Origin of the sequence: Salmonella sp. 3C, assembly GCF_025426275.1 — a bacterium.
GTDB lineage: Bacteria > Pseudomonadota > Gammaproteobacteria > Enterobacterales > Enterobacteriaceae > Salmonella > Salmonella enterica.
Map to the genome: position 1 here is coordinate 2,362,203 of NZ_CP104858.1, position 461,373 is coordinate 2,823,575.

The following is a 461,373-nucleotide window of genomic DNA, read 5'->3' on the forward strand; positions in this document are numbered from 1 at the left end:
CCGGGATCTCATAACCAACCCAAATTAGTTGGCCAGCACCACATAATGCGAAAACTCTTTTTCACAGTATTTGCATTTGAGGGCGATATCATTGGCGCGTTTTTTCACTGCAAAGCTGGAGGATACCGGTTCCGCGTGGCTGATGCAGTTGCTGTTCGGGCAAACCAGCACATTATTAATACGCTCTGGCAGGCTGGGGCGTGATTTCCCGACTACGTCGTAGTTGTCGATGCGGTTAACAGTGGCCTGCGGCGCGTACAGAGCAAGTTGGTTAACCTGCTCATCGGTGAGAAAGGTGTTTTCTATTTTGATTAAGTCTTTACGCCCCATCTCACCAGACGGGAGATTCAGACCGATAGTGATTCGCTGATCGGTCTCGGTCAATTTAAACAGACTCAGCAGTTTAAAGCCTACCTGCGCAGGGATATGGTCAATCACGGTGCCGCATTTAATGGCTTCAACCTGCAGTTTGTTATCGTGTGTCATCGCTTTTCTCCCTTACAGACTCAGTTCGCTATTCAGTACCAACGCCAGTAACGCCTGGCGAGCGAAAATACCGTTGCCCGCCTGTTGGAAGTACCAGGCGTGTGGCGTTTTATCCACATCCGTGGTGATTTCATCAATGCGCGGCAGCGGGTGCAGTACTTTCATATTTTCACGCGCGCCGTTCAGGTCGCTGGCGCGCAGAACAAACTGCGCCTTCACATTGGCGTACTCCGACGGGTCGAGACGCTCTTTCTGTACGCGAGTCATATAGAGGATGTCGACGTCGGCCATGACCTCTTCAATAGAACCATGCAGGCTCCAGGCCATCCCTTTTTCATCCAGCATATCCAGAATGTACTGCGGCATCGCCAGCGCGTCCGGCGCGATAAAATAAAAACGGTTGCCGCTAAATTTCGCCAGCGCCTGGGTTAGCGAATGCACGGTGCGGCCATATTTCAGATCGCCGACCATCGCGATATGCAAGTTATCCAGACGGCCCTGCGTTTCCTGGATGGTGAACAGATCCAACAGGGTCTGTGTCGGATGCTGGTTCGAACCGTCGCCCGCATTGAGCACCGGCACCTGACCGGAAAACTCCGTCGCCAGACGTGCCGCGCCTTCTTGCGGATGGCGCATCACAATCGCGTCCACGTAAGTGCTAATCACTGAGATCGTGTCGGCTAACGTTTCTCCTTTTTTCCCCAGCGACGTGTTGGCGCTGTCGGAGAAGCCCACTACGCTGGCGCTCAGGCGATGCATTGAAGTTTCAAACGACAGGCGGGTACGCGTGGAGGCTTCGAAAAAGCAGCTGGCGATCACTTTATGTTTCAAAAGCTCCGGCTGCGGGTTGGCTTTTAATTTCGCCGCCGTCGCCAGTACCAGATTAAGATCGTCGCGGCTGAGGTCGTTTATGGAAATGATATGTTTTTGATATAGCGGGTTAGCCATGTTTATCTCCTGACGCCTGGGCAAAAAAAAGCCCCTCAATTGAGGGGCTTGGTATTGGTTTTCAACGGAAAGAAAAACGGCAGGCCTGCGTCTTTTTTCAGACGCGGTAAGACAGAATGTCGTACACACTGAACCATGCTTCCTCCCGGCAAATTGTCCGCGATTATACTCAGCTCTGTTTTGGGATCAAGCGAATTAATGCATGATTTACTTGTCGCAAACGGTTCTTATGAATTTAAATTCATTTTAAGCAAATAATTAATTTGTTTGTGTACCAGCGCCGTGCGCTGAACGACCCGCGGTGCGACCCAGACAATACTGCTACCGGCAACGACGCCGAGAATTTCCGGCAATGCGTGGTAATCCAGAATTCTCGCGACGGCGCGACCATAACCTGCCGCCGTATGGATAAGGATAAATTCGCTATTATGTTCAACGCTAACGACCATTTCGGCTATTGAACGTCCGGCATCCGGCGAAGGACGCCGCTGGGGATTTACGGAATAAATCTTTTGTCCCTTCGTATTTCTGATTTTTATTGCGCCCAGCAGTTTGAGCAGGCGCGAAACCGTAGACTGACTGATACCTTCAAATCCCTCATTTTGTAAATCGCGGCGAATCTCCTCCTGGGACAGGTAACTTTTTTCACTAATCAGGCGCTGACAAACCGCCAGTTGCTGTTGTTCTTTGGCGGAGTAATCATCGTATTCCTTCATAAATGCACCTTATCTTTATTATTAATATCAACGGACTGGCGAAATTCATCACATTTGTCACATTGATTGCGGATCAATCGGGCGGTTTTGCAGGAAAATGAGAAGCCGATCAAAAAAGGTGACGGCGTGCCTGATGGCGCTGTGCTTATCAGTCCTGTCGGATAAGACGCGTCGCCATCTGGCTCGTTACATCATCGCTCCGATGCTCAGTACCGCCATATTCAGCAATGTCAGGATCAGTAACAGCGGCGCGACCCATTTCAGATAGCGAACATAGGGAACCCGCGCGATCGCCAGACCGCCCATGACCACGGCGGAGGTGGGCGTAACCAGGTTCACAATCCCGGAGGCCGACTGGTAGGCGGTTACGACCAAATCCCGCTGTACGTGGGCAAAATCCGCTAACGGCGCCATAATGGGCATTGTCAATACGGCAAGACCGGAAGAGGAGGGCACCAGGAAGGAGAGCAATACTTCCAGCCAGTAGGTTACGTTTATGAAAATGGTGGTAGAGAGGCCGGAAACCAGACTTTCCGCGCTGTGCAAAATGGTGTGGGTAATCATACCGTTATCCATGACCACCACAATGCCGCGCGCGATACCAATAATTAGCGCCACGCCGAGTAAATCCCGCGCGCCGTCAATAAAGGTACTGGTGAACGCTTCCTCACCCATCCGCGTTATCACGCCAACGATAATCGTCGCCGCCAGAAAGACGCTGGAGATTTCCGCCATCCACCAGCCGAGAACCGCCACGCCGTAAATCATCACCGCGAAAGAGGCGGCGAAGATCAGCAGCACCCATTTCCGGGTAGCCGTAAACTCCAGCAGAGTATTGGCGCGATTGCCGAGGAAATGGGCGCGGTTTTCCTCCATTTTATCCGCCACGATAGAAAGCTCAGGATGGGCGCGGACTTTGCGCGCATAGCGCATTACCCAAAACACGCACAGTACGTAGCCGACAATTAACAGCAGTACGCGCATCAGCATTCCCTGAGTAAAAGGGATGCCGGCGGCGTTGGCGGCAATGACCGTGGCGAAAGGGTTAATGGTCGAACCGAGCGAGCCTATCCCCGCGCCGAGCAGTACGGTTGCCGCCGCCACTAACGGATCGAAGCGGGCCGCCATCATGACCGGCACCAGCAGCGTGTAGAAGGGCAACGACTCCTCCGCCATGCCATAGATAGTGCCGCCTGCGGCGAACAGCGCCATCAGAATGGGGATCATCCACTCATCTTTGCCGTTGAGTTTGGCTGTTACCCGTTCAATACCGGCATCAATCGCCCCCGTTTTATTCACCACCCCCAGAAAGCCGCCGATAATCAAGACAAACAGCGCGACGTCAATGGCGCCGGCGGTGTAGGTTTCGTGGTTATAGAGGCCGTCAATCGGCGCCAGTAAAACAGCGGTAATCCCTTGCGGATGCGCGTCCACAGGGGCATACGTTCCCGCCACCGGCACCTCTTTTCCCAGCGTGGCGTTCATCGCCATTTGGTATTTTCCCGCCGGCACAATCCAGGTCATCACCGCGACCAGGGCAATAAGAATAAACAGGATGGTATAAGCGGTGGGAAATTTAAATTTACCCATGATGTTCTCTCCTGATATCACGGATATGCGCCGCGAGGGCGCATATCCTGTGGGATTAGTCGCCGAGCGTCGCCACCATGACCGCTTTGATGGTGTGCATCCGGTTTTCCGCTTCATCGAAGACTATCGAGTCTGCGGACTCGAACACCTCTTCCGTGACCTCCAGTCCTTTCAGGCCGTAAGCCATTTCGATTTCGCGTCCCACTTTGGTGTGCTCGTTATGGAAGGCGGGCAGGCAGTGCATAAACTTCACATCAGGATTACCGGTAGCGTTTACCACCTGCTGGTTGACCTGATATGGCGTCATCAGACTGACGCGCTCCGCCCAGGCTTCTTTGGGTTCTCCCATCGAGACCCAGACGTCGGTATAGAGGAAATCCACACCGTGAACGCCATCTTCAACGCTCTCCGTTAAGGTGATACGAGCGCCGGTAACGCTGGCGATTTCCCGGCACTGCGCGACCAGCGCGGCATCAGGCCAGAAGGACTTTGGCGCTATCAGACGGATATCCATGCCCATCTTCGCCGCGCCCACCATCAGCGAATTGCCCATGTTGTTGCGCGCGTCGCCCAGGTAGGCGACGCTCAGTTCCGGCAGCGTTTTGCCCGGCGCATGTTCCAGCATGGTCATCAGATCGGCCAGGATCTGTGTGGGGTGAAATTCATCGGTCAGGCCGTTCCAGACGGGAACGCCCGCGTATTCCCCCAGCTCTTCCACAATGTGTTGACCAAATCCGCGATATTCGATGCCGTCATACATCCGCCCCAGGACGCGAGCAGTATCTTTCATGGACTCTTTATGGCCGATCTGCGAGCCGCTTGGGCCGAGATAAGTCACCTGCGCGCCCTGGTCGAACGCGGCGACTTCAAACGCGCATCGGGTGCGGGTAGAGGTTTTTTCAAAAATCAGCGCGATGTTTTTGCCGATCAGCGTTTGCTTTTCGCATCCGGCTTTTTTTGCGGCTTTCAGCTCAATAGCCAGATCGATGAGGTGTTGGATTTCCGCCGGGGTGTAGTCAAGCAGCTTCAAAAAGTTACGATTTTTCAGTGAAATAACCATTACAATATCCTTGTTAAAATGAATTGCCTGATGGCGCTGCGCTTATCCGGCCCACGGTTATGCGCGCTCTGTAGGCCGAATAAGGCGGAAGCCGCCATCCGGTAAAAAGCCTTATGCGTCAACGTCGGCGGTTTCACACCGAATCAAAGTACCTTTCTCGCCCGCGAGAATGGCTTGCCCATCCGCCAGCGAGCCGATTCCGGCAATGCCGCGGCAATGGCCGACAAACTCAGCGCAGGCGGTCACTTTCGGGCCCATCGAACCGGCGTCGAACTGCATTTCACGAAGCAGCTCCGGCGTAACCTGCGCCAGCGGGCGTTGGGTGGGTTTGCCCCAGTCGAGATACACCGCGTCGGCATCGGTCAGAATGAGCAGCGCGTCGGCGTGAATTTGGCTGGCAAGCAGGGCGGCGGACAGATCTTTGTCGATCACCGCCTCGATACCGTGGTAGCCATCGGCTTTTTCCACGACCGGCACACCGCCGCCGCCGTTACAGATAACCAGGTGATCGCGGCTAATCAGCGCGCGGATGGCATCGTTTTCCACAATGCGTTTCGGCTGCGGGGAAGGCACAACGCGGCGGAAGGCGTTACCGTCGGCTTTGAATACCCAGCCTTTTTCTGCCTGTAACGCACGGGCCTGCGCTTCGTCGTAAATCGGTCCGATATATTTGGTTGGATTGAGGAATGCCGGGTCGTTGGCATCGACTTCGACCTGGGTGAGCAGGACGCTGATTTCACGCTCCGGCAGATGATTCTTCAGCGCCTGTTGCAGCATGTAGCCAATCATGCCCTGGCTTTCCGCACCGAGAATATCGAGCGGGTAGGGTGTAACGTTAGCGTAGGCGCTATTTTGTAGCGCCAGCAGTCCTACCTGTGGGCCGTTGCCGTGCACTAACACCACGCGCCATTGCCGCGTAAGCTGGGCGATGGTTCTGGCCGCCAGTTCGATATTTTTACGCTGAATATCAGCCTCCAGCGGTTCGCCGCGTTTGAGCAGCGCATTGCCGCCCAGCGCGACGACCAGTGTGCGTTTGTTTTCCATAACGTCTCCTTTAAATACCATCGCGTTCCAGTGGACAGCTCATGCAGCGTGCGCCTCCGCGCCCGCGACCCAGTTCATCGCCGGGAATGGGAAGGACGGTAATGCCGGCTTTGTCGTATTTTTCGTTGGTCCAGATGTTGCGCTCATAGCCCACCACCACGCCGGGACGCAGGGTGAGCACGTTATTGGCGTCATTCCACTGTTCGCGCTCAGCTTCAAATGCGTCGCCGCCAGTGGTGATTAAGCGCACCTGATCGATGCCAAGCGCTTTTTCAAGAGCATGAACCAGCGTGCTCTCCTGGGTTCGTTTCAGACCGCCGCGTCCGTCTGGCGTCAGCGTCCAGCACTGAACGTCCGGGCGAACGACTTCCGGATAGACAGAGAAGGTGTCGATATCAATGTGGGTCATGACGGTGTCAAGGTGCATACAGGAGCGATGTTTTGGCAGTTCAACGGCAATGACGCGTTCCGCCTGACGATGTTTAAACAATGCCTGCGCCAGGAACTCGACGCCCTGCGGCGTAGTACGTTCAGACATACCGATCAACACCGCGCCGCGGCCAATCACCAGCACATCGCCGCCCTCTAAAGTGGCGTGGTCGTAATTAATGTCCTCGTCGCCGAAATATTTAATGAAATCACCGCCTGCGAATTGAGGATGCCAGCGATAAATGGCACGTAAATTATTCGTTTCACGTTGGCGTGCAGGTTTCGCCATGGGGTTAATTGAGACGCCGTTATATATCCAGCAGGACGTGTCACGGGTAAATAGGTGATTCGGTAATGGCTTCATAATAAAGTCATTAATATCGTGAGTATCGACCACCATATTTTTTATGGAGGCGGGGATTTCGCCGTAAGTTAAACCGCCGCTTAAATGGCGAGCCAGTTCACGGTGCGGCATATCCGCCAGCCAGGCACGAATATCTGCGGCAAAGGTGGGCCCAAGGCGATAATCGGAAATTTGCGTATCCAGTAGCCAGGCTTTAGCGTCAGCCACATCCAGCGTTTGGGTGAGCAGGTCGGTTAACAGCAACACTTCTATCCCTTGCTGGCGCAGCGTGTTGGCAAAAATGTCATGCTCTTCGCCAGCGCGCTCTACGGATAATACATCGTCAAAAAGTAATTCCTGACAATTTGAAGGGGTAAGTCTTTTTAGGCTGAGATTGGGCCGATGCAACATTACGCTGCGTAATTGACCGATTTCAGAACCGACAAAATGCTTTTCCATCATTATACCTTTTACATAATTTCAAGAATAAAGAAGGAGTGGCTGCAAATATTTAGCGTGCTTGCAGTCGCGGCGTTTCAGTTAAATTCGGGAGCAATGATTGAATTTTATTTGGGTTGTTAATGTGATGAGATTCACATCAATCAAGGAGTGCTATTTTTCTTACTTAATATATGAGCCGGGTCAGAGAAATTCAAAAAACAATAAGGCATTAAATGAATTACTACGCAGCTATATGGTTTGTTATTTTTTTATTGTTAATTATTTGTTTGTTGTATTGAATGATATTTAAATCTTAACTCATTGAAAATAAAATGATTATTTTTAATGGTTGCATAACTATGCGTGAGGGGGATTTTATTATCGGGGATATTTAAATAATTTAAAAATAACTATGGATATAGAAGTCATTTATGCAGGGAGAGCGAATTGTGATCGCTAAAACGTTTTTATGTTAACGCCTTTAATATCAAAGCGTTGTTAGTGATGGCAATTTGGCGCCGCTGGGGTTTATGCATAGGTACTGCATAAAGTTGGGCGAACTATTAACAATATATAAACACCGCTGGCGATAAACATGCGCTGGCGCAAAATCGATGAGAGTAAGGGTAGTATGGCAGCCATTTTCCTCGTATAAAGAGAAAAATAAAACGCTGTTTTAACTAAGGGGATGCGATGATTATTGGCAATATTGAACATCTGGAGGCCTGGCTGCCGACGGCGTTACGGCAGGCGATTGAGCACGTCAATGCGCATGTCACGGCAACGACCGCGCCAGGTAAGTATGACATTGACGGCGACAGGCTGTTTTATATGATTTCTGAAAATATGACGGAGCCGGGCGAATCGCGCAGCGCAGAGTATCACGCCCGTTATCTTGATATTCAGATTGTGCTACAAGGTCAGGAAGGGATGGCATTCAGCACCCAGCCTGCGGGGACGCCGCACACGGACTGGCTGGCGGATAAAGACATTGCATTTTTACCGACGAGCGTCGACGAGAAAACCGTCGTCCTGAACGAAGGCGACTTTGTGGTGCTTTATCCCGGCGAAGTGCATAAGCCCCTGTGCGCGGTGGGAGAACCGGCGCGGGTACGTAAAGCGGTTGTGAAAATGCTGATGGCGTAATATTTTGTGCCGGATGGCGGCGCCTGCACGTTGCGATCTTGTAGGCCAACCGCCATCCGGCATCATCACGACATTATTTAGACAGCGTCGCTACCATTACTGCTTTGATGGTATGCATTCGGTTTTCCGCTTCATCAAAGACAATGCTGGCCGCAGACTCAAAAACCTCGTCGGTCACTTCCATCCCGCCATGTAAACCGTACTCTTCGGCCATTTTTTTGCCGAGCGTGGTTTCGTCATCATGGAACGCAGGCAGACAATGCAGGAACTTAACCTGCGGATTGCCGGTTAACGCCATCATCTGGCTGTTGACCTGATAATCACGCAGCAGGGCAATACGCTCCGCCCATTTCTCTTTGGGTTCGCCCATAGAGACCCAAACATCGGTATAGATAAAATCCGCGCCTTTTACGCCTGAGGCGATATCTTCGGTCAGGGTGATGGCGCCGCCGTTCTTTTTCGCCATGGCGCTGCACTCCGCCACTAACGCGGCTTGCGGCCAGCAGGCTTTTGGCGCGACCAGACGGAGATCCAATCCTGTTAACGCGGCGGCTTCCAGCATGGAGTTACCCATGTTATTACGCGCGTCTCCGGCATAGACCAACGTCATCTCGTTAAAGGCTTTACCCGGCAGATGTTCCTGCATGGTGAGCAGATCCGCCAGTAATTGCGTTGGGTGATACTCATCGGTTAAACCGTTCCATACCGGCACACCGGAATATTCAGCCAGCGTTTCGACGATCTCCTGGCCATATCCTCGATACTGAATACCGTCAAACATCCGGCCCAGGACGCGGGCAGTATCTTTGATGGACTCTTTATGGCCGATCTGGCTCCCGCTGGAACCCAGGTACGTCACGCGCGCCCCCTGATCGTATGCGGCAACTTCGAAAGAGCATCGTGTCCGGGTCGAGTCTTTTTCGAAGATGAGCGCAATATTCTTACCCACCAGCTTTTGTTCTTCTTTACCGTTTTTCTTATCGGCTTTCAGTTCGGCGGCAAGCTGCAACAGAGCAGTGAGTTCGCTGGCGGTGAAATCAAGTAACTTTAAAAAAGGTTTTTGGTAAAACGTAGACATACTTCCCTCACATGGCTTAGGCCTCTCATTGAATTAAAATTCACTTTATATGGATGATTATTCATTTGCAACTCTGTTTGATAAAACTTTTCTCGATAAGGTGGAGGCAACGTCGGCGGTATGTGACAATAAGAGTATCGGCAGGACATCTATGAGGAACGAGCTATGGCAAACCCGGAATTACTGGAAGAGCAGCGTGAAGAAACGCGCTTAATTATTGAAGAGTTACTTGAGGACGGCAGCGATCCGGATGCGCTGTACACTATCGAGCATCACCTTTCCGCTGACGATTTCGAAACGTTGGAAAAAGCCGCGGTAGAAGCCTTTAAACTCGGCTATGAAGTGACGGAGCCGGAAGAGTTGGAAGTGGAAGAGGGCGATACGGTTATTTGTTGCGACATCCTCAGCGAGTGCGCGTTGAACGCCGAACTCATCGACGCTCAGGTTGAGCAACTGATGAACCTGGCGGAAAAATATGATGTCGAATACGACGGCTGGGGAACCTATTTTGAAGACCCTAATGGCGAAGAGGGTGATGACGACGATTATGTCGATGAAGATGACGACGGCGTGCGTCACTAAAGCTGCATAGTATGACGGTACGGCAGCGTCTGCTGTCGTATTTTTTTAACAGGTTACGTATGAATTACCCGCAAATACTCTCTCCGGTGCTTAATTTCCTGCATTGCCCGACGCCGCAGGCGTGGATTGTCCAGGCCCGCGATCCGCAAAATCTTCCTCTTCTGCTTACCGATCACTTGATCTGCGAACTGAAGGCTGCGCAAACCGCGTTGCTGTTGGTGCGTAAATATGTCGCCAATAAATCGGGCGCCGACGCGCTGCTCGCCTGGCTGCAACCTTACGAGGCGTTCGCGTTTCGTCAGGGGCCGGAGCCGGATTTTGTTGCCCTGCATAAACAGATTAGCAAAAGCGCCATGCCGCAAACTGATGACCCCTGGGGACGTCAGCTTATCGACCGTATGGTGTTATTGATTAAAGAGGAGTTGCACCATTTTTGGCAGGTACGCGAGGTCATGCAGGCCAGAAACATTCCTTATGTGAAAATCACCGCCAGCCGCTACGCGAAAGGAATGTTGAAAGCGGTACGCACGCACGAACCGCTCACCTTAATTGATAAGCTGATTTGCGGGGCGTATATCGAAGCCCGCTCCTGCGAACGTTTTGCCGCTCTGGCGCCCTGGCTGGATGAGGATTTACAGACGTTTTATCTCTCGCTTCTGCGCTCCGAAGCGCGGCATTATCAGGATTACCTGGCGCTGGCGCAGCAGATTTCCGCCGAGGACATTTCTGCGCGCGTGCGCTATTTTGGCGAGGTGGAAGCTGACCTTATCTTGTCGCCAGACCGCGAGTTTCGTTTTCATAGCGGCGTGCCAGCCGCCGGATAAAGGGTAAAATTAAAGATTAGCGTTTTTATCTTTTACGCTGTTGCCACCTGCGTGGTCATCCGCCCGGCATCAAACTGCTGGCGAGCAGGAAAAGTCATTTTCATGATATTCTGTCCTGAGTAAAGCCTGCCCTGAGGCAGGCAAAAAGAACTCACTCAGTGTTATATTCCCGAAAGGTTACCGTGAACAATGCCCTTTTTGCATCATCACTACGGGTTCTTGTGTTGAAATACTTACTGTTTCACGCCTTTTGACGCTTCAGAGCAGGTCTTGCCAACAAAGGTTTGTTTAATTTTGTTGATGGAGGTTGTTTTATTACCTCCTGCATCGACATCCGATTTCATGGTCATCGCAAATTCTGTATCGCTTATTTTCGTCGTTTCTACAATAGAGTGCGATTTGACATCAGGATTATTACACACAGTCTCATTGATCAGTTTGGTATCCGTACTTTCTACAAATGTTGTCGTGCAACCGCCTGCACTGGTAGAAAAACCCTTCACCATTTTTTTAGAATCTTCAGACATTTTAGGGGTATAACACATAAGCGTCGCTATGCCCGAATTTTTTTCATCCATTAATACTTCTTTTGTATCTGGATTGATGGTGCGCATTTCTATATTTTCCATTTTCCATTCGCCGGGCTGTATATCTAATGCATATACATTAGATATACTAATAAACATAGCGGGGAAAACAATTGCTGATAATAGGCGTTTCATTTATAACTTCCTTGAATAATAAGTGATTCCCGGATAACAGGATGTTTCCGGGATTACTTATATCAGCAAAAATAATACCTGGCGAGGATAAATAAACGCCTGGTTTTCAGAGATCCTTTAACATCCTCACTTCGCAATCGACATGTCCGGTGCAGCCGAGCGGTTCGCTAATATGTTCAAATCCTAAACGTTCGTATAGCGCAATCGCCTCGCGTAAAAAAGCCGTTGTTTCCAGATAGCAGCGTTTAAAACCCTGTTCACGGGCATGATCCAGCGCCATCAGCGCCAGCTTTTTCGCCAGCCCCTGACCACGAATCACCGGTAAAAAATACATTTTTTGCAGTTCACAAATGTCTGGTTCGCTACAGGATAACGGCGCCACGCCGCCGCCGCCCACCACACAACCGTTTTGCTCTACCACCCAGTAGGCCGCGCCCGGTTGGCTATAAACCTGATACAGTTCATCCAGATTGGGGTCGGCAACGGTATAACCTTTATCGGCGGTAAGTCCGTATTCCGCTGAAACCTGACGGATGACACGGGCAATAGCGGCATTGTCGGCGGTAGTGATTCGGCGCACCGTGAGCGTTGGCGAGGCGACATTATTCATAATATGGCTCAATTTTTAAAATTTATTTATAGATTACTTTAATACCACCGTCTTGAGTTACGCGCAAGGAGATCCTGAATCAGACAAAATAAAAGGCGGAAAAATTAAACAAAAATAGTATCGTAGTCAAATCAGTAACAATTTACTGGTTTTTATTATTAATTCTAATAGATTGTAATTCAGGGATATGATTCATGAATAACGTTATCAGTAGTAAAGATAACCATAATCACACGTTGGTGTTTACAGGCAAGGGCGGAAAGTATTTTGTTATTTGCCTTGTGAATTTCTTGTTGACGTGTATCACGTTGGGAATCTATGCGCCGTGGGCGATGGTGAAATGTCGACGTTATATTTATACTAATATGACGCTAAACAATCAGCCTTTTGCTTACAAAGCCACGGGCGGCGCATTATTTATTAGTGTGTTGTTAGTTTTATTATTTATATTGTTAGCCTCTCTCTTATTGAACACGGTTATCCCGGTCTCGGTTTTACGCTATTCGGCTTATTAATTGCGATTATTCCTTTTATGGCGGTGAAAGGATTACAGTATCAGGCGATGATGACTTCGCTTAATGGCGTACATTTTGGATTCCAGTGTTCCATGCGGCGCGCCTGGTGGTACATGTTCGCTCTCCCGGTACTCCTGATGGTGGCGCTTTATATTGTTCTTTATATTATCTCACTGGTAACTATCGCCGTCGGCGGTTTAGTGTTCAATATCGTTTTTCTCGGTTTGCTGGCTATTATTGGGATAGGGGTCATTAACGGTATTACCTACAGCAAATGGATGACCTTGTTTGGCAATGGCGCAAACTTTGGCATTCATCGTTTCTCGATTCAGGTTAATGTTAAAACGTGCATCAGAGGGTGCGTGTTGGCAATGTTGACCCTTTTCCCTTTTGCTGTCGTGATTGGTTATCTAATCGCGCCGGTGTTCACCGACATGATTCTTTTGAGTATGATGGGGAATGCGCAGGCAGGTGGGGCGCTTATTCTGCAATATTATGGCCAGATAATGGCATGTTATTTCCTCTATTTTCTCGCGATTATTGTGGTAACCAGTTACTTATATGTGGCGTTACGCAACCTGTTTTTAAACAATTTGTCACTGGCGAACGATTCGATTCGTTTTCATTCCTCTGTCACTGCACACGGTATGCTGTGGCGGTTACTGGTGGTGTTTGTGATTTCCGGCGTGACCTTAGGGCTGGCTTATCCGTGGTTGAAAATTTGGCTGGTGAGCTGGCTGGCGCAGAATACACAGGTCCAGGGCGATCTGGATTCGCTTGAGTTAACCAATGATGAGAAGTCGCTGGAAAACAGCCTGCTAATGTGGATTTCTCGTGGCATCATGCCTTACTTCCCGTTTATCTGATGTAAAAAGGCCGACGTTTACGTCGGCCCATAATTCATGTTGTCGGATGGCGGCGTGAATGCCTTATCCGGCCTACCGATCGCGCCATTTCAATAAGCGAACGTGTAGGCCTGGTAAGCGAAGCGCCATCAGGCTTTCAGATTACAGCGCGCTAATAACCGCCTGCTGCTCAATCAGCTTCGCTTTCGCTTCTGCGTAACCGTCCAGCTTCTCACGCTCTTTGGCAATGACCGCTTCCGGCGCGCGGGCAACGAAACCTTCGTTGGACAGTTTGCCTTCGATACGGGCAATCTCGCCTTCGATTTTCGCCACTTCTTTCGCCAGACGCGCCAGCTCATCGTCTTTGTTGATGAGGCCTGCCATCGGGATCAGCAGTTCAGCGCCGTCGATGATTTTGGTCACGGAAACCGGACCTTTGTCATCGGCTGGCAGCACGGTGATGCTTTCCAGACGCGCCAGGGTTTGCAGGAAGCTACGGTTGTCGTTAACACGACGAACGGCTTCTTCACTACAGCCGCGCAGCAGCAGTTCCAGCGGTTTGCCCGGGGCGATGTTCATTTCCGCACGAATGTTACGTACCGCGACGATCGCCTGCTTCAGCCACTCGGTATCGGCCAGCGCGGCTTCATCCACCTGTGCGGCGTTATATTCCGGGAACGGCTGCAGCATAATGGTATCGGCGGTAATGCCACAGATAACCTTCACGCGCTGCCAGATGGTTTCGGTGATGAACGGAATGATCGGATGCGCCAGGCGCAGCAGACCTTCCAGTACGGTGACCAGCGTATGGCGGGTGCCACGCAGTTCAGACTCGGAACCCCCGGTCATTACCGGCTTGGTCAGCTCCAGATACCAGTCGCAGAACTGGTTCCAGGTGAACTCGTACAGGATGCCCGCGGCGATATCGAAGCGGAAGCTGTCCAGCGCGTCGCGGTACGCTTTAACGGTCTGGTTGAATTCCGCCAGGATCCAACGGTCAGCCAGCGACAGGGTCATTTCACCGCCGTTGAAGCCGCAATCCTGCTCTTCGGTGTTCATCAGCACAAAGCGGCTGGCGTTCCACAGCTTGTTACAGAAGTTACGGTAACCTTCCAGACGCTTCATATCCCAGTTGATGTCGCGACCGGTCGAGGCCAGCGCCGCCAGGGTAAAGCGCAGGGCGTCGGTGCCGTGCGGCTCAATGCCGTTCGGGAACTGCTTCTCGGTACGCTTGCGGATTTTCTCCGCCATCTGCGGCTGCATCATGTTGCCGGTGCGTTTTTCCAGCAGTTCCGGCAGGGAGATGCCGTCCACCATATCCAGCGGGTCGATAACGTTACCCTTGGATTTGGACATCTTCTGGCCTTCGTCGTCGCGAATCAGACCGGTCATGTAGACGGTATGGAACGGCACCTGCGGCTTGCCGTTTTCATCTTTGATGAAGTGCATGGTCATCATGATCATGCGGGCAATCCAGAAGAAGATGATGTCGAAGCCGGAAACCATCACGCTGGTCGGGTGGAACTGACGCAGCGCGTCGGTGTTTTCCGGCCAGCCGAGGGTAGAGAAAGTCCACAGCGCGGAGGAGAACCAGGTATCAAGAACGTCTTCGTCCTGACGAAGCTGAACGTCGGCGCCGAGGTTATTTTCCTGACGCACTTCGTCTTCGGTACGGCCAACGTAGACGTTGCCGTCGTTGTCATACCATGCCGGGATACGGTGACCCCACCACAGCTGACGAGAGATACACCAGTCCTGAATATCGCGCATCCAGGAGAAGTACATGTTTTCGTACTGCTTCGGCACGAACTGAATGTCGCCGTTCTCAACCGCTTCCACCGCCGGTTTCGCCAGCACGTCTGCACGCACATACCACTGGTCGGTCAGCATCGGTTCGATAACAACGCCGCCACGGTCGCCGTAAGGGACGGTCAGATCGTGCGGTTTAATTTCTTCCAGCAGGCCGAGCGCGTCAACGGCAGCAACGATGGCCTTACGGGCAGCAAAGCGTTCCAGCTTTTGGAACTCAGCCGGAATCTCGCTGGAATAAACGTCAGACTCTTCACCTTTGGTATCGAACACTTCCGCGCTTTCACGGATGTCGCCATCAAAGGTCAGGATGTTGATCATCGGCAGGGCATGACGTTTCCCGACCTCATAGTCGTTAAAGTCGTGCGCCGGGGTGATCTTCACGCAGCCGGTGCCTTTTTCCATATCGGCGTGTTCGTCGCCAACAATCGGAATGCGGCGGTTAACCAGCGGCAGAATAACGAATTTACCGATAAGACTCTGGTAGCGCGGATCTTCCGGGTTCACGGCCACGCCGGTATCGCCGAGAATAGTTTCCGGGCGGGTGGTGGCGACAACCAGATAATCTTTACCGTCTGCGGTTTTCGCGCCGTCGGCCAGCGGATAGCGGATGTGCCACATCGAGCCTTTGGACTCGCGGTTTTCCACTTCCAGGTCAGAGATGGCGGTGCGCAGTTTCGGGTCCCAGTTCACCAGGCGTTTGCCACGGTAAATCAGGTCTTCTTTGTACAGGCGAACAAAGACTTCTTTCACGGCATTGGAAAGGCCTTCGTCCATGGTGAAGCGCTCGCGCTCCCAGTCAACGGAGTTGCCGAGACGGCGCATCTGACGGGTAATGGTGCCGCCGGATTCCGCTTTCCACTGCCAGATTTTGTCGATAAACGCATCGCGGCCGTAGTCGTGACGGGTTTTACCTTCTTCAGCGGCAATCTTGCGCTCAACCACCATCTGGGTTGCGATCCCGGCGTGGTCGGTGCCGACCTGCCACAGGGTGTTTTTACCCTGCATACGCTGGTAACGGATCATGGTATCCATGATGGTTTGCTGGAAAGCATGTCCCATATGCAAACTGCCGGTGACGTTCGGCGGCGGGATCATGATGCAGAAGGACTCTTTGCTTTCGTCGCCGTTAGGCTTGAAATAGCCCTGCTTTTCCCAGTGCTCGTAAAGCGGCTGTTCGATATCTTGGGGGTTATATGTCTTTTCCATTATTTCCAGGTTGCCGTATTCAGGTTAAAACCAGCCACGCGGTAGGCTTTGTAGCGTTCGCGCGCCAGTTGTTTCAAAGTTTCTTCGTAAGGGACGAAGTCTACCACTTCTGTGAAAGCGGTGGCAAAATCTGCAAAGCTTGTACGCAGGCTGATTAAAATATCGCGCGGGCTGCTGTTGCGTTTTTGCGGCCAGGCGATTTCAACCGGCGCGCCGCCGCGTGGGCCTTCGCCTGCCAGATTGTGCGGGACAAAACTTTCCGCCGGTCTTGCCCACAGCGCTTCATCCAGCCGAATGGCCTGCTTCTCATCTTCGCAGGCGATCAGCACGCGCTTGCCCGCGCGCCAACGTTCTGCGGCAATTTCACACACCAGTTGTTCAACGGCGCTTAAACCGTTGACGGTGGTGTCATTGTCCAGAAGATAGAACGTCGCATTCTTCATATATGAGGCTTCTTGTGGTGGATTTAAATGCGTTGCCATGATGCACCCCGTAGGCCGGATAAGCGTGGCGCCATCCGGCAAAACGCCTGATGGCGGCGCTAATGCGCCTTATCAGGCCTACGGGGTAATCTCAAACTTACTCTTCGCCGTTAAAGCCCGCACGATTGAGCAGGAACTGCGACAGCAGCGCTACCGGACGACCCGTCGCGCCTTTCGCTTTGCCGGATCGCCAGGCGGTGCCGGCGATATCCAGGTGCGCCCAGTTATACTTACGGGTAAAGCGCGACAGGAAGCAGCCCGCGGTGATAGCGCCGCCAGGACGACCACCAATATTCGCCATATCCGCAAAGTTGGACTCCAGTTGTTCCTGAAACTCATCGCCCAGCGGCAGACGCCACGCGCGGTCGCCCGCTTGCTCGGACGCGCCGATCAGTTCATGCGCCAGCGGGTTATGGTTCGACATCAGACCGGTAATGTGATGGCCCAGCGCAATCACGCAGGCGCCGGTTAGCGTCGCGACGTCAATGACGGCTTCCGGTTCGAAGCGCTCAACGTAGGTCAGCACGTCGCACAGTACCAGACGGCCTTCAGCATCGGTATTCAGCACTTCAACCGTCTGACCGGACATGGTGGTCAGTACGTCGCCCGGACGATACGCGCGTCCGCCCGGCATGTTTTCACAGCCCGCCAGTACGCCGATAACGTTAATCGGTAGCTGAAGCTCGGCGACCATACGCATCACGCCGTAAACCGCCGCCGCGCCGCACATGTCGTACTTCATCTCGTCCATCCCTTCAGATGGCTTGATGGAGATGCCGCCGGAGTCGAAGGTCAGGCCTTTACCCACCAGCACGATCGGGCGCGCGTCTTCGGACGGATTGCCCTTGTACTCAATCACCGACATCAGCGATTCATTCTGCGAACCGTGGCCGACCGCCAGATAAGCGTTCATACCCAGTTCGCGCATTTGCTGTTCGCCGATCACGCGGGTGATGACATTTTTGCTGTAGCTGTCGGCCAACTGGCGCGCCTGTGACGCCAGGTAGGCGGCGTTACAGATATTGGGCGGCATGTTGCCGAGATCTTTCGCAGCCTTAATCCCGGCGGCGATGGCCAGACCGTGCTGAATGGCGCGTTCGCCGCTGGTGAGCTCACGGCGGGTCGGCACATTAAAGACCATCTTACGTAGCGGGCGGCGCGGCTCGCTCTTGTTGGTCTTGAGTTGATCAAAGCTATAAAGCGTCTCTTTGGCCGTTTCGACGGCCTGACGCACTTTCCAGTAGTTGTTGCGGCCTTTAACGTGCAGTTCGGTCAGGAAACAGACGGCTTCCATCGAACCAGTATCATTCAGAGTATTTATCGTTTTCTGAATAACCTGCTTATACTGACGTTCATCAAGCTCGCGCTCTTTGCCGCAACCAATGAGGAGGATTCGCTCGGAAAGAACGTTAGGAACATGGTGCAGCAACAGAGTCTGCCCCGGTTTTCCTTCCAGTTCGCCGCGACGCAGCAATGCGCTGATGTATCCGTCGCTAATTTTGTCGAGCTGTTCTGCAATCGGAGAAAGGCGACGCGGTTCAAAGACGCCCACGACAATGCAGGCACTCCGCTGTTTCTCCGGGCTACCGCTTTTTACACTGAACTCCATGCACTATGCTCCTGAATCTTAAAGACAACAGTGGTGGCTACAGCTATACTCGTCGTCTTTCAAGTTGCAGATGCGTTGGCTGCGCCTGCTCACCCCTGTCACTTACCTGATGTAAGCTCCGGGGCTCCACAGTCCTGCCGCCTGCCTGCAACTCGAAATCCATTAGAGTATAGAAATTGAAAGCTTTCGTAACTCATGTCCGCTGTTGCGGTGACTTCGTGTTAATCTTAACGTTATTACGGCATTGGCACGTCAGAACAAGTTCTGAGAGGTGAATCCGCTGAGTATAATGATCTTAGCGATGATTTCGACGACTCAAGAGAATAAATGACGTTTAAGCCATGAAACAAGCTAAATTCCAGCAAAAAAATGGGTTTTTACGGGCGTATTTAAAGTGATAATCATAAGATATCTGGTGCGGGAGACGCTCAAAAGCCAGCTGGCGATACTCTTCATCTTACTTTTGATCTTCTTTTGTCAGAAGTTAGTGAGGATTCTCGGCGCGGCGGTTGACGGCGATATTCCCGCAAATCTGGTGCTCTCGCTTCTGGGGCTGGGCGTACCGGAAATGGCGCAGCTCATCCTGCCTTTAAGCCTGTTCCTGGGGCTGCTGATGACGCTGGGCAAACTGTATACCGAAAGTGAAATTACGGTCATGCACGCCTGTGGGTTGAGCAAAGCCGTGCTGGTAAAGGCCGCCATGGTACTGGCGTTATTTACCGGTATCCTTGCGGCGGTTAATGTGATGTGGGCCGGCCCCTGGTCGTCAAAACACCAGGATGAAGTGCTGGCGGAGGCGAAAGCGAACCCCGGTATGGCGGCGTTGGCGCAGGGACAATTCCAGCAGGCGACCAACGGCAGCTCGGTGCTGTTCATCGAAAGCGTTGACGGCAGCGACTTCCACGATGTTTTCCTGGCGCAAATTCGCCCTAAGGGCAATGCTCGTCCTTCTGTGGTCGTGGCCGATTCCGGACACCTTACTCAGTTGCGCGATGGTTCCCAGGTTGTCACCTTAAACAAAGGGACGCGTTTTGAAGGAACGGCGTTGCTACGCGATTTTCGCATCACCGACTTCCAGAACTATCAGGCGATTATTGGCCATCAGGCCGTGGCGCTGGACCCGAACGATACTGACCAGATGGACATGCGCACGCTGTGGAATACCGACAACGATCGCGCTCGCGCCGAGCTGCACTGGCGTATCACGTTAGTCTTTACCGTGTTTATGATGGCGCTGATGGTCGTGCCGCTCAGCGTGGTGAATCCACGTCAGGGGCGCGTCTTGTCTATGTTGCCCGCCATGCTGCTTTATCTGCTGTTCTTCCTGATCCAGACCTCCATTAAATCGAATGGCGGTAAAGGCAAACTGGACCCGGTTATCTGGATGTGGGCGGTCAACCTGATCTATCTGGCGTTGGCGATTGGTTTAAACCTGTGGGATACGGTGCCGGTCCGCCGCCTGCGTGCCCGTTTTCTGCGTAAAGGAGCGGTATAATGCAGCCATTTGGTGTACTTGACCGCTATATCGGTAAAACCATTTTTACCACCATCATGATGACGTTGTTCATGCTGGTGTCGCTCTCCGGGATCATCAAGTTTGTCGATCAGCTGAAAAAAGCGGGGCAGGGTAACTACGACGCGCTGGGCGCGGGTATGTACACCCTGCTCAGCGTACCTAAGGATATCCAGATCTTCTTTCCTATGGCGGCGCTGCTTGGCGCGCTGCTGGGACTGGGGATGCTGGCGCAGCGTAGCGAACTGGTGGTGATGCAGGCATCGGGTTTCACCCGTATGCAGGTGGCGCTGTCGGTGATGAAAACGGCTATCCCCCTGGTGCTGTTGACCATGGCGATCGGCGAATGGGTCGCCCCGCAGGGCGAGCAGATGGCGCGTAACTATCGTGCGCAGGCGATGTATGGCGGTTCGCTGCTTTCCACCCAGCAAGGTCTGTGGGCGAAAGACGGGAATAACTTTGTCTATATTGAACGGGTGAAGGGCGACGAGGAACTGGCCGGCATTAGTATTTACGCTTTCAACGATCAGCGTCGTTTGCAGTCGGTGCGTTACGCCGCTTCGGCAAAATTCGATCCGGAGCATAAGGTCTGGCGTTTGTCGCAGGTGGATGAGTCCGATCTGCAAAACCCGAAACAGATCACCGGTTCGCAGACGGTGAGCGGCACCTGGAAAACGAATCTGACGCCGGATAAGTTAGGCGTGGTGGCGCTGGACCCGGATGCGCTTTCCATCAGCGGTCTGCATAACTACGTTAAATATCTGAAGTCGAGCGGACAGGACGCCGGACGTTATCAGCTCAATATGTGGAGTAAAATCTTCCAGCCGCTCTCCGTGGCGGTGATGATGCTGATGGCGCTGTCGTTTATCTTTGGACCGCTGCGTAGTGTGCCGATGGGCGTGCGCGTGGTGACGGGGATTAGCTTCGGCTTCGTCTTTTACGTTCTCGACCAGATTTTTGGCCCGCTGACGCTGGTATACGGCATTCCGCCGATTGTCGGCGCGCTGCTGCCGAGCGCGTCTTTCTTCCTGATTAGCCTCTGGCTAATGCTGCGTAAGTCGTAATCACAGTAATCGTAGGCCTGATAAGTCCTTTCCGCCGCCATCCGGCAGACCGCCTGGTATTCCTCGAATGATGTAGTGCGTAACCTGACGCGTGGCGCTTTTGGCTACGCGTTAAGCTCAGGCAAGCTGCGGGAAAAAGTAGATCAAAAAATTTATAACGTGCTGCCGTGATAAATCTGATAACCCAAATCAATCGTATTATGGTTGAGATCGTTATTTTTAATTTTGTTGAGCAACATCTGCGCGGCTCTGCGCCCGATCTCAAAACGAGGGGTAATTACGCTGGCGAGGCTCGGTATCATTTGCCTGCCCATCTCCAGACCGTGGAAGCCGGCGATGGAGATCTGCTCCGGTACGGCCAGTTGACGCTCGCGGCACCACAGTAGAGCGCCCATTGCGATATCGTCATTTGTACAAAAGACGCCATCCACGTCCGGGTGCGCAGTAAGCGCATCACGCATTAGCTGTATCCCCAGATGGATAGAGGAGATAGCGCGTGGATTGATGCGCAACGGCGCCAGCCCCCGGCGCGTCATCGCATCGCAGTAGCCGTGATAACGCTGCTCATCTCGGATATCGTCTTTTGAACCCAGATAGAGGATTTTTCGCCGCTGGCGTTTATCCAGCATGGTGCTGACCATATCAAAGGCGGCCTGACGGTTATCAAACCCCACCTCCATATCTAAGCGATCACCCCGGATGTCCATGAGTTCTACAATCGGAAGGGTAGCTGAGCGCAGGAATTTGACGGTTCTGAGGGTATGATATTTTTCTGAAAGAATAATGCCGTCGATATTGTAAGACAGTAAATTGATAACGGACTCTTCTTCCGAATCGCGATTGTAATTGTAATTCGCAATGAGAGTTTGGTAGTTATGACCCGACGTTACGGATTCAATCCCGGCAAGAATGTCGGCAAACAACTGGTTCTGGAAAGAGGGGATCAGCACGCCCAGAGTGTAACTTTGCGCGTTTAACAGCATAGCTGGCGCGCGATTTGGTATGTAGTTAATTTCCTCCATGATCTGCGTAATACGCTCGCCGGTTTCCCTGGCGACTTTTTTCGGCGAGCGGATGTAACGGCTCACCGTCATTTTTGTCACGCCAGCAAGCGTAGCGATATCCTGCAAAGAAATTCTGTGATTCCTCATGTTTTCTCCAGTACCGGGGGCGGGAACGTCGCCCCCATGGTTAATTGGGCTGCGGATGATGAATTAATGCAGAACCGCATTCAGCGCCAGTACGCCCAGCAACCCCATGACAGAAATCAATGTTTCCATAACGGTCCAGGTGCGTAGGGTTTCCCCGACGCTAAGATTAAAATACCCTTTAAACAGCCAAAAACCGGGATCGTTAACATGTGATGCAATAACGCTTCCCGCGCCTGTCGCCAGTACCATTAACGCCGGATCGGCGTGGGTTACGTTAATAATCGGCAATACGACGCCCGCTGTGGTTATCGCGGCCACGGTCGCGGAACCTAACGCAATACGCAGCACGGCGGCTACCGTCCAGCACATTAATAACGGAGATAGCGAGGTGCCGGTCATTAATTGCGAGATATATTGGCCCACGCCGCTATCCACCAGCACTTGCTTAAACGCGCCGCCGCCCGCGATGATAAAAACAATCATCGCAATAGCGCCAATGGACTCGCCGACGATATCCATCACCTGCTCAACCGTACGTCCATTGCGTCGGCCCAGCGTAAAAATGGCGATGATAATGGCAATAAACAACGCCACTGCTGGATTACCAATAAATTCGAAGAAAACCCGCACGGCATTCGTTTTTGGCAGCGTGATTTCACATACCGCTGCGATGGCCATCAGAATGACCGGGATCACGGCGGCAAAAATACTGTTCCAGAATGACGGCATCTCCTCTTCACTGAATAGGTGAGGATTAAATAATCCTTCAGGCGGCGCTTTCTCAAAGCGCGCCAGCAATTTTGAAAACAGAGGGCCGGCAACAATCACGGTCGGTATGGTAATGATTAACCCATACAGCAGGGTCGTACCGAGATTTGCCTCAAAAATTGTCGCAATAGCGGTAGGGCCGGGATGCGGCGGCAGGAAGCAGTGCGTAACGGATAAGGCGGCGACCATTGGAACCCCGACATACAGCAATGGCAGTCCCGATGAGGCCACAATCGTAAAAACGAGCGGCAACAGCAGTACGAATCCGACTTCAAAAAACATTGCCAGGCCGACGATAAGCCCGGTGATCACCAGCGCCCATTGCACGCGTTTTTTGCCGAACGTATTAATGAGCGTCGTCGCAATGCGCTGCGCTGCGCCGGTGTCGGAAATTAATCTTCCCAGCATCGCGCCAAAACCGAGGATCATGGCGAGTCCGCCCAGAGTACCGCCAATTCCGTTTTGTATGGAGTGCAGGACGTCTTGCGCGCCCATTCCTTCGGCAAATCCCACCACGGCGGCAACTAGAACAAGGGCGATAAAGCCGTTAACTTTAAAGCCAATCATTAAGACCAACAGCAGCGCAACGCCTGCCGCAATAATTATTAATGGCATATTCGTCTCTCTTATTAGCGCCAAAATAGCAGCGCTTACGCGCTGCGTCGTATTTCCCTGGTCAGACGGCAACCAGCATACCGCCATCGACAAACAGCAGATGTCCGTTAACAAAGTCGGAGGCTTTTGACGAGAGAAACACCGCTGCGCCAATAAGCTCCTGAGGATCGCCCCAGCGTGCGGCAGGTGTACGTTTGCATAGCCAGGAGGTGAAGGCTTCATCTTCAACCAACGCTTTGGTCATCTCCGTTTTGAAGTATCCCGGCGCAATACCGTTGACCTGGATATTATGACGCGCCAGCTCCACGCACATGCCGCGAGTCAGCATCTTCACGGCACCCTTCGACGCGGCGTATGGCGTAATCGTGTCGCGGCCCAGCTCGCTTTGCATCGAACAGATGTTGATCACTTTTCCTGCCTGACGCGCCACCATACGGCGCGTAACGGCCTGAGAGACGAGAAAAACCGCGGTCTGATTTACGGCGATGACGTCATTCCACTCCTGCTCGGGAAACTCAGTAAACGGATGACGGCGCTGGATACCGGCGTTATTTATCAGGACGTCAATGACGCCGATATCTTTTTCGATATGTTCAACCGCAGCTTCAATATCCTGTTTATGGGTGACATTAAAGGGAGCGGCAATAGCCTTTATCCCTTCCTGCTGAAGTTTCGTCACGGCTGTGTCGGAGCGCTCCGGGGTAATATCGTTAACAATAATGCGCGCGCCATAGCGACCAAGACCGGTCGCCAGCAAATAACCAATTCCCTGAGCGGCTCCGGTGATAAGGATATTTTTACCTGCCAGTGAAAAAAGATTGTTCATGATAGTGTCCCTTATTTTACTTTCTCAGAAAACGAGCTGAACTTTTGCCGCCTGTGTTTTGTCTCCGGCAAAGATCAGCGCCGCTTCCAGGTCGGTAAATGGATATTCCGCGCTCAGTAACGGCAGCGGATTGATAACGCGGTTGGCAAGCCAGGAAACCGCAGTATTAAATTCGGTAGTAAAGCGGAAAGAGCCTTTCAGGGAGATCTCTTTGCTTATTACCATCATCATCGGGAAGTTGGGGACTGCGCCGCCCATGCCAACCTGCACCATCACGCCTTTGGCCCGTGTGACTTCCAGACACGTTGAGATTGAGGAAGGATGCCCAGAGACTTCAAAACTGATATCGAAATACCCTTTTTCTGCTTTCCAGCCATCGAGAGAATCATGCTGTGGATTCACCAGCGTATCCGCGCCCATCTGCCGGGCCAGCGAGAGAGAACGGGCGCTGATATCGGCACATACCACTTCCGCCGCGCCCAGCGTTTTTACCGCGCTAACAATCAGGCAGCCGATAGGGCCAACGCCGGAGATAAAGACGCGTTTGCCCTGCAGATCGCCCGCCTCATGAGCCGCATGAATGGCAACCGCCAGCGGTTCGGCAAAGGCCATGGCTTTTTCGTCCGCCTGTTCCGGCCAGGGAATGCACTGAGCGGTATCGACAGCTTTAAATCGGGTAAAACCGCCATCGACATGCGGAAAATACATGGCGCTGCCAAAGAAACGCATTTCAGTACAGTGGTTTTCTTCATGCTGCAGACAGTATTTGCAATGACCACAAGGCTTCGATGGATTAATCGCTACCGGTTGTCCTTCACGTAATAAATCTGAGTCGCTATGAACGATTTTGCCAATCACTTCATGACCTAAAATCATTGGCGCTTTTACTGTAAAATTGCCGACTTTGCCTTCCTGATAATAATGTAAGTCAGACCCACAAATGCCGCCACGGGTAATTTGTACGAGTGTTCCTTTATTATTCCATTCAATATTTTGTTCCGTAACGGCAACAGCACGCTTACCCGCAACAACGCAGGATTGAGTTTTTACTTCCATAAATTCCTCACTGGTCAGGTAGTTACCCTGAACGCATTTAAGCGGTTTTATTTGTCATTATTTGTGACTTACGTCACGCTGGAAAATTGTTACACTACAATGTTACGCATAACGTGATGTGCCTTAGAGTTCTTCTCTATGGAAATTAAAAAACGTGAAATTGTCGAACGTAGAGGCGTAATATTGTGGAGTGGAATATGACTCAGAGGTATTTAAATGGCCGGGGAAAGCTATATTTTAATGGGTGTTTCAGGTAGTGGTAAGTCTTTAATAGGCAGCAAAATTGCAACATTATTTTCTGCGAAGTTTATTGACGGCGATGATCTCCATCCGGCGAAAAACATTGATAAAATGTCTCAGGGAATACCGTTAACTGATGAAGACCGCTTACCCTGGCTGGAACGATTAAATGACGCTTCATACAGTCTTTATAAAAAAAATGAGACGGGATTTATTGTCTGCTCGTCATTAAAAAAACAGTACCGCGATATTTTACGTAAGAGCAGCCCTAACGTACATTTCCTGTGGCTGGATGGCGATTACGCTACCATTCTGCAGCGAATGCAGCGTCGTGCCGGGCATTTTATGCCGCCAGACCTGCTGCAAAGTCAGTTTGACGCGCTGGAGCGACCGTGTGCCGATGAACATGATATTGCGCGTATCGATGTTAATCATGACATCGAGCACGTGACGGAGCAGTGCCGACAGGCTGTACAGGCTTTTCGTCAGGCACTCAGCGCTTCCTGATCATTGTCAAAGCGCTGAGTCAGGCGGTCAGAAGTCAGCTTTTAGCACTACACGATAGCGGGCTTTGCCGTCGCGAACGTGCTGGATAGCCTCGTTGATTTGTGACATCGCGAACAGTTCCGTGGTGGGCGCGACTTTGCTGCGTCCGGCGAATTTCATCAGTTTGCGAAGTTCATATGGCGTTCCGGTTGCCGAGCCTGAGATACTGCGATCGCCGGCAATTAATGTAAACGCCGGTACGGGCAGCGGCTTCAATACGGCCCCAACGGTATGGAAGTTGCCGCCATACGTCAGCGCTTCGAAGTAGGGCTGCCAGTCGAGATCGACGTTGACCGTGTTAATAATGAGATCGAACTGGCCCGCCAGTGCTTTTAACGCTTCCGGATCGCGGCTGTTCACCACGTTATTGGCACCCATCGCCAGCACTTCCTGCTCTTTCGATGGATTGGAGCTGAACGCGGTGACTTCGCAGCCCATTGCATGTAACAGCTTTATGGCGATATGCCCAAGCCCGCCAATACCGATGACGCCAACGCGGCTGGTAGCAGTAATATGGTGCATCAGTAGCGGTTTAAAGACCGTAATGCCGCCACATAACAGCGGGCCTGCGGACGCCATATCCATATTCTCCGGAAGAGGAATTACCCACTGCCAGCCCGCGCGAAGCTTCTCGGCAAAACCGCCACGATTGAGGATAGTGGGCACTGCCCCTTCCAGGCAGTTAATTTGATTGCCGCTGATACAGGCATCGCAGTGTCCGCAGCTGCGCGCCGTCCAGCCGATTCCAACGCGCTGGCCGACTTTTAGTCCCTTATCCTGTGCCGCGCTACCGAGTGCGGCCACCCGACCGATGACCTCATGTCCGGCAACCAGAGGGTATTGAGAGAACCCCCATTCATTGTCGATCATTGACAGATCGGAATGGCAGATCCCGCAGTAGTCGACCCGTACCTCGACATCTTCCGGTTGGAGTTCTCCCGCGTCATATTCATAGAGTTCGAGTTCGCCGCCCGCCTCTTTGGCGGCGTAGCTTTTTATTATCGTCATTGTGCTTCCCTTAATGTGGTGTTGAACTGAAAAGTGTAGAGCATGGAGGCAAGGGACGCCCGGCGTTAATCTGCTGGAGAAGGCGGGAAGTAGCCTGATTATTCTATTTAATCCTCAACGCTGCTGAAATTTTCAGCACTTAGCGATACAGGTGTATGCTCGTGCTTGCATGGCGGCGTATGACAGGTATAATCCACAACGTTTTCCGCATACCTCTTCAGTGCCGAAGTGGCGAAATCGGTAGACGCAGTTGATTCAAAATCAACCGTAGAAATACGTGCCGGTTCGAGTCCGGCCTTCGGCACCAAAAGCATGTAAATGGACCTCAGCTGAGGTCTTTTTTATGTCTGAAATCCGCGCTATACAAGGCCTTCCACGATTTTTCCTTCAACTGAAGTCAATCTAACTCAACCCACATCAACAAGCTTGTGAGTATACTAATGAGTATATTTTCCGATTCTATATTGCTTGTATACTCACGAGATACCAATCGAAGGAGGTCTATCATGACCTAACGGATACTAAAGTTCGTTCTGCGAAACCTGAGGATAAAGAGTATTCACTTGTTGACGGTGACGGCATGTCCTTACTTGTAAAACCTAAATAGCTGCGCCAAATAGTAGATCACTTTGAGGGAACTCAGCCCGGATTGTGCGATCTGATCAATCGCCAAAAATCACAAATCACCAACCGGACTGAGCGATGCCGATCATAGCACCAATTCCCCGTGACGAACGACGCCTGATGTAGAAAGCTATCCATAAAACGCACGATAAAAATTATGCCCGCAGGCTGACTGCCATGCTGATGCTGCACCGGGGCGATTGCGTCAGCGACGTTGCCAGAACGCTCTGCTGTGCCCGTTCCTCCGTCGGTCGCTGGATTAACTGGTTCACGTTGTCGGGTATTGAAGGTCTGAAATCATTATCTGCCGGGCGTACCCGTCGCTGGCCGTTTGAGCATATCTGCACGCTGTTACGTGAGCTGGTAAAACACTCTCCCGGTGATTTTGGCTACCAGCGTTCCCGCTGGAGTACAGAACTTCTGGCAATAAAAATCAATGAGATAACCGGTTGCCAGTTACATGCCGGAACCGTTCGCCGCTGGTTGCCGTCTGCGGGGCTTGTGTGGCGAAGGGCCGCGCCAACTCTGCGTATCCGTGACCCGCATAAAGATGAAAAGATATCTATTCGCTATTTTCAGAAGGGCAGCGGGCATATCACGTTTAAGCGTCTGGATCTGGTGGAGAAGATGAATGATATCGTGGCTAAACACTATCCGGGGATGTTGCCTGTGAAATAAGATGTGATGTTTTTATAGGCACCTCTATACTAATCTTAATAGGAGTTATTAAGTATTATTAAACGAGGTAATCCCTATGGCTTCTTCCGCTAAACAGACCATCAGCGCCCAGATTCCAGTTGAGTTGGCTGCTGCTGTTGAAAATCTGGCAATTGAGTTAGATCGTTCTAAGAGCTGGATTATTAAGGAAGCATTGACCAGTATGCTGGCCGAAAGAGAACGGCGTCATCAGAGCATCCAGGCCGGTCTTGCCGATGTGGATGCTGGTCGTGTAGTGAGTCATTCGGATATGGTAGATCTTGACAACCGTTTAAAGGAAACCTGACAGGCAAAGATGTTGCTATCCGAGATAGTCGCCTCTCATTGCCATTTGCTTAAATATTCCCCATACTAGATACATGTGTTTATTACACGTGTAATTTTAGGAGGCTCTATGCCGGGTATGAGTGTACGACATAAAAAAACAGTCAGTGTCACGCTGGAACCTGCATTGCTTCAGCAAGCCCGTGATGCAGGTATTAATCTGTCAGCGGTGCTTACCGCCGCGCTGAAAGAGGAAATCAGTGCCACAGGCGTTGAACGCTGGAAAGCAGAAAATAGAGCGGGTTTGCAGGAGCTCAATCGTATTACTGATGAGCACGGCCTTTTATCGGACGATTACAGGACGTTTTAATCATGCAATACATGGTTTATCGCAATAAAGGAAACAGCAAGGCTTATCCTTATTTACTTGATGTGCAAAGCGATATTATTGATGAACTGCATACTCGCATGGTTATCCCATTGTTTCCTGTGAGCAGATTGGTAAATAACCCAGTTAAGCGCCTCACGCCCACTCTGAATGTGGAAGGTAATGACTATCTGGTGATGACTCACGAAATGGCGAGTATCAGGCTTTCGCAGATTGGTGATGAGGTGATGGACGTTCGTTCCCACAGGCAAACCATCAAAAATGCTCTCGATTTTATCTTTGACGGGTTCTGAATGGCTTGCAGGTCAAATGGAGAGTTGTTCACCGTTCTGGAGGGGACTTGACGCGCTTGAACCTGTGGAAGAAGATGAGGCGTGATTTTAAGTTAACTGCGTTTTCAGAGAATCGCGCATGAGTATACATGTGAGTATATATAGCGGTTCTCTTGTTTTGTAATCTTATTTACTTCAATAGGTTACGTCGAGAATCGCGGTGCGGCCTTCGCACCATACAAAGCTTTTTTCAAGTCTACTAACGTCTACTTTAGTCGATAAAAACAGTAAGTTAAGCAGGTTTCTGACTTAGCCTAGTCTGTTCACGTCTACTCAATTCCTTGAACATATACCAACCGATGATGGTGTAACTGATGGTATTCCCGGTTCGATTGATTTTGGTACCAACACTGGAGATATCAACTGATGGCTCTCACCGATATCAAAGTTAGGACTACCAAGCCCTCCGACAAACCTTTCAAACTCACAGATGGGCAGGGTATGCACCTGCTGATCAACCCCAATGGTTCAAAATACTGGCGACTCCAATACTGTTTCGTGGGTAAACTGATCCTACCCGCGTAATAGGGATACAACCCTAAGCGCGGTTCTGGTTTTCAAATTGTTCCGGACTGAGACCGCCACAGGCACTGTGGCGACGCCAGCGATTGTAATCGCACTCAATATAATTAAACATTGCTGCCCGCATTATTTCCCGGCTGGCAAAGTCCTCTCCATGAATACATTCCACCTTCAGCGTGTGGAAGAAGCTTTCCGCACAGGCATTATCGTAACAACAGCCTCTGGCGCTCATCCTGCCCCGAAGATTATGCCGTTTCAGTAAGCTCTGGTAATCCGCTGAACAGTACTTACTGCCTCTGTCTGTATATATGATGACTTTTCCGGTCTTTTACGCCGCCACAGCGCTATCTGTAATGTATCGCAGGCAAACTGTGCCGTCATCCGCGAGGACATAGACCAGCCAGTGGCTGACCGCGGCCACAGGTCAATAACCACGGCCAGATAAAGCCAGTCTTCACCGGTGCGAAGATACATGATGTCACCCACCCATTTCTGATTCGGGCCACTGGCGTAAAAGCCCTGCTTCAGCAGATTCTCTGGACTGGCAGACCATGTTCGCGGTAACTGACTGGACTGATCTTCCGTGAAGCTTTCGCCCGCAGCACCTGCCGGCGCAGGCTGGCCGCTACGGTTTTTATGTTATACACCCGTCCCTGAGCACGAAGCTCATCCGTCAGGCGTGGCGTACCGTAGCGCTGTTTTGCGTCACTGAATGCCTCCCGTACGACGTTATCACAGACAAGTCGGAACTGCTGACGCCGGACGTACCAGCTGTTACGGGCAACCTGAAGTACACGGCATATGGCTTTGATACTGAACTCAGCCTGATGTTTTTCGATGAAGACATACTTCATTTCAGGCGTTTCGCGAAGTATGTCGCGACCATTCTGGAGAATGGTCAGTTCCTCATCCCGTTCTGCCAGTTGACGCTTCAGACGGACGATTTCTGCGGACATCTCCTGTTCGCGTTCAGAAGAAGAGAGCTGATTTTGCTGTTTGCTTCGCCAGTTGTAGAGCTGCGATTCATACAGGTTAAGCTCGCTGGTAGCCGCAGCCATCCCAATGCGTTAGCCAGTTTCAAGGCTTCGTCGCGAAATTCAGGCGTATGTTGCTTGCATGGCTTTTTGGTGGTTGATGCTGCTTTTGTCATGTGAGACACCTCTTTCTTGAGAGTTTACTCACTTTGTCGCATGTCCACTCTTGCTGGGTAAGATCAGACAACCCATTCTCTCAATAAATAACATAAACATTTTTATTTGGATGTGTTTTTTTGTTTATGCTTTTTAAATAAAGGGTTGATATGAAATTTTTTAAACATGTGGATATTAGATATTCCACAAAAAGTATTAATGGATCATCCACTTATTAATGGGGATGTTGTGTAAAGATAAAAAAATAGTGATCCTTGTTTTTTTTCTTAAATTTTTAAAATGGCGTGAGTATATTAGCATCCGCACAGATAAATTGTGCGGATGCTAATAGTTGATTTTTGGAGATTTTGTAATATGCGTAAATCAGCATCTGCAGTAGCAGTTCTTGCTTTAATTGCATGTGGCAGTGCCCACGCAGCTGGCTTTGTTGGTAACAAAGCAGAGGTTCAGGCAGCGGTTACTATTGCAGCTCAGAATACAACATCAGCCAACTGGAGTCAGGATCCTGGCTTTACAGGGCCTGCTGTTGCTGCTGGTCAGAAAGTTGGTACTCTCAGCATTACTGCTACTGGTCCACATAACTCAGTATCTATTGCAGGTAAAGGGGCTTCGGTATCTGGTGGTGTAGCCATTGTCCCGTTCGTTGATGGACAAGGACAGCCTGTTTTCCGTGGGCGTATTCAGGGAGCCAATATTAATGACCAAGCAAATACTGGAATTGACGGGCTTGCAGGTTGGCGAGTTGCCAGCTCTCAAGAAACGCTAAATGTCCCTGTCACAACCTTTGGTAAATCGACCCTGCCAGCAGGTACTTTCACTGCGACCTTCTACGTTCAGCAGTATCAAAACTAATTTAATTTAAACTTTATAAATGCCCTCAATATGAGGGCATTTGGATAATTTTATTATTTTAAAAATATCTATTTTGAATAGATAGGTTTTATGCTTCCATGCAAAAACTTAAAGAGGGATTATGTATATTTTGAATAAATGTATACGTAGAACTGTTATCTTTTTCTTTTTTTGCTACCTTCCAATTGCTTCTTCGGAAAGTAAAAAAATTGAGCAACCATTATTAACACAAAAATATTATGGCCTAAGATTGGGCACTACACGTGTTATTTATAAAGAAGATGCTCCATCAACAAGTTTTTGGATTATGAATGAAAAAGAATATCCAATCCTTGTTCAAACTCAAGTATATAATGATGATAAATCATCAAAAGCTCCATTTATTGTAACACCACCTATTTTGAAAGTTGAAAGTAATGCGCGAACAAGATTGAAGGTAATACCAACAAGTAATCTATTCAATAAAAATGAGGAGTCTTTGTATTGGTTGTGTGTAAAAGGAGTCCCACCACTAAATGATAATGAAAGCAATAATAAAAACAACATAACTACGAATCTTAATGTGAATGTGGTTACGAATAGTTGTATTAAATTAATTTATAGGCCTAAAACTATAGACTTAACGACAATGGAGATTGCAGATAAATTAAAGTTAGAGAGAAAAGGAAATAGTATAGTTATAAAGAATCCAACATCATCATATGTGAATATTGCAAATATTAAATCTGGTAATTTAAGTTTTAATATTCCAAATGGATATATTGAGCCATTTGGATATGCTCAATTACCTGGTGGAGTACATAGTAAAATAACTTTGACTATTTTGGATGATAACGGCGCTGAAATTATAAGAGATTATTAGTTTAAGGTGTAAACAAATGAAGAAAACCACAATTACTCTATTTGTTTTAACCAGTGTATTTCACTCTGGAAATGTTTTCTCCAGACAATATAATTTCGACTATGGAAGTTTGAGTCTTCCTCCCGGTGAGAATGCATCTTTTCTAAGTGTTGAAACGCTTCCTGGTAATTATGTTGTTGATGTATATTTGAATAATCAGTTAAAAGAAACTACTGAGTTGTATTTCAAATCAATGACTCAGACTCTAGAACCATGCTTAACAAAAGAAAAACTTATAAAGTATGGGATCGCCATCCAGGAGCTTCATGGGTTGCAGTTTGATAATGAACAATGCGTTCTCTTAGAGCATTCTCCTCTTAAATATACTTATAACGCGGCTAACCAAAGTTTGCTTTTAAATGCACCATCTAAAATTCTATCTCCAATAGACAGTGAAATTGCTGATGAAAATATCTGGGATGATGGCATTAACGCTTTTCTTTTAAATTACAGAGCTAATTATTTGCATTCTAAGGTTGGAGGAGAAGATTCATACTTTGGTCAAATTCAACCTGGTTTTAATTTTGGTCCCTGGCGGCTAAGGAATCTATCATCTTGGCAAAACTTGTCAAGCGAAAAAAAATTTGAATCAGCATATATTTATGCTGAGCGAGGTTTAAAAAAAATAAAGAGCAAACTAACAGTTGGGGACAAATATACCAGTGCAGATTTATTCGATAGCGTACCATTTAGAGGCTTTTCTTTAAATAAAGATGAAAGTATGATACCTTTCTCACAGAGAACATATTATCCAACAATACGTGGTATTGCGAAAACCAATGCGACTGTAGAAGTAAGACAAAATGGATACTTGATATATTCTACTTCAGTCCCCCCCGGGCAATTCGAGATAGGTAGAGAACAAATTGCTGATCTTGGTGTTGGGGTTGGGGTTCTTGATGTTAGCATTTATGAAAAAAATGGGCAGGTCCAAAACTATACAGTGCCATATTCAACTCCTGTATTATCTTTGCCTGATGGATATTCTAAATATAGTGTAACTATTGGTAGATACAGGGAGGTTAACAATGATTATATCGATCCTGTTTTTTTTGAAGGGACTTATATATATGGTCTGCCTTATGGGTTTACTTTATTTGGTGGAGTGCAATGGGTAAATATTTATAATTCATATGCCATAGGCGCAAGTAAAGATATTGGTGAGTATGGTGCTCTGTCTTTTGACTGGAAAACATCTGTTTCGAAGACTGATACATCCAATGAAAATGGTCATGCATATGGGATTAGATACAATAAAAATATCGCTCAGACAAACACCGAAGTATCTTTGGCTAGTCATTACTATTATTCGAAAAATTATAGAACTTTTTCTGAAGCAATTCATAGTAGCGAGCATGATGAATTTTACGATAAAAATAAGAAATCAACAACCTCTATGTTATTAAGTCAGGCATTAGGATCTCTGGGTTCTGTTAACTTAAGCTACAATTATGATAAATATTGGAAACATGAAGGTAAAAAATCAATAATTGCTAGTTATGGGAAGAATTTAAATGGTGTTTCGTTATCGCTTTCATATACGAAAAGTACATCAAAGATTAGTGAAGAAAATGAAGATTTATTCAGTTTTCTACTCAGTGTACCTTTGCAAAAACTTACAAATCATGAAATGTATGCTACATATCAAAACTCATCCTCTTCAAAGCATGATATGAATCATGATTTAGGTATTACTGGTGTGGCATTTAATAGCCAATTGACATGGCAAGCAAGAGGGCAAATAGAAGATAAATCGAAAAATCAAAAGGCTACATTTTTAAATGCTTCTTGGCGAGGTACTTATGGGGAGATAGGAGCAAACTATAGTCATAATGAAATAAATCGTGATATTGGGATGAATGTTTCTGGTGGGGTGATTGCTCATTCATCAGGAATTACGTTTGGTCAGAGTATATCGGATACTGCTGCACTGGTAGAGGCTAAAGGTGTAAGTGGGGCAAAAGTTCTGGGCCTACCAGGTGTTAGAACCGATTTTAGAGGCTATACAATATCCAGTTATCTTACTCCATATATGAATAACTTCATATCTATAGATCCAACAACGTTACCAATAAATACGGATATTAGGCAAACTGATATTCAAGTAGTTCCTACCGAAGGTGCTATTGTAAAAGCTGTATATAAAACAAGCGTGGGTACTAATGCATTAATTAGAATTACAAGAACAAATGGAAAGCCACTAGCTCTTGGCACAGTTCTTTCACTTAAGAATAATGATGGAGTAATCCAATCAACATCTATTGTTGGCGAAGATGGTCAGGCATATGTATCTGGATTGTCAGGAGTGCAAAAATTAATCGCTTCGTGGGGGAATAAGCCCTCCGATACTTGTACAGTTTTTTACTCTCTTCCCGATAAAAACAAAGGTCAGATTAGCTTTTTAAATGGAGTGTGCAAATGAATCAGTATAATTCGTCAATACCTAAGTTCATTGTCTCTGTTTTTCTGATTGTTACTGGTTTTTTCAGCTCAACTATTAAAGCACAAGAACTTAAATTAATGATTAAAATAAATGAGGCTGTTTTTTATGACCGTATTACAAGTAATAAAATAATAGGTACGGGGCATCTATTTAACAGAGAGGGAAAAAAAATCCTCATTAGTTCAAGTTTAGAAAAAATTAAAAATACCCCAGGGGCATATATTATTAGAGGTCAGAATAACTCAGCCCATAAGCTTAGGATAAGAATAGGTGGAGAAGACTGGCAACCAGATAATTCAGGTATTGGTATGGTATCTCATTCTGATTTTACTAATGAATTTAATATTTATTATTTTGGGAATGGAGACATTCCTGTTGACACATATTTAATAAGCATATATGCGACAGAAATTGAATTATAATAAAGGGTGCGCAAATTGGCGCACCTATAACTCTTAATTATAAAGCATAAATGCAGCTTTTTCTCCTGTATTTCTATGCTTATATTTTAGATGGAATTGTTTTGGGGTTAAGCCATAATAGTCAGAAAATAATTTAATGAAATATGATACGCTTGACATTCCTACGGCATATGATACTTTATTAATATGGGTGTCGCTATCAAGCACCAAACGCGCTGCTTTTTGCATCCTGGCATCCAGAAGGATTCTGTAAAAATTAGTATTTTCATTCTCAAGTTTTTTTCTGATAGTCACTTCTGATAAATTTAGTTTTTCGGATAATGTTTTTAATCTCCATTTCGTTGAAATGTCATTATCTATTGTTTTTCTAACAATATCAGAAAAACTACGTGAGACTGAAATGCACAGAGATGTGTATAGCTGCTCGATATTATTCACTTTTGAAAATAAGCAGGCAATTTCATAAATATCATTATTGTTATTTTTTCTCTTTTTTAAATATTCAAATAAAATTCCATTAATTCCATTGTCGGTCATAATAAAAACCTTATCGCTAAATGTTCTGTAGCGTATTGGTGATAAACTTTCTGAGCAATTAGAAGCCTCAAATAAGCATAAAACTCTACTTAATAATTCATCTGGCAAAGTAATAATGTCAAATGATTCAATGTCATCCATATATTCAATTTCCACAACGGCTTCTATATTTTTTTCTATTAAGGCTATGTTGCCTCTAGTTATTTTTATTTCCTCTGGCTTTGACTTGTTCTTAATGGTAACAATACAGTTTTTCGAATGTAAAATAGCATAACGATATAGTTTTATTTTTATGGCGTTTTTTTTCAACATGGAATCGCACCTAATTTTCACGCTTCACTGCAGAAGCCGATTTTATATTATTGTAGGTATTGTTTTATGATATAAAAATAACTTTATTAGATATGATTATCCGAAGGTGATGTTTTAAAATATCTAAATGCAGTGTAAGCCATGTGTGGTTGTTATAAGTGCTTTATAGGAGTTGTTGTTTCGTTATGCTCAATTAATTATGTTCATCTATATCCAACGGAGAGCCATGTGATATTTCTTTTAATGCCGGTACTGTACAGTCCGGGCAGGCTTGATTGGATCTATAAAGATAGATATGACTATCTCCTAAGATTTTAAATTCTCCGTATAAATGTTGAATGGGGATACTGCAATGCCTTTGATGTGACGTCTTAAAGGTAGGGCTTTATACATAACCAATACTCGAGTGAATCTGATGAAAGTGAATATGCATAAATGAACCATCAAAATATTCACATATTTTTACTTTTCGTCTTGGTTTGACCATATCGTAATGAGGTTGCTATAGAATGGATTAGTATTATTTTGTGGTAGTGGTAAATACATTTATTTTAACCTTGAAGAGTGGGGCTGTTTATGGGTGAATCCATCATTACAAACATCATCTCCATAATCCGGGAGCGTCAGAGTGCGGACAACGCGCCTGTTAAAATCCGCGATATTGCTGATGCTGCCGGACTCAGTATCTACCAGGTCCGGTCATATCTTGAGCAACTCCGTGCTGTCGGGGTGCTTGAGAAAGTAAATGCCGGAAAGGGAGCGCCCGGATTATGGCGTCTGCTTTGACCGTTTTCCCGGAAGACGGGGACATCAACCGGATATGGTACGATCGGTTTTGTATCGAATTTAACAGCGACGGCGGACTGAGTCCGGCTGAACTGCGGGTTATCCGACTGCTGCTGCAGGGCTATAACTGCGGGCAGATTGCTGCCCTCTGTTTTCGCAGCGTCAAAACCATTTCAGCCCAGAAAGTTCTGGCTTTCAGGCGCCTCGGCGTCAGGAATGATGCCACCCTGTTGCCAACCCTGATGCTTCTGGGGATGGTGACACTGTATACCGACCTGAACCGGTGTCATTCACTGGAGGAGGGCGGCCCGGAATGTGGGTCGGAAGCCGGATAAGTATCACTGAAAGTTATTTTATCATGTTCATGAAATTCGTTTATTACGCCTGTCTGGCCGTCGTCATATTAATGGCAATGGTCTTTTGTGTGTCAGTGCTTTTTATTCTGGAAAACTCATGACCGGAATATTCCGGCTGCCGGCTTAATGACCGTGCCGGATGAATTAAGATTTACTGCTGCTGTCAGGCGGTGCCGTTAAGCGGCCTTTCATTCTGTATATCTGTTATCCATGGAGTGTTTCCGTGACGATGAATTATGCCCGGGAGCTGTTTTTCCTGAGGGGAATATTATTTTCTTTTTTTTTACCTGGCTGCGCCCGTCCTGTGATTGCGCAGGAGTGGGAGTTCATAACGCCCTTGGTGGCTGATGCCCCCGCCGAGGTGGAACTATTTTCCTTTTACTGTCCGCCCTGCTATGCGTTCTCACAGACGATGGGCGTGGCCCAGGCCATCCGGCACGTACTGCCGCACGGTGACCGGATGATCAAGTACCATGTCAACCTGCTGGGCCCCCTCGGCCATGAGCTGACACGGGCCAGGGCGCTGGCCATGATGATGAAGGAAACTGACGTGGTCGAGAAGGCCTTCTTCATGGCCGACATGGTGGAGAAACGCCTGCATTCCCCGGACGATGTCCATCGGGTGTTTATGTCTGCCACCGGTATCAGTCGCGGGGAGTATGACAGAAGTATAAAAAGTCCCGCCGTGAATGACATGGTGGCATTACAGGAACGGTTGTTTAAGGAATATGGCGTGAGGGGGACGCCTTCCGTGTATGTCCGTGGCCGTTACCATATCAACAATGCCGCCTTCGGTGCATTCTCCGTCGAAGACTTCAGGAGCCGTTATGCCGCGGTGGTCTGGAAACTGCTGGCCGGTAACCCTGATGCCGACTGATGATAAAGGCACTATACAGGCCGGAGATATCCTCCCGCTCCGTGCGCTGATTCTCCTGCTGCTGACCAGCGTCTTTATCTCCGGCTTTCTGACCGGCGTCCTGGCCATGCTCTGGCTTATCTGCCGTGGGGCATGATGTGAAGTCCGGTCTCCCCTGTAACAGAAAACATAACTTTCACCACCACGATGTTCAGATATTTATGTAACCAGAAAGCAGCACTGCTGACCGCCATTCTCCTGATGGCGGCCGGCGTGCTCACCCTGTGTTTCCCGGAGTTCCTGGTACCCGCAGGAAACAGAATGGCAGCTCACAGCAGAAAAAGAAATTACCGGGATACACGGCGGCCTCTCCGGCCTGACATGGAACCCGGACAGCAGAACGCTGTTTGCCGTGACCGACCACCCCTCCTCGATGGTGGAGCTGGACACGGAAGGGAACGTGCTGCGGGTGATACCGTCAGACGGCGATCACGATTTTGAGGCCATCGAATACCTCGGCGGGAACCGCTATGCCCTGTCCCGGGAGCGGGAACGGACGCTCACCACCCACTGCATTGACAGCAGCACGACCGTCCTCCCGCCGGCAACATACAGCCTGACGCTGGATGTGAACAGGCACAGCGACAATGCCGGTTTTGAAGGCCTTGCCCAGGGGCGGGGAGAGCATGCCCTGATGGTGGCGCAGGAGAAAAAACCTCTGCGGCTTTACGTGACGGACCAGAGCCCTGATGCGCTGTCGGTGAGTGACTCGCTGACACACCGGGCCTCCCTGCCATGGTTCCTGAAGGATATCTCCGGCCTGCATTATGACCGGAACAACGGGCTCCTGTATGTACTTTCTCATGAGTCTGACGTGGTCGTGGTGTCGGACCTGGACGGCGGGAGAAAGGTGATGTCGCTGCGCCGGGGACACTATGGCCTGCGAAGGGATATCCCGCAGGCGGAGGGGATAGCCTCAGATGACCGGGACACGCTGTGGATAGTCAGTGAACCGAATCTGTTTTACCGCTTCACCCGCACGGCTTCGTCCTGAGGATGAGGCGGCGTGGAAGGTGAAGTAAAATTCGCCGCGTGAAGCCGGCCGGCATTGGTGCCGGTGTCAGCGGTGGATGCTGACAGTGGAAAGATGATGAAAAACATAACATTCAGCGCATCTTTTTTCAGGGAATTATTCTGGTTTGTGGTGATGGTGGGAAGCTGGTTGATGACCTTCCCCTGTAAGTATCCCGCATAATCGTGCCATTCACATTTAGAGATCCTCCGGCATAATCAATCTGCCAACAAAGGAGATCGCTATGCGTAAAGCCCGTTTTACTGAGCATCAGATCATTGCCGTAATTAAATCGGTTGAAGCCGGACGAACCGTTAAAGATGTCTGCCGGGAGGCCGGTATATCTGAAGCCACCTGGTACAACTGGAAGTCCAGATACGGCGGCATGGAGGCTTCTGATATTAAAAAGATCAAGGATCTTGAGGACGAGAATCGGCGTCTCAAACAGATGTTTGCCGACCTGAGCCTTGAGAACCGGGCGCTGAAAGACGTTATCGAAAAAAGCTTTAAAACCAGCCTTTAAGCGTGAGCTGGTCACTCATCTGATAACGACATTTGGACTCAGTATCCGTCAGGCCTGCCGGAGTCTGAACCTGAGCAGAACGGTTTACCATTACCGTCCGGATAACACGCGTGACGAACCCGTTATTGTCGCGTTGCAGGCAGTGGCAGAGCGATACCCACGGTACGGTTTTCCAAAACTTTTCCAGGTTCTGCGGCGGCAGGGATACCCGTGGAATCACAAAAGGATCCATCGTATTTATTGTCTGCTGAAGCTGAATTTTCGCCGTAAAGGCAAACAACGGTTGCCGGTGCGTAATCCCTCGCCACTGGCCACACCGGAAGCGCTTAACCAGAGCTGGTCTGTCGATTTTATGCATGATGATCTGGTCTGTGGCCGTCGTTTTCGCACGTTCAATGTCGTTGATGACTTTAACCGTGAGGCATTGTCGATTGAAATCGATCTGAATCTGCCAGCTTTGCGCGTGGTCCGTGTACTCGACAGGACCGCGGCAAATCGCGGCTATCCGGTTATGCTACGCATGGATAATGGTCCGGAATTTATCTCACTTGCACTGGCTGAATGGGCAGAGCAACATGCAGTAAAACTGGAATTTATTCAGCCGGGTAAGCCGACGTAGAGCGCTTTTATTGAGCGCTTTAACCGAACATACCGTACAGAAATACTCGATTTTTATCTGTTCAGAACGCTGAATGAAGTGCGGGAAATCACTGAAAGATGGGTGTCAGAATATAACTGTGAACGCCCTCATGAATCACTGAACAATATGACGCCGGAGGAATATCGGCAACACAATCATTTGGCCGGGATCTCAAAAAATGCCTGGAACTAAAACGGGTCTATTTACAGCGAGTCCGGCCTTCGCACCAAAAGCATATAAATGGACCTCAACTGAGGTCTTTTTTATTTCTAAAATCCAGAAGTTACCTACCTTTCTCGGTTGAGCGCTGTGTTTTTTCCGTTGTTATCAGAATGCTAACTGTCAGTACAGAGCCGACAGACAAAAAGTATGTCTGCAATAATGTCTTGAATGTACATATAGTTGCGAGCATCATCGCAACTATGTGCTCATGGATTCTTCAACGTAATGACCTCTGACAAAACCCTAAAGCAAGCGATATCAAATATTACTATCTGGCGCAAAGGCGAACAGCGAGCGCCGCATAAGCCGTTATTGCTGTTATATGTCCTCTCGCACTATCGGCAGGGCCACGATCGTCTATTTGATTATGGTTCTGAAATTCATGAGTAATTGCTGGATTTACTGGAGCGCTATGGGCCACAGCGCCGTGAACAGCGCCCGGATATGCCGTTCTGGCGTCTGAAGGGCGATGGTTTCTGGGAATTGCAAAACGCGGAATTCTGCTCAACCAGCGGTAGCCGCCAGCCACCTAAACGTGAACTCATTGAATATAATGTTGCTGGTGGGTTTGATGCCGTCAATTTCGCGCTGGTAACAAAAAAACGTAAGCTAATCGACACGCTGGCGCAGCAGATCCTTGAGGCGCATTTTCCGACCAGTATTCAGGAAGACATCGCTGACGAGATGGGTTTTGATATTCGCACCTCTCTCCGTCAACGCGATCCGAAGTTCCGCCAGGCGGTGCTACGAGCTTACAATTATCAATGTGCGGTCTGCGGCTTCAATATGCGCCACGACAACGCCCCTATAGCGCTTGAAGCAGCCCATATCAGATGGAAGCAGCATCATGGTCCTTGTGAAGTACCTAATGGCCTGGCGTTGTGCGCAATCCATCATAAAGCGTTCGATCGTGGTTCGATTGGCCTGGATGAAAATATGCGCGTGGTGGTTTCCGACGCGGTGAATGGTGGCGGGGTGGTACAGCGGCTGTTCTGGGATTTTGCGGGGAAAGAGATCGCGTTGCCGCAGATGAAAGAAAATTATCCGGGTGAACGGTTTGTGGAATGGCACAAGAGGGAGGTGTTCAGAGGAGGGCATTGATCTGGGGGAGTATTTTGAGTGTGGTATACGTTATCTGTAAAAAATAGCTCCACATCAAAGGCATCAAAGTAATCGGCCACGGTTCTCGCACTATGGTCTGTAGCGCGCTGGTGGAGTCACACCTGTGGTCAATCGACGCGTAGAGCGCCAGATGAGCCATCATGAGCGCAAGCGGAATTTATAAGGCGCGGCGCCTTAAAGAGCACAGGGAGATTGTAAGTAGCCCGATATTGCTGGCTTTTGCTTAGCTTGCTGACGGGATTCGTCGTATGAAACATGAAAATTACCTCATGTTTTATATAAGGATTCGACACTATATCAAAACCGGTAACTCTCAATCTTTCAAAGCTATGTGTCAGATCAGGTCGTGATAAGACACGTAAATTTAAAAATCTATATATCTGGCCAGATAGACTTTTTTATAACAGCTTTATAAATTAAACAAATCTGCCATAGAGACAGATTTGTTTAATTTATAATTAGAGGTTTGCAACGTTATGATATACTTTTTGCACATCATCGTCATCTTCAAGGGCATCAACAAGTCCTTCAAAGATTTCTAAATCTTCTGGTGAAAGTTCAACTTCTGATTGAGCAATCATTTCTAATTCTGTTGTTGAAAATTCAGAAATTCCAGCTGCTTTTAGCGCTGCGATTCCTTTATGCAGGTCTGTAGCTTCAGTATAAATAACGATGTTTCCTTCTTCTTCGGTTACATCACGAACATCAACTTCAGCATCAAGCAAAATTTCAAAAATATGGTCAGGGTCTGTTCCTTTAAATACAATCACTCCAGTATTGTCAAACATATAGCTGACAGCACCTGCCGCTCCGATATTCCCGCCTTTTTTATTGAAAATTGTGCGGATATTAGCAATCGTACGGTTAACATTAGACGTCAACGTTTCAGCGATAACCATTGAACCATTTGGTCCAAAGCCTTCATAACGCCCTTGCACGAACGTTTCATCTCCGCCACCTTTGGCTTTATCAATAACATGTTTTGGAACCTGTGCTTGTTTCGCACGTTCAATAACAAATTTTAAAGCTGAGTTTGATTCCGGGTCTGGTTCACCTTGTTTAGCCGCAGCATAGATTTCTACACCAAATTTCGCATATACTTTGGACGTTGCACCGTCTTTAGCCGTTTTTTTAGCAACAATATTTGCCCATTTACGTCCCACTGGAAACATCTCCTCAAAAAATTATTTACATTAATGGCAGGTTAATAACCTGCATGTTTTTCTGCCGCATTATATCATAATATATAAATTCTCGTCTATGAGAAATAAAAACATCCAGCTTTTACGGGGGGGTACTTTGATTTTAACAATGGCTAATATGGTGGGTAAGTCATTTTTTAATTTTCTTCTGGTTCTTTTTTTATTTTTAATAATTGAATTGCAGCAATAACGTCTTATTGATGGTGGTGTCGCTCATCAGGTGAGGTGGAACGCTTGCACGTCTTGCGACATATTGTGGCAGAAACTTAATGGCGAAATTAAGAGCCTATCCCATTAGGGCTATTTTACTTGCCATTTTGGACCTGGGCAGTGCTCAAAATCCTCACGTACTACGTGTACGCTCCGGTTTTTGCGCGCTGTCCGTGTCCAAACTGGCTGCGCCAATAACGCCTGGTGGGATAGTCTCTAAGACGATATATTCCCGCCTTGAGCCGTGTTAATTTGTTGAATACTTTTAAATGGAGGTATACCTCTTGTAGGGTATACCTCCTGCTTTACGTTATCGCGCGATTAACGCAAATACGCCCCAGCCAAAGTATTCTCGCGTCCAGGTGACGTGACGTTTGGGGGCTACCGTCAGTTCTGTTCGAACCTCTTGCGCAAACTCATCGTCAGGGTTTTCCTCCAGCCAGCGACGCATGGTCATCCACTTCGCGGCTTCATATCTGTCCCAGCCTTGCGGGTCCGCCAGCACCATTTCCACTACGTCATAGCCGAGTTGGTCGAAAAAGGCGACCAGCTCGGGCAAGGGGCGAAAATCGGCGACGGATGAGACGCCACAGGCGTGGGCGATCTCTTCCGTTGCGGGGATCTGACGCCAGTACGGTTCACCGATGAGAATGATCCCGCCAGGTTTGAGGCTTTTGGCCAGCAGATCTATTGTCCCCGCGACACCGCCCGCAATCCAGGTCGCGCCTACGCAGGCCGCCACGTCATATTTTTCCTCGTCGATATAACCGGCCGCGTCGTTATGAATAAAATGTACGTATTCACTGACGCCGAGCTCTTCTGCACGTTGTTTTGCCTGTGTGGTGAAGAGCGGGCTTATGTCAATGCCAGTACCTGTAACACCGTAATCGCGAGCCCAGGTGCAGAGCATCTCACCCGAACCGCTACCGAGATCGAGAATCCGCATGCCTGGTTTCATGCGTAACGCATGGCCCAGCGTGGCGTACTTTTCCGCTGTAAACGGATTATGGATACGGTGTTCGCTTTCGCTAATGGTAAAAATACGTGGGATATCCATTGGGTTATTCCTTTTACTGAGGGCGATTCCCTCAGCGGGAGGGGCTTTTTCAGCCAGCAGCGCAAACAGCTTGCCTGCAAAAGTCTCGCCGACCGGCCAGGTGTGACTGTCCGGGCGCTGCAACACAGTGAAGCCAGCATCACCAAGCAGGCTGATATATTCATCATCGCGCCAGGCCTTCATTTGACTGCCGAAACGGGTGGTACAGCCGTTTTCCGCTATCGCCCAGAACTGCGTTGAGCTGGTTTGGGCCTCTTCATCCCAGGCATTTTCCGTTAACAGCAGATGAGGCACGGCAAGAAACAAGCCGTGCGGACAACGCTGCCAGCCTGGCTGCGCCATGCCCTGGCGTTTAATTTCATCGAAGGTATGCACTTCAACAAGCAGTTTGCCGTCCGGTTTCAACCACTGCGCGCAATGACTGATGAGGCTTCGTGCATCCGCAGCGCTAAAGACATTCAGTTCCCCAAACGTCATCATAATGAAATCAAAAGGCTCCGTGGGGTGGTATGTACGAATATCCTGCTGAATGTAGTCAATATTCAGGTTTGCGGCTTGCGCCTGCTGGCGAGCCCATGTGATGGATGCCGGAGAGAAATCTACGCCTGTGCAGTGAAACCCACGCTCCGCTAACAGGCGGGTATAAAAACCGGGGCCACAGCCGAGATCCAGAATGCGGGCGCCAGCGGGTAACTGACGGGTAATCCATGTTACCTGTTGCTCAATCACGGTTAGCCGGCGGCTGGCCCAGTCGTGGTCCTGCGACAGATGATTTTCCAGCATGCGTTGGCTGAAGGCTGGCTCGTCCCAGGGGATTTTGCCTTCATCGGGTAATAGCCGAATGTGATGCGTTGCAAAAATAACGGCGCTGATATCCATCATCATCTCCTTAGCGATTATCAGGCTGGGCGCGAACGCTGTTCAGCCCGGTTGTATTAATGCGGTAGGGCTGACCGTTAACGGATTTGATCAGCTTTTTGGTTTTGAGTTTTTTGAATACAGCGAGCGTGCAATCGGCGAGCAACAACCCTTCGCGGCTATAGCACTCAACGGCGGTGACGCGGCCTGACGCATCGCGGATGTGCGTAATGCGTCCGCCTTTGGCGAGAACGTGTAAGGTACGTTGTTCCTGACGGGATAAATTCATACTGAAGAACCTGTGTAATCATCATAGGCAAAACGTGCAAACACACTGCGGTGTCCGCATTCGATTTCGGCGCATTGATAATCAGTCCGGCCTGAAAAGGTCGGGGAACTGATTATCGGATGATGACATTCTCCAGCATCAAAGCCTCGGGTTGAGTTGAAAGGTATTTACGTCGTGAATGATAACACCTGATTTCTGTAAGTGAATAACCGGGAGTGAAAAGTGTGATCTCAAAGGGAGGATCATGCGTTTAGTAAGTCAGTTGAATAGATCCCGCCGCTACCATAATGAATATTGATTAAACTCATATACCCGATAATGGCCGCTTTGATAATCTCGGCGTATCTTTTGGCCATTGACAGGGTTGTAGCGTTGGAAATCTTTTTTTAACCCACTGAAAAATATCTCTTAAATATTTTTCATACATAAACATTTATGGTCCGCTGAGTTCGGATCCGGTTTTGTATGGGTTAAAAAAGGTACGTTATGAAAGTCATATGGACTGTCACTCCTGTGGGGTATCAGCGCATAGCGAAACGTTGCCCTTCATGCAGCGTAAAACGGGACTTCACGCCTTCTGGGGCATTTCGGGTTAATTCGCAAAAGAAGGTACTCGATGTCTGGAGTATCTATAAATGCACACACTGCGATTACACCTGGAATATCTCCCTGTTCTCGCGCCTGCCAGTCAGCAAAATTAACCGCGATCTTTATGGCCGACTGATGGCGAATGATGCCGCCACGGTGCAATATTTTGCTTATGACAACGCGATCCTGAAGCGAAACAATGCTGAATTATCGGGGCCGCCTGATTTTCACATTCAGGAACGGTGGCTGGTCAGTATCGCCTCCCACAAGCAGGTCAGTGTTAGCGTCAGGATTTCCCGTTCTTTTCAGGTCAGCCTGCTGTCGATTTTGAAGAAGCAACTCCTGTTAAGCGCAGCCGAAATCAAGAGACGGATTGAAACAGGGCAAATAAGTGGCGTCACGGTGAAAATGCTTAAATCGCGAAAACTGAAGAATGCAAAATATGATTTGCAGCTCTCTGTTGAAACACTGTATGACCGGCGAAGGATTGTTCTGACCCGTCGATAAAAACAATAAGCTCACCTTACGTTTAAGTGTGCTGGTATGGCAACGACGCAACGGAATGAAAGAAGGACTAAGGGACAGGTGAGCATTAGTTGAATAACCCTTGTCTGTGGCATTCAGTGAAGACTGAATGCCATGGATAATCCAGACGTTTTCGCACCAGTGATGATCAGCAGAATGACAAAGGGCGATGGGTTACAATTATCTGTAGAGTAAATAAATATTCACGCAACACCATTAAAAAATAAGAAAAAATGGCTCACTGTTGAACTGATATTAATACCTGAACCACTGAATTAGAGTAATGTGGCGCTATTCATAGCGTAATTTTTTCTGTTGCGGTTACAGGGGGAGGAATGCACACCTTTAGACCATACTCACTAAGGCATAGCGATCTGTTATATGAAGATATTCCGTTAGAAATACGCGAGCAAATAATCTTATTGATTATCAATACGCTAGGAAACTGCTCCTCTTTTTATGATATGACATTATACTGCTATCATAATAGTCATTCTGACGAAGTTTATCGAAGAATATGTAAAACGTTGCGCAAAGAGTATGGCTTATTCACCTTATATGCGCATTCAACGTCATATCTGGATGAAATGAGTAATCTGTTATTAAAAACAGATGATAAAAGAAAGCATATTGATACCATTGAGCTTGCTTTTAACTATATAGATACCTACCTTCGGACCTATGAAGTTACGCTTGGGTTAGAACCGGATAAGGCGATTAGTGAATTAAATAATATATTTCATGAGCATAGTTTAAAATATCGCTATGAAAATGGTAGAATTGTAAGGTTGCGCAGAATAAAACGGCTTAAAAACATATGTTATTATTTGTACTCCCCTGGAGAGTATGGCTTTGTCGAATATGATCTTATGGAAGCGTATAATCGCCTGATGCTTAATGATTTTGCCTGTGTCGTAAAGGAATGTCATGCAGTCTTCAGAAGCGTTCTTCTCAGAATTCATGAGAGAAAAGGTATCGTATATCATGAACAAGATAGTTTAAATACCTTAATGACTAATCTGATGGCGAGAGGCGTTATATCTGCTGAATATGCACATAAATTTCATTTTTTAAGTAACGTGCTGGAGTCAGAAATATTTCTGCCGATGGCGCCAGAAAAATCGCATCATCACTACGCAATGATGCTCCGTATCTCTGAAGAGTTGGCCTGTAGTATATATTATCTTACTGAGCGGAGTATATTTTTTCTTACCCAGCGGGCTGAAGAAGATAGTGTCTCGCCATAATAATGATCGCGCTGTCGCTCAGTCAGACTGGATCATCGTTATTTAAATTTGTTCAGACGTCGGAATTTTTTGTTCTGCCGTCTGTTTTTTTAGTGATGAGCTGTTCAGTGCAATAATAAGGGGTACAGTACGATGACTGATTTTTAAACTGCATATCATCTGTGTCGCATTTACTCATGGGTATTGGGTCAGGGAGAGAGAAGAATGAGCACTATTTTAAAGCCTTTTTTATTGGCGGTAACCCTGATGTTAATCTTAATAAGGCCTGGCTTTGCAACGGAGGATGGAGCGATAACCATGGTTAAAACCTACAGCGCTTATGACTATTTGCAGACCCGAGCGCGGTTGATGCACGCTGTCGCCGATCACGGTCTGGTGTTATTTGGGGAATTTGATCATGCCAGAGCGGCACAGAATGTTAACCTGAAAATGCCACCGACAACGGTTCTGGTCTTTGGCAATCCTAAAGGCGGAACGCCTCTCATGCTGGCGCATCCCGAACTGGCACTGGATTTACCGTTTCGGGTGCTCATTAGCCAGCAAGCCGATGGGCGAACGTTGGTCAGTTATCATCCCGCTGAAACGCTGCAACGTTATGGTCTTGATGCCGCAGCCATACAGACTTTGAAAAAACTGGAACAGCTCGTTGAAAAAAGTCTCCACTAAAGCTGAAAATCGGGCGATGTGTTTGCACAGGTGATGTCGCGAATAAATGCGCTCACATCGTCCATTACCTGATGAGATAAGGCGGCATCGAAGGTGGCGCAATCAGCATCACAGAACCCGTGCCGCGCATCGTACATTTTACACTGCACCCGGGGGCGCTTTTCCAGCGTCTGTCGCATGGCGAGGGGATCAAACGCCGGCTCATAGCGCGCGATAATAACCAGTGCCGGACAGAGAGGCGCAAGATGAAGGTACTGGCGTATACGGGAACCGTAATAGCAAATGACGCCATCGCATAACCCACTGGTTGCACTTAGCCATGCGAGCGTTGCGCCGACGCTATATCCTACGACGATTAACGTCTCATACTGCGTTCTGAGATCGTGGAGTAACGTGGTAACGACGGCGGGATCAAAGCCGACATTTGCTGAAAAGTGACGGTAAGCCTCCTCCTGCTGTTCATAGCGAAAGGGGGTATGGTGAGGAAACTGCGCGGGAATATAGATGTCGAATCCGCGCGTCATCCATTCATGGCCTGCGCGTTGGATATGAGCGTTAATACCATAAATTTCATGCAGAATAATCGCTGCCCGGCGATGGCGGCTCGACAAACTGGAGGCGTTGCTTCCCCCGGATACGCCTGGGGCGAAAAACACGGTGTCTTTTATCATAACGCGTTCTTGATACAAAGAGAGCGGCTGGATTTTCGCCGATCACGCTATGTCAGAGGCATTGTTCCTGTCAATGTACAGACACATTTTATGGCCTGATTTTTGGTTGATAAATTTTATATTGGTAAACCAATATGCTGTTCATATTCAGGCATCAGGGCTAAAGGTGGAACATCAGTTGTGTATTGTCTACTGCCTTTCCTTTCATCTGGCCTCATTAGCGAAACGGGGCGCATTATTGTTTTGTTGGTTGACCAGTTTTGCGTTTTTGGTGTGCTACGCGTGCTATCCCTCTTTACAAATGCTATAGTCTGATACCGGGAAATCGCATCGGACGGGCACGACCAATATGAAATCAAACACTTCTCAGCAAAGACCTTACCAGGAAGTGGGCGCAATGATACGGGATCTGATTGTTCAGACGCCGTACCGCCCCGGGGAGCGCTTGCCACCGGAAAGAGAGATCGCTGAGAGGCTCAATGTGACGCGTACCGTCGTGCGTGAAGCACTGATCATGCTGGAAATTAAGGGTCTGGTTGAAGTCCGCCGCGGCGCCGGGATCTACGTGCTCGACAGCGCGGATAATAACGAGATGGAAGGCGCTGACGTCAATCACTGTAATGACGCCGGGCCGTTTGAACTGTTACAGGCGCGTCAGTTGCTGGAAAGCAATATCGCTGAATTTGCCGCTCTGCAAGCCACCCGCGAAGACATCATTAAAATGCGCCAGGCGTTACAACTGGAAGAGCGAGAGCTCGCCTCCAGCGCGCCGGGCGGCTCAGAAAGCGGCGATATGCAGTTTCATCTGGCCATTGCCGAAGCGACCCATAACAGTATGTTGGTAGAGCTCTTCCGTCAGTCCTGGCAATGGCGTGAAAATAATCCGATGTGGCTCCAGCTTCATAGCCATCTGGGCGATACGCTTTACCGTAAGGAGTGGCTGGTCGATCATAAGCAGATCCTCGCGGCGTTAATTAAGAAAGACGCCCGCGCAGCGAAGCTGGCGATGTGGCAGCACCTGGAAAACGTGAAGCAGCGTCTGCTGGAGTTTTCCAATGTTGATGACATCTACTTTGATGGCTATCTGTTTGAGTCATGGCCGCTGGACAACGTTGATGCCTGATTATACCTGGAATAGCGTGGGCAGGCCCAGTCCACGTTTTACTTCCTGTAGCGTCTTTTGAGTGACCTCATGCGCCCGCTCGCTACCTTTTTTCAGTAATTCCATTAGCATTCCCTTATCTGCAATAAAGGTTGCCCGTCGTTCGCGTATGGGCGCGATCAGTTCTTGCAGGCAGGTCTCCAGCTCATTTTTACAGACACGGTCGCCTAATCCGCCTTGTTGATAATGTGCTTTCATCGCCGCGACTTTGGCTTTATCCGGATGGAACGCATCCAGCCACGTAAAGACGACGTTACCTTCTATTTTTCCCGGATCGCTAATTTTTAAATGGTTGGGATCGGTGTACATCGCGCTGACCGCACGGTGGATGGTCTCTTCGCTGGCGGAAAGAAGCAGGGTATTGCCGAGCGATTTCGACATCTTGGCGCTGCCGTCAATGCCTGGCAGACGGCCCATATCGCTCAGGAGCGCCTGACAGGGTCGCAATACCGGCGAGGAGAAAAGACTATTCATCTTATGAACGATCTCATTCGTTTGCTCAATCATGGGCAATTGGTCGTCGCCAACCGGTACCATTTCGGCCTTAAAGGCGGTGATATCTGCCGCCTGGCTAATGGGATACGCCATGAACCCGACCGGCAGGGAACGGGTAAAGCCTTTTTGGGCAATCTCATTTTTTACCGTAGGATTACGCTCCACTCGGGCGACGGTAACAATATTCATATACAGCACCGTTAATTCGGCGAGGGCGGGTAACGCGGATTGCAGGCAGATCGTCGTCAGCGTGGGATCGATGCCGACGGCCAGATAGTCAGCTAACACTTGCGGAATATTATCGCGGATTTTTTGCGGATTACTGCCGTTATCGGTGAGTCCCTGCAGGTCGGCAATCAGGACATACTGTTGGTGATCCTGCTGTAGCGCGACGCGCTGGCGCAGTGAACCGACATAATGGCCGAGGTGCAGCGAGCCGGTGGGGCGATCGCCAGTCAGAATGATAGGAAGGGTGTTCATTAAGGACTCCTTTATGCTTACTGTAAAGCCGAAAGACGTCCCGAAACGCAGTAGCCGCCTTTCGGCGGCTACTTAAAGAGGGATAGTGATCCGTGCCGCCTTCAGGAAGGCAGCCACCAGCGGAGATGACGTTGCGTAGCGTTGGATCGTTTCGTGTTCATGTGATCTAACGTATCACGACTAAACGTAAGGGTAAAGCGGCTGGCGTATCGTCCGGGCATAAAGTCATATCGCCTGAACAGATAACATGTCACTGACTTTGAAACGCGATTTTATAATTTGCTGCCCAAAAATACGTGGCGCTGAAAGGCGCATTTTTGATGCAAATCATTTATTACTGTGATAACACTGCGCGCGATAAAAACATTAAATATATTCACATAGTAAATATGTTCTATTGGAATGGTTGTTTTCGATATGACAAAAGTCTAAAAAACCCATTGATGTGAAAAGGAATAAGAATTGTCTATATTCCGATTCGGTGGAATTAAGTAATTTCTCGGATAAAAATAAGAAATGATATTGATATTTCTTTTTTGATATGGTTCTTATAGCGGCTATGGTTATTCAGGAAACGATGCTTGAATGCCTGGCGTAATAGATTTCAGGTCAGTAGCGCTATTGTAAAATGGATTGTTGATGGCAGAAGGTATTTAGCAAGAATCCAGTTATAGCAGATTGTCGGTATTTAATCTGGTATACAGAGACACCAACGAAATGGCTGGAAAATGGAACGTTCTTTCATTGTTGGCGTTCCGTCCTTGTCAGCCTGCTTTGCCGCATGATAATCACGGAGGGGGGATGGACGCCATCTATTTAAAACTGGACGGTATTGAAGGCGAAAGCCGGATCAAAGGTTTTGAAAACCAAATAAAACTTATTGCTTACAACCACAACCCGACAAAACGGGAGTCCGGCGAAGCGAGAGGGACATATATTGGAGGGTTGACGCTGACAAAGCCAGTCGATCTTGCTACACTAGGCCTCTATGAGCACTATTGTAACGGGAAAACGGTGAAAGAAGGCGTGCTGACATTATGCCGTCGTGATAAGGGCGCAATGCTGCCATTTATTATTTATACGCTCACCAATGTGCGAATTTCACGCATGAGCAATCATGGCGACGCCGAAGGCAGCGCCACGGAGACCGTGGATTTGGTTTATAGCCATATTCGCTGGGATATTCCCGCATTAGCGTCGAAAAGCAAAACACGGCGGCCTCTTCACCGACAGGCGCTGTGGCGATGAGGACAAAACAAGCTTGCGGACTCGCAGTGGGCGATGCTGTATAGCGAAATGGCATTTAGCGGCTTGCGAAGGTCGATGAGCGCTCATGTAACCAATCGATTGCCTAAAAAGGCGATAACGCATGGCCCTTACACCCGTTATGATTTTTACGCATAGCCGCTAATAAAACGGCATTTTTTATATACACATCAAGTTGATAGTGTGTTTCTGACCTTGACGTAAATAAGCGGGAAAAGCGATGAAACACACCATTGGGATACTGGGGGGGATGGGACCTGCGGCAACGGCGGATATGTTGGAAAAATTTGTTGAATTGCGACATGCCAGTTGTGATCAACAACACATCCCGCTCATTGTCAGCTCTATCCCTGATATTCCCGATCGTACAGCATGTCTGTTATCCGGCGGGCCTTCGCCATACCGTTATCTGGAGCGTTATCTGCATATGCTGGAAGACGCCGGGGCGGAGTGTATCGTTATCCCATGCAACACTGCGCATTATTGGTTTGATGATTTACAGAACGTCGCGAAAGCGCGAATGATCAGCATCCTGGACGCCACCCTGGGGGATATTCCGCCATCGGCGCGGCACGTTGGTCTGCTGGCGACCAATGCGACGCTGGCGACCGGGTTATATCAAAAGAAAGCTCTGGCGCGGGGGCTGACGTTAATTCAGCCAGAAGAAGCGGGACAGGCGTTGGTAATGCAGGCTATTTATACGCTTAAACGTGGCGATAAAACTGCGGCGCAAGCGCTGCTGCTGCCGCAAATCGATAGCCTTATTGCCCGTGGCGCTCAGGCAATTATTATGGGGTGTACCGAAATTCCGCTTATTGTGGCCGGACATGAACGCGCGATAGCGTGCCCGATGATTGATTCCACAGCGTCGCTGGTGCGCGCGGCGATTCGTTGGTATGAGTCCTGGCCAGACACCCGCGCCTCTTTGACCGGGGAACAACGCCTTACCGCCTGAGGTGTTTACAGCGCGGCCTGAAGCCCACGCAGGTCGCGCCAAAATGTTTCGGCTACCTGACTCATGCGGGTATTCATGCGATAAGCATAAGCCTGAATCGGAATAACCAGTTCGTCGGCATCAAGCACTATCAGGCGTCCGTCGGTAATCTCCTGACGGATAGCATACTCGGGCAACCAGGCGATTCCGCAGCCGTCCATCGCAACCTGTTTTAACAATTCACTCATCGAAGAGACGAAAAATGTACTGAAACTCAGTTCAGCATGGCGAGTCAGAGTACGATTTATCAGCCGGCCCATATAGGAGTTCTGACTGTAATTAAGCAGGGGAAAGTGCGGCTGCTCAAGCGTATAGCGCGGCTCGCCCCGGCCATTGTTGGCGCAAACCGGAAACAGTCTCGACTCAAACAGGCGGATATTATCAAACGGCGCTTGTTGCAGGTTTTCATCGTGATAGGAAAAGATAAAATCGCTTTGCCCCTCACGTAACATATCCACCGCCTGGTCGACATCTATCGCCTCAACGGCGTAGGTAAACTGCGTCGGCATCTGCTTAACGATGGTCGGCAACAGGCCGAGGGAGAGCGAGTGGGCGGCGGCAATCTTGATTTTACGCAGCGTATAATCGCTGCCGCCGCGCAGTTCGGTCAGATTGCTTTCCAGCTGCTGTAACAGGTGGCGAACCTGAGAGTGAAAGATTTTACCCTGTTCGGAAAGCTGTAGCGGCGAGACCTGGCGGTTAAACAGTTCAACGCCCACGGCATGTTCCAGGGCGCGAATCCGCCGGCTAAAAGCGGGTTGCGATACGTTGCGGATAATGGCGGCCTGAGAGAAATTGCGGCACTTTTCCAGCGTCAGAAAACCATATAGCCATTTTGTCTCAATATTGTGCAAACCTGCTCCAGTTACATCCATTTACCGTTATCCTGTCAGTCGCCCGAAGGGGCATTCTACGTCCATTCGGGCGGCTGACAACCGCTTATCCCGTCCTCTTTCAGAATGCCGTGATGGGGCAGCCTGAAACTAGCGGGAATTACGCCGGTTCAAAGGTACCTTTTACGCAGGCTTTCCCCTCATTGACCATGCGTTTGCCGCGCGCATACACCTGCTCAATGCGTAAATCTGCGCTAAAGACAAGCAGATCCGCATCGTTACCGGGACGGATTTCGCCTTTGCCGTCCAGACTGAGGAAGGCGGCTACGCTGGTCGTCAGCGGACGCAGAGCATCGGTCAGGCTGAATCCGTAGTGGTTAACCAGCGTCTGCAACGTCTCCAGCAAACTTTCGAAGCCCGCGACGCCGATGCCCGTCAGATTTCCGGCAGCGTCAAATAGCGGCTGGCTGCCGTTGCCGTCTGAACTGAGCGTCACCCGGGAAAGCGGGACGCCGGCTTTTACCGCTCTGGCAATGCCCTCCGCCGGCGCGACGGGATCCGGGATACTGGTGGTCATGTCGATTACGCCGCCTTTAAGCGCAAACGCCAGCGCCTGCTCGAAAAGCGATTCGCTACGGTTGACGTGGGTAGGCAGCAGTTTACCGATTGGCACGTCGCTGTTTTCCAGGATGTCATACAGCGGCTGTAACCCTTTTTTGCTGCTGCCCATATGAAAAACGCTGACACCGGGTTTGCCGCCCAGCAGGCCGCCAACGCGTGATTCAGCGGCCATGCTGGCGAGTTGATTCCCGCTGGGCGCGGCGGAACGGTGGTCGGAGACTGCGCATTTCACGCCAATGACGCGGTCGATCAGCGCGACGTCTTTTTCTACCGAGCCAGTAATGGTCGGCGACGGAACGTGATAAGCGCCCGTGAGCATCCAGGCGGTGATCCCCTCCTCATTTAGCGCTCGCGTTTTGGCTAACAGCGACGCGGGATGACGGCTGACGGAGTCGGTGCCAAGCAGGCCGACGACCGTTGTTATCCCGGCTTCCGTCAGGCGGCTCAGGGAGACTTCCGGCGTCCGCGTCGTCGGCCCCGCTTCGCCGCCGCCGCCGATCAGATGAACGTGTTGGTCGATAAAGCCCGGGCACAGCATACGACCGCTAAGATTAATCACCGCACAGTCCGGTACGATATCGCCGGGGATGTCAGCGCCGACGGCAATAATTTTGCCATTCGCGAGTAGAACATCGCAGATGCCCCGGTCTTCTGGCGCAAACAGGTGCGCACCCTGTAATAAGGTAAACTCCGCGGCGGATAAATCAGGCATGATAACTCCTTATTAAACAATAAGCTGCATGACCCAGATCGACAGCAGCGCATTGATGGCGCAGACTGCGATAATATGCGGGTAATATTTGGCGTTGACTTCGGCAGTACCGAGACAGCGGCCGACATTCTGTACCGGGTTTCCCATCAGGTAAATGGCTGGCAGTAGTACGGTAACATCGTGGCCGCTTAGCGCGCCGGCGGTAGCCAGACTGGCCGCCACGCCAACGGCGCCGCCCATACTCATCAGCGAAGCCAGAAGCACCGTAGCCGCTTCGCCGGGAAGCCCCCACAACGCCATCACGGGCTGGCAGATATGGCCTACCCAGTCGAGCAGACCGGTAATTTTCAGCGCCTGAATAATGACAAATGCCATGACCACATTGGGTAACAGGTTGGTCGTGGCGATGGTAAAACCGCGGCGTGCGCCATCGATAAACATATCCATGACATTCTTACGTACCTGAGTCGTCATGATTGGGCTCCTTGCGCAGGGTGACGGCGTTCTTCGATGTTAATCCAGACGCGCAAAAGGTTTGCGCCGATAAATTTGAATAGCAGAATGACCACCAGCGGAATGATGACTGACGTCCCCAGAAAGGCGAATACCGCAACGCCGGAGGAGAAATAGTTGGTGATAATAGCGCTGCCGCTGGTCTGCCAGGCGGCAAAAATCACTTTATCGCGTTCGGTGATTTCACCTTCCTGCGCCAGCTCTTTAGTCATACCCGCCGCGGCGTCGGTATTTTGCAGGTTGGCGATCAGCGCCAGTGAGCAAATGCCGGGAATGCCAAGCAATGGTTTCAGGATGGGCGTCATCAATTGCTGTGCCGCCCGCAGACCGCCAAGCCCATCCGTAATCGCGATGATACCCAGAGAAAGGATAACCGACGGCGCCAGCTCCAGCGCAAAAAGGAAGCCATCTTTCGCGCCCGTTCCGCCCGCGCCGCGAAAGGTCTGCGTACCGGTCACATGACCGAATGACCCGTTGAGTACGGTAAAATCAAAAACGCGCCACCAGCCTTCGCTTCCGGAAAATACGCCGGAAAAGAAAATAATGGTGAGAAAAAACGCCAGGTATCCCTTTATCCCGACCTTTTCTGTATCAAGCGGCATGGCCGCCCCGTCCACTTGTTGCGCCATAGCGATCCCCGAATTTTTTTGATGATGTGTTGGTTGTAGCCACAGGCCAAAAAGCCCGAAACAGAAAGACCTTATCAGCCATAAGGGTAAGGACAAAATGCAAGTATGTATCGTGCTATGCGTTTCTTGCATAGCAGCGCGAAAAATCACCATCCTCGCTACTGCCGGGGGCGCGGGGAACCGTGGACGGTATAACGCGAGGTAAAAAAGCAAAGAAACAGGTGTTGACGCAGGCCGGAGCTGGGAGCAGGAAAAAAGGAGAAATAAATTTGACGTTAGTCAATTTCACGCCACTTAATTATCGTTGTTAAAAAATAGGATTTTTTAACCTAAATTTTACTTTTTTACTGTAATTTTTCACGCCTTAAGAGGAATTGTCACGGTCAGGTCAGTAGCCGCTGATAGGTCAGCTTGCGCCCTAAGAATCCTACGGGCAGGTAATAAAAAACGAATAATCGAATTAATTTCATGATGTGATTTATTTATAATTGTGATGATTTGAGAGGCAGCGATAATCATCATAATGGAATATATACCCAAAATAATTCGAGTTGCTTAAAGGCTGCAAGGGAGTGAGTCCCCGGGAGCATAGATAACGATGTAACTGGGGTGAGCAACGGCCCGTCAGGGCGAGGCCCATGGATGGGCCGGGTAATCCGTAGCCAACACAGAAGCCACTTGAAGTAGGAAGGGTATATAAAATAATAGACAGATTGATAACACTAAAAACCATAGAATAAGTATAGTTTTTAGTGGCATCTTTACCTTGAAATAACGTGTTGAGGATGTGCTATTAAAAACAGATCCGCATTGCGCCGCGAATAGCATTAAAGATACAACCCGGTGCAGATAGCGCGGGTTTACTCTACCGCTTATTCACGTATCACAAACCGTTTTTGTTTTATCTGCTGCGCGGCGCTGATCAGCGCGGCAAAAAAGAGCGCCGCGGCGCCGCAAAGCGTGGCGTTGATAATTGCCGACGCGCCATTGCCTGACAGACTGGCGGCGAGCGGACCGAGAATTTGCCCAATACCATACGTTAGCGTCACCAGGCCTAATAAATTAATATTGCCCGGCGCGCTGAGCTGTCGGGCTAGCGGCATCACCAGCGAGGTTGTGCCCATAAACGTGGCGCCAAAACCAATACTGCTCAGTATTAACAGCAACAACGAGTCGCTGGCGAGAGACAGCAGCACGCAGGCGCTCTGGATCAACAGGTTCGCGGTCAGGCATGGCAGGACACCCCAATGTTTTGCCGCCCACAGCCAGCCGAAGCAGCCGGGAATGATCGCCAGGCCGACCAACGACCAAAGGTGCGCCGTGAGTAGCGGAGAGCCCGCGCTTTTCGCCATCAGCGGCAAATAGGTAGCGACAATGATGTAGCCGAATCCGGCGAAACCGTACAACAGCGCCAGTTGCCACCAGGGCATAGGCTGATTTTCGATTCTTGCTAAAGGCGCAGGCGGCAGCGCATGAGCGCGGGGGGGAATCAACATTGCCACGATTAATAGCAATATACCGGCGAGCGCCCCGGCCCCCAGCCATAGCGAATGGGCCGAAAGCGCATAATGTAAACCGCCAATGACATATTCGTTACCCAGTGCAATCCCGGCCCCGACGCCGGAAAAGAGCGCGGCGATCACAAACGGATGGCGGGTATGATGCAACACAATCATTGATCCAAAAATCATCATTCCCGCACTCGCGACGCCTGCCAGGAAGCGCACCAACATGACGACCGCGGGCTGAGTAAATATCGCCATAGACAGAATAAGAATACCGGTGGCGACCGCCGAAGCCAGCAGCATGGGGCGTAGACGAGAGGGGAGATGAAAAAGGCCAAAGGAAAACAGTAAGCTTCCCGCCAGGTACCCTGCATAATTGGCGCTGGCAATCCAGGAGAGCTGATTAAACGTTAGCTGCTTTTCCGCCAGCATTACCGGCAGCATGGGCGTATACAGAAAGCGGCCAACTCCCATCCCCAGCGTCAATACCATCATACCGAAAAGCGCCGTAAAAATGGGATGGCGAGGTGAAGCGCTCTGAGCATGAACCATGGTTTTTCTCTTTGCTAAAGTAAGGCAGGAGTGCCGGATTGTTGTTGTAAATGATAATAAAAAGTAAAATTAATGTTTCAAATTTGCAAGAAAAGAAAGTGAAGCGCAGGCGAATAACGGATTGAGAAGAGGGGCATCGGTGGGAAATGGCATTAAATTAATGCCTCCCACGTGCGGGGTTTGGCAGTTAATCTGAACGAGAATTGCGCCTTCCCCTTCTTAGATACTGAGCAGTGCCGGTATTTGCGACAGTAAATATAACACCAGACCAATAGCGCCGCCGACCAGCGTGCCGTTCACGCGGATAAACTGCAAATCTTTACCGATATTAAGCTCAATCTGCTGCGACATATCGCGCGCATCCCAGCCTTTTACGGTATCGCTGATGTGGCGCGTCAGGAAGGCGGCGAATTCCGGCGCGACGCGGTGCGCGGCCTGTTCCAGATGACCGTTAAGCGAGGCGCGTAATGCGTCGTCGGCGATCAGCGTCTCGCCAAACCATTGTCCGGCATGAGCGATGCGCTGCTTCACCTTTGAGTCTTCGGCGTTGATATCTGTTTTTAACCACTGGCGTAGATCCGCCCAGATTTCGCCGAGATAACGGTTAAACGCCTCATCTTCCTTCAGGTAACTTTTAATGTTTTCTGCCCGGGCAGCCATTTCCGGATCATGTTTAAGTTTATCGATCAGCTTATACGTCGCACGATCGAAGGCATGACGAATCTGATGCGCGCGGTCGTGACTGATATCATCCAGCAGAGAATTTACCGCGTCGGAGACCAGTTCAGCGCTGTGTTCTCCCAGCCATTCAGTCGGCAGAATCTTCGCTTTTAACGGATGTTCGGTTTCCAGCCAGCGTATGATCTGTCTGGCGATAAATGTTCGGGAGCTGTCACGCTGTAACAGGGCGATAAGCTGGGCGATCAGCGTATCGAGTAACACCTGGTGACGATCGTTTTTGGTCATGCTTTCCAGCATCAGGGCGCTGGTGCCGGAAAGATCCACTTTATCAATCGCCTTATGTACCGCTCGCTTGAGCAGCCGCTGAATACGGGCGTCATCGGTTAGTTCCAGAAAGCCGCTCATAATTTGCAGCAGATGCTGCCCGACCCGGCTGGCGTTGTCCGGCTGGCTGAACCAGTTTCCGATAAGCAGCGCGGGTTCATGGCGGCGGATTAGCGCGATCAGCGACTGCGTATCAAGGAACTTCTCCTGTACAAATTGCCCAAGATTTTCGCCGATTCGGTCTTTGTTACGGGGAATAATCGCCGTATGTCGTGAAATAAACGGAATGGGAATGCGGCGAAACAGCGCCACCACGGCAAACCAGTCCGCCAGCGCGCCAACCATCGCCGCTTCGGCAATAGCTTTTACGCCCAGCACCCAAAAACTGGGCGGTAGGAAAAGCGTGGTTACAAACGTCGCGGCGGCTATCAGCAACAGTGAGAGCGCCAGGCGTTTGGCGCGTTTGAGTTCGGCGATTTTATTCATAGGGTTAAGGATAGAGCCAGACGGCAGGAACGTGCAAAAAACATCAGATTATCCTGTGCCGGATAAGCCTCTATCCGGCAGAGTGTTTACTTCTCAGCGGCCAGTTCTGCCGCCTCATGCTGGCGCACGCGCTGTAATAGTGTCGCCAGAGTGAAGACCACAATCACCCCGGCCACCGCTGCCAGCAGGTGAAACGGCAGTCTCCCGCCGTGAAACCACAGCCAGCGGCCAACTTCGACCGACACCGCCATCACCGTCAGAATCACCATGTTCAGCGAGGCTGAAACTGTCCCTTTTGGCAAGTTGTTGGAAAAAAGCGTGAAGCGAAACAGCGTCGGGAAAATCATGCCAATGCCGAACGCGTACAGGCTGGTGCCCAGCACAGACCAAAGCCAGACGTGCGGCAGAAGAAGATTACCGAGGAGCAATGTCGCCAGCCCGCTTAACTGGATTGGTACGGCGCGCCAGATAAAACGCGGTCGGGTCGGATCTTTCACCAGGCGCACAACGATCATATTGGCCACGATCACCGCGCCGAATACGGGCACCTGCGCCCAGGCGAATTGCGAAGTACTCATCCCGCCGGCATCGATCAGGATCACCGGCGACACCGCCACCCAGCTCATCATCGGGATGTAGCTCAACGACAGCGTCGCCGCCCCGGTGAGAAAAATCGGGTTGCGAAACACATTACGAAAATCGCGCAGTACGCTCACCGCGCTGAACGGCACCGCGCCGCGTTGCACCGTTTCTGGCATCGCCAGCAGCAGGCCGCACAATGCCAACAGTCCCATCACCGCAATAATACCGAACAGTACCTTCCAGTGAACGAAGTGCATCAGCGCGGCGCCGGAGAGCGGGCCGATAACCGGAGCGACCAGCACAATGGAGGTAATAATCGCCATCAGCTTAATGGCTTTGGTTTGACCGAAGGCCTCCTGTACCGTGACGTAGCCGACCGTTGCGATAAAGCAAATGCTGGTGCCCTGCACAAAACGGGCAACCAGAAACTGCGTCATTGAGGTCGTCAACAGCGTTGCCGCGCAGGCGAGAGTAAAAATTAATGCGCCTGCAATCAGCACTGGCCGGCGGCCAATCCTGTCGGATAGCGGCCCCAGAAGCCATTGCAACGCCATTCCTCCCGCCAGATAGAGACTGACCGAGGCCGGCGCAAGACTGACGTCAGCATTAAAATCGCGCACGACGTTAATGATGCCAGGCTGAATCAGATCCGTCGTCAGATAGGCGGCAAAATCGTACAAAATCAGCGCCATCGGGAAAAATAACGTTGTGGCGCGTTGGGAGAAAAACTGAATAATCCGTTGCATAAAAAATGCGCTCCATGTCGGAGAACCCCATGATGGGATAGCGAAACTCAATACCGTCATCGTGACGTCAGGCAGGCGATGGAAACAGCGGCTGCGGATGTACTGAATTTCATGTAATCAAAAACGCTGCCGGTGAAAACACAGACAGGAAGAGACGCGTTCTGAATCTCGTCAGAACGTGTGGCGATTACAGATAACAATCAGCACATCACACCTCGGGAAATTTACGTTGCACGGAAAATATACACATTAAGTGTAATTAAATTTTGATGTTAATCAAAAGAGTTTGTCTGGTTAATAAAGATAAAGGCAGGGCGCGCAGACTGGCATTTTGCGTGTTCAGTTCCGAAAATGCATGTGCATTACAGATAACAGGATTTATCTTCCGTCGCGCCTCGCAATGCTGAAAAGGTACGGATGAGAAAGGAATTTTCAGGAGGTAGAGTCGCAGCATCCTGGTTTGGGGTGACGGAGCGCCATGAAAAAATCGACGACCTCAACACCGCATGATGCGGTGTTTAAAACCTTTTTGCGCCACCCGGAAACCGCCCGCGATTTTATGGAGATTCATCTGCCGGTGTCGTTACGCCAGCTTTGCGACCTGCGGACGCTAAAGCTGGAGCCCGGCAGTTTTATTAAAAAAATCTGCGAGCCTATTATTCCGATGTGCTTTGGTCGCTGAAAACGCGCGAGGGCGACGGTTATATCTATGTCGTGATTGAACATCAGAGCACGCCGGATGCGCATATGGCGTTTCGGCTGATGCGGTATGCGATGGCGGCAATGCAACAGCATCTGGATGCGGGGCATAAGCATCTTCCGCTGGTGGTGCCGATGCTGTTTTATCACGGTGTTGATAGCCCGTATCCTTTTTCGCTGTGCTGGCTGGATGAGTTTGCGAACCCGGAAGTGGCAAGAAGACTCTATGCCGCTGCCTTTCCGCTGGTCGATATTACGGTGGTATCGGATGATGACATTATGCAGCACCGCCGCATTGCGCTGCTGGAGCTCATCCAAAAACATATCCGCCAGCGGGACCTGCTGGGACTGGTTGAACGGATTGCTTCGCTGTTAGTTACTGGTTGCGCTAATGACAGGCAGCTTAAAGCGCTGTTTAATTATCTTATGATTCAGCACGGACATACGCCTCGTTTCACCACGTTTATTCGTGATGTGGTAGGGCATGTCCCGCACACTAAGGAGAGACTGATGACGCTGATAGAGAGGATCCGCGCAGCGGATCGCAGAAAAGGGGAACGGCAAGGAAGACAGGTCGGTCTGGAGGAAGGATTAGAAAAAGGGCTGGAAAAAGGTCAGCATGTTGCCGCATTGCGTATCGCCAGACAGATGCTGGCGGACGGACTTGACCGCGAGACTGTCCAGCGGTTCACCGGCCTTACGGCTGAAGAGCTTCAGGATGTTAGTCACTAACACGGTTCCAGTCTGAATGTTGCAGGCCCGGTGCCCACCGGGCAACGCTCTCTATAATTATCGTTGATAACCGCACGAATATACCGAACTTTACCGATAGCGCCAGCCATCTCTACTACCCTTATTGTTCTGAGCGGCATTTACGGCTGCCTTAATGACGATAACAAGGAGACATGTGATATGGCTTACCAGACAGTGAATCCTGCCAATAATCAGCTCATTAAAGAGTATCCCCCGCACACGGGCGCGGATATTGAAACCGCGCTGCAAAAAGCTGACGCGCTCTATCACTCCGACTGGTCCAAGGGAGAGATTGACCAACGTCTGCCGGTACTGCATAAGCTGGCTGACTTGATCGACAGCCGTGTTGAAGAACTGGCAAAAATCGCCAGCCAGGAGATGGGCAAGCTCATCGAGCAGAGCCGTGGCGAAGTCAAACTGTGTGCGCAGATCGCTCGCTATTATGCGGATAACGCGAAGCAGTTTCTTGCCCCGGTGCCCTATAAAACCGAGTTTGGCGACGCGTGGGTAGAACATCATCCGATTGGCGTCATCATGGCTGTTGAGCCGTGGAACTTCCCGTACTATCAGTTGATGCGTGTGCTGGCGCCGAACCTGGCCGCTGGTAACCCGGTGCTGGCGAAACATGCCAGCATCGTACCGCACTGCGCCGAGACATTTGCCCATCTGGTGCGTGAAGCCGGCGCGCCGGAAGGCGCATGGACCAACCTGTTTATTTCCTCCGATCAGGTGGCGAACATCATCGCCGACCCGCGCGTGCAGGGCGCGGCGCTGACCGGCTCTGAAAAAGCGGGGAGCGCCGTGGCGGCACAGGCGGCGAAGCACATTAAAAAATCGACGCTGGAACTGGGCGGGAACGATGTGTTCGTCGTGCTGGACGATGCCGATCTTGAGAAAGCGGTGAAAATTGGCGTGCAGGCACGGCTCACTAATGCGGGGCAGGTATGTACGGCGGCGAAGCGCTTTATCCTGCATGAGAAAATCGCCGATCAATTCCTCAGCCAGTTCACCGAGGCGTTCAGGAAGGTGAAGGTGGGGGATCAGATGGACGCTTCTACCGAACTGGGGCCGCTGTCGTCGAAAGATGCTCTGGATACACTGACCAGACAGGTCGAGGAAGCGGTGAAAAATGGCGCGACGCTGCACGTTGGCGGCACGCCGCTGGAAAGCAAAGGCAACTTCTTTGAGCCGACCATTCTGACCAATATTACGCGTGACAACCCGGCGTACTTTGAAGAGTTCTTCGGCCCGGTGGCGCAGATGTATGTGGTGAAAGACGATGATGAGGCGGTAAAACTCGCCAACGATTCCCACTACGGCCTGGGCGGCGCAGTGTTTAGTCAGAATATCGAACGCGCTAAACGCATGGCCTCCCGGATTGAAACCGGGATGGTTTATATCAACTGGCTGACCGACACCGCAGCGGAGCTGCCGTTCGGCGGCGTTAAGCGTTCGGGCTTCGGACGCGAGCTATCGGATCTGGGGATTAAGGAGTTTGTGAACCAGAAGCTGGTAGTGGTGCGCCGCTAATCCCTGTTGCCCCTCTGAAATCGGGAGGGGCCTGGCTTTTTGCAGCGAAGGACGCAGATCTTAAATCAGAACGAAATAAGCGAACAAAACCCCCTCAATTGCCCTCCTTATTTATCCACGTTGCACTAACCGTGCTTTTTATCCCGGTATTGTTTGTACAGACATTCATGATGCCCGCATTTTCTGTTCTATGCGGAGGCTGGTATGGAATTTTACGAGAACCGCCCCAGGCAACCATTTATTGGCTTTGTGCAGCTCAGACGGGCGCTAAAAAGGTGGTGGCTGCGTAAGCGGGCCTGTCAGGCGCTGCGACGAATGAGTGATGAGCAGTTAAGGGATATTGGGTTGGAAAAGAAGGATGTGGAATAACAGATAAGAGCCAGTAAAACTGGAAAGGCTGGATAATCTTATCTTAACCTCTCCAGTAGGCGGGTATCCTGGAACGCTAATTTTCCTGCCAGGCTTTCTCGATCAGCAGTTTGGCTTTATCCAGATCGTGTTCGTTACGCACAATCAATTCGACGTCGCCGGTTCCCCAGTGGCCAATGTTTGTGACGTCCCGGCTAAATCCTTCTTCAAGCTGGATATGCTGTGGATTGATTTTCAGCCACAGGCGTAGGTGTGGGTCGGTCACGGGATAAACGGCTACGCACAGAAAGTTGCGAATGAGGCGGAAGGCGTCATAGAGCTTAAGCTCTTTAAACTGAACCTCATCACTGAGTGAGAGCACATAACTTTTTAGCTGTTCATATAATGAAAGCAGCGCGGGAGAGGCTGAAGAGAGCTGTTCGCGCTGCGTGCGGGTATGGCGTTTACCGCTGCTGACGGAACCGTTCGCGATGATGTACTGAGGGCTATTTTCGACCACGGCGTTAACCAGTTCCAGCATTAACAGGTCGTCGGCAAAAAGCTTGTAGCGGATCAGGTTGATATTGCGGTTGATTTGCTGAACGGCATGTTCGTCGTATTTATTAAAATCGGCGGCAATACAGATTAACCGTGTGCCGGACCAGTCAATGGCTTTGGCCGCGGTTTTACTTATTTTTTCCATCACCAGCAACTGAAATTCCGCTTTATGATCGAGCAGCCAGTCGAGATAAAACAGCCCCTGGTTAATGACGTTTTCATTGCTGTGGCGCTTATATTCAATAATCACCGGGCAGTTATTTTCATCGAGGCCGAGGGAATCAATTCGCCCACGATGGGTTTTACCCGTGTGGTATTCGGTCTCGAGAAAGCGGACGCCAAGGAACGTTTCCATATGGGATTCGATCAGCATTTGCAGATCTTTTTCAATGGCTGCGGCTTTGCCCGGCAGTTCTTGTACTTTCCCGCCACCGAGGCGGAAAAGCTGGATATCGCTCATGGATCCCTCCTGAATTTTCTGCGCACTATCATACGTTATGTGAAAAGAGATAAAAGCGGAAATCGGGCTTTTGGAGGCGAGATATGTTATAAGCCCGACAGCAGGTGGTTACCGGGCAGCGGGCCGTAGGTCGGATAAGCGTTAGCGCCATCCGACGCTAAAATTAATGCAGCGTATGACTATGGTGCTGCTTAAAATTCTCCGCCTGCGACAGCACGCCCATATACACATCATCATTCGCCACCGGCGGGAACTTGTGCTTGTGCAGCAGCAGGATTAGCTCCACCTTCAGCTTCGCCTTAATATCATCACGCTTGCTCCAGTCCGGATACTTCGAGGTGTTATCGACCACCGCCTTCATCTCTTTTGCCAGCGCCAGCATCTTGTCGTCCTCATAGGTAAACTGATACTTATCACGCATATGCGCCAGAATGTCGTAAAAGGCTTTCTCTTCGATATCAATCCCCATCTCGGCATAGGTGCCCATCTCGGTTTTAATATCGTAGATAATATCGGTCATCTCCTGGCTGAAGTTATCAAACTCTTCACCGTTGAGGACGTCATCTTCCCGGCGCTCGTTATATTTATCCATAATGGACTGGAAACGACGGGTGAAATTGATCCCCTGAAGCTGGTTGATCTGTTTAAAGTCGCTGATGGCTTTTTCCAGCAGCTTTTGCAGCAGCTGAATTTTGGTGGCCGGCAGTTTGATCTTATTAATGCGCGCCAGATAATCATCGTCGAAAATATCGATCGACTCCGCTTTCTTGTCACCGAGGAAAAATAGCTCTTCCACGCCGTCGGCTTTCAGCGCTTCGGCGATCATCTCGCGCACGCGAGCGTTCATCTGTGTGAGGTCCGGCGCGTCGCCTTTGGTCAGCTTGAAGACGATAGAGCGCACGGCAATGTAAAAATGGATATGGTCGCGCTCGGCCTGCGACAGCGCCTCGCTGCCGCAGCAGACGTCATAGGCCGCTTTCAGCCGCTTCACCAGCCCCATAAAGCGGCGTTCCAGCTTCTGGGTGCGCATGACAAATTCTGCCGCGAAGTTCAGGCAGGCAAGCTGCGCCTGCGGCTCGCCGCTGAAATAAGGGCGGCTGTCGAATTCATGGAACACCTGCGCCAGCAGATCGAGATGATTTTTCACCTCAATGACTGACTGCTGAATATCTTCAAAGTTGGTGGCGTCAATGCGCGAATACATCGCCAGCGCCTGGTTCATCTGGCGCTTAATGCCGATATAGTCGACGACCAGCCCTTTGCTTTTGCCTTCCATCTTGCGGTTAACGCGGGAGATGGTCTGGATCAGGTTATGCTTTTGCAGCGGCTTATCGATATAAATGGTGTCCAGCTCCGGCACGTCAAAACCGGTCAGCCACATGTCCACCACGATGGCGATTTTGAAATTCGACTTCGCGTTTTTGAACTGTTTATCCAGCTCTTTGCGGTACTCTTTACTGCCCAGCAAATCGTACAGTTTCGCGTCATCGTCTTTACCGCGTGTCATCACCATCTTGACCATTTCGGACGGCGGCAGCTCTTTCTCCTCCTGCCCGGTCAGCTCAACCCCCTCCGGGGCCTGCTTAACTTCAAACCACGCGGGACGAAAGTCTTTCAACTGACGATAGAAATCCCAGGCAATCTCGCGGCTGGCGCAGACAAACATCGCTTTGCCTTTCACCGTTGAGCCTTCGGCGACACGTTTTTCATAGTGTTTCGCAAAGTCTTCCGCCAGCGCTTTCAGGCGGTCTTCATCGCCAAGAATGGCGTTCATGGTGGCGCTGGCTTTTTTGCTCTCGTCGATTTGCCACTCGTTGGTGCCCGCATTGGCGCACTCTTCGTAATACTTTTCCACCTCTTCCAGCTTACCGGCATCGAGGATGACCTTCGCGGCGCGGCCTTCGTAGACGATGCGCACGGTGATCTCATCCTGCACGGATTCAGTCATGGTGTAGCTGTCCACGATAACGCCAAAGACGTCCATCGTGGCGTCGATAGGGGTGCCGGTAAAACCAACGTAGGTGGCCAGCGGCAGCGAGTCGTGCAGATATTTGGCGAAACCGTAGGTTTTACGCACCCTGCCGCTCTCTTTATCGACGATCACTTTCTGATCGAGGTTGACCTGGCTGCGGTGCGCTTCATCGGAAATACAGATGATATTGCTGCGCTCGGAGAGCAGTTCGGTATCTTCGGTAAATTTATGGATGGTGGTCAGGAAGACGCCGCCGCTGTTGCGACCGGCCAGCTTCTCCCGCAGATCGTCGCGGCTGGTGACGGGCACCACGGTGTCGTCGCCGATATAGTTTTTGGCATTGCACATCTGCGCTGAGAGCTGATCGTCCAGATCGGTGCGGTCGGTGATCAGCACGATCGTTGGGCTGGCGAATTCGACGCTTTTCATCAGCAGGCGGGTTAAGAACTGCATGGTGTAGCTCTTGCCGCAGCCGGTTGCGCCAAAGTAGGTGCCGCCCTTGCCGTCGCCGAAAGGTTTACGCGCCCGTTCGATGCTGTAATACAGCTTGCGTGCCGCATAGTACTGCGGGTAGCGGCAGCAGATTTTCACTTCGTGTTTGGCTTTATCCGGGAAGCAGATAAAGTTTTTGATCACGTCCAGCAGGCGGACCGGGTGAAACAGCCCCTGAATCATCGAGTGCAGGGAAGGGATGCCGTTCTGCTCGCGGTTTTCATTGCCGGTGACTTTGCGCCAGGAATAGAAATACTCGTACGGCGCAAACAGGTTGCCCATGCGGTTATTGACGCCGTCGCTGATAATGCACAGCGCGTTATAGACAAACAGCTGCGGAATATCGCGGCGATAGCGGGTGCAGAGCTGTTTCCAGGCATCGCCAATATTGGCTTCCTGCTCGCGCACCGCACTTTTAAATTCAAACACTACTAACGGCAGGCCGTTGATATACAGAATGGCATCCGGGATACGCGGCTGGTTTTCTTTGCCGGTGATGGTCAGCTGATTGACGATTTTTACCCGGTTCAGCGGCTGGATAAGATGATAACTTGCCGGCGTTTCTGCGGCCTGTTGCAGCGGCACATCTTCGGTATCGAACAGTTCACGCAGCGCGGCGGGCAGATGCCGGGTGTCGAGCAGTTCGATATAGAGATCTTTCTGCTGGCGATCGTCGTGTTTAAACAGGAAACCGTTGGCCAGCCAGGCGCAGAAGGTTTTGTTGCTTTCATAGAGATCGGAGGCGGGCAGGGTGGTGAACTGTTTGATCAGCCGCTGGATCTCCTCTTCGGTGATGCCGTCGGCCTGATAGCGTGCGGCGAGGTAGTGACGAAGATCGTCTTCGATAATCACCTGATCGAGGCTGGAACGCGGCACATTATCGCCGATCAGGTGCTGATAGCCCTGATCCTGTAACAGTTCAATTATCGCCTGTTCTAACTTCGCTTCACTGAATGAGAGATGCATATCTCGCTCCGGCCCTGGCTGATTTTCTGGTAAGGGTTCCTGTAACAGAGAAAACCTTAACAGAAAGCCCCTGATTTTTCAGGGGCAAAATGGGTTATGCGGGTTCGGTTTGTTTGGCTAAGTTTGGTAGATCCTCCAGGGACAGCTCGCCGGAGATGAGTTTGGGGAGCAGGGTGTCGCGGAGGTTTGTTAAAGCAATATTTTGATAATTATTATTCAGTATTTTTGAAAAATAATTTTTAACAAGCAAAGAATAGCTATTTGTTAATTCTTCATTGCAAAAAGGAACTTTAATATTTTTGAATGTATCTCTTGTTATTGTGTTGAAAACTGAGCCGTGTCCCATTTGTTGAAGGGTTTGGACTGCATTTTTTAATTGGAAGTAAATATATTCATCAGAAATATTATTTTTACCGATAACACCATAGCATGACTGATTCATTGCCATCGGTACAGCAACCATAGCGCATTTCCCTACAGTTCCTCTGGCGCTGATTATTGTTGTTCCTTTTCTTAATAACTTTGCGGAGGAATTGTTGAGTCCTTCAATGGTAATTTTTTTCTCTGTAGTTAATACGTATACGTCGGATTCACTAGGTGCATCGACGACAGAGAACCATGGAATATCTCCATTCCAGAACTCTTCTACAGAGGTTTTAGGTGTGCCACCACCAATTAGTTCTATCAAATCGTTGAAAGATGTTGTTATCCAACCTTTCGGCATCCAACCTAACTCTGTTTCTTCAAATTCAGCCGGGAACAGTGCACGAATATCCGCCGGAAGTGGTTTGAAATCTGCACTATTGCGAATTTTTTGACGCAGTTCAGCGCGAGATTGCAGCGCTTCCGGGATTGGGTTTCCCGCATCCAGCGCGTTGTCAATCACCGGGTCGAAATCCACAAACCAGGATTTGAACAGGGTTTGGGATATTTGTTCCAGGGTATAGTTGAGCTCTTTATTTAATTTTATTTAGGCATCTAAAATGCCAATAATATCAGAAGCTTCTTTTTCATAACTATAGCTGGTATCCGCTACGAGTATTCCACTAAGGTGATTTCTATTTAATGTGGGCACACCTGAGCCAACATTAAATTGGCTAAAATCAATACTTCTAAGTAAATAATAAACAAATCTAGGGTGGTGCCCCTTAAAATCCTTAACCCACAATGTTGTGTTTAAAGGCCAAAAATTAGTTGTTATATACTGACCACCACCAATGCTACCACTTCGCCCGATAACAACACCTGGAGCTAGAACTTTCTCTTCATTGTGGTAACCAACAACTCCCGTTGAAGCTACGACTGGAATATCGCCCATAACTCTTTTATCTTGAGGTAAATCGAAACCTCTTTGAAGAGTGATAAATTCATTGAGTGGGATTGTCTTTTCAAATGCCATAACCCAGCACCTCCAGATTCTGACGAATCGCGTTATCCAGTTCTTCCGCCTGCTTCATCTGTGCAAACAACGTCTGCGACAACTCGCGCATTTTGGTTTCAAACGCTACGCCGTCGTCTTCCTGCTCGGCGGCACCGACATAACGGCCCGGCGTCAGCACAGAGTCGTTCGCCTTGATCTCTGCAATGGTCGCAACCTTGCAGAATCCGGCCTGGTCTTCATATTGCGCCAACTGGCTGTCGCCGCGCTTAACGCGCTCGACCAGCTCTTCCGGCGTGCTGCGCCAGGCATGGTAGGTATCGGCGATGGTGGCAATATCGTCTGCCGTCAGCTCTTTGGTGGTGCGGTTGATCATGGTACCAAGGTTACGCGCATCAATAAACAGCGTCTCACCCTGACGGTTACGATAGCCTTTGGCCGGATCGGCTGCCTTCGATTTGGTCATAAACCACAGGCACACCGGGATTTGGGTGGTGAAGAACAGCTGTCCGGGCAGGGCGATCATGCAGTCGATCAGATCGTTTTCGATCATCTGCGCGCGGATCTCGGCTTCGCCGCTGGTGTTGGAGCTCATCGAGCCGTTCGCCAGCACAAAACCGGCGGTGCCGTTGGCCGACAACTTGGAAAGCATATGCAAAATCCAGCCGTAGTTGGCGTTACCGGTCGGCGGCGTGCGGTAGCCAGCAAAGCGCGGGTCTTTGGTCAGCTCGGCGTCGTTACGCCAGTCTTTCAGGTTAAACGGCGGGTTGGCCAGAATATAGTCGGCTTTCAGGTCCGGGTGCTGGTCGCTGAAGAAGGTGTCCGCCGGGCGCTCACCAAGGTTGGCGGAAAGTCCGCGAATCGCAAGGTTCATCTTCGCCAGCTTGTAGGTGGTGGCCGTCAGCTCCTGGCCGTACAGGGCGATATCGCGGCTTTTCCCCTGATGGCTTTCAACAAACTTCACCGACTGGACAAACATCCCCGCCGAGCCGCAGCAGGGGTCATAAATTTTGCCCTGGAACGGTTCGAGCATTTCGGTCAGCAGCGTCACCACGCATTTCGGCGTATAGAACTCGCCCCCGCCTTTGCCTTCGGTTGCGGCAAACTTGCCGAGGAAGTATTCGTACACGCGACCGACAAGGTCTTCTTTCGACAGCGCTTCCACGTCAGTTTCGTGGGCCAGCGTTTCGATGTTATCGATGGTGTCGATAAGCGACGCCAGCTTCTTGGTTTCCAGATTCTGACGGCTGAAGTAGTTGTCCGGCAGCGCGCCTTTCAGCGACGGGTTGCGCTTCTCAATGGTGGAGAGGGCGGTATCAATGCGTACGGCGATATCGTCCTGCTTAGCGTTTTGCTTGATGAACGACCAGCGCGCTTCCTCCGGCAGGTAGAAGATGTTGTCCTGCTGATAGAAGACTTCCATTTCGAGGAAATCGCCCTGGCCTTCGTCTTCCATCTGTTTGCGACGGGCTTCAAACTTATCGCTAATAAATTTGAGGAACACGAGGCTCAGCACCACGTGCTTGTACTCGGAGGATTCAACGCTGCCGCGAAGCTGGTTCGCGGTATCCCATAATGTGTCTTCAAAACCTTTCTTTGCTTTGGCTTTTTTCGTTGGTGCTTTGGCCATGATGAACTCAATCAGGAAAAATAAGGTGGCTATTGTAACGGTAAAAGCGGTGAAGTTCGCCCTTTAGTCGATTTCCAGCTCATCAAACAGCTGTAAATCCACATCCAGCAGTTCCACCGCATTGCTGCGCCTGATCCCGACGTTATTTTCGATTAACAACTCCAACAGGCGATCGCCGTCGATCAATGTAATGGGCGCGGCCCCTGGAAACAGTGCGGCCTCTGCGCATTTGGCGGCAAACTTGTCGGTAGTGATTAGCGTACCGCGAATGGCTTTGTGGTAGGGTAGTGCACCGCGTAGCTGGTCAATATAGAGGTGGGTAATGGTGTTTTGCATCCGCTTCACCTGCACTACTTCGGTAATGGTGGTGATGCCGACCTGCACTTTACCGATGACATACACGCCTTTGTCACCAGAGGCTTTGTGACTTCCACCTGTTCATAACCCATCGCTTCCAGCAACTGGCCCACCAGATGTTCAAATTTGTACGGGTTCATGGTAGAGAGCTGTTCGCGCAACACCTCTTTTGGCTGCTCGTTATAGCGTTTTACGGCGTCAAGCAGCTCTTTGCGCGGATCGGTACGACGTTCAGGTAGCGCTTTGTTGAGCCATTTTCGGACTGCATCGGTAATTTTGTAGCTCATTCCTTTACGGGCAACCAGTCTTCGTTCGACCAGATTATAAAGCCGGGCATAGAGCGTAGTTTTAACCGAGCTAGGGGAGGCGAATTTAGAGTGCTGGTGCAAGGAAGTCTGCCATTTCGGCAACAGATCTGCACGTCTGGCCTGTTTACGGCCAGCCAGTAACGCCAGTAGCATGTAACATGCCTTCGATATCACCAAGTTTGTGTAGCGTGGCCTCATCGTGATCCATAAGTAGTCGCCCCTGTTCGCTGGGGTACCAGCCGCCGTCCTCGGCAGTTTGCATCAGATCGAACAGAGGGTTATTGATAAACATGTAGCAACCATAGCTGTGGCGTGGGTTCAGGATATAGTTATCCATATTCCAGATTTGCCAGGCTATGCTGGCATCTTCACCGCTGAGCCGTTCTTTAATCCATTTATCCGGCTCGGACCAGTCAACCGGGTTCTGCGGGGGGCCGGTCTGCTCCTGAATGGCGGTGATCATATTTCGAACCGCTTTAACTGAGCATCTTGCGACGGCTTTCATCATGGCCAGGGTCATGTTCGTATGTTGGAAAAGCGGGGTAATCACTTTATAATTCTTCACGTCCATCCCTTAACGATTGCTGTGTCAATAGTTTGCTATAACAAGTACAAAATTCCTTGGGATGAATCACTTAACAGATAGAACGAGATGATTTTAGCATGCGGTAAAAGTGGAATATTTGTTCATGAATATGGAGAATATCCTTGGCAAACCATCTGTCTCATTCCTGGCAATCCTGATTGAGCCAGGTATTGGTCTTGCCTGTAAAACGATGTTCATCTTCTTCCTGATTCAGTACCGTCAGTGGGCTATTGATTAATAGTGTCTGTAGGTAAAATATTCATATAACATTATAAATTCAACGAGGTGAGTTTGTGCTGGAAAGCATATTGTAATGAATGTAATTTCTCTTCAAGCTCCTTTTGTTTCATTATTAATTGCTTCAGATCAGTTTTTTTTACTTGTGGCCTGAAGTATAACGAGGCTGACAGATTGTAATCATGAGCAGATATTTCGTTTAGGGAAGTGAGTCTGGATATTTCAGTAGTGCTGCGTTTGGTAATTAACTCTAATAATAAATTTACATTCAGGTTGTTTTTTTTTCCTCACATTTATCATTAAGATATCATTAGTTTTTTGCTTTTTCTTAAAAACTATAATATTTGTTGCGATTGCAGTAGTTTTGAACATACCTTTTGGTAGGTAGATAATTGCGGAAATATGGTTATTTTTAATTATTTTTTTTCTGATTTCGTATTCCTTGCCTTCTCGGAAAAGAATGCCATCAGGTAGGATAATCGCTGCCCGGCCATTATCTTTTAACATAAAAATGCAATACTGTAAAAAAGCAAAATCAGCATTTGATGTTGGTGGCTTACCATACATACAAAAGTGCATTTCCATATCAAATGGAATTTTTAAAGAAAATGGTGGGTTTGAAAGAATAATGTCAAAATTTTTTTTAAGATTATGCCCCTCAGTAAAGTAAGATGGGCTGATATTTGATGGAGATAGATCATTTACCAGCATCTTCATTTTTGAAATTTTCAATCTGTCTACGTCATATTCTGAACCTGATATAGCAACTTGGTTTTTAATGATTTCTGAGATAAACTCACCAGAGCCACAAGCAGGATCAAAAAAAGACTCGCCTTTTTGTGCCTGAATTATGTTACCCATGAACGTGACAATTTCGTGTGGAGTGTAATGTTTCTGTGTCGGGGGGCGGTTCTCTTCAATGAGAGATGTGAATAAGTCTAGAATACTATGGATAGATAAAGTATTAATGTATTCATTACAAATTTCTGTAATCCTTGAAATATAATTTTTGATATCACGGCTTTGTGAAAAATCATAGAGGGTAATGTTAGAGAATATTAGTTTAAACTCCTTTTGATTTAACTTAATATAACTATTATCGTTTATTATTTTTTTTCATAAATTGAAAAGATGCTGGTAAAATCTGTATGGATAAGTTGCCTGCTGGCATTGTTAAGTAAATGGCACAGTACGGTAGTTTCAAGGCAAATCATCGTTTGAGTATATTTGTCAATACTATCACAACTGAGTGACTGTAGCATTGTTAAAAAATAATGTTCGCGCATAATATTAGCCACGGTAGATTAATCTATTAATTGCAGTATGGCATAGAGTCGTTCCATTTTCTATTAAATCCTCAAGCGTTTTTTTTTGTTCATTCCATATTTTACGAAGGCCGATAACCTCATCCTGTACAGGCCGCAATGGTATGGGTATTTCAAGTGTTAATAGTTTTTTTAAACTAAGATTCACGACTAATCCTCCACCTTGTAGAGCAGAAATTTTCTCATCTCCTTCTGGAGAATTAAAAAAATAATACAGATATTCAGGATTAATTAAAAGGCTGTTAACTCTTATTACAGCAATTTGGTTTGTCGTTGTTACAAGTGTACTCTGTTGGTTAACAATCATCATAGCCGGTATCCTTTCCCCTCTGAGTGGTAAAAGAATATCGTTAGTTTGAAGATTTATTTTCAGTTTCTCTGGCTGAATATCCGCAAAAGGAAGCGCTGAAAAATCAGTCAGAATACCTTCTTGTATGTCCTTAATCTGCAGGAGTCTTACATGACCTGATGCAGCCTCAGCTTTGGTTCGGAATGTGTGCCCGCCAGTAACCTCTGCGACCTCAGAAAGCAATTTAATCATCACTTTTTCTCTTGTTTGTTATCGATGTAGAGATTAACACTAATAAAAGTTGTTGTATTCTCTGCTATGTAGGCGCTATGTGACTGAATATTTACATTAACCAAAACATTGTATGAAACAGCTATCAAAAAAACACACAATACTCCGCCAGTATCCCGTTTCCTTTTCATTTTGATCTCCGTTTTGGTAGCAAAACTCGTATAGAATAGTGTGTGCAGTAAGCTACCGTACTGCATAAGGGATTGTCACTTGGTTTTATGTCTTTTTTTTGTTTGTAGAATATTGGGGAATGAATTTGTATACACCGATGTTCTTAATATGTTGATATTAAAGATTATATTAAAATTGGTAGGTTACCAAGAGGCCTTCCCCTGATAAGACGGTTGTGTCTGGCCGTCGATTGTAAATTTTAGCTTAAAGTGGCTCCCTGTTGTTTCCACTAAGGCGACCGGTTACATGTTGTAAGAAAAAGGAGTACTAATAACTGTGCTATGGCTGTTTGAAATCACCGCTCGGAAAATCTGCGGCAGGTTGCTGAAAAAAAGATTTTTATGGGAAGTTAACGGATAATACCAGTGTATTATCCGGCTTGGGGGAATGCCTACGTTACATCTATCGTGTTATCTGCTTATAGGTAGTGAGAAGATGCTCGCTGAGTGCATTTTCTCCATTCATAGTTATCAGCAGATTATAGCGAGCCCGTGTGAAGCCAACGTAAAGCCTTTTGATATCATTGCTCAAGTCTTCTTCATTTTTGGATCTGGCTGCGTCCATGACAGCGACTGACTGAAATTCGAGTCCTTTACTGCTCGGCAGAGGCATAACACACAGCCGTTCTTGCTGTGGCGACCAGTTTTTTTTATCGGCAGAGGTAATAATCATTTGATAAGGGATATTGCGAGCCGTCAGTTGTGGTCCCAGCACGTCTTTAATGCTATAGGTTGATGGGCACAATATGGCAATATCAAACCACGGAATGCCCCGCTGGTGCTGTTCGATAACCCAGTTAAGGATATGCGTTATTTCCTCATCCTGGTTATCAAAACAGGTCAACTCAGGATAAGAACCCGCAATTCCGCCTGAGTCGGGCTGCTGATATTTAAGAGCATCCTCAATGTGATTATTGAGATAGTTAAATGCAATGCTACTAGCGAAATGTAATATTTGCTGAGTATTACGGTAATTAATATTCAGGATTGTCGTTCGCCCCTGAGCTTTAATGCCGACGCTGGATAAGGTGAAGTCGAGCGCTTTCTTTTTCTGATAAATTGATTGTGCATCATCATAAAGGAAAAGCAGTGTGTTATTTTTGGTGTCTGCCATTCGGGTAAGAATTCTTAGCCACTCAGGATTAAAATCGTGGCCTTCGTCGATCAGCACGGCGCTGTACTGCTCTGGCTGGATGATTCCATCCTCAAAGGCGATAGAAAGGGCATTTTCCATTAGCTCAACAAAGTTTTTGCTTTTTGGCGGTAGCCGTCCATAAGACTGTAATTGTTGATGACACCATAAATGAAAATGTGTGACCTCAACAGGAAGCCTGAGCGTATGTTTCTCAATAAGGGCTTTGAGTTTTCTGGCGAGCGTAATGTTGTAGCAAATGACCAAAACAGGTTTTTCGTTTTCAATATTATTTGCAAGTTCGAGGCAACGGTGAAGTAATATCAGTGATTTACCAGATCCTGCAACGCCATGAATCACCCGATGTCCGGACCCCATGCTTCTTGCAAGTTGTTCCTGTTGCCGGTCCATAATGGATATAATACTTGGTGTGTGGAGTGTGAAATTCTTTACATCAGCTTGCTTAATGGGTTTATGGATTCGAATATCAGGATAAAGATGCCATCTTATACGATCCAGCTGCTGAGGTGTAGTCTGGTGAGCAAAGTTGTATTTGGCAAGTAATGCGAGCCTGGCAGCTACTTTTTCCTGAGACATAAATTCATTGAGTTCATCCTTACATATCACCTTATCGGTAGGGAGTATGTCTGCAAGTTCGGTAGGTGAAAAGGCTTTCTCAAGCTGAGAGCGAGAAATATTGGACAGATACACGCCGTATCCATACGGCATAACAAAACTGCCCTGATATTGGCCTTCTTGCTGGCGAAGTTGTGGATCTGTTTTGAGGCTATTAATGGTCTGGAAAGCATACTGACGAACTTGCTCAATAGGATTTTTTAAACTTTCTATACCATTTTTAGTTTCATACTGGACATATGTTTTATTAGCACCTTTGATTTTTGTAATAAACCAGTCCTTAACTTCAATGAATAATATACCTTTGTCGGGGGTCAGAATAACAAAGTCAGGATGACTATGTTGTTTGCCCATCGGCGTGTCGTACCAGCAGGTACAGCTATCGCTTAACCCTCTCTCCAGTAGCCTTGCCAGCCTTTTTTCGCCTGCTGTAATTTTCTCGCTACAGCTACTTACGGTGGGAATAATGATTGCCATATTACACCTATATATTCATGCGATTTATGCTATTCAAGCAAAATAACGCAAAATCAAATAAATTAAAAACTTCGTTTTATTTTGATAATTTTAACAAATATTACTGAAATCATAAAGAAGAAGAATATTTATGATAAATTAATCATTCCCTTTTCGGAGGGGGAATGGACGGAGGCGATAGACGCCTAATGCCATTCTGCACGAAGCGATGCTGCGAGAGCAAAATAAGAAATAGCCAGAAGATGCCGGATGCCGGATGCCGGATGCCGGATGCCGGATGCGCCTTCTGCGGCCTACTCTTCTGGTCAATTTTCTTTTATCTCGAATACGCAAATTGTGAAGCTATTTCCAACAATCCAGGTATAATCGTAAGATAATTGTATATACATTTTTGTATATACAATTAGGGAAAACACATGCCGATGGAGTTTGAATGGGATGCGAACAAGGCTAAAAGCAACCTGAGGAAGCACGGTGTCCGCTTTGAGGATGCGGTACTGGTGTTTGACGATCCCCGACACCTGTCACGTCAGGAGCGTTATGAGAATGGAGAATATCGTTGGCAGACCCTCGGCCTTGTTCATGGCATTGTGGTCATTCTGGTTGCTCATAGCGTTCGGTTCGAAAGTGGTTTTGAAGTTATCCGTATCATCAGCGCTCGCAAGGCAGACAGAAAAGAGAGGAATCGTTATGAGCATGGTTAAACATAAACGCGGCAATGCATCCGCGCTGAGTGCTCAGCATGAGGCTGAACTGAAGGCGCTGGCGAAAAAATCAGATGATGAGATTGATTACAGCGACATTCCCGCTTCGGAGGATGGGCAGTGGTCTGAAGCAGTGCGTGATAAGTTTTTTCGCCCGTTAAAAACTCAGGCCTCGGTGCGTATTGACGCCGATGTGATGGAGTGGCTGAAACGGCCAGGAAAAGGCTACCAGACGCGGCTCAATGCCATTCTGCGCGAGGCGATGCTGCGCGAGCAAAATAAGAAATAGCCCGAAGATGCCGGATGGCGGCTGCGCCTTATCCGGCCTACAAATTCCCGCCAGGCCAGATAAGCGCTTAATGGTTACTTCCTTAACCCCGCAAACGCCGCTCTGATCTCGTCTTCCGGCAACTGGATCCCGATAAATACCAGCGTGCTGTGCGGCGTTTCGTCGCCCCACGGTCTGTCCCAGTCGGCGCTGTAGAGGCGCTGCACGCCCTGGAACAGCAGGCGGTTGGGTTCGCCGTCGATCCACAGCATCCCTTTGTAACGCAGCAGTTTATCCGCTGATTCCAGCAGCAGGTTTTCCATCACCCGCGAAACCTCGCTGATATCCACCGGGTAATCCAGTTCCACCACAATTGACGACACATCGTTCTGTTTATCGGCAATAAAGTGGAAACGCGGTTGGCTTGCCAGCACGCTCTCTTCCAGCATAAAGCCGCTGGTATTAAACAACTGACTCAGGTCAATATCGCCGTGTACCACGGTGTAAACCGGGGCGCGGGCGTTGATACGCGCCAGCCGCTCGCGCAGTTTCTCGCTGTCGCCTGCCACGTCGGTTTTGGTCAGCAGGATACGGTCGGCGTAGCCTATCTGCGACTGGGCGATGGTGAACTGGTTCATCTGCTCGTTAGCGTGCACCGCGTCGACCAGCGCAATCACGCCGTCTAACAGGTAGCGTTCGCATAATACGTCATGGGAGAAAAAGGTCTGAATTATCGGGCCGGGGTCAGCCATGCCGGTGCATTCAATCACCAGGCGGTCGAAAGCAATATCGCCGCGGTCGCGGCTGTCGAGCAGGTCTAATAGCGCATCTTCCAGCTCGTTGGAGCGGGTACAACAGATGCAGCCGTTAGTCAGGGTTTTGATCTGTGTGGCGCGATCGCCAATCAGTTGATCGTCAACGGAGACTTCGCCAAATTCGTTTTCGATAACGGCGATTTTAAAACCATGTTGTTCGTTGAGGATATGGCGTAGTAGGGTGGTTTTGCCGGCACCAAGAAAACCGGTAAGTAGGGTAACTGCAATCGGGGTCATAGTCTCTCCATTAACAACAGCGCATACCGCCTTTGCCATCGCCGCCGTAACGTGCTTGCTGACGTTCGCGGAAGAACTCTTCATAGGTCATGTACGGCTTGTCGGGATGGTTGGTTTTCATGTGCTCGACATAGTTGTCGTAGTCCGGAATACCAATCAACATTTTTGCCGCCTGGCCGAGATATTTTTTTGCCTGACCTAAAGTATCAAACATTCTGCCGTCCTGTTAATGAATAAAGCCGGATGGCGGCTTGCGCCTTATCCGGCCTACACTAGCCGGGATCGCTGTGCGCTACCCGGCATCAGTTTTAGTGGTGTGAAGAGATCTTCACGCCGCCCTCCGGCACGGGCACATACGGGGTTTCTTTGTCGGTACGTTTATCGCTGTTGCGTACCTTCATCCAGGTGGTGAAACCGTAGAAGATAATACTGTACACCACCACCAGGAACAGAATACTCAAACCAGCGTTAGTGTAGTTGTTCACCACGATATGGTTCATATTGGCAATCTGCTGCGCGGTCAGGTTGGTGCCGTTGGCAATCTTCTCTTTATACAGGTTTGCCATGTAGAAGAAACCTTCCATCTGTGGGTTGGCGCTGAACAGTTTCAGGCCCAGTGCCCAGGTGGTGCAGATCAGCAGCCATACCGCCGGGATTACCGTCACCCAGATGTACTTGGTGCGCTGCATTTTGATCAGTACCACGGTGCTCAACACCAGCGCCACGGCGGCCAGCATCTGGTTAGAGATACCGAACAGCGGCCACAGGCTCTTCACGCCGCCCAGCGGGTCGACCACGCCCTGATACAGCAGATAGCCCCACAAACCGACGCAGCCTGCGGTACCGATGATACCCGCGACCAGAGAATCGGTTTTTTTCAGGAACGGGACGAAGTTACCCAGTAAATCTTGCAACATAAAGCGGCCGGAACGGGTACCCGCATCCAGTGCGGTCAGGATAAACAGCGCTTCGAACAGAATACCGAAGTGATACCAGAAGCCCATATCCGCCATCGGCAGGACTTTGTGGAACACATGCGCGATACCTACTGCCAGCGTTGGCGCGCCGCCTGCGCGGTTCAATACTGACGGTTCACCGATATCTTTCGCAGTTTGCAGGATTTGTTCCGGGGAAATCACAAAGCCCCAGGAGCTGACGGTCGCCGCTGCATGTGCGGTAACGTCTTTCAACTGCGCCATAATCAGCGGCGCGTTCTCGCCGCCCATCTCGTGCAGGTTTGGCATGGTAATGCCCAGACCTGCCGGCGGGGTGTTCATCGCGAAGTAGAGACCCGGTTCAATGATCGAGGCCGCCACCAGCGCCATCACTGCAACAAAGGACTCCATCAGCATCGCGCCGTAGCCGATAAAACGCGCATCGGTCTCACAGGCCAGCAGTTTCGGTGTGGTGCCGGAAGAGATGAGCGCGTGGAAGCCAGAGACGGCGCCACAGGCGATGGTGATGAACAGGAACGGGAACAGAGCGCCTTTCCACAGCGGGCCGGTACCGTCGACATACTGCGTCAACGCCGGCATTTTCAGTTCTGGGTTGAGGATCACAATCCCCAGCGCCAGACCGACGATCACGCCGATTTTCAGGAAGGTAGCGAGATAGTCGCGCGGGGCGAGGATCAGCCATACCGGCAGCAGCGCGGAAACAAAGGCGTAGCCGATCAGCGCGAAGGTAATGGTGGTGTCTTTAAAGGTCAGCGCCGGGCCCCAGTAAGGGTCGTGGGCAATCACGCCGCCGAAGTAAATAGACGCCACCAGCAGCACGATACCAATAACGGAGACTTCGCCTACGCGTCCCGGACGCAGGAAGCGCATGTAGATGCCCATAAACAGCGCAATCGGCACCGTGGAGCAGACGGTGAAGACGCCCCACGGGCTTTCGGCCAGCGCTTTAACCACGATTAATGCCAGCACCGCGAGAATGATGATCATGATTAAGAAGCAGCCGAACAGCGCGATGGTGCCTGGAACGGTACCCATCTCTTCTTTGATCATCTCGCCAAGAGAGGCGCCGTTACGGCGGGAAGAGATGAACAGCACCATAAAGTCCTGCACTGCGCCCGCGAGCACCACGCCCGCCAGTAACCACAGTGTCCCCGGCAGATAGCCCATCTGCGCGGCCAATACCGGCCCGACCAGCGGACCTGCGCCAGCGATGGCGGCGAAGTGGTGACCAAACAGCACGTAGCGGTTAGTCGGCACGTAGTTCAGGCCGTCGTTATTGATAACCGCCGGCGTCGCGCGCGTCGGGTCGAGTTTCATGACCTTCTGGGCGATGTACAGGCTGTAGTAGCGGTAAGCCACCAGATAGACGGAAACGGAAGCGACCACGATCCACAGGGCGCTCACGTGTTCACCCCGACGTAGGGCAACGACCGAGAGGCAGAAAGCACCGATGATTCCGAGAATCACCCAGGGTATGTGCTTGAATATCTTTTTCGTATCCATAGTAAAACCTGGTTGTAAGTTTAATTATCAGCCGAAGCTGGGTGGACATTGAGTTCGTGTTTGAGGAGGTAGATTGACTGCTATGCTGAGAGGATCTTGCCAGATCATCGCGCGCGTAAAGTTAGGTAAATCAGTGAGTGGTTGTATGGCGGTTTAAGCGGTCGGACGTACCGGTAAGCGGTTTCGCGGAGGAGGGCGTGGGCTATTTTATGTGATTGAGATCACGATATAAAATGGGACGATCCTTGTTGCGCGGGGCGTCATAACGACTTCACTGAGCTAATCGTGATATTAATGGCGCGCATCCCATAAAGTTTTCCCTTTCCAGGCCGAAAATTCTGTATCTGTCTAGCGGAAAGAGAAAACATGTTAAAGCGAATTAAAATTGTTACCAGCTTACTGCTGGTATTGGCGCTATTTGGCCTTTTACAACTGACATCCGGCGGGCTGTTCTTCAACTCGCTGAAGAATGACAAAGAAAACTTCACCGTATTGCAAACCATTCGTCAGCAGCAGTCTGCCCTGAATGCAACCTGGGTGGAGCTGTTGCAAACGCGTAATACCCTGAATCGCGCGGGTATCCGCTGGATGATGGACCAGAGCAATATTGGCAGCGGCGCAACTGTCGCTGAACTGATGCAGGGGGCGACCAATACGCTGAAGCTGACCGAAAAAAACTGGGCGCAGTATGAGGCGTTACCACGCGATCCACGTCAGAGTGAAGCGGCTTTCCTTGAGATCAAACGAACCTATGATATCTACCACGGCGCGTTGGCGGAGCTTATTCAGCTTCTTGGCGCGGGTAAGATTAACGAGTTTTTTGATCAACCGACTCAAAGCTATCAGGACGCTTTTGAGAAGCAGTACATGGCCTATATGCAGCAAAACGATCGTCTGTACGATATTGCTGTTGAGGATAACAACAGTTCCTACAACCAGGCGATGTGGGTACTGGTCAGTGTGCTGATTGCCGTTCTGGTGGTCATTATCGCCGTCTGGTTCGGCATCAAACTGTCGCTTATCGCCCCGATGAATCGTCTGATTGAAAGCATTCGTCATATCGCCAGCGGCGATCTGGTGAAGCGTATCGACGTGGAAGGCTCCAACGAAATGGGGCAGTTGGCTGAAAACCTGCGTCATATGCAAAGTGAACTGATGCGTACCGTTGGCGATGTACGTAACGGCGCGAATGCGATCTATAGCGGCGCCAGCGAGATTGCGATGGGCAACAACGATCTCTCTTCCCGTACTGAGCAGCAGGCAGCGTCTCTGGAAGAGACCGCCGCCAGTATGGAACAACTGACCGCCACCGTGAAACAGAACGCCGAAAACGCCCGTCAGGCCAGTCACCTGGCATTGAGCGCCTCTGAAACAGCGCAAAAAGGCGGCAAAGTGGTGGATAACGTCGTACAAACAATGCGCGATATCGCCTCCAGTTCGCAGAAAATCGCCGATATTATCAGCGTAATCGACGGTATTGCTTTCCAGACCAATATCCTGGCGCTGAATGCGGCGGTAGAAGCGGCGCGCGCAGGCGAGCAGGGACGCGGGTTCGCGGTGGTGGCCGGTGAAGTCCGTAATCTGGCCCAGCGGAGCGCGCAGGCAGCGCGGGAGATCAAGAGTCTGATTGAGGATTCCGTGAGCCGTGTTGATGTAGGTTCGACGCTGGTCGAAAGCGCCGGTGAAACCATGGATGAGATCGTCAATGCAGTGACCCGCGTGACCGATATCATGGGCGAGATTGCCTCGGCGTCTGACGAGCAAAGCCGTGGTATCGACCAGGTGGGCCTGGCGGTAGCGGAGATGGATCGCGTAACGCAGCAGAACGCCTCGCTGGTGGAAGAGTCCGCCGCCGCGGCTGCGGCGCTGGAAGAGCAAGCCAGCCGTCTGACCCAGGCCGTCGCGGTGTTCCGTATTCAACAGCAACAGCAGCGTGCGCGTGATGTGGCTGCGGTAAAAACCCCGGCAGCCGTGTCGTCACCAAAGGCCGCTGTGGCCGACGGCAGCGATAATTGGGAAACGTTTTAAGGGCGTATGGTGAACAGTCGGCCTACAGACGACCGTAGGCCGGATGAGATGTTCACACTTTTGCCTGATGGCGTAGCGCTTACCAGGCCTGGCAGTCCGCGCAGGCCGATTTTAAACCAGCATCAGGCGCATGGTGCAGCGTGATTCATACGCCAGGCCGTGCGCCGCTTCCTTCTCTCTTTTCTGATATCGCGCGCTAATCCAACGTTGAGTGAAGGTGTGCGGTGATCCACAAAAAATGAATAAAGCGAGAGAACGCACGGCAGGAGAGCCTTGTTTCGCGGCATCATAATTGCTGATGTGGTAATCGTGAGAGGATACGATGCGCAAAGATGCCCTGCTTGCTTTCCTGATGAACCAAACGGATTTTTTTGATCCGGAAAATGTCAGTGAGGTGTTTACCGCGCGCTATCTGGCGCAGCGTTTTAATATGCAGCGTAATACCGCCAGCCATTATCTGAACCAACTGGTGGCGCAGGGCGTGCTCTGCAAAATCAATACCCGTCCTGTCTATTTCCTGCATAAGCAGGCATTTAGCCAACAGTTTTTTACCCTTTCGCGTAATGAATACGCCAGCGTCGCGGAGCTGTTAGCGCACGGGGAACAGGAGTGCGCGCCGGACGATCACTTTTCTCTGTTGATTGGTCATAACGAAAGCCTGAAGCGGCCGATTGAGCAACTGAAAACCGCGCTGTTTTATCCCGACGGCGGACTGCCGCTACTGATGACCGGCGAAAGCGGCACCGGGAAAAGTTATCTGGCGCAGCTCATGCACGAATATGCCATCGCCCAGGCGCTTCTGTCGCCGGATGCGCCATTTATCAGTTTTAATTGCGCCCAGTATGCGAGCAATCCCGAACTGCTGGCTGCGAATCTTTTTGGCTATGTGAAGGGCGCGTTTACCGGCGCGCAGAGCGACAGACCGGGCGCGTTCGAGGTGGCTGACGGCGGCATGTTATTTCTGGATGAAGTCCACCGGCTGAGCGCCGAAGGGCAGGAGAAGCTCTTTACCTGGCTCGATCGTGGTGAAATTTATCGGGTAGGCGACACCGCGCAGGGGCATCCGGTTTCGGTACGTCTGGTATTTGCGACGACCGAAGAGATACACAGTACCTTTCTGACGACATTTTTGCGACGCATCCCGATTCAGGTCAACCTGCCGGATCTCCAGCACCGTAGCCGCCAGGAAAAAGAGGCGCTGATCTTACTGTTTTTCTGGACGGAGGCGAAAAAACTTTCGGCCACGCTTATCCTCAAACCGCGTTTGTTGCAGATCCTCAATCAATATGTTTATCGCGGCAACGTCGGCGAGCTGAAAAATGTGGTGAAGTATGCGGTGGCGACGGCATGGGCGAAAAAGCCTGGGCAGGAAACCGTTACCGTGTCGCTGCACGATCTGCCGGATGCCATGCTGTCGGCATTGCCGTCACTGAATGAACCGCTGGCGGACGACACGCCGGTGAGCATCTCGCCCGACACGAACCTTACCTGGCTGCTGCGCGCCCGCGACGAGATGCAGGGCATGATCCATGATACGCAGTGTCATGTGCTGGCGCTGTACGAGCTGGTACGTAGCGGGAAAGAGGGGTGGGAGACGGTACAAAAAAGAATGGGCGATGAAATTGAGACCCTCTTCGATCGCCTGATTTTTACCGGCGACGATAATGTGCACTCACAGCGGTTGCTGTTAATTACAAGCCAGGTGCGGGAAGAGTTTTATCGTCTGGAGAAGCGCTTCAATATGCAGCTTAACGGCAACTGTATTTACGCGCTTAGCCACTATTTAATCCATCGTACCGCACTGGCGCCTTCTCGTCTCAACAGCGAGCAGATCCGCCAACTGGACGCCTTCCTCGCCCAGAAATATCCGCTACTGTACAGCTTTTGTTTACAAATTCTGGAGACGCTGGGCCAGAAGCTGGATCTGGAGCCGAGACGCATTGATATGCTGCTGCTGGCGCTTTGGCTGCATAAACAGGGGGCTAACAACCAAAAACAGGTGACGCATGCGGTGATTCTGGCGCACGGCTATGCCACCGCCAGCAGTATCGCCAACGTCGCCAACCGGCTACTGAAAAATACGATTTTTGAATCGTTCGATATGCCGCTGGACGTCACGCCGGAGGCGATAGCGCAGCAGGTGATGCGCTATCTGGAAGAGCATCCGCTCGCCTACGGCCTGATGATTCTGGTGGATATGGGATCGCTCAAGGCCATTCATCGCCATTTTGATCGCGCGCTTTCCACGCCGGTGACGATTATCAACAACGTCTCGACCAGCATGGCCCTGTATGTAGGGGAGCGTATTTTACAGGGGCATTTTATTGAAGAGATCGCCCGCGATATCGCCCGGGATGTGCCGGTCGAGTATCAGCTCTACTGGCCGAAAAGCAACAAACCGCGCGCCATACTGACCACCTGCGCGACCGGTATCGGTGTGGCGACGAATCTTTGCGCATTGCTGAGCGCCAGTATTCCACAGGCGCTGGAGATTGACGTCGTCGCCTGCGATTATGCGATGCTGGCGAACAATAAAACCCAGGAGCCGGTATTTATGCGCTACGACGTACTGGCGATAGTTGGCACGCTGGACCCGCACATCGCCAGCGTGCCGTGGATTTCGCTCGACTCGCTGATCTCCGGCGAGGGGAACCACTACCTGATGCGGCTGTTTGGTTCGCTAACCACTCCGGAGCAGGTGGCGGAGATCAACAACCTGCTGCTGAAAAATTTCTCGCTCCGACGAGTGATCGAATCCGTCACCATCCTCGACACCAGCAAAGTCATCAACCACGTTGAGCAGTTTCTGCTGCGCTATGAGCATCTGGCGGGCGTTACCGTCTCGAATGAAAGAAAGGTGGCGCTCTATGTGCATATTAGTTGCCTGATTGAGCGTCTGATCCGCCATGCGGGCATTACTGCCTGGAGTGGGCAACAGTGTCCGGAACAGGAACTGAATCGGCTACGGGAAGCGTTTAGTGTCATTGAGAGTAACTACAGTGTCAAAATCCCCACCGCCGAGCTTGGCTATATTCATAATATCCTGACCTTCGAAACAGAACTTATCGAGCAAGATCAACAGTTTTAACTATTTCCCTCTGTTAACCCGCATCTTTTTTCGGCGCGCCACTTTTTCTGGCACGCCGCTTGCTCTCTTTTATCACAGTGGAATGTGTTTTAGAGGTCAGGATGAAGAGACATTATATTTTCGCCAGCCACGGCACGCTGGCCAGCGGAGTTTTAAACTCCGTGGAGCTGATTTTAGGCAAACGGTCAAATGTCTGGACGCTGTGCGCTTACGTTGAAGAGAGCGTGGATTTAAGCCAGCAGGTAGATACGCTAATTGCCCGGATCCCGCCGGAAGATGAAATTATTGCGCTGACCGATATTTTTGCCGGCAGCGTGAATAACGAATTTGTCCGTTATTTATCACGGGAAAATTTTCATCTGCTGGCAGGGATTAACCTGCCGCTGGTTATCGATCTCTTTATGTCGGAAAACGATGGCAATACCACGCATACCATAATGACGGCGTTAGCGGATTCAAAAGAAAATATTCAGTACTGCAATCAAACTATCACCAGCGCCATGCAAAGCGATAAAGATTTTTAAGGGGAGGAAGCGTCATGATTGTTTTTTTACGGGTGGATCATCGTTTATTACATGGACAGGTCGCCTTTTCCTGGACGCAGTACGTTGGCGCAGACTGTATTTTAATTGCCAACGACAGCGTACCTAATGATGACCTGCGTAAAACCACCATTAAGATGGCGAAGCCGCCCGCGGTGAAGCTGGTTATTAAAAATATTGCCGATTCAATTGAAGCGATAAAAAGCGGCGTTACCGATAAATATAAACTTTTTATTGTTGTTGAATCCGTGGCGGATGCGTACCGGCTGGCGCGCGAATTACCCGACATTAAAAGTATTAATTTAGGCGGCACGAAGGTACGTGAAGGGAGCCAGAATATTGCTAAAGCCATCAATCTGTTAGCGGATGAAATGACTCAACTTCGGGAGCTGGCGGCTGGCGGAGTAGAGATAGAAATTCGGCTGGTGCCTAACGATCGTAAACAACTTTTTGCCTGAGCGGATACCCTCCTGAGGACATATTATGGTAGAGGCGCTTTTACTTGGACTGGTGGCGTTTATCGCCCAGTCTGAATATGCATTAGGGACGTCGCTGATTTCCAGACCTATCGTGACCGGACTTTTAACCGGACTGGTGCTGGGCGACATGGAAACCGGAATTGTGATGGGCGCGACGCTGGAGTTGGCGTTTATCGGTTCCTTTTCGGTGGGCGCGTCGCTGCCCCCGGATGTGGTCACTGGCGGTATTTTAGGTGTGGCCTTTGCGATTAATTCCGGCGCTGGGGCGGAAACCGCGCTGTTATTAGGTTTGCCTATCGCGACACTGGCGTTAATTGTGAAAAATATCTATAACGGAATGTTTATTCCGTTGCTCTGTCATAAAGCCGATGCTTACGCTGAGGTGGGGGATACCCGGGGCATTGAGCGTATGCATTTAATCTCCGGCATTGGGCTGTCGCTGATGCTGGGGATTATCGTCACGGTCTCTTATTTAGCGGGCGTGAATATGGTTAAAGGTTTTCTGGATGCCATTCCAGAATTTATTAAACATGGATTAAGCGTTGCCACCGGTATTATTCCCGCGCTGGGTTTTGCCATGCTGGCGCGCTTATTAATTAATAAAAAGGTCGCCCCCTATTTTTTCCTCGGTTTTGTTTTAATGGCGTATTTAAAAATTCCGGTGACGGGTATTGCGATTCTCGGCGCGATCGTCGCCGTCGTGATGGTCAATATACCGAAATTTGCGGCCTCGCAACCGGCACCTGCGCAAGGAGCGTCTCATGACGATGAAGATGATTTCTGATAAAGACCGCCAGCAGGCGGAAACCACTGGTCTGGTCACCGCGCGTGATTTACGCCGCGTCTTCTGGCGGTCATTCCAGATGGAGTTTTCCTGGAACTATGAACGACAAATGAACCTGGCGTTCGTCTATACGCTCATTCCGGTATTAAAGAAACTGTATAGCCGAAAAGAAGATCTTGCCGAAGCGCTAAAACGCCATCTGGCTTTCTTTAATACCACGCCGCACATTGTGACGTTGATCCTCGGTATTACCGTGGCGATGGAGGAGAAAAATAGCCAGCAGAAAGAGATGGACGCCAGTTCTATCGATAACGTCAAAGCGTCGTTAATGGGGCCGCTGGCGGGTATTGGCGACTCTTTTTTCTGGGGAACATTGCGTCTTATCGCCACTGGCATCGGTACCAGTCTGGCGCTGAAAGGCAATATTCTGGGGCCGATTTTATTTCTGCTGGTGTTTAACGTACCGCATATTCTGGCCCGCTGGTTCTTTACCCGCTGGGGCTATGTGCTGGGAACCGGCGTACTGCAACGCATTCAGCAAAGCGGAATGATGGAAAGCCTAACCTATGGCGCCTCGATTATCGGTCTGATGGTGGTTGGCGCGATGACAGCCTCCATGATTGATATCACCATTCCCATTACGTTTGGTACGGGAGAGGCGAAAACCCATGTTCAGGACATTATTAACGACATCATGCCTTGTCTGCTGCCGTTAATTAGCTTCGCCATTGTGTACTGGCTTTTAGGGAAAAAAGTGAAACCGTTAACCATCATTGGCGGTATTGCGCTGGTGGGAATTTTCGGTTCCTGGATAGGGTTATTTTAAGAGGGATACACAATGTCACCAACCATGCTGACCTATATTAACGAAGAGTCTGACGTCCTGGCGAATATTATTCGCTGCCATCGCCAGTCGCTGGAAGAAGTATCGCGGTTCGCCAGCCAAAAAACGTTACGACGAATACTGATATTAGCCACCGGATCGTCATTGAATGCCGCCTTTTGCGCCCGTTATTTCTTTGAGCGCTGCGGTATCTCTATCGATATTAAAGAGCCGTACACCTTTAGCCAGTATGAGAATAGCGATCCGCAAGCCGATATGGTTATTGCTATTTCCCAGAGCGGGAAAAGCGCTTCTACCCTGGAGGCGATGCGTAAAGTTCAGGCGCAGGGACGTCCGGTATTCGCTCTGACCGCCGATCCGCAAAGCCCTCTTGGCAAGGCCAGTGATTATCCACTGGATATTCTGACCGGGATTGAGTCCGTCGGCTTTGTTACCCGTGGATTTAGCGCGACGGTACTGAATCTGTTGCTTATCGCGTTGTTAGTTGCCCGTCAGCAGCAGCTGACGGAATCGCAGGTCGAGGAGTATGTGGCGCAGCTTCAACGCATCGCGGCAACCCTGCCGTTGGTTATCGTGCGTACGGAAGCGTTTATTCACCAGCACCAGGCCGTTTTACGAAACGGGACGCGTTTTGTGGCGACAGGCTACGGCGCGCTGGTTGGGGTGGCAAAAGAGTTGGAAACTAAATTTACCGAGACGGTGCGTGTTCCCTCAAGCGGGTTTGAGCTGGAAGCCTATATGCACGGCCCGTATCTGGAAGCCAATGCGGAACACGTGATGTTCTTCTTTGAGGACCGGCCCGACGCGCGCTCCAGGGCGCTACGGGAGTATATGACGCCTGCGGTCGCCAAAACCTTTACTCTCACGCTGGCGAAGGCGGCGCAGGATGACCAGACGCTTGCGCTGGATGTAGCGGTTGATCACCATTTCTCGCCATTACTGTTGATTGTGCCGGTACAACTCATGGCGTTTCATATCGCCTCACTGAAAGGCATCGACCTTTCGGTACGCATTTTTGACGATTTCGATCGCGTTTTAAAAAGTAAAATCTGAACAATCAGGAGAAAAATATGTTGGGTTTTAATCAGGACGAGTACCTGACGAGTGCTCGTGAGATCATCGCTGCGCGCCAGAAGGCAGAACAGGTTGCTGACGAGATTTATCAGGCCGGGTTCAGTTCTTTATTTTTCGCCTCTGTTGGCGGTTCACTGGCGCCAATGATGGCAATTAATGAATTTGCCAAAGAATTAACAACGTTGCCGGTTTATGTTGAGCAGGCGGCAGAATTAATTCATAAAGGAAATAAGCGGCTGAATAAAGACTCTGTGGTTATTACGCTGTCTAAATCCGGCGATACCAAAGAATCGGTGGCGATCGCCGAGTGGTGTAAAGCACAGGGAATACGCGTAGTCGCTATTACCAAAAATGCGGACTCTCCGCTGGCGCAGGCGGCGACATGGCATATTCCGATGCGTCACAAAAATGGCGTGGAATATGAATATATGTTGCTGTACTGGCTGTTTTTCCGCGTGCTGTCGCGCAATAACGAATTCGCCAGTTACGATCGCTTCGCCAGCCAACTGGAAATTCTGCCGGCGAATCTGCTGAAAGCGAAACAAAAATTTGATCCGCAGGCGGACGCTATCGCCAGCCGTTATCATAACAGCGATTATATGATGTGGGTCGGCGGCGCGGAGATGTGGGGCGAGGTCTATCTGTTCTCCATGTGTATCTTGGAAGAGATGCAGTGGAAGCGCACGCGCCCCGTCAGCTCTGCGGAATTTTTCCACGGCGCTCTGGAGCTGCTGGAAAAAGACGTTCCGCTCATTCTGGTGAAAGGGGAAGGGAAATGCCGCGCGCTGGATGAACGCGTTGAGCGTTTTGCCAGTAAAATTACCGATAACCTGGTGGTGATTGATCCGAAAGCGTATGCGCTGGACGGCATTGATGATGAGTTCCGCTGGATCATGGCGCCCTGCGTCGTCTCGACACTGCTGGTTGATCGGCTGGCGGCGCACTTCGAGAAATATACCGGCCACAGTCTGGATATTCGTCGCTACTACCGTCAGTTCGATTATTAACAGAAAGGGGCGTGTAGCATATACAGTGCCTGATGGCGCTTCGCTTATCAGGCCTGTGCGCCAGTTTATTGATAAAGATGATGTGTAGGCCGGGTAAGGCGCAGCCGCCACCCGGCATATATGACATTCTCTTTTAACTTTCAACATTCACCACTTTGATCTCCACCATGCCAATCCCCAATTTGCGCGGCGAATGGCCCAAAATATTACCTTCGTTGGTGGAGACGGGAGCGGGCGGCGCAATGACTAAGGTATTCGCGTCCGTCGGGTTGTTGAAATGCAGCGTGATAGTGGACACATCGTGACCCAGCACCAGCGTCTGTTCTTCGTTGCCTACGCGTACCGGAATCGGCCGATTCGCGTTGTCACCGAAGGCTTTGGCGGTGATCACCAGATCAAACTTTTTCGGCAGCGGCGCTTTATATTCGATTTTAACCTCATCGCCCAACTGCGCATTTGACCAGCGCCCCCAGGACTCCGGCCGGGAAATGCCGCTAAACTGTTTCACCTCTTCCGGCGCGCCCGCGACGTTAAAGATAAAACTGTCGGCTTTGTAGCGAATGTCGTTATCAACAATCTTCAGTGTATCGACATTGCCCTGGTAACGCGTCACGTCGATGACCGTCTCTTTAAACGCCGTCTTGCCTTTCCACTGCGCTTTATCGACATGCTGTACGGTTTGCTGCCCGCCAAGCTGCCCCTGCGAGACGCACCAGTCGGTAGAGAGCGCCAGCGCCGGCGCCCATAGCTGCGCCATTTTGTAGCAGCGATCGATCCAAACGAAATTATCGCGCGGGGCGAAGTCGGCCAACTGGAACCGTAGCGGAGCGGAGTATTCACTTTCCGGTAACGGCTCGACGCGCTTATCCGATACGCGCAGTAGTAACGGCAGGCGGAAGTGGCTCCCGGAAAACGCGATCATGTTTTTGTCCCGATCGACGGTAAAATCTTTTATCTCTTTCGGGAAATTCCACAGGCGAATGATATCCGGCTTCATCGCCAGCACTTTCTCTTTTACATTCAGGAACACTTCCGACAGCGACTGCCCGGAAAGGCTGCTACGTCCCAGACCGATAAAATTATCGCCGCCGAGAATATCCAGCACCGTTGCGCCGTTGTCCATCGTGTTGCGTTTGACCGCCAGCGTCTCCTGCTGTGGTTTATCGCCGCGCAGAATGAAAAACAGATTGTTGCGATCTTGCTTATTCAGGTATTTCCAGGCCGTATTATTCATCGCCAGATGGTCGGAAGAGACGACGATAACGGTATCTTTAAACCACGGTGACGCTTTGATTTTGTTGATAAACTCGGCGATGTTTTCCTGGCTGCAACTTACGGCGCTAAAGGACTGGTTGGGCTTACCGTCGTAATCGTAGCGTTTGCGGTTGCAGGTCCGCGAGATAAAACCGTCCGGGTGATGGGTATCTACGGTCAGAGTAAACAGCGAAAAGCGCTGGCCTGAGCGGGAAAGCGCTTCAAATTTCTTCCATGCCTCATCAAGCACCGTATCGTCGTAGAAGCCCCAGTCGTTACGATAAGACGGGTCCGCCACCACCGTTTTTAGCTCTTCAGCGCCGTACAGATGATCAAATCCGTGTGATTTCAGGAACACGTCTTTCCCGGCAAAACGCAGGTTAGCGCCCTGCACGAAATAGTTCTGGTAGCCGGAGTTTTTCAGAATATCGCCGAGGCAGATATTCTGCGGGAAGAAGCTGGAAACCGACGCGGACGCATTGCCCTCAAACGGCGCAAACAGCGGAATACCACACTGGGAAGCCACCATCCCGGCGATGGTGTAATCCGTTCCCGGCAGTTGCATGGTATGGCTGAAATCCAGCCCCTCATTTTTCAGCGCGCCCAACTCTGGCGTGAGATTGGGGAACGCGTCATTATCAAAATAGGTCCGTTCCAGGCTCTCGCCGTAGATATAGACCAGATTGAGCTTCGGATTAGGAATGGTTTTTGCTGGTTCTTTATAATAAACGGCAAAATCCGGATCGCCATCGCGCATTTGTGATTTTACCAGTTCGGTAATCTGGCGAAACGCCGGGCTGGCGTCGACCGAACCCAACGCCAGCAGTAACGCCAGCAGGCTGTAACCGACATGATGAGGATGGTGACGGCGGCGGCGTAGTACCCATCCCAGCGCGCCGAATACCGCCACTAACGCCAGGGCAATGCCGATTCCCGGCAGAATATATTTGCCGACTCCCGCTCCCGTCAGACTATTCGTGAGCGTATAAAGCACTGCGTCGTTGATCCCGTCGCCGGTAAAATAGTCGCTGGCATACAGGGTAATATTCAGAATGACAAAAAGTCCCAGCACCGTGAGAGTGGCGGCAAACCACCAGGTGTTACGGCCCGCCTTCCAGGCATATATCAGCACAGAGGCGAGAAACAGAGCGACAGAGAGCAACTCGGACAACTGACGATCCTCAATAAACCAGGCTTATCGCTGGCAGGAAAAAATTTCTAACAATGTAATAGCGATGTCACATTGCTGCAATTCTAATAACTTTACACGGCGCTGTTATTTAGAATGAGTTTAGAAAGTTGGTTTTTTGATCGGCATCACTTCCTGCCATAGCGGTTAATAACAGGAAAAGACGAAGAGAAAAATCGGGTTAATGCCGTGTTGGCGGGTAAAGGGCCAAAACACGGCTTTTATCAGGGCGTCCCGGCGTGGCGCACGGTCAGAAAAACGCAGTCAGGAGAGGAAATTCAGCCCTTGCTGCAATACCAGATCGCAAGCTTTGGTTTTCACCTTTTCCGCCAGCGGCGTACTGCCGATATTATTGAGGTTCAACTGCTGGCCGTCCTTCGTCTTGAGCAACCCTTGCAGGCCGTTCAGGTAGTTAGTGTCCTGCTCCTGCTGTGTGGTATCCAACCCCAACTTGTTCAGAATCTGATTTTTAACGTTTTCCACGTTGGTAGCGGACGCCAGTTTCTGTTTGGCGCAGTACTGCAAAATACCGGCGGCATTATTCATATTATCGGCGCTGAGCGACTGGGCACCTCTGCTGAGCAGACCGGTTAGCGCAGAAAGCGACATCCCGCCCTGCTGTGCGTTCGCGCCCTGAGCGCTTAGCTGACTGGCGGCAATACCGCTGGTGGAAATCAGTACGCTGGCGATCGCCGCGCAGCACAGAACATGTTTCGCTGTATTCATGGTAATCACCTGTGTTATGCCAGCCAGGCGTCGTATCGCCCTGGAGCACGTTGCAATTTAATACTCTTTACCCGTCACCCGGCTGCGGTAACTGTCCCAGGTAAAATTAACCCATAAACTGTTGCCGAGACGCATACGGTCCATGACGCGTTCGCCAAGCATTTTCGTCATCTCTTCCATATTGCTGTTCGTCAACATGCCGGTGGGACGTTTTGACGAGGAACGACGATCGACAATTTGATTGATGATCACTTTTTCATAGCGGGATTCGGTCTGCACGCCGATCTCGTCGATCACCAGCAGATCAACGTTACTCAGATCGTTAAGCAACTGCTCTTCGCTGGTTTCCCGATTGCTGAACGTGTCTTTCATCGCTGACATAATATCCGCTACGGTGATAATCAGTACCGACTTTCCGCGCAGCAGCAGCTCGTTACAAATAGCCGCGGCGAGATGGTTTTTACCGGTTCCAGGCTTGCCGGAAAAGACAAAGCTGGCGATATTGCCGTCAAACTCATCAACGTACTGTCGGGCTTTGCTTAACGCGTTCATTTGTCCGTCGCACTCAACCCGATAGTTATCAAACGAGCAGTTCTGATGCAGCGGTCGAATGCCGGAACGGTTAAAGGTGCGCTGCATTTTCATCGCCCGATTTTCCCGCGCCAGCGCCGCCGCCCCGATCTCGCCTTGCTCTTTCTGCCACGCCAGCAGTTCTTCGCCCGTTTTAAACGCCGGTGTAATATGCGCAGGCATCATTTTTTGTAGACGCTGCATCAGGTCGCCAATATTTTTCATCGTTACCCCCTAAAACCTGGTGGAATATGATTGTCAGGTTCGCTGACGCTATTGATGTCGCGCTGCGGCATTCCGCCATTGCTGGAACGGCTGATTTGCACGCTGCGCGCCAGCTTTTGCTGCCACTGGATATGGTGAAAAACCTTACCTTCCGCCTGCCAGTAGGCGATAAACGCCGCCAGCTCTTCTGCGGTGACCGGCTCCCGAAGCGCCACGCCCCAAAGGGCAGCCTGACGCTGAAAATCCGCATCCGGTTGCCAGGCGGGATACATGGCGAATTTTCCGCAGGGAATCGCAACGGGGGCGGCTTCGGGTTCTTCGTAAAATTGTGCGTCTAACGCCACATCGCTTCCCGGACGTGATAACTTTTCTTCAAGCGCCAGCAGTTCAGCCATGCGTGCAGGCGTCACGGCATAAAAGGCAGGCGCATTATTAGCGAATACCGCCACTGCGCCGCCCGTTGACTTCGCCAGCACAGCATGATGATCGTGTAAAAGGGCGTCAATACCGATGACGTCCGACGTTAAAATTCTGGAAGACATAATGTTTCTCAATATGGAACAACAACCGAGAAGGGCGACTGTTTTTATAGTACCACACAGACCTGTAAGAACAGCAGGAGGCGTTCCACCATTCACACGCGGGGGCGTTTGCGGTACAGCCATAATCCCGGTACAGAGAGGCCAATTGAGAGCGCGCCAACAATGGAAGAGGCTTTCAGAAAATTGGTCAGCAGCGTAATCATCATCGGTTCGCTATAGCCCAGATGGCTAATTTTTACTGCGGAAATCATCGCGGTATAGGCGGAAATCCCCGGAAACATCGGGATCACGGCCGCGACGGTAAACACTTTAGGGTGAGCGAGATACCAGCGTGACCACTGAATACCAATACTGCCGACCAGCAGCGAAGCCATAAACGTCGACCATTCGATATTAAAGCCAGCGCTCATCATTAGCATACGCGAGCCATGACCCAGCGCCCCCAGTAGCGCGCACCACGGAAGCGCCCGGTGGGGAACATTAAAGACCATCGCAAACCCGACGGCGGGGATCGCAGACAAGATCATGTCCTGCATTAGCGCCAGTAAAAAGTCGATTATACCCATCCTCGTAGCCCCCATACTGTCATTGACATCACTACGCCCACACAGGTGGCTAGTGTCAACAGGCTGGCGATAGCCCAGCGCGCCAGCCCGGTATTAATATGTCCTTTAAACATATCTGCGACGGAATTAATCAGCGGAAAGCCCGGCACCAGTAGCAGTACGCTTGCCGCCATGGCGATAGTGGGCGTCTGGCTAAAGGCGGGAAGAGTGAGCATCAGCCCGGAAATCGTGGTAGCGACAAAGGCGGTAATGCAAAAATTGATCTGCGGATGTAAATGCCGCTGCGCCAGCATCTGACGGATATACATGGCTATCATACTGGCGAAAAAGGTGATAACCGCGCCATCCCAGCCGCCATTATTCAGCTTACAAAAGCAGGAGCAGGAAAGACCGACCATAAACGCCACCAGCCAGCGCGGATAACGCAGCGGGCGGAGCTGGCTAAAGCGTTTTTCCACGCCTTTGTAATCCAGCAGACGATGTTCCGCGAGGATAACGATATGCTGAACCTCCGTGACGACGTGCATATTAATGCCGCGATCCTGGTTTTTACGTGTCGATGTCAGACATTGTCCGTCTTTAATGGTCGTCAGGACAATGGCGTTAGAGGAGATCGCGCTTTCGACGCTATCCATACCGAGCGCCAAACCGAGGCGGGTGGAAAGCTCATCAACCAGTGCGCTTTCCGCCCCGTGCTGCAATAAAAACAGCCCGCATTGAATACATAACCGTGTTACTGCTCGTTGAATTGATTGCTCTTCTTGCATGACTCGTCCTGTCCAAAAAGACATTCTATGCGCCGCCACTATGACAGAGGCTTCCTTTTTAACACGAAGCGCAGGCATGATGGCGTTGGTTAAGATCAATTTCTTGTTGATAAAAACGTCAGCCGCCAGACGCAACGCATAAGCTTCTTGAGACGTGCGCTTCGTCACAGGCAGGATATCCTTATGGGCGACGGTTCTCGTATGTCCGTTTCCAGAATAGAGGCATTATGCCAGCCTGGCCGCTCATTTTTGAATCAATGATGTGGTGAATTTTATCAACGATATGCATTAATGGTTTAACCACAATGGCGTGAGCAGCGGGCGTAAAATTAGGCATGACTTAGTGTAATTCGCAGATATTACATGGGTTTTATGGATTGTAGACAGTATTGTTGGGCTTTTGTTTTAGGACTTAGCAATATGAATAAAGAGCGAACTCATATTTTAAATTTATTAATATGATGAGTTTTCGTTAGAATTACTAATGTGCAAATTTAGTTAATTTAATTGTCTTGCTTCTGGTTTTATGAGTAACTATGCGATAGTGATTTCATGTTTTTGTGCTATGTGGATTGTAGCGCAATCAATGTTAGATATTTAAAAATAAAACAAGGATAATTAATCCACTCGGTCTATATTTCTTTGCGCTCATTGTTAATAGTGTTTTTATTAATGGGGCAATGAAAGGGGGCGGCGTGGGTGCGGAGGAATTATGCTGCCAGGATGCTGCAAAAATGGACTTATTATCAGTAAAACCCCTCTTATACAGGAAGGCCTTAAAGGGGTTATAACAGGTAATTTCCCCGATTATAAACTGGCGTATTGCCGTACGATAGAAGAGCTAACGCTGCTACAGCTACGCCGAAGTAATTTAGTTATTGCTGATTTAGCAGTTAACAATGCCTCTCCCCGCGCTATCTGCGAATATTTTTATAGCTTACTCTCGCAATATCGCGACATACATTGGGTATTTCTGGTTCCTAAATCCTGCTATCCACATGCAGTTGATCTCCTGATGGGCCCCGTCAGCACCTTGCTTTCAGACGAAGAGCCAATCGAGAATCTTATTAGCGTTATCCATGCGGGAAACGCTCGCTCAGAAAGAATAAGCAAAACATTATTATCGCCTCAGGTACCGTCTGAAATTCAGCAGTCCCACGACAGGCCGATTGTCCTTACGCTGTCTGAACGAAAAGTATTACGCCTTTTAGGAAAAGGGTGGGGCATTAACCAAATTGCGGCGTTACTTAAAAAAAGTAATAAAACAATTAGCGCCCAAAAAAATAGCGCCATGCGACGCTTATCAATACACAGTAATGCAGAGATGTATGCATGGATAAACAGTTCTCAGGGAGCCAGAGAATTGAACCTACCTTCGGTATATGGAGAAACTATGGAATGGAAAACAGAATCAGCAAGAGAAATGTTGCGCTCGTAGAAAAATGCGTGATGAGCACCATTGGTATTAAAGGGCTATTTGATGCAATGCCGGATTGCCGACATACGCTTCATATTTTTTCAAAACCATCCACGTTTTATAAGGCTGCGCTAAAGACGCCGTTTTCTGCCGTTATTTTTTCTCTTTCTGCGTTAAGAACTGAACGCCGGACAGGATTATCCAGTCTGACGGAACTGGCGATAAATTATCCCCATATGCGGCGTCTGGTGATTGCCGATGATGATGCTGAAGCCCGCTTAATCAGCGCGCTATCCCCGCTGCCGCTGGATGGGGTCATCAGCAAAGCGTCGCCGTTGGATGTTTTACAGGATGCCTTATTTACATCGCTTAATAGCGCCCGGCGGACAACGGAGCGTACAGACAATCTTTGGGAACTTCACCAGAATTGTATGCTTAGTCCAACCGAGCGGGAGATTCTGCGTTTCATGTCGAACGGCTACTCAATGCCGCAAATTGCCGTCCAGTTAGAACGTAACATTAAGACTATCCGGGCGCATAAGTTTAATGTGATGTCCAAGCTGGGCGTGAGTTCTGATGCCGGGTTACTCGATGCGGCGGATATTCTGTTATATCTGCGCGCCGGAGATGCTACCGCGCTCCAGCATCGGGTATAGCCCGCGCCGGATGCGCCGTGCTTGTTCGGGGAATCCGGGGGCCAGGCACGTTATTGGCACACGTCTACCCAGGTCGCCGATGTCAGTTCAGCCATTCTTTCCGGCGTGATGCGTACCGCGCTGTGCGTGGCGCCTGCGGCAGGCAATACTTCGTTATACCCCTTCAGAGAGATGTCGCAATAAACGGGCAGCGGGTGCTCCAGCCCGAAAGGACATACGCCGCCGACAGGATGTCCGGTTGCATTGACCACTTCATCGCTGCTCAACATACGGGCTTTTGCGCCGAAAGTGGTTTTAAGCTTCTTATTATCCAGGCGGGCATCGCCTTTCGCGACCACCAGGATAATGGTGTCTTTTACTTTAAGCGAGAGCGTTTTAGCTATCTGCCCTGGCTCTACGTTGTGCGCTTTGGCTGCCAGCTCGACAGTCGCTGTACTTTGATTTAATTCGATAATTTCAATATCGGGAGCATGATCGGCCAGAAATTGCCGTACAGATTGCAGACTCATTCTTCTCTCCTGAGACCTTACTACCTTACTAATAGCCACGGTAGACCCAAAAATGGCAAAACGTAATTTGGCATACGGAGAGCGCCGCTGTAAATATAATAATGTGACAGGCCAGCAGCAGTAAGCCGTGACGATAACTGAAGGCAACGTAACGCGGTTTACTTTAGCGTGCAGTCGCCGCACTGTTGTACGTCAGGTAAGCGGTAACGTTGGCAGCAGGTTCTGCGTACCAGAAGACCGTCGCGCATTACGACGGTCCGCCACAGCGGGTTATCCTGACCGTCGGATAGCTGCTTTTCAAAAAAACAGCGCTGGCGTAGCGTTGCCAGCAGGGCTTCGCCAAGCAGCGGTTTCATCTCAGTCAGATACCAGTTGATTAAATAACCGGTATTGCTCCAGATAAGTTTCGCGTTGATGTAGCCAGTCGCCTCCAGCGCCTGAATGACCGGCTGTAGTGCGGAGACTATTAGCGTTTCCATTCGTTCTTCCGGGGAACGCTCCGTTGCCAGGTTATCCTGATGCACATCAAGCCAGAAACACGCGGCGCGCCCGGTTTCATGAAATTCAACGTGAATATGTTCTGCCGAGACATTGATAGCGCGCGCTTGCGTCAGTAATGCCAGCATCAGCGGCGGCGCCATCAGCCCGATATACCATTGCGCCCACAGGGAGAGTAACGGCTTATTTTCACGTGGCAGGCCTGGCGTGTGTCGATAGATGTGATCGGAATAGGCGGCCAGCAATGAACGAAACGTCGCGGGGCGCGTCCACTGGGCAAGAGTCATCGCCGTTGGCGGCGGCGTTTCATCCAGCCGGATGAAGTCCAACAGGTGCTTACGGGTAGAGGCGATCGTCTCGCGTACTGCGTCCGCCAGCGAGGCGTCTTCCGGCTGGGGAGCAGCTCGCCAGATAATATCGTCAGCAATCGGTGCGGAACGGTAGGCCATAGCGCAGTTTAATGATGTTAATCTAAATGATAATGATTGCTAATCCTATCGATAGCGATAAACGATGGCAAGCGGTTTATGGTTAACGCTGTTGGCGTAGCACGATTACGTCAGCAGGATTCATAGGGCGCGCATGTCGTCGCTGACCAGAATGTGGTTACGTCCAAGATGCTTGGCTTCGTAGAGCGCTTTATCCGCTTTTTCGATAGCGTCTCCGATATTGCGATCCGTCAGGGGCGCAATGCCGATACTGACAGTGACATTGGTGGCGACGCTTTCGTTAAACATATGCGGGATTTTAAGATCGTATACTTCCTGTCGGATACGTTCTGCGGTAGCGCGGGCTTGCTGTGGTTCGGCGGTGGTCAGCAACACCAGAAATTCTTCCCCGCCAAAACGGCAGACGACATCGCGCGATCGCACGGCGTCCCGAATTGCCGCTGAGACGCGGATTAACGCCTGATCGCCCATCATATGACCGTAGTGATCGTTATACGCTTTGAAATGATCGATATCCAATAGCAGGACGTAGTGTTCATGGCTGCCCGGCGCCTGTAACGTATCCAGCCGATTTTGCAGGCCACGGCGGTTATATAAGCCGGTTAATGGATCAAGCATGCTCAGGCCATTGAGGGTTTCCCGCTCGGCCAGCAGCTTAAACATGAGCTGTTGGGCAAAGTTATCGTAGCGTTTCTGGATAACATGTTGAATAGCGATTCCCACCATTGGCAGGGCCAGCAAATAGAGAATTCGCAAACCTTGTTCATTACCGTTCAGCCACAGGCAGACCGCGACTGGCGGTAGCGAATAGAGCGTAAACGCGACGATATTCGCGGCAAAGGCTATCGAGCCGATAAACAGAACGCTAAGCAGGGAAATCAGTAAAAAAGAGAAATCATAATGGCCTAACGCCGGATACTTTAGCGCAATATGCGCCGCCCATATTCCCCCAAAGAGTAGGGAGATAAAGGGGAGATTAATTCTTTTTTGTCCATATTTCCCATGCCATATCAACAGTAATACGCTCAGGACCACTATCCCGATCATTGGCGTGCAAAATACATTGATCTGATAAAGGGGGAAAACGAGAGTAAATAGCGCCGACACGGCGTTGAGAAACAAGAAAAGACGTAAAGAAAACTGATACTTCTTAATACGAAGCGACCGCCAGGATGGTGTTGTCATGGGTAATTGTCGTTATTTATCGGTGATATACACGGAATCGGGCGCCAACATGAAAATAACGTATGAGAAAAGGTCGCCTAAAACGAGGTGTTGTTGTTTTTACGTTAACAGTCGGACAATTTATCACCTTACTGAATACGTGTCATCAACCGTTAAGTAAAACTCATCTCTTTAGCTTTCACTCTGGCTGACAAATGAGAAAATATATCATATGATATTGGTTATCATTATCAATTCCAGAGGTGAAACCATGTTGCAGCGGACGTTAGGCAGCGGATGGGGCGTATTATTGCCTGGAGTGATTATCGTTGGACTGGCGTTTATCGGCCTGTCAGCTGATGCGCTGAAGCTGTTGATTGTATCAGGATTGCTACTGTCTGCGCTGATGTTGTATCACAAACAATTACGGCATTTTGTACTGCTGCCATCGTGTATAGCGCTTATTGGCGGCATGATGTTGGCAATGATGAACTGGAATCAGGGATGAAAATGAAGAGACAAAGGAAGGATAAGATAATTGGTGCGAGGGGGGGGACTTGAACCCCCACGTCCGTAAGGACACTAACACCTGAAGCTAGCGCGTCTACCAATTCCGCCACCTTCGCACAGTTATCTTACTTTTTGATATCGCCTCGTTGGTGCGAGGGGGGGGACTTGAACCCCCACGTCCGTAAGAACACTAACACCTGAAGCTAGCGCGTCTACCAATTCCGCCACCTTCGCCCAGTGCGAGCAATATCAACGTGGTTTTGGTGCGAGGGGGGGGACTTGAACCCCCACGTCCGTAAGGACACTAACACCTGAAGCTAGCGCGTCTACCAATTCCGCCACCTTCGCATACCATCGATTCTTGAAAAGAATCACTACCACGGAGGCGCATTCTAGTGGTTTTCAGCTATTCGTCAATAGTTAATTGCATGGGATAGATTGATTGCTGCAAAAATGGGCGCGAGACGTAGGTTGGATAAGACGCTTTGCGTCGCCATCCGGCACATGCAACCAGATGGCGCTGCGCTTATCAGGCCAACTATTTCTTCGCCTGACGGGTCATCACGGTACGATAAACCTTAAAGCGCCCGGTTTGCGCGATGACTTCATGGAAGCCAAAAGTCTCATCCAGAATCTTAGGATAGGGCAGAAAGGCGTTCGCCACGATGCGTAACTCCCCGCCGCTGTTCAGATGGCGCACTGCGCCGCGAATGAGCGTTTGCGCCGCATCGAGGCTGGTTTGCATTCCGTCGTGGAACGGCGGGTTGGAGATGATCATGTCAAAACGTCCTTTGACTTCCGAAAAGACGTTGCTGGCGAATACCTCGCCTTCAAGACCATTAGCGGCAAGCGTGGCGCGGCTGGCTTCCACCGCCGGAGCGCTGACGTCACACAGCGTCAGGCGCACTTTCGGCGAATGGCTGGCCAGCGCGGCGGAAAGCACGCCAGCGCCGCAGCCGACATCCAGCACTTTACCTTTGGTGTGCGGCGTCAGCGTAGACAGCAGCAGTTGGCTACCAACATCCAGTCCGTCGCGGCTGAATACGCCCGGCAACGTTTTGATGGTCAGCCCGTCGATGTTGTACTCGGCCCACCAGGATTCAAGACTAAACTGCGGCTGCTTTTCCAGACGGCCATGGTAAAGGCCGCAACGTCGCGCGCTATCTACTTTGTTCAGCGGCGCATAGTCCGCCAGCATCGGTTCGGCGCTACGCACGCCGCTGCGGTTTTCTCCCACGACGAAAACATCGACGCCCGACGGCATCAGCGACAAAATATTCATCAACTGGAACTGCGCTTCGGGTTTATTTTTCGGCCAGTAGTAGATCAGCGTATCGCAGTCGGCGACATCGCTGGCTTGCGCGACCAGGCTAAAACGGACGTTATCGCCCATCTGGCGGCTTAATACCTGCCAGTGGTGAAACTGTTGCGTATGCGCGCGGCTGGCGGCGCATTCAAAGCGCGCGGGCAGGTCATCCTGCAAATCTCCGGCAAAAAGAATACGGCTTTGTTCGAAATCATCACTGTGGCGCAGCAAGACTTCACTTGCCGGGGTAAAAGCAGACATGGAATGCTCCTTAATTCAGACTGGCGGCGATTATAGTAGTTTGATGGCGGAGATTCGACAGATTTGCTATATTTGCGCCCCTGATTACAGGAGCGTTTCGCTATGACATCCCGACGAGACTGGCAGTTACAGCAACTGGGTATTACGCAGTGGGCGCTGCGACGTCCTGGCGCGCTACAGGGCGAGATTGCGATTTCCCTTCCCGCGCACGTTCGTCTGATCGTGGTTGCAGAGGAATTACCCGCGCTGAACGAGCCGCTAATGCGCGATATTTTACGCGCGTTGACCGTGAGTCCCGATCAGGTTTTACCCCTGGCGCCTGAGCGCGTCGCCATGCTGCCGCAGGGCAGCCGTTGTAATAGCTGGCGGTTAGGAACTGACGCGCCGCTCCAACTCGAAGGCGCTCAGGTCACGACGCCGGCGTTTAATGAACTCCGGGCAAACCCGGCGGCACGCGCCGCACTATGGCAACAAATCTGCGAACATGAACACGATTTCTATCCTCAGCACGACCGATCTCCCCGCAGCCTGGCAGATTGAGCAACGCGCTCATGCGTTTCCGTGGAGCGAAAAAACGTTTTTCGGCAACCTGGGTGAACGGTATCTCAACCTTAAGCTGACCGCTGATGACAGAATGGCCGCGTTTGCCATTACACAGGTGGTGCTGGACGAAGCGACGCTGTTCAATATTGCCGTCGATCCGGATTTTCAGCGTCGGGGGCTGGGGCGTATGCTGCTTGAGCATCTGATTGATGAACTGGAAAAACGTGGGGTTGTAACGCTATGGCTGGAGGTACGCGCCTCTAACGCTGCCGCCATCGCGCTGTATGAAAGTCTGGGGTTTAACGAGGCGACGATTCGCCGCAATTACTATCCCACGGCACAAGGGCATGAGGACGCCATCATCATGGCGTTACCGATAAGCATGTAATAAAAGAGGCAAGGTGTAATGATGAAGTGGGACTGGATTTTCTTTGATGCCGATGAAACGCTGTTTACGTTTGATTCTTTCACCGGCTTACAGCGGATGTTCCTTGACTATAGCGTCACCTTTACCGCTGAGGATTTCCAGGATTACCAGGCCGTGAATAAGCCGCTATGGGTAGATTATCAGAACGGCGCGATTACCTCATTACAATTGCAGCACGCGCGTTTTCAAAGTTGGGCTGAACGGCTAAACGTTGCGCCGGGGCTGCTGAATGACGCTTTTATTAGTGCGATGGCGGAGATCTGTTCTCCTTTGCCGGGCGCCGTTTCGCTACTTAATGCGATTCGCGGGCAGGCTAAAATCGGTATTATTACTAACGGTTTTACCGCGCTACAACAAACTCGTCTGGAGCGCACCGGGCTGCGCGAGTATTTCGATCTGCTGGTGATTTCCGAGCAGGTTGGCGTCGCGAAGCCCGATCCGAAAATCTTTAACTACGCCCTGGAGCAGGCGGGGAATCCTGACCGCTCGCGCGTATTAATGGTTGGCGATACCGCGGAATCCGATATTCTTGGCGGCATTAACGCCGGGCTGTCGACCTGCTGGCTTAACGCGCATCATCGCGAGCAGCCCGCGGGTATTCATCCAACCTGGACTGTGGCGTCATTAAGCGAACTGGAGCAGCTCCTGTGTAAACACTGATTGCCTCCCCCAGGTTGATGGGTAAAATAGCCGCATTTTTCGTATTCAACATGCGTGGTCAAACGCCGCGCTTACTCAAGAAGATTTGACTATGACGTTGTCTCCTTATTTGCAAGAGGTGGCCAAACGCCGCACTTTTGCCATTATTTCTCACCCGGACGCCGGTAAAACCACCATTACCGAAAAAGTGTTGCTGTTCGGACAGGCGATTCAGACCGCCGGTACGGTAAAAGGCCGTGGCTCCAGCCAACATGCAAAATCTGACTGGATGGAGATGGAAAAACAGCGTGGTATCTCCATCACCACCTCGGTGATGCAGTTCCCATATCACGACTGTCTGGTGAACCTGCTGGACACCCCGGGGCACGAAGACTTCTCCGAAGATACCTACCGTACCCTGACGGCGGTGGACTGCTGTCTGATGGTGATCGACGCCGCAAAAGGCGTTGAAGACAGGACTCGTAAGCTGATGGAAGTTACCCGTCTGCGCGATACGCCGATCCTGACCTTTATGAACAAACTCGACCGTGACATCCGCGACCCGATGGAGCTGCTGGATGAAGTGGAAAATGAGCTGAAAATCGGCTGCGCGCCGATCACCTGGCCGATTGGCTGCGGCAAGCTGTTTAAGGGCGTTTATCACCTTTATAAAGATGAAACTTATCTGTATCAGACCGGTAAGGGCCACACCATTCAGGAAGTGCGCATCGTTAAAGGGCTGAATAACCCGGATCTGGACGCCGCCGTCGGTGAAGACCTGGCGCAACAGCTGCGCGACGAGCTGGAACTGGTGCAGGGCGCGTCTAACGAGTTTGATGAAGAGCTGTTCCTGGCAGGGGAAATTACCCCGGTATTTTTCGGTACCGCGCTGGGTAACTTTGGCGTTGACCATATGCTGGATGGTTTAGTGGCGTGGGCGCCCGCGCCGATGCCGCGTCAAACCGATACCCGCACAGTGGAAGCCTCGGAAGAGAAATTCACCGGTTTTGTCTTTAAAATTCAGGCCAATATGGACCCGAAACACCGCGACCGCGTGGCGTTTATGCGCGTGGTTTCCGGTAAGTATGAGAAGGGCATGAAGTTACGCCAGGTCCGTACCGGCAAAGATGTGGTGATTTCCGACGCGTTAACATTTATGGCGGGCGATCGTTCGCACGTTGAAGAAGCGTACCCGGGCGATATTTTGGGTCTGCATAACCACGGCACCATTCAGATCGGCGATACCTTCACCCAGGGCGAGATGATGAAGTTTACCGGTATCCCGAACTTTGCGCCGGAACTGTTCCGTCGTATTCGCCTGAAAGATCCGCTCAAGCAGAAGCAGCTACTGAAAGGGCTGGTGCAGCTTTCTGAAGAGGGGGCGGTTCAGGTATTCCGTCCCATCTCCAACAACGATCTGATTGTCGGCGCCGTGGGCGTTTTGCAGTTTGACGTTGTTGTCGCGCGCCTGAAAAGCGAATACAACGTTGAGGCGATTTATGAATCCGTCAACGTGGCGACGGCGCGCTGGGTGGAAAGCGCCGATGCGAAGAAATTCGAAGAGTTTAAGCGTAAGAATGAAACGCAGCTGGCGCTGGATGGCGGCGACAACCTCACCTATATCGCCCCCACGATGGTTAACCTGAACCTGACCCAGGAACGTTACCCTGACGTTCAGTTCCGTAAAACGCGCGAACACTGATCCCTTTCCGGGCGCGGCATCCGCCGCGCCTTCGTACTTTCCCTGCCTTTTTAACCGCTTACGGAATGTTCTTAAATCCCGCGTTTTTTCTCCGATCTGCCTGTTTTTTATACGCACCGACAAGCGATTTTAAAATTGTGATCTATATTTAACAAAGTGATGACATAAATGTCGGCTTTAATGCCTGTTCAATGCGTGAATATGAGAGCTTAAAGCTGAGATTTGTTTCAGTCACGATATTAATAACTGAAACGGAAGGGTGGCAGGCGACGCGTCGTTACAAATTCACGAATGTGATGCCAGTCATTGACTTCAGAAACCGGTGAGTTTCACCGCATTCAGCAATGCAACCTCGTGTTGCCTGAGCTCAAATTACGAGCAAACTATACAGGACAAAATCGATGACTATGACAAGACTGAAGATTTCTAAAACTCTGCTGGCCGTAATGTTGACCTCTGCTGTTGCGACAGGTTCTGCCTTTGCAGAAAACGCAACAACGGACAAGGCGCAAAGCGGAACCGAAACCGCAGGGCAAAAAGTCGATAGCTCTATGAATAAAGTCGGTAACTTCATGGATGACAGCGCCATCACTGCGAAAGTAAAAGCTGCGCTGGTAGACCATGACAATATTAAAAGCACCGATATTTCTGTCGAAACCAATCAGAAAGTCGTCACCCTGAGCGGCTTTGTAGAAAGCCAGGCGCAGGCTGAAGCCGCCGTGAAAGTGGCGAAAGGCGTAGAAGGCGTGACCTCCGTTAGCGACAAACTTCACGTTCGCGACAATAAAGAAGGTTCCGTGAAAGGCTATGCCGGCGATACGGCCACGACCAGTGAAGTCAAAGCCAAGTTGCTGGCGGACGATCTTGTCCCTTCCCGTAAAGTGAAAGTAGAAACGACCGATGGCGTCGTACAGCTCTCCGGTACCGTTGAAACTCAGGAACAAAGCGACCGCGCTGAAAGCATCGCGAAAGCCGTTGATGGCGTAAAAAGTGTTAAAAACGATCTGAAAGTTCAGTAATTCGTCGTAATTCGTCCTCCCGACGTTTGTCGGGAGGCGTAATGTGCACCACACTAAAAATATCGCGAATGAGTAGCCTGAGCGCTCATATTTAGCGGTCGACATTAACTATGGTAAAGGAGAGGCTTATGTTTCGTTGGGGCATTATATTTCTGGTTATCGCGTTAATTGCCGCCGCATTGGGTTTTGGTGGACTGGCTGGTACGGCTGCCGGCGCGGCGAAAATCGTCTTCGTCGTCGGGATCGTGCTCTTCCTAGTCAGCCTGTTCATGGGCCGTAAACGACCCTAGCAGGCATCTGTAAAGATATATTGCTATCAAGCCAGTCCAGCGGACTGGCTTTTACGGTTTTAGCCGTTAACGTTTTGCGTTACCTTGTCAGCCTGGAAAAAAATGAAAAATAGGAAGGCAGAGGTGGGCCAGCGAATACCGGTTACGCTCGGCAATATTGCGCCGTTATCATTAACACCGTTCCGGCCAGGCCGTATGGCGCTGGTCTGTGAGGGCGGGGGGCAGCGGGGTATCTTTACCGCAGGCGTGCTGGATGAGTTTATGCGTGCGCAGTTTAATCCTTTCCATCTCTACTTCGGCACATCAGCCGGTGCGCAAAATCTCTCGGCGTATCTCTGCAACCAGCCCGGCTACGGGCGTAAAGTCATTATGCGCTATACCACCAGGCGCGAATTTTTTTATCCGCTGCGATTTGTACGCGGAGGAAACCTTATCGACCTCGACTGGCTGGTGGAATCCACCGCCGCCCGGATGCCGCTGCAAATGGATACCGCAGCGCGCCTGTTTGACAGCGGAAAATCCTTTTATATGTGCGCCTGCCGGGGGGATGATTACACGCCGGGCTATTTCTCGCCGACAAAACAAAACTGGCTTGATATCATTCGCGCCTCCAGCGCCATACCGGGTTTCTACCGTACCGGCGTTACGTTAGAGGGCATCAACTATCTGGACGGTGGCATTAGCGACGCCATTCCGGTTCAGGAGGCGGCAAAGCGGGGGGCGAAAACCATTGTGGTGATCCGCACCGTACCCTCGCAAATGTATTACACGCCGCAGTGGTTTAAGCGTATGGAGCGCTGGCTGGGAGAGAGCAGTCTACAGCCGTTGGTCAACCTGGTGCAGCATCATGAAACGTCCTACAGCGCGATCCAACAATTTATTGAAAAGCCGCCGGGTAAGCTGCGGATCATTGAAATTTATCCGCCGAAACCGCTGCACAGCATGGCGCTGGGCAGCCGTATCCCGGCGCTGCGTGAGGATTACAAAACCGGGCAATTATGCGGGCGTTATTTCCTTGCCACCGTTGGTAAATTGCTCGCCGCAACGCCGCCTCTCTTGCGCCATTCGTCGCGGATTGCCGTGCCGGAAACGGTGGTCGTGCCTCCGGCGCCGGTGGCCAATGATACGCATGTGGCGGAGGTCATTAGCGCGCCGCAGGCAAACGACACCACATTTACCGACGAGGATCTGGCGTGAGCTGGCGCTTTATCGATACGCATTGCCATTTTGATTTCCCGCCCTTTACGGGCGATGAGCGCGCCAGTATTCAGCGTGCCTGTGAGGCGGGCGTTGAAAAAATCATCGTGCCGGCGACCGAGGCGGCTCACTTTCCCCGCGTGCTGGCGCTGGCGGCGCGTTTCCCGTCGCTTTATGCTGCGCTGGGATTACACCCCATTGTGATTGAGCGTCATGCCGATGACGATCCTGATAAGCTGCAACAAGCGCTGGCGCAACAACAGAACGTCGTGGCGGTAGGCGAGATCGGGCTCGATCTTTATCGCGACGATCCGCAGTTTGCCAGGCAAGAGCGATTTTTAGACGCGCAACTGCAACTGGCAAAACGCTACGATCTGCCGGTGATCCTGCACTCGCGGCGCACGCATGACAAACTGGCGATGCACTTAAAGCGCCAGGATCTGCCGCGAACCGGTGTGGTGCATGGTTTTGCCGGCAGTCTGCAGCAGGCCGAACGCTTTGTGCGACTGGGCTATAAAATCGGCGTCGGCGGCACCATCACCTACCCGCGCGCCAGTAAAACCCGTGATGTTATGGCGCGGTTGCCGCTGGACGCGCTGTTGCTGGAGACCGATGCGCCGGATATGCCGCTAAAGGGGTTTCAGGGGCAGCCGAACCGCCCGGAGCAGGCGGCGCGCGTATTTGATGCGCTCTGCGAATTACGTCCGGAGCCCGCAGAGGTGATAGCCGATACGCTGTATCGCAATACCATTACCTTGTTTCGGCTCTGATGGCATCGCAGCCGCCGTCCGGCAGGCGACGCTTACAAATATAGCGCCGGCAAAATCAGCTTCGCCACCCCACGCGCGCGCAATCCGTCAGCCAGCCGTTCCACCTCTTGCGGCGTCGCGCCTGGCCAGGCCTTCGCTTCGCCATAGACGCCATGCGCATGAAAGGCATTCAAACGCACCGGAACCTCGCCCAGCGAAGTAATAAACGCCGCCAGTGAATCAATATGCGCCGCATAGTCCACCTGATTCGGGATAACCAGCAACCGCAGCTCCGCCAGTTTTCCCCGCGCAGCAAGAAAGCGGATACTGTGCTTAATATGCGTGTTATCACGTCCGGTCAGACGGTGATGACACTCGCTCTTCCAGGCTTTCAGATCGAGCATTACGCCGTCGCAAACCGGCAGTAGTTTTTGCCAGCCGGTCTCGCTTAACTGACCATTACTGTCCACCAGACAGGTCAGCCGTTGTAACTGCGGATCGGCTTTGATCGCCGTAAATAGCGCCACAATAAACGGTAATTGCGTGGTCGCCTCTCCGCCGCTGACGGTAATACCTTCAATAAACAGCGATGCTTTACGAATATGACGCAGCACATCGTCAACGCTCATGGTCTGCGCCATTGGCGTTGCCTGCTGTGGGCACATTTTCAGGCAGGTATCGCACTGCTCGCAGACGTCCGACCGCCATACCACTTTCCCGCCATCAACGCTGAGGGCGTGATGCGGACACTGCGATACGCATTCCCCGCAGTCGTTACAGCGTCCCATCGTCCACGGGTTATGGCAATTCTTGCAGCGCAAATTGCAGCCCTGTAAGAATAATGCCAGGCGGCTGCCTGGCCCATCGACGCAGGAAAACGCAATGATCTTACTGACTAAAGCGCATCTGTTGTTCATGGCTGACTACGCGTGGCTGTCGTTCCAGGATGCGGGTATTACGTGCGGCTTCTTCTCCCGGCCAGGTGGTATTCGTGCGCGAGCCTTCGGCGCGAAATTTCGCCAGATCCGACAGGCGCACCATATAACCGGTGACGCGCACCAGATCGTTGCCGCTGACATTGGCAGTAAATTCCCGCATCCCGGCTTTGAACGCGCCAAGACAAAGCTGAACCAGCGCCTGCGGATTACGCTTGATGGTTTCGTCCAGCGTCAGAATGTCGCTGATCCCGGCATGGTAAAAGGCATGGTGCGGCGCGACGGTTTGCAAATGGGTGATAGGGTCCGGTTCATCGCCATACGGCAGACGCGCGCCCGGCGTAGTGCCGATATCGGAACTGATGCCAGACTGGGCATGGAGCAGCGCCCGTTGCTTCCAGCCATACTTCACTGGCGTATTTTCGACGAAATCCGCCAGTTGGGCGCTGATACGGTAGCCCAGCTCGTTCGCCGTTTCATTCTTGCCGTAACGGGCGTTCAGGCCCGCGTTTTCGCACAGCAGATTCACGGCTTCCGCCAGCCCGTACATACCGAACATCGGCGCAAAACGTTCGGGATCGATCAAACCTTCCTGTACAAGAAAGCTATTCTCAAAGAAATGTGACTTTTCATAGAGGAATTCACATCGTGAATTAATGATGGCGATCTGCTGTCGGCAGTAGTGCGGTAGCGTGCGTGAAAAGAAGTCATCGACAGACGTACTGCGTTCTGCCACGGCTTTCAGGTTGAGACGTACCAGCGTACTGCCGCCGCCGCCAAGCGGTAGCGAGTTATAACAACTGACGATGCCATAATGCCCTTTTGTGAAAATTTTATCATTTACAGGGCCGTTGGAAATGTGTGGCTTACTGCATTCGCAAATGTTTTTGGCGACCTCCAGCAGCAGATCGTCCGGCGTAATTTCCGCATCGTAGATAAACGTCAGGTTAGGCGTCACCTGCTTTAGCTCGGCATCAGCGCGCAAAATCGCTCGTGTGACAGGCGTATCGGCAGGGCCAATATTGGCATGCATAAAGGCGTCTGGCAGCGTTCTGTCGAGATAACGCCAGAAACGTTTTATTCGAATATCGATCGCATCTTGTGTTATAATTCTAACATATGGTTGCAGCAACGCATCAAGCTGGCCGAGATAAACCGGCATGGACGTCACGGAAGGAACGTGATGATACAGAATGGTGAGTAGGGATAACGCATCATCCAGATCTTTCGCGCCTTCCAGTTCCAGCCACTGTGAACCGTTAGCCAGAAATCGGGCGTAATCGGGCAACACGTAGCGCGGTTTGAAGGGGGCGTGCCCCTCAAACATATCGCAAATGACACCTTCATCCAGCGCCTGGCGGGCATCTTCCGGCAGGGGGGGATAAGGCAGGGCGTTTTCAGCTTCCAGCGCCAGAAAATGGCGTTTTTGTTCAGGCGTGAGCACCGGGCTGGTCACAATTTGCTGGCAACGCTGCTGGAGCGCAGTTTCGCATGAGGCAGGCATCTTCGTTTCCTCTTTATGCCGGGACGATGCGCTATTGTAGAAAATGGCGGCAAACCGACTTTGATCCTGATGCGCTTATCGCTCGAAGAACAGACGGTGACGGCGGGATAATTTGATTCAGATCTCATTACAGTAATGCAAATTTGTACGTAGTTTTCATTAACTGTGATGTATATCGAAGTGTAAACGCGAGTGAATGTTAGAATATTAACAGACTCGCAAGGTGAAATTTTATACGGCAATGCCGTTGGAGAATGTCATGACTGATTTAAAAGCAAGCAGCCTGCGTGCGCTCAAACTGATGGATCTGACCACTCTGAACGATGACGACACCAATGAAAAAGTGATCGCGTTGTGTCATCAGGCAAAAACTCCGGTCGGGAATACGGCGGCGATTTGTATTTACCCGCGTTTTATCCCGATTGCGCGTAAAACTCTGAAAGAACAAGGTACGCCGGACATCCGCATTGCAACGGTGACTAACTTCCCGCATGGCAATGATGACATCGATATTGCGCTGGCGGAAACCCGTGCGGCGATCGCCTACGGCGCTGACGAAGTGGACGTGGTATTCCCGTACCGCGCGTTGATCGCCGGTAACGAGCAGGTGGGTTTTGACCTGGTAAAAGCCTGTAAAGACGCTTGTGCCGCAGCGAACGTATTGCTGAAAGTGATCATCGAAACTGGCGAGCTGAAAGAAGAGGCGCTGATTCGTAAAGCCTCTGAAATCTCCATTAAAGCCGGTGCGGATTTCATCAAAACCTCTACCGGTAAAGTGCCGGTAAACGCTACGCCGGAAAGCGCGCGCATCATGATGGAAGTGATCCGCGACATGGGCGTTTCCAAAACCGTTGGCTTCAAACCGGCGGGCGGCGTACGTACGGCGGAAGACGCGCAGAAATTCCTCGCGATTGCAGACGAACTGTTTGGCGCTGACTGGGCAGATTCTCGTCACTACCGCTTTGGCGCATCCAGCCTGCTGGCAAGCCTGCTGAAAGCGCTGGGTCACGGCGACGGTAAGAGCGCCAGCAGCTACTAAGCTCTGATTTGCCGGATGGCGCTGCGCTTATCCGGCCTACAAATCCAGGCCTGTAGGCCGGATAAGGCGTTAGCCGCCATCCGGCGATGTAAGCCTTCTACTCTTTTCCCTCAGGAGGGTACCGTGTTTCTCGCACAAGAAATTATTCGTAAAAAGCGTGATGGTCATGCGTTGAGTGACGAAGAAATTCGTTTCTTTATTAATGGTATTCGTGACAATACTATCTCTGAAGGGCAGATTGCCGCCCTGGCGATGACCATCTTCTTCCACGATATGACCATGCCGGAGCGTGTTTCGCTGACCATGGCGATGCGGGATTCCGGTACTGTCCTTGACTGGAAAAGCCTGAATCTCAATGGCCCGATTGTCGATAAGCATTCGACCGGCGGCGTAGGGGACGTGACGTCTCTGATGTTGGGGCCAATGGTAGCGGCCTGCGGCGGTTATGTGCCGATGATCTCCGGTCGCGGTCTCGGACATACCGGCGGTACGCTCGACAAACTGGAAGCGATCCCGGGCTTCGACATCTTCCCGGACGACAACCGTTTCCGCGAAATTATTCAAGACGTGGGTGTGGCGATTATTGGGCAAACCAGCTCGCTTGCACCGGCGGACAAACGTTTTTACGCCACCCGCGATATTACCGCGACGGTGGACTCTATTCCGCTGATCACTGGTTCCATCCTCGCCAAGAAACTGGCCGAAGGGCTGGATGCGCTGGTAATGGACGTCAAAGTCGGCAGTGGCGCGTTTATGCCAACCTATGAACTTTCTGAAGCCCTTGCTGAAGCGATTGTTGGCGTGGCAAACGGCGCGGGAGTTCGCACTACGGCTTTGTTAACCGATATGAACCAGGTGCTGGCTTCGAGCGCCGGTAACGCGGTGGAAGTGCGTGAAGCCGTGCAGTTCCTGACCGGAGAATACCGCAATCCGCGCTTGTTTGACGTTACCATGGCGCTATGCGTGGAGATGCTGATCTCCGGCCAGCTGGCGAAAGACGACGCCGAAGCGCGTGCGAAATTACAGGCGGTGCTGGATAACGGTAAAGCGGCAGAAGTCTTTGGTCGTATGGTGGCCGCGCAGAAAGGGCCAAGCGATTTCGTTGAGAACTACGATAAATACTTGCCGACCGCCATGTTGAGCAAAGCGGTATATGCTGATACCGAAGGGTTTATCAGCGCAATGGATACGCGTGCGCTGGGGATGGCGGTCGTCTCGATGGGCGGCGGCCGTCGTCAGGCGTCAGATACCATTGATTACAGCGTTGGCTTTACCGACATGGCCCGTCTGGGCGACAGCATCGACGGGCAGCGCCCGCTGGCGGTGATTCATGCCAAAGACGAAGCCAGTTGGCAGGAAGCGGCGAAGGCCGTCAAAGCGGCAATTATCCTTGACGATAAAGCGCCAGCAAGCACACCTTCGGTCTATCGTCGAATTACTGAATAGTTGTATACTGATCTGATCAATTATTTTTGAAGCACTAAGTACGGAGAAGATATGAAACGTGCATTTATTATGGTGCTGGACTCATTCGGCATCGGCGCTACTGAAGACGCGGATCGTTTTGGCGACGTAGGTTCCGACACTCTGGGCCACATCGCAGAAGCTTGCGCCAAAGGCGAAGCTGACAATGGCCGTAAAGGCCCGTTGAATCTGCCTAACCTGACTCGTCTGGGGCTGGTGAAAGCGCATGAAGGCTCTACCGGTAAAATTGCCGCCGGCATGGACGGCAACGCGGACGTTATTGGCGCATACGCATGGGCGCACGAACTGTCCTCCGGCAAAGATACGCCGTCAGGCCACTGGGAAATCGCCGGTGTGCCGGTACTGTTCGACTGGGGCTATTTCAGCGACCACGAAAACAGCTTCCCGCAGGAACTGCTGGATAAGCTGGTGAAACGCGCCAACCTGCCGGGCTATCTCGGTAACTGCCACTCTTCCGGCACCGTTATTCTGGACCAGCTCGGCGAAGAGCACATGAAAACCGGCAAGCCGATTTTCTACACCTCCGCTGACTCCGTGTTCCAGATTGCCTGCCACGAAGAGACCTTTGGCCTGGATAAACTCTACGAGCTGTGCGAAATCGCCCGTGAAGAGCTGACCGTAGGCGGCTATAACATTGGCCGCGTGATCGCGCGTCCGTTTATCGGCGACAAGGCCGGTAACTTCCAGCGTACCGGTAACCGTCACGACCTGGCCGTTGAACCGCCAGCGCCGACCGTGCTGCAGAAACTGGTCGATGAAAAACAGGGCCACGTGGTGTCCGTCGGTAAGATTGCCGACATCTACGCCAACTGCGGCATCACTAAGAAAGTGAAAGCGACCGGTCTGGACGCGCTGTTCGACGCGACCCTCAAAGAGATGAAAGAAGCGGGCGATAAAACCATCGTTTTCACTAACTTCGTTGACTTCGACTCTTCCTGGGGCCACCGTCGCGACATCGCGGGCTACGCCGCAGGTCTGGAGCTGTTTGACCGCCGTCTGCCGGAGCTGATGGAGCTGGTGGGTGAAGATGACATTCTGATCCTGACCGCTGACCACGGCTGTGACCCGAGCTGGACCGGTACTGACCATACCCGTGAGCACATTCCGGTGCTGATCTACGGTCCGAAAGTCAAACCGGGCTCTTTAGGTCACCGTGAAACCTTCGCGGATATCGGCCAGACGCTGGCGACCTACTTTGGCACATCGCCGATGGACTACGGTAAAAACATGCTGTGATACCTGTTGTCTTTCGCGCTGTAGATGCGTTGACTTCATTCGCTCACCCCGGTCACATAGTTAATCTATGCTCCCGGGGATTCACGAATTCGTCGCCTTCCTGCAACGCGAAATCCTTAGGGTATTTCACTGTTTTGACACACGTTTTGTAGGCCTGATAAGGCGTAGCCGCCATCAGGCAATAACAACAAATTTAAAGGGAACTGAAGATGGCAACTCCACATATTAATGCAGAAATGGGTGATTTCGCTGACGTCGTATTGATGCCGGGCGACCCGCTGCGTGCGAAGCACATTGCTGAGACTTTCCTCGAAGATGTTCGCGAAGTGAACAACGTTCGCGGCATGTTAGGTTTCACCGGGACTTACAAAGGACGTAAGATCTCCGTGATGGGCCACGGTATGGGTATCCCGTCCTGCTCCATCTACACCAAAGAGCTGATCACCGATTTCGGCGTGAAGAAAATCATTCGCGTCGGCTCCTGCGGCGCTGTGCGCATGGACGTCAAACTGCGCGACGTGGTGATCGGTATGGGTGCCTGCACCGACTCCAAAGTGAACCGTATCCGCTTTAAAGATCATGACTTTGCGGCTATCGCTGACTTCGACATGGTACGTAACGCAGTTGATGCGGCAAAAGCGCTGGGCGTTGACGCGCGCGTAGGCAACCTGTTCTCCGCTGACCTGTTCTACTCTCCGGACGGCGAAATGTTCGACGTGATGGAAAAATATGGCGTACTGGGCGTAGAGATGGAAGCGGCGGGTATCTACGGCGTTGCGGCTGAATTTGGCGCGAAAGCGCTGACTATCTGCACCGTGTCCGACCATATCCGTACCCACGAGCAGACCACTGCCGCTGAGCGACAGACGACCTTCAACGACATGATCAAAATCGCGCTGGAATCTGTGCTGCTGGGCGACCAGGAGTAAGCAGCAAATCGACCCGGACGAGGTGCGTCAAGGCCTGGTCCGGGTAATGCCAGCGTTATATCCACTCTCTTCTGATAATCTATTCATCTTTCCTCTCGCTCTCTCTTTGTTTGTATTGACAATCAAAGGGCTGTGTCCTTAAATCCATTCAAGTATCTATTCATTAATCTATTCATCTATGAGCGCATTAACCGATTTGCTCTTACAGGGGCCGAGTTCCGCCGCTGAATTAAGATCATCGCTGGCCGTTAGTCAGGCGACGTTCTCTCGTCTGGTTTCCGCGCATCAGGACGTCATCCAGTTTGGTAAAGCTCGTGCTACGCGCTACGCGCTTGTTCGGCCTGTTCGCGGCGTCGCGGCCTTTCCCCTCTGGCAGGTCAATGCACAAGGACAGGCCGCTAAGTTTGGCGTTCTTTATCCGTGTTGGCCTCAGGGGAGTTGCCTGGTTGCGCTTGATACAGGTGAATGGCAATGGTTTGACAGCCTGCCATGGTATCTGACCGATCTTAGGCCACAAGGATTCCTTGGGAGAGCCTGGGGAAGGACCGTGGCTGGGTATGCGCATCTGCCTGATGACATCCGGTTGTGGCAAGAGGATGAAGTCCTGTATGCGCTGCGGGCGTATCAGGGTGAAAATGCGGGCGGCTGGATCGTGGGTGAGGAGAATTACCAGCGTTGGGTGACCGCGCCGGATGCGACGGCGATTACGCAGTCCGAAAAACTCAATCGCTATCAGCAATTGGCGGAAGACGCGCTCGCAGGTGAGGTCATCGGCTCTTCAGCTGGTGGTGAGCAGCCTAAATTTGCCTGTTTTGCAGAAACAAGATGGGGCAATCAGAACGTACTGGTGAAATTCAGCGCGCGTGCAAGGAACACCGTTTCTGAACGCTGGAGCGACCTCTTGATTGCCGAGTCCATCGCATTAGCCGTGCTTTCTGCCGCCAGCATCAACGCCAGCTTAGCCACGGCTATTTGCAGCGAGGGAGGACAGGTCTTTCTGGAAAGCATTCGCTTCGACTGCACCGGGATACGTGGTCGTCGGCAAATTGTTTCCCTGGAGGCGTTGCAAGGCGAGTATGCATCTTCGCCAGGCATCTGGCCGGTGGTCACGCATCGGCTTGCCGGGCAGGGCATTATAGATGCTGTTGCCCATCAGCAAATTGAGAAAATTTGGGCGTTTGGTCGGCTTATCGCCAACAGCGATATGCATGCGGGTAACCTCTCGTTTTATTACTCCGATGCCCCGATGGCGCTCGCGCCTGTCTATGATATGTTGCCGATGGCTTACGCTCCGGCGGCATCGGGCATGTTGCGCTACGCGCCTGTCGACATTCGTGTGGAGGCCACAATCGATAAGAAAGCGTGGGAATTTGCCTTGCCGTTGGCCGAGCGCTTTTGGGTGCTGGTCGCTGATGATAAACGCATCAGCGCGGGCTTTCAGGAGATTGCCCGCGCGATGGTGGGAAAATTGAAGTTAGCCGCGCAGACCATCGGGCGGCTGGCGTAGACGCTTAGCGTACAGCTTGAGCCATCCACGCAGCCAGTTCCCGCAGCTCACCTTTCTGAGCCGGGAATTCAGCAATTAAAGATTCGCAGGCCTGCTCCAACACATCCACTCGATACTGGCAGCCTTGTAAACGCTCGCCTAAGGCTTCCAGCGGTGCCGGGTTCAGGCTATCGGTAAACACCTGCGCACGGGTAATCACACCTTTCTCGACGTCAAAATGCAGCTCGACGCCGCCCCAGGTGAAACGTTCGTCCAGTAGATGGCTGAACGCCGGTGCCTGGCCGAAATTCCACTCCCAACTGCTCTGGCGCGCAAAGGTTTCGGCAAAATTCGGCAGATCCGGCGTTTTATCCGGTGAAATCACTTCCGCGTCGACGCGTTCGCCGTAATGGGCGAAAAAGGCTTCCGTCACCGCCTGGCAGACCTGTTCATGGGTGATACCCGGTAATAGCTCGGTAAGATTGGCCACGCGGGAGCGAACGGAGGTGATTCCTTTCGCCGCAAGCTTCTTTTTATCGGGATTCAGATAGTTTGCCAGACGGCTGAGGTCTGCATTCAGCAGCAGCGTACCGTGATGGAAGCCGCGATCTTTGGTTTCGCGATAGGCTGAACCGGAGACTTTGCGATCGCCGTCCGGCGTTTTTACGACCAGATCGTTGCGTCCCGAAGCATCGGCCATGACCCCCAGCGAATTCAGCGCCGCGAGCACAATATGGGTGGAGATGGTTTTATCGTATTCCGGTTTACCAGCCATAAAGGTAAAGCAGGTATTACCGAGGTCATGGAATACCGCGCCGCCGCCGCTGCTACGGCGGGCCAGACGGACATTATCTTCTTCCATACGCCGCGTATTACACTCTTTCCACGGGTTTTGCGCGCGTCCAATGACCACCGTATCCGCGTTGCGCCACAGGAACAGCACGCGCTGGGTGGCGGGCATCTGGCGGAAAATGCACTCCTCGACCGCCAGGTTAAACCAGGGATCGTAAGAGTCAGAAATAAGCAGGCGTAATGTTGTCATGGTGGTTTTCCTTACCTTTATTAAGCCGTCATTTTACTCTTTTTCCTCACGCTCTTCCTCTTCCGGAACAGGCTTGCTGGCCGTTAACAGGAAGGGCGACTGCTGCCAGCGGGTGCGTTTACCTTGTAGCAAGGTGCGCGTCAGCACCACGCCTATCGCCAGCGAGAGTAGCAGCATCAGGCGTAGAATGTTGGTGGTGTTATCGACCTGCTTTGCTTCGGTGGCCAGCGTGTGGGTATCCAGCGTTAGACGCAGGTAGCCCAATGGGCCGTTTTTCCCCTGGATAGGCTCGACAATTTGTTGGTTAAAATAGCTGCCCGCTTTTTTGCCATCCAGCGCCAGCCTGTCGCGCACATTGACGCTTTCGCCAGCGCGAGTAATAAGATCGCCCTGTTCATCATAGACGCCGGCATCCAGAATACGGCTCTCTTGCGTGAGCTGACGCAGCACGGCGTTGATGCGATTTTCATCCGGTGTTTCGCTGCGCATCAGCGGGACGATGTTGAGCGTCACCTGGCGCGCCAGCGTGCGGGCCAGCTCTTCCAGCTGCGGGTTGCGCTGTCGCTGGTGGTTTTGACTAAACCAGGACGCGCCCTGCATAAGCGCGACGAGCAGTGTGAGACAGAACAATACAATGACTGCACGATGCAGCCGAAATTTCAGTTTTGCGCGAGCCATATTCCACCTGCTGAAAATTTGAGGCTTAATGTTGCCAGAAGCGATGGTTACAAGGTAGCCTCATGCGTTATTTTCCGCGGGGCGGTTACCGGCCTGAACGATTTACAGGAGCTTTAATGCCTAACATTACCTGGTGCGATCTGCCTGAAGATGTCTCTTTATGGCCTGGTTTGCCTCTTTCTTTAAGCGGCGACGAGGTGATGCCTCTGGATTACCATGCAGGCCGCAGCGGTTGGCTGCTGTATGGGCGCGGGCTGGATAAGCAGCGTTTAACTCAATATCAGACCAAACTGGGCGCCGCAATGGTGATTGTCGCCGCCTGGTGCGTGGAGGATTATCAGGTCATTCGTCTGGCGGGGTCGCTGACGCCGCGTGCGACGCGGCTGGCGCATGAGGCGCAGTTGGATGTCGCGCCGCTGGGTAAAATTCCGCATCTGCGCACGCCGGGGCTGCTGGTCATGGATATGGATTCCACGGCGATCCAAATTGAGTGCATTGATGAAATCGCGAAGCTGGCCGGTACCGGTGAGAAGGTGGCTGAAGTGACGGAGCGCGCGATGCGCGGCGAGCTTGATTTTACCGCCAGCCTGCGCAGCCGCGTGGCGACGCTGAAAGGCGCGGATGCCGATATTTTGCGCCAGGTGCGCGGGAATCTGCCGCTAATGCCAGGATTAACGCAGTTGGTGCTAAAACTGGAAGCGCTTGGCTGGAAAATTGCTATCGCCTCCGGCGGCTTCACTTTCTTCGCCGACTATCTGCGTGACCAGCTACGCCTGACGGCGGCGGTCGCCAATGAGCTGGAGATCATGGACGGTAAATTTACCGGTCACGTTATCGGCGATATTGTGGATGCTGAGTATAAAGCCAATACCTTGCTTCGTCTGGCGCAAGAGCATGATATCCCGCTGGCGCAGACGGTGGCGATTGGCGACGGCGCTAACGATCTGCCAATGATCAAAGCGGCAGGGTTAGGTATTGCCTTCCATGCCAAGCCAAAAGTAAACGAAAAGACGGAGATTACGATCCGCCACGCTGACCTGATGGGCGTGTTTTGCATTCTCTCCGGCAGCATGAACCAGAAATGATTAACCTGCCCAATGGCAAGGCGACCGTAGGCCGGATAAGCGCCAGCGCCATCCGGCAACAGCGTTAACGAAAGAGGTAAAACGTGGCAAAAGCTCCAAAACGCGCCTTTGTTTGTAATGAATGTGGTGCCGATTACCCACGCTGGCAGGGGCAGTGCAGCGCCTGCCAGGCCTGGAACACCATTACTGAGGTGCGCCTTGCCGCGTCGCCGACGGTGGCGCGTAACGAACGTCTGAGCGGATACGCCGGCAGTGCGGGCGTATCAAAAGTGCAGAAACTGTCTGACATCAGTCTTGAGGAACTGCCGCGCTTTTCTACCGGTTTTAAAGAGTTTGACCGCGTGCTGGGCGGCGGGGTGGTACCCGGCAGCGCCATTTTGATTGGCGGTAATCCCGGCGCGGGCAAATCAACGTTGCTACTGCAAACGCTGTGCAAGCTCGCCGAGCAGATGAAAACGCTGTACGTCACCGGCGAAGAGTCGCTACAGCAGGTGGCGATGCGCGCGCACCGTCTCGGCCTGCCGACCGCTAATCTGAATATGCTGTCGGAAACCAGCATCGAACAAATTTGCCTGATTGCCGAAGAAGAACAGCCGAAACTGATGGTGATCGACTCCATACAGGTGATGCATATGGCGGACATCCAGTCGTCGCCGGGCAGTGTCGCCCAGGTCCGCGAAACGGCAGCCTACCTGACGCGCTTCGCCAAAACGCGCGGCGTGGCGATCGTGATGGTCGGCCACGTCACCAAAGACGGGTCGCTGGCGGGGCCGAAAGTGCTGGAACACTGTATCGATTGCTCAGTATTGCTCGACGGCGACGCCGATTCTCGTTTTCGCACGCTGCGCAGCCACAAAAACCGCTTTGGCGCAGTCAATGAGCTGGGCGTCTTCGCCATGACCGAACAGGGGTTGCGCGAAGTGAGCAATCCGTCCGCCATCTTTTTAAGCCGCGGCGATGAGGTCACTTCCGGCAGTTCAGTGATGGTCGTCTGGGAAGGCACGCGACCGTTGCTGGTGGAGATTCAGGCGCTGGTCGATCACTCGATGATGGCGAACCCCAGACGCGTGGCGGTCGGTCTGGAACAAAACCGTCTGGCTATCCTGCTGGCGGTGCTGCACCGACACGGCGGTCTGCAAATGTCGGATCAGGACGTCTTCGTCAACGTGGTCGGCGGCGTGAAAGTCACCGAAACCAGCGCGGATCTGGCTTTACTGCTGGCGATGGTCTCCAGCTTGCGTGACAGGCCGTTGCCGCAGGATCTGGTGGTGTTTGGCGAAGTGGGGCTGGCAGGCGAGATTCGTCCGGTGCCGAGCGGGCAGGAGCGTATTTCCGAGGCGGCGAAACACGGCTTTCGTCGGGCGATTGTGCCTGCCGCCAACGTACCGAAAAAGCCGCCGGAAGGAATGCAGGTGTTCGGTGTTAAAAAGCTCGCAGATGCGTTAAGCGTGTTTGACGACTTATAATTCTCTGTATGTAGTGATGTTGTATAATTTGCCGGATGGCGATGCAATGCGTCTTATCCGGCCTACGGATTGATACGGATTGATGTTGTAGGCCTGATAAGCAAAGCGCCGTCAGGCAGTGTTATGCGATTTTTCCAGCAGGAGGCTCTTGTGTCATCGTTCGACTATCTCAAAACCGCGATTAAGCAGCAAGGTTGCACTCTGCAACAGGTGGCTGACGCCAGCGGTATGACCAAGGGGTATCTGAGTCAGTTACTTAACGCCAAAATCAAAAGCCCCAGCGCGCAAAAACTGGAGGCGCTACACCGTTTTCTCGGGCTGGAGTTTCCCCGCCGACAGAAAAACATTGGCGTGGTGTTCGGTAAATTTTATCCATTGCATACCGGACACATCTACTTGATCCAGCGCGCCTGTAGCCAGGTGGATGAGTTGCATATCATTATGGGATATGACGATACGCGCGACCGCGGGCTGTTTGAGGATAGCGCCATGTCGCAGCAGCCCACCGTGTCGGATCGCCTGCGCTGGTTGCTGCAAACCTTCAAATACCAAAAAAATATTCGCATCCACGCCTTTAATGAAGAGGGGATGGAGCCTTATCCGCATGGCTGGGACGTCTGGAGCAACGGCATTAAAGCGTTTATGGCAGAGAAGGGAATACAGCCGAGCTGGATCTACACTTCCGAAGAGGCTGATGCGCCGCAGTATCTTGAGCATTTAGGGATTGAGACGGTGCTGGTCGATCCTGAACGCACGTTTATGAATATCAGCGGGGCGCAAATCCGCGAAAATCCGTTTCGTTACTGGGAATATATTCCTACAGAAGTGAAGCCGTTTTTCGTGCGTACCGTCGCGATTCTGGGCGGGGAATCAAGCGGCAAGTCTACGCTGGTCAATAAGCTCGCCAATATTTTTAATACCACCAGCGCCTGGGAATATGGCCGCGACTATGTTTTTTCGCATCTGGGCGGCGATGAGATGGCGTTACAGTATTCCGACTACGATAAAATTGCGCTGGGCCATGCGCAATATATTGATTTCGCAGTGAAATATGCGAATAAAGTGGCGTTTATCGATACCGATTTCGTCACCACCCAGGCATTTTGCAAAAAATACGAAGGGCGCGAGCATCCCTTTGTCCAGGCGCTGATCGACGAGTATCGCTTCGACCTGGTGATTTTGCTGGAGAATAATACGCCGTGGGTAGCTGACGGACTGCGAAGCCTGGGCAGTTCAGTGGATCGTAAAGCGTTCCAGAGCCTATTGGTCGAGATGCTGAAAGAGAACAACATTGAGTTCGTTCACGTTAAAGAGGCTGATTACGATGGCCGCTTTTTGCGCTGTGTGGAACTGGTGAAAGAGATGATGGGCGAGCAGGGATAAGAACCAATGCCTGATGCGACGCTTACCGCGTCTTATCAGGCCTACAGTTTCACAACGTATTGGAATCGCTGGTTTTGTAGGCCGGGTAAGCGCAAGCGCCACCCGGCATTCAGACGTTTATTTGGCAATACGCTTGTACTTGATACGCTTCGGCTCCAGCGCCTCGGCGCCCAGCGTGCGTTTCTTGTACTCTTCGTATTCGGTAAAGTTGCCTTCGAAGAATTCCACCTTACCTTCATCCTGATAATCCAGAATGTGGGTGGCGATACGGTCAAGGAACCAACGGTCGTGCGAGATAACCATCGCGCAGCCAGGGAACTCCAGCAGGGCGTTTTCCAGCGCGCGCAGGGTTTCGATATCCAGGTCGTTCGTCGGTTCGTCGAGCAGCAGGACGTTACCGCCCACCTGCAGCAGCTTCGCCAGATGCAAACGACCGCGCTCACCGCCGGACAGTTCGCCAACGCGTTTGCCCTGATCGACGCCTTTGAAGTTGAAGCGGCCTACATAGGCGCGGCTTGGCATTTCAGTGTTGCCGATCTTCATGATATCCAGCCCGCCGGACACTTCTTCCCAGACGGTTTTGCTGTTGTCCATCGCGTCGCGGAACTGATCGACCGAGGCCAGCTTGACGGTTTCACCCAGCGTAATGGTGCCGCTATCAGGCTGCTCCTGACCGGACATCATGCGGAACAGGGTCGATTTACCCGCGCCGTTTGGCCCGATGATCCCGACGATAGCGCCTTTCGGTACCGAGAAGCTCAGGTCATCGATCAGTACGCGGTCGCCGTAGGATTTACGCAGGTTGCTGACTTCAATGACTTTGTCGCCCAGACGCGGTCCTGGTGGAATAAACAGTTCGTTGGTTTCGTTACGTTTCTGATACTCAACGCTGTTCAGTTCTTCAAAGCGAGCCAGACGCGCCTTACCTTTCGACTGACGGCCTTTCGCGCCCTGACGCACCCACTCCAGCTCTTTCTCAATGGATTTACGGCGCGCCGCTTCGGCAGACGCTTCCTGCGCCAGACGCTGATCTTTCTGCTCCAGCCAGGAGGAGTAGTTGCCTTCCCACGGAATACCTTCGCCGCGGTCAAGTTCCAGAATCCAGCCGGCGACGTTATCGAGGAAGTAACGGTCGTGGGTAATCGCCACGACGGTACCTTCGAAGTCGTGCAGGAAACGTTCCAGCCACGCAACAGATTCGGCATCCAGGTGGTTGGTGGGTTCGTCGAGCAGCAGCATGTCCGGCTTTTCCAGCAACAGACGGCACAGCGCCACGCGACGGCGCTCGCCGCCGGACAGTTTTTCGACTTTGGCATCCCAGTCCGGCAGACGCAGAGCGTCAGCTGCGCGCTCAAGCTGCACGTTCAGATTATGACCGTCGTGCGCCTGGATAATCTCTTCAAGCCGGCCCTGCTCTGCGGCCAGCTTGTCGAAGTCGGCATCCGGATCGGCGTACAGCGCGTACACTTCATCCAGACGTTTGAGGGCGTTAACCACTTCCGAAACGGCCTCTTCAATCGACTCGCGTACCGTGTGTTCCGGGTTTAGCTGAGGTTCCTGCGGCAGGTAGCCAATCTTAATGCCGGGCTGCGGGCGCGCTTCGCCCTCGATATCTTTATCGAGACCCGCCATGATGCGCAGCAGGGTAGACTTACCGGCGCCGTTAAGGCCCAGCACGCCGATTTTGGCGCCAGGGAAGAAGCTCAGCGAGATGTTTTTCAGAATATGACGTTTCGGCGGAACCACTTTGCCGACACGATGCATGGTATAAACGAATTGAGCCACGTTGGACTTCGCCTCTATGTTTATCGTGATGGTGAATAGATGTCAAAGGCGAAGTGTAGCCTTTTTCCCTGCCTAAGCCCAGCCAGCAGATCGCACTCGCAATAAAAGTAAAAAAGTGTCCGTAACGTGGCGCAAATGGCTATGACTGGTTAGCATAAATTCATTACGCGGCATGATGCTGCATTGGATAACAATTGAGGAAGTGCTTGTGGATAGAGCCAAACCATTTGTCTGGCGTCTCGTCGCCGCCAGCGTATGCCTGCTGACCTTTTGTCACCTCGCGCGGGCCGACTCACTGGAAGAGCAGCGTAACCGCTATGCGCAGATTAAGCAGGCCTGGGACAACCGCCAGATGGATGTGGTAGAGCAGATGATGCCGGGTCTGAAAGATTATCCGCTCTACCCGTATCTGGAATACCGTAAGATCACCGACGATTTGATGAACCAACCGGCGATTGCCGTCACGCAGTTTGTGCGCGCCAATCCTACGCTTCCGCCTGCGCGTACGCTGCAATCACGCTTCGTCAATGAGCTGGCGCGTCGTGAAGACTGGCGCGGCTTGCTGGCGTTTAGCCCGGAGAAACCCGGCACCACGGAAGCGCAATGTAACTATTACTACGCGAAATGGAGTACCGGGCAAACGGAAGCGGCCTGGCAGGGCGCGAAAGACCTTTGGCTGACCGGCAAAAGTCAGCCGAATGCCTGCGATAAACTGTTCAGCGTCTGGCGGGCCTCCGGCAAGCAAGACCCGCTGGCGTACCTGGAACGTATTCGGTTGGCGATGAAAGCCGGAAATACGGGTCTGGTTACGGTGCTGGCCGGACAGATGCCGGCGGAATATCAAACGATCGCCTCAGCGATCATTACCCTCGCTAATGACCCTAATAACGTGTTGACCTTCGCACGCACCACCGGCGCCACCGATTTTACCCGCCAGATGGCGGAAGTCGCGTTTGCCAGCGTCGCCCGCCAGGACGCGGAAAATGCGCGTCTGATGATCCCCTCGCTGGTACAGGCGCAGAAACTTAATGAGGAACAAACGCAGGCGCTGCGCGATATCGTTGCCTGGCGACTGATGGGCAACGATGTGACCGATGCGCAAGCGAAATGGCGCGATGACGTGATTATGCGCTCGCAATCGACGTCGCTTATCGAGCGGCGCGTGCGTATGGCGCTGGGGATGGGCGATCGTCGCGGTCTCAATACCTGGCTTGCCCGACTGCCAATGGAGGCGAAAGAGAAAGACGAGTGGCGTTACTGGCAGGCGGATTTATTGCTGGAGCGCGGTCGTGACGCCGAAGCGAAAGAGAGCCTTCATGCTTTAATGCAGAAGCGCGGTTTTTATCCGATGGTCGCGGCGCAGCGTTTAGGCGAAGAGTACACGCTTAAAATCGATAAAGCGCCCGCCAACGTAAACAGCGCGTTGACGCAGGGGCCGGAGATGGCGCGTGTACGGGAGCTGATGTACTGGAACCTGGATAACACGGCGCGCAGCGAATGGGCGAATCTGGTAAAAAGCCGTAGTAAATCTGAACAGGCGCAGCTGGCGCGCTATGCGTTTAACCAGCACTGGTGGGATCTGAGCGTACAGGCGACGATCGCCGGAAAACTGTGGGATCATCTGGAGGAGCGTTTCCCGCTGGCGTATAACGATCTTTTTACCCGCTATACCCGCGGAAAAGATATCTCACAAAGCTATGCCATGGCGATTGCCCGCCAGGAGAGCGCCTGGAACCCGAAAGTAAAATCGCCGGTAGGGGCCAGCGGCTTAATGCAGATTATGCCGGGAACGGCCACCCATACGGTGAAAATGTTTTCGATTCCGGACTACCGCGGCCCCGGCCAACTGCTGGAGCCGGAGACCAACATCAACATTGGCACCAGCTATTTGCAGTATGTCTATCAGCAGTTTGGTAATAACCGTATTTTCGCCTCGGCGGCGTATAACGCCGGGCCGGGGCGCGTGCGCACCTGGCTTGGCAATAGCGCCGGGCGTATCGATGCCGTAGCGTTTGTCGAAAGCATTCCCTTTTCGGAAACGCGCGGCTACGTGAAAAACGTTCTGGCCTATGACGCTTACTATCGCCACTTTATGGGGCAGAAAGAGGCCTTAATGAGCGACTCTGAGTGGCAGCGACGGTATTAATGCAGACGGGTTATGTTATCATTTGTACTCGTGTAACAGTACAAACGGCGGTATAACATGACCCAGCATTCCCCTTATTCATCGGCTATCGCCGAACAACGTAATCAGGAGTGGCTTCGTTTTGTGGAGTTACTCCGTCAGGCATATGCAGAGGATCTGCATCTGCCTTTATTACAACTGATGCTTACGCCGGACGAGCGTGAAGCGCTGGGAACGCGCGTGCGCATTATTGAGGAGTTGTTGCGTGGCGAAATGAGCCAGCGCGAGTTGAAAACCGAGCTGGGGGCGGGCATCGCCACCATCACGCGCGGGTCAAACAGCCTGAAATCCGCGCCGGTTGAACTGCGTCATTGGCTTGAGAACGTACTGCTGAAAAACGCCTGATTTGCTCGTAGGCCGGATAAGGCGAAGCGGCCATCCGGCAACATCGCCGCGAAATGCCTGATGGCGCTGTGCTTATCAGGCTTACAATATAGCGCAAATAATTATCGATACACCGCGTTATGAAACGGGCTGAGCGCCAGGATCACCACCTGGTAGTAAACGCTGGAGCGCGTTAATTTTCCGGCGGTAAATACGCCAATGGCGCCCTCTTTGCGACCAATCTCGTCAATACCGGTATAGTGGGACATCACCGGGCCAAGCGCTTCTCCCTGGCGGACTCTGTCGAGAATGACGGCGGGCAGCGGCAGCGTGGCCGATCGCGCTTCACCGCGCTGAACGCCGTTATCAATCACCACCCAACTGAAGGTGGCGTCATCGTCAATTCCGGCTTCAATGGCTACCCAGAAATCAGCTTGTGGATGCAGGCGTCGCGCATTATCCACGCGATTTCGTGCGCCAGCACGCGTTTCCTCGCTTCCGAAGGGCTGCTCCGGTACGCCGCTCTCGACGGCGACGGGCGTAATATGGCACGATCCTTCGCCGAAAATCTCTTCAAATGCCTGTAGAATTGCCTGAATTTTGGCAGGATTGGTGGTCGCAGAGATAACCTGGTGCATAATTAAGCTCAGTTTTAAAAATTTATCGCAGTATAACGGAAAAAAAACATGTTACAGGTATACCTTGTTCGCCACGGTGAAACGCAGTGGAACGCCGAGCGACGTATTCAGGGCCAATCGGACAGTCCCCTGACAGCAAAAGGCGAGCAGCAGGCCATGCAGGTAGGAGAACGCGCCCGCAGCCTCGGCATCACCCATATCATCAGCAGCGATTTAGGCCGCACAAAACGCACGGCGGAGATTATCGCCCAGGCGTGCGGGTGTGATATTACCTTTGACTCCCGCCTGCGCGAGCTGGATATGGGCGTGCTGGAAAAGCGCCAGATCGATTCGCTGACGGAAGAAGAAGAGGGCTGGCGTCGTCAGTTAGTCAACGGCACGCAGGATGGCCGCATTCCCGGTGGGGAATCGATGCAGGAGTTGAGCGATCGCGTTCATGCCGCGCTGGCGTCCTGTCTGGAGCTACCGCAGGGCAGCCGACCTTTATTGGTCAGTCACGGTATCGCGTTGGGCTGTCTGGTCAGTACTATACTGGGACTACCCGCCTGGGCGGAACGCCGGTTACGTTTGCGCAACTGCTCTATTTCCCGCATCGATTACCAGGAAAGCCAGTGGCTGGCGTCTGGGTGGGTGGTAGAAACCGCAGGGGACGTTTCGCATCTGGACGCCCCTGCATTGGATGAGCTACAGCGTTAACGACGAATCGGGATCAGAAATTCGCAGCGCAGGTTGATAGGGCGATCGCCGGTTTTGGTATCTTCTGACGGATAGTATCGCTCTATATCCTGCCCTTTACGACGGGTCAGATTCAGCATTGGCATACAGGTGCCGTAAACGGTCAGGATAAAATCCTGCACGCCGGTTCCTAACCCTTCATAGGTGAACATGACGTATTCACCGCCCTGCAACAGCACAGGATGCGCCGACTGAACATAGCCATCGGCCTGCTCTTGCGGCAGTGCGGTGGTATAGAATACTTCCTGCTCATCGTCTTTCTCCATGCTGGGGCGCGTTTCATTAAGCCCATAAAGCACTGGCGGAATAGTTGGCGAATGACCGAGGAAATCATGCCAGAATTGCACGCGCATTTCGTGGCGGAAGTCGGAAATCTGTTCCAGCGAGCAGGAATAGCTCTGCGTGACGCCAAGGAGCGGCGTATCTTCCAGCGTAACGAACTGATGTTCCGGCACGGTAAACTCGCCCAGCCGTAATGGCGGGCGAATGCCAAAGGCGCTCCATTCCGAGGAGCGACGATACAGCGCTGGCGTCTGGGAAAACTGTTTCTTAAAGGCGCGCGTAAAGGTTTGCTGAGAATCGAAGCGGTACTGAAGAGCAATATCCAGAATTGGACGCGCGGTCAAACGCAGCGCCACTGCTGATTTCGATAAACGACGGGCGCGGATGTAAGCGCCAATGGCGTGGCCCGTCACGTCCTTAAACATTCTCTGCAGGTGCCACTTGGAATAGCCTGCTTTTGCCGCCACATTGTCAAGTGACAGCGGCTGATCCAGATGACCTTCCAGCCAGATTAACAGGTCGCGAATTATGCCAGCCTGATCCATAAAATATCCCCATCCTTTCAACAACGAGCACCCGATATCAGGTAAGAGGATAATAGCATTTTTTGTTCTTTTAGCATTCAGTGTTTTTTTTGAGCTTAAATGCTTTTTTTAGGCAACGTGACAGGTAATTATTCTAATCCTGTGATCTATAACCATTTTATTTTAGAATGTCTAATAATTACGCAACGTAACTTTTATGAATGGTAACAATATGAAATACAAGAGCTTAGTACTTTTCTCAATTTTGTTGCTGCTGGGGCAGAGCGCCCGCGCGGAACAAATTGGTTCAGTCGATACGGTATTTAAAATGTTCGGTCCTGACCATAAAATCGTGGTGGAAGCTTTTGACGATCCTGATGTCAAAAACGTGACGTGCTATGTTAGCCGGGCGAAAACGGGCGGCATAAAAGGCGGATTGGGGCTGGCGGAAGATACGTCTGACGCCGCCATCTCTTGTCAGCAGGTCGGGCCTATTGAACTGAGCGACAAAATTAAGAACGGCAAGGCGCAGGGAGAAGTGGTGTTCAAAAAACGCACCTCATTGATATTTAAGTCATTGCAGGTCGTGCGTTTCTATGATGAGAAACGCAACACGCTGGCGTATCTGGCCTACTCCGACAAAGTAGTCGACGGGTCGCCGAAGAACGCCATCAGCGCGGTGCCGGTCATGCCGTGGCGACAATAATAGGGAAAGAGTATGCAGCAACCGCAGGTCTGGTTAGTCGAGGATGAAAAGGGAATCGCCGATACGCTCATCTACACCCTGCAACTGGAAGGGTTTACCGTTGAGCTATTCGCTCGCGGGCTGCCTGCGCTGGAAAAAGCGCGTCAGCAACGGCCGGATGCGGTGATTCTCGATGTGGGACTACCGGATATCAGCGGCTTTGAGCTGTGTCGGCAGTTGCTGGAACGCCATCCTGCGCTGCCGATTCTTTTCCTGACTGCCCGTAGCGATGAAGTGGATCGATTGCTTGGTCTGGAGATCGGCGCAGATGATTATGTCGCCAAGCCATTCTCGCCGCGCGAAGTGAGTGCCCGCGTGCGCACGCTGCTGCGCCGGGTGAAAAAGTTTGCTGCGCCGTCGCCGGTGGTGCGTACCGGACATTTTGAACTCAATGAACCGGCGGCGCAGATCGCCTGGTTTGGTACGCCGCTCTCGCTGACGCGTTATGAGTTTCTGCTTCTTAAAACCCTGCTGCTGTCGCCGGAGCGCGTGTACTCGCGTCAGCAATTGATGGATATTGTCTGGTCTGATGCCCAGGAGACCTTCGATCGGACGGTCGATACACACATCAAAACCCTGCGCGCTAAGCTACGCGCGATCAACCCGGATCTCTCGCCAATTAACACGCATCGTGGAATGGGATACAGCCTGAGGAGCGTCTGATGCGCATCGGAATGCGTTTGCTGCTGGGCTACTTTCTTATTGTCGCCGTCGCCGCCGTGTTTGTGCTGTCTATCTTTGTTCAGGAGATAAAGCCGGGCGTCCGCCGCGCGACGGAAGGGACGCTGATTGACACCGCAACGCTGCTGGCGGCGCTGGCCCGCGACGATCTCCTTTCCGGCAACCCGACTGACGGCCAGCTGGCGAAGGCATTCGCCCAACTGCAACATCGCCCGTTTCGCGCCAATATCAGCGGGATCGTCAAAGTGCGCAATGAATACCATGTCTACATGACGGATGCACAGGGGAAGGTGTTGTTTGATTCGGAAAACAAAGCGGTGGGGCAGGATTATTCTCGCTGGAATGACGTCTGGCTTACGCTGCGCGGACAGTATGGCGCCCGCAGCACGGCAAAAGATTCTGCCGATCCCAATAGCACCGTGATGTACGTAGCCGCGCCGATAATCAGCGATGGACGGATTATCGGCGTCCTGTCTGTCGGTAAACCGAATGCGGCAATGGCGCCGGTGATTAAGCGCAGCGAACGGCGCATTCTATGGGCCAGCGCCGTTTTACTGGGGATTGCGCTGGCGATTGGCGCGGGGATGGTCTGGTGGATTAACCGCTCCATCGCCCGGTTGACGCGCTATGCGGATTCCGTCACCGAAAACCGCCCACTTGCGTTACCTGCATTAGGCAGCAGCGAGCTGCGTAAACTGGCGCAGGCGCTGGAGAGTATGCGCATTAAGCTGGAAGGCAAGAATGACATTGAGCAGTACGTGTATGCGTTGACTCATGAGCTGAAAAGTCCGCTGGCGGCGATACGCGGCGCGGCGGAGATTCTGCGTGAAGGACCGCCCGCGGATGTGGTTACCCGCTTTACAGAGAATATACTGGCGCAAAATACGCGAATGCAGGCGCTGGTAGCGACCCTGCTGCGCCAGGCGCGGCTGGAAAACCGGCAGGATATCCCTCTCGCGCTGGTTGCTGTTGATGAACTATTTACGCAGCTTAGCGAGGCGCGCAGCATTCAGTTGGCGGCAAAAAATATCACCCTTACTCTACGGCCTTCCTCGCTGGTTGTCGTCGCCGACGCGGAGCTTCTGGCGCAGGCGCTGGGCAATGTGTTGGACAATGCTATCGACTTTACGCCTGAAAATGGCGTTATCACATTAAGCGCTCAGCCGATGGGGGAGAAAGCGATCCTGCCGGTGACGGATTCCGGCTGTGGTATTCCTGATTTTGCGCTGCCGCGCATTTTCGACCGATTCTATTCGTTGCCCCGTGAAAACGGACGTAAAAGCAGCGGGCTTGGGCTGGCGTTTGTCAGCGAGGCGGCGCGGCTCCTCAACGGTGAGGTGACGTTGTGCAACCGTCCCGAAGGCGGCGTGCTGGCCTCGTTGACACTTCACCGTCACTTCACATAACTTCAAATTCTCCCCACATCGCGTTCTTACACTGCTGGCATTGCAAAGGAGAACGCTATGTTGAAATCCCCCCTGTTGTGGAAAATGATTACGTTAGGCGGCGCCATGATCCTGCTGTTAATTCCCCTGATGATGGTACGGCACACCATCGTGGAGCGTGCTGATTATCGAAGCCATGTAGAAGCCGCTATTCGTCAGAGTACCAGCGGCCCACAAAAGGTTGTCGGCCCGCTGGTGGCGAGAGCTCTATACCGTGCTGGAAGAGGAGAAAGAGGTCCAGTATAAGCGCAGCTATCTCTATTTTTGGCTGCCGGAGTCGCTATTGGTTGAAGGCAATCAAAACGTTGAAGCGCGAAAAATAGGTATTTATCAGGGGCAGGTGTGGCATACCGATATGGCGATAAAGGCGGAGTTTGATGTGGCCCGTCTGCATGAGCTGAACAGACCGAACATTACCCTTGGAAAGCCCTTTATCGTCGTGGGCGTCGGCGATGCGCGCGGTATCAGCGCAGTAAAAGCGCCGCAGGTGAATGGTGAAACGCTCACTGTAGAGCCGGGGACCGGCTTACCGGAAAGTAGAGAGGGCATTCATATCCCGCTGCCGGACAGTCAGTGGGCGACGCGCAACCTGACGTTGGCGATGTCGTTAGATTTAAGCGGAACCGGCAGCTTTTCACTGGTTCCCGTCGGGCGTAGCAGTGAAATGACCCTGACCAGTAACTGGCCGCACCCAAATTTTGTGGGGGATTTTCTTCCCGGTAAACGCGAAATCAGCGGTTCAGGATTTCAGGCCCAGTGGAAAACCAGCCGGTTTGCCACGAATCTCGGCGAACAGTTTGCTGATGCGCAAAAGGTGGATTGGGACAACTTACCGGCGTTTAGCGTCGCTGTATCGACGCCAGCCGATCAGTATCAACTGACGGACAGAGCGACGAAATATGCCATTTTGTTGATTACGCTAACGTTTATGGCTTTCTTTGTCTTCGAAACCCTGACGGGGCAGCGGTTACACCCGATGCAGTATCTGCTGGTGGGGTTATCGCTGGTGATGTTCTACCTGCTGTTGCTGGCACTGTCGGAACATATCGGTTTCACGCCAGCCTGGATCGCCGCAAGCCTGGTGGGCGCGTTGATGAATAGCGTTTATTTGCAGGCGGTGCTGAAAGGATGGCGCAATAGCGTACTGTTTACGTTAGCGTTATTGGCGCTGGATGGCGTGATGTGGGGATTGCTGCGTTCGGAAGATAGCTCGTTGCTTCTGGGGACCGGCGTTCTGCTACTGGCGCTTGGCGGCGTGATGTTCCTGACGCGCCATCTGGACTGGTATTCGCTCTCTTGTCAGCAACGTAAGTCATTACCGCCAGTAAAAGATGACGAATTACGTTTGTGGAAATAAATTTTACGGGCGCGCGCGTTAACGTTTTCCCGCCCAGCGCCAGAAAACGTGATGTCATTAGTTATAGGTCAGGTTTAATGTTGCTGTGGCATTCGCTTGCCCGGCCGTTACCGTGGCGGCGGTTTTATAGTAGCGCGCGCTAATTTTCAGGGTGGTGGACATATTCATGGTTCCGCCGCTAACCGTCTGGCTGCCATCGGCATTGGTGGTAATCGTGTGAGTAAAGAGATCAATTTTTTGATTGATTGGCAAACTGTCGGTAAAGAAACCGGCGTCCGGCGCCTGAATACCCAACTGTACGCCAACGCCGGTTGCGCTGGTTGGCGCGCTCGCATTGCTCAACTGGATGACTGAATTATCAGGGTTATTTCCGCTGGCAGGCTGGGCGCTTAACGATGCGGAAATAGCGGTGCCTTGTTCGCAGGTCAATAAGATATCCTGCTCGCCTGTGCCCGCAGTTTGACTGTTAGCGAAACTGCCTAAATTGACGCTGCCTAAATCAACGGTGATGGCAGGTGTTTCTACCCGACATCCCATCGCTTTCATAATCAATTGCGTATTCCCCAAATACAGATGGGTCAGGATATCGCCGCCGGAGTCTTCCGTTGCGCTATCGCGAAAAGATACGCGCGCCAGTGGGCTTTGGAATGTCGCGGTACCGGAGGTGATCGGACCGCCTAAGGCGACCAGTTCAACATTGTAGGCGGGAGCCATCGCATGGTGTGTTTTATTGCCATCGCCATTATGGTAGGTATTATCGATTGGCATGACATTATCGTAAGGGCCAGCATTCGTTTGGGTTTTAATCGCAATGCCCACGCCGGAAATGCCGGTGCTAAATACCGGTGTGTTGTTCCCGTCATTCGCATTGATTGTCGCTGATGTATTTGACTGCGCGCTACCGGGTTCATATAAAAAACCGACCTTATAATCGCGACTACAGCCATCCATTGTGACTTCGGAGGTGGAAACCCAGCCCGATTGCCACAACACTTCGCCTGCGGTATAGGCGTGGCTATCCACCACAAGCTGCGACGGCGGGGTGATAGTGATCGCGCCTTCATTTCCGGAACGTTTACAGGAGGCGTAACCATGACCGGAATACGCGAACAGCAGAATAAGCGCCAGATATAACCTTCTCATGAAAAATTCCTGCTTTTATACCAGGTGAAATAGAAAGATGTTATTGCCATGCGATAGTGATCGTCACAACGGACGTGAAATCCCCTGCCGTGACTTTTCCATACGGGGTATACATCCTTGCGGCGACAGGCAAATTGGCTTCATGGGTATTACTGTTGATATCCACCGTGTAAGTGACGTTGTTGGCCAGATTGACCAGACTTTTACCGTCCAGGTTAAAAAGCTGTAATCCTAAATCCTGCGCCGGATTGGCCGCGCTGTTTGCATAAATCGCAGAAGCATAATTTGGATCGGGATAAGGTACGCCGTTAAATGAAATCGCGGCTTTTGTGGTCGTTGCCGGGCAATTCGTCATTTTTATGGTGAAAGGAATGGTGGCGGTATTGCCGCCGGCCACGGCGATATCCGCCCGGGCATATTGTCCAAGAGAGAGCGTGTCGGGGACCGTCACGGTACACGGATCGGCATAAATTAATCCCGTAACGTTAATGTCTACGGCATCTGCGGTATTGTATGCCGCGCTGATCGATGGCGACCATAATGCCAGACCCGTGAACGTTAACAGGGCGGCTAATGCAGCAAATCTGTTCATATTCATCTTTTATCCCACCAGAATCACTGGCATTGCTCGTGTAAGATTTCTACGCCAGAAGCGGAGGGGGAGCTCGGTATACGATAAGAGACCTGACACCGGTCTGCTGCTGTTGGTCCCCACTTCATTAATAACCGCCCTTGTTTTTCCAGTCCGGTTAACCAGGCTTGCCCCGCATCACCAACAAAACTGCTGTGATTGTCTGGTTTTGTTAAAGACGAGACGGTCGCGCCAAAAGGAACAGGAAGATTGTTTATGCGGGTTAATACCATCAATGCCTTGTAACCAATATTGGTTTTATATTCAGCCCTGACCACCGCGCCACGGGTAGGCACCAGCGTTTTACTGGTATCAATGAGCTCAATATTTTTTCTAATGCCCGTCGTATCTAAAGAGACTTCATTACGATGGTAAGGCGAAGCATAAGGTACGACGGCATAACCCCGAAAATCGGTGTCCACGCCCGTTTCGTTATTCACGGGGACACCCGCTGCGCCAGGGGCTTTAACCAATATGATGGTGTCGTCCATTGGCTGGGATAGTGTCAGGCCATTTCGATGTAACAGTACGCCGCCCTGAACGCCATAATTCAGGCGACGCATATGATTATCGTAGCTATATCCGCCGTTAATATCCGCATACGTCCCGTTATAGGTTGCGCTCACATTACCGCTGGTGGCTTTCTCTTGAGAGGAATAACCTTCCTGAACGCTCCATGAGAGATTTTTCTGTGCCAGCGCTGTTCCGTTTAAACCGACAGTATGCGTGGTATCGCCGTCTTTCGCGGAGTTCATATTGTAGGTGGCATACGTTGACGGCATAAAGGCATCTAACGGAATACTAATATTGATTGAAATTTGCTGGTCATTACTGTCTTCCGTATCGTCGTCTTCATCCTGAGAATTATCGGCGTTCAGCGTATAAGAATAGTTAATGCCATAGCTTACGTTATGCCATGTGTTGTTATAGCCAATACCTAATGATGTGGTATGAGTGTCATTCCAGTAATCTTCATTATATAAAGTGAGTGAAATGGAACCGTAGATAATGTCTTGCGATAACGACAGGTCGGTGCGATTACGGACATGATCATAGTGACTATTATCGCTATAGGTATCCAGCACATCCTCAAGAGCGTAGTAATCTTTGGTCGAATAACGGTAGCCGGCGACAGTGAAATTGGTGCCTGTTGACTGAATATCTTTGCTGTAACGAATACGCCAGGATTGTCCGGTAAGCGTATCGCTAACCACATCGCCTGCTTTAATTTTTGACCATGAGTTGGTGACGTCTAAAGACAATGCGCCCAGATCGCCAAGGTTTAAGCCTGTCCCGATGAGCGCCGCATGATAAACATCATTGCTCAGCGTACTCTCTATTCCGCCATAGGCGGTTATGCCGCCTGCTAATCCGTATAAGGCCGTCAGTTCAGCGAAGTTCTGTTGCGCGGAATGCGTATCTGATGAACGCGTGCGGCCTACCGTCAGGTCGTATTTCAGGTGGCCTTCACGCTGTAATACCGGAACGCTGGCGTAGGGCACAATGAAATGCTGTTCAGAACCATCGGATTCTTTGATGGTGACGTACAGGTCGCCCGAGCCGCCGGTTGGATAAAGATCGTTGATGGCGAATGGGCCCGCCGGAACGTTAGTTTTGTAGATGGTATAACCGTTTTGTTCAACGGTTACCTGCGCGCTGCTTTTGGCCACCCCGCGAATGACCGGGGCGAACCCTTTCATACTGTCCGGCAACATATCGTCATCAGAAGAGATCTGTACGCCCTTAAATGAAATACTGTCAAAGACGTCTGCGGGCGTGTTATTTTCCCCGGCGATCAGCTGTCCTTTTAAAAATTCGATATCGCGAGAAACATAGGTGTAGGCAGAATCCCAGCTATTTTGCCCATCGCTATCGTGATTCCATGTTGAGTAGTTACGAAAACGCCATGCGCCAATGTTAATACCAGGGCGCAGGTTAGCGTATTCGCTATTTTCCGTCCGGTTTTCATCAATATCGTGATCCTGCGATCCGGTAAAACTGTAGTTCAGCAAAAAAGCATTAATGCCTTCATCCCATTCGCTGGTAGGGACGAATTCTCGCGGGTCGGCGATCAACGCGATTTGAGGGATCGCTAAATCCAGCCGGTTACCGATGACATTAAACTTTGCTACAGCGCCAGCCAGCAGACTAAGATCGGTACACCCGTTTGGGTCATTTTTAAGCTCGGGGAAGTTTTCTGTTTTTACGCCCCACTGCTTGAGTTGTTCAACGCTAAGACACGGCTGTAGGGAGAGCTTATTATCTGCTGATTTTTTATTTTTAAAGGCAATATTTTTTGTTTCAACACTGGTGTTATTAATATAAATATCAACATTATAGGTGCCTTCTGCCTGCCCCCCCTTTTCGAAAACCGATAGATCGACATTCTCCACGCCCGGTTCATCATTTTCCAACGATAATGGATTAAAATGATCATGCGCTAACGCTGGTTTTATGGAACAGCATATAAAGAGAAACGATAACGCTAATTGAGAACGGGGCTCTACTCTGGAGAATTGCACAGTAAAAGTCCTGAAAGGGTAAAAGTAAAGTGAAGTCGTTAATGGCTAGAATGAACCGGAATGCGGCTCTAAACTCATCCCATAATCGCTGATTAATCGCCACGTTACCGTGCCATGAGGGGCGGCAGTAGAACCCAATTTAAATGACGCTGATGATTTTGGCGGAACGAAGGTCGCTGATTTCACTTCATGGCTGTTAAGCGTCACACTGGCAAAGTTCATATAATAGGGAGTGGGGTTATTTACGGTAATAACATCACCTGCCGTCTGCCATTTTAATTGTTGGCTCTGGCTATCAGGCGTTGATTTTGTTAATGCTGGTGGTCGATATATAAGCTTTATTTGGGTATTAATGGAGATTTCCACGCGGTTCGCGGAGGCATTATCATCAATAGAAGGAATACCCTTAATATTGAGCCAGTACATAGACTCCCGATCTGCAGGTAGAGGGGCGCCAGAGCGAATAACCCGAATGCTGTTCTTTTGCCCGGCATCAAGGCGAAAAAGAGGCGGGGTGATAATAAACGCCTGCTTATTTGTGACCTGGGGATCGGCAACCGATAACCATGACTGAACAAGATTCGCTTTGCTGTCTTTATTCTCTACATTGATTGACGACTCATCATTATTGCCGTCGAAAACCAGTCGGGTTCCGCCAACAACAATGCTGGCATGGGCAACATGGCTTGTCAGTAATACGGCCAACACGGATTTCTTTATGTGTTTCATTTTTTACTCTGTAAAGATGTTTTACGCTATGGACTGGCATCCTGCCTGTCCACATCAGGATGAGAATGCCTTACTGATACGAAACGGTATACGTAACCTGAGTGCTAACATCTCCACCGGTTACGGTTGCGGAACCATCGTTTGCCATGGCGGCGTAATAGGTAAAGTCTGCTGTCGAGCCGTCGGTTGGCAGGTTTACTGCGGCATCATCCGTGTTATCTGTCACATCGCTATGTGAAGCGTTCTGAATAGAAATACCGACACCCGCGGCGCCCGTTTCCGATCCTTCGTCCGCGTTTTTGAAGTACGTTGGGTTAGAATCATCTGTTGCGCCGTGGAAGCGGAACATGGCCTGGGTTGGTACGCCAGTCCCAGCTTCCGGGCAGCTAACCAGGCTTACGGTAAACGGCACGTAATCGGTTGTGGCGCCTTTTTCCGCGATGCGTTCTTTGCTGTAATTGCCTAAATCAATGGTGGTATCCGTGGAGCCATTAACCTGAACCGTACACGCCTGATCGTAAATTTTGCCATTGAACGTAATCGTGTTCTGGGCAAATACCGGTGTGGATGCTACGGCAGTTAACATTGCCAGGATGATAATTTTCTTATTAAACATATTAATTGTTGCCTGATTCTATTCGCTGAAAAATAAAGATAGCCATATAAAATAAAATATTATATTTTACTCTGTATGCGCTTCTTTCTGTTCTGTAGATAAGCAGGCGGCTATTCTACGTATATCAACTATGAACTCAATAAAAATTCTGATGCAATATTGAACGGCAGTCCAGTTTCGGACCCGGTAACAAAGTTTAATAAAATACCACTAAAGAAGTATGGTTGATGACTGGATTTATAGAGCAAGATCTCTTTTTTGATAATAGTTATTATTTCCTGGAGGATTTATTTAACTCTATATTGCTTTATTTTTAAGAATATACGACGCTTGTCCGTTTAAAATGAAACTGGCAGGTTTCGAAGCTCTAACAGTCTTCCATGCAGTATTTTTATATAGTCCCCCGCTTTTAGTTCTGAAAGTACCTGCATGATACGGCTGCGTGAAAGCCCGGTTCTCTGCTGTATGAAGTTCTGTGCATTGATCTCAAATCGTGAGCTTTCAGGATACGACCACAGTTCAAGTAACAGCGCTTTTATCTGGCTATAGGCGTCCTGCCCGATAAGATTTCTGTCACGGTTAGTCATGAAAGCAATGCGGTACATCAGGATGTTCGAAATGTCACGCCAGAGATGCTTTTCATCAGCTATTTCCACAAAATCTTTTACTGGGACAGGATAATATTCACAGGTGGTTTCGGCGATAAAAAAGACGTCTGAATTCTCTTCTAACTGGTATAAGTCAGCATAGGCATCTACAAGGCCTAAAATCATTGGTGAGACACCGCAGCCCATTACAATGCTGTCGATACGCCGACATACTTTAATAGCGCCTTTAGTGATTAACAGGATGTGGGATTGATTATCAATCTTGATATCCAGTGTTTTACCGGCCGTAATAGTGACAGGGGAGATGTTTTGAATAACGTGCCGATGAATATTTAAAATGGCTTGCAGGTTTTTTTCTTTCCCTGTGGGACGATACACATTCCCGCCGTTTAACTGCTTCATATCTTCCCCATTATTATGGCTGATAAAGTGGTTGACTATTAAAAGGTAAACATAAATTTAATATTCACTTAAAATTATAATTAAGTAAATTAAAATAGCCAACAAGAATATTTAAGTCAATGTATTCACCTTATCAATGCATGAGCGACAACGCTGTTTGTAAGGTTAACCATAGTAAATATGATGATTTTATTTGCAATCATTTTATGACAGCTATCATAGGTACCGTGCTTAACGAGCGCGTAGAGCGTACAGGATAGCGAAGCGATGAACATCGCTATTGGAGGATACGAATGAGAGAAAAGTACAAAATGCAGGCAGGCGGCGTTTTACTGAGCGAAATCGCCGCCTGCCGGAACTCCTCCCGGCGGGAGCCATAAGCGGTTAGCGGTACTGGACGATCAGGCTTTGAATCTCCGGATGATCTTTTAACGACACGTGCCGTACCGTGGCGATTCCATTCATCAACGAAATAGCGTTTCCAGACGGTGTGGCGACTGTCTGCAAATGGGGGATATTATTCCGCAAACATGATACCTCGATATTGCGATCGTGAGGCGCAAGATTACAACCATATTCGACAATCTGGCCTTTGAAATGAATAACGCCTGCGGAGACCGGCGCGGTAGCAGCCAGCGCGGCTGATGAAGCTGACATCGCTGCACAAAACAGGTAGCAGCATAATGGTGATTTTTTCATCCTTTGAAACCTCACGTCCTGTGAGCATCCCCTTATTTTTTGGGGACTAACAAATCCCGTGTATTACTCTTTAATGTAAATACACAAACTACCTTAACTTTCGCAAGCTGAGATAAACAGCGCTATACGACAATTTTTATGTAAAAGAGTACGTCATAACGGCAGGTCAGGAGGGAAAGCGAGGCCGCTTAGCGGAAGGGGGACATAAGAAACAGCCAGTAAGAATAACTTACCGGCTGTTTTTACGGTTTGGCGCCTGGGCCGAATTAATCCTGCAGGTCGCCGCAGAAGCGATAACCTTCGCCGTGAATGGTGGCGATGATTTCCGGCGTATCCGGCGTGGATTCGAAATGCTTACGAATACGACGAATGGTAACGTCAACAGTACGGTCATGCGGCTTCAGCTCGCGGCCGGTCATTTTCTTCAACAGCTCTGCGCGCGACTGAATTTTGCCAGGGTTTTCGCAGAAGTGAAGCATCGCGCGGAACTCGCTGCGCGGTAGTTTATACTGCTCGCCGTCCGGGCCGATCAGTGAACGACTGTTGATATCCAGTTCCCAACCGTTGAACTTGTAGCTTTCAACGCTACGACGCTCTTCGCTGACGGTACCCAGGTTCATGGTACGGGACAGCAGGTTGCGGGCACGGATGGTCAATTCGCGTGGGTTAAACGGTTTGGTGATGTAATCATCCGCGCCGATTTCGAGGCCGAGAATTTTGTCGACTTCGTTATCGCGGCCCGTCAGGAACATCAGCGCAACGTTAGCCTGTTCACGCAGTTCACGCGCTAACAGGAGACCGTTTTTCCCTGGCAGATTGATATCCATGATCACCAGGTTGATGTCATATTCAGAGAGGATCTGATGCATTTCCGCGCCATCTGTCGCTTCGAATACATCATAGCCTTCCGCTTCGAAAATACTTTTCAACGTGTTGCGTGTTACCAACTCGTCTTCAACGATAAGAATGTGCGGGGTCTGCATGTTTGCTACCTAAATTGCCAACTAAATCGAAACAGGAAGTACAAAAGTCCCTGACCTGCCTGATGCATGTCGCAAATTAACATGATCGGCGTAACATGACTAAAGTACGTAATTGCGTTCTTGATGCACTTTCCATCAACGTCAACAACATCATTAGCTTGGTCGTGGGTACTTTCCCTCTGGACCCGACAGTGTCAAAAACGGCTGTCATCCTAACCATTTTAACAGCAACATAACAGGCTAAGACGTACCGGACACCTAATAAAACTACGCTTCGTTGACATATATCAAGTTCAATTGTAGCACGTTAACAGTTTGATGAAATCATCGTAGCTAAATGCTAGCTTTTATCACAAATTTGCAATATTCCAACTAGTTACGTAAGCCAACTAATAAATGTGATGAATACAAAGAACAGGATCTATTTTAAATTAAATTATCCTAAATAAACAGCAGGATAACGATGTTCTGTTAACATAAACAGCAATAGTACAGATACGCAATAGTGTAGCGTCTTTTACGAAATCAAAAATGCTTTTTCAGTGATATCCGTTAAAATTTTGTAAATTTGCGAAGCGTAATATGCTTACAAACGCCAGCTAATTTCCTGTAAATTAGTCAAAAAGAGTAATGAAATGCGTGTAACAATCGTTCTTGTCGCTCCCGCCAGAGCGGAAAATATCGGCGCAGCCGCCCGGGCTATGAAGACCATGGGATTTACTGACCTGCGTATTGTCGACAGCCAGGCGCACCTGGAGCCCGCCACCCGTTGGGTCGCACATGGATCTGGAGATATTATTGATAATATTGAGGTTTTTCGCACCCTTGCCGACGCGCTCCACGATGTGGATTTTACCGTCGCGACGACAGCCTGCAGCCGGGCAAAATTTCATTACTACGCTTCGCCCGCTGAACTGGTTCCCTTATTACAGGAAAAATCACGCTGGATGCGTCATGCCGCGCTGGTTTTTGGCCGTGAGGATTCCGGTTTGACCAATGACGAGCTGGCGCTGGCGGATGTATTGACCGGCGTGCCGATGGCGGCGGATTACCCTTCGCTCAATCTGGGTCAGGCGGTCATGGTGTATTGCTATCAATTAGCAGGTTTAATGCAACAGACCACAGAATCCGTTGATATTGCTGATGAATCGCAGTTACAGGCGTTACGCGCGCGCCTTTTACGCCTGCTAACGACTCTGGAGGCGGCCGATGACCACAAATTAACCGACTGGCTACAACAGCGAATCGGCCTGCTGGGACAGCGAGATACGGTAATGTTGCACCGTTTGGTCCATGATATTGAAAAAAAACTAACAAAATAACGTGCTGTAATTTTTAAAATAATAAGAGATTACGTCTGGTTGCAAGAGATCATGACAGGGGGAATTGGTTGAAAATAAATATATCGCCAGCAGCACATGAACAAGTTTCGGAATGTGATCAATTTAAAAATTTATTGACTTAGGCGGGCAGATACTTTAACCAATATAGGAATACAAGACAGACAAATAAAAATGACAGAGTACACAACATCCATGAACCGCATCAGCACCACCACCATTACCACCATCACCATTACCACAGGTAACGGTGCGGGCTGACGCGTACAGGAAACACAGAAAAAAGCCCGCACCTGAACAGTGCGGGCTTTTTTTTCGACCAGAGATCACGAGGTAACAACCATGCGAGTGTTGAAGTTCGGCGGTACATCAGTGGCAAATGCAGAACGTTTTCTGCGTGTTGCCGATATTCTGGAAAGCAATGCTAGGCAAGGGCAGGTAGCGACCGTACTTTCCGCCCCCGCGAAAATTACCAACCATCTGGTGGCGATGATTGAAAAAACTATCGGCGGCCAGGATGCTTTGCCGAATATCAGCGATGCCGAACGTATTTTTTCTGACCTGCTCGCAGGACTTGCCAGCGCGCAGCCGGGATTCCCGCTTGCACGGTTGAAAATGGTTGTCGAACAAGAATTCGCTCAGATCAAACATGTTTTGCATGGTATCAGCCTGCTGGGTCAGTGCCCGGATAGCATCAACGCCGCGCTGATTTGCCGTGGCGAAAAAATGTCGATCGCGATTATGGCGGGACTTCTGGAGGCGCGTGGGCATCGTGTCACGGTGATCGATCCGGTAGAAAAACTGTTGGCGGTGGGCCATTACCTTGAATCTACCGTCGATATCGCGGAATCGACTCGCCGTATCGCCGCCAGCCAGATCCCGGCCGATCACATGATCCTGATGGCGGGCTTTACCGCCGGTAATGAAAAGGGTGAACTGGTGGTGCTGGGCCGTAATGGTTCCGACTATTCCGCCGCCGTGCTGGCCGCCTGTTTACGCGCTGACTGCTGTGAAATCTGGACTGACGTCGATGGCGTGTATACCTGTGACCCGCGCCAGGTGCCGGACGCCAGGCTGCTGAAATCGATGTCCTACCAGGAAGCGATGGAACTCTCTTACTTCGGCGCCAAAGTTCTTCACCCTCGCACCATTACGCCCATCGCCCAGTTCCAGATCCCCTGTCTGATTAAAAATACCGGTAATCCGCAGGCGCCAGGAACGCTGATCGGCGCGTCCAGCGACGATGATAATCTGCCGGTCAAAGGGATCTCTAACCTTAACAATATGGCGATGTTTAGCGTCTCCGGCCCGGGAATGAAAGGGATGATTGGGATGGCGGCGCGTGTTTTCGCCGCCATGTCTCGCGCCGGGATCTCGGTGGTGCTCATTACCCAGTCCTCCTCTGAGTACAGCATCAGTTTCTGTGTGCCGCAGAGTGACTGCGCGCGTGCCCGCCGTGCGATGCAGGATGAGTTCTATCTGGAGCTGAAAGAGGGGCTGCTGGAGCCGCTGGCGGTTACGGAGCGGTTGGCGATTATCTCTGTTGTCGGCGACGGTATGCGCACGTTACGCGGCATTTCAGCGAAATTCTTCGCCGCGCTGGCGCGGGCCAATATCAATATCGTGGCGATCGCTCAGGGATCTTCTGAGCGTTCCATTTCTGTGGTGGTGAATAACGACGATGCCACCACCGGCGTGCGGGTAACGCACCAGATGCTGTTCAATACCGATCAGGTGATTGAAGTGTTTGTCATTGGCGTCGGCGGCGTCGGCGGCGCGCTACTGGAACAGCTTAAACGTCAGCAAACCCGGCTGAAGAACAAGCACATCGATCTACGCGTGTGCGGCGTGGCGAACTCAAAGGCGTTGCTAACCAATGTGCATGGCCTGAATCTGGACAACTGGCAGGCGGAACTGGCGCAAGCGAACGCGCCGTTCAATCTGGGACGCTTAATTCGCCTGGTGAAAGAATATCATCTACTCAATCCGGTGATTGTTGATTGCACCTCCAGTCAGGCGGTGGCCGACCAGTATGCTGACTTCCTGCGTGAAGGATTCCATGTGGTGACGCCGAATAAGAAAGCGAACACCTCGTCGATGGACTACTACCATCAGCTACGTTTCGCCGCCGCGCAATCACGGCGCAAATTCTTGTATGACACCAACGTCGGCGCCGGTTTGCCGGTAATCGAAAACCTGCAAAACCTGCTGAATGCGGGTGATGAACTGCAAAAATTTTCCGGCATTCTTTCCGGGTCGCTCTCTTTTATTTTCGGTAAACTGGAAGAGGGGATGAGTCTCTCACAGGCGACCGCCCTGGCGCGCGAGATGGGCTATACCGAACCCGATCCGCGCGACGATCTTTCCGGTATGGATGTGGCGCGGAAACTGTTGATCCTCGCCCGCGAGACGGGCCGCGAGCTGGAGCTTTCCGATATTGTGATTGAACCGGTGTTGCCGGACGAGTTTGACGCCTCCGGCGATGTGACCGCCTTTATGGCGCATCTGCCGCAGCTTGACGACGCGTTTGCCGCCCGTGTGGCGAAAGCTCGTGATGAAGGTAAGGTATTGCGCTATGTGGGCAATATCGAAGAGGATGGCGTGTGCCGCGTGAAGATTGCCGAAGTTGATGGTAACGATCCGCTCTTCAAAGTGAAAAACGGTGAAAACGCGCTGGCGTTCTACAGCCACTATTATCAGCCCTTGCCGTTGGTGCTGCGCGGCTACGGCGCAGGCAATGATGTGACGGCGGCGGGCGTGTTTGCCGATCTGTTACGGACCCTCTCATGGAAGTTAGGAGTTTAACATGGTGAAAGTGTATGCCCCGGCTTCCAGCGCGAACATGAGCGTCGGTTTCGACGTGTTGGGCGCAGCCGTCACACCCGTTGACGGCACGTTGCTGGGCGATGTGGTATCCGTTGAAGCAGCGAACCATTTCCGTCTGCATAACCTGGGGCGATTTGCCGATAAACTGCCGCCGGAGCCGCGTGAAAATATTGTTTATCAGTGCTGGGAACGTTTTTGCCAGGCATTGGGGAAAACCATCCCGGTGGCGATGACGCTGGAAAAAAATATGCCGATTGGTTCCGGGTTAGGGTCCAGCGCCTGTTCCGTCGTCGCCGCGCTGGTCGCGATGAATGAGCACTGCGGCAAACCGTTAAACGACACGCGTCTGTTGGCGCTGATGGGCGAGCTGGAAGGCCGTATCTCCGGCAGCATCCATTACGATAACGTCGCGCCGTGCTTTCTTGGCGGTATGCAGCTGATGATTGAAGAAAACGGCATTATTAGTCAGCAGGTGCCGGGTTTTGATGAGTGGCTATGGGTACTGGCTTATCCGGGCATTAAAGTTTCCACCGCAGAAGCACGGGCCATTTTGCCTGCGCAGTATCGCCGTCAGGATTGCATTGCGCATGGACGGCATCTGGCCGGTTTTATTCACGCCTGTTACTCGCGGCAGCCGCAGCTTGCCGCCGCGCTGATGAAAGATGTTATTGCCGAACCATACCGCGCGCGTTTACTGCCGGGCTTTAGCCAGGCGCGGCAGGCGGTATCGGAGATCGGCGCGCTGGCGAGCGGGATTTCCGGGTCGGGGCCGACGCTGTTTGCGCTATGCGATAAACCTGAGACGGCGCAGCGCGTCGCGGACTGGCTGAGCAAACATTATCTGCAAAATCAGGAAGGCTTCGTTCATATTTGCCGGCTGGATACGGCGGGCGCACGAGTAGTGGGATAATCAATGAAACTCTATAATCTGAAAGACCATAATGAGCAGGTCAGCTTTGCGCAGGCCGTCACGCAAGGACTGGGCAAACAGCAGGGACTTTTTTTTCCGCACGATCTGCCGGAGTTTAGCCTGACGGAAATTGATGAGATGCTCAACCAGGACTTTGTCAGCCGTAGCGCAAAGATCCTCTCGGCATTTATTGGCGATGAAATACCGCAGCAAATTCTGGAGGAGCGCGTCCGCGCGGCGTTTGCGTTCCCGGCGCCGGTAGCGCAGGTAGAAAGCGATGTCGGCTGCCTGGAGCTGTTCCATGGTCCGACGCTGGCCTTTAAAGACTTCGGCGGGCGTTTTATGGCGCAAATGCTGACGCATATCAGCGGCGACAAACCGGTGACGATTCTGACCGCAACGTCAGGCGATACCGGCGCGGCGGTGGCTCACGCGTTCTATGGCCTGGAAAATGTGCGGGTCGTCATTCTCTACCCGCGCGGTAAAATCAGTCCGTTGCAGGAAAAACTGTTCTGTACGCTGGGCGGCAACATTGAAACCGTGGCGATCGACGGCGATTTTGACGCTTGCCAGGCGCTGGTGAAACAGGCATTTGATGACGAAGATCTGAAAACGGCGCTGGGGCTGAATTCGGCTAATTCGATTAATATCAGCCGCCTGTTGGCGCAAATTTGCTACTACTTTGAAGCCGTGGCGCAACTGCCGCAGGGGGCGCGTAACCAACTGGTGATCTCCGTCCCCAGCGGCAACTTTGGCGATTTGACGGCAGGGCTGCTGGCGAAGTCGTTAGGCCTACCGGTGAAACGTTTTATCGCCGCCACCAACGTCAACGACACGGTGCCGCGTTTTCTGCATGACGGGAAGTGGGCGCCGAAAGCGACGCAGGCGACCCTGTCGAATGCGATGGATGTCAGCCAGCCGAATAACTGGCCGCGCGTGGAGGAGCTATTCCGCCGTAAAATCTGGCGTCTGACTGAGCTGGGCTATGCGGCGGTGGATGATTCTACGACACAACAGACGATGCGCGAGCTGAAAGCGAAAGGTTATATCTCGGAACCTCATGCGGCGGTAGCGTATCGGGCATTACGCGACCAGTTAAACCCTGGCGAGTATGGCTTGTTTCTCGGAACGGCGCATCCGGCGAAGTTTAAAGAAAGCGTGGAGTCCATTCTGGGAGAAACGCTGGCCTTGCCTGAAGCGCTCGCCGAACGCGCCGATCTGCCGCTGCTTTCACATCATCTGCCTGCGGATTTTGCCGCCCTGCGTAAGCTAATGATGACCCGCCAGTAACCATTGCGCCCGGTGGCGCTGTCGCTTACCGGGCCTATGGGGTGGCGCCGATTTGTAGGCCGGATAAGGCGTAACCGCCATCCGGCGATGTCGTTACTGCTCGTAGCGTTTAAAGACCAGCTCGTCTTGTGTGGAGGTTTCTTCATCAAAGAAATACCCTTCACGGTCAAACGCGGTAAGCTGTTCCGGCTTCGTTAAGCGGTTTTCAATAATAAAACGGCTCATCAGTCCGCGCGCTTTTTTGGCGTAGAAGCTTACCACCTTAAACTTGCCGTTTTTCTCATCAAGGAACACGGGCTTAATCAGTTCGGCATTCAGTTTCTTCGGCTTCACCGATTTAAAATATTCCTCGGAGGCCAGATTCACTACCACCCGATCGCCCTGCGCTTCAAGCGCTTCGTTGAGCTTATCGGTAATGATATCGCCCCAGAATTGATAAAGATCTTTGCCGCGCGGATTCTCCAGGCGAATCCCCATCTCCAGACGATAAGGCTGCATTAAATCCAGCGGGCGCAATACGCCATACAAGCCAGAGAGCATACGCAGATGTTGTTGAGCAAAATCAAAATCCGCGTCGTTGAACGTTTCCGCCTGTAGGCCAGTATAAACATCGCCTTTGAACGCCAGAATCGCCTGGCGTGCATTATCCGGCGTAAAATGAGGCTGCCAGTCATGAAAACGCGTGGCGTTGAGATCCGCCAGTTTGTCGCTAATTCCCATCAGCCTGGAAATTTGCGGCGCCGAAAGCTGGCGGGCCTGTTGAATAAGCTGCTGGCTGTGATCCAATAGCTCCGGCTGGGTATAGCGGGTCGTGGCCAGCGGGCTTTGATAATCAAGCGTTTTTGCAGGTGAAATCAGAATCAGCATATCCAGTCCTTGCAGGGAATTTTCTGCGACTTTAGCAAAAAAACGCCGCAGAGTTGACCGATGGTTGCGATTGTCGGCTTAATCGCGCGATGCCGCATCCCAGGTATCTGGCGCCAGTTGTGGTTCGATATCCGGGAAGCGCCGCGGATCGAACTGCGGTCTTACGCCCAGTTTCCGTTGTCGCAGATAATCGCCGGCGAGGGTATACACCACCGGTGAGAGCAACAAAATCGCCGTCAGATTGGTAATAGCCATACAGGCCATGATCATGTCAGCGAGCTGCCATATCAGCGGAAAACTGATGAGCGTACCGGCGATGACCATGCCAAGCGTCGCAAGGCGTAATAGCCAGATGGCCTTTGCGTTATGTAACCGCAGAAAAAACAGATTGTTCTCGGCGTAAATATAGTTGGCGACGATAGAACTGAACGCGAACAGAATGACGATAAGCGCGACAAAACTGGCGCCCCATTCACCGGTCAACGAAACCATTGCATGTTGGAGAAGCTGAATGCCTTCTGTTGACGAATGGGACGCGTGATTCCCCGCCAGCAGGATAATCATCGCGCTGGCGGTACAGATGATAATGGTGTCGCTGAATACGCCAATCATTTGCACAATCCCCTGCGCGACAGGGTGAGGGGGATACGACGTTGCCGCTGCGGCCGCATTAGGCGTTGACCCCATTCCCGCTTCATTAGAGAACATCCCACGCTGAAAACCGCTGGTAATAGCCTGGGTGAGCGTATATCCGGCTGCGCCTGCCGCGGCTTCCTGCCAGCCAAATGCGCTTTTGACTATCGAGGCGATAACGCCAGGCATTTGCTCAATATGCCAGAGGCAAATGAATACGCTGCCGGCGACCCACAATAACGCGATGAGGGGAATCAGCCATTGCATCAGGCGGGCGACGCCTTTTATGCCGCGGATGATAATTAACAGGGCACAGAACGCCAGAGCAATGCCGGAGATAAGCGGCGGAATGTTGAAGGCGAAATGGAGCGCGCGTGAGACGGCATTCGCCTGCACGCTATTAAAAATCAACCCGTAGGCGACGAGCAGAAAGAGGGCGAAAACCACGCCCATCCAGCGCATTCCCAGCCCGCGCGCCATATACCACGCCGGGCCGCCGCGGAACTGGCCTGTCGGGTCACGTTCTTTATAAAGCTGGGCAAGCGAACACTCGGCGAAGGAGGTCGCCATGCCAATGATGGCCGAGACCCACATCCAGAATACCGCGCCGGGACCGCCTGCGGCGATAGCCAGCGCCACGCCGGCCAGATTACCGCTGCCAATCCGCGCCGCGAGGCTGGTACACAGCGCCTGAAATGACGTCAGGCCGCCTGGCTGCGGGCTAAAGCTGCCTTTCAGACTGCGGCTAAATTGGCGAATATAACGAAATTGAATGAATCCGGTACGCCAGGTAAACCAACATCCTGCGCCGAGCAGCAGGTAAATCATTACCGAGCCCCAGAGTATTTCGTTAATAAAACTGAAAAACTCAGGCATTAACGTCCCTCTTGTTGATGCCGTCACGCTTTGATGATCCTGTATAAGCGTGACCCATGATGTAGATGACCTTGTCAGACTAATATTAACGGCAGTTTACCATAAATACGGCGGTATCCTTTAATTGCGCATCAACCGTCGGCAGATACGCAAACAGTGCACAAGGGCAGCCAGGTGCATGTAGGCGGTTGCGCTGTGAGTGCGTCGTGTTATCATCAGGGTAGACCGGTTACATCCCCTAACAAGCTGTTTAAAGAGAAACTCTATCATGACGGACAAATTGACCTCCCTTCGTCAGTTCACCACCGTAGTGGCTGATACCGGAGATATCGCGGCAATGAAGCTGTACCAGCCGCAGGATGCTACAACTAACCCTTCTCTCATTCTTAACGCAGCGCAAATCCCGGAATATCGTAAGCTGATTGACGATGCTGTCGCCTGGGCGAAGCAGCAGAGCAGCGACCGCGCGCAGCAGGTTGTTGACGCGACCGATAAGCTGGCGGTGAATATTGGCCTGGAAATCCTGAAGCTGGTGCCGGGGCGTATTTCTACCGAAGTTGACGCGCGTCTGTCTTATGACACTGAAGCGTCTATCGCCAAAGCAAAACGTATCATTAAACTCTACAATGATGCGGGTATCAGCAACGATCGTATCCTGATCAAGCTGGCGTCCACCTGGCAGGGCATTCGCGCAGCCGAACAGCTGGAAAAAGAAGGCATCAACTGTAACCTGACGCTGCTGTTCTCCTTCGCGCAGGCGCGTGCGTGCGCCGAAGCGGGCGTCTACCTGATCTCGCCGTTCGTAGGTCGTATTCTTGACTGGTATAAAGCCAATACCGACAAGAAAGACTATGCGCCAGCTGAAGATCCGGGCGTGGTTTCCGTAACGGAAATCTACGAGTACTACAAACAGCATGGTTACGAAACCGTCGTTATGGGCGCAAGCTTCCGTAACGTAGGCGAAATTCTGGAGCTGGCGGGCTGCGACCGCCTGACTATCGCACCGGCATTGCTGAAAGAACTGGCGGAAAGCGAAGGGGCGATTGAGCGTAAGCTCTCTTTCTCCGGCGAAGTCAAAGCGCGCCCGGAACGCATTACCGAAGCCGAGTTCCTGTGGCAGCATCACCAGGACCCCATGGCGGTGGACAAACTGGCGGATGGTATCCGTAAGTTTGCGGTAGACCAGGAAAAACTGGAAAAAATGATCGGCGATCTGCTGTAATCATTAACGCGTGGCCCTGATATGGGTCACGCTACCTCTTCTGAAACCTGTCTGTCCTTCCCTTCGCAGTGTATCATTCTGTTTAACGAGACTGTTTAAACGGAATAATCATGGATACCTTACGTATTGGCTTAGTTTCTATCTCCGACCGCGCTTCAAGCGGCGTTTACCAGGATAAAGGCATTCCTGCGCTTGAGGAGTGGCTCGCTTCTGCGCTGACCACGCCTTTCGAGGTCCAGCGGCGCTTAATTCCTGATGAACAGGAAATTATCGAGCAAACGTTGTGTGAACTGGTTGATGAGATGAGCTGTCATCTGGTGCTGACCACTGGCGGTACCGGTCCGGCGCGTCGCGACGTCACGCCGGACGCGACCCTTGCCATCGCCGACCGTGAAATGCCAGGTTTTGGCGAACAGATGCGCCAGATCAGCCTGCGCTTTGTGCCGACCGCCATTCTTTCCCGCCAGGTGGGCGTTATCCGTAAACAGGCGTTAATTCTTAATCTGCCTGGACAGCCAAAATCGATCAAAGAAACGCTGGAAGGCGTAAAAGCGGACGATGGCAGCGTTAGCGTGCCGGGCATTTTTGCGAGCGTGCCGTATTGCATACAGCTGCTTGACGGGCCGTATGTCGAAACCGCGCCGGAAGTGGTTGCCGCTTTCCGTCCAAAGAGCGCCAGACGTGAGAATATGTCGTCCTGACCGGGAGATACTGATAGTAGGGTTATTCCTCCCGGTGCGGGAGGAATAAAAGAGATTTAGTGCGCCTCGCCGATTGGCAGAATAGTGCGGCCAAATTGCTCGTTTAGCACTTCACCCATCGCCAGATAAATAGCGCTGGCGCCGCAAACCAGACCAACCCAGCCTGCGATATGGATAATGGCTTCGTTACCGGTGATATTGCCGACCGCCAGCAGAGCGAACAGTACGGTCAGGCTCAGGAAAACAAATTGCAGCGCGCGGGCGGCTTTCAGCGTACCGAAGAACATAAACAGCGTGAACACGCCCCACAGACCTAAATAAGCGCCGAGTAGCTGAGCGTCAGGCGCATCCGTCAGGCCCATTTTCGGCATCAGCAGGATAGCGACCAGCGTCAGCCAGAACGAACCGTAAGAGGTAAAGGCCGTTAAACCAAAGGTATTGCCTTTTTTGTACTCCAGCAGACCGGCAAAAATTTGCGCGATACCGCCGTAGAAAATCCCCATCGCCAGAATAATACCGTCCAGGGCGAAAAAACCGGCATTGTGCAGGTTAAGCAGAATGGTGGTCATGCCGAAGCCCATCAGGCCCAGCGGTGCCGGATTAGCCAACTTAGTGTTGCCCATAATTCCTCAAAATCATCATAATTGAATGGTGAAATAGTTTCCCAGAATAACGAGTTCCGTATTCGGGGCGCGGCATAATAATCAGGGGGAAGAGGACTGTCTATGATCTAATAAGGGGGAAAAGAAAATATTTCCCCCAGTGAGGGCATTCACGCCTGAACGGCTGCCATCATTCGTCGCAGGCAGGCTATTTGCAACACTGCCGGAATAGTCACGCGATACGCGCTGCCGCTCATCGCTTTGACGCCGTTTAACGCCGCGCCGACCGGGCCGCCAAGACCTGCGCCGCGCAGCAATCCGTGGCCCAGGATGCTCATTGCGGCATGGGTACGCAAAATGCGGGTAAGCTGGGTGGAAAGCAGGTGGGAGACCCCTTTTGCCAGACTGCGATCTTTCATGAGCAGCGGCAGCAGTTCTTCCAGTTCAGAAACTTTGGCGTCTACGGCTTGCAGAAATTCCTGCTTATGCGCCGCGTCCATCTTCTGCCAGGTATGACGTAAAAAATGCTCCAGCAGTTGCTGTTCTATTTCAAACGTCGACATGCTTTTATCTGCTTTGAGTTTTAGCCGTTTTGCGACATCCAGCAGAATCGCGCGGTACTGTTTTCCGTGCCCGCGCAATTTGTTGGCGATACTGTCGCCGCCGTAATGCTGAAACTCGCCGGCAATGAGCTGCCAGTTACGGCGGTGTTGCTCCGGGTGACCTTCCATCGCTTTGAACAGCTCGTTATGACTAAGGACGCTTGACAAGCGAGCCTTGCCCTTTTCGTTATGCGTCAGCAAACGGGCGAAATCGGCGAGTTGTTCTTCGCTACAATGCTGAAGAAAGTCTAAATCCTCGTCGTGTAAATAAGTGACGTTCATTTTCAGTCTGGCTTTTGGAATAGAAATAACAGCGATTAATCGTCGCCAATGACTTTAAGTCTCGCCATATCGGAAGAATTTACCGTATGGCCTGAGAAGGTAATCTTTGATACGCAGCGTTTGTTGTCGTTATCGCTATTAATATTGATCCAGCCTGTCGTCTGGCCTTCTTTGATTGAGGAAGGGACGTTCAGGCTTTGGCTGGCGCTACGCGCAGTTTTAAAATAGACGGATGCGCCGCTAAGTTCGATGTCGCCGTGATCCGCCGTGAGTTGAATGCGCTTCACGATGCGGCAGACGGGAATTTTTAGCGCGAGATCGTTCGTTTCATTTCTGGGCATGGCAATAACACCCAGTATTTTATGGTCGTTCGCGTGCGCGACGCTACTTAACGCCAGGCCGAAAAGCAGGCCGGCGGAAATCGTTAACACAGATCGCATGGAATTTCTCTTTGACGGGTTCAATAAGCAATTACCGTCTATCATACTCTGCTCATGACAACGATTCAGTTTTGTAATCTTTTCTTTTTATTACAATTTTTCTGTGAATAGTATTCGTTGTTTAATTTATTTCATGAATGTTTGTTTGTCTGGTTTTCCATCGCGCCCTCTCGTCACTAAAAAATTTTTTCATCTCCCCCTTGATGACGTGGGTTACGACCCCATCTTGTAGTCAACCGCAGTGGTGAGTCTGAAAAAAAACGATTCAGGGTAGTTGAAACCGCACGTTTCGCCCTTATTACAGATTCACAACCACATGATGACCGAATTTTTAGTGGAGACGTTTAGATGGGTAAAATTATTGGTATCGACCTGGGTACTACCAACTCTTGTGTAGCGATTATGGATGGAACGCAGGCACGCGTGCTGGAGAACGCCGAGGGCGATCGCACTACGCCTTCTATCATTGCTTATACCCAGGATGGTGAAACTCTGGTTGGTCAGCCGGCTAAACGTCAGGCAGTGACAAACCCGCAAAACACCCTGTTTGCGATTAAACGCCTGATTGGCCGCCGCTTCCAGGACGAAGAAGTTCAACGTGACGTTTCTATCATGCCGTACAAAATCATCGGCGCCGACAACGGCGACGCATGGCTTGATGTGAAAGGTCAGAAAATGGCGCCGCCGCAGATTTCTGCCGAAGTGCTGAAGAAAATGAAGAAAACGGCTGAAGATTATCTGGGCGAACCGGTAACTGAAGCGGTTATCACCGTACCGGCTTACTTTAACGATGCGCAGCGTCAGGCTACCAAAGATGCTGGTCGTATCGCGGGGCTGGAAGTTAAACGTATCATCAACGAACCGACTGCCGCAGCGCTGGCTTACGGTCTGGATAAAGAAGTCGGCAACCGTACTATCGCGGTTTACGACCTCGGTGGTGGTACTTTCGATATCTCTATTATCGAAATCGACGAAGTTGATGGCGAAAAAACCTTTGAAGTTCTGGCAACCAACGGTGATACCCACCTGGGTGGTGAAGACTTCGATACCCGCCTGATCAACTACCTCGTTGACGAGTTTAAGAAAGATCAGGGCATTGACCTGCGTAACGATCCGCTGGCCATGCAGCGCCTGAAAGAAGCCGCAGAAAAAGCCAAAATCGAGCTGTCTTCTGCGCAGCAGACCGACGTGAACCTGCCGTACATTACCGCAGATGCCACCGGTCCGAAACACATGAACATCAAAGTGACTCGTGCAAAACTGGAAAGCCTGGTTGAAGATCTGGTGAACCGTTCTATCGAGCCGCTGAAAGTCGCACTGCAGGACGCTGGCCTGTCCGTGTCTGATATCAACGACGTGATCCTCGTCGGCGGTCAGACCCGTATGCCAATGGTGCAGAAAAAAGTGGCTGAATTCTTTGGTAAAGAGCCGCGTAAAGACGTTAACCCGGACGAAGCTGTGGCTATCGGCGCAGCGGTACAGGGCGGCGTGTTGACCGGTGATGTGAAAGACGTACTGCTGCTGGACGTTACCCCGCTGTCTCTGGGTATCGAAACGATGGGTGGCGTGATGACTCCGCTTATCACCAAAAACACCACCATCCCGACCAAGCACAGCCAGGTGTTCTCTACTGCGGAAGACAACCAGTCTGCGGTAACCATCCATGTGCTGCAGGGTGAGCGTAAACGTGCGTCTGATAACAAATCTCTGGGTCAGTTCAACCTGGATGGCATCAACCCGGCGCCGCGCGGTATGCCGCAGATCGAAGTCACCTTCGATATCGATGCTGACGGTATCCTGCACGTCTCCGCGAAAGATAAAAATAGCGGTAAAGAGCAGAAGATCACTATCAAGGCGTCTTCTGGTCTGAACGAGGAAGAAATTCAGAAAATGGTTCGCGATGCAGAAGCGAACGCTGAATCCGACCGTAAGTTCGAAGAGCTGGTTCAGACCCGTAACCAGGGCGACCATCTGCTGCACAGCACCCGTAAGCAGGTTGAAGAAGCAGGCGATAAACTGCCGGCTGATGACAAAACCGCTATCGAGTCTGCGCTGAACGCGCTGGAAACTGCCCTGAAAGGCGAAGATAAAGCCGCTATCGAAGCGAAAATGCAGGAACTGGCGCAGGTTTCCCAGAAACTGATGGAAATCGCTCAGCAGCAACATGCGCAGCAGCAGGCTGGCTCCGCTGACGCTTCTGCAAACAACGCGAAAGATGACGACGTTGTCGACGCTGAGTTTGAAGAAGTAAAAGATAAAAAATAATCGCCCTTTGAACGGGTAATTACTGGCACGGGCGAAGAGGTTTCCTCTCCGCCCGTGTATGCATGTTAAGGGCAGATAAAAAGAGATGGCGAAAAGAGATTACTACGAGATTTTAGGCGTTTCCAAAACAGCGGAAGAGCGTGAAATCAAAAAGGCGTATAAGCGCCTGGCCATGAAATATCATCCGGACCGCAATCAGGGTGATAAAGAGGCCGAAGCTAAGTTTAAAGAGATTAAAGAAGCCTACGAAGTGCTGACCGATGCGCAAAAACGCGCAGCCTACGATCAGTATGGTCACGCCGCGTTTGAACAAGGCGGTATGGGCGGCGGATTTGGCGGCGGCTTTAATGGCGGCGCTGATTTCAGTGATATCTTTGGTGACGTTTTTGGCGATATCTTTGGCGGCGGGCGTGGTCGCCAACGTGCGGCGCGTGGGGCTGATTTGCGTTATAACATGGATCTCACCCTGGAAGAAGCGGTGCGTGGCGTGACCAAAGAGATCCGTATTCCGACGCTGGAGGAGTGCGACGTTTGCCACGGCAGCGGCGCGAAAGCTGGTACGCAACCGCAAACCTGTCCGACCTGTCATGGTTCTGGTCAGGTACAGATGCGCCAGGGATTCTTTGCTGTACAGCAGACCTGCCCACACTGTCAGGGCCGCGGTACGCTGATCAAAGATCCGTGCCATAAATGTCACGGTCATGGGCGTGTTGAAAAGAGTAAAACTCTGTCCGTTAAAATCCCGGCGGGCGTGGATACCGGCGATCGTATTCGTCTGGCAGGCGAGGGCGAAGCGGGCGAGCATGGCGCACCGGCAGGCGACTTGTACGTTCAGGTCCAGGTGAAACAACACCCTATTTTCGAGCGTGAAGGCAATAATCTTTATTGCGAAGTGCCGATCAACTTTGCGATGGCGGCGCTGGGCGGTGAAATTGAAGTGCCGACGTTAGATGGTCGTGTGATGCTGAAAGTACCGAGCGAAACACAAACGGGCAAGCTGTTCCGTATGCGCGGCAAAGGCGTGAAGTCCGTACGCGGTGGCGCGCAGGGCGATTTGCTGTGCCGTGTGGTGGTTGAAACGCCGGTCGGTCTGAGCGAAAAACAGAAGCAATTGCTAAAAGATCTTCAGGAAAGTTTTGGCGGCCCGACGGGAGAGAAAAACAGCCCGCGTTCAAAAAGCTTCTTTGACGGCGTGAAAAAATTCTTTGACGATTTGACTCGCTAATCTTTTTCCCGTTGTATTTTTCTTCAGCCCGGGTGTATATCCGGGCTTTTTTCTGCCTGTACGCGCCCAGGCTTCTGTTAAACGCATCGTATCCTCTCATTTGTTGATATTTTGTTTTTACTGATAAACAAATTGATGTTAATCAGCAGTTTTGTATACGCTTATTCTTTAAAAAAACGTGATGTGATGACATTAATGATTGCTTTTTTAGATGCTGTGAATTGATTTATCTTGAGTATTATCTATATTGCTTTTTTTAGTTTCCGGAGGCAGACAGCGAATGGGATCGAAAGGTGCCAACAAGAGCTTTGATTATAATTTAATCAAAATTCTTGACGCTGTTATTTTGTCAGGAAATGCGGCTATGGCGGCAAAAAAGTTAGGCATTACACCGGCTGCCGTTTCTCTGGCGTTAAAGCGCCTGCAGAGTTATTACCCGGAAGAACTGTTTAGCAGAGGGAAAGGCGGGCTCATCCCCACAGCTAAGGCTGTCGACATTCACCAAAATTTCAGTCAGGTGATGAAACTGGTGGATGACACCTTTCTCTGTAATAGTAAAAAAGATGAAGCGTTCCAGATAACGTTATTAGGCAGTGATATTGTTGAAAGCTATTATCTTTCTCAGCTCTATAACAGCGATATATTTGACCGTATTTTGATAAATCATTTCACTGTCAGAAATATGAGTCGGGAGCATATCAGCGAACTTCTGTTTACTGCGCAAGGCGATCTGTTGATTAGTGCCGAACCTTTGCTGGAGTCCGGCATAGAGAATCAAATTATTGATAGTTTTAAATCATTTGTTTGTATCTGTAGCAGTAAACACATGCTGAGTACCCTCTCACAACTGTCGCTACATCATTTTTATTCTTCGCGTCATGCGTTATATCAGCCGGGGATGGGGGCTTCAGTGATATATCATGATAGTGAATTATTTAAGGATGAGCTTTACTATACTGGCAGGCGTATTGTCGGCTATCGCAGTGATTCGCTTAACGGTTTGATGAGCATGATCGAACGAACCTCATTGATTGCATTGATGCCTTTGAAATTAGCGCTTTTTTATAAAAATCATCGTAAATATGACATTAAATTTATTCAGCCTCCGCCCGAACTGGCTTTGAAGTCAGTTCAGGTTTATGCATCCTGGAATAAAAATAGTAGAAATATATCGACGATTAATGAGATGGTAAGTATGTTACAAACGCTTTCCTCCTTCCGTCGTTAATACACCTCATTTTTACGCTTTGATTTAATATGGTTTTAAATGATGTGCTTTGATTTTTACCCTCCTGACAGGGCGCTTACACTCCTTGTGTTAATTATTCATTTATAATGATTTCGGAGTGTTAAAATGTCTATTCCCAACCATGTGTCGACAACGGAAGTTGTGCTATTGGAGCTAGAGATCTTACTCACTATTATTTCGATTGGCGCGTGGGGAGGCTTTGTCAGCTATCTTTTACGCAAAGATAAGACAGAATATAATAGTTCTCATGAAAGTATTAAATATTGCTTAACGCAGATCGTGATTTCCTGCTTCACCAGTTTCTTGTTAAGCGCGATTGCGATCGAAAAAGAATGCAGTTTCAACATTGTTCTGTTGGCGGCAGGCTTAGGCGGTGTTTTCGCGAGTCCGATCTTAAAGATTCTTGGGCGGCGGATTAAAAAAATTATCGAAGGTAATAATTCAGATTAATTATCATTTGCAGTATCAGGCTCATCCGTGAGCCTTTTACGCGTCTTTTTTCAGCCTGGTCTAGGTCACTCTATTCTTGATCCAGCCATAAATAAATTGTTCGTTATTGTGGTTTTTCTCAGCAACGTTTAAGTAGTACGTGCCCTGACTGCAATTGAGGGCTTTCACCAAAACGGCTTCCCCTTCCTGGCCTCGCCAGGCCAAATAATGTTCGAGAGCGGCAAGCGTCCGCGGGCCAATATTGCCATCCACATGAATATCCGGGTAGCGTTTACCTTCGTGATTAAAGACGTTCAACCAGCGTTGCAGCCACGCGCTGGGGTGGTAAGCGCCTATGTTGACTGCCGCATCGCACAGCTCGAAGGAGACTGGCCACGATAGCGTCGAGATGACGTCAAAACCTGGTTTTATCCAGTAATCCTCTTCGAGAATCGCGTAGGCTTCAGCGTGGGTCAGATCCCGCATATCGCCAGCATAGCCATGCGCTCGCGCCGTGGCTTCGGTAATGCCCCAATGGGTGGCGCCGCCTTTATCTTTAGGGTTAAATACGTAACCGCCTTCAAGCGCAATAATTCCATCTATAATTGGATTCATCTTCCCTTTCCTTCGCTTAGTGAATATGCAGATACATGAGAGAACCTAACGTTACTGAAAATACGGTCGTCAGGGCGGCGATGGTTTGCCGTACAATCTGTTTTTTTCTTCCCTTTGTTTCGCTATCCGTCGCGATAATGGCGATATCACTATTCACTTTGAGACCTTGTCTTGGAATGGTAATAAAAAGATCGTTAATACCAAGCGCTTTAAGGTCACGTCTGATTAAATAGAGAATCTGCGTTAGATTTGCATCATTAACATAATGGCTTCGACTTCCCCATAACGCAGTGGTTATTTTTTGTCGCTCGATAATCTCCAGATGAGCATTCTCGATGATGAAACTGAGACATTTGGCTCTCATCGCAGTCATTTTAATAACCTGTGAATTTGAGACCGTCCTCAGTTCATATTTACCTTCATTGTAAATGCAATTGCTATTAATGATATAAGTTTTCATAACGTCTTCCTTTAGAAATGTACATCCTGGTTGTCTGTGGTGACTATATTGTATGAGAAATGTCTTAATCCAATAAATGTCACTGGTTTTATTGTATTGTCATTGTCTATAGCGAGTGTAATCACATTATTTCATTGTAATTAAATGATATTTAATTACATGATAAATGATATTTACTATGTTCTCACCAGAACGGAGTAAGTGGGCGCTGAGAGGTGTTGTTTTCTCTTCGTTAGACGGTGTTGTTAACCTCATTTTTATGATTTTTATATCATCTAAAAAGATGATGTTTTGTGATTAGCTATTTTTTATGCCTGTAACGATTATGGACCCCGCAGAACGAGCTGCGACAATTTTGAAACGTAAAAGGAAATTTGAAAATGGCTACAAGCAAACTGATTCAAGGCGATACAATTACTGAAACTACTCATGCAGCGAATGGTTTTGACCCTGCAACAAGCGATGATAAAATAAGCTATACTTCCGCTCGTGTTGCGAAACCGGTATACAATAAATATAAAAATTCCACGACTAAACCGAAGGTATTCGGTTATTACACCGACTGGTCACAGTATGACAGCCGTCTGCAAGGCAATATGTCCCAACCGGGCCGTGGTTATGATTTAACCAAAGTTTCACCGACGGCTTATGACAAACTGATTTTTGGCTTTGTTGGCATCACCGGTTTCAGAAAAATTGATACAGAAGACCGCGATGTCGTAGCAGAAGCGGCAGCGCTGTGCGGCAAAGTGAAATATGAGCCGACCTTCCTCGACCCATGGGGCGACTTCCAGTCTTATATCAACCTCGGCTTTGATGTCAGCGGCTGGGATGTGGATCCGAAGACTGTAACTCAGTCTAACGCCAAGGGTCTGCTGGGCGCGCTGCGTGATATGCAGGCAAAAGCGAAAGCCGCAGGTCACACGCTGGCGCTCTCCATGAGTATCGGCGGCTGGAGCATGAGTAACGGGTTCCACGAAACCGCCGCTTCTGACTCTTCTCGTAAAATCTTCGCCAAAGGCGTGGTGAAACTGTTCAAACAGTTCCCGATGTTCAGCGAAGTGGATATTGACTGGGAATACCCGAACAATGAAGGGGCGGGCAACCCGTTTGGTCCGGAAGATGGCGCTAACTACGCGCTGCTGATTGCCGAACTGCGTAAACAGCTGGATTCCGCTGGTCTGAGCAATGTGAAGATCTCTATTGCCGCTTCTGCTGTCACTACTATTTTTGACTATGCGAAAGTAAAAGATCTGATGGCTGCTGGCCTGTATGGCATCAACCTGATGACCTATGACTTCTTCGGTACGCCGTGGGCGGAAACTCTGGGCCACCACACCAACCGCAAAGCGCTGGAAGAGGGCGGCTGGGCTGTCGAAACCATCGTTGATCACCTGCTGGCGGAAGGTTTCTCCGCTGACCGTATCAACATCGGTTATGCCGGCTATACCCGTAACGCTCGTCAGGTAGAAATTGAATCCCTGTCGCCGCTGAAAGGTTCTTACAACCCAGGTTCAGGCCCTACTACCGGTTCCTTTGAATCCGGCACCAGTGAATGGTATGACGTCATTTATAGCTACCTGGATCTGGAAAACCAGAAAGGCCGTAACGGTTTCAACGTTTACACCGACCAGGTCGCTGACGCTGACTACCTGTATAGCCCGGAATCCAAACTGTTTTTATCCCTGGATACGCCGCGTACTGTCAAAGCAAAAGGCGAATATGCAGCGAAACTGGGCCTGGGCGGCGTGTTTACCTGGACTATCGATCAGGACAACGGCGTGCTGGTTAACGCCGTGCGTGAAGGTCTGGGTTATGAAATCGAATCTGAAGTTATCGATATGGAACCGTTCTACTTTGAAGGTATCAATGTAGAAAAAGATGAAGAGCAGAGCGACAGCGACGACGCGCAGAAGGTCAACCACGCGCCGAAAGCGGCGATTGAACTGCTGGTCGTAGGCGGATCTACGGTACAGCTGTCTGGCGCAGGTTCTTCTGATGAAGATAACGATGAGCTGTCCTTTAGCTGGGGCGTGCCTTCTCAAATCACTGTGGCAGACAAAACGGCTGAAATCATTGAGGTTGTGGTACCGGAAGTTAGCGAAAAAACAGCCTTCCAGTTCACCCTGTTTGTACGCGACTGCTACAACGAACCGTCCTCTCAACAGCGCTTTGTTCTGACGGCTGTGCCTGCGCTATCTCAGGTTCAACCGGAACCGGAAGAGGAAGAAGAGATTATCGTTCCTGTACCGGACGAGGAAGAAGATACCACACCGGCTGAGGATGATACGCCAGCAGATGACAAAACGTCACCTTACGCGCAGTGGGATGCTTCTACCGTTTATGGCGCAAACTGGGGTTCTTTCGAAATCGTTAGCTGGAAAGGCCATAACTATCAGGTGAAATGGTGGTCTATGGGCAACCAGCCTGACCTGAACTGCGGTGTCGGCGGTGCATGGACCGATCTTGGCGCTTACTAATACACGGTATTAAGCCGATGTATTGGGCTTCATGATTCAAGCCCCGGTTTACCGGGGCTTTTCTCCACCAGGGACAGAGGAAGAGTAGACCATGACCATTTCCATTCACGCCAGCGCATTTGACGTCAACAGCTGGTATCAAAAAATCACCTTAACCTTCATCAATGAGAGCGGTAATGCGGTCGATATGAACCATGCCGCAATATCATTCACGGCTTCCGGGCACATCGATCCATGGGGAAATAGCGGCGGTACGCTCAAAGGGAACCTGCCGCTTACGCTGAATGAGAGTTCGTATGGCACGCTGGAAACTAACAACATCATCATTAATAACAGCGATGCATTACTTCTTCAGCCGGGCGAACGCGGGACGCTCTCTTTCAGCCTCGCGGCGACGCAGGTGCCGGTAAAAATGTCCGCCATCACCTTGACGCTGGCGTCATCGTCATCCGAAGACGCAGAGTCTGAAACCCCATCCGATCAGGAGACGCCAGCGATACCCGCCGCAGACGAACAACTCGCCGAACCCGATGTGCCGGAAAAGGACAATGATCTTCAGGAACACGGCCTTACGCTTAACGTTAGCGAGTTGAATACCGCAAGTTGGTATCAACGCGTCACCTTTACGCTGACCAACCTCTACGCCCAGGCGGTAGATCTCAATCAGCTTCAACTGAATTTTACGGCCAGCGCGCACCCCGATCCCTACAGTCCGTTTCAGGGAACAATGTTGGGGAATCAGGCCGTGACGCTGGCCAGCGATGGGGGATGGCCCATCGAGAAGAATACCATCACCATTAATCATGACGGCGCGCTGATGCTGGCGGCGGGGGATACCGCCGAATTACAGTGCTATCTGGCCGCCACGCAGACGCCAGTTGCCATCAGCGATTTGAACGCGACGTTGGCCCATGATCCTGCCCGTCAGGGAAAAGTTTGCGTTCATTTTCCTGCCATGACGCAGACCGTGGCGCTCAAACCGGTGATTGAGCTGCTGTTTCCTGCCGGCGAAACCCGGCGCTTTGTCGGTGAGTGGGGCGAGGTTCTGACAATAGGCGATCTTAGCGCAGGAACGTATCGGCTTACCGTACCGATACTGGCGAATGATGAGATGCAAATCGCGCCAGTCGAGTCCTCTTTTACCGTTACGCTGCAATCCGGCGATGCCGCCGCGCAGGTCCAGGTATCCTGTCTGCCGATTGTCCGTTATGCCAGCGCGCGTCTGATGATTGACGCCCCTGCGCTTGGTAATGCGAAATTGACCGTTGAGATCGCCGATGCTACGCAAGCGGATGAGCGTACCGTCGCGCTGATCGCCAACCAACCGCAGTTAATCACCCGGCTACTGGCGGGGCATCATTATACGGTCAATCTGCAGCCTGCGATGATTAATAACCGCTTTATATCGGCACCCATACAGCTTACGGGATTTATCCCTGCTGCGGCGCAGATTGCCGAGGTTGCTGTCGCTTACCAACAGTCGGCGCTCGACACGGCGAGTTTCGTGACGGTGGATGCCACTATACTGGGCCTGCCCGATGGCGTCGCGCCGCAGCGTTATCTGTTCAGCAGCGGTAAATATCAGTACTCATTAATGCTGGAGAGCGGCAGCGATCGGCAGACGTTGGCATTACGCTTTGCGCCCGGGCTGTATGATGTTCAGACGGACGATATTTTCATCGACAGCGTGCCGTGGCGTTGTGAACAGGCCGGGCCGCTACGGTTGTTGCAAAAGGTCAACCATGTGGCGCTGGAGTTTCTGCCCGGCGTGACGCTACAGGTAAAAGGTTGGCCTGATTACCTTGCTCATGGCGGCGTGACGGTTAACGCGCCAGAGACGGTTTCTCTTTATCGCGATATACCGTTTAGCGCGTTGTTTAAATACGATGGTTTTGACGGCGGCGGCGATCCGGTTCCGGCCGCGGAGGTTGACGTGAACGGGGATGGTTTTCTGGATTACGCGACGTTACCGATCCATAAAACCGTTGCGCTGGTGCGCCAGATAGAAAAAGAAGCCGGGCGTAGCGTCATGCCGGTAATGGTCATTTATACCGCGAATGCCAGCGGCGGTAGCGCGCTGGCGGATTTACAGGATGCGCAAAAGCTACGTAACCATTTTGGTAACTTTATTACCCAGTGTCTGGCGGCGCAGTCATACAAAGATGAGACGCATCCTGTCCCGGCCACCTTTGTGCTTAACCCGGATTTTCTCGGGGCGCTACAGCAAGGACCGTATGGCTATACCGTAGTACGGCAAAAAAACAGTGTGCCGGTGAATGCCCAACTGGCGGCGGCGATACAAGCATTACCGGCGATGGCTGGCTTTATCGTGCCTTCGTTGCCGACGTTTAGCGACGATCTCTACGGCTATATTCAGGCGGTGAACTATCTTGTTCGTCAGTTTGCCCCGGATGTGGCTTTTGGCTGGCAGACGAATGTCTGGGCGACAGGAACGGCGGACTGGGTGCTGCGCGATACCGCTGATCCGGTAGCTGAAGGGCAGGCGATCGCCGGATTTATTCATGAACTGGGCGTTTACAGCGGAGAATATGCGCCGGACTTTATTGCGTTTGATAAATTTGAGCGTGACTGTTTCAGTCCTGATGCGCTTGCCCACTATGGCTGGAATGCGACATGCTGGCTTAATTACCTGGCGATGGTCAAACAGGTGACGAAAGCGCTGCTGACGCCCGCCATGCTGTGGCAAATCCCTGGCGGCCATATGCCTACAGTAGAAGAGGGCGTCAGTAAAATCAGCGCTGCGCACTTTGCATCCGGCGGAACCTTTTTTATGGGGGACGCCCGCATTGGCAGCGATCCTGACACGCTCTCTTTGCAGCTACTCAATACGGCCTTAAATAGCGCGACTTACGGCGTCCCGACCGTCGGCGACTTTTTACGTAAAGATAAAGGGTATGACTGGGGCCAGATGCAGGCGCTGAATCTACCGGACTTTAACGTCTTTTCGATCTTATGGGGCGGTGGTTCTACTATCAGTATTACGACAATCCATTCTAACGGTGAAGACGGCGGCTGGCTGGCGGATAAAATGGTAGAGTATTATGCTGCCCCTCGCTATTTCAGATAATATCACTGCTTATTTGCATTAATCTGGACTATTAGTTTGAGATTCGAAGGCGCGTTCTTTCGAATCTCTTTTCCTGCGCCCCCTGACCTCTCATTCTTTATGCGTAATTTGTTATTAATTTTCTGTAATCATTTTGTATTAAGAATTGTCTTAATCTTAAAAATATTGCGTATTAGTGCGTTGTGAATACAGAAATACTGCATAGCGATGTTATTTATTATTAATTTAAGTACTTTTTGAGAGGTTATACTGTGACGCTACATTGAGTAGACAACCGTTAATGAAAAAAATGATGAACGACGCTTTTGCTAAAGATAATAATGAGAATTCATTACACTCTTTTCTTTTTTCTCAGCAGGCTAAACCTCACGCGGCAATTGATGCCTTATTTTCGGCCTTGTTGCCATTTGGTCAACCGTTTACGCTGGGTATCGGCGATGAGTTTTATTTACAGGCAAATGATGAACACTACATTGTATTACTGGAGTCAGGCGTTGTTTCTTTCTGTCATGATGACAAACGACTCCATATATCTTCATCGTTTGCGCCATCGGTCGTGGGTATGGTTGACAGCTATGGCGCTACCTATAACGTCCCCGCGCGACCGGAACACTTTTTGCTCGCAGAAACGGTTTGTACCGGTAGATTTGTTCGCCTGCCGGATTTTATAAAAATCGCCGATGAATGCGATTTGTGGCACGACGTGGCCCGTTGTCTGGCTTACCGTCTGATGGTGATGAGCGCGCGCGATCGTGAATTAGTCGGCGTCGATTCTTATCTGAAAGTTCGGGCGCTGCTGACTGAAATCTGGGCTTATCCACAGGCCTACCGGGAAAGCATTATCGTGTTGAATTTTATTCAACGGCGTACCGGGATATCGCGCAGTCGGACCATGAAGATTCTGTCTGAACTAAAAAAAGGCGGGTATATCCATATTGATAATGGGCGGCTGACGGCGCTCGGAAAACTGCCAGTGGCGTATTAATGCACTATCCGCAACGATATATTTACATATCTCGACTGAATTTGCCTGGTATCGTTAATAGAATGTTTTACTGAAGGTTGTTATGAAAACTATTTTTAAAAAGTCAATATGGCTAAAGGAGATAGGCCGAACGACTGGTGTAAAGTTAATATAAAACAACATGTTATGCCTGGTCCTATAAAACCAAATGTCGATGATTGCAACTTGCCGTTGGCTTGCTAATAATTAATAACATCGTTATCTCATTATAACGTAAAGATTAACTCACGACGTTGAGTGGCTGTTTTATTGCCTCTGACATTTATATCAGAACAAGAAGACACTTTTTTTCGCATAAGAAAAAGTCGTGATATTGCTGTGAAGAAATATCAGCAGCCGTTTCGTTAAAAAATCTGATTACCCTCATTTTTATATTTAAAAGGAGCTTGAATGAAAAAGCCTGTACTAGCATTAATGGTCTCTGCCATTGCCTTTGGCGGAATGTTGTCCACCGCGCAAGCGGATACTACAACCGTCACTGGCGGTACGGTAAATTTTGTCGGACAGGTCGTTGACGCTGCCTGTTCTGTTTCCGCTGACTCTGTCGATCAGACCGTGACATTAGGCCAGGTTCGCGCCAGTAAATTAACCGAGGCCGGTATGGTGGCGAATCAAAAAGAAGATTTCACCATCAAACTGGAAGACTGCGATACTCAGACCAGCCAGAATGCGGCGGTGATTTTTAATGGCCAACAGGACGCAAACCAGCCGGGGTCGCTGGCGAATACCGCTGGGGCAGGTTCGGCGACGAATGTGGCATTACAACTTTATGGACCAGATGGCCAGGCGCTGAATATCGGTGAATCGTCCAGTACTGTTACCTTGAACGATGGCGAAAACGTTATTCCGCTTAGCGTGGATTATATCGCTACCGGTACGGCGACTGCCGGTAATGTTACCGCGACGGCGACATTTAGCATGGTTTATTCCTGATTCCTTATCGGGATTTTTTTCTCGTCTGTTGGGAGGCGAGAAAGGGGCGTTACGCGCGTCACTGCGCGTAACAAACCGACGGCATCAGGATATTACGCAGATGAAAAAAAACGTACCGATTTTCCTTCGATTATTGCTACTGCTGTCGGCGGCCGGCCTGTCGTTTGCCGTGCAGGCGGGAGGCATTGCGCTGGGCGCGACCAGGGTGATTTATCCGCAGGGAAGTAAGCAAACCTCCTTGCCGATTATTAATTCTTCTGCCAGCAATGTTTTTTTAATTCAGTCATGGGTCGCCAATGCCGATGGTTCACGCTCGACGGATTTTATCATTACGCCGCCTCTCTTTGTGATCCAGCCTAAAAAAGAAAATATATTACGTATTATGTATGTCGGGCCGTCATTACCGACCGATCGCGAAAGCGTATTTTATTTAAACAGTAAAGCGATACCCTCTGTCGATAAAAATAAATTGACCGGCAACTCCCTGCAAATTGCGACGCAAAGCGTGATTAAGCTATTTATCCGCCCGAAAAATCTGGCGGAGGCGCCAGCTCATGCCCCGTCGACGCTTCGCTGCCGTAACGAGCGCGGCCAGCTAACGATTACTAACCCTTCGCCGTACTACGTTTCGATGGTTGAACTGTACAGCGCGGGGAAAAAACTGCCGAATACTATGGTACCGCCGAAAGGCGCGATCACTCTCCCGGCGACGCCCGGCCAGGTATCTTTGCGCACGGTAAACGATTTTGGCGCAACGACGCCAGCACGCGTTTGTCCAGCTTCATGATGTTATGCGTAATCAGCTTTTCATGACGCGATATTACTCCAGCGTAACTAAACCCGTATTAACCCCGCTGGCGTTGGCTATCGCATTGGCGCCTGCGCCGGGGTGGGCGGAAAACTATTTCAACCCGGCATTTCTGTCTGACGACCCGTCTGCGGTGGCCGACCTATCGACCTTTTCCCGTAATGCCCAGGCGGCAGGGATGTATCGCGTTGACGTTTACCTGAACAATACGTTTCTCGCGACCAGAGACATTGCCTTCCAGGCGGTGAAAACGACGGGAAAAAGCGCGCCCACCGATGACAGCGGATTACGCGCCTGCCTGACGCCTGAAATGCTTAAAAATATGGGGGTAAACACCGGGGCGTTTCCACTGTTGGCGAAGGCGGCGGCGGGAAGTTGCCCTGATCTCGCCAGTGCGATACCGGCCGCCCGGACCCGCTTTGATTTTGCGCAGCAACGTCTCGACATTAGCATCCCGCAGGCGGCGATGGTTGCCAGCGCCAGAGGCTATATCCCACCGAAATACTGGGATGAAGGTATTAATGCGTTGCTATTGAATTACACCTTTACCGGCGCGAATAGTCAGGATCGGAGCCCAGGCGGCAGTGCGGAGAACAGCTATTTTCTTGGATTGAATAGCGGCCTTAATCTGGGGGCCTGGCGGTTACGCGACTACTCCACATGGAACGCGAATAGCGGCGATCAGAATAGCGACAGCGACTGGCAGCACATCAGTACTTATCTGGAACGTGATGTGGTCTTTTTGCAGGGAGAACTGACGGCAGGCGATAGTTATACCCCCTCCGCATTATTCGACAGCCTTCCTTTTCGTGGGCTACAACTGGCGTCTGACGACAATATGTTGCCAGACAGCATGAAGGGCTTCGCACCGACCATTCACGGCATTGCCAGAAGCAACGCGCAAGTGACCATTCGGCAAAACGGCTACATCATTAATCAGCGCTATGTGCCGCCCGGGGCATTTACTATTAATGATCTCTATCCTACCGCCGCCAGCGGCGATTTGACTGTGGAAGTCAAAGAGTCCGACGGTTCTATTAATCGCTATAACGTGCCCTATTCCGCCGTGCCGATTCTACAACGAGAAGGGCGGCTGAAGTATGCGGCGACGGTGGCGGAGTATCGTAGCGAGAGTAGTCAAAAAGAGAAGGTGAAATTCAGTCAGGCGACCTTGATATGGGGGTTACCGCATGGTTTTACGCTGTATGGCGGAACACAACTTTCCAGTCATTATCACGCGCTGGCGATCGGCAGCGGCGCAAATCTGGGCGACTGGGGCGCGGTGTCGCTGGATGTCACCCAGGCTACCAGTACGCTGGCGGATAATAACACCTACCAGGGGCAATCGCTGCGTTTCCTGTATGCCAAATCGCTTGCACAGTCAGGAACCAATTTACAGCTTATGGGCTATCGCTATTCAACCTCGGGCTTTTACACGTTGGATGATACCACGTGGAAACGGATGAGCGGCTATGACGATGACAGTCGGACTGACAGCGATAAAAGCAGGCCGGAATGGGCGGATTATTACAACCTTTATTACACCAGGAGGGGGAAAGTACAACTCGATATCAATCAACAGCTAGGCGGGTTGGGATCGCTTTTTATTACCGGCAGCCAGCAAAGTTACTGGCACACTGATGAAAAGGATTCTTTGTTGCAGGTGGGATACAGCGATACGCTGGCGGGTATTGCATGGAGCGTTTCTTACAACAATAACAAATCCGCAGGCGATGCGGAGCGCGATCAAATTTTCGCGCTGAATATCTCGGTGCCGCTAAGTCAATGGCTGCAACACGATGATGAGGTCACGCGCCATCACAATGTTTACGCTACCTTTAGCACCAGTACGGACAAACAGCATAACGTTACGCAGAATGCGGGCCTTAGCGGCACACTGCTGGACGAAAACAATCTTAGTTACAACATACAGCAAGGTTATCAGAATCACGGTATTGGCGAAAGCGGCGCCGCCAGTCTGGAATACGATGGCGCGAAAGGCAACGCCAACATTGGCTATAACGTTAGCGATAACGGCGATTACCAGCAGGTGAATTATGGCCTGAGCGGCGGCCTGGTGGCGCACGCGCATGGAGTGACACTAAGCCAGCCGCTGGGCAATACCAATATTTTGATTGCCGCGCCGGGCGCAGCCAACGTCGGCGTTGTCGACCAGCCGGGTATTCATACGGACGCGCGTGGCTATGCGGTGGTGCCGTATGCGACAACATATCGCCAAAACCGTATGGCGCTGGACGTTAACGCCATGGCTGATGATGTCGATATTGATGACGCGGTGACTCGCGTTGTGCCGACCGAAGGCGCGCTGGTTCTGGCCCGCTTTAAAGCGCGGGTCGGCGCGCGTGCCCTGGTAACGCTGAATCATAACGGTAAGCCTGTACCCTTTGGCGCAACGGTGACGGTGAATGATCGCCATGCGGAGGCGATTGTTGACGAGGCCGGGGAAGTCTATCTTTCCGGGTTGTCAGCGCAAGGCGTTCTGCACGTTCGCTGGGGGAACCTGCCGGATCAACAGTGTGTCGCGTCCTATCATCTCTCTTCCTCCCGTCAGATTCTGAGTCGACAACATGCGGAGTGTCATTAAATGAAAATACCTCTTTTATTTGCTCTGCTGGCGGGAAGTGTCGTATCGCAGTACGCCTTCGCAGACGTGTGTAAAAACGTTAACGGCGTGCCTTCCAGTATTAATTACGATTTAACGACCACTCTGATGGCAGAACAAAACCAGGTGGGAAAGACGGTTCAACTGGAAAAAAGCCAGGAAGTTAATGTACAGGCGGTGTGTCCCGCCGGCGCGTCGACCTATAGCCAGACTTATCGCTCCTATGTGTCGCCATATCCGGTCGTAGAAACGAGCGGTAACTGGAAATATTTAAAGCTGGACCCGGACTACCTTGAAGGCGGAATGCGAATTGAGGATTCTTCGGCGGGCGATATCTATCCGCCAATGAACAACGTTCTGATGGGATATGATGAAAATGTGAAAGCGGGTCAACCGTTTTACGTTCGTGACTCAAATCTGGAGTTTCAGCTCAAAATTGTTAAACCGTTCGTCGGCACGGTGAATATTAGTCCTAAGACTATGTTCAATGTTTATGTCATGACCGCCGCAGGCGATCCGCTGACAGATGTCGTATACAGCATTCTTTATAGTGGAACGGTGACCGTACCGCAAAGCTGTGAAATCAACGCCGGACAAACGATTCTGGTAAATTTCGGCGCATTATACAGTGGCAATTTCAACCATGCAGGCCAAAAGCCGGAGGGGGTACGAGCGAAAAAATTCAGCGTACCGGTAAAGTGCAGCGGTCTGGATTCGCAGGTCAATTTAACAATGCGTCTTATCGCTACGCCGGATAGCCACGTTCCCCAGGCTATCGCTTCGGATAATGCCGATGTCGGCGTAGTGGTCGAAACCGATGAAGGAAACGCGCTTATCCCCAATGATGCACAGAGCGTCGCGCCTTTTATCACCGATAGCGCCGGACGCGCTAACATCACATTGCAAGCCTACCCGGTAAGTACAACAGGCGAAACGCCTGCGGAAGGGGCGTTTACCGCACTGGCCAGCCTGCGAGTGGACTTTGACTAAATGAACAGATCACACTGCGCTCTTTTTGCCATGGGACTAATGCTGTGTCCGCAAATCAATGCCAGCGCTGACGACCTCGCTTATAACCTCGAATTTACCGGCACTATTGTGGCGCAAACCTGCGACATAGATATTTCCAGTCTCAGTCAAAGTATTGATTTAGGACAGTTTGCGGTTGGCGACTTTCCTTCGACAGGAACAACGACAAAATTTAAGCCCTTTAATATCAACCTCAAAAATTGTTCCCGAGGAATTGCCGGGGCGAAGATCTGGTTTACCGGCGAACCCGATCCGGACAATCCCGCGCTACTGGCGATAACCGACACCGGGATGGGAAGCGGAAACATGTTAGCAAGCGGGGTTGGGGTGGAAATTCTGAATGATGATCAGGATACCATCAGTATCAATAATGCCGACTCGGTGGTCTATCCGTTGAAAGCCGGACGCAACACGCTGTCTTTTTATATTCGCTATAAATCGACCCGGCCGACGGTCACGTCCGGGAACGCGACGGCGGTCATGTATTTCGATATGCAGTATGAATGAGGAGCCATCGTAATTATGCGTAACGATATCCTGTACGGCATCGGGATGCTGCTGGCGGCATCCGGCGTCCAGGCGCACGATGGCCGGGTCTATGTTTCCGGAACCATCACGGACAATACGTGTTCGCTCTCTCCTGGCTCGGAAAATATTAACGTGGCGATGGGCGCGGTTTCTCAACGGCAGTTTTATCGCGCGGGCGACGGTTCCGCATGGCAACCTTTTGCTATCGATTTACAAAACTGCGGCAGCACTGCCAGCGGCGTAACGGTCAGTTTTAGCGGTGCGGCGGACAGCCGTAATACGGATTTATTGGCGCTTACCGCAGGGGAAAGCGACGCTTCAGGCATTGGGATTGCGCTTTATGATCAAAATAAAACTTTAATCCCACTGGGGCAAGAGAGTGATGTGGTGACGCTCAGTCCGGGTCAGGCGTCGGCGCATCTGCAATTTTACGCGCGTTATCTTGCCGATGGCGGCGCGGTAACGCCCGGGGACGCCAATGCCTCCGCAACCTTCATTCTTGCCTATGAATAAGTCCTTTTTACGCTGCGCGATATATTGGTGCTTGCTTCCCATATCATGGGCGCAGGCTGGCGTGGTAATTGGCGGTACTCGCTTTATCTATCATGCGGGCGCCCCGGCATTAAGCGTACCGGTAAGTAACCATTCAGAAGCGTCCTGGTTAATTGATACGCATATTTTACCTGGTGGCCGCTGGCCAGGAACCAAAAACGAAGGGAATATCATGCCCTTCGTGGTCACGCCGCCATTATTTATGCTTTCAGCGCGCCAGGAAAACTCAATGCGGGTGGTTTATACCGGCGCACCGCTACCCGCCGACAGGGAAAGTCTGTTTACCTTGAGTATCGCCGCTATTCCCTCCGGTAAACCGGAAGCGAACCGTGTACAAATGGCGTTTCGTTCGGCTTTAAAATTGCTCTATCGCCCTGAGGGACTCGCCGGCAATCCGCAGCAGGCCTACCGGCATCTGATCTGGTCGCTTACCCCCGATGGCGCGACGGTACGCAATCCGACACCCTATTACGTTACGCTCTTTTTATTACGCGCTAACGAGCGCGCCCAGGACAACGCCGGGGTCGTGGCTCCCTTTGCAACGCGTCAAACGGACTGGTGCCGGCACACGGTTCGCTGCACTGTGCGCTGGCAAAGTATTAATGACTATGGGCGGGTAATGACAGCGCAAACCGTGGATCTGACGCGTATTCATTAACTTTTTTTCAGGCGTCTCCCGATAGCGGGAGGCTTTCCGAACTTATCGAACGAGACTTTTATTATGTATTATCACGCGTTAAAACTTTCCCGACTGGCGATGTTGACGTTGGCAGGCGTTGCCGTATCCGCCTCGGCAATCGCCGCCGATTCTGCCCCGACGTCGCAAATTGGCCCGACGGCGGAAGCCTACATCGTCAGTCATCCGGATAAAGTGGGAGAGGTGGTGGCAACGTATTTGGCCGAACATCCGGAATTTTTGGTCGCCGCCAGCGAGACGTTGCATCAGCGTCAGCAGATTGCGCAACAACAGGCGTATGTTCAACTGGCATTACAGTATCGTGCTGAGTTGCTCAGTAGCAGCAGTCCTTCCGTTGGGCCCAACGAGGCAAAAGCGGCGGTGGTGATGTTCTTTGATTACCAGTGCTCGTGGTGCAGCAAAATGGCGCCTGTGGTCGAAAACCTGATTAAGGCGAACCCGGATACCCGGTTTATTTTCAAAGAGTTTCCTATTTTTTCCTCCCGCTGGCCGGTATCCGGACTGGCGGCCAGAGTCGGCGAACAGGTATGGCTTACACAGGGCGGGGCGAAATATCTCGACTGGCATAATGCGCTTTATGCCACAGGGAAGGTGGAAGGCGCGTTAACGGAACACGATGTCTACACCCTGGCGCAACATTATCTAACGCCGACGCAGCTGGCCGCCGTAAAAGAAGCGCAAAGCAGCGGTGCAGTACATGATGCGCTCCTCACTAACCAGGCACTGGCGCAGCATATGGACTTTAGCGGCACGCCTGCTTTTGTCGTCATGCCTCAGACGCAAGACGGTGATGTAAAACGGGTGACCGTGATCCCGGGAAGCACGACTCAGGATATGTTGCAAATGGCGATTCAGAAAGCGAAGGGGTGATATTCGCTCAGAGGAGAACGCACAGGAGTGAAAGTAAAATGAAGTCTATGCGTTGCGTCATACCGGTGATTTTACTTTCCTTTATCGTTCATGAAGGGACAGCGAAACCGACCGCTCAGATTCATTTTATGGGATCGGTTGTTGAGGCAGGCTGCTGGAATGACGTAGGAACCTTAGAAATTCAATGCCATAATAAAGAGGGAGTTGAACGTTATATTATTGTCGAGAATATTATCACGCCGATATCGTCTCCTCATGCAACGGTAAAACGAGATTATTTGGATGAAGATAAGCAATTAACAGTGCTACGCATTGTCTATGACTGAACCGCGTAGCAGACCGCAGATGGTGTCCCGTCAGTGTCGTGTGAGGATATTATGAAAAATGTTCTCACCTTCCCGGGACACGGTCTACAGACTTTATCTTCAGATAAACGGCGCTAAAAAGAAAAGCACGATCAATAAAAAAAGAGTGGGAATACCAATGGATATAATTTTATTACATCGGTGAGTATGATATTGAATAGCTTGTGGCGGTATGTCAGCAGCGTCAATGATAAATCTTTCATCGATTTTTATCCCCTGCCTGAGGAGCGTAACAAACAGTTCGAAAAGCCCGATTTGTTGTAAATCTCGTCGCAGCAGATAAAGAAGTTGCGTCAAATTAGCATCGCTAACAAATTGACTTCGCTCTCCCCAAACTGCGTGTGAAATCATCTCCCGCGTAATCAGTTTCTTGTAGGCATTTTCAAAAAGATAGCTTAAACAACGCGCACGCATTAGCGTCACCTTTAGCACTTTTTTATCATGTAATGATATTATTTCTCTTAACGACTCATTATAAATAAATTCGTTATTAATAGTATATTGTCTCATGAATTCACTCCGTTTTGATATTCATAAGGTACGTTTGACACTGTCAGTGTGTTCACTGGCGGTAAAGTACTCCTTACATCAGTACGGATAAGCGTAGAGAACCGCAAAGAAATAAGAGAATCATTTGTGATTAAACAGGATAATATTATGCTTTTTTACTTTTTTATAAAGTGTGCCAGATGTTTTTGATGTTTTTTATAAAATGGCATCATGTGTTTTTATTTCACACAGGCTGAAATGATATCAATAAAATTATAATTTAATAACAAACAGATAGAGGAAATGATTTACTTATTGAAATAAGTGTGGTGCAAGGTTAATCTGCGCCTTAAATGATGGTGCCAGATTATACCAGCCAGGATAACCTATATGCGGCCAATAAAAAATGCTAAAAAAATTGACTACAATCTGATCAAAGTGTTCGATACGGTTATTACTGAAGGAAATGCAACCAGGGCGGCGAGGAAACTGGATGTCACGCCTGCGGCGATCTCTCAGGCTCTTCTTCGTTTACAAAATCTTTATGGCGAAGAGTTATTTATCAGAACCCGCAAAGGATTAGTTCCGTCCAGCAAAGGTAAATCGCTTCACCAGGTATTTCGCCAGGCAATTGAATCTATAGAAAGCACACTGTGCGATAAAACAGATGCTCAGGAGAGTAATGAACTCATTGTTCTGGGAGGTGATATCACTGAAAATTACTATTTTCCAGCATTGCTGGATACTGTGTTGATGAATCGATATATTATTAAACACTATGCGATTAAAAAAACAGGGGAATACTCACCAGCCTCCATGCTGACGCATGGCTATGCGGATGTCATCATGGGAATTCTGGAAATTAAGAATGAGATGATTGAAAGTTATCTTATTGATAATTTATCTGATTTTGTTTGTGTTTGTGGTGAAAAAAGTCCATTGGTTGGGCTTGAAAAAATTTCTTTATATAATTTTTATGCTGCCAGACATGCTGTCTATCATTCAGATATGTTCTCTTCTTTCACCGCTGATAGCATTGATTTATTCAAGAGTAGTACGCCTTATGCGGGGCGCAGAGAAATAGGTTATTATAGTGATTCACTATTTGGAGTTATCGGTGTTGTTGAAAAAAGCGATATGGTTGCGATTTTGCCAGGAAAGATTGCTACTTATTTTAGAGATGTGCGGCGTTATAATATAAAAATACTACGTATGCCTGATGAAATAATTTTTCGTATGTTACCCGTTTATGCTTATCTGGCTACAAACAGCACCCATTATAAAAATGCCAAAAAACTGATATCAACATTTCAGTCGACCTTTCTTTTTAGCCAGGAAAAGCAGCCTGACGCTTTGGTTGAAGGAAGCACATCCTTATGCGATTTGTCGGTTTAATATCAAATTATCGTATTAAATGAATAACCGTTATGACCATGGTCAGTAAAGCGAAAAATAATGCCATATATTTATACGCTTCTTTTTTTAAAGAAGAGGGGAGGCAGCTTTGGTTTTCATTGCTGATAATAATGTTAGCATCTACTTTAATACCCGTTCGAGGCACCGTGGAAAAAAACTGGCTCAGGCCAAAGCCTTTAAGGTCGCGCCGCAGTAGATATAAAATCTGGGTCAGGTTGGCGTCGCTGATAAATTGACTTCTTTCCCCCCAAAGTTCATTAGTGAGTTGTTTTTTATAAATAATCTCTTGTTGTGCATGATTCAGCATATATTCCAGACACTTTATGCGCATTGCGGCAATTTTTATCATCTTTCCCGTTTTTATGTTTTTTAGCTCATTGGTCTTATCATTGTAAGTGTGCGTGCTGTTAATTAAATAAATAGTCATGATGTTATTTAATGGGTTTAATTGGGGTGGCGATAATAATATGCATATTAAATTTACGGATCAACTGGCGTGATTGTAATAGCGTCTTTTTTCCAGAGAAAATCGTATCGTGTCACAAAAATGATGTTTTTTTAGAAAAACTAAAATTTTATTTTTAGTCGCTCTAAAAATAAAATGATAGTAGTGTTAATTTTTATCAGTAGATTGATATGCTTTGATTGATTTATTGTTGACATAAAATAATTTGAATTATGGCGCAAGGCCTATGCCAACCATAAAAAAGGTATAGGCTATTGGTCACAATGCATTAATGCTACATAATTGTTATGCTTTTATAGTAGCGCCAGGGAAATAAAATCTTCGGACGATAAAGAATAGTTTTAGTCTGGGTGTTATTTTATGGATGTTTTATTTTAAATTATTAAACCGATTTCTCTTGTTGAGGTAGGGTTATTTGCTAAGCAACGGGCTGGCATGTTGTAGCTGCTCGTTGCCTATATCCCAATTAATCAGGAGAAACGTATGAATAAGAAAAGTTCGTCAATGGTTAACATGCCCGCACCGCGTGAGCCTATTAACCAGAAAATCGATACCAATAACGCACTGGTTTTAAACCATAACGCCATATATGAACAACGATTAGCGGAGATCACGCAATCTAATACCTGTGACAAGGCCATTGTCACCGTAAATCCCTACGGGACCGCCCCGTTGAGTCTCTATCTGGGGGTTTGGATGGATGAAGCTGCCGCGCTTGAGATCAATGTTGTTGATAGCGAAGCGACGACAGAGGCAGTGCGTTATCAATATGATGTACATCCGGGCGCTAACCTTATTCCTGTGTGTGGGATGGTATCCGCGGTGAATAATCAGATTACCCTACGCCTTGCCTCGCAAATTGTCGGGCAATATACAGTAATGACAGACGCATTACCGCCCACGGATTCGGCTAACGTGAGCCTCGGCTTCCCTATTATTAGCGTCTCCTGTCCTGCGCAGCAGGCCTCGCTGATGGAGGAAGGACTTTATTTCTCCACTTATTTTGATCGGTATAATCTGGCTTTTGATCATAACGGGATTGTCCGGTGGTATGTAAGTCAGGAAATCCCTTCTTATAATTTTGTCAGAATGGATAACGGCCATTTCCTGGCGACGTCACAGGGAATAAACCATTGTCTGAATATGTATGAATTTGACATTATGGGACGGGTTTATACGGTTTATCTTCTCGACAATGAGTTCCATCACTCCATTCTTCCCATTGAGAACAATCTGGCGATTGCGCCTTCAGAATATAGCAATGGACGGCCAGACGGTTACTCAACCGGGAAAGATGGCGTTTCTATTATTAACTTATCTACCGGACTTGAAGTCGCCTATTACGATATGCTGTATGTGATGGATTATTCCAGATCGCCGCGTCCTTCCGGAAGCGCGCCAGGTCAGGACGTATCAATGGATGACTGGCTGCATATCAACCAAAGCTATATTAATGAACCCAACAATTTGCTGATCTGTTCCGGTCGACATCAGAGCGCGATTTTTGGCGTAAATGTGGATTCCGGCGAACTGCGCTTTATTATGGCGAACCATGAGGATTGGTCTGACGAATTCAAGCAATACTTATTAACCCCTGTCGATGATGATGGTGTCCCGCTGTACGATCTTACCTCGCCGGGAGGGATTGATGCGGCAGATAAGAATTTCTGGACCTGGGGGCAGCATAACATTGTTGAAATTCCAAACGATGAGCCTGGTATCCTGGAGTTTATGGTCTTTGATAATGGTAACTATCGTTCACGCGAAGATGCGAAAAGTCTGTTGCCGCTCGATAACTTCAGCCGGGTGGTGCAGTTTAAAATAAACCTAAACACGATGACCGTAACGCGTCCGTATGAATATGGTAAAACGGAAGTCGGGAACCGGGGCTATAGCAGTTTTGTGAGCGCTAAGCATTTATTGACTAATGGTCACCTGGTTATTCACTTCGGCGCGACGACGGTTGATGAGTTTGAACATACCATTACCGCGCAACCAGGTTCCAGCGATCTTGTCGATCCGGATGAAGGGCAACAGGCGTTAGGTGGACTGGTATTACAAGAAATCAATAAAGAGACGAAAGAGGTCTTATTCGAAGCGATGGTGACGTCGGGCTATTTCAAGAACGAAGAGACGAATGGCACGAATTATCGTTATGATATTTCTGCATTTCGGGTATACAAAATGCCGCTGTTTGCATAACTAAGTATGTTATGCGGCCGGTTATCGACCGCATAACATTATGGCTTATTTGCTAATATCATCCACGCGCATGGTGTGGTCAGGTTGAATATTGTTAACCTGCTTCATATAGTTAACCAACGCCGGTGCGGTTTGTATCCCTATATATTTGATATTTTTACCTTTAGTGAAGGTAAATCCGCCACCACCTTTACCGATAAAGGAGTCCAGCGCGACGGTATAGAGTTTATTGTCTTCTACCGGTTTGCCTTTGATATCAAATCCAACAATACGCTGGCCCAGCGGTTTGGTGCTGTCATATTTAAACTGGACGGTTTTAGATACGTGCAGCATACCGTTTTTCAGATCGGCAGCGTGTGACATGATGGATTTCAGGTCTTTACCGCTGATTTCCATGCTCATGACATCGTTGGTGAACGGATACATACTCAGCACATCACCATAGGTGATATTGCCTTTTGGCAATTCGGTACGGATGCCGCCAGCATTATAGAAGGAAGCGTCGGCGCCAGGAACGGTAGCCATCAGGGCATCGGTGATTAAGTTGCCGGTTGGCGCGGATTCACCGTAAGAACGGGTCAGCACTTCCGGAGAGTGCGCGACCACCTCATCGGTAATTTTCTTAACCTTGTTATCCCATTCGTCAATTTTGGCCTGCGTGACCGGATCTGGCTTATAAGTATCCGCATACATGGTGATCAACTTACCATTGTAGCTGTCCACTTTTTTGGTTTCCGGGTTCCAGTCAAGCACCAGTTTACCTAATTCGATGGTGTACGCATCCGTGGAAACGACAAGGGTATCGCCCACTTTAATCGGTTCTGGCGTACCTTTATGCGCATGGCCGGTAATCAGGACGTTAAGTCCATAGCCTTCCAGCGATTTCGCCATATCAACGTCGGTTTTCAGCGCGCGTGCGACATCAGCCTCGCCTGCGCTGGACTGCATACCCGGCACGCCTTCGTGGGCGAGCAGCACGGTCAGGTCAACTTTCCCTTTTAACTCTTCCAGCTGTTTTTTCACATAAGGAATCGGATCGCGGCAGTCAACGCCTTCACGCACGCCTGCGGCAATCGCTTCATAGAATGCGGAAACGCCGTGCATACCGATGACGCCGATCTTGAATCCATCTTTTTCCACGATGGTATACGGTTCTTTAATTAATGGCGTATCTGTGCCGCTGTAAAAAACATTATCCAACAATACCGGGAATTGCAATTTGCTGAGTTGTTTAACCAGATTCTCATGGCCATGGTCAAATTCATGGTTACCGACAGAGACGGCGTCGTAAGGCATGGTATTTAAAATATCAATAATAGCCTCGCCTTTGGTCAGCGTACTGATAAAAGGTCCGGTGAAATAGTCGCCAGCATCAAAGAAAAAGACATCTTTCTCTTTCGCTTTTGCATCTTTGACAATTTTCGAGATGGGCGCAAAGCCGCCTACCGGACGTGTCTTGGATACATAGGGGATAATTTCTGGGGTTACATGGGCATGTAAATCGTTTGTATAATAAATTGTGATGTCACGCGCATCGGCTGAAAAGGAAATGGCTGAAGACAAACCAATGCACAGCGACAGTAGGGATATCGAAAACTTTTTGTTCATATAAACCATCCATTTACGCTACATTAAAGAAAAACAATGCCTGTAGTCGTGTCATTCACGACTACAAACCGGGGAAATTAAGTAATATTCATCAAGTTTATTAATTATTAAAACTCGAAGCCGATCAGGTAATTCATACGGTCGCCGTAGCCGTCATACCCCAATTTATTATTGAAGTAACGGTAAGAGACGGAGGCGGTCCATCGCGGCATAAATTTCCATGTAAACGTTACCGCGCCGTTCAGGCCGGTCGTCCCACCCTGTTGTTCGGCGTAGGCATCATTACGATCCATTTCAACTTCGTTCCAGTTTGAAATGACGAACTTTTCATTAAACATATCGAAGTTATAAGCCGCGACCCAACCGAGAACATAACCGTTAAAGCCTGTCGCCTGTCCATACTTTTTAGAGGTATAATCGTTCGATAAGTTATGAACAGCGAAATAGGGCTTAATAAAGCCTGATGGGCTGGTTAAACCCAGATAACCTACCCCGTACATCATGTTTAATTCATCACCGAATTTATTCTCCATCGACATATAGAGTTTCATCATTGCGGTAAAGTTAGAGCCTTCTACTACCCTATAATGTCCCAGAAATTGGGTAACATGGTTACGGCCTTCTACCGGATGGTTGAGCACGTTCATTTCATAAAATGATGCAAATTCGCCCCTGTCAAACACGGCGCCGAAATCGGCTACCGCTTTCCACACTTCGCCGCGATCGACATTGACAAAGCCTTTATTCCAGTCGCCATATCCGAAGCTAAGTTTACCGTATACGCGTTTCAACTCCGCTGCCTGGCCATTAAAGCAAGAGAAAAGAACACATGCGGCGAGTAGACTATTAATATATTTCTTATTTTTCATGCTCAACTCCATGAGGTAAAAACACAGTGAAATGTTGTGTAAAGAAGCGAATTCTAAGGAGTGTCTTTTTATACGTAGGTGATAGATGTCTCAAAAATATCAGCGACATATAATCGTCAAATATTCGTGTCAGATAATGTTGTTTATTACGTGATAACTATTTGATTTATAGTTTATGTCTCTGTTGTAAAAGTCACACCGGATAGCATGAAATTAATGAAACTTCGAATGGGAATAATCTCTCGCAAAGACAACTTACTGCCATTAAATGAGGGTGTTACCGTTCAAACAGCAACATATATTGACATCACAATAGCGGTTCTGACATATGGGCCATATTTGAGTTCTGCATCACTCGTTCGCGATTTCTTTTTTTATAGACTGCTTCAGGCGTGTTTTCTTTAGCACGAAATATATTTATGGCATTAATATTATAATGAGTGTGAATAATTTCTACGATAAAACGATGTTAATGGAAGAAATATAAGACAAATCGAATATATATAGTGCAATTAATTTAGGCTGTATTCCGCAGCCGGGTCTATCGGCAAATATATCGTAATCAGACCGTGCGATAACTCAAAGGAGTTGAAATGAAAAGAACAGTCGTTGCCAGTATGATAGGGTTGGCGCTATGCGCTGGATGCGTATTATCAACCGCGCAAGCGGCAACCGCAAAGCGTCCTAACTTAGTCATTATTCTGGCGGATGATTTAGGGTATGGCGATCTCGCCACCTACGGGCACCGCATCGTTAAAACACCTAACATAGACAAATTGGCGCAGGAGGGGGTGAAGTTTACCGACTATTATGCGCCAGCGCCTCTGTGTTCTCCTTCCCGCGCGGGCCTGTTAACCGGTCGTATGCCGTTCCGTACCGGAATCCGTTCCTGGATACCGGAAGGCAAAGATGTTGCGCTGGGGCGTAATGAACTGACTATCGCCAATCTGCTAAAACAGCAGGGCTACGATACAGCGATGATGGGGAAATTACACCTGAATGCGGGCGGCGATCGCACCGATCAGCCGCAGGCGAAAGACATGGGCTTTGACTATACGTTGGTTAATCCGGCGGGATTTGTCACCGATGCTACGCTGGATAACGCCAAGGAGCGCCCGCGCTATGGCGTGGTGCATCCTACGGGGTGGATTCGTAATGGCCAACATATTGGCCGCGCAGATAAGATGAGCGGCGAGTTTGTGAGCTCTGAAGTGGTGAACTGGCTGGATAATAAGAAAGACGATAATCCGTTCTTCTTATATGTCGCCTTTACCGAAGTCCATAGCCCGCTGGCGTCGCCGAAAAAATACCTTGATATGTATTCGCAGTACATGACCGACTACCAGAAGCAGCATCCGGATCTGTTCTACGGCGACTGGGCAGACAAACCGTGGCGCGGCACCGGCGAATATTACGCCAATATCAGCTACATGGATGAGCAGGTCGGTAAAGTGCTGGATAAAATTAAGGCGATGGGCGAGGAAGATAACACCATCGTCATCTTTACCAGCGACAACGGCCCTGTCACGCGCGAAGCGCGTAAGGTATACGAGCTGAACCTGGCCGGGGAAACCGACGGTCTGCGCGGGCGTAAAGACAACCTGTGGGAAGGCGGCATTCGCGTACCGGCAATCATCAAATACGGCAAGCACATTCCACAGGGGATGGTAACGGACACGCCGGTATATGGTCTTGACTGGTTGCCGACGCTGGCCAACATGATGGACTTTAAACTCCCGACCGATCGTACCTACGACGGTCAGTCTTTAGTTCCGCTCCTGAAGGACAAGACGTTAAAACGCCAGAAACCGCTGATCTTCGGTATCGATATGCCGTTCCAGGACGATCCGACGGATGAGTGGGCGATCCGCGACGGCGACTGGAAGATGATCATCGATCGCCAGAGTAAACCTAAATATCTCTATAACCTGAAAACCGATCGTTTCGAGACGCTCAATCAAATTGGTAAACAGCCGCAGATTGAGAAACAGCTTTACGGTAAGTTCCTGAAGTATAAAAAGGATATTGATAACGATTCGCTGATGAAAGCCCGTGGCGATAAGCCGACGCCTGTCACCTGGGGCTAATGGAATAATTATAAAAAATTAAGTATGCCACTTAGGGCGATGCCCACCTGATCCGGTCACTCTGTGCCGGATCAGGTTCTTTTATTTCAGGGAAGGTAATGATGTTTGGGAAAAGTTGTCAGGTCATGGTTAAACCAACCGGATCGGTGTGTAACCTTGACTGTAAGTACTGTTTTTATCTGGAGAAAGAAAAGCTCTATCCGGATCGAAAAAACCATTACAAAATGTCGGAAGAGACCCTCGAACTCTTCATCAGGCAGCAGATTGCCGCACAGGATATTGATGAGGTCATTTTTGCGTGGCAGGGCGGGGAACCCACATTAATGGGCATCCCGTTTTATCGTAAAGCCGTTGAATTTCAGCAGCGCTATTGTGGCGGCAAAACCATCGTCAATACCTTCCAGACCAACGGCATCCTGATCAACGATGACTGGGCGACCTTCTTCCGGGAGCATGATTTTCTGGTTGGCGTCTCTATTGATGGCGATGCCGCGTTACACGATGAATGGCGAGTGACGCGCTCCGGAAAGCCGACGCATGAAAAAGTAGAAAATGCGGTGCGTTGTCTGGCGCAGCACGACGTAGAATTTAATACCCTCACGGTGGTTAACCGTACCAATATGCATCATCCTGTTCAGGTCTATCGCTACCTGAAAAGCATTGGTAGCCGCTATATGCAATTTATCCCTTTAGTTGAACGCTGCGGGGAAAATGGACTGGCGCAGCCGCAGGATAAACATATCGCGATGACGCCGTGGTCGGTCGATAGCCTGCAATTTGGTCAGTTTCTGAATGCGGTATTTGATATCTGGATCCGTGAGGATATCGGCGATATCGGCATTCAGCTATTTGAACAGACGCTGGCGGCCTGGTGCGGCCTGCCGCCGCAGGTTTGCGTTTTTGCGCCCACCTGCGGCAGCGCGTTTGCGATGGAAATGAACGGCGATGTTTATAACTGCGATCACTTCGTATATCCGCAATTTAAACTGGGGAATATCCACCAGAAGACGCTGCGTCAAATGAATCAGGGCGAACAAAATCGCCAGTTCGGCAGCGATAAACAGCGTTCAATGGCGCAGGAGTGTCATCGCTGTCAATGGAAGTTCGCCTGCTATGGCGGCTGTCCGAAACATCGTTTTTTACCCTCTGCGTCAGGCGCAACCAATCATAACTATCTGTGTGCAGGTTATCAGGCTTTTTTCTCGCATACCGCGACGGCGATGAGTGCCATGCGAACCCTGTATGAAAAAGGCATCTCACCTGCAGAAATAAAGTCAATATTTGTTTGAAGGTAGTATTCGCAGGGAGTGAATATGTTTTCTCACATTAATGTCGATGCTTGCAAAACGCCAGGCTGCAAAAATCTGGGGATTCTGGGGAGCCCAGACTATCTACCGCAAGGGAAAAATGTTCTCTGTCGAGCGTGCGGTTTTTTGTTCCCCATTATCTCAGCCAGATCGCTTAATCTTTTTCGCCAGGCGGCGAATCAACCCTGGAAAGGTCTGGTGAAGTCCTGTCCGCATTGTGGCGGGACGTCGCTGAAAAAATATGGATTTTCCACTAAAGGTGAACGGCGTATGTATTGCCGCCAGTGTAATAAAACGTTCATCTCCTATACCGCTGTCAGGAGCGACGCCAGACAAGAGAACCTTGCCACGTTGATTGGCGAAGGAGCGTCGCTAGTTGAAATACGCGCGGCGCTGGCGATAGACAGCACGGGTTTTAGCCGCGAATTACAAAAACTGTCCCGTCGCGCTAATCAAGCGGAACGCGATTTTGTGTTTCCCGCGTTTGATATCGCTATGAGCACGCGGGCGTTTCGTGTGAAATTTAACGGCGGCGACAGCAGCTTATACGTGCTGGTGACGGCGGAAGAGGAGAGCGGTAAGGTCGTCGCGATCTCAACGAATTACTCCGCCCAACCGGTGGAAGCGGATTATCAATATCATTCTGATTACGAAGAACGACTTCCGTCCGGCACGCTGGCGCATCTGGTGCAGCGAAAAGAGGCGCTGACCATGCGCCGCAATGTATTATTTGATGTGGATTACGGCCCCGCCGTTTTATATAAAAACGATCCGGGGATGTTAGTAAAACCCGTATTACCTGCTTATCGACATTTTGAGTTGGTTCAGGCGTTGACGGATGAGCGTTCCCTGAATGTCCAACATTATCTCGATCACGAATGCTTCATTCTGGGCGGCTGTATGATGGCGAATTTTAGCTATCTTCGTCAGGGGCGCTGCCATATTTCGTTTGTGCGTGAAAGAGGCGTTACGCCGCCCAAACGCGATCTCCCTCCGCGGTTGTTTTTGAGCGGCGGAATTCGCAACAACGTCTGGCGTACATTTTCCACACGGGATTATGCGATGGCGGTATGCAATCTCACAGGAAATAAAAAGGTGAGTTTGTTACGCCATGCGACGTTAAATAGCGCGACGGCGTTTATTCGCTATGTTCACAACCATCCCTTCCTGCCGCATCTTAACCGGATGTCTCCTGGCAATGTTGTTGCCGTACTGGATTACCTAAAATTTGAATATAACGCTTCACGTAACTGAATTGCTAAAATAAAAAGTGTGATGAGGTGTTGTTGCGGTATTTTATTCGGACGGCTTAAAAATCCAGAGTATTAATTTTCGTGGTCCCCATGAGGGGCGATGAGATTAATACACTGGAGATTTATCATGAATACGTTAACTACAACGTCTGTTGTCCTTCCTGCGCCGCGTCCGGCGATTAATCAGGGTATCGATATCAATAATGAAATGGTGCTTAACCATACCGCTATTTATGAAAATTGCCTTGCGCAGGTCACGCAAGAGAATACGGTAGAAAATGCGCTCATGTTGTTAGACCCTTACGGCACGGCGCCTTTAAGCGCTTATGCCGGGGTCTGGAGTCTGGAACCGGCTGAGATCATAGTCACGGTCCAGGATGCGGCAAAAACGGCGATGCCGGTAGAACATCTTTACACCCTTACGGCAGGCGCAAATCTGTTGCCGGTTCTGGGGCTGGTAGCGGATACTGAAAACCGTATTGTCTTTTCTCAGGCAGATACGCCGCTTGCCGTCTATACGCTCATCACACAGCCATTACCGCCGGTAGATTCCGCGGAGGTCGTATTAGGTTTTCCGATTATCAACGTGACGCAACCTGCTACCGATGCGGACAAGATGGCGCCAGGGTTTTATTTTATTACGCATTTCGATCGCTATAATTACGCATTAGATCAGAATGGTCTGGTGCGCTGGTACGTTACTCAGGATTATCCGTCTTATAATTTTGTTCGAATTGATAATGGCCATTTCCTCACTACTTCAGAAGCGAAAAATACCTATCTGGATATGTATGAGTTCGACATGATGGGGCGTCTTCACACATTCTATAATCTCGATAATCAATTTCACCATTCTATCTGGCCGTGGGATAGCAATACCATTGTTGCGCCCTCTGAATATACCTCGGGTCGGCCCGACGATTTGAAAACCAATGAAGACGGCGTATCGGTTGTCGATCTGACTACCGGACTGGAGACGGCTTACTACGATATGGCGAAGGTGCTGGATACGACGCGGGTTTCCCGTCCTTCAGGTACGGCGCCGGGAGAAGACCCGACGGTTAAAGACTGGCTGCATATAAACCAGAGCTACGTGAATGAGACGAATCAGTTGTTAATTGCGTCCGGGCGTCATCAGAGCGCGGTGTTTGGCGTCGATCTGCAAACGCAAGCGCTACGCTTTATTTTGTCAACGCATGAAGACTGGGACGACGCTTATCAGCCTTATCTTTTAACCCCGGTCGACAGTGAAGGTGTGGCGCTTTATGACTTTAGCAAACAGGAGGATATCGACGCGGCCGACCGTGACTTTTGGACTTGGGGCCAGCATAACGTCGTTGAAATCGCCAATAATACGCCGGGTATAGTGGAGTTTATGGTATTTGATAACGGTAACTACCGTTCGCGTGATGACAGCAAAAGCCTGTTACCGCCGGATAACTACAGCCGCATTGTCCATTTCGTGGTGAATATGAATGAGATGACCGTTATGCGGCCATTTGAATACGGCAAGGAGCTGGGCGCGCGTGGCTACAGTAGCTGCGTTAGCGCGAAAGCGATCCAGCAGAATGGCAATATTGTGGTGCATTTTGCCGACTGCACGTTTGATGAAAATGGCCGCGCCATCTCTTGCCAGCCTGGCGAGAGCGATATTATCGATCCGCAGGCGGGCAGCGAGGCGATGGGGCTGCTAATTTTACAGGAGATTGCGCCTACGGAGAAAACCGTGCTTTTTGAAGCGACCATGACGTCAGGTTACTACAAAAACGCGGAAACGAACGGGGAAGGCTATCGCTACGATATTACCAGTTTCCGGGTGTATAAAATGGATCTGTACGCGTAGCGGTCTATCATCAATGACTGACTGCACTAAAAAAGTCCGGCGTAAGTCGGACTTCATTTCGTAAAAAACGAGCTATTCATCATATATAATCTAATTTTAACGATGAGTCAGGCGAGGTAAGATAGTAGATCCGAAGAATTCACCTGATTGAGAGAATAAAAAGTGAAACATCTGCACCGATTTTTTAGCAGCGATGCCTCTGGGGGCATCATTCTCATCATCGCCGCTGCGCTGGCTATGCTGATGGCCAATATGGGCGCGACCAGTGGATGGTATCATGATTTTCTGGAGACGCCGGTTCAGCTACGGGTTGGGGCGCTTGAGATCAACAAAAACATGCTGTTGTGGATCAACGATGCGCTGATGGCCGTGTTTTTCCTGTTGATTGGCCTGGAAGTTAAGCGCGAACTGATGCAAGGCTCGTTAGCCAGTCTGCGCCAGGCCGCTTTTCCGGTGATTGCCGCCATCGGCGGGATGATTGTACCGGCATTGCTCTATCTGGCCTTTAACTACTCCGATCCGGTCACTCGCGAGGGCTGGGCTATTCCTGCCGCGACGGATATCGCCTTTGCGCTGGGCGTGTTGGCGCTGTTGGGCAGCCGGGTTCCGCTGGCGCTGAAAATTTTCCTGATGGCGCTGGCGATCATCGATGATCTCGGCGCTATCGTTATTATCGCACTGTTTTATACCAGCGATCTTTCTATCGTCTCGCTGGGCGTGGCGGCGTTCGCGATTGCCGTGCTGGCGCTGCTGAACCTGTGCGGCGTCAGACGGACTGGGGTATATATTCTGGTCGGGGCAGTGCTGTGGACGGCGGTACTGAAGTCCGGCGTTCACGCGACGCTGGCAGGCGTTATTGTCGGTTTCTTTATTCCGCTGAAAGAAAAACACGGTCGCTCGCCGGCCAAGCGTCTGGAGCATGTTCTGCACCCGTGGGTCGCGTACCTGATCCTGCCGCTTTTCGCTTTTGCGAATGCCGGCGTTTCTCTTCAGGGCGTCACGATTGACGGTCTGACCTCCATGCTGCCGTTGGGAATTATTGCCGGTCTGCTGATTGGTAAGCCGCTGGGGATTAGCCTGTTTTGCTGGCTGGCGCTGCGTTTCAAGCTGGCGCATCTGCCGCAGGGGACCACTTATCAGCAAATCATGGCGGTCGGCATTTTGTGTGGCATTGGCTTTACGATGTCCATCTTTATCGCCAGCCTGGCATTTGGCAATGTCGATCCGGAACTTATTAACTGGGCGAAATTGGGCATTTTGATTGGTTCATTGCTCTCCGCAGTGGTGGGGTATAGCTGGTTGCGCGCGCGTTTGAACGCGCCGGCATAATCAGTACGAAGGAAAGGGGGAGCGATGTATCGCTCCCTTGCGACATTGAACAGGGAGAGAAATGAGCATGTCTCATATTAACTACAACCATCTTTATTATTTCTGGCATGTCTATAAAGAAGGTTCTGTCGTGGGTGCCGCAGAGGCGCTTTTTCTGACGCCGCAAACCATTACTGGTCAAATTAAAGCCCTGGAAGAGCGTTTACAGGGGAAGCTATTTAAACGTAAGGGACGCGGTCTTGAACCCAGCGAACTGGGCGAGCTGGTTTTTCGCTATGCGGACAAAATGTTTACGCTAAGCCAGGAGATGCTGGATATCGTCAATTACCGCAAAGAATCAAACCTGTTGTTTGATGTCGGAGTCGCCGATGCTTTATCCAAGCGTCTGGTCAGCAGCGTTCTGGATGCGGCGGTGGTGGTGGACGAACCCATACATCTGCGTTGCTTCGAGTCCACGCACGAAATGTTGCTCGAACAGCTCAGCCAGCACAAGCTGGATATGATTATCTCCGACTGCCCGATAGATTCCACGCAGCAGGAGGGGCTATTCTCAGTCAAAATCGGCGAATGCAGCGTCAGTTTCTGGTGTACGAATCCGCTTCCTGAAAAAGCGTTCCCTGCCTGCCTGGAAGAGCGACGGTTGCTGGTGCCGGGACGGCGCTCAATGCTGGGGCGTAAGTTGTTGAACTGGTTTAATTCACAGGGGTTGCAGGTTGAGATCCTCGGTGAATTTGATGATGCGGCCTTAATGAAGGCGTTTGGCGCGACGCACGATGCGATTTTTGTGGCGCCGAGCCTTTATTCGCTGGATTTTTATGCCGATGAGTCGGTAATAGAGATTGGGCGCGTGGAGAATGTCATGGAAGAATATCATGCGATTTTTGCCGAGAGAATGATCCAGCATCCGGCGGTGCAGCGTATTTGCAATGCGGACTACTCGGCATTGTTTAAACTACAGTAGACGTACCTACCGTAATACTTCCGGCTGCGGTATTAACCCGCAGCCGGAATCATTCTACAAGTTCAGCAGGCTACGGTACTGCCCACCTTCGCGGATAAACACCGGAATTCTGTTCAGTGGCGTAGCGTAATGCAGCGTCTGCCCTCCTGAATAGCTTTCACCGGTCGCAAGATCCGTCCATGTTTCCCCTTCTGGTAGCCAGACATCACGCTCGCGCATACCTTCATGCATGACGGGGGCGATCAGCAGGTCAGGACCAAAACAATACTGGTCGGTGATTGTCCAACTTGTTTCCTGTTCGGGGAATTCAAAGAACAGGGGGCGCATCACTGGCGTATTGTGCTTATGGGTTTCCTCCATCAGCGCTTTGATATAGGGCTTGAGTTTTTCTCGCAACGCCAGGCAACCTGTCAGTACGTCGCATACTTCCTCACCGTAGCTCCAGACCTCGTTCGGCGCACCTGTAGGGCATTGAGCAATGCCATCCCGGTACGGTTGCGCGGGTAAAATCTGCGGATCGCGGTTGCCGTGCAGACGCATCACCGGACTAAAGACGCCCCACTGGAACCAGCGAATTAGCAATTCATGGAATTTCGGGTCGTGAATATTACCGCCATGGAAACCGCCGATATCCGTCGTCCACCACGGTATCCCTGCTATTCCCATATTGAGTCCGGCGGCAAACTGGTTGCGCAGCGATCTAAACGAGGAGTGAATATCCCCTGACCAGACCAGAGCGCCGTACTTCTGACTGCCGGCCCAGGCGCAGCGTAGCAGGTTGATAACCTGGTCTTCGCCATCGGCTTTCATGCCATCAAAAAAGGTTTTGGCGTACATGCGTGGGTAGATATTGCCCACTTCCAGTACCGGCCCGGCATGGTAGCGATAGTTGTCGTAGTCGTAAACGCTGAACTCAGGTTCGGCTTCATCTAACCAGAATAACTTCACGCCTTTATCGTAATAGTTGCGTTTGGCTTTGCCCCAGACGTAGTCGCGCGCGCCCGGATGAGTCGCATCAAAGTAAGTGGTATTGCCGAGGAAATCCATATTGATCGGCAAGCCACGTTCCGTTTGTACCAGCCAGCCGTTTTCGCGCATCTCCCGATAGCTTTCGGTACGGTTATCCACCGTCGGCCAGACGGAGACCATCAGCTCAATTCCCAGCGATTTCAGCTCGGCAATCATGGCATCAGGATCGGGCCAGTCGCGCGCATCGAACATCCAGTCACCCTGATTCGGCCAGTGAAAGAAGTCGATAACGATCACTGAGATAGGCAGATTGCGGCGCTTATATTCGCGGGCGACCTCCAGCAGCTCTTCCTGCGTACGATAACGGAGTTTGCACTGCCAGAAGCCCATGGCGTAGTCCGGCATCATCGGCGGCGTGCCGGTAGCCAGCGCGTAAGCCCGGCTAATTTCTGCCGGGGTATCGCCAGCCGTGATCCAGTAGTCTAACTGTTCGCTGACCTGCGCTTCCCATTCGGTAACGTTTTGGGCAAAGGTTACGCGTCCGACTGCCGGGTTGTTCCATAAAAATCCGTAGCCCAGACTGGAGAGCATAAACGGTACTGAGGCCTGGGAGTTACGTTGCGCCAGCTCAAGCACGCATCCTTTGAGATCCAGGTTGGCCTGTTGATACTGCCCCATGCCATAAATTTTTTCCCCTTCGGTGGCTTCGAAGCGGGCTTTCAGTGAATATTTCCCACCCTGAATAGGGCGGAACTCGCGTCCCTCAAGGTTGAGTGCGCTAACGTACTGGCCGTGAGATGATTCATCCTCGCCAATTTCGCCCCGCAGGCGCCAGAACTCCTGCAACAGGGGTTTGTGTGGATGGCGGTAAAAGGTAACTTGTCCTTTTTGATTGACGATAGCGATAATTTTGCCGTTGGTCAGCGTTGCCTGGTGGTGCTCATAATCAATGTGGCACTGACTTTCTGCGACTGGCTCAGTCAATGCCCAGTCTTCATTTCTCATTACCGGCAGATGACGGCCGCTGCGTACGCGCAGGCTGTTCTCGCCCCAGGGTTCAATCCATAAATAGCGATCGTTTTGCTGCCAGACCAGACGACGCGGGTCTTGTTGCATAAATGGCATGGTGGTGCCTCCCATATTCGAGGGTGAAGGTAAAGAACGTTATGAGTTGACGGTTTCCAGATCGTGGCGAATCTTCTCTTCCATCGCTTCGTATTTGCGAAAGAAAAGTAGTGGGATCGCTGCGAGCGCGAAGAGTAGGGCGGGTGCCCAGATAAAGGCCCAGATAATGCCCTCCAGACCCGCAGCACTCTGGGCATGGTTGGGGACATAGCCAAAACTGTTCATGATCCAGGCGGCGAAAGCGGTGCCGAGGCCACTACCCATCTTGATGCAGAAGGTGCTGCCGAAGGCGATAAGAATGCCGGTAGCCTTAATACCGGTCTTCCAGGCGCCGAAATCGACGGCGAAGCCCAGCATGGCAAACGGCATTGAGCAGGCGATACCGCTGCCGATATTGCCGAGTATCCAGGCGGCGATGAGGAAAGTAATGTTGTCCGCTGCCAGCCACATCATGACGCCGCCAAACGTGGCGACCAGCAGACCGCCTACCCATATCTAGGTTTTAGCCAGGTATTTGCTAAAGAAGGGGATAGCGATGATAAACAGGATCTGAATCGTCGCCAGGCTGTTAATCAGCGGTACCAGATCTTTACGGTCGAGGTTGTAGGTCAGATAATAGACAATGGTCGTGTTGCGCTGCTGTAGGGCAATCCAGAAGATCAGATTAGCCAGCACCATCAGGATCCACGGCCAGTTACCTTTCATCGCCGCGAAACTTTTTTTCATCGGCAACTTAGGTTCATGCTGTATTTTATCCGTATCCATTTCACGAATGTTTTTAAACGCAAAGAGCGTTAGCGCGCAGGATATAATGGCAAACGTAATTGCCGTATAAATAAAACCAGCGTGATCATCACCGTTACCTAAAAAAGCGACTAACGGCAAGGCGGTCGCGTTCATTAATAAAACCCCAATTTGCCCACCGGTCATTCGCCAGGAATTTAAAACCAGTCTTTCTTTGGGAGATAAGGTCATCAGGGGTAATATTGCACTGAGTGGTGTATTAAGTCCGGTAAATAGAATGCTGGCAATCATATAAGATATTGCTGCATAGATGGCTTTTCCTGTCATACTGATATCAGGAGACCAAAATGACAGTGCGCTGAATACCGCAAAAGGCAGCGGTAACCATAAAAACCAGGGACGACATTTACCGTAGCGTGAACGTGTTTTATCGATGATGATCCCCCATATGGGGGCGTCTATGCCATCGATAATACGCGCCAGCAGCAGGATAACGCCTGCTACGGCAAGGCTAATGCCCGCAACGTCTGTGTAGAAATATAAAATGTACGTTGAACCGAAGCAGTACAGCAGATTACCCGCCACATCCAAAGAGCCGTAGCTAATACGCTGTAGTAAAGACAATGATGCTGACCCGGAAGGCTGGGTATCCTCAATGACAGAACTCATAATGATAACTCCGATATTGGTACGATACGCCCAGAAAAACAACCTCTACTTTCTAAGCAAGTTTTGAATATTATTTTTATGTCGTTTTTGAATTTAACCTCAGATTAAAATGAGTAAGTAAGGTGTACATGAAAAGTAGTTAACCCGACGGCATCAATCAATTATTAAATCTTACATCAGGATTGCGTTTATTAGTTTTTGAATGAGCGATGTTTTTATTTGCTAAGGTGGTCACAGTTTTTTCAGTAATGAAATAAGAAAAGGAAAACAGTGAAAGAAAATAACTTTCAAGTATTACGTGACTGAGGGAGGGGTAGCTGAAAAAATAGGCTGGTCAGGAAGAGCGTGAACGAGTGAGGTCAGAGCCAGCGATTGTCGAGCAAAACGGCAGATAGCAGGCATAAAAAAACCCGCTTTACGCGGGTTTTTCTACAAAGCTGATAACAAGCAGGCGATTAAGCCAGTTTGTTGATCTGTGCAGTCAGGTTAGCTTTATGACGTGCAGCTTTGTTTTTGTGGATCAGACCTTTAGCAGCCTGACGGTCCACGATCGGTTGCATTTCGTTAAATGCTTTCAGTGCAGCAGCTTTGTCGCCAGCTTCGATAGCTGCGTATACTTTCTTGATGAAAGTACGCATCATAGAGCGACGGCTTGCGTTGTGCTTACGAGCCTTTTCAGACTGAACGGCGCGCTTCTTAGCTGATTTGATATTAGCCAAGGTCCAACTCCCAAATGTGTTCTATATGGACAATTCAAAGGCCGAGGAATATGCCCTTTTAGCCTTCTTTTGTCAATGGATTTGTGCAAATAAGCGCCGTTTAAATTGCAGCACTCGTTGCGTAGTGATGGCGCAGGATTCTACCAGCTTGCGTGCTGTGAATACAGCCTTTCCATGAGAAAAATTGCATTAAGCGGCGGGTTTTGGGGCGGAGTTTGCCGCATGGCGATGAAAAGCATCTTCTTTATGTTTCATCAGGGCAATCGTCGGTTAACCTTGACCGCTGTACAAGGTATACTCTTGCGATTTTCACTGTTTTGAGTCAGACATGAAGCTGATACGCGGCATACATAATCTCAGTCAGGCCCCGCATGGGTGTGTGCTGACCATTGGTAATTTCGACGGCGTACATCGGGGGCATCGCGCTCTACTGCAGGGTTTGCAGGAAGAAGGACGCAGACGCGGTCTGCCGGTGGTGGTCATGATTTTCGAACCGCAGCCGCAGGAGCTGTTCGCGACGGATAAAGCGCCCGCTCGCCTGACGCGCCTGCGTGAAAAACTGCATTACCTTGCGCAGTGCGGCGTGGACTATGTGCTGTGCGTGAAATTCGATCGCCGCTTTGCCGCTTTGACGGCGCAAACGTTTATCAGCGAACTGCTGGTGGAGCGACTTGGCGTGCAATTTCTTGCCGTCGGCGATGATTTCCGCTTTGGTGCTAGCCGCGCGGGCGATTTCTTGTTATTACAGAAGGCGGGGGTGGAGTATGGTTTTGCGGTTTCCAGCACCCAAACCTTTTGTGAAGGCGGCGTGCGTATCAGTAGTACAGCAGTGAGACAGGCGCTGGCGGAAGATAACCTGGCGCTTGCCGAAAGTCTGCTGGGACATCCCTTTACTATTTCCGGGCGTGTCGTTCATGGCGACGAGCTGGGACGTACCATTGGCTTCCCGACGGCGAACTTACCGCTGCGCCGTCAGGTCTCCCCGGTCAAAGGGGTCTATGCGGTGGAAGTCACCGGGCTTGGCGATAAGCCGTTACCCGGCGTAGCGAACATTGGCACTCGTCCAACGGTGGCTGGCGTGCGTCAACAACTGGAAGTGCATCTGCTGGACGTTGTAATGGACCTCTACGGTCGCCATATAGATGTAATACTGCGTAAAAAGATACGTAATGAGCAGCGATTTGCGTCGCTTGATGAGCTAAAAGCGCAAATCGCACGCGATGAGTTAACGGCCCGCAAGTTTTTTGGGCTAGCCGGGCAGGTGTAACCCTGACGGTGTTTATCAAACCGAAATACGGAACCGAGAATCTGATGAGTGACTATAAATCGACCCTGAATTTGCCGGAAACAGGGTTCCCGATGCGCGGCGACCTCGCCAAGCGTGAACCGGGAATGCTGGCGCGTTGGACCGATGATGATCTGTACGGCATCATTCGTGCGGCCAAAAAAGGCAAAAAAACCTTCATTCTGCATGATGGCCCTCCATATGCGAATGGCAGCATTCATATTGGTCACTCAGTTAACAAGATTCTGAAAGACATTATCGTGAAGTCCAAAGGACTGTCGGGATTTGACTCGCCTTACGTGCCGGGCTGGGACTGTCACGGTCTGCCTATCGAGCTGAAAGTCGAGCAGGAGTTCGGTAAGCCGGGCGAGAAATTCACTGCCGCTGAATTCCGCGCCAAGTGCCGCGAATATGCCGCTACGCAGGTTGACGGCCAGCGTAAAGACTTCATTCGTCTGGGCGTGTTGGGCGACTGGTCGCATCCGTACCTGACCATGGACTTCAAAACCGAAGCCAACATCATCCGCGCGCTGGGCAGAATTATCAAAAACGGTCATCTGCACAAAGGCGCTAAGCCGGTGCACTGGTGCGTTGACTGCCGTTCCGCGCTGGCGGAAGCGGAAGTTGAATATTACGACAAAACGTCGCCGTCTATCGACGTGGCGTTCCGCGCCGTCGATCAGGATGCGGTGAAAGCGAAGTTTGGTTTGCCGGGCGTGAGCGGCCCTGTGTCGCTGGTTATCTGGACCACCACGCCGTGGACACTACCGGCTAACCGCGCCATCTCCCTGGCGCCGGACTTTGATTATGCGCTGGTGCAGATTGACGGCCAGGCGGTGATTCTGGCGAAAGATCTGGTTGAAAGCGTCATGCAGCGTATTGGCGCGGCTGAATACACCATTCTCGGCACCGTTAAAGGCGCGGAGCTGGAACTGCTGCGCTTTACCCATCCGTTTATGGGCTTTGACGTGCCGGCGATCCTCGGCGATCACGTCACCCTGGACGCAGGTACCGGCGCGGTACATACCGCCCCTGGTCACGGCCCGGATGACTACGTGATCGGTCAAAAGTATGGCCTGGAAACCGCTAACCCGGTTGGCCCGGACGGCGCTTACCTGCCAGGCACATATCCAACGCTTGACGGTGTTAACGTCTTCAAGGCGAACGATATCGTTATTGAACTGCTGAAAGAAAAAGGCGCGCTACTGCATGTCGAAAAAATGCAGCACAGCTATCCGTGCTGTTGGCGTCACAAAACGCCGATCATTTTCCGCGCGACCCCGCAGTGGTTCGTCAGCATGGATAAAGAAGGGCTTCGTCAACAGTCGCTGAAAGAGATCAAAGGCGTTCAGTGGATCCCGGACTGGGGTCAGGCGCGTATTGAATCAATGGTCGCTAACCGTCCTGACTGGTGTATCTCACGTCAGCGTACCTGGGGCGTACCGATGTCGCTGTTCGTGCATAAAGAAACGCAGGAGCTGCTGCCGATTGAGCGTACTCTGGCGGCGATGGAAGAGGTGGCGAAACGCGTCGAAGTTGACGGTATCCAGGCGTGGTGGGATCTCGACCCGAAAGAGATCCTCGGCGAAGATGCTGATCAATACGAGAAAGTTCCGGATACGTTGGACGTTTGGTTTGATTCCGGTTCCACCAGTTATTCCGTGGTTGATGCACGTCCGGAATTCGCCGGTCACGCTGCCGATATGTATCTGGAAGGCTCTGACCAGCATCGCGGCTGGTTTATGTCCTCCCTGATGATTAGCGTGGCGATGAAAGGCAAAGCGCCATATCGCCAGGTACTGACTCACGGTTTCACCGTCGATGGTCAGGGGCGCAAGATGTCCAAGTCTATCGGTAACACCGTGTCGCCGCAGGATGTGATGAATAAACTGGGCGCGGATATCCTGCGTCTGTGGGTAGCGTCTACTGACTATACCGGCGAAATGGCGGTCTCTGACGAAATCCTGAAACGTGCTGCCGACAGCTATCGTCGTATCCGTAATACCGCGCGCTTCCTGCTGGCGAACCTCAATGGCTTCAATCCGGCCACCGATATGGTCAAACCGGAAGAGATGGTGGTGCTGGACCGGTGGGCGGTGGGCTGCGCGAAAACGGCGCAGCAAGAGATTCTGAAGGCATACGAAGCTTACGACTTCCATGAAGTGGTACAGCGCCTGATGCGCTTCTGCTCCGTTGAAATGGGTTCGTTCTACCTCGACATCATCAAAGACCGCCAGTACACCGCGAAGGCTGATAGCGTCGCGCGTCGTAGCTGCCAGACTGCGCTGTATCATATCGCAGAAGCGCTGGTTCGCTGGATGGCGCCGATCATGTCCTTCACGGCTGATGAAATCTGGGGCTACCTGCCGGGCGAGCGTGAAAAATATGTCTTCACCGGCGAATGGTACGACGGGTTGTTTGGCCTGGAAGAGAATGAAGAATTTAATGACGCATTCTGGGACGATGTCCGCTATATCAAGGACCAGGTCAACAAAGAGCTGGAAAATCAGAAAGCCAATGGCATCAAATCGAACCTGGAAGCAAAAGTGACGCTGAAATATGCTGACGATGCTAACGGTACGATCAAGAAGCTGAAACTGTTGGGCGAAGAGGTCAGATTTATCTTCATTACTTCCCAGTTCGTGATTTCTGAGCAAGCGGGGGGTATTGATGATGAAAATATTCAGTACAATGCTGGTAATACGACAGTTCAGGCAGTGGTAACGCGTGCCGAGGGTGATAAGTGTCCGCGCTGCTGGCACTACACTACTGATGTCGGCAAGGTGGCGGAACATGCAGATATCTGCGGACGCTGTGTCAGCAACATCGCCGGTAATGGCGAACAACGTAAATTTGCCTGATGAGTAAACCACTCTGTTCAACAGGACTACGCTGGCTATGGCTGGTAGTAGTCGTGCTGATTATCGATTTGGGCAGCAAATACCTGATCCTCCAGAATTTCGCTCTGGGGGATACGGTAGGGCTGTTCCCGTCGCTTAATCTGCATTATGCGCGTAACTACGGCGCGGCTTTTAGCTTCCTGGCGGATAGCGGCGGCTGGCAGCGCTGGTTCTTTGCCGGGATTGCGATAGGGATCTGCGTAATTCTTTTGGTGATGATGTATCGCTCGAAAGCGACGCAGAAGCTGAATAACATCGCTTATGCGTTAATCATCGGCGGCGCGCTGGGTAACCTGTTCGACCGCCTGTGGCACGGCTTTGTTGTCGATATGATCGATTTTTACGTCGGCGACTGGCATTTCGCGACGTTCAACCTTGCCGATAGCGCGATCTGTATCGGCGCGGCGCTGATTGTACTGGAAGGCTTTTTGCCGAAGCCGACAGCGAAAGAACAGGCATAAGCGTAAATACCGGATGGCGCTTATCCGGTTTTGTAGGCCTGATAAGCGCAGCGCCATCAGGCAAACGTGGTGCCGGATGGCGGTGAAAACGCCTTATCCGGCCTACGGTTTTATAGTTCTTTGTGCCTCCGGGCAAAACACGTGAGCAATTTGCATGTCTAAATCCGTACAGAGCACCAGCGCGATCCTCGTTCACTTCACCCTGAAACTGGATGATGGCTCAACGGCGGAATCTACCCGCAATAACGGCAAGCCAGCCCTGTTCCGTCTTGGCGATACCTCGCTTTCCGAAGGTCTGGAGCAGCAGCTTCTGGGGTTGAAAGAAGGGGAAAAGAAAGCGTTTTCTCTGGAGCCTGACGCCGCGTTTGGCGTCCCCAGTCCGGACTTAATCCAGTATTTCTCGCGCCGTGAGTTTATGGCGGCGGGCGAACCGGAAGTCGGGGCGATTATGCTTTTTACCGCAATGGATGGCAGCGAAATGCCTGGCGTGATTCGCGAAATCAACGGCGACTCGATTACCGTTGATTTTAACCATCCGCTGGCCGGGCATACCATTCACTTTGATATTGAAGTGCTGGAAATCGATCCGGCGCTGGAGGCATAAACATGCAGATCCTGTTGGCCAACCCACGCGGTTTTTGCGCCGGGGTAGACCGCGCTATCAGCATTGTTGAAAATGCGCTCGCCATTTACGGCGCGCCAATTTACGTTCGGCACGAAGTCGTGCATAACCGCTATGTAGTGGACAGCCTGCGCCAGCGCGGGGCGATCTTTATAGAGCAAATTAGCGAAGTGCCGGATGGCGCCATTCTGATCTTCTCCGCTCATGGGGTTTCCCAGGCGGTGCGTAACGAGGCGAAAAGCCGCGATCTTACCGTTTTTGACGCCACCTGCCCGCTGGTGACGAAAGTCCATATGGAAGTGGCGCGCGCCAGCCGTCGCGGTGAAGAATCTATTCTCATCGGCCACGCCGGGCACCCGGAGGTGGAAGGCACCATGGGCCAGTACAGCAACCCGGAAGGGGGGATGTACCTGGTTGAGTCGCCAGAGGACGTCTGGACGCTGAATGTCAAAAATGAAGGCAAGCTCTCCTTCATGACGCAAACCACGCTTTCCGTGGACGATACGTCCGATGTGATTGATGCGCTGCGTAAACGCTTTCCGAAAATCGTCGGCCCGCGCAAAGACGATATTTGCTATGCCACTACTAATCGTCAGGAAGCGGTGCGGGCGTTGGCGGAGCAGGCTGACGTAGTGCTGGTGGTCGGCTCGAAAAACTCTTCTAACTCTAACCGATTGGCGGAACTGGCCCAACGGATGGGAAGAACCGCGTTTCTTATCGACGATGCGGCGGATATCCAGGAGGCGTGGGTGAAAGAAGCCGCCTGCGTCGGCGTCACTGCTGGCGCTTCCGCGCCGGATATTCTGGTGCAGAATGTTATTGCGCGTCTGCGCGAGTTTGGCGGCGGCGAAGCCGTCACGCTTGAGGGGCGCGAAGAAAATATTGTTTTTGAAGTGCCGAAAGAGCTGCGTGTGGATGTTCGTGAGGTCGAATAAGATTTCATAATTCAGAAATCTGCCTGATGACGCTACGTTGACCAGATCTTAAGAATTTCTTTTGATATTCAATGTGCGACAGGAAGAATAAGGCGTAGTCGTCATCCGTTGCTAATGCCCCACCTTTTTGCTATTCATCTGAAAAACCAGCACAATCGTTGCTGGTTTTTTGGTTGTAATGCCTACAGGGATAAGGGAAATGGGCAAAATAAAATATGGATTGCCAACGTTACTCGCCATCGGCTTTTGGATGGACGCAACAAGCGCCACGGTGCTGGAGCTACCTGCCTGGGAGCGAAACTATACCGGGACTATCGCGGGGAAACCGGTAAACGTTAATATCACGCGATTTGGTAACTCTCTTAATGGGTATTACTGCTATGAACCTTGCAATCAGCACAAGGCAGTGATTGTTCTACGCGGCTCACTCCAGGATAAAGAGGTGCATCTTGAAGAACGCGTAAAGGCGCTTTCGGGTTACTGGAATGCGGAAATCTCCAGCAGTGAGATTAAAGGCGAATGGACGTCCGCAGATAAAAAACGACATTTTCCTGTTGCCCTTATCTATTACAAACCTAAAAACTCCCCTGATATTGTGCTGGTCACGAACACGAATGATGCAGGGGGTTACGACCCTTCCAAAGAGATTGATTGCGGCAATACGCCGGCCATTTCGACGATAAAATTATACCGTGATGGTAAACTCATACAGACCTTAGATACCGCCTCGGTGGGCACTTGTAGCCCGTTTATGCCTCAATGGGGGGATGTCAATTTTGATGGCTACCCGGATCTGTCGATTGTAACAGAGCTACTTGCAGGGCCGGATGCTCCAGTACAAACATGGCTCTATGACCCCGCCAAACAGCGTTATGTTGATGCGCCAGCGTCTTATCAGGAAATCACTTCACCAGAGATCGATGCTGAACATAAACAGATTGTCAGCTATTGGCGCGGCGGTTGCTGCAGTCATGGCGTCAATGTGTATCGCTGGAAAGGAAAAACGATTGAACTGATCGATCGCGGTGAAAGCTACTTTCAGCCTGTGATCAGTAAAGGCAAAATGTATAACTGCTACATGATACCTTCCTACGCTGATGGGCGTATTATTTATCCGCTAGTACGTAAAAATGGTCATTTGACGCCGCCTTTTAGCCTTGATGAGACGTGTCAACCTTTTGGGCTAACCGGTAATATTCGTACCGTGATTCAGGCAGAAAAACCCGGCGCTGAGCCCGAATCGCTTGAGATTCAGTGGCAGGAAAACAAAGCATCGCCAGGGCGTTTTTGCCCATTAGTTCCGTTTGTCGAAGGTGATAAGCTAAGTCCGCGTCTGGTGACGGATGACGATGTGCCTGATGCCTGTATCAGTCGCGCTGAGTATGAAGATATAAAACAATAGGTCAGGAGAGCATTAATGACAGCATCCCTACACATTATTCTTGATACCGATCCGGGCATTGATGACGCGGCTGCGATTGCCGCTGCGCTGTTCGCCCCCCAGCTTGATCTGCAACTAATAACCACCGTCGCAGGCAATGTTTCCGTTGAAAAAACGACCCGTAATGCGTTGCAGCTTCTGCATTTCTGGAACAGCGATATCCCACTTGCCCAGGGGGCCGCGACACCGCTGCTGCGTCCGTTACGCGATGCGGCATACGTCCACGGCGAATCCGGTATGGAAGGCTATGATTTTGTCGACCATCAGCGCCAACCGTTGGCGAAGCCAGCGTTTATCGCTATCCGGGATGTGCTGATGAACGCACCGGAGCCCATGACATTAGTGGCGATTGGGCCATTGACCAATATTGCGTTGCTACTGATGCACTATCCGGAGTGTGCGTGTAACATTCGCCGTCTGGTGTTGATGGGCGGTTCCGCAGGGCGCGGCAATTTTACGCCTAATGCTGAATTTAACATTGCTGTCGATCCGGAGGCCGCGGCGCTGGTGTTCCGCAGCGGTCTGGAGATTGTGATGTGTGGGCTTGATGTCACGAATCAGGCAATGCTCTCGCCAGATTTTCTGAATAAACTGCCTGCGCTGAATCGCACCGGTAAGATGTTGCACAGCCTGTTCAACCATTATCGCAGCGGTAGTATGCGCACTGGCGTCCGGATGCACGATCTCTGCGCTATCGCCTGGCTGGTGCGTCCGGAGCTTTTTACCCTGCAATCCTGTTTTGTGGCCGTAGAAACGCAGGGGCAATATACCGCCGGTACCACGGTGGTGGATATTGAAGGGCGTCTGGGGCAGCCCGCCAACGCGCAGGTGGCGCTGGCGCTGGATGTGGACGGTTTTCGTCAGTGGGTGGCTGAGGTGTTTGCCTATGCGCCGTAATTACATGTTGGCGCCATAATCTCATACTTTGCCGCGATAGAGTCTCTCCGGCCTGCCCACTTTCCCGTAGCTGATCTCCGCTTCGAGAAAGTTATTTTTCACGCCTTGTTCCAGATAGCGTCGGGCAGTGGTTTTACTGCTGCCCAGAATTTGCGCCAGAGTGTCTGCTGTATGTACTGCCTGCGGGTCGGCGAATATTTGTCGTACCCGGTTGAAGGTGTTTTCATCAATTCCCCGCAGTCCGCTATTCGGTTCTGCGGTTTGTTCTTTGGCCTGGATATTAAATAAGGCATCAACGTGCGTCTGGTTTGCCTGCTCACTGGAACGTAACGAACTGCGGTAACGGGTGAACCGCTCCAGGGTATGCTGCAGGCGCTGATAATGTACCGGCTTAATCAGGTAATCGAATACGCCCATGCGTAAGGCATCGCTGATGGTATCCATATGATTGTCGGCGGTAATGAAAATAATTCGCCCCGTGTAGTTGGTGCTGATGGTATGACGAATTAAATCGATCCCTTTGCCATCGGGTAAAAAATTATCCAATAGAATTAACTGTGGTTGATAGAGGCGTATTTGCTTCTTCGCACTTTCCAGTTTGTCTGCGATGCCGACGATTGAAAACTGGGGAAAAATCTTGATGGTGTCCACCAGGATTTCCGCTAGCATCGGTTCGTCTTCAACGATGAGTGTCGTAATGCTATCCATGTTATTCTTCTCTGGTAAAAGGGATATAGAGGGTAAAAATGGTGCCAAAAGGATTATTGTTATCGACGATAATGTCACCATTGGCCTGCTTGACGTAGCTGTGCACCAACCATAATCCAATTCCATGATCGCCGTTGTTGTGGGTGGTCACTCCACGCTCGAAAATATGCTGGCGGATATTTTCGTCAATACCACATCCCTGATCGGCAACTTCAATAATGACTTCATTACCTTCGCTGTTGATCAGGCACTCAATCTGTCGCGAGCCTTCGCGATTGAGCAGGGTGGCGTTATAGGCGTTGTCCAATAAATTGCCAACAATCGAAATCCATTCATTATGCGAGAGCGATGACGGCAGGTGTTCAACAAAGCTTGAAGGATCGAAAATCAGCTCCAGCCCCAGCTCTTTTGCCCGATAATATTTACCGATTAATAGCCCCGCAAGGTGGTGGTCGCGGAAATTATGGGAAATAAAATCGAGTACTTTCTGGTGGCTTTCCGACTGCTGCTGAATCAGCGCCAGCGCATTATCGTAGCGCTTCAGGAACAGCAGTCCGGCAATGGTGGAAATAAGGTTGCGATGCTCATGCTGCACGGCGCGCAGGTTATCGGCGTATTGCCGCACCTGACTTAACTGCAGGCTGAGTGTATTGATATCGTCTTTGTTGCGAAAGCTAATAACCCAGCCCTGAGGCTGGTTGTCAATAATGACCGCCATGCGACTGGCGATGACTTTCATTTGGTTAAAGGTGACGATCTCATCTTTTTTGTTTTTTTGCGGCGCATCGTAAAAGAAGGCCTCCGGCAACACGGCATGGTGGATTGCATAGCCAATGAGTTCAGACTCCGGTTGGCTCAGATTCAGTAAGCGGCGAGCCGTTTGGTTAATGGCGGTAATACGGTGATGGGAGTCAATGGCGATCAACCCTTCAAATACCGACTCAAACAACACGCTTTGCTGAATTAATAGTTGTGAAAGCTGCTGCGGCTCCATGTTAAGCATCTGCTTTTTAATATGCAGCGAGAAGCGGCGGGCACAGTACAACAGTACCAGCAGCAGTAACGCCATCGGGAACAGCAACGAGCTGATTTGTAAGTTAAGCCAGCTCTCCAACTGTTCCAGAGTATAGCCGACGGAAACAATACCGATGACTTTACCGGTACTGTCCTGAATCGGGGATTTACCACGTAGGGAAGAGCCTAATGAACCTTTGCGCACCGATACGTAGCTTTTAGCGTTATACAGCGCGTCGTCGCTATCGCCGCCCTCCATATATTTGCCGATCTCATCCGGGTTGACGTGATACAGTCGCTGACCTTTTTCGTTGCCAACGGTAATGTAAGTCGCATCCGAAAACGAGCGCATTGGGTCAATCAACGCTTTGATGCGTGACAAATCATGCGCTTCTACGGCTTCAACTAATTCTGGCATAGCGGATATTTGCATTGCCTGAATAAGCGCACGTTGGCCCACCTGATAATGCAGGCGTTCTTTCGTGATATCGGTCAGATACCAGGTGATTGCCAGCATCACGATGGTGGATGTAAACAGGATCAGTAGAAATATCCGGTTTTGAAACGAGTGTCTGGCAAACCAGCGTGTAATTTCCCGTATAAACATATTGGTATTTAAATATTTAATTACGGTATTTTCTTGCATTCGGCATCACCGGAACCTGAACCAGTTCATACTTACTTTTCTTTCAGAAAAAATTTGGATGAAAATGGGATACGACATGCGTATCCCATCCACTATTACATCGCCAGCACGTATTTCAGCATCACGCCCGCGGCAATGGCCGAGCCAATTACCCCCGCCACGTTCGGGCCCATCGCGTGCATCAGCAGGAAGTTCTGCGGGTCTGATTCCAGCCCCACTTTGTTCGATACGCGGGCCGCCATCGGCACCGCCGAGACCCCCGCCGAACCGATAAGCGGGTTGATTTTGTTCTTACTGCACAGGTTCAGCAGCTTCGCCATCAGCACCCCGGCCGCCGTCCCGATACCAAACGCAATCACCCCCAGCAGCAGAATGCCCAGCGTCTGCGGTTGCAGGAACTTGTCCGCTACCAGCTTCGCGCCCACCGACAGCCCGAGGAAGATGGTGACGATATTAATCAGCCCGTTCTGTACCGTGTCGCTCAGACGCTCCACCACGCCGCTTTCACGCATCAGATTGCCAAAGCAGAACATCCCCAGCAGCGGCGCGGCGTCCGGCAGCAGCAGCGCCACCAGCATGAGCAACACCACCGGGAAGAGGATTTTTTCCCGCTTGCTGACGGTGCGCAGCTGCACCATGCGGATTTTCCGCTCCGTCTCCGTGGTCAGCGCCTTCATAATCGGCGGCTGGATTAACGGCACCAGCGCCATATACGAGTACGCCGCCACCGCGATGGCCCCCAGCAGCTCCGGCGCCAGCTTGCCCGACAGGTAAATCGCCGTCGGGCCGTCCGCGCCGCCGATAATGCCGATGGCCGCCGCCTGCGGCAGGGTGAAGCTGATAAGGCCGAAGTAGTTCAGCGTCAGCGCCCCGAGCACCGTGGCGAAGATACCGAACTGCGCCGCCGCCCCCAGCAGCAGGGTGCGCGGGTTGGCCAGCAGCGGGCCGAAGTCGGTCATCGCGCCGACGCCCATGAAGATGACCAGCGGCGCGACACCGGAACCAATCGCCACTTTGTAGAACAGCGCCAGTACGCCAGGCGTGTAGCCCATGTCCACCGCCAGATTTTCCATCTGGTTCTGGACGGAGGGCAGCGCCAGCGCTAACGCCTCTTTAATGGCATGCACGTCCGGCGCGCAGTTGAGCTTCGCGGCAATCACCGCCAGCTGCCCGGCGTCGTGATGCGCCAGCAGGCTCTCCAGCGCGGTCAGCGCCATACCCGCTTCCGGGATGTTGGAGAGCAGGCCGCCGAAGCCAATCGGCAGCAGCAGTAACGGTTCGAACTTTTTCGCAATCGCCAGCCACAGCAGCAGCAGGCTGACCAGCAGCATGATGGCCTGGCCTGCGCCAAGGTGCATCAGCCCCATGCCCTGAAGCAGGGCGTTCAGACTTTCCATTTCAGTTCTCCGTTACGCCAGCGTCATCAGGGTGTCGCCCACGGAAACCGCGTCCCCGGACTTCACCGCGATACCGCGTACCGTCCCGGCCTGCGCGGCGCGGATTTCGGTTTCCATCTTCATGGCTTCCAGAATCAGCAGCACGTCGCCTTCGGCCACCGTCTGGCCTTCAGCGGCAATCACCTTCCAGATGTTGCCCGCCAGCGGCGCGGTGACCGGTGTGCCGGCGCCCGCCGGAGCAACCGGGGATGCCGCCTGAACCGGCGCAGACGAAGCCGCAGTAAGCTGGCTGATATCGCCGCCGTCGCTGACCTTCACCACAAAGGCTTTGCCTTCCACTTCCACGGTGTAGATACCGGAAGCGGCAGGCTTCTCTGCTTTTGCCACCGGCTGCGCGGCTTCCGCCTGCGGCAGTGGCTCAAACGCCGCCGGGTTATGGCGGTTTTCGAGGAATTTCAGCCCAATCTGCGGGAACAGCGCCACGGTGAGCACGTCGTCGATGGCGTTTCCCGCAAGCTGAATGCCCTTCTCCTGCGCCTGGCGCCTGACGTCCGCTTCCAGTTCAGCCAGCTCCGGCTTCAGCAGGTCCGCCGGGCGGCAGGTCACCGGAGCGCCCCCTTCCAGCACGCGGGCCTGTAACGCGGCGTTCACCGGCACCGGGGTGTGGCCGTATTCGCCTTTCAGAATGCCCGCCGTTTCTTTGGCAATGGTTTTGTAGCGCTCGCCGGTCAGGACATTGAGCACCGCCTGGGTGCCGACAATCTGCGAGGTCGGGGTCACCAGCGGGATAAAGCCGAGGTCCTCGCGCACGCGGGGGATTTCCGCCAGCACCTGGTCGAGTTTGTCCGCCGCGTTCTGCTGCTTCAGCTGGCCTTCCAGGTTAGTGAGCATTCCGCCCGGCACCTGGGCCACCAGAATGCGGCTGTCGTAGCCCTTCAGCTGGCCTTCAAAGGCATGGTATTTTTTGCGCACCTCGCGGAAGTAGGCGGCGATGTTTTCCAGCTTCAGGATATCCAGCCCGGTGTCGTGCTCAGTACCTGCCAACGTCGCCACCAGCGCCTCGGTGGCCGGGTGGCCGTAGGTGGCGCTCATGGAGGAAATCGCCGTGTCCACGCCGTCAACACCCGCCTCGATAGCCTTCAGCAGGGCCATCTCCGCCATCCCGGTGGTGGCGTGACAGTGCAGGTGCAGGCGCACCTCAAAACGTTTTTTGATTTCGCTGACCAGCTCATACGCCGCCATCGGCGTGAGAATGCCGGACATATCCTTGATGGCAATCGAGTCAACGCCGGTTTCCAGCAGTTGCTCCGTTAAATCCAGCCAGGTCTGCAGGGTGTGCGCCGGACTGGTGGTATAGCTCAGCGTGCCCTGGGCGTGCGCGCCGTGGCTGCGTACCGCCTGTAATGCGGCTTTCATATTGCGCGGGTCGTTCATGGCATCGAAGACGCGGAACACGTCCATGCCGTTTTTCACCGCCCGCTCAACGAAGCGTTCCACCACATCATCGGCGTAGTGGCGGTAGCCGAGCAGGTTCTGGCCGCGCAGCAGCATCTGCAGCGGGGTTTTGGGCATGGCTTTTTTGAGTTCGCGCAGGCGGACCCACGGGTCTTCGCCGAGAAAGCGGATACAGGCGTCAAAGGTGGCGCCGCCCCAGCACTCCAGCGACCCGTAGCCCACGTCATCGAGCGCGGCGGCAATCGGCAGCATGTCATCAAGGCGCAGGCGGGTGGCGAACAGGGACTGGTGGGCGTCACGCAGGACGACGTCGGTAATGGCAATGGTCATGGATCCCTCCGGGAAATTAAACGTGGTGGCGGTGATGGTGAATGGCGGCGGCAATCACTGGCTTTAAGCGGGTGAAGTCGTCCACGACGGGAACGGCACGCGGTGCGGGCGCGGCGACGGGTTCCGGGAAGAAGCGAGTAATCACGGCAGACATGCCGCGAATGGCAAAGATGAGCAGGAACAGAAAGCTCAGTACGAACCCCATCCCTAAAAACATCAGGGTGAAACCTTCACCCAGTAGTACAGCTTCATTCATGAATCATTTTCCATAATGAGAGGCACGACGGTGGCCTTGACGACAACCTTCCTGGTGAATCCGGCTAAGGAGTAGAGTGGATTTCCCTTGGCCACCTCTGGCTTTGGCCTCTACTTTTCTCCAGGTCGTTTGCGGCAAAGACACCGCCGTGCGTTTTTTTACACCATCATGCTGAACACGATGCTAGCGATAACCAGCACAATACCGCCGCCCAGACGAGAGGAAATTTGTGCATATGAAATGAGGTTCATACGGTTACAGGCGGAGAGCACTTCCAGATCGCCGGAGCCGCCGCGGTTGGCCATACAAAGACCCGCAGTAATGGATGATTCAATCGGGTAGAAGCCAATCAACCAGCCCCCGATAGCTGCGCCAACGACAGCGCCGACCACAATGATTGCGGCGATAACGACGTTCGCGAACGTCAGGGCATCGATGATCTCTTGCAGATCGGTGTAGCAAACACCCACACCTACCATCAACACCCACAGTAGCTGTTTGGAGAAGAAGTCAGAAAGACGTTTCGCCCCGGCTTTAATCTCCGGTGAGCAAAGACCTGATGCGTTCAGCGCAGCAACAATCAGAACCATCCAGGCGAAGTAGTGAATAGAGACGCCGCCGATGCTTGGCAGAATTTTCTTGGCAACGACATAGGCCAGCAGGAAGCAGGTGGTGGATAACACCATGCCAACCGCCGTTTCACGATGGGTAATCTGACCGGCCTTTTCATCATCTTCGGTTTTGAAGGAAGCCTTACGAACCAACTCACCTTCACCGCTAAGCCAGGTGTATTTTTTGCCTATCATATCGAGGAGGGCGGCGAAAATAATGGCGAAGATATTCGCAATGGTCAGAATAGCAATAGCCGTTGAGTAATACTCTTCGCGAGAACGTCCGGTAACCGAGTGATAAATTTCAGACAGAGGCACGGCGCCCGCGCCGTTACCACCGCCCATAATCGGCAGAACGTACAGCATCATGATACGGTCGACCGGGATACCGAAGCACAGACCAATGACGATACCGAAAAGGGACGCGCCGACAATCCCGGCGAGGATGGTTGGGATATAGCCCAGCAGTGATTTTAATAGCAGCTTACGGTTTACCGACAGGATCGCGCCTGTGATCAACACTGCGATAAACAGGTTAAGGAAGTTGCTTTTATCCATTACGTTGCTGATCGCATCAATTTCTTTCTGCGTAAATATGCCAGCATAGACAAAATAAGCTGCAACCAGAAATATCATAACCGGTGCGCCACCAATATATTTATTGAAGATCGGTAAACGTTTGCCGATTTCACCAAAAATGGCCCCCATAACAAACATAAGAGCAAAACCACCGACTAAGTCAGTCGGTATAGCGTTATAGAAATGAGACAGTAATAAAGTAATTAATGCAAAAGCATAAAGCGGTAGCGGCATACCAAAGATTTTGAATCTGAGTAAATCGCCAGCCCCCTTTTTCTCCGTCGCCGAAGCCTGGGTCATGTTGGTCATAAACATTTTCCTGTGTATTGATGGGTAACAAGACCCGCGCATACTAATAAATTCAATGAACCGTGAGATGTGACTATCTTCACTGAATGGTTGTGTTTTTAATTAATTTAATTATTTTTATTAACTCTGGTTAATTAAGGAAATAAAAACCATAAAGCTTATAAAAGCAAGGGGGAAAGTGTGATGTCTATTCCAGACGAGTAATACAAACGCTGGCGAAATATGCGGCGTTATTTGCTGACGGATGCAGAATAGAGTGAATCTAATATTTAAACGCATTTATTTGCAAAAGGATGTATTGCGTCGCGAGTCGGTCGCCATGTTTCTGGAGGGCGTGGGACTAGCCCTGGAAGACGATTGTGAAATCGCGGTATGCGCATATTGGCAGGGTGAGATAGTCGGGTGCGGTTCTCTGGCCGGGAACGTACTGAAATGCATCGCCGTTTCCCCGGTTTTACAAGGGGAAGGGCTCAGCCTCAAACTGCTGAATGAGCTGCTTACATTGGCCTACGAGTTAAACCGCAGCGAGCTTTTCCTGTTCACTAAGCCGCAAAATCGGTTGCTGTTTTCTGGCGCGGGGTTTTGGCCCATTGCGCAGGCAGGTGAGCTGGCGGTGTTAATGGAGAACAGCAGTGAACGGTTAGCGCGCTTTTGTCGCCAACTGGCGCTTTATCGTCAACCGGGAAAAACGATCGGCGCCATCGTCATGAACGCCAATCCGTTTACATTGGGCCACCGTTATCTGGTGGAGCAAGCGGCTGCGGCCTGTGACTGGTTGCATCTGTTTGTAGTCAAAGAAGATGCTTCATTTTTTTCCTATACCGACCGTTGGGCGCTGATCGAACAAGGAATCGCGGGTATTGACAACGTCACGTTGCATTCCGGCTCCGCTTATATGATCTCGCGTGCGACGTTTCCCGGCTATTTCCTCAAAGAAAAAGGGGTTGTAGACGACTGCCATTGCCAGATCGATCTGCAACTCTTCCGTGAACATCTGGCTCCAGCGCTGGGGATTACCCATCGTTTTGTCGGCAGTGAACCGTTTTGCCCTCTGACCTGTGCCTATAACCAGCGAATGCACGACATTTTGCACGATCCGAAGCGTAGCGGCCCGGTTATTGAGGTCGTCGAGCTGGCGCGGGTGGAGAAAAACGGCGCGGCTATTTCCGCCTCTCGCGTCAGAAAACTGTATAGCGAACGTAATTGGTCGGCAATAAGCGCGCTGGTGCCTGCTGGCACCCTGGCATATCTGCAGCGGCATGCCGCCAGACACACTGAAACCATATGACGTAACACCGTTAACAAGGAACATAACTAATGAAAATCATTAAAGATGCCCTGGCAGGCACGCTGGAATCCAGCGATGTGATGATCAGGATTGGTCCATCCAGCGAGCCAGGAATTCGGCTGGAGCTAGAGAGTCTGGTGAAGCAGCAGTTTGGCGCGGCGATTGAGCAGGTGGTTCGGGAAACGCTGGCGAAGCTGGGCGTTGAACGCGCGCTGGTTAGCGTCGATGACAAAGGCGCGCTGGAGTGTATTTTACGCGCCCGAGTGCAGGCGGCGGCGTTACGCGCTGCAGAACAAACGGAAATTCAATGGAGTGCGTTATGAGACCACGTCGCAGTATGTTGTTTATCCCCGGCGCAAATGCGGCCATGTTGAGCACCTCGTTTGTCTACGGTGCGGACGCGGTGATGTTCGACTTAGAAGACGCCGTAGCGTTACGTGAGAAAGATACCGCCCGTCTTTTAGTCCATCACGCGCTTCAACATCCGTTCTATCAGGATGTTGAAAAAGTGGTGCGCATTAATCCACTGAACACGCCGTTTGGTCTGGCCGATCTTGAAGCCGTCGTGCGTGGTGGCGCGGATATCGTGCGTCTGCCGAAAACCGACAGCAAAAACGATGTGCTGGAGCTGGAAGCGCAGGTCGAACGGATCGAACGTGAATGTGGACGTGAAGTCGGCAGTACCAGGCTGATGGCGGCGATCGAATCAGCGAAAGGCGTGGTCAATGCCGTCGACATCGCCACCTCCAGCCCGCGCATGGTGGCAATTGCGCTGGCGGCATTTGATTACGTGATGGATATGGGCACCAGCCGGGGCGATGGCACCGAGCTGTTCTACGCCCGCTGCGCAGTGCTGCATGCGGCGCGCGTTGCGGGTATTGCCGCCTATGATGTCGTTTGGTCGGATATCAATAATGAAGAAGGCTTCCTGAAGGAAGTGCAGTTGGCGAAAGGGCTTGGTTTTAACGGTAAGTCCTTAGTGAACCCACGTCAGATTGAGCTATTACATCAGGCTTATTCTCCGACACGTAAAGAAGTTGAGCATGCGTATGAGGTGATTGCCGCCGCTGAAGAGGCTGAGTCTCGCGGTCTGGGCGTCGTTTCACTCAACGGCAAAATGATTGACGGCCCGATTATCGACCACGCGCGCAAAGTGGTGGCGCTGTCGGCTTCCGGTATTCGTGATTAAGGAAGGAACCATGAAAGAGACTGTAACCATGCTCAACCAGCAATATGTCGTACCGGAAGGATTACAGCCCTACCAGGGGGTAACAGCGAACAGCCCGTGGCTTGCCAGTGAAACGGAAAAGCGTCGGCGTAAAATTTGTGACTCGCTTGAAGAGGCTATCCGTCGTTCCGGGCTTAAAAATGGCATGACGATATCCTTCCACCATGCGTTTCGTGGTGGCGACAAAGTCGTCAATATGGTGATGGCGAAGCTGGCGGAAATGGGATTCCGCGATCTGACGCTTGCCTCCAGCTCATTAATTGATGTCCACTGGCCGCTTATCGAACACATTAAAAATGGCGTGGTGCGGCAGATTTACACCTCCGGGCTGCGCGGCAAGTTAGGGGAAGAGATCTCCGCTGGCCTGATGGAAAACCCGGTACAGATCCACTCTCACGGCGGCCGCGTAAAGCTGATTCAGAGCGGTGAGCTGAATATTGATGTCGCTTTCCTCGGCGTGCCGTGCTGCGATGAATTTGGTAATGCTAACGGCTTTAGCGGCAAGTCACGCTGCGGCTCTTTGGGGTATGCGCAGGTTGATGCGCAGTACGCTAAATGTGTGGTGCTCCTGACTGAAGAGTGGGTCGAATTCCCCAATTATCCGGCCAGTATCGCGCAGGATCAGGTTGATTTGATCGTACAGGTGGACGAAGTAGGGGATCCGGAAAAAATCACCGCGGGTGCGATTCGTCTGTCCAGCAACCCGCGTGAACTGTTGATCGCCCGGCAGGCGGCCAATGTGATCGAACACTCAGGTTATTTTTGTGATGGTTTCTCGCTGCAAACTGGCACCGGTGGCGCTTCTCTGGCGGTCACCCGTTTCCTGGAAGACAAAATGCGTCGCCACAACATTACGGCGAGTTTTGGCCTGGGCGGGATCACCGGCACCATGGTGGATCTGCATGAGAAAGGGTTGATCAAATCGCTGCTGGATACGCAATCATTCGATGGCGATGCAGCCCGTTCACTGGCGCAGAATCCACATCATATTGAAATCTCAACCAATCAATACGCGAACCCCGTCTCTAAAGGCGCGGCATGCGAACGCCTGAATGTGGTGATGCTGAGCGCACTGGAAATTGACGTGAATTTCAACGTTAACGTGATGACAGGTTCAAACGGCGTACTGCGTGGCGCATCGGGCGGCCATAGCGATACGGCAGCAGGGGCCGATCTCACCATTATTACCGCACCGCTGGTCCGTGGCCGAATCCCATGTGTGGTGGAAAAAGTGCTGACTACCGTCACGCCTGGGGCAAGTGTTGATGTGCTGGTTACCGACCATGGTATTGCGGTGAACCCTGCGCGTCAGGATCTGCTTGATAACCTGCGTGCTGCGGGTGTGGCGCTGATGACCATCGAACAACTGCAACAGCGCGCTGAGCAACTGACCGGTAAACCGCAGCCGATTGAGTTTACCGATCGGGTGGTGGCTGTGGTGCGTTATCGCGACGGTTCAGTGATTGACGTGATTCGCCAGGTTAAAGGCTGATGAAGGGCACAGACCTGTTGTACCAGGGCCAGGCAGTTACGCTGGAGGAGATGCTACAAGCGCGCGATAAACGTGCCGCCAGGCAGCGTCAGGCGTTGAACTGCTATCGGCTACCGTTGATTTCCCTCACGCTGGTTGCACCGGGCGCCGTTAAAAACTCAGCGGTCTGGCGGCGTGTCGCCGATTACGCAATTGCCGAAATACTGGCGCTTTGCGAACAGATGGAGTGGGTCAACGTCTGGGAAATGCAGGTAAATGAACGCAGCGGCCCGGAATGGATGGCAGCGGTCTGTGCGCCGGCAATGGCGTTGAAACAGCACATGTCGACACTGGAGATGAGCCATCCGTTAGGGCGGCTTTGGGACATCGACATTATTGATAGCGACGGTAAGTCGCTATCACGCCGTGAACTCGGGCATCCTGCCCGGCCATGTTTGATATGCCAGCAGGATGCTCATCTCTGTGCCCGGGGCAAGCATCACACCCTTGACCTTTTGTTGGATGAAATTGCACGAAGGATTGAATGCTATGAACGTGAGCGTTGTGACTGAACGGCGTACGCCAGCGTACTCATCGCTGGCGGCTGGCGAACTTAATGGGTTGGTTGCAAGAGCGCTGCTGACGGAAGCCAGGCTGACACCAAAACCCGGTCTGGTCGATATTCGTAATTCGGGAGCGCATAGGGATATGGATCTGGCGGCATTTGAACGTAGCACTACCGCCATTGCTCCGTGGATGGAAAAGTTTTTTATCATGGGCAACAACACGGCGGCGCTGGCGGCAGAAAATGTCCTGGTGATGCTGCGTCCGCTGGGGATGGCCTGTGAGAACGATATGCTACAGGCGACCAATGGTGTGAATACCCATCGCGGGGCGATTTTCGCTTTTGGCCTGCTGAGCGCAGCGATTGGCCGACTTCTCGCGCGGGGAGAACCGTTGGAGCAAAATCGTATCTGCGACCAGGTTGCTCGCCTGAGTCGGAATATTGTTGCCCACGAGCTCTCAGCAAAAAAAGCGGGAAAACTGACAAAGAGTGAAACCCATTTCCAGTGCTATGGCCTGTCGGGCGCGCGGGGAGAAGCGGAAAGCGGTTTTCGAACCGTCAGAACGCAGGCTTTGCCGGTGTTTAACCGGGTCGTGCAGGAGCATGACGATACCCATCTTGCCCTACTGCAAACATTGTTGCATCTGATGGCGTGGAATGATGATACCAATCTGGTGTCGCGGGGAGGCCTGGAAGGGCTTTACTACGTGCAGCAGCAGGCACAAAAATTGTTGTGGCAAGGGGGCGTATTGGTTGAGGGGGGCATTGAAGCGATGCAGTCCCTCGATGATGAACTCATCCTGCGTAACTTAAGCCCTGGCGGTAGCGCGGATTTACTGGCAGTGACCTGGTTTTTAAGTCATTTTCCTGCCGGTTCCCTCTATCCTGAGTAAGTTTCTCTTCTTTCATTCTCCCCAGCAATGATTCATCCTGCGGGATGAATCATGTCTTTTACTGATATCGCTTTCTGTTTATCATTAATTTCTAATTATCGGCGATTTTAGATGGCGGCCTCCGGGCGCGCTGGTTACTCTGAAAACGGTTTACGCAATTTTTACAAAAGAGAATAGCTATGCATGAAGCACAAATCCGCGTCGCCATTGCCGGCGCCGGTGGCCGCATGGGACGGCAGTTAATCCAGGCCGCCATGGCGATGGAAGGTGTTCAGCTGGGTGCCGCGCTGGAGCGCGAAGGCTCTTCCTTGCTGGGCAGCGATGCTGGCGAACTGGCAGGGGCGGGAAAGTCCGGCGTGATCGTTCAAAGCAGCCTTGAGGCGGTAAAAGATGATTTTGACGTTTTCATCGATTTTACCCGTCCGGAAGGCACGTTGACGCATCTGGCGTTTTGCCGCCAGCATGGTAAAGGGATGGTGATTGGTACTACCGGCTTTGACGACGCCGGTAAACAGGCCATTCGCGAGGCGTCGCAAGAGATTGCGATCGTTTTCGCCGCAAACTTTAGCGTCGGCGTTAACGTCATGCTCAAGCTGCTGGAGAAAGCGGCGAAGGTAATGGGCGACTATAGCGATATTGAAATTATTGAAGCGCACCACCGCCATAAAGTGGATGCTCCGTCGGGTACGGCGCTGGCAATGGGCGAGGCAATCGCCGGGGCGCTGGATAAAGATCTGAAGGACTGCGCGGTCTACTCGCGTGAAGGTTATACCGGCGAGCGCGTACCGGGAACGATTGGCTTTGCAACCGTTCGGGCGGGCGACATCGTCGGCGAACATACCGCGATGTTTGCCGATATTGGCGAGCGCGTAGAGATTACGCATAAAGCTTCCAGCCGCATGACGTTTGCAAATGGCGCGTTGCGATCGGCGTTATGGCTAAAAACGAAGAAAAATGGGCTATTTGACATGCGGGATGTGCTGGGGCTGGATGTATTATAGCGACTAAATACCTTCGTGATGTGGTTGTGGTAATCAAGATTAATTGATTACAAAGGGCAATATATTATTGCCCTTTTGTTTTTTTGCCCCCCGGTTATTCGGTCAGATAAATAACGCCTTTCGCCATTCATGTTTCGACAGTTTCTTCGCCCACGACATGTTCTGCCGCAGCGGCTTACCGTATGCAAAAGGCACCTCGACCAGACTGATAAGACTGATATCCATCGGAGGGGGAGTGCTGTTCCTCGGGGGCGTTTTATCTCTTTTGCTTCAATAGGTTGGCTTTTTTATGCTGTAGTGAGGCTGGTTGTGGTCCAATCGTATGTGCCTGTCTTAAAGAAAAAGAAGCTGGATCTTTATATCGCAATTGTAATTCTTATTACATTGTCTTAATTTGCTGTTTTTTGTTGATTTTATGATGAATTTGATTTGTTTTTTATATTTTTAATATATTGATTTTTAAAATTTTTTTGTCGTTAACTTTCTTAATTTTGAATTTTTATGCATTTAATGGCATTGATGGCTGTTAAGTGAGTTTTTATCGTTGTTTTTTGTTGTTTTAATGTGAAATTTGACCATTTGGTCCACTTTTTATCATGCCAGCCAGTTTTTTGCGAACTCAAGGAAGCGCAAGCGTTTTCTATCGTCACTTAGTTGATCTTTTTGCCTCTTAAACAGAATAACTTCCTTATAATGTGCAAAATAACATAAAAAATACCCGCTTTAAGTTGACTTTTATCCGGCTTAACTTCAGAATGCCGCCGTTTGCCAGAAATCCACGGGTAAGCAAATTTGCATTGCTTCATACTGACTGAATGAATTAATATGCAAATAAAGTGAGTGAATATTCTCTGGAGGGTGTTTTGATTAAGTCAGCGCTATTGGTTCTGGAAGACGGAACCCAGTTTCACGGTCGGGCCATTGGGGCAACGGGTTCGGCGGTTGGGGAAGTCGTTTTCAATACTTCAATGACCGGTTATCAAGAAATCCTCACTGATCCTTCCTATTCCCGCCAAATCGTCACTCTTACTTATCCCCATATTGGTAATGTCGGCACCAATGAAGCCGATGAAGAATCTTCTCAGGTTCATGCGCAAGGTTTAGTGATTCGCGATCTGCCGTTGATTGCCAGCAACTTCCGTAACACCGAAGACCTCTCTTCTTACCTGAAACGCCATAACATCGTGGCGATTGCCGATATCGATACCCGCAAGCTGACCCGACTGCTGCGTGAGAAAGGCGCTCAGAACGGCTGCATCATTGCAGGCGATAGCCCGGATGCGAAGCTGGCGCTGGAAAAAGCGAAAGCATTTCCTGGACTTAACGGTATGGATCTGGCGAAAGAAGTGACCACGACGGAAACTTACCGCTGGACGCAGGGTAGCTGGACGCTGAAAGACGGTTTACCGGAAGCGAAATCTGAGGATGACCTGCCGTTCCATGTGGTGGCCTATGATTTCGGCGCCAAACGCAACATCCTGCGCATGCTGGTGGATCGCGGCTGCCGCCTGACGGTGGTGCCAGCGCAAACCTCTGCTGAAGAGGTGCTGAAAATGAATCCGGACGGCATCTTCCTGTCGAACGGCCCTGGCGACCCGGCACCGTGCGACTACGCCATCGAGGCGATTAAGAAATTCCTCCAGACCGACATTCCTGTGTTCGGCATCTGCCTCGGTCATCAGCTACTGGCGCTGGCGAGCGGTGCGAAGACCGTTAAGATGAAGTTCGGCCATCACGGCGGCAATCATCCGGTAAAAGATATGGACAGAAACGTGGTGATGATCACTGCGCAGAACCACGGTTTTGCGGTGGATGAAGACTCGCTGCCAGCCAACCTGCGCGTGACCCACAAGTCGCTGTTCGACGGCACCCTGCAGGGTATTCATCGTACCGACAAACCGGCGTTCAGCTTCCAAGGCCACCCGGAAGCCAGCCCCGGCCCGCACGATGCGGCGCCGCTGTTCGACCACTTTATCGAGCTTATTGAGCAATACCGTCAGTCCGCGAAATAATCAGGAGTAATAAGAGCCATGCCAAAACGTACAGATATAAAAAGCATCCTGATTCTGGGCGCGGGCCCGATTGTTATCGGTCAGGCGTGTGAGTTTGACTACTCCGGCGCTCAGGCGTGTAAAGCCCTGCGCGAAGAGGGCTATCGCGTCATTCTGGTGAACTCCAACCCGGCCACCATCATGACCGACCCGGAAATGGCCGATGCCACCTACATCGAGCCGATTCACTGGGAAGTGGTGCGCAAAATCATTGAAAAAGAGCGTCCGGATGCGGTGCTGCCGACCATGGGCGGCCAGACCGCGCTGAACTGCGCGCTGGAGCTGGAGCGGCAGGGCGTGCTGGAAGAGTTCGGCGTCACCATGATTGGCGCCACCGCCGACGCCATTGATAAAGCCGAAGACCGTCGTCGCTTCGATATCGCGATGAAGAAAATTGGTCTCGACACCGCGCGTTCCGGTATCGCACACACTATGGAAGAAGCGCTGGCGGTTGCCGCTGACGTGGGCTTCCCGTGCATCATCCGTCCGTCCTTTACCATGGGCGGCACCGGCGGCGGTATCGCTTACAACCGTGAAGAGTTCGAAGAAATCTGCGAACGCGGTCTGGATCTCTCGCCAACCAACGAACTGCTGATTGATGAATCGCTGATCGGCTGGAAAGAGTACGAGATGGAAGTGGTGCGTGATAAAAACGACAACTGCATCATCGTCTGCTCTATCGAAAACTTCGATGCGATGGGTATCCACACCGGTGACTCCATCACCGTGGCCCCGGCGCAGACTCTGACCGACAAAGAATACCAAATCATGCGTAACGCCTCGATGGCGGTTCTGCGTGAAATCGGCGTCGAAACCGGCGGTTCTAACGTCCAGTTCGCAGTGAACCCGAAAAACGGCCGTCTGATCGTTATCGAAATGAACCCGCGCGTATCCCGCTCCTCGGCGCTGGCGTCGAAAGCCACCGGTTTCCCGATTGCCAAAGTGGCCGCCAAACTGGCGGTAGGTTACACCCTTGACGAACTGATGAACGACATCACCGGCGGGCGCACTCCGGCCTCCTTCGAGCCGTCCATCGACTATGTGGTTACTAAAATTCCGCGCTTTAACTTTGAGAAATTCGCCGGTGCCAACGACCGTCTGACCACCCAGATGAAATCGGTCGGAGAAGTGATGGCGATTGGTCGCACCCAGCAGGAATCCCTGCAAAAAGCGCTGCGCGGCTTGGAAGTCGGCGCCACCGGTTTTGACCCGAAAGTGAGCCTCGACGACCCGGAAGCGCTGACCAAAATCCGCCGCGAGCTGAAAGACGCGGGCGCAGATCGTATCTGGTACATCGCCGATGCTTTCCGTGCGGGCTTGTCTGTGGATGGCGTCTTTAACCTGACCAACATCGACCGCTGGTTCCTGGTGCAAATTGAAGAGCTGGTGCGTCTGGAAGAGAAAGTGGCTGAAGTCGGGATTACTGGCCTCAACGCCGACTTCCTGCTTCAGCTCAAGCGTAAAGGGTTTGCCGATGCGCGTCTGGCAAAACTGGCTGGCGTACGCGAGGCGGAAATCCGTAAGCTGCGTGATCAGTATGACCTGCACCCGGTTTACAAACGCGTGGATACCTGCGCGGCGGAATTCGCCACCGATACCGCCTACATGTACTCCACTTATGAAGATGAGTGCGAAGCGAACCCGTCCGTTGACCGCGATAAAATCATGGTCCTCGGCGGCGGCCCGAACCGTATCGGCCAGGGTATCGAATTTGACTACTGCTGCGTACACGCCTCGCTGGCGCTGCGCGAAGACGGTTACGAGACCATCATGGTCAACTGTAACCCGGAAACCGTCTCCACCGACTACGACACTTCCGACCGTCTGTACTTCGAGCCGGTGACGCTGGAAGACGTGCTGGAAATCGTGCGCATCGAGAAGCCGAAAGGCGTTATCGTGCAGTACGGCGGCCAGACCCCGCTGAAGCTGGCGCGCGCGCTGGAAGCGGCAGGCGTGCCGGTTATCGGCACCAGCCCGGACGCCATCGACCGCGCGGAAGACCGCGAGCGCTTCCAGCACGCGGTTGACCGTCTGAAGCTGAAGCAACCGGCCAACGCCACCGTCACCGCCATTGAACAGGCTGTCGAAAAAGCGAAAGAGATCGGCTACCCGCTGGTGGTGCGTCCTTCTTACGTGCTGGGCGGCCGGGCGATGGAAATTGTCTATGACGAAGCCGATCTGCGTCGCTACTTCCAGACAGCGGTCAGCGTCTCTAACGATGCGCCGGTGCTGCTGGACCGCTTCCTTGATGACGCGGTTGAAGTGGACGTGGACGCTATCTGCGACGGCGAAATGGTGCTGATTGGCGGTATCATGGAGCACATCGAGCAGGCGGGCGTACACTCCGGCGACTCCGCCTGTTCCCTGCCGGCCTACACGCTGAGCCAGGAAATTCAGGACGTGATGCGCCAGCAGGTGCAGAAGCTGGCCTTCGAGTTGCAGGTGCGCGGCCTGATGAACGTGCAGTTTGCGGTGAAAGACAACGAAGTCTATCTGATTGAAGTCAACCCGCGTGCGGCGCGTACCGTACCGTTCGTCTCCAAAGCCACCGGCGTTCCGCTGGCGAAAGTGGCGGCGCGCGTGATGGCCGGCAAATCGCTGACCGAGCAGGGCGTGACCAAAGAAATTATCCCGCCGTACTACTCGGTGAAAGAAGTGGTGTTGCCGTTTAACAAATTCCCGGGCGTTGACCCGCTGTTAGGGCCAGAAATGCGCTCCACCGGGGAAGTGATGGGCGTGGGCCGTACCTTCGCGGAAGCGTTCGCTAAGGCGCAGCTGGGCAGTAACTCCACCATGAAGAAACAGGGCCGTGCGCTGCTCTCGGTTCGCGAAGGCGACAAAGAGCGCGTGGTGGATCTCGCCGCTAAGCTGCTGAAACAGGGCTTTGAGCTGGATGCCACCCACGGTACGGCGATTGTGCTGGGCGAAGCTGGTATCAACCCGCGTCTGGTGAACAAGGTGCACGAAGGTCGTCCGCACATTCAGGACCGTATCAAGAATGGCGAATATACTTATATCATCAACACCACCGCAGGCCGCCGCGCGATTGAAGACTCCAGGGTGATTCGCCGCAGCGCGCTGCAGTATAAAGTGCATTATGACACCACGCTGAACGGCGGTTTTGCAACGACGATGGCGCTCAATGCCGATGCCACCGAGAAGGTAACCTCGGTGCAGGAAATGCACGCGCAGATCAAAAAGTCGTAAACAAAGGGTTCGGCGGATATTGCTCTAACCGGACCTGTAATATAATGTTGAAAGGGTTTCTGTAAAGAAACCCTTTTTTTATCTTGCGTAAGGTCATTCCTGGAGAAGTCCGTTTCCGTAACCACATTTTCAATGTAATAAGCACGATATTGCTCACACTAATCAATATTTAAGTCGCATACTATCTTGCATATCCACAATTTTAATATGGCTTAGTTTTTATTAGTTTGGACAGGCCGTAGCCAGATTTTTAATTTGTGAAATGGTGTGCTTATGTGTGAAAAATATGTTGAAAGACCGCTTTATTTGTTAATTGCTGACTGGATGATGACAGAGAACCGATGGATCACTGCCAGGGAGATTTCCCGTCAATTTGATATTGAACATTGCAAAGCAATTAATACGCTCTCCTATATTCTGTCAGAAGTGGGGGAAATTGTTTGTGAAGTGAAGATGATCCCTAACCAAATTGCAGGACGAGGCTGCCAGTGCCAGCGTCTGGTGAAAGTCGTGAGTATCGACTCTCAACTCTATCGCCGATTGAATCATAATTTGCAGGAAAGAAAAGTGAGCGTGGCGAAAGCGCCGCGGCTGTCTGCCGTTCCCCCCACAGAGCTAAACCGTGAGCAGAAATGGCAGATGATGCTCTCCAAGAGTATGCGTCGCTAATTGTCTGTTTACCTGCTGGCGGGGTAAACGGTAATTGACGCGTAGGCCGGATAAGCGTGAGCGCATCCGGCATCAATTACTGTGCTGATTTTGGCTTCACGTCCGTCGTGCCTTTCAGGCGCGGTCGGTTTTCTTCGGCCTGCGTTAACGGCTTCGTTTCAGATAACCCCGTTCGACAACGGATCGCAAGATCCTGATATTCTTTGGTATTGAGGCGTTTCCAGTGCAGCTCCTGGTCCGTAACCTGGCGTAGTACGCGCGCCGGTGATCCCACCAGCAGTTGCCTTGCCTCACCCTGAAATCCGGCTTTGACAAAACTCATGGCGGCGACAATGCTCTCTTCGCCAATCACTGCGCCGTCCATAATGACGCTGTTCATGCCGACCAGGGCGTCCCGTCCCACCACGCAGCCATGTAGAATAGCGCCGTGGCCGATATGGCCGTTTTCATGCACGATGGTATCGGTATCGCAGTAGCCATGCATAATGCAGCCATCCTGCAGATTAGAGCCTGCCTCCAGGATCAGGCGACCATAATCCCCACGCAATGACGCGAGTGGGCCAATATAAACACCGGCGCCCACGATGACATCGCCAATCAGCACGGCGCTGGGATGGACAAACGCGTCCGGATGCACCACCGGGATCAGTCCTTCAAAGGCGTAATAGCTCATAGTTGTACCTCGCTTTTTTTGCCGGATGGCGGCGTAAACACCTTATCCGGCCTACGGTTGCGCATGTGCTGTAGGCCGGATAAGCGAAGCGCCATCCGGCATAGTCACATTAACGACCTTTCCACACCGGATCGCGTTTTTCGGCAAATGCCTGCGGTCCTTCGAGCGCATCTTCTGAATGCAGCACCGACGGATAATGCTTCAGTACGCCGCTGCGGATGTAGCGGTAGCCTTCTTCTACCGGCATTTCGCTGGTCGCGCGATAAATCTCTTTCAGCGCCGCGATAGCCAGCGGGGCGCTATTGACCAGTTGTTGCGCCAGTTCGCGCGCGCTATCCATCAGTTCGCTCTGGCTGACAACGCGGTTCACGACTCCCCAACGCAGCGCTTCTTCGGCGCTCATTCGTCTGCCGGTCATTACCATTTCGTTGACGATAGCCGGCGGCAACAGCTTAGGCAGGCGCAAAACGCCGCCGCTGTCAGGCACGATGCCTAGCTTTGCTTCCGGCAGCGCGAAGCTGGCGTTTTCGGCGCAGACAATAAAGTCCGCCGCCAACGCCAGCTCAAAACCGCCGCCAAACGCGTAGCCGTTCACCGCGGCGATAACCGGCTTATCGAGGTCAAATATTTCGGTTAAACCGGCAAAGCCGCCGGGACCAAAATCGGCATCCGGCGCTTCACCTTCCGCTGCCGCTTTTAAGTCCCAGCCAGCAGAAAAGAATTTCTCCCCGCCGCCGGTAATGATTGCTACGCGTAATTCCGGATCGTCACGGAAATTAAGAAAAGCTTCACCCATTGCAAAGCTGGTTTTGGCATCAATGGCATTCGCTTTAGGTCGGTCGAGGGTAATTTCCAGGATCGGGCCGTTACGGGTCAGATGTAATGACTCACTCATAGTTCATCTCCAGATAAATAGTTTCCCGGCGGGAGGGATTCCTGCCGGAAGGTTTATTTCAGATTTTTTTTGATTATTTTTCCTGAACAGTTGCGCGGCAGGTCGGTTCTGATCTCCATAAAAGAGGGAACCTTGAATTTCGCCATATTGTTTTCGCAAAAGCTGAAAAACTCGGCTTCGCTTAATGTTTCACCTTCATTAAGGACGATAAACGCTTTAATGGCCTCATCACGGATCGCGTCTTTAATACCAACCACCACAATGTCCTGAATTTTCGGATGCGCAGAAATAATATTTTCCAGCTCGACGCAGGAGACATTTTCCCCGCCGCGTTTAATCATGTTGCAGCGTCTGTCGACAAAATAGAAATAGCCATCCTCATCCTGGTAACCCGAATCACCGGTATGTAACCAGCCCTCTGGTTCCAGCGCCCTGGCGGTTGCCTCCGGCTGCATGTAATACTCTTTGAAGATAGTCTTGCCGGGGATGCCTTTAATACAGATTTCGCCAATTTCTCCGGCGGGCAGCGGGCGATTTTGATCGTCGCGAATTTCAGCTTCATAGCTAAAACCCACGCGACCAATGGAAGGCCAGCGTCGTTTGTCTCCGGGACGGTCGCCAATAATTCCGACAATGGTTTCAGTCATACCATAAGAGGTCAGCAGCCTGACGCCAAAGCGTTCGGTAAAGGCGTCTTTTTCTTGCGCGGATAGATTGAGATAGAACATCACTTCGCGCAGATGATGCTGCCTGTCCGTTGGTGCGGCGGGCTGGACCATCAGCGTGCGGATCATCATAGGAATGCACTCGGTCACCGTCGCCTGATATTTACGTACCTGATCCCAGAAGGCTCTGGCGCTGTACTTCTCTAGCAGCACAAAGGTGCTGCCGGCGGAAAAGGCTGGCATTGCGGCGGTACACTGACAGTCGATATGAAAAGCGGGCATCACCGTCATGTACACGTCATCATCGCGCAGGGCGATTTGCCAGGCAGAGTAGTAGCCTGCAAAACGCAGGTTATAGTGGGTAATCACCACCCCTTTTGGACGCGAGGTGGTACCGGAGGTAAACAGAATTTCCGCCGTATCGTCAGTGGATAACACGGGCGTATAGCACAGCGTGGCCGATTGACGTGCTTGCAGTTGGGAAAAGTGGCTCACGCCATCGTCAGCCGGAAGCTGCTCGCCAATCAGACAGATATGATTAAGCGGAGTGCTATTGTCCTGGCGTATTTCACGGTACATAGGATAAAACTGGGCGCTGGTAACCAGCAGACTCACCTGGCTGTTTTGCAGGATCCAGGCGCTTTCTTCGCCCAGTAAGCGGGCATTAATCGGCACCATAATGGCACCGATTTTTGCCAGTCCAAACCAGCAAAAGATGAATTCCGGGCAGTTATCCAGATGCAGCGCGACCCTATCACCCTTGCGGATCCCTAAGGAATAAAAAAGGTTCGCCGTGCGGTTAATCTCTTCATTGAGCGAAGCATAGCTAAACTGCCGAACGATTCCCTCACAGGATTCGAAAATTAACGCCGTTTTATCTCCGTACACCCCGGCCAGGTCGTCCCACATCTGACGTAAGTTTTGTCCGCCAACGATATCCATATTGCTTTATCCACTGAAATCAGGCGTGAGCGCTAACCGGAAAACCGATTAGCGCATCGCGTTTAATCCTCAACTTTGGCCAGGCCTTTGCCGACCAGTTCCTTAATATCTGCTTCGCTATAACCAATGTTTTTCAGAATGGCGGCGGTATCCATGCCGTGTGACGGCATGCCACGCCAGATTTTCCCTGGGTTGTTTTTAAATTTCGGCATGATGTTCGGCCCTTTACAGGTGCGACCGTCCATTGTTTGCCACTGAGTAATCGATTCGCGGGCAACGTACTGCGGATTACCTTCCAGTTCCGGAATGGTGAGCACCTTCGCACAGGCGATATTCAGCTCAGCAAAACGCGCCTGAACGTCGGCGATGGTGTGTGTTGCCAGCCAGGCGTCCAGTTTCTCTTCGACGAGCGGGCCGTAAGGGCATTCCACGCGATGGATGAGCTGTGTGCCTTCCGGAACTTCCGGCGTACCGAGAATGTGGGCCAGGCCAATATCTTTAAAACACTCGTTGATTTGCGTGATGCCGACCAACTCCATGACGATGTAACCATCGGCGCATTTATACAGGCCGCAACCGGCGTAGTAGGGGTCTTTCCCTTTCGTCATACGTGGACAGATTTCGCCGCCGTTGAAGTAGTCCATCATGAAGTACTGACCCATGCGCAGCATCACTTCGTACATAGCGATATCGATGCTTTCACCTTTACCCGTTTCGCGTACTTTGTGCAGGGCCGCCAGCGCGGCTGTCGTCGCGGTCATCCCGGAGAAGTAATCGGCGGTATACGGGAAGGCTGGCATCGGCTGATCAACGTCGCCGTTTTGGATCAGATAACCACTGAATGCCTGCGCGATGGTGTTATACGCCGGAAGATTGGTGTACTCCTCGGTACCATACTGGCCGAAGCCGGAAAGGTGGGCAATGACCAGTTTCGGGTTATGTTCCCACAGCACTTCATCAGTAATACCACGGCGGGCAAAGGCCGGGCCTTTACTGGCTTCAATGAAAATATCGGTAGTTTCCATCAGTTTCAGAAACGCTTCCCGACCTTCATCTTTGAAAATATTCAGCGACAGGGCGTGCAGGTTGCGGCGTGAGAGCTGCGGGTAGTTAGGCTGTACGCGGATGGTATCGGCCCATGCGACGTTTTCAATCCAGATAACCTCGGCGCCCCATTCGGCGAACATCTGTCCGGCGAATGGACCGGCGATTTCGATTCCTGAAAAAACAACGCGTACCCCAGCAAGCGGGCCAAAGGTTGGCATTGGTAAATGATTCATCATTTTTCTCCTGGCATTTTTTGCGGTATGTAGGCCGGATAAGCACAGCGCCATCCGGCATGATTGCCTGATGGCGACGCCCCGCGTCTTATCAGGCCTACAAGGGATCGATTAGCGGTATTGCTTAAGTACCGCACGACCCAACGTCAGGATCTGCATTTCATCAGAACCACCAGAAACACGGTCAACGCGCAGGTCACGCCAGAAACGCGTGATGCGGTGGTTGCCCGCGATACCAACACCTCCCAGTACCTGCATGGCGGTGTCTACCACTTCAAACGCGGCGTTGGCGCAGAAGTATTTGCACATTGCCGCGTCGCCGGAGGTAATCGTGCCGTTATCCGCTTTCCACGCGGCTTCCAGCAGCATATTTTTCATGGAGTTCAGTTTGATCGCCATATGCGCAAACTTCTCCTGAATCAGCTGGAAACGGCCAATAGCTTCACCAAACTGCACGCGCTGATTCGCGTAACGCGCAGCGTCTTCAAAAGCGCACATTGCGGTACCGTAGTTGGTCAGCGCGACGAGGAAGCGTTCATGGTCAAACTCTTCTTTCACGCGGTTGAAGCCGTTACCTTCCCGACCGAACATGTCTTTCTCGTCCAGTTCAACGTCGTCAAAGGTGATTTCACAGCAGCTATCCATGCGCAGACCGAGTTTCTCCAGTTTGTTGACCTTGATACCCGCTTTGCTCATGTCCACAAACCACTCGGTGTAAACCGGTTTATCCGGCGATGCACCGTCTCTCGCCATGACCACGATGTACGGGGTATAGGCGCTACTGGTGATAAAGCACTTACTGCCATTAAGATAAACCTTACCATTTTTGCGTGTATAAGTGGTTTTCAGACTACCAACATCCGATCCCGCTCCCGGTTCGGTGATAGCAGAGTTCCACATCTGCTTACCGGTGCCCCGGAACGCCATGATTTTATCAATTTGCTCCTGAGTTCCTTCACGCAGGAAAGTGTTAAAACCTCCCGGCAATTGGTACAACACGTAAGTTGGCGCGCCAAGACGTCCCAGCTCCATCCAGACGGCGGCGACGGTAACAAAACCCGCTTCCAGACCGCCGTGTTCTTCCGGGATCAGCAGGCTATCAATACCCATATCCGCCAGCGCTTTTACAAAACGCTCAGGGTAGACGCTGTCACGATCGCACTCGGCAAAATAAGCTTCCCAGTTCTCACTGGCCATCAGTTCGCGAATACCGGCGACAAACAGCTCCTGTTCGTCATTTAAGTTGAAATCCATCTTTCAGCCTCTTGATCAATTGGGTTAATAAGAATTACTTGTCTTTCCAGTGCACTTTGGCGTCTTTAATAAAGGACAGCGTCACCATAATGTTGACGAAGAACAGCGGGCATCCTCCGGCGATAATCGCGGTCTGAATCGGTTTCAACCCACCCAGCGCCAGCAGAACGATACCGATGATGCCGACCAGCACCGACCAGCCGATACGCACTAACAGAGGCGGCTCTTCACCATCGCGAACTTCACGACAGGTCGACATCGCCAGGGTGTAAGAGCAGGCGTTAATCAGCGTGACGGTGGCAATAAAGCAGAGGATAAAGAAACCCCACATGGTGGCGGTGCTGAGCGGCAAGGCGGCCCAGGTTTCGATAATGGCGCGCGCCACGCCGTGTTGCTCAATGAGTTGCGGAATGTTGAGGATGTTTTTATCCATCAGCAGCAGCGTGTTGCTGCCCAGCACTGTCCACAGGATCCAGGTAGACGCGGTCAGACCCATCACCATCCCGAAGCACAGTTCACGTACGGTACGACCACGGGAAATACGGGCCAGGAAGATACTCATCTGGATGGCGTATATAACCCACCACGCCCAGTAGAAAACGGTCCAGCCCTGTGGGAAGCCGCCTTTACCGATGGCGTCGGTATAGAACAGCATCCGTGGCAGATGCATTAACAGCATCCCGACGGAGTCGGTGAAGTAGTTCATGATGAAGCTGGCGCCGCTGACGATAAACACCCAGCCGAGCATCAGGAAGCTCAGGTAGCTACGCACATCGCTGGCGATTCTGACCCCTTTTTGCAGGCCGCAGGCCACGCAAATCGCGTTCAGAATGATCCAGCAGGTAATGATGATGGCATCCAATTGCAGCGTATGCGGAATACCGAACAGCCATTGCATACACTCGGTGACCAGCGGGGTAGCCAGACCGAGGCTGGTGCCCATCGCGAAGATCAGCGCCACCAGGTAGAAGTTATCGACGATGGTACCGAACAACCCTTTCGCATGCTTTTCACCGACGAGCGGTACCAGCGTGGAGCTGGGGCGGATGACATCCATCTTGCGTACAAAGAAGAAGTAGGCGAAGGCCACAGAAAGGAAGCTATAGGTTGCCCACGGCAGCGGCCCCCAGTGGAACAGGCTGTACGCCAGGCCTATCTCTTTCGCGCCCGTGGAATTTGGTTCCAGGCCGAACGGCGGGGTGGAGATATAGTAGTAGATCTCAATAGAGCCCCAGAACAGAACCGCAGCGGATGTACAGGAGGCGAACATCATGAAAATCCAGCTGGCGGTGCTAAACTCCGGTTTTTCGTCACCTAATCTCTTTTTGGCATAGGGGCCAAAAACCAGCCAGAACCAGCCGAAGAGCATGACGACCATATACCATTCAAATGCCCAACCCCAGACGTTGGTGACATAACTGAATACCGCATTAATAACGACGTTAGCGGCATCAAGATCTCTGACTGTTAGCCAGCAAAGTATCCCGACAATTATTAATGGCGGAAAAAAAACCTTCGGTTCAATTCCCGATTTTTTCTTTTCATTTTTCATAAGTGAATTCCAGTGTGAAAACGAAATTTATTTAGCGTGCCAGTCCATGAACGTTTGTTTATTTATTATTAATGATTTGTTGATAAGTTTTTAACCTCTGGGACGCCTCAATGAGTAACTCATGATGGGTATTCACTTCGGGTGATTCTGTTATCTTCGTCACACTTTTTTGCGTTGATTATTTTGTGTCTAAATTTTGATTTTTGCTTTATTTATCAATTGATTGGTTGTGGTTTTTTAACTTTTTTAAGTATCTGGCGTTCAATATTGTTGAGCCAGCAAACAATATTGAAAATTTTCATATTTGGCATATTTCTTTCAATATTGGTGAGGTGCGTAACACTATTGAAAGTTACGAATATCAATGTGTGACATTTTCAATATTGGTGATTAAGGTTTTATTTCCGAATTAAAGAGCGTGATATCTGTATTTAACACCGCCGATATAAATACGTTTCCTTCATGATTTCTGGAGATGCAATGAAGATAATTACTTGCTACAAATGCGTACCTGATGAGCAGGATATTGCGATTAATAATGCTGACGGAACACTCGATTTCAGCAAAGCGGATAGCAAAATCAGCCAATATGATCTGAATGCAATTGAAGCTGCTTGCCAGTTAAAACAGCAGTTGGGAGACGCTCAGGTTGTCGCCATGAGCGTTGGCGGCAAAGCGCTGACCAATGCAAAAGGGCGCAAAGATGTCCTCTCTCGTGGCCCTGATGAACTGATTGTGGTCATTGACGATCAATTTGAGCAGGCGCTGCCGCAACACACCGCTACCGCGCTGGCCGCCGCGGCGCAAAAATCAGGTTTCGATCTACTTATCTGCGGCGACGGTTCTTCCGATCTTTATGCTCAGCAGGTTGGTTTGCTGGTGGGCGAAGCGCTGAACATTCCGGCGATTAACGGCGTGAGTAAAATCCTCTCTCTTACCGACAGCACATTGACAGTAGAACGCGAACTGGAAGATGAAGTTGAAACGCTGAGCATCCCGCTCCCGGCGGTGATCGCGGTTTCCACCGACATTAACACCCCACAAATCCCTTCGATGAAAGCCATTCTTGGCGCGGCGAAAAAACCGGTTCAGGTCTGGTCGCCTGCGGATATCGGGCTGAACAGCGTATCCGCGTATTCCACACAACAGGTTGCCGCACCGAAGCAGCGCGAGCGTCAGCGTGTGGTGATTGAAGGTGACGGTGAAGAACAAATCGCCGCGTTTGTCGAGAATCTGCGCAAAATCATTTAATTATCAGGGGATGTTATGAACAAATTTTCCAGTGTCTGGGTATTCAGCGATACCCCTTCTCGTCTGCCCGAACTGATGAGTGGCGCGCAGGCTGTAGGTGAAAAAGTTAACGCGTTCGTACTGAACGAAGCGGATAGCGCGACAGCATGTCATTTGGGCGCCGATCATGTCTGGCTGCTCAGCGGCAAACCAGAAGACCGCATGATCGAAGACTACGCTGCTGCGATGGCTGAGACTATTCGTCAGCATAGTGAGGGCAGCGCGGTGCTGCTGCCGAATACGCGTCGGGGCAAGCTGTTGGCGGCAAAGCTGGGCTATCGCTTGTCGGCTGCGGTTTCCAACGACGCCAGCGAAGTCTCCCTGCAGGATGGAAAAGCGGCGGTCAAACATATGGTCTACGGCGGTCTGGCGATAGGGGCAGAAACCATCGCTTCGCCGTTTGCCGTGATCACGCTCAGCAGCGGAACGTTTGACGCACAAGACCCGGACACTTCTCGCAGCGGCGAGATGCATACCGTGCAGTGGCAGGCTCCGGCCACTGCCGTGACCCGCACCGCAACCCAGGCGCGTCAGAGCAACAGCGTTGACCTCGACAAAGCGCGTCTGGTGGTCAGCGTGGGACGCGGCATCGGCAGCAAAGAGAATATCTCGCTGGCCGAAGCGCTGTGCCAGACCATCGGCGCCGAGCTGGCCTGTTCCCGCCCGGTAGCGGAAAACGAGAAGTGGATGGAGCACGAGCGCTACGTCGGTATCTCCAACCTGATGCTCAAACCTGAACTGTATCTGGCAGTGGGGATCTCCGGGCAGATCCAACACATGGTCGGCGCCAACGGCGCGCAGACGATTTTCGCCATCAACAAAGATAAAAACGCGCCAATCTTCCAGTATGCGGATTTTGGCATCGTTGGCGATGCGCTGAAGATCCTGCCTGCGCTGACGGCTGCCTTAGCGCGATAAACCATTTCGGGCAGGATGCGAAGGTATCTTGCCGCTGACAGGAGTACGTATGTCCGAAGATATCTTTGATGCCATCATCGTGGGTGCAGGTCTGGCCGGTTCGGTTGCGGCGCTGGTGCTTGCTCGCGAAGGTGCACAGGTGCTGGTTATCGAGCGTGGCAATTCTGCTGGCGCGAAGAATGTCACCGGTGGGCGCTTGTATGCACATAGCCTGGAACGCATCATTCCCGGCTTTGCGGATCAGGCCCCCATTGAACGCATGATCACCCACGAAAAACTCGCCTTTATGACCGACAAAGGGGCGATGACGATGGATTATTGCAACGGCGAGGACGCCGCATCGTCGCAGGTTTCTTATTCCGTTTTGCGCAGTAAATTTGACGCCTGGCTGATGGAGCAGGCCGAAGAGGCGGGGGCGCAACTGATCACCGGTATTCGCGTGGATAACGTTGTTCAGCGTGATGGCAGAGTCGTGGGCGTGGAAGCCGATGGCGATATTCTGGAAGCCAAAGTCGTAATCCTCGCTGACGGGGTGAATTCTCTGCTGGCTGAAAAGCTGGGCATGGCAAAGCGTGTTGAGGCATCGCATGTTGCTGTCGGCGTGAAGGAACTGATCGAATTGCCGAAGTCGGTCATTGAAGATCGTTTCCAGTTACAGGGCAACGAAGGTGCCGCCTGTCTGTTTGCCGGGGCGCCAACCGATGGTCTGATGGGCGGTGGCTTCCTGTATACGAATGAAACAACCCTTTCCCTGGGGCTGGTCTGCGGTCTTCATCATCTGAAAGACGCGAAAAAATCGGTCCCGCAAATGCTGGAAGATTTCAAACAGCATCCGGCAGTTGCGCCGCTGATCGCCGGTGGCAAGCTGGTGGAATATGCCGCGCACGTTGTACCCGAGGCGGGAATGAATATGCAGCCTGAACTGGTGGGCGATGGCGTGCTGATTGCCGGAGACGCTGCCGGCATGTGTATGAACCTCGGCTTTACCATTCGGGGTATGGATCTCGCCATATCCGCAGGCGAAGCGGCGGCGAAGACGGTGCTTTCGGCGATGAAGAGCGACGATTTTAGCAAGCAGTCGCTGGATGAATACCGTCAGCATCTGGACGAAGGTCCGATGCGCGATATGCGTATGTATCAGAAACTGCCAGCTTTTCTTGATAATCCCCGCATGTTTACCGCTTATCCCGAAATGGCGGTCAGTATCGCGCACGACCTGTTCACCGTGGATGGCTCCGCTCCGGTGCCGATGCGTAAAAAAATCCTGCGCCATGCGAAGAAAGTGGGCTTCATCAACCTGATGAAAGATGGCCTGAAAGGAGTGACCGTATTATGACATCTCCCGTTAATGTGGACGTCAAACTGGGCGTCAATAAGTTCAATGTGGATGAAGACAGCCCGCACATCATTCTCAAAACCGATCCTGATAAACAGGCGCTGGAGGTGCTGATTAAGGCCTGCCCGGCGGGACTGTATAAAAAGCAGGACGACGGCAGCGTTCGTTTTGATTACGCCGGGTGCCTGGAGTGCGGAACGTGCCGGATCCTCGGCCTTGATACGGCGCTGGAAAAATGGGAATACCCGCGCGGGACGTTTGGCGTGGAGTTCCGCTACGGCTAATAAGTACGAAGTTGTGCCCCCGTTGGCCGGATAAGATGCGGTAGCGTCGCCATCCGGCAATCATGTGGCGCCAATGCCGGATGGCGGCGGAAACGCCTTATCCGGCCTACAGATGCGCTTTGCCCGTGTTGAAACAGGACATCACCATGCAGCAGCCCAGGAACTTTGATGACCTTAAATTCTCCTCCATTCATCGCAGAATTATGCTGTGGGGAAGCGGCGGCCCGTTCCTTGATGGCTACGTGCTGGTGATCATTGGCGTGGCGCTGGAACAACTGACGCCGCTATTGCACCTTGATGCTGAATGGATTGGCGCGCTCGGCGCGGCTACGCTTGCCGGACTGTTTATCGGCACCTCGTTGTTTGGCTATATTTGCGATAAAGTCGGGCGGCGTAAAATGTTCCTGCTTGATATTATCGCTATCGGCGTTATCTCCGTGGCGACCATGTTTGTTTCCACGCCGCTTGAATTACTGGTGATGCGCGTTTTAATTGGCATTGTTATCGGCGCGGATTACCCTATCGCTACTTCCATGATTACGGAGTTTTCCAACACCCGCCAGCGCGCGTTCTCCATCGGTTTTATCGCCGCGATGTGGTACGTCGGCGCGACCTGCGCCAACCTGGTGGGCTACTGGCTGTATGACATGGAAGGCGGCTGGCGTTGGATGCTTGGCAGCGCCTTTATCCCGTGCTTAATCATTTTGATTGGCCGCTTTGACCTGCCGGAATCGCCACGCTGGCTATTGCGAAAAGGACGGGTAAAAGAGTGCGAACAAATGATGATCAAACTGTTCGGCGAACCGGTCTGCTTTGACGATGAGCCGCCGCAGGAGACCCGCTTCCTGCAGTTGTTTAACCGCCGTCATTTTCCGTTTGTACTGTTCGTTGCGGCTATCTGGACCTGTCAGGTAATCCCGATGTTCGCTATCTATACCTTTGGGCCGCAGATCGTCGGGTTACTCGGCTGGGAGCAGGGGCGCAACGCGGCGCTCGGCAATGTGGTGATTAGCCTCTTTTTTATGCTGGGCTGTATACCGGCGATGTTCTGGCTAAACAGTATTGGCCGTCGCCCTCTGCTTATTGGCAGCTTCGCCATGATGACTATCGCGCTGGCGCTGCTGGGGCTGGTGTCAAATCTGGGCATCATACTGGTCGTGGTGGCGTTTGCGGTATACGCCTTCTTTTCCGGCGGACCGGGCATACTGCAATGGCTTTATCCTAATGAACTCTTCCCGACGGATATTCGCGCTTCGGCCGTGGGGGTTATCATGTCGTTAAGCCGCATCGGAACCATTGTCTCCACCTGGGCATTACCGATTTTTATTACTCGTTACGGTATTAATAACGTCATGCTGATTGGCGCGTTGATTTCGTTAGTCGGGCTTGGCGTATCGGTGATGTTTGCCCCGGAAACTCGCGGCTTGACGCTAACACAGACCGGAAACATGACTTTGCGCGGAACGCCATCGGATAACCCTCATTAAGAGTGTTCTGCATTTCTCCCTGCTTTTCGCCAATAACGCTACAGTTAACAGTCACATGCTAAAACAACTGAAAAGCAGGGAGAACACCATGCAAAAACGTCTTATGACCGCACTGTTTACCGCAGCAACACTATTCACCGTCGCAGGATGCTCTTCTAACCAGGCGGTTGAAACCACGGATGGCAAAACTATTGTCACCGACGGGAAACCCGAGGTCGATAACGATACCGGTATGGTGTCTTACAAAAACGCCGCCACCGGGAAAACCGAACAGATTAACCGCGATCAGCTGAAAAATATGAGCGAGCTGGATAATTAATTAAATTTTTTCTGGTTAGCCGCTCAATAATATTCACTATTAGCCTGGCGAATTTGTCACTACACTTTGTGATAAAAAACAGATCATCACAGGCTAATCATGATCCTCATTATTTATGCGCATCCGTATCCGCATCATTCTCATGCGAATAAGCAGATGCTTGAACAGGCAGGGACGCTGGAAAACGTCGAAATACGTTCGCTTTATCACCTCTATCCCGATTTCAATATTGACGTTGCCGCCGAACAGGAGGCGCTGTCGCGCGCGAGTCTTATCGTCTGGCAGCATCCGATGCAGTGGTATAGCGTCCCTCCTTTACTCAAATTATGGATGGATAAAGTCCTCACCCACGGCTGGGCTTACGGTCATGGCGGTACGGCATTGCACGGTAAACATCTGCTGTGGGCGGTAACGACCGGCGGTGGTGAAAACCATTTTACTATCGGTTCACATCCGGGATTTGACGTCCTTTCTCAGCCGCTACAGGCGACGGCGCTCTATTGCGGCCTCAAATGGCTGCCGCCGTTTTCCATGCACTGCACGTTCATTTGCGATGACGACACCTTACAGGCGCAGGCGCGTCAGTATAAACAGCGTTTACTGGCATGGCAGGAGGTGAATCATGGATAGCCATACTCTACTGCAGGCGCTGATCTATCTTGGTTCGGCGGCGTTGATTGTGCCGATTGCGGTACGTTTGGGCTTAGGATCGGTGCTGGGGTATCTGATTGCGGGTTGCATTATCGGCCCCTGGGGGCTACGGCTGGTAACGGACGCCGAATCTATTCTGCATTTTGCGGAAATCGGCGTCGTGCTGATGTTGTTTGTTATTGGGCTTGAACTGGACCCGCAACGGTTATGGAAGCTGCGCGCCTCGGTATTTGGCGGCGGCGCGTTACAGATGGTGGTCTGCGGCGGACTGATTGGTCTGTTCTGTATGTTTCTTGGCCTGCGTTGGCAGGTGGCGGAACTGATTGGCATGACGCTGGCGCTTTCGTCCACGGCTATCGCCATGCAGGCAATGAATGAGCGTAACCTGACCGTTTCACAAGTAGGGCGTAGCGCATTTGCAGTGCTCTTGTTCCAGGATATCGCGGCGATCCCGCTGGTGGCGATGATTCCGCTGCTGGCCGCCAGCGGCGCATCCACCACGCTTGGCGCGTTTGCGCTATCGGCGTTGAAAGTCGCAGGCGCGTTGGCGCTGGTGGTGTTGCTGGGACGCTACGTTACGCGCCCGGCGCTGCGCTTTGTCGCGCGTTCTGGTTTGCGGGAAGTGTTCAGCGCCGTGGCGCTATTTCTGGTGTTTGGTTTCGGCCTGTTGCTGGAAGAGGTTGGGCTGTCAATGGCGATGGGCGCGTTCCTGGCGGGCGTTCTGCTGGCGAGTTCGGAATATCGTCATGCGCTGGAAAGCGATATTGAACCCTTTAAGGGGCTGCTGCTGGGGCTGTTCTTTATTGGCGTCGGCATGTCGATTGATTTCGGCACGCTGGTGGAGAATCCGCTGCGCATTCTGCTGTTGTTGGCCGGTTTTCTGGCAATCAAAATCGTCATGCTGTGGCTGGTCGCGAGGCCGCTGGGCGTACCGGCAAAACAGCGTCGCTGGTTTGCCGTCTTATTAGGCCAGGGAAGTGAGTTTGCGTTTGTGGTTTTTGGCGCGGCGCAAATGGCGGATGTACTTGAGCCGGAATGGGCAAAAGCGCTGACGCTGGCGGTCGCGCTGTCGATGGCGGCAACGCCGATTTTTCTGGTGCTGCTGACGCGCATGGAGAAGACCGCGACGGGGGAAGCGCGCGAGGCGGATGAAATCGACGAAGAGCAACCGCGGGTTATTGTGGCCGGGTTTGGACGATTTGGGCAGATAGCCGGGCGTTTGCTGCTGTCGAGCGGGGTGAAGATGGTGGTGCTCGATCACGACCCCGATCATATCGAAACGCTGCGTAAATTCGGCATGAAGGTTTTTTATGGCGATGCGACGCGTATGGATTTACTGGAATCTGCCGGAGCGGCGAAGGCGGAGGTATTGATTAACGCCATTGACGATCCGCAAACCAATTTGCAACTGAGTGAACTGGTGAAGTCGCATTTCCCGCATCTGCAGATTATCGCCCGCGCCCGTGATGTCGATCATTACATTCGCCTGCGCCAGGCTGGTGTGGCGATGCCAGAACGTGAAACCTTCGAAGGCGCGCTCAAAAGCGGGCGACAGGCGCTGGAAGCGCTGGGGCTGGGGCGTTATGAAGCCCGCGAGCGCGCGGATCTGTTCCGTCATTTTAATACCCGGATGGTGGAAGAGATGGCGAAAGGGGAAAACGATCCGTTATCTCGCGCCGCCGCCTATAAACGTACCAGCGCGATGTTGAGCGAAATTATTACCGAGGACCGGGAGCATCTGTCGTTGATTCAGCGCCACGGCTGGCAGGGAACGGCTGAGGGCAAACATTCCGGGGAGGCCGCTGATGAACCCGAGGTCAAACCGTCAATCTAAAGTAAAAAATGTGATGTTCTGCAAACTTTACTGCTAATTGGCTGTTTTTGAACTACTGTAATGCTGGCGCTCCACATCAAATGAGTGGCGTCGCCAGCAGAACGAAAAATTTTCGTGCTCATCCTCTTTTCGTCAGTCGACGAAAGATTGCGCTTTACGTATAGTGGCGGCAATTTTTTTTGTATCAGGAAATAATTAATGATCAGTCTGATTGCGGCGTTAGCGGTGGATCGCGTCATCGGTATGGAAAACGCCATGCCGTGGAACCTGCCTGCCGATCTCGCCTGGTTTAAACGTAACACGTTAAATAAACCTGTCGTCATGGGACGTCACACCTGGGAGTCCATCGGACGCCCCTTACCGGGACGTAAAAATATTGTTATCAGCAGCCAGCCAGGCACCGACGATCGCGTGCAGTGGGTGAAGTCTGTCGATGAGGCGATTGCCGCTTGCGGCGATGCGCCGGAAATTATGGTCATTGGCGGCGGGCGCGTGTACGAGCAGTTCCTGCCAAAGGCGCAGAAGCTTTATCTGACGCATATTGATGCGGAAGTCGAAGGCGATACCCATTTTCCGGATTATGAACCGGATGACTGGGAATCGGTATTCAGTGAGTTTCACGATGCCGACGCGCAGAATTCTCACAGCTATTGTTTCGAGATTCTGGAACGTCGTTAACGCTGTAGTGCCGGATGGCGGCGAAACGCCTTATCCGGCCTACTCTTGAGCCAGATGTAGCCGGATGTAGGCCTGATAAGCGTAGCGCCATCAGGCATAAATCTATCAGGCGTTGACCGCTTCGCCTTCGCCCATATCCATCTGGCGGTTTGACGGCTGCACAAAATACTGTTTATCTTCCCAGCGTAAACAGGTCAACTCCCCGCCCCAGCAGCAGCCGGTATCCAGCGCGTAAATACCTTCCGGCGTCCCTTTCCCTTCCAGCGACGCCCAGTGCCCGAACGCAATACTGTAAGCCTCGCTCACCGGCCCCGGAATGGCGAACCACGGCTTCAGCGGCGCAGGGGCATTTTCCGGCGACGCTTTGCTGTACATATCCAGTTGACCGTTAGGAAAGCAGTAACGCATACGGGTAAAGGCATTAGTAATAAAGCGTAGCCGCGCCAGACCGCTTAACTCCGGCGACCAGTTATTCGGCATATCGCCATACATCGCGTCGAGGAAAAACGGATACGAGTCGCTCGACAGCACCGCTTCAACATCGCGGGCGCACTCTTTTGCCGTCTGCAAATCCCACTGCGGGGTAATACCCGCATGCGCCATGACCAGCTTTTTCTCTTCATCTACCTGCAACAGCGGCTGACGGCGTAACCAATTCAACAGCTCATCGGCGTCCGGCGCTTCAAGAAGCGGGGTCAGCCGGTCTTTAGGTTTGTTGCGGCTAATCCCGGCGAATACGGCCAACAGGTGTAAATCGTGATTCCCCAGCACCAAACGCACGCTATTGCCAAGTGATTTGACGTAGCGTAACACGTCCAGCGAACCGGGACCGCGGGCGACCAAATCGCCAGTCAGCCATAGAGTGTCTGTATCTGGCGTAAATTCCACTTGCTGTAATAAGGCGATCAGTTCGTCGTAGCAACCGTGAACGTCGCCGATGAGATAAGTTGCCATTGTTATAATTTTAGTGAATGAGTGTAGGGACGGCGAGTCGAAACACGGGAATGTCGATGGTAAAGGCGTCGCCATTTTCATCGATCATTTCGTAATGACCCTGCATGGTGCCCAGCGGCGTTTCAATTACCGCGCCGCTGGTGTACTGATACTCTTCGCCAGGCGCAATGCGCGGCTGGACGCCAACCACACCTTCGCCCTGGACTTCGGTTTCACGGCCATGACCATTGGTAATCAGCCAGTAGCGGCCCAATAGCTGCACTGGCGCCCGGCCCAGATTGCGGATGGTTACGGTATAGGCAAAAACGTAACGTTCATCGTCAGGTGAGGATTGCGCCTCAATGTAGACGCTTTGCACCTGAATACACACTCTGGGCGAATTGATCATGTTTAACTCTCCTTCAAAGGCGCGTTTTCCGACAGATAGTTGGCCATCTGGCAGTACTGCGCGACAGAGATATTTTCCGCGCGCATTGCCGGGTCAATACCCATTTCCGTCAACGTCTCAACGCTAAAAAGATTGCCGAGACTATTACGGATCGTTTTACGGCGCTGGTTAAAGGCCTCGGTGGTAATACGGCTCAACACGCGAATATCTTTAACCGGGTAAGGCATCGTTGCGTGTGGAACCAGACGCACCACGGCGGAGTCCACTTTGGGCGGCGGCGTGAAGGCGGATGGCGGCACTTCAAGCACCGGGATCACCTGACAGTAATATTGCGCCATCACGCTTAAACGACCATACGCTTTGCTGTTCGGCCCTGCAACCAGACGATTTACCACTTCTTTTTGCAACATAAAGTGCATGTCGGCAATGGCATCAGTATAGCTAAAGAGATGGAACATCAGCGGGGTGGAGATATTATAGGGCAGATTGCCGAACACACGCAGCGGTTGGCCCAACTGCGCAGACAGTTCGCCAAAGTTCATGGTCATGGCGTCCTGCTGATAAATAGTCAGCTTCGGCCCTAAAAACGGATGGGTTTGCAAACGCGCCGCCAGATCGCGGTCAAGTTCAATGACCGTGAGCTTATCCAGTCGTTCGCCGACCGGCTCCGTCAGCGCCGCCAGACCGGGGCCGATTTCAACCATCGCTTGGCCTTTTTGCGGATTAATAGCAGAAACAATACTGTCGATCACAAACCGATCGTTGAGAAAGTTTTGCCCGAAGCGTTTACGGGCTAAATGGCCCTGATGGACTCGATTATTCATTGGGTATTAACAATCATTTTGATGGCGAGATTAAGCGCCGTAATAAAACTGCCGACATCCGCTTTTCCACGGCCCGCCAGTTCAAGCGCGGTGCCGTGGTCAACGGAGGTTCGAATAAAAGGTAGGCCGAGCGTAATATTCACTCCCCGACCGAATCCCTGGTATTTTAGCACGGGCAGGCCCTGATCGTGGTACATTGCCAGCACCGCGTCGGCATTATCGAGATATTTGGGCTGAAACAGCGTATCAGCAGGTAGCGGCCCGTTGAGTTTCATCCCCTGCGCCCGCAGCTCGTCGAGCACCGGAATGATGGTGTCTATCTCTTCCGTGCCCATATGACCGCCTTCGCCCGCGTGCGGATTCAGGCCACAGACAAGAATGCGCGGTTCGGCAATACCAAATTTGGTCCGCAAATCGTGATGCAAAATAGCAATCACTTCGTGCAAAAGCGCAGGGGTGATGGCGTCTGCAATCGCCCGTAGCGGCAGATGCGTGGTCGCCAGCGCCACGCGAAGTTCTTCGGTTGCCAGCATCATCACGACTTTTTTCGCCTGCGAACGCTCTTCGAAAAACTCGGTATGACCGGTAAACGGAATGCCTGCGTCGTTAATAACGCCTTTGTGCACGGGGCCTGTGATCAGCGCGGCAAATTCACCGTTCAGACAGCCATCACACGCTCGCGCCAGCGTCTCTACCACGTAGGGGCCATTTTCTACCGTCAACTGACCGGGGATGGCAGGCGCGCGCAGCGAGACCGGCAATAGGGTCAGCGTTCCCGCGGGCTGCGGCGCAGCGGGGACATCAGGCGAGTAAGGGAGAAGCGAGAGGGGCAGGCCGAGCATGGCGGCCCGCTCCGTCAGGAGCGCGCCGTCCGCACAGACGACCAGTTCAATCGGCCACGCGCGTTGCGCCAGTTGGACGACAAGATCGGGGCCAATCCCGGCGGGTTCGCCGGGAGTGATAACAACGCGTTGCGCACTGCTCATTAGTTACTCAAAATCTTAACGTAAGCGCTGGCGCGCTGTTCTTGCATCCAGGTCGCCGCTTCTTCTGAGAACTTACGGTTCATCAGCATACGATAAGCGCGATCTTTCTGCGCCGCATCGGTTTTGTCTACCTTACGCGTATCCAGCAATTCGATCAGATGCCAGCCGAAAGAGGAGTGTACCGGCGCGCTTATTTGGCCTTTATGCAGCTTCGTCAGCGCGTCGCGGAACGCCGGATCGAAAATATCTGGCGTAGCCCAACCCAAATCACCGCCCTGGTTAGCGGAGCCCGGGTCCTGAGAGTACTCTTTCGCCGCAGCGGCAAATGTGGTTTTACCACTCTTAATGTCAGCCGCGATTTCTTCCAGCTTCAGGCGCGCCTGCTGATCGTTCATGATCGGCGACGGCTTAAGCAGAATATGACGAGCGTGAACTTCGGTCACGGAGATACTCTGGCTCTGACCGCGCAGGTCGTTTACTTTCAGAATGTGGAAACCGACGCCGGAGCGAATCGGGCCGACAATGTCGCCTTTCTTCGCGGTGCTCAGCGCCTGGGCGAAAATCCCCGGCAGCTCCTGGATACGGCCCCAGCCCATCTGACCGCCTTTTAACGCCTGCTGGTCGGCAGAGTAGGTAATCGCCAGTTTGCCGAAATCTGCGCCGTTACGCGCTTCTTCAACAATGCTTTCCGCCTGGCGCTGTGCGTCGTTAACCTGCTCGGAGGTTGGGTTTTCCGGCAGAGCAATCAGGATATGGCTCAGGTTCAGCTCGGTGCTGGCGTCGTTTTGGGTGCCAATCTGTTTTGCCAGCGCGTCAACTTCTTGCGGCAAAACGGTGATACGGCGACGAACCTCGTTGTTGCGCACTTCAGAGATAATCATCTCTTTACGAATCTGGTTACGGTAGGTTGAATAGTTCAGCCCATCGTAAGCCAGACGGCTGCGCATCTGATCCATCGTCATATTGTTTTGTTTGGCGATGTTGGCGATGGCCTGATCCAACTGCTCATCCGTGATCTTCACCCCCATCTTCTGACCCATCTGCAGGATAATTTGATCCATAATCAAACGTTCCAGGATCTGGTGACGCAGCGTGGCGTCGTCCGGAAGCTGCTGACCTGCCTGACCCGCGTTGAGTTTGACTGATTGCATTAAGCCATCAACGTCGCTTTCCAGCACGACGCCATTATTGACGACGGCTGCGACTTTATCGACTACCTGGGGGGCAGCGAAACTGGTATTCGCGATCATGGCGATACCGAGAAGCAGCGTTTTCCAGTTCTTCATACTTTTTCCATTTCAATTAACCGCAATGCGGATTACGTTGTAAATCAATCAGATTACATAGAGCTTTGGTACGGCAGAATGTTCGAACGCAACATTTCTTGCGTGCCGAGGCCGTAGTTAGAGCTCAAACCGCGCAGCTCAATGTTGAAGCCAATCGCGTTATCATAAATCGCGTGTTGTTTATCGTTATCCCAACCGTTCAGCTTACGTTCGTATCCGACGCGGATCGCATAGCAGCAAGAGTTGTACTGCAAGCCGAGCATCTGGTCTGCAGGTTTGCTCGAATTGGTATCGAAGTAGTACGCGCCGACAATCGACCAGCGATCGGCAATCGGCCAACTTGCCACCGCGCCCACCTGGTTGATGCCGTTTTTATACTGCTCTGCCGTGGAATAATACGAAGGCGACGTAGCCTGAATATATTCCGGGCTGGCATAGCGGTAGTTCAACTGTACCAGACGATCCTGATCCCGACGGTATTCGAGGCTGCTGCTGCTGGTAGCGACGCTATCCAGACGGGTATCGTACTGCACTCCGCTACGCAGCCCCCAGCGTTCTGAAATACGCCAGTAAGTGTCGCCTGCCCAAACCAGCGAACCGGTTTTGTCGTCATTCTCCCATTTAATGTTGTCATCGCCGGTGCGAGACTCCGTGAAATAGTAGATTTGACCAACAGAAACGTTAAAACGTTCAACGGCGGCATCATCATAAATGCGTGTTGTGACGCCGGTCGTGACCTGGTTGGCGGAAGCAATACGGTCGAGACCGCCATAAGTGCGGTCGCGGAACAGGCCGTTATAGTCGGATTGCAGCAAAGAAGAATCGTAGTTATAGATGCCGCTCTGGTCGCGGTACGGCACATACAGGTACTGCACGCGTGGTTCCAGCGTCTGGGTATACCCCGGCGCCAGCATCGCCATATCGCGTTCGAAGATGAGCTTACCGTCGACTTTAAACTGCGGCATGACGCGGTTAACCGAATCTTCCAGCTTATTTTTATTGTTTGGATCGCTGTTATAGCTGTCCAGATTCGTTTGCTGATAGTGCGTCGCCATCAGCTTCGCTTCGGTGTTCAGGCTGCCCCAGCGGTTGGAGAGCGGCAAATTGATGGTTGGCTCCAGGTGGACGCGGGTTGCTTCCGGCATATTGTCTTTGGTGTTAACAAAGTGCACCGCCTGGCCGTAAATCCGGGTATCAAACGGGCCGAGATCGTTATGGTAGTAGTTAACGTCTAACTGCGGCTCCGCTGAATAGCTGCTGGTGTTTTGATCGTTAAAGACCTGGAATTGTTTGGTCGACACCGTAGCGTCAAAGTTTTGTACGGCGTAGCCGACGCTGAATTTCTGCGTTGCGTAACCGTCGGTACTGGAACCGTACTTACTGTCGAAATCGTTAAAGTAGCTGGAGTCGCTGACTTTGGTGTAATCGACGTTAAAACGCCACACCTGATCCATCACGCCTGAGTGCTGCCAGTAGAATAACCAGCGGTGCTTATCGCCCTCTTTGGGATGATCGTCCTCGTAGACTTTATCAGAAGGCAGATAATCTAATTCCATCAACCCGGCGCCTGCCTGCGTGAGATAACGGAATTCGTTCTCCCACATAATATTGCCGCGGCGGTGCATATAGTGCGGGGTGATGGTGGCGTCCATATTGGGCGCGATGTTCCAGTAATACGGTAAGTAGAACTCGAAATAGTTCTTGGTCGTGTATTTCGCGTTCGGGATCAGGAAACCTGAGCGACGTTTGTCACCGACGGGTAGCTGTAAATAGGGGCTATAAAAGATCGGAACCGGACCTACTTTAAACCGGGCGTTCCAGATCTCCGCAACCTGTTCTTCACGGTCATGGATGACTTCACTCCCCACCACGCTCCAGGTATCGGAGCCAGGCAGACAGGAGGTAAAGCTGCCGTTTTCCAGAATGGTATAACGGTTTTCGCCGCGCTGCTTCATGAGATCGGCTTTACCGCGCCCCTGACGGCCCACCATCTGGTAATCGCCTTCCCAGACGTTCGTGTCTTTGGTGTTCAGGTTCGCCCAGCCCTTCGGCCCTTTAAGGATGACCTGATTATCATCATAATGCACATTACCCAGCGCATCGACGGTGCGTACAGGTTCCGGCTGACCTTCCGCCTGCTTCTGATGAAGCTGCACTTCATCCGCTTGCAGGCGGCTATTCCCCTGCATAATGTCCACGTTGCCGGTAAAAACGGCATCGTCCGGGTAGTTACCTTTAGCGTTATCGGCATTGATAGTAACCGGCAGATCGTTGGTATCGCCTTTTACCAGAGGACGATCGTAGCTCGGCACGCCCAACATACACTGTGAGGCGAGATCGGCTGCCAGCCCCTGATGACTATAAAGGGCGCTGGCGATCATGGTGGCCAGAAGAGTGGGAATACGTTTTTTCATACGTTGTATTTATTGTTCCATCATCGGTAGCGTTGCGCGTGACAAACGGTCACAGCCTAACTTACTCATCTTCGCTGCGCCAGTGTTAATCCTGCCGTTTAGCGTCTGTGGTGTTAGGCACGGCATTGAATGACAGGTATGATAATGCAAATTATAGGCGATGTCCCACAATTGACCGTAGCCTTCATTCGCAGAAAAGCACCTTATTTTGTGGGAGATAGCCTCACCGATAGCGTAACGTTTTGGGGAGTCTATGCAGTACTGGGGAAAGATAATTGGCGTCGCCGTAGCCCTGATGATGGGCGGCGGCTTTTGGGGCGTGGTCCTGGGTCTGCTGGTGGGCCATATGTTCGACAAAGCCCGCAGCCGAAAAATGGCGTGGTTTGCCAACCAGCGGGAACGGCAGGCGCTGTTTTTTGCCACCACCTTTGAGGTGATGGGCCACTTAACCAAATCAAAAGGACGGGTGACGGAAGCGGATATTCATATCGCCAGTCAGTTGATGGATCGTATGAATTTACACGGCGATTCACGTACTGCCGCGCAGAACGCCTTTCGGGTCGGAAAAGCGGATAATTACCCATTACGTGAAAAGATGCGGCAGTTTCGTAGCGTCTGCTTCGGGCGTTTTGATCTGATCCGGATGTTTCTGGAAATTCAGATCCAGGCGGCGTTTGCCGATGGCTCGCTACACCCTAATGAGCGGGAAGTGCTGTATGTGATTGCGGAAGAGCTAGGTATTTCCCGCGTACAGTTCGATCAGTTTCTGCGCATGATGCAGGGCGGCGCGCAGTTTGGCGGCGGTTATCATCAACAGTCCGGCGGCGGCTGGCAGCAGGCGCAGCGCGGCCCGACGCTGGAAGATGCCTGTAATGTGCTGGGGGTTAAAACCACCGACGATGCAACCACCATTAAACGCGCTTATCGCAAACTGATGAGCGAGCATCATCCGGACAAACTGGTCGCGAAAGGTTTACCGCCGGAAATGATGGAAATGGCGAAGCAAAAAGCGCAGGAAATTCAGAAAGCGTATGAGCTAATCAAAGAACAGAAAGGCTTCAAGTGATTGAATTGCCGGATGCGGCTAGCGCCTTATCCGGCCTACGTTAATGAATGTAGGCCGGGCAAGCGAAGCGCCCCGGCATAAATTGGCTCTGAATTTAAAAATCTGCCGGGACTTTAAACGTCATGTTGGTGCCGTAAGCGGGATGGGTAATGGTCAGCATTTCGGCGTGTAACTGCAAACGCGGCGCCAGTGACAACGCTTCCGGCGAGGCGTAAAACCGATCGCCTAAAATCGGGTGGCCTAACGCCAGCATATGCACACGAAGCTGATGCGAACGTCCGGTGATCGGCTTGAGCACCACGCGGGCGGTATTATCCGCCGCAAACTCCACCACGTTATATTCCGTTTGCGCCGGTTTGCCGGTTTCATAACACACTTTCTGCTTTGGCCGGTTCGGCCAGTCGCAGATGAGCGGTAAGTCAACCAGTCCTTCCGCCGGGGAGGGATGCCCCCATACGCGCGCCACATACTGCTTTTTCGGCTCCCGTTCGCGGAACTGGCGTTTTAGCTCCCGTTCCGCGGCTTTGGTCAGCGCCACTACAATCACGCCGCTGGTGGCCATATCCAGACGATGCACCGACTCTGCCTGCGGGTAGTCGCGCTGGATACGCGTCATAATGCTGTCTTTGTGCGCTTCCAGACGCCCCGGCACGGACAACAGGCCGCTGGGCTTATTGACCACCATAATGTGCTCATCCTGATACAGGATAACCAGCCAGGGTTCCTGCGGCGGATTGTAGTTTTCCATCCCCATGTACGGCTCCGTTATTGGTGCGTGACGACGATAAGACGCAGCGCGTCCAGACGCCAGCCTGCCTGATTCAGGCTTTCCAGTACCTGCTGACGGTTGCTGTCAATAGCGGCAAGTTCGTCGTCGCGAATGTTCGGGTTGACGGCGCGCAGCGCTTCCAGACGCGACAGTTCCCCGGACAGTTTTTCATCCGCCTCGCGACGCGCGTTATCAATCAGCGCTCTGGCGGACTTTTCAATCTGCGTCTCGCCCAGTTGCAAAATGGCGTGGACGTCCTGTTGCACGGCGTTCACCAGTTTGCTGCCGGTGTGGCGATTCACGGCGCTGAGCTGGCGGTTGAAGGTTTCAAACTCGACCTGGGCGGCCAGATTGTTGCCGTTTTTATCTAACAGCATACGTACCGGCGTCGGCGGCAGGAAGCGGTTCAGTTGTAGCTGTTTCGGCGCCTGCGCTTCCACGACGTAAACCAGTTCGACCAGCAGCGTGCCGACTGGCAGCGCTTTATTTTTCAACAGCGAAATGGTGCTGCTGCCGGTATCGCCGGAGAGGATCAGATCCAGTCCGTTACGGATGAGCGGATGTTCCCAGGTAATAAACTGCGCATCTTCGCGAGACAGGGCTACGTCACGTTCAAACGTGATAGTACAGCCGTCTTCCGGCAGGCCGGGGAAATCCGGCACCAACATGTGGTCGGACGGCGTCAGCACGATCAGGTTGTCGCCGCGATCGTCCTGGTTAATGCCGACGATATCGAACAGGTTCATGGCGAACGCGATCAGGTTGGTGTCGTCGTCCTGTTCTTCAATGCTTTGTGCAAGCTGTTGGGCTTTTTCACCACCGTTGGAGTGGATCTCCAGCAGGCGGTCGCGGCCCTGTTCTAACTGGGCTTTTAGCGCTTCATGTTGCTCGCGGCAGGATTTGATCAGATCGTCAAACCCGTCGGTTTCTTCAGGCGCGGCCAGATAGTTAATCAGACTGGCGTAGGCTGAATCATAAATCGCGCGGCCGGTTGGACAGGTGTGCTCAAAGGCGTCCAGCCCTTCGTGATACCAGCGAACCAGCACCGACTGGGCGGTTTTTTCCAGGTACGGGACGTGGATCTGGATATCATGCGCCTGGCCGATGCGATCCAGACGACCAATACGCTGTTCCAGCAGATCCGGGTTAAACGGCAAGTCGAACATCACCAGATTGCTGGCAAACTGGAAGTTACGTCCTTCGGAGCCGATTTCGGAACATAACAGCACCTGCGCGCCGGTATCTTCTTCGGCGAACCAGGCGGCGGCGCGGTCGCGTTCGATAATCGACATGCCCTCATGGAACACGGCGGCGCGGATGCCTTCGCGTTCGCGCAGCACCTGCTCCAGCTGTAACGCGGTGGTCGCTTTGGCGCAGATCACCAGCACTTTTTGCGAACGATGGCTGGTCAGATAGCCCATTAGCCACTCAACGCGTGGGTCGAAGTTCCACCAGGTGCCAGTATCGCCTTCGAACTCCTGATAAATTTGTTCCGGATAGAGCATATCGCGGGCGCGATCTTCCGCGCTTTTACGCGCGCCCATAATGCCGGAGACCTTAATGGCGGTCTGATACTGGGTCGGCAGCGGCAGTTTTACCGTATGCAGTTCACGTTTCGGGAACCCCTTGACGCCGTTACGGGTGTTGCGGAACAGAACGCGGCTGGTGCCGTGGCGATCCATCAGCATCGACACCAGCTCATCACGGGCGGCCTGCGCGTCGTCGCGATCGCTATTAGCGGCCTGCAACAGCGGTTCAATATCCTGTTCGCCGATCAGATCGCCCAGCCTGTTCAGTTCGTCGTTGCTGAGTTTATTGCCCGCCAGCAGCATGGCCACCGCATCGGCGACAGGACGGTAGTTTTTCTGTTCTTCGACAAACTGTTCGAAATCGTGGAAACGGTTCGGATCGAGCAGGCGCAGACGGGCGAAATGGCTTTCCATCCCCAGCTGTTCTGGCGTGGCGGTCAGCAGCAGCACGCCCGGCACGCGTTCAGCTAACTGTTCGATGGCCATATATTCACGACTCGGCGCATCGGTACTCCACACCAGATGATGCGCTTCGTCGACCACCAGCAGATCCCACTCGGCGTCGCACAAATGTTCCAGACGCTGCTTATTACGGCGGGCGAAATCCAGCGAGCAGATCACCAGTTGTTCGGTTTCAAACGGGTTATACGCGTCGTGCTGCGCTTCGGTATAGCGTTCGTCATCGAACAGCGCGAAGCGCAGGTTGAAACGGCGCAGCATTTCTACCAGCCACTGGTGTTGCAGGGTTTCCGGAACAATGATCAATACGCGTTCCGCCGCGCCGGATAATAACTGTTGATGCAGAATCATCCCGGCTTCAATGGTTTTACCTAAGCCCACTTCATCCGCCAGCAGTACGCGTGGCGCGTGGCGACGACCCACATCATGAGCGATATTAAGCTGATGCGGGATCAGGTTGGTCCGCTGACCGCGCAGGCCGCTGTACGGCATCCGGTACTGCTCGCTCTGAAATTTACGGGCGCGATAGCGCAGCGCGAACCGATCCATTCGATCAATTTGACCGGCGAACAGACGATCCTGGGGCTTACTGAAAACCAACTTGCTGTCGAGCAGAACCTCGCGCAACGTCACATTGGTCTCTTCGGTATCCAGGCGGGTGCCGACATAAACAAGCAGGCCATTTTCTTCTTTTACTTCATCGATATGTAGCTGCCAGCCTTCATGGCTTGTAATCGTATCGCCAGGGTTGAACATGACGCGGGTCACGGGAGAATCACTGCGCGCATACAGGCGGTTTTCCCCCGTGGACGGGAAAAGTAAGGTGACGGTTCGCGCATCCATCGCAACAACGGTTCCAAGTCCCAGCTCGCTTTCTGTATCGCTGATCCAGCGTTGACCAAGTGTAAAAGGCATATGTGTTCGGCTCTATATCTTTAATTGCAGGCATTACTCGCCATTCCCAGGCGACAGCACTGGATAATTGCGAGTATACGACCCCGCTACCAGGCTAATGTGGTAGTGGCGTTAATTAGGTCCAGGAATGGAAAGGGCGCTATGGTACTGGAAGGCGGCGCTTTCGTCACGCGTCAAAATAGCCCCAGTTGCCCGGTCAGTAGTGTAGCAAAATTATCTTCAACGAAGGGAAGAATTCCTTCCGCCACGGGTTGTAGCTGGCGGGTAAGATAGTGTTCGTAATCCAGCGGCGACTGCTGGTAATCCACGGGCTCGGGGCCGTTAACAGTCCAGACATATTTTATGGCGCCGCGATTCTGATACTGCGTCGGACGACCCTGCTTCAGGTTTTGTTCATCCGCCAGCCGGGCGGCGCGAACGTGCGGCGGAACGTTACGTTGGTACTCATGTAAAGGGCGACGCAGACGCTTACGATAAACCAGCTGCGCGTCCAGTTCGCCCGCCATCAGTTTATCGATAGTCTCGCGCACATAGTCTTGATAAGGTTCATTGCGAAAAACGCGCAGATACAGCTCCTGTTGAAAGCGCTGCGCCAGCGGCGTCCAGTCGGTCCGCACCGTTTCCAGACCTTTAAATACCATGCGCTGGCTGTCGCCTTCCTGAATCAGGCCCGCGTAGCGTTTTTTACTGCCAGTATCCGCGCCGCGGATGGTCGGCATCAGAAAACGGCAAAAGTGGGTTTCAAACTCCAGCTCCAGCGCGCTGGTCAAATTTTGCTGTTGTAACGTCTGCGCCCACCATTCGTTCACGTGACGCACCAGCCTGTGCCCGATTTCCGCCGCATCGGCTTCTGAATGCGCGCGCCGGAGCCAGACGAAAGTGGAATCGGTATCGCCATAAATCACGTCATAACCCTGCGCCTCAATCAGCGCTTTGGTCTGGCGCATAATCGCATGACCGCGCATGGTGATTGACGACGCCAGACGGGGATCGAAAAAGCGACAGGCCGTGGTGCCGAGTACGCCATAAAAGGCGTTCATAATGATTTTAAGCGCCTGCGAGAGCGGTTTATTGCCCTGACGTTTGGCTTCATCGCGCCCGTGCCAGATTTGGCTAACAATTTCCGGCAGGCAGTGCTTTTCTCGTGAAAACCAGGCGTCAAGGAAACCTTCGGTACTGTGTTCCGGATCCGGCTGCGCCATGCCTTCGACCAGCCCGACGGGATCAATCAAAAACGTGCGGATAATCGACGGGTACAGGCTTTTATAATCCAGCACCAGTACTGAATCGTATAATCCGGGTTGTGAATCCATTACGTAGCCGCCGGGACTTGCCAGCGGCGGCACTTCGCCGAGATTGGGCGCGACATAGCCGGCGCGGTGCATTCGCGGAAAGTAAAGATGCCCGAATGCGGCGACCGAACCGCCGTGGCGATCGACCGGCAGGCCGTTGATCGTCGCGCGTTCCAGCAAAAACGGCATGATCTCGGTTTTATGGAAAATGCGCGTGACCAGCTCGCAGTCTTTCAGGTTGTAGGTGGCGAGGGCGGGTTTATCCTGGGCAAAGCGGCGATCGATCTCATCCATACGATCCCAGGGATTATCAATGGATTTTCCTTCGCCGAGCAGTTCCTGCGAGACGGCTTCCAGCGAAAAAGACGAAAAATTCCAGAACGCGGATTTAAGCGCGTCGATACCATCGATAATGACTCGCCCTCTGGCCTGGGCGAAAAAAACGCCGTTTTTGAAGCCATGTTCGCGCCACTCCAGTTCGCTATTGTCTCGCCCCAGCCGTAAAGGGATACGGTAGCGTTCGGCATGTTTTTGCAGCATACGCAGGTCGAACTGCACCACGTTCCAGCCGATGATGACGTCAGGATCATGTTCGGCAAACCAGGCGTTGAGTTTTTCCAGCAGCTGCGGGCGGCTGGCGACATACACAAGCTCGAAGTCCAGTTGGCGGTCATCGCCATTCGCCGGGCCCAGCATATAAACGGTACGCTGGCCGCAGCCTTCCAGACCAATGCAATACAGTTCGCCGTGTCGCGTGGTTTCGATATCCAGCGAGACCCATTTTAGCGGCGGTCGATAGTCGGGGTGGGGTTTAAGACGCGCATTGCGGATAACGCCGTTGCGCATCTCGCCGTCTACCCAAACGGGCGACGTAATAAAACGTTCCATCAGGTAACGTTCCGGCGGGCGGACATCCGCTTCATAAACGGTGACGCCGTTTTCGCGCAGCAGTTTCTCCATCCGCATAAGCTGGCGGTGAGTACGGCAATACAGACCGGAGACCGGCTGACGATGAAAGTCTCGCAGCTGGAGCGGCGTCAGGCGATAGTCTTTTTCCGCCTGTAGCAGCGAGGCGGCGCGGGAGGTCTGGCTGGTCGGAATAAACGCCACGGACTCTTGCGGCGCCAGCGTCGCCTGCACAGGGCCGTTGTCTGTCGCCAGCCAGAAAGAGACCTCCGTTCCTTGCGGCGTATCCCGCCAGTGCCGGGTTAAAATGAAACCTGCCTGCGCCACGATGATTACCTGTCTAAAAAATTCACGCTAATTATAACCTGTTTTAGGGGGTAATACTGTTATTTTGTACAGGCATATAACGTAAAAGCCGATATCCGCTGTAATAAAAAGTTTCTCGCAGTAAGAAGCGGGTTTGCGCCCACCAGGATTTATAGCGGGTGGATCGCGTGGGTGATGAGCGGCTATCGATACCATTATCCTGAGCGATAGTTTTCAGACGCAGCATATGCAGCGGATCGCTGACCAGTAACGCTGTGCGCCATTGTTGTTGTCGCAGTATCTGTTTTGCGTAACGAATATTTTCGCGCGTCACGGTAGAGCGCTCTTCAATAAAAATCGCCTTAGCCGGAATGCCTTTTTCCAGAACGTATTGACGGGCTATCGCCGCGTCGGAAACCGTTGCGCCAGCGCCGTAGCCGCCGGTTAATACCAACGCGCGGACAATGTGTTGTTGGTAAAGCCAGATGGCATGATCCAGTCTGGCCTGAAAAACGGGAGAAGGCGTTTTTCCGCTAACGCCTGCTCCTGCGACAATCGCGCAGTCAGCTACGCGCGTCTGGTTTTGCTGACTGAACTGATAAATAGCGATGGCATTATGGATAAACACCGTAGCCATAATGAGAATTATGCCTGCCGCGATTCTGATGATGTAGCGATATTTCATGAATGAGTTCGTTCCCCGTGACGGGTGTAATGGATATTTTAACGATAAAATGGCTTTTAGCGTCAGATATTTTTGCTGACGTATATTTATCAATATAATGATGCCGGTATATACAGCAGATATAATTATCCTATAACTGCTAATTTTGAATCATGTTTATTTACAGTTTTTACCCATGTATTAGCCGTTTTGTGTCAAGTCTGTTTTCATACATTAAGTATTTTTCAGAAAGGCGCTTGTTCGAATCTGTTACTTATTTCTCGGATTAACAAAAAAGCGATATTTTTTGTTTGTTTTACTTAATGAAAAGTGTAACAATTTCATTTGGAACATCCGCACCGTCAGGTAGAAATATAATATTCCAATTGGCCGCTATGGTTAAATAAAAATGGATTACAGTGCGAATTCGTCGGGAACTCTCTGCATAATTTAATTTTTATTTTAGAATATAATTTTATTTTGACTTTCGGGTGCGGGTGTTTTTATCAAAATTTGTGGTATTCGGGAATGATCTTTTATGAATGTGAGTATGCAGGCGCGTCTGGTAGGGAGAGACCGTTATCTTTTCGTCAATACTCAACGCGCTAACCCTTCCATAAAAACCGTGAGTCGATTTTTTGAGTATAAAACATGGACAGAACAGATTTGGCGCACCGAGATTATTGAAAACGGCAATGCTTTTTTTCACTGGCAAGGACACGACAGAAAAAACGGACATCGGGATACCATTATTAACTATCTGTTAAATGGACAACGCTGGTAGTCAACAATCGAAGATTATATTTTCTTCCATGCGCTGGAAGGAAAAGCGTGGCAGGGACATTATGATAATATTATTGAATATGTGAGTTCTGATCATTACGTCTATCAAAGCGCATTTGCTGAATATATCACCGACCAGATTCATCAACGCGCCCCCCATGGGACGCGTTTTTAGAGGCATTACTGCCCGTAATAGGCTTTTGCGCCGTGTTTGCGTAGATAGTGTTTATCCAGCAGGGATTGCTGCATGTCGGGCAACTGCGGCGCAAGCTGGCGGCAGAAGATCCCCATATAGGCCACTTCTTCCAGCACGATGGCGTTATGCACGGCATCCTCGGCATTTTTACCCCAGGCAAACGGGCCGTGCGAATGGACAAGCACGCCGGGCATTTGAGCGGCGTCAATACCTTGTTTTTCAAAGGTTTCAACAATGACATTGCCCGTTTCCCATTCATACTCGCCATTAATTTCCGCCTCGGTCATTTTGCGAGTGCAGGGAATCGTACCGTAGAAATAGTCGGCATGGGTGGTTCCCGTCGCCGGAATCGGCCGACCCGCCTGCGCCCAGATAGTCGCGTGGCGCGAATGGGTGTGTACGATGCCGCCGATAGTCGGAAATGCCTGGTACAACAGACGGTGGGTTGGCGTATCGGACGACGGTTTCTTATGACCTTCAACGACTTCACCGGTCTCCAGGCTGACCACCACCATATCGTCAGCGGTCATGACGCTATAATCGACTCCGGACGGCTTAATCACCAGTACGCCGCGTTCGCGATTGACGGCGCTGACGTTACCCCAGGTAAGGGTGACCAGGTTGTGTTTTGGCAGCGCCAGATTGGCTTCCAGTACCTGGCGTTTGAGATCTTCTAACATTGTTTTCTCCCTGCCGGATGGCGCTTCGCTTATCCGGCCTACGAGCGACGGTGTGCCGGATGGCGACATAAATGCCTTATTCGGCCTACAGGACCGTAGGCCCGGTAAATGAAATGCCACCGGGCAATTCGTTTCACCAATTAACGTTTGAACCCGTAATACACCTCGTTCCAGCGCAGCGCGTCCTTAAAGGCTGGCAGACGGGTATCGTTATCAATCACCGCGATTTCGATATCGTGTATTTCTGCAAACTGGCGCATATCGTTCAGATCCAGCGCGTGGCTGAAGACGGTATGGTGCGCGCCGCCAGCCAGAATCCATGCTTCGGAGGCGGTCGGCAGATCCGGCTGCGCCCTCCACAGCGCGTTAGCCACCGGCAGTTTCGGCAGGGAGTGCGGCGTTTTTACGGTGTCAATGCAGTTGACCAGCAGGCGGTAACGATCGCCGAGGTCGATCAGGCTGGCGACGATCGCCGGGCCGGTTTGGGTATTGAAAATCAAACGCGCCGGATCTTCCTTGCCGCCAATGCCGAGGTGCTGGACGTCGAGGATCGGTTTCTCTTCCACCGCGATGGAGGGACACACTTCCAGCATGTGCGAGCCGAGCACCAGATCGTTGCCTTTCTCGAAGTGGTAGGTGTAATCCTCCATAAATGAGGTGCCGCCCTGCAGACCGGTTGACATTACTTTCATAATGCGAAGCAGAGCGGCGGTTTTCCAGTCGCCTTCGCCCGCAAAGCCGTAGCCCTGTTGCATCAGACGCTGTACGGCCAGACCCGGAAGTTGTTTCAGGCCGTGCAAATCTTCAAATGTCGTCGTAAAGGCGTGGAATCCGCCCTGTTCCAGGAAACGCTTCATACCGAGTTCAATGCGCGCCGCTTCCCGCACGTTCTGGCGTTTATCGCCGTGGATCCGGGTGGCGGGCGTCAGGGTATAGCTGCTTTCATACTCGTCAATCAGAGCGTTGATATCGCCGTCACTAATTGCGTTCACCACCTGCACCAGATCGCCGACCGCCCAGGTATTGACCGAAAAGCCAAATTTGATTTGCGCGGCCACTTTATCACCGTCAGTCACTGCGACTTCACGCATATTGTCGCCGAAGCGGCAGACTTTTAGCTGGCGGGTATCCTGTTTAGAGACCGCCTGGCGCATCCAGGCGCCGATACGCGTATGGGCCTCTTTATCCTGCCAGTGGCCAGTGACGACCGAGTGCTGCTGGCGCATCCGCGCGCCGATAAACCCGAACTCGCGGCCGCCGTGCGCAGTCTGGTTCAGGTTCATAAAGTCCATATCGATGCTGTCCCACGGCAGGGCGGCGTTAAATTGGGTATGGAATTGCAGTAGTGGTTTGTTAAGGATACTCAGCCCGTTGATCCACATTTTGGCCGGGGAGAAGGTGTGCAGCCAGACCACCAGCCCCGCGCAGCGATCGTCATAATTGGCGTTACGACAAATGGCGGTAATCTCATCCGGCGAGGTGCCCAGCGGTTTTAATACCAGTTTACATGGCAGTTTAGCTTCGGTATTCAGCGCGTTGACCACATGCTCGGCATGTTGGGTGACCTGGCGCAGGGTTTCTGCGCCATACAAATGCTGGCTGCCAATCACAAACCATACTTCATAATTATCAAAAATCGTCATTGTCGTGTCCTTAATGAGTCAGGATTGCCTGATTGGCCGGGGTCGTTGGCGCCGGCGCGGCAGTCGGAAGATAATGTTGTTCTGCGCTTAGCGCCCACTGCTGGTAGCGGCGGTAAAGCCGTTCGAAGCGTTGCGCCTGTTCAGGGCGGGAACGCAGAGTGCGTTCTACCGCGCTCGCCATGCTTTGCTGGGCGGCAGGAATATCGGCATGGACTTTCGCGGCAACGGCGGCAAAGATAGCGGCGCCTAATGCGCAACACTGGTCGGAAGCGACGATCTGCAACGGACGATTCAGTACGTCGCAGCAGACCTGCATAATGACCTGATTTTTACGGGCGATGCCGCCAAGCGCCATCACGTTATTGACCGCGATACCCTGCTCGGTAAAACACTCCTGAATGGCGCGCGCGCCGAAGGCGGTCGAGGCGACCAGACCGCCAAACAGCGCTGGCGCGTCGGTGGCGAGATTGAGATCGGTAATGACGCCTTTCAGACGCTGATTAGCGTTTGGCGTGCGGCGACCGTTAAACCAGTCGAGCACCACCGGCAGGTGATCCAGGGACGGATTTTTCGCCCAGCGTCGGTGAGCGCTGGCAGTAGCTGCTTCTGGCTGGCGTTAATCTGGGTTTTCAGTTCCGGGTGCTGCGCGGCAAGTTGTTCCAGCGGCCAGCTCAACACGCGGCTAAACCAGGCGTAGATGTCGCCGAAAGCAGATTGCCCCGCTTCCAGACCGATAAAGTTCGGCACCACGCTGCCGTCAACCTGACCGCAAATGCCTTTCACGGCGCGATCCCCGACGCTCTGTTTATCCGCAATCAGAATGTCGCAGGTAGACGTGCCGATGACTTTTACCAGCGTATTGGACTGTGCGCCCGCGCCGACCGCGCCCATGTGGCAGTCGAACGCGCCGCCGGAAATCACTACGCTTTCCGGCAAGTCGAGGCGCTGCGCCCATTCGGCGCACAGGGTGCCCACGGGCAGATCGGCGGTGAAGGTTTCGCTAAATAACGGGTAGTGCAGATGACGGTTAATGCACGGATCGAGTTCATCAAAGAAGCTCGCGGGCGGCAGACCGCCCCAGCTTTCATGCCACAGTGTTTTGTGCCCGGCGCTGCAGCGGCCACGGCGGATATCTTGCGGGCGAGTGGTGCCGGAAAGCAGCGCCGGCACCCAGTCACACAGTTCAATCCACGAGACGGCGGCCTGCGCGACGGCGCTATCCTGGCGGGTGACGTGCAGAATCTTCGCCCAGAACCATTCGCTGGAGTAAATGCCGCCAATATAGCGGGAGTAGTCGACCTTACCTGGCTTATGGCACAGACGAGTGATTTCGTCGGCCTCTTCCACCGCGGTGTGATCTTTCCACAGCACAAACATCGCATTCGGGTTCTCGGCGAACTCCGGACGCAGCGCCAGGACGTTACCGTCGGCGTCAATCGGCGCTGGCGTAGAACCGGTGCTGTCAACGCCAATGCCAACGACATTTGCGCGTTGCGCGGCGCTTAATTGTGCCAGAACGGCTTTCAGCGCGGCCTCCATTGACTCCATGTAGTCGCGCGGATGATGACGGAACTGGTTGTTCGGGCCGTCGCAATAACGGCCTTCTTGCCAGCGTGGATACCACTCTACGCTGGTGGCGATCTCGTCGCCGGTGGCGCAGTCCACTGCCAGAGCGCGCACTGAATCACTGCCAAAATCGAGGCCAATTGCAATTGCCATCGTCTTACTCCATCCAGAAAAACAGGTATGGAGAAACAGTAGAGAGTCGCGGCAAAAACCGTCAGGCAGGATCCGCTAATCTTATGGACAAAAATGCTAATGCTTTGCAAAGTGTGACGCTGTGCAAATATTCAATGTGGACATTCCAGCCATAGTTATAGACACTTCTGTTACTTAATTTTATCGCCTGAACTGTACGCTTTTGTTACAAAGCGCTTTTCACAAGCGGGGTTGATACGTGCTTTCATCAAGCGCAAGGTCTTGCGGAGACGGAAGCTCTGTCGTCCTGGTCAATATGGACAATTTGTTTCTTCTCTGAACATCGGGGGTAGAGAAATCATGGCTGAAACGCAAAATGATCCGCTATTGCCGGGATATTCATTTAATGCCCATCTGGTCGCCGGGCTGACGCCAATTGAAGCGAATGGATATCTGGATTTTTTTATCGATCGTCCGTTGGGCATGAAGGGATATATTCTTAACCTGACCATCCGCGGAGAGGGCGTCATTAATAATAATGGCGAGCAGTTTGTCTGTCGGCCTGGAGATATATTATTGTTTCCGCCGGGCGAGATTCATCACTATGGACGGCATCCGGACGCCAGCGAGTGGTATCACCAGTGGGTTTATTTCCGGCCTCGCGCCTACTGGCAGGAGTGGCTGACCTGGCCGACAATCTTTGCCCAGACAGGATTTTTCCGCCCGGACGAGGCGCGCCAGCCGCATTTCAGCGAACTGTTCGGGCAGATCATCAGCGCCGGGCAAGGGGAAGGCCGCTATTCTGAGCTACTGGCGATCAATCTGCTGGAGCAGTTGTTGCTCAGACGTATGGCGGTAATTAATGAGTCGTTGCATCCGCCGATGGATAGCCGTGTGCGCGATGCCTGCCAGTATATCAGCGACCATCTGGCGGACAGCCATTTTGATATCGCCAGCGTCGCCCAGCATGTCTGCCTGTCGCCCTCCCGGTTATCGCATCTGTTCCGCCAGCAGTTAGGCATTAGCGTATTGAGTTGGCGCGAAGATCAGCGTATCAGCCAGGCGAAACTCCTGCTTAGCACCACGCGAATGCCGATAGCGACCGTTGGGCGCAATGTTGGATTTGACGATCAGCTCTATTTTTCGCGGGTATTTAAAAAATGCACCGGGGCAAGTCCTAGCGAGTTCAGGGCCGGATGTGAATAAAAAGTGAATGATGAGTCCACAAAGATGTCATAAGCCGTAACTATTCGGATAATTGACGGCTTGACGAAGGGGGACGGGGTAAGCAGAATCCCTGCTTCATCACGCTGACGGACACACTATGCAAGCACTGCTGGAACATTTTATCACCCAATCCACTCTGTATTCGCTTATCGCCGTGTTGCTGGTCGCCTTCCTGGAATCGCTGGCGCTGGTGGGGTTGATTTTACCCGGCACGGTACTGATGGCGGGGCTGGGCGCGCTTATCGGCAGCGGCGAGCTCAATTTTTGGCATGCCTGGCTGGTGGGTATTATCGGCTGTCTGATGGGCGACTGGATTTCGTTCTGGCTGGGGTGGCGCTTTAAAAAGCCGCTACACCGCTGGTCTTTTATGAAAAAAAACAAGTCGCTGCTGGATAAAACCGAACACGCGCTGCATCAGCACAGTATGTTCACGATCCTGGTCGGACGTTTTGTCGGTCCGACGAGGCCGCTGGTGCCGATGGTGGCAGGGATGCTGGATCTTCCCGTGGCGAAATTTATTGGGCCAAACTTGATTGGCTGTTTGCTGTGGCCACCGTTTTATTTCCTGCCGGGCATTCTGGCGGGAGCGGCAATCGATATTCCTTCTGATATGCAGAGCGGAGATTTCAAATGGCTGCTGCTGGCTACGGCGTTGCTGCTGTGGGTCGGAGGCTGGCTATGCTGGCGGCTGTGGCGCAGCGGCAAAGCGGCAGTCGATCGTTTAACCGCGTATCTCCCCCGCAGCCGTTTGCTGTATCTGGCGCCGTTGACGCTCGGGAGCGGCGTGGTCGCGCTGGTGGTGCTGATTCGCCACCCGCTGATGCCGGTATATATCGATATTCTGCGCAAAGTTGTGGGTTACTAACGATTCCTTTGCCGGATGGCGGCTTCGCCTTATCCGGCCTACAAAAGATGGGATTTGATGCCCAATAGCGCTGAGGCGCTGGCCTGACCGCTTAGTAGCTCGTCTGTTTTGCCTTGCCACGCAATGCGTCCGTCGGCCACGACGATTGACCGGGGCGCAATTCGCGCCGCATCTTCCACGCTGTGCGAGACCATCAACAGCGTGAGCTGTCGCTCGCGGCAGATATCGCTGACCAACGTCAGCATCTCCTGGCGCAGCGCGGGATCGAGCGCGGAGAACGGTTCATCCAGCAGCAGTACCGGCTGTTCACGTACCAGGCAGCGCGCCAGCGCTACCCGCTGACGCTGGCCGCCGGACAGTTCGCCCGGTAAACGCGTCATCAGACTCTCAATGCCCATCTGATGTGCGATAGCGTCCCGTTTTTCCCGCTGGCTGGCGTTGAGCGTTAACCCAGGGTTTAGCCCCAGACCGATATTTTGCTGCACATTCAGGTGGCTGAATAAATTATTCTCCTGAAACAGCATTGAGACCGGACGGCGTGAGGGCGGCGTAAGCGTATGATCGTCGCCGGCAATCAGTAGCGTACCGCTGGCAGGCGCAAGAAAACCGGCAATTAAATTCAACAACGTGCTTTTCCCCGCGCCGCTGGGGCCAAGAATCGCCACCTGCTCGCCGCGTTCTACCGCCAGCGTAAAACGCATCGGCAAATGATGGTAAAGCCAGGTGATATCAATCAGTTTTAGCATGTCGGCCCGGTAGTTTCTCTATGAGGGTAAATAACGTAAAGCAGAGCAGCAGCAGTATCAGCGCGGTCACCGCGCCGTCCTGGCTGCGGTAGGAGCCGATCTGCTGATACAGATAAAACGGCAGCGTGCGGAAATTGTCATTGCCGAAAAGCGCGACGACGCCAAAATCACCGATAGAAAGTACGCAGGCAAACGCCAGCGCCTGCGCCAGCGGACGTTTCAGCGCCCGCAGTTCCACGACCTTTAACCGCGACCAGCCTTCAATTCCTAATGACTGGCACAGCATTCCATAACGGGCGGTAATATCGCGCATTGGGTTTTCCAGGACTTTTAGCGCGTAGGGGATTGCCATCAGCGCATTGGTGAAAATCACGATGCCGTCGGCGGATTCCGGTAAGCCAACGCTGCTATTGAGCAGTAAAAAGAAGCCTGTCGCCAGCACGATCCCCGGCATCGCGAGGATCAACATCCCGCTGAGTTCCAGCGTTTGTCCGGCGAAGACTTGCTGGCGTTGGCGTAGCTCGCGGCTACTCCACAGTAGCATCATGGTCAGCACCACACACAGAACGCCCGCCGCCAGCGCAATGCGTAGCGATGTCCAGACAGCCTGCCACAGAATGGGTTGCGCCAGCACCTCCGGCAGGCTGCGGTTGACGCCATCGACCACCACGGCGACCAGCGGCGGAAGCAGCAGCAGCAGCGCCAGCACGATTAATAAGGCGTCCGTCAGACGGCTGTGGAGACGATCGTCAGGATCGCGCCAACCCTGCGTCAGCGTCATCCCCGGCGCAATCGCTTTGCTCAGCCGTTGGCTTAGCAGTACCAGCGCCAGGCAGCAGACCATCTGGATTAATGCCAGCATCGCCGCGCGGGCGGGATCGTAGTCATAACTAAGCGCCTGAAAGATAGCCAGTTCGATAGTGGTGGCCTGCGGGCCGCCGCCGAGCGACAGAACCGTTGCGAAACTGGCGAAGCAGAGCATAAAAATCAGCGCCGCGACGGGTGGAATTTGGCGGCGCAGCCACGGCCATTCGACAAAACGGAAAAAATGCCAGCCGCGCATACCGAGCTGGGCGGCGAGCTGGCGCTGCTCGCCGGGAATGCTTTCCAAAGATTGCAGCAACAAACGGCTCGCCATTGGCAGGTTAAAAAAGACGTGCGCCAGTAAAATGCCCTGCAAGCCGTAGGGGGAGAATGTCCACTGAAGCCCCAGCATCTGCCACAGCGAGGCCAGCCAGCCCTGACGGCCATACACGCTAAGAATACCGAACACGGCAACCAGTACCGGCAGAATCAGCGTCATGGCGCACAGACGCAGCAGCGCCAGACGTCCAGGAAAACGGCGTCGATAAAGCGCGCGGGCGAGAAAAACCGCCGGGACCACAGACAGCACTGCGGACAGAAACGCCTGCCAGAATGAGAAGCGCACCACATGCCACAGGTAGCTATCCCGCCAGATTGTCGACCACGCGCCCGACGGCGCGTTCAGCCAAAGCGCCAGAAAGGCCGCCAGCGAGACGGTTATCATCAGCGCGGCGGCGCACAGCCCCGGAATCAGCCAGCCGGGAATTAACGGCTGACGGCGCGTTGCCATTCGCTAATCCATGCCTGGCGTTGTGCTGCCACTTGTTGCGGCGTGAATTCCAGCGTTGTGGCGGGTTTGGCCAATGATTCAAACCCTGCTGGTAAGGCGACGTCCGCTACCGGGTACATCCAGTTGCCGGTGGGTATGGCGTTCTGAAACGCCGGAGAAACCATAAATTTGAGGAATTTCTCCGCCAGTTCCGGCTGCTTACTGGCGACGGTACGCGCCGCGACTTCTACCTGTAAGTAATGGCCTTCGCTGAAGTTCGCGGCGGCGTAATTGTCCTTCTTCTCTTCAATAATGTGATACGCCGGAGAGGTGGTGTAACTGAGCACCAAATCGCTTTCACCTTTCAGAAATAAGCCGTAGGCCTCGCTCCAGCCTTTCGTCACCGTCACCGTTTTGGCCGCCAGTTTTTGCCAGGCCTGCGGCGCGTTATCGCCATAGACTTTGCGCATCCACAGTAACAGCCCCAGCCCTGGCGTACTGGTACGCGGGTCCTGATAAATTACCCGCCATTTTTGATCGCTCTCGACCAGTTCTTTCAGGCTTTTCGGCGGATTTTTCAGCTTGCTTTTATCGTAGACAAAGGCGAAATAGCCGTAATCGAACGGCACAAATGTGTCGTTTTTCCAGCCGCCGGGCACCTTGACCGCCTCATTCGCCACGCCGCTTTTGGCAAAGAGTTTAGTTTGCGTGGCCGCTTCCAGCAGATTATTGTCCAGCCCCAACACCACATCGGCTTTGCTGTTCTTCCCCTCCATCCGCAGGCGGTTGAGCAGCGAAACGCCATCCTCCAGCGCCACCAGTTTCAGCTCGCAGTTGCAATCGGCTTCAAACGCTTTTTTCACCGCCGGGCCTGGCCCCCAGTCGGCGGCGAACGAGTCGTAGGTATAGACGGTGAGAACGGGTTTGGCGAAAGCAGGCGCCGCGCACAGGAGTAAAAGCGGAAGATATTTTTTTAACACTTTGCACCTCTGTTAAAGAGTGGCAAAGGACTTGAGAGGTAGCCTCAAATCCCTTCGCCGGCATTATCCGGATCAGGTTCGACGGGTATTTTCTCAGCGCGCGCATGAGCGCGGCACCCCGTTGAGTTCGGCGTTAGTGTAGTGATTTTGTTGCCGGGCAGCAATCAAGAGCTGGCGTTAAGGATCTGGCGGCGCAAACCACGCCGATTTAAAATCAAACCAGCCGAGGGTATTCATGCGCAGCCCGCGCATACTGCGTTGTCCCTGGATAATCAGCCAGTGGTGGATCAACGGCACAATCGCTTTGTTGGCCAGCAGTTGCTGGCACCAGTTCGCCAGGTTCATCTCGCCAGCGCGCCACTGCGCGGCGTCGTCCTGCCAGTCGCGCGGAATGCAGTTCTGCAAGAGCGGTACTTCGCACAAGTGCGCGAACAGCGAGAAATCCAGCGGCAGCGTAAAGTTAGCGCTATTGAGCCAGATATCGCTTTCGATGTCGCCGGCGTGCCATTGATCGTAGTCGATCTCCTGAATATGCAGATGCACCTGATGTTCAGCCAGAAGCGCGCTCATGATACGGGCGATAACCCGGTGCTCAATGTGTTCGCGATAGAAGGTCAGCGTGAGGGTTTCCAGCCCGGCGGGTTTTTCGCCCGGGCCTGGACGGGCGTGATGCCAGCGCGGTAAAAGCCCATAGGCCGGGAACCAGAGCTGCTGTAGCGGTTCATCGGCATGATAGAGTAAATTGGTGGGGGAGAGGACGTGGCTTACCCATTCTCTGACCTGCAGATGCGCGCCGCGCGGCGTTCTGGCGTCGAATAGCAGGTAATAGCACCCCTCTTCCAGTCGGCTTTCTATCGCTTTTTCACCGCCTTGTATCGGCCCTTCCAGCATCAAGCCGCAGGCCGGTTCTTCACTGATATCCGGCAGTACCCAGACATTCACTTCGTCTATCAACGCCCGATAGCCGAAGTAATCATCAAAGGCGAGTATCTTGAGCTGGTTTGGCGTATTACGCCGCACGGCATAAGGCCCGGTGCCGATAGGGTGGCTGGCGAAATTAGCCAGCGTTTCCCACTCCCGCGGCAAAATCATCGCCGGGACCTGGCCCAGCAGCCACGGCAACCAGCGATCCGGCTGGGAAAGATGAATATCCAGCGTCCACGCGGTAGGGGAGTCTATCTTTGTGATGTGCGAGTAAAGCGGAAGCGTATTGATACGCGTCAGCGAGGTGATGACATCTTCCATCTCCAGCTCGCGGCCATGATGAAAATGAATGCCGGGGCGCAGGTAGAAGCGCCACAGTAAAGGGGAAATTTGCTGCCAGTGGTGCGCAATGTCCGCTTCCAGTTCCCCGTTTTCCTCATTTACCCGCGTGAGCGAACTGAAAATTTGCCGGGCAATATGAGTTTCCGAGCGACGTAATGCGGTTCCCGGCAGGAGATTGTGCATCGGACGATAGTAAAGAACCCGCAGAATATGCCGCCCCTGGCGGAAGCTGCGTCCCAGATGGGAAATCAGCATTTGCCTGACAGCGCTTTTATCGCCGACCAGTTGTACCAGTTGATCGATTCGATCTTGTTCCAGCAGGTCTTCCGCCCGCTGCTGTTGCAGCGCCAGTCCGGTATACAGGAACGTCAGACGCGAACGCTTTCCGCGTCCAACCTCAGCTTCCCATGTTAGCCAACCGCGCGCCTGCATCGTATTTAGCAGCGTACGCATATGGCGACGCGAACAGTTCAGCAGATCCGCCAGCTCATTAAGCGTGGTGTCTTGCGTTTTACCGTCACAACATTGCCAGAGACGGATAAATTGTTGTTGCAGGCGACCTGAGGGCATAAAAGGGGAACTCCGATGAAAAACTCAGCAATTTTATTATCCCTATATTAGGCCAATAATATCTTTCGATGAAGCAAGAGGAAGAGGTCACTATGCGCCAGTTCTGGTTGAGATATTTTGCCGCGACGGAAAAAACGTCCTGGCTGGCTTGCCTGAGCGCGCCGCAGCGCTTAAAAATGCTCGCGGAACTGATGCAGTGGGAGGCGACCGATTGAAGCCAATTGCAGACATCATGTGTGACTGAGTATTGGTGTAGGCGATAGCCTAAAATCACCCGCCAGCAGATAATATCTGCTGGCTTTTTTTATTTCGGCTGTTTCTGGATGACGACGATGGGACGGCGTCTCAACGGGATTTATACGGCGGTTTCTGTGGTCACGCAGGTGATGACCGGGCGAGTAAAAGACGTGTAATGTTGCGTGACAAGCGCCATTTTGCATGGTACTGAAACAGACTTTTTTTTATTTTTATCATCGCTAATCTTATACGCGTTATCGCATGGTGCTTTAACGTGTTTAGTACAAAGGAATGATAATGAAAAAGGTTTTTTTGCTTGCAGCGCTTTTTGCTATGTCCAATTCCTCTTTCGCGGCAATGGCTGAAAGTTGTCAGCAATATTTTAATGATATTGATGCCCTGGTTGAGCAGGCTGCAGCAACGAGTGAACAGGCAAAACAGCAATTTGACGCGATGAAGCCTCAACTCGAAGCGTCAAAAAAACAGTTGGAAACTGTAGCTGCATCTGACCAGGATGCTGCGTGTAAGCAGGCTCTGGCGTCAATGGTTCAGATTAAACAGGCTCTGGGATTAAAATAAGATAGATACCAGCAATAAGCGATGAGTATCGCTTATTGCTGGTCGTTTTGGTATCAACGCATAAACTCAGGCTGCTTGTCTTCGTACTCGGCAATCGCGTCTTCGTGCTGCAGCGTCAGCCCAATGCTGTCCAGACCGTTCAACATGCAGTGGCGGCGGAAGTCGTCGATTTTAAAGCTGTAGGTCTTATCGCCTGCTTTCACCACCTGTGCTTCCAGATCCACTTCAAATTTAATGCCCGGATTGGCTTTCACCAGAGCAAACAGCTCATCGACCTGTGCGTCGCTCAGGGTTACCGGCAGCAGTTGGTTGTTAAAGCTGTTGCCGTAGAAGATGTCGGCGAAGCTTGGCGCGATCACCACTTTAAAGCCGTAATCGGTCAACGCCCACGGCGCGTGTTCGCGTGACGAGCCGCAGCCAAAGTTTTCCCGCGCCAACAGAATCGACGCGCCTTGATATTCCGGAAAGTTCAACACGAATTCCGGATTTGGCTGTTGGCCCTTTTCGTCCAGGAAGCGCCAGTCGTTAAACAGATGGGCGCCAAAACCGGTGCGCGTAACCTTCTGCAAAAACTGTTTAGGGATAATTGCATCGGTATCGACGTTGGCGGCATCCAGTGGGACAACCAGGCCGGTATGCTGGGTAAATTTCTCTGCCATGGTAGTTTCCTTATTTGATGCTGCGAATGTCGGCGAAGTGGCCGGTAACGGCGGCAGCGGCGGCCATCGCCGGGCTGACTAAATGCGTGCGACCCCCGCGGCCCTGACGGCCTTCAAAGTTACGGTTGCTGGTGGAGGCGCAGCGCTCGCCCGGGTTCAGGCGGTCATTATTCATGGCCAGGCACATGGAACAGCCCGGTAAGCGCCATTCAAATCCTGCTTCGATAAAGATCTTGTCCAGACCTTCCGCTTCCGCCTGCGCTTTCACCGGACCTGAACCCGGCACCACCAGCGCCTGCACGCCAGGCGCAACTTTGCGCCCTTTGGCGACTTCCGCCGCCGCGCGCAAATCTTCAATACGCGAATTGGTACAAGAGCCGATAAAGACTTTATCAATAGCAACGTCCGTTAACGGTACGCCCGGCTGTAAGCCCATATAAGCCAGCGCTTTTTCGGCGCTGGCGCGCTCAACCGGATCGCTAAAAGAGGCGGGATCGGGGATGATGTCGGTGACGGAAATCACCTGGCCCGGATTCGTGCCCCAGGTCACCTGCGGCGCGATCTCTTCTGCTCGCAGGGTGACGACAGTATCAAAGGTCGCGCCGTCATCGGTTTTCAGCGTTTTCCAGTACTCGACGGCTTCGTCAAAATCGCGGCCCTTCGGCGCGTGCAAACGCCCTTTTACGTAGTTAAAAGTGGTTTCATCCGGGGCGACCAGACCGGCTTTGGCGCCCATCTCAATCGCCATATTGCACAGCGTCATGCGGCCTTCCATACTCAGCGCGCGGATCGCGTCGCCGCAAAATTCAACCACGTGCCCGGTGCCGCCGGCGCTGCCGGTTTTACCGATGATCGCCAGCACGATGTCTTTGGCGGTAATGCCCGGCGCGGCGTTGCCCGTGACTTCAATCTTCATGGTTTTAGCGCGCCCCTGTTTCAGGGTTTGCGTCGCCAGTACATGTTCTACCTCAGAAGTGCCGATGCCGAAGGCCAGCGCGCCAAACGCGCCGTGGGTGGCGGTGTGGGAGTCGCCGCAGACGATGGTCATGCCCGGCAGGGTGACGCCCTGTTCCGGCCCCATCACATGGACGATGCCCTGATATGGGTGATTCAGGTCATACAGCTCGACGCCGAACTCGTTACAGTTCTTAATCAGCTCCTGCATCTGGATACGCGCCATTTCACCGGAAGCATTAATGTCTTTAGTCTGCGTCGAGACGTTGTGATCCATCGTGGCGAAGGTTTTCCCTGGCTGACGTACCGGACGATGGTGCGCGCGCAGACCGTCAAACGCCTGCGGAGAGGTGACTTCATGCACCAGGTGGCGGTCGATGTACAGCAGCGGCGTTTCGTTTGGCGCCTCAAAGACCACGTGGGCATCAAATAATTTTTCGTATAACGTTTTGGCCATGATTACACCCCTTCTGCGACATAGCGGGCGATAATATCGCCCATCTCATCGGTACTGACTGCGGCAGCGCCCCTGGCTAAATCGCCGGTGCGAACGCCCTCTTCTAATGCGCGATTGATCGCCTGTTCAATGGCTGTTGCCGCATCGTTGGCATCCAGGCTGTAGCGCAGCAGCAGCGCCAGCGACAGGATCTGCGCAATTGGATTGGCGATATTTTTCCCGGCGATATCCGGCGCGGAGCCGCCAGCCGGTTCATACAGGCCAAACCCTTGCTCGTTCAGGCTGGCGGAGGGCAACATCCCCATTGAGCCGGTGATCATGGCGCATTCGTCGGACAGAATGTCGCCGAACAGGTTAGAGCACAGCAGTACGTCAAACTGCGACGGGTCTTTAATCAACTGCATGGTGGCGTTATCGATATACATGTGCGCGAGTTCCACATCGGGATACGTTTTCGCGACATCATTGACGATTTCACGCCACAGGATAGAGCTTTGCAGTACGTTGGCTTTATCAATAGAGGTGACTTTACGGCGGCGTTTACGCGCCGATTCAAAGGCGATACGGGCAATGCGCTCGATCTCAAAGCGGTGATAAACTTCGGTATCAAAGGCTTTTTCGTACTGACCGCTGCCTTCGCGGCCTTTTGGCTGTCCGAAATAGATCCCGCCGGTCAGCTCGCGCACGCACAGGATATCGAAACCGTTAGCGGCGATATCGGCGCGCAACGGGCAAAATGCTTCCAGTCCCTGATACAGTTTCGCCGGACGCAGGTTACTGAATAATTTGAAATGTTTGCGCAGCGGCAGCAGGGCGCCGCGCTCTGGCTGGCTTTCCGGGGGCAAATTTTCCCATTTCGGGCCGCCGACGGAGCCAAACAGAATGGCATCCGCCTGCTCGCACCCTTCAACGGTGGCTTTCGGCAGTGGATGACCATGATTGTCGATAGCAATACCGCCGACGTCATAGTGGCTGGTGGTTATACGCATATCAAAACGGCTGCGTACCGCATCCATAACTTTCAGGGCTTGCGCCATGACTTCCGGGCCGATACCGTCGCCCGGCAGTACGGCAATATGATAGTTCTTCGACATTACACGGTTTCCTTGTTGTTCTCTTTATTTTGAGCTTTGCGTTGCAATTCTTTTTCAACTTCGGCGGCGCGCCAGATATTGTTCAGTACGTGCACCATCGCTTTGGCGGAGGATTCGACGATATCCGTCGCCAGCCCGACGCCGTGGAAGCGGCGACCATGATGGTTCACGACGATATCGACCTGACCCAGCGCGTCTTTGCCCTGGCCTTTGGCGTTCAGGTCGTATTTAACCAACTCAACGTCGTAGCCAGTGATGCGGTTAATCGCCTGATAGATGGCGTCGACCGGGCCGTTGCCGTTCGCCGCTTCGGCCTTGATCTCTTCACCACAGGCCAGCTTCACGGAAGCAGTGGCGATATCGCTGGAGCCGGACTGCACGCTGAAGTAATCCAGACGGAAATGCTCTGGTTCTTCTTGCTGTTTATTAATAAACGCCAGCGCTTCCAGGTCATAGTCGAACACCTGGCCTTTTTTGTCCGCCAGCTTCAGGAACGCGTCGTACAGGTGATCCATGTTGTAGTCTGTGTCCTTGTAACCCATCTCTTCCATGCGATGTTTCACGGCGGCACGGCCAGAGCGGGAGGTCAGGTTCAGCTGTATCTGGTTCAGACCGATGGACTCTGGCGTCATGATTTCATAGTTTTCGCGGTTCTTGAGGACGCCATCCTGGTGGATGCCGGAAGAGTGGGCAAAAGCGCCGCTGCCGACAATCGCTTTGTTGGCCGGGATCGGCATGTTACAGATCTGGCTGACGGTCTGGCTGGTGCGCCAGATTTCGTGGTGATTGATGTTGGTGTGTACATTCATGATGTCTTTGCGCACTTTAATCGCCATGATCACTTCTTCCAGTGCGCAGTTACCGGCACGTTCTCCGATACCGTTCATCGCGCCTTCAACCTGACGCGCGCCCGCATGTACTGCCGCCAGCGAGTTGCCTACTGCTATCCCTAAATCGTCGTGGGTATGAACGGAGATGATAGCTTTGTCGATATTGGGGACACGTTCATACAGGCCGGAAATGATTCCCGCGAACTCAAACGGCATGGTATAGCCCACGGTATCGGGAATATTAATGGTTCTCGCGCCGGCGTTTATAGCGGCTTCTACCACGCGCGCCAGATCGTCAACAGGCGTCCGGCCAGCATCTTCGCAGGAGAACTCTACGTCATCAGTGTAATTACGCGCCCGCTTAACCATGTATACCGCGCGTTCGATGACCTCATCCAGCGTGCTGCGCAGTTTGGTGGCGATGTGCATTGGCGAGGTGGCGATAAAAGTATGGATGCGAAACGCGTCGGCGACCTTCAGCGCCTGTGCCGCGACGTCAATGTCTTTTTCTACACAACGCGCCAGGGCGCAAACGCGGCTGTTTTTAATGGTGCGGGCGATGGTTTGGACGGATTCAAAATCACCCGGAGAAGAGACCGGGAAGCCCACTTCCATGACATCAACACCCATGCGCTCAAGGGCCAGGGCAATCTGCAGCTTCTCTTTCGCGCTCAGGCTGGCCTGTAACGCTTGTTCGCCGTCGCGTAAGGTCGTATCAAAAATAATGACTTGCTGGCTCATGATGTGGTCCTTGTCTCCAGGGGCGCCTTGCGTCAGGCATAAAAAAACCCGCGCAACGGCGCGGGTTTTGTTTGACTTCGAGCTGACTTAATGTTGAATGCCGCCCACCGGTCTACCGCGCACAATAAATGCGTTGAGTAGTAGTAGCCCAGTGAAACGAACGATATGTGACATTAATTCAGCTCCAGCGAATGCGTTATGCTTTTAGTGGTACTGGATATGCCGTTTAATGTCAACTCTATTTTCTGTCGCCATTGCATTTTGTTGACGATATCCGGATACGTACTTTAGCTAATTGTGCTGGGCTGCGCGTCCAATAAAGGATAAAAGAACGAGTGGACATTCATACTTTTCATTGTTTGAAATATTTAGGCATTTTTGTTTGCAAATTGGTTAGGGGAATGGCCTGTTAAAGGTATGCTAAAGGTTTGGTTTATCTTTTTGATTTGTTTTATATTTTAACAAATAACCTTGTTTACTTAATGGATAAGGATAAAGTTATTGATAAATTAATGTTAACTTTTTAGCTATTAATAATATAAACATTTAATTGAAACTTAAATGATCATTCACTTGGTGTATGATTGTGTATTCGCCATAGTTATGGTTATATTGCTTGCGTAATTTAAACATTATGAATCGCAATGGTGTGACTCAGGACACATTATGCTTGCGCTGGCATTCTATTTGTCTCTGTCAGCGTCTTTATGTTTTCCGAATTTTAACGCTTTCCCTTTTTCTTATTTTATATGCATGGTAAATCATATTTTCAGGAATTATTTCTGCCTTCAGCCAGAAAAAGGGAGTTAAGCGTGACAGTGGAGTTAAATATGCCAGAGGTCAAAACCGAAAAGCCGCATCTTTTAGATATGGGCAAACCACAGCTTCGCATGGTTGATTTGAACCTATTGACCGTGTTCGATGCGGTAATGCAAGAGCAGAATATTACGCGCGCCGCCCACACGCTGGGAATGTCGCAGCCTGCGGTCAGTAACGCCGTAGCGCGTCTGAAGGTTATGTTTAATGACGAACTTTTTGTTCGATATGGACGAGGAATTCAGCCGACTGCCCGTGCATTTCAGTTATTTGGTTCAGTCCGTCAGGCGTTACAATTGGTGCAAAATGAATTGCCGGGATCGGGGTTTGAGCCGACCAGCAGCGAACGTGTATTCAATCTTTGCGTGTGCAGTCCGCTGGATAATATCCTGACGTCACAGATTTATAATCGTGTAGAAAAAATTACGCCAAATATTCATGTCGTTTTTAAAGCGTCGTTGAATCAGAATACTGAGCATCAGTTACGCTATCAGGAAACCGAGTTCGTTATTAGTTATGAAGAATTCCGTCGTCCTGAGTTTACCAGCGTACCGCTATTTAAAGATGAAATGGTTTTAGTCGCCAGCCGAAAACACCCGCGTATTAGCGGCCCGCTACTGGAAGGCGATGTTTATAATGAACAACATGCGGTTGTTTCTCTCGATCGTTATGCGTCATTTAGTCAGCCGTGGTATGACACGCCGGATAAACAGTCGAGCGTGGCTTATCAGGGCATGGCGCTTATCAGCGTTCTGAACGTGGTTTCGCAGACGCATTTGGTCGCTATTGCCCCGCGCTGGCTGGCGGAAGAGTTTGCGGAATCGCTGGATCTGCAAATATTGCCGTTGCCTTTAAAACTGAATAGCCGGACATGCTACCTTTCCTGGCATGAAGCGGCTGGGCGTGATAAAGGGCACCAATGGATGGAAGATTTATTAGTTTCTGTTTGTAAGCGATAAAACCGGGCAGAATAAATCAGAAACAAATTCTGGTTTATTCTGCTTTTTAGCGTATATAAAAAATTTTATGCTGAATTAACGGTGAGCGATTCTTTTCGTCGTTGTGAAAAATAGATGAATTGCTGTAAGTCTGCATTTATAAGCGATTATTTATTACCTGGTGTGATTCAGACGGAGTATTTCTCCATTTCTTCTCTTCTTGCCTCCTGATTATTCTAACCTTCCCCATCTTTACGTCATTCCACCCAATTGCCAGGCGTGATAGCGAGCGGTTAAGGTGTCCGTCAAACCGTGATGACAGGTATAAAGTGGAGGCAAGCCGTGGAGATGTTGTCTGGAGCCGAGATGGTCGTCCGATCGCTTATCGATCAAGGCGTAAAGCAGGTGTTCGGCTATCCTGGAGGCGCAGTGCTTGATATTTATGATGCGCTACATACCGTTGGAGGGATCGATCATGTGCTGGTGCGTCATGAGCAGGCCGCGGTGCATATGGCGGATGGCCTGGCGCGAGCCACTGGCGACGTTGGCGTGGTGCTGGTGACTTCCGGACCGGGAGCGACCAATGCGATTACCGGGATTGCTACGGCCTATATGGATTCCATTCCGCTGGTGATTCTTTCCGGCCAGGTCGCCACCTCATTGATTGGCTATGATGCCTTTCAGGAGTGCGACATGGTGGGGATTTCCCGACCGGTGGTCAAACATAGCTTCCTGGTCAAACAGACGGAAGATATTCCCCTGGTGCTTAAAAAGGCCTTCTGGCTGGCGGCAAGCGGACGTCCTGGGCCGGTGGTCGTGGATTTGCCGAAAGATATTTTGAATCCGGCGAAAAAAATGCCGTATGCCTGGCCGGAGACGGTCAGTATGCGCTCTTACAATCCCACAACATCAGGACATAAAGGACAAATTAAGCGTGCCTTGCAAACGCTGGCGTCGGCAAAAAAGCCGGTGGTCTACGTTGGGGGAGGGGCGATAAGCGCGGCCTGCTATGCGCCGTTGCGCCACATCATTGAAACCTTTAACCTGCCGGTGGTCTCTTCATTAATGGGACTGGGCGCGTTTCCTGCTACTCATCGCCAGTCGTTAGGAATGCTGGGAATGCATGGCACTTATGAAGCCAATATGACCATGCATAACGCCGACGTGATTTTCGCTGTTGGCGTACGATTTGACGACCGCACGACGAATAATCTCGCTAAATATTGTCCGAACGCGACGGTATTACACATCGACATTGACCCGACGTCCATATCCAAAACGGTTAACGCTGATATCCCGGTGGTGGGCGATGCCCGCCTGGTACTGGAACAAATGCTGGAGCTACTGGCGCAGGATGCGCCGTCTCAGCCGCAGGATGATATTCGCGACTGGTGGCAGCAGATAGAGAGCTGGCGCGCCCGTCAGTGCCTGAAATATGACGCGGAAAGCGAAAGCATTAAACCCCAGGCGGTGATTGAAACCCTCTGGCGTCTGACGAAGGGCGATGCGTACGTGACGTCCGATGTAGGACAACACCAGATGTTTGCCGCTCTCTATTACCCGTTCGATAAGCCACGTCGCTGGATTAATTCCGGCGGGCTCGGCACGATGGGTTTTGGCCTACCGGCTGCATTGGGCGTTAAAATGGCCCTGCCGAAAGAAATGGTGGTCTGCGTGACCGGCGATGGCAGTATACAGATGAACATTCAGGAGCTGTCGACAGCCTTACAGTATGAACTGCCGGTACTGGTTCTGAACCTGAACAACCGTTATCTGGGGATGGTAAAACAGTGGCAGGATATGATCTATTCCGGTCGCCATTCTCAGTCTTATATGCAGTCGTTACCGGATTTTGTGCGCCTGGCGGAAGCATATGGCCATGTCGGGCTGCAGATTAACCACCCGGATGAGCTGGAAAGTAAACTCAGCGAAGCCCTTGAGCATGTGCGTAATAACCGACTGGTGTTCGTCGATGTCACCGTTGATGGCAGCGAGCATGTCTATCCGATGCAGATTCGCGGGGGCGGGATGGACGAAATGTGGTTAAGCAAAACGGAGAGGACCTGATGATGCGCCGGATTTTATCGGTATTACTGGAAAACGAATCTGGGGCGTTATCGCGGGTTATCGGCCTCTTTTCGCAACGCGGATATAATATTGAAAGCCTGACCGTCGCGCCGACAGACGATCCGACGTTGTCGCGCATGACTATCCAGACGGTAGGCGATGAAAAAGTGCTTGAGCAAATTGAAAAGCAACTGCACAAGCTGGTTGATGTGCTGCGCGTCAGCGAGCTGGGACAGGGAGCGCACGTTGAGCGGGAAATCATGCTGGTGAAAATCCAGGCCAGCGGCTACGGACGGGAAGAGGTGAAGCGTAATACGGAAATTTTCCGTGGTCAGATTATTGATGTCACGCCAACGCTGTATACCGTTCAACTGGCGGGCACCAGCGATAAACTGGATGCTTTTCTGGCCTCGCTGCGCGACGTGGCGAAAATTGTTGAAGTGGCGCGTTCAGGCGTCGTCGGGCTTTCGCGCGGCGATAAGATTATGCGCTGAGCAGATTCGCCGGATGACGACGCGGTTGCGTTTTATCCGGTCTACAGGCTGATATCTGGCCCAGGTCCGATAAGCGTAGCGCCATCAGGCAGGTTTGCCGGATATCAGCCAACAGGAATTATCGCCCAACCCAATATCACCGGTTGGGCTTTTTTTTGCGAAATCCGTGGTAACCCGGAATAAAAGCGGTTGCCGGAGTGATCAAACTGCGCTTAGATGTTAACGATTTTAACCCATGCCGACATAAAGGTTATGGTTTGTACAATTTACACAAGGGGCAATTGTGAAACTGGATGAAATCGCTCGGCTGGCCGGTGTCTCGCGCACAACTGCAAGCTACGTTATAAACGGTAAAGCAAAGCAATACCGCGTGAGCGACAAAACCGTAGAAAAAGTCATGGCGGTAGTGCGTGAGCACAATTACCATCCTAACGCTGTGGCTGCCGGGCTGCGTGCTGGACGCACACGTTCCATTGGTCTGGTGATCCCGGACCTTGAAAACACGAGCTACACCCGTATCGCAAACTATCTTGAGCGCCAGGCACGCCAGCGTGGCTACCAACTGCTGATCGCCTGTTCTGAAGATCAGCCGGATAACGAAATGCGCTGCATTGAGCACCTTTTGCAACGCCAGGTGGATGCAATCATTGTTTCAACTTCGTTACCGCCGGAGCATCCCTTCTATCAGCGCTGGGCCAACGATCCGTTCCCCATCGTCGCGCTCGACCGCGCGCTGGATCGCGAACATTTCACCAGCGTGGTCGGTGCCGATCAGGATGATGCCGAGATGTTGGCGGAAGAGCTGCGTAAATTCCCGGCGGAAACGGTGCTTTATTTGGGCGCGCTGCCGGAGTTGTCCGTCAGTTTCCTGCGCGAGCAGGGGTTCCGCACCGCATGGAAAGACGATCCGCGGGAGGTGAATTTCTTATATGCCAACAGCTATGAGCGCGAAGCCGCCGCGCAGCTGTTTGAGAAATGGCTGGAAACGCATCCTATGCCGCAGGCGCTCTTTACGACATCATTCGCGCTATTACAGGGCGTGATGGACGTTACGCTGCGGCGCGATGGAAAACTGCCTTCGGATTTGGCGATTGCGACCTTCGGCGATCATGAGCTGCTGGATTTTCTGCAATGCCCGGTACTGGCGGTGGCGCAGCGTCATCGTGATGTCGCGGAACGCGTGCTGGAGATTGTGCTGGCAAGTCTTGATGAACCGCGTAAACCGAAACCCGGCTTAACGCGTATTCGGCGAAACCTGTATCGTCGCGGCATTCTGAGCCGTAGCTAAAGGACCGGCGGTAAAAGACACTCTCTTCTGCCGCCGTCAAACAAATGCGTATCAGTAAAAATATCCCTTAAATAATTAAGACTATTCCTTAAAATTATCCGAAAATTCTTTTTTATTACCTTTCTTTTGTCCGAAATCGTCCATATTCCACTAATTAAGACGTAACGAGTCTTTTCCTTTGTCTTGTTTTGTTACAAGCAGGCAAGAAATCGTCGAATTAACAGCCACTTTTTGTCTTTGGCGCGACAGTCGCTCGTAGGCGCTGGTATAGCAGGCGCTGCACACGTTAAACAGGCACTGTTAACACGGTGCAATATGTCCTAAAATGCCGCTCGCGTCGCAAACTGACACTTTATATTTTTCTCGGATTATATTGAGTCCGTTTTAAACGGCGGTGGGTCTTTGGTTTTTTTCTTACAAATATTCATAACGTTAATTTGACTTGCACGCTGGGTGGAAATTAATCAACGCAGATATTCGCCGTAAACATTGGCTTTTTTACTTAGGTAAGCGTTGTGACTTGCTTGACAAGCTTTTCCTCCGCTCCGTAAACTCCTTCGAGTGGGAATTTGTGGGATAAAGTGGTAAGAAGGGGTGAGACTGGCATGTTCCGGGGGGCAACGTTAGTCAATCTCGACAGTAAAGGGCGCCTGACCGTGCCGACCCGTTATCGGGAGCAACTGATCGAGAGCGCTACCGGTCAAATGGTATGTACCATTGACATCCATCACCCATGCCTGCTGCTTTACCCCCTGCCTGAATGGGAAATTATTGAGCAAAAGTTATCTCGTCTGTCGAGCATGAACCCGGTAGAACGTCGCGTACAGCGTTTACTGTTGGGCCATGCCAGCGAATGTCAGATGGATGGTGCAGGTCGATTACTGATCGCGCCAGTTCTGCGGCAACATGCCGGACTGACGAAAGAAGTGATGCTGGTTGGACAGTTCAACAAATTTGAGCTGTGGGATGAAACGACCTGGTATCAACAGGTCAAGGAAGATATCGACGCTGAACAGTCAGCTACCGAAACGTTATCGGAGCGGCTGCAGGACTTGTCTCTATAAGATGATGGAAAATTTTAAACACACTACGGTACTGTTGGATGAAGCCGTTAATGGGCTGAATATTCGTCCGGATGGTATCTATATTGATGGCACATTTGGTCGCGGCGGCCACTCGCGCCTGATCCTCTCGCAACTGGGCGAAGAGGGGCGCTTGCTGGCGATCGATCGCGATCCGCAGGCGATCGCCGTTGCGCAGACCATTAATGATCCTCGCTTCTCCATCATTCATGGACCTTTTTCCGCGCTGGCTGATTATGTAGCCGAGCGCGAGCTTACCGGCAAGATTGACGGGATCCTTCTCGATCTTGGCGTATCTTCTCCGCAGCTTGACGATGCGGAGCGCGGTTTTTCATTTATGCGCGACGGTCCGCTGGATATGCGAATGGACCCGACGCGCGGCCAGTCTGCCGCCGAGTGGTTACAAACGGCGGAGGAGGCGGATATCGCCTGGGTGCTGAAAACATTCGGCGAGGAGCGTTTTGCCAAACGTATTGCTCGCGCCATTGTTGAGCGCAATCGCGAACAGCCGATGACCCGCACCAAAGAGCTGGCGGAGGTGGTTGCGGCGGCGACCCCGGTAAAAGACAAATTCAAACATCCCGCGACCCGTACCTTCCAGGCGGTGCGCATCTGGGTAAACAGTGAACTGGAGGAGATAGAGCAGGCGCTAAAAAGCTCGCTCAGCGTACTGGCTCCAGGCGGGCGGCTTTCAATCATCAGTTTCCACTCGCTGGAAGACCGTATTGTGAAACGCTTTATGCGTGAGCAAAGCCGCGGTCCGCAGGTACCGGCGGGATTACCGATGACGGAAGCGCAGCTCAAAAAACTGGGCGGTCGTGAGTTACGAGCGTTAGGCAAGTTGATGCCGGGTGAAAAAGAGGTAGCTGAAAATCCTCGGGCCCGTAGTTCAGTTCTGCGTATCGCAGAGAGGACGAACGCATGATCAGCAGAGTGACAGAAGCCCTAAGCAAAGTGAAGGGATCGATAGGAAGCAACGAGCGCCATGCCTTGCCTGGCGTGATCGGTGACGATCTTTTGCGGTTCGGGAAGCTGCCACTCTGCTTGTTCATTTGCATCATTTTAACGGCGGTGACGGTGGTCACGACGGCGCACCATACTCGTTTACTCACCGCGCAGCGTGAACAATTGGTTCTGGAGCGCGATGCATTGGACATTGAATGGCGCAACCTGATCCTTGAAGAAAATGCGCTCGGCGATCACAGCCGGGTGGAGCGGATCGCAACGGAAAAGCTGCAAATGCAGCATGTTGATCCGTCCCAAGAAAATATCGTAGTGCAAAAATAAGGATAAACGCGACGCATGAAAGCAGCGGCAAAAACGCAAAAATCGAAACGCCAGGAAGAACAGACCAACTTCATCAGTTGGCGTTTTGCGTTGCTGTGCGGCTGTATTTTACTGGCGCTGGTTTTTTTACTTGGACGCGCGGCGTGGCTACAGATTATCGCCCCGGATATGCTGGTGCGTCAGGGCGATATGCGTTCGCTGCGTGTTCAGGAAGTCTCCACCTCACGCGGTATGATTACCGACCGTTCCGGGCGTCCACTGGCGGTCAGCGTACCGGTTAAGGCGATCTGGGCCGACCCGAAAGAAGTTCATGACGCCGGCGGCATCAGCGTTGGCGATCGCTGGAAAGCGCTTTCTACTGCGCTCAATATTCCGCTCGATCAGCTCTCCGCCCGTATCAACGCCAACCCGAAAGGGCGTTTTATTTATCTGGCGCGCCAGGTAAATCCTGACATGGCGGACTACATCAAAAAACTCAAACTGCCGGGGATTCATTTGCGTGAAGAGTCCCGCCGCTACTACCCGTCAGGAGAAGTAACCGCTCACCTCATCGGTTTTACCAACGTCGACAGTCAGGGGATTGAAGGCGTTGAAAAGAGCTTTGATAAGTGGCTTACCGGTCAGCCTGGCGAGCGAATCGTGCGTAAAGACCGCTATGGCCGCGTGATTGAAGATATCTCCTCCACTGATAGTCAGGCAGCGCACAACCTGGCGTTAAGCATTGATGAACGCTTACAGGTGCTGGTTTACCGCGAACTGAACAACGCGGTGGCGTTTAACAAGGCGGAATCCGGTAGCGCGGTGCTGGTCGATGTCAATACCGGTGAAGTACTGGCGATGGCGAATAGCCCTTCCTATAACCCTAACAACCTTGCCGGTACGCCGAAAGACGCGATGCGTAACCGTACCATCACCGACGTGTTTGAACCAGGTTCTACGGTTAAGCCGATGGTGGTGATGACTGCGCTTCAGCGCGGTATCGTCAACGAAAATACGGTGTTGAATACCGTTCCATACCGAATTAACGGCCACGAAATTAAAGACGTGGCGCGCTACAGCGAATTAACCCTGACCGGGGTTCTACAGAAGTCGAGTAACGTCGGTGTATCCAAGCTGGCGTTAGCGATGCCGTCCTCAGCGTTAGTAGATACTTACTCACGTTTTGGGCTAGGAAAGGCGACCAATTTGGGGTTGGTCGGAGAACGCAGTGGCTTATATCCTCAAAAACAACGGTGGTCCGACATAGAGAGGGCCACCTTCTCTTTCGGCTACGGGCTAATGGTAACGCCGTTACAATTAGCGCGAGTCTATGCAACGATCGGCAGCTATGGCATTTATCGCCCGCTGTCGATTACCAAAGTTGATCCGCCTGTACCCGGCGAACGCATCTTCCCTGAATCCACCGTACGCACCGTGGTGCATATGATGGAAAGCGTGGCGCTGCCGGGCGGCGGCGGCGTGAAGGCGGCGATTAAAGGCTACCGTATCGCGATTAAAACCGGTACGGCGAAAAAAGTGGGGCCGGACGGTCGCTACATCAACAAATACATTGCTTATACCGCAGGCGTCGCGCCTGCGAGTCAGCCGCGCTTCGCGCTGGTGGTTGTCATCAACGATCCGCAGGCGGGTAAATACTACGGCGGCGCCGTTTCCGCGCCGGTATTTGGTGCCATCATGGGCGGCGTTCTGCGCACCATGAACATCGAACCGGACGCGCTGGCAACGGGCGAAAAAAATGAATTCGTAATTAATCAAGGCGAGGGAACAGGTGGCAGATCGTAATTTGCGCGACCTTCTTGCTCCGTGGGTGGCTGGACTACCCGCGCGAGAACTGCGAGAGATGACGCTCGACAGCCGTGTGGCTGCGGCGGGCGATCTCTTTGTGGCAGTGGTGGGTCATCAGGCGGACGGGCGTCGATATATCCCGCAGGCGATAGCGCAAGGCGTAGCTGCCATTATTGCAGAGGCGAAAGACGAGGCGAGCGACGGTGAGATTCGCGAAATGCACGGCGTACCAGTCGTCTATCTCAGCCAGCTCAATGAGCGTTTATCTGCGCTGGCGGGCCGCTTTTACCATGAGCCATCTGAAAACATGCGTCTGGTGGCGGTGACCGGCACCAATGGCAAGACCACCACCACCCAACTACTGGCGCAGTGGAGCCAGTTGCTCGGCGAAACCAGCGCAGTGATGGGAACGGTAGGCAACGGACTGTTGGGTAAAGTGATCCCGACGGAGAACACAACCGGTTCCGCTGTGGATGTTCAGCATGTGCTGGCCAGTCTGGTTGCGCAGGGCGCGACCTTCGGCGCGATGGAAGTCTCTTCTCACGGCCTGGTGCAGCATCGCGTGGCGGCGTTGAAATTTGCCGCCTCCGTGTTTACTAATTTGAGCCGCGACCATCTCGACTATCATGGCGATATGGCGCATTACGAGGCGGCAAAATGGATGCTTTATTCCACCCACCATCACGGTCAGGCAATCGTCAACGCCGATGATGAAGTTGGACGCCGCTGGCTGGCGTCGCTACCCGATGCGGTCGCAGTATCGATGGAAGGGCATATCAACCCTAACTGTCACGGTCGTTGGCTGAAAGCGGAGGCGGTGGAGTACCACGACCGCGGAGCGACGATTCGTTTTGCTTCAAGCTGGGGTGACGGCGAAATCGAAAGCCGCCTGATGGGCGCGTTTAACGTCAGCAACTTACTGCTGGCATTGGCGACGCTGCTGGCGCTGGGCTATCCGTTAACGGATTTGCTGAAAACCGCCGCGCGTTTGCAGCCGGTTTGCGGGCGTATGGAAGTGTTCACTGCGCCAGGCAAACCGACGGTGGTGGTGGATTACGCGCACACGCCGGATGCGCTGGAAAAAGCGTTGCAGGCGGCGCGTCTGCATTGCGCCGGAAAATTGTGGTGCGTCTTTGGCTGTGGCGGGGATCGTGACAAAGGTAAGCGCCCACTCATGGGGGCCATTGCCGAAGAATTCGCGGATATCGTCGTGGTGACTGACGATAACCCGCGTACCGAGGAGCCGCGCGCCATTATCAACGATATTCTGGCCGGAATGCTGGACGCCGGGCAGGTCAGGGTAATGGAAGGCCGCGCTGAGGCGGTAACCAATGCCATTATGCAGGCAAAAGACAATGACGTCGTGCTGATTGCAGGTAAAGGGCACGAGGATTACCAGATTGTCGGCACGCAGCGTCTTGATTATTCAGACCGCGTGACCGCAGCGCGTTTGCTGGGGGTGATCGCATGATTAGCGTAACGCTCAGCAAAATTGCCGATGTCCTTGGCGCCGAACACCGCGGGGCGGATCTCACGCTCGATACGGTCATTACCGACACACGGAAAGTGACGCCGGGATGCCTGTTTGTGGCGCTGAAAGGGGAACGCTTTGATGCGCATGATTTTGCTGATAAAGCAAAAGCGAACGGCGCTGGCGCCCTGCTGGTCAGTCGTCCTCTGGATATCGATCTCCCGCAGGTGATTGTAAAAGACACGCGTCAGGCATTTGGCCAACTGGCCGCCTGGGTACGTATGCAGGTACCGGCGCGGGTGGTGGCGTTAACCGGTTCGTCCGGCAAAACCTCGGTCAAAGAGATGACCGCCGCGATTCTTAGCCAGTGCGGAAATACTCTGTATACCGCAGGCAATTTTAACAACGACATCGGCGTGCCGATAACGCTGCTGCGCTTAAACCATGATTATGACTATGCGGTAATCGAGTTAGGCGCTAATCACCAGGGAGAAATCGCCTGGACCGTTAGCCTGACGCGCCCGGAAGCGGCGCTGGTCAATAACCTGGCGGCGGCGCATCTGGAAGGCTTCGGCTCGTTGGCCGGCGTGGCGAAAGCGAAAGGCGAAATCTATACCGGTTTGCCTGAGAACGGTATCGCGATTATGAATGCCGATAATAATGACTGGCTGAACTGGCAAAGCATTATTGGCGATCGTCTGGTGTGGCGCTTTTCGCCGAATGCGGCAAACAGCGACTTTACCGCTGCGAATATCCACGTGACGTCACACGGTACCGAATTTACCCTGCAAACGCCGATGGGCAGCATTGATGTGCTGCTGCCGTTGCCGGGGCGGCACAATATTGCCAACGCGCTGGCGGCCGCTGCTTTATCAATGGCGGTGGGGGCGACGCTGACGGCGATTAAAGCAGGGCTGGCGGCGTTAAAAGCCGTACCCGGGCGTCTGTTCCCGATTCAGCTAAGTGAAAACCAACTGGTACTGGATGACGCTTATAACGCCAACGTTGGTTCGATGACCGCCGCAGTGCAGGTCCTTTCTGAAATGCCCGGCTACCGCGTGCTGGTGGTAGGCGATATGGCCGAGCTGGGCGCAGAAAGCGAAGCGTGCCACCTCCAGGTTGGTGAGGCCGCAAAAGCGGCGGGTATTGATCGCGTGTTAAGCACCGGAAAACTCAGTCAGGCTATCAGCCACGCCAGCGGCGTCGGCGAACATTTTGCCGATAAAGCCGCGCTCATTGCGCGTTTACACGCTCTGCTTCAGGAGCAACCAATGATGACTATTTTAGTGAAAGGATCACGCAGCGCCGCGATGGAAGATGTGGTTCATGCGTTACAGGAGAAAGGTTCATGTTAGTTTGGCTGGCCGAGCATTTGGTCAAATATTATTCCGGCTTTAACGTCTTTTCTTATCTGACGTTTCGCGCCATCGTCAGCCTGTTGACCGCGCTGTTCATCTCTTTATGGATGGGCCCGCGTATGATCGCTCGTCTGCAAAAACTCTCTTTTGGCCAGGTGGTACGTAACGATGGCCCGGAATCGCACTTCAGTAAACGCGGTACGCCGACGATGGGCGGCATCATGATCCTGACGTCGATTGTGATTTCCGTTCTGTTATGGGCTTACCCGTCTAACCCGTACGTCTGGTGCGTGCTGGTGGTATTGATCGGCTACGGCATTATCGGTTTTGTCGATGACTACCGCAAAGTGGTGCGGAAAGATACCAAAGGGCTGATTGCGCGCTGGAAATATTTCTGGATGTCGGTTATCGCGCTCGGCGTGGCCTTTGCGCTTTATCTCGTCGGGAAAGACACGCCCGCGACCCAACTGGTGGTGCCGTTCTTTAAAGATGTTATGCCGCAATTGGGGCTGTTTTACATTCTGCTGTCCTACTTTGTTATCGTCGGTACGGGTAACGCCGTAAACCTGACCGACGGGCTTGATGGCCTGGCGATCATGCCGACTGTTTTCGTTGCCGCCGGCTTTGCGCTGGTGGCCTGGGCGACCGGGAACATGAACTTCGCCAATTACCTGCATATTCCGTATTTACGCCATGCGGGCGAGCTGGTGATTGTCTGTACGGCGATTGTCGGCGCGGGATTAGGATTCTTGTGGTTTAACACCTATCCGGCGCAGGTTTTTATGGGCGATGTCGGATCGCTGGCGTTGGGCGGTGCGTTGGGCATTATCGCCGTGCTGCTGCGTCAGGAATTTCTGCTGGTGATCATGGGCGGCGTCTTTGTGGTGGAAACTCTGTCGGTCATCCTGCAGGTGGGCTCCTTTAAACTACGCGGACAGCGTATTTTCCGTATGGCGCCTATCCATCACCACTATGAACTGAAAGGCTGGCCGGAACCGCGCGTGATTGTGCGCTTCTGGATTATTTCGCTGATGCTGGTGCTGATTGGCCTGGCAACGCTGAAGGTACGTTAATCATGGCTGATTACCAGGACAAAAACGTCGTCATTATTGGTCTGGGCTTAACCGGACTCTCTTGCGTGGACTTTTTTCTCGCTCGCGGCGTGACGCCGCGGGTGATGGATACTCGCGTGACGCCGCCGGGTCTGGATAAGCTGCCGCAAGAGGTTGAGCGTCACGTTGGCGGCCTGAACGACGAGTGGCTCTTAGCGGCGGATTTAATCGTCGCCAGCCCTGGTATTGCTCTGGCGCACCCTTCGCTGAGCGCTGCCGCCAGCGCTGGAGTAGAAATTGTCGGCGATATCGAACTGTTTTGCCGCGAAGCGCAAGCGCCGATTGTAGCCATCACCGGCTCGAACGGCAAAAGCACCGTGACCACCTTAGTGGGCGAGATGGCGAAAGCGGCGGGCGTCAATGTCGGCGTTGGCGGCAATATCGGTCTTCCGGCGCTGATGCTGCTGGATGCCGATCGCGAATTGTACGTGCTGGAATTATCCAGTTTCCAACTGGAAACTACCTCAAGTTTGCAAGCGGCGGCGGCAACGGTGCTCAACGTCACTGAAGATCATATGGACCGGTATCCGTTTGGTTTGCAACAGTACCGGGCGGCGAAACTGCGCGTCTACGAGAAGGCGAAAGTGTGCGTAGTGAATGCCGATGATGCGTTGACGATGCCGGTTCGTGGGGCCGATGAGCGCTGCGTCAGCTTTGGCGTCAATATGGGCGATTATCACCTTAATCGTCAGCAGGGCGAAACCTGGCTGCGAGTCAAAGGCGAGAAGGTGCTGAACGTGAAAGAGATGAAGCTTTCCGGTCAGCATAACTATACCAATGCGTTAGCGGCGCTGGCGCTGGCGGATGCCGTAGGTCTGCCGCGCGCCAGCAGTTTGAAGGCGTTGACGACATTTACTGGTCTGGCGCATCGCTTCCAGCTGGCGTTGGAGCATAACGGCGTACGTTGGATCAACGACTCGAAAGCGACCAACGTCGGCAGTACCGAAGCGGCGCTAAACGGTTTGCATGTGGACGGTACGCTACATCTGCTGCTGGGCGGCGACGGTAAGTCGGCAGACTTTTCTCCGCTGACACGCTATCTGACCGGCGATCGTATCCGCCTGTATTGCTTTGGGCGCGATGGCGCGCAGCTTGCCGCACTGCGTCCGGAAATCGCCCAACAGACTGAGACGATGGAAGAGGCGATGCGTTTGCTGGCGCCGCGCGTTCAGCCGGGTGATATGGTGCTGCTGTCGCCCGCCTGCGCCAGCCTCGATCAGTTTAAAAATTTTGAGCAACGGGGCGATGTCTTTACCCGTCTGGCGAAGGAGTTAGGTTGATGCGTTTATCTCTCCCCCGTCTGAGAATGCCGCGCGTACCAGGCTTTGGCCTCCTGGCCTGGCTGTTTGCGGCGCTTAAAGGCTGGGTGATGGCTTCGCGCGATAAAGACGCCGACAGTCTGATCATGTATGACCGCACGCTGCTATGGCTGACCTTCGGGCTGGCGGCGATTGGTTTTGTCATGGTGACGTCGGCCTCCATGCCAGTCGGGCAGCGCCTGGCGAACGATCCGTTTTTGTTTGCCAAACGTGATGCGCTCTATATCTTCCTGGCATTTTGTCTGGCGATGGTCACGCTACGTTTGCCCATGACCTTCTGGCAAAAATACAGCACGACGATGCTGATTGCGTCGATCATTATGCTGCTTATCGTGCTGGTCGTCGGGAGCTCGGTCAACGGGGCGTCGCGCTGGATTGCGCTGGGGCCGCTGCGTATTCAGCCTGCGGAGTTTACCAAGCTGTCGCTGTTCTGCTACCTCGCGAACTATCTGGTGCGTAAGGTTGATGAAGTGCGAAATAACCTGCGCGGCTTTTTAAAACCAATGGGCGTGATTCTGGTGCTGGCGGTGTTACTGCTGGCGCAGCCTGACCTCGGGACAGTGGTCGTACTGTTTGTCACCACGCTGGCGATGCTGTTTCTCGCCGGGGCGAAATTATGGCAGTTCATCGCCATTATCGGGATGGGCATCTCGGCGGTGATTCTGTTAATCCTCGCCGAACCGTATCGTATTCGCCGTGTTACCTCGTTCTGGAACCCCTGGGAAGATCCGTTCGGCAGCGGTTATCAGCTGACGCAGTCGCTGATGGCTTTTGGTCGCGGTGAGATATGGGGGCAAGGGCTGGGGAATTCGGTGCAGAAACTGGAGTATTTGCCGGAGGCGCACACTGATTTCATCTTCGCCATTATTGGGGAAGAACTGGGTTATATCGGGGTGGTATTGGCGCTTTTAATGGTATTCTTCGTCGCTTTTCGCGCGATGTCGATTGGCCGTAAGGCATTGGAGATTGACCACCGTTTTTCCGGATTTTTAGCGTGTTCTATCGGTATCTGGTTTAGTTTCCAGGCGCTGGTAAACGTTGGCGCGGCCGCGGGGATGCTGCCGACCAAAGGTCTTACGCTGCCGCTGATCAGTTATGGCGGGTCGAGTCTGTTGATTATGTCGACGGCCATTATGTTTTTATTACGTATTGATTATGAAACGCGTCTGGAAAAAGCGCAGGCGTTTACACGAGGTTCTCGATGAGTGGTCAACCGAAGCGGTTAATGGTGATGGCGGGCGGTACCGGCGGGCACGTGTTCCCGGGACTGGCCGTTGCGCATCATTTAATGGCCCAGGGCTGGCAGGTTCGCTGGCTGGGTACCGCCGATCGTATGGAAGCGGATTTAGTGCCGAAGCATGGCATCGACATTGACTTTATTCGGATCTCCGGTCTGCGCGGTAAAGGCGTAAAAGCGCTTCTGGCGGCGCCGCTGCGGATTTTTAACGCCTGGCGGCAGGCGCGGGCGATCATGAAGCGGTTTAAGCCGGATGTCGTGCTGGGAATGGGCGGTTATGTTTCCGGCCCCGGCGGTCTTGCCGCCTGGTCATTGGGTATTCCGGTCGTTTTGCATGAGCAAAACGGTATCGCCGGGCTAACCAATCAGTGGCTGGCCAAAATCGCGACCACGGTGATGCAGGCGTTTCCCGGTGCGTTTCCGAACGCGGAAGTGGTGGGTAACCCGGTGCGTACCGACGTACTGGCGTTGCCGTTGCCGCAGGTGCGTCTGGCCGGTCGTGACGGCCCGATTCGCGTGTTGGTGGTCGGCGGTTCTCAGGGGGCGCGAGTCCTGAACCAGACGATGCCGCAGGTTGCCGCCAGACTGGGCGATACGGTTACAATCTGGCATCAAAGCGGAAAAGGCGTGCAGCACACGGTAGAGCAGGCGTATGCCGGGGTGGGACAACCGCAGCATAAGGTAACGGAATTTATCGATGACATGGCCGCCGCCTATGCGTGGGCGGATGTGGTGGTGTGCCGTTCCGGCGCTTTAACGGTGAGCGAGATCGCCGCCGCCGGGTTACCGGCGATATTCGTGCCGTTTCAGCATAAAGACAGGCAGCAGTACTGGAATGCGCTGCCGTTAGAAAACGCCGGCGCAGCTAAGATTTTTGAGCAGCCGCAGTTTACTGTAGAGGCTGTCGCCGACACCCTGGCGGGGTGGTCGCGCGGGGCGTTGTTAACCATGGCGGAGCGTGCCCGCGCGGTATCCATTCCGGATGCTACCGAGCGCGTCGCCAGTGAAGTCAGCCGGGTTGCCCGGACATAATTTGTGGCGGTGCCTTTTGCATCGCAGGGTTTTTCTACCCTCAATAATTTGGGTTGCAGGCAAGCCAACGCATCTGCAATTTGAAGTATGGCGGGTATTGGAGTTAATGGCGTAAAGAATGAATACACAACAACTGGCAAAACTGCGTTCCATCGTGCCCGAAATGCGTCGCGTTCGGCACATTCACTTTGTCGGCATCGGTGGTGCTGGTATGGGCGGTATTGCCGAAGTTCTGGCCAATGAAGGGTATCAGATCAGTGGTTCCGATTTAGCGCCGAATCCGGTGACCCAGCAGTTGACGAGCCTGGGGGCGACGATTTTCTTTAACCATCGTCCGGAAAATGTGCGTGATGCCAGCGTGGTCGTCGTTTCCAGCGCAATTTCCGCGGATAACCCGGAAATTGTCGCGGCGCATGAAGCGCGTATTCCGGTTATTCGCCGTGCGGAAATGCTGGCGGAACTGATGCGTTTTCGCCACGGCATCGCCATTGCCGGGACGCACGGAAAAACCACAACGACCGCGATGGTGTCCAGTATTTATGCCGAAGCGGGGCTGGACCCGACTTTTGTGAATGGCGGACTGGTGAAAGCCGCAGGCGTTCATGCGCGTCTGGGCCATAGTCGTTACCTGATTGCCGAGGCAGATGAGAGCGACGCGTCCTTCCTGCATTTGCAGCCGATGGTCGCGATCGTCACCAACATCGAAGCCGACCATATGGATACCTATCATGGCGACTTTGAAAATTTAAAGCAGACGTTTATTAACTTCCTGCATAACCTGCCGTTCTACGGTCGCGCGGTAATGTGCGTCGACGATCCGGTCATCCGCGAGCTGCTGCCGCGGGTGGGGCGTCAGACCACGACGTATGGCTTTAGCGAGGATGCTGACGTCCGCGTAGAAGATTATCAGCAGATAGGGCCGCAGGGGCACTTTACGCTGTTGCGCCAGGGAATGCCGGATCTGCATGTCACGTTGAATGCGCCGGGTCGCCACAATGCCCTGAATGCCGCCGCAGCAGTGGCGGTAGCGACCGAAGAAGGCATCGACGATGACGCTATCCTGCGCGCGCTGGAAAGCTTCCAGGGGACCGGGCGTCGTTTTGACTTCCTCGGCGAGTTCCCGCTTGAGCCGGTGAATGGTAAAGCCGGGACGGCGATGCTGGTGGATGACTATGGCCATCATCCGACTGAAGTAGACGCCACCATTAAAGCTGCGCGAGCAGGGTGGCCGGATAAAAACCTGGTGATGCTGTTTCAGCCGCACCGTTACACGCGCACGCGCGATCTGTATGACGATTTCGCCAATGTGCTGACCCAGGTCGATGCGCTGCTGATGCTGGACGTTTACCCGGCGGGTGAAGCGCCGATTCCGGGCGCGGATAGCCGTTCTTTATGTCGTACGATTCGTAATCGGGGAAAAATTGACCCGATTCTGGTTTCCGATCCGGCTCAGGTTGCGACAATGTTAGCGCCGGTGCTGACGGGTAACGACTTGATATTAGTGCAAGGCGCAGGAAATGTTGGCAAAATTGCGCGTTACTTATCTGAAATCAAGCTGAAGCCGCAAATCCAGGAGGAAGAGCAACATGGCTGATAAAATCGCGGTCCTGTTGGGCGGAACCTCTGCGGAGCGGGACGTTTCGTTAAATTCCGGCGCGGCAGTGTTGGCCGGGTTACGTGAAGGCGGTATTGATGCGCATCCCGTCGATCCGCAAGAGGTCGATGTCGCGCAGCTTAAAGCAATGGGCTTTCAGAAGGTCTTTATTGCGTTGCATGGCCGCGGCGTGATGGCCTCGGCGCTTTCCATGGATAAACTGCGCAGTAAATTGCTGTGGCAGGGCGCGGGCTTACCGGTTGCGCCGTGGGTCGCATTGACGCGCGCTGAGTTTGAAAAAGGCCTTAGCGAAGAACAAAAAGCGCGAATTTCGGCGCTGGGTTTACCGCTGATCGTCAAACCCAGCCGTGAAGGCTCCAGCGTCGGTATGACGAAAGTAGTAGAAGAAAATGCTTTACAGGGTGCGTTATCATTGGCTTTTCAGCATGATGACGAAATACTGATTGAGAAATGGCTGTGCGGTCCGGAATTTACGGTGGCGATAGTTGGCGAAGAAATTTTACCGTCAATTCGTATCCAACCGGCAGGAACCTTCTATGATTATGAGGCGAAGTATCTCTCTGATGAGACTCAGTATTTCTGCCCTGCCGGTTTAGATGCGTCCCAGGAAGCCGCGCTACAGTCTCTCGTCCTGCAGGCATGGAAAGCTTTAGGCTGCACGGGATGGGGGCGTATTGACGTCATGCTGGACAGCGATGGTCAGTTTTATCTGCTGGAAGCCAATACTTCTCCGGGGATGACCAGCCATAGTCTGGTGCCGATGGCGGCGCGTCAGGCGGGAATGAGCTTCTCGCAGTTAGTGGTACGAATTCTGGAGTTGGCGGACTGATATGTCGCAGGCTGCGCTGAACACGCGAAACAGTGATGAAGAGACGCCTTCTTCACGCCGCAATAATGGAACGCGTCTTGCAGGAATTTTATTCCTGCTGACGGTACTGTGCACCGTGTTTGTTAGCGGGTGGGTCGTGTTAGGGTGGATGGAAGATGCGCAGCGTTTACCGTTATCAAAGCTGGTATTAACCGGCGAGCGTCACTACACGCGTAATGATGATATCCGTCAGGCGATACTGGCTCTGGGCGCGCCGGGAACCTTCATGACGCAGGATGTGAACATTATCCAGAGCCAGATTGAGCGTTTGCCGTGGATTAAACAGGCCAGCGTCAGAAAACAGTGGCCTGATGAATTGAAGATTCATCTGGTTGAATATGTGCCGATTGCGCGTTGGAATGATCAACATATGGTCGATGCTGAAGGGAAGACCTTCAGTGTGCCGTCAGACCGCATCGGCAAACAGGTTTTACCCATGTTGTATGGCCCGGAAGGCAGCGCGAGTGAAGTGTTGCAGGGATACCGCGAGATGGGGCAGGTGCTGGCTAAGGATAAATTCACTCTAAAGGAAGCGGCGATGACCGCACGTCGCTCCTGGCAATTGACGCTTAATAACGGCATTAAGCTCAATCTCGGCAGGGGCGATACGATGAAAAGGTTGGCTCGCTTTGTAGAACTCTATCCGGTTTTACAGCAGCAGGCGCAAACCGATGGCAAACGGATTAGCTACGTTGATTTGCGTTATGACTCAGGTGCGGCAGTTGGCTGGGCGCCGCTCCCCCCTGAGGAATCTAATCAGCAACAGAATCAGGCACAGGCAGAACAACAATGATCAAGGCGACGGACAGAAAACTGGTAGTAGGACTGGAGATTGGCACCGCGAAGGTTGCCGCTTTAGTAGGGGAAGTTCTGCCCGACGGTATGGTCAATATCATTGGCGTGGGCAGTTGCCCATCGCGGGGTATGGATAAAGGCGGGGTGAATGACCTTGAGTCAGTGGTGAAATGCGTTCAGCGCGCCATTGACCAGGCGGAATTGATGGCCGATTGCCAGATCTCCTCGGTATATCTGGCGCTTTCCGGCAAACATATTAGCTGTCAGAATGAAATTGGCATGGTGCCCATTTCCGAAGAGGAAGTGACGCAAGAAGATGTGGAAAACGTCGTGCATACTGCGAAGTCAGTGCGCGTGCGCGATGAGCATCGCGTGCTGCATGTGATTCCTCAGGAGTACGCCATTGACTACCAGGAAGGCATTAAAAATCCGGTCGGTCTTTCCGGCGTGCGTATGCAGGCGAAAGTACATTTGATTACCTGCCACAACGATATGGCAAAAAACATTGTCAAAGCTGTTGAACGTTGTGGTCTGAAAGTTGACCAACTGATATTTGCCGGACTGGCGGCCAGTTATTCCGTGTTAACGGAAGATGAACGTGAACTGGGCGTCTGTGTCGTGGATATCGGCGGTGGTACAATGGATATCGCCGTTTATACTGGCGGCGCGCTGCGTCATACCAAAGTGATCCCTTACGCGGGGAACGTGGTGACCAGCGATATCGCTTATGCCTTTGGTACGCCGCCGAGCGATGCTGAAGCCATTAAAGTTCGCCACGGTTGCGCACTGGGCTCCATCGTCGGTAAAGACGAGAGCGTTGAAGTACCGAGCGTGGGCGGGCGTCCGCCGCGCAGCCTGCAACGTCAGACGCTGGCGGAAGTGATTGAGCCGCGTTACACCGAGCTGCTCAATCTGGTCAACGAAGAGATATTGCAATTACAGGAACAGCTTCGCCAACAAGGGGTAAAACATCACCTGGCGGCGGGGATTGTGTTAACCGGCGGCGCGGCGCAAATCGAAGGGCTTGCTGCTTGCGCTCAGCGCGTGTTTCATACGCAGGTGCGTATCGGCGCGCCGCTGAATATCACCGGTCTGACGGATTATGCCCAGGAGCCGTATTACTCAACGGCGGTGGGATTGCTTCACTACGGGAAAGAGTCCCACTTAAACGGTGAAGCAGAAGTGGAAAAACGTGTTACGGCATCAGTTGGCTCGTGGATCAAGCGACTTAATAGCTGGCTGCGAAAAGAGTTTTAATTTTTATGAGGCCGCCAGATATTACGGCCTCAGGCGACAGGCACATGACGGAGAGAGATTATGTTTGAACCTATGGAACTAACCAACGACGCGGTGATTAAAGTCATCGGCGTCGGTGGTGGCGGCGGTAACGCTGTTGAACACATGGTGCGCGAGCGCATCGAAGGTGTTGAATTCTTCGCGGTGAATACCGACGCTCAGGCGTTGCGTAAAACGGCGGTTGGCCAGACCATTCAAATTGGTAGCGGCATTACCAAAGGTCTGGGCGCCGGCGCTAACCCGGAAGTCGGTCGTAACGCGGCGGACGAAGACCGTGAAGCGCTGCGTGCGGCGCTTGAAGGCGCAGACATGGTATTTATCGCGGCAGGCATGGGCGGCGGTACCGGAACCGGCGCGGCGCCAGTGGTTGCTGAAGTGGCAAAAGATTTAGGTATTCTGACCGTTGCCGTGGTGACTAAGCCTTTCAATTTTGAAGGCAAAAAGCGCATGGCATTTGCGGAGCAGGGTATTACCGAGCTGTCCAAGCATGTGGACTCGTTGATCACCATCCCGAACGACAAGCTGCTGAAAGTGCTGGGCCGTGGTATCTCCCTGCTCGACGCGTTCGGCGCGGCTAACGACGTGCTGAAAGGCGCGGTTCAGGGTATCGCAGAGCTGATCACCCGCCCGGGCCTGATGAACGTCGACTTTGCTGACGTGCGTACCGTGATGTCTGAAATGGGCTACGCAATGATGGGCTCCGGCGTGGCGAGCGGTGAAGACCGTGCGGAAGAAGCGGCTGAAATGGCTATTTCTTCTCCGCTGCTGGAAGATATTGACCTGTCTGGCGCGCGCGGCGTGTTGGTCAACATTACGGCGGGCTTCGACCTGCGTCTGGACGAGTTTGAAACCGTCGGTAACACCATTCGCGCGTTTGCGTCGGATAACGCCACCGTGGTTATCGGTACCTCTCTGGACCCGGATATGAATGATGAACTGTGCGTGACGGTAGTGGCGACCGGTATTGGTATGGACAAACGTCCGGAAATCACCCTGGTGACCAATAAACAGGTGCAGCAGCCGGTGTTGGATCGTTATCAGCAGCACGGTATGGCGCCGCTGACGCAGGAGCAAAAAACGGTCGCGAAAGTGGTTAACGACAATACACCACAGGCGGCGAAAGAGCCGGATTATCTGGATATCCCCGCATTCCTGCGTAAGCAAGCTGATTAAGAATTAGCTGGAATTTGGGATTCTGGGCTCTTTGTGCTAAACTGGCCCGCCGAATGTATAGTACACTTCGGTTGGATAGGTAATTTGGCGAGATTATACGATGATCAAACAAAGGACACTTAAACGTATCGTTCAGGCGACTGGCGTCGGTTTACACACCGGCAAAAAAGTCACCCTGACATTACGCCCTGCGCCGGCCAATACCGGGGTCATCTATCGTCGCACCGACTTGAATCCACCGGTAGATTTCCCGGCCGATGCCAAATCTGTGCGTGATACCATGCTCTGTACGTGTCTGGTGAATGAGCATGATGTACGGATTTCAACCGTTGAGCACCTGAACGCTGCTCTGGCGGGCTTAGGTATCGATAACATCGTTATTGAGGTTAATGCCCCGGAAATCCCGATCATGGATGGCAGTGCCGCTCCGTTTGTCTACCTGCTGCTTGACGCCGGTATTGATGAACTGAACTGCGCCAAAAAATTCGTACGCATCAAAGAGACTGTTCGGGTTGAAGATGGCGATAAATGGGCTGAATTCAGACCGTACAATGGTTTTACGTTGGATTTCACCATCGACTTTAACCATCCGGCGATCGATTCCAGCAGCCAGCGCTACGCGATGAACTTCTCTGCGGATGCGTTCATGCGCCAGATCAGCCGTGCGCGTACCTTCGGTTTTATGCGTGATATCGAATATCTGCAGTCCCGCGGCCTGTGCCTGGGCGGCAGCTTCGATTGTGCCATCGTTGTTGACGATTATCGCGTATTGAACGAAGACGGCCTGCGTTTTGAAGATGAATTCGTTCGTCACAAAATGCTTGACGCGATCGGTGACTTGTTCATGTGTGGTCACAATATTATTGGTGCGTTTACCGCGTATAAATCCGGTCACGCATTGAATAATAAATTGTTACAGGCAGTCCTGGCAAAACAGGAAGCCTGGGAATTTGTGACCTTCCAGGACGACGCAGAACTGCCGTTGGCTTTCAAAGCGCCTTCGACGGTACTGGCATAACGACATACGCTGTCGTATAAAATTCGACTGGTTAACCTGGCACTCTCTCCGGCCAGGCGAGCCAGTCGTTTTTTTTACTATCCTTTATCTGCGCTTTCCTTAATACAGCCATTTTGACAGGGTTAAATGGAAACACGGCGCGTTCGCTGTTTTCTTAGCCGATTTTCACCTTAGCTTCTCGTCATTACTGCTGTAGCGCGTACGCTTTAATGATAAGATTTGTGCGCAAATTGTTTTGATTCCGTAAGCCCATGAGGGGCATATCAGGTGGCAATGACGTGAGTGGAATACTGACGCGCTGGCGACAGTTAGGCAGACGATACTTCTGGCCGCATCTCTTATTAGGGATGGTCGCGGCGAGTTTTGGTTTGCCCGCGCTCAGTAACGCCGCTGAAACCAATACGCCTGCAAGGACGACCGCCAGCACCGCGTCTAAAGTTAACTTTAGCCATTTTGCGCTGTTAGAAGCCTCTAACCGTCGTCCCAATTTCACCGTAGATTACTGGCATCAGCACGCTATTCGCACGGTGATTCGCCACCTTTCTTTTGCAATGGCGCCGCAAACGCTGCCCGTTGCCGACGCGCCGTCGCCATTACAGGCGCATCATATCGCCTTACTGAATACGCTCAGCGCGATGCTCACGCAGGAGGGCACGCCGCCGGCGATTGTTCGTCGCCTCTCCCTGGCGTATTTTGCGCCACAAACCGCATTTAGCATCCCGGCCTGGATAAGTCAGGCGCAGGGTATCCGCGCCGGTCCGCAACGTCTCAGCTAACGAAAAAAGACCCTTTTACTTTATTTGTAGCTCCGCGGCGCGGGGCATTTGAGACTTTATTATGCTAATCAAATTATTAACCAAAGTATTCGGTAGCCGTAACGATCGTACGCTGCGTCGTATGCGTAAGGCCGTCAGCCTTATTAATGCGATGGAACCGGAGATGGAAAAACTCTCCGATGACGAACTGAAAGCGAAAACCAACGAATTTCGCGCCCGTATTGAAAAAGGCGAAAGCGTAGAGAGCCTGATTCCGGAAGCGTTCGCGGTGGTGCGTGAAGCCAGTAAACGCGTCTTTGGGATGCGTCACTTCGACGTTCAGCTATTGGGTGGTATGGTGCTCAACGATCGCTGTATCGCCGAAATGCGTACTGGTGAAGGTAAAACGCTGACCGCAACGCTGCCAGCCTACCTGAACGCGCTGTCCGGCAAAGGCGTTCATGTGGTAACCGTGAACGACTATCTGGCGCAGCGTGACGCCGAAAACAACCGCCCGCTATTCGAATTCCTCGGTATGTCCGTTGGTATCAACCTGCCAGGTATGCCTGCGCCAGCCAAACGTGAAGCTTACGCTGCCGACATCACTTACGGCACTAACAACGAATACGGTTTTGACTACCTGCGCGACAACATGGCGTTCAGCCCGGAAGAGCGCGTGCAGCGTAAACTGCATTATGCGCTGGTGGATGAAGTCGACTCCATCCTGATCGATGAAGCGCGTACGCCGCTGATTATTTCCGGCCCGGCGGAAGATAGCTCGGAAATGTACAAAAAAGTGAACAAAATCATTCCGCACCTGATTCGTCAGGAGAAAGAAGATTCTGACACTTTCCAGGGCGAAGGCCACTTCTCCGTTGATGAGAAAGCGCGCCAGGTTAACCTGACCGAACGCGGTCTGGTGCTGATCGAAGAGCTACTGGTGCAAGAAGGCATTATGGATGAAGGCGAGTCGCTCTACTCGCCTGGCAATATTATGTTGATGCATCACGTCACCGCCGCGCTGCGCGCGCACGCGCTGTTTACCCGTGACGTGGATTACATTGTGAAAGACGGCGAAGTCATCATTGTTGATGAACATACCGGTCGTACCATGCAGGGGCGTCGCTGGTCTGACGGTCTGCACCAGGCGGTAGAAGCGAAAGAAGGCGTTGAAATTCAGAATGAAAACCAGACGCTGGCGTCTATTACCTTCCAGAACTACTTCCGTCTGTATGAAAAGCTGGCCGGTATGACCGGTACGGCGGATACTGAAGCCTTCGAATTTAGTTCTATCTATAAGCTGGACACCGTCGTTGTTCCGACCAACCGTCCGATGATCCGTAAAGATTTGCCGGATCTGGTCTACATGACCGAAGCGGAAAAAATCCAGGCCATTATCGAAGATATTAAAGAACGTACCGCGAACGGTCAGCCAGTGCTGGTCGGGACGATTTCTATCGAGAAATCTGAAGTGGTCTCCAGAGAGCTGACCAAAGCGGGCATCAAACATAACGTACTGAACGCAAAATTCCACGCCAACGAAGCAGGCATCGTTGCGCAGGCTGGTTATCCAGCGGCGGTCACTATCGCTACCAACATGGCGGGTCGTGGTACCGATATTATGCTGGGCGGTAGCTGGCAGGCGGAAGTCGCTGCGCTGGAAGCGCCGACGGAAGAACAGATTGCGCAGATTAAAGCGGACTGGCAGGTACGCCATGACGCGGTTCTGGCTGCCGGCGGCCTGCATATCATTGGCACCGAGCGCCATGAATCCCGCCGTATCGACAACCAGCTGCGTGGCCGTTCCGGTCGCCAGGGCGATCCGGGTTCTTCCCGTTTCTACCTGTCGATGGAAGATGCGCTGATGCGTATTTTCGCCTCCGATCGTGTCTCCGGTATGATGCGTAAACTGGGGATGAAGCCGGGCGAAGCGATTGAGCACCCGTGGGTGACGAAAGCTATCGCTAACGCGCAGCGTAAAGTAGAAAGCCGTAACTTCGATATTCGTAAGCAACTGCTGGAATATGATGATGTGGCGAACGATCAGCGTCGTGCAATTTATACCCAGCGTAACGAACTGCTGGATGTGTCTGACGTGAGCGACACCATTAACAGCATTCGCGAAGATGTCTTTAAGGCGACTATCGACGCCTACATTCCGCCGCAGTCGCTGGAAGAGATGTGGGATATCCCGGGTTTGCAGGAACGCCTGAAAAACGACTTCGACCTGGAGATGCCGATTGCCGAATGGCTGGATAAAGAGCCGGAGCTGCATGAGGAGACGCTGCGTGAGCGCATCCTGGCGCAGTCCATCGAGGTGTATCAGCGTAAAGAAGAGGTGGTTGGCGCTGAAATGATGCGTCATTTCGAAAAAGGCGTGATGCTGCAAACGCTCGATTCCCTGTGGAAAGAGCACCTGGCGGCGATGGATTACCTGCGTCAGGGTATTCATCTGCGCGGCTATGCGCAAAAAGATCCGAAGCAGGAATACAAGCGCGAATCCTTCGCTATGTTCGCCGCGATGCTGGAATCGCTGAAATATGAAGTGATCAGTACCCTGAGCAAAGTCCAGGTACGTATGCCTGAAGAGGTCGAAGCGATGGAAATGCAGCGTCGCGAAGAGGCGGAGCGCCTGGCGCAGATGCAGCAGCTAAGCCATCAGGATGACGATGCCGCCGTGGCTGCCGATCTGGCCGCCCAAACCGGCGAACGTAAGATTGGACGTAACGATCCTTGCCCTTGCGGTTCCGGTAAGAAATACAAACAGTGTCATGGTCGCCTGAGCTAATGCGATAAACTTACCGGCCTGATAAGACATAATGTGTTGCCATCAGGTCAGTACTGGCATTATTGCCGAAGGGCGCTACGCTTATTCGGCCTGGCATTGAACACAGATAAAAAGGCGCAGGCGACTGCGCCTTTTTTATGGATGCAACAAGATGAAAAAACTGCAAATCGCGGTTGGGATTATCCGCAACCCGAACGACGAAATTTTTATTACCCAACGCGCCGCTGATGCGCATATGGCGAACAAGCTGGAATTTCCCGGCGGAAAAATTGAAGCCGGCGAAACACCAGAGCAGGCGTTGATCCGGGAGCTACAGGAAGAGGTGGGGATTACGCCAACACAGGTGACACTATTCGACACTCTGGAATATCAATTCCCGGATAGACACATTACGCTGTGGTTTTGGCTGGTTGAACGCTGGGATGGCGAACCGTGGGGGAAAGAAGGACAGCCGGGACGGTGGATCGCGCAGAACGCGTTGAGTACGGACGATTTTCCGCCGGCCAATGAACCGATTATTCGTAAATTACGCCAATTTGCGCTTTAGTGGGGGATCGCAACACGATCCCCATCGATCTTATTAGCGATTTAATGTCGACATAATTTCCGGCCAGTAGCGGGGGCCGGCCGCGGCGTCGTGAGGAAAAACCGCCTCAATTGCCGTCAGCTCCTGCGGGCTTAGGGTCAGTGATAACGCGCCGAGGTTTTCATCCACCCTGGCGCAGTGGCGGGTGCCGGGAATGGGAACGATGTGCCTGTTGCGGGCCAGCAGCCAGGCCAGCGCTAATTGTGCGGGGGTACACTCTTTTTCGCGTGCCATTTGTTTTATTGCTTCAGCCAGACGTAAATTGCGCGAGAAGTTCTCACCCATGAACCTGGGATTTGTGCGACGGAAGTCATTCGCAGCAAAATCTTCTGGCGTTTTAATCGTACCGGTCAGAAATCCGCGTCCCAGCGGGCTGTAAGCGACGAATCCTATACCCAACCGTTCACAGGTGGAAAGTGCTGAAATTTCCGCTTCGCGGGACCAAAGCGAATACTCACTTTGCAGCGCGGTAATAGGGTGAACGTTATGGGCGCGTTCCAGCGTTTGCGTTGATGCTTCGGATAGCCCGAGATAACGCACTTTTCCCTCGCGCACCAGGTCCGCCATTGCACCGACAGTCTCTCCTATGGGAACTGATGGATCAACGCGATGTTGATAGTACAGATCGATATGATCGACCCCCAGGCGTTGCAGGCTTTGCTCACAACTACGGCGAACGTACTCCGGTCTGCCATTGACGCCACGCGCCATAGGGTTAGCAGGGTCGAGAACGATACCAAATTTCGTCGCTAAAAATACCCGATCGCGACGATCGGCGATGGCTCTTCCAACTAACCTTTCATTGGTATAAGGGCCATACATATCTGCGGTATCGAGCAGTGTTACCCCCTGATCTAACGCATAATGTAGCGTCTTAATTGAGGTGCTGTCGTCATGAGCGCCGTAAAATGCGCTCATGCCCATACATCCCAGTCCGATGGCTGACACTCGCGGTCCGTTTGCGCCTAATGTACGATATTGCATACTACCTCCATGAGGATATTTTGTGCATGGCAGGCAGTCTATACCTGGCGTATAAGATGAAAAATAGGGGGAATAAGCATGGTTTATGAAGGCTGGCTTAATAATGCGTCATGATGTGATGTCCATATTGCATGCTTTTTGCATGATTGCTGAAAACCATAGCTTCACGCGGGCAGCGGCGCAGTTACATATTTCTACATCGGCGTTAAGTCAGAATATGCGCCAACTGGAGGATGAACTTGGCGTGAAATTGTTGAACCGAACCACCCGGCGTGTCGGTTTGACAGAAGCAGGACATGCCTTTCTTGCCAGTATCAGGCCCGCATTAAACCATATTGATGAGGCGATGGAACATGCCCGCCAGAGCCGCGATATACCCGGAGGGACATTACGCCTGACCGTACCGCGCACGGCGGCTACGCTTCTGTTACAACCTAATCTCGCCGGTTTCATGCGCGATTATCCCGATATTCGGCTGGATATCGATGTGAATGACGGTTTTGTGGATTTAATTAACGAACGCTTTGATGCCGGTATTCGCTTTGGCGATGCGGTACAACTTGATATGAATGTCGTTCCGCTCGGTGATGTTTTACGCCCGGCGATCGTAGCATCCCCTGCATACCTTGCGCGTTTTGGCACGCCGCTGCACCCTCAGGAACTCATCAATCACCGCTGCCTTTGCCATCGTTTTACGCGTGAGAGCGGGCTATATCGGTGGGAGTTTGTTCACGGAGCGCAACGGCTGGAAATTACGCCGGAAGCCGCGTTAATGGTGAATGATAAAGCGTTGCGTCTCTCCGCCGCGCGTGATGGGGCAGGGCTAACCTATGTTTTTGAACAGGATGTCCACGAAGACTTACAGGATGGGCGGTTGTGTTCCGTACTTGAGGAGTGGCTGCCTGCGGCGGACCGGTTTTATTTGTATTATCCCGGCCGCGCGCATATGGCGCCAAAACTACGCGTATTTATTGATTATTTTTGTCATAAGGCGATATTGCCGTCTCAACAGAGCCATCACCGTTAGCGCTCTTCGCTCCAGTCGTCGCTATCAGACTGGTCGCCGCTGCTGGCGATTCGTTTCTCTTCGGCGGCCCATTCGCCCAAATCAATTAACTGACAGCGTTTAGAACAAAATGGGCGGAAGGGGCTAATTTCCCCCCAGACGACCGGTTTACCGCAGGTCGGACAGTTTACGACGGTCACGTCAGACATTTTTACTCCTTAGCAACAGGCCAGTTCAAAATCAAGACGCTCCGGCACCAGACCATTTTCACTATCCAGCGGCATAAAGCGAATGGCAAAACGGCTCTTATGGCCGGAAATTTGCGGATAAAGTTGTGAATCGAGCGTCAGCATAAGACGCAGCAAATCGGCGTCGTCCCCGTTATCCTGATAAAAACCGTTCAGGCTGGTTTGCTTACGGAAAGGCGCTGAATTACGGATCAGATCAAGCACCAGCGTCAGCGCCTGGGTGAGGGGATTCAGGCTGGCAAGCCAGCTTTCAATCTGGGCGTCGCGCTGCGCCTGTTGTAGGTGTAACCAGATATGCAGAGTGGGTAAATCGAAACTGCAACAGCCGCCAGGAATACTTAAGCGTTGACGCACAAGGGCAATCAAGCGATCTTCGCGTAGCTGCTGGCCAATCCTCGGGGCGGAGATCAGCACGCTGCCCGCGGATTTTAACTGCTGGCGCAGGGCTTCAATACGGTCTTGATCGACGCCGGGAACCTCAACCCAGGCCTGTAATTTACGCTGCTGGCGCTCCAGTTCTTTCAGCAGTTCGGTACGGACTTCGCCCCGTTCGAATACATCCAGTAGATCGCTGATGTTACGGAAAAAATGCAGTGCGCCAGCATGGTCTGCAATTGGCAGGTTGATGGAGAGCTGTTGGATTAAAAACTCTATGCGCAGCCACGTACGCATCTTCTCATTGAGAGGGTGTTCAAATAGGACCTGGGTGTGCATTACGGTTTTTCCTGTGAGACAAACTGCGACGCGAGCTTAAGATAACTGGCGTGCAGGCGGGCCACATCTGATGCGATAGCATCCGGTGCGCCGTTATTATCAATAACATCGTCCGCCACGGCAAGGCGCGCTTCACGCGTCGCCTGCGCAGCGAGAATGTGTTCAACATGCTCGCGCGTAACATCATCACGCTGCATTGTGCGTATGAGCTGCGTTTCGGGCGTCACGTCAACCACCAGTACGCGGTTGGCTTTTTGATACAGCCTGTTTTCAACCAGCAGAGGCACAACCCATAACACATAGGGCGACGTAGCCTGTTGAAACTGTCGTTGGGTTTCCTGCTGAATTAAGGGATGAAGCAGAGCGTTAAGCCAGGCTTTTTCTTCCGGATGCGAAAAAATACGCTCACGCAGCGCCCGGCGACGTAACGTGCCGTCGGCGGCGATAAGTTCAGAACCAAAATGTTCCGCTATTGCGTTCAGGGCGGGCTGCCCTGGCTCAACCATCTGGCGCGCAATAATATCCGCGTCGATGACGGTTATTCCGAGGTCAGCGAAGGCATCAGCGACGGTACTTTTACCGCTGCCAATACCGCCGGTTAAGGCTACGGTATACCTCATATCTCCAGCTTCCGGAATTTTAGTTTGACAATCAAAAGGTTAAATTTTAAGCATGCAAAGACGATACGCTCTGAGCATTAACCTACTATTCGCCAGGTAAATTTATGGGATTGTAACGTAAAAAAAGAGAATTTCGCAGTCTTGTACGGCCATGATTAGTGCGTATGATAGCGTCACTGGAGTTGTGAGTTTCGATTTTTCGCCATTAACCCCAGGAATCCGTACATGCGTATTGAAGAAGATCTGAAGTTAGGTTTCAAAGACGTTCTTATCCGTCCTAAGCGTTCTACCCTCAAAAGCCGTTCCGATGTCGAACTGGAACGTCAATTCACCTTTAAACACTCAGGTCAGACCTGGTCTGGCGTACCGATTATTGCGGCCAATATGGATACCGTCGGGACGTTTGAAATGGCGCAAGCATTGGCCGGGTTTGATATTCTGACTGCTGTACATAAACATTATACCGTTGAAGAGTGGGCAGCTTTTATCAACACGGCTTCGGCTGATGTTCTGAAGCATGTGATGGTTTCCACCGGGACCTCTGATGCTGATTTCGAAAAAACCGTGCAGATTCTGGCGCTGAATCCTGCGCTGAACTTTGTCTGTATTGATGTGGCCAATGGCTATTCAGAACATTTTGTGCAGTTCGTCGCGAAAGCACGTGAAGCATGGCCGACAAAAACAATCTGCGCAGGCAATGTGGTAACGGGCGAGATGTGCGAAGAGCTTATCCTCTCCGGCGCCGATATCGTGAAAGTGGGAATTGGTCCCGGCTCCGTATGCACGACGCGTGTAAAAACTGGCGTTGGTTATCCGCAACTGTCGGCGGTTATCGAATGTGCTGACGCGGCGCATGGCCTGGGCGGCATGATCGTCAGCGATGGCGGCTGCACCATGCCAGGCGACGTAGCAAAAGCCTTCGGCGGCGGCGCGGATTTCGTTATGTTGGGCGGCATGCTGGCGGGTCACGAAGAGAGCGGCGGCAGCGTGGTAGAAGAGAACGGCGAGAAATTTATGCTGTTCTACGGCATGAGTTCGGAATCTGCGATGAACCGTCATGTCGGCGGCGTTGCGAAATACCGCGCGGCAGAAGGTAAAACGGTTAAATTGCCGCTGCGTGGGCCGGTGGGCAATACCGCCCGCGATATCCTGGGCGGTCTACGCTCAGCCTGCACTTATGTCGGCGCGTCTCGCCTGAAAGAGTTGACCAAACGCACCACCTTTATTCGGGTGCAGGAACAAGAAAACCGCATTTTCAATAGCCTCTAATATTCTGGCTGGCGTAAATGTGCGCCAGCCTTATCCCATCCCGCTCATCGCGTCTCCCAAATGAAAAATCGGCAAATACATCGCCACCACCAGCGTACCGATAATTAAGCCGGTGATGATCAATAACGCCGGTTCCAACAGCGACGCCAGATTATCGGCCAGCGCCAGCGTAGATTCACTGTGGTGACGGGCAAGGTTATGCAGCATGATATCGAGTGAGCCGGACGCTTCGCCCGTTCTGACCAGTTGCAGGCATAGTGGACTAAATTCCTGGGTATTTTTTAGCGCCAACCAGACCGGATTACCCGCGGCGATCTCCTGATGTACCTGCGTTAAACGCTGTGACCAGTAAGGGCAGCCGAGACTCTCGATAGCGCTTTCCAGTCCCTGAAGAAAAGGAATGCCTGCGCTTTGGGTTAATGCCAGTACGGTGAATATTTGCGCTAGTTTCTGGCCTCTTATCAGGCGACCCATAACGGGAAGCCGTAGCAGAAGACGCTGCCGCTGCGCTTGCCAGGACGGCTTTTGTTTTACCCTGCGGTGAGCGATAGCAACGAGCATCGTCAGGAACAAGATGAGCCAACCCCATGCCGACCCCCATTGCGCTATCGCAATAATACCGCGCGTCAGAAGAGGAAGCGGGGTATTGAAGCTACGGTAAATGGCGGCAAATTCCGGCAGGACAAAGTGCAGCATGGCGAAAACGACCAGGGCGGCCATTGTTAGAATAATGGCGGGATAGCGCAGCGCCTTTTTCACGCTAACCGTAATCTGCCGTTGCGCTTTTTGCTGACGGGCCAGTTCAAAGCAGCATTCGGCCAGTTTGCCGGTCAGTTCTCCGGTGCGGATCATCGTCTGGTAGAGCGGCGGAAATACCTGCGGCCAGGAGACTAATGCGCTGGAAAAAGGGACGCCCTGTTCAAGCTCGTGAGCCAGCGTGCGCAACAGCGCTTGCCATTGTCGGTGGGGATGCTGTTTCGCAAGGAGTTCCAGCCCTTCTGAAAGCGTCAGCCCGGCATGAATGAGCGTGGCCAACTGATGAATAATTTCAGCGCTTTGCTCTTCTTTCCACAGTGCGGCGTTAACGCCTATGCGCTTGATGCGAAGCGGCATAATGCGCTGATGTTGCAGGGTGATGATCAGCGCCAGACGATTGTCCACCCATACAACGTCTTGTTCCAGTTGACCTTTATCGTTAACGCCTTGCCAGCGCCAGAGCTGTTTAACGCTCATGGGGCATTCCCAGAACGCGCAGTATCTCTTCAAAGGACGTCATGCCTTGCTCAACGGCGCGACAGCCATTTTCAAAAAGCGTCCCTGTACCGGTCTGTTGGAGGTGGGCTTCCAGTGCTTGCGCCGATGCGCCGCTCGCAATTAACTGACGTAATGCCGGGGTAACGGTTAACACTTCGAATAACGCGGTTCGGCCATAAAAGCCGTGGTAGCAATGCTGACAGCCGTTTGCCTGCCAGAGCGGTAGCGCGCTGGGCCAAAGATTGGGCGATAGCACTACGGGATCGCTCAGGCGCTGTTTGCAGTGCGGGCAAAGCTTCCTTACCAGGCGTTGCGCTACCACCAGCGTAAGCGCCGATGAGATCATCCAGCGTGCTACGCCCATTTGCTGCAAACGTATCAGGGTTTCACTGGTGGAGTTCGTATGTAGCGTTGAAAGTACCAGATGGCCCGTTTGTGCCGCCTTAATGGCGATTTCTGCGGTGTCGCCGTCACGAATTTCACCTACCATGATGATGTCAGGGTCCTGGCGTAATAGCGCACGCAGCACATTTTGAAAGGTGAGCCCGGCGCGGGGATGGATCTGCGTCTGGTTAATCCCATCCAGTGGAATTTCTATCGGATCCTCAACGCTACAGAGGTTGATACCCGGCGTATTCCGGGTTTGTAGCGCGCTGTATAGCGTGACCGTTTTTCCGCTACCGGTGGGGCCAGTCACCAGTACCAGCCCCTGAGGTTGCTGTAGGGCTTGTCTAAAAGCGGTAAGTTGTGCCCCGTACATGCCCAGCGTGTCCAGATCCAGCGTTTGTTCAACCTGATGCAACAACCGTAAGACGACTTTTTCGCCTTCTTTACAGGGAAGCGTGGCGATACGAAAAGAGATGCTGTCGCCCGCCAGGTCAACGGTAAATTGCCCGTCCTGCGGCAGTCGATGTTCAGCGATGTCCAAATTTCCCAGGACTTTCAATCTGGCCGTCAGCGCAAGCCCCGTCTCTTTGGCGATGTCCTGCAGAATATGAAGAACGCCGTCGATGCGGAGTCTTATTCGGTAGCGGCTGGCGCCGGGTTCGAGATGGATATCAGAGGCGCGTTTCGCCATCGCCGAGCGTAATGTCTGATTGAGAAGCTGGGCTGCGGTTTCTCCGCCTTTCGCGGCGTTTGCCGAGGGTGCCTGATCCGGCTTATGCCGATGATTTTCCATTTGCTGGCGAGTCCAGCACACAATATCAATCTGTTTTTGCGTGGCGAAATGCAGAGCGTCCAGTAACGCATGAGAGGGCGCGTCGACCACCGCAACAGTGATACTGTTGCTGGCGCTATTGATCAGTACAGCCTGATGACGTTGACACAAGGTGTTGAGCTGAGCGTCTTTCATCTTGTCTCCTTAGTTGGCGTCAAAACGGAAGACATCTTCACAAGCCTGTTGTAACGCGCTGTCGCTTTGAATATTGCAGTTACGCGTCCAGCCAGTAATGCCGTTAGCATTGTCCCAGGCGGGCGTCATGATGACGCTAAGCCCGCTCAGACTCTCCTGGCCGGTAAGCGTGATGACGCCTTTTTCCACGCTCATGCCCGAAACATAACGGGTGATGACGGGCGAGGGGATACCGTTGACGCCCGCATCGCATGTGCTCGTCCCACCATGTTCCAGAGCGCAGAGTTCGACGGCAGTACGGTAGGGGACAAACGTTTGCAACATATCCGTCAGCGCCGCTTTACGCAGATAGTTCTGGTAAGCCGGAATGCCAATGGCGCTTAAAATGGCGATGATGCCAATAACGACCATCAGTTCGATAAGCGTGAAACCGCGTTGTTTTTCCATTGTTCGCTCCTTGAGTTAGCTGGCGCTACTGTGGCAAACGCGGGAAGAGCGGGCGAGCGGCAAAAGGTAAAACGGGAAGGCGGATTCTGAAGATTTTCGCTGCGTTACATGACACGGCAACGTTATTGCGAGGCGCTACGAATGTTTTACCGAATAATGACGCGGATCTACGGACAGGTGATTTATAGACCCGACGGCGCAGCGCCATCGGGTGGAGAGGATCAGCAAAAACGCATGGAGAGATCGAGCGCGCGCACGTGCTTGGTCAGCGCGCCAACGGAGATGAAATCCACCCCGGTTTCAGCAAATTCGCGTAAGGTTTCCGCGGTGACGTTGCCGGATACTTCCAGCCGCGCCTGGCCGTTGACGCGTTTCACCGCCTCGCGCATCTGGTCGGTGTTGAAATTATCCAGCATGATGATATCCGCGCCTGCTTTCAGCGCATCGTCCAGTTCATCCAGATTTTCGACCTCGACTTCTACCGGCACGTCCGGATGTAGCCAGAACGCTTTTTCCACCGCCTGACGAACCGAACCGGAGGCGATGATATGGTTTTCTTTAATCAGGAACGCGTCAGTGAGGCCCAGACGATGATTGGCGCCGCCGCCGCATAAAACCGCATATTTGAGCGCGGTGCGCAGACCCGGCAGCGTTTTACGCGTGTCGAGCAACTGGGTTTGGGTGCCAGCCAACAGTCCAACGTAGCGGCGTACTTCACTGGCGACGCCGGAAAGGGTCTGGACAAAGTTTAGCGCCGTGCGCTCGCCGGTCAACAATACGCGAGCCGGGCCGTTCAGTTCAAACACTGTTTGGTTGGCGTGAATGGCGTCGCCGTCATCGACATGCCAGGTGAGGCGCACATCATCGCCCGCCAGTTGGATGAAGACCTCTTCAACCCAGCGCTTGCCGCAGAAAACGCCGTCTTCACGAGTGATCACCGTGGCATGGGCTTGCGTATCTGCCGGCAAAAGTTGCGCGGTGATATCGTTGCCAGCATCGACTTCTCCACCTAAATCTTCACGCAGCGCCTGAGCAACGGCGGCAGGGATATCGAGATTAATGCGTTCCAGTAGCGCGTCACGTCGGTCGTCTGGGTTATAACGGCGAGGCGGCATGATAAAACTCCAAATTGCTAACGAATCATAAGGTAGAAACATGCTACTCTGAAGCAGCTATAAGCACCACTCAAAAGGAGACTCCGCATGTTGCCAGATAAGGGTTGGTTAGTAGAGGCGCGACGCGTCCCTTCTCCGCATTATGATTGCCGTCCGGATGACGAAAAACCGTCCTTGCTGGTGGTGCATAATATTAGCCTGCCCCCCGGCGAGTTTGGCGGTCCGTGGATCGATGCATTATTCACCGGAACGATAGATCCAGACGCCCATCCTTTTTTTGCAGAAATCGCTCATCTTCGTGTTTCGGCCCATTGTCTGATTCGTCGCGACGGTGAAATCGTCCAGTATGTGCCTTTTGATAAGCGTGCGTGGCATGCGGGCGTATCAAACTATCAGGGGCGGGAACGTTGTAATGATTTCTCCATTGGTATTGAGCTGGAGGGGACAGATACGCTGGCTTATACCGATGCGCAGTATCAGCAGCTAGCCGCCGTGACGCGCACGCTTATCGCTTGCTATCCGGCGATCGCCGACAATATGACCGGACACTGCAACATTGCGCCTGACCGCAAAACGGACCCTGGCCCTGCCTTTGACTGGCCGCGCTTTCGCGCTTTGGTAGCCCTCTCGTCGCACAAGGAGATGACATGACGCTGTTTACGACATTACTGGTGCTGATTGTCGAGCGCCTGTTTAAGCTGGGCGAGCACTGGCAGCTCGATCATCGGCTGGAGGCGCTATTCCGTCGGATTACGCATTTTTCGATGTTGCGCACGATGGGAATGACGGCGATCGCGATGGTGGTGACTTTTCTACTGCTCCAGGCGTTAAAAGGGCTGCTATTTAACGTGCCGACGCTGGTGGTGTGGATTCTCCTGGGCGTGCTGTGTATCGGCGCGGGCAAAGTGCGAGTACATTATCACGCCTGGCTGAAAGCGGCGTCCCGTAACGATCCGCATCCTTGCGAGGCGATGGCCAGCGAGCTTACGCTGATTCACGGCGTGCCGCCGGATTGTAATGAGCGTGAGTTTTTGCGTGAGCTGCAAAATGCGTTGTTATGGATAAATTTCCGTTTTTACCTCGCACCGCTATTTTGGTTTATCGTTGGCGGTCCATGGGGGCCGGTAACGCTGGTGGGCTATGCGTTTTTACGGGCCTGGCAGACTTGGCTGGCGCGCTATCAGACGCCGCACCAACGTTTGCAATCCGGCATTGACGCTATTCTTCATGTGCTGGACTGGATTCCGGTACGTCTGGCGGGCGTAGTGTATGCATTACTGGGGCATGGCGAGAAAGCGTTGCCGGCCTGGTTTGCCTCGCTGGCGGATCTGCATACTTCGCAGTATCAGGTGCTCACACGTCTGGCGCAGTTCTCACTGGCGCGCGAACCGCATACTGACAAAGTAGAAACCCCCAAAGCGGCGGTATCAATGGCGAAGAAGGCCTCGTTTGTGGTGGTGGTGATTATTGCGTTGCTCACCATTTATGGGGCATTAGTGTAGCGTTGTGCCGATGGCGCTAACGCTTATGCTGCCTACAATGGAAAAATCTGTAGGCCCGGTAAGCGCTAGCGCCACCGGGCAGTGCAACGGCTTAGATCGTATCGGCTGGCGGCACGCCAAAATCAGGCATCCCGTTTTCGTCCCAGCGCACCCGTTTCAGACGCGTATGGCGGTTGGGATCGTACAACGGATCGCCTTCAATTTCGGTGTAATTTCTCGCGTGGTACACCAGTACATCTTCACCTTCCGGCGTTTGCGTAAAGCTGTTATGTCCCGGCCCATACTGGCGATTTTCATAGCTGGTGGTAAAGACCGGGCGCGGTGATTTATGCCAGTTGGCCGGATCGCGCGGATCGTCGTTTACGTTAATCCACAGTAATCCCATACAGTAGTTTTCATCGGTGGCGCTGGCCGAATAGCTGATAAACAGCTTGTCGCCATGCACCACGACGGCCGGACCTTCGTTAACCCAAAAACCCCGACACTCCCAGTCGTACTCTGGCTTACTGAGTCTTACCGGCTCGCCTTTAATCGTCCACGGATTTTCCAGTTCAGCCAGATAAATATTTGAGTTACCGGCAATATCCGGCGCTTTTTGCGCCCACAGATACCACTGCTTTCCCTGATGATAAAAAGTGGTGGCATCGAGGGCGAAGGTATCAAACGGTGTTTTAATTTGACCTTTCTCCGTCCACTTGCCGGTGAGTGGGTCGGCATCGGCGCACTCCAGGGCAAACATGCGATGCTGGAACATTCCCAGCTTATCAAGCGCTTGAGTATGGGTAGCGGCAAAATAGATGTACCACTTGCCGTTGATGCGGTGCATTTCCGGTGCCCAGATGAGCTGGCTCATCGGGCCACTTTCCGGTTTGCGCCAGACGACAACGGGGTCGGCGGCGCGCAACCCTTCCAGCGAATCAGCCCGGCGGATTTCCAGCCTGTCATATTCCGGTACGGAGGCAATAAAGTAGTAATCGCTGCCGTCGCGTAAAATAAACGGATCGGCACGTTGTTCAATAAACGGGTTTGGCCAGTTTGCCATCAGGCTTTCCTTACGCTTTCAGCGGCTTTGAGGTCCTGCAACTCACTCAATTCGCGGTAATTAGTGCGACGTTTTTCCAAATCGTCCTGGATTTTTTTCATCAGTTCACGGTCAACTTTCAGCAGACGTACCACGCCTGCGGTAATCAGATAGCCAACGCCGGGGATAACGGTAAACAACAGCATAATACCGTTCATCGCCGAGGCGCTTTGCGCTTTGGCGCTGGCGTCATAACCGTACCAGGAGAGCAAAAAGCCGACCATCGCCCCGGCAATCGCCAGGCCCAGTTTCAGGAAGAACAGATTACCGGAGAAGCTAATACCGGTAATGCGTTTGCCGGTTTTCCATTCGCCGTAATCATCGACGTCCGCCATCAGCGACCAGTGCAACGGGGAAGGGATCTGATGCAGAATATTGAGCAGGAAGTAGAGCGCCACTATCATCACGGTAGCTTTCGGATCAAAGAAATAGAACGCGCAGGAGAAAATCGCCAGCGCGATATTGGTCCAGAAAAATACCTTCAATTTACACCAGCGATCGGTTAAGACTTTTGCCAGCATACTGCCGATCATCATACCGACCACGCCAAGGCTAATAAAAAGCGTAGCGAAATGGGTGCTTTGTCCCATCACCCAGGTGACGTAATACATGGTCGCCGCCATACGGATAAACCCCGGGCAGACGTTACATAAGGTCAATAGCAGAATGCGTACCCATTGATCGTTTTTCCACACGTCTTTGAAATCATTCTTCATATCATCGTGCGTCGGAACGGCAGGGCGAACGCGTTCGCGGACGCTGGCAAAGCAGAACAGAAACATACCCATGCCGATAATCGCCAGCACGGTCATCGCCAACTGATAGCCTTTGGCTTTGTCGCCGCCGCCAAACCAGTCCACCATCGGCAATAGCGTTAACGATAGCAACAGCGTCGCGATGCCGACTAACACGAAGCGATAAGCCTGACAGGCCACGCGCTCTTTTGGATCGTTGGTGATCACGCCGCCCAGTGAGCAATAGGGAATATTGATGGCGGTGTAGGTCACGGAAAGCAGAAAATAGGTGACGAAAGCATAGACAACTTTGCTGTTATAGCCCCAGTCCGGCGTCGTGAACATCAGCACGCTGAACAGCGCGTAGGGAAATGCAATCCACAGTAGCCAGGGGCGGAAACGACCATATTTACTTTGGGTACGATCGGCAAGCGCGCCCATCACCGGATCGGTAACGGCATCGATAACGCGTACTGAAAGGAGTAAAACACCGACTAACGCCGGGGCAAGACCAAAAATATCCGTATAAAAGTAATTAACAAACAGCATGATAGCGCCAAAAATAATGTTACATCCGGCGTCACCCATGCCATACCCGATTTTCTCTCTTACCGAAAGTCTGCCCTTATCCATTGAGACTTCTCCCCATCAGATGATGGCGGTAATTATTCGCCTGCGAGCTTTTTTTTGCGTAGCAGGATCACGCCGCTGATATGGATAAAATGGTTATACGTGGGAAACTGTGAGGCAGATAACACCCTCCCCGGACGGGGAGGGCGGAAAAGTAACGCCACGATCAGTGGGCTTTCACCGTTTTTGCCGTTTTTTCTTTACACAGGTAGCCGACGCCCAGGATGAGCAGCCATACCGGAATCAGCCACACGGAGATCGCCATACCTGGCGTCATCAGCATAATGATCAATACCGCCGCCATAAACAGCAGGCAGAGAACATTGCCGAACGGATAAAACAGGGCCGGGAAGCGGGTTTTCACGCCCTGCTGCTGTTTCGCGCGACGGAACATCATATGGGCAAGGCTAATCATCGCCCAGTTAATGACCAGCGCGGAGACCACCAGCGCCATCAGCAGTCCGAATGCGGACTCTGGAGCCAGGTAGTTGAGCAGCACGCACAACGCCGTCACGACGGCGGAAACCAAAATGGAGCTCACCGGCACGCCGCGTTTATCGACGTTCAGCAGCGCTTTCGGCGCATTTCCCTGCTGGGCCAGACCGAACAGCATACGGCTGTTGCAGTAAACGCAGCTGTTATAAACCGATAGCGCGGCGGTGAGAACCACGATATTCAGTACATTGGCGACAAACGTATCGCCCAGCTCATGGAAGATAAGGACAAATGGGCTGGTATCGGCGGTGACGCGAGTCCATGGCAGCAGCGAAAGCAGAACCGCCAGCGAGCCGATATAAAAAATCAGGATGCGATAGATAACCTGATTAGTGGCTTTGGGGATGCTCTGTTCCGGGTTATCGGCTTCAGCGGCGGTGATCCCTACCAGCTCCAGTCCGCCGAACGAAAACATAATAATGGCCATCATCATCACCAGCCCGGTCCAGCCATGCGGCAGAAAGCCGCCCTGTTCCCACAGGTTGCGCACGGTGGCCTGCGGACCAGCGGTATCGCTGAAGAGTAACCACGCGCCGAACAGAATCATAGCGATGACGGCGATCACTTTAATAATGGCGAACCAAAACTCCATCTCACCGAACACTTTAACGTTGGTCAGGTTGATGGCGTTGATAATCACAAAGAAGGCTGCCGCAGAAGCCCAGGTGGGGATCTCCGGATACCAGAACTGGATATATTTACCCACTGCGGTCAGTTCCGCCATGGCAACTAATACGTACAGCACCCAGTAGTTCCAGCCGGAAGCGAATCCGGCAAAGCCGCCCCAGTATTTATAGGCGAAGTGGCTAAAAGAGCCGGCGACCGGTTCTTCAACCACCATCTCTCCCAGCTGGCGCATAATCAGAAAGGCAATAAAGCCTGCAATCGCATAGCCCAGGATAATTCCTGGCCCCGCCGACTGAATAACGGAGGCGCTTCCCAGGAACAAGCCTGTCCCTATCGCGCCGCCCAATGCGATAAGCTGAATATGGCGGTTTTTCAGGCCGCGCTTGAGCTGCTCGCCGTGCTGCTGACTGTCCATTATAAAACCTCGTGTATCGGGCGCGGTTTATTCATAACGCGCTTATTTTGAACGATGCAGTAGTGCGTGTGTAAGTTTGCAATTCCGCTTTTTGTATTGATTTATTTACATATTCGTTTTTTTAAATGTCACTTCAACTCTTTCGTCTTGATCAGAATAATGGTATGTGGCCGCGAATGCACCTGCTTTGTGCAGGGGTGATGACGAGTTGCGTAAAAAGAAAGCACTTGTAAATACCTCCTTTTATTTTCCCTTACAAAGGTTAATTTGTTTTTATTCATTATTTATGCATAAAAATGCATTTAATCTACTGTTGAATCGGTTCAGATGAGATTTTTTATCGTTTCAAATACGTTAAATCTACCTCCTGGTGGGTAAATTTAACATTTGTGCACAGTTACAGTTTTGAAACATGATTTCTGTAAAATTGTTAAAATGTGCCTCCTTTACTGATTTCAATCAAAACCTGTATGGACAGAAGGTGAATACTTTGTTACTTTAGCGTCACAGACATGAAATTGGTAAGACCAATTGACTCCGGGCAAATGGCTTAAGACAGGAAATCATGGCCTACAGCAAAATCCGCCAACCAAAACTCTCCGATGTGATCGAGCAGCAGCTGGAGTTTTTAATCCTTGAGGGAACATTGCGTCCCGGAGAAAAACTCCCACCGGAACGTGAACTGGCAAAACAGTTCGACGTCTCCCGTCCCTCCTTGCGCGAGGCGATTCAACGTCTCGAAGCGAAGGGATTGTTGCTTCGTCGTCAGGGCGGCGGAACCTTCGTGCAGAGCAGCCTGTGGCAGAGCTTTAGCGACCCGCTGGTGGAACTGCTCTCCGATCACCCTGAATCCCAGTTTGACCTGCTCGAAACGCGCCATGCTCTGGAAGGCATTGCGGCTTATTACGCGGCGCTGCGCAGCACCGATGAAGATAAAGACCGTATTCGCGAGCTGCACCACGCTATTGAGCTGGCGCAAGAGTCCGGCGATCTGGATGCCGAGTCCGAAGCCGTGCTCCAGTATCAAATCGCCGTCACCGAAGCGGCGCACAACGTGGTATTGCTTCATCTGCTAAGGTGTATGGAGCCGATGCTGGCGCAAAACGTGCGGCAGAACTTCGAATTGCTGTATGCGCGTCGGGAGATGCTGCCGCTGGTGAGTACGCATCGCACCCGTATATTTGAAGCCATTATGGCCGGAAAACCAGAAGAAGCGCGTGAAGCGTCACACCGCCATCTGGCGTTTATCGAAGAGATTATGTTGGACAGAAGCCGTGAGGAGAGCCGTCGTGAACGCGCTTTACGCCGTCTGGAACAGCGCAAGAATTAGTTTTTTCTGGCAGAACGTTAACCAGAAGATGTTGTGAATAACGCGCAAAAATGTGCGCGGCAACTAAACGCAGAACCTGTCTTATTAAGCTTTCTGACGAAAGTTTAATGGGACAGGTTCCAGATAACTCAACGTATTAGATAGATAAGGAATACCCCCATGTCAGAACGTTTCCAAAATGACGTGGATCCGATCGAAACTCGCGACTGGCTACAGGCGATCGAATCGGTCATCCGTGAAGAAGGTGTTGAGCGCGCTCAGTATCTGATTGACCAACTGCTTTCTGAAGCTCGTAAAGGCGGCGTGAAAGTCGCGGCAGGCGCAGGGGCCAGTAATTACATCAACACTATTGCCGTTGAAGACGAACCGGAATACCCGGGTAATCTGGAGCTGGAACGTCGCATTCGTTCTGCTATCCGCTGGAACGCCATCATGACCGTGCTGCGCGCGTCTAAAAAAGACCTTGAGTTGGGCGGCCACATGGCGTCCTTCCAGTCTTCCGCCACGATCTATGATGTCTGTTTCAACCATTTCTTCCGTGCGCGCAACGAACAGGATGGCGGCGACCTGGTATACTTCCAGGGCCACATCTCTCCGGGCATCTACGCTCGCGCGTTCCTGGAAGGTCGTCTGACCCAAGAACAGATGGATAACTTCCGTCAGGAAGTTCACGGCAATGGCCTCTCTTCCTATCCGCACCCGAAACTGATGCCGGAATTCTGGCAGTTCCCGACCGTCTCTATGGGTCTGGGCCCAATCGGTGCTATCTACCAGGCGAAATTCCTGAAATATCTGGAACACCGCGGCCTGAAAGATACCTCTAAACAAACCGTTTACGCCTTCCTCGGCGACGGCGAGATGGATGAGCCGGAATCCAAAGGCGCGATCACCATCGCCACCCGTGAAAAACTGGACAACCTGGTCTTTGTTATCAACTGTAACCTGCAGCGTCTTGACGGCCCGGTCACCGGTAACGGCAAGATTGTTAACGAACTGGAAGGCATCTTTGCAGGTGCTGGCTGGAACGTTATCAAAGTCATGTGGGGCGGTCGTTGGGATGAACTGCTGCGTAAAGACACCAGCGGTAAGCTTATCCAGCTGATGAACGAAACCGTTGACGGCGACTACCAGACCTTCAAATCCAAAGACGGCGCTTACGTGCGTGAGCACTTCTTCGGTAAATACCCGGAAACCGCAGCCCTGGTGGCCGACTGGACCGATGAGCAGATTTGGGCGCTGAACCGCGGTGGTCACGATCCGAAGAAAGTCTATGCTGCACTGAAAAAAGCGCAGGAAACCAAAGGCAAAGCGACCGTAATCCTGGCCCATACCATTAAAGGTTACGGCATGGGCGACACCGCGGAAGGCAAAAACATCGCTCACCAGGTGAAGAAAATGAACATGGACGGCGTGCGTTACGTCCGCGATCGTTTCAACGTGCCGGTTGCCGATGCTGATCTCGAAAAACTGCCGTACATTACCTTCCCGGAAGGTTCTGAAGAACACAAATACCTGCATGAACGCCGTCAGGCGCTGCATGGCTACCTGCCAAGCCGTCAGCCGAACTTCACCGAGAAGTTAGAGCTGCCTCAACTTTCAGATTTCGGCGCGCTGCTGGAAGAGCAAAGTAAAGAGATTTCCACTACGATCGCTTTCGTGCGTGCCCTGAACGTGATGCTGAAGAACAAGTCGATCAAAGATCGTCTGGTTCCGATCATCGCCGACGAAGCGCGTACTTTCGGTATGGAAGGTCTGTTCCGTCAGATTGGTATCTACAGCCCGAACGGCCAGCAGTACACCCCGCAGGACCGTGAGCAGGTTGCTTACTACAAAGAAGACGAGAAAGGCCAGATTCTGCAGGAAGGTATCAACGAGCTGGGCGCAGGCGCATCCTGGCTGGCTGCGGCGACCTCTTACAGCACCAACGATCTGCCGATGATCCCGTTCTACATCTACTACTCTATGTTCGGGTTCCAGCGTATCGGCGACCTGTGCTGGCAGGCTGGCGACCAGCAGGCTCGCGGCTTCCTGATCGGCGGGACTTCCGGTCGTACTACGCTGAACGGCGAAGGTCTGCAGCACGAAGATGGTCACAGCCACATTCAGTCGCTGACTATCCCGAACTGTATCTCTTACGACCCGGCTTACGCTTACGAAGTGGCTGTCATCATGCATGATGGTCTGGAGCGTATGTACGGTGAGAAACAAGAGAACGTTTACTACTACATCACCACGCTGAACGAAAACTACCACATGCCGGCCATGCCAGCAGGTGCCGAGGAAGGTATCCGTAAAGGTATCTACAAACTCGAAACCCTCGAAGGTAGCAAAGGTAAAGTTCAGCTGCTGGGCTCCGGTTCTATCCTGCGTCACGTGCGTGAAGCAGCACAGATCCTGGCGAAAGATTACGGCGTAGGTTCTGACGTATATAGCGTGACCTCCTTCACCGAACTGGCGCGTGATGGTCAGGATTGTGAACGCTGGAACATGCTGCACCCGCTGGAAACCCCGCGCGTTCCGTACATCGCTCAGGTGATGAACGACGCTCCGGCTGTAGCATCTACTGACTATATGAAACTGTTCGCCGAGCAGGTTCGTACTTACGTACCGGCTGACGACTATCGCGTACTGGGTACGGATGGCTTCGGTCGTTCCGACAGCCGTGAGAACCTGCGTCACCACTTCGAAGTTGATGCTTCTTATGTGGTTGTCGCAGCGCTGGGCGAACTGGCTAAACGTGGCGAAATCGACAAGAAAGTGGTAGCGGATGCGATTACCAAATTCAACATCGATGCAGATAAAGTTAACCCGCGTCTGGCGTAAGAGGTAAAAGAATAATGGCTATCGAAATCAAAGTACCGGACATCGGGACAGATGAAGTTGAAATCACCGAGATTCTGGTCAAAGTGGGCGACAAAGTTGAAGCTGAACAGTCGTTGATCACCGTAGAAGGCGACAAAGCCTCTATGGAAGTCCCGTCTCCGCAGGCTGGCGTCGTGAAAGAGATCAAAGTCTCTGTCGGCGACAAAACCGAGACCGGTGCACTTATCATGATTTTCGATTCCGCCGACGGTGCAGCTGACGCTGCACCTGCTAAGGCAGAAGAGAAGAAAGAAGCGGCTCCGACAGCAGCACCTGCTGCGGCAGCGGCGAAAGACGTTCACGTTCCGGATATCGGCAGTGACGAAGTTGAAGTGACTGAAGTGATGGTGAAAGTGGGCGACACCGTAGAAGCTGAACAGTCGCTGATCACCGTCGAAGGCGACAAGGCCTCTATGGAAGTTCCTGCTCCGTTTGCAGGCACCGTGAAAGAGATCAAAGTGAACACCGGCGACAAAGTCTCTACCGGCTCTCTGATTATGGTCTTCGAAGTGGCGGGTGAAGCAGGCGCAGCAGCACCAGCGAAAGCGGAAGCCGCTCCGGCTGCGGCTGCTCCAGCAGCAGCGACGGGCGTGAAAGACGTTAACGTACCGGACATCGGCGGCGACGAAGTTGAAGTCACCGAAGTGATGGTCAAAGTCGGCGATAAAGTTACCGCTGAACAATCACTGATCACCGTAGAAGGCGACAAAGCCTCTATGGAAGTTCCGGCTCCGTTCGCGGGTACCGTGAAAGAAATCAAGATCAGCACCGGCGATAAAGTGAAAACCGGTTCTCTGATTATGGTCTTCGAAGTAGAAGGCGCAGCGCCTGCGGCCGCTCCGGCTAAACAGGAAGCGGCGGCGCCGGCTCCAGCGGCGAAAGCTGAGAAGCCAGCGGCTCCGGCTGCAAAAGCGGAAGGCAAATCTGAGTTCGCTGAAAACGACGCGTACGTTCACGCTACTCCGCTGATTCGCCGTTTGGCGCGCGAGTTTGGCGTCAACCTGGCGAAAGTGAAAGGCACCGGTCGTAAAGGCCGTATTCTGCGCGAAGACGTTCAGGCTTACGTGAAAGACGCTATCAAACGCGCGGAAGCTGCGCCGGCTGCTGCGGGCGGCGGTATCCCGGGTATGCTGCCGTGGCCGAAAGTGGACTTCAGCAAGTTTGGTGAAGTTGAAGAAGTGGAACTGGGCCGTATCCAGAAAATCTCTGGCGCGAACCTGAGCCGTAACTGGGTGATGATCCCGCACGTTACGCACTTCGACAAAACCGATATCACCGATCTGGAAGCGTTCCGTAAACAGCAGAACGCCGAAGCTGAGAAGCGCAAACTGGATGTGAAATACACGCCAGTGGTCTTCATCATGAAAGCGGTTGCCGCTGCTCTGGAACAGATGCCGCGCTTCAACAGCTCTCTGTCCGAAGACGGTCAGCGTCTGACCCTGAAAAAATACATCAACATCGGCGTGGCGGTTGATACCCCGAATGGCCTGGTGGTTCCGGTCTTTAAAGACGTGAATAAGAAGAGCGTGACCGAGCTGTCTCGTGAACTGACCACCATCTCCAAAAAAGCGCGTGATGGTAAGCTGACCGCTGGCGAAATGCAGGGTGGTTGCTTCACTATCTCCAGCATCGGCGGCCTGGGAACTACCCACTTCGCGCCGATTGTTAACGCGCCGGAAGTGGCTATCCTCGGCGTTTCTAAGTCGGCGATGGAGCCGGTGTGGAATGGGAAAGAGTTTGTGCCGCGTCTGATGATGCCTATCTCTCTTTCCTTCGACCACCGTGTGATCGATGGTGCTGATGGTGCGCGTTTCATTACCATTATCAACAATATGTTGTCTGACATTCGCCGTCTGGTGATGTAAGCGAAAAAGCCGGCCCGACGGCCGGCTTTTTTTGATAATCTCATGTATTTTGTGAGGTTATTAGCGAAAGCGATAATTCGTGATCCGTTTGTTGTTTCAAAATTGTTAACAATTTTGTAAGATACGGGCGGATAGAACGACCCGGTGGATGATGGGCGATCAAGTACCCCGGACCGCCGGATACAAATAAAGAGGTCATGATGAGTACTGAAATCAAAACTCAGGTCGTGGTACTTGGGGCGGGCCCGGCAGGCTATTCTGCCGCTTTCCGTTGCGCTGATTTAGGTCTGGAAACCGTAATTGTAGAACGTTACAGCACCCTTGGCGGTGTTTGTTTGAACGTCGGCTGTATCCCTTCTAAGGCGCTGCTGCACGTAGCAAAAGTTATCGAAGAAGCCAAAGCGCTGGCTGAACACGGTATCGTCTTCGGTGAGCCGAAAACCGATATCGACAAGATTCGTACCTGGAAAGAGAAAGTGATCACGCAGCTGACCGGTGGTCTGGCGGGTATGGCCAAAGGCCGTAAGGTGAAAGTGGTCAACGGTCTGGGTAAATTCACCGGGGCGAACACCCTGGAAGTGGAAGGCGAAAACGGCAAAACCGTAATCAACTTCGATAACGCGATCATCGCGGCGGGTTCTCGTCCGATCCAATTACCGTTTATTCCGCATGAAGACCCGCGCGTATGGGATTCTACCGACGCTCTGGAACTGAAAGAAGTACCGAAGCGTATGCTGGTCATGGGCGGCGGTATCATCGGTCTGGAAATGGGTACCGTATACCACGCGCTGGGTTCAGAGATCGACGTGGTTGAAATGTTCGACCAGGTTATCCCGGCGGCTGATAAAGATATCGTTAAAGTCTTCACCAAGCGCATCAGCAAGAAATTCAACCTGATGCTGGAAACCAAAGTGACTGCCGTTGAAGCGAAAGAAGACGGTATCTACGTTTCGATGGAAGGCAAAAAAGCCCCGGCTGAAGCGCAGCGTTACGACGCCGTGCTGGTAGCGATCGGTCGTGTGCCGAACGGTAAAAACCTCGACGCGGGCAAAGCTGGCGTGGAAGTTGACGACCGTGGCTTTATCCGCGTGGACAAACAGCTGCGCACCAACGTGCCGCACATCTTCGCTATCGGCGATATCGTCGGTCAGCCGATGCTGGCGCATAAAGGCGTTCACGAAGGCCACGTTGCCGCTGAAGTTATCGCCGGGAAGAAACACTACTTCGATCCGAAAGTTATCCCGTCTATCGCGTACACCGAGCCAGAAGTGGCATGGGTTGGCCTGACCGAGAAAGAAGCGAAAGAAAAAGGCATCAGCTATGAAACCGCCACCTTCCCGTGGGCAGCTTCTGGCCGTGCTATCGCTTCTGACTGTGCAGATGGTATGACCAAACTGATTTTCGACAAAGAATCTCACCGCGTGATCGGCGGGGCGATTGTCGGCACCAACGGCGGCGAGCTGCTGGGTGAAATCGGTCTGGCGATCGAAATGGGCTGTGACGCGGAAGACATCGCGCTGACCATTCATGCGCACCCGACGCTGCACGAGTCCGTCGGTCTGGCTGCTGAAGTGTTCGAAGGTAGTATTACCGACCTGCCGAACCCGAAAGCGAAGAAGAAATAATCTTCTGTAGGTGGCAATGCGCCACCCGATACAAAAAAGCGGCTTTACAGCCGCTTTTTTTATGCATGGCAAATCAGATGTGTCAAATGATGGCGAAGGATAACGAAACCGCAAAATTTATCTTTTCCGCAGCAGTACGTTTTTCAAAGCGTATGCCGTCGGTAGTGCCTTTGTCTGTCATTTGCGACCAACTAATTGTTTCATAAGAAATACCTCTCCTTACTTTGTCATCCCCCTGAAATTAGTAACGCTATAAAATAATAGCGAGCTAATTATGAGGTTTGATATATGAAACTTTTTCTGACAACAGCAGCGCTAACTGCGACCTTGATTTCCGGCATGGCATTTGCCAGCGATCCCGTCATCCCCTGGGCGACTAACAGCGGCGGTACGGAAAGCACGCATATTGCGGCAATGGGCGAGGATTTGAATGCGCAGCATCAGCAGATCACCCACACGCATGAAGGCGTATGGGCGGCCAATTCCGGCAGCATTCAGGCTGATGAAGCCGCGCTGACCAGCAACAAGCCGCCGGTACAAGGCCACCCGGAATTAATGCCGCATCAGGGCTAATGATCATGGCCTGGCGATAACGCCAGGCGCTTACGGGTTATTCGGCGACCTGCCACTGCGCGTCTGGCGCAAAACGCGTGATAGCCTGAACTTTACTCTCCGTCTCCTTGCCTAAATCCGCCTGATAAATACGATCGTCCTGGTTGACCATAAAACTCATCACCCCGGTTTCGCTGTAATGCATCGGCCAGGCCAGAAGCGCCGCGCCGTGACCGTCGTTATCGCTGATAATACGGAAATGGTAGCCATGGTAACCCTCGTCTGGCGCTGCGGGACTAAAGTTTGGGCCTAACGGACTGGGGATGTCGCCTGCTTTGGTTGGCCAGTACAGGCCATCTTTTTGGCCTTCGCTACTGATTATCCTGTGCGCCCAGCGATGGTTTTGTAAGTAATAGTCCTGCTGCGCATCAACGTAAGCATGCATGGCCTGTAAGGTAGAAAGTTCATTTCGCCCAATAGTACGGGTGAGGATCTCATTCCCGGCTGCCGCCATATCAAAGCGCCAGCCGCCAGTCTCTTTCACCATGGGCAACGGGAGCTGCCAGTCTTCTCGTCCGACATTCAGGTGCGCCGTATTGTCTTTCTGTACAATGCGATGGCCTTCGCGCCAGTCACGATTGAAGCGGGCCACGGCCTCGGGAGCGGCACCTTCCGGCGGCAGAAATTGCCGCCAGTCATCGCCCAGTAGCGCGGTAAGCTGCGTTTCGTTTTTTCCGGCTACCGCCGCGGCGAAGGCGCTGGCGGCCGCTTCCGGGGAGGGGAACCGTTCCTGCGCGTAGCCCAGCAAGGGTAACGACAGTAACAGAGCGTTTAACATAACCTTTTTCATTATCTGCTCCGGTTAACGGCGATGAAATTCATGATGTTCAGAAAAATGTTCCCGCGCGGCGGCGCGTTGCTCGGTGTTTAAGTGACTGCCGCGACGGCTTTCCAGGCCGCGTAGCTGTTGCGATTGCCATGACGGCGATCGACTGTCGTTCCCGCTAAACACATTGGCGTGCATATTCTGGCGAAATGCCTGACGCTGCTGTGGCGTAGAGGATTCAATACGCTGGCGGGCGGTGTCTCTCTGCTGTTGTGAAACAGGGTGCTGCTGGGCTTTAGCCTTCAGCTCGGAACGATGCTGCTGCGTGGTGGATTTATTCAGTGTCTGCTGCGCCGCCTCGCGACGACTGCTGTTTTGTGTTCCGTCATAGCCACGGTAATTATTACGCTGGGCAATTTGATTTAACTGCTGCGATGCCGCTTTGCGCTGTCTGTCGCGGGATGTCTCGCCTGACAGGTTAGCGGGTGATGTATGGCTGCGCTGTTGGAATTGCGCCATGGCCGCCTGGCGCTGACTGTCGCGAGACACTGGCGCTTGCTGCATTGCGCTTAACCCGCCGCTAACATTGGTGGGATGGAACCGTTGCGCAACGGTATTATTCGGATAGGGGACGCCATTGCGCCAGGCGGGATTATGCTGCCAGCCCATCGTTTGGCCCGGCAGGTTTTGCCCGGATATCCGGTTGAAATTATTGACATTGATGTTGATATTATCGCCATTATGTTGATAACCGTTACCACCATGATGGTAATCATCATCATGATGGTCGTCGTCATGGTGGTGATGATCGTCGTCATCCCAGTCTATGCTGCTGAACAACGCATAGGTGGTGGCGACGCCCAGACTATAACCAAAACCTTTAACAAAACTATCGGCAAACTGCTGCCCCGGAGGGGGCGGTAAATACACCGGCGGATAAGCGGTATTGGGCCAGGCGCCATACACCGTCGCGGGGTTATAGTTCGGCACGTACACCACCTGCGGATTCGCGGGTTCAATTTTGATGACGGTCGACGGTGTTGCTGGCGTACTGGCGGATGTGGTGGTGGTTGTTGTCGTGACGGCGGTAGAAGCGCTGGACTTCGGCACGCTGGTGACGGTTTGCTGCGGCGTTGATTTTAGCGAACCGGTTTGTTGAGCGAGCAGGCGCAGCCTTTGCACCGCATCCATCACATCCTGTGGCTGGGCTAAGAACGCATCGCCCAGGTTTTGCACCCATTGCGGATTCTCGCCCATAAGCGCCATCAACTGAGGAAAGGCGACCAGCGATTTGACGCTGGGGTCCCACGGTTGGCTGGCCACCGCTTGAATAGCGGCATCGCCCTGCAGCGTGGGGTTATCTCGCGACCACTGGACGGCCTGAACCACGTTCGCTGGGTAGGTGGAGGCCATGAGCACCTGAGAAAGCAGGGCATCGGGATAAAGCGCGACAGGCGCGACCCATTGATCAATTTGCGCAGTGGTAAAGGTCGTTTTCGCGACAGGCGCGGGCACAGCGGTCTGCGTTTGCTCAGGGGCGGGAGTCGCCGCCTGCGCGGGCGCTTCGGGAGCGCGGCTTTTAACATACAGTACGCCCGAAGCGGCAAATAACCCGGCACTGCACACAAGGGCAATGAGATGGGGTTTAAAGGGCAACGTCATTTTATCTCTCCCGATTCCAGAGAATCGCTATGGTCATTATGCCTGCCGCCGACGGGGTGCAGTTTGGCGTGAGTATAAAGGGACGATAGTTTAATTTTTAGCTAATGTTGGGATCGGTAACGTTACGTGACGATCAAAGCACGAAATGAGGTAAGCATTTATGGCTGCAGCTCCCGTCTCAGTAGAGCATTAGACCATCCTTAACGATTCAGCCACTTTTTTATGTTGCTTTTTTGTAAACAGATTAACACTTAAAGAAAATCCTGTTATTGTGCCTTATGCGGTACCGGGCATTTACCCTACTAACTACTGTCTCACAGGAGCGTGAAGAGAATCGCCCATCAACAAAAGCGCCGCATTATGACAATGAGAGCGAGGAGATATCGTCGTGCTAGAAGAATACCGTAAGCACGTAGCTGAGCGTGCTGCCCAGGGGATTGTGCCAAAACCTTTAGACGCAACCCAAATGGCTGCGCTTGTCGAGCTGCTGAAGACCCCGCCTGTGGGCGAAGAAGAATTCCTGTTAGACCTGTTGATCAACCGCGTTCCTCCTGGCGTAGATGAAGCCGCTTATGTTAAAGCCGGTTTTCTCGCTGCTGTCGCGAAAGGCGACACCACCTCCCCGCTGGTCTCCCCAGAAAAAGCCATTGAACTGCTGGGCACCATGCAGGGTGGTTACAACATTCATCCGCTGATTGATGCGCTGGACGATGCGAAACTGGCGCCGATTGCTGCCAAAGCGCTGTCCCACACTCTGCTGATGTTCGATAACTTCTACGACGTAGAAGAGAAAGCCAAAGCGGGCAATGAATATGCCAAACAGGTGATGCAATCTTGGGCCGACGCCGAATGGTTCCTGAGCCGTCCGCCGCTGGCGGAAAAAATCACCGTCACCGTTTTCAAAGTGACCGGAGAAACGAATACCGACGATCTCTCTCCGGCGCCGGATGCGTGGTCGAGACCGGATATTCCGTTACATGCGCAGGCGATGTTAAAAAACGCCCGTGAAGGCATTGAGCCGGATCAGCCAGGCGTTGTCGGCCCCATCAAACAAATCGAAGCATTGCAGAAAAAAGGCTACCCGCTGGCTTACGTGGGTGACGTGGTGGGCACCGGTTCTTCCCGTAAATCCGCGACCAACTCCGTGCTGTGGTTCATGGGCGATGACATCCCGAACGTGCCGAATAAGCGCGGCGGCGGTTTGTGCCTTGGCGGCAAAATTGCGCCTATCTTCTTTAACACCATGGAAGATGCGGGCGCGCTGCCGATTGAAGTTGACGTTTCTAACCTGAATATGGGCGATGTGATTGACGTCTACCCGTACAAAGGCGAAGTACGCAATCATGAAACCGGCGAGCTACTGGCAACCTTCGAACTGAAAACCGACGTGCTGATCGACGAAGTGCGTGCTGGTGGTCGTATCCCGCTGATTATCGGCCGTGGCCTGACCACCAAAGCGCGTGAAGCGCTGGGTCTGCCGCACTCTGATGTTTTCCGTCAGGCAAAAGACGTGGCGGAAAGCAGCCGTGGCTTCTCGCTGGCGCAGAAAATGGTCGGTCGCGCCTGCGGCGTGAAAGGCATTCGTCCGGGCGCGTACTGCGAACCGAAAATGACCTCCGTCGGTTCTCAGGATACTACTGGCCCGATGACCCGCGATGAGCTGAAAGACCTGGCCTGTCTGGGATTCTCCGCCGATCTGGTCATGCAGTCGTTCTGTCACACCGCAGCCTATCCGAAGCCGGTTGACGTCACCACGCACCACACGCTGCCAGACTTCATTATGAACCGTGGCGGTGTCTCTCTGCGTCCGGGCGACGGCGTGATTCACTCCTGGCTGAACCGTATGCTGCTGCCAGATACCGTGGGTACCGGCGGCGACTCCCATACCCGCTTCCCGATCGGTATCTCCTTCCCGGCGGGCTCTGGTCTGGTGGCGTTTGCCGCCGCGACCGGCGTGATGCCGCTGGATATGCCGGAATCCGTGCTGGTACGCTTCAAAGGCAAAATGCAGCCGGGCATCACCCTGCGCGATCTGGTCCATGCCATCCCGCTGTACGCCATCAAACAGGGCCTGCTGACCGTTGAGAAGAAAGGCAAGAAAAACATCTTCTCTGGCCGCATCCTGGAAATCGAAGGTCTGCCGGATCTGAAAGTGGAGCAGGCGTTTGAGCTGACCGATGCTTCTGCCGAGCGTTCCGCTGCGGGTTGTACCATCAAGTTGAACAAAGAGCCGATCATTGAATACCTGACCTCCAACATCGTCCTGCTGAAGTGGATGATTGCGGAAGGCTACGGCGACCGTCGTACGCTGGAACGCCGTATCCAGGGCATGGAAAAATGGCTGGCGGATCCGCAACTGCTGGAAGCCGATGCTGACGCAGAGTACGCGGCGGTGATCGACATCGATCTGGCGGATATCAAAGAGCCAATCCTGTGTGCGCCGAACGATCCGGACGACGCGCGTCTGCTGTCTGACGTGCAGGGCGAGAAGATCGACGAAGTGTTCATCGGTTCCTGCATGACCAACATCGGCCACTTCCGCGCGGCTGGTAAGCTGCTGGATAGCCACAAAGGCCAGTTGCCAACCCGCCTGTGGGTAGCGCCGCCAACCCGTATGGACGCCGCGCAGCTCACCGAAGAAGGTTACTATAGCGTGTTCGGTAAGAGCGGCGCGCGTATCGAAATTCCAGGTTGTTCCCTGTGTATGGGTAACCAGGCGCGTGTGGCCGACGGCGCGACGGTGGTTTCTACCTCTACCCGTAACTTCCCGAACCGTTTAGGTACCGGTGCGAACGTCTTCCTGGCTTCTGCGGAGCTGGCGGCGGTGGCGGCGCTGATCGGCAAACTGCCGACGCCGGAAGAGTACCAGACCTACGTGGCGCAGGTGGATAAGACGGCGGTGGATACTTACCGTTACCTGAACTTCGACCAGCTCTCTCAGTACACTGAGAAAGCGGACGGCGTGATTTTCCAGACTGCGGTGTAACAGAGACGGGCCCGGATTTCCGGGCCCGAATGGCGCTTCTTATTTATTATTACGCTTCACTTCCCGTAGCCCCGGCAAATACGTAATTACCCCGCCCATTATTGCCCCGGCTACAATCGCTGGAATAAGCATAATCAATACTTCACCATATATTAATGGTAGTATGCTTATGTCAAAACCATATCGCACCAAATTAAACAACGTCGTGATCAGACCGCCTGCAATGGCGCAAAGGATCATCCTGTTAATTATTTTTTGATATAATTTCAGGGGTATCAGCGCGCAGGCGACACCGGTTAACCATGCGGGGAGGAGACTGTATATCCAGCCGGTAATAATCACTAATTCTGGTTTTGTTCTGCAGAAATACAACAAAAATGAGTCTGGTCCGCCAATAATGGCGGGTAAAAAGTTTATGATACCTATCGCGATGGCTGCGCCTATTAACGGGCCAAACAGAATAAACCAACCGCTATGATAAATTATTCGTCGAAATACAGACATAATGTATCCTTCCTGAATTTTCCTTCAACCGTCTGACAAAAAATACAACTCACTACGGCTTCTCTGCTGATATCGCCCATTGCTGGAGCTTAGTTGAAAAGCGCTTATCAAGTAGCCAACAATTTCATGACAACGACCCGGATGATAAGGAAGCGTCTGAAAGACTAGCAGGCATCGGCGTGGCAGGGTATTGATGATTTCTGAAAAAAAACGCCAGAGGGACACCGGGCTGGTAATGCTATAACTGGATGAGGGGCAGCCATTTTTAATGACTGCGCTCTTCCGGCGCATAATAAAAGGTCATCTAAACGGCGCGCTGTCTGATGTGAAATTTGTCGTCGAGTTTTCGCTTAACGGAGATTAAGTGAATGTAAACGTGATGGGTGAGGGAAATTTTCTTGCAGCTATCGGTAATGCCTATATCCCCAGCACTTCCGGCACCAGCTCTTCCAGTTGCCTGACCAGCTCAGGGTCCATATAGCGGTAGTCATCGGGGATATCGAGTACGTGCAGGGGCTTATTTTCAATAATACGACGATATTCAGCCATCAACCGGTCTTTATGTTTCTGCTCCATAACGCAGATAACGTCAGCCCACTGAAGTAACCCGCACGACACGCTTTTTTTGGCGTTGCGGCTGGTGCCAGCGGAACGGACGCTAAGGCCAGGATAGCGGCGGAACACCTGCTCCGCCGTGGGGCTGCGCCATTGATTTCGGCTGCATATGAAAAGCACATTCATTAAATAAATACTCTTCCAGATCGCGCTTCGCTAACGGCGAGTTTGTGAATCGTGGAGACTTAATACCCCACGGTGCGGCACGTAGCACTTTGTCGGAGTGCGTGTAGATATATTGAAGCGCTAGAGTGACTTTCTGTATGAATAATAAACTGTTTTGGCATTTTTATTTTATCTTTTGTGCGCCCCGCTGTTTTTCTTTCACCGTGCTGCGATAATTACCTTAAGGCGCAATGCGGTATTGGCGCATTGTCAGGGCAGAGGAAAACAATTATGGATTACGAATTTCTGCGCGACGTTACCGGAGGGGTAAAAGTACGAATGTCGATGGGCCACGAGGTGGTCGGTCACTGGTTTAATGAAGAGGTTAAAGACAACCTCTCGCTACTGGATGAAGTAGAACAAGCCGCGCGTACGGTCAAAGGCAGCGAACGCTCCTGGCAACGAGCAGGGCATGAATACACGATCTGGATGGACGGCGAAGAAGTGATGATTCGCGCCAATCAACTGGATTTTTCCGGCGATGAGATGGAAGAGGGGATGAGTTATTACGATGAAGAGAGTTTATCCCTGTGCGGCATGGAGGATTTTCTGCGGGTCGTCGCCGCGTATCGGGAATTCGTCAGTAAAGCCTGATCCTCTCTTCGTTATTGTCCCACAACGCCAGTCGACGGACAGTTGGGGGCGGTAGTGGAAACGAAGTCGCCAAACATTCCAGCCGGGAGTATCCCGGCTTTTTTATAGCAGAATGATTTTTTGATTTTTATTAATCATTTTAAAACTGTGATCTGACGCGTTTGTGATCTTAATTTGATTGAATATAATCGTTATGATTTTATTCAATCACAACAAGCAACAGGCGGTAAGACCATGAACATCAAAAAAGCAATAGAGCGCGTACCCGGCGGCATGATGGTCGTACCGCTCGTTATTGGCGCAGTCATTAACACCTTCGCCCCGCAGGCGCTTGAGATCGGCGGTTTTACCACTGCCTTATTTAAAAACGGCGCGGCACCGCTGATTGGCGCTTTTCTGCTGTGTATGGGAGCCGGTATCAGTGTGAAAGCCGCGCCCCAGGCGTTATTGCAGGGCGGGACGATTACGCTCACTAAGTTGCTTGTCACCATCGGCATTGGCCTGGGCGTGGAGCATCTTTTCGGCGCGGAGGGTATTTTTGGCCTGAGCGGCGTGGCGATTATCGCGGCGATGAGCAATTCAAATGGCGGACTTTATGCTGCGCTGGTAGGCGAATTCGGCAATGAGCGCGACGTCGGCGCTATCTCTATTTTGTCTCTTAATGATGGCCCTTTCTTTACGATGATTGCGCTGGGCGCGGCAGGGATGGCGAACATTCCCATTATGGCGCTGGTGGCGGTGCTGGTTCCGCTGGTTATCGGCATGATCCTCGGCAATCTTGATCCTCATATGCGCGATTTTTTGACTAAAGGCGGCCCGCTGCTCATTCCTTTCTTTGCTTTTGCGCTGGGGGCGGGCATCAACCTGGAAATGTTACTGCAAGGCGGACTTGCCGGAATTCTGCTCGGCGTGCTGACAACGTTCGTTGGCGGTTTCTTTAATATTCGCGCAGATCGTCTGGTTGGCGGAACTGGCATTGCCGGGGCGGCGGCCTCCAGCACCGCGGGTAATGCCGTTGCGACGCCGCTGGCTATTGCGCAGGCCGACCCTTCGCTCGCCGAGGTGGCCGCTGCTGCCGCTCCGCTGATTGCCGCCTCGGTGATCACCACGGCAATCCTGACGCCAGTGTTGACCTCCTGGGTTGCAAAAAAACAGGCGCGTCAGGCTTCTTTGGAGAAAAACGCATGAAAATGATGGTTATCGCCGATGATTTTACCGGATCGAATGATACCGGCGTCCAGTTGGCGAAGAAGGGGGCGAGAACGGAAGTTATGTTGAGCGCGTCGCAAAAACCGTCCCGCCGCGCCGATGTGTTAGTCATTAACACCGAAAGCCGGGCGATGCCCGCAGATCAGGCGGCATCTGCCGTTTATGCCGCGCTTTCCCCGTGGTGTGAGACATCGCCAGCGCCGCTGGTGTACAAAAAAATCGACTCCACATTTCGCGGCAATATCGGCGCCGAAGTGACGGCGGCCATGCGCGCCAGTCAGCGAAAACTGGCCGTTATCGCCGCCGCGATCCCTGCGGCCGGACGCACGACGCTTGAAGGAAAATGTCTGGTTAATGGCGTCCCGCTACTGGAAACCGAATTTGCCAGCGATCCGAAAACGCCCATTGTCTCTTCCCGCATTGCCGAGATAGTGGCGTTGCAAAGTGAGATCCCTGTGTATGAAGTCTTTTTGCAGGATGTCCGACGCGGCGGGTTAAGCGCCTTACTTACGGCTTATGCGGCTGAGGGCGAAGGGATTATCGTCGTGGATGCGGTGGAAGAGCGGGACCTGACGTTGATTGCGCAAGCGGCGTGTGAACAACCGTCGATGCCGCTGCTCGTCGGCGCAGCGGGTCTGGCGAATGCGTTGCCGGTTGAACTTTTTATGCAAGACCGGCAGCGGCTGCCGGTGCTGGTGGTGGCCGGTTCGATGAGCGAAGCCACGCGACGTCAGGTGGATAATGCGCTGTGCCGGGGACGTGCGGAGGTCGTGGATATCGATGCCGCGCGCATGGTGTCGGATAGCGCGGAACAGGAAATCGCGTCTGTCGTAGAGCAGGCCTGCGCGCTGTTAAGTCAGCATCGACATACGATTTTACGCACCAGCCGTCGCGCAGAAGATCGACAGTTAATCGACGCGTTGTGCGAAAAATCCGCGATGAGCCGTCAGCAATTGGGCGAGCGACTGAGCCAGCGGCTTGGCGTCGTCACGTTAAACATTATCGAGCAGGCGCGGATTGGCGGGCTGTTTCTGACTGGCGGCGATATCGCTACCGCCGTCGCCGGCGCGCTTGGCGCTGAAGGTTATCGCATTCAGAGCGAGGTGGCGCCCTGTATTCCCTGTGGAACGTTTGTAAACAGCGAAATTGACGATCTGCCGGTCATTACCAAAGCGGGCGGATTCGGTTCAGACAGTACGTTGTGTGACGCGCTTTATTATATTGAGGAGATGTATTGTGGAGACTAAAACCGTTGCCATTACCATGGGCGATCCAGCGGGCATTGGGCCGGAAATTATTGTTAAAGCGCTAAGCGAAGACGGTCTCAACGGCGCGCCGCTGGTGGTTATTGGATGCCTCGCAACGTTGAAACGTTTACAGGCGAAGGGCATCACGCCGAACGTCGAGTTACGGGCCATTGAACGGGTCGCCGAAGCGCGTTTTGCGCCCGGCATCATTCATGTGATTGATGAGCCGCTGGCGCAGCCGGAGGCGCTGGAGGCCGGGAAAGTTCAGGCGCAGGCGGGGGATTTAGCGTATCGCTGCGTGAAGCGCGCCACCGAGTTAGCGTTACGGGGCGACGTACAGGCTATCGCTACCGCGCCGCTGAATAAAGAGGCGCTGCACCTGGCGGGGCACAACTATCCGGGCCATACCGAGCTGCTCGCGACCCTGACCCATAGCCGCGATTACGCGATGGTACTTTACACCGATAAACTAAAAGTGATTCACGTTTCAACGCATATCGCGCTGCGTAAATTCCTTGATACGTTAAGTACCGCGCGTGTCGAAACGGTGATTGGCATTGCTGATACTTTCCTCAAGCGTGTGGGTTACGTTAAACCGCGTATCGCCGTGGCAGGCGTGAATCCTCATGCGGGCGAGAATGGCCTGTTTGGCGATGAAGAGACGCGTATCCTGACGCCAGCCATTACCGATGCCCGCGCAAAAGGTATGGACGTTTATGGGCCGTGCCCGCCGGATACTGTATTTCTCCAGGCTTATGAGGGACAGTATGATATGGTGGTGGCGATGTATCATGACCAGGGGCATATCCCGTTGAAATTGCTTGGCTTTTATGATGGCGTGAATATCACCGCAGGGCTGCCGTTTATCCGGACTTCTGCCGATCATGGCACCGCATTTGATATCGCCTGGACGGGAAAAGCAAAATCTGAGAGCATGGCCGTATCGATCAAACTGGCAATGCAACTGGCATAATTCCCTGTTATGAAAGGACAACACCGTCTGGATCTCATTGTGGCGTATCTGAAAAACCATACGCTGGTTACGGTAGAACAGCTGGTTGAGGCGGTTGACGCATCGCCAGCCACTATCCGTCGCGATTTGATCAAGCTGGATGAGCAGGGCGTGATCAGCCGTAGTCATGGCGGCGTGGCGCTGCGGCGTTTTGAACCCGCCCAGCCCACCACCAATGAAAAACAACTGCGATCGCCCGCTGAAAAACGGGCGATCGCACGCGTTGCCGCATCGCTGGTCAATGCTGGCGATGCCGTCGTGCTGGATGCCGGTACGACAATGATGGAACTGGCGAAATGCTTAACCCATCTTCCGCTGCGGGTCATCACCGTCGATCTGCATATTGCGCTGTTTTTAGCTGAGTTCCGGCAAATTGAAGTGACGATTGTCGGCGGTCGTATCGATGACAGCAGTCAGTCCTGTATCGGTGAGCATGGGCGCAAGCTGTTGCGCAGCGTTTACCCGAACATCGCGTTTATGAGCTGTAATTCATGGGGGGTAAAAACGGGCGTGACGACCCCAACGGAAGATAAGGCCGGGCTTAAACAGGAGATTATTGCTAATGCGCAGCGCAAAGTGTTGCTGGCGGACAGCAGTAAGTATGGCGCGCATTCGCTCTTTAATGTGGTGCCGCTTGAGCGCTTTAATGATGTGATTACTGACGTCAATCTGCCGCCGTCAGCGCAGGTTGAACTGAAAGGGCGCGCTTTTGCGCTAACGCTGGTGCAGCCGGAGTGACAGCGCCGTCAGGCGCTGCCAGTGGTGAATCAGACCGCAGAAATATTGCGGCCGTAGTAAATCTCGCGCATCTCTTTCCACAGCGCGGCGGTGATCTGCTGGCGTTCGGTTTCAGTGAGATCTTCCGGTTTGGTGTGAAACATGTAGTGCTTAAGATCGAACTCTTTAAGCAGCATCTTGGTATGGAAAATATTTTCCTGATACACGTTTACATCCACCATGTCATACAGCGATTTCATATCTTCCGACATAAAATTCTGAATAGAATTAATCTCATGATCGATAAAGTGTTTCATACCGTTGACGTCGCGCGTAAAGCCGCGCACGCGGTAATCGATGGTGACAATATCGGACTCTAGCTGGTGGATCAGGTAATTGAGCGCTTTTAGCGGTGAAATCACCCCGCAGGTTGACACTTCGATGTCGGCGCGAAAGGTGCAAAGCCCGCCTTCCGGATGGCTTTCCGGATAGGTATGCACACAGATATGGCTCTTATCGAGGTGCGCCACCACGGTTTCCGGCAGCGGGCCGGGATGTTCGGTTTGGTCGATAAGTTTCGGGTCGACTGGCTCTTCGCTCACCAGAATCGTGACGCTGGCGCCCTGGGGTTCATAATCCTGTCGGGCGATGTTCAGGATGTTCGCGCCGATAATGGAGCAGGTCTCCGACAGGATCTCGGTCAGTCGGTTGGCGTTATAGAGTTCATCGATATAGGCGATATAGCCATCGCGCTCTTCTGCGGTTTTGGCGTAGCAGATATCGTAAATACAAAAACTCAGGCTTTTCGTCAGATTGTTAAAGCCATGCAGTTTCAGCTTTTTCAATTTTTATCACCTCCTTAACGTCACTGTGCGGACAGTGCGTCATGTAGATATTGCGGTAGCGCAAATGCAGCGGCATGAATAGCCGGGTTGTAATAGCGGCATTTGAGTCCGGCGGCATGAAAACGCGCCTGAATAATTTCGCTCGACAGGTGGCGAAGAGCGTCGTTGTCCGTCGCCCAGGCGAAGGTCATAATGCCGCCGTAATAGGTCGGAATCGCCGCCTGGTAGAAGCCGACATCGCTGAAGTAATGACTCAGCTTGCGGTGGCTGTCGAGCGCTTCATCCTGCTGCAGGAAGCACACGCCGTTCTGGGCGACAAAAATGCCGCCCGGATTCAGGCAACGCTTACAGCCTTCATAAAAGGCGGAGGTAAACAGGCTTTCGCCGGGGCCTATCGGATCGGTACAGTCGGAAATGATCACATCAAAGGTCTGATGGGTCTGATTGACGAAATTCACGCCGTCGTCGATTACCAGCGTAAAGCGCGGATCGTCGTAGCTGCCGGCATTGTGGTTGGGTAAATACTGACGGCAAAACGAGACTACGCCAGCGTCTATCTCTACCATGGTGATGGTTTCGACGTTTTTATGCCGGGTAACTTCACGTAGCATTGCGCCGTCGCCGCCGCCGATAATCAGAACGTGTTTCGCATGACCGTGCGCCAGCAGCGGGACATGGGTCATCATTTCATGATAAATAAACTCGTCGCGTTCGGTGGTCTGTACCACGCCGTCCAGCGCCATCACGCGGCCAAAAGCGGCGTTTTCAAAGATGATTAAATCCTGGTGGTCGGTTTTTTCATGATACAGAACGTTGTCTACGGCAAAGTACTGACCAAACTGGTCGTGTAGCGTTTCATGCCACATCGTATTTTCGGCCATTGGCTGATACCTCCATTGTTAACACCCGTAAAAAAAGGGCGCAACATCATAGCTAACAATGACCGTGGATGCACGGTCATTATTTCAGCAATAGGATCGCGGAGGATTATTTAACGTAGGCTAACAGGCTCAGAGAATCGCGGGCCAGAGCTTTGCATTTTTTAGCGACCGGAATACCGATGCCGCTAAGATCGCGGTAGCTGTCTTCGCCCAACGATTTCATATCGAAGGTGTCGTAGTTACTCAGGTCCCACTGATTTTGCTGGGCAAAAAAGACCAGCGCACGGCGAATCTGACTATTGGGTAAATTTTGGTAACCACAGCCATTTTTCAGAAAAACGAAAACTGCCGTTAAATCGGCCATATCTTCAGCTTCGGATTCAGTAAGCGCATAGCTATTTGCGCATAAGGCCATCAGGCTGCCAAACAACACGGGTCTGAAAAACGTCTTCATTGCTTCTACCACGGCATCAGGGAAAGTCAACGTTAGCATACTGAGAACGTAGCGACGACTTTTATTATCAGGATTGGTCGCGGCGTTTTCATTCTTATTGTATTGCTGTCAGGAATGGTAAAGACGTGTTGCTGGCTTGACCTTCCCGTTAGGGCAGGGTCTAAGCTTAGACACCCGCCTGTTCATTATAAGGAAATGATTATGTTACGCCGTGATTTCTTAAAATATTCAGTGGCGCTGGGGGTTGCATCAGCGCTGCCGCTGTGGAGCCGCGCCGCTTTTGCCGCCGAACGTCCCGCGTTGCCTATTCCTGACCTGTTAACGGCAGATGCGAGCAACCGTATGCAGTTAATTGTTAAAGCCGGACAGTCGACATTCGCCGGTAAGAACGCGACAACCTGGGGCTACAACGGTAATTTGCTGGGGCCAGCGGTACAGCTTCACAAAGGAAAAAGCGTGACCGTTGATATCCATAACCAACTGGCCGAAGACACGACGCTTCACTGGCATGGTCTGGAGATTCCAGGCATCGTCGACGGCGGTCCGCAGGGGATTATTCCCGCAGGCGGAACCCGTACGGTGACGTTTACGCCGGAGCAACGCGCCGCGACCTGCTGGATTCATCCGCACAAACACGGCAAAACCGGGCGCCAGGTGGCGATGGGCCTTGCCGGACTGGTGCTGATTGAAGATGACGAGATTCGCAAATTGCGCCTGCCGAAACAGTGGGGCATCGACGATGTGCCGGTGATCATTCAGGACAAACGCTTCTCCGCCGATGGCCAGATTGATTATCAACTGGATATTATGACCGCCGCCGTCGGCTGGTTTGGCGATACGCTGCTGACCAATGGCGCTATCTATCCGCAGCATTCCGCTCCGAAAGGCTGGCTACGTCTGCGCTTGCTAAATGGCTGTAATGCGCGTTCGCTGAATATCGCCGCCAGCGATAATCGTCCGCTTTATGTGATCGCCAGCGACGGCGGCCTGCTGGCGGAGCCGGTGAAAGTCACCGAACTGCCGTTATTAATGGGCGAGCGTTTTGAAGTGCTGGTGGATATCAGCGACGGGAAAGCCTTTGATCTGGTGACCCTGCCGGTCAGCCAGATGGGAATGGCGATCGCTCCGTTTGATAAACCGCATCCGGTAATGCGTATCCAGCCGCTGCGGATTACCGCCTCCGGTACGCTGCCGGATACGTTGACGACGATGCCGGCGTTGCCGTTGCTGGAAGGGCTGACGGTGCGCAATCTGAAACTGTCGATGGACCCACGCCTTGATATGATGGGGATGCAAATGCTGATGAAGAAATATGGCGCTCAGGCGATGAGCGGCATGGATCATGACAGCATGAACGCGCATATGCAGGGCGGCAATATGGGGCATGGCGAAATGGATCATGGCAACATGGATCACAGCGGGATGAATCATGGCGCGATGGGCAATATGAATCACGGCGGAAAATTCGACTTCCATAACGCTAACTTTATCAACGGCCAGGTCTTTGATATGAACAAACCGATGTTCGCGGCGCAAAAAGGCCGACATGAACGTTGGGTGATTTCCGGCGTGGGTGACATGATGCTGCATCCTTTCCATATTCACGGCACCCAGTTCCGTATTTTGTCAGAGAACGGCAAAGCGCCAGCGGCGCACAGAACGGGCTGGAAGGATACGGTACGCGTTGAGGGCGGTATCAGCGAAGTGCTGGTCAAGTTCGATCACGACGCGCCGAAGGAACATGCCTATATGGCGCACTGTCATCTGTTAGAACATGAAGATACGGGAATGATGTTAGGATTTACGGTCTGACCGATGTCTGCGATGCAGGCCGGGTAAGGCGAAACCGCCACCCGGCACAATGCCCGGCATACGCCGGGCATTAATGGTTATTTCGCGTCGTCAGGCAAAGCATAGGCCACGATATAGTCGCCCATCTTCGTACCAAACGAACCGTGGCCTCCGGCAGAAACGACCACGTACTGCTTACCGTTTACCTCATAGGTCATCGGCGTTGCCTGGCCTCCGGCGGGTAAACGTCCCTGCCACAGTTTTTCCCCGTTGCTCATGTTATAAGCGCGCAGGTAGTTGTCGGCGGTCGCGGCGATAAACAGCACGTTACCGGCGGTTGAGATTGGCCCGCCCAGCATTGGCATCCCCATGTTGAACGGCACCGGAACCGGCATCGGGAACGGCATACTGTCGCGCGGCGTCCCTATACGTTTCTTCCACACGATTTCATTGGTCTTCAGATCCAACGCGGAAATATAGCCCCAGGCCGGTTGTTTACACGGCAGGCCAAACGGCGAAAGGAACGGATTCAGCGTGACGCCGAATGGTACGCCGTACTGTGGCTGAATACCCGCTTCTGTACCAGTACCTTTCGCGTCTTTCGGCGGCTCCATCGGATTACCCGGGCCGCGTGGGATCAGCTTCGAGACAAACGGCAGCGCCATCGGGTTAGCGATAGCGACCTGACGGTCTGGATCGACGGAAATACCGCCCCATTCAAACATCCCCAGGTTGCCAGGGAATACCAATGTTCCCTGCTCGGACGGCGGGGTGAAGATACCTTCATAGCGCAACTGGTGGAACATGACGCGGCACACCAGTTGGTCGAACATGGTCGCGCCCCACATATCCGCGCCGGAGAGATCTTTTTTCGGGCGGAAGGTTAAATCAGAGAACGGCTGAGTTTTGGCGACGTAATCGCCTTTTGCCGCGCCCTGCGGGACCGGTTTTTCCGGGGCGGGCACGACCAGCTCGCCATTACGTCTGTCCAGCACAAAGATATTACCGGTTTTCGCTGGCGCATAGATAACCGGAACGGTAGTACCGTCAACGGTAATATCCGCCAGCGTCGGCTGTGCCGGCAGGTCCATATCCCACAGATCGTGATGGACGGTCTGATAACTCCAGGCCAGTTTCCCGGTGGTGGCATTCAGCGCCAGGATGGAGCTGGCATAACGTTCCTGCTCCGGCGTGCGGTTACCGCCCCAGATATCCGGCGTGGTCACGCCCATCGGCAGATAGACCAGATCCAGTTTCGCATCATAGGCGGCAGGCGCCCAGGAGTTCGGCGAGTTAAAGGTAAAAGCGTGCTCATCGGCTGGAATCGCGTTCGGATCTTTCGCCCCCGGATCGAAGGCCCACAGTAGTTTACCGCTATTAACATCAAAACCACGGATAACGCCGGACGTTTCGCGGGTAGAGAAGTTATCCGTGACCGAACCGGCAATGACAATCGTTTTATCGGTGATAATCGGCGGCGACGTCGGTTCATACAGTCCCGGCGTGGTGTCCGGCATATTGGTTTGCAGATTCAGGACGCCTTTGTTGGCGAAGGTTTCACACAGCTTGCCGGTTTCGGCATTCACCGCGAAAAGGCGACCGTCGTTGACCGGGAGGATAATACGGCGCGGACAGTCGGCGATGACCTCCGGCGAGGCGGTATCCGCTTTGGCCTCATGATAAGAGACGCCGCGGCAGGTCACATGCTGGAAAGACGAATCGGTCTTCAACTGAGGATCAAAATGCCACTTCTCTTTACCGCTGGCGGCGTCCAGCGCGAACAGACGCTGGTGAGCTGTACACAGATAAAGCGTATCGCCGACTTTAATCGGGGTCACTTCGTTGGTGATTTCACCCGGATCGTTGGGTTGTTTCAGATCGCCGGTGCGGAAGACCCACGCTTCTTTCAGTTGGTGAACGTTATCCGCAGTGATCTGTTTCAGCGGCGAATAGCGTTGGCCTTCCTGATTACGTCCATAGGCCGGCCAGTCTTCGTCGGCGATCGACGAACTTGTTGCGGCGGGCGTGGCGTCGGCGCGAAGCGTACCGTTGATCTCCTGCGGGTCGTTGAAGCCGGCCCAGGTCAGAATGCCGCCGCTAATCAGCAACGCCACGACCAGCGCCGCCACTGCGCCACTGGAAGGAACCACCAGCCGATGCCAGACAAACGGTAATATTAGCCAGATGCCGAAAAACACCAGGATATCGCTACGCGGCGTGAGCGCCCAGAAGTCGAACCCGACTTCCCACACGCCCCAAATCATTGTCGCCAGCAGCAGGGCGGCATACAGCCACAGCGCGGCACGTTTACTTCGCCATAGCAATCCGGCCACAACCAGCATCACGAGGCCCGCGATGGGGTAGTACCAGGAACCGCCAATAGCAACCAGCCAGACACCTCCGATAAGAAGATACAGCCCACAAAGTGCTGCAAAGAGGGCCGTCAGCGTCACGAGTAATCGTGGCGATCGTGCGTTATTTTCTGCCATAAAAAGACACCATCCCAAATTGTTAATTTTTTAGTAGCAATTAAGTATAGGAATTAACATGTGTGATCGTCATCACAAAATGAGCTTTCTTATCAAATGCCGCGAATGAATACGTTTGCTGTTATACTGCGTGCCTTGCGCGTCAATGCGGCGTTATTAGTCACCGGCATTGAGTGATTTGTTTTTAAATCATATGGTTATAAATATGAAACATACTGTTGAAGTCATGATCCCCGAAGCGGAGATCAAAGCACGTATTGCCGAGCTGGGTCGTCAGATTACCGAACGTTATAAAGACAGCGGCAGTGAAATGGTGCTGGTAGGTCTGTTGCGTGGCTCATTTATGTTTATGGCGGACCTGTGCCGTGAAGTCCAGGTTCCTCATGAAGTCGATTTTATGACCGCCTCCAGTTATGGTAGCGGCATGTCCACCACACGCGACGTGAAAATCCTCAAAGATCTGGATGAAGATATTCGTGGTAAAGACGTGCTGATTGTCGAAGACATTATTGATTCCGGTAATACGCTGTCGAAGGTCCGTGAAATCCTGGGCCTGCGCGAGCCGAAATCGCTGGCGATTTGTACGCTGCTGGATAAACCTTCTCGCCGCGAAGTGGACGTGCCGGTTGAGTTCGTTGGCTTTTCGATTCCGGACGAATTTGTAGTCGGTTACGGTATCGACTACGCTCAGCGTTATCGCCATCTACCGTATGTTGGTAAAGTGGTGGTGCTGGACGAGTAAGCGCAGAAATGCCGGATGGCGTCGCTAAAGCGACTTATCCGGCCTATAGCTAATGGCTTATTGGTGGGGAATGTATTTCAGACTTAGGGCGGAAATACCCTTATGATAGCCGTTCTCCAGCGTTTCTCTGTTGGTGGCGGTGACGTCAAGATCGCGCAGCAGGCCATCATTGATACTGTACGCCCAGCCGTGAATGGTCACATTCTGACCGCGTTTCCACGCTGACTGCATAATGGTGGAATGCCCCAGGTTATAGACCTGTTCCATGACGTTCAATTCATAGAGCGCGTCCAGACGTTGCTCTTCGGGCATTTTTCCCAACAGCGAGCTATGTTTAAGCCAGATGTCGCGGATATGCAGCAGCCAGTTATTAATCAAGCCCAGCTCAGGGTTTTCTACCGCAGCCTTGATACCGCCGCAACCGGAGTGGCCGCAAATGATAATATGCTCAACTTCCAAAACATCTACCGCATACTGAACCACGGAGAGACAGTTCAGATCGGTGTGAATAACCAGGTTAGCCACATTACGGTGAACAAACAATTCGCCCGGTTCAAGCCCGGTTAAACGCTCTGCGGGAACGCGGCTGTCGGAACATCCAATCCATAGAAAGCGCGGTTTTTGCGCTTGCGCCAGTTTCTCAAAAAATCCGGGGTCCTCTTCCACCAGCATTTTTGACCATAGTGCATTGTTGCTGATGAGTGTATCTATGTCTTTCATGGAAGTTAACGACCTGTAACCAAATAAGTGCGTTGGGCTAATATAGGGCAACTCCGTAATTATTTAAACCATATATAAAGTGTAAGAACGTAAAGTAAGTGAGAATTTATGACCATTGCGCTGGAACTTCAACAACTTAAAAAAACCTATCCCGGCGGCGTTCAGGCGTTGCGCGGCATAGATTTGCAGGTCGAAGCGGGGGATTTTTACGCGCTTCTGGGGCCAAATGGAGCAGGGAAATCGACCACCATCGGTATTATCAGCTCATTGGTTAATAAAACGTCCGGGCGCGTTAACGTTTTTGGTTACGACCTGGAAAAAGACGTGGTTAACGCCAAGCGACAGCTTGGACTGGTGCCACAGGAGTTTAACTTTAACCCGTTTGAAACGGTGCAACAGATCGTAGTGAATCAGGCGGGTTATTACGGCGTGGAACATAAAGAGGCGGTTTTACGTAGCGAAAAGTATTTAAAACAGCTCGATCTGTGGGAAAAACGTCATGAACGCGCGCGGATGCTCTCCGGTGGGATGAAGCGCCGCCTGATGATCGCCCGCGCGCTGATGCATGAGCCTAAACTATTGATTCTCGATGAGCCGACGGCGGGCGTCGATATCGAATTGCGTCGCTCGATGTGGGGATTCCTGAAAGACTTAAACGCCAAAGGCACCACCATTATTCTCACCACCCACTATCTGGAAGAGGCGGAAATGCTGTGCCGCAATATCGGTATTATTCAGCACGGCGAGCTGGTGGAAAATACCTCCATGAAAAATCTGCTTTCAAAGCTGAAATCGGAGACGTTTATTCTGGATTTAGCGCCAAAAAGCCCGCTACCTAAGCTTACGGGTTATCAATATCGTCTGGTGGATACCTCGACTCTGGAGGTGGAAGTGTTACGCGAGCAGGGGGTTAACAGTGTCTTTAGCCAACTGAGCGAGCAGGGGGTTCAGGTATTAAGTATGCGTAATAAAGCCAACCGTCTGGAAGAACTGTTTGTGTCGCTGGTGCATGAAAAACAAGGAGATCGCGCATGATGCAGCTTTACTGGGTTGCCCTTAAAAGCATCTGGGCGAAAGAGATCCACCGCTTTATGCGGATCTGGGTGCAAACGCTGGTGCCGCCCGTCATCACCATGACGCTCTATTTTATTATTTTCGGCAACCTGATTGGTTCGCGCATCGGCGAAATGCATGGTTTTAGCTATATGCAATTTATTGTGCCGGGCCTGATTATGATGGCGGTCATTACTAACTCCTACGCGAATGTCGCGTCGTCATTTTTTAGCGCCAAGTTTCAGCGCAATATTGAGGAACTGCTGGTCGCGCCGGTACCAACGCATGTGATCATCGCCGGATTTGTCGGCGGCGGCGTAGCGCGCGGGCTGTGCGTAGGGATTCTGGTGACGGCGATTTCGCTCTTTTTCGTGCCTTTCCAGGTGCATTCCTGGGTATTTGTCGCGCTAACGCTGATTCTGACCGCGATTCTGTTCTCGCTGGCCGGACTGCTGAACGCCGTGTTTGCGAAAACCTTTGACGATATCAGCCTGATCCCGACCTTTGTGCTGACGCCGCTGACCTACCTCGGCGGGGTATTTTACTCGCTGACGCTGCTGCCGCCGTTCTGGCAAGGGCTGTCGCACCTGAACCCGATCGTCTACATGATCAGCGGCTTCCGCTACGGCTTCCTGGGTATCCATGATGTACCGCTGGTGACGACGTTTGGCGTACTGGTGATCTTTATCGCCGCTTTCTACCTGCTGTGCTGGTCGCTGATCCAGCGTGGGCGCGGGTTGCGCAGTTAAGCGCTGACTGGGGAGATGGGGCGTTGGGTTGCACTTCGCTTCACCCCATCTACGGGCCCGTAATATCAATGGGTTACGGGGCTGTAGGTGGGAGGGCTTGCTGAAACCCAACGCTTCTCTCAGCGAATCTGAATCTCCAGCGTGGCGGTAGCCTGGTATTCTCCGGTGTGGGGAACATGTCCGGTGGTATTGACCGGCGCGGCGGTGAACTCGGTGCTGCCTTTACCGTCGGCGTAATCTTCAATCGGCAATTCGGCGCTGCCGCCGGGAACGATGGTATTATCGTATTTATCGGAAATCCGTATCCCCAAATTCTCATTGTCAGTTTTCAGGTAGTCCGGGTTGTGCGGATCGGTTGCGCCATTTAATGACATCGACAGGTTGGTGCCGTCCGCCACGTTACTACAGGTAAAGTTTACCTGAGTGGTGACGTGCGAGTTCTGCGGACTGTCGCCGAGGTGACGAATATCTTTGCCCTCAATATCCGGTAGCCTGACCTCGATAACCTGCCCGGCGTTGATGGAGCAGGACTGCGGCACGGTAATGGTCCCGGACATGGTGACGTGCGCCATCGGTGGAACGGAAGGGGGAATATTATCTCCGCTGCTGCCCGGCGTTTTTGACAAATAGAGATTCATAATCGTCGTCTCAGGAATGGTGATTTCACCTACCAGTGGGTGAGTAATATAAATACGCACGTTACCCTTATTCCCTGCGGACATTTTGTTTATGTCCGCGCCCGTACACCCGCCTGCGGTGGGGGCCTGATTACTGATCGCTGAAAAGGGAACGGGGATATACTGTTTCAGGTTACCGACGATGTAGGTTTCCGTACCAATCTCCAGCTTACCCGCGACCAGAACATAAAAATCCATCTGTTGCCCATTGCTACCCGCTTCGCTGTACGTTCCTTTTTGTGTTAAATCGCCGGTCGTGGCGGTGAAATAGTTAACGCCCTGATAATCTTTATTATCGCAGTCGCACCTGGCGCTGTATTCGCCGCCGACCGACCAACTCTCTTTGACTATTTTCCCTGCCTGGTTCTCATCCGTATCGGTAATGGTCTGGTCAAGGGGAAAAAAGAAATTATGCGTGCCGCTGGTGGGTTGACACCAGCCGCTTCCGTTGCCCATCGTTCCGTCTGCCAGCGCATGGCCTGAAAATAGCGACAGCGCCAGCAGCATCCATAAATTCTTCATTGTGTTCCTCACTGGCAGACGGCGTTCGCCATCACTATGCCGTTCATATTTTTGCTGATATCCAGGTGGTAATCCGCGCGGCAAGAGGCGCTTCCCCAGTTCACCAGCAGCAGGCCCTCTTCCGGCAGGCCGCTGAGGAAGACCTGGCCTTTATCGCCGACGATACTGGCCAGGTTCGCATCCTGCCCATCGACGCTTGCCGTCGCGCCAAAGGGCACGGGCTCGCCATTGCTGCGCGTCAGCGTTAACAACACGCGATAGCCCTTATGCGTGTCATACGCCGCGCGCACCACCGCATTACGCGTCGGGTAGACGGTCTGGTTGTTGAGCGGAATATCCACGTTGTCAGCAAACGTGCTGCTGTCGAGCGAGATATCGTAGCGATAATACGGCGTGACGTTGGGGATCACCGTATAACCCCGGAAGTCGGTGGCGACGCCGGTCTGGTTTTCAACCGAAACGCCGCTGGCGCCGGGCGCTTTAATTAAAATCGCCGCGCCGGTAATCGGCTGGCTCAGGGTAATACCGTTTTCGTGCGCCAGAATGCCGCCGCTGATGCCGTAGCTGACTTGTTGGCTATCTGGCGACTGATTGTAACCGGCGTTGAGGTTGGCATAAGTGCCTTTATAGCTGGCGTTTACCCCGCCGGAATCACCGTCTTGTGTGCTGTGGCTTTGCTGTAACGACCAGTTCAGGTTTCTGTCACGCAGCGCGGTGCCGCTAAGGGTGGTGCTGTTCACCGTGGCATCGTGCTTACGCGTGTTCAGCATATAGCTGGCGTATAGCCTGGAATCGAACACCGTAAACGGAACGTGCAGCGACAGCGTGAACAGCCGATCGTTCTGGTTATAACGATCGTCGTCGTTGTCATCATCGTCATTGTCCGAACGGTACTGGTAGGTGTTTTTGTTATAGCTGTAGCTCAGCGTATAGCTCACCGGACCCCAGCTATTGTTGTAGCTGGCGCTCAGGGATTCCATCTGCTGCGCGCTGTGCCAGTAATCTTCTTTGACCCAACTTAGCGTTAAGGAACCGAGCGTATTGCTAATTTGCTGGTTGACCGAAGCTTCGAAACGATTATGGCGCTTGCCGTAGTTATCATAAAAATCGTCGTCCGGGTTGATCACCTCGCTCAGCGAATTGTAGTTTTCGCTGGCGTAACGATAGCCGGCCAGCGAAAACGTGGTGCCCGTACTGACGACGCCCTTGCTGTAGCGGACGCGCCAGGATTGCCCGATTTCTTTGCGGCCATCGTCAAATTTGGCGTGCGACCAGATGCCGTCCAGGGAAATGGCCCCCAGCATCTGCATATTTTGCCCGACGCCGAAGGCGACGGACTGGTATTTATCGCCGGCAATCTGGCTGCCGCCGTACAGGGTGATGCCCCACGGCAGGCCGTACAGCAGGGTCGCCTGGCCGAAGTCGTCCAGCGTGTGGTTGTTATAATCGCGATATTTACCCACGGTCACGCTGTATTTTGCCCGTCCGGTGCGCTGCAGAATCGGCAGCGAAGAGTAGGGCACGATAAAGTGCTGTTCGCTGCCGTCGGTTTCTTTTACCGTCACGTCATAGTCGCCGTTGCTGCCGGTGGGAAACATATCGTTGATTTCAAATTCGCCCGGCGAAACGGCGGTCTGATAGGCGATATAGCCGTTTTGCCGCACGATAACCTGCGCGTTTGAGCGGGCGATGCCGCGAATCGTCGGGGCGTAACCACGCTGGCTGTTGGGCTGCATTTGATCGTCAGAGGTGAGCTGGAGGCCGCGAAAAGGTACGCTGTCGAACACGTCGGATGGCGTATTGCTGTCTCCGGCGGTGAACTGGCTTTTCAGCGCGATAATGTCGCGCTGTAAATAGTTATAAACGCTGTTCCAGCTACCGCTCTCGCCGTTATTTGAACTCCAGTTACTGTAGTTGCGAAAACGCCACGGCCCGAGGTTAAAACCCGGCTGGAGAGCGAGATACTTCGATTCCGCATCGTCGGAATCCTCACTGGAACCGTACTCTTTATAGCCGCTGAAGCTGTAGTTCAGCATCAGCGCGGTAATCCCCTCCTGCCACTTTTCCGGCGGTACGTAGCCGCGTGCGTTGTTGGCGATGTAGAGTTGCGGGATGCTTACTGATAATGCCTGTTGCTGAAAATCAAACCGCTGGCTGGCGCCGGGGATAACGCTGAGATCGACGCAGCCTTTTTCACTCTCCAGCGTTGGAAAAAGGTCGGTTTTGACGCCGTTATCTTTTAGTTCCTGGAGCCGTAAACAGCCCTGTAATGCCTGTTGACCGTCACTGAGCGTCGCGAGTTGAAAATCAACGTTTCGTGCGCCGATTTCTGTTTTATTGATATTGATAGTGACGTAATAGGTGCCAGGCAGCTGGCTTTTGTCGTTATCAAATGTCGACAGATCGACGCTTGTGCGACTCGCCTGCCCATGGTTTTCAATAAATGCCGGATTGAAATAGTCGCGCGCCCATGCAACGTGTGTGAACGTGCTGCCCAGCGCGATACACACAGCGCAGCGCGATAAATAAAATACCCGGTGTTGCCTTTTGCGCATCGGCACTCTCATCCCTGTCACTCTTCTCAAGGCGTTTGTTTATGTTCGGGGCCAGTACCGCCAAAATCGTTGATGATAGACCAGGCGATCGGGCCGCTGGCGGCGGCAGGCAGCGTGTACTGCGCGTTGCCGAAAGGCGCCACATAGCGCGGGGCTTTCACTTTTTGACTGCCAACGGAAAGGGTGGCGAAGTTCATATAATAGGGCGTGGGGTTCTTCACGGTGAGCGTGCGACCCTGACGCGACCACGTTAATCGATCGGCAACCTCTTCTGGTTTTTGGGTTAACGCTTTTGGCCGGTAAATCAGCTTAAATTCCGCTTTAACGGCCAGCATGAGTGTGTTGTGTTTATTGTCCGGATTGCTGCTGGGAATCGATTTAATATCCAGCCAGTACATCGACTCGCGATCTTCCGGCAAATTACCGCCGGTACGGATAATTCGCAGTACGTTTTTTTGCCCGCCATTAAGGCGAAAAAGCGGCGGGGTGACCATAAACGGCGCATCACCGCTCGCCCCGGTTTCACTGATCGATTGCGCCCAGGACTGAATTAAATAGGGAACGTTGTCGCTATTGCTTATCGATATGGACGCATCTTTGGCATCGCCGTGAAAAATAACCCGCGTTGTGCCGATGTTTATCCCTGCGGCATGCGCCAGCGAACCGCACAACAGGCAACAAAGCAACCCTGCTTTAGCCAATGAATTCATTGATGACCTCAATAAACAAAGGGGCCAGCCGACGCTGGCCACCAGGATCAGTTATATTGCAGATAGAATGTTGCAGTTGCATCGACCGTTCCCGACTTAACGGGAACCGCGGTGGCGATATAGCGGGCGGTGAAAGGCATTGAGAGTTCCGTCACCCCCTCTGCTGTAGGGAGCGCGACTGCGGCAGACCATGCCTGAAGATCGTTAAAGGTCATAGGGGTGCTAGTTTTATCAAGAATTTGCACGCCAATATTCTCAGCATCATCCTCATTTTTCAGGATGGTCGCATCGGTTCCGTCGAGTGTGCCTTCAAAGCGCGCCTGTACACTGCTGTAGACGTTTGCGTCGCAGTTTTCGAGTTCGATGGTGAAGTCTGTATCCCCTGCCGTCTGCCCTGCGGCAGTGAAAAGAGAGGCAAATTCTTCCTGTAATGTCACCTCTACTGAATCCGTTTTTACCGTACAGGCGTTTTGCTTAATGAGGCCGGTGATATGTACGGTGCCGTCTTTGGCGGTGTCTGCCAGCGCGGCGGGGGAGAGGGTGATGGCGGCCAGTGCCACAGTGAGTGTTTTTAAGGAGAGTTTCATTATCTTTGATCCTTTAAGATATTATAAATATTGACATAGTAACAATATCTATAGTGTGGAAAGTTATTGTTCTTTTTATTCCCGAATGAGTAAATATAATGTCCGATGATTTTTACGGCGCGAAGAAAAATTCAGAATACATAAATATGAAATATTTATAATATATATTTAATCAATTATTTTGGTGAGTGTTTGTTTAATTGAATCGCCGTGATTACCCTTTAATGGGCCAGATTCTATGAAGGCTGCTAACAATTTTAAAAATAATGCAAATTTTTTTGAATAAAAAATGATCGTGGTCATAGTGTGTTGTCGGCCAAAAAAACATGCTGACATCATGCAGGATTGGAGCTCAATGGAGGAGAAGTTATGCTGGGATGGGGCATTTCCTGTCATGACGATCGGGCGCAGGAAATGCTCGAAGGTCTTGAAAAGAAGTATGGGCCGTTGGCGCAGTGTCGGGCGGTCAATTTCTGGCGTGGGTTAAGCGTAAATATGCTCAGCCGCATGATGTGTGACGCCCTCCATGCCACCGACTCCGGTGAAGGCGTGATATTTTTAACCGACATTTCCGGCGCGGCGCCTTATCGTGTAGCGTCGCTGATGAGCCATAAACATTCTCAATGTGAAGTTATTTCCGGTGTTAGCTATTCATTGATGGAGGAAATGATTACTTGGCGAGAGTCAATGAGCAGTTCAGCATTTCGCGACCAGATTGTCGCGCTTGGCGCGCCGGATGTCACCAGTCTCTGGCATCAGCAGCAGAAAAATCCGCCTTTTGTATTGCTGCATGATTCGTATGAGTTTTGATCAATACCATTGACGACGCTTTTGCTACAATGACGGCGTTTTTTCGCCTCGGTTATGATATATGGTTATGCGCGTTGTTCTTATCTTGCTGTTCTTTTTCGCCGGTAATGTGTTGGCTGCCTTGCCCGCTCGTTATATGCAAACGACGAAAGATGCCGCCATCTGGTCGCAGATTGGCGACAAAATGGTGACCGTAGGGAATATCCGCGCCGGACAAATTCTTTCCGTAACGCCTGTTGCGGCTGATTATTATGCCTTTAAATTCGGCTTCGGTGTGGGCTTTATCGATAAAGGCCATCTGGAATCCGTGCAGGGAAAACAAAAAGTGGAAGATGGCCTGGGCGATCTTAACAAGCCGCTCAGCAATCAGAATCTGGTGACCTGGAAGGACACGCCGGTGTATAACGCGCCGGACATCAGTAGCGCCCCGTTTGGCGTATTGGTGGATAATTTGCGTTACCCCATTATTAGCAAGCTGAAAGGCCGGCTACATCAAACCTGGTATCAGATCCGTATTGGCGACAGGCTGGCTTATGTCAGCGCCATGGATGCGCAGGAAGACAACGGCATTCCGATTTTGACCTATCATCACATCTTACGTGATGAAGAGAATACTCGTTTTCGCCATACGTCCACCACGACTTCGGTTCGGGCATTCAGCAACCAAATGACCTGGCTTCGCGATCGCGGCTATGCCACGTTGACGATGTACCAACTGGAGGATTACATCTATAACCGCGCTAATTTCCCGGCGCGCGCGGTGGCTATCACCTTTGATGATGGCCTTAAATCGGTGAGTCGCTATGCGTATCCGGTATTAAAGCAGTACGATATGAAAGCGACGGCATTTATTATCTCATCGCGTATTAAGCGCCATCCGCAAAAATGGAATCCCAGGTCGCTGCAATTTATGAGCGTGTCCGAATTGCGCAAGATAAGCGATGTTTTTGATTTTCAGTCGCATACCCATTTTTTACACCGGGTAGACGGGCATCGCCGCCCGATTTTATATAGCCGCAGCTACCATAATATTCTGTTTGATTTTGAACGTTCGCGGAGGGCGCTCACACAGTTTACTCCGCACGTATTTTATCTTTCTTATCCCTTTGGCGGCTATAACGCGACCGCGATCAAAGCAGCAAAAGACGCCGGTTTCCATCTGGCGGTCACCACGGTGAGAGGGAAGGTGAAGCCGGGAGATAATCCGATGCTGCTCAAAAGGCTGTATATTTTACGCACGGATTCGCTGGAAACGATGTCGCGGCTGATCAGCAACCAGCCGCAGGGATAAGGACTATCAGGCAACCTGTACCGGAATAGCTTTCGCGGTGCGCTTCATTTCGTTGTCGCCTTCAAAATAGGCCACTTTCGGACTCCATGTACGCGCTTCTTCATCAGACATGGTGACGAAGCTGGCGATAATCACAATGTCGCCAACTTCAGCACAGTGCGCCGCCGCACCGTTCACCGAGATGATTCTGGAGCCGCGTTCAGCCGCAATCGCATAGGTTGAGAAACGTTTCCCATTGGTCACGTTCCAGATATCAATCGCTTCGTTTTCCAGAATACCGGAGGCATCAAGGAAATCCTGGTCAATGGCACAAGAACCTTCGTAGTGCAGGTCCGCCTGCGTGACTTTTACACGGTGGAGCTTGCCTTGCAGCATGGTGCGAATCATAACTTCTTTACCCTGTCGTTTACCTTGGCTAAGCAGGCGCTTGTGGCCTGCTTTGGAAATTCTCAGGCAGTATTGCCCGATTTTTAACCCCTGTCTACTGGGCTAATGTAACGCTTTGATTATCGATCAGACGCGCCTGACCCAGCCAGGCGGCGGCCAGAATCACTGCGCGTTTGCTGGTTTCCGTCAGCTCCTGCAGCGTGTCGGCATCACGGATTTGAATGTCGTCGGCACGGAAGCCTTTTTCATTCAGTTCCTGTTCGGCAATGGCAATAATCTCTTGCAGCTCACGATTACCCGCAATCAGTTTTTCAGCGATGCTATTCATCACGTTGTATAGACCCGGCGCAATTTTGCGCTGCTCTGCGGTCAGATAAGCGTTACGTGAGCTGAGCGCCAGACCGTCTTTAGCGCGAATAATCGGCACGCCGACGATCTCAATGTCATAACTCATATCCGCCACCATTTTGCGGATCAGCGCCAGTTGCTGGAAATCCTTCTCGCCAAAGCAGGCGATATCCGGCTGGATCAGGTTGAACAGCTTGCTGACGATGGTCGAGACGCCGCGGAAATGACCCGGACGGCTGGCGCCTTCCAGCATGGTAGAGAGGCCGGGAACATCAACGTACGTTTGGCCTTCCAGCCCCTGCGGGTAGATTTCCTCAACGGCTGGCGCAAAGACATAATCGACTTTGCGTTTGTTCAGCTTTTCACAATCTTCCTGCAGCGTGCGCGGATAACGCACCAGATCGTCCGGCCGGTCAAACTGCATCGGGTTGACGAAAATGCTGACGATCACCACATCAGCCCGGGCTTTTGCCTCATCGACCAGCTTCATATGGCCGTCGTGCAGGTTGCCCATGGTGGGAACCAGTGCGACGCGTTTACCTTCCTGACGCAGACGACGAATATGCTGGCGCAGCAGCGGCAGGGTTTCAATGATTAGCACAACAAAACTCCTTGAGTTGCTTGATGATCCTGCCCGATGGCGCTGCGCTTATCAGGCCTACATCCGTTGAGGATCTGTAGGCCGGATAAGACGCGTCGCGTCGCCATCCGGCACGGTCAGAAAAATTAGTGAAAGCTGTGTTCTTCGCCCGGATAAACGCCGGACTCCACTTCAGCCATATACTGCTGTACGGCGGCGCGCATGTCGCCTGCTTCAGCAAGGAAATTTTTCGCGAATTTGGGAATATGGCCGCCGGTGATGCCAAACGCATCGTGCATCACCAGGATCTGACCGTCGGTGACGTTGCCCGCGCCGATGCCGATCACCGGAATCGACAGCGCTTCCGTGACGCGCTTCGCCAGCTCAACCGGCACGCACTCCAGCACCAGCAGTTGAGCGCCAGCGGCTTCTAAAGCCAGCGCGTCATCCAGCAGCACTTGTCCTGCATCTCCACGGCCCTGAATTTTATAGCCGCCGAAGATATTCACCGACTGGGGCGTTAACCCCAGATGACCACAAACCGGCACGGCACGTTCGGTGAGCATTTTCACCGTATCAACCAGCCAGGCGCCGCCTTCAATTTTGACCATATTGGCCCCCGCACGCATCACGATAGCCGCGTTTTCACATGCCTGTTCCGGGGTGGCGTAAGCCATAAACGGCAGGTCGGAGAGCAATAGACAGTTGGGCGCGCCACGTCGCACGGCACGAGTGTGGTAAGCGATATCTTCCACGGTGACCGGCAGGGTGGAGTCGTGCCCCTGAATCGTCATGCCCAGTGAGTCGCCAACCAGCATCACATTGATACCTTCGTCGGCAAATAACTTAGCGAAGCTGTAGTCGTAGGCGGTAATTGTCGCGAAGCGTTTTTTCTCTTGCTTGCATTTCTGCAGCAGTGAAATAGTGGTGGGTTTCATAACGTTTCCTGATGGTAAAAGTTATATTTCCCGGCATTCTAACAGTCATATTCAGGGGGGCAATTGATTTAAGCAATCGTTTGGCGCTAAAGCAGTAAACGCTAAAGGGGAGGCGATGTTTTACCAGTGGGCGGGTTTTGCAGCACCAAGATGGGTGAGATGCTGATGCAGGCTGATACCATCCGGAAAGATCAGATCAGGAGCGATTTCGAATAACGGCCACAGCATAAAACCGCGGTTTTTCATGTCGTAGTGCGGCACGGTCAGACGGTCGGTGTTAATGACTTCATCGCCAAACAGCATAATGTCGAGATCCAGCGTGCGTGGCCCCCAGCGTTCGGCTTTGCGCACCCGGCCCTGTTGCAGCTCAATGCGCTGGGTATGGTTAAGCAATTCTTCGGGGGCGAGGGCGGTATCCAGCGCCACCGCGGCGTTCAGGTAGTCCGGCTGATCCTGTGGACCAAGCGGCGGCGTGCGGTAAAACGAAGACACCGTGACGATACGGCTATCGGGAATGTCGGCGATAGCCTTCAGGGCGGCATTGACCTGCTCCAGCGGAGAGGCCAGATTACTGCCAAGCGCGATATACGCGATCGTCATACGGAGCCCTCGCGGCGCGGCGCGCGTTTGCGCGGACGTGAACGGCGGCGGCGTGGAGCAGGATCGTCGTCCAGCTCGTTGAGCATCCCTTTTTGTTCTGGCGGCGCGGAAGCCTGAAACTCGGCCCACCACTGCGCCAGACGTTGCAGTTCAGTATTATTTTCCACCTGAGCGCGCAGCTCCAGCAAATCAAACGCGGCGCGGAATTTGGGATGTTCCATCAGTTTCCAGGCGCGTTTGCCCTGACGACGGGACATGCGTAACTGAAGCTGCCAAATATCACGGGTAAGCGTGGTAAGGCGTTTCGGGATCGCCAGTGAACGGCAGGCTTCATCCAGCACGTCATTCATGGCCAGCGCGAAAGCATCGTAATAGGCAAGGCCGCTCTCCTGAGCGATTTTTTGCGCCATCTCCAGCAGCGGATACCAGAACATGGCGGCAAACAAAAACGCCGGGTTAACGCGCATCTCGTTACGGATGCGGTTATCCGTATTCTTCAACACCTGCGCAATGATGCGTTCCATTGCGCTGTCGCCGTTTTCGGTGAAATAACGCGTAATGGTAGGAAACAACGGCTGGAAGAGGTGGTATTCCCGCAGTTGTTGATAGGTTTCATAACCGTTCCCCGCCTGCAACAGCTTCAGCGACTCTTCGAACAGGCGCGCGGGAGGAATGTCGTTTAGCAAGGTTGCCAGACGCGGGATTGGCTCAGCCGTTTCAGGGCTGATACGCATATTGAGCTTCGCAGCGAAACGCACGGCGCGCAGCATTCGAACCGGATCTTCGCGGTAGCGCGTTTCCGGATTGCCGATCAGGCGAATCACGCCTTCTTGCAGATCCTGCATCCCGCCGACGTAATCGCGCACGGTAAAATCCGCCACGCTGTAGTAAAGGCTGTTGATGGTGAAATCGCGGCGCTGGGCATCTTCTTCGATAGAGCCGAAGATGTTGTCGCGCAGCAGCATACCGTTTTGCCCACGCTGGGAGGTCGTACGGTCGCTTTCACTGCCTTCATGATGACCACGAAACGTTGCCACTTCGATAATTTCCGGGCCAAACATCACGTGAGCTAGGCGGAAACGACGTCCCACCAGACGGCAATTGCGGAATAATTTCCGTACCTGATCCGGTGTTGCGTTGGTAGTCACGTCGAAATCCTTCGGCTTTTTGCCGAGCAGGAGATCGCGGACACCGCCGCCGACCAGGTAGGCTTCATAGCCCGCTTTGTTCAGCCTGTACAGTACCTTGAGGGCATTTTCACTGATATCTTTGCGGGAGATAGCGTGCTGTTCACGCGGGATAATCGTCATATGTGGACGGGCGACGGCTTGTTCTGCCTCGCTCTCCTCGCGGCTTAACACCTTACGGCAAAAATTAGCGACTCGGGTAAAAATAGCGCACCTCGGTAGTGTCATACATTAATAAGATCAACTTACTCTATGTCTTTCGCATTACGGCAGACGGGCGTAAGAGAGCAACGCGACCTGGGCTGTAAGCATCATTAACGCCGCAGCAATGCGAAAGACGATGAGCAAAAATAGCGGCTAATCATAGCTCAGCGAGACGCATTTGAGAATGCCGGATTTACATTAGCCGATGTGGGTACGGCTGTAAGCCTCCAGTGCGCCACCGCAAAGCGCAGCAACTCCTCAACAGACATCTCCTGCCACGCTACGACGTCGCGTTGGCCTAAAAAGCGCAATGCCTGGACCAGTACCGGGCGCGGATCGCCTGTCGCAAGCGCAGGGGCATGATTTTGCTTGGAAAGTTTAGCGCCTTGTTCGTTGAGCGCCAGCGGAAGGTGCACGTAGCCTGGCGCACGCCAGCCAAACTGTTTATACAGCGAAAGTTGTCGGACAGTGGGTTCGATTAAATCTGCGCCGCGGACGATCTCCGTCACCCCCTGAAAATGATCGTCGACCACCACGGCCAGGTTATAAGCAAACAGTCCGTCGCGGCGGTGGATAATAAAATCTTCGCTCGCCAGCTGTGGGTCAGCCTGGATGTCGCCGCGCAAGGCATCATGGAAATGCATCACCGGATGCTGCTGTTTAATTCTGACGGCGGCATTCTCCGGCCCGTGGCATAACGTCCGGCAATGGCCGTCGTAAATACCGCCCAGACGCTGAATGCGCGAGCGGGGGCAAGTGCAGTAGTAGCTCAGTCCCTGCTCGTGAAGCCAGGCCAGCGCCTCGCGATAAGCCTCATGACGCTGTGATTGCCATAAGACCTCGCCATCCCAGTGCAGGCCGTAATGTTCCAGCTGGCGCAGAATGGTCGCTGCGGCACCGGGAACTTCACGTGGGGGGTCGATATCCTCGATGCGAACGCGCCAAATTCCGCGTTGCGCACGGGCTTGTAGATAGCTGCCGAGGGCGGCGATTAACGAGCCGAAATGCAGTTCGCCGGATGGCGACGGCGCGAAACGGCCAATATAGTGTGAGTCAGTCATGCTGCGGGCAATAAAGAATAAGGCGGGAAAACTCCCGCCTGTCATAAATAGGGTAGAAACGAACGGGATTAACCCGCCATCTGTTTTTCGCGAATTTCAGCCAGCGTTTTGCAGTCGATGCACAGATCGGCTGTTGGACGCGCTTCCAGGCGGCGGATACCAATCTCCACCCCGCAGGACTCGCAATAACCGAAGTCTTCATCTTCCACTTTCTTCAGCGTCTTCTCGATCTTTTTGATCAGTTTGCGCTCACGGTCACGATTACGTAACTCCAGGCTAAACTCCTCTTCCTGCGCGGCGCGATCGACCGGATCGGGGAAGTTGGCGGCTTCGTCCTGCATGTGCGTCACAGTGCGATCGACTTCATCCCGGAGTTGATTACGCCATGCTTCAAGAATACGCTTGAAGTGCGATAGCTGGGCTTCGTTCATATACTCTTCGCCCGGTTTCTCCTGGTACGGCTCCACCCCAGCGATGGCGAGAATACTCAGGGACGATGTTTTACGGTTTTGCCCTTCTTGCATGTTGCTTCTCCTTAACACGCACTATCGATCCCCATGTTCGGGGGAAAATCAGGTCGCTATAAATAGCAGATGCTTTTCCGGATAGCAATTATCTAAACGTAACACTTGACAACCCTGTGAGGAAAAGCGTATTTACGCACGCGGCCAGAATACTTAATAATCAGGCTGTTATTCCACTACAACGTTATGGGTACTGGTTCGTTCAGTTCCATTTTTTGGGCTGAAAGTTCTGCTTTATAAGCTAAAACTTCCACGCCTTTATTCTGAGCCTCGCTCAATAGCTGCGCGTATTTTATATCGATATGACGTGCGGGGGAAAAACGTGTAATGGCGGAGTGCAGCACCGCGAACACCACCACTGCGCGATGACCTGCCGCCGCAACGCCCATCAATTCCCGAAGATGTTTTTGCCCTCGTTCGGTGATGGCGTCGGGAAAATAACCGTTTTCTTTTTCCGCTAACGTGACCGATTTCACTTCAATATAGCAGTCCGGGCGGAAATCTGCCTGTAACATAAAATCTATACGGCTGCGCTCGGCGCCATATTTGACTTCACTTTTCAGAATATTGTACCCCGCCAGCGCCGGCAGGCGATTCTCCTGAATCGCTTCTTTCGTTAGCTGGTTTGCCCGCAGCGTATTCACGCAAATGAATGCGCCGGATTGCGTTTCAGTCAATTCCCAGGTATGCGGATATTTGCGTTTAGTATTTTCTGATGTCGAATACCAGACGGTATCGCCAGGCGTGGCGCAGCCGGTCATCGCGCCGGTATTAGGACAGTGCAGCGTAAGCGTTGTACCGTCAGGGGTGATCACATCGGCTAAAAAACGTTTATAGCGCTGAATTAGCGTAGCGCGTTGTAAAGGGGGGGAGAATAGCATCGACATTCCTTCATTATTATTCGCCCAGCGTCCAGCGCTGCAGCTCGGCATAGCGGGTACGGCCTTGCCCATACGAAGAGGCGTAAAGCGCAAACGACGTGACCGGAAATGACCAGCAAAAGCCCGGCGGCGGGATAGCCACCGTATGGCTGGCGTCGCGCAGCAGCGTAATATGCGGGTGAAAAGGCTGCGGGCTTTGGTAACAACCGCTGCGGGCGGCCTGCGCGCGCAGCATATTAGCCAACTGCAACAACCCGCGCGGCGGCTGGCGCATCCCCAGCCACACCACGCGTGAACGCAGCCACTGACCGGCGTCATCCAGATGTAGCGTAAAGCCCGGCTGGCGAATTCGTCCGGCCAGTTGCGCAAGCGCGCGCTGCTTATCGTTACTGACGTCGCCTAAAAAGGCCAGCGTCAGGTGCAGGTTCGCCGCTGCCACGGGGCGTCCGTCTTCAGACGCAAAATGGGCGGCGCGCCAGGCGATAATTTGCGCGCGCGCGTCGTCGGGTAAGTCAATCGCAAAAAACAGCCGTTTTGGCTCAGACATAGGGATACTCGGTTATGGATTAACACGATGCTACAATGCGGCGCAAAGAAAGTTAACCCCGTGGAGCCGTTTGTGACGTCATTGCCCGTTGCCGCCGTATTGCCTGAATTGTTGACAGCCCTAAAAACCGCGCCGCAGGTTTTGTTGTCCGCGCCTACCGGGGCGGGGAAATCCACCTGGCTGCCGTTGCAACTCCTGCAACAGGGGCCAGTTGCTGGAAAAATTCTCCTGCTTGAACCGCGTCGTCTGGCGGCGCGTAATGTCGCGCAGCGTCTGGCGGAAGCGTTGAATGAAAAGCCTGGCGAAACGGTAGGTTACCGGATGCGCGCGCAAAGCTGCGTGGGGCCGCGTACCCGGCTGGAAGTGGTGACAGAAGGCGTATTGACCAGAATGATTCAGCGCGATCCCGAATTACGCGGCGTGGGGCTGGTGATACTGGATGAATTTCATGAGCGCAGTTTACAGGCGGATTTAGCGTTGGCGCTGTTGCTGGATATCCAGCAAGGGCTCCGTGACGATCTCAGGCTGTTAATCATGTCTGCGACGCTGGATAACGACAGGCTTTGTCAGCGACTGCCTGATGCGCCGACGATCGTCTCGGAGGGGCGCGCGTTCCCGGTGGAGCGACGTTATCAGCCGCTCGCGACGCATTTGCGTTTTGATGAAGCCGTCGCGATGGCGACAGCGGAACTGTTGCGCAATGAAAACGGTTCGCTGCTGCTATTTTTACCCGGCGTAGGTGAAATACAGCGCGTTCATGAACATCTGGCGTCGCGGGTAGGGAGCGATGTCCTGCTTTGTCCGCTGTATGGCGCATTGTCTTTGGAGGCGCAACGCAAAGCGATTGTTCCCGCCCCCGTCGGGATGCGTAAAGTGGTGTTGGCGACTAACATTGCCGAAACCAGTTTGACGATTGAAGGGATTCGTCTGGTCGTCGATAGCGCTCAGGAGCGCGTGGCGCGATTCGACGCGCGAACGGGACTGACGCGGCTGGTTACGCAGCGTATCAGTCAGGCGTCAATGACGCAGCGCGCGGGGCGCGCCGGACGACTGGCGCCGGGGATCTGTTTACATCTGCTGGCCAAAGAACAGGCGGAGCGGGCGGCGGCGCAAAGCGATCCGGAAATCTTACACAGCGACCTTTCCGGTTTATTGATGGAGGTGTTGCAGTGGGGATGTCACGATCCGGCATCGCTTTTCTGGCTGGACAGGCCGCCGGAGGTGAATCTTCAGGCCGCCCGCCGTTTATTATTGATGTTAGGCGCGCTGGAGGGCGAGCGGTTAAGCGCGCGGGGCCGGAAAATGGCGGCAATGGGTAACGATCCGCGCCTGGCGGCGATGTTAGTCAACGCCGACGAGGGCGATAGCGCCGCCACCGCCGCCATGCTCGCGGCCATCCTTGAGGACCCGCCGCGCGGCGGCGGTACGGATTTAAGCGTGCTATTTTCGCGGCGACAGCCGGGCTGGCAGCAGCGTAGCCAGCAGCTTTTAAAACGGCTGCAGGTGCGTAATGGCGAGCCGGATAGCGCGCTTATTATGCCGCTGTTGGCCAGAGCGTTTAGCGACCGCATCGCGCGGCGTCGTGGTCAGGAAGGGCGCTATCAGTTAGCCAATGGTATGGGCGCGATGTTAGATGCGGATGACGCGTTGGGACGTCATGAATGGCTGATCGCGCCGCTGTTACTGCAAGGTAGCGCCTCGCCGGACGCCCGAATATTGTTGGCGCAGCCGCTGGATATTGCCTCGCTTATTCAGGCGTGTCCTGATTTACTGCGCCAGTCCGACACGGTTGAATGGGACGAGGCGCAGGGAACGTTGAAAGCATGGCGCAGAATGCGTATTGGACAGTTGACGGTTAGCGTTCAGCCACTGGCGAAGCCGTCTGAAGAGGAGCTTCATCAGGCGATGCTGAACGGCATCCGCGATAAAGGTCTGTCCGTCCTTAACTGGACGCCGGAAGCGGAGCAGTTCCGTCTGCGTCTGCACTGTGCGGCGAAATGGCTGCCGGAATATGACTGGCCTGCCGTGGATGAGGCGTCGCTGCTGGCGACTCTGGAAAACTGGTTGCTGCCGCACATGACAGGCGTACAGTCGTTACGAGGGCTAAAATCCCTGAACGTTAATCAGGCGTTACGGGGACTGCTTGACTATGCCATGCTGCAACGTCTGGATAGTGAACTGCCTGGGCATTACACTGTGCCGACGGGAAGCCGAATAACGATTCGTTATCATGAAGATAACCCGCCCGCGCTGGCGGTCAGAATGCAGGAAATGTTTGGCGAAGCGAAGACCCCAACCATCGCTCAGGGCCGCGTGCCGCTGGTGCTGGAACTGCTTTCGCCAGCGCAGCGACCGCTACAGATTACGCGCGATTTAAGCGCTTTCTGGCAGGGGGCGTATCGCGAAGTGCAAAAAGAGATGAAAGGCCGTTATCCCAAACATGTCTGGCCGGACGATCCGGCGAATACGGCCCCAACGCGGCGCACGAAGAAGTATTCGTGACGTGTTATACGTTGCCTCCAGGCCAGATAAGGCGTTAATCGCCATCCGGCAAAAGGGTAAATTGAGAGATTTCTTCTTCTGTCGTCTGGCGGAAGAATAGAGAATCGGGCCTTTGCGCCTGTATGTTGCGGAGAAAAAGCATGGCGGGGAATGACCGCGAGCCGATTGGACGTAAGGGGAAACCGTCACGTCCTGTGAAACAAAAGGTGAGCCGTCGTCGGCAGCATGACGACGATTATGATGATGACTATGAGGATGAAGAACCGATGCCGCGTAAAGGTAAGGGCAAAGGGCGTAAGCCTCGTGGCAAGCGCGGCTGGCTGTGGCTATTGCTAAAACTGTTTATCGTTTTTGTGGTGTTGTTCGCCATTTACGGCGTCTATCTGGATCAAAAAATCCGCAGCCGTATCGATGGCAAGGTCTGGCAGCTTCCGGCGGCGGTATATGGCCGGATGGTGAACCTTGAGCCAGACATGCCTGTCAGCAAAAACGAGATGGTGAAATTGCTGGAAGCGACGCAGTATCGTCTGGTGACGAAGATGACCCGTCCCGGCGAATTTACCGTGCAGGCCAATAGCATTGAGATGATCCGTCGTCCGTTTGACTTCCCGGACAGCAAAGAAGGGCAGGTGCGCGCGCGGCTGACGTTCAGTGACGGGCGTCTGGAAACCATCGTCAATCTGGATAACAACCGCCAGTTTGGCTTCTTCCGTCTCGATCCGCGGCTTATCACCATGCTTTCTTCGCCAAATGGCGAGCAGCGTTTATTCGTCCCGCGCAGCGGTTTCCCGGATCTGCTGGTCGATACGCTGTTGGCGACGGAAGACCGTCATTTCTATGAGCATGATGGCATTAGTCTTTACTCTATCGGGCGTGCGGTGCTGGCCAACCTGACGGCGGGACGCACGGTGCAGGGGGCAAGTACGCTAACCCAGCAGCTGGTGAAGAACCTGTTCCTCTCCAGCGAAAGATCATACTGGCGTAAAGCGAATGAAGCCTACATGGCGCTGATCATGGATGCCCGTTACAGTAAAGATCGTATTCTTGAGCTGTACATGAACGAGGTCTACCTCGGTCAAAGCGGGGACAATGAAATTCGCGGTTTTCCGCTGGCGAGCCTGTATTACTTTGGTCGTCCGGTAGAGGAATTGAGCCTCGATCAGCAGGCGTTACTGGTGGGGATGGTAAAAGGGGCGTCGATTTATAACCCGTGGCGTAACCCGAAACTGGCGTTGGAGCGTCGTAACCTGGTGTTACGCCTGTTACAGCAGCAGAAAATCATCGATCAGGAACTCTATGACATGCTGAGCGCGCGTCCGCTTGGCGTACAGCCGCGCGGCGGCGTTATTTCACCGCAGCCAGCGTTTATGCAGATGGTTCGTCAGGAACTGCAGGCGAAGCTGGGGGATAAAATTAAAGATCTCTCCGGCGTGAAGATCTTCACCACCTTTGACTCCGTGGCGCAGGATGCCGCAGAAAAAGCCGTTGTCGAAGGTATTCCGGCGTTGAAGAAGCAGCGTAAATTGAGCGATCTGGAAACCGCGATGGTGGTGGTGGATCGCTTTAGCGGCGAGGTGCGCGCGATGGTTGGCGGGGCGGAGCCGCAGTATGCCGGCTATAACCGTGCCATGCAGGCGCGCCGTTCCATCGGGTCGCTGGCGAAACCGGCGACCTATCTGACCGCGTTAAGTCAGCCGAACTTATACCGTCTGAACACCTGGATTGCCGATGCGCCGATTTCTCTGCGCCAGCCGAATGGTCAGGTCTGGTCGCCGCAGAACGACGATCGTCGCTACAGCGAAAGCGGGAAAGTGATGCTGGTGGATGCGTTAACTCGCTCAATGAACGTACCGACGGTCAATCTGGGGATGGCGTTAGGTTTACCGGCGGTAACCGATACCTGGACGAAGCTCGGCGTGCCGAAAGATCAGCTCAATCCGGTTCCGGCTATGCTGTTAGGAGCGCTGAACCTGACGCCGATCGAAGTGGCGCAGGCGTTCCAGACTATCGCCAGCGGCGGAAATCGCGCGCCGTTATCAGCGCTGCGTTCAGTTATTGCGGAAGATGGTAAAGTGCTGTACCAAAGTTATCCGCAAGCTGAACGCGCCGTACCGGCACAGGCGGCTTACCTGACGCTCTGGACAATGCAGCAGGTCGTCCAGCGTGGTACGGGGCGTCAGCTTGGCGCGAAATATCCGGGTCTGCATCTGGCCGGTAAAACCGGGACGACAAACAACAATGTCGATACCTGGTTTGCCGGTATCGACGGCAGCCAGGTGACTATCACCTGGGTAGGCCGTGATAACAGCCAGCCGACGAAATTGTACGGCGCCAGCGGCGCGATGGCGATTTACCAGCGCTATCTGGCGAACCAGACGCCGACGCCTTTAGTTCTGACGCCGCCGGAAGATGTGGTGGATATGGGCGTTGATTACGACGGTAATTTTGTCTGTAGCGGCGGTATGCGCACTCTGCCGGTCTGGACGGACGATCCAAATACGCTGTGCCAGCAGGGCGAGATGATGCAGCAACAGCAGCAGCCGTCAGGCAATCCGTTCGATCAGTCGTCTCAGCCGCAGCAGCCTGCGCAGCAACAGCCGCCGAAAGAAGAGAAGAGCGACGGCGTTGCCGGCTGGATTAAGGAGATGTTCGGCGGCAATTAATCACGGTAATAGTGCCGGGTGGCGCTGTGCTTACCCGGTCTACACCGTTACGACTCCATTATGTGCGACGTAGGCCGAATAAGACGCTTACGTCGCCATCCGGCAAATCCTCCATAAATAACATTTCAGTCTAATTTATTAACCCTTCCTTTTCATCTGGTTGTTTCTTAACCCCTTAGTTTTCGTAGGGCCGCGTATCGCTTGCCATTGCGACGATATTTCGCCTATCATGCTGCGGTTATAATAATAATTATCGTTTACGTTATCATTCACTTTCATCAGAGATATACCAATGGCGCGTCTTAAAACTGCTCAGCCAAACTCTTCACTGCGTAAAATCGCAGTTGTAGTAGCCACAGCGGTTAGCGGCATGTCTGTCTATGCACAGGCGGCGGTTCAACCGAAAGAAGAAACCATTACCGTAACCGCAGCGCCTGCCGCGCAGGAAAGTGCCTGGGGACCGGCTCCGACCATCGCCGCGAAGCGTTCCGCCACCACCACCAAAACTGATACACCTATCGAAAAAACGCCACAGTCGGTTTCGGTGGTCACTAACGAAGAGATGCAGATGCATCAATTCCAGTCAGTAAAAGAAGCGTTGGGTTACACGCCGGGTGTAACGGTAAGCAGCCGCGGCGCTTCCAATACCTATGACTTCGTGATTATCCGTGGCTTCTCTTCCGTCGGCCTGAGCCAGAACAACTATCTGGATGGCCTGAAATTGCAGGGGAACTTCTACAACGATGCGGTTATTGATCCCTACATGCTTGAGCGTGTTGAGTTGATGCGTGGCCCAACGTCCGTCCTCTACGGTAAGAGCAACCCGGGCGGTATCATTTCGATGGTTAGCAAGCGGCCGACTACTGAGCCGCTGAAAGAAATTCAATTCAAAATGGGGACGGACAATTTGTTCCAGACCGGTTTTGATTTTAGTGATTCCCTGGATGACAACGGTGAGTTCTCATATCGTCTGACGGGGCTGGCGCGTTCGACAAATGAGCAGCAAAAGAGTTCTGAGTCGCAGCGCTATGCGATTGCGCCCTCTTTTACCTGGCGTCCTGATGAGAAAACGAATTTTACGTTCCTTTCTTATTTCCAGAACGAACCAGAGACCGGCTACTACGGCTGGCTGCCGAAAGAGGGAACGGTTGAACCGTTACCGAATGGTAAACGCTTGCCGACAGATTTCAATGAAGGGGCGTCAAACAACACCTATTCTCGTAACGAGAAAATGGTGGGATACAGTTTCGAGCATGGCTTCAACGACACTTTTACCGTGCGCCAGAATTTACGTTTTGTCGAAATGAAAACCGCGCAAAAAAGCGTCTATGGCACGGGGATTGCGGCGGACGGCCATACGCTTAACCGCGGTACTATCGTTGACAACGAGCGTTTACAGAATTTCAGCGTAGATACACAACTGGAAAGTAAATTCGCGACCGGCGATATTGATCATACGTTGCTGACGGGTGTCGATTTCATGCGTATGCGTAATGATATTAACGCGACGTTTGGTAGCGCGCCGTCAATCGATCTCTATAACAATTACCATCCTGAATACTTTGCTTTCGGCGGCGCTGAGCCGTACCAGATGAACGAAAGTAAACAAACAGGCCTCTATGTTCAGGATCAGGCGGAATGGAATAAGTGGGTATTTACTCTCGGCGGCCGCTATGACTGGTCTAAACAAGCGACAACGGTGCGTCAGAATTCCACTACGCCGACAGAAGGATATATTGAACGTAATGACCACCAGTTCACCTGGCGCGGTGGCGTAAACTACGTATTCGATAATGGAATTTCACCTTACTTCAGCTATAGCCAATCTTTCGAGCCAAGCGCCTTCGATTTGTGGAGCACCCCACGCGTTTCTTACAAGCCGTCAAAAGGCGAGCAATATGAAGCAGGGGTGAAATATGTACCGAAAGACATGCCGGTTGTTGTTACGGGTGCCGTTTATCAGCTGACCAAAACCAATAACCTGACCGCCGATCCAACCAACCCATTAGCGCAGGTGCCGGCAGGCGAAATTCGTGCGCGAGGTGTAGAGCTGGAAGCCAAAGCAGCATTGACGGCTAACATCAATATGACGGCGTCTTACACTTATACTGATGCTGAATACACGAAAGACACTAATCTGAAAGGGAATACGCCAGAGCAGGTGCCCGAACACATGGCGTCGTTGTGGGGCGATTACACCTTCAACGAAGGTCCGTTGTCAGGTTTAACGCTGGGAACAGGCGGTCGTTTTATTGGTTCCAGTTACGGCGATCCGGCTAATAGCTTCAAGGTAGGCAGCGCAGCGGTGATGGATGCGGTCGTCAAGTACGATCTGGCGCGTTTTGGTATGGCGGGCTCCAGCATTGCGGTTAACGTTAATAATCTGCTCGACCGCGAATACGTCGCCAGCTGCTTCCAGACGTACGGCTGTTTCTGGGGCGCAGAACGTCAGGTCGTTGCAACGGCAACCTTCCGTTTCTAATTTCTTTTTGGGCACGGCTTGCCGTGCCCGTTTTACAAGTTGGCTGCGATGCAGGAAAACCACATTCATTCCGATACCACCTTTGCGCTGCGAAGCGTCGCCTTTCGTGTGCCGGGCCGCACGCTTTTACACCCCCTCTCGTTAACGTTTCCCGCAGGTCGAGTCACCGGACTTATCGGCCATAATGGTTCCGGTAAATCCACGCTGTTAAAAATGCTGGGCCGCCATCAGCCGCCTTCCGAAGGGGATATTCTGCTCGACAATCAGCCGCTGGCGAGCTGGAGCAGCAAGGCGTTTGCCCGCAAAGTTGCCTATCTGCCTCAACAATTGCCACAGGCGGAAGGAATGACGGTGCGCGAACTGGTGGCGATTGGCCGCTATCCGTGGCACGGCGCGCTGGGACGCTTTGGCGTCGCGGACCGGGAAAAAGTAGACGAGGCGATTACGCTGGTCGGCTTAAAACCGCTGGCGCATCGTCTGGTCGATAGCCTGTCCGGCGGTGAACGCCAGCGCGCGTGGATTGCCATGCTGGTCGCGCAGGATAGCCGTTGTCTGCTGCTGGATGAGCCGACGTCAGCGCTGGATATCGCCCATCAGGTGGACGTGCTGGCGCTGGTGCATCGTTTAAGCCAGCAGCGCGGGCTGACGGTGGTTGCGGTGCTGCACGATATCAACATGGCGGCCCGCTACTGTGATTATTTAGTCGCGCTACGCGGCGGTGAAATGATTGCGCAAGGAACGCCTGCGGAACTGATGCGCAGTGACACGCTGGAACAGATTTACGGTATCCCGATGGGTATCCTTCCGCATCCGGCGGGCGCGGCACCTGTGAGTTTTGTGTATTAATGCGTGATTTATATCCTCTTACTCGCCGCCGTTTATTAACGGCGATGGCGCTCTCGCCGCTGCTGTGGCAAATGAATACGGCGCAGGCTGCCGCTATCGATCCCCGCCGGATTGTGGCGCTGGAGTGGCTGCCGGTTGAGCTGCTGCTGGCGCTCGGTATTACGCCGTATGGCGTGGCGGACGTGCCAAATTATAAGCTGTGGGTTAGCGAACCGCCGTTGCCGGATTCGGTGATTGATGTGGGTCTTCGCACTGAACCCAATCTCGAACTGCTGACGGAGATGAAGCCGTCGTTTATGGTCTGGTCGGCAGGCTACGGACCCTCGCCGGAGAAACTGGCGCGGATCGCGCCGGGGCGCGGGTTCGATTTTAGCGACGGCAAAAAGCCGCTGGCGGTGGCCCGACGCTCGCTGGTTGAACTGGCGCAGACGCTGAATCTGGAAGCTGCGGCAGAAAAACATCTGGCGCAATACGATCGCTTCATCGCCAGCCAGAAGCCGCATTTTATCCGCCGCGGGGGGCGTCCGTTACTGATGACGACGCTTATCGATCCGCGGCATATGCTGGTGCTCGGCCCGAATTGCCTGTTCCAGGAGGTGCTGGACGAGTATGGCATTGTCAATGCCTGGCAGGGTGAAACCAACTTTTGGGGCAGTACGGCGGTCAGTATCGATCGGCTGGCGATGTATAAAGAAGCGGATGTAATCTGCTTCGATCACGGGAATAACACCGATATGAACGCGCTGATGGCAACGCCGCTGTGGCAGGCCATGCCGTTTGTCCGCGCCGGGCGTTTTCATCGGGTGCCCGCCGTTTGGTTCTATGGCGCGACCCTCTCCACGATGCATTTTGTCCGCATCCTGAATAACGTGTTGGGAGGCAAAGCGTGAGCAGAAAACGTGAAATGCCGGATGGCGGCGCGAAAAGCGTCTTATCCGACCTACGGTTCGGGCGCTTTGTAGGCCGGATAAGGCGAAGCCGCCATCCGGCGTTGCTGTTATTGGCGCTGTTTGTTGCCGCCTGCTGGCTGACATGGGTTAACTTCTCCGTTGCGCTACCGCGCAGCCAGTGGCAACAGGCTATCTGGTCACCGGATATCGACATCATTGAGCAGATGATTTTTCATTACAGCCAGCTGCCAAGACTGGCGATTTCGCTGCTGGTGGGCGCGGGGCTTGGGCTGGTAGGCGTCCTGTTCCAGCAAGTATTACGTAACCCGCTGGCGGAACCGACCACGCTGGGCGTGGCGACCGGCGCGCAATTGGGGATCACGGTGACTACGCTTTGGGCGATTCCCGGCGCGCTGACCACGCAGTTTGCCGCCCTGACGGGAGCCTGCATCGTCGGCGCGCTGGTGTTCGGCGTGGCGTGGGGCAAACGCCTGTCGCCAGTGACCCTGATCCTCGCCGGGCTGGTGGTCAGCCTCTATTGTGGCGCAATCAACCAGTTACTGGTGATTTTCCACCACGATCAGTTGCAAAGCATGTTTTTATGGAGCACCGGAACGCTAACGCAAACCGACTGGAGCGGCGTGCAGCGTCTGTGGCCGCAGTTGCTGGGCGGTGTGATGCTCACATTATTGTTGCTACGTCCGATGACGCTGATGGGGCTGGATGACGGCGTTGCGCGTAATCTGGGTCTGGCGCTGTCGTTAGCGCGTCTGGCGGCGCTGTCGCTGGCGATTGTGTTGAGCGCGCTGCTGGTCAACGCGGTGGGCATTATCGGTTTTATCGGCCTGTTTGCGCCGCTGCTGGCGAAAATGCTTGGCGCAAGACGTCTGCTGGCGCGCCTGATGCTGGCGCCGCTCATTGGGGCGCTTATTTTGTGGCTATCCGATCAGATTATCCTTTGGCTAACCCGCGTATGGATGGAGGTTTCCACCGGGTCAGTGACGGCGTTAATCGGCGCGCCGCTGCTCCTGTGGCTGCTGCCGCGGCTTAAAAGCATGAGCGCGCCGGATATGAACGCCAGCGATCGTGTGGCGGCGGAACGTCGGCACGTTCTTGCTTTTGCCGTTGCCGGTGGCGCGCTCCTGCTGCTGGCAACATGGGGCGCGCTCTCTTTTGGTCGCGACGCGCACGGCTGGACGTGGGCGAGCGGAACGCTGCTTGAAGAACTGATGCCGTGGCGCTGGCCGCGGATACTGGCGGCGTTAATGGCGGGCGTCATGCTGGCGGTGGCGGGCTGCATTATTCAGCGTCTGACCGGTAATCCAATGGCCAGTCCGGAAGTGCTGGGGATCAGTTCCGGAGCCGCGTTTGGCGTGGTGTTGATGCTGTTTTTGGTGCCGGGGAATGCTTTCGGTTGGCTACTGCCTGCCGGAAGCCTGGGCGCGGCGGCGACACTGCTGATTATTATGTTAGCCGCCGGGCGCGGCGGTTTCTCGCCGCAACGGATGTTGCTGGCGGGGATGGCGCTCAGCACCGCGTTTACCATGCTGCTAATGATGCTCCAGGCGAGCGGCGACCCGCGGATGGCGGAAGTGTTGACCTGGATCGCAGGATCTACCTATAACGCCACTGGCGGGCAGGTTACGCGAACCGCGATCGTGATGGTGATTTTGCTGGCCATTGTGCCGTTGTGTCGCCGCTGGTTAACGATTTTGCCACTGGGCGGCGATGCCGCGCGCGCGGTGGGCATGGCGCTTACGCCGTCGCGTATCGCGCTGCTGGCGCTGGCGGCGTGTTTGACGGCAACCGCGACGATGACCATTGGGCCGCTGAGTTTCGTTGGACTGATGGCGCCGCATATTGCGCGGATGCTCGGTTTTCGCCGGACGATGCCGCATATGGTCATCTCGGCGCTGGCAGGGGGCGTTTTACTGGTCTTTGCCGACTGGTGCGGCAGGATGGCGCTATTTCCGTATCAGATCCCGGCGGGACTGCTTTCAAGCTTTATTGGCGCGCCGTATTTTATCTATTTGCTACGTAAACAGAGCCGGTAAAAAAAGGCTGTGCCACATTTATGTCGGGTGGCAGCCATGCTCAACTCGACCTACAAATTACACAATATCAATATGTTGTGGCAATATTTTGTAGACCTAAAAATAGCTGAACGCTATCAGGTGCGAGAGCTGTCCTGTCACGTTTTATCGAGGGAATTCTGCTTTTATTTTCAGCAAGAAGCAGGTGTTATTTCTGTATCGATAAGTCATGTGCTATTTCAGTGGCGCGCTGCTGTCTTCTGAACAGGGTGACTAATTTCAACATATCCAGGCCCGAAACGTTGATGATAAATTGCGGCATGATCTATTCAATAATAAGAATTACCGGTTTCGGTATTAAGCCTTTTTAAATATTAAGATGTGGATGCCGCATCTTTAATGCATCTCGTAAATCAATTTTAATTTAATAATAAATTTTCATTATAAAACTTCGATAATAAAATATTATTTTTTTATCGAAGTAATAAAAAACAACTCTATTAAAATAAATTAATTGCCACGAGTAAACAAAAAAAATGTAATTTAGCATTTTTTGTTTTTTTTAATGAAATTTATACCAAAAATAAATGTTACGCGTCATTGCTATATATTCAGTACTGTAATTCTGATCTTTTTTTATTCATTTTGACATGTTTATTGCTTTTTTGGCTCTCCCGTCTTGCTTGCTTTGTTTGTTTTTTGAACGGTAAAAATATTTATTATTTAATTCTGATAATCCTTTAAATAAAAAACACTTGTCTTTGGGTTTTTAATGGAAAATACTTCATCGCGCCTAAGGGATGTTATTTATTAACGTGTTGTTTGCTTCTTTTGAATGTTGCATCGGCAATTTCATAACTCGTCATATAATATATATCTACTAATATAAACATGGGGTATTGAGTATAACTCCGTGTGAATAGCGTAAAAATACTCACCAACTTTTAATAAGGATGAAAAATGAATACAGCAGTAAAAGCTGCGGTTGCTGCCGCACTGGTTATGGGTGTTTCCAGCTTTGCCAATGCTGCAGGCAGTAATACTGGTACGGTTACTTTTACCGGTACTATTGAAGATTCACCGTGTTCAATCGTGGTTGGCGACGAACACCAGACCGTTAACCTGGGCCATATCGGTACCGGTTCTCTGATGGGCGGTAAAGAATCTTCAAAAGTCGATTTCCATATCGGTCTGGAAAACTGCGCATTCACCACTGAGAAAGAAGCGTCTACCGTTTTCTCTGCCATCGGTAACGAATCCAGCGCTAATCCGGGCAGCGTTGCGCTGATGCGTATCGGCGGCGGCGAAATGGCGGGTTCCAGCATTGTCATCGGCAACCACCTGGGTTCCGCGATCAAATTGGGCGACGCTTACAGCGAAAATCTGACGATGAACGGCAGCGTTGCGGCGGCGAAACAGACTCTTAACTTCAAAGCCTGGGTGAAAGGCGATTCCGCTGCCAGCACTATCGATACCGGCGAATTCAGCAGCACCGTAAACTTCACGATCAGCTATCTGTAAGTGAAATATCATCCTGCGGCAGTCTGCCGCAGGATAATGCTTAAAGTAAAAAAATAGATTATATATTTCAGGGATAGATTGTCTGATGGCTCACTATAAAAAATTTCGTCTGAGCACGCTTGCGGCCGTGGTGGGTATTGTTCTGGCTGTCGGTCCGGAAAATAGCTATGCGGAAGCGCCCATTCAATTTAATACCCGATTTCTTGATGTTAAAGATGATGCCAGCCTGGATCTCTCCCGTTTTTCCCGTAAAGGCTACATTATGCCGGGGAGCTATCATCTCCAGGTGCTGGTCAATCAGAGTCAAATTGCCCAGGATAATGTTATTACGTATTCCGTTGATAATAACGATCCTGATAACACCTATCCCTGTTTATCGCCTGAACTGGTATCGCTGCTGGGGTTAAAACCTGAAATAGCAGATAAAATGATCTGGATAAATGCCGGTCAGTGTCTGCAACCAGATCAACTGGAAGGGATGGAAACCCAAACGGATTTAAGCCAGTCAACGCTGACGGTGATTATTCCTCAGGCCTATCTGGAATACAGCGATGAAGAGTGGGATCCACCTTCCCGCTGGGATGAAGGGATTCCCGGCGTATTATTTGACTACAACGTTAACAGCCAGTGGCGACATGCTGAACATGATGACGGCGATGAATATGACATCAGCGGCAACGGCACGGTGGGTGCCAACCTCGGCGCGTGGCGTTTGCGCGCGGACTGGCAGGCTAACTATCGTCACGAAAATGACAGCGAAGATAAAGACAACTTTGGCTCCAGTTCCGAACAGAACTGGGACTGGAACCGCTATTACGCCTGGCGGGCGATCCCGCAGCTCCGGGCGCAGCTAACGCTGGGCGAAGGATCGCTGGAATCCGATATTTTCGATGGCTTTAACTATGTTGGCGGCAGCCTTATCACCGACGATCAGATGTTACCGCCTAATCTGCGCGGCTACGCCCCGGATATATCAGGCGTGGCGCGCACCAACGCCAAAGTCACCGTGACCCAGCGCGGGCGGGTGATTTATGAGTCGCAGGTCCCGGCTGGGCCGTTTCGCATTCAGGATATTAATGAAACGGTATCCGGCGATCTACACGTCAAAATTGAAGAACAAAGCGGTCAGGTGCAGGAATATGACGTCAGCACCGCCTCCATTCCGTTTCTGACCCGTCCCGGCCAGGTGCGCTACAAGTTGGCAGCCGGGCGACCGCAGGACTGGGATCACAATATGGAAGGCGGCTTTTTCACCTCAGCCGAAGCCTCCTGGGGGATCGCTAACGGCTGGTCGCTGTACGGCGGTGCCATCGGTGAGCAGGATTATCAGGCGCTGGCGTTAGGACTGGGGCGCGATCTGGCGCTGCTGGGCGCGTTTTCCGTCGATGTCACCCATTCCCGTGCGACGCTGCCAGAGGGTAGCGCCTACGGCGACGGCACCATTCAGGGTAACTCGTTCCGTGCCAGCTACGCTAAAGATTTTGATGATATAGACAGCCGTCTGACGTTTGCTGGTTATCGCTTTTCCGAAGAAAACTACATGACGATGGACGAGTTTATCGATACGCATAATGACGATAACGATCGTCAGCGCACCGGCCACGATAAAGAGATGTATACCCTGACGTACAGCCAGAACTTTTCGGCAATAAACGTCAACGCCTATATCAACTACACCCATCGCACCTACTGGAATCAACCTAACCAGGACAGCTATAACCTGACGCTGTCGCACTATTTCGATGTCGGTGAGGTGCGCGGGATCAGTCTGTCGGTGAACGGTTTTCGCAACGAATATGACAATGAGCGTGATGACGGCGTGTACGTCTCGCTCAGTATTCCGTGGGGCAACAACCGCACGCTGAGCTACAACGGCTCCTTTAGCGATGACAACAACAGCAATCAGGTCGGCTATTACGAGCGCATTGACGATCGCAATAACTACCAGATCAACGCTGGTCGCGCGGATAACGGTGCGACTCTCGACGGCTACTACCGTCATCAAGCGAGCTATGCCGACATTGACGTCAGTGCGAACTATCAGGAAGGCGACTATACCTCCGGCGGGCTGAACATCCAGGGCGGCGCGACGCTGACTGCTAAAGGCGGGGCGCTGCACCGCACCAGCGTCAACGGCGGCTCGCGGCTGCTGGTGGATGTCGGCGATGAAGCGAACGTACCCATCTCCGGCTACAGCACGCCGGTATATACCAACGCGTTTGGTAAAGCCGTCATTGTCGACGTCAACGACTACTACCGCAACCAGGTGAAAATCGACATTACCCAGTTGCCGGAAGACGCGGAAGCAATCCTCTCCATCGCTCAGGCGACCCTGACGGAAGGGGCGATCGGTTATCGCCGCATGGAGGTGCTCAGCGGTAAAAAAGCCATGGCCAGTATCCGCCTGCGCGATGGCGGCACGCCGCCCTTCGGCGCAGAGGTTTACAACAGTCGCCAGCAACAGTTAGGGATCGTAGGTGAAGACGGCAGCGTTTATCTGATCGGCATTAACCCCGGCGAGCGGTTGCAGGTGACATGGGAAGGTAAAACGCAGTGTGAAGCGACGTTGCCCGATCCGCTGCCGGGCGATCTGTTTAGCGGCCTGTTGCTGCCGTGCATCGGCGACGCTTCATCACCTGAGGCAACGCAGCCCGAAGAGAAACCATTACTCCAGCTTTATACGCAGCGGCGGACGTCTTCGACGCAACCCGAAGCGCTCTCTTCTCGTTATCCAACACATTGATTCAGGAAACCGCATTCATGATGTCATTAAAACGTTATAACCTGGCCGCTGTTTTGCTGCTTTTGCTGGGCGGCTACGGTAGCGCCCAGGCCGCCATCGCGCCCGATCGCACCCGCCTGGTGTTTCGCGGCGAAGATAAATCGATAAGCGTCGATCTGAAAAACGCCAACAGCAAACTGCCCTATCTGGCGCAGTCCTGGGTGGAAGATGAGAAGGGCGTCAAAATCACCTCGCCTTTAATCGTCGTCCCACCGGTCCAGCGCATTGAGCCGTCGGCAATCGGACAGGTCAAAATTCAGGGGATGCCGGCGCTGGCGTCGCTCCCCCAGGATCGGGAAACCCTTTTTTATTACAACGTGCGCGAAATTCCGCCGCAAAGCGACAAGCCCAATACGCTGCAAATCGCCCTGCAAACGCGCATCAAAGTTTTTTACCGCCCGCAGGCGCTATCGAAAATCGATATGCAGCATCCCTGGCAATACAAGATCACCCTTCAGCGTCAGGGCAATGGCTATCAGGTGAGCAATCCGACCGGTTACTACGTGGTGTTAAGCAACGCCAGCAACCGCATGGACGGCACACCAGCCAGAGGCTTTAGCCCTTTAGTGATTGCACCAAAAAGCAACGTGACGCTGGGAGGGGACGCCAGTGAATTAGGTCACTCGCCTGTGCTGACTTACGTCAACGATTATGGCGCGCGGTTACCGCTGATTTTTAACTGTACTGACAACAGTTGTGCGGTAGATGAAGCAAAAAGCAGAAAGTCGTAACCGACAAGGAGACGCAAGATGAGGCAATGGCGGTTACGGCTGGGCACGGTAACGTGTGCGGCCATGCTGAGTGCGGTCAGTATGCCGCTGGCAGCGGGAAGTAAGACGGTCAACATGACGCTGACGATAGTCGTTAATGCCGCGCCGCCCTGTACTGTGACCGGCGGTGAGGTGGAATTTGGCAATGTGTTGACGACGAAAGTGGATGGGGTGAATTACCGGCAGGCGGTGGGCTATCGCCTGAGCTGTAACGGCAGAGTGAGCGATTACCTGAAGTTACAGATTCAGGGGAATGCGGTGACTATCAATGGCGAGTCGGTATTGCAAACCGATGTCGATGGATTGGGTATCCGTCTGCAAACCACCACGGATGGCGCGCTGATTTCACCCGGCAATACGCAATGGTTGTCATTTCAATACAGCGGCGGCAGCGGTCCGGCCATTGAGGCGATTCCCGTCAAAAATAATGGCGTAACGTTAACAGGTGGCGCGTTTAACGCAGGCGCCACGTTGGTGGTGGATTACCAATGAAAAAAATAGTTTTGACGATGTTAATGGGGGGCAGCCTTGCCGCACAGGCAGCCGATAATCTTAAGTTTCACGGCACATTAATTTCACCGCCGAATTGTACGATTAACAATGATCAGACGATCGACGTTAAGTTCGGTAACCTGCTGATTAATAAAATAGATGGTACGCGTTATGCGCAGAATGTTCCGTATGAGATCACCTGTGATTCAACGGTGCGCGATGAGACGATGGCGATGACCCTGACGCTAAGCGGTTCCGTGAGTGATTTTAATCCGGCGGCGGTAAACACCAGCGTGGCGGGGCTGGGGATTGAACTCAGGCAGAACGACCAACCCTTTACGTTGGGGTCCACCATTACGGTGAATGAACAATCGATACCTGTTCTGAAAGCCATACCGGTTAAAAAGAGCGGTGCTTCGCTGAAAGAAGGCGGCTTCGATGCGACGGCAACATTACAGGTGGATTATCAGTAATGGCTAAAAGACAGGCGTTATTACACGGCGCGGCCTGCATCCTCTGTGGGGCGCTGATATTGCCGGTCTCAGCGGCAGATAACCTGCATTTTTCCGGTAGCCTGGTGGCCAGTCCTTGCACGCTCACGATGCAGGGGACGGGGATTGCCGAAGTCGATTTTTCGTCGCTTGACAGTTCTGATTTCACTCCCGACGGCCAGTCTGCTCGTAAGCCTTTGGTGTTTGAACTCACGGATTGCGATTCGGCGCTGAGTAACGGGGTGCAGGTGACTTTCACTGGAACCGAAGCGACCGGAATGCGCGGTATCCTGGCCATCGATAGCCATTCAGGTGCTTTTGGGAGCGGGATTGGTATTGAAACGCTATCCGGCGTTCCCGTGGGCATGAACGATAAAGAGGGTGCGATATTCACGCTGGTGACGGGGAATAACGCGCTAAACCTGAATGCCTGGGTACAACGCCTTCCTGGCGAGGACCTGGTTCCGGGAACGTTCTTCGCAAGCGCACTAGTTACCTTTGAGTATTTATGATGAGAAGCATACAGATTTTATTTTTACTGTTGGCGGTCGTTTGTTGCCGTTCAATAGCGGCGGGACCCATGCTGAAAGCGACGTTTTCAAGCACCACGATGTATTATGGTATTGGCCCTAATAGCGACAAATCTATTGTGGCGGAGGTGACGATAGCGACTCCGGAGGGAGTGTACTATGGCTCCTGGAACCTTTCGGGACATCGTAAAGGAGAAACGCTAACCGCAGACTCCTGGTCTGGGCCAGAACCTGCGCCGAAGGTTGTATTGAAGGATTTTGATAACACTGTTTCGCGATCTGCGTGCAAGAATCTTCCCTCGAACTGGAGGGGGTGTGGTTCTTTTACCCTGGAGATTACGGTACAAAGCGATGATTATGGTTGCCCCTGGCTGGCGTCGAGCCATATCGTTGCTACCGCTTTTATCACTAACGAAACGTATTCCCCGCCGGATACGCGCAGCTCAGTTTGCCCGAAAGTTCCCGTTGATACTTTTGATATCTCCTGGGATGCGAACGTTTCGAAACAGAAAACAACCCTCATGCTTGATGCCACCGGTGGCACAGTGAATCGCACGTTACATACCTATTTGATGGAGGGGGGGAAACTGTGCGATGGCAGCAAATTTGACAACCGTGGCGCTTATTGCCGTTTTGTCTCATCGGGTATTACGCTCAATGTGCTGGGCTGCGACCAGTCGAGCGTCACGACCAGCGCCGTTGATCATCCGATAACCGATGTTGAGCTTCATGGCATTAATGTAGCGGTGAACACCCGCAACATTGGCTCCGGGCAGTTCACGTCGACCTGTAGCTTCCAGTATATTATTGATGAGCTTTAGGGGGGCTGGGTGTTTGGCGAAGATTCACGCTAACCTGGTATGAACCAAAAAAAAGCCGGGTGGCGGCTTCGCCTTACCCGGCCTACGTTGTTTTTGGACGTTCTCTTTTACAGTTTCGCAAACACCCGACGCGCGGCGTCAATAGTATTATTAATGTCGTCCATGCTGTGTGCGACCGACATAAAGCCCGCCTCAAACGCCGATGGCGCCAGATACACGCCTTCCTCCAGCATCAGGTGGAAGAAACGCTTAAAGCGTTCCACGTCGCACGCCATCACGTCCTGATAGCAGGTTACGCTCTCAGCGTCGGTGAAGAAAATCCCGAACATGCCGCCGACATGGTTAACCACCAGCGGAATATTCGCTTCTTCGGCAGCTTCCAGCAAACCTTCCGCCAGACGGGTGGTGAGCTCATCCAGCGTTTCATGAATGCCGGGCTGGGCGACTTCATTCAGGCAGGCGAAACCGGCCGCCATCGCAATCGGGTTGCCGGAAAGGGTGCCCGCCTGGTAAACCGGGCCCGTCGGCGCCAGCGCATCCATTACATCGCGACGACCGCCAAACGCGCCTACCGGCATCCCGCCGCCGATGATTTTACCCAGACAGGTCAGGTCCGGCACGACGCCGTAGTAATCCTGGGCTCCGGCCAGCGCTACGCGAAAACCGGTCATCACTTCGTCGATAATCAGCAGCGCGCCGAACTCATCGCACAAGGCGCGCAGACCTGGCAGAAATTCCGGCAGCGGCGGGACGCAGTTCATATTGCCCGCTACGGGTTCGACGATGATACAGGCGATTTCCTGCGGATATTGTTCAAACGCCGCGCGTACTGACGCCAGATCGTTATAAGTGCAGGTCAGCGTATGTTTCGCGAAATCTGCCGGCACGCCCGGCGAGTTCGGCTGACCGAGCGTCAGCGCGCCAGAACCGGCTTTGACCAGCAGGCAGTCTGCGTGGCCGTGGTAGCAGCCTTCGAATTTGATAATCTTATCGCGGCCAGTAAAACCACGCGCCAGGCGAATAGCGCTCATGGTCGCTTCGGTGCCGGAGTTCACCATGCGCACCATGTCCATGGTCGGCACCAGGTTGGTGACCAGTTCCGCCATTTTCACTTCCATTTCGGTTGGCGCGCCGAAGCTTAAACCGCGCTCCGCAGCTTCGATCACCGCATTGCGGATAGCCGGATGGTTATGCCCCAGTACCATTGGTCCCCAGGAACCGACATAGTCGATATACGCTTTGCCATCGACATCGTACAGATACGCGCCGTCCGCTTTTTCGATAAACAGCGGGGTGCCGCCCACGCCAGTGAAGGCGCGAACAGGGGAGTTCACGCCGCCGGGGATCAGCTCGCGGGCCGCGCTATAGAGATTTTCAGACTTACTCATGGAAAGATTCCTGGTTCGTAGAAAAAGTGAATACCCGCTATTCTAAGTTATTCAGAGAAGGTTATGAAAGTTTTACGCATTTGAAACAATACGATTTGCAGGGGATTTTCGCGGCGTTGGCGAGTAGAATGCCGACTTTAGATTTGTATTACCAATTAATGATCTTCTGATGAAAACAGACACTTCCACCTTTTTAGCTCAGCAAATTGTGCGTTTACGGCGCAGAGATCAGATTCGCCGGTTAATGCAGCGGGATAAAACGCCGCTGGCCATCCTGTTCATGGCGGCCGTTGTCGGCACGCTTACCGGACTGGTTGGCGTCGCCTTTGAAAAGGCGGTTTCCTGGGTACAAAACATGCGCATTGGCGCGCTGGTTCAGGTCGCGGACCATGCGTTTTTGCTTTGGCCGCTGGCCTTTATCCTTTCGGCGTTACTGGCGATGGTCGGCTACTTTTTGGTGCGAAAATTTGCGCCGGAAGCTGGCGGCTCGGGTATCCCGGAAATTGAAGGCGCGCTGGAGGAGCTACGTCCGGTGCGCTGGTGGCGCGTGTTGCCGGTGAAGTTTATCGGCGGGATGGGAACGTTGGGCGCAGGAATGGTATTAGGGCGCGAAGGGCCAACGGTGCAAATCGGGGGCAACCTGGGGCGCATGGTGCTGGATGTTTTTCGTATGCGCAGCGCCGAAGCGCGGCATACGTTGCTGGCGACCGGCGCGGCGGCGGGGCTCTCTGCGGCGTTTAACGCGCCGCTGGCGGGTATCCTGTTCATTATTGAAGAGATGCGCCCGCAGTTTCGCTACAACCTGATTTCGATTAAAGCGGTGTTTACCGGCGTCATCATGTCGAGCATTGTGTTCCGCATATTTAACGGCGAAGCGCCGATTATTGAAGTCGGCAAACTGTCTGATGCGCCGGTTAACACACTGTGGTTATACCTTATCCTCGGCATTATTTTTGGCTGCGTCGGGCCGGTATTTAATTCGTTGGTGCTGCGTACCCAGGATATGTTTCAGCGCTTTCATGGCGGCGAAATTAAAAAATGGGTGCTTATGGGCGGCGCGATCGGCGGCCTGTGCGGTATTCTGGGGTTGATTGAGCCGGAAGCGGCAGGCGGCGGATTTAACCTTATTCCTATCGCCGCGGCAGGTAATTTTAGCGTCGGGCTACTGCTGTTCATCTTTATTGCCCGGGTTGTCACGACGCTGCTTTGCTTTTCTTCCGGCGCGCCGGGGGGCATTTTCGCCCCGATGCTGGCGTTGGGAACGCTGCTTGGTACGGCCTTCGGTATGGCGGCGGCAGTGCTTTTCCCGCAGTATCACCTGGAGGCCGGTACCTTTGCGATTGCCGGGATGGGGGCGCTGATGGCGGCGTCGGTGCGCGCCCCGTTGACAGGGATTGTGCTGGTGCTGGAGATGACCGATAACTATCAGCTCATTTTGCCAATGATTATCACCTGTCTTGGCGCGACACTATTAGCCCAGTTTTTGGGCGGGAAACCGTTATACTCAACCATCCTGGCGCGCACTCTGGCGAAGCAGGATGCGGAACAGGCGGCGAAAAACCAGAATGCGCCTGCGGGCGAGAATACTTGAACGAATTACCAGGGTATTAGATAATGACTGCCAATATTGGGTGAAAATTTATCCAATTACCGATGTCGTTTGGAGCAAAATATGAGTGATGACGTAGCGCTGCCGCTGCAGTTTACCGACGCAGCAGCGAATAAAGTAAAAAGTCTTATCGCTGACGAAGATAACCCGAATCTGAAACTGCGCGTGTATATCACCGGCGGTGGTTGCAGCGGCTTCCAGTATGGTTTTACCTTTGACGATCAGGTTAACGAAGGGGATATGACCATCGAAAAACAGGGCGTTGGCCTGGTGGTTGACCCGATGAGTTTGCAGTATCTGGTGGGTGGTTCGGTAGATTATACCGAAGGTCTGGAAGGTTCCCGCTTCATTGTAACCAACCCGAATGCGAAAAGTACCTGCGGGTGTGGCTCTTCCTTCAGCATTTGATTGTTGTTCGTTGTGCCGGATGGCGACGCGAGCGTCTTATCCGGCCGACAGGAAAGATGTTCCAGGCCCGATAAGCGTAGCGCCATCGGGCAAAACAATATCAACGTCCGTTTTCATCCAGGGCAAACGTCGGCAATTTCAAATGCCAGCGAATGGCCGCCAGCCGAATGAACAGCGTGACGACCATACCCATCATGCTGGCGCTTTCCAGCGGTACTGAAAACGTATAAAACGCGGTGGCGTGAACAATCCCGCCGATAATACAGGCCGTGGCATAGATTTCGGTGCGTAGGATCATGGGGATCTCGCGTGCCAGAACATCGCGAATAATCCCGCCGCCGACGCCGGTAATCACGCCCATACAGACGGCCACTAATGGCCCCGTTTCAGCGAGGAAGGCTTTATTCACCCCAATGCCGACAAACACCGCCAGCCCGACCGCATCCAGCACCGGCAACATCCATTTCGGCAGACGTCTTGGCTGGCGAACCAGCAGGATGGTCAGCATACTGGTGACCATGGCGACGACCAGGTCGGTAGGATCTTTAACCCAGAATACCGGGCCGTTATCCAGCGCCATATCGCGGATTGTCCCGCCGCCAACGGCAGTAACGACGCCGAGCACTAGGACGCCGAACGGATCCATACGTAATTTCCCGGCCAGCAACACGCCAGAGATAGCAAATACAGCCGTGCCTACAATATCCAGCCAATAGACGAGCATTGTCGAATCCCCACTGGGAGCCTGGTAAGACAGGCTCTAATTCACCTGTGAAAGCGCATTACAGAGTTGTTTTGCGGCGAGGATAATACGCGGGCTTGCGCGTTCAAACCAGTCGCTGTTAAGCGGAATAACCGGAATTTTTAACAGGTTTCCCCAGTATTGTTCAATTTTGAGAATTTCGCCCGCTTTTCCGGCCACGATAATGGCCTGGGGATGCCTTGCCAGCACCTGTTCACGGCTGACTTGCGGCCACGGCACGCGGCTGTCAGCAAAGACGTTTTCTCCGCCGCAGGTCGTCAAAACCTGATGTTGAATAGACCCTTTACCACTGGTAAACAGAGGATTCATGCCAAACTGAAGAAAGACGCGCTTTTTAGCTTTACCGGCATACTCGGCGTTGAGCGCGGCGTACTCGTTTAGCAATGTCTGCGCTGCCTGCTGAGCCTTTTCCGGCTGCGGGCTCCAGGCGGCCAGTTGACGGAGCGTGTCGGCGATCTGTTCGATGCTTACCGCGTCCACCCACATGACCTTAATACCTAATGACGTCAGTTGGTTTACCTGGCGTTCCGCATTACCGCCGCGCCAGGCGACGACCAGATCCGGCTTCAGCGCCACAATGCGTTCCAGATTCATTCCCTGCCAGGTAGAGACCTGTTCTATTTTTTGCGCTTCGGGCGGGTAGTCGGAATAGCTGCTGACGCCAACGGGCGTAATCCCGGCGGCAAAAGCGAGCTCCGTATTGGCGGGAGAGAGGGTAATGACGCGCGGCGCAGCGTAAAGCCACACCGGGAGCGTAAGCAGCAGGGCGACCAGCGCCCTGAACATTTGCTTAACCATGCGCCAGTTTCTGTACCAGCGTTTCGACCATCAGAGTCGACTGTTTCGCCGCCACCGCGAGGAATTCGTCAAAGCTGAGGTGCGATTGCTGATCGGCCACGTCAGAAATAGCGCGTACCACCACGAACGGCACGTTGAAGTTATAGCAGACGTGTGCGATAGCGGTGGCTTCCATCTCTACGGCGACCGCGTCGGGGAAGTTATGCCGGATTTTCGCCAGCCCGACGGAGCCGTTAATAAACGCGTCGCCGCTAACAATAAGGCCGCGTACCGCGTTCAGATTCAGCTCTCTGATGCAGGATTCCGCGGCGGCGATCAGTTTGTCATCGGCCTTAAATCCGGCCGGACAGCCCGGTAATTGCCCGTATTCATAGCCGAAAGCGGTCACATCAGCGTCGTGGTAACGCGCTTCGTCAGAGACGACGATATCGCCGACCTTCAGCGTGGACGCCAGACCGCCTGCGGAACCGGTATTGATGATCACGTCCGGCTTGCAGTGCTCCAGAAGCAACGTTGCGCCCAGCGCCGCCGCGACTTTACCGATACCGGATTTCAGCAACGCCACTTCGGTGCCGTTCAACTGGCCAGTGTAAATTTCGCAGCCGCCCAGCGTAATCGTCTGACGGTTGTCAATTTTGTCACGCAGCAGCGTAACTTCTTCTTCCATTGCGCCAATGATGCCGATTTTCATAGATTTACTCGCGATAAGTCAGTTTTGGGGGCATAGTTTATCATGCGCTTATGGGGAAGCGCATTTCTCAGGCGGGGAGAGGATATGGCATCGATCGATTTCCGAAATAAAATTAACTGGCATCGTCGTTATCGTTCACCGCAGGGCGTAAAGACGGAACATGAGATCCTGCGGATTTTTGAAAGCGATCGCGGGCGGATTATCAACTCTCCGGCTATACGCCGTTTGCAGCAAAAAACGCAGGTTTTCCCGCTGGAGCGCAATGCCGCGGTGCGTACTCGTCTGACGCATTCGATGGAGGTGCAGCAGGTGGGGCGTTATATCGCGAAAGAGATTTTAAGCCGCCTGAAAGAGCAAAACCGACTGGAGGAGTACGGTCTGGATGCGCTGACCGGTCCCTTTGAAAGTATTGTGGAAATGGCCTGCCTGATGCACGACATCGGTAATCCGCCGTTCGGTCATTTTGGCGAGGCGGCGATCAATGACTGGTTTCGTCAGCGGCTGCATCCGGAAGATGCGGAAAGTCAGCCGCTCACGCATGATCGCTGTGTGGTTTCCTCGCTACGGCTACAGGAAGGCGAAGAAAATCTGAACGATATTCGCCGCAAGGTACGTCAGGATATCTGCCATTTTGAAGGCAATGCACAGGGAATTCGTCTGGTACATACGCTCATGCGGATGAATCTTACCTGGGCGCAGGTTGGCGGAATTTTAAAATATACCCGTCCGGCATGGTGGCGAGGGCCGGTGCCGGATTCCCATCGCTATTTAATGAAGAAACCGGGCTATTATCTTTCTGAAGAGAAGTATATTGCGAGGTTACGTAAAGAACTGCAGTTAGCGCCTTACAGTCGCTTTCCATTAACGTGGATTATGGAAGCCGCAGATGATATTTCTTATTGTGTCGCCGATCTTGAAGACGCGGTAGAGAAAAGAATCTTTAGCGTTGAGCAGCTTTATCACCATTTATATCACGCGTGGGGCCACCATGAGAAGGATTCGCTGTTTGAGCTGGTGGTAGGAAATGCGTGGGAAAAATCACGCGCCAATACATTAAGCCGCAGTACCGAAGATCAGTTTTTTATGTATTTACGGGTAAATACATTAAATAAACTGGTGCCCTATGCCGCTCAGCGTTTTATTGATAATTTGCCGCAGATTTTTGCCGGTACCTTCAATCAGGCGCTGCTGGAAGATGCCAGCGGTTTTAGCCGCCTGCTTGAACTCTATAAGAATGTGGCGGTTGAACATGTGTTTAGCCATCCGGATGTAGAACAGCTTGAACTACAGGGATACCGGGTGATCAGCGGGTTATTAGATATCTATCAGCCGCTATTAAGCTTGTCGCTTAACGACTTTCGCGAGCTGGTGGAAAAAGAACGGTTGAAACGCTTCCCTATAGAATCGCGCTTATTTCAGAAACTTTCTACGCGCCATCGTTTGGCCTACGTGGAAGTCGTCAGTAAATTACCCACGGATTCGGCGGAGTACCCGGTACTGGAATATTATTATCGCTGTCGGTTGATTCAGGATTATATCAGCGGGATGACTGACCTTTACGCATGGGATGAATATCGGCGTTTGATGGCGGTCGAACAGTAAATGGACTTTTGTAAAGATGGACAATAAATTTTTACTTTTTCCAGAAACTTTGTTCCGGAACTTCGCGTTATAAAATGAATCTGACGTACACAGCAATTTTGCGTTACCTGTTAATCGAGATTGAAACACATGAAAAAAACCACATTAGCAATGAGTGCACTGGCTCTGAGTTTAGGTTTGGCATTGTCGCCTCTGTCTGCCACGGCGGCTGAAACGTCCTCTTCAGCAATGACTGCCCAGCAGATGCCAAGCCTGGCACCGATGCTCGAAAAAGTGATGCCATCGGTGGTCAGTATTAATGTTGAAGGTAGCACCACGGTGAATACGCCGCGTATGCCGCGTAATTTCCAGCAGTTCTTTGGCGATGACTCCCCGTTCTGCCAGGACGGTTCTCCGTTCCAGAATTCTCCGTTCTGCCAGGGCGGCGGTAACGGCGGCAACGGCGGTCAGCAACAGAAATTCATGGCGCTGGGCTCCGGCGTAATTATTGACGCCGCGAAGGGCTACGTCGTCACCAACAACCACGTGGTTGATAACGCCAGCGTGATTAAAGTACAGCTTAGCGATGGACGTAAATTCGATGCTAAAGTGGTAGGCAAAGATCCGCGTTCTGATATCGCGCTGATTCAAATTCAGAATCCGAAGAACCTGACGGCGATTAAGCTGGCGGACTCCGACGCGCTGCGCGTGGGGGATTATACCGTCGCTATTGGTAACCCGTTTGGTCTGGGCGAAACGGTGACGTCAGGTATCGTTTCGGCGCTGGGGCGTAGCGGCCTGAACGTAGAAAATTACGAGAATTTTATTCAGACCGACGCCGCGATTAACCGCGGTAACTCCGGCGGCGCGCTGGTGAACCTGAACGGTGAGCTGATCGGTATTAACACCGCGATTCTGGCGCCGGACGGCGGCAACATCGGTATCGGCTTCGCTATCCCCAGTAACATGGTGAAAAACCTGACGTCGCAGATGGTGGAATACGGCCAGGTGAAACGCGGCGAACTGGGGATCATGGGGACTGAGCTGAATTCCGAATTGGCGAAAGCGATGAAAGTCGACGCCCAGCGTGGCGCGTTCGTCAGCCAGGTGATGCCGAATTCGTCCGCGGCGAAAGCGGGTATCAAAGCCGGGGATGTCATTACCTCGCTGAACGGTAAACCGATCAGCAGCTTTGCGGCGCTGCGCGCTCAGGTCGGCACTATGCCGGTCGGCAGCAAAATCAGCCTCGGTCTGCTGCGTGAAGGTAAAGCGATTACGGTTAATCTGGAACTGCAGCAGAGCAGCCAGAGTCAGGTTGATTCCAGCACCATCTTCAGCGGGATTGAAGGCGCTGAAATGAGCAATAAAGGCCAGGATAAAGGCGTTGTGGTGAGCAGCGTGAAAGCGAACTCACCCGCCGCGCAAATTGGCCTCAAAAAAGGCGATGTGATTATCGGCGCTAACCAGCAGCCGGTGAAAAATATCGCCGAGCTGCGTAAGATTCTCGACAGCAAGCCGTCGGTACTGGCGCTGAATATTCAGCGTGGTGATAGTTCTATTTATTTGCTGATGCAGTAATCACCTTTGTCCCCCTTCCACCACGGAAGGGGGCAACACTTTTCTGTGAAACTCCCCACAACTCCATACTTCTTTGCACCGTTTTGTGCATTTGCACAATGTCGAGGCCTGTCATCTTCCTTATGCTTGTGCTCTGCTCACAGGAGGGATTTATGGCTGGCTGGCATCTTGATACCAAAATGGCGCAGGATATCGTGGCGCGCACTATGCGCATCATCGATACCAATATCAACGTAATGGATGCCCGCGGGCGTATTATCGGCAGCGGCGATCGGGAACGTATTGGTGAATTGCACGAAGGCGCGCTGTTAGTGCTGTCGCAGGGCCGGGTTGTGGATATTGACAACGCCGTGGCGCGACACCTGCACGGGGTGCGTCAGGGGATTAATCTTCCCTTACGTCTTGAGGGCGAAATTGTCGGCGTGATCGGCCTCACCGGCGAACCAGAGCATCTGCGTAAATATGGCGAACTGGTGTGTATGACTGCCGAAATGATGCTGGAGCAGTCGCGGTTAATGCACCTTTTGGCGCAGGATAGCCGTTTGCGCGAAGAGCTGGTGATGAACCTGATTCAGGCCGAAGAAAATACGCCGGCGCTGGTGGAATGGGCGCAGCGTTTGGGGATCGATTTGAACCAGCCGCGTGTGGCGGCGGTGGTGGAAGTCGACAGCGGCCAGCTTGGCGTCGATAGCGCAATGGCGGAACTTCAGCAGTTGCAGAATGCGCTTACCACGCCGGAGCGTAACAACCTGATAGCCATTGTTTCTCTCACCGAGATGGTGGTGCTCAAACCCGCCTTAAACTCGTTTGGTCGCTGGGATGCTGACGTAAGCGCGTAGAGCAGCTTATCTCGCGAATGAAAGAGAATGGTCAGCTACGTTTTCGCGTGGCGCTGGGCAATTACTTTACCGGGCCGGGCAGTATTGCACGTTCATACCGCACGGCGCGCACTACGATGATGGTCGGCAAACAGCGGATGCCAGAAAGCCGCAGCTATTTTTATCAGGATTTGATGCTGCCGGTTCTGTTAGATAGCCTGCGTGGCGGCTGGCAGGCCAATGAGCTGGCGCGCCCGCTGGTAAAACTCAAAGCGATGGATAACAACGGGTTATTACGTCGGACGCTGACGGCGTGGTTTCGCCATAATGTCCAGCCGCTGGCGACCTCTAAGGCGCTGTTTATTCATCGTAACACGCTGGAATATCGGCTAAATCGTATTTCGGAACTGACCGGGCTGGATTTGGGAAATTTTGACGATCGGCTGTTGCTGTATGTGGCGCTACAATTGGATGAACAGCGTTAAGCCCGGCGGCGCTTCGTTGACCAGAGCAGGGAAATTGGGCGAAGTGGTAGGCCGGATTAGGCAAAGCCGCCATCCGACAACGTAATCTCACAGCGCCCGAAGACGCTGTGATGGGGGGGGTAATTCGTGGTCAGGCGCTGTAATCCCCGCGCCGTGACCTGCCAGATCACGTGTTGCGGCTGCGGCCAGCTTTCGCCATTGAGCGGGTTGCGGATAACCGACTGGTCTGCGCCCTCGGCATGAAAGACCTCAATCGTATAATCCTCATCCAGCCCGCAGACGTCAGTATAGCCGCCAAGCTGCACCGAACCTTTTATCGACTGACGGTAAACCACCGTACCGCGCGTATTATAAATCGTCACTGCCGCATATTCCGTTGCGAAGTCGCTATGCGGCGCAATTGGGTATGCGGTAAAGATAAATTGTTGCGCACGGATGTCTATTTCCATACTGGCAAAACCATTTTCTTCCTTGCCAATAAGCTGCCAGCTGAATTTATCGCCATATAATGCGGCAGCATCGGAGGTATTTTTCTCTTCCGTTTGTTCCGGTGAGTCGACCTCCAGCCCATCGCTCACCACGCGCCAGCGGTTGTGTTTTTTCAGCCTGACGTTTTGCCCGGTCGTTTCATTGATGGCGCTGCAACGGTAAGGTTCGTCATGGAAGAGCTCAATGTACATTCCCGCTTGCAAAACAACCGTATCGCTATCGGCTGAATAGTGGGTGATGCCATCATAATGACGGCTATAGATAACCTCGCCGGACTCCTCCTTTACCGTGAGCGTGCTGTATGTCGCGGTATAGTAGGGATGAGGCTGCCCGGCCAGTGTTTCTATTGTCATGCGCTGTTGCCGATTATCGTAAGCAAGCTGGCAAAACGTTCTGTCGCCTTGTCCGCGTAACTGCAACGTCACGCCTTTACCGATGCCTTCGCCCGGCTCGCTGTTATCCGCCGGCAGCACATCAACGCTGTCGCGCATTAACGCGCTACGGGTCGGCTCTTCAATATGGGAGAGCATCAGCCAGAGATCGTTTTTGCAAGCGGCATAAGGTTGCGCCATTAATAAAGGGCAGGCGCGGATAGCATCTGCGCGATGGGTAAACATAGCCTGGAGATCTGCGGCAGGATCGTTGTTGAGCGAAAAATGATAAAGCCCTTCGCTATCAAGACGCAGTAACTGATATTTCGTCGACGAGACCAATGTCAGATAGCCCGGCGAGGCTTTCAGGCGGCCAGGCTCGGCATGATAAAGATAAAGGTGGTAGTGGTCGCTAAACGGCACCACAATTTTTCCGGTGGCGCAGTTTATTCCGTTCATCTTACGTTCAAAAACCTTTTCGCCGCTGGCGGTTAACACCGTTATGCTGGCGTATAACGTATTCGCGAAGTAGCTGTGCGGCGTGGCGTTCGTGATATCCAGAACTAATTGTCTGGCCTCATGATCCACGGCTAAACGGGCGAAGGGCATGTCACCGTAGCCGAGGAAAATCAACTGCTCGTTATACGCGGCGCTGTCCTGCAAGGCGGTGAAATTAACGGTAAGTGCGTTTTCCCCTTCGCGGATAACCACATAGTCCGTGTCCGGGCGGTATTTCTGCGATCGCCCTTTGGGCAGGGTGAGATGGTAAATGCCAATGGGCAGGGGAGTTAACGTGAGCGTACTGTCGTTGACGGGCAATGTATACGTGCTGCCGGCGTTGTCGTGTAGCGTTAAGGCGCGTCCATAAAGTTGCTCCGGCTGATCGATATTCAGCGTTAGCGTGAGCGTTCCCGTTTTGTTCAGCTCCGCCAGTTCGGCGTTTTCAACCAGCCAGACAAAAGAGTCCAGCCCTAACTGTTGGCGCGCGCTTTCCCATTCGCGCTCCGGCAACAGATCGTAAAGCGGCCAGACGGGTTTTACCGCCTGTGCGGCGATCTGCTCGCGGGTGAACGCATCGACCGGTAAGCCGCACAGCTGAATAAACGGCGCGACGTCATAACCTGAGGCTGTGGCGATGGCGTCCGCCAGCAGATCGGTCAGGCGATGCTCGCAGGGCAAAAAGTTTTCGTCAGCACCCAGCTCGCGGTAGTTCTGGTTAAACACTCGAAAGGCTTCTGTTCCGCCTTTAAATAACATCAGCATCAGAAATTGCAGGCGGGGGCGGACGCCCCAGGCGTTAACCGGCGTGCGATTCCGCAGATAGGTAATGAATTGCAATTCCTGCTCAGACTGCCGTCCGTAATTGTAGAGCCAGCCGTCGGTATAAAGATGGTTCCCCTGGTTCAGGTTAAGCTGCTGGAAAAACGCGGCGTAAATGTTGTTCCACACCTCACCGACTGGCAGGTCGACGTCATTCATAAAGACGCCCTGATAGCCGTGACCGATTTCATGCAGAATCGTCCACTGCGTGGCGACATTATCGATCCACCCCTGGCTTAATGTTGCAGCCGTTTGCGCGCACCACCAGGGGAGATAATAAGCCGCGCCGACGCCGTGTTTATCCGCTTTAATAAAATAGCGGTTAGCGACATTTTGATTAAGCGGCGAAGCAGGGCTATCGCTGAGACCAGTCCAGCCATTATAGGCGTCGATCACTCGCGTGTAGTACGCATCCAGCGCGGTGATACCGGCGTTGATGACATTAGCGCGATCCGCCCAGGGCAGCAGAAAACGCACGCGGTCCAGTTCCAGTAGGGCAAAAGGCGACGCCTGTTCTTCCCAGGTCTGGAAAAAAGCGTCTTCGGATTGCCCCTTACGCCAGTGTGGCAAATTTTTATTGCTGGTTGGCTGTCGGTAGATCACCGAAAACTCGCCGCCCTGCGCAAAAAAGAGGGTATCAATAAAGGGAACGGAATCGACCGTTGTGCTGATCGTTTGCCAGTTGCCGTTCAGCGTAAGCGATTTCTCACACGCTGAGTCATTGCACAGCAGACGGAGTCTGGCGTTACCGGCGTTGTTATTTGGCTGGCGGATTTGCAGCTGCGTATTCGCTGGCAGAATAAATCCCAGCGCCTGGCGGTCGTGCTCGCGCCCCTTTTCAAATTTGATGTTATCCAGTCCGGGGGCCGCAGGCAGCGAATAACATGTTAGCGTGATTTCCTGAGTCATATAACCTCCATAAATAGGGAGGATGAACATAGCTTTTTATTTTTATTAATAAATACAGCAGGATAACGAAATGATATGTATAGAGCCGCTGTGAGGCATAGTGATGAAAAATGGCGGTAGCCGTGAGGCGGATGAGAGGGAGCAGCAGAGTGATAGGGGCTCGAAATGAAGCCCCGGCAGCTTTTTTATTTGCGGGTAAGCTTGTCCAGATCGGCTTCGATTTCACTGATCTTATTCGCGACGACGCTTTCCAGGTGGCGCAAGTCGTCGAGGATCTTACGTTTGAGATCGAGTTCTGAGCGGTCGCGCTGGCAGATTTGGTCCAGCTCGTCAATCACATAGCGTAGGTTAGGGCTAATCTCCTGTACTTCTTTATAACCCTGACCGATGCCATCGGCCACCACCGTTTTACGCTGGCGTGGATACTTAAACTTCACGCTTTTAGCAAAGAATTCACCTCTATCCTTTTGAAAATAGATTTTCAGGATATCGTTATTGGCTTCTTGCCGCAGGCTGTAACGATCGATTTCCTCAGGATTGGTAATGCCCAGACTTTTTAGATTGTCATACATAGCGGTATCCTTCATCACACTATAACTTTTGAATAATTAACGAAAAATTGGTTTTTCGCCACCAATGTATACAAAAAAAGCGTAGTTGATCGCAGAAGACGTCTCGGCAACGTCATGAGCAAAAGGGCGGCGGTTATTGATAGCTTAAGTAATTCAACGCGATATTCCGTTTATAGAGAAAGCGTTTGAGGTCAGTGTGGGAAATTGACCGGAGGCAGTGGTCGATAACCTTGAGAGGCGGAGTCTATGTCCGGAACGTATAATGCTACTATTCGCCGGGTGGTGGTTTCCGCCTGGATAGGAAACTCCATTGAATATTATGATTTTCTATTATACGGCCTGGCAAGTGCGCTGGTATTTGGCCCGCTTTTTTTCCCTGGCGCCAGCCCATTGACTGCAACGTTATCTTCTTTTGCCAGTTTTGGCGTGGGATTTATCTCCCGGCCGCTGGGCGCGCTATTTTTTGGCAACAGGGGAGATACGCTTGGGCGTAAAAACACGTTATTAATCACGTTAGGGGGGATGGGCGCGGTCACGTTTCTCATCGGTTGCCTGCCTTCTTACGCCAGTATTGGCGCGCTGGCGCCTGTTTTACTGGTTATTCTGCGTTTTCTGCAGGGATTTATGGTTGGAGGCGAATGGGGAGGCGCCATGTTGATGGTCGTGGAATATGCTGCTGGAAAGCACCGGGGGCGGTTAAGCGCGCTATCGCAAACAGGAGGACTCACGGGACAATTATTGGCGACAGGCGTATTTATAGTCGTGACCCAATTACCGCAGGAGGCGTTGTTATCGTGGGGATGGCGTATTCCTTTTCTGCTCAGTGCGCTTTTGGTGTTGCCTGGATTATATATGCGTCATCGTCTGGATGAGACGCCTGTCTTCCGTGCGTTTAAAAAGCAGCAGGCCATTAATCATAGGCAGCAAAGAGAAGAAAGGCCGGTGGTCAAAGTAGTACGAGAACAATGGCGTAGCATTTTGCTGATTATAATTCTGCGTTTTGCGGAAAGCGTTCCCTTTTTTCTTGCTACCGTCTTCGCGGTTTCCTAGGCGACGACGCAGCTTGGGATTGCCAGCCTGACTATTCTGTACATTGTAATGTTCACCTGTCTGCTGGCGTATCCCATGCACGTGCTATTTGGCATCATGTCGGATCGGCGTGGCTGCCGTCAGGTGTATATTTTCGGCGCGCTTTTTGTCGCGGCAATGGCTTTTCCCTTTTTCTGGCTGCTGGAAAGCCGTTCGCTCATACTGATGACAATGGGCTACGTTTTGCTTATTAACATTGGTCATAATTCACTGAATGCCGTGCAACCTTCTTTTTTCGCCGGACTGTTTCATCCGCCTGTACGCTACAGCGGTTCATCAATTGGCGCTCAGTTGGGGGCGGTTGTGGCAGGGGGATTCACGCCGTTTATCGCTAAAGCGTTAAGCGCAGTCTATGATAACAGTTGGACTTTGGTTGCCGGTTATGTCGTTTTGACTGCGCTGGCTTCGGCGTTTGCGGCAAAGATTGCGCCGGAAACCGTGTTACCGCATTCACCGTAATGCAAAGGGGGCTGTCGCCCCCGCTTTTCACTCGCTTAATCAATAGTGCGCAATAATTCGTTAATGCCCACTTTACCACGCGTTTTGGCGTCGACTTTTTTCACGATCACCGCGCAATACAAACTGTACTTACCGTCTTTTGACGGCAGGTTGCCGGAAACGACCACGGAGCCCGCCGGTACGCGGCCATAGTGAACTTCACCGGTTTCGCGATCGTAGATTTTGGTGCTCTGGCCGAGGTATACGCCCATGGAAATGACGGAACCTTCTTCGACAATGACGCCTTCCACGACTTCAGAACGCGCGCCAATAAAGCAGTTGTCTTCAATGATGGTCGGGTTAGCCTGCAGCGGCTCCAGTACGCCGCCGATACCCACGCCGCCGGAAAGGTGAACATTTTTACCAATCTGCGCGCAGGAACCCACCGTCGCCCAGGTGTCAACCATGGTGCCTTCGTCAACGTAGGCGCCGATGTTAACGTAAGACGGCATCAGCACGGTGTTGCGGGCGATAAATGCGCCCTGACGAACGGCCGCAGGCGGAACGACGCGGAAGCCTTCTTTCTGAAAACGCGCTTCGTCGTAATCAGCGAATTTCATCGGGACTTTATCGAAGTAGCGGCTTTCCGCACCGTCGATAACCTGGTTATCGTTAATACGGAAAGAGAGCAGAACCGCTTTCTTCAACCACTGGTGAGTGACCCACTGACCGTCGATTTTTTCTGCGACACGCAGCGCGCCGGAATCAAGTAGAGAAATGACCTGGTTTACTGCCTCTCGGGTCACGGTATCTACATTAGCCGGCGTAATATCGGCGCGGCGCTCAAAAGCGGTCTCAATAACGTTCTGTAACTGCTGCATTGTTAAACTCTTTCATATAAATAAACACACTACCCTTTATCGTTTGGATTGAGGGCCGCTGTCAACCGTTGTTGCACCTCAAGTTGCAGCACATTATTAAGTGCGCGCCGATCCGCTGTGGCGATTATGAATAAATCTTCTACTCGTTCACCAATGGTTGTAATTCGGGCGCCATGAAGCGAAATTCCCAGATCGGCAAAAATTTGTCCGACCCTGGCCAGCAGACCAGGTTGATCGAGCGCGATCAATTCCATGAATGATTTTCTGTCGGTATGGGTGGGCAGAAAATTGACTTCCGTTTCAACCGTAAAGTGCCGTAACTTTGCCGGTTGCCGACGCGGCTGCGGCGGCTGCCAGCTACGCTGCGTAATGGTCTGTTCAAGACCGGTGCGAATAACGTCATGGCGATCCGCCGCCAGCGGGCTGCCGTCTGGTTCCAGAACGATAAACGTATCCATTGCCATGCCGTCGCGAGTGGTAAAGATCTGCGCGTCATGGACGCTTAAATTACGCCTGTCCAGCTCGGCGCAGACGGCGGCAAACAGATAGGGTCTGTCCGGACTCCAGATAAAAATTTCGGTTCCGCCGCGCGTGGCCTGCGGACTGAGCAACACTAACGGTTGGCGCAGATCGTGCTGCAATAAATGGCGTGCGTGCCAGGCGAGCTGATTTGGACTATGACGAACAAAATAGTTAGCGCGACAGCGGGTCCAGATTTTGTGCAGCGCGGCTTCATCAATATTGTCCATTCGCAGCAGCGCCAGCGCCTGAAGCTGATGGTGACGCACGCGCTCACGCATATCCGGCGTATTTTGCATTCCGCGCCTGAGCTGTTTTTCCGTGGCGAAGTACAGCTCGCGTAGCAGGCTCTGCTTCCAGCTATTCCACAAGGTTTCGTTGGTCGCGCAGATGTCCGCGACGGTCAGGCAGGCCAGAAAACGCAGCCGTGTTTCGGTTTGCACCTCTTCGGCAAACTGCTTGATGACTTCCGGATCCTGGATGTCGCGGCGCTGGGCGGTGACTGACATTAGCAGGTGTTGGCGCACCAGCCAGGCGACCAGTTGCGTTTCGCGTGAGTTCAAACCGTGCAGTTCGGCGAAGGTGAGTACATCCTGCGCGCCCAGTACTGAATGGTCGCCGCCGCGTCCTTTCGCAATATCGTGGAACAGCGCGGCGATCAGGATCAGTTCCGGATGGGGAAGCCGCGGCCAGAGATCGACGCATAGCGGATGGCGCTGGCGTGTCTCTTCTTTCGCAAAGCTCTCCAGTTTGAGCATTACGCGGATGGTGTGTTCATCCACCGTGTATGCGTGGAACAGGTCAAACTGCATTTGTCCGACGATGTGCGACCACTGCGGCATATAAGCCCACAGTACGCTGTGGCGATGCATGGGCAGCAGGCCGCGGCTGACCGCGCCGGGATGGCGCAGCATACTCAGAAACAGAGTGCGCGCCTCCGGGATGTAACACAGCGGTTGGCTCAGGTGGCGGCGGGCGTGGCGCAAGTGGCGTAACGTCGTAGAGTAGATACCGGTGATCGCGCTATTGCGCACCATCATATAAAACATGCGCAGGATCGCTTGCGGTTCGCGGATAAACAGCGTGTCGTCACGCAGATCAATGAGCGTGCCGCGCAGTTGAAACTCATCGTCAACAGGACGTGGTTTTTCATCCGCAGGCAGCGCCAGAATCGCCTCGTCAAATAGCTGAAGCAGCATTTGATTAAGTTCGCTCACCCGACGCGTAACCCGGAAGTAGTCTTTCATCATCCGCTCAACCGGATCATTGCCCTCGCCGCTGTAGTTAAGGCGTTGAGCGACGCTTAACTGGCGGTCGAACAGCAGGCGGTTATCGTAGCGGCTGACCACCAGATGTAGCGCAAAGCGAATGCGCCACAGGATATGCAGGCACTCGTTGAGCTCCGCGCGCTCAGCGGGGGTTAAAAAGCCGAATCCCACCATCTCATCGAGCGAGGTAGCGCCGAAGTGACGTCGGGCGACCCACTGCAATGTATGGATATCGCGCAGGCCGCCGGGGCTGCTTTTAATATCCGGCTCCAGATTATAGCTGGTACCGTGATAGCGCTGGTGGCGCTGGTTCTGCTCTTCTACTTTGGCGGCGTAAAATTTGTCGGACGGCCAAAAACCTTCGCTGAAAATATGTTTTTGCAGTGCCAGAAACAGAACGACATCACCGATCAGCAGGCGCGTTTCGATGAGGTTTGTTGCAACGGTTAAATCAGACAGACCTTCCAGCAGACACTCTTCCAGCGTACGTACGCTATGCCCGACATCCAGCTTGACGTCCCATAATAAAGTCAGCAGCTCGCCGACCTTTTGCGCCTGTTCATCGGGCAGCTTTTTGCGGCTTAAAATGAGCAGATCAATATCGGAAAGCGGATGCAGTTCGCCGCGTCCATAGCCGCCGACGGCGACCAGCGCCAGATCGGCAATCTGACCGAAACCGGCCTCAATCCACAGGCGTTGCAACAACTGGTCGATAAATTCGGTACGAGCTTCAATAAGCTGTTCAGCACAAATGCCGCTGTCAAATGCCTCTCCCAGCCAGTGTTGAAAGATGTCGATGCGGGCTTTGATATCGGCGACGGTCAGTTCAGCGCGCGGCCAGACGCCAGGGTTTTGCGGCTGGTCAGGGAGGGTGGGGAGTGCGGTATTCGCGTGCTGTTCAGGAAGAGTATTCATATGCGCCACCCATTAAAAAGCCGGATAATGGCGTGAACGCCTTATCCGGCCTACGTATTTACTCTTCATCCTTCAAGTTGCTTCTACGTTGGCTGCGCTCGTTCACTCCAGTCACGTACTTATGTACGCTCCTGAAGATTCACTCTCTTGCCGCCTTGAGGCAACTCGAATGATTTTGAGTAAAGGTGTAATTTGTAGGCCTGATAAGATGCGAAGGCATCGCCATCAGGCAAAACATTATTCGTCGTGTGTGATGATCGCCGGGATGGTGTCATCTTTACGCAGCGTCAGAATTTCACAGCCGTTTTCCGTTACCACAATAGTATGCTCGTACTGAGCAGACAAGCTGCGGTCTTTGGTTTTTACCGTCCAGCCGTCTTTCATGGTGCGGATACGGTAATCCCCGGCGTTCAGCATCGGTTCAATGGTAAAGGTCATGCCAGGCTGCAACACGACGCCGCCATCGTCTGCATCATAATGCAGCACCTGCGGTTCTTCATGGAAGCCGCGACCAATACCGTGTCCGCAGTATTCACGTACCACGGAGAAACCTTCGCCTTCGGCATATTTCTGGATGGCGGCGCCAATGGTGCGCAGGCGGATGCCCGGTTTCACCATTTTGATGCCCAGATACAGGCTCTCTTGCGTGACGCGGCACAGACGCTCGCCCAGAATGGTCGGTTTGCCGACGATAAACATCTTCGAGGTATCGCCGTGGAATTCATCTTTAATCACGGTCACGTCGATGTTGACGATATCACCATCTTTCAGATGTTTAGCGTCATCCGGAATGCCGTGGCACACCACTTCATTAATAGAGATACAGACGGATTTCGGATAGCCGTGGTAGCCGAGGCAGGCGGAGATCGCGTGTTGTTCGTTAACGATGTAATCGTTACAGATACGGTCCAGTTCGCCGGTGGTGACGCCCGGTTTGATATACGGTTCGATCATTTCCAGCACTTCGGCTGCCAGACGGCCCGCGACGCGCATTTTTTCGATGTCTTCAGATGTCTTGATAGAGATAGCCATGAATTCTGTCCATCAGTGCCGATGATTTCGGCAATAATTGTGTAAGTGCTGACAATGGTATCAGTCAGGGGTGTGCCCTGCCAAATTGAGAATCATTCTGAACTTCGCCTTTCGTGCCACAGGTGCGTTGGCGACATTTTTTCACCCCAGTCACTTACTGGCCGTAAGCTCCCGGGGATGCAAAAATTTGCCGCCTGCCTGTAACACGAAATTCATCGTTCAATTCAGCACTGAGTGCCAACAATTATTGGTGTCGGTGGCGTATTTGTGGTATAAAGCGCGCCGGACTTCCGATCCATTCGAAGACTACACACAATGGACGGGAGCGACAAATCTCACTTTGTGTAACAACACACACGTATCGGCACATATTCCGGGGTGCCCTTTGGGGTCGGTAATATGGGATACGTGGAGGCATAACCCCAACTTAATCTATAGAGGTTTTAAATCATGGCAACTGTTTCCATGCGCGACATGCTCAAGGCTGGTGTTCACTTCGGTCACCAGACCCGTTACTGGAACCCGAAAATGAAGCCGTTCATCTTCGGCGCGCGTAACAAAGTTCACATCATCAACCTTGAGAAAACTGTACCGATGTTCAACGAAGCTCTGGCTGAACTGAACAAGATCTCTGCTCGTAAAGGTAAAATCCTTTTCGTTGGTACTAAACGCGCTGCAAGCGAAGCGGTGAAAGAAGCTGCTAACAGCTGCGACCAGTTCTTCGTGAACCATCGCTGGCTGGGCGGTATGCTGACTAACTGGAAAACAGTTCGTCAGTCCATCAAACGTCTGAAAGACCTGGAAACTCAGTCTCAGGACGGTACTTTCGAAAAGCTGACCAAGAAAGAAGCGCTGATGCGTACTCGTGAGCTTGAGAAACTGGAAAACAGCCTGGGCGGTATCAAAGACATGGGCGGTCTGCCGGACGCTCTGTTCGTTATCGATGCTGACCACGAGCACATTGCTATCAAAGAAGCGAACAACCTGGGTATCCCGGTATTTGCTATCGTTGATACCAACTCTGATCCGGACGGCGTTGACTTCGTTATCCCGGGTAACGATGACGCAATCCGTGCTGTTAGCCTGTACCTGGGCGCTGTCGCTGCAACCGTTCGTGAAGGCCGTTCTCAGGATCTGGCTTCCCAGGCGGAAGAAAGCTTCGTAGAAGCCGAGTAATAAGGCTTGATAACTCCCTAAAATAGTTCGAGTTGCAGGAAGGCGGCAAGCTCGAGAATTCCCGGGAGCTTACATCAGTAAGTGACCGGGATGAGCGAGTGAAGGCAACGCGCCTGCGGCTCGAAATATGAAGGGGAGAGCCCTTATAGACCAGGTAGTATCACGTTTGGTTAGGGGGCCTGTATATGGCCCCCTTTTTCACTTTTATATCTGTGCGGTTTGATGCCGGGCAGATCAAATCTTTCGAGGATTTTAGAATGGCTGAAATTACCGCATCCCTGGTAAAAGAGCTGCGTGAGCGTACCGGCGCAGGCATGATGGATTGCAAAAAAGCGCTGACTGAAGCGAATGGCGACATTGAGCTGGCAATCGAAAACATGCGTAAGTCTGGCGCTATCAAAGCGGCGAAAAAAGCAGGCAACGTGGCTGCTGACGGCGTAATCAAAACCAAAATCGACGGCAACGTCGCTTTCATTCTGGAAGTTAACTGCCAGACTGACTTCGTGGCTAAAGATGCTGGCTTCCAGGCATTTGCTGACAAAGTGCTGGACGCCGCTGTTGCTGGCAAAATCACTGACGTAGAAGTCCTGAAAGCGCAGTTCGAAGAAGAGCGCGTTGCTCTGGTAGCGAAAATCGGCGAGAACATCAACATTCGTCGCGTCGCTTCCCTGGAAGGCGACGTTCTGGGTTCTTACCAGCACGGTGCGCGCATCGGCGTTCTGGTTGCCGCTAAAGGCGCTGACGAAGAGCTGGTTAAGCAGCTGGCGATGCACGTTGCGGCAAGCAAGCCGGAATTCGTTAAGCCGGAAGATGTGTCTGCTGACGTGGTAGAGAAAGAGTACCAGGTACAGCTGGACATCGCGATGCAGTCCGGTAAGCCGAAAGAAATCGCAGAGAAAATGGTTGAAGGCCGCATGAAGAAATTCACCGGCGAAGTTTCTCTGACTGGTCAGCCTTTCGTCATGGAACCGAGCAAATCTGTTGGCCAACTGCTGAAAGAGCACAACGCTGACGTGACTGGCTTCATCCGCTTTGAAGTGGGCGAAGGCATTGAGAAAGTCGAGACTGACTTTGCAGCAGAAGTTGCTGCGATGTCTAAGCAGTCCTGATTTTCCTGAGGAGCCGCCTGAGGGCGGCTTCTTTTTGCGCCTCTCTTGTAAAATCAGCCGACGCCTGGCGTCTGCGCTGAAATGCGACGTACAATGTCGCCGGAATTAACTCATATCAATCGTTGACAGTCTCAGGAAAGAAACATGGCTACCAATGCAAAACCCGTCTATAAACGCATTCTGCTTAAATTAAGCGGCGAAGCTCTGCAGGGTACGGAAGGCTTCGGTATTGATGCAAGCATACTGGATCGTATGGCTCAGGAGATCAAAGAACTGGTTGAACTGGGTATTCAGGTTGGTGTGGTGATTGGCGGTGGTAACCTGTTCCGTGGCGCGGGTCTGGCAAAAGCGGGGATGAACCGCGTTGTGGGCGACCACATGGGCATGTTGGCCACCGTCATGAACGGCCTGGCAATGCGTGATGCGCTTCACCGCGCCTATGTGAACGCCCGCCTGATGTCGGCAATTCCTTTAAACGGCGTGTGCGACAACTACAGTTGGGCCGAGGCGATTAGCCTGCTGCGTAATAACCGTGTTGTGATTCTGTCTGCAGGTACGGGTAACCCGTTCTTCACTACCGACTCTGCGGCCTGTCTGCGCGGGATCGAAATTGAAGCGGATGTCGTACTGAAAGCGACCAAAGTGGATGGTGTATTCACTGCCGATCCGGCAAAAGATCCTTCCGCGACCATGTACGATCAGCTGACCTACAGCGAAGTGCTGGATAAAGAGCTGAAAGTGATGGATCTGGCGGCGTTCACGCTGGCTCGTGACCACAAACTGCCGATTCGTGTTTTCAACATGAACAAACCGGGCGCGCTGCGTCGTGTGGTGATGGGCGAAAAAGAAGGGACGTTAATCACGGAATAATTCCCGTGAGCGCCAAATACGGGTAAGATTCTGTTCTATTGACGGGTCTTATTACCTGGCAGAAATTAAACGAGACTATACTTAGCACATCTTTATATTGTGTGACCGTCTGGTCTGACTGAGACTAGTTTTCAAGGATTCGTAACGTGATTAGCGATATCAGAAAAGATGCTGAAGTACGCATGGAAAAATGCGTTGAAGCGTTCAAAACCCAAATCAGCAAAGTGCGCACGGGTCGTGCTTCTCCCAGCCTGCTGGATGGTATTGTCGTAGAATACTATGGCACTCCGACCCCGCTGCGCCAGTTGGCAAGCGTAACGGTAGAAGACTCCCGTACCTTAAAAATTAACGTGTTTGACCGTTCTATGGGGCCAGCCGTTGAAAAAGCGATCATGGCGTCAGACCTCGGTTTGAATCCAAGCTCTGCGGGCACCGACATTCGCGTTCCGCTGCCGCCGCTGACCGAAGAACGTCGTAAAGATCTGACGAAAATTGTCCGTGGCGAAGCGGAGCAGGCGCGTGTCGCCGTTCGTAACGTCCGTCGTGATGCGAACGATAAAGTAAAAGCTCTACTGAAAGATAAAGCGATCAGTGAAGATGACGATCGTCGCTCTCAGGAAGAAGTACAGAAAATGACCGACGCGGCAATTAAGAAAGTTGATGCGGCGTTGGCAGATAAAGAAGCAGAACTGATGCAGTTCTGATTGATCTGTACGCAGATATAAACTCATTCCACCGCTAACCTGGCGGATGAGTGGTGTACAAAGCGCCGCGCAGAAGACATTATCAGGTCTCCTGTGCGGCGTTTTGCTTTTTATTCCGTTTCAACACTTCTGGACGTTTCATGAAGCAATTAACCATTCTGGGCTCGACCGGCTCTATTGGTTGCAGCACACTGGACGTGGTGCGCCATAATCCTGATAGCTTCCGCGTTATCGCGCTGGTGGCGGGTAAAAATGTCGCCCGCATGGCGGAGCAGTGCCTGGAGTTCTCGCCGCGTTATGCCGTGATGGACGATACGTCGAGCGCAGAACAGCTCAAAATAATGCTTCAGCAGCATGGCAGCCGCACCGAGGTTCTGAGCGGTCAGCAGGCTGCCTGTGAGATGGCGGCGCTTGATGAGGTCGGGCATGTGATGGCGGCCATTGTGGGCGCGGCTGGTTTACTGCCGACCCTGGCGGCGATTCGCGCAGGGAAGACGATTCTGCTGGCGAATAAAGAATCGCTGGTGACCTGCGGGCGGCTGTTTATGGACGAAGTAAAACGCAGCAACGCCCGGCTTTTACCCGTCGATAGCGAACATAACGCGATTTTTCAGAGTTTGCCGCAATCTATTCAGCATAATCTGGGATACGCTGACCTTGAGCAAAATGGCGTAACGTCGATTTTGCTTACCGGGTCTGGTGGCCCGTTTCGTGAAACGCCCATGTGCGATCTGGCAGCGATGACGCCGGATCAGGCATGTCGTCATCCGAACTGGTCGATGGGGCGAAAAATCTCCGTCGACTCCGCCACCATGATGAATAAAGGTCTGGAATACATTGAAGCGCGTTGGTTATTTAATGCCAGCGCACGTCAGATGGAAGTGTTGATCCATCCGCAATCGGTCATTCATTCGATGGTGCGTTATCAGGACGGCAGCGTCCTGGCGCAGCTTGGAGAACCTGACATGCGTACGCCTATTGCGCATACGATGGCATGGCCGAATCGCGTCACGTCCGGCGCGCAGCCGCTCGATTTTTGCAAACTCAGCGCGCTGACGTTTAGCGCGCCAGATTATCAGCGTTATCCTTGCCTGAAGCTGGCGATGGAGGCGTTTGAGCAAGGTCAGGCGGCAACGACGGCGCTCAATGCGGCAAACGAAATCACCGTTGCCGCGTTTCTGGCGCAACAGATTCGTTTTACCGATATCGCCGGGCTCAATTTAGCGGTGCTGGAGAGGATGGATTTACACGAACCGGCAAGCGTTGAGGACGTATTGCAGGTTGACGCCATCGCGCGTGAAGTAGCCAGAAAACAAGTGATACGGCTCTCACGCTGACGATTATCCCGCGACAGAAGATCGTGCTATTTGTTAGCGTTGGGCTTCGGTGATATAGTCTGCGCCACCTGATCGCAGGTTTTTGGCTTTTTTCGGTCAGGTTAGCCGTGGTTTTACACGGCTTTTTTGTGGATACACAAAATCATTCAGGACGCATTGGGACGGCAGGCGGATACGTTCCCGGCGTGCGCAGACAGCGCACGACAGGGGCGATGACGCGCAGTCATCCGCGAAGCGGAGCGAAGAGAATGTGTATAAAGGCTTCAGTATTCCTGAGTACCGCTAAATCCTTTCAGGGACAAAAAACGCGTTATGTTGTCTGCAACTCAACCAGTAAGCGAAAATTTGCCAGCACATGGCTGCCGTCATGTTGCCATAATTATGGATGGCAATGGTCGCTGGGCGAAAAAGCAAGGGAAGATCCGGGCCTTTGGGCATAAAGCCGGGGCGAAGTCCGTCCGGCGAGCGGTCTCTTTTGCTGCCAATAACGGTATTGATGCGTTAACGCTGTATGCCTTTAGTAGTGAAAACTGGAACCGACCGGCGCAGGAAGTGAGCGCGTTAATGGAGCTGTTTGTGTGGGCGCTGGATAGCGAAGTCAAAAGCCTGCACCGCCATAACGTTCGCCTGCGTATTATCGGCGATATCAGCCGATTCAACTCACGTTTACAAGAACGTATTCGCAAATCAGAAGCGCTTACCGCCCATAATACGGGTCTAACGCTGAATATCGCTGCGAATTACGGCGGACGTTGGGATATTGTCCAGGGAGTCCGACAACTGGCGGAACAGGTGCAGGCTGGAGTGCTGCGCCCCGATCAGATTGATGAAGAGAGACTAGGCCAGCAAATCTGTATGCATGAGCTGGCGCCTGTGGATTTAGTAATTAGGACTGGGGGAGAGCATCGCATTAGTAACTTTTTGCTTTGGCAAATTGCCTATGCCGAACTTTACTTTACGGATGTTCTTTGGCCCGATTTCGATGAACAAGACTTTGAAGGTGCGCTGCATGCCTTTGCTAATCGAGAGCGTCGTTTCGGCGGTACCGAGCCTGGTGATGACAAAGCCTGATGGGGGTCGCTTTTGCTGAAGTATCGCCTGATTTCTGCTTTTGTGTTAATACCCGCGGTCATCGCTGCGCTTTTTTTATTGCCGCCGGTGGGGTTCGCCATTATTACGCTGGTTGTCTGTATGCTGGCCGCGTGGGAATGGGGGCAGTTAAGCGGTTTCGCCGCGCGTTCACAGCGGGTTTGGCTGGCGGTGCTGTGTGGTCTGTTATTGGCGCTGATGTTATTTTTGTTGCCTGAGTATCATCACAACATTCGTCAACCGCTGGTTGAGATGTCGCTTTGGGCATCGTTAGGATGGTGGGTTGTCGCGCTACTGCTGGTGCTATTTTATCCCGGTTCGGCGGCAATCTGGCGCAACTCAAAAACATTGCGTCTCATTTTCGGTTTGTTAACTATTGTGCCATTTTTCTGGGGCATGCTGGCGCTGCGCGCCTGGCACTATGACGAGAATCATTACAGTGGCGCAATATGGTTACTCTATGTCATGATCCTGGTCTGGGGAGCGGACTCTGGCGCGTATATGTTTGGTAAATTGTTTGGCAAACATAAGCTGGCGCCGAAGGTTTCCCCGGGTAAAACCTGGCAAGGGTTTATCGGCGGGCTTGCTACGGCTGCCGTGATCTCATGGGGCTACGGTATGTGGGCGAATCTGAATGTTGCGCCTGTTATCTTGCTGATTTGCTCTGTGGTGGCGGCTCTGGCTTCTGTACTGGGCGACCTCACCGAGAGTATGTTTAAGCGCGAAGCAGGAATTAAGGATAGCGGCCACTTGATTCCAGGCCATGGCGGCATTCTGGACCGAATTGACAGCCTGACGGCTGCCGTACCGGTCTTTGCTTGCCTGTTGTTACTGGTGTTCAGGACGCTCTAACGGAAGGTTTTATGCTGAGTATTCTCTGGAATCTGGCTGCATTCATCATCGCACTGGGCGTGCTGATCACTGTGCATGAATTTGGTCATTTCTGGGTTGCCCGGCGCTGCGGTGTGCGAGTTGAGCGCTTTTCCATCGGTTTTGGCAAAGCGCTCTGGCGTCGTACCGATCGGTACGGCACCGAGTATGTCATCGCCCTGATCCCGCTGGGCGGCTACGTCAAAATGCTGGATGAGCGCGCCGAACTGGTAGCGCCGGAATTGCGTCGTCACGCCTTCAATAACAAAACGGTGGGCCAGCGCGCCGCAATTATTGCCGCAGGTCCGGTTGCGAACTTCATTTTTGCTATCTTTGCTTACTGGCTGGTCTTTATCATCGGCGTCCCTGGCGTTCGTCCGGTCATTGGCGAAATAACGCCCAACTCGATTGCTGCGCAGGCGCAAATTGCGCCTGGTACGGAACTTAAAGCCGTTGATGGTATCGAAACCCCTGATTGGGATGCCGTGCGTTTACAACTGGTGTCCAAAATTGGCGATCAGCAGACGACGGTGAGCGTCGCGCCGTTTGGTAGCGACCAGCGGCAGGATAAAACGCTTGATTTACGTCACTGGGCATTTGAGCCTGATAAGCAAGATCCTGTATCTTCTTTAGGGATTCGGCCCCGCGGGCCACAGATTGAACCGGTACTGTCAGAAGTGCAGGCGAATTCCGCAGCCAGTAAAGCGGGTTTGCAAGCAGGCGACAGGATCGTTAAAGTCGATGGTCAGCCGTTAACGCAGTGGATGAAATTCGTGACGTTTGTACGCGATAATCCCGGTAAGCCGTTAGCGTTAGAGATTGAAAGGCAGGGGAGCGCCTTGTCGTTGACGTTAACGCCGGATACGAAATCGGTTAACGGAAAGGCGGAAGGGTTTGCAGGCGTGGTGCCTAAAATTATTCCTCTGCCGGAAGAGTACAAGACTATACGCCAGTATGGGCCTTTTAGCGCCATCCTCGAAGCCACGGATAAGACGTGGCAGTTGATGAAGCTGACGGTCTGTATGCTGGGTAAATTGATAACCGGTGATGTGAAACTGAACAACCTCAGTGGGCCGATTTCTATCGCTCAGGGGGCTGGGATGTCAGCGGAGTTCGGGGTGATTTATTACCTGATGTTCCTTGCGCTAATCAGCGTGAACTTAGGGATAATTAACCTGTTTCCGCTGCCCGTTCTTGACGGGGGTCATCTGCTGTTCCTGGCGATTGAAAAGCTTAAGGGCGGGCCGGTATCCGAGCGGGTTCAAGACTTTAGTTATCGCATTGGCTCGATTTTGCTGGTGTTGTTAATGGGGCTTGCACTTTTCAATGATTTCTCTCGGTTGTAAGAGAGTTAGTTAGGAAGAACGCATAATAACGATGGCGATGAAAAAGTTGCTCATAGCGTCGCTGCTGTTCAGCAGCGCCACCGTATACGGTGCTGAAGGGTTCGTAGTGAAGGACATTCATTTCGAAGGCCTGCAGCGAGTCGCCGTTGGTGCGGCTCTCCTCAGTATGCCGGTGCGCACAGGCGACACGGTTAATGATGAAGATATCAGTAACACCATTCGCGCTCTGTTCGCCACCGGCAACTTTGAGGACGTCCGCGTCCTGCGCGATGGTAATACCCTTCTGGTTCAGGTAAAAGAACGTCCGACCATTGCCAGCATCACTTTCTCCGGGAACAAGTCGGTGAAAGATGACATGCTCAAGCAAAACCTCGAAGCGTCTGGCGTACGTGTTGGCGAGTCTCTGGATCGCACCACGTTGTCTGATATCGAAAAAGGTCTGGAAGACTTTTACTATAGCGTAGGTAAATACAGCGCCAGCGTTAAGGCGGTCGTCACGCCGCTACCGCGCAACCGTGTTGATCTTAAACTGGTGTTCCAGGAGGGCGTATCGGCGAAGATCCAACAGATCAACATCGTCGGTAACCATGCCTTTAGCACCGAAGAACTCATTTCTCATTTCCAGTTGCGTGACGAAGTGCCGTGGTGGAACGTCGTCGGCGATCGTAAATACCAGAAACAGAAGCTGGCGGGCGACCTTGAAACCTTGCGCAGCTACTATCTGGATCGCGGCTACGCGCGTTTCAATATTGACTCCACGCAAGTGAGTCTGACGCCGGATAAGAAAGGGATCTACATCACCGTCAATATCACCGAAGGCGATCAGTACAAGCTTTCCGGGGTTCAGGTGAGCGGTAACCTGGCCGGACATTCCGCTGAAATTGAGAAACTGACGAAAATTGAACCGGGCGAGCTCTATAACGGCACCAAAGTGACCAAAATGGAAGATGACATCAAAAAGCTTCTGGGTCGCTATGGTTACGCCTATCCGCGCGTGCAGTCACAGCCTGAAATTAACGATGCTGACAAAACCGTAAAACTGCGCGTGAACGTCGATGCGGGCAACCGTTTCTACGTGCGTAAGATCCGCTTTGAAGGCAACGACACCTCAAAAGATTCCGTTCTGCGCCGTGAAATGCGCCAGATGGAAGGGGCGTGGCTGGGCAGCGACCTGGTTGACCAGGGGAAAGAGCGTCTGAACCGTCTCGGCTTCTTTGAAACCGTCGACACCGACACGCAGCGCGTTCCGGGTAGCCCGGATCAGGTTGATGTGGTGTACAAGGTGAAAGAGCGCAACACTGGTAGCTTTAACTTCGGTATCGGTTACGGTACAGAAAGCGGCGTGAGCTTCCAGGCCGGCGTTCAGCAGGACAACTGGTTAGGTACCGGTTATTCCGTGGGGATTAACGGCACCAAAAACGACTACCAGACCTACAGCGAACTGTCCGTTACTAACCCATACTTTACCGTTGACGGCGTGAGCCTCGGTGGTCGTATCTTCTATAACGACTTCCAGGCGGACGACGCGGATCTATCCGACTATACCAACAAGAGTTACGGTACGGATGTGACGCTTGGCTTCCCCATCAACGAGTACAACACGTTGCGTGCTGGTCTGGGTTATGTCCATAACAAACTGTCCAACATGCAGCCGCAGATCGCGATGGATCGTTATCTTGAGTCGATGGGACAATCTGCTGATACCAGCAGTTTTGCCGCTGATGACTTCACCTTTAACTACGGCTGGACCTATAACAAGCTTGACCGTGGTTATTTCCCGACGGACGGCTCGCGAGTCAACCTGACGGGTAAGGTGACGATCCCAGGTTCCGACAACGAATACTACAAAGTGTCGCTGGATACCGCGACCTATGTGCCTATCGATAACGATCACAAGTGGGTGGTTCTGGGGCGTACTCGTTGGGGTTATGGCGATGGTTTAGGCGGCAAGGAAATGCCGTTCTATGAGAACTTCTATGCCGGTGGTTCCAGTACCGTGCGTGGTTTCCAGTCGAATACTATCGGCCCGAAAGCGGTCTATAAAAATGGCGCCCACACTAGTTGGGACGATAATGATGATTACGAAGACTGTACTCAGGAATCAGGCTGTAAATCAGATGATGCGGTAGGTGGTAATGCCATGGCTGTCGCCAGCCTGGAATTTATTACCCCGACGCCGTTCATCAGCGAAAAGTATGCCAACTCGGTTCGTACCTCCTTCTTCTGGGATATGGGTACCGTTTGGGATACGAACTGGGATCCGTCATCTGCGCCGTCAGATGTACCGGATTACAGCGATCCAGGCAACATCCGTATGTCCGCGGGTATCGCATTACAATGGATGTCCCCATTGGGGCCGTTGGTCTTCTCCTACGCCCAGCCGTTTAAAAAGTACGATGGAGACAAAGCCGAGCAGTTCCAGTTTAACATTGGTAAAACTTGGTAATTGTTCACTGCAAAGGAATGCATTGGTAGTGTAGCGATGACTTTTGGCGATGCCCCCAGGGATCGCCAGGCCACGCGAAGAGCTGTACCTTCGGGTGCAAATGGGATGGTAAGGAGTTTATTGTGAAAAAGTGGTTATTAGCTGCAGGTCTTGGTTTGGCGATGGTAACGTCCGCACAGGCTGCTGACAAAATTGCAATCGTCAACATGGGTAATCTGTTCCAACAGGTTGCGCAGAAGACGGGTGTATCCAATACACTGGAAAACGAATTTAAAGGCCGTGCGGCTGAACTGCAAAAAATGGAAACCGATCTGCAATCTAAAATGCAGCGTCTGCAATCCATGAAAGCAGGTAGCGATCGTACTAAGCTGGAAAAAGACGTGATGTCTCAGCGCCAGACTTTCGCGCAAAAAGCGCAGGCTTTTGAGAAAGATCGCGCTCGTCGTTCCAACGAAGAACGCAACAAACTGGTGACTCGTATCCAGACTGCGGTGAAAAAAGTGGCTAACGACCAGAGTATCGATCTGGTGGTAGACGCAAACACCGTTGCTTACAACAGCAGCGATGTGAAAGACATCACCGCTGACGTACTGAAACAGGTTAAATAAGTAATGCCTTCAATTCGACTGGCTGACTTAGCAGAACAGTTGGATGCAGAATTACACGGTGATGGCGATATCGTCATCACCGGCGTTGCGTCCATGCAATCTGCAACAACAGGCCACATTACGTTTATGGTAAATCCTAAGTACCGTGAACACTTAGGTTTATGCCAGGCTTCTGCGGTTGTCATGACGCAGGACGATCTTCCTTTTGCTAAGAGCGCGGCGCTGGTAGTTAAAAATCCCTACCTGACCTACGCGCGCATGGCGCAAATTTTAGATACTACGCCGCAGCCCGCGCAGAATATCGCGCCAAGCGCCGTGATTGATGCGACGGCAACGCTGGGTAGCAATGTTTCAGTCGGCGCGAATGCGGTGATTGAATCTGGCGTACAACTGGGCGATAACGTGGTTATCGGCGCAGGCTGTTTCGTCGGAAAAAATAGCAAAATCGGGGCGGGTTCACGCTTGTGGGCGAACGTAACGATTTACCACGACATTCAGATCGGTGAGAATTGCCTGATCCAGTCCAGTACGGTGATCGGCGCGGACGGTTTTGGCTACGCTAACGATCGTGGCAACTGGGTGAAGATCCCACAACTGGGCCGGGTCATTATTGGCGATCGTGTCGAGATCGGCGCTTGTACCACCATTGACCGTGGCGCGTTGGATGATACTGTTATTGGCAATGGCGTGATTATTGATAATCAGTGCCAGATTGCACATAACGTCGTGATTGGCGACAATACGGCAGTTGCCGGTGGCGTCATTATGGCGGGTAGCCTGAAGATTGGCCGTTACTGCATGATTGGCGGCGCCAGCGTGATCAATGGGCATATGGAAATATGCGACAAAGTCACGGTAACTGGCATGGGTATGGTGATGCGTCCCATCACGGAACCGGGCGTCTACTCCTCAGGCATTCCGCTGCAACCCAACAAAGTATGGCGTAAAACTGCTGCACTGGTGATGAACATTGATGATATGAGCAAGCGTCTCAAAGCGATTGAGCGCAAGGTTAATCAACAAGACTAACGTTCCGCCTTGTAGTTGCCATTCTTTTCCGGCCTGTCACATTCATACGATTGCGGCAGGCCGTGTTATTATTGCCTTTTTGTATATTTGGACAGGAAGAGTATTTTGACTACTAACACTCATACTCTGCAGATTGAAGAGATTTTAGAGCTTCTGCCGCACCGTTTTCCGTTTTTACTGGTCGATCGCGTGCTGGACTTTGAAGAAGGTCGTTTTCTGCGTGCGGTGAAAAATGTCTCCGTCAACGAGCCGTTTTTCCAGGGGCACTTTCCGGGCAAACCGATTTTGCCAGGCGTGCTGATTCTGGAAGCGATGGCGCAGGCAACCGGTATTCTGGCGTTTAAAAGCGTTGGTAAACTGGAACCTGGCGAACTGTATTATTTCGCGGGTATTGATGAAGCGCGCTTTAAGCGTCCGGTGGTGCCAGGCGATCAGATGATCATGGAAGTCACTTTCGAGAAAACGCGCCGTGGCCTGACCCGCTTTAAAGGGGTTGCGCTGGTCGACGGTAAAGTCGTGTGCGAAGCAACCATGATGTGTGCTCGTAGCCGGGAGGCCTGATTCGTGATTGATAAATCCGCCTTTATTCATCCTACCGCCATTGTGGAAGACGGCGCTGTAATTGGCGCTAATGCCCACATTGGTCCCTTTTGTATTGTTGGGCCGCAGGTCGAAATTGGTGAGGGAACCGTACTGAAGTCTCATGTGGCCGTGAATGGTCAAACCAAAATCGGCCGCGACAACGAGATTTATCAGTTTGCCTCCATCGGTGAAGTGAACCAGGATCTGAAATATGCGGGTGAGCCGACCCGTGTGGAAATTGGCGATCGTAACCGCATCCGCGAAAGCGTCACCATTCATCGTGGTACAGTGCAGGGCGGTGGGTTGACGAAGGTGGGTAGCGATAACCTGCTGATGATCAATGCGCATGTCGCACATGATTGTACGGTAGGGAATCGCTGTATCCTCGCCAACAACGCCACGCTGGCGGGGCACGTATCAGTCGATGATTTTGCGATTATCGGCGGTATGACGGCAGTTCATCAATTCTGCATTATCGGTGCGCATGTGATGGTCGGCGGCTGCTCCGGCGTGGCGCAGGATGTCCCTCCGTATGTGATTGCGCAGGGTAACCATGCGACGCCGTTCGGGGTAAATATCGAAGGGCTGAAGCGTCGCGGCTTTAGCCGTGAAGGGCTGGTGGCGATTCGTAATGCCTACAAACTGTTGTACCGCAGTGGTAAAACGCTCGACGAAGCGAAGCTGGAAATCGCTGAACTTGCTGAAAAGCATCCGGAAGTGAAGGCGTTTACCGAGTTCTTTGAGCGTTCAACGCGCGGTCCGATTCGTTAATGGCGGCACAGCGTCCTTTAACGATTGCCCTGGTCGCCGGTGAAACGTCCGGCGATATTCTTGGCGCAGGCTTAATTCGTGCGCTGAAAGCGCGCGTACCCAACGCCCGCTTTGTGGGCGTTGCGGGGCCGCGTATGCAGGCCGAAGGGTGTGAAGCCTGGTACGAAATGGAAGAGCTGGCGGTCATGGGCATTGTTGAAGTGCTCGGACGTTTACGCCGTTTGTTGCATATCCGCGCCGATCTGACCCGCCGTTTTACCGAGCTCAAGCCCGATGTCTTTGTCGGGATTGATGCCCCTGATTTCAACATTACCCTCGAAGGTAATCTGAAAAAGCAAGGGATTAAGACCATTCATTATGTCAGCCCGTCCGTTTGGGCCTGGCGACAGAAACGCGTTTTCAAAATAGGCAGATCCACCCATATGGTGCTGGCTTTTCTGCCTTTCGAAAAAGCGTTTTACGATAAATTTAACGTCCCGTGCCGCTTTATCGGTCACACCATGGCGGATGCCATGCCGCTGGACCCGGATAAAAATGCGGCGCGCGACGTGCTGGGTATCCCGCATGACGCCCATTGTCTGGCGCTACTGCCAGGTAGCCGTGGCGCGGAAGTGGAAATGCTCAGCGCCGACTTCCTGAAAACCGCACAATTGCTGCGACAGCGCTATCCCGATCTGGAAGTGGTAGTGCCGCTGGTAAACGCGAAACGCCGCGAGCAGTTTGAAAAAATTAAAGCGGAGGTTGCGCCGGATCTCGCCGTTCATTTGCTGGACGGTATGGCGCGCGAGGCGATGATCGCCAGCGACGCGGCGTTGCTGGCCTCAGGCACGGCGGCACTGGAGTGTATGCTGGCAAAATGCCCGATGGTCGTGGGGTATCGTATGAAGCCCTTCACTTTCTGGCTGGCGAAACGTCTGGTGAAAACGGAGTATGTGTCTTTGCCTAACCTGCTGGCGGGAAGAGAATTAGTCAAAGAGCTGTTGCAGGAAGAGTGCGAACCGCAAAAACTCGCCGAAGCGCTGTTGCCGCTACTGGCGAACGGTAAAACCAGCCATGCGATGCACGACACCTTCCGTGAGCTGCATCAGCAGATCCGCTGTAATGCCGATGAGCAGGCGGCAGATGCCGTCCTGGAGTTAGCACAATGATCGAATTTGTTTATCCACACACCCATTTAGTGGCGGGTGTGGATGAAGTGGGCCGTGGCCCGCTGGTGGGCGCCGTAGTGACCGCCGCCGTGATCCTCGATCCGGCTCGTCCGATCGTCGGTCTGAATGATTCCAAAAAATTGTCTGAAAAGCGTCGTCTGTCATTGTATGACGAGATTAAAGAAAAGGCGTTAAGCTGGAGTCTGGGACGCGCGGAAGCGCATGAAATTGATGAGCTGAATATTTTGCACGCCACCATGCTCGCCATGCAGCGCGCTGTCGCTGGTCTGCATATTGCGCCAGAATATGTGCTGATCGACGGCAATCGCTGTCCGGAACTGCCTGTGCCGTCAATGGCCGTGGTGAAAGGCGACAGCCGCGTGGCGGAGATTAGCGCGGCGTCTATTCTGGCGAAAGTCACCCGCGACGCAGAAATGGCGGCGCTGGATATCGTTTTTCCTCAGTATGGCTTTGCGCAGCACAAAGGCTATCCAACCGCTTTTCATCTGGAAAAGTTGGCCCAGTATGGCGCGACGGCGCACCACCGACGCAGTTTTGCGCCTGTTAAACGCGCTCTGGGACTTGTGTCCTGATTCTTGTATCGAGAAATCTGAAGATGTCTGAACCACGTTTCGTTCACCTGCGGGTGCACAGCGACTACTCTATGATCGATGGGCTGGCGAAGACCGGGCCGCTGGTGAAAAAGGCGGCCTCATTAGGTATGCCTGCGCTGGCGATCACCGATTTTACCAACCTCTGCGGTCTGGTGAAGTTCTACGGAGCGGGTCATGGCGCGGGCATTAAACCCATCGTCGGGGCGGACTTTAACGTTCACAACGAACTGCTGGGAGATGAGCTGACTCATCTGACGGTACTGGCGGCGAATAATACGGGATACCAGAACCTGACGTTGCTGATCTCGAAAGCGTATCAGCGCGGCTACGGCGCGGCAGGCCCGATTATCGAGCGCGACTGGCTGGTAGAGCTTAAAGAAGGTTTGATCCTGCTTTCCGGCGGGCGCATGGGCGACGTAGGCCGCTGTCTGCTACGCGGCAACCAGGCGCTGGTGGAGGAGTGCGTTGCTTTCTATGAAGCGCATTTTCCCGATCGCTACTTTCTGGAACTGATCCGCACCGGCAGACAGGATGAAGAGACTTATCTCCATGCTGCGGTTGAACTGGCTGAGGCACGTGGTTTGCCGGTTGTCGCGACAAACGATGTCCGTTTCCTTGAAAGCGATGATTTTGACGCCCATGAGATTCGTGTCGCGATCCACGACGGTTTCACGCTCGACGATCCTAAACGTCCACGCAATTATTCACCGCAGCAGTATATGCGCAGTGAAGAAGAAATGTGCGAGCTGTTCTCCGATATTCCGGAGGCGCTGGAAAATACGGTGGAGATTGCCAAACGCTGCAACGTAACGGTGCGTCTGGGTGAATATTTCCTGCCGCAGTTCCCGACCGGCGATATGACCACCGAAGATTATCTGGTCAAAAAAGCGAAAGAGGGGCTGGAAGAGCGTCTGGCTTTCCTGTTTCCGGACGAAGAAGAGCGCAAAAAGCGTCGCCCGGAATATGACGAGCGTCTGGATATTGAACTACAGGTTATCAACCAGATGGGGTTCCCTGGCTACTTCCTCATCGTGATGGAGTTTATCCAGTGGTCAAAAGATAACGGCGTGCCGGTAGGGCCGGGACGTGGTTCCGGGGCTGGTTCGCTGGTGGCCTACGCGCTGAAAATTACCGACCTTGATCCGCTGGAATTTGACCTGCTGTTCGAACGTTTCCTGAACCCGGAACGTGTCTCGATGCCTGACTTCGACGTTGACTTCTGTATGGAGAAACGCGACCAGGTGATTGAGCACGTCGCAGACATGTACGGGCGTGATGCGGTATCGCAGATTATCACCTTCGGTACGATGGCGGCGAAAGCCGTTATCCGCGATGTGGGCCGCGTGCTGGGGCATCCGTACGGTTTTGTCGATCGTATCTCGAAGCTGGTGCCGCCCGATCCGGGCATGACGCTGGCAAAAGCCTTTGAAGCGGAACCGCAACTGCCGGAAATTTACGAGGCGGATGAAGAGGTCAGAGCGCTGATCGATATGGCGCGTAAGCTCGAAGGCGTCACGCGTAACGCCGGTAAGCACGCTGGCGGCGTGGTCATCGCGCCGACCAAAATTACCGACTTTGCGCCGCTGTACTGCGATGAAGAGGGCAAGCATCCGGTTACCCAGTTTGATAAAAGTGACGTGGAATATGCCGGGCTGGTGAAGTTCGACTTCCTCGGTTTGCGTACGCTGACCATCATCAACTGGGCGCTGGAGATGATCAACAAGCGGCGCGAGAAAAACGGCGAGCCGCCGCTGGATATCGCCGCCATTCCGCTGGATGACAAGAAAAGCTTCGACATGCTGCAGCGCTCGGAAACCACGGCGGTCTTCCAGCTTGAATCGCGCGGCATGAAAGATCTGATCAAACGTCTGCAGCCGGACTGCTTTGAAGATATGATCGCACTGGTGGCCCTGTTCCGTCCCGGCCCGTTGCAGTCAGGGATGGTAGATAACTTCATCGACCGTAAGCACGGTCGTGAAGAACTCTCTTACCCGGACGTTCAGTGGCAGCATGAAAGCCTGAAGCCGGTACTGGAGCCGACCTACGGCATCATTCTGTATCAGGAACAGGTGATGCAGATTGCCCAGGTACTTTCCGGGTATACTCTCGGCGGCGCGGATATGCTGCGTCGTGCGATGGGTAAGAAAAAGCCGGAGGAGATGGCCAAACAGCGTTCCGTTTTTGAAGAGGGCGCGAAAAAGAACGGTATCGACGGCGAACTGGCGATGAAAATCTTTGACCTGGTGGAGAAATTCGCCGGTTACGGGTTTAACAAATCGCACTCCGCCGCTTATGCGCTGGTTTCTTACCAGACGCTATGGCTAAAGGCGCACTATCCGGCTGAATTTATGGCGGCGGTAATGACCGCCGATATGGATAACACCGAGAAGGTCGTCGGCCTGGTGGACGAGTGCTGGCGGATGGGACTGAAAATTCTGCCGCCGGATATTAACTCCGGATTGTACCATTTCCACGTTAACGATGAGGGCGAGATCGTCTACGGCATCGGCGCGATCAAAGGCGTCGGCGAAGGGCCGATCGAAGCGATCATCGACGCGCGTAATCAGGGCGGCTATTTCCGCGAGCTGTTTGATCTGTGCGCGCGGACCGACACCAAAAAGCTCAACCGCCGGGTGCTGGAAAAGCTGATCATGTCCGGGGCGTTCGACCGCCTGGGGCCGCACCGCGCCGCGCTGATGAACTCATTGGGCGATGCGCTGAAAGCCGCCGACCAGCACGCCAAAGCGGAAGCTATCGGTCAGGCGGATATGTTCGGCGTACTGGCGGAAGAGCCGGAGCAAATCGAACAATCCTATGCCAGCTGCCAGCCGTGGCCGGAGCAGGTGGTGTTAGATGGGGAACGTGAAACGTTGGGGCTGTACCTGACGGGCCACCCTATCAATCAGTATTTAAAAGAAATTGAGCGCTATGTCGGCGGGGTAAGGCTCAAAGACATGCATCCGACAGAACGTGGTAAAGTCACCACGGCTGCGGGGCTCGTGATTGCCGCAAGGGTTATGGTCACCAAGCGCGGCAATCGTATCGGCATCTGTACGCTGGATGACCGTTCCGGGCGTCTGGAAGTGATGTTATTTACCGACGCGCTGGATAAATACCAGCAGTTGCTGGAAAAAGACCGCATACTTATCGTCAGCGGACAGGTCAGCTTTGATGACTTCAGCGGGGGGCTTAAAATGACCGCCCGCGAAGTGATGGATATTGACGAAGCTCGCGAAAAATACGCTCGCGGGCTTGCTATCTCGCTGACGGACAGGCAAATTGATGACCAGCTTTTAAACCGACTCCGTCAGTCTCTGGAACCCCACCGCTCGGGGACCATTCCAGTACATCTCTACTATCAGAGGGCGGATGCGCGAGCGCGGCTGCGTTTTGGCGCAACGTGGCGTGTCTCTCCGAGCGATCGTTTACTTAACGATCTGCGTGGCCTCATTGGTTCGGAGCAGGTGGAACTGGAGTTTGACTAATACAGGAATACTATGAGTCTGAATTTCCTTGATTTTGAACAGCCGATAGCAGAGCTGGAAGCGAAAATCGATTCTCTGACTGCGGTAAGCCGCCAGGATGAGAAACTGGATATTAATATCGATGAAGAAGTCCATCGCCTGCGCGAAAAAAGCGTAGAACTGACGCGCAAAATCTTCGCCGATCTCGGCGCATGGCAGGTAGCCCAACTGGCGCGCCATCCGCAGCGTCCGTACACCCTGGATTATGTCCGTCTGGCGTTTGATGAGTTTGATGAGCTGGCGGGCGATCGCGCCTATGCTGATGACAAAGCCATCGTCGGCGGTATCGCGCGTCTGGAAGGGCGACCGGTGATGATCATTGGTCATCAGAAAGGTCGTGAAACCAAAGAAAAAATTCGTCGTAACTTTGGCATGCCAGCGCCGGAAGGCTACCGCAAAGCGCTGCGCCTGATGGAAATGGCTGAACGCTTCAACATGCCGATTATCACCTTCATCGACACCCCGGGCGCTTACCCTGGCGTGGGCGCGGAAGAGCGTGGTCAGTCTGAAGCTATCGCCCGCAACCTGCGTGAGATGTCTCGTCTGAACGTACCGGTCATCTGCACCGTGATTGGCGAAGGCGGCTCCGGCGGCGCATTGGCGATTGGCGTGGGTGATAAAGTGAATATGCTGCAATACAGCACCTATTCCGTTATCTCCCCGGAAGGTTGCGCCTCTATTTTGTGGAAGAGCGCCAACAAAGCGCCATTGGCTGCTGAAGCGATGGGCATCATCGCGCCGCGTCTGAAAGAGCTGAAGCTCATCGATTCCATCATTCCGGAGCCGCTGGGCGGCGCGCACCGTAATCCGGAAGCGATGGCGGCGTCGCTAAAAGCGCAGCTGCTGGAAGATTTAGCCGATCTCGATGTGTTAAGCACCGATGATTTAAAAAACCGTCGTTACCAGCGTTTGATGAGCTACGGTTACGCCTAATCATTTACCTCATTTTTCCCAGGAGGCCGGATAATCCGGCCTCTTTTTTTTGGACGAGGAAAAATGAGACGCCGATGAGTTGATGTGATTAAACGCAACGGCATGTTCTCCCTGACACTGTAGCAACTGCCAGGCGTGTGGCCAGGGCAGGCAGTGAACTACCCTTCAAGGAGAAAATTATGGGATTGCAAAAAACACTGGCGCTCAGCGCCGTGGCGGCAGGAATCATGTTGAGCTTATCCGGTGCGCAGGCCGCGCCGCTGCTTAGCAGTAGTGAGCCAATGACCATCAACGCCAGCGATCTGGCGGCGAAAGAGAAAGCGCTGACGGATTTTCCGTTAATGGAGGCAGTGAAATCCTCTATCCAGACGTTGGATAACAGCGCGGTCGAACAAATCGAACCGGGGCGCGCCGCTAACCCGGCAAACGTAAAACGCGTTGAAAGTATTCTGAAAGAGGCCGACTGGGATTATCTGTTCCCGATGCGCGCGCCGGAATACACTTATTCTAACTTCCTGAAAGCGATAGGTAAATTCCCGGCGGTTTGTGGTACCTACACCGATGGACGCGATAGCGACGCTATCTGCCGTAAAACCCTGGCTACTATGTTTGCGCATTTTGCCCAGGAGACGGGCGGTCACGAAAGCTGGCGTGACATTCCGGAATGGCGCCAGGCGCTGGTCTATCTGCGCGAAGTCGGCTGGACAGAAGGGCAGAAAGGCGGCTACAACGGCGAATGTAACCCGGATGTATGGCAGGGCCAGACCTGGCCGTGCGGTAAAGATAAGGACGGCGATTTCCTCAGCTATTTTGGTCGCGGGGCAAAACAGCTTTCTTATAACTACAACTATGGGCCTTTCTCTGACGCGATGTATGGCGACGTTCGCCCTCTGCTGGATAAACCCGAGCTGGTGGCGGATACCTGGATGAACCTGGCGAGCGCCGTCTTCTTCTTTGTGTATCCGCAGCCGCCGAAGCCGTCTATGCTACATGTGATTGACGGTACCTGGCAGCCAAACGATCGCGATAAAGCAAACGGCCTGGTATCAGGTTTCGGCGTCACTATTCAGATCATCAATGGCGGCGTGGAGTGCGGCGGCGCAGATGAGAATGCGCAGTCGCTTAACCGCATCGCCTACTACAAAGAGTTTGCCAACTACCTGAAAGTGCCGGTGCCGGCGGACGAAGTGTTGGGCTGTAAAAAGATGAAGCAGTTCGATGAAGGCGGCGCTGGCGCGTTACCGATCTATTGGGAACAAGACTGGGGCTGGAGCGCCGATACTGCGGACGGTAAAACCTATTCCTGCCAGTTAGTGGGATATCAGACGCCGTATACCGCCTTTAAAGAGGGCGACTACACGAAATGTGTACAGCATTATTTCAACGTTAATGTCGTCGATGATAACGGAACCACTGAACCGGATGTCACGCCAACTCCGGCGCCAGTGACGGATGAAAACGTGGCGCCAGTCGCGCGCATTGCCGGGCCGGTCGGGGCGGTGGAAGCTGGTAGCCCGGTTTCACTCAGCGCGGAAGGATCGACCGACGCGAATGGCGACAAGCTCACCTATACCTGGATGTCGCAGGATGGCAAAACGCTGAGCGGCCAGGATAAAGCCGTTGTGATTTTCAACGCGCCGGATGTCACTCAGAACACCCAGTATGTGGTGAATCTGACCGTTAGCGACGGTACGCTCTCCAGTACAGCGGTTTATACGCTGAATGTGAAAGCGAAGGCCGCCGCTGCGGATGACGAAGATAAGACCACCAGCTATCCTGCCTGGAGCAGCAGCCAGAAATGGAATCCGGGCGACATCGTTAACAGTAATGGCGCATTGTACCAGTGCAAACCGTTCCCGGAAGGCTCATGGTGTAATGTTGCGCCTGCCTACTATGAGCCCGGTGTAGGGATTGCCTGGGCCGATGCATGGAACGCATTGTAATAAGATAAATCCTGTCGGTGCTTTGCATCGGCAGGATTGTTACTATGCTTATCTCAGGTTTTTTCAGGAGAAAGCATGAACATCATCGCCATTATGGGGCCGCACGGGGTTTACTATAAAGATGAACCCATCAAGGAGCTTGAGCGTGCATTACAATCCCTGGGATTTCAAATTATCTGGCCGCAAAATAGCGTTGACTTGTTGAAGTTTATTGAACATAACCCGCGCATCTGCGGCGTTATTTTTGACTGGGATGAATACAGTCTCGACCTTTGTAGCGAAATCAACCAGCTAAATGAATACCTTCCTCTCTACGCCTTTATCAATACCAACTCCACGCTGGACGTTAGCGTTCACGATATGCGCATGGCGCTGTGGTTTTTTGAGTATGCATTGGGGCTGGCTGAAGATATCGCGACGCGCATTCATCAATATACAAACGAATATCTCGATAATATTACGCCGCCGTTTACCAAAGCGCTTTTTACCTACGCCAAAGAAGGAAAATATACCTTTTGTACGCCGAGTCATATGGCGGGAACGGCGTATCAGAAAAGCCCGCCAGGCTGCCTGTTTTATGACTTTTTTGGCGGCAATACCTTAAAAGCTGATGTGTCGATTTCGGTGACTGAACTGGGATCGCTGCTGGATCACACCGGGCCGCATCTGGAAGCGGAAGAGTATATCGCCCGTACTTTTGGCGCCGAGCAGAGCTATATGGTGACGAACGGTACGTCGACCTCGAATAAAATTGTCGGTATGTATGCCGCGCCTGCGGGAAGTACGCTACTCATTGATCGTAATTGTCATAAATCGCTGGCGCATTTGCTGATGATGAGCGATGTGGTGCCTCTCTGGTTGAAGCCGACGCGCAATGCGCTCGGTATTCTCGGCGGTATTCCTAAGCGTGAATTTACCCGCGACAGCATTACGCGTAAGGTGGCGGAAACCGCGCAGGCGCAATGGCCGGTTCATGCGGTTATCACCAATTCTACTTACGATGGTCTGTTGTATAACACTAACTGGATCAAGCAGATGCTGGACGTTCCCTCGATCCATTTTGATTCCGCCTGGGTACCCTATACCCATTTCCATCCGATCTACCAGGGGAAAAGCGGGATGAGCGGCGATCGGGTGCCCGGAAAAGTGATTTTCGAAACGCAATCCACCCATAAAATGCTGGCGGCTTTTTCGCAGGCGTCGCTTATTCATATCAAAGGGGAATATGACGAAGAGACGTTTAACGAAGCGTTTATGATGCACACTTCCACATCGCCGAGCTATCCCATTGTCGCCTCTATCGAGACCGCGGCGGCGATGCTGCGCGGCAATCCAGGGAAAAGATTGATTAATCGTTCGGTGGAACGGGCGCTCCATTTTCGTAAAGAAGTACAGCGGTTACGTGAAGAGTCCGATAGCTGGTTCTTTGATATCTGGCAGCCGGAAGAGGTTGATGAGGCCGAATGCTGGCCGGTCACGCCGGGAGAAACCTGGCATGGCTTCGCCGATGCTGATGACGATCATATGTTTCTCGATCCGGTTAAGGTGACAATCCTGACGCCGGGGATAGATGAGCAGGGCAACATGAGCGAAGAGGGGATACCCGCCGCGCTGGTGGCGAAGTTCCTCGATGAGCGAGGCGTGGTGGTGGAAAAAACCGGGCCGTATAATCTGCTGTTTTTGTTCAGCATAGGGATTGATAAGACCCGTGCGATGGGGCTGCTGCGCGGACTGACAGAATTTAAACGCGCCTACGATCTTAACCTGCGCGTCAAAAATATGTTGCCGGATCTGTATGCGGAAGATCCGGATTTTTATCGCAATATGCGCATTCAGGATCTGGCGCAGGGGATCCATAAACTGATCCGCCAGCACGATCTTCCGGGGCTGATGCTGCGGGCGTTCGAGGTTTTACCGGAGATGATCATGACCCCGCACCAGGCCTGGCAGCGTCAGATCAAAGGCGAGGTGGAAACCGTGGCGCTCGATCAACTGCCAGGGCGCGTTTCCGCGAATATGATCCTGCCTTATCCGCCAGGCGTTCCGCTGTTGATGCCCGGCGAGAGGATTACGCAACAGAGTCGGGCCGTGCTCGATTTTCTGCTGATGCTCTGCTCGATTGGCCAGCATTATCCCGGTTTTGAAACGGATATTCACGGCGCGAAACGGAATGAAGACGGGGTGTACCAGGTACGAGTCTTAAAACACGCCTGTTAGCTTGCCTGACGGGAATGTGACGAGTAACGTACTGATAATCAATAAAGGAGACGCTATGCTGGGATTAAAACAGGTTCATCACATCGCGATCATTGCGACAGACTATGCGGTGAGCAAGGCGTTTTACTGCGATATTCTGGGGTTCGATCTGTTAAGCGAAGTTTGGCGGGAAGAGCGTGACTCGTGGAAGGGCGATTTGGCGCTAAACGGGCAGTATGTGATTGAGCTTTTCTCTTTTCCCTTCCCTCCGGCTCGTCCAAGCCGACCTGAAGCCTGCGGCCTGCGCCATCTGGCTTTCAGCGTGGAAAATGTGGAAAACGCCGTTGCGCATCTGGAAAAGCATCAGGTTAAGTGCGAACCGATACGCATCGATCCGTATACCGGGAAGCGCTTTACTTTTTTCAACGATCCGGACGGTTTACCGCTTGAGCTGTATGAGCAGTAAGGCTTGTCATTAAGACGCTCGCCAGGTAACGTTGCCGGGCTAAGTCACTATAAGCATGGATCATGACCACTCTCACGTTGAATACCTCGTTACTCTCTTCTCGCCGTATTCTGGCTGCCTTTAGCGGTGGCCTGGATTCTACGGTGCTTCTGCATCAACTGGTGTTGTGGCGAGAACGCCACCCTGACGTTACGCTGCGTGCTATCCATATTCATCACGGTTTAAGCCCTCATGCTGAAAGCTGGGTGCGGCATTGCGAAACCGTATGCGCACGCTGGCAGGTTCCGCTGGTAGTGGAGCGGGTGACGCTGGCGGATAATGGCCTGGGTATCGAGGCCCATGCGCGTGAAGCGCGCTACCGGGCGTTCGCACAGACGCTATTGCCTGGCGAAGTGCTGGCAACCGCGCAGCACCTTGACGATCAGTGTGAAACATTCCTGCTGGCGTTAAAGCGCGGCAGCGGTCCGGCCGGACTTTCCGCGATGGGAGAACGCTCGCCTTTTGCCGGAACTCTGCTTCTTCGCCCGCTGTTGAGAGAAACGCGGAAGACGCTGGAACAGTGGGCTGTGCGTCATGGCTTATGCTGGATTGAAGATGAAAGCAATCAGGATGACGCCTACGATCGCAATTTTTTACGCCTGCGCGCGCTTCCGCTCTTACAGCAGCGCTGGCCGCATTTTCCTGCGGCGGTAGCCCGTAGTGCGACGCTCTGCGCCGAGCAAGAAAGGCTGCTGGACGAGCTTCTGGCCAGCGATCTTACGGACTGTATCACGACGGAGGGAACATTGCGGCTCTCTCCATTAATGTCGATGAGCGATGTGCGGCGGGCGGCGATTTTGCGTCGCTGGCTGGCGATGCGTAATGCGCCGATGCCCTCTCGCGACGCGCTGGAACGTATCTGGCAGGAGGTGGCGCTGGCGCGCGACGATGCCTCTCCCTGTTTACGCTTTGGCGATCACGAGATTCGCCGTTATCAGTCGCAACTGTGGTGGATTAAATCCGTGGCCGGACAACACGAAACGACGGTCGCCTGGCCCGTCTGGCAAACACCGCTGGCGCTGCCTGCCGGCTTAGGGACGGTACAGCTCGTTCCTGGCGGCGAACTGCGCCGACCGCGAGAGGAAGAATCCGTCAGCATTCGGTTTAAAGCGCCAGGGTTGCTACACATTGTGGGACGTCACGGCGGACGTAAATTAAAGAAAATCTGGCAGGAGCAGGGGATCCCGCCCTGGCGACGAGACACCACGCCGCTGTTGTTTTACGGCGAAACGCTGATTGCGGCTGCGGGTGTTTTTGTGACGCGTGAGGGAGCAGCAGAAGATAAAGAAGGGGTGAGTCTGGTTTGGCATGCCTGATGGCGCTGCGCTTATCAGGCCTACGTATCGCATGGAACGTAGGCCGGATAAGGTGCTTGCACCACCATCCGGCAACAAAATACTCAGGATTCGCTAACTACCACGGTACCAATTTCCGGGTGGCTGAAACTGGCGATTTTATCGAGACGAAGCTCACAAGACTCGCCGGAAACCTCGGCAAGCAGATATTCTACATTTTTACGTAAGATCAAATCGTTCGCTTTTGCCTGCAAAACCTCGCCATCTTTTAACGTTAGCGTCAGTATTAAATGATGCATGCAGGCAAGCTCAAGACTATCGTAGTCATCGCAATTAATGGGTTGATACGTTTCATTCATTGACATAATCGCTCACCAGTAAGTTCGCGGCAGCATAAGCTGCCTTTTCCCTGACCGACTCTGAAAGGGCGCTATCTGCCGCCACTTCATTAAGCACTTTCAATACACAACCCAGCGCATCCGGGACATACCCTAAGTCTCCGCTGGCGATTTCCGCATACCGCTTGCGTACTAACTCACAATATTTTTCCACATGCCCTCCTGTCAGCATTCTGACTTAACCGTGGATGCAAGTCTAAGCCTACGAAGTTAAATCTTGTTTAGCAAGGTGACTATACCATACTCATTTGCGCAATATCAGCGCCTGACGCGAGTAGATAAAAGATTCGTTAACAGCCTTTTAGCGCGGTTTTCGCTACAATGGGCGCCTGATTCGAAAGGAGTTTTCTCATGGCGCTTAAAGCGACAATTTATAAAGCCGTCGTCAATGTGGCTGACCTTGATCGCAACCGGTTTCTGGATGCGGCATTGACGCTGGCGCGTCACCCTTCTGAAACGCAGGAGCGCATGATGCTGCGCCTGTTGGCATGGATAAAATATGCTGATGAACGGTTGCAGTTTACACGCGGGCTCAGCGCGGAAGATGAGCCGGAGGCCTGGCTGCGCAACGATCATCTGGGCATCGATCTTTGGATAGAGCTGGGGCTGCCGGATGAGCGCCGTATTAAGAAAGCCTGTACTCAGGCGAGCGACGTCGCGCTCTTTGCTTATAACTCCCGGGCGGCGCAAATCTGGTGGCAGCAGCATCAAAGCAAGTGTGCGCAGTTCGCTAACCTGTCCGTCTGGTATCTGGATGACGGGCAGCTGGCGCAGCTCAGTGAATTTGCCGATCGTACCATGACGCTACAGGCGACGATTCAGGACGGCGCAATCTGGCTTTCTGATGCTCGGAATAATCTGGAAATACAGCTAACCGCCTGGCAACAGCCCTCATGATTGCCATCTCCCGGACGGTCTCCATAGCCGATAATGAGCTGGAAATTACGGCCATTCGCGCGCAGGGCGCGGGTGGTCAGCACGTAAATAAGACCTCTAGCGCGATTCATTTGCGCTTTGACATTCGGGCCTCTGGCCTGCCAGAGTATTATAAACAGCGTTTGCTGACGGCCAGCCACCATCTGATAAGCGATGATGGCGTCATTATCATTAAGGCGCAGGAGTTCCGGAGCCAGGAGCTCAACCGGGAAGCGGCTATCGCCAGGCTGGTTGCCGTCATAAAAGAATTAACCGCGGAGCAGAAAAGCCGTCGCGCAACCCGTCCGACGCGTGCCTCGAAAGAGCGCCGCTTATCCTCAAAGGCGCAAAAATCTTCTGTAAAGGCGCTTCGCGGCAAAGTTCGTCGTCCACTGGATTGACGGGCAGGAATAGCAATTTCATAAGGATTTTATGGTGAGAACAGCAATATTGTCAGTAGCGGCAGCCTGTACGCTATTTGCATTGATAGGGTGTAATAACCGTGCGGAAGTTGACGCCCTGCAACCTGCGCAGGCGGCGGAATTAAAACCCATGCAGCAAAGCTGGCGCGGCGTGCTGCCCTGTGCGGATTGTGAAGGTATTGAAACGTCACTGTTTCTGGAAAAAGACGGCACATGGGTGATGAACGAGCGCTATCAGGGCGTGCGCGAAGAACCTTCCTCTTTTGCGTCATACGGTACCTGGGCGCGGACGGCGGATAAACTGGTGTTAACCGACAGCAATGGCGAGAAATCGTATTATCGCGCGAAAGGCAATGAGCTGGAGATGCTCGACAGAGAAGGCAATCCGGTGGCTTCGCAGCTTAATTATACGCTTGTGCCTGTTACCGCCAGCCTGCCGGTAACGCCAATGCCGCTGCGTGGTATGTATGTATACAGGGCCGATGCGGCGACCTTTACCGATTGCGCGACCGGAAAACGGCTGCCGGTCGCCAGTAACGCCCAGCTTGAGCGCGGCTATCTGGCGGCGAAAGGTGAAGCGGAAAAACCGGTGCTGCTGACGGTAGAAGGGCATTTTGTGTTAGCCGCGAATCCGGACACGGGCGAGCCGGTAAAAACGCTAATAGCTGATAAAAATGTGAAGTTTGCGCCGGGTAAAGATTGCACTCACTAATAAAAGGCCTCGCAGGGTGCGAGGCCTTTACATATCTGCCGGATGGCGCCGGGCAATCCCAACAAAATGTCGTTTAGCCTTTAATCGCCTTGACCAGATAATCAACGATATCGCCGGTTTTAATCAGCGATTTTTCACCGCTACGACGGTATTTATACTCAATATCGTCGTTATCCAGGTTGCGATCGCCAATCACGATAGTATGTGGAATACCAATCAGCTCCATATCGGCAAACATCACGCCCGGGCGCTCTTTACGGTCGTCCATCAGCACTTCAATGCCCTGCGCGCGCAATTCGCTGTACAGCTTTTCCGCCAGCTCCTGCACACGGAAGGATTTGTGCATATTCATCGGCAGAATAGCGACCTGGAAAGGCGCAATGGCGTCAGGCCATACAATGCCGCGCTCGTCAAAGTTCTGCTCGATAGCCGCGGCAACGACACGTGTTACGCCGATACCGTAGCAGCCCATTGTCAGGATCTGGTTACGGCCATCTTCACCCTGAACGGAGGCTTTCAGCGCTTCTGAGTACTTGGTACCTAACTGGAAGATGTGACCCACTTCGATACCGCGTTTGATAAGCAACGTTCCCTGACCATCCGGACTCGGATCGCCGGCGACTACGTTACGGATGTCGGCAACAACAGGCGTCGCCACATCGCGATCCCAGTTAATACCAAAGTAGTGTTTACCGTCGATGTTGGCGCCAGCGGCAAAATCGCTCATGGCGGCAACGGTACGATCGATGATGACCGGAATCGGCATATTGACCGGGCCGAGGGAGCCAGGGCCGGCATTAATTACGGCGCGAATCTCTTCTTCGGTAGCGAAGGTCAGCGGGCTGGCAACGTGCGGCAGTTTTTCCGCTTTAACTTCATTCAGTTCATGATCGCCGCGAACCAGCAGAGCCACCAGCGGAGACTTGCTGTCTTTCACCGCTTTCACCAGCAGCGTTTTTACCGTTTTTTCAATTGGCAGGTTGAATTGTTCCACCAGCTCCGCGATGGTTTTGGCATTTGGTGTATCGACCAGAGTCATTTCCTGCGTCGCCGCTGCGCGCGGCGTTTGCGGCGCGATAGCTTCTGCCAGTTCAATGTTAGCCGCGTAATCAGAAACATCAGAGAAAACGATATCGTCTTCGCCGCTTTGCGCCAGCACCTGGAATTCATGCGAGGCGTTGCCGCCGATAGAACCGGTATCGGCCTGTACCGCGCGGAAATCCAGCCCCATACGGCTGAAGATACGGCTATACGCGGCGTACATGGCGTCATAGGTTTCCTGCAACGACTCCTGAGAGGTGTGGAAAGAGTAAGCATCTTTCATCAGGAATTCGCGCGAACGCATCACGCCAAAGCGCGGACGCACTTCATCACGGAATTTGGTCTGGATTTGGAAGAAGTTCAGCGGCAACTGCTTATAAGAGCTGAGTTCATTACGCACCAGATCGGTGATAACTTCTTCGTGGGTCGGGCCGAGTACGAACGGACGCTCGCCACGGTCGACAAAACGCAGCAGTTCCGGACCGTACTGTTCCCAACGACCACTCTCTTGCCACAGGTCGGCTGGCTGAACGACTGGCATCGACACCTCGATAGCACCGGCGTTGTTCATCTCTTCACGCACGATGTTTTCGACTTTTTTCAGGACGCGCAGGCCGGTCGGCAGCCAGGTATATAACCCGGAGGCGAGCTTGCGGATCATCCCGGCGCGCAGCATCAGCTGGTGGCTGATAACCTCGGCGTCGGCAGGTGTCTCCTTCAGAGTGGAGAGCAGGTATTGGCTAGTACGCATGTTGTTACGGTTCCAGTTGAACGATCGAACAGGCTCAATGTGAGCCTGATACAAAAAAAGTGATTTAGTTTACCAGCGTGCAAGAGATGTCAAAAGAGAAGGGCGTGAAATTACCGTGGTTCCAGCGCAAACACTTCAAATCCGGTGTTAACCACACGCCAGCGCACGTTAAAATCATGCAGCCAGACGGCATAGGTTTTGCCCGTCTCTTCACCCTTACGATAAGCCGGGCGAGGATCTTGCGCCAGCACATCGCAAATAAATGTCCGTAGCTGCGGATAACGCCTTTCCAGCGTCGTAAGCTGTTGAGCCACCTCAGCGGTAAAACTCACGGGCATTTCAGCTATCGGCGCCTGTTGCGCATAGCTGGCGGCGGCGTCCGGTAAGGCCTCGGCAAACGGTAAATACGGTTTAATATCCACCACCGGCGTGCCATCCACCAGATCCAGACTGCCTAATTTCAGAATTACGCTCTCTTTCCGGCACTCGATACCTTTTAGCGCAACGAGCGACATGCCAATCGGATTGGGGCGGAACGTGGAGCGCGTGGCAAAAACGCCCATTCTGGCGTTACCGCCAAGACGGGGCGGACGAACTGTCGGCCGCCAGCCGCCGTCCATCGTCTGATGAAAAACGAAAAGCACCCACAAATGGCTGAAAGCTTCCAGGCCGCGAACGGCATCGGCCTGGTTGTAAGGCGCTATCAGATGCAGTTCGCCGCAGGCGCTTTTGACCAGACCAGGCTGGCGCGGAACGGCGAATTTTTCTTTATAGGGGGAGCGAATAACGCCGATTTGTTCAAACTGAAAGCTGCTCATTTCGCCGAAATATTCAGGGCGGACCCGATACAAACCGCCTGACGATAGCAGCCTGGCGTGCCGCTGGTAATTTCACAGCTGTGCAGCAGGACGGCGTTGGCTTTCATTTTAGATGCATTAATCTGCATACGCTTGCGCGCAGTTGGAATGTTAGGCGGAGAGTCTTGATTTGTCGCCTGGCAGGATTCGCCGCTAACCTCGCCAAGATCGCGGAAAGGTTTACCGACTAAGTCTTCAGCATTGGTGTAAATCCTGACGGGAGCGGCACGCGGCGCTTTAGGTTTCTCCGGCTCCGCTTTTGGCGGGGTTGCGGTGCTTTGAACGGGTTCAACAGGGGATCTGCTTAGCATGGAACAACCGCCCAGCATGAGTGCCAATAAACAGATCGGTAAAGCACGCATAATATTTCCTCAATGAATGTTCTAATTGCCAGATATTGAATCAGGAGCTTGCATAAATGACAAGACGGGCAATAGCCCGTCCTGAATAATATTACAGATTGTGGAATCAGCCTAAAACTTACCAGCCTTTCACCGCACCGCCATTAAAAACTTTATTTGCGGCTTCGTACACTTCATCAGACTGATAAGCCTGAACGAATTTTTTCACATTCTCGGCGTCTTTGTTATCTTCACGCGTCACGATAAGGTTAACGTACGGAGAATCTTTATCTTCAACGAAGATACCGTCTTTCGCTGGCGTCAGGCCAATCTGGCTGGCGTATGTCGTATTGATGACTGCTAACGCGATCTGCGCGTCATCCAGCGAACGCGGCAACTGCGGCGCTTCCAGCTCAACAATTTTCAGATTTTTCGGGTTTTCGACGATATCCAGCGAGGTAGGAAGCAGACCGACGCCGTCTTTCAGTTTAATCAGCCCTACTTTTTGCAGCAGCAACAGGGAACGACCAAGGTTGGTCGGGTCGTTAGGCACAGCGACCTGGGAACCGTCCTTGAGCTCATCCAGAGATTTGATTTTTTTGGAATATCCTGCAATGGGATAGACAAAAGTCTTACCAACGGAAACCAGTTTGTAGCCTCGATCTTTGATTTGCTGATCCAGATACGGTTTGTGCTGGAAGGCATTGGCATCGATGTCGCCTTTGCTCAGCGCTTCATTAGGCAGAACATAATCATTAAAGGTCACCAATTCCACGTCCAGGCCGTATTTTTCTTTCGCGACTTTCTGCGCGACTTCGGCAACTTGCTGCTCTGCGCCAACGATTACGCCGACTTTAATATGATTTGGATCTTTTTCATCCTGACCGCAACCCGCAAGTGCCAGAGAACCAATCAGAGCACCCACTGCCGCAAAGGTTTTGAATTTGAACGCCATGCTTATTTCCTTAATGAGTATTTGTGTTGTGTTTAACGTTACTTATGCGTGACAGCCCTGACGATGCGATCGCCGGATAACTGAATTAAATAAACCAGAACGACAAGTAATACCAGCACCGTATTCATCACGGTAGCATTGTATCCAATATAACCGTACTGATAGCCGATTTGACCGAGGCCGCCAGCGCCGACGGCACCGCCCATTGCGGAGTAACCGACCAGGGTGATCAGTGTAATGGTTGCCGCATTCACCAGACCAGGCAGCGCTTCCGGTAAAAGGATTTTACGTACAATTTGCAGCGGCGTGGCGCCCATCGCTCGCGAGGCTTCAATCAGCCCGGCAGGGATCTCTAACAACGCATTTTCCACCATACGGGCGATAAAAGGCGCGGCGCCGACGGTCAGCGGTACAATTGCAGCCTGCAAACCAATGGAGGTGCCGACAATTATTCGGGTAAAAGGAATCATCCACACCAGCAGGATGATAAAGGGAATCGAGCGGAAAATATTGACCACCGCGGAGAGGGAGCGATACAGTCTGGCGTTCTCCATAATCTGCCCCGGGCGCGTAACATACAGCAATACGCCAACCGGCAGGCCAATCACGAAACCGAAGAAACCGGAGACAAAGGTCATCGCCAGCGTTTCCCAGACGCCACGAACCAGTAACCACATCATTGCCTCAGACATAACCCAGTACCTCTACTTTCACATGGTGATCCTGCAGCCAGGCAATTGCGGCTTGCGTCTCTTCTTGTGTGCCGTGCATTTCCGTTAGCATAATGCCGAACTTCACACCGCCCGCGTAATCCATCTGCGCGCTGATAATATTATTGTTCACATTGAAACGACGCGCGGTTTCAGAAAGCAGCGGGGCATCCACAGACTGCCCGGTGAACTCCATGCGCAGCATCGGCACGCTGTCAGTTTCCGGCGACGCTTTCAAACGCGCCTGGTAATCTTCCGGAATGTCCAGGTGCAGAGTGGACTGAATAAACTTCTGCGCCAGCGGCGTTTTAGGGTGCGAGAAGACTTCGCTGACCGTATCTTGCTCAATAAGCTCGCCATTACTGATAACGGCAACGCAGTCGCAGATACGTTTTACGACATCCATTTCATGAGTGATAAGCAGAATCGTCAACCCCAGACGACGGTTGATATCTTTCAGCAATTCCAGAATCGAACGGGTCGTCGCGGGATCAAGCGCGCTGGTGGCTTCATCGCACAGCAACACTTTTGGATTACTGGCTAACGCGCGGGCAATCGCGACACGCTGTTTCTGACCGCCGGAAAGATTTGCCGGATAGCTGTCGTGCTTGTCGCCAAGACCGACTAAATCCAGCAGCTCTGTGACACGGCGTTTGATCTCTTCCTTTGGTGTGTTATCCAGTTCCAGCGGCAACGCGACGTTGCCAAACACGGTACGGGAAGAGAGCAGGTTAAAATGTTGGAAAATCATGCCGATTTGACGGCGAGCTTTGGTCAACTCAGACTCTGAAAGCGTTGTCAGCTCCTGACCGCCGACCTGAACGCTACCTTCGGTTGGACGTTCAAGTAAGTTAACGCAGCGGATAAGCGTACTTTTACCGGCGCCGGAGGCGCCAATGACGCCATAAATCTGCCCGGCAGGAACGTGCAGGCTGACATTATTTAGCGCCTGAATGGTGCGCGTCCCCTGCTGGAACACTTTGGTAATATTCGAAAGTTTAATCATTGATTCTTTATTATCGTAATGAAATGAGCGGAGGCATTTTCGTCTGCCTAATACGGTCAACGCCGTCAACAGAATGGATGTTAAGGCATCCAGACGTCTAAATCAATCAGGCTTTATACGATGAGCACTTTCTTGCCTGCTGAAACATGCGATACTAGCGCCACTTGCTTTACTCAGGAGCTATAAAAGGTGGCAAAGTTTGTACCCGCAATTTTTCTCGACCGTGACGGCACCATTAATGTGGATCACGGCTACGTACATGAAATCGATGCATTTGAGTTTATAGACGGCGTTATTGACGCGATGCGCGAGCTAAAAAAAATGGGCTATGCGTTGGTGGTGGTGACGAACCAGTCCGGAATCGCGCGCGGCAAATTCACTGAGGCGCAGTTTGAAACGTTAACCGAATGGATGGACTGGTCGTTGGCGGATCGCGATGTTGATTTGGACGGCATCTATTATTGTCCTCACCATCCGCAGGGCAGCATAGAAGAGTTCCGTCAGGTATGTGATTGCCGCAAGCCGCATCCAGGAATGCTTATCTCGGCGCGTGATTTTCTGCATATCGATATGGCGGCTTCTTATATGGTGGGAGACAAGCTGGAAGATATGCAGGCGGCAGCGGCGGCAAATGTCGGGACAAAAGTGCTGGTGCGTACGGGCAAACCGGTCACGGCAGAAGCAGAAAACGCGGCGGACTGGGTGTTAAACAGCCTTGCTGACCTGCCATCAGCGATAAAAAAGCAGCAAAAATAAGCGTTATGGATAAAAGATGAGCGGTTAAAACAAAAATGCATTTTTCCGCTTGTCTTCCTGAACCGACTCCCTATAATGCGCCTCCATCGACACGGCGGATGTGAATCACTTCACACAAACAGCCGGTCGGTTGAAGAGAAAAATCCTGAAATTCAGGGTTGACTCTGAAAGAGGAAAGCGTAATATACGCCACCTCGCGACGGTGAGCTGAAAGCCGCGCCGCACCTGCTCTTTAACAATTTATCAGACAATCTGTGTGGGCACTCGAAGATACGGATTCTTAACGTCCTCGGACGAAAAATGAATACCAAGTCTCAAGAGTGAACACGTAATTCATTGCGAAGTTTAATTCTTTGAGCATCAAACTTTTAAATTGAAGAGTTTGATCATGGCTCAGATTGAACGCTGGCGGCAGGCCTAACACATGCAAGTCGAACGGTAACAGGAAGCAGCTTGCTGCTTTGCTGACGAGTGGCGGACGGGTGAGTAATGTCTGGGAAACTGCCTGATGGAGGGGGATAACTACTGGAAACGGTGGCTAATACCGCATAACGTCGCAAGACCAAAGAGGGGGACCTTCGGGCCTCTTGCCATCAGATGTGCCCAGATGGGATTAGCTTGTTGGTGAGGTAACGGCTCACCAAGGCGACGATCCCTAGCTGGTCTGAGAGGATGACCAGCCACACTGGAACTGAGACACGGTCCAGACTCCTACGGGAGGCAGCAGTGGGGAATATTGCACAATGGGCGCAAGCCTGATGCAGCCATGCCGCGTGTATGAAGAAGGCCTTCGGGTTGTAAAGTACTTTCAGCGGGGAGGAAGGTGTTGTGGTTAATAACCGCAGCAATTGACGTTACCCGCAGAAGAAGCACCGGCTAACTCCGTGCCAGCAGCCGCGGTAATACGGAGGGTGCAAGCGTTAATCGGAATTACTGGGCGTAAAGCGCACGCAGGCGGTCTGTCAAGTCGGATGTGAAATCCCCGGGCTCAACCTGGGAACTGCATTCGAAACTGGCAGGCTTGAGTCTTGTAGAGGGGGGTAGAATTCCAGGTGTAGCGGTGAAATGCGTAGAGATCTGGAGGAATACCGGTGGCGAAGGCGGCCCCCTGGACAAAGACTGACGCTCAGGTGCGAAAGCGTGGGGAGCAAACAGGATTAGATACCCTGGTAGTCCACGCCGTAAACGATGTCTACTTGGAGGTTGTGCCCTTGAGGCGTGGCTTCCGGAGCTAACGCGTTAAGTAGACCGCCTGGGGAGTACGGCCGCAAGGTTAAAACTCAAATGAATTGACGGGGGCCCGCACAAGCGGTGGAGCATGTGGTTTAATTCGATGCAACGCGAAGAACCTTACCTGGTCTTGACATCCACAGAAGAATCCAGAGATGGATTTGTGCCTTCGGGAACTGTGAGACAGGTGCTGCATGGCTGTCGTCAGCTCGTGTTGTGAAATGTTGGGTTAAGTCCCGCAACGAGCGCAACCCTTATCCTTTGTTGCCAGCGATTAGGTCGGGAACTCAAAGGAGACTGCCAGTGATAAACTGGAGGAAGGTGGGGATGACGTCAAGTCATCATGGCCCTTACGACCAGGGCTACACACGTGCTACAATGGCGCATACAAAGAGAAGCGACCTCGCGAGAGCAAGCGGACCTCATAAAGTGCGTCGTAGTCCGGATTGGAGTCTGCAACTCGACTCCATGAAGTCGGAATCGCTAGTAATCGTGGATCAGAATGCCACGGTGAATACGTTCCCGGGCCTTGTACACACCGCCCGTCACACCATGGGAGTGGGTTGCAAAAGAAGTAGGTAGCTTAACCTTCGGGAGGGCGCTTACCACTTTGTGATTCATGACTGGGGTGAAGTCGTAACAAGGTAACCGTAGGGGAACCTGCGGTTGGATCACCTCCTTACCTTAAAGAAGCGTACTTTGCAGTGCTCACACAGATTGTCTGATGAAAAACGAGCAGTAAAACCTCTACAGGCTTGTAGCTCAGGTGGTTAGAGCGCACCCCTGATAAGGGTGAGGTCGGTGGTTCAAGTCCACTCAGGCCTACCAAATTTTCCCTGAATACTGCGTTGTGAAATAACTCACATACTGATGTATGCTTCGTTATTCCACGCCTTGTCTCAGGAAAAATTATCGGTAAAGAGGTTCTGACTACACGATGGGGCTATAGCTCAGCTGGGAGAGCGCCTGCTTTGCACGCAGGAGGTCTGCGGTTCGATCCCGCATAGCTCCACCATATCGTGAGTGTTTACGAAAAAATACTTCAGAGTGTACCTGAAAGGGCTCACTGCGAAGTTTTGCTCTTTAAAAATCTGGATCAAGCTGAAAATTGAAACACAGAACAACGAAAGTTGTTCGTGAGTCTCTCAAATTTTCGCAACACGATGATGAATCGAAAGAAACATCTTCGGGTTGTGAGGTTAAGCGACTAAGCGTACACGGTGGATGCCCTGGCAGTCAGAGGCGATGAAGGGCGTGCTAATCTGCGATAAGCGCCGGTAAGGTGATATGAACCGTTATAACCGGCGATACCCGAATGGGGAAACCCAGTGTGACTCGTCACACTATCATTAACTGAATCCATAGGTTAATGAGGCGAACCGGGGGAACTGAAACATCTAAGTACCCCGAGGAAAAGAAATCAACCGAGATTCCCCCAGTAGCGGCGAGCGAACGGGGAGGAGCCCAGAGCCTGAATCAGCATGTGTGTTAGTGGAAGCGTCTGGAAAGGCGCGCGATACAGGGTGACAGCCCCGTACACAAAAGCGTATGTGCTGTGAGCTCGATGAGTAGGGCGGGACACGTGGTATCCTGTCTGAATATGGGGGGACCATCCTCCAAGGCTAAATACTCCTGACTGACCGATAGTGAACCAGTACCGTGAGGGAAAGGCGAAAAGAACCCCGGCGAGGGGAGTGAAAAAGAACCTGAAACCGTGTACGTACAAGCAGTGGGAGCCCCACCACTAAGCCAGTGGTGAACTCCACATACGCATCCTTTGCTGAGGATACGGTTAACGGAGCGAAAGCGACGTTCAACCGCAAAAGAAGCAGAGGGGGCTTAGTGGTGGGGTGACTGCGTACCTTTTGTATAATGGGTCAGCGACTTATATTCTGTAGCAAGGTTAACCGAATAGGGGAGCCGGAGGGAAACCGAGTCTTAACCGGGCGTTAAGTTGCAGGGTATAGACCCGAAACCCGGTGATCTAGCCATGGGCAGGTTGAAGGTTGGGTAACACTAACTGGAGGACCGAACCGACTAATGTTGAAAAATTAGCGGATGACCTGTGGCTGGGGGTGAAAGGCCAATCAAACCGGGAGATAGCTGGTTCTCCCCGAAAGCTATTTAGGTAGCGCCTCGTGAATTCATCTCCGGGGGTAGAGCACTGTTTCGGCTAGGGGGCCATCCCGGCTTACCAACCCGATGCAAACTGCGAATACCGGAGAATGTTATCACGGGAGACACACGGCGGGTGCTAACGTCCGTCGTGAAGAGGGAAACAACCCAGACCGCCAGCTAAGGTCCCAAAGTCATGGTTAAGTGGGAAACGATGTGGGAAGGCCCAGACAGCCAGGATGTTGGCTTAGAAGCAGCCATCATTTAAAGAAAGCGTAATAGCTCACTGGTCGAGTCGGCCTGCGCGGAAGATGTAACGGGGCTAAACCATGCACCGAAGCTGCGGCAGCGAACGTATCACTTAAAGCGATTCAGCGGGTTACGATTGACGGAGCGAAGCGACGTCAAAGCGTATACAAAGTCGAGTCGGTTTAAGGATACGTTCGTTGGGTAGGGGAGCGTTCTGTAAGCCTGTGAAGGTGGCCTGTGAGGGTTGCTGGAGGTATCAGAAGTGCGAATGCTGACATAAGTAACGATAAAGCGGGTGAAAAGCCCGCTCGCCGGAAGACCAAGGGTTCCTGTCCAACGTTAATCGGGGCAGGGTGAGTCGACCCCTAAGGCGAGGCCGAAAGGCGTAGTCGATGGGAAACGGGTTAATATTCCCGTACTTGGTGTTACTGCGAAGGGGGGACGGAGAAGGCTATGTTGGCCGGGCGACGGTTGTCCCGGTTTAAGCGTGTAGGTGTGTGTTCCAGGTAAATCCGGTTCACTTTAACACTGAGGCGTGATGACGAGGCACTACGGTGCTGAAGTAACAAATGCCCTGCTTCCAGGAAAAGCCTCTAAGCATCAGGTAACATCAAATCGTACCCCAAACCGACACAGGTGGTCAGGTAGAGAATACCAAGGCGCTTGAGAGAACTCGGGTGAAGGAACTAGGCAAAATGGTGCCGTAACTTCGGGAGAAGGCACGCTGACACGTAGGTGAAGTGATTTACTCACGGAGCTGAAGTCAGTCGAAGATACCAGCTGGCTGCAACTGTTTATTAAAAACACAGCACTGTGCAAACACGAAAGTGGACGTATACGGTGTGACGCCTGCCCGGTGCCGGAAGGTTAATTGATGGGGTCAGCGCAAGCGAAGCTCCTGATCGAAGCCCCGGTAAACGGCGGCCGTAACTATAACGGTCCTAAGGTAGCGAAATTCCTTGTCGGGTAAGTTCCGACCTGCACGAATGGCGTAATGATGGCCAGGCTGTCTCCACCCGAGACTCAGTGAAATTGAACTCGCTGTGAAGATGCAGTGTACCCGCGGCAAGACGGAAAGACCCCGTGAACCTTTACTATAGCTTGACACTGAACATTGAGCCTTGATGTGTAGGATAGGTGGGAGGCTTTGAAGTGTGGACGCCAGTCTGCATGGAGCCGACCTTGAAATACCACCCTTTAATGTTTGATGTTCTAACGTGGACCCGTTACCCGGGTTGCGGACAGTGTCTGGTGGGTAGTTTGACTGGGGCGGTCTCCTCCTAAAGAGTAACGGAGGAGCACGAAGGTTGGCTAATCCTGGTCGGACATCAGGAGGTTAGTGCAATGGCATAAGCCAGCTTGACTGCGAGCGTGACGGCGCGAGCAGGTGCGAAAGCAGGTCATAGTGATCCGGTGGTTCTGAATGGAAGGGCCATCGCTCAACGGATAAAAGGTACTCCGGGGATAACAGGCTGATACCGCCCAAGAGTTCATATCGACGGCGGTGTTTGGCACCTCGATGTCGGCTCATCACATCCTGGGGCTGAAGTAGGTCCCAAGGGTATGGCTGTTCGCCATTTAAAGTGGTACGCGAGCTGGGTTTAGAACGTCGTGAGACAGTTCGGTCCCTATCTGCCGTGGGCGCTGGAGAACTGAGGGGGGCTGCTCCTAGTACGAGAGGACCGGAGTGGACGCATCACTGGTGTTCGGGTTGTCATGCCAATGGCACTGCCCGGTAGCTAAATGCGGAAGAGATAAGTGCTGAAAGCATCTAAGCACGAAACTTGCCCCGAGATGAGTTCTCCCTGAGACTTTAGGTCTCCTGAAGGAACGTTGAAGACGACGACGTTGATAGGCCGGGTGTGTAAGCGCAGCGATGCGTTGAGCTAACCGGTACTAATGAACCGTGAGGCTTAACCTTACAACGCCGAAGATGTTTTGGCGGATGAGAAGACGATTTTCAGCAGTGATTCAGAGTTGAGTACGCAATAATTTGCGCAGCAGCAAGGCGGCAAGCGAAGGAAAGGAAGGAGCATACAGAAGTATGTGACTGAGTTTACGAGCGCAGGCAACGCCGCTGATGCGATAAAGAATTGCGTACAGAGCACAAAGAATTTGCCTGGCGGCACTAGCGCGGTGGTCCCACCTGACCCCATGCCGAACTCAGAAGTGAAACGCTGTAGCGCCGATGGTAGTGTGGGGTCTCCCCATGCGAGAGTAGGGAACTGCCAGGCATCAAATTAGAAGTATGGCATTAACTTTCGGGGCAGTTCACTACTCGACAGAGAGTAGGACAAAAGCGAAAGCTTTTGAACGTTGCGAAGCAACGGCCCGAAGGGTGAATCACGAAGTGATTCATAAACTGCCAGGCATCAAATTGCAGTAAACCGGGATGAAAATCCGGGTTGTGACAAAGAAATTCGGTGGAGCGGTAGTTCAGTTGGTTAGAATACCTGCCTGTCACGCAGGGGGTCGCGGGTTCGAGTCCCGTCCGTTCCGCCACTTATTAAGAGCCCTGAGCATTAGCTCAGGGCTTTTTCTTTGCATATCATTTAATTATTGCTCAATTCGCAAAAATCCTCTGCATTTCTCGCTCTTTTTCTACAAAGCGCTGAAGGTCATAATCCCCTCAGTTAACGAACATAGTGATTAAAAAGAGGAATTCTATGACTATCCCTGCATTCGGTTTAGGTACTTTTCGCCTGAAAGACGACGTGGTTATCGCTTCTGTGAAAACGGCGCTTGAACTGGGCTACCGTGCTGTCGACACTGCGCAAATCTATGATAATGAAGCGGCTGTTGGACAGGCGATTGCTGAGAGCGGCGTACCGCGTAATGAGCTGTACATCACCACCAAGATCTGGATTGAAAACCTTAGCAAAGACAAGCTAATCCCAAGCCTGAAAGAGAGCCTGAAAAAACTGCGTACCGATTATGTCGATCTGACGCTGATCCACTGGCCATCTCCGGGTGATGCCGTGTCTGTCGAAGAATTTATGCAGGCATTGCTGGAAGCTAAAAAACAAGGCCTGACTCGCGAAATTGGCATTTCAAACTTCACCATTCCGTTGATGGAAAAGGCTATTGCCGCGGTGGGCGCAGACCATATAGCCACCAACCAGATTGAGCTATCTCCGTATCTGCAGAATCGTAAGGTGGTTGACTGGGCGAAAGCGCACGGTATCCACATCACCTCTTACATGACGCTGGCATACGGTAAAGCGCTGAAAGATGAAGTGATTGCGCGCATTGCGGCTAAACATAATGCGACCCCGGCGCAGGTTATTCTGGCATGGGCAATGGGTGAAGGTTACTCCGTGATCCCTTCATCCACCAGGCGTGAAAATCTGGCAAGCAACCTGCTGGCGCAGGATCTGCATCTGGATGCCGAAGATAAAAGTGCGATCGCGGCACTGGATTGCAACGATCGTCTGGTTAGCCCGGAAGGACTGGCTCCTGCCAGGGATTAATTACCCGATCCTTTGTACCTTTACCCCTCTTTCACAGCTCCTGCGGGAGCTGTTCTTATATATTCGCTCAAAAAGTCGATAAATGCCCGAATACGTGTGCTGACGGCGCGATCGCTGTAGTAAACGGCGCTGAAAGGCATTTCTACCGGCAGACGTTTATCGGCCAGCAGTTCCACCAGTTCTCCCCGGGCGATCTCTTTATCAATCATATAATCTGAAAGACATGCAATGCCGTTACCGCTCAGGCAAAGTTGTTTTAACGTTTCCCCGCTGTTGGACGAAATCCCACATTCGATCTCATGGAGCTGTCCGTCACTACAGGCTATCGGCCAGGTATTGAGCGAGATGGGTTCTGAGAACCCCAGGCACAGATGCTGTTTTAACTCTTCAACGCTCTCAGGCTTGCCAAAACGGGCAATATAATCCGGTGAGGCGATAATCTTACGATAGCTGGTAAATAACGGACGCGCGCGCAGACTTGAATCTGTCAACGTGCCTGCGCGTATCGCAACATCCACTTTTCGTTCAATAAGATTGATGAACGTTTCTGAGGAGACAAGAGACAACGTTATTTCCGGATACCGTTCACGAAAAGGTTTAATCAGCGGCATCAGGAAATGCAGCATTACCGGCGTTGCCGCATCGATACGCAGTAAGCCGCGCGGGGTATTACGCGACTCCATGATTTCCGTTTCTGCGGCGGCCATTTCTTGCAGTATCTGCTGCACGCGCCTGAAGTATCGCTCTCCTTCTTCAGTCAGGCTCAGCTGTCGGGTCGTACGATTAAGCAGACTGACGCCGAGCTTCATCTCCAGCTTTTTAACTGCCCGGCTGACAGCGGAATTGGCCTGTCCAAGCTGCTCTGCCGCCCGGCTGAAGCTGCCGCTTTCCACGACAGCGACAAAAATTGCGAGTTCTTCGGAGGTGGCTTTCATTTTTGCTCCTGAAGCAAAATTAAATTGATATTTTGGCTATTTTTGTCATTAAAACATCCAGGCATACTGCGTGTCATCTGATTACTGCTGTTATGGAGTTATGTATGCCTCTCGCTTTATTTGCACTGACAATAAGTGCTTTCGCTATCGGTACGACTGAGTTTGTGATTGTCGGCCTGGTGCCGACCATTGCTCAACAACTGGCTATCTCGTTACCTTCCGCCGGAATGCTGGTTTCAATCTATGCGCTGGGTGTGGCTATTGGCGCGCCGGTGCTAACCGCGCTGACCGGACGCCTGCCGCGTAAACAGTTACTGGTCGCGCTGATGGTCTTGTTTACGGCGGGGAATTTGCTGGCATGGCAGGCACCGGGCTATATGACATTAATCGCCGCCCGTCTGCTGACGGGCCTGGCGCACGGCGTGTTCTTCTCGATTGGCTCTACCATCGCGACAAGTCTGGTGCCAAAAGAGAAAGCGGCTTCTGCTATCGCTATTATGTTTGGTGGTTTAACGGTAGCTCTGGTCACGGGCGTGCCGCTGGGCACATTTATCGGTCAGCATTTTGGCTGGCGTGAGACCTTCCTTGCGGTATCACTGTTAGGCGTGATTGCGCTGGTGAGCAGTCAACTGCTGATCCCTGCCAATATTCCCGGTCGGGCGGCCGCCAGCATTCGTGACCAGGTGAAAGTACTGACTCATCCTCGTCTGTTGCTGATTTACGCCGTTACGGCGCTGGGCTACGGCGGGGTATTCACGGCATTCACCTTCCTGGCGCCGATGATGCAGGATCTGGCGGGATTCTCCCCGGCAGCAGTAAGCTGGATCCTACTGGGTTATGGCGTATCTGTGGCTATCGGCAATATCTGGGGCGGTAAACTGGCAGATAAGCATGGTGCCGTTCCTGCGCTGAAATTCATTTTCGCCGCGCTGTTTGTTCTGCTGATGGTCTTCCAGGTGACGGCCTCCACGCAGTATGCCGCGCTGGCTACCATTCTGGTGATGGGGGTCTTTGCCTTCGGTAACGTACCGGGTTTGCAGGTCTACGTGGTACAGAAAGCGGAACAATTCACGCCTAATGCGGTAGATGTGGCGTCAGGTCTGAACATTGCGGCGTTTAACATTGGTATTGCGCTGGGCTCCGTGATTGGCGGGCAAACGGTGGCGCATTACGGTTTGGCGCAGACGCCGTGGATTGGCGCCCTCATTGTTCTGGTGGCTTTCCTGCTGATGGGGGTCAGCGGACGTCTTGATAAAACTGTACGCATTGCTTTGGAGTAAATTATTGATGTAAGCGCCTACTTACAAAACAAACTGCAATTGTTCGTTGAAAGTGAGTGCTAAAATCCCTATAACAGAAGAACCAGTCCGGTTGAGGACTGGTTGACGTTACAGAGGTTTGAAAGTCAAAAGTGCGAAAAAACACCTATGCGATGCGCTATGTTGCCGGACAGCCCGCCGAGCGGATTTTGCCGCCAAGGTCGTTTGCGAGCATTGGCCAGGCATTGCCCGCCGGGGAACCGCTAAGCAGTGAAGAGCGGATCCGTATCCTCGTGTGGAATATATTCAAGCAGCAGCGAGCCGAATGGTTATCGGTGCTGAAGAACTACGGCAAAGATGCGCATCTGGTCCTGTTGCAGGAGGCGCAGACGACGCCTGAGCTGGTACAGTTTGCCACCGCTAACTATCTTGCCGCCGACCAGGTTCCCGCTTTTGTATTACCTCAGCATCCGTCTGGCGTCATGACGCTGTCTGCCGCCCATCCTGTTTACTGCTGCCCTTTACGGGAAAGAGAACCAATTTTACGTTTGGCGAAATCAGCCCTGGTGACGGTATATCCCTTGCCGGATACCCGTTTATTAATGGTAGTAAATGTTCATGCGGTAAATTTTAGTCTGGGCGTGGACGTATACAGTAAGCAGTTACTTCCGATCGGCGACCAGATTGCGCACCATAGCGGCCCTGTCATTATGGCGGGGGATTTTAATGCCTGGAGCCGCCCACGTATGAATGCGTTGTACCGCTTTGCACGTGAGATGTCGCTGCGCCAGGTGCGTTTCACTGACGATCAGCGCCGTCGTGCGTTTGGACGACCGCTGGATTTTGTTTTTTATCGTGGGTTAAACGTGAATGAAGCCTCCGTACTGGTGACGCGCGCTTCCGATCACAATCCGCTACTCGTTGAATTCAGTCCCGGCAAACCTGAGCAATAAAGGTGCGTCAGGTCTGCCGTGGGGCAGGCCTCTTCGGGTGCTGCCCTCTATTTTTCTCATAACAGAAGGGCACTACCATGACAACGCATTCCCATCATGACAATGTTGAAAAGCAGTTTGGTTCACAGGCGAACGCCTATTTACATAGCGCCGTTCACGCATCGGGTCGTGACTTAGCGCGGCTGGCGCAAAGGCTGTCTGATTTTTCCCACGCGAACGTACTGGATATGGGATGTGGAGCTGGACACGCGAGTTTTGTCGCTGCGCAACATGCCAACTCGGTCGTGGCATACGATTTATCCGCCAGCATGCTTGAGGTTGTCGCTGGAGCGGCGGAAGAAAGACATTTAAGTAATATTACTCTCCGGCAAGGCTATGCCGAAAAACTGCCCTTTGAAGATGCATCGTTTGAGGTGGTGATTAGCCGCTATTCCGCGCATCACTGGCACGACGTTGGTCAGGCATTGCGTGAGGTTTATCGTGTATTAAAACCCGGCGGCGTGCTGATTATCATGGATGTCATGTCGCCTGGACATCCTGTAAGCGATATCTGGCTGCAAACGGTGGAGGCGTTACGCGACACGTCGCATGTCCGTAACTATTCCAGTGGCGAATGGCTGACGATGGTCAATAACGCGATGCTGGTAACGAATACCGTGATAACCGATCGTTTATCGCTGGAGTTTCGCTCATGGGTAACGCGGATGCGTACGCCAGCGCCGTTGGTTGAGGCGATTCGATTATATCAGGCGAGTGCCCCGGTAGAGGTGAAGCGTTATTTTGAGTTGCAGGATGACGGCTCGTTTAGCAGCGATACTATCATGCTGGAAGCGCATAAAGCGGTATAGCAATTTAAAAGGCGCCGGGGGAAGCGGCGCCTTTTGGCTTTTTCGTCGGACAATATCAGGAGTCTGGCGTGCTATTGTCCTTCACAAACAACGTAAGCTGATCGCCCGGTTGTAGATTATCCGTATCATGGTTCCAGCGCATCACATCTTTGATATTTACCCCGTGACGTCTGGCGATACTGGAAAGCGAATCGCCTTTACGGACACGATAGGTAATGCTATCGCTATTGTTTGCCAGTCGTTGTGCGCTGCTGCCAGCGCCTACGGTCAGGCTTTGCCCGATTTTCAGGCGCGAACCACGCAGGTTGTTCCACTGCTGCAAGTCCTTCGTGCTTACGCCAAGCCGCGAAGCAATACCGGAAAGCGTATCGCCAGAGCGCACCTTATAGCTACGGCTATTCAACGGCGTATTGTCGGCGATCAGTTGGGACTGAACGGCGTCAATCTCACCGGAAGCCAGCGACTCACGCAACTGCTCGGCATGCTTTTTGGGCACCATAACATATTGCGGACCGCTTACGCCTAAGGTAGACCCTTTTACACCGGCATTAAACGTCTTCAGCTTGCTGATAGACATGCCCGCCATATCCGCAACCTGGGCCATTTCAACTGGACTGTTTAAACGAACTCGTGCCAGCGCTCGGCTTTCATCTGTTGTTGGCAGACGTACGCCGTAGCGTTTGCTGTTTTTGAGAATTTCACTCAATGCCAGCATCTTAGGTACGTAGAGTTTTGTTTCTCTGGGCAAAGAAAGCGACCAGAAATCCGTCGGTTTTCCACGCGCTTTGTTTGCTTTAATTGCCCGCATAACACGGCCTTCGCCGCTGTTATACGCTGCAACGGTTAACAGCCAGTCGCCGTCAAACATTTTGTTCAGACGCTGCATCATGTCTAACGCGGCGGTCGTAGAGGCTACAACATCGCGACGCGCGTCATAATTACGGGTCTGCTTTAAACCATAATTGCGCCCTGTGCTCGGTATGATCTGCCAGATGCCTGCGGCATTGGCGCCAGACGTTGCGTGAGGATCAAAAGCGCTCTCCACTATGGGTAGTAGTACCAGCTCCATAGGCATGTTACGTTTCTTAACCTGCCCCGCTATCCAGTACATATACGGCTCTGCCCGTAAAGTTACATCGTGGAGATAGCTCTTATTGCGTAAATACTTCTGTTTCTGTTCGCGAATCCGGCTGTTTTCCGGAATTCCCATCTTTAGCTCGTCGCCAATGAAAGCCCACAAGTCCTGATCTGGCGCGATAGACGTTCCGTCGTCCATCCATCGTGCCTGACTCGTAAACTTTCCTGCTTCCCCTTGACCAGCTGCAGAAAGGCTCTGTGCGTGCTGTTGGACGTTGCCAGTGTTCTGAGACGTCTGGCACCCCACAAGCAGGACAGAGGCGAGTAATATCGCTTTTGCCTTCATGTGTGTGTCAATAGTTGCTTAAAAGACGACCGATCATAACGGCGAAGTTAGCGAATGACAAGTAAGAATTATCAGAACGTGTCTTTCTTTGACCTTAACCATGCAAAACGCGCTTCTGGTTGTTGCAATATTGTTTCTTTGTTTATTTCATTAATTAAATCAATATCTTCAGTTCTTAAAAAAAGATTAATCTTACGCTCATTTTTAAGAATAACGGGTAGTGTCATTTGTTTTTTTACACGTAACTCTTTAACTTTACGATAATATTCATTTATGAACGAATCGTGCGGAAGTATGCTCAATGCGAACTTAATGTTAGCTAAAGTGTATTCGTGAGCGCTGCAAATGAGTGTGTCATCAGGCAGAGAGTTAATCTTCATAAGTGACTGATACATCTGTGATGGCGTGCCTTCAAACAGTCGACCACAGCCGCCAGAGAACAGCGTGTCGCCGCAGAATAAGTAAGGATGGCTAAAGTAACAGACGTGTCCTAACGTGTGGCCCGGCGTGGCAAAAAGAGTAAATTTCTCGCCTAAAACGCGAATAGTATCGCCATCGCCAACAAGATGGGTTGCTCCCTTGTCTTGCGTTTCCGCCGGTCCATAAACCGTCATTTGCGGGAAGTGTTGCAACAGCTCTTTGACTCCGCCAACATGGTCGTGATGGTGATGCGTCAGAAAAATCGCCTCCGGCATCCACTTATGTTCAGCAATGGCCTTTAAGACGGGGGCCGCTTCGCCGGGATCAACAATCACACAGCGGCCTTCATCATTGGTCAGCACCCAGATGTAATTGTCCTGAAACGCGGGAATACTGTTAAGATTCATATATTACCTCTCAAATAATTAGCGGAAGGTTGCGATGAAACCGGCAAGGCTCTCTCAAACTGTCGTTGCGCCCGGATGTTGGGGTGAGTTGCCCTGGGGCAATTACTACCGTGAGGCGCTGGAACAGCAGCTAAATCCGTGGTTTGCAAAAATGTATGGTTTCCATTTGCTTAAAATCGGTAATTTAAGCGCAGAAATCAATTCCGAAGCGTGCGCGGTCTCCCATCAGGTGAATGTTTCGTCGCAGGGGGCGCCGATGCAGGTTCTGGCCGATCCGCTACACCTTCCTTTTGCGGATAAATCCGTCGATGTTTGTCTGCTGGCGCATACTTTGCCGTGGTGTACCGACCCGCACCGTTTATTGCGGGAAGCCGACCGCGTATTGATTGATGACGGTTGGCTGGTCATCAGTGGATTTAACCCGCTGAGTTTGATGGGGTTACGTAAACTGGTACCCGTTTTACGTAAAACACCGCCCTATAATAGTCGGATGTTTACCCTTATGCGGCAACTGGACTGGCTGTCTTTACTCAATTTCGAAGTGCTACATTATAGCCGTTTTCATGTCTTACCCTGGAAAAAGCAGGGGGGGCGGCTTTTAAATACGCATATCCCGGCGCTGGGCTGTTTACAGATTATTGTGGCCCGTAAGCGGACCATCCCGCTTACGCTTAATCCGCTGCGACATAATAAAAGTAAAACCCCTATCCGCCAGACCGTTGGCGCCACCCGGCAATATCGCAAACCGGATGGCTAAGCTTCCGCCTGGTAGCCACTATCTTCCTGCGTGGGATTCATTGCCGCGGCGCGCGCCAGTTCATCACAACGCTCGTTTTCGGGATGGCCTGCATGGCCTTTGACCCATACCCATTTGATCTGATGCTGACCTAACGCAGCATCGAGACGTTTCCACAGATCGACATTTTTTACGGGTTTCTTTTCCGCTGTTTTCCAGCCGCGTTTCTTCCAGTTATGAATCCATTGGGTAATTCCTTGCCGCACATATTGGCTGTCGGTGCTCAATGTCACTTCGCAATGTTCTTTTAACGCTTCAAGCGCGACGATCGCCGCCATCAGTTCCATACGGTTATTGGTGGTCAGCGTGTAACCTTCACTAAACGTTTTTTCATGACCGCGATAGCGTAAGATAGCGCCATAACCACCAGGCCCTGGATTCCCCAGGCAAGAGCCATCGGTGAAAATTTCTACCTGTTTAAGCATCTCTGGTAGACTTCCTGTAATTGAAATCGATAACAAAACGCAAGTCTGACATAAATGACCGATATGAGCACTGCAATTACACGACAGATTGTCCTCGATACCGAAACCACCGGTATGAACCAGATAGGCGCGCACTATGAAGGTCACAAGATTATTGAGATCGGTGCGGTTGAGGTGATAAACCGTCGTCTGACCGGCAACAATTTTCATGTTTACCTGAAGCCCGATCGCCTTGTCGATCCAGAGGCTTTTGGCGTACACGGTATTGCCGATGAGTTTCTGCTGGATAAGCCGGTTTTTGCTGATGTGGTCGATGAGTTTCTTGATTATATCCGCGGCGCGGAGCTGGTCATCCATAACGCATCGTTCGATATCGGCTTTATGGATTATGAGTTTGGTCTGCTTAAACGCGATATTCCTAAAACCAATACTTTCTGCAAAGTTACCGATAGCCTGGCGTTGGCGCGGAAAATGTTCCCCGGCAAGCGTAACAGCCTTGATGCGCTGTGTTCGCGTTATGAGATAGATAATAGCAAACGTACTTTGCACGGCGCATTGCTCGATGCCCAGATCCTTGCCGAAGTGTATCTGGCGATGACGGGCGGACAAACGTCCATGACGTTTGCGATGGAGGGAGAGACGCAACGGCAGCAAGGTGAAGCGACCATTCAGCGAATCGTTCGCCAGGCCAGCCGGTTACGGGTCGTTTTTGCCTCTGAGGAAGAGCTGGCTGCGCATGAATCGCGACTTGATCTGGTGCAGAAAAAGGGCGGAAGTTGCCTTTGGCGGGCGTAATTTATTCCTTTTTAGGCTATAAAAATCATCCTTCGGGCGATTTTTGCAGCAACTGATTCAAAAGGTGAGAAAAAGCGTTGACGGGCGACACCGCAAACCGTAATATTCGCCTCGTTCCCAGCGGGAACATCACGGAGCGGTAGTTCAGTTGGTTAGAATACCTGCCTGTCACGCAGGGGGGCGCGGGTTCGAGTCCCGTCCGTTCCGCCAGATACAAATCTCAGGGGGGTTTTATACATCCTGTGAAGTAAAAAAAACCGTATCACTGTAAAAGGGATACGGTTTTTTTTCGTCTTCAAGAAGTTCCACCGCCTATCGTGGAATCTGACGCAAATGGGCCTACGCCTGGATGACGAACAGGATATTACCGCCACTTCTTTCACTGTCATGGCTATTTTGATCCCACTGACATTTAAGGCGCGGCCTCATGGCGGTGCTTAACCGGGATCGGGACATGTTCAGCGCAGAAGCAGACTGCGTAATGTTGATATCACTCAGATAATTACGGAGAACCGCCAGACATGCGCATCATCACTCCAGGGCATCCCACTTCTCCAGCAACTCCACCGGGATCTCATTGATCACCTCCGAGAACCGTTTTCCCACCAGTCTTTCAGCCTGGCGTAACAGTGGGATGGTCGGGCTACTGGGTTCACTGCTCTCAAACCAGCGACGAATGCACCGCAGGCGCTCCAGCGCATCATTACGATCGCGAATTGGCCCCGGTTCAGCATTGTGTGGGAGGGATATACCGGGGGGCGCGTTGACAGGCGGCACATCCTCTGCCCGTGCCGGAACGGCATTATCCATAACCGTGCCTGCGGGGTCTGGCACTGGCGCTGGCGACGGAGGGATTTCCGGTGTGGTTGTCTGTACCACGTCAGGCAGCAGCGCTAACAACTGCCGCAGGCGTGAAAAATCTGGAGCCAGATCGCCTAATGTCTCACGCGCCCACACTTGCAGGCGTTCTGCGCTTTCCTGCGCTTCGCGAAACGCCGCCAGCGGTAATGCCCCACGGGCTTCGAGGTCGGCTAGTTGCTGGCGGACGGATTCGGGGGCCAGCGCATCAGCCGGGCGGGGAGCGGATAACGCGCGCTCCACATCCCGTACCTGTAGGCGCAGGGCGGCACTGTTTGACAGCGTAATACCGCGAATGTCCGCCATCACGCCTTCGTGATCCAGCAGCGCCGCCAGGGCATTACTGCGCGCCAGCGACGCATCTTCAATAGATTCTGCGGATGCGCCTTCGCCGGTAAGCAGCTGTGGATGGAGTGCATCAGACCAGATTACGCTCAGTTCTGCCAGTTGTGTGAGCATTTCCGCCAGTCCCTGTGCGCCAGCCTGCTGGATGCGACTGCGCAGCAGCAGGATCAACACCCGGATATCCTTACTGCGCGTGAGCAGACGGCGCGCATCACGCTCAATTTCCGGCCAGTTCACGGCTTCCGGCGTACTGACAAAATCACCATATTGCGCCTCCGCCTGAGGGGCGGCGCGGCTGAACAGCAGCAGGTATTCCGGGTCGTACTCCGGATCGGGGCCGCAGGGTTGTTCCGCGCTTACCGGTTTAGTCAGGGACATATCCATATCATTACTCTCAGTGGGTTAAGCCGTGTTCAGGTTCAAAAATCATGCCGGTCACCGGACGGTCATGCATGGCTTTACCTGCCCAGGCCGTCCAGCCAAGCCGCTGCGCGCCGCCGATCACCGCAGGCGGTGCGGCATGAGGCTTCAACTGCAGCTCAATTTCCCAGCAATATTCAAAACCAATGAACGTACGCACCAGTTCTGTCAGCACGGGCAGATTGTTGCCGCCGGGCAGAAAACGCAGGTAATCCTCCAGCGTGAGCGGGCCGATAATTAGCCGGAATTTGTACTGCATATCCGGTACGGCCTGGCCGATAAGCGCCCCGTTGCCCAGCACCGAAGACTGCGCGGGCGTGCCCAGACGGGTGATTTCATCGTTCGCCACCGTTATCCAGTGCAGGGCGAACTCTTTCACCGCAAAAGGTACGCTGAAATAGTGCGCCAGCGTGGCGGCCAGCCCGTCAGGATTGCGCGATTCGCGTACCAGATGGGCGGAGGCTGCCAGGCGAACATGATCTGACAGCGGGCTTTCGGCGCTTTCCCGTAGATCCTGCCCGCTGAGACTGGCGATATAAAACGCAAAACGGTCGTGTTCCGGTTTGTCCAGCCCGCCACCAGCGGACTGGGCGCTGCGCCATGCCTGCCAGAACTGCGTTAGCCAGCGGTGGTGAAAAATATTGGAAAAATGAACCAGCGTCGGATCGTGACGACTCTCTGAGCGGTTTAGCGCCAGCTCGGTATAGTGCAGCGGCAACGGGCCGTTTGGCCCCCATAGTCCGAGGCTGTACAGGCTCAGGTGCAGGCGTCCATCCTGCCAGCTGACCTGGGCGATTTCCCGTGGCGCAAAGGTCATCGTCGGCGTCTGTCCCAGACGGAATTTTTCCATCCGTGGCTGCCAGATACTGCCTGCCGGAGTATCACAGAGCTGGGCATCCACGCGCCGCATCAGGTTCAGGAATCCGTAACGCCAGGGGGTTTTCTGCGCCTGGTCGAGAGCGCCGGTCATACGCTCCCCCGTTGCCCGGTTCTGACCGGCCAGGTCCGCGTTGCATCGAGTGCAGCGTCATCTGCGAGAAGGTATTAATGGAAACATGGCGGGCAATATAGTGTTCCAGCACCAGACCGAACAGGTAAGGACTGATACCGGAAAATCCTTCTTCGTCCACGGTCAGTTCGCAACTGACGCCCCGGCCATAGACCAACAGGCCGGAGCCGGGCAGGCTGCGCACCTGGCGCGACTGCGGGCTGTCGTGAGCCGGAATAAACAGATTCAGCAGATCGCGCAGCGCCTGACCGCCGGTACGGTGATCCAGATCGGCCAGCGGCAGATAATTAAACGACAACTGCCGGATCAGCCGCCAGGCCATTTCGCGTTCAGCCAGCGGCGGCTGCGGCGGGCGCGGCGGTCTGATAAGACCCACGCCCGCCACCGGAATCGCCGCATCTACGGTCAGATCATCCCGGCCATTACGTGGAATAAGGCAGGGCAGATCGCGGTTAGTCACCATTGCCGTGACGGTGATATGGCGCAGATTTTCCGGGTAGGGCGCTTCATGCTGATCAACCAGCGAGAGGAAGACTTCCGAGCCGGTATAGGGGGGTCGGGTGCCATAGCGGCGGGCGTTTTCTGACGAGCGGCGCGGTTCACGACGCAGTGAAAAATAACGCCCGTGGTTGCCTTCGTCATTATTACGGGTGTGATACAGCGGACGAAAAATCATCTTCCGTGTGGTTTCCGCTTCCAGGCCTTCGACTTCCTGGACAGAAAACACCTCGTAATCCAGCGGACGGGTACGATCCACCACCAGATGCTGTTCCGTCACGCTGTGAGTGACTTCAATCCGGGTGGTGGTGCGAGGAAACAGGTTGATCACCGGCGTACAGAACAGGCTGAACTGTGCAGCGTCCGTCTGATGAATCAGCCAGTCCGGCGGCAGGCGGTTAAGCAGTATGACAATTTCCGCCACATTGCCCTGCACCTTTTGTAGACCGGCAGACAATCCGGTCGGGGTGAAGAAGTAAAACCGTTCCGGACAGGCGAAAAATTCATGCAGCAGATTATGCCCATGAAACACGTTCCAGGCGAGCGGCAGCAGCCCCTGCCCTGGCTCCAGCCCTTCGTGCGCCACCGGGTGTTGAAGATTCACATTCAGTTCGCCGTCAAAGTGACCGGGTTCACCGGCCAGTGTGGCGACGGCGCTGGTATGTAGCAGCTCAAACAGGTGTGACGCAATGCGTTCTTCGCCGCAGAGGTAAAAGGGCAGCCGTGCCGGACCGGCCAGGTCGCTGAAAGTCAGTTCCCCGAAGGTTCGCAGGGTGATGCGCAATGCCCCGGCGACATGAATATTAGGCGGCAGATAGCGGTGCAGGGCGGGCATATCCGGCGGCGCGGCGGTCAGGCGTACCTCCTCGATGGACAGCGGCCACAGCGTGACGTCCTGGCTGCTGCGAAACTGGCAGGCGGTATTTTCGCCTTCCGGGATGGGGGAAACGAACGCGGTATCGCGCGGCACGGTGACCCCTTTCGCCAGGTCGCCTTCCTGCGTATCGGGATACAGCTTTACCACTGCCATCGATGGCGTGGGGGTGACGTAATTGGGGCTGACGACTTCCAGTAACCGCTGTGTGAAGCGGGGAAATTCGGCGTCAATTTTTAGCTGAGTGCGGGCGCTCAGAAAGCTGAACGCCTCGATCATGCGTTCCACATACGGGTCGGCAATATCGGTTCCCTGCATCCCCAGTCGGGCGGCAATTTTGGGATGGAGGGTGGCGAACTCAGCACCGGTCTCCCGCAGGTAGCTCAGTTCGCGGTTGTAATACTCCAGTAGCCGTGGATCCATGAATAATGCCCTGTATTAAAAGAACGTAATGCGGCTCAGCTCCATATCCAGCGCGCTGCGTACCAGAAACTCCGTGGGATACGGCTGCGTCAGAATTTGTCCGCGAATTTCAAACTGTAGCGTGTTATAGCTACCCTGCCGGGTTTTATCGAGCAATGGCGTGACCCTGAGTGTGGCGGCGTTCAGCCGGGGTTCGAAACGGATAATGGCGCGCCGGATCGCCTCGCTGATATCGTCCCACTTATGCTCATACATAAAGCTGCCCGCCAGCGGCGGCAGGCCATAGTTGAGCACTGACGCCGCCGCCTGCGGATAGCGCCGGGCGTCGATGTCACCCTCGTGGCTAATGGTATTGAGCAAAAAGGAGAGATCCCGACGAATGATCTCCTTCAGTTGTACCGGCGTGACGCTGATATCCCGGTCAATTTTCTGATACGGAGCATTGTCACACAGCCGATCAAACAGCGTAGGCAGCAGGTGGTTAGCGGGTGTAAAACGAGACGTGCTCATGCGCCATCGTTTTCCTGAGCATGAAAGGTACAATGGGCCATGTCCAGCAGGCTGATATCGCCGTGGCTGGTCAGCCACACTTTCTGCCCCAGCGCTCGCACGGTGGTTTCGCCGGGGCCGTCCTGCCAGGCGGTTTCCCGGCACAGACGCAGGGCGTCGGATGCACTTTCCGAACCGCTGTAACGGGTAAAGAGCCAGGCGCCGTGCGTATCGCCATTCACCAGGGTGATATTAACGGGTTTCCACAGCAGATCGGTCAGGCGCGTCGGTTGCGGCGATTCCAGCGAGCGTATTTGCGAAAACGGCAGCCAGATATACACGCCGCCGGTGACTAGCTCAAGTACCGGGCCAAGGCGGGAATCGCTGTCGCTCGCCCAGTCAAATGCGCCGCCGTTCCACTGCCCGCCCGTGTCTGTTATGGCTTCCAGTGCGGTATTACGGTGTTTATCAACCTCACCGGTATCGTCATGACAGGCGAGTGCCGCCAGCAGTGACTCCACCCAAACGGGCTGCGGCAGAAGAAAACCGGGTCGTTGTTCACCCTGAAAAACGGTGTGGCGGAACATTTCGCAGCGAACCAGCTCCCGGTACAGCCGGGCCTCCTGGGTATAATTGGCCTCCATCCTGGCACATAGCTGAAGCTGGTGTAGCGCCCGCGACCAGTCTCCGGCCACACACAGCAACTGAAACAGGCTGTGGCGGCAGAGCGCCTTCGCCGGATTTTCCCGAACCTGCTGCTCCGCCATCTGAATCCCCTCCGCAATAGAGTATTCCTGTAGCAGCGCGGACAGGGTAGCAGGAAGCGTGTCAGTTTTTTTCATGGGCGGTATTTCCATTTTTCTGTGTCGGAGTGATTCGGTAGTGGCTATCGATGCCAATAATACGATGCTCGCGGCGGGTCAGATCGGGCAGTATCTCGCTATGTGCGGTTTTCCCCCCCAGTTCCGGCGAGAGCAGTTGTAGGATATCGGGCATTGATTCCATCGCCAGCCAGTGCATTTCACCCTCACCGGTCGTGTCCAGCGTATCCAGAATGGCATCAATACCGGGCGCGCCTGCCACCATATCCTGTAACGTGTCGGTGTCGCCCTTTTTATCGTATAACGACGTCAAATCCTGGGTGACAGCGTCTTCATTTCGGGGAAACGGTTTATCACGGAGGGGCTTTTCCTGCCCGGAGGGTCGCAATGCCTGCTGATATTCCTGGTAAAGCTGGTGTAGCGTGCTATCCGCTTCATGGCCGGTGTAAGAGGATGCGGTTTCCCGGACGGGAATAATATCGAACGGGTTCTGCGGATTGAGCTGTTGTTGTTTAAACCAGTCCAGATCCAGGTACTCAGCAACGGATTCAGATGACTGAACCAACTGAGGAAACGAAACATCGGGACGGGACTCATCATTGGTGCGGGCAAGGCACCAGGATGACAGACCCCATTCAATCGTATCTCCATCATTCAGCCGCATACGGTGATGAGGTTCCATCACCTGCTCATTGACGGCACAGCACAGTTCATCAGAGTGATTAACAATCCACCACGCCTCTTCGTGGCGAACAAGACTGAGCGCGATATCGTCTTTCCCATGTTGCTCAAAAAGCGGAATGTAGGGGGCGGCGGCAGTAAATACGATGTATGTCCCTGCGGGATACTGTGCGTTATCCGTTATACCCTGCGACTGTATTTTCCGTAATTCCCACATGTCTTGTTTCATTATGTCCCTTAAATGTATTTATTTTTCTGGAGGAAACGTTTAGGGAGTTTTAATTCATAAATAATTTTAACTAAATTCATAGGGAGTCATTATTGATGACACCCTTTTTATTATTTTCGTCGTGAATGCATTGTTGTATGCATAGATGTCTTTTTTGAAATATTATTTCTTTTAATTCTACAATTTCGATTTTTATCTTGCTGTTTATTGATTATTTAATATTAACGGCTTAGTTGCTAATTAGTCCCTGATCTGTATCATTGTTTTGTTTCGATATTTTTTCGAGGCTATCAATAAAGAATTGTTTATATATTTATATGCATTGATGCATTATTTTTATGAATTTTTATGTCACAAGGCATAACACATGGAAACTCCTGTTTCACGCAGTGCGTTGTATGGAAAACTGGCCGGCCCACTATTCCGGTCGCTGGAATCGGCAACGGCATTTTGCAAACTACGCTCTAATCCCTGGGTTGAGCTGACTCACTGGCTGCACCAGTTAACACAGCAGCCCGATAACGATATTCTCCACGTTCTTCGGCATTACCAGATCCCTCTTTCTGATGTGGAGAAAGCGTTACTCCGGCAACTGGATATGCTGCCCGCCGGGGCCAGCGCCATTAGTGATTTTTCTCACCATATCGATCTCAGCGTTGAAAAGGCCTGGATGCTGGCGAGCGTCCGTTACGGCGATAACAAAATTCGCAGCGGCTGGTTGCTGCTGGCCTTGTTGACCACGCCAGAACTGCGTCGGGTACTGAGCAGTATCTGCGCGCCGCTGGCCACGCTTCCGGTTGATGAACTGACGGAAATACTGCCCTCGTTGATCGAAACATCGCCGGAAGCGCAGGAGCGCCCTTACGACGGCTCCGGCCTGGCATCAGCCATTCCCGGTGAAAGCAGTCAGGCGATTCCCAACGGCGGGCAGGACGGTAAATCCGCGCTGGCAAAATACTGTCAGGACATGACGGCACAGGCGCGCGACGGCAAAATCGACCCGGTGACGGGGCGTGAGCATGAAATCCGCACCATGACGGATATTCTGCTGCGCCGTCGCCAGAATAATCCACTACTGACTGGTGAGGCGGGCGTCGGGAAAACGGCGGTCGTCGAAGGTTTTGCCCTCGCGATTGCGCAGGGGGAAGTGCCGCCCGCGCTGCGGGAAGTACGGCTACTGGCGCTGGACGTTGGCGCTCTGTTGGCCGGAGCCAGCATGAAAGGCGAGTTTGAATCTCGTCTGAAAGGGTTACTGGAAGAGGCCGGGCGCTCGCCGCAGCCGGTTATTCTGTTTGTCGATGAAGTTCACACTCTGGTGGGCGCGGGCGGCGCATCCGGCACGGGCGATGCCGCTAACCTGCTGAAACCGGCGCTGGCGCGCGGCACCCTGCGGACTATCGGCGCCACCACCTGGAGCGAATACAAGCGCCATATTGAGAAAGATCCGGCGCTGACCCGGCGTTTTCAGGTGTTGCAGATTGCCGAGCCGGAAGAGATCCCCGCAATGGAAATGGTGCGTGGTCTGGTGGATACGCTGGAAAAACACCATAACGTACTGATTCTGGATGAGGCGGTACGTGCGGCGGTACAGCTTTCTCACCGCTACATTCCCGCCCGGCAGTTGCCGGATAAGGCCATCAGCCTGCTGGATACCGCCGCGGCCCGCGTGGCGCTGACGCTGCACACGCCGCCTGCCAGCGTACAGTTCCTGCGCCAGCAGCTAAAAGCGGCGGAAATGGAACGGTCGCTGTTGCAGAAGCAGGAAAAAATGGGGATTCAGTCAGATGAGCGGCGCGATGCGCTGACGGCGCGAATTTTCTCGCTCAACAATGAACTGACTGCATCCGAATCTCGCTGGCAGCGGGAGCTGGAACTGGTACATACGTTGCAGGAACTGCGTGTCGCAGAGTCTGATGCTGATGACAAAACCACGCTGCAACAGGCCGAAACGGCGCTAAGGGAGTGGCAGGGCGACGCGCCGGTGGTGTTCCCGGAAGTCAGCGCGGCGGTTGTCGCGGCGATTGTCGCCGACTGGACCGGTATTCCTGCCGGGCGCATGGTGAAAGATGAGGCCAGCCAGGTGCTGGAACTGCCTGCCCGACTGGCGCAACGCGTTACCGGGCAAGACGGCGCGCTGGCGCAGATTGGTGAACGTATTCAGACCGCCAGGGCGGGACTGGGCGATCCACGCAAACCGGTGGGCGTGTTTATGCTGGCCGGGCCGTCCGGTGTCGGTAAAACCGAAACCGCGCTGGCGCTGGCGGAGGCTATCTACGGCGGTGAGCAGAACCTGGTAACCATCAATATGAGCGAGTTCCAGGAGGCTCACACCGTTTCCACGCTGAAAGGCGCGCCCCCCGGCTATGTGGGCTATGGCGAGGGTGGTGTGCTGACGGAAGCAGTGCGTCGCCACCCCTGGAGCGTAGTGCTGCTCGACGAGATCGAAAAAGCGCACCATGACGTCCATGAACTCTTCTATCAGGTGTTTGACAAGGGCGGGATGGAGGACGGTGAGGGAACACATGTCGATTTCAAAAACACCACGCTATTACTCACCACCAACGTGGGTTCCGACCTCATCAGCCAGATGTGTGAAGATCCGGCCTTAATGCCCGATGCTACGGGGCTTAAAGAGGCGCTAATGCCGGAATTGCGCAAGCATTTCCCGGCGGCATTTCTGGGCCGCGTGACGGTGATCCCTTACCTGCCGCTGGATGAAACGTCGCGTGGCGTGATTGCCCGTCTGCACCTTGACCGGCTGGTGGCGCGGATGGGTGAACAGCACGGCGTGACGCTGACGTATAGCG

The 461,373-nt window shown here is 52.4% G+C and carries 392 protein-coding genes, 8 tRNA genes, 3 rRNA genes, 19 pseudogenes, 1 riboswitch and 1 other annotated feature (1 of these 424 cut by a window edge); of the genes and pseudogenes, 240 read left to right on the forward strand and 182 right to left on the reverse strand.

Annotation, left to right across the window (positions count from 1 at the left end):
- Positions 1-24: 24 nt before the first annotated feature.
- Genes pyrI through pyrL form a run of 3 tightly spaced genes read right to left on the reverse strand, consistent with a single transcriptional unit; the run spans position 25 to position 1,571 of the window.
- On the reverse strand, positions 25-486 hold the full coding sequence (gene pyrI / locus N7E69_RS11180) for an aspartate carbamoyltransferase regulatory subunit (protein ID WP_000148567.1): 462 nt from the start codon (positions 484-486) through the stop codon (positions 25-27).
- A gap of 12 nt (positions 487-498) precedes the next feature.
- On the reverse strand, positions 499-1,434 hold the full coding sequence (gene pyrB, locus N7E69_RS11185; RefSeq protein ID WP_000013060.1) for an aspartate carbamoyltransferase: 936 nt from the start codon (positions 1,432-1,434) through the stop codon (positions 499-501).
- A gap of 35 nt (positions 1,435-1,469) precedes the next feature.
- Positions 1,470-1,571: a pyr operon leader peptide gene (gene pyrL, locus N7E69_RS11190; protein ID WP_000249504.1), complete on the reverse strand. Its 102-nt coding sequence runs from the start codon at positions 1,569-1,571 to the stop codon at positions 1,470-1,472.
- Here pyrL and N7E69_RS11195 point away from each other — a divergent pair.
- Positions 1,551-1,692: pseudogene (locus N7E69_RS11195) on the forward strand (hypothetical protein). The gene pyrL and the pseudogene N7E69_RS11195 overlap by 21 nt on opposite strands.
- Here N7E69_RS11195 and N7E69_RS11200 read toward each other — a convergent pair.
- The 5 genes from N7E69_RS11200 to arcA (N7E69_RS11220) all read right to left on the reverse strand — a co-directional run bounded on the left by N7E69_RS11200 (position 1,662) and on the right by arcA (N7E69_RS11220) (position 7,075).
- Positions 1,662-2,150, reverse strand: coding sequence for an arginine repressor (locus N7E69_RS11200; RefSeq protein ID WP_000666051.1), 489 nt, complete (start codon positions 2,148-2,150; stop codon positions 1,662-1,664). The pseudogene N7E69_RS11195 and the gene N7E69_RS11200 sit on opposite strands and share 31 nt — an antisense overlap.
- A 186-nt stretch (positions 2,151-2,336) precedes the next feature.
- Positions 2,337-3,740 carry a YfcC family protein gene (locus N7E69_RS11205; protein WP_000514419.1) on the reverse strand — a complete coding sequence of 468 codons (1,404 nt, stop codon included), beginning with the start codon at positions 3,738-3,740 and terminating at the stop codon, positions 2,337-2,339.
- Between the two features lie 55 nt (positions 3,741-3,795).
- Entirely contained in the window at positions 3,796-4,800 is a 1,005-nt protein-coding gene (gene argF, locus N7E69_RS11210) for an ornithine carbamoyltransferase (protein WP_000237037.1), read from the reverse strand.
- Between the two features lie 111 nt (positions 4,801-4,911).
- Positions 4,912-5,844, reverse strand: a complete 933-nt coding sequence (gene arcC / locus N7E69_RS11215) for a carbamate kinase (RefSeq protein WP_000428750.1) — start codon at positions 5,842-5,844, stop codon at positions 4,912-4,914.
- Positions 5,845-5,854: 10 nt separating this feature from the next.
- The gene (arcA, locus tag N7E69_RS11220) at positions 5,855-7,075 is read right to left on the reverse strand and encodes an arginine deiminase (protein WP_000410844.1); all 1,221 of its coding nucleotides are present in this window, start codon (positions 7,073-7,075) and stop codon (positions 5,855-5,857) included.
- Positions 7,076-7,750: 675 nt separating this feature from the next.
- On the opposite strand from arcA (N7E69_RS11220), the gene N7E69_RS11225 reads away from it, so the two are divergent.
- A complete protein-coding gene (locus tag N7E69_RS11225; RefSeq protein ID WP_000583452.1) occupies positions 7,751-8,203 on the forward strand; it encodes a YhcH/YjgK/YiaL family protein in 453 nt (150 codons plus the stop codon).
- A gap of 73 nt (positions 8,204-8,276) precedes the next feature.
- Here the strand turns inward: N7E69_RS11225 and argF (N7E69_RS11230) are convergent, their stop codons facing one another.
- Both argF (N7E69_RS11230) and argL read right to left on the reverse strand, forming a co-directional pair.
- Positions 8,277-9,281 carry an ornithine carbamoyltransferase gene (gene argF / locus N7E69_RS11230; RefSeq protein ID WP_000103033.1) on the reverse strand — a complete coding sequence of 335 codons (1,005 nt, stop codon included), beginning with the start codon at positions 9,279-9,281 and terminating at the stop codon, positions 8,277-8,279.
- Entirely contained in the window at positions 9,251-9,430 is a 180-nt protein-coding gene (gene argL, locus N7E69_RS24550) for a putative translational regulatory protein ArgL (protein ID WP_370791389.1), read from the reverse strand. The genes argF (N7E69_RS11230) and argL overlap by 31 nt, the downstream gene beginning before the upstream one ends.
- Before the next feature lie 16 nt (positions 9,431-9,446).
- Between argL and rraB the strand changes: the two genes are divergently transcribed.
- Both rraB and miaE read left to right on the forward strand, forming a co-directional pair.
- Positions 9,447-9,863: a ribonuclease E inhibitor RraB gene (rraB, locus tag N7E69_RS11240; RefSeq protein WP_000002940.1), complete on the forward strand. Its 417-nt coding sequence runs from the start codon at positions 9,447-9,449 to the stop codon at positions 9,861-9,863.
- Positions 9,864-9,874: 11 nt separating this feature from the next.
- On the forward strand, positions 9,875-10,687 hold the full coding sequence (gene miaE, locus N7E69_RS11245; protein WP_000218463.1) for a tRNA isopentenyl-2-thiomethyl-A-37 hydroxylase MiaE: 813 nt from the start codon (positions 9,875-9,877) through the stop codon (positions 10,685-10,687).
- Positions 10,688-10,920: 233 nt separating this feature from the next.
- Here the strand turns inward: miaE and N7E69_RS11250 are convergent, their stop codons facing one another.
- Positions 10,921-11,409, reverse strand: a complete 489-nt coding sequence (locus N7E69_RS11250) for a DUF3617 domain-containing protein (RefSeq protein WP_000826193.1) — start codon at positions 11,407-11,409, stop codon at positions 10,921-10,923.
- A gap of 106 nt (positions 11,410-11,515) precedes the next feature.
- Positions 11,516-12,019, reverse strand: coding sequence for a GNAT family N-acetyltransferase (locus N7E69_RS11255; RefSeq protein WP_001519079.1), 504 nt, complete (start codon positions 12,017-12,019; stop codon positions 11,516-11,518).
- A 194-nt stretch (positions 12,020-12,213) separates the two neighbouring features.
- Between N7E69_RS11255 and N7E69_RS11260 the strand changes: the two are divergent.
- Positions 12,214-13,400 (forward strand): annotated as a pseudogene (locus tag N7E69_RS11260) (YjgN family protein).
- Positions 13,401-13,541: 141 nt separating this feature from the next.
- Here N7E69_RS11260 and N7E69_RS11265 read toward each other — a convergent pair.
- The 3 genes from N7E69_RS11265 to pepA form a co-directional block, all read right to left on the reverse strand.
- Entirely contained in the window at positions 13,542-16,397 is a 2,856-nt protein-coding gene (locus N7E69_RS11265) for a valine--tRNA ligase (protein ID WP_000416325.1), read from the reverse strand.
- Entirely contained in the window at positions 16,397-16,840 is a 444-nt protein-coding gene (holC, locus tag N7E69_RS11270) for a DNA polymerase III subunit chi (RefSeq protein WP_001523689.1), read from the reverse strand. The genes N7E69_RS11265 and holC overlap by 1 nt, the downstream gene beginning before the upstream one ends.
- A 136-nt stretch (positions 16,841-16,976) precedes the next feature.
- Positions 16,977-18,488: a leucyl aminopeptidase gene (pepA, locus tag N7E69_RS11275; RefSeq protein WP_000397158.1), complete on the reverse strand. Its 1,512-nt coding sequence runs from the start codon at positions 18,486-18,488 to the stop codon at positions 16,977-16,979.
- Positions 18,489-18,768: 280 nt separating this feature from the next.
- Here pepA and N7E69_RS11280 point away from each other — a divergent pair, with 280 nt between their 5' ends.
- From N7E69_RS11280 to lptG, 3 genes are all read left to right on the forward strand, one after another.
- Complete coding sequence (locus tag N7E69_RS11280) at positions 18,769-18,819, forward strand: hypothetical protein (protein ID WP_212724070.1); 51 nt, start codon at positions 18,769-18,771, stop codon at positions 18,817-18,819.
- Between the two features lie 63 nt (positions 18,820-18,882).
- Positions 18,883-19,983, forward strand: coding sequence for an LPS export ABC transporter permease LptF (gene lptF / locus N7E69_RS11285; protein ID WP_000584132.1), 1,101 nt, complete (start codon positions 18,883-18,885; stop codon positions 19,981-19,983).
- The gene (gene lptG, locus N7E69_RS11290; RefSeq protein ID WP_001182242.1) at positions 19,983-21,065 is read left to right on the forward strand and encodes an LPS export ABC transporter permease LptG; all 1,083 of its coding nucleotides are present in this window, start codon (positions 19,983-19,985) and stop codon (positions 21,063-21,065) included. The genes lptF and lptG overlap by 1 nt, the downstream gene beginning before the upstream one ends.
- Before the next feature lie 152 nt (positions 21,066-21,217).
- On the opposite strand, the gene N7E69_RS11295 is transcribed toward lptG, so the two are convergent.
- The 4 genes from N7E69_RS11295 to idnD all read right to left on the reverse strand — a co-directional run bounded on the left by N7E69_RS11295 (position 21,218) and on the right by idnD (position 25,481).
- Positions 21,218-22,216, reverse strand: a complete 999-nt coding sequence (locus tag N7E69_RS11295; protein WP_108610910.1) for a LacI family DNA-binding transcriptional regulator — start codon at positions 22,214-22,216, stop codon at positions 21,218-21,220.
- A 63-nt stretch (positions 22,217-22,279) separates the two neighbouring features.
- Positions 22,280-23,599, reverse strand: coding sequence for a gnt-II system L-idonate transporter (idnT, locus tag N7E69_RS11300; RefSeq protein WP_001128356.1), 1,320 nt, complete (start codon positions 23,597-23,599; stop codon positions 22,280-22,282).
- A 61-nt stretch (positions 23,600-23,660) separates the two neighbouring features.
- Positions 23,661-24,425: a gluconate 5-dehydrogenase gene (gene idnO / locus N7E69_RS11305; protein ID WP_001061034.1), complete on the reverse strand. Its 765-nt coding sequence runs from the start codon at positions 24,423-24,425 to the stop codon at positions 23,661-23,663.
- Positions 24,426-24,449: 24 nt separating this feature from the next.
- A complete protein-coding gene (idnD, locus tag N7E69_RS11310) occupies positions 24,450-25,481 on the reverse strand; it encodes an L-idonate 5-dehydrogenase (protein ID WP_000453348.1) in 1,032 nt (343 codons plus the stop codon).
- 216 nt (positions 25,482-25,697) lie between these two features.
- Between idnD and idnK the strand changes: the two genes are divergently transcribed.
- A complete protein-coding gene (gene idnK, locus N7E69_RS11315) occupies positions 25,698-26,228 on the forward strand; it encodes a gluconokinase (protein WP_000896758.1) in 531 nt (176 codons plus the stop codon).
- 27 nt (positions 26,229-26,255) lie between these two features.
- Here the strand turns inward: idnK and N7E69_RS11320 are convergent, their stop codons facing one another.
- On the reverse strand, positions 26,256-27,275 hold the full coding sequence (locus N7E69_RS11320; RefSeq protein ID WP_000152558.1) for an NAD(P)-dependent alcohol dehydrogenase: 1,020 nt from the start codon (positions 27,273-27,275) through the stop codon (positions 26,256-26,258).
- 222 nt (positions 27,276-27,497) lie between these two features.
- Between N7E69_RS11320 and N7E69_RS11325 the strand changes: the two genes are divergently transcribed.
- The 7 genes and pseudogenes from N7E69_RS11325 to N7E69_RS11355 all read left to right on the forward strand — a co-directional run.
- Positions 27,498-27,582, forward strand: a tRNA-Leu gene (locus tag N7E69_RS11325).
- 449 nt (positions 27,583-28,031) lie between these two features.
- Positions 28,032-28,463, forward strand: a pseudogene (locus N7E69_RS11330) (helix-turn-helix domain-containing protein); the annotation flags it as partial.
- Positions 28,455-28,577: pseudogene (locus tag N7E69_RS11335) on the forward strand (DUF4942 domain-containing protein); the annotation flags it as partial. The pseudogenes N7E69_RS11330 and N7E69_RS11335, both read left to right, overlap by 9 nt.
- A gap of 76 nt (positions 28,578-28,653) precedes the next feature.
- Complete coding sequence (locus N7E69_RS11340; RefSeq protein ID WP_000168389.1) at positions 28,654-28,902, forward strand: CopG family ribbon-helix-helix protein; 249 nt, start codon at positions 28,654-28,656, stop codon at positions 28,900-28,902.
- A 108-nt stretch (positions 28,903-29,010) separates the two neighbouring features.
- On the forward strand, positions 29,011-29,250 hold the full coding sequence (locus tag N7E69_RS11345; protein WP_001118105.1) for a type II toxin-antitoxin system CcdA family antitoxin: 240 nt from the start codon (positions 29,011-29,013) through the stop codon (positions 29,248-29,250).
- 2 nt (positions 29,251-29,252) lie between these two features.
- Entirely contained in the window at positions 29,253-29,561 is a 309-nt protein-coding gene (locus N7E69_RS11350; protein WP_001199743.1) for a CcdB family protein, read from the forward strand.
- Positions 29,562-29,966: 405 nt separating this feature from the next.
- Positions 29,967-30,107, forward strand: a pseudogene (locus N7E69_RS11355) (Arm DNA-binding domain-containing protein); the annotation flags it as partial.
- 31 nt (positions 30,108-30,138) lie between these two features.
- On the opposite strand, the pseudogene N7E69_RS11360 reads toward N7E69_RS11355, so the two are convergent.
- Positions 30,139-31,272: pseudogene (locus tag N7E69_RS11360) on the reverse strand (IS3 family transposase).
- Between the two features lie 355 nt (positions 31,273-31,627).
- On the opposite strand from N7E69_RS11360, the gene sefA reads away from it, so the two are divergent.
- The 4 genes from sefA (at position 31,628) to sefD (ending at position 35,891) form a co-directional block, all read left to right on the forward strand.
- The gene (gene sefA / locus N7E69_RS11365) at positions 31,628-32,125 is read left to right on the forward strand and encodes an SEF14 fimbria major subunit SefA (RefSeq protein WP_001231942.1); all 498 of its coding nucleotides are present in this window, start codon (positions 31,628-31,630) and stop codon (positions 32,123-32,125) included.
- Positions 32,126-32,246: 121 nt separating this feature from the next.
- The gene (sefB, locus tag N7E69_RS11370; RefSeq protein WP_001575372.1) at positions 32,247-32,987 is read left to right on the forward strand and encodes an SEF14/SEF18 fimbria chaperone SefB; all 741 of its coding nucleotides are present in this window, start codon (positions 32,247-32,249) and stop codon (positions 32,985-32,987) included.
- A 16-nt stretch (positions 32,988-33,003) separates the two neighbouring features.
- Positions 33,004-35,448, forward strand: coding sequence for an SEF14/SEF18 fimbria usher protein SefC (gene sefC / locus N7E69_RS11375; protein WP_000753927.1), 2,445 nt, complete (start codon positions 33,004-33,006; stop codon positions 35,446-35,448).
- The gene (gene sefD / locus N7E69_RS11380) at positions 35,445-35,891 is read left to right on the forward strand and encodes an SEF18 fimbria major subunit SefD (RefSeq protein ID WP_001077813.1); all 447 of its coding nucleotides are present in this window, start codon (positions 35,445-35,447) and stop codon (positions 35,889-35,891) included. The genes sefC and sefD overlap by 4 nt, the downstream gene beginning before the upstream one ends.
- A gap of 33 nt (positions 35,892-35,924) precedes the next feature.
- Here sefD and N7E69_RS11385 read toward each other — a convergent pair whose 3' ends face one another.
- On the reverse strand, positions 35,925-36,740 hold the full coding sequence (locus N7E69_RS11385; protein ID WP_000914538.1) for an AraC family transcriptional regulator: 816 nt from the start codon (positions 36,738-36,740) through the stop codon (positions 35,925-35,927).
- Between the two features lie 576 nt (positions 36,741-37,316).
- Between N7E69_RS11385 and pefI the strand changes: the two genes are divergently transcribed.
- From pefI to N7E69_RS11420, 7 genes and pseudogenes are all read left to right on the forward strand, one after another.
- Entirely contained in the window at positions 37,317-37,526 is a 210-nt protein-coding gene (gene pefI / locus N7E69_RS11390) for a transcriptional regulator PefI (protein ID WP_000504711.1), read from the forward strand.
- A complete protein-coding gene (locus N7E69_RS11395) occupies positions 37,511-37,861 on the forward strand; it encodes a helix-turn-helix domain-containing protein (RefSeq protein ID WP_000135401.1) in 351 nt (116 codons plus the stop codon). Before pefI ends, N7E69_RS11395 begins: the two co-directional genes overlap by 16 nt.
- A gap of 244 nt (positions 37,862-38,105) precedes the next feature.
- The gene (locus N7E69_RS11400; protein ID WP_000178593.1) at positions 38,106-38,759 is read left to right on the forward strand and encodes a DsbA family protein; all 654 of its coding nucleotides are present in this window, start codon (positions 38,106-38,108) and stop codon (positions 38,757-38,759) included.
- A complete protein-coding gene (locus N7E69_RS11405; protein ID WP_001141717.1) occupies positions 38,749-38,895 on the forward strand; it encodes a hypothetical protein in 147 nt (48 codons plus the stop codon). Before N7E69_RS11400 ends, N7E69_RS11405 begins: the two co-directional genes overlap by 11 nt.
- 50 nt (positions 38,896-38,945) lie before the next feature.
- A pseudogene (locus N7E69_RS11410) lies at positions 38,946-39,792 on the forward strand (SdiA-regulated domain-containing protein).
- A 262-nt stretch (positions 39,793-40,054) separates the two neighbouring features.
- A pseudogene (locus N7E69_RS11415) lies at positions 40,055-41,165 on the forward strand (IS3 family transposase).
- Positions 41,166-41,420: 255 nt separating this feature from the next.
- Positions 41,421-42,296, forward strand: a pseudogene (locus tag N7E69_RS11420) (phosphorothioated DNA-binding restriction endonuclease).
- 479 nt (positions 42,297-42,775) lie between these two features.
- Here N7E69_RS11420 and N7E69_RS11425 read toward each other — a convergent pair.
- The 3 genes from N7E69_RS11425 to N7E69_RS11435 all read right to left on the reverse strand — a co-directional run bounded on the left by N7E69_RS11425 (position 42,776) and on the right by N7E69_RS11435 (position 45,933).
- Positions 42,776-43,480 (reverse strand): YebC/PmpR family DNA-binding transcriptional regulator, encoded by a 705-nt coding sequence (locus N7E69_RS11425; RefSeq protein WP_000532941.1) that lies wholly within the window; start codon positions 43,478-43,480, stop codon positions 42,776-42,778.
- A 559-nt stretch (positions 43,481-44,039) separates the two neighbouring features.
- On the reverse strand, positions 44,040-45,671 hold the full coding sequence (locus tag N7E69_RS11430) for a class I SAM-dependent methyltransferase (RefSeq protein WP_001575380.1): 1,632 nt from the start codon (positions 45,669-45,671) through the stop codon (positions 44,040-44,042).
- Between the two features lie 4 nt (positions 45,672-45,675).
- Positions 45,676-45,933 carry a YjhX family toxin gene (locus N7E69_RS11435; RefSeq protein WP_001054381.1) on the reverse strand — a complete coding sequence of 86 codons (258 nt, stop codon included), beginning with the start codon at positions 45,931-45,933 and terminating at the stop codon, positions 45,676-45,678.
- Positions 45,934-46,419: 486 nt separating this feature from the next.
- Here N7E69_RS11435 and N7E69_RS11440 point away from each other — a divergent pair, with 486 nt between their 5' ends.
- The 3 genes from N7E69_RS11440 (at position 46,420) to N7E69_RS11450 (ending at position 48,959) form a co-directional block, all read left to right on the forward strand.
- Entirely contained in the window at positions 46,420-47,028 is a 609-nt protein-coding gene (locus N7E69_RS11440; protein WP_000864861.1) for a DUF1062 domain-containing protein, read from the forward strand.
- A gap of 353 nt (positions 47,029-47,381) precedes the next feature.
- Positions 47,382-48,293 carry an STM4504/CBY_0614 family protein gene (locus tag N7E69_RS11445; protein WP_000556778.1) on the forward strand — a complete coding sequence of 304 codons (912 nt, stop codon included), beginning with the start codon at positions 47,382-47,384 and terminating at the stop codon, positions 48,291-48,293.
- Positions 48,294-48,497: 204 nt separating this feature from the next.
- Complete coding sequence (locus N7E69_RS11450) at positions 48,498-48,959, forward strand: DUF302 domain-containing protein (RefSeq protein WP_001642121.1); 462 nt, start codon at positions 48,498-48,500, stop codon at positions 48,957-48,959.
- Here N7E69_RS11450 and N7E69_RS11455 read toward each other — a convergent pair.
- Complete coding sequence (locus N7E69_RS11455) at positions 48,956-49,630, reverse strand: dienelactone hydrolase family protein (protein WP_000588701.1); 675 nt, start codon at positions 49,628-49,630, stop codon at positions 48,956-48,958. The genes N7E69_RS11450 and N7E69_RS11455 overlap by 4 nt on opposite strands.
- A gap of 349 nt (positions 49,631-49,979) precedes the next feature.
- Between N7E69_RS11455 and uxuR the strand changes: the two genes are divergently transcribed.
- On the forward strand, positions 49,980-50,753 hold the full coding sequence (gene uxuR / locus N7E69_RS11460; RefSeq protein ID WP_000841654.1) for a Uxu operon transcriptional regulator: 774 nt from the start codon (positions 49,980-49,982) through the stop codon (positions 50,751-50,753).
- On the opposite strand, the gene trpS is transcribed toward uxuR, so the two are convergent.
- Positions 50,754-51,767, reverse strand: a complete 1,014-nt coding sequence (trpS, locus tag N7E69_RS11465) for a tryptophan--tRNA ligase (protein WP_001094620.1) — start codon at positions 51,765-51,767, stop codon at positions 50,754-50,756. It lies immediately after the preceding gene.
- Between the two features lie 717 nt (positions 51,768-52,484).
- Between trpS and N7E69_RS11470 the strand changes: the two genes are divergently transcribed.
- Complete coding sequence (locus tag N7E69_RS11470; RefSeq protein WP_000907670.1) at positions 52,485-53,015, forward strand: Hcp family type VI secretion system effector; 531 nt, start codon at positions 52,485-52,487, stop codon at positions 53,013-53,015.
- A gap of 238 nt (positions 53,016-53,253) precedes the next feature.
- Positions 53,254-53,988 carry an aspartate/glutamate racemase family protein gene (locus N7E69_RS11475; RefSeq protein WP_000683251.1) on the forward strand — a complete coding sequence of 245 codons (735 nt, stop codon included), beginning with the start codon at positions 53,254-53,256 and terminating at the stop codon, positions 53,986-53,988.
- A 5-nt stretch (positions 53,989-53,993) separates the two neighbouring features.
- On the opposite strand, the gene hypT is transcribed toward N7E69_RS11475, so the two are convergent.
- The 7 genes from hypT to mdtM all read right to left on the reverse strand — a co-directional run bounded on the left by hypT (position 53,994) and on the right by mdtM (position 62,211).
- Positions 53,994-54,902 carry a hypochlorite stress DNA-binding transcriptional regulator HypT gene (gene hypT / locus N7E69_RS11480; protein WP_000383516.1) on the reverse strand — a complete coding sequence of 303 codons (909 nt, stop codon included), beginning with the start codon at positions 54,900-54,902 and terminating at the stop codon, positions 53,994-53,996.
- A 118-nt stretch (positions 54,903-55,020) separates the two neighbouring features.
- The gene (gene iadA, locus N7E69_RS11485) at positions 55,021-56,193 is read right to left on the reverse strand and encodes a beta-aspartyl-peptidase (protein ID WP_001113059.1); all 1,173 of its coding nucleotides are present in this window, start codon (positions 56,191-56,193) and stop codon (positions 55,021-55,023) included.
- Between the two features lie 12 nt (positions 56,194-56,205).
- On the reverse strand, positions 56,206-56,667 hold the full coding sequence (locus tag N7E69_RS11490) for a YjiG family protein (RefSeq protein ID WP_000211979.1): 462 nt from the start codon (positions 56,665-56,667) through the stop codon (positions 56,206-56,208).
- Positions 56,664-57,335 (reverse strand): nucleoside recognition domain-containing protein, encoded by a 672-nt coding sequence (locus N7E69_RS11495; protein WP_000068752.1) that lies wholly within the window; start codon positions 57,333-57,335, stop codon positions 56,664-56,666. Before N7E69_RS11495 ends, N7E69_RS11490 begins: the two co-directional genes overlap by 4 nt.
- Before the next feature lie 872 nt (positions 57,336-58,207).
- Positions 58,208-59,392 (reverse strand): MFS transporter, encoded by a 1,185-nt coding sequence (locus N7E69_RS11500; RefSeq protein WP_000233266.1) that lies wholly within the window; start codon positions 59,390-59,392, stop codon positions 58,208-58,210.
- A 219-nt stretch (positions 59,393-59,611) separates the two neighbouring features.
- Positions 59,612-60,883, reverse strand: a complete 1,272-nt coding sequence (locus N7E69_RS11505; RefSeq protein WP_001033033.1) for a DUF445 domain-containing protein — start codon at positions 60,881-60,883, stop codon at positions 59,612-59,614.
- An 86-nt stretch (positions 60,884-60,969) separates the two neighbouring features.
- Positions 60,970-62,211 (reverse strand): multidrug efflux MFS transporter MdtM, encoded by a 1,242-nt coding sequence (mdtM, locus tag N7E69_RS11510; protein ID WP_001188918.1) that lies wholly within the window; start codon positions 62,209-62,211, stop codon positions 60,970-60,972.
- 478 nt (positions 62,212-62,689) lie between these two features.
- On the opposite strand from mdtM, the pseudogene N7E69_RS11515 reads away from it, so the two are divergent.
- Positions 62,690-63,642 (forward strand): annotated as a pseudogene (locus N7E69_RS11515) (Rpn family recombination-promoting nuclease/putative transposase).
- Positions 63,643-63,822: 180 nt separating this feature from the next.
- Positions 63,823-65,193 carry an NAD-dependent succinate-semialdehyde dehydrogenase gene (locus N7E69_RS11520; protein WP_000331438.1) on the forward strand — a complete coding sequence of 457 codons (1,371 nt, stop codon included), beginning with the start codon at positions 63,823-63,825 and terminating at the stop codon, positions 65,191-65,193.
- A 94-nt stretch (positions 65,194-65,287) separates the two neighbouring features.
- On the opposite strand, the gene N7E69_RS11525 is transcribed toward N7E69_RS11520, so the two are convergent.
- The gene (locus N7E69_RS11525) at positions 65,288-65,431 is read right to left on the reverse strand and encodes a hypothetical protein (RefSeq protein WP_001752348.1); all 144 of its coding nucleotides are present in this window, start codon (positions 65,429-65,431) and stop codon (positions 65,288-65,290) included.
- On the opposite strand from N7E69_RS11525, the gene yjiS reads away from it, so the two are divergent.
- Complete coding sequence (gene yjiS / locus N7E69_RS11530) at positions 65,398-65,562, forward strand: DUF1127 domain-containing protein YjiS (RefSeq protein WP_000397916.1); 165 nt, start codon at positions 65,398-65,400, stop codon at positions 65,560-65,562. The genes N7E69_RS11525 and yjiS overlap by 34 nt on opposite strands.
- 76 nt (positions 65,563-65,638) lie before the next feature.
- On the opposite strand, the gene N7E69_RS11535 is transcribed toward yjiS, so the two are convergent.
- From N7E69_RS11535 to N7E69_RS11560, 5 genes and pseudogenes are all read right to left on the reverse strand, one after another.
- Positions 65,639-66,559: a DUF5655 domain-containing protein gene (locus tag N7E69_RS11535; protein ID WP_001280242.1), complete on the reverse strand. Its 921-nt coding sequence runs from the start codon at positions 66,557-66,559 to the stop codon at positions 65,639-65,641.
- Positions 66,560-66,722: 163 nt separating this feature from the next.
- The gene (locus N7E69_RS11540; RefSeq protein ID WP_000550711.1) at positions 66,723-69,989 is read right to left on the reverse strand and encodes a type I restriction endonuclease subunit R; all 3,267 of its coding nucleotides are present in this window, start codon (positions 69,987-69,989) and stop codon (positions 66,723-66,725) included.
- 94 nt (positions 69,990-70,083) lie between these two features.
- Positions 70,084-71,388: pseudogene (locus N7E69_RS24555) on the reverse strand (restriction endonuclease subunit S).
- Positions 71,378-72,997 carry a type I restriction-modification system subunit M gene (locus N7E69_RS11555; protein WP_001029734.1) on the reverse strand — a complete coding sequence of 540 codons (1,620 nt, stop codon included), beginning with the start codon at positions 72,995-72,997 and terminating at the stop codon, positions 71,378-71,380. Before N7E69_RS11555 ends, N7E69_RS24555 begins: the two are co-directional and overlap by 11 nt.
- 63 nt (positions 72,998-73,060) lie before the next feature.
- Positions 73,061-74,227 (reverse strand): annotated as a pseudogene (locus tag N7E69_RS11560) (restriction endonuclease).
- Between the two features lie 124 nt (positions 74,228-74,351).
- Between N7E69_RS11560 and N7E69_RS11565 the strand changes: the two are divergent.
- On the forward strand, positions 74,352-74,486 hold the full coding sequence (locus N7E69_RS11565; protein WP_001055725.1) for a hypothetical protein: 135 nt from the start codon (positions 74,352-74,354) through the stop codon (positions 74,484-74,486).
- 221 nt (positions 74,487-74,707) lie between these two features.
- On the opposite strand, the gene N7E69_RS11570 is transcribed toward N7E69_RS11565, so the two are convergent.
- The 3 genes from N7E69_RS11570 to N7E69_RS11580 all read right to left on the reverse strand — a co-directional run bounded on the left by N7E69_RS11570 (position 74,708) and on the right by N7E69_RS11580 (position 78,805).
- Positions 74,708-75,346, reverse strand: a complete 639-nt coding sequence (locus N7E69_RS11570; protein WP_227468645.1) for a class I SAM-dependent DNA methyltransferase — start codon at positions 75,344-75,346, stop codon at positions 74,708-74,710.
- Between the two features lie 429 nt (positions 75,347-75,775).
- Positions 75,776-76,351 (reverse strand): restriction endonuclease subunit S, encoded by a 576-nt coding sequence (locus tag N7E69_RS11575; protein WP_000593782.1) that lies wholly within the window; start codon positions 76,349-76,351, stop codon positions 75,776-75,778.
- Positions 76,352-76,963: 612 nt separating this feature from the next.
- The gene (locus tag N7E69_RS11580; RefSeq protein ID WP_000974635.1) at positions 76,964-78,805 is read right to left on the reverse strand and encodes a 3'-5' exonuclease; all 1,842 of its coding nucleotides are present in this window, start codon (positions 78,803-78,805) and stop codon (positions 76,964-76,966) included.
- Positions 78,806-79,221: 416 nt separating this feature from the next.
- Here N7E69_RS11580 and N7E69_RS11585 point away from each other — a divergent pair, with 416 nt between their 5' ends.
- Positions 79,222-79,509 carry a BrnT family toxin gene (locus N7E69_RS11585; protein WP_001131963.1) on the forward strand — a complete coding sequence of 96 codons (288 nt, stop codon included), beginning with the start codon at positions 79,222-79,224 and terminating at the stop codon, positions 79,507-79,509.
- Positions 79,496-79,798 carry a BrnA antitoxin family protein gene (locus N7E69_RS11590; RefSeq protein ID WP_000063141.1) on the forward strand — a complete coding sequence of 101 codons (303 nt, stop codon included), beginning with the start codon at positions 79,496-79,498 and terminating at the stop codon, positions 79,796-79,798. Before N7E69_RS11585 ends, N7E69_RS11590 begins: the two co-directional genes overlap by 14 nt.
- A gap of 74 nt (positions 79,799-79,872) precedes the next feature.
- Here N7E69_RS11590 and yjiA read toward each other — a convergent pair whose 3' ends face one another.
- The 3 genes from yjiA to btsT form a co-directional block, all read right to left on the reverse strand.
- Entirely contained in the window at positions 79,873-80,829 is a 957-nt protein-coding gene (gene yjiA / locus N7E69_RS11595; protein WP_000187843.1) for a GTPase, read from the reverse strand.
- A gap of 10 nt (positions 80,830-80,839) precedes the next feature.
- Positions 80,840-81,043, reverse strand: a complete 204-nt coding sequence (locus tag N7E69_RS11600) for a YbdD/YjiX family protein (RefSeq protein WP_000460616.1) — start codon at positions 81,041-81,043, stop codon at positions 80,840-80,842.
- Between the two features lie 94 nt (positions 81,044-81,137).
- Positions 81,138-83,288 (reverse strand): pyruvate/proton symporter BtsT, encoded by a 2,151-nt coding sequence (gene btsT, locus N7E69_RS11605; RefSeq protein WP_000379928.1) that lies wholly within the window; start codon positions 83,286-83,288, stop codon positions 81,138-81,140.
- A gap of 366 nt (positions 83,289-83,654) precedes the next feature.
- Here btsT and tsr point away from each other — a divergent pair, with 366 nt between their 5' ends.
- The 8 genes from tsr (at position 83,655) to N7E69_RS11645 (ending at position 93,134) form a co-directional block, all read left to right on the forward strand.
- Entirely contained in the window at positions 83,655-85,316 is a 1,662-nt protein-coding gene (tsr, locus tag N7E69_RS11610; RefSeq protein WP_000919512.1) for a methyl-accepting chemotaxis protein, read from the forward strand.
- A gap of 322 nt (positions 85,317-85,638) precedes the next feature.
- The gene (locus tag N7E69_RS11615; protein WP_001224224.1) at positions 85,639-88,404 is read left to right on the forward strand and encodes a sigma 54-interacting transcriptional regulator; all 2,766 of its coding nucleotides are present in this window, start codon (positions 85,639-85,641) and stop codon (positions 88,402-88,404) included.
- Positions 88,405-88,505: 101 nt separating this feature from the next.
- The gene (locus N7E69_RS11620) at positions 88,506-88,928 is read left to right on the forward strand and encodes a PTS sugar transporter subunit IIA (RefSeq protein ID WP_000820693.1); all 423 of its coding nucleotides are present in this window, start codon (positions 88,506-88,508) and stop codon (positions 88,926-88,928) included.
- A gap of 14 nt (positions 88,929-88,942) precedes the next feature.
- The gene (locus N7E69_RS11625; protein ID WP_000634729.1) at positions 88,943-89,404 is read left to right on the forward strand and encodes a PTS sugar transporter subunit IIB; all 462 of its coding nucleotides are present in this window, start codon (positions 88,943-88,945) and stop codon (positions 89,402-89,404) included.
- A gap of 25 nt (positions 89,405-89,429) precedes the next feature.
- A complete protein-coding gene (locus N7E69_RS11630) occupies positions 89,430-90,209 on the forward strand; it encodes a PTS mannose/fructose/sorbose/N-acetylgalactosamine transporter subunit IIC (RefSeq protein ID WP_000228864.1) in 780 nt (259 codons plus the stop codon).
- Entirely contained in the window at positions 90,187-91,035 is an 849-nt protein-coding gene (locus N7E69_RS11635; protein ID WP_000178065.1) for a PTS system mannose/fructose/sorbose family transporter subunit IID, read from the forward strand. Before N7E69_RS11630 ends, N7E69_RS11635 begins: the two co-directional genes overlap by 23 nt.
- 12 nt (positions 91,036-91,047) lie before the next feature.
- On the forward strand, positions 91,048-92,106 hold the full coding sequence (locus N7E69_RS11640; RefSeq protein ID WP_000075420.1) for an SIS domain-containing protein: 1,059 nt from the start codon (positions 91,048-91,050) through the stop codon (positions 92,104-92,106).
- 17 nt (positions 92,107-92,123) lie between these two features.
- On the forward strand, positions 92,124-93,134 hold the full coding sequence (locus N7E69_RS11645; RefSeq protein WP_000900307.1) for an SIS domain-containing protein: 1,011 nt from the start codon (positions 92,124-92,126) through the stop codon (positions 93,132-93,134).
- Positions 93,135-93,267: 133 nt separating this feature from the next.
- Here N7E69_RS11645 and opgB read toward each other — a convergent pair whose 3' ends face one another.
- From opgB to N7E69_RS11675, 6 genes are all read right to left on the reverse strand, one after another.
- Positions 93,268-95,559 carry a phosphatidylglycerol--membrane-oligosaccharide glycerophosphotransferase gene (gene opgB / locus N7E69_RS11650; RefSeq protein ID WP_001292722.1) on the reverse strand — a complete coding sequence of 764 codons (2,292 nt, stop codon included), beginning with the start codon at positions 95,557-95,559 and terminating at the stop codon, positions 93,268-93,270.
- A 282-nt stretch (positions 95,560-95,841) separates the two neighbouring features.
- A complete protein-coding gene (locus N7E69_RS11655) occupies positions 95,842-96,303 on the reverse strand; it encodes a DUF2501 domain-containing protein (RefSeq protein ID WP_001090314.1) in 462 nt (153 codons plus the stop codon).
- Positions 96,304-96,360: 57 nt separating this feature from the next.
- Positions 96,361-97,098: a DNA replication protein DnaC gene (gene dnaC / locus N7E69_RS11660; RefSeq protein ID WP_000789238.1), complete on the reverse strand. Its 738-nt coding sequence runs from the start codon at positions 97,096-97,098 to the stop codon at positions 96,361-96,363.
- A 2-nt stretch (positions 97,099-97,100) separates the two neighbouring features.
- Positions 97,101-97,640 carry a primosomal protein DnaT gene (gene dnaT, locus N7E69_RS11665; protein ID WP_000098573.1) on the reverse strand — a complete coding sequence of 180 codons (540 nt, stop codon included), beginning with the start codon at positions 97,638-97,640 and terminating at the stop codon, positions 97,101-97,103.
- 92 nt (positions 97,641-97,732) lie between these two features.
- Positions 97,733-98,206 (reverse strand): threonine/serine exporter, encoded by a 474-nt coding sequence (locus N7E69_RS11670; RefSeq protein ID WP_000511329.1) that lies wholly within the window; start codon positions 98,204-98,206, stop codon positions 97,733-97,735.
- Complete coding sequence (locus N7E69_RS11675; RefSeq protein ID WP_001674846.1) at positions 98,197-98,973, reverse strand: threonine/serine exporter ThrE family protein; 777 nt, start codon at positions 98,971-98,973, stop codon at positions 98,197-98,199. Before N7E69_RS11675 ends, N7E69_RS11670 begins: the two co-directional genes overlap by 10 nt.
- Positions 98,974-99,685: 712 nt before the next feature.
- Between N7E69_RS11675 and N7E69_RS11680 the strand changes: the two genes are divergently transcribed.
- Together N7E69_RS11680 and bglJ are read left to right on the forward strand one after the other, a co-directional pair.
- Positions 99,686-100,411, forward strand: a complete 726-nt coding sequence (locus N7E69_RS11680) for a response regulator transcription factor (RefSeq protein ID WP_000936669.1) — start codon at positions 99,686-99,688, stop codon at positions 100,409-100,411.
- Positions 100,372-101,046 (forward strand): DNA-binding transcriptional activator BglJ, encoded by a 675-nt coding sequence (gene bglJ, locus N7E69_RS11685; RefSeq protein ID WP_000431553.1) that lies wholly within the window; start codon positions 100,372-100,374, stop codon positions 101,044-101,046. Before N7E69_RS11680 ends, bglJ begins: the two co-directional genes overlap by 40 nt.
- A 50-nt stretch (positions 101,047-101,096) precedes the next feature.
- Here bglJ and N7E69_RS11690 read toward each other — a convergent pair whose 3' ends face one another.
- From N7E69_RS11690 to N7E69_RS11700, 3 genes are all read right to left on the reverse strand, one after another.
- Positions 101,097-101,555: a YbaK/EbsC family protein gene (locus N7E69_RS11690; protein WP_000058276.1), complete on the reverse strand. Its 459-nt coding sequence runs from the start codon at positions 101,553-101,555 to the stop codon at positions 101,097-101,099.
- Positions 101,556-101,713: 158 nt separating this feature from the next.
- Positions 101,714-102,502 carry a siderophore-iron reductase FhuF gene (gene fhuF / locus N7E69_RS11695; protein ID WP_000331543.1) on the reverse strand — a complete coding sequence of 263 codons (789 nt, stop codon included), beginning with the start codon at positions 102,500-102,502 and terminating at the stop codon, positions 101,714-101,716.
- A 120-nt stretch (positions 102,503-102,622) separates the two neighbouring features.
- Entirely contained in the window at positions 102,623-103,687 is a 1,065-nt protein-coding gene (locus N7E69_RS11700; RefSeq protein WP_000211207.1) for a GGDEF domain-containing protein, read from the reverse strand.
- Between the two features lie 250 nt (positions 103,688-103,937).
- Between N7E69_RS11700 and N7E69_RS11705 the strand changes: the two genes are divergently transcribed.
- Positions 103,938-104,174, forward strand: a complete 237-nt coding sequence (locus N7E69_RS11705) for a DUF1435 domain-containing protein (RefSeq protein ID WP_000941876.1) — start codon at positions 103,938-103,940, stop codon at positions 104,172-104,174.
- Between the two features lie 31 nt (positions 104,175-104,205).
- Here the strand turns inward: N7E69_RS11705 and N7E69_RS11710 are convergent.
- The 4 genes from N7E69_RS11710 to rsmC form a co-directional block, all read right to left on the reverse strand.
- Positions 104,206-104,292: transfer RNA gene (locus N7E69_RS11710), tRNA-Leu, on the reverse strand.
- A gap of 31 nt (positions 104,293-104,323) precedes the next feature.
- A tRNA-Leu gene (locus N7E69_RS11715) sits at positions 104,324-104,410 on the reverse strand.
- Positions 104,411-104,437: 27 nt separating this feature from the next.
- Positions 104,438-104,524, reverse strand: a tRNA-Leu gene (locus N7E69_RS11720).
- A 190-nt stretch (positions 104,525-104,714) separates the two neighbouring features.
- Positions 104,715-105,743 carry a 16S rRNA (guanine(1207)-N(2))-methyltransferase RsmC gene (gene rsmC, locus N7E69_RS11725; protein ID WP_001272276.1) on the reverse strand — a complete coding sequence of 343 codons (1,029 nt, stop codon included), beginning with the start codon at positions 105,741-105,743 and terminating at the stop codon, positions 104,715-104,717.
- A 102-nt stretch (positions 105,744-105,845) separates the two neighbouring features.
- Here rsmC and N7E69_RS11730 point away from each other — a divergent pair, with 102 nt between their 5' ends.
- From N7E69_RS11730 to N7E69_RS11765, 8 genes are all read left to right on the forward strand, one after another.
- Complete coding sequence (locus N7E69_RS11730) at positions 105,846-106,283, forward strand: DNA polymerase III subunit psi (protein WP_000203996.1); 438 nt, start codon at positions 105,846-105,848, stop codon at positions 106,281-106,283.
- On the forward strand, positions 106,228-106,674 hold the full coding sequence (rimI, locus tag N7E69_RS11735; RefSeq protein WP_001092431.1) for a ribosomal protein S18-alanine N-acetyltransferase: 447 nt from the start codon (positions 106,228-106,230) through the stop codon (positions 106,672-106,674). The genes N7E69_RS11730 and rimI overlap by 56 nt, the downstream gene beginning before the upstream one ends.
- Before the next feature lie 21 nt (positions 106,675-106,695).
- A complete protein-coding gene (gene yjjG, locus N7E69_RS11740; RefSeq protein ID WP_000870686.1) occupies positions 106,696-107,373 on the forward strand; it encodes a pyrimidine 5'-nucleotidase in 678 nt (225 codons plus the stop codon).
- Between the two features lie 91 nt (positions 107,374-107,464).
- Entirely contained in the window at positions 107,465-109,054 is a 1,590-nt protein-coding gene (gene prfC / locus N7E69_RS11745) for a peptide chain release factor 3 (protein ID WP_000175965.1), read from the forward strand.
- 401 nt (positions 109,055-109,455) lie between these two features.
- The gene (gene osmY / locus N7E69_RS11750) at positions 109,456-110,073 is read left to right on the forward strand and encodes a molecular chaperone OsmY (protein WP_000178963.1); all 618 of its coding nucleotides are present in this window, start codon (positions 109,456-109,458) and stop codon (positions 110,071-110,073) included.
- 128 nt (positions 110,074-110,201) lie between these two features.
- Positions 110,202-110,363 (forward strand): DUF1328 domain-containing protein, encoded by a 162-nt coding sequence (locus tag N7E69_RS11755; protein WP_000490276.1) that lies wholly within the window; start codon positions 110,202-110,204, stop codon positions 110,361-110,363.
- A gap of 123 nt (positions 110,364-110,486) precedes the next feature.
- Positions 110,487-111,560: a patatin family protein gene (locus tag N7E69_RS11760; protein WP_001575401.1), complete on the forward strand. Its 1,074-nt coding sequence runs from the start codon at positions 110,487-110,489 to the stop codon at positions 111,558-111,560.
- Complete coding sequence (locus N7E69_RS11765) at positions 111,557-112,330, forward strand: metal-dependent hydrolase (RefSeq protein WP_000119005.1); 774 nt, start codon at positions 111,557-111,559, stop codon at positions 112,328-112,330. Before N7E69_RS11760 ends, N7E69_RS11765 begins: the two co-directional genes overlap by 4 nt.
- A 32-nt stretch (positions 112,331-112,362) precedes the next feature.
- On the opposite strand, the gene N7E69_RS11770 is transcribed toward N7E69_RS11765, so the two are convergent.
- Both N7E69_RS11770 and N7E69_RS11775 read right to left on the reverse strand, forming a co-directional pair.
- Positions 112,363-113,226: a YjjW family glycine radical enzyme activase gene (locus N7E69_RS11770; protein WP_001064947.1), complete on the reverse strand. Its 864-nt coding sequence runs from the start codon at positions 113,224-113,226 to the stop codon at positions 112,363-112,365.
- Positions 113,198-114,748: a YjjI family glycine radical enzyme gene (locus N7E69_RS11775; RefSeq protein ID WP_001111670.1), complete on the reverse strand. Its 1,551-nt coding sequence runs from the start codon at positions 114,746-114,748 to the stop codon at positions 113,198-113,200. Before N7E69_RS11775 ends, N7E69_RS11770 begins: the two co-directional genes overlap by 29 nt.
- 259 nt (positions 114,749-115,007) lie before the next feature.
- Between N7E69_RS11775 and deoC the strand changes: the two genes are divergently transcribed.
- From deoC to yjjJ, 5 genes are all read left to right on the forward strand, one after another.
- Positions 115,008-115,787, forward strand: a complete 780-nt coding sequence (gene deoC, locus N7E69_RS11780; protein ID WP_001519713.1) for a deoxyribose-phosphate aldolase — start codon at positions 115,008-115,010, stop codon at positions 115,785-115,787.
- Positions 115,788-115,910: 123 nt separating this feature from the next.
- Positions 115,911-117,233 carry a thymidine phosphorylase gene (deoA, locus tag N7E69_RS11785; RefSeq protein ID WP_000477838.1) on the forward strand — a complete coding sequence of 441 codons (1,323 nt, stop codon included), beginning with the start codon at positions 115,911-115,913 and terminating at the stop codon, positions 117,231-117,233.
- 51 nt (positions 117,234-117,284) lie between these two features.
- Positions 117,285-118,508 carry a phosphopentomutase gene (deoB, locus tag N7E69_RS11790; protein ID WP_000816456.1) on the forward strand — a complete coding sequence of 408 codons (1,224 nt, stop codon included), beginning with the start codon at positions 117,285-117,287 and terminating at the stop codon, positions 118,506-118,508.
- Between the two features lie 209 nt (positions 118,509-118,717).
- Complete coding sequence (gene deoD, locus N7E69_RS11795) at positions 118,718-119,437, forward strand: purine-nucleoside phosphorylase (RefSeq protein WP_000224865.1); 720 nt, start codon at positions 118,718-118,720, stop codon at positions 119,435-119,437.
- Between the two features lie 178 nt (positions 119,438-119,615).
- Positions 119,616-120,944 carry a type II toxin-antitoxin system HipA family toxin YjjJ gene (gene yjjJ, locus N7E69_RS11800; protein ID WP_001275365.1) on the forward strand — a complete coding sequence of 443 codons (1,329 nt, stop codon included), beginning with the start codon at positions 119,616-119,618 and terminating at the stop codon, positions 120,942-120,944.
- Positions 120,945-120,948: 4 nt separating this feature from the next.
- Here the strand turns inward: yjjJ and lplA are convergent, their stop codons facing one another.
- Together lplA and N7E69_RS11810 are read right to left on the reverse strand one after the other, a co-directional pair.
- Positions 120,949-121,965, reverse strand: a complete 1,017-nt coding sequence (gene lplA / locus N7E69_RS11805; RefSeq protein ID WP_000209763.1) for a lipoate--protein ligase LplA — start codon at positions 121,963-121,965, stop codon at positions 120,949-120,951.
- Positions 121,966-121,998: 33 nt separating this feature from the next.
- Complete coding sequence (locus N7E69_RS11810; protein ID WP_000090068.1) at positions 121,999-122,643, reverse strand: YtjB family periplasmic protein; 645 nt, start codon at positions 122,641-122,643, stop codon at positions 121,999-122,001.
- Between the two features lie 116 nt (positions 122,644-122,759).
- Here N7E69_RS11810 and serB point away from each other — a divergent pair, with 116 nt between their 5' ends.
- The 3 genes from serB to nadR all read left to right on the forward strand — a co-directional run bounded on the left by serB (position 122,760) and on the right by nadR (position 126,577).
- The gene (gene serB / locus N7E69_RS11815; protein ID WP_001132983.1) at positions 122,760-123,728 is read left to right on the forward strand and encodes a phosphoserine phosphatase; all 969 of its coding nucleotides are present in this window, start codon (positions 122,760-122,762) and stop codon (positions 123,726-123,728) included.
- A gap of 83 nt (positions 123,729-123,811) precedes the next feature.
- Entirely contained in the window at positions 123,812-125,194 is a 1,383-nt protein-coding gene (gene radA / locus N7E69_RS11820; protein WP_001029720.1) for a DNA repair protein RadA, read from the forward strand.
- A gap of 150 nt (positions 125,195-125,344) precedes the next feature.
- Positions 125,345-126,577 (forward strand): multifunctional transcriptional regulator/nicotinamide-nucleotide adenylyltransferase/ribosylnicotinamide kinase NadR, encoded by a 1,233-nt coding sequence (nadR, locus tag N7E69_RS11825; protein WP_001519486.1) that lies wholly within the window; start codon positions 125,345-125,347, stop codon positions 126,575-126,577.
- Positions 126,578-126,694: 117 nt separating this feature from the next.
- Here the strand turns inward: nadR and ettA are convergent, their stop codons facing one another.
- Positions 126,695-128,362 (reverse strand): energy-dependent translational throttle protein EttA, encoded by a 1,668-nt coding sequence (gene ettA, locus N7E69_RS11830; RefSeq protein WP_000046770.1) that lies wholly within the window; start codon positions 128,360-128,362, stop codon positions 126,695-126,697.
- Between the two features lie 175 nt (positions 128,363-128,537).
- On the opposite strand from ettA, the gene sltY reads away from it, so the two are divergent.
- Together sltY and trpR are read left to right on the forward strand one after the other, a co-directional pair.
- Positions 128,538-130,508 (forward strand): murein transglycosylase, encoded by a 1,971-nt coding sequence (gene sltY / locus N7E69_RS11835; RefSeq protein WP_205904239.1) that lies wholly within the window; start codon positions 128,538-128,540, stop codon positions 130,506-130,508.
- Between the two features lie 57 nt (positions 130,509-130,565).
- Positions 130,566-130,892, forward strand: coding sequence for a trp operon repressor (gene trpR, locus N7E69_RS11840; protein ID WP_000192003.1), 327 nt, complete (start codon positions 130,566-130,568; stop codon positions 130,890-130,892).
- 101 nt (positions 130,893-130,993) lie between these two features.
- Here trpR and yjjX read toward each other — a convergent pair whose 3' ends face one another.
- The gene (gene yjjX, locus N7E69_RS11845) at positions 130,994-131,509 is read right to left on the reverse strand and encodes an inosine/xanthosine triphosphatase (RefSeq protein ID WP_001751134.1); all 516 of its coding nucleotides are present in this window, start codon (positions 131,507-131,509) and stop codon (positions 130,994-130,996) included.
- Positions 131,510-131,557: 48 nt separating this feature from the next.
- Here yjjX and gpmB point away from each other — a divergent pair, with 48 nt between their 5' ends.
- Positions 131,558-132,205, forward strand: a complete 648-nt coding sequence (gene gpmB, locus N7E69_RS11850; RefSeq protein WP_000942363.1) for a 2,3-diphosphoglycerate-dependent phosphoglycerate mutase GpmB — start codon at positions 131,558-131,560, stop codon at positions 132,203-132,205.
- Here the strand turns inward: gpmB and robA are convergent.
- Positions 132,202-133,071, reverse strand: a complete 870-nt coding sequence (gene robA / locus N7E69_RS11855) for an MDR efflux pump AcrAB transcriptional activator RobA (RefSeq protein WP_000371685.1) — start codon at positions 133,069-133,071, stop codon at positions 132,202-132,204. The two genes, gpmB and robA, sit on opposite strands and share 4 nt — an antisense overlap.
- A 211-nt stretch (positions 133,072-133,282) precedes the next feature.
- On the opposite strand from robA, the gene creA reads away from it, so the two are divergent.
- From creA to creD, 4 genes and pseudogenes are all read left to right on the forward strand, one after another.
- Positions 133,283-133,756 carry a protein CreA gene (gene creA, locus N7E69_RS11860; RefSeq protein WP_000875811.1) on the forward strand — a complete coding sequence of 158 codons (474 nt, stop codon included), beginning with the start codon at positions 133,283-133,285 and terminating at the stop codon, positions 133,754-133,756.
- Positions 133,757-133,768: 12 nt separating this feature from the next.
- Positions 133,769-134,458, forward strand: a complete 690-nt coding sequence (gene creB / locus N7E69_RS11865) for a two-component system response regulator CreB (protein ID WP_001187038.1) — start codon at positions 133,769-133,771, stop codon at positions 134,456-134,458.
- Positions 134,458-135,882: a two-component system sensor histidine kinase CreC gene (gene creC / locus N7E69_RS11870; protein ID WP_001219531.1), complete on the forward strand. Its 1,425-nt coding sequence runs from the start codon at positions 134,458-134,460 to the stop codon at positions 135,880-135,882. The genes creB and creC overlap by 1 nt, the downstream gene beginning before the upstream one ends.
- 57 nt (positions 135,883-135,939) lie before the next feature.
- A pseudogene (gene creD / locus N7E69_RS11875) lies at positions 135,940-137,278 on the forward strand (cell envelope integrity protein CreD).
- A 57-nt stretch (positions 137,279-137,335) separates the two neighbouring features.
- On the opposite strand, the gene sthE reads toward creD, so the two are convergent.
- The 8 genes from sthE to arcA (N7E69_RS11915) all read right to left on the reverse strand — a co-directional run bounded on the left by sthE (position 137,336) and on the right by arcA (N7E69_RS11915) (position 145,611).
- The gene (gene sthE, locus N7E69_RS11880) at positions 137,336-138,421 is read right to left on the reverse strand and encodes a fimbrial major subunit SthE (RefSeq protein WP_001253763.1); all 1,086 of its coding nucleotides are present in this window, start codon (positions 138,419-138,421) and stop codon (positions 137,336-137,338) included.
- Positions 138,422-138,461: 40 nt separating this feature from the next.
- Positions 138,462-139,019, reverse strand: coding sequence for a fimbrial protein (locus N7E69_RS11885; protein ID WP_001056984.1), 558 nt, complete (start codon positions 139,017-139,019; stop codon positions 138,462-138,464).
- Between the two features lie 17 nt (positions 139,020-139,036).
- Positions 139,037-141,574, reverse strand: a complete 2,538-nt coding sequence (locus N7E69_RS11890; protein WP_001160705.1) for a fimbrial outer membrane usher protein — start codon at positions 141,572-141,574, stop codon at positions 139,037-139,039.
- 45 nt (positions 141,575-141,619) lie between these two features.
- Positions 141,620-142,303, reverse strand: a complete 684-nt coding sequence (sthA, locus tag N7E69_RS11895) for a fimbrial biogenesis chaperone SthA (protein WP_000680512.1) — start codon at positions 142,301-142,303, stop codon at positions 141,620-141,622.
- A gap of 70 nt (positions 142,304-142,373) precedes the next feature.
- The gene (locus N7E69_RS11900; RefSeq protein WP_000482239.1) at positions 142,374-142,919 is read right to left on the reverse strand and encodes a fimbrial protein; all 546 of its coding nucleotides are present in this window, start codon (positions 142,917-142,919) and stop codon (positions 142,374-142,376) included.
- Between the two features lie 338 nt (positions 142,920-143,257).
- Positions 143,258-143,929, reverse strand: coding sequence for a winged helix-turn-helix transcriptional regulator (locus tag N7E69_RS11905; RefSeq protein ID WP_000811635.1), 672 nt, complete (start codon positions 143,927-143,929; stop codon positions 143,258-143,260).
- Positions 143,930-144,313: 384 nt separating this feature from the next.
- Positions 144,314-144,628 (reverse strand): hypothetical protein, encoded by a 315-nt coding sequence (locus tag N7E69_RS11910; RefSeq protein WP_000749515.1) that lies wholly within the window; start codon positions 144,626-144,628, stop codon positions 144,314-144,316.
- A 266-nt stretch (positions 144,629-144,894) separates the two neighbouring features.
- Positions 144,895-145,611: a two-component system response regulator ArcA gene (gene arcA / locus N7E69_RS11915; RefSeq protein WP_001194359.1), complete on the reverse strand. Its 717-nt coding sequence runs from the start codon at positions 145,609-145,611 to the stop codon at positions 144,895-144,897.
- Between the two features lie 95 nt (positions 145,612-145,706).
- Between arcA (N7E69_RS11915) and yjjY the strand changes: the two genes are divergently transcribed.
- From yjjY to thrC, 6 genes are all read left to right on the forward strand, one after another.
- The gene (gene yjjY, locus N7E69_RS11920) at positions 145,707-145,847 is read left to right on the forward strand and encodes a protein YjjY (protein WP_001541509.1); all 141 of its coding nucleotides are present in this window, start codon (positions 145,707-145,709) and stop codon (positions 145,845-145,847) included.
- Positions 145,848-146,246: 399 nt separating this feature from the next.
- A complete protein-coding gene (locus N7E69_RS11925; protein ID WP_001266779.1) occupies positions 146,247-146,933 on the forward strand; it encodes a tRNA/rRNA methyltransferase in 687 nt (228 codons plus the stop codon).
- A gap of 213 nt (positions 146,934-147,146) precedes the next feature.
- Positions 147,147-147,212, forward strand: a complete 66-nt coding sequence (gene thrL / locus N7E69_RS11930) for a thr operon leader peptide (RefSeq protein ID WP_001575544.1) — start codon at positions 147,147-147,149, stop codon at positions 147,210-147,212.
- Positions 147,148-147,268 (forward strand) — a sequence feature (Thr leader region). It overlaps the preceding gene by 65 nt.
- 25 nt (positions 147,269-147,293) lie before the next feature.
- On the forward strand, positions 147,294-149,756 hold the full coding sequence (thrA, locus tag N7E69_RS11935; protein ID WP_001264674.1) for a bifunctional aspartate kinase/homoserine dehydrogenase I: 2,463 nt from the start codon (positions 147,294-147,296) through the stop codon (positions 149,754-149,756).
- Position 149,757: 1 nt separating this feature from the next.
- A complete protein-coding gene (thrB, locus tag N7E69_RS11940; RefSeq protein ID WP_000241691.1) occupies positions 149,758-150,687 on the forward strand; it encodes a homoserine kinase in 930 nt (309 codons plus the stop codon).
- 3 nt (positions 150,688-150,690) lie between these two features.
- Entirely contained in the window at positions 150,691-151,977 is a 1,287-nt protein-coding gene (gene thrC, locus N7E69_RS11945) for a threonine synthase (protein WP_000781099.1), read from the forward strand.
- A gap of 93 nt (positions 151,978-152,070) precedes the next feature.
- Here the strand turns inward: thrC and yaaA are convergent, their stop codons facing one another.
- Together yaaA and N7E69_RS11955 are read right to left on the reverse strand one after the other, a co-directional pair.
- Positions 152,071-152,844, reverse strand: a complete 774-nt coding sequence (gene yaaA / locus N7E69_RS11950) for a peroxide stress protein YaaA (RefSeq protein WP_000906175.1) — start codon at positions 152,842-152,844, stop codon at positions 152,071-152,073.
- Positions 152,845-152,922: 78 nt separating this feature from the next.
- Complete coding sequence (locus N7E69_RS11955) at positions 152,923-154,353, reverse strand: alanine/glycine:cation symporter family protein (RefSeq protein ID WP_001113807.1); 1,431 nt, start codon at positions 154,351-154,353, stop codon at positions 152,923-152,925.
- Positions 154,354-154,621: 268 nt separating this feature from the next.
- On the opposite strand from N7E69_RS11955, the gene tal reads away from it, so the two are divergent.
- Positions 154,622-155,575 (forward strand): transaldolase, encoded by a 954-nt coding sequence (tal, locus tag N7E69_RS11960; protein ID WP_000130175.1) that lies wholly within the window; start codon positions 154,622-154,624, stop codon positions 155,573-155,575.
- Positions 155,576-155,685: 110 nt separating this feature from the next.
- Positions 155,686-156,276: a molybdopterin adenylyltransferase gene (mog, locus tag N7E69_RS11965; protein WP_000380373.1), complete on the forward strand. Its 591-nt coding sequence runs from the start codon at positions 155,686-155,688 to the stop codon at positions 156,274-156,276.
- Positions 156,277-156,332: 56 nt separating this feature from the next.
- Here mog and satP read toward each other — a convergent pair whose 3' ends face one another.
- The 3 genes from satP to N7E69_RS11980 form a co-directional block, all read right to left on the reverse strand.
- Complete coding sequence (gene satP / locus N7E69_RS11970) at positions 156,333-156,899, reverse strand: acetate uptake transporter (protein ID WP_000528525.1); 567 nt, start codon at positions 156,897-156,899, stop codon at positions 156,333-156,335.
- Between the two features lie 149 nt (positions 156,900-157,048).
- Positions 157,049-157,762 (reverse strand): acidic protein MsyB, encoded by a 714-nt coding sequence (gene msyB, locus N7E69_RS11975; protein ID WP_001103477.1) that lies wholly within the window; start codon positions 157,760-157,762, stop codon positions 157,049-157,051.
- A 35-nt stretch (positions 157,763-157,797) separates the two neighbouring features.
- Positions 157,798-158,202 carry a DUF2541 family protein gene (locus N7E69_RS11980; RefSeq protein ID WP_001258084.1) on the reverse strand — a complete coding sequence of 135 codons (405 nt, stop codon included), beginning with the start codon at positions 158,200-158,202 and terminating at the stop codon, positions 157,798-157,800.
- Between the two features lie 348 nt (positions 158,203-158,550).
- Here N7E69_RS11980 and dnaK point away from each other — a divergent pair, with 348 nt between their 5' ends.
- The 4 genes from dnaK (at position 158,551) to N7E69_RS12000 (ending at position 163,391) form a co-directional block, all read left to right on the forward strand.
- Positions 158,551-160,467 (forward strand): molecular chaperone DnaK, encoded by a 1,917-nt coding sequence (dnaK, locus tag N7E69_RS11985; protein ID WP_000516125.1) that lies wholly within the window; start codon positions 158,551-158,553, stop codon positions 160,465-160,467.
- A gap of 85 nt (positions 160,468-160,552) precedes the next feature.
- Entirely contained in the window at positions 160,553-161,692 is a 1,140-nt protein-coding gene (dnaJ, locus tag N7E69_RS11990; RefSeq protein ID WP_001119009.1) for a molecular chaperone DnaJ, read from the forward strand.
- Positions 161,693-161,972: 280 nt separating this feature from the next.
- Entirely contained in the window at positions 161,973-162,920 is a 948-nt protein-coding gene (locus N7E69_RS11995; protein ID WP_000534911.1) for a LysR family transcriptional regulator, read from the forward strand.
- Between the two features lie 126 nt (positions 162,921-163,046).
- Positions 163,047-163,391, forward strand: a complete 345-nt coding sequence (locus N7E69_RS12000) for a phage holin family protein (RefSeq protein ID WP_000026889.1) — start codon at positions 163,047-163,049, stop codon at positions 163,389-163,391.
- A gap of 60 nt (positions 163,392-163,451) precedes the next feature.
- On the opposite strand, the gene N7E69_RS12005 is transcribed toward N7E69_RS12000, so the two are convergent.
- A complete protein-coding gene (locus N7E69_RS12005; protein ID WP_001068132.1) occupies positions 163,452-163,985 on the reverse strand; it encodes a glycoside hydrolase family 108 protein in 534 nt (177 codons plus the stop codon).
- A gap of 16 nt (positions 163,986-164,001) precedes the next feature.
- Positions 164,002-164,445, reverse strand: a complete 444-nt coding sequence (locus N7E69_RS12010) for a transcriptional regulator (protein WP_000860681.1) — start codon at positions 164,443-164,445, stop codon at positions 164,002-164,004.
- 380 nt (positions 164,446-164,825) lie between these two features.
- On the opposite strand from N7E69_RS12010, the gene N7E69_RS12015 reads away from it, so the two are divergent.
- The 12 genes from N7E69_RS12015 (at position 164,826) to N7E69_RS12070 (ending at position 179,403) form a co-directional block, all read left to right on the forward strand.
- A complete protein-coding gene (locus tag N7E69_RS12015) occupies positions 164,826-166,925 on the forward strand; it encodes a glycosyl hydrolase family 18 protein (protein WP_000235796.1) in 2,100 nt (699 codons plus the stop codon).
- Positions 166,926-167,016: 91 nt separating this feature from the next.
- Positions 167,017-170,013, forward strand: a complete 2,997-nt coding sequence (locus N7E69_RS12020; RefSeq protein WP_000155795.1) for a hypothetical protein — start codon at positions 167,017-167,019, stop codon at positions 170,011-170,013.
- 280 nt (positions 170,014-170,293) lie between these two features.
- Positions 170,294-170,998 carry a winged helix-turn-helix transcriptional regulator gene (locus tag N7E69_RS12025; RefSeq protein ID WP_000738617.1) on the forward strand — a complete coding sequence of 235 codons (705 nt, stop codon included), beginning with the start codon at positions 170,294-170,296 and terminating at the stop codon, positions 170,996-170,998.
- A gap of 429 nt (positions 170,999-171,427) precedes the next feature.
- Complete coding sequence (locus N7E69_RS12030) at positions 171,428-171,970, forward strand: fimbrial protein BcfA (RefSeq protein ID WP_000743357.1); 543 nt, start codon at positions 171,428-171,430, stop codon at positions 171,968-171,970.
- Between the two features lie 100 nt (positions 171,971-172,070).
- Positions 172,071-172,757, forward strand: coding sequence for a fimbrial biogenesis chaperone BcfB (bcfB, locus tag N7E69_RS12035; protein WP_000742558.1), 687 nt, complete (start codon positions 172,071-172,073; stop codon positions 172,755-172,757).
- Positions 172,758-172,761: 4 nt separating this feature from the next.
- On the forward strand, positions 172,762-175,383 hold the full coding sequence (gene bcfC / locus N7E69_RS12040) for a fimbrial usher BcfC (RefSeq protein WP_001245857.1): 2,622 nt from the start codon (positions 172,762-172,764) through the stop codon (positions 175,381-175,383).
- Positions 175,384-176,391 carry a fimbrial protein BcfD gene (locus tag N7E69_RS12045; RefSeq protein WP_000701234.1) on the forward strand — a complete coding sequence of 336 codons (1,008 nt, stop codon included), beginning with the start codon at positions 175,384-175,386 and terminating at the stop codon, positions 176,389-176,391. It begins immediately after the preceding gene.
- Positions 176,392-176,937, forward strand: coding sequence for a fimbrial protein BcfE (locus N7E69_RS12050; RefSeq protein ID WP_001082038.1), 546 nt, complete (start codon positions 176,392-176,394; stop codon positions 176,935-176,937). It begins immediately after the preceding gene.
- A 15-nt stretch (positions 176,938-176,952) separates the two neighbouring features.
- On the forward strand, positions 176,953-177,471 hold the full coding sequence (locus tag N7E69_RS12055; RefSeq protein ID WP_001243232.1) for a fimbrial protein BcfF: 519 nt from the start codon (positions 176,953-176,955) through the stop codon (positions 177,469-177,471).
- Positions 177,437-178,168, forward strand: a complete 732-nt coding sequence (gene bcfG / locus N7E69_RS12060) for a fimbrial chaperone BcfG (protein WP_001135047.1) — start codon at positions 177,437-177,439, stop codon at positions 178,166-178,168. Before N7E69_RS12055 ends, bcfG begins: the two co-directional genes overlap by 35 nt.
- Before the next feature lie 63 nt (positions 178,169-178,231).
- A complete protein-coding gene (locus N7E69_RS12065) occupies positions 178,232-179,077 on the forward strand; it encodes a DsbA family protein (protein WP_000291392.1) in 846 nt (281 codons plus the stop codon).
- Between the two features lie 38 nt (positions 179,078-179,115).
- Positions 179,116-179,403: a hypothetical protein gene (locus N7E69_RS12070; RefSeq protein ID WP_000839833.1), complete on the forward strand. Its 288-nt coding sequence runs from the start codon at positions 179,116-179,118 to the stop codon at positions 179,401-179,403.
- 99 nt (positions 179,404-179,502) lie between these two features.
- On the opposite strand, the gene N7E69_RS12075 is transcribed toward N7E69_RS12070, so the two are convergent.
- Complete coding sequence (locus N7E69_RS12075) at positions 179,503-179,952, reverse strand: transcriptional regulator (RefSeq protein WP_001751126.1); 450 nt, start codon at positions 179,950-179,952, stop codon at positions 179,503-179,505.
- Between the two features lie 369 nt (positions 179,953-180,321).
- Here N7E69_RS12075 and N7E69_RS12080 point away from each other — a divergent pair, with 369 nt between their 5' ends.
- Positions 180,322-181,326 carry a LysR family transcriptional regulator gene (locus tag N7E69_RS12080; protein WP_001247392.1) on the forward strand — a complete coding sequence of 335 codons (1,005 nt, stop codon included), beginning with the start codon at positions 180,322-180,324 and terminating at the stop codon, positions 181,324-181,326.
- Between the two features lie 7 nt (positions 181,327-181,333).
- Here the strand turns inward: N7E69_RS12080 and N7E69_RS12085 are convergent, their stop codons facing one another.
- On the reverse strand, positions 181,334-181,774 hold the full coding sequence (locus N7E69_RS12085; protein ID WP_079945272.1) for a transcriptional regulator: 441 nt from the start codon (positions 181,772-181,774) through the stop codon (positions 181,334-181,336).
- Between the two features lie 522 nt (positions 181,775-182,296).
- Here N7E69_RS12085 and N7E69_RS12090 point away from each other — a divergent pair.
- Complete coding sequence (locus N7E69_RS12090; RefSeq protein ID WP_001751123.1) at positions 182,297-184,015, forward strand: aryl-sulfate sulfotransferase; 1,719 nt, start codon at positions 182,297-182,299, stop codon at positions 184,013-184,015.
- Between the two features lie 45 nt (positions 184,016-184,060).
- Here N7E69_RS12090 and N7E69_RS12095 read toward each other — a convergent pair whose 3' ends face one another.
- Together N7E69_RS12095 and N7E69_RS12100 are read right to left on the reverse strand one after the other, a co-directional pair.
- Positions 184,061-185,632, reverse strand: a complete 1,572-nt coding sequence (locus N7E69_RS12095) for a bifunctional metallophosphatase/5'-nucleotidase (protein WP_000262869.1) — start codon at positions 185,630-185,632, stop codon at positions 184,061-184,063.
- 98 nt (positions 185,633-185,730) lie between these two features.
- On the reverse strand, positions 185,731-186,492 hold the full coding sequence (locus N7E69_RS12100; protein ID WP_000791534.1) for an outer membrane protein OmpK: 762 nt from the start codon (positions 186,490-186,492) through the stop codon (positions 185,731-185,733).
- Between the two features lie 593 nt (positions 186,493-187,085).
- On the opposite strand from N7E69_RS12100, the gene N7E69_RS12105 reads away from it, so the two are divergent.
- From N7E69_RS12105 to nhaR, 6 genes are all read left to right on the forward strand, one after another.
- On the forward strand, positions 187,086-188,579 hold the full coding sequence (locus N7E69_RS12105) for a sulfatase (RefSeq protein ID WP_000831881.1): 1,494 nt from the start codon (positions 187,086-187,088) through the stop codon (positions 188,577-188,579).
- A gap of 98 nt (positions 188,580-188,677) precedes the next feature.
- On the forward strand, positions 188,678-189,868 hold the full coding sequence (locus N7E69_RS12110) for an anaerobic sulfatase maturase (protein WP_000971148.1): 1,191 nt from the start codon (positions 188,678-188,680) through the stop codon (positions 189,866-189,868).
- An 18-nt stretch (positions 189,869-189,886) separates the two neighbouring features.
- The gene (locus N7E69_RS12115; protein WP_001055836.1) at positions 189,887-191,140 is read left to right on the forward strand and encodes a hypothetical protein; all 1,254 of its coding nucleotides are present in this window, start codon (positions 189,887-189,889) and stop codon (positions 191,138-191,140) included.
- Positions 191,141-191,266: 126 nt separating this feature from the next.
- Positions 191,267-192,982, forward strand: a complete 1,716-nt coding sequence (locus N7E69_RS12120; RefSeq protein ID WP_001094889.1) for an aryl-sulfate sulfotransferase — start codon at positions 191,267-191,269, stop codon at positions 192,980-192,982.
- A 162-nt stretch (positions 192,983-193,144) separates the two neighbouring features.
- Complete coding sequence (nhaA, locus tag N7E69_RS12125) at positions 193,145-194,311, forward strand: Na+/H+ antiporter NhaA (RefSeq protein WP_000681340.1); 1,167 nt, start codon at positions 193,145-193,147, stop codon at positions 194,309-194,311.
- Positions 194,312-194,372: 61 nt separating this feature from the next.
- Positions 194,373-195,272, forward strand: a complete 900-nt coding sequence (gene nhaR, locus N7E69_RS12130) for a transcriptional activator NhaR (RefSeq protein ID WP_000062872.1) — start codon at positions 194,373-194,375, stop codon at positions 195,270-195,272.
- A gap of 54 nt (positions 195,273-195,326) precedes the next feature.
- Here nhaR and N7E69_RS12135 read toward each other — a convergent pair whose 3' ends face one another.
- The 3 genes and pseudogenes from N7E69_RS12135 to rpsT all read right to left on the reverse strand — a co-directional run bounded on the left by N7E69_RS12135 (position 195,327) and on the right by rpsT (position 199,498).
- Positions 195,327-197,366 carry a TIM-barrel domain-containing protein gene (locus N7E69_RS12135; RefSeq protein WP_001116453.1) on the reverse strand — a complete coding sequence of 680 codons (2,040 nt, stop codon included), beginning with the start codon at positions 197,364-197,366 and terminating at the stop codon, positions 195,327-195,329.
- A 39-nt stretch (positions 197,367-197,405) separates the two neighbouring features.
- Positions 197,406-198,779, reverse strand: a pseudogene (locus N7E69_RS12140) (MFS transporter).
- A gap of 455 nt (positions 198,780-199,234) precedes the next feature.
- Entirely contained in the window at positions 199,235-199,498 is a 264-nt protein-coding gene (gene rpsT / locus N7E69_RS12145; RefSeq protein WP_001518655.1) for a 30S ribosomal protein S20, read from the reverse strand.
- 105 nt (positions 199,499-199,603) lie between these two features.
- On the opposite strand from rpsT, the gene N7E69_RS12150 reads away from it, so the two are divergent.
- The 8 genes from N7E69_RS12150 to rihC all read left to right on the forward strand — a co-directional run bounded on the left by N7E69_RS12150 (position 199,604) and on the right by rihC (position 208,039).
- The gene (locus N7E69_RS12150) at positions 199,604-199,819 is read left to right on the forward strand and encodes a YaaY family protein (RefSeq protein WP_001575565.1); all 216 of its coding nucleotides are present in this window, start codon (positions 199,604-199,606) and stop codon (positions 199,817-199,819) included.
- Positions 199,820-199,826: 7 nt separating this feature from the next.
- On the forward strand, positions 199,827-200,765 hold the full coding sequence (ribF, locus tag N7E69_RS12155) for a bifunctional riboflavin kinase/FAD synthetase (protein WP_000767318.1): 939 nt from the start codon (positions 199,827-199,829) through the stop codon (positions 200,763-200,765).
- A gap of 44 nt (positions 200,766-200,809) precedes the next feature.
- Complete coding sequence (ileS, locus tag N7E69_RS12160; protein ID WP_001674865.1) at positions 200,810-203,644, forward strand: isoleucine--tRNA ligase; 2,835 nt, start codon at positions 200,810-200,812, stop codon at positions 203,642-203,644.
- Positions 203,644-204,144 carry a signal peptidase II gene (lspA, locus tag N7E69_RS12165; protein WP_000042736.1) on the forward strand — a complete coding sequence of 167 codons (501 nt, stop codon included), beginning with the start codon at positions 203,644-203,646 and terminating at the stop codon, positions 204,142-204,144. The genes ileS and lspA overlap by 1 nt, the downstream gene beginning before the upstream one ends.
- 154 nt (positions 204,145-204,298) lie before the next feature.
- Positions 204,299-204,748: an FKBP-type peptidyl-prolyl cis-trans isomerase gene (gene fkpB / locus N7E69_RS12170; protein WP_000047274.1), complete on the forward strand. Its 450-nt coding sequence runs from the start codon at positions 204,299-204,301 to the stop codon at positions 204,746-204,748.
- Between the two features lie 2 nt (positions 204,749-204,750).
- Positions 204,751-205,701 (forward strand): 4-hydroxy-3-methylbut-2-enyl diphosphate reductase, encoded by a 951-nt coding sequence (gene ispH / locus N7E69_RS12175; RefSeq protein ID WP_001166428.1) that lies wholly within the window; start codon positions 204,751-204,753, stop codon positions 205,699-205,701.
- Positions 205,702-205,900: 199 nt separating this feature from the next.
- The gene (locus tag N7E69_RS12180; protein WP_000516326.1) at positions 205,901-207,103 is read left to right on the forward strand and encodes an XAC2610-related protein; all 1,203 of its coding nucleotides are present in this window, start codon (positions 205,901-205,903) and stop codon (positions 207,101-207,103) included.
- 15 nt (positions 207,104-207,118) lie between these two features.
- Entirely contained in the window at positions 207,119-208,039 is a 921-nt protein-coding gene (gene rihC, locus N7E69_RS12185; RefSeq protein ID WP_000127283.1) for a ribonucleoside hydrolase RihC, read from the forward strand.
- Between the two features lie 21 nt (positions 208,040-208,060).
- Here rihC and N7E69_RS12190 read toward each other — a convergent pair whose 3' ends face one another.
- The 6 genes from N7E69_RS12190 to citS all read right to left on the reverse strand — a co-directional run bounded on the left by N7E69_RS12190 (position 208,061) and on the right by citS (position 215,344).
- On the reverse strand, positions 208,061-208,747 hold the full coding sequence (locus tag N7E69_RS12190) for a response regulator (RefSeq protein WP_000377406.1): 687 nt from the start codon (positions 208,745-208,747) through the stop codon (positions 208,061-208,063).
- A 1-nt stretch (position 208,748) separates the two neighbouring features.
- A complete protein-coding gene (locus N7E69_RS12195; RefSeq protein ID WP_001675378.1) occupies positions 208,749-210,368 on the reverse strand; it encodes a sensor histidine kinase in 1,620 nt (539 codons plus the stop codon).
- Between the two features lie 134 nt (positions 210,369-210,502).
- Positions 210,503-211,804, reverse strand: coding sequence for an oxalacetate decarboxylase subunit beta (locus N7E69_RS12200; RefSeq protein ID WP_052931457.1), 1,302 nt, complete (start codon positions 211,802-211,804; stop codon positions 210,503-210,505).
- A 12-nt stretch (positions 211,805-211,816) separates the two neighbouring features.
- On the reverse strand, positions 211,817-213,589 hold the full coding sequence (gene oadA, locus N7E69_RS12205) for a sodium-extruding oxaloacetate decarboxylase subunit alpha (protein ID WP_076031672.1): 1,773 nt from the start codon (positions 213,587-213,589) through the stop codon (positions 211,817-211,819).
- 16 nt (positions 213,590-213,605) lie between these two features.
- A complete protein-coding gene (locus N7E69_RS12210) occupies positions 213,606-213,845 on the reverse strand; it encodes an oxaloacetate decarboxylase subunit gamma (protein ID WP_001001154.1) in 240 nt (79 codons plus the stop codon).
- Between the two features lie 158 nt (positions 213,846-214,003).
- Positions 214,004-215,344 (reverse strand): citrate/sodium symporter CitS, encoded by a 1,341-nt coding sequence (gene citS / locus N7E69_RS12215; RefSeq protein ID WP_000183596.1) that lies wholly within the window; start codon positions 215,342-215,344, stop codon positions 214,004-214,006.
- Between the two features lie 244 nt (positions 215,345-215,588).
- Between citS and citC the strand changes: the two genes are divergently transcribed.
- The 10 genes from citC (at position 215,589) to caiF (ending at position 227,717) form a co-directional block, all read left to right on the forward strand.
- Positions 215,589-216,632 carry a [citrate (pro-3S)-lyase] ligase gene (gene citC / locus N7E69_RS12220; RefSeq protein ID WP_001181441.1) on the forward strand — a complete coding sequence of 348 codons (1,044 nt, stop codon included), beginning with the start codon at positions 215,589-215,591 and terminating at the stop codon, positions 216,630-216,632.
- A gap of 29 nt (positions 216,633-216,661) precedes the next feature.
- The gene (citD, locus tag N7E69_RS12225; RefSeq protein ID WP_000691461.1) at positions 216,662-216,955 is read left to right on the forward strand and encodes a citrate lyase acyl carrier protein; all 294 of its coding nucleotides are present in this window, start codon (positions 216,662-216,664) and stop codon (positions 216,953-216,955) included.
- Positions 216,952-217,821 carry a citrate (pro-3S)-lyase subunit beta gene (gene citE / locus N7E69_RS12230; protein ID WP_001247811.1) on the forward strand — a complete coding sequence of 290 codons (870 nt, stop codon included), beginning with the start codon at positions 216,952-216,954 and terminating at the stop codon, positions 217,819-217,821. The genes citD and citE overlap by 4 nt, the downstream gene beginning before the upstream one ends.
- Positions 217,822-217,831: 10 nt before the next feature.
- Entirely contained in the window at positions 217,832-219,352 is a 1,521-nt protein-coding gene (gene citF / locus N7E69_RS12235; RefSeq protein ID WP_000665583.1) for a citrate lyase subunit alpha, read from the forward strand.
- Positions 219,352-219,903, forward strand: a complete 552-nt coding sequence (gene citX, locus N7E69_RS12240) for a citrate lyase holo-[acyl-carrier protein] synthase (protein ID WP_000679053.1) — start codon at positions 219,352-219,354, stop codon at positions 219,901-219,903. The genes citF and citX overlap by 1 nt, the downstream gene beginning before the upstream one ends.
- The gene (gene citG / locus N7E69_RS12245; protein ID WP_001103238.1) at positions 219,881-220,789 is read left to right on the forward strand and encodes a triphosphoribosyl-dephospho-CoA synthase CitG; all 909 of its coding nucleotides are present in this window, start codon (positions 219,881-219,883) and stop codon (positions 220,787-220,789) included. Before citX ends, citG begins: the two co-directional genes overlap by 23 nt.
- 179 nt (positions 220,790-220,968) lie before the next feature.
- The gene (dapB, locus tag N7E69_RS12250) at positions 220,969-221,790 is read left to right on the forward strand and encodes a 4-hydroxy-tetrahydrodipicolinate reductase (RefSeq protein WP_000544030.1); all 822 of its coding nucleotides are present in this window, start codon (positions 220,969-220,971) and stop codon (positions 221,788-221,790) included.
- An 863-nt stretch (positions 221,791-222,653) separates the two neighbouring features.
- The gene (gene carA / locus N7E69_RS12255) at positions 222,654-223,802 is read left to right on the forward strand and encodes a glutamine-hydrolyzing carbamoyl-phosphate synthase small subunit (protein WP_000597284.1); all 1,149 of its coding nucleotides are present in this window, start codon (positions 222,654-222,656) and stop codon (positions 223,800-223,802) included.
- A gap of 18 nt (positions 223,803-223,820) precedes the next feature.
- The gene (carB, locus tag N7E69_RS12260) at positions 223,821-227,048 is read left to right on the forward strand and encodes a carbamoyl-phosphate synthase large subunit (protein WP_001126302.1); all 3,228 of its coding nucleotides are present in this window, start codon (positions 223,821-223,823) and stop codon (positions 227,046-227,048) included.
- Positions 227,049-227,321: 273 nt separating this feature from the next.
- A complete protein-coding gene (gene caiF, locus N7E69_RS12265) occupies positions 227,322-227,717 on the forward strand; it encodes a carnitine metabolism transcriptional regulator CaiF (RefSeq protein WP_000333329.1) in 396 nt (131 codons plus the stop codon).
- 76 nt (positions 227,718-227,793) lie between these two features.
- Here caiF and caiE read toward each other — a convergent pair whose 3' ends face one another.
- The 6 genes from caiE to caiT all read right to left on the reverse strand — a co-directional run bounded on the left by caiE (position 227,794) and on the right by caiT (position 234,978).
- On the reverse strand, positions 227,794-228,390 hold the full coding sequence (caiE, locus tag N7E69_RS12270) for a carnitine operon protein CaiE (protein WP_000122862.1): 597 nt from the start codon (positions 228,388-228,390) through the stop codon (positions 227,794-227,796).
- A 109-nt stretch (positions 228,391-228,499) separates the two neighbouring features.
- Positions 228,500-229,285, reverse strand: a complete 786-nt coding sequence (caiD, locus tag N7E69_RS12275) for a crotonobetainyl-CoA hydratase (RefSeq protein WP_000004383.1) — start codon at positions 229,283-229,285, stop codon at positions 228,500-228,502.
- Between the two features lie 53 nt (positions 229,286-229,338).
- Entirely contained in the window at positions 229,339-230,892 is a 1,554-nt protein-coding gene (gene caiC / locus N7E69_RS12280; RefSeq protein WP_000355802.1) for a crotonobetaine/carnitine-CoA ligase, read from the reverse strand.
- 62 nt (positions 230,893-230,954) lie between these two features.
- The gene (gene caiB / locus N7E69_RS12285; protein ID WP_001016212.1) at positions 230,955-232,172 is read right to left on the reverse strand and encodes an L-carnitine CoA-transferase; all 1,218 of its coding nucleotides are present in this window, start codon (positions 232,170-232,172) and stop codon (positions 230,955-230,957) included.
- Between the two features lie 111 nt (positions 232,173-232,283).
- Positions 232,284-233,426, reverse strand: coding sequence for a crotonobetainyl-CoA dehydrogenase (caiA, locus tag N7E69_RS12290; protein WP_000347134.1), 1,143 nt, complete (start codon positions 233,424-233,426; stop codon positions 232,284-232,286).
- Positions 233,427-233,460: 34 nt separating this feature from the next.
- On the reverse strand, positions 233,461-234,978 hold the full coding sequence (gene caiT, locus N7E69_RS12295) for an L-carnitine/gamma-butyrobetaine antiporter (protein ID WP_000787073.1): 1,518 nt from the start codon (positions 234,976-234,978) through the stop codon (positions 233,461-233,463).
- A gap of 480 nt (positions 234,979-235,458) precedes the next feature.
- On the opposite strand from caiT, the gene N7E69_RS12300 reads away from it, so the two are divergent.
- From N7E69_RS12300 to folA, 9 genes are all read left to right on the forward strand, one after another.
- Positions 235,459-236,229 (forward strand): electron transfer flavoprotein FixA, encoded by a 771-nt coding sequence (locus N7E69_RS12300; protein ID WP_000692191.1) that lies wholly within the window; start codon positions 235,459-235,461, stop codon positions 236,227-236,229.
- 15 nt (positions 236,230-236,244) lie between these two features.
- A complete protein-coding gene (locus N7E69_RS12305; protein ID WP_001032203.1) occupies positions 236,245-237,186 on the forward strand; it encodes an electron transfer flavoprotein subunit alpha/FixB family protein in 942 nt (313 codons plus the stop codon).
- Positions 237,187-237,235: 49 nt separating this feature from the next.
- Positions 237,236-238,522, forward strand: coding sequence for an FAD-dependent oxidoreductase (locus N7E69_RS12310; RefSeq protein WP_001287768.1), 1,287 nt, complete (start codon positions 237,236-237,238; stop codon positions 238,520-238,522).
- Complete coding sequence (gene fixX, locus N7E69_RS12315) at positions 238,519-238,806, forward strand: ferredoxin-like protein FixX (protein WP_000203736.1); 288 nt, start codon at positions 238,519-238,521, stop codon at positions 238,804-238,806. Before N7E69_RS12310 ends, fixX begins: the two co-directional genes overlap by 4 nt.
- A 146-nt stretch (positions 238,807-238,952) precedes the next feature.
- Positions 238,953-240,293, forward strand: coding sequence for an MFS transporter (locus tag N7E69_RS12320; protein WP_001674927.1), 1,341 nt, complete (start codon positions 238,953-238,955; stop codon positions 240,291-240,293).
- Positions 240,294-240,381: 88 nt separating this feature from the next.
- Positions 240,382-240,612, forward strand: coding sequence for a YgdI/YgdR family lipoprotein (locus tag N7E69_RS12325; RefSeq protein WP_001172089.1), 231 nt, complete (start codon positions 240,382-240,384; stop codon positions 240,610-240,612).
- 99 nt (positions 240,613-240,711) lie between these two features.
- Positions 240,712-241,242, forward strand: a complete 531-nt coding sequence (gene kefF, locus N7E69_RS12330; protein ID WP_000600698.1) for a glutathione-regulated potassium-efflux system oxidoreductase KefF — start codon at positions 240,712-240,714, stop codon at positions 241,240-241,242.
- A complete protein-coding gene (kefC, locus tag N7E69_RS12335) occupies positions 241,235-243,097 on the forward strand; it encodes a glutathione-regulated potassium-efflux system protein KefC (RefSeq protein ID WP_000377163.1) in 1,863 nt (620 codons plus the stop codon). The genes kefF and kefC overlap by 8 nt, the downstream gene beginning before the upstream one ends.
- A 198-nt stretch (positions 243,098-243,295) precedes the next feature.
- Entirely contained in the window at positions 243,296-243,775 is a 480-nt protein-coding gene (gene folA / locus N7E69_RS12340; protein ID WP_000624379.1) for a type 3 dihydrofolate reductase, read from the forward strand.
- Positions 243,776-243,880: 105 nt separating this feature from the next.
- On the opposite strand, the gene apaH is transcribed toward folA, so the two are convergent.
- From apaH to lptD, 6 genes are read right to left on the reverse strand one after another with little or no spacing between them, the layout of a single operon-like run.
- Entirely contained in the window at positions 243,881-244,729 is an 849-nt protein-coding gene (apaH, locus tag N7E69_RS12345; RefSeq protein ID WP_000257211.1) for a bis(5'-nucleosyl)-tetraphosphatase (symmetrical) ApaH, read from the reverse strand.
- A gap of 10 nt (positions 244,730-244,739) precedes the next feature.
- Positions 244,740-245,117 carry a Co2+/Mg2+ efflux protein ApaG gene (apaG, locus tag N7E69_RS12350; protein ID WP_000610894.1) on the reverse strand — a complete coding sequence of 126 codons (378 nt, stop codon included), beginning with the start codon at positions 245,115-245,117 and terminating at the stop codon, positions 244,740-244,742.
- Between the two features lie 2 nt (positions 245,118-245,119).
- Positions 245,120-245,941, reverse strand: a complete 822-nt coding sequence (rsmA, locus tag N7E69_RS12355) for a 16S rRNA (adenine(1518)-N(6)/adenine(1519)-N(6))-dimethyltransferase RsmA (protein WP_001065397.1) — start codon at positions 245,939-245,941, stop codon at positions 245,120-245,122.
- A complete protein-coding gene (pdxA, locus tag N7E69_RS12360) occupies positions 245,938-246,927 on the reverse strand; it encodes a 4-hydroxythreonine-4-phosphate dehydrogenase PdxA (RefSeq protein ID WP_000093001.1) in 990 nt (329 codons plus the stop codon). Before pdxA ends, rsmA begins: the two co-directional genes overlap by 4 nt.
- Positions 246,927-248,213, reverse strand: a complete 1,287-nt coding sequence (surA, locus tag N7E69_RS12365; RefSeq protein ID WP_000800482.1) for a peptidylprolyl isomerase SurA — start codon at positions 248,211-248,213, stop codon at positions 246,927-246,929. Before surA ends, pdxA begins: the two co-directional genes overlap by 1 nt.
- Positions 248,214-248,266: 53 nt before the next feature.
- Positions 248,267-250,627, reverse strand: coding sequence for an LPS assembly protein LptD (lptD, locus tag N7E69_RS12370; protein ID WP_000746117.1), 2,361 nt, complete (start codon positions 250,625-250,627; stop codon positions 248,267-248,269).
- Positions 250,628-250,880: 253 nt separating this feature from the next.
- On the opposite strand from lptD, the gene djlA reads away from it, so the two are divergent.
- Complete coding sequence (djlA, locus tag N7E69_RS12375; RefSeq protein ID WP_001200595.1) at positions 250,881-251,693, forward strand: co-chaperone DjlA; 813 nt, start codon at positions 250,881-250,883, stop codon at positions 251,691-251,693.
- Positions 251,694-251,787: 94 nt separating this feature from the next.
- Here the strand turns inward: djlA and rluA are convergent, their stop codons facing one another.
- The 4 genes from rluA to N7E69_RS12395 all read right to left on the reverse strand — a co-directional run bounded on the left by rluA (position 251,788) and on the right by N7E69_RS12395 (position 258,554).
- Entirely contained in the window at positions 251,788-252,447 is a 660-nt protein-coding gene (gene rluA, locus N7E69_RS12380; RefSeq protein ID WP_000525197.1) for a bifunctional tRNA pseudouridine(32) synthase/23S rRNA pseudouridine(746) synthase RluA, read from the reverse strand.
- A gap of 11 nt (positions 252,448-252,458) precedes the next feature.
- Positions 252,459-255,365: an RNA polymerase-associated protein RapA gene (gene rapA / locus N7E69_RS12385; RefSeq protein ID WP_001116966.1), complete on the reverse strand. Its 2,907-nt coding sequence runs from the start codon at positions 255,363-255,365 to the stop codon at positions 252,459-252,461.
- Between the two features lie 173 nt (positions 255,366-255,538).
- Positions 255,539-257,890 (reverse strand): DNA polymerase II, encoded by a 2,352-nt coding sequence (polB, locus tag N7E69_RS12390; RefSeq protein ID WP_000035716.1) that lies wholly within the window; start codon positions 257,888-257,890, stop codon positions 255,539-255,541.
- A gap of 43 nt (positions 257,891-257,933) precedes the next feature.
- Entirely contained in the window at positions 257,934-258,554 is a 621-nt protein-coding gene (locus N7E69_RS12395) for a YdcF family protein (RefSeq protein ID WP_000877512.1), read from the reverse strand.
- A 517-nt stretch (positions 258,555-259,071) separates the two neighbouring features.
- Between N7E69_RS12395 and N7E69_RS12400 the strand changes: the two are divergent.
- Positions 259,072-259,491: pseudogene (locus N7E69_RS12400) on the forward strand (DUF4751 family protein).
- Between the two features lie 5 nt (positions 259,492-259,496).
- Here the strand turns inward: N7E69_RS12400 and araD are convergent.
- The 3 genes and pseudogenes from araD to araB all read right to left on the reverse strand — a co-directional run bounded on the left by araD (position 259,497) and on the right by araB (position 263,554).
- The gene (araD, locus tag N7E69_RS12405) at positions 259,497-260,192 is read right to left on the reverse strand and encodes an L-ribulose-5-phosphate 4-epimerase (protein WP_000888705.1); all 696 of its coding nucleotides are present in this window, start codon (positions 260,190-260,192) and stop codon (positions 259,497-259,499) included.
- A 140-nt stretch (positions 260,193-260,332) separates the two neighbouring features.
- On the reverse strand, positions 260,333-261,835 hold the full coding sequence (gene araA, locus N7E69_RS12410; RefSeq protein WP_000151704.1) for an L-arabinose isomerase: 1,503 nt from the start codon (positions 261,833-261,835) through the stop codon (positions 260,333-260,335).
- A 10-nt stretch (positions 261,836-261,845) separates the two neighbouring features.
- A pseudogene (gene araB / locus N7E69_RS12415) lies at positions 261,846-263,554 on the reverse strand (ribulokinase).
- Between the two features lie 339 nt (positions 263,555-263,893).
- On the opposite strand from araB, the gene araC reads away from it, so the two are divergent.
- Complete coding sequence (gene araC / locus N7E69_RS12420) at positions 263,894-264,739, forward strand: arabinose operon transcriptional regulator AraC (protein ID WP_000852387.1); 846 nt, start codon at positions 263,894-263,896, stop codon at positions 264,737-264,739.
- Between the two features lie 118 nt (positions 264,740-264,857).
- Positions 264,858-265,625, forward strand: coding sequence for a DedA family protein (locus N7E69_RS12425; RefSeq protein WP_001148372.1), 768 nt, complete (start codon positions 264,858-264,860; stop codon positions 265,623-265,625).
- Positions 265,626-265,663: 38 nt separating this feature from the next.
- Here N7E69_RS12425 and thiQ read toward each other — a convergent pair whose 3' ends face one another.
- The 4 genes from thiQ to sgrR form a co-directional block, all read right to left on the reverse strand.
- Positions 265,664-266,371, reverse strand: a complete 708-nt coding sequence (gene thiQ, locus N7E69_RS12430; RefSeq protein WP_000915966.1) for a thiamine ABC transporter ATP-binding protein ThiQ — start codon at positions 266,369-266,371, stop codon at positions 265,664-265,666.
- Positions 266,355-267,965: a thiamine/thiamine pyrophosphate ABC transporter permease ThiP gene (gene thiP / locus N7E69_RS12435; RefSeq protein ID WP_000235640.1), complete on the reverse strand. Its 1,611-nt coding sequence runs from the start codon at positions 267,963-267,965 to the stop codon at positions 266,355-266,357. The genes thiQ and thiP overlap by 17 nt, the downstream gene beginning before the upstream one ends.
- The gene (gene thiB / locus N7E69_RS12440) at positions 267,941-268,924 is read right to left on the reverse strand and encodes a thiamine ABC transporter substrate binding subunit (RefSeq protein ID WP_000915326.1); all 984 of its coding nucleotides are present in this window, start codon (positions 268,922-268,924) and stop codon (positions 267,941-267,943) included. The genes thiP and thiB overlap by 25 nt, the downstream gene beginning before the upstream one ends.
- A 31-nt stretch (positions 268,925-268,955) precedes the next feature.
- Positions 268,956-269,055: riboswitch (TPP riboswitch) on the reverse strand.
- 46 nt (positions 269,056-269,101) lie between these two features.
- Entirely contained in the window at positions 269,102-270,760 is a 1,659-nt protein-coding gene (gene sgrR / locus N7E69_RS12445; protein ID WP_001139043.1) for an HTH-type transcriptional regulator SgrR, read from the reverse strand.
- 92 nt (positions 270,761-270,852) lie between these two features.
- Between sgrR and sgrT the strand changes: the two genes are divergently transcribed.
- Together sgrT and N7E69_RS12455 are read left to right on the forward strand one after the other, a co-directional pair.
- The gene (gene sgrT, locus N7E69_RS12450; RefSeq protein ID WP_001248755.1) at positions 270,853-270,975 is read left to right on the forward strand and encodes a glucose uptake inhibitor SgrT; all 123 of its coding nucleotides are present in this window, start codon (positions 270,853-270,855) and stop codon (positions 270,973-270,975) included.
- A 319-nt stretch (positions 270,976-271,294) separates the two neighbouring features.
- The gene (locus N7E69_RS12455; protein WP_000755258.1) at positions 271,295-271,576 is read left to right on the forward strand and encodes a DUF5339 family protein; all 282 of its coding nucleotides are present in this window, start codon (positions 271,295-271,297) and stop codon (positions 271,574-271,576) included.
- A 53-nt stretch (positions 271,577-271,629) separates the two neighbouring features.
- On the opposite strand, the gene leuD is transcribed toward N7E69_RS12455, so the two are convergent.
- The 5 genes from leuD to leuL form a co-directional block, all read right to left on the reverse strand.
- On the reverse strand, positions 271,630-272,235 hold the full coding sequence (leuD, locus tag N7E69_RS12460) for a 3-isopropylmalate dehydratase small subunit (protein WP_000818268.1): 606 nt from the start codon (positions 272,233-272,235) through the stop codon (positions 271,630-271,632).
- Positions 272,236-272,245: 10 nt separating this feature from the next.
- Entirely contained in the window at positions 272,246-273,646 is a 1,401-nt protein-coding gene (leuC, locus tag N7E69_RS12465; protein ID WP_001140632.1) for a 3-isopropylmalate dehydratase large subunit, read from the reverse strand.
- A gap of 2 nt (positions 273,647-273,648) precedes the next feature.
- Positions 273,649-274,740, reverse strand: coding sequence for a 3-isopropylmalate dehydrogenase (gene leuB, locus N7E69_RS12470; protein WP_000042325.1), 1,092 nt, complete (start codon positions 274,738-274,740; stop codon positions 273,649-273,651).
- Positions 274,740-276,311, reverse strand: a complete 1,572-nt coding sequence (leuA, locus tag N7E69_RS12475) for a 2-isopropylmalate synthase (protein WP_000082819.1) — start codon at positions 276,309-276,311, stop codon at positions 274,740-274,742. Before leuA ends, leuB begins: the two co-directional genes overlap by 1 nt.
- A gap of 87 nt (positions 276,312-276,398) precedes the next feature.
- Positions 276,399-276,485 (reverse strand): leu operon leader peptide, encoded by an 87-nt coding sequence (gene leuL / locus N7E69_RS12480; protein WP_001575587.1) that lies wholly within the window; start codon positions 276,483-276,485, stop codon positions 276,399-276,401.
- 656 nt (positions 276,486-277,141) lie between these two features.
- Between leuL and leuO the strand changes: the two genes are divergently transcribed.
- The 23 genes from leuO to mutT all read left to right on the forward strand — a co-directional run bounded on the left by leuO (position 277,142) and on the right by mutT (position 304,452).
- Positions 277,142-278,086: a transcriptional regulator LeuO gene (gene leuO, locus N7E69_RS12485; RefSeq protein WP_001115426.1), complete on the forward strand. Its 945-nt coding sequence runs from the start codon at positions 277,142-277,144 to the stop codon at positions 278,084-278,086.
- 321 nt (positions 278,087-278,407) lie between these two features.
- Positions 278,408-280,132 (forward strand): acetolactate synthase 3 large subunit, encoded by a 1,725-nt coding sequence (ilvI, locus tag N7E69_RS12490; RefSeq protein WP_000425603.1) that lies wholly within the window; start codon positions 278,408-278,410, stop codon positions 280,130-280,132.
- A gap of 2 nt (positions 280,133-280,134) precedes the next feature.
- Positions 280,135-280,626, forward strand: coding sequence for an acetolactate synthase small subunit (gene ilvN, locus N7E69_RS12495; RefSeq protein ID WP_001563086.1), 492 nt, complete (start codon positions 280,135-280,137; stop codon positions 280,624-280,626).
- Between the two features lie 283 nt (positions 280,627-280,909).
- A complete protein-coding gene (gene cra, locus N7E69_RS12500) occupies positions 280,910-281,914 on the forward strand; it encodes a catabolite repressor/activator (RefSeq protein ID WP_000762406.1) in 1,005 nt (334 codons plus the stop codon).
- Positions 281,915-282,519: 605 nt separating this feature from the next.
- Positions 282,520-282,978 carry a division/cell wall cluster transcriptional repressor MraZ gene (gene mraZ, locus N7E69_RS12505; protein ID WP_000488294.1) on the forward strand — a complete coding sequence of 153 codons (459 nt, stop codon included), beginning with the start codon at positions 282,520-282,522 and terminating at the stop codon, positions 282,976-282,978.
- Position 282,979: 1 nt separating this feature from the next.
- Positions 282,980-283,921 carry a 16S rRNA (cytosine(1402)-N(4))-methyltransferase RsmH gene (rsmH, locus tag N7E69_RS12510; RefSeq protein WP_000970444.1) on the forward strand — a complete coding sequence of 314 codons (942 nt, stop codon included), beginning with the start codon at positions 282,980-282,982 and terminating at the stop codon, positions 283,919-283,921.
- Positions 283,918-284,283, forward strand: a complete 366-nt coding sequence (gene ftsL / locus N7E69_RS12515; RefSeq protein WP_000625651.1) for a cell division protein FtsL — start codon at positions 283,918-283,920, stop codon at positions 284,281-284,283. Before rsmH ends, ftsL begins: the two co-directional genes overlap by 4 nt.
- Positions 284,284-284,298: 15 nt before the next feature.
- Positions 284,299-286,065: a peptidoglycan glycosyltransferase FtsI gene (gene ftsI, locus N7E69_RS12520; RefSeq protein WP_000642237.1), complete on the forward strand. Its 1,767-nt coding sequence runs from the start codon at positions 284,299-284,301 to the stop codon at positions 286,063-286,065.
- A complete protein-coding gene (murE, locus tag N7E69_RS12525; RefSeq protein ID WP_000775071.1) occupies positions 286,052-287,539 on the forward strand; it encodes a UDP-N-acetylmuramoyl-L-alanyl-D-glutamate--2,6-diaminopimelate ligase in 1,488 nt (495 codons plus the stop codon). The genes ftsI and murE overlap by 14 nt, the downstream gene beginning before the upstream one ends.
- On the forward strand, positions 287,536-288,894 hold the full coding sequence (gene murF / locus N7E69_RS12530; protein ID WP_000626630.1) for a UDP-N-acetylmuramoyl-tripeptide--D-alanyl-D-alanine ligase: 1,359 nt from the start codon (positions 287,536-287,538) through the stop codon (positions 288,892-288,894). The genes murE and murF overlap by 4 nt, the downstream gene beginning before the upstream one ends.
- Positions 288,888-289,970: a phospho-N-acetylmuramoyl-pentapeptide-transferase gene (gene mraY, locus N7E69_RS12535; protein WP_000964141.1), complete on the forward strand. Its 1,083-nt coding sequence runs from the start codon at positions 288,888-288,890 to the stop codon at positions 289,968-289,970. The genes murF and mraY overlap by 7 nt, the downstream gene beginning before the upstream one ends.
- Before the next feature lie 2 nt (positions 289,971-289,972).
- The gene (gene murD, locus N7E69_RS12540) at positions 289,973-291,289 is read left to right on the forward strand and encodes a UDP-N-acetylmuramoyl-L-alanine--D-glutamate ligase (protein ID WP_000796445.1); all 1,317 of its coding nucleotides are present in this window, start codon (positions 289,973-289,975) and stop codon (positions 291,287-291,289) included.
- Entirely contained in the window at positions 291,289-292,533 is a 1,245-nt protein-coding gene (ftsW, locus tag N7E69_RS12545) for a cell division protein FtsW (protein ID WP_001239803.1), read from the forward strand. Before murD ends, ftsW begins: the two co-directional genes overlap by 1 nt.
- Positions 292,530-293,597: an undecaprenyldiphospho-muramoylpentapeptide beta-N-acetylglucosaminyltransferase gene (gene murG, locus N7E69_RS12550; RefSeq protein ID WP_000016616.1), complete on the forward strand. Its 1,068-nt coding sequence runs from the start codon at positions 292,530-292,532 to the stop codon at positions 293,595-293,597. The genes ftsW and murG overlap by 4 nt, the downstream gene beginning before the upstream one ends.
- 118 nt (positions 293,598-293,715) lie before the next feature.
- The gene (gene murC / locus N7E69_RS12555) at positions 293,716-295,191 is read left to right on the forward strand and encodes a UDP-N-acetylmuramate--L-alanine ligase (protein ID WP_001096072.1); all 1,476 of its coding nucleotides are present in this window, start codon (positions 293,716-293,718) and stop codon (positions 295,189-295,191) included.
- Complete coding sequence (locus tag N7E69_RS12560; RefSeq protein ID WP_000763901.1) at positions 295,184-296,041, forward strand: D-alanine--D-alanine ligase; 858 nt, start codon at positions 295,184-295,186, stop codon at positions 296,039-296,041. Before murC ends, N7E69_RS12560 begins: the two co-directional genes overlap by 8 nt.
- 1 nt (position 296,042) lies before the next feature.
- Positions 296,043-296,873, forward strand: coding sequence for a cell division protein FtsQ (ftsQ, locus tag N7E69_RS12565; RefSeq protein WP_000075724.1), 831 nt, complete (start codon positions 296,043-296,045; stop codon positions 296,871-296,873).
- Positions 296,870-298,132, forward strand: a complete 1,263-nt coding sequence (gene ftsA / locus N7E69_RS12570; protein WP_000588463.1) for a cell division protein FtsA — start codon at positions 296,870-296,872, stop codon at positions 298,130-298,132. The genes ftsQ and ftsA overlap by 4 nt, the downstream gene beginning before the upstream one ends.
- Before the next feature lie 60 nt (positions 298,133-298,192).
- Positions 298,193-299,344, forward strand: a complete 1,152-nt coding sequence (gene ftsZ / locus N7E69_RS12575) for a cell division protein FtsZ (protein WP_000462784.1) — start codon at positions 298,193-298,195, stop codon at positions 299,342-299,344.
- Between the two features lie 100 nt (positions 299,345-299,444).
- Complete coding sequence (gene lpxC, locus N7E69_RS12580; protein ID WP_000595487.1) at positions 299,445-300,362, forward strand: UDP-3-O-acyl-N-acetylglucosamine deacetylase; 918 nt, start codon at positions 299,445-299,447, stop codon at positions 300,360-300,362.
- A 278-nt stretch (positions 300,363-300,640) separates the two neighbouring features.
- A complete protein-coding gene (gene secM, locus N7E69_RS12585) occupies positions 300,641-301,138 on the forward strand; it encodes a secA translation cis-regulator SecM (RefSeq protein ID WP_000014333.1) in 498 nt (165 codons plus the stop codon).
- Positions 301,139-301,199: 61 nt separating this feature from the next.
- Positions 301,200-303,905 carry a preprotein translocase subunit SecA gene (gene secA, locus N7E69_RS12590; RefSeq protein ID WP_000905756.1) on the forward strand — a complete coding sequence of 902 codons (2,706 nt, stop codon included), beginning with the start codon at positions 301,200-301,202 and terminating at the stop codon, positions 303,903-303,905.
- A 151-nt stretch (positions 303,906-304,056) separates the two neighbouring features.
- On the forward strand, positions 304,057-304,452 hold the full coding sequence (gene mutT, locus N7E69_RS12595) for an 8-oxo-dGTP diphosphatase MutT (protein WP_000736053.1): 396 nt from the start codon (positions 304,057-304,059) through the stop codon (positions 304,450-304,452).
- A 33-nt stretch (positions 304,453-304,485) separates the two neighbouring features.
- On the opposite strand, the gene N7E69_RS12600 is transcribed toward mutT, so the two are convergent.
- A complete protein-coding gene (locus N7E69_RS12600; protein ID WP_001200040.1) occupies positions 304,486-305,475 on the reverse strand; it encodes an aldo/keto reductase in 990 nt (329 codons plus the stop codon).
- Positions 305,476-305,560: 85 nt separating this feature from the next.
- Here N7E69_RS12600 and N7E69_RS12605 point away from each other — a divergent pair, with 85 nt between their 5' ends.
- A complete protein-coding gene (locus N7E69_RS12605; protein ID WP_001538994.1) occupies positions 305,561-306,502 on the forward strand; it encodes a LysR family transcriptional regulator in 942 nt (313 codons plus the stop codon).
- Here N7E69_RS12605 and yacG read toward each other — a convergent pair.
- From yacG to coaE, 3 genes are read right to left on the reverse strand one after another with little or no spacing between them, the layout of a single operon-like run.
- Positions 306,499-306,690, reverse strand: a complete 192-nt coding sequence (gene yacG, locus N7E69_RS12610; RefSeq protein ID WP_001286419.1) for a DNA gyrase inhibitor YacG — start codon at positions 306,688-306,690, stop codon at positions 306,499-306,501. The two genes, N7E69_RS12605 and yacG, sit on opposite strands and share 4 nt — an antisense overlap.
- A gap of 9 nt (positions 306,691-306,699) precedes the next feature.
- Positions 306,700-307,443 (reverse strand): cell division protein ZapD, encoded by a 744-nt coding sequence (zapD, locus tag N7E69_RS12615; protein WP_000557441.1) that lies wholly within the window; start codon positions 307,441-307,443, stop codon positions 306,700-306,702.
- Positions 307,443-308,063: a dephospho-CoA kinase gene (gene coaE / locus N7E69_RS12620; RefSeq protein WP_001270913.1), complete on the reverse strand. Its 621-nt coding sequence runs from the start codon at positions 308,061-308,063 to the stop codon at positions 307,443-307,445. The genes zapD and coaE overlap by 1 nt, the downstream gene beginning before the upstream one ends.
- A 225-nt stretch (positions 308,064-308,288) precedes the next feature.
- Between coaE and N7E69_RS12625 the strand changes: the two genes are divergently transcribed.
- Positions 308,289-309,332 (forward strand): GMP reductase, encoded by a 1,044-nt coding sequence (locus N7E69_RS12625; protein WP_001217365.1) that lies wholly within the window; start codon positions 308,289-308,291, stop codon positions 309,330-309,332.
- Between the two features lie 30 nt (positions 309,333-309,362).
- Here N7E69_RS12625 and hofC read toward each other — a convergent pair whose 3' ends face one another.
- The 4 genes from hofC to nadC all read right to left on the reverse strand — a co-directional run bounded on the left by hofC (position 309,363) and on the right by nadC (position 313,502).
- Positions 309,363-310,565 (reverse strand): protein transport protein HofC, encoded by a 1,203-nt coding sequence (hofC, locus tag N7E69_RS12630; protein WP_000114102.1) that lies wholly within the window; start codon positions 310,563-310,565, stop codon positions 309,363-309,365.
- Positions 310,555-311,940, reverse strand: a complete 1,386-nt coding sequence (gene gspE, locus N7E69_RS12635; RefSeq protein WP_000650593.1) for a type II secretion system protein GspE — start codon at positions 311,938-311,940, stop codon at positions 310,555-310,557. Before gspE ends, hofC begins: the two co-directional genes overlap by 11 nt.
- Positions 311,941-311,949: 9 nt before the next feature.
- The gene (gene ppdD / locus N7E69_RS12640) at positions 311,950-312,387 is read right to left on the reverse strand and encodes a prepilin peptidase-dependent pilin (RefSeq protein WP_000414989.1); all 438 of its coding nucleotides are present in this window, start codon (positions 312,385-312,387) and stop codon (positions 311,950-311,952) included.
- Positions 312,388-312,608: 221 nt separating this feature from the next.
- Positions 312,609-313,502 (reverse strand): carboxylating nicotinate-nucleotide diphosphorylase, encoded by an 894-nt coding sequence (gene nadC / locus N7E69_RS12645; protein WP_001135135.1) that lies wholly within the window; start codon positions 313,500-313,502, stop codon positions 312,609-312,611.
- 87 nt (positions 313,503-313,589) lie between these two features.
- Between nadC and ampD the strand changes: the two genes are divergently transcribed.
- Entirely contained in the window at positions 313,590-314,153 is a 564-nt protein-coding gene (gene ampD, locus N7E69_RS12650) for a 1,6-anhydro-N-acetylmuramyl-L-alanine amidase AmpD (RefSeq protein ID WP_000936326.1), read from the forward strand.
- Positions 314,150-315,004 carry a beta-lactamase regulator AmpE gene (gene ampE / locus N7E69_RS12655; protein ID WP_000172039.1) on the forward strand — a complete coding sequence of 285 codons (855 nt, stop codon included), beginning with the start codon at positions 314,150-314,152 and terminating at the stop codon, positions 315,002-315,004. The genes ampD and ampE overlap by 4 nt, the downstream gene beginning before the upstream one ends.
- Before the next feature lie 91 nt (positions 315,005-315,095).
- Here the strand turns inward: ampE and N7E69_RS12660 are convergent, their stop codons facing one another.
- From N7E69_RS12660 to aroP, 3 genes are all read right to left on the reverse strand, one after another.
- Positions 315,096-316,046: a family 43 glycosylhydrolase gene (locus N7E69_RS12660; protein WP_000024767.1), complete on the reverse strand. Its 951-nt coding sequence runs from the start codon at positions 316,044-316,046 to the stop codon at positions 315,096-315,098.
- Entirely contained in the window at positions 316,046-317,452 is a 1,407-nt protein-coding gene (locus tag N7E69_RS12665) for a glycoside-pentoside-hexuronide (GPH):cation symporter (protein ID WP_000357537.1), read from the reverse strand. Before N7E69_RS12665 ends, N7E69_RS12660 begins: the two co-directional genes overlap by 1 nt.
- Positions 317,453-317,615: 163 nt before the next feature.
- On the reverse strand, positions 317,616-318,989 hold the full coding sequence (gene aroP / locus N7E69_RS12670; protein ID WP_162138164.1) for an aromatic amino acid transporter AroP: 1,374 nt from the start codon (positions 318,987-318,989) through the stop codon (positions 317,616-317,618).
- A 562-nt stretch (positions 318,990-319,551) separates the two neighbouring features.
- On the opposite strand from aroP, the gene pdhR reads away from it, so the two are divergent.
- From pdhR to N7E69_RS12695, 5 genes are all read left to right on the forward strand, one after another.
- A complete protein-coding gene (pdhR, locus tag N7E69_RS12675) occupies positions 319,552-320,316 on the forward strand; it encodes a pyruvate dehydrogenase complex transcriptional repressor PdhR (protein WP_000331771.1) in 765 nt (254 codons plus the stop codon).
- 159 nt (positions 320,317-320,475) lie between these two features.
- A complete protein-coding gene (gene aceE, locus N7E69_RS12680; RefSeq protein WP_000003852.1) occupies positions 320,476-323,139 on the forward strand; it encodes a pyruvate dehydrogenase (acetyl-transferring), homodimeric type in 2,664 nt (887 codons plus the stop codon).
- Positions 323,140-323,153: 14 nt separating this feature from the next.
- The gene (aceF, locus tag N7E69_RS12685) at positions 323,154-325,043 is read left to right on the forward strand and encodes a pyruvate dehydrogenase complex dihydrolipoyllysine-residue acetyltransferase (protein WP_000963597.1); all 1,890 of its coding nucleotides are present in this window, start codon (positions 323,154-323,156) and stop codon (positions 325,041-325,043) included.
- 200 nt (positions 325,044-325,243) lie between these two features.
- Positions 325,244-326,668: a dihydrolipoyl dehydrogenase gene (lpdA, locus tag N7E69_RS12690; RefSeq protein ID WP_001537804.1), complete on the forward strand. Its 1,425-nt coding sequence runs from the start codon at positions 325,244-325,246 to the stop codon at positions 326,666-326,668.
- Between the two features lie 288 nt (positions 326,669-326,956).
- The gene (locus N7E69_RS12695; protein WP_000765363.1) at positions 326,957-327,241 is read left to right on the forward strand and encodes an outer membrane protein; all 285 of its coding nucleotides are present in this window, start codon (positions 326,957-326,959) and stop codon (positions 327,239-327,241) included.
- A gap of 37 nt (positions 327,242-327,278) precedes the next feature.
- Here the strand turns inward: N7E69_RS12695 and N7E69_RS12700 are convergent, their stop codons facing one another.
- Positions 327,279-328,070 carry a DUF2950 family protein gene (locus N7E69_RS12700; protein WP_000757442.1) on the reverse strand — a complete coding sequence of 264 codons (792 nt, stop codon included), beginning with the start codon at positions 328,068-328,070 and terminating at the stop codon, positions 327,279-327,281.
- Between the two features lie 12 nt (positions 328,071-328,082).
- Complete coding sequence (locus N7E69_RS12705) at positions 328,083-329,708, reverse strand: DUF3300 domain-containing protein (protein WP_000174538.1); 1,626 nt, start codon at positions 329,706-329,708, stop codon at positions 328,083-328,085.
- Between the two features lie 388 nt (positions 329,709-330,096).
- On the opposite strand from N7E69_RS12705, the gene acnB reads away from it, so the two are divergent.
- Positions 330,097-332,694 carry a bifunctional aconitate hydratase 2/2-methylisocitrate dehydratase gene (gene acnB, locus N7E69_RS12710; RefSeq protein ID WP_000888959.1) on the forward strand — a complete coding sequence of 866 codons (2,598 nt, stop codon included), beginning with the start codon at positions 330,097-330,099 and terminating at the stop codon, positions 332,692-332,694.
- A 39-nt stretch (positions 332,695-332,733) separates the two neighbouring features.
- Here the strand turns inward: acnB and N7E69_RS12715 are convergent, their stop codons facing one another.
- Together N7E69_RS12715 and N7E69_RS12720 are read right to left on the reverse strand one after the other, a co-directional pair.
- Positions 332,734-333,198 carry a membrane protein gene (locus N7E69_RS12715; RefSeq protein ID WP_000110439.1) on the reverse strand — a complete coding sequence of 155 codons (465 nt, stop codon included), beginning with the start codon at positions 333,196-333,198 and terminating at the stop codon, positions 332,734-332,736.
- Positions 333,199-333,615: 417 nt separating this feature from the next.
- On the reverse strand, positions 333,616-333,939 hold the full coding sequence (locus N7E69_RS12720) for a low molecular weight protein tyrosine phosphatase family protein (protein WP_001101536.1): 324 nt from the start codon (positions 333,937-333,939) through the stop codon (positions 333,616-333,618).
- A 270-nt stretch (positions 333,940-334,209) separates the two neighbouring features.
- On the opposite strand from N7E69_RS12720, the gene yacL reads away from it, so the two are divergent.
- From yacL to N7E69_RS12745, 5 genes are all read left to right on the forward strand, one after another.
- Positions 334,210-334,572, forward strand: coding sequence for a protein YacL (gene yacL / locus N7E69_RS12725; RefSeq protein ID WP_000384308.1), 363 nt, complete (start codon positions 334,210-334,212; stop codon positions 334,570-334,572).
- 234 nt (positions 334,573-334,806) lie between these two features.
- Positions 334,807-335,760 carry a 2-keto-3-deoxygluconate permease 1 gene (locus N7E69_RS12730; protein ID WP_001022092.1) on the forward strand — a complete coding sequence of 318 codons (954 nt, stop codon included), beginning with the start codon at positions 334,807-334,809 and terminating at the stop codon, positions 335,758-335,760.
- Entirely contained in the window at positions 335,757-337,028 is a 1,272-nt protein-coding gene (dtnK, locus tag N7E69_RS12735) for a D-threonate kinase (RefSeq protein WP_000783302.1), read from the forward strand. Before N7E69_RS12730 ends, dtnK begins: the two co-directional genes overlap by 4 nt.
- On the forward strand, positions 337,018-338,001 hold the full coding sequence (locus tag N7E69_RS12740; protein ID WP_000448745.1) for a D-threonate 4-phosphate dehydrogenase: 984 nt from the start codon (positions 337,018-337,020) through the stop codon (positions 337,999-338,001). Before dtnK ends, N7E69_RS12740 begins: the two co-directional genes overlap by 11 nt.
- Before the next feature lie 9 nt (positions 338,002-338,010).
- A complete protein-coding gene (locus tag N7E69_RS12745) occupies positions 338,011-338,778 on the forward strand; it encodes a DeoR/GlpR family DNA-binding transcription regulator (RefSeq protein ID WP_000678254.1) in 768 nt (255 codons plus the stop codon).
- Between the two features lie 29 nt (positions 338,779-338,807).
- Here N7E69_RS12745 and speD read toward each other — a convergent pair whose 3' ends face one another.
- The 3 genes from speD to N7E69_RS12760 all read right to left on the reverse strand — a co-directional run bounded on the left by speD (position 338,808) and on the right by N7E69_RS12760 (position 340,937).
- Positions 338,808-339,602, reverse strand: a complete 795-nt coding sequence (speD, locus tag N7E69_RS12750; protein ID WP_000734294.1) for an adenosylmethionine decarboxylase — start codon at positions 339,600-339,602, stop codon at positions 338,808-338,810.
- Between the two features lie 20 nt (positions 339,603-339,622).
- Positions 339,623-340,483 carry a polyamine aminopropyltransferase gene (speE, locus tag N7E69_RS12755; RefSeq protein WP_000829968.1) on the reverse strand — a complete coding sequence of 287 codons (861 nt, stop codon included), beginning with the start codon at positions 340,481-340,483 and terminating at the stop codon, positions 339,623-339,625.
- A 106-nt stretch (positions 340,484-340,589) separates the two neighbouring features.
- Complete coding sequence (locus N7E69_RS12760) at positions 340,590-340,937, reverse strand: YacC family pilotin-like protein (RefSeq protein ID WP_000846615.1); 348 nt, start codon at positions 340,935-340,937, stop codon at positions 340,590-340,592.
- A gap of 201 nt (positions 340,938-341,138) precedes the next feature.
- On the opposite strand from N7E69_RS12760, the gene cueO reads away from it, so the two are divergent.
- Positions 341,139-342,749, forward strand: coding sequence for a multicopper oxidase CueO (cueO, locus tag N7E69_RS12765; protein WP_000946046.1), 1,611 nt, complete (start codon positions 341,139-341,141; stop codon positions 342,747-342,749).
- A gap of 77 nt (positions 342,750-342,826) precedes the next feature.
- Here cueO and N7E69_RS12770 read toward each other — a convergent pair whose 3' ends face one another.
- A complete protein-coding gene (locus N7E69_RS12770) occupies positions 342,827-345,217 on the reverse strand; it encodes a glucose/quinate/shikimate family membrane-bound PQQ-dependent dehydrogenase (protein ID WP_000829727.1) in 2,391 nt (796 codons plus the stop codon).
- 205 nt (positions 345,218-345,422) lie between these two features.
- Between N7E69_RS12770 and hpt the strand changes: the two genes are divergently transcribed.
- Positions 345,423-345,959 carry a hypoxanthine phosphoribosyltransferase gene (gene hpt / locus N7E69_RS12775; RefSeq protein WP_000683343.1) on the forward strand — a complete coding sequence of 179 codons (537 nt, stop codon included), beginning with the start codon at positions 345,423-345,425 and terminating at the stop codon, positions 345,957-345,959.
- A 57-nt stretch (positions 345,960-346,016) separates the two neighbouring features.
- Here the strand turns inward: hpt and can are convergent, their stop codons facing one another.
- Positions 346,017-346,679, reverse strand: coding sequence for a carbonate dehydratase (gene can, locus N7E69_RS12780; protein ID WP_000651591.1), 663 nt, complete (start codon positions 346,677-346,679; stop codon positions 346,017-346,019).
- A gap of 108 nt (positions 346,680-346,787) precedes the next feature.
- On the opposite strand from can, the gene N7E69_RS12785 reads away from it, so the two are divergent.
- Both N7E69_RS12785 and N7E69_RS12790 read left to right on the forward strand, forming a co-directional pair.
- Positions 346,788-347,714 (forward strand): ABC transporter ATP-binding protein, encoded by a 927-nt coding sequence (locus N7E69_RS12785; RefSeq protein WP_000150619.1) that lies wholly within the window; start codon positions 346,788-346,790, stop codon positions 347,712-347,714.
- The gene (locus tag N7E69_RS12790) at positions 347,711-348,481 is read left to right on the forward strand and encodes an ABC transporter permease (protein WP_000983418.1); all 771 of its coding nucleotides are present in this window, start codon (positions 347,711-347,713) and stop codon (positions 348,479-348,481) included. Before N7E69_RS12785 ends, N7E69_RS12790 begins: the two co-directional genes overlap by 4 nt.
- A gap of 119 nt (positions 348,482-348,600) precedes the next feature.
- On the opposite strand, the gene N7E69_RS12795 is transcribed toward N7E69_RS12790, so the two are convergent.
- From N7E69_RS12795 to stiA, 4 genes are read right to left on the reverse strand one after another with little or no spacing between them, the layout of a single operon-like run.
- On the reverse strand, positions 348,601-349,680 hold the full coding sequence (locus tag N7E69_RS12795; protein WP_000794039.1) for a fimbrial protein: 1,080 nt from the start codon (positions 349,678-349,680) through the stop codon (positions 348,601-348,603).
- 8 nt (positions 349,681-349,688) lie between these two features.
- Positions 349,689-352,235 carry a fimbrial outer membrane usher protein gene (locus tag N7E69_RS12800; RefSeq protein WP_001231783.1) on the reverse strand — a complete coding sequence of 849 codons (2,547 nt, stop codon included), beginning with the start codon at positions 352,233-352,235 and terminating at the stop codon, positions 349,689-349,691.
- Positions 352,236-352,261: 26 nt separating this feature from the next.
- Complete coding sequence (gene stiB / locus N7E69_RS12805) at positions 352,262-352,945, reverse strand: fimbrial biogenesis chaperone StiB (protein WP_001086413.1); 684 nt, start codon at positions 352,943-352,945, stop codon at positions 352,262-352,264.
- A 47-nt stretch (positions 352,946-352,992) separates the two neighbouring features.
- Positions 352,993-353,532 (reverse strand): Sti fimbria major subunit StiA, encoded by a 540-nt coding sequence (gene stiA / locus N7E69_RS12810; protein WP_000777530.1) that lies wholly within the window; start codon positions 353,530-353,532, stop codon positions 352,993-352,995.
- A gap of 369 nt (positions 353,533-353,901) precedes the next feature.
- Here stiA and N7E69_RS12815 point away from each other — a divergent pair, with 369 nt between their 5' ends.
- Positions 353,902-354,342: a PTS sugar transporter subunit IIA gene (locus N7E69_RS12815; RefSeq protein WP_023893225.1), complete on the forward strand. Its 441-nt coding sequence runs from the start codon at positions 353,902-353,904 to the stop codon at positions 354,340-354,342.
- 61 nt (positions 354,343-354,403) lie between these two features.
- Positions 354,404-355,633: a polysaccharide deacetylase family protein gene (locus N7E69_RS12820; RefSeq protein ID WP_000245312.1), complete on the forward strand. Its 1,230-nt coding sequence runs from the start codon at positions 354,404-354,406 to the stop codon at positions 355,631-355,633.
- A gap of 6 nt (positions 355,634-355,639) precedes the next feature.
- Here N7E69_RS12820 and panD read toward each other — a convergent pair whose 3' ends face one another.
- From panD to thpR, 9 genes are all read right to left on the reverse strand, one after another.
- Complete coding sequence (gene panD / locus N7E69_RS12825; protein WP_000621527.1) at positions 355,640-356,020, reverse strand: aspartate 1-decarboxylase; 381 nt, start codon at positions 356,018-356,020, stop codon at positions 355,640-355,642.
- Between the two features lie 94 nt (positions 356,021-356,114).
- A complete protein-coding gene (panC, locus tag N7E69_RS12830) occupies positions 356,115-356,969 on the reverse strand; it encodes a pantoate--beta-alanine ligase (protein WP_000905348.1) in 855 nt (284 codons plus the stop codon).
- Between the two features lie 125 nt (positions 356,970-357,094).
- A complete protein-coding gene (gene panB / locus N7E69_RS12835) occupies positions 357,095-357,886 on the reverse strand; it encodes a 3-methyl-2-oxobutanoate hydroxymethyltransferase (RefSeq protein WP_000805487.1) in 792 nt (263 codons plus the stop codon).
- 120 nt (positions 357,887-358,006) lie between these two features.
- Complete coding sequence (gene folK, locus N7E69_RS12840; RefSeq protein WP_000150777.1) at positions 358,007-358,486, reverse strand: 2-amino-4-hydroxy-6-hydroxymethyldihydropteridine diphosphokinase; 480 nt, start codon at positions 358,484-358,486, stop codon at positions 358,007-358,009.
- On the reverse strand, positions 358,483-359,880 hold the full coding sequence (gene pcnB / locus N7E69_RS12845) for a polynucleotide adenylyltransferase PcnB (RefSeq protein WP_204365777.1): 1,398 nt from the start codon (positions 359,878-359,880) through the stop codon (positions 358,483-358,485). Before pcnB ends, folK begins: the two co-directional genes overlap by 4 nt.
- 161 nt (positions 359,881-360,041) lie before the next feature.
- Positions 360,042-360,938, reverse strand: a complete 897-nt coding sequence (gene gluQRS / locus N7E69_RS12850) for a tRNA glutamyl-Q(34) synthetase GluQRS (RefSeq protein ID WP_000132295.1) — start codon at positions 360,936-360,938, stop codon at positions 360,042-360,044.
- 68 nt (positions 360,939-361,006) lie between these two features.
- On the reverse strand, positions 361,007-361,462 hold the full coding sequence (dksA, locus tag N7E69_RS12855; protein ID WP_001155232.1) for an RNA polymerase-binding protein DksA: 456 nt from the start codon (positions 361,460-361,462) through the stop codon (positions 361,007-361,009).
- A gap of 176 nt (positions 361,463-361,638) precedes the next feature.
- A complete protein-coding gene (sfsA, locus tag N7E69_RS12860) occupies positions 361,639-362,343 on the reverse strand; it encodes a DNA/RNA nuclease SfsA (protein WP_000899412.1) in 705 nt (234 codons plus the stop codon).
- A 16-nt stretch (positions 362,344-362,359) separates the two neighbouring features.
- Entirely contained in the window at positions 362,360-362,890 is a 531-nt protein-coding gene (gene thpR / locus N7E69_RS12865) for an RNA 2',3'-cyclic phosphodiesterase (protein WP_001294175.1), read from the reverse strand.
- Positions 362,891-362,962: 72 nt separating this feature from the next.
- On the opposite strand from thpR, the gene hrpB reads away from it, so the two are divergent.
- From hrpB to stfH, 13 genes are all read left to right on the forward strand, one after another.
- Positions 362,963-365,392, forward strand: a complete 2,430-nt coding sequence (hrpB, locus tag N7E69_RS12870; protein ID WP_001675805.1) for an ATP-dependent helicase HrpB — start codon at positions 362,963-362,965, stop codon at positions 365,390-365,392.
- Between the two features lie 140 nt (positions 365,393-365,532).
- The gene (gene mrcB / locus N7E69_RS12875) at positions 365,533-368,055 is read left to right on the forward strand and encodes a bifunctional glycosyl transferase/transpeptidase (protein ID WP_000918129.1); all 2,523 of its coding nucleotides are present in this window, start codon (positions 365,533-365,535) and stop codon (positions 368,053-368,055) included.
- 292 nt (positions 368,056-368,347) lie between these two features.
- Positions 368,348-370,537, forward strand: coding sequence for a ferrichrome porin FhuA (gene fhuA / locus N7E69_RS12880; RefSeq protein WP_000113220.1), 2,190 nt, complete (start codon positions 368,348-368,350; stop codon positions 370,535-370,537).
- A 48-nt stretch (positions 370,538-370,585) separates the two neighbouring features.
- A complete protein-coding gene (fhuC, locus tag N7E69_RS12885; RefSeq protein ID WP_001157204.1) occupies positions 370,586-371,383 on the forward strand; it encodes a Fe3+-hydroxamate ABC transporter ATP-binding protein FhuC in 798 nt (265 codons plus the stop codon).
- Positions 371,383-372,273, forward strand: a complete 891-nt coding sequence (gene fhuD / locus N7E69_RS12890; protein ID WP_001205357.1) for a Fe(3+)-hydroxamate ABC transporter substrate-binding protein FhuD — start codon at positions 371,383-371,385, stop codon at positions 372,271-372,273. The genes fhuC and fhuD overlap by 1 nt, the downstream gene beginning before the upstream one ends.
- Before the next feature lie 14 nt (positions 372,274-372,287).
- Complete coding sequence (gene fhuB, locus N7E69_RS12895; RefSeq protein WP_094905147.1) at positions 372,288-374,327, forward strand: Fe(3+)-hydroxamate ABC transporter permease FhuB; 2,040 nt, start codon at positions 372,288-372,290, stop codon at positions 374,325-374,327.
- A 939-nt stretch (positions 374,328-375,266) separates the two neighbouring features.
- On the forward strand, positions 375,267-375,827 hold the full coding sequence (gene stfA, locus N7E69_RS12900) for a fimbrial major subunit StfA (RefSeq protein ID WP_001090553.1): 561 nt from the start codon (positions 375,267-375,269) through the stop codon (positions 375,825-375,827).
- A gap of 85 nt (positions 375,828-375,912) precedes the next feature.
- Complete coding sequence (locus N7E69_RS12905; RefSeq protein WP_000951679.1) at positions 375,913-378,570, forward strand: fimbrial biogenesis outer membrane usher protein; 2,658 nt, start codon at positions 375,913-375,915, stop codon at positions 378,568-378,570.
- Between the two features lie 17 nt (positions 378,571-378,587).
- On the forward strand, positions 378,588-379,340 hold the full coding sequence (gene stfD, locus N7E69_RS12910; protein ID WP_000987333.1) for a fimbrial chaperone StfD: 753 nt from the start codon (positions 378,588-378,590) through the stop codon (positions 379,338-379,340).
- Positions 379,341-379,358: 18 nt separating this feature from the next.
- The gene (locus N7E69_RS12915; RefSeq protein ID WP_001250316.1) at positions 379,359-379,871 is read left to right on the forward strand and encodes a fimbrial protein; all 513 of its coding nucleotides are present in this window, start codon (positions 379,359-379,361) and stop codon (positions 379,869-379,871) included.
- The gene (gene stfF / locus N7E69_RS12920) at positions 379,868-380,344 is read left to right on the forward strand and encodes a fimbrial minor subunit StfF (protein ID WP_000725075.1); all 477 of its coding nucleotides are present in this window, start codon (positions 379,868-379,870) and stop codon (positions 380,342-380,344) included. Before N7E69_RS12915 ends, stfF begins: the two co-directional genes overlap by 4 nt.
- Positions 380,344-380,874, forward strand: coding sequence for a fimbrial protein (locus N7E69_RS12925; protein ID WP_001129317.1), 531 nt, complete (start codon positions 380,344-380,346; stop codon positions 380,872-380,874). Before stfF ends, N7E69_RS12925 begins: the two co-directional genes overlap by 1 nt.
- A complete protein-coding gene (stfH, locus tag N7E69_RS12930; RefSeq protein WP_001675802.1) occupies positions 380,874-381,713 on the forward strand; it encodes a fimbrial adhesin StfH in 840 nt (279 codons plus the stop codon). Before N7E69_RS12925 ends, stfH begins: the two co-directional genes overlap by 1 nt.
- Before the next feature lie 107 nt (positions 381,714-381,820).
- Here stfH and hemL read toward each other — a convergent pair whose 3' ends face one another.
- Positions 381,821-383,101 carry a glutamate-1-semialdehyde 2,1-aminomutase gene (gene hemL / locus N7E69_RS12935; protein ID WP_000045249.1) on the reverse strand — a complete coding sequence of 427 codons (1,281 nt, stop codon included), beginning with the start codon at positions 383,099-383,101 and terminating at the stop codon, positions 381,821-381,823.
- 169 nt (positions 383,102-383,270) lie between these two features.
- Between hemL and clcA the strand changes: the two genes are divergently transcribed.
- Together clcA and erpA are read left to right on the forward strand one after the other, a co-directional pair.
- A complete protein-coding gene (gene clcA / locus N7E69_RS12940; RefSeq protein WP_000845428.1) occupies positions 383,271-384,692 on the forward strand; it encodes a H(+)/Cl(-) exchange transporter ClcA in 1,422 nt (473 codons plus the stop codon).
- Between the two features lie 81 nt (positions 384,693-384,773).
- Positions 384,774-385,118 carry an iron-sulfur cluster insertion protein ErpA gene (gene erpA / locus N7E69_RS12945; protein ID WP_001278668.1) on the forward strand — a complete coding sequence of 115 codons (345 nt, stop codon included), beginning with the start codon at positions 384,774-384,776 and terminating at the stop codon, positions 385,116-385,118.
- Between the two features lie 100 nt (positions 385,119-385,218).
- Here the strand turns inward: erpA and N7E69_RS12950 are convergent, their stop codons facing one another.
- The 3 genes from N7E69_RS12950 to mtnN are packed head-to-tail and all read right to left on the reverse strand — an operon-like array spanning position 385,219 to position 387,370.
- On the reverse strand, positions 385,219-385,842 hold the full coding sequence (locus tag N7E69_RS12950; RefSeq protein ID WP_000964234.1) for a TRIC cation channel family protein: 624 nt from the start codon (positions 385,840-385,842) through the stop codon (positions 385,219-385,221).
- A 36-nt stretch (positions 385,843-385,878) separates the two neighbouring features.
- Positions 385,879-386,679, reverse strand: coding sequence for a vitamin B12 ABC transporter substrate-binding protein BtuF (gene btuF, locus N7E69_RS12955; protein WP_000240674.1), 801 nt, complete (start codon positions 386,677-386,679; stop codon positions 385,879-385,881).
- Positions 386,672-387,370, reverse strand: coding sequence for a 5'-methylthioadenosine/S-adenosylhomocysteine nucleosidase (gene mtnN, locus N7E69_RS12960; protein ID WP_000689822.1), 699 nt, complete (start codon positions 387,368-387,370; stop codon positions 386,672-386,674). Before mtnN ends, btuF begins: the two co-directional genes overlap by 8 nt.
- 84 nt (positions 387,371-387,454) lie before the next feature.
- On the opposite strand from mtnN, the gene dgt reads away from it, so the two are divergent.
- The 3 genes and pseudogenes from dgt (at position 387,455) to cdaR (ending at position 391,832) form a co-directional block, all read left to right on the forward strand.
- The gene (dgt, locus tag N7E69_RS12965) at positions 387,455-388,972 is read left to right on the forward strand and encodes a dGTPase (RefSeq protein ID WP_000146450.1); all 1,518 of its coding nucleotides are present in this window, start codon (positions 387,455-387,457) and stop codon (positions 388,970-388,972) included.
- Positions 388,973-389,101: 129 nt separating this feature from the next.
- The gene (gene degP, locus N7E69_RS12970) at positions 389,102-390,529 is read left to right on the forward strand and encodes a serine endoprotease DegP (protein ID WP_000753958.1); all 1,428 of its coding nucleotides are present in this window, start codon (positions 389,102-389,104) and stop codon (positions 390,527-390,529) included.
- A gap of 152 nt (positions 390,530-390,681) precedes the next feature.
- Positions 390,682-391,832 (forward strand): annotated as a pseudogene (cdaR, locus tag N7E69_RS12975) (DNA-binding transcriptional regulator CdaR).
- Between the two features lie 56 nt (positions 391,833-391,888).
- On the opposite strand, the gene N7E69_RS12980 reads toward cdaR, so the two are convergent.
- Both N7E69_RS12980 and N7E69_RS12985 read right to left on the reverse strand, forming a co-directional pair.
- Positions 391,889-394,921 carry a putative mucin/carbohydrate-binding domain-containing protein gene (locus tag N7E69_RS12980; protein WP_000191142.1) on the reverse strand — a complete coding sequence of 1,011 codons (3,033 nt, stop codon included), beginning with the start codon at positions 394,919-394,921 and terminating at the stop codon, positions 391,889-391,891.
- A gap of 185 nt (positions 394,922-395,106) precedes the next feature.
- On the reverse strand, positions 395,107-395,493 hold the full coding sequence (locus tag N7E69_RS12985) for a DUF3461 family protein (RefSeq protein ID WP_000272193.1): 387 nt from the start codon (positions 395,491-395,493) through the stop codon (positions 395,107-395,109).
- A gap of 246 nt (positions 395,494-395,739) precedes the next feature.
- Between N7E69_RS12985 and N7E69_RS12990 the strand changes: the two are divergent.
- Positions 395,740-397,041 (forward strand): annotated as a pseudogene (locus N7E69_RS12990) (MFS transporter).
- 35 nt (positions 397,042-397,076) lie between these two features.
- Here the strand turns inward: N7E69_RS12990 and dapD are convergent.
- The 3 genes from dapD to map all read right to left on the reverse strand — a co-directional run bounded on the left by dapD (position 397,077) and on the right by map (position 401,635).
- A complete protein-coding gene (gene dapD / locus N7E69_RS12995) occupies positions 397,077-397,901 on the reverse strand; it encodes a 2,3,4,5-tetrahydropyridine-2,6-dicarboxylate N-succinyltransferase (RefSeq protein ID WP_001186673.1) in 825 nt (274 codons plus the stop codon).
- Between the two features lie 29 nt (positions 397,902-397,930).
- Positions 397,931-400,603 carry a bifunctional uridylyltransferase/uridylyl-removing protein GlnD gene (gene glnD, locus N7E69_RS13000; protein ID WP_001675797.1) on the reverse strand — a complete coding sequence of 891 codons (2,673 nt, stop codon included), beginning with the start codon at positions 400,601-400,603 and terminating at the stop codon, positions 397,931-397,933.
- Positions 400,604-400,840: 237 nt separating this feature from the next.
- Positions 400,841-401,635 carry a type I methionyl aminopeptidase gene (gene map, locus N7E69_RS13005; protein WP_001018214.1) on the reverse strand — a complete coding sequence of 265 codons (795 nt, stop codon included), beginning with the start codon at positions 401,633-401,635 and terminating at the stop codon, positions 400,841-400,843.
- A gap of 450 nt (positions 401,636-402,085) precedes the next feature.
- Here map and rpsB point away from each other — a divergent pair, with 450 nt between their 5' ends.
- The 21 genes from rpsB (at position 402,086) to tilS (ending at position 427,751) form a co-directional block, all read left to right on the forward strand.
- Positions 402,086-402,811 (forward strand): 30S ribosomal protein S2, encoded by a 726-nt coding sequence (gene rpsB, locus N7E69_RS13010; protein WP_000246886.1) that lies wholly within the window; start codon positions 402,086-402,088, stop codon positions 402,809-402,811.
- 257 nt (positions 402,812-403,068) lie between these two features.
- Entirely contained in the window at positions 403,069-403,920 is an 852-nt protein-coding gene (tsf, locus tag N7E69_RS13015) for a translation elongation factor Ts (protein ID WP_000808106.1), read from the forward strand.
- Positions 403,921-404,064: 144 nt separating this feature from the next.
- On the forward strand, positions 404,065-404,790 hold the full coding sequence (gene pyrH / locus N7E69_RS13020; RefSeq protein ID WP_000224567.1) for a UMP kinase: 726 nt from the start codon (positions 404,065-404,067) through the stop codon (positions 404,788-404,790).
- A 146-nt stretch (positions 404,791-404,936) separates the two neighbouring features.
- Positions 404,937-405,494: a ribosome recycling factor gene (gene frr / locus N7E69_RS13025; RefSeq protein ID WP_000622423.1), complete on the forward strand. Its 558-nt coding sequence runs from the start codon at positions 404,937-404,939 to the stop codon at positions 405,492-405,494.
- Between the two features lie 140 nt (positions 405,495-405,634).
- Positions 405,635-406,831, forward strand: a complete 1,197-nt coding sequence (ispC, locus tag N7E69_RS13030; RefSeq protein ID WP_000811903.1) for a 1-deoxy-D-xylulose-5-phosphate reductoisomerase — start codon at positions 405,635-405,637, stop codon at positions 406,829-406,831.
- A 312-nt stretch (positions 406,832-407,143) separates the two neighbouring features.
- Positions 407,144-407,902 (forward strand): (2E,6E)-farnesyl-diphosphate-specific ditrans,polycis-undecaprenyl-diphosphate synthase, encoded by a 759-nt coding sequence (gene ispU / locus N7E69_RS13035; protein ID WP_000947413.1) that lies wholly within the window; start codon positions 407,144-407,146, stop codon positions 407,900-407,902.
- 12 nt (positions 407,903-407,914) lie between these two features.
- Positions 407,915-408,772 (forward strand): phosphatidate cytidylyltransferase, encoded by an 858-nt coding sequence (gene cdsA, locus N7E69_RS13040; RefSeq protein WP_000922422.1) that lies wholly within the window; start codon positions 407,915-407,917, stop codon positions 408,770-408,772.
- A gap of 11 nt (positions 408,773-408,783) precedes the next feature.
- The gene (rseP, locus tag N7E69_RS13045) at positions 408,784-410,136 is read left to right on the forward strand and encodes a sigma E protease regulator RseP (protein ID WP_000949013.1); all 1,353 of its coding nucleotides are present in this window, start codon (positions 408,784-408,786) and stop codon (positions 410,134-410,136) included.
- A gap of 31 nt (positions 410,137-410,167) precedes the next feature.
- Entirely contained in the window at positions 410,168-412,582 is a 2,415-nt protein-coding gene (gene bamA, locus N7E69_RS13050) for an outer membrane protein assembly factor BamA (protein WP_001240929.1), read from the forward strand.
- A gap of 122 nt (positions 412,583-412,704) precedes the next feature.
- Complete coding sequence (skp, locus tag N7E69_RS13055) at positions 412,705-413,190, forward strand: molecular chaperone Skp (protein ID WP_000758966.1); 486 nt, start codon at positions 412,705-412,707, stop codon at positions 413,188-413,190.
- Between the two features lie 3 nt (positions 413,191-413,193).
- The gene (lpxD, locus tag N7E69_RS13060) at positions 413,194-414,219 is read left to right on the forward strand and encodes a UDP-3-O-(3-hydroxymyristoyl)glucosamine N-acyltransferase (protein ID WP_001139265.1); all 1,026 of its coding nucleotides are present in this window, start codon (positions 413,194-413,196) and stop codon (positions 414,217-414,219) included.
- Between the two features lie 105 nt (positions 414,220-414,324).
- Positions 414,325-414,780 carry a 3-hydroxyacyl-ACP dehydratase FabZ gene (gene fabZ / locus N7E69_RS13065; RefSeq protein ID WP_000210741.1) on the forward strand — a complete coding sequence of 152 codons (456 nt, stop codon included), beginning with the start codon at positions 414,325-414,327 and terminating at the stop codon, positions 414,778-414,780.
- Between the two features lie 3 nt (positions 414,781-414,783).
- Positions 414,784-415,572: an acyl-ACP--UDP-N-acetylglucosamine O-acyltransferase gene (lpxA, locus tag N7E69_RS13070; protein ID WP_000565948.1), complete on the forward strand. Its 789-nt coding sequence runs from the start codon at positions 414,784-414,786 to the stop codon at positions 415,570-415,572.
- Positions 415,572-416,720: a lipid-A-disaccharide synthase gene (lpxB, locus tag N7E69_RS13075; RefSeq protein ID WP_000741216.1), complete on the forward strand. Its 1,149-nt coding sequence runs from the start codon at positions 415,572-415,574 to the stop codon at positions 416,718-416,720. The genes lpxA and lpxB overlap by 1 nt, the downstream gene beginning before the upstream one ends.
- Positions 416,717-417,313: a ribonuclease HII gene (gene rnhB, locus N7E69_RS13080; protein ID WP_000569412.1), complete on the forward strand. Its 597-nt coding sequence runs from the start codon at positions 416,717-416,719 to the stop codon at positions 417,311-417,313. Before lpxB ends, rnhB begins: the two co-directional genes overlap by 4 nt.
- Positions 417,314-417,336: 23 nt before the next feature.
- Entirely contained in the window at positions 417,337-420,819 is a 3,483-nt protein-coding gene (dnaE, locus tag N7E69_RS13085; RefSeq protein WP_001294827.1) for a DNA polymerase III subunit alpha, read from the forward strand.
- 12 nt (positions 420,820-420,831) lie between these two features.
- Positions 420,832-421,791: an acetyl-CoA carboxylase carboxyl transferase subunit alpha gene (accA, locus tag N7E69_RS13090; protein WP_000055754.1), complete on the forward strand. Its 960-nt coding sequence runs from the start codon at positions 420,832-420,834 to the stop codon at positions 421,789-421,791.
- A 179-nt stretch (positions 421,792-421,970) separates the two neighbouring features.
- Positions 421,971-423,734 carry a chitinase gene (locus N7E69_RS13095; RefSeq protein ID WP_000524168.1) on the forward strand — a complete coding sequence of 588 codons (1,764 nt, stop codon included), beginning with the start codon at positions 421,971-421,973 and terminating at the stop codon, positions 423,732-423,734.
- A 75-nt stretch (positions 423,735-423,809) separates the two neighbouring features.
- Positions 423,810-425,951 carry a lysine decarboxylase LdcC gene (ldcC, locus tag N7E69_RS13100; protein ID WP_001021060.1) on the forward strand — a complete coding sequence of 714 codons (2,142 nt, stop codon included), beginning with the start codon at positions 423,810-423,812 and terminating at the stop codon, positions 425,949-425,951.
- A gap of 55 nt (positions 425,952-426,006) precedes the next feature.
- The gene (locus N7E69_RS13105) at positions 426,007-426,396 is read left to right on the forward strand and encodes a VOC family protein (RefSeq protein ID WP_000901088.1); all 390 of its coding nucleotides are present in this window, start codon (positions 426,007-426,009) and stop codon (positions 426,394-426,396) included.
- 62 nt (positions 426,397-426,458) lie between these two features.
- Positions 426,459-427,751: a tRNA lysidine(34) synthetase TilS gene (gene tilS / locus N7E69_RS13110; protein ID WP_000210070.1), complete on the forward strand. Its 1,293-nt coding sequence runs from the start codon at positions 426,459-426,461 to the stop codon at positions 427,749-427,751.
- A gap of 83 nt (positions 427,752-427,834) precedes the next feature.
- Here tilS and rof read toward each other — a convergent pair whose 3' ends face one another.
- Both rof and N7E69_RS13120 read right to left on the reverse strand, forming a co-directional pair.
- Entirely contained in the window at positions 427,835-428,095 is a 261-nt protein-coding gene (gene rof, locus N7E69_RS13115) for a Rho-binding antiterminator (protein ID WP_000062330.1), read from the reverse strand.
- A complete protein-coding gene (locus N7E69_RS13120; RefSeq protein WP_001518678.1) occupies positions 428,082-428,282 on the reverse strand; it encodes a YaeP family protein in 201 nt (66 codons plus the stop codon). The genes rof and N7E69_RS13120 overlap by 14 nt, the downstream gene beginning before the upstream one ends.
- Positions 428,283-428,479: 197 nt before the next feature.
- On the opposite strand from N7E69_RS13120, the gene N7E69_RS13125 reads away from it, so the two are divergent.
- Genes N7E69_RS13125 through nlpE form a run of 3 tightly spaced genes read left to right on the forward strand, consistent with a single transcriptional unit; the run spans position 428,480 to position 430,177 of the window.
- Positions 428,480-429,025 (forward strand): YaeQ family protein, encoded by a 546-nt coding sequence (locus N7E69_RS13125; protein ID WP_001185319.1) that lies wholly within the window; start codon positions 428,480-428,482, stop codon positions 429,023-429,025.
- Positions 429,022-429,444, forward strand: coding sequence for an alternative ribosome rescue aminoacyl-tRNA hydrolase ArfB (gene arfB / locus N7E69_RS13130; RefSeq protein ID WP_000560527.1), 423 nt, complete (start codon positions 429,022-429,024; stop codon positions 429,442-429,444). The genes N7E69_RS13125 and arfB overlap by 4 nt, the downstream gene beginning before the upstream one ends.
- Before the next feature lie 31 nt (positions 429,445-429,475).
- A complete protein-coding gene (nlpE, locus tag N7E69_RS13135) occupies positions 429,476-430,177 on the forward strand; it encodes an envelope stress response activation lipoprotein NlpE (RefSeq protein ID WP_000252580.1) in 702 nt (233 codons plus the stop codon).
- Between the two features lie 73 nt (positions 430,178-430,250).
- Here the strand turns inward: nlpE and proS are convergent, their stop codons facing one another.
- The 6 genes from proS to metN form a co-directional block, all read right to left on the reverse strand.
- Positions 430,251-431,969: a proline--tRNA ligase gene (gene proS / locus N7E69_RS13140; protein ID WP_001260683.1), complete on the reverse strand. Its 1,719-nt coding sequence runs from the start codon at positions 431,967-431,969 to the stop codon at positions 430,251-430,253.
- 110 nt (positions 431,970-432,079) lie between these two features.
- Positions 432,080-432,787 (reverse strand): tRNA (N6-threonylcarbamoyladenosine(37)-N6)-methyltransferase TrmO, encoded by a 708-nt coding sequence (gene tsaA, locus N7E69_RS13145; protein ID WP_000093988.1) that lies wholly within the window; start codon positions 432,785-432,787, stop codon positions 432,080-432,082.
- The gene (gene rcsF, locus N7E69_RS13150) at positions 432,784-433,188 is read right to left on the reverse strand and encodes an Rcs stress response system protein RcsF (RefSeq protein WP_001202315.1); all 405 of its coding nucleotides are present in this window, start codon (positions 433,186-433,188) and stop codon (positions 432,784-432,786) included. The genes tsaA and rcsF overlap by 4 nt, the downstream gene beginning before the upstream one ends.
- Positions 433,189-433,306: 118 nt before the next feature.
- Positions 433,307-434,122 (reverse strand): methionine ABC transporter substrate-binding lipoprotein MetQ, encoded by an 816-nt coding sequence (metQ, locus tag N7E69_RS13155; RefSeq protein ID WP_000874215.1) that lies wholly within the window; start codon positions 434,120-434,122, stop codon positions 433,307-433,309.
- Between the two features lie 38 nt (positions 434,123-434,160).
- Positions 434,161-434,814 carry a methionine ABC transporter permease MetI gene (locus N7E69_RS13160; protein WP_001287486.1) on the reverse strand — a complete coding sequence of 218 codons (654 nt, stop codon included), beginning with the start codon at positions 434,812-434,814 and terminating at the stop codon, positions 434,161-434,163.
- On the reverse strand, positions 434,807-435,838 hold the full coding sequence (metN, locus tag N7E69_RS13165) for a methionine ABC transporter ATP-binding protein MetN (RefSeq protein ID WP_000594021.1): 1,032 nt from the start codon (positions 435,836-435,838) through the stop codon (positions 434,807-434,809). Before metN ends, N7E69_RS13160 begins: the two co-directional genes overlap by 8 nt.
- A 189-nt stretch (positions 435,839-436,027) precedes the next feature.
- Between metN and gmhB the strand changes: the two genes are divergently transcribed.
- The 8 genes from gmhB (at position 436,028) to dkgB (ending at position 443,658) form a co-directional block, all read left to right on the forward strand.
- On the forward strand, positions 436,028-436,594 hold the full coding sequence (gene gmhB, locus N7E69_RS13170; protein ID WP_001051726.1) for a D-glycero-beta-D-manno-heptose 1,7-bisphosphate 7-phosphatase: 567 nt from the start codon (positions 436,028-436,030) through the stop codon (positions 436,592-436,594).
- 370 nt (positions 436,595-436,964) lie between these two features.
- Positions 436,965-438,506 (forward strand): 16S ribosomal RNA (locus N7E69_RS13175).
- Positions 438,507-438,575: 69 nt separating this feature from the next.
- Positions 438,576-438,652, forward strand: a tRNA-Ile gene (locus N7E69_RS13180).
- A 111-nt stretch (positions 438,653-438,763) separates the two neighbouring features.
- A tRNA-Ala gene (locus N7E69_RS13185) sits at positions 438,764-438,839 on the forward strand.
- Between the two features lie 182 nt (positions 438,840-439,021).
- A 23S ribosomal RNA gene (locus tag N7E69_RS13190) occupies positions 439,022-442,109 on the forward strand.
- 197 nt (positions 442,110-442,306) lie between these two features.
- Positions 442,307-442,422 (forward strand): 5S ribosomal RNA (rrf, locus tag N7E69_RS13195).
- Together the 16S, 23S and 5S rRNA genes with 3 tRNA genes alongside form the textbook arrangement of a ribosomal RNA operon.
- A 191-nt stretch (positions 442,423-442,613) precedes the next feature.
- Positions 442,614-442,690: transfer RNA gene (locus N7E69_RS13200), tRNA-Asp, on the forward strand.
- Between the two features lie 164 nt (positions 442,691-442,854).
- The gene (dkgB, locus tag N7E69_RS13205) at positions 442,855-443,658 is read left to right on the forward strand and encodes a 2,5-didehydrogluconate reductase DkgB (protein ID WP_001751703.1); all 804 of its coding nucleotides are present in this window, start codon (positions 442,855-442,857) and stop codon (positions 443,656-443,658) included.
- A 20-nt stretch (positions 443,659-443,678) separates the two neighbouring features.
- Here dkgB and yafC read toward each other — a convergent pair whose 3' ends face one another.
- Positions 443,679-444,593, reverse strand: a complete 915-nt coding sequence (gene yafC, locus N7E69_RS13210; protein ID WP_000648524.1) for a DNA-binding transcriptional regulator YafC — start codon at positions 444,591-444,593, stop codon at positions 443,679-443,681.
- 104 nt (positions 444,594-444,697) lie between these two features.
- Between yafC and N7E69_RS13215 the strand changes: the two genes are divergently transcribed.
- The 3 genes from N7E69_RS13215 (at position 444,698) to N7E69_RS13225 (ending at position 447,653) form a co-directional block, all read left to right on the forward strand.
- The gene (locus N7E69_RS13215) at positions 444,698-445,873 is read left to right on the forward strand and encodes an MFS transporter (protein WP_001127532.1); all 1,176 of its coding nucleotides are present in this window, start codon (positions 444,698-444,700) and stop codon (positions 445,871-445,873) included.
- A gap of 131 nt (positions 445,874-446,004) precedes the next feature.
- Entirely contained in the window at positions 446,005-446,805 is an 801-nt protein-coding gene (locus N7E69_RS13220) for an endonuclease/exonuclease/phosphatase family protein (RefSeq protein WP_001230986.1), read from the forward strand.
- Positions 446,806-446,882: 77 nt separating this feature from the next.
- The gene (locus N7E69_RS13225; RefSeq protein ID WP_000207238.1) at positions 446,883-447,653 is read left to right on the forward strand and encodes a class I SAM-dependent methyltransferase; all 771 of its coding nucleotides are present in this window, start codon (positions 446,883-446,885) and stop codon (positions 447,651-447,653) included.
- Between the two features lie 55 nt (positions 447,654-447,708).
- Here the strand turns inward: N7E69_RS13225 and mltD are convergent, their stop codons facing one another.
- A complete protein-coding gene (gene mltD, locus N7E69_RS13230; protein ID WP_000644706.1) occupies positions 447,709-449,076 on the reverse strand; it encodes a murein transglycosylase D in 1,368 nt (455 codons plus the stop codon).
- Positions 449,077-449,147: 71 nt separating this feature from the next.
- Positions 449,148-449,903 carry a hydroxyacylglutathione hydrolase gene (gene gloB, locus N7E69_RS13235; RefSeq protein WP_001052774.1) on the reverse strand — a complete coding sequence of 252 codons (756 nt, stop codon included), beginning with the start codon at positions 449,901-449,903 and terminating at the stop codon, positions 449,148-449,150.
- A gap of 34 nt (positions 449,904-449,937) precedes the next feature.
- On the opposite strand from gloB, the gene N7E69_RS13240 reads away from it, so the two are divergent.
- Complete coding sequence (locus tag N7E69_RS13240) at positions 449,938-450,660, forward strand: class I SAM-dependent methyltransferase (RefSeq protein WP_000801230.1); 723 nt, start codon at positions 449,938-449,940, stop codon at positions 450,658-450,660.
- On the opposite strand, the gene rnhA is transcribed toward N7E69_RS13240, so the two are convergent.
- Positions 450,657-451,124, reverse strand: coding sequence for a ribonuclease HI (rnhA, locus tag N7E69_RS13245; protein WP_000917872.1), 468 nt, complete (start codon positions 451,122-451,124; stop codon positions 450,657-450,659). The two genes, N7E69_RS13240 and rnhA, sit on opposite strands and share 4 nt — an antisense overlap.
- A 63-nt stretch (positions 451,125-451,187) precedes the next feature.
- On the opposite strand from rnhA, the gene dnaQ reads away from it, so the two are divergent.
- Together dnaQ and N7E69_RS13255 are read left to right on the forward strand one after the other, a co-directional pair.
- Positions 451,188-451,919, forward strand: coding sequence for a DNA polymerase III subunit epsilon (dnaQ, locus tag N7E69_RS13250; RefSeq protein WP_001670675.1), 732 nt, complete (start codon positions 451,188-451,190; stop codon positions 451,917-451,919).
- Positions 451,920-452,052: 133 nt separating this feature from the next.
- Positions 452,053-452,129 (forward strand) — tRNA-Asp (locus N7E69_RS13255).
- Positions 452,130-452,450: 321 nt separating this feature from the next.
- On the opposite strand, the gene N7E69_RS13260 is transcribed toward N7E69_RS13255, so the two are convergent.
- The 6 genes and pseudogenes from N7E69_RS13260 to tagK all read right to left on the reverse strand — a co-directional run bounded on the left by N7E69_RS13260 (position 452,451) and on the right by tagK (position 458,566).
- Positions 452,451-453,506, reverse strand: coding sequence for an ImpA family type VI secretion system protein (locus tag N7E69_RS13260; protein WP_000367626.1), 1,056 nt, complete (start codon positions 453,504-453,506; stop codon positions 452,451-452,453).
- Positions 453,507-453,516: 10 nt separating this feature from the next.
- Complete coding sequence (gene tssG / locus N7E69_RS13265; protein WP_000145239.1) at positions 453,517-454,512, reverse strand: type VI secretion system baseplate subunit TssG; 996 nt, start codon at positions 454,510-454,512, stop codon at positions 453,517-453,519.
- Positions 454,509-456,346, reverse strand: a pseudogene (gene tssF / locus N7E69_RS13270) (type VI secretion system baseplate subunit TssF). Before tssF ends, tssG begins: the two are co-directional and overlap by 4 nt.
- 15 nt (positions 456,347-456,361) lie before the next feature.
- Positions 456,362-456,856, reverse strand: a complete 495-nt coding sequence (gene tssE / locus N7E69_RS13275) for a type VI secretion system baseplate subunit TssE (RefSeq protein ID WP_000108007.1) — start codon at positions 456,854-456,856, stop codon at positions 456,362-456,364.
- Positions 456,853-457,677 (reverse strand): type VI secretion system accessory protein TagJ, encoded by an 825-nt coding sequence (locus N7E69_RS13280; RefSeq protein WP_000750548.1) that lies wholly within the window; start codon positions 457,675-457,677, stop codon positions 456,853-456,855. The genes tssE and N7E69_RS13280 overlap by 4 nt, the downstream gene beginning before the upstream one ends.
- Complete coding sequence (tagK, locus tag N7E69_RS13285; protein WP_000806684.1) at positions 457,664-458,566, reverse strand: type VI secretion system-associated protein TagK; 903 nt, start codon at positions 458,564-458,566, stop codon at positions 457,664-457,666. The genes N7E69_RS13280 and tagK overlap by 14 nt, the downstream gene beginning before the upstream one ends.
- 367 nt (positions 458,567-458,933) lie before the next feature.
- Here tagK and tssH point away from each other — a divergent pair, with 367 nt between their 5' ends.
- A protein-coding gene (gene tssH / locus N7E69_RS13290) for a type VI secretion system ATPase TssH (protein WP_000449784.1) crosses the window boundary here: on the forward strand, positions 458,934-461,373 show its 5' portion. It continues 200 nt past the right edge of the window; 2,440 of the gene's 2,640 nt are visible here — the first part of the coding sequence; its start codon is at positions 458,934-458,936; the stop codon falls past the right edge of the window.

Coding starts and splice junctions, on each gene's coding strand:
- murD (WP_000796445.1), top strand. CDS start 289,973: ATGGCTGATTACCAGGACAAAAACGTCGTCATTATTGGTCTGGGCTTA.
- lptD (WP_000746117.1), bottom strand. CDS start 250,627: ATGAAAAAACGTATTCCCACTCTTCTGGCCACCATGATCGCCAGCGCC.
- N7E69_RS11225 (WP_000583452.1), top strand. CDS start 7,751: ATGATTATTGGCAATATTGAACATCTGGAGGCCTGGCTGCCGACGGCG.
- leuO (WP_001115426.1), top strand. CDS start 277,142: ATGCCAGAGGTCAAAACCGAAAAGCCGCATCTTTTAGATATGGGCAAA.
- N7E69_RS12110 (WP_000971148.1), top strand. CDS start 188,678: ATGATGTTTGGGAAAAGTTGTCAGGTCATGGTTAAACCAACCGGATCG.
- N7E69_RS12985 (WP_000272193.1), bottom strand. CDS start 395,493: ATGTATGACAATCTAAAAAGTCTGGGCATTACCAATCCTGAGGAAATC.
- N7E69_RS12190 (WP_000377406.1), bottom strand. CDS start 208,747: ATGGATAGCATTACGACACTCATCGTTGAAGACGAACCGATGCTAGCG.
- djlA (WP_001200595.1), top strand. CDS start 250,881: ATGCAGTACTGGGGAAAGATAATTGGCGTCGCCGTAGCCCTGATGATG.
- sefC (WP_000753927.1), top strand. CDS start 33,004: ATGAAGAAAACCACAATTACTCTATTTGTTTTAACCAGTGTATTTCAC.
- hofC (WP_000114102.1), bottom strand. CDS start 310,565: ATGAGCGTTAAACAGCTCTGGCGCTGGCAAGGCGTTAACGATAAAGGT.
- N7E69_RS11520 (WP_000331438.1), top strand. CDS start 63,823: ATGGCTTACCAGACAGTGAATCCTGCCAATAATCAGCTCATTAAAGAG.
- N7E69_RS11470 (WP_000907670.1), top strand. CDS start 52,485: ATGGCTGGAAAATGGAACGTTCTTTCATTGTTGGCGTTCCGTCCTTGT.
- thpR (WP_001294175.1), bottom strand. CDS start 362,890: ATGTCTGAGCCAAAACGGCTGTTTTTTGCGATTGACTTACCCGACGAC.
- N7E69_RS11900 (WP_000482239.1), bottom strand. CDS start 142,919: ATGTTTAATAAGAAAATTATCATCCTGGCAATGTTAACTGCCGTAGCA.
- bcfB (WP_000742558.1), top strand. CDS start 172,071: ATGAAAAAAAACGTACCGATTTTCCTTCGATTATTGCTACTGCTGTCG.
- bglJ (WP_000431553.1), top strand. CDS start 100,372: ATGGAAAACAGAATCAGCAAGAGAAATGTTGCGCTCGTAGAAAAATGC.
- metQ (WP_000874215.1), bottom strand. CDS start 434,122: ATGGCGTTCAAATTCAAAACCTTTGCGGCAGTGGGTGCTCTGATTGGT.
- tsaA (WP_000093988.1), bottom strand. CDS start 432,787: ATGAGCAGCTTTCAGTTTGAACAAATCGGCGTTATTCGCTCCCCCTAT.
- leuA (WP_000082819.1), bottom strand. CDS start 276,311: ATGAGCCAGCAAGTCATTATTTTTGATACGACCTTACGCGACGGCGAA.
- N7E69_RS11395 (WP_000135401.1), top strand. CDS start 37,511: ATGGCGTCTGCTTTGACCGTTTTCCCGGAAGACGGGGACATCAACCGG.
- yjjJ (WP_001275365.1), top strand. CDS start 119,616: ATGAGCGCATTAACCGATTTGCTCTTACAGGGGCCGAGTTCCGCCGCT.
- panB (WP_000805487.1), bottom strand. CDS start 357,886: ATGAAACCCACCACTATTTCACTGCTGCAGAAATGCAAGCAAGAGAAA.
- dnaE (WP_001294827.1), top strand. CDS start 417,337: ATGTCTGAACCACGTTTCGTTCACCTGCGGGTGCACAGCGACTACTCT.
- yacG (WP_001286419.1), bottom strand. CDS start 306,690: ATGTCTGACGTGACCGTCGTAAACTGTCCGACCTGCGGTAAACCGGTC.
- dnaT (WP_000098573.1), bottom strand. CDS start 97,640: ATGTCTTCCAGAATTTTAACGTCGGACGTCATCGGTATTGACGCCCTT.
- deoC (WP_001519713.1), top strand. CDS start 115,008: ATGACTGATTTAAAAGCAAGCAGCCTGCGTGCGCTCAAACTGATGGAT.
- N7E69_RS11250 (WP_000826193.1), bottom strand. CDS start 11,409: ATGAAACGCCTATTATCAGCAATTGTTTTCCCCGCTATGTTTATTAGT.
- N7E69_RS12660 (WP_000024767.1), bottom strand. CDS start 316,046: ATGGCAAACTGGCCAAACCCGTTTATTGAACAACGTGCCGATCCGTTT.
- mraZ (WP_000488294.1), top strand. CDS start 282,520: ATGTTCCGGGGGGCAACGTTAGTCAATCTCGACAGTAAAGGGCGCCTG.
- N7E69_RS12075 (WP_001751126.1), bottom strand. CDS start 179,952: ATGAGACAATATACTATTAATAACGAATTTATTTATAATGAGTCGTTA.
- caiE (WP_000122862.1), bottom strand. CDS start 228,390: ATGAGCTATTACGCCTTTGAAGGACTGATCCCGGTGGTGCATCCGGAC.
- osmY (WP_000178963.1), top strand. CDS start 109,456: ATGACTATGACAAGACTGAAGATTTCTAAAACTCTGCTGGCCGTAATG.
- sltY (WP_205904239.1), top strand. CDS start 128,538: ATGCTGCATTGGATAACAATTGAGGAAGTGCTTGTGGATAGAGCCAAA.
- N7E69_RS12135 (WP_001116453.1), bottom strand. CDS start 197,366: ATGCCATTTATGCAACAAGACCCGCGTCGTCTGGTCTGGCAGCAAAAC.
- hpt (WP_000683343.1), top strand. CDS start 345,423: ATGAAACATACTGTTGAAGTCATGATCCCCGAAGCGGAGATCAAAGCA.
- N7E69_RS11885 (WP_001056984.1), bottom strand. CDS start 139,019: ATGAATATGAACAGATTTGCTGCATTAGCCGCCCTGTTAACGTTCACG.
- leuB (WP_000042325.1), bottom strand. CDS start 274,740: ATGTCGAAGAACTATCATATTGCCGTACTGCCGGGCGACGGTATCGGC.
- N7E69_RS12055 (WP_001243232.1), top strand. CDS start 176,953: ATGCGTAACGATATCCTGTACGGCATCGGGATGCTGCTGGCGGCATCC.
- N7E69_RS12700 (WP_000757442.1), bottom strand. CDS start 328,070: ATGAAAAAGGTTATGTTAAACGCTCTGTTACTGTCGTTACCCTTGCTG.
- idnD (WP_000453348.1), bottom strand. CDS start 25,481: ATGGAAGTAAAAACTCAATCCTGCGTTGTTGCGGGTAAGCGTGCTGTT.
- leuL (WP_001575587.1), bottom strand. CDS start 276,485: ATGTCACATATCGTTCGTTTCACTGGGCTACTACTACTCAACGCATTT.
- N7E69_RS11385 (WP_000914538.1), bottom strand. CDS start 36,740: ATGTTGAAAAAAAACGCCATAAAAATAAAACTATATCGTTATGCTATT.
- N7E69_RS12030 (WP_000743357.1), top strand. CDS start 171,428: ATGAAAAAGCCTGTACTAGCATTAATGGTCTCTGCCATTGCCTTTGGC.
- N7E69_RS11525 (WP_001752348.1), bottom strand. CDS start 65,431: ATGGTTGCCTGGGGCGGTTCTCGTAAAATTCCATACCAGCCTCCGCAT.
- msyB (WP_001103477.1), bottom strand. CDS start 157,762: ATGAACGTCACTTATTTACACGACGAGGATTTAGACTTTCTTCAGCAT.
- N7E69_RS11955 (WP_001113807.1), bottom strand. CDS start 154,353: ATGCCTGAGTTTTTCAGTTTTATTAACGAAATACTCTGGGGCTCGGTA.
- rimI (WP_001092431.1), top strand. CDS start 106,228: ATGAACACGATTTCTATCCTCAGCACGACCGATCTCCCCGCAGCCTGG.
- mog (WP_000380373.1), top strand. CDS start 155,686: ATGGATACCTTACGTATTGGCTTAGTTTCTATCTCCGACCGCGCTTCA.
- N7E69_RS12325 (WP_001172089.1), top strand. CDS start 240,382: ATGCAAAAACGTCTTATGACCGCACTGTTTACCGCAGCAACACTATTC.
- N7E69_RS11905 (WP_000811635.1), bottom strand. CDS start 143,929: ATGAAGCAGTTAAACGGCGGGAATGTGTATCGTCCCACAGGGAAAGAA.
- N7E69_RS12785 (WP_000150619.1), top strand. CDS start 346,788: ATGACCATTGCGCTGGAACTTCAACAACTTAAAAAAACCTATCCCGGC.
- gspE (WP_000650593.1), bottom strand. CDS start 311,940: ATGAAAGACGCTCAGCTCAACACCTTGTGTCAACGTCATCAGGCTGTA.
- holC (WP_001523689.1), bottom strand. CDS start 16,840: ATGAAGAATGCGACGTTCTATCTTCTGGACAATGACACCACCGTCAAC.
- kefC (WP_000377163.1), top strand. CDS start 241,235: ATGGATAGCCATACTCTACTGCAGGCGCTGATCTATCTTGGTTCGGCG.
- iadA (WP_001113059.1), bottom strand. CDS start 56,193: ATGCCTGATTTATCCGCCGCGGAGTTTACCTTATTACAGGGTGCGCAC.
- ftsL (WP_000625651.1), top strand. CDS start 283,918: ATGATCAGCAGAGTGACAGAAGCCCTAAGCAAAGTGAAGGGATCGATA.
- mdtM (WP_001188918.1), bottom strand. CDS start 62,211: ATGCAACGGATTATTCAGTTTTTCTCCCAACGCGCCACAACGTTATTT.
- deoB (WP_000816456.1), top strand. CDS start 117,285: ATGAAACGTGCATTTATTATGGTGCTGGACTCATTCGGCATCGGCGCT.
- N7E69_RS11770 (WP_001064947.1), bottom strand. CDS start 113,226: ATGAACAACAGATGCGCTTTAGTCAGTAAGATCATTGCGTTTTCCTGC.
- N7E69_RS11690 (WP_000058276.1), bottom strand. CDS start 101,555: ATGAGTCTGCAATCTGTACGGCAATTTCTGGCCGATCATGCTCCCGAT.
- thrC (WP_000781099.1), top strand. CDS start 150,691: ATGAAACTCTATAATCTGAAAGACCATAATGAGCAGGTCAGCTTTGCG.
- deoD (WP_000224865.1), top strand. CDS start 118,718: ATGGCAACTCCACATATTAATGCAGAAATGGGTGATTTCGCTGACGTC.
- bamA (WP_001240929.1), top strand. CDS start 410,168: ATGGCGATGAAAAAGTTGCTCATAGCGTCGCTGCTGTTCAGCAGCGCC.
- gpmB (WP_000942363.1), top strand. CDS start 131,558: ATGTTACAGGTATACCTTGTTCGCCACGGTGAAACGCAGTGGAACGCC.
- N7E69_RS11440 (WP_000864861.1), top strand. CDS start 46,420: ATGAAAGTCATATGGACTGTCACTCCTGTGGGGTATCAGCGCATAGCG.
- N7E69_RS12715 (WP_000110439.1), bottom strand. CDS start 333,198: ATGTCTGTATTTCGACGAATAATTTATCATAGCGGTTGGTTTATTCTG.
- pefI (WP_000504711.1), top strand. CDS start 37,317: ATGGGTGAATCCATCATTACAAACATCATCTCCATAATCCGGGAGCGT.
- N7E69_RS12010 (WP_000860681.1), bottom strand. CDS start 164,445: ATGAAAACTTATATCATTAATAGCAATTGCATTTACAATGAAGGTAAA.
- N7E69_RS12560 (WP_000763901.1), top strand. CDS start 295,184: ATGGCTGATAAAATCGCGGTCCTGTTGGGCGGAACCTCTGCGGAGCGG.
- N7E69_RS11925 (WP_001266779.1), top strand. CDS start 146,247: ATGCGTGTAACAATCGTTCTTGTCGCTCCCGCCAGAGCGGAAAATATC.
- N7E69_RS11680 (WP_000936669.1), top strand. CDS start 99,686: ATGCTGCCAGGATGCTGCAAAAATGGACTTATTATCAGTAAAACCCCT.
- nhaR (WP_000062872.1), top strand. CDS start 194,373: ATGAGCATGTCTCATATTAACTACAACCATCTTTATTATTTCTGGCAT.
- thrA (WP_001264674.1), top strand. CDS start 147,294: ATGCGAGTGTTGAAGTTCGGCGGTACATCAGTGGCAAATGCAGAACGT.
- N7E69_RS12395 (WP_000877512.1), bottom strand. CDS start 258,554: ATGAAATATCGCTACATCATCAGAATCGCGGCAGGCATAATTCTCATT.
- dtnK (WP_000783302.1), top strand. CDS start 335,757: ATGAAAATGATGGTTATCGCCGATGATTTTACCGGATCGAATGATACC.
- argL (WP_370791389.1), bottom strand. CDS start 9,430: ATGTCCTGCCGATACTCTTATTGTCACATACCGCCGACGTTGCCTCCA.
- N7E69_RS12180 (WP_000516326.1), top strand. CDS start 205,901: ATGGGCAAAATAAAATATGGATTGCCAACGTTACTCGCCATCGGCTTT.
- erpA (WP_001278668.1), top strand. CDS start 384,774: ATGAGTGATGACGTAGCGCTGCCGCTGCAGTTTACCGACGCAGCAGCG.
- dgt (WP_000146450.1), top strand. CDS start 387,455: ATGGCATCGATCGATTTCCGAAATAAAATTAACTGGCATCGTCGTTAT.
- N7E69_RS12305 (WP_001032203.1), top strand. CDS start 236,245: ATGAACAAATTTTCCAGTGTCTGGGTATTCAGCGATACCCCTTCTCGT.
- N7E69_RS11675 (WP_001674846.1), bottom strand. CDS start 98,973: ATGCAAGAAGAGCAATCAATTCAACGAGCAGTAACACGGTTATGTATT.
- mltD (WP_000644706.1), bottom strand. CDS start 449,076: ATGAAGGCAAAAGCGATATTACTCGCCTCTGTCCTGCTTGTGGGGTGC.
- lptG (WP_001182242.1), top strand. CDS start 19,983: ATGCAGCCATTTGGTGTACTTGACCGCTATATCGGTAAAACCATTTTT.
- pdxA (WP_000093001.1), bottom strand. CDS start 246,927: ATGAGCAGTGCGCAACGCGTTGTTATCACTCCCGGCGAACCCGCCGGG.
- mutT (WP_000736053.1), top strand. CDS start 304,057: ATGAAAAAACTGCAAATCGCGGTTGGGATTATCCGCAACCCGAACGAC.
- N7E69_RS13280 (WP_000750548.1), bottom strand. CDS start 457,677: ATGAAAAAAACTGACACGCTTCCTGCTACCCTGTCCGCGCTGCTACAG.
- N7E69_RS11200 (WP_000666051.1), bottom strand. CDS start 2,150: ATGAAGGAATACGATGATTACTCCGCCAAAGAACAACAGCAACTGGCG.
- N7E69_RS13105 (WP_000901088.1), top strand. CDS start 426,007: ATGCTGGGATTAAAACAGGTTCATCACATCGCGATCATTGCGACAGAC.
- N7E69_RS11255 (WP_001519079.1), bottom strand. CDS start 12,019: ATGAATAATGTCGCCTCGCCAACGCTCACGGTGCGCCGAATCACTACC.
- N7E69_RS12665 (WP_000357537.1), bottom strand. CDS start 317,452: ATGGATAAGGGCAGACTTTCGGTAAGAGAGAAAATCGGGTATGGCATG.
- mraY (WP_000964141.1), top strand. CDS start 288,888: ATGTTAGTTTGGCTGGCCGAGCATTTGGTCAAATATTATTCCGGCTTT.
- N7E69_RS12915 (WP_001250316.1), top strand. CDS start 379,359: ATGAGGCAATGGCGGTTACGGCTGGGCACGGTAACGTGTGCGGCCATG.
- leuD (WP_000818268.1), bottom strand. CDS start 272,235: ATGGCAGAGAAATTTACCCAGCATACCGGCCTGGTTGTCCCACTGGAT.
- bcfC (WP_001245857.1), top strand. CDS start 172,762: ATGCGTAATCAGCTTTTCATGACGCGATATTACTCCAGCGTAACTAAA.
- N7E69_RS12210 (WP_001001154.1), bottom strand. CDS start 213,845: ATGAATGAAGCTGTACTACTGGGTGAAGGTTTCACCCTGATGTTTTTA.
- N7E69_RS11630 (WP_000228864.1), top strand. CDS start 89,430: ATGGTAGAGGCGCTTTTACTTGGACTGGTGGCGTTTATCGCCCAGTCT.
- yjjX (WP_001751134.1), bottom strand. CDS start 131,509: ATGCACCAGGTTATCTCTGCGACCACCAATCCTGCCAAAATTCAGGCA.
- sthE (WP_001253763.1), bottom strand. CDS start 138,421: ATGAGAAGGTTATATCTGGCGCTTATTCTGCTGTTCGCGTATTCCGGT.
- N7E69_RS11810 (WP_000090068.1), bottom strand. CDS start 122,643: ATGGCTCGCGCAAAACTGAAATTTCGGCTGCATCGTGCAGTCATTGTA.
- N7E69_RS11655 (WP_001090314.1), bottom strand. CDS start 96,303: ATGAATACAGCGAAACATGTTCTGTGCTGCGCGGCGATCGCCAGCGTA.
- rraB (WP_000002940.1), top strand. CDS start 9,447: ATGGCAAACCCGGAATTACTGGAAGAGCAGCGTGAAGAAACGCGCTTA.
- dapD (WP_001186673.1), bottom strand. CDS start 397,901: ATGCAGCAGTTACAGAACGTTATTGAGACCGCTTTTGAGCGCCGCGCC.
- N7E69_RS12605 (WP_001538994.1), top strand. CDS start 305,561: ATGAAGGCTGGCTTAATAATGCGTCATGATGTGATGTCCATATTGCAT.
- pyrB (WP_000013060.1), bottom strand. CDS start 1,434: ATGGCTAACCCGCTATATCAAAAACATATCATTTCCATAAACGACCTC.
- aceE (WP_000003852.1), top strand. CDS start 320,476: ATGTCAGAACGTTTCCAAAATGACGTGGATCCGATCGAAACTCGCGAC.
- tilS (WP_000210070.1), top strand. CDS start 426,459: ATGACCACTCTCACGTTGAATACCTCGTTACTCTCTTCTCGCCGTATT.
- N7E69_RS11910 (WP_000749515.1), bottom strand. CDS start 144,628: ATGAAAAAATCACCATTATGCTGCTACCTGTTTTGTGCAGCGATGTCA.
- folA (WP_000624379.1), top strand. CDS start 243,296: ATGATCAGTCTGATTGCGGCGTTAGCGGTGGATCGCGTCATCGGTATG.
- rof (WP_000062330.1), bottom strand. CDS start 428,095: ATGTCAATGAATGAAACGTATCAACCCATTAATTGCGATGACTACGAT.
- glnD (WP_001675797.1), bottom strand. CDS start 400,603: ATGAATACTCTTCCTGAACAGCACGCGAATACCGCACTCCCCACCCTC.
- ilvN (WP_001563086.1), top strand. CDS start 280,135: ATGCGCCGGATTTTATCGGTATTACTGGAAAACGAATCTGGGGCGTTA.
- N7E69_RS12090 (WP_001751123.1), top strand. CDS start 182,297: ATGAATAAGAAAAGTTCGTCAATGGTTAACATGCCCGCACCGCGTGAG.
- N7E69_RS12070 (WP_000839833.1), top strand. CDS start 179,116: ATGAAGTCTATGCGTTGCGTCATACCGGTGATTTTACTTTCCTTTATC.
- caiD (WP_000004383.1), bottom strand. CDS start 229,285: ATGAGTGAGTCATTACATCTGACCCGTAACGGCCCGATCCTGGAAATT.
- araC (WP_000852387.1), top strand. CDS start 263,894: ATGGCTGAAACGCAAAATGATCCGCTATTGCCGGGATATTCATTTAAT.
- dapB (WP_000544030.1), top strand. CDS start 220,969: ATGCATGAAGCACAAATCCGCGTCGCCATTGCCGGCGCCGGTGGCCGC.
- secA (WP_000905756.1), top strand. CDS start 301,200: ATGCTAATCAAATTATTAACCAAAGTATTCGGTAGCCGTAACGATCGT.
- N7E69_RS12080 (WP_001247392.1), top strand. CDS start 180,322: ATGCGGCCAATAAAAAATGCTAAAAAAATTGACTACAATCTGATCAAA.
- sefD (WP_001077813.1), top strand. CDS start 35,445: ATGAATCAGTATAATTCGTCAATACCTAAGTTCATTGTCTCTGTTTTT.
- N7E69_RS12820 (WP_000245312.1), top strand. CDS start 354,404: ATGGTTATGCGCGTTGTTCTTATCTTGCTGTTCTTTTTCGCCGGTAAT.
- sgrR (WP_001139043.1), bottom strand. CDS start 270,760: ATGCCCTCAGGTCGCCTGCAACAACAATTTATCCGTCTCTGGCAATGT.
- citS (WP_000183596.1), bottom strand. CDS start 215,344: ATGACCAACATGACCCAGGCTTCGGCGACGGAGAAAAAGGGGGCTGGC.
- stfH (WP_001675802.1), top strand. CDS start 380,874: ATGAGAAGCATACAGATTTTATTTTTACTGTTGGCGGTCGTTTGTTGC.
- hypT (WP_000383516.1), bottom strand. CDS start 54,902: ATGGATGTAACTGGAGCAGGTTTGCACAATATTGAGACAAAATGGCTA.
- N7E69_RS13240 (WP_000801230.1), top strand. CDS start 449,938: ATGAAACCGGCAAGGCTCTCTCAAACTGTCGTTGCGCCCGGATGTTGG.
- N7E69_RS11340 (WP_000168389.1), top strand. CDS start 28,654: ATGGCTTCTTCCGCTAAACAGACCATCAGCGCCCAGATTCCAGTTGAG.
- btsT (WP_000379928.1), bottom strand. CDS start 83,288: ATGGATACGAAAAAGATATTCAAGCACATACCCTGGGTGATTCTCGGA.
- N7E69_RS12455 (WP_000755258.1), top strand. CDS start 271,295: ATGAAAAAGGTTTTTTTGCTTGCAGCGCTTTTTGCTATGTCCAATTCC.
- N7E69_RS12730 (WP_001022092.1), top strand. CDS start 334,807: ATGAACATCAAAAAAGCAATAGAGCGCGTACCCGGCGGCATGATGGTC.
- N7E69_RS12980 (WP_000191142.1), bottom strand. CDS start 394,921: ATGACTCAGGAAATCACGCTAACATGTTATTCGCTGCCTGCGGCCCCC.
- sthA (WP_000680512.1), bottom strand. CDS start 142,303: ATGAAACACATAAAGAAATCCGTGTTGGCCGTATTACTGACAAGCCAT.
- N7E69_RS12790 (WP_000983418.1), top strand. CDS start 347,711: ATGATGCAGCTTTACTGGGTTGCCCTTAAAAGCATCTGGGCGAAAGAG.
- N7E69_RS11435 (WP_001054381.1), bottom strand. CDS start 45,933: ATGAATTTATCCCGTCAGGAACAACGTACCTTACACGTTCTCGCCAAA.
- nlpE (WP_000252580.1), top strand. CDS start 429,476: ATGGTGAGAACAGCAATATTGTCAGTAGCGGCAGCCTGTACGCTATTT.
- citE (WP_001247811.1), top strand. CDS start 216,952: ATGAGACCACGTCGCAGTATGTTGTTTATCCCCGGCGCAAATGCGGCC.
- speE (WP_000829968.1), bottom strand. CDS start 340,483: ATGGCCGAAAATACGATGTGGCATGAAACGCTACACGACCAGTTTGGT.
- yjjG (WP_000870686.1), top strand. CDS start 106,696: ATGAAGTGGGACTGGATTTTCTTTGATGCCGATGAAACGCTGTTTACG.
- N7E69_RS11980 (WP_001258084.1), bottom strand. CDS start 158,202: ATGCGATCTGTGTTAACGATTTCCGCCGGCCTGCTTTTCGGCCTGGCG.
- N7E69_RS13225 (WP_000207238.1), top strand. CDS start 446,883: ATGACAACGCATTCCCATCATGACAATGTTGAAAAGCAGTTTGGTTCA.
- creB (WP_001187038.1), top strand. CDS start 133,769: ATGCAGCAACCGCAGGTCTGGTTAGTCGAGGATGAAAAGGGAATCGCC.
- N7E69_RS12120 (WP_001094889.1), top strand. CDS start 191,267: ATGAATACGTTAACTACAACGTCTGTTGTCCTTCCTGCGCCGCGTCCG.
- fhuF (WP_000331543.1), bottom strand. CDS start 102,502: ATGGCCTACCGTTCCGCACCGATTGCTGACGATATTATCTGGCGAGCT.
- sefA (WP_001231942.1), top strand. CDS start 31,628: ATGCGTAAATCAGCATCTGCAGTAGCAGTTCTTGCTTTAATTGCATGT.
- arcC (WP_000428750.1), bottom strand. CDS start 5,844: ATGGAAAACAAACGCACACTGGTCGTCGCGCTGGGCGGCAATGCGCTG.
- N7E69_RS11445 (WP_000556778.1), top strand. CDS start 47,382: ATGCACACCTTTAGACCATACTCACTAAGGCATAGCGATCTGTTATAT.
- miaE (WP_000218463.1), top strand. CDS start 9,875: ATGACGGTACGGCAGCGTCTGCTGTCGTATTTTTTTAACAGGTTACGT.
- N7E69_RS11405 (WP_001141717.1), top strand. CDS start 38,749: ATGCCGACTGATGATAAAGGCACTATACAGGCCGGAGATATCCTCCCG.
- N7E69_RS12720 (WP_001101536.1), bottom strand. CDS start 333,939: ATGAATGTGCTTTTCATATGCAGCCGAAATCAATGGCGCAGCCCCACG.
- sfsA (WP_000899412.1), bottom strand. CDS start 362,343: ATGCTATTCTCCCCCCCTTTACAACGCGCTACGCTAATTCAGCGCTAT.
- N7E69_RS11350 (WP_001199743.1), top strand. CDS start 29,253: ATGCAATACATGGTTTATCGCAATAAAGGAAACAGCAAGGCTTATCCT.
- ftsQ (WP_000075724.1), top strand. CDS start 296,043: ATGTCGCAGGCTGCGCTGAACACGCGAAACAGTGATGAAGAGACGCCT.
- citF (WP_000665583.1), top strand. CDS start 217,832: ATGAAAGAGACTGTAACCATGCTCAACCAGCAATATGTCGTACCGGAA.
- N7E69_RS11265 (WP_000416325.1), bottom strand. CDS start 16,397: ATGGAAAAGACATATAACCCCCAAGATATCGAACAGCCGCTTTACGAG.
- caiC (WP_000355802.1), bottom strand. CDS start 230,892: ATGGATATCGTTGGCGGACAAAACTTACGTCAGATGTGGGACGACCTG.
- stiA (WP_000777530.1), bottom strand. CDS start 353,532: ATGAAACTCTCCTTAAAAACACTCACTGTGGCACTGGCCGCCATCACC.
- stfD (WP_000987333.1), top strand. CDS start 378,588: ATGATGTCATTAAAACGTTATAACCTGGCCGCTGTTTTGCTGCTTTTG.
- N7E69_RS12045 (WP_000701234.1), top strand. CDS start 175,384: ATGAAAATACCTCTTTTATTTGCTCTGCTGGCGGGAAGTGTCGTATCG.
- dnaC (WP_000789238.1), bottom strand. CDS start 97,098: ATGAAAAATATTGGCGACCTGATGCAGCGTCTACAAAAAATGATGCCT.
- hemL (WP_000045249.1), bottom strand. CDS start 383,101: ATGAGTAAGTCTGAAAATCTCTATAGCGCGGCCCGCGAGCTGATCCCC.
- idnK (WP_000896758.1), top strand. CDS start 25,698: ATGGCCGGGGAAAGCTATATTTTAATGGGTGTTTCAGGTAGTGGTAAG.
- N7E69_RS12815 (WP_023893225.1), top strand. CDS start 353,902: ATGCTGGGATGGGGCATTTCCTGTCATGACGATCGGGCGCAGGAAATG.
- N7E69_RS11500 (WP_000233266.1), bottom strand. CDS start 59,392: ATGGTTCATGCTCAGAGCGCTTCACCTCGCCATCCCATTTTTACGGCG.
- N7E69_RS12000 (WP_000026889.1), top strand. CDS start 163,047: ATGTCTATTCCCAACCATGTGTCGACAACGGAAGTTGTGCTATTGGAG.
- fhuB (WP_094905147.1), top strand. CDS start 372,288: ATGCCGGATGGCGGCGCGAAAAGCGTCTTATCCGACCTACGGTTCGGG.
- N7E69_RS12925 (WP_001129317.1), top strand. CDS start 380,344: ATGGCTAAAAGACAGGCGTTATTACACGGCGCGGCCTGCATCCTCTGT.
- kefF (WP_000600698.1), top strand. CDS start 240,712: ATGATCCTCATTATTTATGCGCATCCGTATCCGCATCATTCTCATGCG.
- N7E69_RS12320 (WP_001674927.1), top strand. CDS start 238,953: ATGCAGCAGCCCAGGAACTTTGATGACCTTAAATTCTCCTCCATTCAT.
- N7E69_RS12800 (WP_001231783.1), bottom strand. CDS start 352,235: ATGCGCAAAAGGCAACACCGGGTATTTTATTTATCGCGCTGCGCTGTG.
- N7E69_RS11600 (WP_000460616.1), bottom strand. CDS start 81,043: ATGTTTGATACTTTAGGTCAGGCAAAAAAATATCTCGGCCAGGCGGCA.
- tagK (WP_000806684.1), bottom strand. CDS start 458,566: ATGAAACAAGACATGTGGGAATTACGGAAAATACAGTCGCAGGGTATA.
- N7E69_RS11700 (WP_000211207.1), bottom strand. CDS start 103,687: ATGACAACACCATCCTGGCGGTCGCTTCGTATTAAGAAGTATCAGTTT.
- caiT (WP_000787073.1), bottom strand. CDS start 234,978: ATGAAAAATGAAAAGAAAAAATCGGGAATTGAACCGAAGGTTTTTTTT.
- N7E69_RS11590 (WP_000063141.1), top strand. CDS start 79,496: ATGAGCATGGTTAAACATAAACGCGGCAATGCATCCGCGCTGAGTGCT.
- pepA (WP_000397158.1), bottom strand. CDS start 18,488: ATGGAGTTCAGTGTAAAAAGCGGTAGCCCGGAGAAACAGCGGAGTGCC.
- thrB (WP_000241691.1), top strand. CDS start 149,758: ATGGTGAAAGTGTATGCCCCGGCTTCCAGCGCGAACATGAGCGTCGGT.
- rseP (WP_000949013.1), top strand. CDS start 408,784: ATGCTGAGTATTCTCTGGAATCTGGCTGCATTCATCATCGCACTGGGC.
- yaaA (WP_000906175.1), bottom strand. CDS start 152,844: ATGCTGATTCTGATTTCACCTGCAAAAACGCTTGATTATCAAAGCCCG.
- prfC (WP_000175965.1), top strand. CDS start 107,465: ATGACGTTGTCTCCTTATTTGCAAGAGGTGGCCAAACGCCGCACTTTT.
- N7E69_RS11555 (WP_001029734.1), bottom strand. CDS start 72,997: ATGGCCAAAGCACCAACGAAAAAAGCCAAAGCAAAGAAAGGTTTTGAA.
- cueO (WP_000946046.1), top strand. CDS start 341,139: ATGTTACGCCGTGATTTCTTAAAATATTCAGTGGCGCTGGGGGTTGCA.
- N7E69_RS11670 (WP_000511329.1), bottom strand. CDS start 98,206: ATGGGTATAATCGACTTTTTACTGGCGCTAATGCAGGACATGATCTTG.
- creA (WP_000875811.1), top strand. CDS start 133,283: ATGAAATACAAGAGCTTAGTACTTTTCTCAATTTTGTTGCTGCTGGGG.
- clcA (WP_000845428.1), top strand. CDS start 383,271: ATGAAAACAGACACTTCCACCTTTTTAGCTCAGCAAATTGTGCGTTTA.
- arcA (WP_001194359.1), bottom strand. CDS start 145,611: ATGCAGACCCCGCACATTCTTATCGTTGAAGACGAGTTGGTAACACGC.
- N7E69_RS12200 (WP_052931457.1), bottom strand. CDS start 211,804: ATGGAAAGTCTGAACGCCCTGCTTCAGGGCATGGGGCTGATGCACCTT.
- ampD (WP_000936326.1), top strand. CDS start 313,590: ATGTTGCCAGATAAGGGTTGGTTAGTAGAGGCGCGACGCGTCCCTTCT.
- thiP (WP_000235640.1), bottom strand. CDS start 267,965: ATGGCAACGCGCCGTCAGCCGTTAATTCCCGGCTGGCTGATTCCGGGG.
- gluQRS (WP_000132295.1), bottom strand. CDS start 360,938: ATGACTGACTCACACTATATTGGCCGTTTCGCGCCGTCGCCATCCGGC.
- dnaQ (WP_001670675.1), top strand. CDS start 451,188: ATGAGCACTGCAATTACACGACAGATTGTCCTCGATACCGAAACCACC.
- N7E69_RS13160 (WP_001287486.1), bottom strand. CDS start 434,814: ATGTCTGAGGCAATGATGTGGTTACTGGTTCGTGGCGTCTGGGAAACG.
- N7E69_RS12105 (WP_000831881.1), top strand. CDS start 187,086: ATGAAAAGAACAGTCGTTGCCAGTATGATAGGGTTGGCGCTATGCGCT.
- rsmH (WP_000970444.1), top strand. CDS start 282,980: ATGATGGAAAATTTTAAACACACTACGGTACTGTTGGATGAAGCCGTT.
- rcsF (WP_001202315.1), bottom strand. CDS start 433,188: ATGCGTGCTTTACCGATCTGTTTATTGGCACTCATGCTGGGCGGTTGT.
- murF (WP_000626630.1), top strand. CDS start 287,536: ATGATTAGCGTAACGCTCAGCAAAATTGCCGATGTCCTTGGCGCCGAA.
- fkpB (WP_000047274.1), top strand. CDS start 204,299: ATGTCTAAATCCGTACAGAGCACCAGCGCGATCCTCGTTCACTTCACC.
- sefB (WP_001575372.1), top strand. CDS start 32,247: ATGTATATTTTGAATAAATGTATACGTAGAACTGTTATCTTTTTCTTT.
- rluA (WP_000525197.1), bottom strand. CDS start 252,447: ATGGGGATGGAAAACTACAATCCGCCGCAGGAACCCTGGCTGGTTATC.
- N7E69_RS12795 (WP_000794039.1), bottom strand. CDS start 349,680: ATGAAGAATTTATGGATGCTGCTGGCGCTGTCGCTATTTTCAGGCCAT.
- thiQ (WP_000915966.1), bottom strand. CDS start 266,371: ATGCTAAAACTGATTGATATCACCTGGCTTTACCATCATTTGCCGATG.
- ispU (WP_000947413.1), top strand. CDS start 407,144: ATGTTGTCTGCAACTCAACCAGTAAGCGAAAATTTGCCAGCACATGGC.
- trpR (WP_000192003.1), top strand. CDS start 130,566: ATGACCCAGCATTCCCCTTATTCATCGGCTATCGCCGAACAACGTAAT.
- panD (WP_000621527.1), bottom strand. CDS start 356,020: ATGATTCGCACCATGCTGCAAGGCAAGCTCCACCGTGTAAAAGTCACG.
- citX (WP_000679053.1), top strand. CDS start 219,352: ATGAAGGGCACAGACCTGTTGTACCAGGGCCAGGCAGTTACGCTGGAG.
- N7E69_RS11705 (WP_000941876.1), top strand. CDS start 103,938: ATGTTGCAGCGGACGTTAGGCAGCGGATGGGGCGTATTATTGCCTGGA.
- N7E69_RS12085 (WP_079945272.1), bottom strand. CDS start 181,774: ATGACTATTTATTTAATTAACAGCACGCACACTTACAATGATAAGACC.
- lpxB (WP_000741216.1), top strand. CDS start 415,572: ATGGCGGCACAGCGTCCTTTAACGATTGCCCTGGTCGCCGGTGAAACG.
- N7E69_RS12625 (WP_001217365.1), top strand. CDS start 308,289: ATGCGTATTGAAGAAGATCTGAAGTTAGGTTTCAAAGACGTTCTTATC.
- pyrL (WP_000249504.1), bottom strand. CDS start 1,571: ATGGTTCAGTGTGTACGACATTCTGTCTTACCGCGTCTGAAAAAAGAC.
- satP (WP_000528525.1), bottom strand. CDS start 156,899: ATGGGCAACACTAAGTTGGCTAATCCGGCACCGCTGGGCCTGATGGGC.
- N7E69_RS11570 (WP_227468645.1), bottom strand. CDS start 75,346: ATGGGTAACATAATTCAGGCACAAAAAGGCGAGTCTTTTTTTGATCCT.
- pyrH (WP_000224567.1), top strand. CDS start 404,065: ATGGCTACCAATGCAAAACCCGTCTATAAACGCATTCTGCTTAAATTA.
- map (WP_001018214.1), bottom strand. CDS start 401,635: ATGGCTATCTCTATCAAGACATCTGAAGACATCGAAAAAATGCGCGTC.
- N7E69_RS11575 (WP_000593782.1), bottom strand. CDS start 76,351: ATGATTAAATTGCTTTCTGAGGTCGCAGAGGTTACTGGCGGGCACACA.
- surA (WP_000800482.1), bottom strand. CDS start 248,213: ATGAAGAACTGGAAAACGCTGCTTCTCGGTATCGCCATGATCGCGAAT.
- rnhB (WP_000569412.1), top strand. CDS start 416,717: ATGATCGAATTTGTTTATCCACACACCCATTTAGTGGCGGGTGTGGAT.
- idnT (WP_001128356.1), bottom strand. CDS start 23,599: ATGCCATTAATAATTATTGCGGCAGGCGTTGCGCTGCTGTTGGTCTTA.
- N7E69_RS11205 (WP_000514419.1), bottom strand. CDS start 3,740: ATGGGTAAATTTAAATTTCCCACCGCTTATACCATCCTGTTTATTCTT.
- btuF (WP_000240674.1), bottom strand. CDS start 386,679: ATGGTTAAGCAAATGTTCAGGGCGCTGGTCGCCCTGCTGCTTACGCTC.
- N7E69_RS11640 (WP_000075420.1), top strand. CDS start 91,048: ATGTCACCAACCATGCTGACCTATATTAACGAAGAGTCTGACGTCCTG.
- apaH (WP_000257211.1), bottom strand. CDS start 244,729: ATGGCAACTTATCTCATCGGCGACGTTCACGGTTGCTACGACGAACTG.
- N7E69_RS12050 (WP_001082038.1), top strand. CDS start 176,392: ATGAACAGATCACACTGCGCTCTTTTTGCCATGGGACTAATGCTGTGT.
- stfF (WP_000725075.1), top strand. CDS start 379,868: ATGAAAAAAATAGTTTTGACGATGTTAATGGGGGGCAGCCTTGCCGCA.
- caiF (WP_000333329.1), top strand. CDS start 227,322: ATGTGTGAAAAATATGTTGAAAGACCGCTTTATTTGTTAATTGCTGAC.
- yacL (WP_000384308.1), top strand. CDS start 334,210: ATGGATTACGAATTTCTGCGCGACGTTACCGGAGGGGTAAAAGTACGA.
- ribF (WP_000767318.1), top strand. CDS start 199,827: ATGAAGCTGATACGCGGCATACATAATCTCAGTCAGGCCCCGCATGGG.
- tssE (WP_000108007.1), bottom strand. CDS start 456,856: ATGAGCACGTCTCGTTTTACACCCGCTAACCACCTGCTGCCTACGCTG.
- araD (WP_000888705.1), bottom strand. CDS start 260,192: ATGTTAGAAGATCTCAAACGCCAGGTACTGGAAGCCAATCTGGCGCTG.
- dksA (WP_001155232.1), bottom strand. CDS start 361,462: ATGCAAGAAGGGCAAAACCGTAAAACATCGTCCCTGAGTATTCTCGCC.
- ldcC (WP_001021060.1), top strand. CDS start 423,810: ATGAACATCATCGCCATTATGGGGCCGCACGGGGTTTACTATAAAGAT.
- serB (WP_001132983.1), top strand. CDS start 122,760: ATGCCTAACATTACCTGGTGCGATCTGCCTGAAGATGTCTCTTTATGG.
- ftsW (WP_001239803.1), top strand. CDS start 291,289: ATGCGTTTATCTCTCCCCCGTCTGAGAATGCCGCGCGTACCAGGCTTT.
- fhuA (WP_000113220.1), top strand. CDS start 368,348: ATGGCGCGTCTTAAAACTGCTCAGCCAAACTCTTCACTGCGTAAAATC.
- mtnN (WP_000689822.1), bottom strand. CDS start 387,370: ATGAAAATCGGCATCATTGGCGCAATGGAAGAAGAAGTTACGCTGCTG.
- rnhA (WP_000917872.1), bottom strand. CDS start 451,124: ATGCTTAAACAGGTAGAAATTTTCACCGATGGCTCTTGCCTGGGGAAT.
- N7E69_RS12950 (WP_000964234.1), bottom strand. CDS start 385,842: ATGCTCGTCTATTGGCTGGATATTGTAGGCACGGCTGTATTTGCTATC.
- araA (WP_000151704.1), bottom strand. CDS start 261,835: ATGACGATTTTTGATAATTATGAAGTATGGTTTGTGATTGGCAGCCAG.
- fhuD (WP_001205357.1), top strand. CDS start 371,383: ATGCGTGATTTATATCCTCTTACTCGCCGCCGTTTATTAACGGCGATG.
- tal (WP_000130175.1), top strand. CDS start 154,622: ATGACGGACAAATTGACCTCCCTTCGTCAGTTCACCACCGTAGTGGCT.
- N7E69_RS11430 (WP_001575380.1), bottom strand. CDS start 45,671: ATGATGATGGATATCAGCGCCGTTATTTTTGCAACGCATCACATTCGG.
- N7E69_RS11775 (WP_001111670.1), bottom strand. CDS start 114,748: ATGCCTGCCTCATGCGAAACTGCGCTCCAGCAGCGTTGCCAGCAAATT.
- N7E69_RS11495 (WP_000068752.1), bottom strand. CDS start 57,335: ATGGCGCAACAAGTGGACGGGGCGGCCATGCCGCTTGATACAGAAAAG.
- N7E69_RS12020 (WP_000155795.1), top strand. CDS start 167,017: ATGACCATTTCCATTCACGCCAGCGCATTTGACGTCAACAGCTGGTAT.
- stiB (WP_001086413.1), bottom strand. CDS start 352,945: ATGAATTCATTGGCTAAAGCAGGGTTGCTTTGTTGCCTGTTGTGCGGT.
- coaE (WP_001270913.1), bottom strand. CDS start 308,063: ATGAGGTATACCGTAGCCTTAACCGGCGGTATTGGCAGCGGTAAAAGT.
- lpxD (WP_001139265.1), top strand. CDS start 413,194: ATGCCTTCAATTCGACTGGCTGACTTAGCAGAACAGTTGGATGCAGAA.
- N7E69_RS11620 (WP_000820693.1), top strand. CDS start 88,506: ATGAAGAGACATTATATTTTCGCCAGCCACGGCACGCTGGCCAGCGGA.
- N7E69_RS12425 (WP_001148372.1), top strand. CDS start 264,858: ATGCAAGCACTGCTGGAACATTTTATCACCCAATCCACTCTGTATTCG.
- lplA (WP_000209763.1), bottom strand. CDS start 121,965: ATGACAACATTACGCCTGCTTATTTCTGACTCTTACGATCCCTGGTTT.
- N7E69_RS12015 (WP_000235796.1), top strand. CDS start 164,826: ATGGCTACAAGCAAACTGATTCAAGGCGATACAATTACTGAAACTACT.
- ileS (WP_001674865.1), top strand. CDS start 200,810: ATGAGTGACTATAAATCGACCCTGAATTTGCCGGAAACAGGGTTCCCG.
- N7E69_RS12905 (WP_000951679.1), top strand. CDS start 375,913: ATGGCTCACTATAAAAAATTTCGTCTGAGCACGCTTGCGGCCGTGGTG.
- argF (WP_000103033.1), bottom strand. CDS start 9,281: ATGTCTACGTTTTACCAAAAACCTTTTTTAAAGTTACTTGATTTCACC.
- gloB (WP_001052774.1), bottom strand. CDS start 449,903: ATGAATCTTAACAGTATTCCCGCGTTTCAGGACAATTACATCTGGGTG.
- N7E69_RS12300 (WP_000692191.1), top strand. CDS start 235,459: ATGAAGATAATTACTTGCTACAAATGCGTACCTGATGAGCAGGATATT.
- N7E69_RS11995 (WP_000534911.1), top strand. CDS start 161,973: ATGGGATCGAAAGGTGCCAACAAGAGCTTTGATTATAATTTAATCAAA.
- metN (WP_000594021.1), bottom strand. CDS start 435,838: ATGATTAAACTTTCGAATATTACCAAAGTGTTCCAGCAGGGGACGCGC.
- apaG (WP_000610894.1), bottom strand. CDS start 245,117: ATGATCAATTCGCCCAGAGTGTGTATTCAGGTGCAAAGCGTCTACATT.
- N7E69_RS12600 (WP_001200040.1), bottom strand. CDS start 305,475: ATGCAATATCGTACATTAGGCGCAAACGGACCGCGAGTGTCAGCCATC.
- caiA (WP_000347134.1), bottom strand. CDS start 233,426: ATGGATTTCAACTTAAATGACGAACAGGAGCTGTTTGTCGCCGGTATT.
- ftsZ (WP_000462784.1), top strand. CDS start 298,193: ATGTTTGAACCTATGGAACTAACCAACGACGCGGTGATTAAAGTCATC.
- N7E69_RS11345 (WP_001118105.1), top strand. CDS start 29,011: ATGCCGGGTATGAGTGTACGACATAAAAAAACAGTCAGTGTCACGCTG.
- murC (WP_001096072.1), top strand. CDS start 293,716: ATGAATACACAACAACTGGCAAAACTGCGTTCCATCGTGCCCGAAATG.
- zapD (WP_000557441.1), bottom strand. CDS start 307,443: ATGCACACCCAGGTCCTATTTGAACACCCTCTCAATGAGAAGATGCGT.
- can (WP_000651591.1), bottom strand. CDS start 346,679: ATGAAAGACATAGATACACTCATCAGCAACAATGCACTATGGTCAAAA.
- ampE (WP_000172039.1), top strand. CDS start 314,150: ATGACGCTGTTTACGACATTACTGGTGCTGATTGTCGAGCGCCTGTTT.
- lpdA (WP_001537804.1), top strand. CDS start 325,244: ATGAGTACTGAAATCAAAACTCAGGTCGTGGTACTTGGGGCGGGCCCG.
- uxuR (WP_000841654.1), top strand. CDS start 49,980: ATGAAATCAAACACTTCTCAGCAAAGACCTTACCAGGAAGTGGGCGCA.
- pdhR (WP_000331771.1), top strand. CDS start 319,552: ATGGCCTACAGCAAAATCCGCCAACCAAAACTCTCCGATGTGATCGAG.
- degP (WP_000753958.1), top strand. CDS start 389,102: ATGAAAAAAACCACATTAGCAATGAGTGCACTGGCTCTGAGTTTAGGT.
- N7E69_RS12005 (WP_001068132.1), bottom strand. CDS start 163,985: ATGAATCCAATTATAGATGGAATTATTGCGCTTGAAGGCGGTTACGTA.
- dkgB (WP_001751703.1), top strand. CDS start 442,855: ATGACTATCCCTGCATTCGGTTTAGGTACTTTTCGCCTGAAAGACGAC.
- dnaK (WP_000516125.1), top strand. CDS start 158,551: ATGGGTAAAATTATTGGTATCGACCTGGGTACTACCAACTCTTGTGTA.
- ispC (WP_000811903.1), top strand. CDS start 405,635: ATGAAGCAATTAACCATTCTGGGCTCGACCGGCTCTATTGGTTGCAGC.
- ftsI (WP_000642237.1), top strand. CDS start 284,299: ATGAAAGCAGCGGCAAAAACGCAAAAATCGAAACGCCAGGAAGAACAG.
- caiB (WP_001016212.1), bottom strand. CDS start 232,172: ATGAATCATTTACCAATGCCAACCTTTGGCCCGCTTGCTGGGGTACGC.
- N7E69_RS11580 (WP_000974635.1), bottom strand. CDS start 78,805: ATGGCAATCATTATTCCCACCGTAAGTAGCTGTAGCGAGAAAATTACA.
- N7E69_RS12770 (WP_000829727.1), bottom strand. CDS start 345,217: ATGGCAGAAAATAACGCACGATCGCCACGATTACTCGTGACGCTGACG.
- N7E69_RS11475 (WP_000683251.1), top strand. CDS start 53,254: ATGAAACACACCATTGGGATACTGGGGGGGATGGGACCTGCGGCAACG.
- N7E69_RS12745 (WP_000678254.1), top strand. CDS start 338,011: ATGAAAGGACAACACCGTCTGGATCTCATTGTGGCGTATCTGAAAAAC.
- N7E69_RS11455 (WP_000588701.1), bottom strand. CDS start 49,630: ATGATAAAAGACACCGTGTTTTTCGCCCCAGGCGTATCCGGGGGAAGC.
- pyrI (WP_000148567.1), bottom strand. CDS start 486: ATGACACACGATAACAAACTGCAGGTTGAAGCCATTAAATGCGGCACC.
- arfB (WP_000560527.1), top strand. CDS start 429,022: ATGATTGCCATCTCCCGGACGGTCTCCATAGCCGATAATGAGCTGGAA.
- murG (WP_000016616.1), top strand. CDS start 292,530: ATGAGTGGTCAACCGAAGCGGTTAATGGTGATGGCGGGCGGTACCGGC.
- N7E69_RS11490 (WP_000211979.1), bottom strand. CDS start 56,667: ATGACGACTCAGGTACGTAAGAATGTCATGGATATGTTTATCGATGGC.
- bcfG (WP_001135047.1), top strand. CDS start 177,437: ATGCCTCCGCAACCTTCATTCTTGCCTATGAATAAGTCCTTTTTACGC.
- rihC (WP_000127283.1), top strand. CDS start 207,119: ATGACAGCATCCCTACACATTATTCTTGATACCGATCCGGGCATTGAT.
- N7E69_RS11505 (WP_001033033.1), bottom strand. CDS start 60,883: ATGAATAAAATCGCCGAACTCAAACGCGCCAAACGCCTGGCGCTCTCA.
- dnaJ (WP_001119009.1), top strand. CDS start 160,553: ATGGCGAAAAGAGATTACTACGAGATTTTAGGCGTTTCCAAAACAGCG.
- N7E69_RS11635 (WP_000178065.1), top strand. CDS start 90,187: ATGACGATGAAGATGATTTCTGATAAAGACCGCCAGCAGGCGGAAACC.
- accA (WP_000055754.1), top strand. CDS start 420,832: ATGAGTCTGAATTTCCTTGATTTTGAACAGCCGATAGCAGAGCTGGAA.
- yafC (WP_000648524.1), bottom strand. CDS start 444,593: ATGAAAGCCACCTCCGAAGAACTCGCAATTTTTGTCGCTGTCGTGGAA.
- N7E69_RS11295 (WP_108610910.1), bottom strand. CDS start 22,216: ATGAGGAATCACAGAATTTCTTTGCAGGATATCGCTACGCTTGCTGGC.
- rpsB (WP_000246886.1), top strand. CDS start 402,086: ATGGCAACTGTTTCCATGCGCGACATGCTCAAGGCTGGTGTTCACTTC.
- leuC (WP_001140632.1), bottom strand. CDS start 273,646: ATGGCCAAAACGTTATACGAAAAATTATTTGATGCCCACGTGGTCTTT.
- tssG (WP_000145239.1), bottom strand. CDS start 454,512: ATGACCGGCGCTCTCGACCAGGCGCAGAAAACCCCCTGGCGTTACGGA.
- N7E69_RS13125 (WP_001185319.1), top strand. CDS start 428,480: ATGGCGCTTAAAGCGACAATTTATAAAGCCGTCGTCAATGTGGCTGAC.
- proS (WP_001260683.1), bottom strand. CDS start 431,969: ATGCGTACTAGCCAATACCTGCTCTCCACTCTGAAGGAGACACCTGCC.
- lspA (WP_000042736.1), top strand. CDS start 203,644: ATGAGTAAACCACTCTGTTCAACAGGACTACGCTGGCTATGGCTGGTA.
- citG (WP_001103238.1), top strand. CDS start 219,881: ATGAACGTGAGCGTTGTGACTGAACGGCGTACGCCAGCGTACTCATCG.
- N7E69_RS12100 (WP_000791534.1), bottom strand. CDS start 186,492: ATGAAAAATAAGAAATATATTAATAGTCTACTCGCCGCATGTGTTCTT.
- oadA (WP_076031672.1), bottom strand. CDS start 213,589: ATGACCATTGCCATTACCGACGTCGTCCTGCGTGACGCCCACCAGTCC.
- rapA (WP_001116966.1), bottom strand. CDS start 255,365: ATGCCTTTTACACTTGGTCAACGCTGGATCAGCGATACAGAAAGCGAG.
- nadC (WP_001135135.1), bottom strand. CDS start 313,502: ATGCCGCCTCGCCGTTATAACCCAGACGACCGACGTGACGCGCTACTG.
- rsmA (WP_001065397.1), bottom strand. CDS start 245,941: ATGAATAATCGAGTCCATCAGGGCCATTTAGCCCGTAAACGCTTCGGG.
- N7E69_RS11615 (WP_001224224.1), top strand. CDS start 85,639: ATGCGCAAAGATGCCCTGCTTGCTTTCCTGATGAACCAAACGGATTTT.
- N7E69_RS11535 (WP_001280242.1), bottom strand. CDS start 66,559: ATGAGCGATATCCAGCTTTTCCGCCTCGGTGGCGGGAAAGTACAAGAA.
- argF (WP_000237037.1), bottom strand. CDS start 4,800: ATGGTTATTTCACTGAAAAATCGTAACTTTTTGAAGCTGCTTGACTAC.
- N7E69_RS12695 (WP_000765363.1), top strand. CDS start 326,957: ATGAAACTTTTTCTGACAACAGCAGCGCTAACTGCGACCTTGATTTCC.
- fixX (WP_000203736.1), top strand. CDS start 238,519: ATGACATCTCCCGTTAATGTGGACGTCAAACTGGGCGTCAATAAGTTC.
- trpS (WP_001094620.1), bottom strand. CDS start 51,767: ATGAACACCCTTCCTATCATTCTGACTGGCGATCGCCCCACCGGCTCG.
- N7E69_RS12760 (WP_000846615.1), bottom strand. CDS start 340,937: ATGAAGACGTTTTTCAGACCCGTGTTGTTTGGCAGCCTGATGGCCTTA.
- N7E69_RS12705 (WP_000174538.1), bottom strand. CDS start 329,708: ATGACGTTGCCCTTTAAACCCCATCTCATTGCCCTTGTGTGCAGTGCC.
- N7E69_RS13095 (WP_000524168.1), top strand. CDS start 421,971: ATGGGATTGCAAAAAACACTGGCGCTCAGCGCCGTGGCGGCAGGAATC.
- N7E69_RS11755 (WP_000490276.1), top strand. CDS start 110,202: ATGTTTCGTTGGGGCATTATATTTCTGGTTATCGCGTTAATTGCCGCC.
- stfA (WP_001090553.1), top strand. CDS start 375,267: ATGAATACAGCAGTAAAAGCTGCGGTTGCTGCCGCACTGGTTATGGGT.
- fhuC (WP_001157204.1), top strand. CDS start 370,586: ATGCAGGAAAACCACATTCATTCCGATACCACCTTTGCGCTGCGAAGC.
- N7E69_RS12310 (WP_001287768.1), top strand. CDS start 237,236: ATGTCCGAAGATATCTTTGATGCCATCATCGTGGGTGCAGGTCTGGCC.
- N7E69_RS11730 (WP_000203996.1), top strand. CDS start 105,846: ATGACATCCCGACGAGACTGGCAGTTACAGCAACTGGGTATTACGCAG.
- yjiA (WP_000187843.1), bottom strand. CDS start 80,829: ATGACCCCGATTGCAGTTACCCTACTTACCGGTTTTCTTGGTGCCGGC.
- lpxC (WP_000595487.1), top strand. CDS start 299,445: ATGATCAAACAAAGGACACTTAAACGTATCGTTCAGGCGACTGGCGTC.
- carB (WP_001126302.1), top strand. CDS start 223,821: ATGCCAAAACGTACAGATATAAAAAGCATCCTGATTCTGGGCGCGGGC.
- mrcB (WP_000918129.1), top strand. CDS start 365,533: ATGGCGGGGAATGACCGCGAGCCGATTGGACGTAAGGGGAAACCGTCA.
- N7E69_RS11540 (WP_000550711.1), bottom strand. CDS start 69,989: ATGCATCTCTCATTCAGTGAAGCGAAGTTAGAACAGGCGATAATTGAA.
- N7E69_RS11565 (WP_001055725.1), top strand. CDS start 74,352: ATGAATATGGAGAATATCCTTGGCAAACCATCTGTCTCATTCCTGGCA.
- robA (WP_000371685.1), bottom strand. CDS start 133,071: ATGGATCAGGCTGGCATAATTCGCGACCTGTTAATCTGGCTGGAAGGT.
- N7E69_RS11320 (WP_000152558.1), bottom strand. CDS start 27,275: ATGACGATAATAAAAAGCTACGCCGCCAAAGAGGCGGGCGGCGAACTC.
- ispH (WP_001166428.1), top strand. CDS start 204,751: ATGCAGATCCTGTTGGCCAACCCACGCGGTTTTTGCGCCGGGGTAGAC.
- yjiS (WP_000397916.1), top strand. CDS start 65,398: ATGGAATTTTACGAGAACCGCCCCAGGCAACCATTTATTGGCTTTGTG.
- N7E69_RS11625 (WP_000634729.1), top strand. CDS start 88,943: ATGATTGTTTTTTTACGGGTGGATCATCGTTTATTACATGGACAGGTC.
- citC (WP_001181441.1), top strand. CDS start 215,589: ATGCAGAATAGAGTGAATCTAATATTTAAACGCATTTATTTGCAAAAG.
- N7E69_RS13260 (WP_000367626.1), bottom strand. CDS start 453,506: ATGGATATGTCCCTGACTAAACCGGTAAGCGCGGAACAACCCTGCGGC.
- yjjY (WP_001541509.1), top strand. CDS start 145,707: ATGACTAAAGTACGTAATTGCGTTCTTGATGCACTTTCCATCAACGTC.
- N7E69_RS11645 (WP_000900307.1), top strand. CDS start 92,124: ATGTTGGGTTTTAATCAGGACGAGTACCTGACGAGTGCTCGTGAGATC.
- N7E69_RS12025 (WP_000738617.1), top strand. CDS start 170,294: ATGAAAAAAATGATGAACGACGCTTTTGCTAAAGATAATAATGAGAAT.
- N7E69_RS12195 (WP_001675378.1), bottom strand. CDS start 210,368: ATGTTTATACGGGAAATTACACGCTGGTTTGCCAGACACTCGTTTCAA.
- aceF (WP_000963597.1), top strand. CDS start 323,154: ATGGCTATCGAAATCAAAGTACCGGACATCGGGACAGATGAAGTTGAA.
- arcA (WP_000410844.1), bottom strand. CDS start 7,075: ATGGAAAAGCATTTTGTCGGTTCTGAAATCGGTCAATTACGCAGCGTA.
- tsf (WP_000808106.1), top strand. CDS start 403,069: ATGGCTGAAATTACCGCATCCCTGGTAAAAGAGCTGCGTGAGCGTACC.
- sgrT (WP_001248755.1), top strand. CDS start 270,853: ATGCGCCAGTTCTGGTTGAGATATTTTGCCGCGACGGAAAAAACGTCC.
- idnO (WP_001061034.1), bottom strand. CDS start 24,425: ATGAACAATCTTTTTTCACTGGCAGGTAAAAATATCCTTATCACCGGA.
- rsmC (WP_001272276.1), bottom strand. CDS start 105,743: ATGTCTGCTTTTACCCCGGCAAGTGAAGTCTTGCTGCGCCACAGTGAT.
- creC (WP_001219531.1), top strand. CDS start 134,458: ATGCGCATCGGAATGCGTTTGCTGCTGGGCTACTTTCTTATTGTCGCC.
- tsr (WP_000919512.1), top strand. CDS start 83,655: ATGTTAAAGCGAATTAAAATTGTTACCAGCTTACTGCTGGTATTGGCG.
- N7E69_RS12095 (WP_000262869.1), bottom strand. CDS start 185,632: ATGGTTTATATGAACAAAAAGTTTTCGATATCCCTACTGTCGCTGTGC.
- citD (WP_000691461.1), top strand. CDS start 216,662: ATGAAAATCATTAAAGATGCCCTGGCAGGCACGCTGGAATCCAGCGAT.
- ftsA (WP_000588463.1), top strand. CDS start 296,870: ATGATCAAGGCGACGGACAGAAAACTGGTAGTAGGACTGGAGATTGGC.
- N7E69_RS11585 (WP_001131963.1), top strand. CDS start 79,222: ATGCCGATGGAGTTTGAATGGGATGCGAACAAGGCTAAAAGCAACCTG.
- N7E69_RS11450 (WP_001642121.1), top strand. CDS start 48,498: ATGAGCACTATTTTAAAGCCTTTTTTATTGGCGGTAACCCTGATGTTA.
- ppdD (WP_000414989.1), bottom strand. CDS start 312,387: ATGGAAAAACAACGCGGTTTCACGCTTATCGAACTGATGGTCGTTATT.
- folK (WP_000150777.1), bottom strand. CDS start 358,486: ATGACGATCGCGTATATCGCGCTTGGCAGTAATCTGGCCTCTCCGCTG.
- N7E69_RS13215 (WP_001127532.1), top strand. CDS start 444,698: ATGCCTCTCGCTTTATTTGCACTGACAATAAGTGCTTTCGCTATCGGT.
- N7E69_RS12065 (WP_000291392.1), top strand. CDS start 178,232: ATGTATTATCACGCGTTAAAACTTTCCCGACTGGCGATGTTGACGTTG.